Source organism: Novosphingobium sp. NFX11 (assembly GCF_057376415.1).
Window position 1 is genome coordinate 1,500,172 of record NZ_CP080385.1, and the last position, 389,446, is coordinate 1,889,617.

318 protein-coding genes, 25 pseudogenes and 1 other annotated feature (1 of these 344 cut by a window edge) are annotated in these 389,446 nt (G+C 65.6%); of the genes and pseudogenes, 171 read left to right on the forward strand and 172 right to left on the reverse strand.

From position 1 onward, the window contains the following. From KZO24_RS24690 to KZO24_RS24700, 3 genes are all read right to left on the reverse strand, one after another. On the reverse strand, window positions 1-865 hold the beginning of the coding sequence (locus KZO24_RS24690) for a TonB-dependent receptor (protein ID WP_271183717.1). The gene continues 1,391 nt to the left of window position 1, outside the view; 865 of the gene's 2,256 nt are visible here — the first part of the coding sequence; the start codon lies at window positions 863-865; the stop codon falls past the left edge of the window. Window positions 866-1,129: 264 nt separating this feature from the next. Then, entirely contained in the window at window positions 1,130-1,585 is a 456-nt protein-coding gene (locus tag KZO24_RS24695; RefSeq protein WP_486487370.1) for a TetR/AcrR family transcriptional regulator, read from the reverse strand. 291 nt (window positions 1,586-1,876) lie between these two features. Further along, window positions 1,877-2,206, reverse strand: a complete 330-nt coding sequence (locus tag KZO24_RS24700; protein WP_271183719.1) for a nuclear transport factor 2 family protein — start codon at window positions 2,204-2,206, stop codon at window positions 1,877-1,879. Window positions 2,207-2,302: 96 nt separating this feature from the next. On the opposite strand from KZO24_RS24700, the pseudogene KZO24_RS24705 reads away from it, so the two are divergent. Beyond that, window positions 2,303-3,197, forward strand: a pseudogene (locus KZO24_RS24705) (LysR family transcriptional regulator). 177 nt (window positions 3,198-3,374) lie between these two features. On the opposite strand, the gene KZO24_RS24710 reads toward KZO24_RS24705, so the two are convergent. Then, window positions 3,375-4,205 (reverse strand): enoyl-CoA hydratase/isomerase family protein, encoded by an 831-nt coding sequence (locus KZO24_RS24710; RefSeq protein WP_271183720.1) that lies wholly within the window; start codon window positions 4,203-4,205, stop codon window positions 3,375-3,377. 50 nt (window positions 4,206-4,255) lie between these two features. Next, a complete protein-coding gene (locus tag KZO24_RS24715) occupies window positions 4,256-4,906 on the reverse strand; it encodes a TetR/AcrR family transcriptional regulator (RefSeq protein WP_271183721.1) in 651 nt (216 codons plus the stop codon). Between the two features lie 362 nt (window positions 4,907-5,268). Here KZO24_RS24715 and KZO24_RS24720 point away from each other — a divergent pair, with 362 nt between their 5' ends. After that, window positions 5,269-6,405 carry an LLM class flavin-dependent oxidoreductase gene (locus KZO24_RS24720; protein ID WP_008832713.1) on the forward strand — a complete coding sequence of 379 codons (1,137 nt, stop codon included), beginning with the start codon at window positions 5,269-5,271 and terminating at the stop codon, window positions 6,403-6,405. A 116-nt stretch (window positions 6,406-6,521) separates the two neighbouring features. Here the strand turns inward: KZO24_RS24720 and KZO24_RS24725 are convergent, their stop codons facing one another. Genes KZO24_RS24725 through KZO24_RS24735 form a run of 3 tightly spaced genes read right to left on the reverse strand, consistent with a single transcriptional unit; the run spans window position 6,522 to window position 9,254 of the window. Continuing rightward, a complete protein-coding gene (locus KZO24_RS24725; RefSeq protein WP_008832712.1) occupies window positions 6,522-7,097 on the reverse strand; it encodes a TetR/AcrR family transcriptional regulator in 576 nt (191 codons plus the stop codon). Then, window positions 7,094-8,086, reverse strand: coding sequence for an SMP-30/gluconolactonase/LRE family protein (locus KZO24_RS24730; protein WP_486487371.1), 993 nt, complete (start codon window positions 8,084-8,086; stop codon window positions 7,094-7,096). The genes KZO24_RS24725 and KZO24_RS24730 overlap by 4 nt, the downstream gene beginning before the upstream one ends. A 55-nt stretch (window positions 8,087-8,141) precedes the next feature. Next, window positions 8,142-9,254, reverse strand: a complete 1,113-nt coding sequence (locus KZO24_RS24735) for an LLM class flavin-dependent oxidoreductase (RefSeq protein ID WP_271183722.1) — start codon at window positions 9,252-9,254, stop codon at window positions 8,142-8,144. Window positions 9,255-9,520: 266 nt separating this feature from the next. Between KZO24_RS24735 and KZO24_RS24740 the strand changes: the two genes are divergently transcribed. Together KZO24_RS24740 and ribB are read left to right on the forward strand one after the other, a co-directional pair. Continuing rightward, entirely contained in the window at window positions 9,521-11,224 is a 1,704-nt protein-coding gene (locus tag KZO24_RS24740; RefSeq protein WP_271183723.1) for a class I adenylate-forming enzyme family protein, read from the forward strand. A gap of 26 nt (window positions 11,225-11,250) precedes the next feature. After that, window positions 11,251-12,393, forward strand: a complete 1,143-nt coding sequence (gene ribB, locus KZO24_RS24745) for a 3,4-dihydroxy-2-butanone-4-phosphate synthase (protein WP_271183724.1) — start codon at window positions 11,251-11,253, stop codon at window positions 12,391-12,393. 53 nt (window positions 12,394-12,446) lie between these two features. Here the strand turns inward: ribB and KZO24_RS24750 are convergent, their stop codons facing one another. From KZO24_RS24750 to KZO24_RS24765, 4 genes are all read right to left on the reverse strand, one after another. Beyond that, window positions 12,447-12,929, reverse strand: a complete 483-nt coding sequence (locus KZO24_RS24750) for a flavin reductase family protein (RefSeq protein WP_271183725.1) — start codon at window positions 12,927-12,929, stop codon at window positions 12,447-12,449. Then, a complete protein-coding gene (locus KZO24_RS24755) occupies window positions 12,926-14,170 on the reverse strand; it encodes a cytochrome P450 (protein ID WP_271183726.1) in 1,245 nt (414 codons plus the stop codon). Before KZO24_RS24755 ends, KZO24_RS24750 begins: the two co-directional genes overlap by 4 nt. Before the next feature lie 9 nt (window positions 14,171-14,179). Beyond that, window positions 14,180-15,262 carry a zinc-binding dehydrogenase gene (locus KZO24_RS24760; RefSeq protein WP_271183727.1) on the reverse strand — a complete coding sequence of 361 codons (1,083 nt, stop codon included), beginning with the start codon at window positions 15,260-15,262 and terminating at the stop codon, window positions 14,180-14,182. 63 nt (window positions 15,263-15,325) lie between these two features. After that, window positions 15,326-17,680: a TonB-dependent receptor gene (locus tag KZO24_RS24765; protein WP_271183728.1), complete on the reverse strand. Its 2,355-nt coding sequence runs from the start codon at window positions 17,678-17,680 to the stop codon at window positions 15,326-15,328. A 281-nt stretch (window positions 17,681-17,961) separates the two neighbouring features. Here KZO24_RS24765 and KZO24_RS24770 point away from each other — a divergent pair, with 281 nt between their 5' ends. The 4 genes from KZO24_RS24770 (at window position 17,962) to KZO24_RS24785 (ending at window position 20,582) form a co-directional block, all read left to right on the forward strand. Then, window positions 17,962-18,708, forward strand: coding sequence for an SDR family NAD(P)-dependent oxidoreductase (locus KZO24_RS24770; RefSeq protein WP_271183729.1), 747 nt, complete (start codon window positions 17,962-17,964; stop codon window positions 18,706-18,708). Between the two features lie 33 nt (window positions 18,709-18,741). After that, window positions 18,742-19,512, forward strand: a complete 771-nt coding sequence (locus KZO24_RS24775; RefSeq protein WP_271183730.1) for an enoyl-CoA hydratase/isomerase family protein — start codon at window positions 18,742-18,744, stop codon at window positions 19,510-19,512. A 498-nt stretch (window positions 19,513-20,010) separates the two neighbouring features. Further along, on the forward strand, window positions 20,011-20,430 hold the full coding sequence (tnpA, locus tag KZO24_RS24780) for an IS200/IS605 family transposase (RefSeq protein WP_271183731.1): 420 nt from the start codon (window positions 20,011-20,013) through the stop codon (window positions 20,428-20,430). Further along, the gene (locus tag KZO24_RS24785) at window positions 20,427-20,582 is read left to right on the forward strand and encodes a hypothetical protein (protein WP_271183732.1); all 156 of its coding nucleotides are present in this window, start codon (window positions 20,427-20,429) and stop codon (window positions 20,580-20,582) included. Before tnpA ends, KZO24_RS24785 begins: the two co-directional genes overlap by 4 nt. Before the next feature lie 6 nt (window positions 20,583-20,588). Here the strand turns inward: KZO24_RS24785 and KZO24_RS24790 are convergent, their stop codons facing one another. Further along, window positions 20,589-21,011, reverse strand: a complete 423-nt coding sequence (locus tag KZO24_RS24790) for a cupin domain-containing protein (protein ID WP_271183733.1) — start codon at window positions 21,009-21,011, stop codon at window positions 20,589-20,591. Window positions 21,012-21,120: 109 nt separating this feature from the next. Here KZO24_RS24790 and KZO24_RS24795 point away from each other — a divergent pair, with 109 nt between their 5' ends. Continuing rightward, on the forward strand, window positions 21,121-22,059 hold the full coding sequence (locus tag KZO24_RS24795) for a hydroxymethylglutaryl-CoA lyase (RefSeq protein ID WP_271183734.1): 939 nt from the start codon (window positions 21,121-21,123) through the stop codon (window positions 22,057-22,059). Between the two features lie 130 nt (window positions 22,060-22,189). After that, window positions 22,190-23,617 carry an MFS transporter gene (locus tag KZO24_RS24800; protein ID WP_271183735.1) on the forward strand — a complete coding sequence of 476 codons (1,428 nt, stop codon included), beginning with the start codon at window positions 22,190-22,192 and terminating at the stop codon, window positions 23,615-23,617. A gap of 80 nt (window positions 23,618-23,697) precedes the next feature. On the opposite strand, the gene KZO24_RS24805 is transcribed toward KZO24_RS24800, so the two are convergent. Together KZO24_RS24805 and KZO24_RS24810 are read right to left on the reverse strand one after the other, a co-directional pair. Beyond that, a complete protein-coding gene (locus tag KZO24_RS24805) occupies window positions 23,698-24,456 on the reverse strand; it encodes an SDR family NAD(P)-dependent oxidoreductase (RefSeq protein WP_271183736.1) in 759 nt (252 codons plus the stop codon). Between the two features lie 148 nt (window positions 24,457-24,604). Then, window positions 24,605-24,751 (reverse strand): hypothetical protein, encoded by a 147-nt coding sequence (locus KZO24_RS24810; RefSeq protein WP_271183737.1) that lies wholly within the window; start codon window positions 24,749-24,751, stop codon window positions 24,605-24,607. Here KZO24_RS24810 and KZO24_RS24815 point away from each other — a divergent pair. Both KZO24_RS24815 and KZO24_RS24820 read left to right on the forward strand, forming a co-directional pair. Beyond that, entirely contained in the window at window positions 24,750-26,843 is a 2,094-nt protein-coding gene (locus KZO24_RS24815) for a TonB-dependent receptor (protein ID WP_271183738.1), read from the forward strand. The two genes, KZO24_RS24810 and KZO24_RS24815, sit on opposite strands and share 2 nt — an antisense overlap. 18 nt (window positions 26,844-26,861) lie before the next feature. Further along, entirely contained in the window at window positions 26,862-28,097 is a 1,236-nt protein-coding gene (locus KZO24_RS24820) for a cytochrome P450 (protein WP_271183739.1), read from the forward strand. Window positions 28,098-28,193: 96 nt separating this feature from the next. On the opposite strand, the gene KZO24_RS24825 is transcribed toward KZO24_RS24820, so the two are convergent. From KZO24_RS24825 to KZO24_RS24860, 8 genes are all read right to left on the reverse strand, one after another. Beyond that, window positions 28,194-29,738: an FAD-binding oxidoreductase gene (locus KZO24_RS24825; protein ID WP_271183740.1), complete on the reverse strand. Its 1,545-nt coding sequence runs from the start codon at window positions 29,736-29,738 to the stop codon at window positions 28,194-28,196. Window positions 29,739-29,895: 157 nt separating this feature from the next. Then, window positions 29,896-31,101, reverse strand: coding sequence for a class I SAM-dependent methyltransferase (locus KZO24_RS24830; protein ID WP_271183741.1), 1,206 nt, complete (start codon window positions 31,099-31,101; stop codon window positions 29,896-29,898). Further along, the gene (locus tag KZO24_RS24835; protein WP_271183742.1) at window positions 31,101-31,781 is read right to left on the reverse strand and encodes a DUF3108 domain-containing protein; all 681 of its coding nucleotides are present in this window, start codon (window positions 31,779-31,781) and stop codon (window positions 31,101-31,103) included. Before KZO24_RS24835 ends, KZO24_RS24830 begins: the two co-directional genes overlap by 1 nt. Window positions 31,782-31,801: 20 nt before the next feature. Further along, a complete protein-coding gene (locus tag KZO24_RS24840) occupies window positions 31,802-32,395 on the reverse strand; it encodes an SDR family oxidoreductase (RefSeq protein ID WP_486487372.1) in 594 nt (197 codons plus the stop codon). 76 nt (window positions 32,396-32,471) lie between these two features. Further along, a complete protein-coding gene (locus KZO24_RS24845) occupies window positions 32,472-33,290 on the reverse strand; it encodes an alpha/beta fold hydrolase (protein WP_271183744.1) in 819 nt (272 codons plus the stop codon). Continuing rightward, on the reverse strand, window positions 33,290-33,664 hold the full coding sequence (locus KZO24_RS24850) for a hypothetical protein (protein ID WP_271183745.1): 375 nt from the start codon (window positions 33,662-33,664) through the stop codon (window positions 33,290-33,292). The genes KZO24_RS24845 and KZO24_RS24850 overlap by 1 nt, the downstream gene beginning before the upstream one ends. Continuing rightward, a complete protein-coding gene (locus KZO24_RS24855) occupies window positions 33,661-34,344 on the reverse strand; it encodes an isochorismatase family protein (RefSeq protein ID WP_271183746.1) in 684 nt (227 codons plus the stop codon). Before KZO24_RS24855 ends, KZO24_RS24850 begins: the two co-directional genes overlap by 4 nt. Then, window positions 34,341-35,231 carry an isocitrate lyase/PEP mutase family protein gene (locus KZO24_RS24860; RefSeq protein WP_271183747.1) on the reverse strand — a complete coding sequence of 297 codons (891 nt, stop codon included), beginning with the start codon at window positions 35,229-35,231 and terminating at the stop codon, window positions 34,341-34,343. Before KZO24_RS24860 ends, KZO24_RS24855 begins: the two co-directional genes overlap by 4 nt. A gap of 161 nt (window positions 35,232-35,392) precedes the next feature. Here KZO24_RS24860 and KZO24_RS24865 point away from each other — a divergent pair, with 161 nt between their 5' ends. Both KZO24_RS24865 and KZO24_RS24870 read left to right on the forward strand, forming a co-directional pair. Next, window positions 35,393-36,349 carry a CobW family GTP-binding protein gene (locus tag KZO24_RS24865; RefSeq protein ID WP_430099393.1) on the forward strand — a complete coding sequence of 319 codons (957 nt, stop codon included), beginning with the start codon at window positions 35,393-35,395 and terminating at the stop codon, window positions 36,347-36,349. After that, window positions 36,346-37,704: a dihydroorotase gene (locus KZO24_RS24870; RefSeq protein WP_271183749.1), complete on the forward strand. Its 1,359-nt coding sequence runs from the start codon at window positions 36,346-36,348 to the stop codon at window positions 37,702-37,704. Before KZO24_RS24865 ends, KZO24_RS24870 begins: the two co-directional genes overlap by 4 nt. Window positions 37,705-37,843: 139 nt before the next feature. Here KZO24_RS24870 and KZO24_RS24875 read toward each other — a convergent pair whose 3' ends face one another. The 9 genes from KZO24_RS24875 to KZO24_RS24915 form a co-directional block, all read right to left on the reverse strand. Further along, window positions 37,844-39,049, reverse strand: coding sequence for an aromatic ring-hydroxylating oxygenase subunit alpha (locus KZO24_RS24875; RefSeq protein WP_370424078.1), 1,206 nt, complete (start codon window positions 39,047-39,049; stop codon window positions 37,844-37,846). Window positions 39,050-39,053: 4 nt separating this feature from the next. Next, window positions 39,054-40,445 (reverse strand): MFS transporter, encoded by a 1,392-nt coding sequence (locus tag KZO24_RS24880; protein WP_271183751.1) that lies wholly within the window; start codon window positions 40,443-40,445, stop codon window positions 39,054-39,056. A 154-nt stretch (window positions 40,446-40,599) separates the two neighbouring features. Further along, window positions 40,600-42,093: an aldehyde dehydrogenase family protein gene (locus tag KZO24_RS24885; protein WP_271183752.1), complete on the reverse strand. Its 1,494-nt coding sequence runs from the start codon at window positions 42,091-42,093 to the stop codon at window positions 40,600-40,602. Window positions 42,094-42,098: 5 nt separating this feature from the next. Further along, window positions 42,099-42,917 carry an alpha/beta fold hydrolase gene (locus KZO24_RS24890; RefSeq protein ID WP_271183753.1) on the reverse strand — a complete coding sequence of 273 codons (819 nt, stop codon included), beginning with the start codon at window positions 42,915-42,917 and terminating at the stop codon, window positions 42,099-42,101. Next, a complete protein-coding gene (locus tag KZO24_RS24895; RefSeq protein WP_271183754.1) occupies window positions 42,914-43,255 on the reverse strand; it encodes a hypothetical protein in 342 nt (113 codons plus the stop codon). Before KZO24_RS24895 ends, KZO24_RS24890 begins: the two co-directional genes overlap by 4 nt. Further along, window positions 43,252-44,322, reverse strand: a complete 1,071-nt coding sequence (locus KZO24_RS24900; protein WP_486487373.1) for a class I SAM-dependent methyltransferase — start codon at window positions 44,320-44,322, stop codon at window positions 43,252-43,254. Before KZO24_RS24900 ends, KZO24_RS24895 begins: the two co-directional genes overlap by 4 nt. Continuing rightward, a complete protein-coding gene (locus KZO24_RS24905; protein ID WP_486487374.1) occupies window positions 44,319-45,986 on the reverse strand; it encodes a nitrilase-related carbon-nitrogen hydrolase in 1,668 nt (555 codons plus the stop codon). Before KZO24_RS24905 ends, KZO24_RS24900 begins: the two co-directional genes overlap by 4 nt. Window positions 45,987-46,003: 17 nt before the next feature. Further along, entirely contained in the window at window positions 46,004-46,714 is a 711-nt protein-coding gene (locus KZO24_RS24910; protein ID WP_036526983.1) for a hypothetical protein, read from the reverse strand. Window positions 46,715-46,894: 180 nt separating this feature from the next. Further along, window positions 46,895-47,050, reverse strand: coding sequence for a hypothetical protein (locus KZO24_RS24915; protein WP_271183757.1), 156 nt, complete (start codon window positions 47,048-47,050; stop codon window positions 46,895-46,897). A gap of 263 nt (window positions 47,051-47,313) precedes the next feature. Here KZO24_RS24915 and KZO24_RS24920 point away from each other — a divergent pair, with 263 nt between their 5' ends. Genes KZO24_RS24920 through KZO24_RS24930 form a run of 3 tightly spaced genes read left to right on the forward strand, consistent with a single transcriptional unit; the run spans window position 47,314 to window position 51,873 of the window. Further along, window positions 47,314-49,362 (forward strand): hydantoinase/oxoprolinase family protein, encoded by a 2,049-nt coding sequence (locus KZO24_RS24920; protein ID WP_271183758.1) that lies wholly within the window; start codon window positions 47,314-47,316, stop codon window positions 49,360-49,362. 13 nt (window positions 49,363-49,375) lie between these two features. Then, complete coding sequence (locus KZO24_RS24925; RefSeq protein ID WP_271183759.1) at window positions 49,376-51,256, forward strand: hydantoinase B/oxoprolinase family protein; 1,881 nt, start codon at window positions 49,376-49,378, stop codon at window positions 51,254-51,256. After that, the gene (locus tag KZO24_RS24930) at window positions 51,253-51,873 is read left to right on the forward strand and encodes an isochorismatase family protein (protein ID WP_271183760.1); all 621 of its coding nucleotides are present in this window, start codon (window positions 51,253-51,255) and stop codon (window positions 51,871-51,873) included. Before KZO24_RS24925 ends, KZO24_RS24930 begins: the two co-directional genes overlap by 4 nt. Window positions 51,874-52,189: 316 nt before the next feature. Here the strand turns inward: KZO24_RS24930 and KZO24_RS24935 are convergent, their stop codons facing one another. From KZO24_RS24935 to KZO24_RS24960, 6 genes are all read right to left on the reverse strand, one after another. Further along, window positions 52,190-54,703: a TonB-dependent receptor gene (locus KZO24_RS24935; protein WP_370424073.1), complete on the reverse strand. Its 2,514-nt coding sequence runs from the start codon at window positions 54,701-54,703 to the stop codon at window positions 52,190-52,192. Between the two features lie 308 nt (window positions 54,704-55,011). Continuing rightward, window positions 55,012-55,986: an alpha/beta fold hydrolase gene (locus tag KZO24_RS24940; protein WP_486487375.1), complete on the reverse strand. Its 975-nt coding sequence runs from the start codon at window positions 55,984-55,986 to the stop codon at window positions 55,012-55,014. A gap of 4 nt (window positions 55,987-55,990) precedes the next feature. Next, window positions 55,991-56,992, reverse strand: a complete 1,002-nt coding sequence (locus tag KZO24_RS24945; protein WP_486487376.1) for an LLM class flavin-dependent oxidoreductase — start codon at window positions 56,990-56,992, stop codon at window positions 55,991-55,993. Then, window positions 56,962-57,210, reverse strand: a complete 249-nt coding sequence (locus KZO24_RS24950) for a hypothetical protein (protein ID WP_486487377.1) — start codon at window positions 57,208-57,210, stop codon at window positions 56,962-56,964. The genes KZO24_RS24945 and KZO24_RS24950 overlap by 31 nt, the downstream gene beginning before the upstream one ends. Next, window positions 57,207-58,049, reverse strand: coding sequence for an LLM class flavin-dependent oxidoreductase (locus tag KZO24_RS24955; RefSeq protein WP_271183764.1), 843 nt, complete (start codon window positions 58,047-58,049; stop codon window positions 57,207-57,209). Before KZO24_RS24955 ends, KZO24_RS24950 begins: the two co-directional genes overlap by 4 nt. Beyond that, complete coding sequence (locus KZO24_RS24960; RefSeq protein WP_271183765.1) at window positions 58,046-59,347, reverse strand: M24 family metallopeptidase; 1,302 nt, start codon at window positions 59,345-59,347, stop codon at window positions 58,046-58,048. Before KZO24_RS24960 ends, KZO24_RS24955 begins: the two co-directional genes overlap by 4 nt. A 118-nt stretch (window positions 59,348-59,465) precedes the next feature. On the opposite strand from KZO24_RS24960, the gene KZO24_RS24965 reads away from it, so the two are divergent. From KZO24_RS24965 to KZO24_RS24990, 6 genes are all read left to right on the forward strand, one after another. Further along, the gene (locus KZO24_RS24965) at window positions 59,466-60,335 is read left to right on the forward strand and encodes an alpha/beta fold hydrolase (protein WP_271183766.1); all 870 of its coding nucleotides are present in this window, start codon (window positions 59,466-59,468) and stop codon (window positions 60,333-60,335) included. A gap of 2 nt (window positions 60,336-60,337) precedes the next feature. Next, window positions 60,338-61,732: an MFS transporter gene (locus KZO24_RS24970; RefSeq protein ID WP_271183767.1), complete on the forward strand. Its 1,395-nt coding sequence runs from the start codon at window positions 60,338-60,340 to the stop codon at window positions 61,730-61,732. Between the two features lie 79 nt (window positions 61,733-61,811). Then, window positions 61,812-62,543, forward strand: coding sequence for an alpha/beta fold hydrolase (locus tag KZO24_RS24975; RefSeq protein ID WP_486487378.1), 732 nt, complete (start codon window positions 61,812-61,814; stop codon window positions 62,541-62,543). Further along, the gene (locus KZO24_RS24980) at window positions 62,530-63,528 is read left to right on the forward strand and encodes a phosphotransferase enzyme family protein (RefSeq protein ID WP_271183769.1); all 999 of its coding nucleotides are present in this window, start codon (window positions 62,530-62,532) and stop codon (window positions 63,526-63,528) included. The genes KZO24_RS24975 and KZO24_RS24980 overlap by 14 nt, the downstream gene beginning before the upstream one ends. Before the next feature lie 2 nt (window positions 63,529-63,530). Beyond that, a complete protein-coding gene (locus tag KZO24_RS24985; RefSeq protein ID WP_271183770.1) occupies window positions 63,531-64,931 on the forward strand; it encodes an MFS transporter in 1,401 nt (466 codons plus the stop codon). A gap of 10 nt (window positions 64,932-64,941) precedes the next feature. Next, window positions 64,942-65,895 (forward strand): alpha/beta fold hydrolase, encoded by a 954-nt coding sequence (locus tag KZO24_RS24990; RefSeq protein ID WP_271183771.1) that lies wholly within the window; start codon window positions 64,942-64,944, stop codon window positions 65,893-65,895. 144 nt (window positions 65,896-66,039) lie between these two features. On the opposite strand, the gene KZO24_RS24995 is transcribed toward KZO24_RS24990, so the two are convergent. From KZO24_RS24995 to KZO24_RS25035, 9 genes and pseudogenes are all read right to left on the reverse strand, one after another. Beyond that, on the reverse strand, window positions 66,040-67,224 hold the full coding sequence (locus KZO24_RS24995; RefSeq protein ID WP_271183772.1) for a class I SAM-dependent methyltransferase: 1,185 nt from the start codon (window positions 67,222-67,224) through the stop codon (window positions 66,040-66,042). A 16-nt stretch (window positions 67,225-67,240) separates the two neighbouring features. Continuing rightward, window positions 67,241-67,597: a hypothetical protein gene (locus KZO24_RS25000; RefSeq protein WP_036528996.1), complete on the reverse strand. Its 357-nt coding sequence runs from the start codon at window positions 67,595-67,597 to the stop codon at window positions 67,241-67,243. 2 nt (window positions 67,598-67,599) lie between these two features. After that, window positions 67,600-67,947, reverse strand: coding sequence for an ureidoglycolate lyase (locus tag KZO24_RS25005; RefSeq protein WP_486487379.1), 348 nt, complete (start codon window positions 67,945-67,947; stop codon window positions 67,600-67,602). 446 nt (window positions 67,948-68,393) lie between these two features. Next, window positions 68,394-69,602 (reverse strand): alpha/beta hydrolase-fold protein, encoded by a 1,209-nt coding sequence (locus tag KZO24_RS25010; protein ID WP_271183774.1) that lies wholly within the window; start codon window positions 69,600-69,602, stop codon window positions 68,394-68,396. 233 nt (window positions 69,603-69,835) lie between these two features. After that, window positions 69,836-70,959 (reverse strand): annotated as a pseudogene (locus KZO24_RS25015) (zinc-binding dehydrogenase). Next, complete coding sequence (locus KZO24_RS25020) at window positions 70,959-71,813, reverse strand: isocitrate lyase/PEP mutase family protein (RefSeq protein ID WP_036529001.1); 855 nt, start codon at window positions 71,811-71,813, stop codon at window positions 70,959-70,961. The pseudogene KZO24_RS25015 and the gene KZO24_RS25020 overlap by 1 nt, the downstream one beginning before the upstream one ends. Beyond that, on the reverse strand, window positions 71,810-72,403 hold the full coding sequence (locus KZO24_RS25025; RefSeq protein ID WP_271183776.1) for a 3-isopropylmalate dehydratase small subunit: 594 nt from the start codon (window positions 72,401-72,403) through the stop codon (window positions 71,810-71,812). Before KZO24_RS25025 ends, KZO24_RS25020 begins: the two co-directional genes overlap by 4 nt. Then, window positions 72,403-73,788 carry a 3-isopropylmalate dehydratase large subunit gene (leuC, locus tag KZO24_RS25030; RefSeq protein WP_271183777.1) on the reverse strand — a complete coding sequence of 462 codons (1,386 nt, stop codon included), beginning with the start codon at window positions 73,786-73,788 and terminating at the stop codon, window positions 72,403-72,405. Before leuC ends, KZO24_RS25025 begins: the two co-directional genes overlap by 1 nt. Window positions 73,789-73,848: 60 nt before the next feature. Then, on the reverse strand, window positions 73,849-75,165 hold the full coding sequence (locus KZO24_RS25035; protein ID WP_271183778.1) for an MFS transporter: 1,317 nt from the start codon (window positions 75,163-75,165) through the stop codon (window positions 73,849-73,851). A 309-nt stretch (window positions 75,166-75,474) separates the two neighbouring features. On the opposite strand from KZO24_RS25035, the gene KZO24_RS25040 reads away from it, so the two are divergent. After that, window positions 75,475-76,284: an IclR family transcriptional regulator domain-containing protein gene (locus tag KZO24_RS25040; protein ID WP_036529004.1), complete on the forward strand. Its 810-nt coding sequence runs from the start codon at window positions 75,475-75,477 to the stop codon at window positions 76,282-76,284. A 223-nt stretch (window positions 76,285-76,507) separates the two neighbouring features. On the opposite strand, the gene KZO24_RS25045 is transcribed toward KZO24_RS25040, so the two are convergent. The 3 genes from KZO24_RS25045 to KZO24_RS25055 all read right to left on the reverse strand — a co-directional run bounded on the left by KZO24_RS25045 (window position 76,508) and on the right by KZO24_RS25055 (window position 79,338). Then, the gene (locus KZO24_RS25045) at window positions 76,508-77,536 is read right to left on the reverse strand and encodes a DUF1838 family protein (protein WP_271183779.1); all 1,029 of its coding nucleotides are present in this window, start codon (window positions 77,534-77,536) and stop codon (window positions 76,508-76,510) included. A gap of 234 nt (window positions 77,537-77,770) precedes the next feature. Continuing rightward, the gene (locus tag KZO24_RS25050; RefSeq protein ID WP_271184014.1) at window positions 77,771-78,688 is read right to left on the reverse strand and encodes a LysR family transcriptional regulator; all 918 of its coding nucleotides are present in this window, start codon (window positions 78,686-78,688) and stop codon (window positions 77,771-77,773) included. Window positions 78,689-78,777: 89 nt separating this feature from the next. Beyond that, window positions 78,778-79,338 carry a DUF3598 domain-containing protein gene (locus tag KZO24_RS25055; RefSeq protein ID WP_231958331.1) on the reverse strand — a complete coding sequence of 187 codons (561 nt, stop codon included), beginning with the start codon at window positions 79,336-79,338 and terminating at the stop codon, window positions 78,778-78,780. Between the two features lie 336 nt (window positions 79,339-79,674). Between KZO24_RS25055 and KZO24_RS25060 the strand changes: the two are divergent. The 3 genes and pseudogenes from KZO24_RS25060 to KZO24_RS25070 all read left to right on the forward strand — a co-directional run. After that, window positions 79,675-79,953: pseudogene (locus KZO24_RS25060) on the forward strand (FAD-dependent oxidoreductase); the annotation flags it as partial. Window positions 79,954-80,270: 317 nt separating this feature from the next. Further along, a complete protein-coding gene (locus KZO24_RS25065) occupies window positions 80,271-80,960 on the forward strand; it encodes a flavin monoamine oxidase family protein (protein ID WP_486487380.1) in 690 nt (229 codons plus the stop codon). Between the two features lie 121 nt (window positions 80,961-81,081). After that, on the forward strand, window positions 81,082-82,089 hold the full coding sequence (locus tag KZO24_RS25070; protein WP_486487381.1) for an alpha/beta hydrolase: 1,008 nt from the start codon (window positions 81,082-81,084) through the stop codon (window positions 82,087-82,089). Window positions 82,090-82,108: 19 nt separating this feature from the next. Here the strand turns inward: KZO24_RS25070 and KZO24_RS25075 are convergent, their stop codons facing one another. Both KZO24_RS25075 and KZO24_RS25080 read right to left on the reverse strand, forming a co-directional pair. After that, complete coding sequence (locus KZO24_RS25075; protein ID WP_271183782.1) at window positions 82,109-83,116, reverse strand: alpha/beta fold hydrolase; 1,008 nt, start codon at window positions 83,114-83,116, stop codon at window positions 82,109-82,111. 157 nt (window positions 83,117-83,273) lie between these two features. Continuing rightward, window positions 83,274-84,479, reverse strand: coding sequence for an FAD-dependent oxidoreductase (locus KZO24_RS25080; protein WP_231958333.1), 1,206 nt, complete (start codon window positions 84,477-84,479; stop codon window positions 83,274-83,276). A 404-nt stretch (window positions 84,480-84,883) separates the two neighbouring features. Between KZO24_RS25080 and KZO24_RS25085 the strand changes: the two genes are divergently transcribed. Continuing rightward, window positions 84,884-86,317 carry an aldehyde dehydrogenase family protein gene (locus KZO24_RS25085; protein ID WP_370424080.1) on the forward strand — a complete coding sequence of 478 codons (1,434 nt, stop codon included), beginning with the start codon at window positions 84,884-84,886 and terminating at the stop codon, window positions 86,315-86,317. A gap of 225 nt (window positions 86,318-86,542) precedes the next feature. On the opposite strand, the gene KZO24_RS25090 is transcribed toward KZO24_RS25085, so the two are convergent. Further along, window positions 86,543-87,238, reverse strand: coding sequence for a TonB-dependent receptor domain-containing protein (locus tag KZO24_RS25090; protein WP_486487382.1), 696 nt, complete (start codon window positions 87,236-87,238; stop codon window positions 86,543-86,545). 998 nt (window positions 87,239-88,236) lie between these two features. Next, a pseudogene (locus tag KZO24_RS25095) lies at window positions 88,237-88,662 on the reverse strand (TonB-dependent receptor plug domain-containing protein); the annotation flags it as partial. Window positions 88,663-88,938: 276 nt separating this feature from the next. Here KZO24_RS25095 and KZO24_RS25100 point away from each other — a divergent pair. After that, entirely contained in the window at window positions 88,939-89,676 is a 738-nt protein-coding gene (locus tag KZO24_RS25100; protein ID WP_486487383.1) for an SDR family NAD(P)-dependent oxidoreductase, read from the forward strand. Here the strand turns inward: KZO24_RS25100 and KZO24_RS25105 are convergent. Beyond that, complete coding sequence (locus KZO24_RS25105) at window positions 89,652-90,128, reverse strand: hypothetical protein (protein ID WP_486487384.1); 477 nt, start codon at window positions 90,126-90,128, stop codon at window positions 89,652-89,654. The two genes, KZO24_RS25100 and KZO24_RS25105, sit on opposite strands and share 25 nt — an antisense overlap. 67 nt (window positions 90,129-90,195) lie before the next feature. Here KZO24_RS25105 and KZO24_RS25110 point away from each other — a divergent pair, with 67 nt between their 5' ends. From KZO24_RS25110 to KZO24_RS25125, 4 genes are all read left to right on the forward strand, one after another. Further along, window positions 90,196-90,984: a class I SAM-dependent methyltransferase gene (locus KZO24_RS25110; RefSeq protein WP_486487385.1), complete on the forward strand. Its 789-nt coding sequence runs from the start codon at window positions 90,196-90,198 to the stop codon at window positions 90,982-90,984. 145 nt (window positions 90,985-91,129) lie between these two features. After that, window positions 91,130-91,465, forward strand: a complete 336-nt coding sequence (locus KZO24_RS25115) for a hypothetical protein (protein WP_036529014.1) — start codon at window positions 91,130-91,132, stop codon at window positions 91,463-91,465. An 8-nt stretch (window positions 91,466-91,473) separates the two neighbouring features. Further along, a complete protein-coding gene (locus tag KZO24_RS25120) occupies window positions 91,474-93,033 on the forward strand; it encodes an FAD-binding oxidoreductase (RefSeq protein ID WP_271183787.1) in 1,560 nt (519 codons plus the stop codon). After that, complete coding sequence (locus tag KZO24_RS25125; protein WP_271183788.1) at window positions 93,030-93,845, forward strand: alpha/beta fold hydrolase; 816 nt, start codon at window positions 93,030-93,032, stop codon at window positions 93,843-93,845. Before KZO24_RS25120 ends, KZO24_RS25125 begins: the two co-directional genes overlap by 4 nt. 104 nt (window positions 93,846-93,949) lie before the next feature. Here the strand turns inward: KZO24_RS25125 and KZO24_RS25130 are convergent, their stop codons facing one another. Beyond that, complete coding sequence (locus tag KZO24_RS25130; protein ID WP_486487386.1) at window positions 93,950-94,165, reverse strand: VOC family protein; 216 nt, start codon at window positions 94,163-94,165, stop codon at window positions 93,950-93,952. A 551-nt stretch (window positions 94,166-94,716) separates the two neighbouring features. Here KZO24_RS25130 and KZO24_RS25135 point away from each other — a divergent pair. The 5 genes and pseudogenes from KZO24_RS25135 (at window position 94,717) to KZO24_RS25155 (ending at window position 99,866) form a co-directional block, all read left to right on the forward strand. Further along, window positions 94,717-95,478, forward strand: a complete 762-nt coding sequence (locus tag KZO24_RS25135; RefSeq protein WP_271183790.1) for a maleate cis-trans isomerase family protein — start codon at window positions 94,717-94,719, stop codon at window positions 95,476-95,478. Window positions 95,479-95,566: 88 nt separating this feature from the next. Continuing rightward, entirely contained in the window at window positions 95,567-96,481 is a 915-nt protein-coding gene (locus KZO24_RS25140; RefSeq protein ID WP_271183791.1) for a polysaccharide deacetylase family protein, read from the forward strand. Next, a complete protein-coding gene (locus KZO24_RS25145; protein ID WP_271183792.1) occupies window positions 96,481-97,644 on the forward strand; it encodes an FAD-dependent monooxygenase in 1,164 nt (387 codons plus the stop codon). The genes KZO24_RS25140 and KZO24_RS25145 overlap by 1 nt, the downstream gene beginning before the upstream one ends. 1 nt (window position 97,645) lies before the next feature. Then, a pseudogene (locus KZO24_RS25150) lies at window positions 97,646-99,156 on the forward strand (aldehyde dehydrogenase family protein). A gap of 11 nt (window positions 99,157-99,167) precedes the next feature. After that, window positions 99,168-99,866 (forward strand): hypothetical protein, encoded by a 699-nt coding sequence (locus KZO24_RS25155; RefSeq protein WP_271183794.1) that lies wholly within the window; start codon window positions 99,168-99,170, stop codon window positions 99,864-99,866. Window positions 99,867-99,959: 93 nt separating this feature from the next. Here the strand turns inward: KZO24_RS25155 and dmeF are convergent, their stop codons facing one another. Continuing rightward, on the reverse strand, window positions 99,960-100,895 hold the full coding sequence (gene dmeF, locus KZO24_RS25160) for a CDF family Co(II)/Ni(II) efflux transporter DmeF (protein ID WP_271183795.1): 936 nt from the start codon (window positions 100,893-100,895) through the stop codon (window positions 99,960-99,962). A 16-nt stretch (window positions 100,896-100,911) separates the two neighbouring features. Continuing rightward, entirely contained in the window at window positions 100,912-101,187 is a 276-nt protein-coding gene (locus tag KZO24_RS25165) for a metal/formaldehyde-sensitive transcriptional repressor (RefSeq protein WP_008832657.1), read from the reverse strand. A 200-nt stretch (window positions 101,188-101,387) separates the two neighbouring features. Between KZO24_RS25165 and KZO24_RS25170 the strand changes: the two genes are divergently transcribed. Then, window positions 101,388-102,569 (forward strand): mechanosensitive ion channel family protein, encoded by a 1,182-nt coding sequence (locus KZO24_RS25170; protein ID WP_271183796.1) that lies wholly within the window; start codon window positions 101,388-101,390, stop codon window positions 102,567-102,569. A gap of 80 nt (window positions 102,570-102,649) precedes the next feature. Further along, window positions 102,650-104,755 (forward strand): transglycosylase domain-containing protein, encoded by a 2,106-nt coding sequence (locus KZO24_RS25175; protein ID WP_486487387.1) that lies wholly within the window; start codon window positions 102,650-102,652, stop codon window positions 104,753-104,755. 137 nt (window positions 104,756-104,892) lie between these two features. Here KZO24_RS25175 and KZO24_RS25180 read toward each other — a convergent pair whose 3' ends face one another. After that, entirely contained in the window at window positions 104,893-105,357 is a 465-nt protein-coding gene (locus tag KZO24_RS25180) for an Lrp/AsnC family transcriptional regulator (RefSeq protein WP_051211584.1), read from the reverse strand. Window positions 105,358-105,499: 142 nt separating this feature from the next. Here KZO24_RS25180 and KZO24_RS25185 point away from each other — a divergent pair. Further along, window positions 105,500-107,838 (forward strand): annotated as a pseudogene (locus KZO24_RS25185) (transketolase). Here KZO24_RS25185 and KZO24_RS25190 read toward each other — a convergent pair. Continuing rightward, a complete protein-coding gene (locus KZO24_RS25190; protein ID WP_486487388.1) occupies window positions 107,778-108,854 on the reverse strand; it encodes a LacI family DNA-binding transcriptional regulator in 1,077 nt (358 codons plus the stop codon). The pseudogene KZO24_RS25185 and the gene KZO24_RS25190 sit on opposite strands and share 61 nt — an antisense overlap. Before the next feature lie 101 nt (window positions 108,855-108,955). On the opposite strand from KZO24_RS25190, the gene KZO24_RS25195 reads away from it, so the two are divergent. Together KZO24_RS25195 and KZO24_RS25200 are read left to right on the forward strand one after the other, a co-directional pair. Continuing rightward, the gene (locus KZO24_RS25195) at window positions 108,956-109,201 is read left to right on the forward strand and encodes a hypothetical protein (RefSeq protein WP_486487389.1); all 246 of its coding nucleotides are present in this window, start codon (window positions 108,956-108,958) and stop codon (window positions 109,199-109,201) included. Between the two features lie 104 nt (window positions 109,202-109,305). Further along, entirely contained in the window at window positions 109,306-110,607 is a 1,302-nt protein-coding gene (locus tag KZO24_RS25200) for a sugar MFS transporter (RefSeq protein ID WP_271183800.1), read from the forward strand. Between the two features lie 207 nt (window positions 110,608-110,814). Here the strand turns inward: KZO24_RS25200 and KZO24_RS25205 are convergent, their stop codons facing one another. After that, window positions 110,815-111,282 (reverse strand): MarR family winged helix-turn-helix transcriptional regulator, encoded by a 468-nt coding sequence (locus KZO24_RS25205; protein ID WP_285020786.1) that lies wholly within the window; start codon window positions 111,280-111,282, stop codon window positions 110,815-110,817. 174 nt (window positions 111,283-111,456) lie between these two features. Between KZO24_RS25205 and KZO24_RS25210 the strand changes: the two genes are divergently transcribed. The 6 genes and pseudogenes from KZO24_RS25210 to KZO24_RS25235 all read left to right on the forward strand — a co-directional run bounded on the left by KZO24_RS25210 (window position 111,457) and on the right by KZO24_RS25235 (window position 118,404). Then, on the forward strand, window positions 111,457-112,560 hold the full coding sequence (locus KZO24_RS25210) for an HlyD family secretion protein (RefSeq protein WP_486487390.1): 1,104 nt from the start codon (window positions 111,457-111,459) through the stop codon (window positions 112,558-112,560). 86 nt (window positions 112,561-112,646) lie between these two features. Next, window positions 112,647-114,093: pseudogene (locus KZO24_RS25215) on the forward strand (MDR family MFS transporter). Between the two features lie 8 nt (window positions 114,094-114,101). Then, window positions 114,102-115,525: pseudogene (locus tag KZO24_RS25220) on the forward strand (efflux transporter outer membrane subunit). 138 nt (window positions 115,526-115,663) lie between these two features. Further along, window positions 115,664-116,113 carry a tRNA (cytidine(34)-2'-O)-methyltransferase gene (locus KZO24_RS25225; RefSeq protein ID WP_271183805.1) on the forward strand — a complete coding sequence of 150 codons (450 nt, stop codon included), beginning with the start codon at window positions 115,664-115,666 and terminating at the stop codon, window positions 116,111-116,113. 87 nt (window positions 116,114-116,200) lie between these two features. Further along, the gene (locus KZO24_RS25230; RefSeq protein ID WP_271183806.1) at window positions 116,201-117,568 is read left to right on the forward strand and encodes an amidohydrolase family protein; all 1,368 of its coding nucleotides are present in this window, start codon (window positions 116,201-116,203) and stop codon (window positions 117,566-117,568) included. Further along, a complete protein-coding gene (locus tag KZO24_RS25235; protein ID WP_271183807.1) occupies window positions 117,553-118,404 on the forward strand; it encodes a TauD/TfdA dioxygenase family protein in 852 nt (283 codons plus the stop codon). The genes KZO24_RS25230 and KZO24_RS25235 overlap by 16 nt, the downstream gene beginning before the upstream one ends. A 325-nt stretch (window positions 118,405-118,729) precedes the next feature. Here the strand turns inward: KZO24_RS25235 and KZO24_RS25240 are convergent, their stop codons facing one another. From KZO24_RS25240 to KZO24_RS25280, 9 genes are all read right to left on the reverse strand, one after another. Next, window positions 118,730-119,467, reverse strand: coding sequence for a FadR/GntR family transcriptional regulator (locus KZO24_RS25240; RefSeq protein ID WP_271183808.1), 738 nt, complete (start codon window positions 119,465-119,467; stop codon window positions 118,730-118,732). Between the two features lie 116 nt (window positions 119,468-119,583). Continuing rightward, on the reverse strand, window positions 119,584-122,526 hold the full coding sequence (locus KZO24_RS25245) for a PAS domain-containing protein (protein ID WP_271183809.1): 2,943 nt from the start codon (window positions 122,524-122,526) through the stop codon (window positions 119,584-119,586). Continuing rightward, complete coding sequence (locus KZO24_RS25250) at window positions 122,523-123,806, reverse strand: sensor histidine kinase (RefSeq protein ID WP_486487391.1); 1,284 nt, start codon at window positions 123,804-123,806, stop codon at window positions 122,523-122,525. The genes KZO24_RS25245 and KZO24_RS25250 overlap by 4 nt, the downstream gene beginning before the upstream one ends. A gap of 8 nt (window positions 123,807-123,814) precedes the next feature. Further along, entirely contained in the window at window positions 123,815-123,994 is a 180-nt protein-coding gene (locus KZO24_RS25255) for a hypothetical protein (protein WP_486487392.1), read from the reverse strand. After that, window positions 123,991-124,272, reverse strand: a complete 282-nt coding sequence (locus tag KZO24_RS25260; RefSeq protein ID WP_271183811.1) for a circadian clock KaiB family protein — start codon at window positions 124,270-124,272, stop codon at window positions 123,991-123,993. The genes KZO24_RS25255 and KZO24_RS25260 overlap by 4 nt, the downstream gene beginning before the upstream one ends. Window positions 124,273-124,274: 2 nt before the next feature. Further along, window positions 124,275-125,951 carry a circadian clock protein KaiC gene (gene kaiC, locus KZO24_RS25265; protein ID WP_271183812.1) on the reverse strand — a complete coding sequence of 559 codons (1,677 nt, stop codon included), beginning with the start codon at window positions 125,949-125,951 and terminating at the stop codon, window positions 124,275-124,277. A gap of 93 nt (window positions 125,952-126,044) precedes the next feature. Then, window positions 126,045-127,460, reverse strand: a complete 1,416-nt coding sequence (locus KZO24_RS25270; RefSeq protein ID WP_486487765.1) for an L-serine ammonia-lyase — start codon at window positions 127,458-127,460, stop codon at window positions 126,045-126,047. A 113-nt stretch (window positions 127,461-127,573) separates the two neighbouring features. Next, the gene (locus KZO24_RS25275; RefSeq protein WP_271183814.1) at window positions 127,574-127,870 is read right to left on the reverse strand and encodes a putative quinol monooxygenase; all 297 of its coding nucleotides are present in this window, start codon (window positions 127,868-127,870) and stop codon (window positions 127,574-127,576) included. A 4-nt stretch (window positions 127,871-127,874) separates the two neighbouring features. Then, window positions 127,875-128,177, reverse strand: coding sequence for a putative quinol monooxygenase (locus KZO24_RS25280; RefSeq protein ID WP_271183815.1), 303 nt, complete (start codon window positions 128,175-128,177; stop codon window positions 127,875-127,877). A gap of 312 nt (window positions 128,178-128,489) precedes the next feature. Between KZO24_RS25280 and KZO24_RS25285 the strand changes: the two genes are divergently transcribed. From KZO24_RS25285 to KZO24_RS25305, 5 genes are all read left to right on the forward strand, one after another. Continuing rightward, entirely contained in the window at window positions 128,490-130,970 is a 2,481-nt protein-coding gene (locus KZO24_RS25285) for a TonB-dependent receptor (RefSeq protein WP_271183816.1), read from the forward strand. Window positions 130,971-130,980: 10 nt separating this feature from the next. Then, complete coding sequence (locus KZO24_RS25290; RefSeq protein WP_271183817.1) at window positions 130,981-133,122, forward strand: PQQ-dependent dehydrogenase, methanol/ethanol family; 2,142 nt, start codon at window positions 130,981-130,983, stop codon at window positions 133,120-133,122. Between the two features lie 197 nt (window positions 133,123-133,319). Beyond that, window positions 133,320-134,537 carry a class I adenylate-forming enzyme family protein gene (locus KZO24_RS25295; protein WP_486487393.1) on the forward strand — a complete coding sequence of 406 codons (1,218 nt, stop codon included), beginning with the start codon at window positions 133,320-133,322 and terminating at the stop codon, window positions 134,535-134,537. Next, complete coding sequence (locus KZO24_RS25300; RefSeq protein ID WP_486487394.1) at window positions 134,534-135,799, forward strand: hypothetical protein; 1,266 nt, start codon at window positions 134,534-134,536, stop codon at window positions 135,797-135,799. The genes KZO24_RS25295 and KZO24_RS25300 overlap by 4 nt, the downstream gene beginning before the upstream one ends. A gap of 17 nt (window positions 135,800-135,816) precedes the next feature. Beyond that, window positions 135,817-136,056, forward strand: a complete 240-nt coding sequence (locus tag KZO24_RS25305) for a hypothetical protein (protein WP_486487395.1) — start codon at window positions 135,817-135,819, stop codon at window positions 136,054-136,056. Window positions 136,057-136,286: 230 nt separating this feature from the next. Here the strand turns inward: KZO24_RS25305 and KZO24_RS25310 are convergent. From KZO24_RS25310 to KZO24_RS25330, 5 genes and pseudogenes are all read right to left on the reverse strand, one after another. Then, window positions 136,287-137,797, reverse strand: a pseudogene (locus tag KZO24_RS25310) (SulP family inorganic anion transporter). Window positions 137,798-137,830: 33 nt separating this feature from the next. Beyond that, window positions 137,831-137,886, reverse strand: a sequence feature (sul1 is cis-regulatory element that is thought to sense ions involved in sulfur or methionine metabolism; They are found in Alphaproteobacteria). Between the two features lie 326 nt (window positions 137,887-138,212). Next, a complete protein-coding gene (locus tag KZO24_RS25315; protein WP_271183820.1) occupies window positions 138,213-141,449 on the reverse strand; it encodes an efflux RND transporter permease subunit in 3,237 nt (1,078 codons plus the stop codon). Window positions 141,450-141,452: 3 nt separating this feature from the next. After that, window positions 141,453-142,612, reverse strand: a pseudogene (locus KZO24_RS25320) (efflux RND transporter periplasmic adaptor subunit). Next, window positions 142,599-143,894: a TolC family protein gene (locus KZO24_RS25325; RefSeq protein WP_486487396.1), complete on the reverse strand. Its 1,296-nt coding sequence runs from the start codon at window positions 143,892-143,894 to the stop codon at window positions 142,599-142,601. Before KZO24_RS25325 ends, KZO24_RS25320 begins: the two are co-directional and overlap by 14 nt. Window positions 143,895-143,951: 57 nt before the next feature. Further along, window positions 143,952-144,281, reverse strand: a complete 330-nt coding sequence (locus KZO24_RS25330; protein WP_271183823.1) for a hypothetical protein — start codon at window positions 144,279-144,281, stop codon at window positions 143,952-143,954. A 655-nt stretch (window positions 144,282-144,936) separates the two neighbouring features. Between KZO24_RS25330 and KZO24_RS25335 the strand changes: the two genes are divergently transcribed. Next, entirely contained in the window at window positions 144,937-146,022 is a 1,086-nt protein-coding gene (locus KZO24_RS25335) for a Ros/MucR family transcriptional regulator (RefSeq protein WP_271183824.1), read from the forward strand. Window positions 146,023-146,047: 25 nt separating this feature from the next. On the opposite strand, the gene KZO24_RS25340 is transcribed toward KZO24_RS25335, so the two are convergent. The 4 genes from KZO24_RS25340 to KZO24_RS25355 form a co-directional block, all read right to left on the reverse strand. Next, window positions 146,048-147,187 (reverse strand): surface-adhesin E family protein, encoded by a 1,140-nt coding sequence (locus tag KZO24_RS25340; protein WP_486487397.1) that lies wholly within the window; start codon window positions 147,185-147,187, stop codon window positions 146,048-146,050. A gap of 197 nt (window positions 147,188-147,384) precedes the next feature. Then, entirely contained in the window at window positions 147,385-148,353 is a 969-nt protein-coding gene (locus KZO24_RS25345) for a lysozyme inhibitor LprI family protein (RefSeq protein ID WP_486487398.1), read from the reverse strand. Window positions 148,354-148,373: 20 nt separating this feature from the next. Beyond that, the gene (locus KZO24_RS25350; protein WP_271183827.1) at window positions 148,374-148,982 is read right to left on the reverse strand and encodes a TetR/AcrR family transcriptional regulator; all 609 of its coding nucleotides are present in this window, start codon (window positions 148,980-148,982) and stop codon (window positions 148,374-148,376) included. Window positions 148,983-148,984: 2 nt separating this feature from the next. Beyond that, complete coding sequence (locus tag KZO24_RS25355) at window positions 148,985-150,124, reverse strand: sterol desaturase family protein (RefSeq protein ID WP_271183828.1); 1,140 nt, start codon at window positions 150,122-150,124, stop codon at window positions 148,985-148,987. Between the two features lie 126 nt (window positions 150,125-150,250). On the opposite strand from KZO24_RS25355, the gene KZO24_RS25360 reads away from it, so the two are divergent. The 3 genes from KZO24_RS25360 to KZO24_RS25370 all read left to right on the forward strand — a co-directional run bounded on the left by KZO24_RS25360 (window position 150,251) and on the right by KZO24_RS25370 (window position 156,566). Then, window positions 150,251-153,181 carry a DUF2339 domain-containing protein gene (locus KZO24_RS25360; RefSeq protein ID WP_271183829.1) on the forward strand — a complete coding sequence of 977 codons (2,931 nt, stop codon included), beginning with the start codon at window positions 150,251-150,253 and terminating at the stop codon, window positions 153,179-153,181. 161 nt (window positions 153,182-153,342) lie between these two features. Then, window positions 153,343-155,499 (forward strand): TonB-dependent receptor, encoded by a 2,157-nt coding sequence (locus KZO24_RS25365; RefSeq protein ID WP_271183830.1) that lies wholly within the window; start codon window positions 153,343-153,345, stop codon window positions 155,497-155,499. Continuing rightward, a complete protein-coding gene (locus KZO24_RS25370; protein WP_271183831.1) occupies window positions 155,499-156,566 on the forward strand; it encodes a PepSY-associated TM helix domain-containing protein in 1,068 nt (355 codons plus the stop codon). Before KZO24_RS25365 ends, KZO24_RS25370 begins: the two co-directional genes overlap by 1 nt. Window positions 156,567-156,610: 44 nt before the next feature. Here KZO24_RS25370 and KZO24_RS25375 read toward each other — a convergent pair whose 3' ends face one another. Continuing rightward, the gene (locus tag KZO24_RS25375; RefSeq protein ID WP_271183832.1) at window positions 156,611-157,747 is read right to left on the reverse strand and encodes an ROK family transcriptional regulator; all 1,137 of its coding nucleotides are present in this window, start codon (window positions 157,745-157,747) and stop codon (window positions 156,611-156,613) included. 300 nt (window positions 157,748-158,047) lie between these two features. Between KZO24_RS25375 and KZO24_RS25380 the strand changes: the two genes are divergently transcribed. Both KZO24_RS25380 and KZO24_RS25385 read left to right on the forward strand, forming a co-directional pair. Further along, window positions 158,048-160,756 (forward strand): TonB-dependent receptor domain-containing protein, encoded by a 2,709-nt coding sequence (locus KZO24_RS25380; RefSeq protein ID WP_486487399.1) that lies wholly within the window; start codon window positions 158,048-158,050, stop codon window positions 160,754-160,756. A gap of 74 nt (window positions 160,757-160,830) precedes the next feature. Beyond that, a complete protein-coding gene (locus tag KZO24_RS25385) occupies window positions 160,831-163,008 on the forward strand; it encodes a PKD domain-containing protein (RefSeq protein WP_271183834.1) in 2,178 nt (725 codons plus the stop codon). Window positions 163,009-163,019: 11 nt separating this feature from the next. Here the strand turns inward: KZO24_RS25385 and KZO24_RS25390 are convergent, their stop codons facing one another. From KZO24_RS25390 to KZO24_RS25400, 3 genes are all read right to left on the reverse strand, one after another. Continuing rightward, window positions 163,020-163,532 carry a redoxin domain-containing protein gene (locus KZO24_RS25390; protein WP_271183835.1) on the reverse strand — a complete coding sequence of 171 codons (513 nt, stop codon included), beginning with the start codon at window positions 163,530-163,532 and terminating at the stop codon, window positions 163,020-163,022. A 377-nt stretch (window positions 163,533-163,909) separates the two neighbouring features. After that, complete coding sequence (gene bktB / locus KZO24_RS25395; protein WP_271183836.1) at window positions 163,910-165,094, reverse strand: beta-ketothiolase BktB; 1,185 nt, start codon at window positions 165,092-165,094, stop codon at window positions 163,910-163,912. Window positions 165,095-165,107: 13 nt separating this feature from the next. Further along, window positions 165,108-166,748: a long-chain fatty acid--CoA ligase gene (locus KZO24_RS25400; RefSeq protein WP_271183837.1), complete on the reverse strand. Its 1,641-nt coding sequence runs from the start codon at window positions 166,746-166,748 to the stop codon at window positions 165,108-165,110. Window positions 166,749-167,018: 270 nt separating this feature from the next. Between KZO24_RS25400 and KZO24_RS25405 the strand changes: the two genes are divergently transcribed. From KZO24_RS25405 to KZO24_RS25435, 7 genes are all read left to right on the forward strand, one after another. Next, window positions 167,019-167,798, forward strand: a complete 780-nt coding sequence (locus tag KZO24_RS25405) for an IclR family transcriptional regulator (RefSeq protein ID WP_271183838.1) — start codon at window positions 167,019-167,021, stop codon at window positions 167,796-167,798. Window positions 167,799-168,000: 202 nt separating this feature from the next. Beyond that, window positions 168,001-168,702 (forward strand): carboxymuconolactone decarboxylase family protein, encoded by a 702-nt coding sequence (locus tag KZO24_RS25410; RefSeq protein ID WP_271183839.1) that lies wholly within the window; start codon window positions 168,001-168,003, stop codon window positions 168,700-168,702. A gap of 4 nt (window positions 168,703-168,706) precedes the next feature. Next, entirely contained in the window at window positions 168,707-169,582 is an 876-nt protein-coding gene (locus KZO24_RS25415) for an SMP-30/gluconolactonase/LRE family protein (RefSeq protein WP_271183840.1), read from the forward strand. Between the two features lie 66 nt (window positions 169,583-169,648). Then, the gene (locus tag KZO24_RS25420) at window positions 169,649-169,933 is read left to right on the forward strand and encodes an acyl-CoA dehydrogenase family protein (RefSeq protein WP_486487400.1); all 285 of its coding nucleotides are present in this window, start codon (window positions 169,649-169,651) and stop codon (window positions 169,931-169,933) included. A 148-nt stretch (window positions 169,934-170,081) separates the two neighbouring features. Further along, window positions 170,082-170,825 carry an acyl-CoA dehydrogenase family protein gene (locus KZO24_RS25425; RefSeq protein ID WP_486487401.1) on the forward strand — a complete coding sequence of 248 codons (744 nt, stop codon included), beginning with the start codon at window positions 170,082-170,084 and terminating at the stop codon, window positions 170,823-170,825. A gap of 7 nt (window positions 170,826-170,832) precedes the next feature. Then, a complete protein-coding gene (locus KZO24_RS25430) occupies window positions 170,833-171,939 on the forward strand; it encodes an acyl-CoA dehydrogenase family protein (RefSeq protein WP_271183842.1) in 1,107 nt (368 codons plus the stop codon). A gap of 111 nt (window positions 171,940-172,050) precedes the next feature. Continuing rightward, the gene (locus KZO24_RS25435) at window positions 172,051-173,694 is read left to right on the forward strand and encodes a flavin-containing monooxygenase (protein WP_271183843.1); all 1,644 of its coding nucleotides are present in this window, start codon (window positions 172,051-172,053) and stop codon (window positions 173,692-173,694) included. Between the two features lie 818 nt (window positions 173,695-174,512). On the opposite strand, the gene KZO24_RS25440 is transcribed toward KZO24_RS25435, so the two are convergent. Continuing rightward, window positions 174,513-175,436 (reverse strand): fumarylacetoacetate hydrolase family protein, encoded by a 924-nt coding sequence (locus KZO24_RS25440; protein WP_271183845.1) that lies wholly within the window; start codon window positions 175,434-175,436, stop codon window positions 174,513-174,515. A 39-nt stretch (window positions 175,437-175,475) separates the two neighbouring features. Then, window positions 175,476-176,603, reverse strand: a complete 1,128-nt coding sequence (locus tag KZO24_RS25445) for a cupin domain-containing protein (protein WP_271183846.1) — start codon at window positions 176,601-176,603, stop codon at window positions 175,476-175,478. Between the two features lie 117 nt (window positions 176,604-176,720). Here KZO24_RS25445 and KZO24_RS25450 point away from each other — a divergent pair, with 117 nt between their 5' ends. Together KZO24_RS25450 and KZO24_RS25455 are read left to right on the forward strand one after the other, a co-directional pair. After that, window positions 176,721-177,671 carry a carbon-nitrogen hydrolase family protein gene (locus KZO24_RS25450; RefSeq protein WP_271183847.1) on the forward strand — a complete coding sequence of 317 codons (951 nt, stop codon included), beginning with the start codon at window positions 176,721-176,723 and terminating at the stop codon, window positions 177,669-177,671. A gap of 4 nt (window positions 177,672-177,675) precedes the next feature. Then, window positions 177,676-178,311 carry a flavin reductase family protein gene (locus KZO24_RS25455; protein ID WP_271183848.1) on the forward strand — a complete coding sequence of 212 codons (636 nt, stop codon included), beginning with the start codon at window positions 177,676-177,678 and terminating at the stop codon, window positions 178,309-178,311. 43 nt (window positions 178,312-178,354) lie between these two features. Here the strand turns inward: KZO24_RS25455 and KZO24_RS25460 are convergent, their stop codons facing one another. Beyond that, window positions 178,355-179,491, reverse strand: a complete 1,137-nt coding sequence (locus tag KZO24_RS25460) for a Gfo/Idh/MocA family protein (protein WP_486487402.1) — start codon at window positions 179,489-179,491, stop codon at window positions 178,355-178,357. A 106-nt stretch (window positions 179,492-179,597) separates the two neighbouring features. Next, window positions 179,598-181,628: a c-type cytochrome gene (locus tag KZO24_RS25465; RefSeq protein ID WP_271183850.1), complete on the reverse strand. Its 2,031-nt coding sequence runs from the start codon at window positions 181,626-181,628 to the stop codon at window positions 179,598-179,600. Between the two features lie 302 nt (window positions 181,629-181,930). Between KZO24_RS25465 and KZO24_RS25470 the strand changes: the two genes are divergently transcribed. Both KZO24_RS25470 and KZO24_RS25475 read left to right on the forward strand, forming a co-directional pair. Continuing rightward, window positions 181,931-182,734 (forward strand): alpha/beta fold hydrolase, encoded by an 804-nt coding sequence (locus KZO24_RS25470; RefSeq protein ID WP_486487403.1) that lies wholly within the window; start codon window positions 181,931-181,933, stop codon window positions 182,732-182,734. 71 nt (window positions 182,735-182,805) lie between these two features. Beyond that, a complete protein-coding gene (locus tag KZO24_RS25475; protein WP_271183852.1) occupies window positions 182,806-182,988 on the forward strand; it encodes a DUF3008 family protein in 183 nt (60 codons plus the stop codon). A 67-nt stretch (window positions 182,989-183,055) separates the two neighbouring features. On the opposite strand, the gene KZO24_RS25480 is transcribed toward KZO24_RS25475, so the two are convergent. The 6 genes from KZO24_RS25480 to KZO24_RS25505 form a co-directional block, all read right to left on the reverse strand. After that, window positions 183,056-183,478 (reverse strand): hypothetical protein, encoded by a 423-nt coding sequence (locus KZO24_RS25480; protein WP_271183853.1) that lies wholly within the window; start codon window positions 183,476-183,478, stop codon window positions 183,056-183,058. Between the two features lie 73 nt (window positions 183,479-183,551). After that, window positions 183,552-184,541 (reverse strand): phosphatase PAP2 family protein, encoded by a 990-nt coding sequence (locus KZO24_RS25485; protein ID WP_486487404.1) that lies wholly within the window; start codon window positions 184,539-184,541, stop codon window positions 183,552-183,554. Between the two features lie 83 nt (window positions 184,542-184,624). Beyond that, window positions 184,625-185,038: an acyl-CoA thioesterase gene (locus KZO24_RS25490; protein WP_271183855.1), complete on the reverse strand. Its 414-nt coding sequence runs from the start codon at window positions 185,036-185,038 to the stop codon at window positions 184,625-184,627. Between the two features lie 12 nt (window positions 185,039-185,050). Next, window positions 185,051-185,512: a MarR family winged helix-turn-helix transcriptional regulator gene (locus KZO24_RS25495; RefSeq protein ID WP_008831914.1), complete on the reverse strand. Its 462-nt coding sequence runs from the start codon at window positions 185,510-185,512 to the stop codon at window positions 185,051-185,053. 205 nt (window positions 185,513-185,717) lie between these two features. Beyond that, entirely contained in the window at window positions 185,718-188,021 is a 2,304-nt protein-coding gene (locus tag KZO24_RS25500) for a bifunctional salicylyl-CoA 5-hydroxylase/oxidoreductase (RefSeq protein ID WP_271183856.1), read from the reverse strand. A gap of 318 nt (window positions 188,022-188,339) precedes the next feature. Continuing rightward, window positions 188,340-188,804, reverse strand: coding sequence for a MarR family winged helix-turn-helix transcriptional regulator (locus tag KZO24_RS25505; RefSeq protein ID WP_271183857.1), 465 nt, complete (start codon window positions 188,802-188,804; stop codon window positions 188,340-188,342). A gap of 103 nt (window positions 188,805-188,907) precedes the next feature. On the opposite strand from KZO24_RS25505, the gene KZO24_RS25510 reads away from it, so the two are divergent. From KZO24_RS25510 to KZO24_RS25520, 3 genes are all read left to right on the forward strand, one after another. Further along, complete coding sequence (locus KZO24_RS25510) at window positions 188,908-189,681, forward strand: cyclase family protein (protein WP_271183858.1); 774 nt, start codon at window positions 188,908-188,910, stop codon at window positions 189,679-189,681. Between the two features lie 6 nt (window positions 189,682-189,687). Next, on the forward strand, window positions 189,688-191,844 hold the full coding sequence (locus KZO24_RS25515; RefSeq protein ID WP_271183859.1) for a ferredoxin family protein: 2,157 nt from the start codon (window positions 189,688-189,690) through the stop codon (window positions 191,842-191,844). A gap of 163 nt (window positions 191,845-192,007) precedes the next feature. Next, window positions 192,008-193,477 (forward strand): indolepyruvate oxidoreductase subunit beta family protein, encoded by a 1,470-nt coding sequence (locus KZO24_RS25520; protein WP_430099328.1) that lies wholly within the window; start codon window positions 192,008-192,010, stop codon window positions 193,475-193,477. Between the two features lie 42 nt (window positions 193,478-193,519). On the opposite strand, the gene KZO24_RS25525 is transcribed toward KZO24_RS25520, so the two are convergent. Further along, the gene (locus KZO24_RS25525) at window positions 193,520-194,725 is read right to left on the reverse strand and encodes an MFS transporter (protein ID WP_271183861.1); all 1,206 of its coding nucleotides are present in this window, start codon (window positions 194,723-194,725) and stop codon (window positions 193,520-193,522) included. 447 nt (window positions 194,726-195,172) lie between these two features. On the opposite strand from KZO24_RS25525, the gene KZO24_RS25530 reads away from it, so the two are divergent. The 9 genes from KZO24_RS25530 (at window position 195,173) to KZO24_RS25570 (ending at window position 204,270) form a co-directional block, all read left to right on the forward strand. Then, on the forward strand, window positions 195,173-196,723 hold the full coding sequence (locus tag KZO24_RS25530) for an OprO/OprP family phosphate-selective porin (RefSeq protein WP_486487405.1): 1,551 nt from the start codon (window positions 195,173-195,175) through the stop codon (window positions 196,721-196,723). Between the two features lie 69 nt (window positions 196,724-196,792). Further along, window positions 196,793-197,308, forward strand: coding sequence for a MaoC family dehydratase (locus KZO24_RS25535; protein WP_271183863.1), 516 nt, complete (start codon window positions 196,793-196,795; stop codon window positions 197,306-197,308). Window positions 197,309-197,417: 109 nt separating this feature from the next. Continuing rightward, a complete protein-coding gene (locus KZO24_RS25540; protein ID WP_271184015.1) occupies window positions 197,418-198,803 on the forward strand; it encodes an MFS transporter in 1,386 nt (461 codons plus the stop codon). Between the two features lie 2 nt (window positions 198,804-198,805). Then, window positions 198,806-199,108, forward strand: coding sequence for a hypothetical protein (locus tag KZO24_RS25545; protein ID WP_486487406.1), 303 nt, complete (start codon window positions 198,806-198,808; stop codon window positions 199,106-199,108). Then, window positions 199,012-200,205, forward strand: coding sequence for an MmgE/PrpD family protein (locus tag KZO24_RS25550; protein WP_486487766.1), 1,194 nt, complete (start codon window positions 199,012-199,014; stop codon window positions 200,203-200,205). The genes KZO24_RS25545 and KZO24_RS25550 overlap by 97 nt, the downstream gene beginning before the upstream one ends. 2 nt (window positions 200,206-200,207) lie before the next feature. Further along, the gene (locus tag KZO24_RS25555; RefSeq protein WP_271184016.1) at window positions 200,208-201,380 is read left to right on the forward strand and encodes an acyl-CoA dehydrogenase family protein; all 1,173 of its coding nucleotides are present in this window, start codon (window positions 200,208-200,210) and stop codon (window positions 201,378-201,380) included. Continuing rightward, window positions 201,377-202,615 carry a CaiB/BaiF CoA transferase family protein gene (locus KZO24_RS25560; RefSeq protein ID WP_271183865.1) on the forward strand — a complete coding sequence of 413 codons (1,239 nt, stop codon included), beginning with the start codon at window positions 201,377-201,379 and terminating at the stop codon, window positions 202,613-202,615. Before KZO24_RS25555 ends, KZO24_RS25560 begins: the two co-directional genes overlap by 4 nt. 74 nt (window positions 202,616-202,689) lie before the next feature. Then, window positions 202,690-203,439 (forward strand): GntR family transcriptional regulator, encoded by a 750-nt coding sequence (locus KZO24_RS25565; RefSeq protein WP_271183866.1) that lies wholly within the window; start codon window positions 202,690-202,692, stop codon window positions 203,437-203,439. 12 nt (window positions 203,440-203,451) lie between these two features. Next, entirely contained in the window at window positions 203,452-204,270 is an 819-nt protein-coding gene (locus tag KZO24_RS25570) for an HpcH/HpaI aldolase/citrate lyase family protein (protein WP_271183867.1), read from the forward strand. A gap of 41 nt (window positions 204,271-204,311) precedes the next feature. Here KZO24_RS25570 and KZO24_RS25575 read toward each other — a convergent pair whose 3' ends face one another. Beyond that, window positions 204,312-205,232 (reverse strand): acyl-CoA thioesterase, encoded by a 921-nt coding sequence (locus tag KZO24_RS25575; RefSeq protein WP_271183868.1) that lies wholly within the window; start codon window positions 205,230-205,232, stop codon window positions 204,312-204,314. A gap of 140 nt (window positions 205,233-205,372) precedes the next feature. Here KZO24_RS25575 and ada point away from each other — a divergent pair. Then, a pseudogene (gene ada, locus KZO24_RS25580) lies at window positions 205,373-206,440 on the forward strand (bifunctional DNA-binding transcriptional regulator/O6-methylguanine-DNA methyltransferase Ada). An 8-nt stretch (window positions 206,441-206,448) separates the two neighbouring features. Then, on the forward strand, window positions 206,449-207,150 hold the full coding sequence (locus tag KZO24_RS25585; protein WP_486487407.1) for a 2OG-Fe(II) oxygenase: 702 nt from the start codon (window positions 206,449-206,451) through the stop codon (window positions 207,148-207,150). A gap of 28 nt (window positions 207,151-207,178) precedes the next feature. On the opposite strand, the gene KZO24_RS25590 is transcribed toward KZO24_RS25585, so the two are convergent. Together KZO24_RS25590 and KZO24_RS25595 are read right to left on the reverse strand one after the other, a co-directional pair. After that, complete coding sequence (locus tag KZO24_RS25590; protein WP_271183871.1) at window positions 207,179-207,880, reverse strand: LuxR C-terminal-related transcriptional regulator; 702 nt, start codon at window positions 207,878-207,880, stop codon at window positions 207,179-207,181. Between the two features lie 339 nt (window positions 207,881-208,219). Further along, window positions 208,220-208,825 (reverse strand): polysaccharide biosynthesis/export family protein, encoded by a 606-nt coding sequence (locus KZO24_RS25595; RefSeq protein ID WP_271183872.1) that lies wholly within the window; start codon window positions 208,823-208,825, stop codon window positions 208,220-208,222. Between the two features lie 270 nt (window positions 208,826-209,095). Here KZO24_RS25595 and KZO24_RS25600 point away from each other — a divergent pair, with 270 nt between their 5' ends. The 8 genes and pseudogenes from KZO24_RS25600 (at window position 209,096) to KZO24_RS25635 (ending at window position 220,317) form a co-directional block, all read left to right on the forward strand. Then, on the forward strand, window positions 209,096-209,863 hold the full coding sequence (locus KZO24_RS25600; RefSeq protein ID WP_271183873.1) for a sugar transferase: 768 nt from the start codon (window positions 209,096-209,098) through the stop codon (window positions 209,861-209,863). Beyond that, a complete protein-coding gene (locus tag KZO24_RS25605) occupies window positions 209,863-213,315 on the forward strand; it encodes an outer membrane beta-barrel protein (RefSeq protein WP_486487408.1) in 3,453 nt (1,150 codons plus the stop codon). The genes KZO24_RS25600 and KZO24_RS25605 overlap by 1 nt, the downstream gene beginning before the upstream one ends. Then, window positions 213,312-214,450, forward strand: a pseudogene (locus KZO24_RS25610) (glycosyltransferase). The gene KZO24_RS25605 and the pseudogene KZO24_RS25610 overlap by 4 nt, the downstream one beginning before the upstream one ends. Continuing rightward, window positions 214,447-215,808 carry a glycoside hydrolase gene (locus KZO24_RS25615; protein ID WP_486487409.1) on the forward strand — a complete coding sequence of 454 codons (1,362 nt, stop codon included), beginning with the start codon at window positions 214,447-214,449 and terminating at the stop codon, window positions 215,806-215,808. Before KZO24_RS25610 ends, KZO24_RS25615 begins: the two are co-directional and overlap by 4 nt. Window positions 215,809-215,917: 109 nt before the next feature. Continuing rightward, complete coding sequence (locus KZO24_RS25620) at window positions 215,918-216,853, forward strand: phosphoribosyltransferase family protein (protein WP_271183877.1); 936 nt, start codon at window positions 215,918-215,920, stop codon at window positions 216,851-216,853. Window positions 216,854-216,855: 2 nt separating this feature from the next. Further along, window positions 216,856-217,953, forward strand: coding sequence for a polysaccharide pyruvyl transferase family protein (locus tag KZO24_RS25625; RefSeq protein ID WP_486487410.1), 1,098 nt, complete (start codon window positions 216,856-216,858; stop codon window positions 217,951-217,953). Window positions 217,954-217,995: 42 nt separating this feature from the next. Beyond that, window positions 217,996-219,246 (forward strand): cell wall hydrolase, encoded by a 1,251-nt coding sequence (locus KZO24_RS25630; protein ID WP_271183879.1) that lies wholly within the window; start codon window positions 217,996-217,998, stop codon window positions 219,244-219,246. 303 nt (window positions 219,247-219,549) lie between these two features. After that, the gene (locus KZO24_RS25635; protein ID WP_486487411.1) at window positions 219,550-220,317 is read left to right on the forward strand and encodes a calcium-binding protein; all 768 of its coding nucleotides are present in this window, start codon (window positions 219,550-219,552) and stop codon (window positions 220,315-220,317) included. 3 nt (window positions 220,318-220,320) lie between these two features. Here KZO24_RS25635 and KZO24_RS25640 read toward each other — a convergent pair whose 3' ends face one another. Genes KZO24_RS25640 through KZO24_RS25650 form a run of 3 tightly spaced genes read right to left on the reverse strand, consistent with a single transcriptional unit; the run spans window position 220,321 to window position 223,066 of the window. Then, window positions 220,321-221,820 (reverse strand): lipopolysaccharide biosynthesis protein, encoded by a 1,500-nt coding sequence (locus tag KZO24_RS25640; protein ID WP_271183881.1) that lies wholly within the window; start codon window positions 221,818-221,820, stop codon window positions 220,321-220,323. Beyond that, complete coding sequence (locus tag KZO24_RS25645; protein ID WP_271183882.1) at window positions 221,817-222,725, reverse strand: glycosyltransferase family 2 protein; 909 nt, start codon at window positions 222,723-222,725, stop codon at window positions 221,817-221,819. The genes KZO24_RS25640 and KZO24_RS25645 overlap by 4 nt, the downstream gene beginning before the upstream one ends. Further along, entirely contained in the window at window positions 222,722-223,066 is a 345-nt protein-coding gene (locus KZO24_RS25650) for a glycosyltransferase (protein WP_486487767.1), read from the reverse strand. The genes KZO24_RS25645 and KZO24_RS25650 overlap by 4 nt, the downstream gene beginning before the upstream one ends. Before the next feature lie 235 nt (window positions 223,067-223,301). Between KZO24_RS25650 and KZO24_RS25655 the strand changes: the two genes are divergently transcribed. Next, the gene (locus tag KZO24_RS25655) at window positions 223,302-223,640 is read left to right on the forward strand and encodes a hypothetical protein (protein WP_486487412.1); all 339 of its coding nucleotides are present in this window, start codon (window positions 223,302-223,304) and stop codon (window positions 223,638-223,640) included. Window positions 223,641-223,816: 176 nt separating this feature from the next. On the opposite strand, the gene KZO24_RS25660 is transcribed toward KZO24_RS25655, so the two are convergent. The 6 genes from KZO24_RS25660 to KZO24_RS25685 form a co-directional block, all read right to left on the reverse strand. Continuing rightward, window positions 223,817-224,680, reverse strand: a complete 864-nt coding sequence (locus KZO24_RS25660) for a glycosyltransferase family 2 protein (protein ID WP_271183884.1) — start codon at window positions 224,678-224,680, stop codon at window positions 223,817-223,819. Window positions 224,681-224,684: 4 nt separating this feature from the next. Further along, window positions 224,685-226,007, reverse strand: a complete 1,323-nt coding sequence (locus KZO24_RS25665; RefSeq protein ID WP_271183885.1) for a glycosyltransferase family 4 protein — start codon at window positions 226,005-226,007, stop codon at window positions 224,685-224,687. Beyond that, window positions 226,004-227,365, reverse strand: a complete 1,362-nt coding sequence (locus KZO24_RS25670; RefSeq protein WP_271183886.1) for a polysaccharide pyruvyl transferase family protein — start codon at window positions 227,363-227,365, stop codon at window positions 226,004-226,006. The genes KZO24_RS25665 and KZO24_RS25670 overlap by 4 nt, the downstream gene beginning before the upstream one ends. A 162-nt stretch (window positions 227,366-227,527) precedes the next feature. Then, window positions 227,528-227,827 carry a hypothetical protein gene (locus KZO24_RS25675; protein WP_271183887.1) on the reverse strand — a complete coding sequence of 100 codons (300 nt, stop codon included), beginning with the start codon at window positions 227,825-227,827 and terminating at the stop codon, window positions 227,528-227,530. Window positions 227,828-227,989: 162 nt separating this feature from the next. Then, window positions 227,990-228,427, reverse strand: coding sequence for a hypothetical protein (locus KZO24_RS25680; protein WP_271183888.1), 438 nt, complete (start codon window positions 228,425-228,427; stop codon window positions 227,990-227,992). Then, window positions 228,424-229,881, reverse strand: coding sequence for a GMC oxidoreductase (locus KZO24_RS25685; protein ID WP_271183889.1), 1,458 nt, complete (start codon window positions 229,879-229,881; stop codon window positions 228,424-228,426). The genes KZO24_RS25680 and KZO24_RS25685 overlap by 4 nt, the downstream gene beginning before the upstream one ends. A gap of 432 nt (window positions 229,882-230,313) precedes the next feature. On the opposite strand from KZO24_RS25685, the gene KZO24_RS25690 reads away from it, so the two are divergent. Beyond that, window positions 230,314-231,504 carry a glycosyltransferase family 4 protein gene (locus tag KZO24_RS25690; RefSeq protein WP_486487413.1) on the forward strand — a complete coding sequence of 397 codons (1,191 nt, stop codon included), beginning with the start codon at window positions 230,314-230,316 and terminating at the stop codon, window positions 231,502-231,504. 5 nt (window positions 231,505-231,509) lie between these two features. On the opposite strand, the gene KZO24_RS25695 is transcribed toward KZO24_RS25690, so the two are convergent. The 4 genes from KZO24_RS25695 to KZO24_RS25710 form a co-directional block, all read right to left on the reverse strand. Continuing rightward, window positions 231,510-232,748 (reverse strand): DegT/DnrJ/EryC1/StrS family aminotransferase, encoded by a 1,239-nt coding sequence (locus tag KZO24_RS25695; RefSeq protein WP_486487414.1) that lies wholly within the window; start codon window positions 232,746-232,748, stop codon window positions 231,510-231,512. 164 nt (window positions 232,749-232,912) lie between these two features. Further along, a complete protein-coding gene (locus tag KZO24_RS25700; protein ID WP_486487415.1) occupies window positions 232,913-233,875 on the reverse strand; it encodes a glycosyltransferase family 2 protein in 963 nt (320 codons plus the stop codon). A 222-nt stretch (window positions 233,876-234,097) separates the two neighbouring features. Then, complete coding sequence (locus KZO24_RS25705; RefSeq protein WP_430099313.1) at window positions 234,098-234,793, reverse strand: methyltransferase domain-containing protein; 696 nt, start codon at window positions 234,791-234,793, stop codon at window positions 234,098-234,100. Further along, complete coding sequence (locus KZO24_RS25710; protein ID WP_271183894.1) at window positions 234,790-235,230, reverse strand: plastocyanin/azurin family copper-binding protein; 441 nt, start codon at window positions 235,228-235,230, stop codon at window positions 234,790-234,792. Before KZO24_RS25710 ends, KZO24_RS25705 begins: the two co-directional genes overlap by 4 nt. A gap of 297 nt (window positions 235,231-235,527) precedes the next feature. Here KZO24_RS25710 and KZO24_RS25715 point away from each other — a divergent pair. The 7 genes and pseudogenes from KZO24_RS25715 to gloA2 all read left to right on the forward strand — a co-directional run. Then, a pseudogene (locus tag KZO24_RS25715) lies at window positions 235,528-235,632 on the forward strand (DUF2147 domain-containing protein); the annotation flags it as partial. Further along, the gene (locus tag KZO24_RS25720) at window positions 235,629-235,859 is read left to right on the forward strand and encodes an acyl carrier protein (RefSeq protein ID WP_271183895.1); all 231 of its coding nucleotides are present in this window, start codon (window positions 235,629-235,631) and stop codon (window positions 235,857-235,859) included. The pseudogene KZO24_RS25715 and the gene KZO24_RS25720, both read left to right, overlap by 4 nt. A gap of 10 nt (window positions 235,860-235,869) precedes the next feature. Next, window positions 235,870-236,946 (forward strand): annotated as a pseudogene (locus tag KZO24_RS25725) (beta-ketoacyl-[acyl-carrier-protein] synthase family protein); the annotation flags it as partial. Window positions 236,947-237,002: 56 nt separating this feature from the next. Then, a complete protein-coding gene (locus KZO24_RS25730) occupies window positions 237,003-237,143 on the forward strand; it encodes a hypothetical protein (RefSeq protein WP_486487416.1) in 141 nt (46 codons plus the stop codon). Then, window positions 237,140-238,228 carry a type III polyketide synthase gene (locus KZO24_RS25735; RefSeq protein WP_271183897.1) on the forward strand — a complete coding sequence of 363 codons (1,089 nt, stop codon included), beginning with the start codon at window positions 237,140-237,142 and terminating at the stop codon, window positions 238,226-238,228. Before KZO24_RS25730 ends, KZO24_RS25735 begins: the two co-directional genes overlap by 4 nt. 1 nt (window position 238,229) lies before the next feature. Continuing rightward, complete coding sequence (locus tag KZO24_RS25740; RefSeq protein WP_486487417.1) at window positions 238,230-239,279, forward strand: NAD(P)/FAD-dependent oxidoreductase; 1,050 nt, start codon at window positions 238,230-238,232, stop codon at window positions 239,277-239,279. A 93-nt stretch (window positions 239,280-239,372) separates the two neighbouring features. After that, window positions 239,373-239,765 (forward strand): SMU1112c/YaeR family gloxylase I-like metalloprotein, encoded by a 393-nt coding sequence (gloA2, locus tag KZO24_RS25745; RefSeq protein ID WP_271183899.1) that lies wholly within the window; start codon window positions 239,373-239,375, stop codon window positions 239,763-239,765. Here the strand turns inward: gloA2 and KZO24_RS25750 are convergent. The 3 genes and pseudogenes from KZO24_RS25750 to KZO24_RS25760 all read right to left on the reverse strand — a co-directional run bounded on the left by KZO24_RS25750 (window position 239,762) and on the right by KZO24_RS25760 (window position 241,064). Further along, window positions 239,762-240,427, reverse strand: coding sequence for an SMP-30/gluconolactonase/LRE family protein (locus KZO24_RS25750; protein WP_486487768.1), 666 nt, complete (start codon window positions 240,425-240,427; stop codon window positions 239,762-239,764). The two genes, gloA2 and KZO24_RS25750, sit on opposite strands and share 4 nt — an antisense overlap. Then, window positions 240,331-240,630, reverse strand: a pseudogene (locus KZO24_RS25755) (SMP-30/gluconolactonase/LRE family protein); the annotation flags it as partial. The gene KZO24_RS25750 and the pseudogene KZO24_RS25755, both read right to left, overlap by 97 nt. Before the next feature lie 29 nt (window positions 240,631-240,659). Continuing rightward, window positions 240,660-241,064, reverse strand: a complete 405-nt coding sequence (locus KZO24_RS25760; protein WP_271183901.1) for a nuclear transport factor 2 family protein — start codon at window positions 241,062-241,064, stop codon at window positions 240,660-240,662. Between the two features lie 118 nt (window positions 241,065-241,182). Between KZO24_RS25760 and KZO24_RS25765 the strand changes: the two genes are divergently transcribed. The 3 genes from KZO24_RS25765 to KZO24_RS25775 all read left to right on the forward strand — a co-directional run bounded on the left by KZO24_RS25765 (window position 241,183) and on the right by KZO24_RS25775 (window position 243,068). Next, the gene (locus KZO24_RS25765; protein WP_271183902.1) at window positions 241,183-242,190 is read left to right on the forward strand and encodes an NADP-dependent oxidoreductase; all 1,008 of its coding nucleotides are present in this window, start codon (window positions 241,183-241,185) and stop codon (window positions 242,188-242,190) included. A gap of 21 nt (window positions 242,191-242,211) precedes the next feature. Further along, window positions 242,212-242,562: a Rieske (2Fe-2S) protein gene (locus KZO24_RS25770; RefSeq protein WP_008830733.1), complete on the forward strand. Its 351-nt coding sequence runs from the start codon at window positions 242,212-242,214 to the stop codon at window positions 242,560-242,562. A 77-nt stretch (window positions 242,563-242,639) separates the two neighbouring features. Continuing rightward, window positions 242,640-243,068: a nuclear transport factor 2 family protein gene (locus tag KZO24_RS25775; protein ID WP_271183903.1), complete on the forward strand. Its 429-nt coding sequence runs from the start codon at window positions 242,640-242,642 to the stop codon at window positions 243,066-243,068. 158 nt (window positions 243,069-243,226) lie between these two features. Here the strand turns inward: KZO24_RS25775 and KZO24_RS25780 are convergent, their stop codons facing one another. Both KZO24_RS25780 and KZO24_RS25785 read right to left on the reverse strand, forming a co-directional pair. Next, on the reverse strand, window positions 243,227-245,272 hold the full coding sequence (locus tag KZO24_RS25780; protein ID WP_486487418.1) for a M13 family metallopeptidase: 2,046 nt from the start codon (window positions 245,270-245,272) through the stop codon (window positions 243,227-243,229). 251 nt (window positions 245,273-245,523) lie between these two features. Then, window positions 245,524-248,016, reverse strand: a complete 2,493-nt coding sequence (locus tag KZO24_RS25785) for a TonB-dependent receptor (protein WP_271183905.1) — start codon at window positions 248,014-248,016, stop codon at window positions 245,524-245,526. Window positions 248,017-248,165: 149 nt separating this feature from the next. On the opposite strand from KZO24_RS25785, the gene KZO24_RS25790 reads away from it, so the two are divergent. Both KZO24_RS25790 and KZO24_RS25795 read left to right on the forward strand, forming a co-directional pair. Next, window positions 248,166-249,173, forward strand: coding sequence for an NADP-dependent oxidoreductase (locus tag KZO24_RS25790; RefSeq protein ID WP_271183906.1), 1,008 nt, complete (start codon window positions 248,166-248,168; stop codon window positions 249,171-249,173). After that, complete coding sequence (locus KZO24_RS25795) at window positions 249,173-249,964, forward strand: ThuA domain-containing protein (protein ID WP_271183907.1); 792 nt, start codon at window positions 249,173-249,175, stop codon at window positions 249,962-249,964. The genes KZO24_RS25790 and KZO24_RS25795 overlap by 1 nt, the downstream gene beginning before the upstream one ends. A 4-nt stretch (window positions 249,965-249,968) precedes the next feature. On the opposite strand, the gene KZO24_RS25800 is transcribed toward KZO24_RS25795, so the two are convergent. The 3 genes from KZO24_RS25800 to KZO24_RS25810 all read right to left on the reverse strand — a co-directional run bounded on the left by KZO24_RS25800 (window position 249,969) and on the right by KZO24_RS25810 (window position 253,655). Beyond that, window positions 249,969-250,310 carry a hypothetical protein gene (locus KZO24_RS25800; RefSeq protein WP_271183908.1) on the reverse strand — a complete coding sequence of 114 codons (342 nt, stop codon included), beginning with the start codon at window positions 250,308-250,310 and terminating at the stop codon, window positions 249,969-249,971. A 173-nt stretch (window positions 250,311-250,483) separates the two neighbouring features. Continuing rightward, window positions 250,484-251,248: an SDR family NAD(P)-dependent oxidoreductase gene (locus KZO24_RS25805; protein WP_008828682.1), complete on the reverse strand. Its 765-nt coding sequence runs from the start codon at window positions 251,246-251,248 to the stop codon at window positions 250,484-250,486. Between the two features lie 79 nt (window positions 251,249-251,327). Beyond that, window positions 251,328-253,655, reverse strand: coding sequence for a TonB-dependent receptor (locus KZO24_RS25810; RefSeq protein WP_271183909.1), 2,328 nt, complete (start codon window positions 253,653-253,655; stop codon window positions 251,328-251,330). Window positions 253,656-253,808: 153 nt separating this feature from the next. Between KZO24_RS25810 and KZO24_RS25815 the strand changes: the two genes are divergently transcribed. From KZO24_RS25815 to KZO24_RS25830, 4 genes are all read left to right on the forward strand, one after another. Beyond that, entirely contained in the window at window positions 253,809-254,822 is a 1,014-nt protein-coding gene (locus KZO24_RS25815; RefSeq protein WP_271183910.1) for an NADP-dependent oxidoreductase, read from the forward strand. Continuing rightward, window positions 254,819-255,532 carry an SDR family NAD(P)-dependent oxidoreductase gene (locus KZO24_RS25820; protein WP_271183911.1) on the forward strand — a complete coding sequence of 238 codons (714 nt, stop codon included), beginning with the start codon at window positions 254,819-254,821 and terminating at the stop codon, window positions 255,530-255,532. Before KZO24_RS25815 ends, KZO24_RS25820 begins: the two co-directional genes overlap by 4 nt. Window positions 255,533-255,890: 358 nt before the next feature. Next, a complete protein-coding gene (locus KZO24_RS25825; protein ID WP_271183912.1) occupies window positions 255,891-256,253 on the forward strand; it encodes a response regulator in 363 nt (120 codons plus the stop codon). Between the two features lie 75 nt (window positions 256,254-256,328). After that, window positions 256,329-257,000: a spermidine synthase family protein gene (locus KZO24_RS25830; protein ID WP_271183913.1), complete on the forward strand. Its 672-nt coding sequence runs from the start codon at window positions 256,329-256,331 to the stop codon at window positions 256,998-257,000. 57 nt (window positions 257,001-257,057) lie between these two features. Here the strand turns inward: KZO24_RS25830 and KZO24_RS25835 are convergent, their stop codons facing one another. After that, the gene (locus tag KZO24_RS25835) at window positions 257,058-257,204 is read right to left on the reverse strand and encodes a hypothetical protein (RefSeq protein WP_486487419.1); all 147 of its coding nucleotides are present in this window, start codon (window positions 257,202-257,204) and stop codon (window positions 257,058-257,060) included. 28 nt (window positions 257,205-257,232) lie between these two features. Beyond that, on the reverse strand, window positions 257,233-257,502 hold the full coding sequence (infA, locus tag KZO24_RS25840) for a translation initiation factor IF-1 (RefSeq protein ID WP_271183915.1): 270 nt from the start codon (window positions 257,500-257,502) through the stop codon (window positions 257,233-257,235). A 308-nt stretch (window positions 257,503-257,810) separates the two neighbouring features. Here infA and KZO24_RS25845 point away from each other — a divergent pair, with 308 nt between their 5' ends. The 3 genes from KZO24_RS25845 (at window position 257,811) to KZO24_RS25855 (ending at window position 259,381) form a co-directional block, all read left to right on the forward strand. Then, window positions 257,811-257,984, forward strand: coding sequence for a hypothetical protein (locus KZO24_RS25845; protein ID WP_271183916.1), 174 nt, complete (start codon window positions 257,811-257,813; stop codon window positions 257,982-257,984). Between the two features lie 312 nt (window positions 257,985-258,296). Next, a complete protein-coding gene (locus tag KZO24_RS25850; RefSeq protein WP_271183917.1) occupies window positions 258,297-258,563 on the forward strand; it encodes an antitoxin Xre/MbcA/ParS toxin-binding domain-containing protein in 267 nt (88 codons plus the stop codon). Beyond that, window positions 258,557-259,381: a transglutaminase-like domain-containing protein gene (locus KZO24_RS25855; protein ID WP_271183918.1), complete on the forward strand. Its 825-nt coding sequence runs from the start codon at window positions 258,557-258,559 to the stop codon at window positions 259,379-259,381. The genes KZO24_RS25850 and KZO24_RS25855 overlap by 7 nt, the downstream gene beginning before the upstream one ends. Here the strand turns inward: KZO24_RS25855 and KZO24_RS25860 are convergent. Next, window positions 259,373-259,804 carry an acyl-CoA thioesterase gene (locus KZO24_RS25860; RefSeq protein ID WP_271183919.1) on the reverse strand — a complete coding sequence of 144 codons (432 nt, stop codon included), beginning with the start codon at window positions 259,802-259,804 and terminating at the stop codon, window positions 259,373-259,375. The genes KZO24_RS25855 and KZO24_RS25860 overlap by 9 nt on opposite strands. Before the next feature lie 227 nt (window positions 259,805-260,031). Here KZO24_RS25860 and KZO24_RS25865 point away from each other — a divergent pair, with 227 nt between their 5' ends. After that, window positions 260,032-260,238 (forward strand): cold-shock protein, encoded by a 207-nt coding sequence (locus KZO24_RS25865; RefSeq protein ID WP_036526131.1) that lies wholly within the window; start codon window positions 260,032-260,034, stop codon window positions 260,236-260,238. 67 nt (window positions 260,239-260,305) lie between these two features. Then, window positions 260,306-260,521: a hypothetical protein gene (locus KZO24_RS25870; protein WP_271183920.1), complete on the forward strand. Its 216-nt coding sequence runs from the start codon at window positions 260,306-260,308 to the stop codon at window positions 260,519-260,521. Between the two features lie 301 nt (window positions 260,522-260,822). On the opposite strand, the gene KZO24_RS25875 is transcribed toward KZO24_RS25870, so the two are convergent. Together KZO24_RS25875 and KZO24_RS25880 are read right to left on the reverse strand one after the other, a co-directional pair. Beyond that, window positions 260,823-261,218 (reverse strand): ribonuclease E inhibitor RraB, encoded by a 396-nt coding sequence (locus tag KZO24_RS25875; RefSeq protein ID WP_271183921.1) that lies wholly within the window; start codon window positions 261,216-261,218, stop codon window positions 260,823-260,825. Between the two features lie 190 nt (window positions 261,219-261,408). Continuing rightward, window positions 261,409-262,170, reverse strand: a complete 762-nt coding sequence (locus KZO24_RS25880) for an SDR family NAD(P)-dependent oxidoreductase (RefSeq protein ID WP_271183922.1) — start codon at window positions 262,168-262,170, stop codon at window positions 261,409-261,411. 151 nt (window positions 262,171-262,321) lie between these two features. Between KZO24_RS25880 and KZO24_RS25885 the strand changes: the two genes are divergently transcribed. After that, the gene (locus tag KZO24_RS25885; protein ID WP_271183923.1) at window positions 262,322-263,128 is read left to right on the forward strand and encodes an SDR family NAD(P)-dependent oxidoreductase; all 807 of its coding nucleotides are present in this window, start codon (window positions 262,322-262,324) and stop codon (window positions 263,126-263,128) included. 187 nt (window positions 263,129-263,315) lie between these two features. Here KZO24_RS25885 and KZO24_RS25890 read toward each other — a convergent pair whose 3' ends face one another. Beyond that, window positions 263,316-264,938: an AMP-binding protein gene (locus KZO24_RS25890; protein WP_486487420.1), complete on the reverse strand. Its 1,623-nt coding sequence runs from the start codon at window positions 264,936-264,938 to the stop codon at window positions 263,316-263,318. A gap of 90 nt (window positions 264,939-265,028) precedes the next feature. Here KZO24_RS25890 and KZO24_RS25895 point away from each other — a divergent pair, with 90 nt between their 5' ends. The 3 genes from KZO24_RS25895 (at window position 265,029) to KZO24_RS25905 (ending at window position 267,489) form a co-directional block, all read left to right on the forward strand. Next, entirely contained in the window at window positions 265,029-266,207 is a 1,179-nt protein-coding gene (locus KZO24_RS25895) for an aromatic ring-hydroxylating oxygenase subunit alpha (RefSeq protein WP_271183925.1), read from the forward strand. A gap of 137 nt (window positions 266,208-266,344) precedes the next feature. After that, the gene (locus tag KZO24_RS25900) at window positions 266,345-267,133 is read left to right on the forward strand and encodes a sugar phosphate isomerase/epimerase family protein (RefSeq protein WP_271183926.1); all 789 of its coding nucleotides are present in this window, start codon (window positions 266,345-266,347) and stop codon (window positions 267,131-267,133) included. After that, window positions 267,130-267,489: an EthD domain-containing protein gene (locus KZO24_RS25905; RefSeq protein WP_271183927.1), complete on the forward strand. Its 360-nt coding sequence runs from the start codon at window positions 267,130-267,132 to the stop codon at window positions 267,487-267,489. Before KZO24_RS25900 ends, KZO24_RS25905 begins: the two co-directional genes overlap by 4 nt. A gap of 99 nt (window positions 267,490-267,588) precedes the next feature. Here KZO24_RS25905 and KZO24_RS25910 read toward each other — a convergent pair whose 3' ends face one another. From KZO24_RS25910 to KZO24_RS25930, 5 genes are all read right to left on the reverse strand, one after another. Then, window positions 267,589-267,867 carry a hypothetical protein gene (locus KZO24_RS25910; protein WP_271183928.1) on the reverse strand — a complete coding sequence of 93 codons (279 nt, stop codon included), beginning with the start codon at window positions 267,865-267,867 and terminating at the stop codon, window positions 267,589-267,591. A gap of 154 nt (window positions 267,868-268,021) precedes the next feature. Continuing rightward, the gene (locus tag KZO24_RS25915; RefSeq protein ID WP_271183929.1) at window positions 268,022-268,504 is read right to left on the reverse strand and encodes a VOC family protein; all 483 of its coding nucleotides are present in this window, start codon (window positions 268,502-268,504) and stop codon (window positions 268,022-268,024) included. A 16-nt stretch (window positions 268,505-268,520) separates the two neighbouring features. Further along, window positions 268,521-269,300, reverse strand: coding sequence for an SDR family NAD(P)-dependent oxidoreductase (locus KZO24_RS25920; protein ID WP_271183930.1), 780 nt, complete (start codon window positions 269,298-269,300; stop codon window positions 268,521-268,523). 85 nt (window positions 269,301-269,385) lie between these two features. Further along, a complete protein-coding gene (locus KZO24_RS25925; protein WP_271183931.1) occupies window positions 269,386-270,207 on the reverse strand; it encodes an SDR family NAD(P)-dependent oxidoreductase in 822 nt (273 codons plus the stop codon). Beyond that, window positions 270,204-270,983, reverse strand: a complete 780-nt coding sequence (locus KZO24_RS25930) for an SDR family NAD(P)-dependent oxidoreductase (protein WP_036526546.1) — start codon at window positions 270,981-270,983, stop codon at window positions 270,204-270,206. Before KZO24_RS25930 ends, KZO24_RS25925 begins: the two co-directional genes overlap by 4 nt. Before the next feature lie 145 nt (window positions 270,984-271,128). Between KZO24_RS25930 and KZO24_RS25935 the strand changes: the two genes are divergently transcribed. Continuing rightward, window positions 271,129-272,574 (forward strand): aromatic ring-hydroxylating oxygenase subunit alpha, encoded by a 1,446-nt coding sequence (locus tag KZO24_RS25935; RefSeq protein ID WP_486487421.1) that lies wholly within the window; start codon window positions 271,129-271,131, stop codon window positions 272,572-272,574. After that, window positions 272,571-273,347, forward strand: coding sequence for a ThuA domain-containing protein (locus KZO24_RS25940; RefSeq protein WP_271183933.1), 777 nt, complete (start codon window positions 272,571-272,573; stop codon window positions 273,345-273,347). Before KZO24_RS25935 ends, KZO24_RS25940 begins: the two co-directional genes overlap by 4 nt. Window positions 273,348-273,383: 36 nt before the next feature. Here KZO24_RS25940 and KZO24_RS25945 read toward each other — a convergent pair whose 3' ends face one another. Beyond that, entirely contained in the window at window positions 273,384-273,866 is a 483-nt protein-coding gene (locus tag KZO24_RS25945; protein WP_486487422.1) for a nuclear transport factor 2 family protein, read from the reverse strand. Window positions 273,867-273,882: 16 nt separating this feature from the next. Continuing rightward, window positions 273,883-274,533 carry a TetR/AcrR family transcriptional regulator gene (locus tag KZO24_RS25950; RefSeq protein WP_486487423.1) on the reverse strand — a complete coding sequence of 217 codons (651 nt, stop codon included), beginning with the start codon at window positions 274,531-274,533 and terminating at the stop codon, window positions 273,883-273,885. Window positions 274,534-274,844: 311 nt separating this feature from the next. On the opposite strand from KZO24_RS25950, the gene KZO24_RS25955 reads away from it, so the two are divergent. After that, window positions 274,845-277,175 (forward strand): TonB-dependent receptor, encoded by a 2,331-nt coding sequence (locus tag KZO24_RS25955; RefSeq protein WP_486487424.1) that lies wholly within the window; start codon window positions 274,845-274,847, stop codon window positions 277,173-277,175. 210 nt (window positions 277,176-277,385) lie between these two features. Here KZO24_RS25955 and KZO24_RS25960 read toward each other — a convergent pair whose 3' ends face one another. After that, entirely contained in the window at window positions 277,386-278,753 is a 1,368-nt protein-coding gene (locus KZO24_RS25960; RefSeq protein ID WP_486487425.1) for a tetratricopeptide repeat protein, read from the reverse strand. Between the two features lie 138 nt (window positions 278,754-278,891). Between KZO24_RS25960 and KZO24_RS25965 the strand changes: the two genes are divergently transcribed. From KZO24_RS25965 to KZO24_RS26035, 15 genes and pseudogenes are all read left to right on the forward strand, one after another. Beyond that, window positions 278,892-279,209, forward strand: coding sequence for a putative quinol monooxygenase (locus KZO24_RS25965; RefSeq protein WP_036526536.1), 318 nt, complete (start codon window positions 278,892-278,894; stop codon window positions 279,207-279,209). Next, a complete protein-coding gene (locus tag KZO24_RS25970) occupies window positions 279,206-279,985 on the forward strand; it encodes an SDR family NAD(P)-dependent oxidoreductase (RefSeq protein ID WP_271183938.1) in 780 nt (259 codons plus the stop codon). The genes KZO24_RS25965 and KZO24_RS25970 overlap by 4 nt, the downstream gene beginning before the upstream one ends. Then, window positions 279,982-280,743: an SDR family NAD(P)-dependent oxidoreductase gene (locus tag KZO24_RS25975; protein ID WP_271183939.1), complete on the forward strand. Its 762-nt coding sequence runs from the start codon at window positions 279,982-279,984 to the stop codon at window positions 280,741-280,743. Before KZO24_RS25970 ends, KZO24_RS25975 begins: the two co-directional genes overlap by 4 nt. 23 nt (window positions 280,744-280,766) lie before the next feature. After that, a complete protein-coding gene (locus KZO24_RS25980; protein WP_271183940.1) occupies window positions 280,767-281,225 on the forward strand; it encodes a cupin domain-containing protein in 459 nt (152 codons plus the stop codon). After that, window positions 281,222-282,520: a M24 family metallopeptidase gene (locus KZO24_RS25985; protein WP_271183941.1), complete on the forward strand. Its 1,299-nt coding sequence runs from the start codon at window positions 281,222-281,224 to the stop codon at window positions 282,518-282,520. Before KZO24_RS25980 ends, KZO24_RS25985 begins: the two co-directional genes overlap by 4 nt. A 189-nt stretch (window positions 282,521-282,709) precedes the next feature. Then, window positions 282,710-283,714, forward strand: coding sequence for a thiamine pyrophosphate-dependent dehydrogenase E1 component subunit alpha (locus KZO24_RS25990; RefSeq protein WP_486487426.1), 1,005 nt, complete (start codon window positions 282,710-282,712; stop codon window positions 283,712-283,714). A gap of 15 nt (window positions 283,715-283,729) precedes the next feature. Beyond that, window positions 283,730-284,722, forward strand: a complete 993-nt coding sequence (locus KZO24_RS25995; RefSeq protein ID WP_271183943.1) for an alpha-ketoacid dehydrogenase subunit beta — start codon at window positions 283,730-283,732, stop codon at window positions 284,720-284,722. Window positions 284,723-284,731: 9 nt separating this feature from the next. Continuing rightward, window positions 284,732-284,974, forward strand: coding sequence for a biotin/lipoyl-containing protein (locus KZO24_RS26000; RefSeq protein WP_271183944.1), 243 nt, complete (start codon window positions 284,732-284,734; stop codon window positions 284,972-284,974). 49 nt (window positions 284,975-285,023) lie between these two features. Beyond that, window positions 285,024-285,494, forward strand: coding sequence for a hypothetical protein (locus KZO24_RS26005; protein WP_486487427.1), 471 nt, complete (start codon window positions 285,024-285,026; stop codon window positions 285,492-285,494). Continuing rightward, a pseudogene (locus tag KZO24_RS26010) lies at window positions 285,491-287,355 on the forward strand (pyrroloquinoline quinone-dependent dehydrogenase). Before KZO24_RS26005 ends, KZO24_RS26010 begins: the two are co-directional and overlap by 4 nt. Window positions 287,356-287,628: 273 nt before the next feature. After that, on the forward strand, window positions 287,629-288,804 hold the full coding sequence (locus KZO24_RS26015) for a TetR family transcriptional regulator (protein WP_271183946.1): 1,176 nt from the start codon (window positions 287,629-287,631) through the stop codon (window positions 288,802-288,804). Between the two features lie 126 nt (window positions 288,805-288,930). Further along, the gene (locus KZO24_RS26020; protein ID WP_271183947.1) at window positions 288,931-291,216 is read left to right on the forward strand and encodes a TonB-dependent receptor; all 2,286 of its coding nucleotides are present in this window, start codon (window positions 288,931-288,933) and stop codon (window positions 291,214-291,216) included. 55 nt (window positions 291,217-291,271) lie between these two features. Further along, a complete protein-coding gene (locus KZO24_RS26025; RefSeq protein ID WP_271183948.1) occupies window positions 291,272-292,084 on the forward strand; it encodes a hypothetical protein in 813 nt (270 codons plus the stop codon). 375 nt (window positions 292,085-292,459) lie between these two features. Beyond that, window positions 292,460-294,019, forward strand: a complete 1,560-nt coding sequence (locus tag KZO24_RS26030; RefSeq protein WP_271184017.1) for an inorganic phosphate transporter — start codon at window positions 292,460-292,462, stop codon at window positions 294,017-294,019. Then, a complete protein-coding gene (locus KZO24_RS26035) occupies window positions 294,019-295,005 on the forward strand; it encodes a CorA family divalent cation transporter (RefSeq protein WP_271183949.1) in 987 nt (328 codons plus the stop codon). The genes KZO24_RS26030 and KZO24_RS26035 overlap by 1 nt, the downstream gene beginning before the upstream one ends. 3 nt (window positions 295,006-295,008) lie before the next feature. Here KZO24_RS26035 and ppk2 read toward each other — a convergent pair. Together ppk2 and KZO24_RS26045 are read right to left on the reverse strand one after the other, a co-directional pair. After that, window positions 295,009-295,814, reverse strand: a pseudogene (gene ppk2 / locus KZO24_RS26040) (polyphosphate kinase 2). A 466-nt stretch (window positions 295,815-296,280) separates the two neighbouring features. Further along, the gene (locus KZO24_RS26045) at window positions 296,281-297,477 is read right to left on the reverse strand and encodes a DUF2252 family protein (RefSeq protein WP_486487428.1); all 1,197 of its coding nucleotides are present in this window, start codon (window positions 297,475-297,477) and stop codon (window positions 296,281-296,283) included. A 135-nt stretch (window positions 297,478-297,612) separates the two neighbouring features. Here KZO24_RS26045 and KZO24_RS26050 point away from each other — a divergent pair. After that, a pseudogene (locus KZO24_RS26050) lies at window positions 297,613-299,323 on the forward strand (thiamine pyrophosphate-dependent enzyme). A gap of 38 nt (window positions 299,324-299,361) precedes the next feature. Then, entirely contained in the window at window positions 299,362-300,972 is a 1,611-nt protein-coding gene (locus KZO24_RS26055; protein ID WP_486487769.1) for an FMN-binding glutamate synthase family protein, read from the forward strand. 223 nt (window positions 300,973-301,195) lie between these two features. On the opposite strand, the gene KZO24_RS26060 is transcribed toward KZO24_RS26055, so the two are convergent. The 6 genes from KZO24_RS26060 to KZO24_RS26085 form a co-directional block, all read right to left on the reverse strand. Next, a complete protein-coding gene (locus KZO24_RS26060) occupies window positions 301,196-301,996 on the reverse strand; it encodes a phytanoyl-CoA dioxygenase family protein (protein WP_486487429.1) in 801 nt (266 codons plus the stop codon). A 152-nt stretch (window positions 301,997-302,148) separates the two neighbouring features. Continuing rightward, the gene (locus KZO24_RS26065; protein ID WP_271183954.1) at window positions 302,149-302,601 is read right to left on the reverse strand and encodes a nuclear transport factor 2 family protein; all 453 of its coding nucleotides are present in this window, start codon (window positions 302,599-302,601) and stop codon (window positions 302,149-302,151) included. Between the two features lie 32 nt (window positions 302,602-302,633). Next, a complete protein-coding gene (locus tag KZO24_RS26070; protein ID WP_271183955.1) occupies window positions 302,634-304,256 on the reverse strand; it encodes a GMC family oxidoreductase in 1,623 nt (540 codons plus the stop codon). A gap of 27 nt (window positions 304,257-304,283) precedes the next feature. Then, entirely contained in the window at window positions 304,284-305,954 is a 1,671-nt protein-coding gene (locus KZO24_RS26075) for a TonB-dependent receptor (protein WP_486487430.1), read from the reverse strand. Window positions 305,955-305,986: 32 nt separating this feature from the next. Next, window positions 305,987-306,580 (reverse strand): TonB-dependent receptor, encoded by a 594-nt coding sequence (locus KZO24_RS26080; protein WP_486487431.1) that lies wholly within the window; start codon window positions 306,578-306,580, stop codon window positions 305,987-305,989. A 221-nt stretch (window positions 306,581-306,801) separates the two neighbouring features. Continuing rightward, entirely contained in the window at window positions 306,802-307,338 is a 537-nt protein-coding gene (locus tag KZO24_RS26085) for a TetR family transcriptional regulator C-terminal domain-containing protein (RefSeq protein ID WP_285017351.1), read from the reverse strand. Between the two features lie 328 nt (window positions 307,339-307,666). Here KZO24_RS26085 and KZO24_RS26090 point away from each other — a divergent pair. Further along, window positions 307,667-307,801: pseudogene (locus tag KZO24_RS26090) on the forward strand (transposase); the annotation flags it as partial. Window positions 307,802-308,269: 468 nt separating this feature from the next. Here KZO24_RS26090 and KZO24_RS26095 read toward each other — a convergent pair. Continuing rightward, window positions 308,270-309,106 carry a nitroreductase family protein gene (locus KZO24_RS26095; protein ID WP_271183958.1) on the reverse strand — a complete coding sequence of 279 codons (837 nt, stop codon included), beginning with the start codon at window positions 309,104-309,106 and terminating at the stop codon, window positions 308,270-308,272. A 209-nt stretch (window positions 309,107-309,315) separates the two neighbouring features. Between KZO24_RS26095 and KZO24_RS26100 the strand changes: the two genes are divergently transcribed. Continuing rightward, a complete protein-coding gene (locus tag KZO24_RS26100; protein WP_271183959.1) occupies window positions 309,316-310,365 on the forward strand; it encodes an NADP(H)-dependent aldo-keto reductase in 1,050 nt (349 codons plus the stop codon). A 142-nt stretch (window positions 310,366-310,507) separates the two neighbouring features. On the opposite strand, the gene KZO24_RS26105 is transcribed toward KZO24_RS26100, so the two are convergent. Both KZO24_RS26105 and KZO24_RS26110 read right to left on the reverse strand, forming a co-directional pair. Next, the gene (locus KZO24_RS26105) at window positions 310,508-312,055 is read right to left on the reverse strand and encodes a transferrin-binding protein-like solute binding protein (protein ID WP_271183960.1); all 1,548 of its coding nucleotides are present in this window, start codon (window positions 312,053-312,055) and stop codon (window positions 310,508-310,510) included. Window positions 312,056-312,308: 253 nt separating this feature from the next. Further along, window positions 312,309-313,619 (reverse strand): porin family protein, encoded by a 1,311-nt coding sequence (locus KZO24_RS26110; RefSeq protein ID WP_271183961.1) that lies wholly within the window; start codon window positions 313,617-313,619, stop codon window positions 312,309-312,311. A 428-nt stretch (window positions 313,620-314,047) separates the two neighbouring features. Here KZO24_RS26110 and KZO24_RS26115 point away from each other — a divergent pair, with 428 nt between their 5' ends. The 3 genes from KZO24_RS26115 to KZO24_RS26125 all read left to right on the forward strand — a co-directional run bounded on the left by KZO24_RS26115 (window position 314,048) and on the right by KZO24_RS26125 (window position 316,832). Continuing rightward, a complete protein-coding gene (locus tag KZO24_RS26115; RefSeq protein ID WP_271183962.1) occupies window positions 314,048-316,126 on the forward strand; it encodes a TonB-dependent siderophore receptor in 2,079 nt (692 codons plus the stop codon). A 285-nt stretch (window positions 316,127-316,411) separates the two neighbouring features. Continuing rightward, window positions 316,412-316,579: a hypothetical protein gene (locus tag KZO24_RS26120; protein WP_271183963.1), complete on the forward strand. Its 168-nt coding sequence runs from the start codon at window positions 316,412-316,414 to the stop codon at window positions 316,577-316,579. Beyond that, window positions 316,569-316,832 carry a CBS domain-containing protein gene (locus KZO24_RS26125; protein ID WP_271183964.1) on the forward strand — a complete coding sequence of 88 codons (264 nt, stop codon included), beginning with the start codon at window positions 316,569-316,571 and terminating at the stop codon, window positions 316,830-316,832. Before KZO24_RS26120 ends, KZO24_RS26125 begins: the two co-directional genes overlap by 11 nt. A gap of 686 nt (window positions 316,833-317,518) precedes the next feature. Here the strand turns inward: KZO24_RS26125 and ligD are convergent. The 16 genes and pseudogenes from ligD to KZO24_RS26205 form a co-directional block, all read right to left on the reverse strand. Continuing rightward, a complete protein-coding gene (gene ligD / locus KZO24_RS26130) occupies window positions 317,519-320,065 on the reverse strand; it encodes a DNA ligase D (RefSeq protein ID WP_271183965.1) in 2,547 nt (848 codons plus the stop codon). Beyond that, the gene (ku, locus tag KZO24_RS26135; RefSeq protein ID WP_271183966.1) at window positions 320,037-320,918 is read right to left on the reverse strand and encodes a non-homologous end joining protein Ku; all 882 of its coding nucleotides are present in this window, start codon (window positions 320,916-320,918) and stop codon (window positions 320,037-320,039) included. Before ku ends, ligD begins: the two co-directional genes overlap by 29 nt. A gap of 32 nt (window positions 320,919-320,950) precedes the next feature. After that, the gene (locus KZO24_RS26140) at window positions 320,951-321,706 is read right to left on the reverse strand and encodes a c-type cytochrome (protein WP_486487432.1); all 756 of its coding nucleotides are present in this window, start codon (window positions 321,704-321,706) and stop codon (window positions 320,951-320,953) included. Then, window positions 321,613-321,996: a hypothetical protein gene (locus tag KZO24_RS26145; RefSeq protein ID WP_486487433.1), complete on the reverse strand. Its 384-nt coding sequence runs from the start codon at window positions 321,994-321,996 to the stop codon at window positions 321,613-321,615. Before KZO24_RS26145 ends, KZO24_RS26140 begins: the two co-directional genes overlap by 94 nt. Continuing rightward, window positions 321,993-322,582 (reverse strand): annotated as a pseudogene (locus KZO24_RS26150) (cytochrome c oxidase assembly protein). Before KZO24_RS26150 ends, KZO24_RS26145 begins: the two are co-directional and overlap by 4 nt. Next, window positions 322,579-322,956: a hypothetical protein gene (locus KZO24_RS26155; protein WP_271183969.1), complete on the reverse strand. Its 378-nt coding sequence runs from the start codon at window positions 322,954-322,956 to the stop codon at window positions 322,579-322,581. Before KZO24_RS26155 ends, KZO24_RS26150 begins: the two are co-directional and overlap by 4 nt. Further along, window positions 322,956-325,477: pseudogene (gene ctaD, locus KZO24_RS26160) on the reverse strand (cytochrome c oxidase subunit I). Before ctaD ends, KZO24_RS26155 begins: the two are co-directional and overlap by 1 nt. Continuing rightward, window positions 325,474-326,424: a cytochrome c oxidase subunit II gene (gene coxB, locus KZO24_RS26165; RefSeq protein WP_271183971.1), complete on the reverse strand. Its 951-nt coding sequence runs from the start codon at window positions 326,422-326,424 to the stop codon at window positions 325,474-325,476. The pseudogene ctaD and the gene coxB overlap by 4 nt, the downstream one beginning before the upstream one ends. A gap of 85 nt (window positions 326,425-326,509) precedes the next feature. Then, on the reverse strand, window positions 326,510-327,814 hold the full coding sequence (locus KZO24_RS26170; RefSeq protein WP_271183972.1) for a PQQ-dependent sugar dehydrogenase: 1,305 nt from the start codon (window positions 327,812-327,814) through the stop codon (window positions 326,510-326,512). Next, the gene (locus KZO24_RS26175) at window positions 327,811-328,230 is read right to left on the reverse strand and encodes a DUF2231 domain-containing protein (protein WP_379525642.1); all 420 of its coding nucleotides are present in this window, start codon (window positions 328,228-328,230) and stop codon (window positions 327,811-327,813) included. The genes KZO24_RS26170 and KZO24_RS26175 overlap by 4 nt, the downstream gene beginning before the upstream one ends. Before the next feature lie 286 nt (window positions 328,231-328,516). Beyond that, window positions 328,517-329,860 (reverse strand): MFS transporter, encoded by a 1,344-nt coding sequence (locus tag KZO24_RS26180; protein ID WP_486487770.1) that lies wholly within the window; start codon window positions 329,858-329,860, stop codon window positions 328,517-328,519. A gap of 190 nt (window positions 329,861-330,050) precedes the next feature. Beyond that, window positions 330,051-331,349, reverse strand: a complete 1,299-nt coding sequence (locus tag KZO24_RS26185; protein WP_271183975.1) for an APC family permease — start codon at window positions 331,347-331,349, stop codon at window positions 330,051-330,053. Then, window positions 331,346-332,812: a S10 family serine carboxypeptidase-like protein gene (locus tag KZO24_RS26190; RefSeq protein WP_271183976.1), complete on the reverse strand. Its 1,467-nt coding sequence runs from the start codon at window positions 332,810-332,812 to the stop codon at window positions 331,346-331,348. Before KZO24_RS26190 ends, KZO24_RS26185 begins: the two co-directional genes overlap by 4 nt. A 55-nt stretch (window positions 332,813-332,867) precedes the next feature. Next, window positions 332,868-333,911 carry an aminotransferase class I/II-fold pyridoxal phosphate-dependent enzyme gene (locus KZO24_RS26195; RefSeq protein WP_486487434.1) on the reverse strand — a complete coding sequence of 348 codons (1,044 nt, stop codon included), beginning with the start codon at window positions 333,909-333,911 and terminating at the stop codon, window positions 332,868-332,870. A gap of 170 nt (window positions 333,912-334,081) precedes the next feature. Then, window positions 334,082-337,135, reverse strand: a complete 3,054-nt coding sequence (locus tag KZO24_RS26200; protein WP_271183978.1) for a TonB-dependent receptor domain-containing protein — start codon at window positions 337,133-337,135, stop codon at window positions 334,082-334,084. A 168-nt stretch (window positions 337,136-337,303) separates the two neighbouring features. Continuing rightward, window positions 337,304-338,581, reverse strand: a complete 1,278-nt coding sequence (locus KZO24_RS26205) for a S10 family serine carboxypeptidase-like protein (protein WP_486487435.1) — start codon at window positions 338,579-338,581, stop codon at window positions 337,304-337,306. A 307-nt stretch (window positions 338,582-338,888) separates the two neighbouring features. Between KZO24_RS26205 and KZO24_RS26210 the strand changes: the two genes are divergently transcribed. Both KZO24_RS26210 and KZO24_RS26215 read left to right on the forward strand, forming a co-directional pair. Next, a complete protein-coding gene (locus KZO24_RS26210; protein WP_271183980.1) occupies window positions 338,889-340,118 on the forward strand; it encodes an aminotransferase class V-fold PLP-dependent enzyme in 1,230 nt (409 codons plus the stop codon). A 17-nt stretch (window positions 340,119-340,135) separates the two neighbouring features. Then, window positions 340,136-341,638, forward strand: coding sequence for a S10 family serine carboxypeptidase-like protein (locus KZO24_RS26215; protein ID WP_271183981.1), 1,503 nt, complete (start codon window positions 340,136-340,138; stop codon window positions 341,636-341,638). Between the two features lie 114 nt (window positions 341,639-341,752). Here KZO24_RS26215 and KZO24_RS26220 read toward each other — a convergent pair whose 3' ends face one another. Next, window positions 341,753-343,087 (reverse strand): family 1 glycosylhydrolase, encoded by a 1,335-nt coding sequence (locus tag KZO24_RS26220; RefSeq protein WP_271183982.1) that lies wholly within the window; start codon window positions 343,085-343,087, stop codon window positions 341,753-341,755. A gap of 183 nt (window positions 343,088-343,270) precedes the next feature. On the opposite strand from KZO24_RS26220, the pseudogene KZO24_RS26225 reads away from it, so the two are divergent. After that, window positions 343,271-345,402 (forward strand): annotated as a pseudogene (locus tag KZO24_RS26225) (TonB-dependent receptor). A 126-nt stretch (window positions 345,403-345,528) separates the two neighbouring features. Here the strand turns inward: KZO24_RS26225 and KZO24_RS26230 are convergent. Next, complete coding sequence (locus KZO24_RS26230) at window positions 345,529-346,206, reverse strand: TetR/AcrR family transcriptional regulator (RefSeq protein WP_271183984.1); 678 nt, start codon at window positions 346,204-346,206, stop codon at window positions 345,529-345,531. Window positions 346,207-346,293: 87 nt separating this feature from the next. Here KZO24_RS26230 and KZO24_RS26235 point away from each other — a divergent pair, with 87 nt between their 5' ends. The 3 genes and pseudogenes from KZO24_RS26235 (at window position 346,294) to KZO24_RS26245 (ending at window position 350,435) form a co-directional block, all read left to right on the forward strand. Further along, window positions 346,294-347,394 carry an LLM class flavin-dependent oxidoreductase gene (locus KZO24_RS26235; RefSeq protein ID WP_271183985.1) on the forward strand — a complete coding sequence of 367 codons (1,101 nt, stop codon included), beginning with the start codon at window positions 346,294-346,296 and terminating at the stop codon, window positions 347,392-347,394. A 58-nt stretch (window positions 347,395-347,452) separates the two neighbouring features. Continuing rightward, window positions 347,453-348,031 (forward strand): annotated as a pseudogene (locus tag KZO24_RS26240) (NADPH-dependent FMN reductase); the annotation flags it as partial. A 118-nt stretch (window positions 348,032-348,149) separates the two neighbouring features. Further along, window positions 348,150-350,435 carry a beta-glucosidase gene (locus tag KZO24_RS26245; RefSeq protein ID WP_486487436.1) on the forward strand — a complete coding sequence of 762 codons (2,286 nt, stop codon included), beginning with the start codon at window positions 348,150-348,152 and terminating at the stop codon, window positions 350,433-350,435. Between the two features lie 155 nt (window positions 350,436-350,590). On the opposite strand, the gene KZO24_RS26250 is transcribed toward KZO24_RS26245, so the two are convergent. Then, the gene (locus tag KZO24_RS26250; protein ID WP_271183988.1) at window positions 350,591-351,805 is read right to left on the reverse strand and encodes an MFS transporter; all 1,215 of its coding nucleotides are present in this window, start codon (window positions 351,803-351,805) and stop codon (window positions 350,591-350,593) included. A gap of 220 nt (window positions 351,806-352,025) precedes the next feature. On the opposite strand from KZO24_RS26250, the gene KZO24_RS26255 reads away from it, so the two are divergent. From KZO24_RS26255 to KZO24_RS26265, 3 genes are read left to right on the forward strand one after another with little or no spacing between them, the layout of a single operon-like run. After that, window positions 352,026-352,652 carry a gluconate 2-dehydrogenase subunit 3 family protein gene (locus KZO24_RS26255; protein WP_271184019.1) on the forward strand — a complete coding sequence of 209 codons (627 nt, stop codon included), beginning with the start codon at window positions 352,026-352,028 and terminating at the stop codon, window positions 352,650-352,652. After that, window positions 352,652-354,349, forward strand: a complete 1,698-nt coding sequence (locus KZO24_RS26260; protein WP_271183989.1) for a GMC oxidoreductase — start codon at window positions 352,652-352,654, stop codon at window positions 354,347-354,349. Before KZO24_RS26255 ends, KZO24_RS26260 begins: the two co-directional genes overlap by 1 nt. Then, on the forward strand, window positions 354,346-355,797 hold the full coding sequence (locus KZO24_RS26265) for an MFS transporter (RefSeq protein WP_271183990.1): 1,452 nt from the start codon (window positions 354,346-354,348) through the stop codon (window positions 355,795-355,797). Before KZO24_RS26260 ends, KZO24_RS26265 begins: the two co-directional genes overlap by 4 nt. A gap of 34 nt (window positions 355,798-355,831) precedes the next feature. Here the strand turns inward: KZO24_RS26265 and KZO24_RS26270 are convergent, their stop codons facing one another. The 3 genes from KZO24_RS26270 to KZO24_RS26280 are packed head-to-tail and all read right to left on the reverse strand — an operon-like array spanning window position 355,832 to window position 357,233. Then, on the reverse strand, window positions 355,832-356,005 hold the full coding sequence (locus tag KZO24_RS26270; protein ID WP_486487437.1) for a C-glycoside deglycosidase beta subunit domain-containing protein: 174 nt from the start codon (window positions 356,003-356,005) through the stop codon (window positions 355,832-355,834). An 11-nt stretch (window positions 356,006-356,016) separates the two neighbouring features. Next, window positions 356,017-356,229: a C-glycoside deglycosidase beta subunit domain-containing protein gene (locus tag KZO24_RS26275; protein WP_486487438.1), complete on the reverse strand. Its 213-nt coding sequence runs from the start codon at window positions 356,227-356,229 to the stop codon at window positions 356,017-356,019. Continuing rightward, on the reverse strand, window positions 356,229-357,233 hold the full coding sequence (locus KZO24_RS26280; protein WP_271183992.1) for a sugar phosphate isomerase/epimerase family protein: 1,005 nt from the start codon (window positions 357,231-357,233) through the stop codon (window positions 356,229-356,231). Before KZO24_RS26280 ends, KZO24_RS26275 begins: the two co-directional genes overlap by 1 nt. 306 nt (window positions 357,234-357,539) lie before the next feature. Here KZO24_RS26280 and KZO24_RS26285 point away from each other — a divergent pair, with 306 nt between their 5' ends. The 5 genes and pseudogenes from KZO24_RS26285 (at window position 357,540) to KZO24_RS26305 (ending at window position 362,519) form a co-directional block, all read left to right on the forward strand. Then, complete coding sequence (locus tag KZO24_RS26285; RefSeq protein WP_271183993.1) at window positions 357,540-358,667, forward strand: FAD-dependent oxidoreductase; 1,128 nt, start codon at window positions 357,540-357,542, stop codon at window positions 358,665-358,667. 18 nt (window positions 358,668-358,685) lie between these two features. Continuing rightward, window positions 358,686-359,588 (forward strand): VOC family protein, encoded by a 903-nt coding sequence (locus tag KZO24_RS26290; protein ID WP_271183994.1) that lies wholly within the window; start codon window positions 358,686-358,688, stop codon window positions 359,586-359,588. Between the two features lie 3 nt (window positions 359,589-359,591). Then, window positions 359,592-360,749, forward strand: coding sequence for an alpha/beta hydrolase family protein (locus tag KZO24_RS26295; protein WP_271183995.1), 1,158 nt, complete (start codon window positions 359,592-359,594; stop codon window positions 360,747-360,749). Further along, on the forward strand, window positions 360,746-361,552 hold the full coding sequence (locus tag KZO24_RS26300) for a cyclase family protein (RefSeq protein WP_271183996.1): 807 nt from the start codon (window positions 360,746-360,748) through the stop codon (window positions 361,550-361,552). The genes KZO24_RS26295 and KZO24_RS26300 overlap by 4 nt, the downstream gene beginning before the upstream one ends. Before the next feature lie 7 nt (window positions 361,553-361,559). Further along, window positions 361,560-362,519: pseudogene (locus KZO24_RS26305) on the forward strand (fumarylacetoacetate hydrolase family protein). A 29-nt stretch (window positions 362,520-362,548) separates the two neighbouring features. Here KZO24_RS26305 and glpK read toward each other — a convergent pair. Then, window positions 362,549-364,042: a glycerol kinase GlpK gene (glpK, locus tag KZO24_RS26310; RefSeq protein WP_486487771.1), complete on the reverse strand. Its 1,494-nt coding sequence runs from the start codon at window positions 364,040-364,042 to the stop codon at window positions 362,549-362,551. 181 nt (window positions 364,043-364,223) lie between these two features. On the opposite strand from glpK, the gene KZO24_RS26315 reads away from it, so the two are divergent. From KZO24_RS26315 to yaaA, 10 genes are all read left to right on the forward strand, one after another. Further along, complete coding sequence (locus KZO24_RS26315; protein ID WP_486487439.1) at window positions 364,224-365,750, forward strand: glycerol-3-phosphate dehydrogenase; 1,527 nt, start codon at window positions 364,224-364,226, stop codon at window positions 365,748-365,750. Between the two features lie 151 nt (window positions 365,751-365,901). Further along, on the forward strand, window positions 365,902-367,155 hold the full coding sequence (locus KZO24_RS26320) for an MFS transporter (RefSeq protein WP_271184000.1): 1,254 nt from the start codon (window positions 365,902-365,904) through the stop codon (window positions 367,153-367,155). A 4-nt stretch (window positions 367,156-367,159) separates the two neighbouring features. Continuing rightward, window positions 367,160-369,496: a glycoside hydrolase family 31 protein gene (locus tag KZO24_RS26325; RefSeq protein WP_486487440.1), complete on the forward strand. Its 2,337-nt coding sequence runs from the start codon at window positions 367,160-367,162 to the stop codon at window positions 369,494-369,496. A gap of 330 nt (window positions 369,497-369,826) precedes the next feature. Further along, window positions 369,827-372,076, forward strand: coding sequence for a TonB-dependent receptor (locus KZO24_RS26330; RefSeq protein WP_271184002.1), 2,250 nt, complete (start codon window positions 369,827-369,829; stop codon window positions 372,074-372,076). Window positions 372,077-372,169: 93 nt separating this feature from the next. After that, window positions 372,170-373,477, forward strand: a complete 1,308-nt coding sequence (locus KZO24_RS26335) for an alpha/beta hydrolase family protein (RefSeq protein WP_430099267.1) — start codon at window positions 372,170-372,172, stop codon at window positions 373,475-373,477. Window positions 373,478-373,502: 25 nt separating this feature from the next. After that, window positions 373,503-374,912: a carboxylesterase/lipase family protein gene (locus tag KZO24_RS26340; protein ID WP_271184004.1), complete on the forward strand. Its 1,410-nt coding sequence runs from the start codon at window positions 373,503-373,505 to the stop codon at window positions 374,910-374,912. 184 nt (window positions 374,913-375,096) lie between these two features. Continuing rightward, entirely contained in the window at window positions 375,097-376,305 is a 1,209-nt protein-coding gene (manD, locus tag KZO24_RS26345) for a D-mannonate dehydratase ManD (RefSeq protein ID WP_271184005.1), read from the forward strand. Window positions 376,306-376,316: 11 nt separating this feature from the next. Then, entirely contained in the window at window positions 376,317-377,222 is a 906-nt protein-coding gene (locus KZO24_RS26350) for a sugar kinase (protein ID WP_271184006.1), read from the forward strand. Between the two features lie 53 nt (window positions 377,223-377,275). Further along, a complete protein-coding gene (locus tag KZO24_RS26355) occupies window positions 377,276-378,037 on the forward strand; it encodes a FadR/GntR family transcriptional regulator (protein ID WP_271184007.1) in 762 nt (253 codons plus the stop codon). A 44-nt stretch (window positions 378,038-378,081) separates the two neighbouring features. Then, window positions 378,082-378,834, forward strand: coding sequence for a peroxide stress protein YaaA (yaaA, locus tag KZO24_RS26360; RefSeq protein WP_036526509.1), 753 nt, complete (start codon window positions 378,082-378,084; stop codon window positions 378,832-378,834). A 12-nt stretch (window positions 378,835-378,846) separates the two neighbouring features. Here yaaA and KZO24_RS26365 read toward each other — a convergent pair whose 3' ends face one another. From KZO24_RS26365 to KZO24_RS26380, 4 genes are all read right to left on the reverse strand, one after another. Further along, window positions 378,847-380,883: a putative bifunctional diguanylate cyclase/phosphodiesterase gene (locus tag KZO24_RS26365; RefSeq protein ID WP_271184008.1), complete on the reverse strand. Its 2,037-nt coding sequence runs from the start codon at window positions 380,881-380,883 to the stop codon at window positions 378,847-378,849. A gap of 215 nt (window positions 380,884-381,098) precedes the next feature. Further along, window positions 381,099-382,559 (reverse strand): amidohydrolase, encoded by a 1,461-nt coding sequence (locus tag KZO24_RS26370; RefSeq protein ID WP_271184009.1) that lies wholly within the window; start codon window positions 382,557-382,559, stop codon window positions 381,099-381,101. A gap of 79 nt (window positions 382,560-382,638) precedes the next feature. Beyond that, window positions 382,639-384,681: a TonB-dependent receptor gene (locus tag KZO24_RS26375; RefSeq protein WP_486487441.1), complete on the reverse strand. Its 2,043-nt coding sequence runs from the start codon at window positions 384,679-384,681 to the stop codon at window positions 382,639-382,641. Beyond that, window positions 384,678-384,971, reverse strand: coding sequence for a hypothetical protein (locus tag KZO24_RS26380; RefSeq protein WP_486487442.1), 294 nt, complete (start codon window positions 384,969-384,971; stop codon window positions 384,678-384,680). The genes KZO24_RS26375 and KZO24_RS26380 overlap by 4 nt, the downstream gene beginning before the upstream one ends. A 105-nt stretch (window positions 384,972-385,076) precedes the next feature. Between KZO24_RS26380 and KZO24_RS26385 the strand changes: the two genes are divergently transcribed. Both KZO24_RS26385 and KZO24_RS26390 read left to right on the forward strand, forming a co-directional pair. Then, window positions 385,077-385,667: an RNA polymerase sigma factor gene (locus KZO24_RS26385; protein WP_486487443.1), complete on the forward strand. Its 591-nt coding sequence runs from the start codon at window positions 385,077-385,079 to the stop codon at window positions 385,665-385,667. Further along, on the forward strand, window positions 385,664-386,719 hold the full coding sequence (locus KZO24_RS26390; RefSeq protein ID WP_271184011.1) for a FecR family protein: 1,056 nt from the start codon (window positions 385,664-385,666) through the stop codon (window positions 386,717-386,719). Before KZO24_RS26385 ends, KZO24_RS26390 begins: the two co-directional genes overlap by 4 nt. Window positions 386,720-386,728: 9 nt before the next feature. Here KZO24_RS26390 and KZO24_RS26395 read toward each other — a convergent pair whose 3' ends face one another. Both KZO24_RS26395 and KZO24_RS26400 read right to left on the reverse strand, forming a co-directional pair. After that, window positions 386,729-388,048 carry a TonB-dependent receptor domain-containing protein gene (locus KZO24_RS26395; RefSeq protein ID WP_486487444.1) on the reverse strand — a complete coding sequence of 440 codons (1,320 nt, stop codon included), beginning with the start codon at window positions 388,046-388,048 and terminating at the stop codon, window positions 386,729-386,731. 508 nt (window positions 388,049-388,556) lie between these two features. Further along, window positions 388,557-389,051: pseudogene (locus KZO24_RS26400) on the reverse strand (TonB-dependent receptor plug domain-containing protein); the annotation flags it as partial. Window positions 389,052-389,446 lie beyond the last annotated feature (395 nt).

Here is a 389,446-nt window from a genome sequence, read left to right on the forward strand (position 1 = left end):
GGTTGCACTCGTTGGCAGGTTCGAACGCGCAGAAGACCTCGCCGGTCTTGGTGATGTTCGAGTTGACCGGCACGAAGTCCTGCACCTGCTTTTCCAGCGTCAGCAGCGCGTCGAAGTTCGACGAGGGCTGCAGCAGCGCAGCAACGCCGAAGTTTTCGGAGTTCGAGCCGCCTGTACGGTCTCCGGTGATGCCATGGCGGTAATAGCCATCGCTCTGGTTGTGGAAGTAGAAGGGCTTGATGGCCAGGACATCGTCGATGACAGGGATGTTGACCACCGCGCGCGTAGCCCAGGTATCGTAATTTCCGTAAGACGCCTCGACCTTGCCGGAGAATTCGAACTTGGGGCGGGTGCGCCGGATGTTGATGACCCCGCCGATGGTGTTGCGACCGAACAGAGTACCCTGCGGCCCGCGCAGAACCTCGATCTGGCTGATGTCGAAGAAGTCGAAGAACTGGCCGGTGCTGCTGCCGATGAACACGCCGTCGACCACGACGGCGACAGTGGGATCGAAGGACTTGTCGACGTCCGCAAACGACAGGCCGCGGATCGCGACGTTGGCGGCGGCTGCGCCTGAGTTCTGCTGGGTGATCATGACGCTGGGTGCAGCGCCCATGATGTCGCCGATGTTGACCGAGGCCTTCGCTTCAAGGGCGGCTGCATTGACGGCCGTGATGGCGACAGGCGTGTCGCGCAGCGCTTCCTCGCGGCGGCGGGCAGAGACGATGATCTCGCCGGTGGAAGCGCTATCGACTTCCGCAGGCGAATTCTGCGCCAATGCCGGCGTGGCGGCAATCCCGGCAGCCAGGCCCAGCGCGCCAACTCCGACGTGCAAGATCGACTTGAAAATTTCGATGCGCGGCATCTCTCAGACTCTCCCTATCTCTCGCAAACGGGCTCTTAGCGGTCCGCCTGTCGGGGAATGCTTATTATGATACCGCTGTGTTATAAACCTGTGCTATGTCATAGCTGCCGCGAATGGCCGAGGTCATAGGCCGTCAAAGTCGGTAACCGAGACGCCGAAGTTCCTCTCTCAGGAACGCCCTCTGTCGTTCCGGCGGCCACAGTTCATCATTCTGCATCGCTAGTGAGGCAATTCCATTCGCCGCGATCTGTATATTCACGGCGATCAGATCGGGATCGGCATCCGGATCAAATTCCCCCGTGACTGGGCTGACCTGATGATTTCGATGAATATATCCTTGGCATCCGAGGTCGCATGAAGCCGCTCGTCGGCCAACTCGGGATCGTACATTGCGAGCCCCCAGAAGGCGAAGAACAGGTGCCACACAGACTTCATTTCATCGGATATCGGAAGAAGCACGGCGATGCATTCTTCCAAGCTCGCACCATCATTCCATGCTGCGATAACCGCTCTTTCTCCCTGCTTGCGCGATTCACGCTGAGAAAAATTGAGCATCTCGCGCTTATTTTCAAAGTAATGCACAACGACGCTCGGGCCATATCCGACTTTATCTGCGACATTACGGATTTTAAGGCCTTCCACGCCTTCATTCCAAGTGATCTCTCTGATAACACGGGCAATTTCCACCCGCCTCTGGTCATGATCTACTTTCTTCGGCAATTCCGTTCTCTTTTCAAAAAGTGGGATCGTACTAAGGTCAAGCCGGCATGATTGTGTGCTGCCTATGGCCGGGGGGCAAGCAGGGGCGCTCGATTTCCGGTACGAAGTGTTGACCGTATAACCGGTCGGCACACGCGGGCACCCGGCGACAGGCTCGCGGCCGTCTTAGCTCCTATATTCATGGCGCAGCCTCGCCATGTTGATCCCGGAAATATCGCAAGACTTGGGACAGCAGGAGAAAATGTCGCGGACCAGCCGCCTGTGCCAACTCGGTCGGGTCAGCTTTGACCGTCATAGCGTCACCTCCAGAGCCTTTACAGCATCGCCTTCGAGCGTGAATCTATAGGTGAAACGGATGGGACTGCCGGGGAAATCGCCATGAGCCGGCCCTTCGACGACGACCTGATCGTCCTCACGACGGATTGCATCCGGCGTGAAGATAGCTTTCGCGGCGATGATCTCCTCTTCGAACAGGCCCCGAAGCTGGTCGTGGCCTTCAAAGAGCTTCCCATTGTCCAGAAAAACCGCGTCGGCAGTGAACGGTTCGAGCATTGCGTCGACATCGAGGCGCGCGTTGGCCGCGACATAATCTGCGATGGGCTTGGGTAGTTCGACGGGCATTGCTGAGCTCCTTGAGATGACAAGGGGAATTTAGCGCTGAGCGATGGTTGTGATAATCGGGCCAAATCTGAATGTAACGTCGCGAAAGGCGGGACAATGTCGAAGCACGGATTGATCGAATTTGATGCTGTTCTCGCGATAGCTCGACGGGGATCGTTTCGCGCCGCGGCGCTGGAGCTGGGTATTTCGACAACAGCGCTGAGCAATGCCATCGCAAAGCTGGAGCGGCAGCTTGGGGTCCGATTGTTCAATCGCACAACCCGCAGTGTGTCGCATCACCGATGCCGGACGAAATTTCGTCGAACAGGTTAGGCCCGCCATTAGCTCCCTTCACGAAGCAATGGGCGCCGCCCGGTCACAGCAGGAAACGCCGTCCGGAACTTTGCGGATCAATGCTTTCGCCACGGGAGCACGGGAGATCCTCGGTCCACTTCTGTTGGATTTCCTGCGACGCTATCCCAAAGTTCACATCGACTTGGTCACCGAAGGTCGGATTGTGGACATTGTCGCCGAGGGGTTCGATCTTGGCTTGCGGACCGCGAATATCGTACCAGCGGACATGATCGCCGTTCCCGTCGGAACTCCTCGCAGCTTTGCTGTCGTCGCATCATCTTCGTATTTCGAGGCCAACGGCAAGCCCCGCACCCCTCCGGACCTGCTTTGCCACTCCTGCGTTCGCATTCGGCTGCCGAATGGAGCGTTGCATCGCTGGCATTTCGAGAAAGACGGGGCGCCCGTTCAGATCGAAGTCTCCGGTCCGATCACGCTGGACGAAGCGAGCTTGTCGCGCATCGCCGTCCTCGATCATGTCGGCATCGGCTACTTCATGGAAGCCGATGTGCGCGACGACATTCAAGCGGGCCGCCTGGTCCGGGTGTTAGAAGACTGGACGCCGCCACAGCCGCCGTTGTGCCTATACTACCCTACCAGGCGAAATCCTTCAGCCGCTTTCAAGGCTTTGATCGACATGGCGCGGCAATCCGCCGGATGACCATTTGGCGGCGACTGCCTTTGCTAGGAGCGGCAATTGACTGTTCCACGTCTTTTAATGAAATCTGCCGTCATCTGCGGCACCAACAAGCTTCTGGCGCCCGTTCCTGACTCCGTTCTGACCCGTAGGCCCGCTCCCGAAGTAAAGCACCGAGTGAGCCCAATACTAAGGGACAGATCAGGCACCATGCAAGTTGAAGATCTCTTGCGACCCGTGCCCTTTGAACTCCGCGACCGTCGCCTTCAGCCCCATGGTCGCAAGCTGCGCGCGGATGCGCCGGACTTCGGGTTCGAGATGCAGGATCGCATCGCTTTCGGCGATGGCGGAAAGCGCCTGGTCCCATCCGGCCGCCTCCATCGCGCGGTTGATCGAGCGCTTCTTCATCGCCAGCACGCCGGGCGGGACAAGCGCGATGCGCGATGCCAGTTCCTCGACGCAGGCGACCAGGTTCTCGGCCGGGACCGCGGCGTTGGCCCAGCCCCATTCCACCGCGGTTCGGCCGTCGATGCTGTTGCCCGGCAGGAAGGCGAATTCCTTGGCGCGCCGTCCGCCGACCTGATGAACCCATGTGGGCGCGATGAAGCCGCCGCCGATGGGAATTGTCGGCTCGGTGATCGCGGCATCCTGCGCCACGACGAGGATGTCGGCGAAGCTTGCCATCTGGGCGGCGACGCCGATGCAGTAGCCGTGCACGGCGACGATCACCGGCTTGGGATGGCGCCAGATGTCGCGCCACAGATCGACGTAGCCCGACAAGCGCGTCACGTCTTCCATCGGGCTGCCCTCGGCGTTGTACTGGCCCAGGTCCATCCCCGCGCCAAAGCCCTTGCCGGCACCGCGAATCCCGATCACCGGCGCGCCGTCCGCCTTGAGATCGCGCAGCACCGTGCCGAACCGGGCGAGCATCCCGCGCGAGAACGCATTGGCCGCTTCGGGCCGGTCGAGCACGATCCAGTCGATCGCGCTCCCGCGCTCCAGGCGGATTCCATCAATCATACCGTCCGTCATCTTCGCTCCCGTCCTCGTTCTCGTTTTCGTGTCCGCCGCTCCGGTCGCCGTCAGCCCTGCAGCCGGAGCGGCAGGCACATGGCCATGACGATCTGTTCCATCGTGTCCTCCAGCGCGTGCTCGAAGGTTTCGGGAAATTCGTGCGTTTCCATGCGGCTGTGGCGCACCAGCAGGTTCAGGAACATCAGGCTGACGTTCACCAGCCGGCGCTGCGCGACGGCGGCGGGAAGGTAATCGACGCGCTGGCGCAGCAGGTCGAGCGCCTGGTTGAGCTGGGGCGGCGCCTCGCCGCCGAAGTGTCCGTATTCGTCCCAGTCGCCATGCAGCAGGTACTGCGACAGGAACGTGCCGTAGGAGCGATTGGTCCCGCCGTCGAGGTGGAGCTGCGGCAGCAGGATGACCTCCAGGATCGAACGGGCATCCCGCGTGCGTCCGGCCGCCTCCAGCGCGGCGATCATCGCGCCGCGTCCGGGCTCCATCTGGTTCATCCGGAAGTCGAAGATCGCCTGAACCAGACCCTCGCGAGACCCGAAGTGATACTGCACCGCGAAATGGTTTCCCTGCCCCGCCTTCGACGCGATTTCGCGCATCGAAACGCCCTGGATGCCGACTTCGGCGAACAGCCGTTCGCCCGTCAGGATGAGCCGCGTCTTGGGGTCGGCTTCGTCGATATCGGGCGAGATCTGCGGAGTCTCAGCCATTTTGTACGCTCTTCGGAATAAGTCACCTGTTTGCAAACAGACATGCTTATGAGGCAGGAATGGCAAGGATGCCAAGCGTTTTAAGCTGACGCCGCGACTTTTCGGGGCGCTGCATCGTTGCTGGCGGTGCTGACCTGATGACGGTAGATCATTGGAGAACATACCTGAAAAAGCCGGTTTATGTTGCAGATTCTAAGAGAATGCGGCCGATATGCCGCATCGTGCCTGCTCGCCGCCGGTGTCGATCGATCTTCCGAATTTCACTTTACAAGTGTTTTAAATTCCGTAGCCTATCACTCGTTAGGCTGCTTCGCCGGATCTGCGGGTGGCCACCAGGACAGAAACGAAGAAGGAGAGCGCTGATGGTCATGCAGACCGGCCTTATTTTCCACCCCTACATGCGACCGGGCCGCACGGCCCGCCAGACCTTCGACTGGGGCGTGCAAAGCTCCATCGCCTGCGACAAGGCGGGTTTCGACACGATGATGATCTCCGAGCACGCCTCGCAGATCTGGGAGAACATCCCCAACCCCGAACTCATCATCGCCGCCGCCGCACTGCAGACCGAAAACATCAGCTTCGCGCCGATGGCTCACATCCTGCCGCACCAGCACCCGACCAAGCTGGCGGTGATGGTTGGCTGGCTGTCGCAGATCCTGGAGGGTCGCTTCTTCATGGGCATCGGCGCGGGCGCCTATCCGCAGGCGTCCTACATGCACGGCATCAAGGACGCCGAGCCCAAGATGCTCAACGACATGGTGCGTGAATCGCTCTCGATCATGGAGAAGATCTGGGCGCGCGAGCCGTTCTTCTTCGAGGGCAAGTACTGGAACGCCGGCTTCCCGCAGGAAGACGCGCCCGAGACCGAGGAAGACGAGCAGCACATGCTGGCCGATTTTGCGCCGTGGAACGGGGCGTTCCCGGAAATCGCGGTGACCGGCTTCAGCTCCAATTCCCCGTCGATGAAGCTGGCCGGCGAGCGCAACTTCAAGCCGGTCTCGATCTACTCGGGCATCGATGCGCTGAAGCGTCACTGGGAGATCTATTCCGAAGCGAACATCGCCGCCGGCTTCACGCCCGACCGCGCGCGCCATGCGGTCTCGCACACCATCTTCTGCGCCGATACCGACGCGGAGGCGAAGCGCGAGGTGATGGAAGGCCCGATCGGCTACTGCTTCGAACGCTACCTGATCCCGATCTGGAAGCGTTTCGGCATGATGGACGGGTTCGCCAAGGACCACGGCATCGACCCGAACGACGCCGATCTGGAATTCCTGGTCGACAAGGTCTTCGTGGTCGGCTCGCCGGACACGGTCGTCGACAAGCTCAACGTGCTGTTCGAGCAGTGCGGCGGCTGGGGCACGCTGCAGGTGGAATCGCACGACTATTACGACAACCCGGAGCCCTGGTTCCATTCGCTGAACCTGCTGGCCAAGGAAGTGGCACCGCGCGTCAAGTTGCCCGAGGGCAGCAAGGCACCCGCGACCGCAGACGCCTGATTATCCGCCCGGACTCTCTCCGGCTACCTGAGGCGCCGTGGCAACGCGGCGCCTCTTTTCGTGTTTGGGGGGACGGGGCGAATAACGCTCCAGGGCGCGATGGTGCCCCGGAGGCGTCAGGGCGCGAAGCCGCCGAGGAAGAGGTCGGCCGCCTGGTTCGCGATCTGGGTGGGGCCGAGGCGTCCGGCGCGATACCAGCTCGGGCAGGAGTCGAGCATGGCGATCAGGAACTTGCGTGCCACGGTGGTCTGCGCATCGTTGCCGGAAGGGCTGGCGGCGACGAGCAGGTCGCGCCAGTAGCTGTCGAACGTCGCGTAGGCGGCGAGGACACGCTGCTTCATCTCGCTGGGAAGATCGCCGAACGACCGCGCCACGGCGGAGGAATAGTCGTCGCCGGAGAGCAGGAACTCGACATGGGCGACGATCGCGGCGCGCAGGCGATCGACCGGCGCGGTTTCGGGACCGAGCACTTCCACTTTCGCGACGATATGGCGCGTATTGCGGTATATGCCGGAGAGCATCACCTCTTCGACCACTTCGTCCTTGGACTTGAAATGGTGATAGATGCTGGGCGCCAGCATGCCCGCGCCCTGAGCGATCTCGCTCAACCGGGCGGCGCCGAAGCCCTTGGTCCGCAGAATGAAGGCTGCGGAATCGAGAATGCGTTTCCTGCCGGAGTCACCGTCGCTCATATCTGCCGAATAGCCGTTCGGGAGCCTAATGGAAGCCCCGATTGCGCGGAAGGGTCATCCGGCAAAGGGAATTGTCGGCAGGCCTGCGACGGGGGCGAGAGAATTTCGAACAGTCCGCCGGCCAGCGGCTCCTGGGCAAAGCGCGCATCGGAATACCCCTGCGATCCGGTGACGAGGAACAGGCGGTCGTGGTTCGCGCCGCCGAAGGCGGGGCGCAGGCCCCGCATCACCGGTAGCTGGCGTTCTTCCAGCAAGGTGGCGTCCGGCGCGAAGCGGCGCAGCTTCCAGCTTTCGTAGAAGGCCATCCAGATGCAGCCCTCGACATCGACCGCCATGCCGTCGGGATAGCCGTCCTCGGGCGTGAAGTTGAGGAAGTCGCGGCGGTTGGACAATTCGCCGTTGTCGTCGAGGTCGTAGGCCCAGGTGACCAGCGGCATGGAATCGTTGACGTAGGCGGTGCGCCCGTCCGGGCTGAACGCCGGGCCGTTGGCGGTGACGATGCCGCGCTCTTGCGTCGAGACCGAGCCGTCCGCGTCCAGGCGATAGAGTTCGCCGGTACTGCGCACGTCGAAGTCCTTGAGCGAGCTTTCCTTGTCGTCGGCGGTGGTGCTGTCGTCCCACTGCGCGGTGTCGCACGATCCGGTCCAGTAGCGGCCCTTGCGGTCGGTCACGCCGTCGTTGAGGCGCGCTTTGCCGGGGTCGGGGATCGGGTGGAGGATCGGTTTGTAAAGCTGCCGGGCAGGGTCGAGATGCACCAGCCCGTCGGCGCTGGAGGCGATGAAGCCGCCGCTTGCACGCGGGGCCAGCGCGCTGACCCACGCAGGCGTGGACCAGCTTTGCTTGCGGCCGGTTTCAAGCGCGTACCAGTGGACGGCGGGCGCCTCGATATCGACCCAGTAGATGCAACCGTCGCGGGCATCCCATACCGTGCTTTCGCCCAGGATCGCCTTGGCGTCCCACAGGCAGCGCCAGCCATCGCCTTCCATCATCGCGCATTCTCTCCGGTCTTCGCCGTGTGCCCGGCGTGTCAGGTCTGGTCGTGGATCAGCCGGCCGTTTGCAAGCCCGCCGCGCTCTCCACCGGATCGACCGAAACGTCGATGTCCTTGAGCGCGGGGAGTACCTTGCGGGCGATCAGCTCGTAGTTTTCGAGGCCGACGTCGAAGGGCATGTCGCCGAACTGGGTATAGATGATGAACTTGCCCACGTCGAAGCGCTCCTTCATCACCTTGAGCTTCTCGACCACTTCCTCGGGCCGGCCCCAGATCTGCAGGTCGGCGAGGAATTCGTTGAACTTCTCGATCCCGTGCTTCTCGACGCTGCGGGCGAGGGCGCCGTAGTATTCGTAGCCCTCAATGTTGGCGAATTCCTTGTTGCCGAACTGGTAGAACGACGAGGTCGAGCGGGCATATTCGACAAGGTACTTGTCGCGCATCTCCTTGGCCTTGGCGGCGTCCTCGTTGGCGGCGATGAAGCATACGACGACGGGCTTGGGCGCATTGCGGCCGTTCACCGCCTTGAACCGGTCGCGATAGGTGGCGAGATCCTCGTCCACCTTGTCCCACGGCTTCTGGGCGATGATCATCAGGCCGACGTCGAGGTTGGCCATCAGCTTCACGGACTCCGGCGAGACGGCCGAGGCGAAGACGCGGCCGCGATAGCTGGAATAAGGGCGCGGGCGCAGTTCGACGCGGGGCTGCTTCAGATAGTCGCCGTCGTATTCCATCACGCCGGTTTCGAGGCCCTGCAGCAGCGCCTCCGCATATTCGCGGAACCGCTTGCGCGCCTCGCCCATGGGGACGCCGAAGCCGTCGAACTCTTCCTTGCCGAGACCGCGCCCCATGCCGAGCACCGCGCGGCCTTCGGAGAACTGGTCGAGCAGCAGGAAGCTCTCGGCGATGCGCACCGGGTTCTGCCAGGGCAGCACGGTGACGGTGGTGCCCAACTTGATGCGCTTGGTCTGGCCCGCGACCCATGAAAGGAACTGCGGCACGTTGGGGGTCATCATGTAGCCGGTGAAGTGGTGCTCCGGCGTCCAGACGGAATCGAAGCCCTGGTCTTCCGCGCGCGCCGCGAGCGAAAGTTCGTGCCGGAACACGTCAACGTCCGACACCTGATCGTGCAGGTTCTGAAACGTCAGCCCCAACCCAACTTCCATGACTCGATCTCCAATCCTTGATTCGTTGCGTTCAACCTAATATGCATTAGGCGATCAATGCAAGGCTGTTTTTACGAGCGAGGCGGGCTGGCGAGGCACGCGGGCAAATCCCGAAAAGACCGGAAGTCTTCCCAAATATCCCTGTAAACAGGCCGTCATTCTATCCAAAGCGTACGAATTGCGGCGTTCCGGAAGCGATCGCACGGACTGGCTTGACCGCAGCACCTGTCGTGGAATAATTTAACGAGAGTTAGGGAGAAGTTGTGATGACGAGCATGGGCACCGTGACGAGCCGCAGGCGGGCGATGGCCGACCGGCATCCCGAATGGCTGTCGTGGACGCTGCACGCCTATCTCGACTGGACGCTGGCGGATCTTGCCGAGCGGCCGCTGGTCGTCACGGACGGCGAAGTGCTCGATTACGGATCGGTCGCGGCGCTGTCTCGCAAGCTGGCTTCGGGGCTGGCGGCGCGCGGCATTGCGGCCGGGGACCGCGTGGGCCTCGTCATGGCGAACGACCCGATGACGGTGCCGCTGCTCTTCGCGATCTGGCGCGCAGGCGCGGTGGCGGTGCCGATCAACACGCTCTATCGGCCCGACGAACTGGCTTATGCCGTGCGTGAGGCCGGGTGCGCGCTGCTCGTGGTGATGCGCAGTTTCGGCTCGCGCGATTTTCCGGCGATGCTCGATGATGTCCTGCCCGGCTGGCTGGGCGGCGCCTGCGCCGATGCGCCCGAACTCAAGGGCGGGCTGGTGTTCGATCGCGACGCTCCGGCCGATTTCGTGCAGGCGCTTGCCGGCGATGGCGATGCCGGAGAGATCGCCGTGCCCGTCTCGGCGGACGACCTTGCGGTGATCATGTTCACCTCCGGCACGACCGGATCGCCCAAGGGCGTCGCCATCACGCACGACAACCTCATGCGTGCGGCCTATGCGGGCGCCTATCACCAGGCGTTCGAGGAGGGGCGCCGGGCGGTGTTCTCCTTGCCGCTCTACCATGGGTTCGGCCTGGTGGTCGGGCTGCTTTCGGGCATGGTGGTGGGCGGGGCGATCATTCCCCTGCTGAAGTTCGATCCGCACGCGATCCTCACCGCGATCGGGCGGCACCGCGCGACGTACCTGATGGGCGTGCCGACGATGACGATCGCCCTGCTGGAACAGGCGGAAAAGGAAAGCTACGACTTCTCCTCGCTCACCGCGATCCACAGCGCAGCCGCGCCGACGCCGAGCTGGGTCTGGAAAAGGATCCAGGCGACCTTCGGGTGCGAGGACATCATCACCAGCTATGGCCAGACCGAAGTGACGGCGACGGTGGTGTGTACAAGCCCCGGCGATCCGATCGACGTGGTATCCGAAACGCAGGGGTGCATCGTCGATGCGGGCATCGCGGGCATGCCCGATCAGGGCGGCCGCATCGCCGAATTCAAGACGATCGACCCGGAAACCGGCGCCGATCTGCCCTGGGGCAGTCCCGGCGAACTGTGCTGCCGCAGTCCGATGAACAGCAAGGGCTACTTCCGCCGTCCCGACGCCACCGCCGAACTGTTCCTGCCCGGCGGGTGGATACGGATGGGCGACCTCGGCCAGTTCCGCGCGGACGGCAACCTGTTCCTGACCGGCCGTTCCAAGGAACTCTACAAGAGCCGGGGCGAACTGGTCTCGCCCAAGGAACTGGAGCAGTTGCTGACCCGCCATCCGGACATTTCGCAAGCGTTCTTCATCGGCATGCCCGATGATCGCTATGGCGAGTGCGGTTGCGCATGGGTCGTGCGGGCGCAGGGGAGCGCGATCTCCGCGCGCGAAATCGAGGCGTTCCTGGCTGGGCAGGTGGCCGCGTACAAGCTGCCGCGCGACATCTGGTTCATCACCGACGAGGAACTGCCCAAGACCGGCACCGGCAAGGTCCAGAAGGCGCAGCTCAAGGAAAAGGCGCTGAAGCTGGTCTGGGACATGTCCGTCAGCAGAGCGTGAAGACACATAACACAAGGATGAGAGGAATGCCCGAGGTTCAAGTTTCTCCGATCGAGGAGATCATCCGGGAGGCGGTCGAGGGCCGCCCCTACATACTCGTCGATGCGGACAACCGGGAGAACGAGGGTGATGTCATCATCCCCGCCCAGTTCGCCACGCCCGCGCAGATCAACTTCATGGCCACCCATGCGCGCGGCCTGATCTGCCTGGCGATGACCAGGGCCCGCGCGGATGAGCTGCAGCTCAAGCCCATGGCGCGCCGCAACGAGTCCGGTTACGGCACCGCCTTCACCGTATCCATCGAGGCGCGGGAAGGGGTGACGACGGGAATTTCCGCGGGCGATCGCTCTCATACGATCTTCGTTGCCGTGAACCCCAACTCCAGCGCGGCCGATCTGGTATCGCCGGGGCATGTATTTCCGCTGACGGCGCGGGACGGCGGGGTGCTGGTGCGCGCCGGCCATACCGAGGCGGCGGTCGATATCTCGCGCCTTGCGGGCCTCACCCCGGCCGGCGTGATCTGCGAGGTGATGAACGAAGACGGGACGATGGCCCGCCTGCCCGAACTTCTCGAATTCGCGGGGAAGCACGGGCTCAAGGTCGGGACGATCGCCGACCTGATCTCCTATCGCCGCCGTTCGGAGAAGCAGGTCGAGCGTGTCGTGAGCGCGCCGTTCGAGAGCCATTACTGCGAAGGGCCGCTGACCATTCACGTCTATCGCTGCCTGCTGGACGGCGGCGAGCATGTCGCCATCGTGAAGGGGCAGGTGCGGCCGAACGTCGATACGCTGGTGCGGGTGCATCAGGTCGACATCACCGCGGACATGTTCGGCTGGACCGCCGCGCACCGCGATTACGTGCCGCGCGCCCTGAGCGCGATATCGAGCCATTCCGGCGCGGCGGTGGCGGTGTTCGTCCGCGATCCCGATCCGACCTCGATCTCTCGCCGCGTCGCCGGTGGGCGCAAGACCTATCACGAGACGCATGCGACCCGCGACTACGGCATCGGTGCGCAAATCCTGCGGGATCTGGGGGTGGGGCAGATGACGTTGCTGACGTCGAGCCAGGCCAAGCTCGTGGCGCTCGAAGGGTTCGGTCTGACGGTGACCGCGCGCGCCGCGCTGCGCGGCGAAGAACCGGTGGCGGCGCTGCGGCTTGCCGAAGGATAGGACGCAGCAAAAGGGGAAGCGGCAGACGCCGGTTCCCCCTCTTTCTCGAACTTTCAGAGCGGTAATATCTTGCCGTAACCGCCCTTGTGGAAGATCAGCGGGCTGCCTTCATGGTGCACGTCGAGCCCGCGCACCCGGCCGAGCACGATGTAGTGGTCGCCCGCCTCGTGCACGGTGTCCAGTTCGCAGTCGATCCAGGCCAGGGCGCCGTGGATGATCGGTGATCCGAGCGCCGACAGCGCGAAATCGAGCCCTGCGAACTTGTCCTCGCCCTTGGCCGAAAGGGCGCTGCACACGGCCTGCTGGCTATCGGCCAGAACGTTGACGCAGAAGCGACCGGCAGCCTCCACCCTGGGCCATGTCGTCGAGGACTTGTCGGGAAAGAACGCGACCAGCATCGGGTCGAGCGAAACCGAAGTGAACGATCCGACGACGAGCCCCACCGGCCTGCCATCCTCGCCCATGGCGGTGATGGCGCAGACGCCGGTGGGGTAGTGGCCGAGGATACGGCGAAATTCCCTGGGCTCGGCGGTCATGCGCGGTCCCAGACCAGCGGCACGCCTTCGACGGTGCCGATGATGCCCGAATGGAACACCGGCTTCGCATCGGGAGCGAGCGTGAACTGCGGGATGCGCTTCAGCCACTCCTGCAAGGTCACGATCACTTCGAGGCGGGCGAGGTGCATGCCCGCGCAGCGGTGCGGCCCCTGCGCGAAGGTGGAATGGGCGATGCCGGTGCGGCCGGGCCTGAGCGTCCAGGCATCATCGTTGGCGCGCGCATCGAGCCCGTGCAGCGCGGTCGGCAGCAGGATCATGTCGCCCTTCTTCAGCTCGACGCCGCGATAGGTCATGTCATAGGCCACCATGCGCGCGTCGGAGACGACCCCGAAGCGGCGGAACATCTCCTCGGCGCTGCGCTGGAGCTTGAGCGGGTCTTCACGCAGTTCCGCCACCGTCTCGGGATTACGCGCGAGATGCAGCATCATGAAGCTGAGGAAATTGACGACCGTGTCCAGCCCGCCGAGCAGCAGCAGCGAGATCAGCCCCAGCGCCTTGTCGTCGGGCATCGGCGCGCCGTTGATCTCGGAATTGAGCATCGTCGTGATGAGATCGGTGCCGGTGCCTCCGCGCCGCGCCGCAATGATCGGCTCGACGTAGCGGAAGAAGCCCTGGTTCGCCTTGTCGAGCGCGGCGGCCTGTTCGCCGGGCGTGCGACCGGGCGGACGCGTCATGTCGTTGGCGAGTTCGCCCAGCATCGGCGCGTCGCTTTCGGGCAGGTCGCACAAGGCGAGGAACACGCGGACGGGGAAGATCCCGGCGTACTGCTTGCCGAAATCGCAGCGGCCATCGGCGACGAAGCCGTCGATCAGCTCGGCGGCGGTCTGGCGGACCTGCTCCTCGGTGCGGCGGATGGCGGTGTGGTTGAGGCCCTTGTCCAGCACCTTGCGGTACGGCGTGTGCTCGGGCGGGTCCATGCGGGTGGGGACCATGGCGTACTTCTCGCCCGCTTCCTTGGGCAGGAAGATGATCTCGCTGGAGAAGCGCGAGGGGTCGCGGTAGATTTCGTCGATCAGTTCGCCGCGTGTCGCAATCCAGTGCCCGCCGGTCAGCGGCGTGTAGATCAGGTCGGGCATGCCGTCCTGTTGCAGCCGGCCCCAGGCTTCGTGGAAGCCGTCCTCGATGCCGTCGGGCGCGAACATGTCGACGTCGTGGACGAGGTGGGCGGGTACGTGACCCGGAACGATGCTGCGGTGCTTTTCAAGCTGCGCTGTGCTCATGACATGTCCTCAGGCGATGGAAGGGTCGATGACGGCCTTGGTCGCGATGCCGGTGCGGGTGGCTTCGAGCGCCTTGCCCGCATCGGCGATGGAGAAGCGGTGGCTGATGAGGTCCGCCAGCGGCACCTTGTCCTGCAGCCGCACGGCGAGATGCATCGCGTGATAGTAGTTGCGCGGCGCCGGGAAGGCTGCGCCGCCGATCGTCAGGTTCTTCACCGTCAGGTCGCGCGGCGAAATCGGCTGGGTGCCGATCGCGCCCCACAGGCCCAGCACGATGTAGCGGCCGTGCGGGCCGGTCAGGTCGACACCCTCGGGAAAGGCGGGCAGCACGCCGGCGGCTTCGACCACCACGTCCGGGCCGCCCGGACCGGTGAGATCGTAGACGGCGCGGCGGCGTTCCTCCACCGGCAGGTCGAGCGAGACGGTCGCCGTCGCGCCCAGCTTCATCGCGGCGGCGAGACGGGCGGGGGCCTTGTCGATGACCACGATGCAGCGCGCGCCCATCTGCGCGGCGACCAGTACGGCGGACAGCCCGACCGGCCCCGCTCCCTGCACCACCACCGCGTCGTTCAGCGCGATCGGGCCGCAGCGGTCGAACCCGCGCAGCACCGTGGGCAGCGCGCATCCCAATGCCGCGACCGCCAGCGGATCGGCATGGTCGGGCAGGCGGTAGAACGACATGCCGCTCGGCAGCCAGGCAAAGTCGGAATAGCTGCCCCAGTTGGGCTTGTTCGCATGCTCGAAGTACTGGGTGTTCTCGCAAGGGGTCTGCTGCAGCACGGAGCACGAATAGCAGCGCCCGCACAGCGGGATCGGCGACCAGACGACGAGGTCGCCGACCTTCACGTCGACGCCTGCGTAGTCCTTGTCGACGCCCGCGCCCAGCTTCTCGATGCGGCCGACTCCTTCGTGGCCAAGGATGATCGGAAAGGGCATCTCGCCCGCCTCGCCCGAGGCGATGTGGACGTCGCTGCCGCAGACCCCGCCCACCACGGTACGGACCAGGATGCCGCCCGCCTGGGGATCGGCGATGGGCAAGTCCCAGGTTTCCAGGCGGTTCTTCTCGACCAGTACGGTGGCCCTGCCGCGCATGACGTTTATCCTCTCTTTGCTTCCGCCCCGCCCGCACAGGCGGACGGGGCGGATCGCATCCTATCAGAAGCGGTAGGTAACTTCGGCACCGAAGGTCTGCGGCGCGCCCCAGATCGCGGTGTTGAAGCCGCCGCTGGCGCCTTCGACGTAACCCGAGTTGTAGTAGAGCTTGTCGAACAGGTTCTTCACGTAGCCGGCGACGGTCACGTTGCTGCCCATGACGTTGTTCCAGCTCAGGCGCATGTCCACGGTGACGTAGCCGGGCAACTGCGTGCGCGGCGTGATCGAGCCTTCGTTGTTCGAGAAGTACGTCATCTTCTGCCCGAATACGTCGGTGCGGAACTTCACCTCGCCGGCGCTTTCCGGCACCGGCAGTCCCACTTCGGCATAGACCGAGCCCGCCCACTTCGGCGCGTCGGTATAAGTGTCGAAGGGAATGGTCAGTCCGGCCCCGCCGGTAGCGGAGGACAGGTCGACGATGTTCTTGGTGAACTTGGCGTCGGTGTAGGCGCCGGAGAACCCGACTTCCAGCCATTCGCTCAGGCGGAAGTTGCCGTCGAATTCCACGCCCTGGATGCGCTTCTTGGGCACGTTGACGGTGAATGCGGCCGGGTTGCCGTTCACCAGTGCGTAGATCGAATGCTGGGCGTCGGTCACGATCTGGCGATAGGCGGCGATGTTGACCCGCGATGCCACGCCGCCGATGTAGCCGTTGAACTTGTAGCCAAGTTCGAAGTCGTAGGTGTTCTCGTTCTTGAAGAAGTTCGTATTGTTGTAAGGCACGACCGCGCCGTTGAAGCCGCCGGCCCGGAATGAACCGCGCTGCGCGAAGTAGACCATGTTCTGCGGGTTGATCTGGTACTGGATGTTGAACGTCCAGCTGGGGTCCTTGAGGTTGGCCTTCTGCTTGAGCGGGGTATCGCCGTCGAGGTTGAACAGGCTGCCCGGGTTCTGGCGCAGGCGCATCTGCTCCCAGGTGTAGCGTCCGCCCGCAGTGACCGTCAGCTTGTCGGTCAGTTCGTAGCTGAGCTGGGCGAACAGGGCCTTGGATTCATCGTCGTTGGTATAATAATAGGCGATGTCGGCCAGCGGCGTCGCCAGTTCCGATCCGACGATGACCGGGATGTATTCCTTCTTGCGGGACCACGAGTAGTACGCGCCGACGATGTATTCGAGGCGTCCGCTCTTGCCCTGAAGCTGCAGTTCGTTGGAAATGCGCTTGGTCGAGAATTCCTCGCCGCCCGGAGGTCCGTTGCCGAGACCGCTGTTGTTGTAGAGGTTGAGCGAGCCGAAGGGCGATCCGGAAAGGATGCCGGGCGTGCGGGCGAAGGCATCGGCATAGCTGAAGATGTTCTTCAACATCACGTCGTCGCCCAGTTCCATCTCCGTGGTGTTGGTGACGAAGGCGGTGTGCGCCTTGTGCGGCAGGTCGTAGCTCAGCCAGACCTTGTAGGGGTTGGCCTGCTGCCAGGCGAGATAGCCGGCGACCGCGCCGGGCCAGGTGCCGTCGCCCATCGGCCCGTCGCCCAGTGTCGGCGCGAAGGGGCTGTTCATGCCGTAGACGCAGTCCAGCGTCGCGGTGAGCTGGTAGCCGTTGTTGGTCTCGCCGCAGGCATGGTAGGAATAGAGGCCGCCGGCACCCTCGGTTCCGCCGAAGTCGCTGTACTGCGCAACGGTGGTCATCTTGAACCCGGAAGACGGCTCGATCACCAGGGTGACGCGGCCGGACTTGGCATCGGTGTCGCCCAGCGTGCTGCCGGTGTTGACGTTGCGGATGTAGCCGTCCTGCTTGTTGTAGTCTCCCGCAAGGCGCAGTTTGATGACGTCCGAGATCGGCAGGTCGATGGCGCCCTGGGCCTGGATGTAGTTGCGCTCGCCACCCTTGATCGTGAGGTAGCCGCCGAACACGTCGCCGGGCTTGGTCGTCTCGTAGAGGATCGCGCCGCCGGTCGCGTTGCGGCCGAACAGCGTGCCCTGCGGGCCTTTCAGCACCTGCACGGAACTGAAGTCGAAGAAGGCGGTCGAGGTGTTGCCCTCGGTCATCGGGGCGTCGTTGATGTAGGTCAGCACTGCCGGGCTGGAGCCGGAGAACGGATCGAGTGTCTGCCCGCGCAAGGTGAAGCTGAGCTGGTTGGAGTTCTGCCCGCTCTTGACGACAAGGCCTGGGACAAGCGCCGCAAGGCCCTGTTCGCTGGTGACGTTGCGGTCCTGAAGCACGTCGGCGTTGAATGCAGAGACCGATACCGGAACCTTGGAAAGCGACTGTTCGCGGCGCTGCGCGGTGACCACGATTTCCTCGATCTCGGGCTTGGCATCCTTGGCCTGGGCGGCCTCCGCGCCGCTCTGGGCATGAGCCGGCATCGCCAGCATCGCAGTGGCGATGGCCATCGTAGAGGTCGCGCCGAAACGGAACGTCATTGCAGTTTCTCCCTTTCCCGGACCCTCGTAGGCCCCGTGGTCTTCGCTTTAAACTAATAACCATTAGTCTGCGGTCAAGCGGAAATTTGGAAAGGCTTCTGCGCGGACGAATTTGTCCGGATTTTACGAGGCGAACGTGAAAATCACCGGTAAATCGCTGATTTCTGGCGGAGAGGATTTCCGCCATCCGCGAGCGATCATGATTGGCATGGGCTTGACAACCTGTTGTCTGCCAAATCAATAATAGGCTGATATTCGACAACTCGCATGGGAGAATGCAAATGGCGCGACTCGCTGGCAAAGTGGCCATCATCACGGGCGCAGGACGGGGCATGGGCGCTTCGCACGCCCGGCTTTTCGCCGAGCAGGGGGCCAAGGTGGTGCTCACCGACCTGAACGCAGCGGCGGGACAGGCACTGGCGGACGAGATCGGCGCCGCTGCCGTCTTCGTGCAGCACGATGTGACCAGGCTGGCCGAATGGCCGGCGGTGGTGGACGCGGCCGTGACGAACTTCGGCGGCGTCGATATCCTGGTCAACAACGCCGGTATCCTTGGCCCGCTCGCCGATACCAGGGACTTGACCGAGGAAGACTATCACCTCGTCTGCGCGGTGAACCAGCATTCGGTGTTCCTGGGCATGAAATCGGTCCTGCCGGCGATGCTCGAGCGGGGCGGCGGCTCGATCGTGAACATTTCCTCGATCGCGGGAATGGCGGCCAACTACGGCTTCCCCAGCCTTGCCTACGTAGCCAGCAAGTTCGCGGTACGGGGCATGACCAAGGCGACCGCGATGGAGTTCGGCAAGCACAACATTCGCGTGAACTCGGTCCATCCCGGCTTCATCCAGACGCCGATGATGGTCGAGGCGACGGACGAAGTGGGCGGCGAGGCGCTGGCGCAGATTCCGCTGGGCCGCATCGCCGACCCGCGGGAGGTTTCGAACCTGGTGCTGTTCCTGGCCTCGGACGAATCTTCCTACATCACCGGCGCCGAACATCTCGTCGATGCCGGCATGCTCGCGCACTGAGCGTCATGACCGGAAGCGGGAAAGGGGGCGGTGATGGCGCAAGTCGAACTGTTCATTGAAGGCCGCACGGCGCGCGTCCATCTCAATCGCCCCGATGCCCGCAATGCGCTGACGTTCGGGATGGATGTCCTGCTCTCGCGGTTCTGGCGGCAGGTGGACGAGGATCCGGAGATCTGGACGGTCGTGCTGACGGCGCAAGGCGACGAGGCGTTCTGCATCGGCGCGGACATGTCGGAAGCCAGACCGGCGGCGCCGCGCCTGGCCGTCGGCGGCGGGCTGACCGGCATCGGCGGGCCGCTCGTCCCCCTCAGCAAGCCACTGGTCGCCGCCGTGCAGGGTTTCTGCGTCGGCGCGGGGTTCGAACTGGCGATGTGCGCCGATGTCATAGTCGCTGCGGAGAATGCGCAGTTCGGCCTGCCGGAAACCCGCCGGGGCATCATCGGCGAATGCGGCGTGGTGCACCGGGCGGTGCGCCGGTTGCCGCATCATGTGGCAATGGCGATGATCCTCACCGGGGAGCGGATCGATGCCAGGGCGGCCGAACGCTTCGGGCTCGTCAATCAACTGGTCCCGCTTGCCGGGTTGTCCGATGCGGCGATGGATTGGGCCGCAAGGATCAACAAGGCTTCCCCGCTGGCGAACCGGGCCGCCAAGGCCGCCGTTGCAAAGGGGCTTGCCCTCCCGCTCGAGGCGGCGCTGGGCAGCCGCTTCGAGGAGATCGAGAGCTACGCGGGCAGCGACGACGCGCGCGAGCGCGACGCCGCTATCGTGCAAGGGCGTATGCCTGTCTGGACTGGTCGTTGATCTGTTGGGGCAAGAGAGAGAAATTCCAGATTGGCGGTTTACCAGAGGCGCCTGACCAGAACGAACGTTTGCAACGAGGGCAGATACTTGAATAAGTGGCAAATGCCCTAGCGCACGTTCCGACAATTACTTTTCCTTGAAAACGCCCAGTCTAAAGCAGCTTTGCTGCCCAGCGGTTGCCGAGCCAACTGCCGATGGCTATGGTATGAGCCGCCGTTCATGGTTGTGCGCTAATAACGCTTCAGTTGGTCGACGGCCGCCAGGATAGCGGAAGGTCCGCACCTGAGTGACCGAAATTGGCACCTGACGCCGTTTAAGGATCCTCTTGGCCTGCTTTAAACAGTGGCGCCTTTAGAGTCCTCTTCCGAGGAGGAACCCCTCCGACTTCAGTCGGATATTGGCTTCAGCCTTAGGCTCGCGTGCAAGCCTGTAACCTCAGGGAAAACCGAAGACCGCCTGAAGGGCGTAAGTCTTCGGTTTTCCCTGAGGTTACAGGCTATGCGCTACAAGAGCGGTTGTCACACAACATTCCATCACCGTTATCATCTGGTGTGGGCGCCGAAGTACCGCTTCAAGGTGCTCCATGGCGACGTGCGCTTGCGGGTCCGGGAAATCATCAGGCAAGTCTGCGCCGAGATGGGCGTGACGATCATCAATGGGGCCCTGTCGAAGGATCACGTTCACATGTTCGTCGAAATCCTGCCGCACGTCTCGGTCGCGGACTTCGTGCGCCGGGCCAAAGGGCGCTCGTCACGCAAGATCCAGCAGGAGTTCGAGCACATCCGCAAGCGCTACTGGGGACAGCGCTTCTGGCAACGCGGCTACTTCTCGACCACTTCCGGCAACATCACCGATGACATCATCATGCGGTATCTCGACAAACATACACACAAGGATGGCTTCAGCCCCGCCTCATGATCTTACCGGCGTCAGCCGGTCAGTCATTCAGTGGCCGCTTCCGTCTCGATGCGCCGGAGCAATCGCTGGCGCTGATCGGCGCACTGTTCGGGCTGGAGCCGCAGCGACGCGGCGGCGCGATCTACCTGGACAAACCGGGCGTCGCCGCCTGAAGCTGTTCAGGCAGCGGCCAGGGTTTTGGCCAGCAGCGTACGCATCTGCTCCTCGACGCCCTCGCCGAAGCCCACGCCCATCGTCAGGCAGCGGCTATCCCCGCCAGGCCATGAACGATGGCCGGTGCCGGTGGTGTCGAGCATTACCAGCACGTCGCCGGGGCCAAGGCGGCGACGCGTCCCGTCGGTCGCCTCGATCTCCCACTCACCCTCCAGCGTGATCGACAAGCCGGCCATGCCGCAAGGGTGCCAGTCGGTGCAGTGGTTGGGATCGCCGGTCGCTATGCCCCAGATCGAGGCCGGGGCGATGCCTTCCCAGTGCGCAGTGCCATCCTTGGCGATCACCTTGCGGGTCAGGGGAATTTCAAGATCGACGAGGCGCGATCCGCCATCGGCTTCGGCATAGATGCACACGGCGGTCTTGGTCATTTCACATCTCCCCCAGTGATCAGCCCGCACGACGAAAACGCCGGTGGACAGGCTGTGAACAAATGATATATAAATATAACAATATAGGCAATAAGAGAGCGTGCGAGACGTGTCGGTTCTGATCAGCGAAGTTGGCCCCCGCGACGGCCTCCAGAACGTCAAGGCAGTGATGCCGACCGAGGCCAAGAAGGCGTGGATCGCCGCCGAGGCCGCCACCGGCGTACGCGAGATCGAGGTGGGGAGCTTCGTTCCCGCCAAGCTCCTGCCGCAACTGGCGGACACTGCCGAGATCGTCGCTTTTGCGCGCACCCTGCCGGACCTGACGGTGGCGGTACTGGTGCCCAATGCGCGCGGCGCGGCCGATGCGATCGCGGCCGGGGCGCACAAGCTGACCCTGCCGCTGTCGGTCTCGGAAACGCACTCGCTCAAGAACCTGCGCCGCACGCACGATCAGGTGATCGAGGAAGCCGCCCGCATCGCCGCGATGATCCGCGAACTGCCGGAGGGAGAGCGTCCGCACTTCGAAGGCAGCCTGTCCACCGTGTTCGGCTGCACGCTGGAGGGCAGCGTGCCCGACGCGCAGATCGCGCGGCTGGCGGAGCGGCTGATGGAAGCCGGCTGCGACGAAGTCGGCTTGTCCGACACTACCGGCTACGCCGATCCTTCGGCGGTGCGGCACCTCGTCAAGCTGGTGCGCGGCGTGGTGGGCGACAAGGCGCTGACCGGCATTCACTTGCACAACACGCGCGGCCTGGGTCTCGCCAACGTGCTGGCGGCGCTGGAATGCGGTCTCGACACGATCGATGCCTCGCTCGGCGGCCTCGGCGGCTGCCCCTTCGCGCCCGGCGCCAGCGGCAATATCGTGACCGAGGATCTGGCGTTCATGCTCGAAGCGATGGGCATCGATACCGGGATCGATCTCGATCGTCTCTTCAAGGTCCGTTCGATCGTTGCCGAGGCGCTTCCGGGCGAGCCGCTCTACGGCTTCGTCACCGATGCCGGCCTGCCTTTGGGCTTCGATCCTGGAGCGCGGCGGGAGGCGGCGTAAGGTTCCCGAGCCTCTGCGCCGTTCTCGCTGTGCGGACAACGTGATCTCGCTCTTCCATAGACCCCTGCGCGTAAGCTAGCGTCCTGCCCTTGGTCCTCCTCCCTCCCTCAAGGACGCTAGCAACATCGTCATGACACATGACCTGAAACGGGTGCCCACCCGCACGGCGGCCGCCTATGGCGCCGGGCAGCTCGGCGCGCAGATCTTCCGCGACACGCCGGCCGTTCTCCTGCCGATCTTCATGACCACGATCCTGGGCATCCCGCCCTGGCTCTCGGGGTTCGTCATCCTGATCCCCAAGCTGTGGGTGATCGTCTGCGACCCGCTGGTCGGCGTTTTTTCAGACCGCAAGAAGGAGGCTTGGGGACGCACCGGGTTCCTGACCCTCGGCGCGATCCTGACGAGCATCGGTTTCGCAAGCCTCTTCGCCATCGTCGAATATCCCAGCCCTTATGTTGCCGCGGCGGCGGTCTGCGTGCTGTTCTTGGTCGCCTCGACCGCCTTCAGCATCTACTCGGTGCCCTATCTGGCGGTTGCGTCCGAGCTGTCGAACGACACGCACGAGCGTACCCGCATCCTGACGTTCCGCATGGCGGCGACGATCGGCGGCGTGGTGATCGGTGTCGGCGTCGCGCAGCCGCTAGTCTTCGCGCTCGGCGGCGGTGCCCATGGCTGGCACGTCATGGCGTTCTCCTTCGCGGCGCTCTGCCTCGTCTCGATGCTGGTCCCGGCCATCGGCCTGCGTGGCGTGCCGCTGCTCAAGGGCACGCAGGCGCCGGGGCGGCTGAAGGAGCAGTTGGGTTCCGTGGCGTCGAACAAGCCATTCATGATCCTGCTGGTGACGACCTTCATCCAGGGCATCGGTCAGGCTTCGAGCTATACCGTCATAGGGTTCTACTACGTCTACGCGCTGAACCTGGTGCACATCATCCCGACTTTCGTGATCGCGATGGCCTGCGGCAGCCTGCTGAGCCAGCCGACGTTCCTTTACCTGTCGCGCCGCTTCGGCAAGGAGAAGTGCTACGTCGTCGGTTCGGTGCTGTGGATGCTGGTCACCGTGACCTGGTTCTTCGTCGAGCCCGAAAGCCCCGTCGTCATGACTCTGCCCCTGATCGGCGACGTCACCCGCGAGGGCCTGCTGGTGCTCGCGCGCGGCGTGTTCATCGGCATTGTCAACACCGGCTTCCTGTTGCTCTCGTTCTCGATGCTGACCGATACCGTGGACCTCCATCGCCGCCGCCACGGCTCGGCGAACGAGGGCGTGTTCTCGGGTATCTTCAGCGCCGCCGAGAAGCTGGCCTTCGCGCTCGGCCCGCTGGTGGCAGGGATCATCATGAGTGCTTTCGGCTTCGTCTCCTCCACCCACGGCGTGGTGCAGCAGAGCCAGCACGCGGTGCTCGGCGTGATCCTGCTCTATTCGGCGGTTCCGGTGATCACGCAGTTCCTGAGCCTGCTGGTGTTCTCGCGCTACCGTCTCGACCCGGCCGAGATTTCGACCGGGCCGGAGAACTGGCAGGACGCCGCCCGCCTCGAGCCGTCGCCCAGTCTGGAGCGCTGATCGCGCTATTACGGCGACGACAAAAAGCCCGCCTCGTGCAAAACGAGGCGGGCTTTTTTATGCCTGACGGTAAGTAAGGTTCAGGCGCCGGGGATGTTGCCGCCATCGACCGGGATGAACACGCCCGACACCGCCTTGTTGGCCGGATCGGCAAGGAACAGCACGCTATTGGCGATGTCTTCCGGCGTGGCGAGACGGCCGAGCGGGCTGTAGGTTTCCATCTTGGCGAGGAAATCGCCGTCGCTTTCGCCATCCAGCTTGTTGCCCATGAGCATTTCGGTCGGCACTGCGCCCGGCAGCACCGCATTGACGCGCACGCCGTAACGCCCCGCTGCGCGCGCGGCCGTCCGCGTGGTCATCAGCACCGCCGCCTTGGAGCCGCAATAGGCCGCGCCAGTCGGGTTCGCGGTGATCGACATGCCCGAACCCATGTTGACGATGGCGCCGCCGTTGCCCTTCACCTTCATTCGCCGGATCGCGTGCTTGCAGCCGAGGAACACGCCGTCGGAATTGATCGCGAAGTGCTTCTGCCACATCTCCAGCGGCATGTCCTCGAACGGAATGTTCGGCCGGTAGATGCCGGCGTTGTTGACGAGCACGTCGATGCCGCCCAGTTCGCGATCGATGTAGTCCATCAGGGCGATCCAGGAGTCCTCGCTGGTCACGTCCAGCGTGCGCTCGATGATCTTGCCATCAGTCGAGATGTCGCCCGAGGCGGCGAGATCGGCGCTGATGACGGTGGCTCCGCGTGCGGCGAAGGCCGAGACGATGGCTTGGCCCAGACCGCCTGCACCACCGGTCACCACGACGTTCAGTCCGGCAAAATTGTCTTGAATCATCGTGACTTGATATCCCGAAAAAGTACGCTTTGGGCCCATCGCCCGCTCAGTCGCAGCCGTGAGCCTGTCTCGCGGTTAACCTTCGTCGTTCGCGGGCAAGCACGGATTCTGGGGGCTCTCCGCCTAGTGATAAATCATCGGCTGGTGATCAACAAACTCGACTCAAATTGTTCAAAATCGGATGTGAGGCACCTTCGTCGGACAACAAAGGTTCGGGGAAAATCGCCATGTGCAGTCGGTTCGCTTTCCTTTTCAGCACCGCTTTCGCCACCACTCTTTTTACGGTGCCTGCCATGGCACAGGAGGCTCCGCAGGTATCGTCCGATGCTGTTGGGGGCAATGACATCGTCGTCACCGCGCAGCGCCGCGAACAATCGCTGCAGGACACCCCGATCGCCGTCAGCGCCTTCAGCCCGGCGATGCTGGAGGATCGCGCGATCACCAGCGTGATCAACATCGCCCAGAACACCCCGGGCCTCTATCTCAGCCAGGGCACCGCATCGCCCAGCACGCTGCAGGTCGCCATGCGCGGTGCGCTGGAGCAGAACGGCGGCACAATCACCTCGGAATCGCCGGTCGCGATCTATATCGACGACGTCTATCAGTCGCGCCTCTCGGCTGCCGACTACGACCTTGCCGACATCGAGAGGGTCGAAGTGCTCCGCGGTCCGCAGGGCACGCTTTACGGTCGAAACTCGATGACCGGCGCGATCAAGCTGATCACCCGCCAGCCCAATGGCGAGCACTGGGCGAACTTCGACATCAGCTATGCCCGCTTCGAGGAGGTCAAGGCCAAAGTCAGCGTCGGGGCACCGATCACCGGGAACCTCGCGCTGGCGGCCTCGGGCTTCTATGACAACCGTAACGAGGGCTGGCAGCACAACATCTACACGGGCGAGGACGTGACCAAGTTCCGCCGCTATGGCGGCCAGGTCGCGCTCGGCATCACAAATGTCGATAAGCTCGAGGCGGTGGTGACCGCGCGCTATGCGAAGAGCACCAGCGACGGCCAGCACTTCCTGCCGATCGAGCCGACCTCGCCCTACCACCCGGCCATCGGCTTCTACGAGACGCGCACGCCGCTACCCGCCATCGGCAACAACGAGCAATATTCGTTCTCCGGCCGCCTCGGCTATGACCTGAGCGACACGATCACCGTGCGCTCGATCACTGCCTACCAGCACCTCAAGGAGCGCTGGGCGCTCGACTTCGCGGGTGGCTACGTCGCGCCGGGCAGCACTGCCGACCCCATCGTCGGCTTCTATCGCGACAGTCTGGGCCGCCAGAACCAGTTCACGCAGGAATTCCAGCTGCTCGCCAACAGCGCGGACGATCGGTTCCACTTCATCGCGGGCGCCTTCTACTTCCATGAGCATGCGGAGCAGGGCACGGCGGGCGACATCTTCCTGGGCTTCCAGCTCCAGCCCTCGACGATCGACACGACCTCGAAGAGCTACGCCGGATACGCGCAGGCGGACTACGAGATCGTCCCCGGCCTGACCGCATCGGCCGGCATCCGCTACACGCATGACACCAAGTCGTTCTTCGGTACTACGCCGGACTCGCTGGGCGTCATCCACGACCTGAACTACGCCATCAAGGCGAACGTCTGGACGCCCAAGTTCAACCTGCAGTACAAGTTCTCGCCCGACGCTATGGTCTACGCCACCGTGGCGCGAGGTTACCGCGCCGCCGGGTTCAACTCGCTCAATTCCGGTGAGCCAAATGGCTACGGACGGCCCTACGCGCCCGAATTCGCATGGTCCTACGAAGTGGGCGCCAAAGTCGACCTGCTCGACCGTGCGCTGCAGTTGAACCTTGCCGCCTACCACGAGAGTCTCGACAACCTGCAGACGCTGGCGCTCGGCAACGTGGCGGGCAGTTACCTGATCCAGAACGCCGCGAAGGCCAAGGTGGAGGGCGTCGAACTGGAATCGACCCTCCGCCCGATAGAGGGGGTCAGCCTCTTCGGGAACGTCACCTACACTTACGACAAGTACCAGGAACTCGATCCGGGATCGCAGGCTGCGACCTCCGGCGCGACCCGCCTGCCGCTGATCTCGCGCTGGCAGTACCAGGTCGGCGGCACGGCGGATATTCCGCTGGGCGACAGCACGGTGACGCTCGCGGCCGACTACAGCTGGCGCGCGGCGTACAACTCGCTGGTCTCGCTGTCGGAAGCTTCGCAGAATCCGGCGATCGGGCGCGCCAATGCCTCGATCACCTACAAGCTGCCGGGTGAGCGCGTACAGATCTATGCGCAGGCCACCAATGTCTTCAACTCGAAGGACTGGTTCGCCTCGGCCGAGTTCGTACCGGGCCTGTTCGGCTACAAGATCCCGCTGGAGCCGCGCGTGTGGCGCGTCGGCTTCCGCTACAAGATGTGAACTGAAGGAGTGACGGATATGGCCGGAGAGACCGGAATCGCAGAACCGGTGCGGGACGTCGACTTCGGCTCCCCGGCCTTCCTCGAAGATCCCTGGAGCCCGCTGCGCGCGCTCCAGGATCAGGACCCGGTGTTCTGGAGCGAGAAGCAGCAGGCGTGGATCGTCACCCGCTACGAAGACGTCATGGCGACTTTCCGCGATCAGCGCCTGTCCGCCTCGCGCATTGTGCCATTTCTTTCCACGCTGGTGCCTGACGTGCGCGCCGAGTATCCGCTCGTCGCGCATTTCGAGGAGAAGTGGATCTCCAACGTCGACCAGCCCGTCCACTCGCGGCTGCGGCGGCTGATGGCGAACGCCTTCTCGCGCAAGGTGGTGGATGCCCTGCGCCCCGCCTCGCGCAAGATCAGCGAGGACATCCTGCGTGAAGTCGATGGGCGAGAGGTGGACTACGTCCACGCCGTCGCGCGTGAACTGCCGGCGCGGGTGATCACCGCGATGTTCGGCATTCCCGACCACTTGCGCGACCAGTTCGCCGACTGGGCGGGCGCGATCCAGCAGGCCACCGGCGCCGCGGTGCTGACGCGCGAGATGGTGGACCTCTATCACCAGACTCTTGCCGACATGAACGTCGAACTGCTCAAGCTGATCGCCGAGCGGCGCGAGAGCCCGAAGGAAGACCTGCTCAGCCAGTTCGTCCAGGCGCGCGACGCCAACGACCAGCTTTCCGACGACGAGTTGCTGGGCGCCTGCCACGCCACGATCATCGCCGGGTTCGAGACGACGATGCACATGCTGACGCTGGGCATGCTCGAACTGCACGAGCGGCCCGCGCTGCAGGCGCGCCTGCTTTCCGGGCCGGCCGACGCGGCAAAGGTGGTGGACGAACTGCTGCGCTACATCGGCATGGCCAAGGGCATGCTGCGCATCGCGCGCGAGGATTTCGAGTGGCATGGTCACACGATCCGCAAGGGCGACTTCGTCTACGGCATGAACATCTCAGCCAACCGCGACCCCCGCATGTGGCAGCGGCCTGACGAGATCGACCCGAACCGCGACAACAACCGCTCGATGGCGTTCGGGCCGGGCATGCATTTCTGCCTCGGGCACCTGCTGGCGAAGATGGAACTGGCGGAGTTCTTCACGGAGCTTTTCGGCAGCTACGACGTGGCGATCCTCTCCGCCGAGCGACCGTGGATCAACAGCTTCACGTTCCGGGGGCTGGATGAGCTGCCGGTGCGGATCAGCAGGAAATAGCCACATACCTCGTCATTGCGAGCGAAGCGAAGCAACCCAGGGCAGTATAATACCGCCCTGGGTTGCTTCGCTTCGCTCGCAATGACGAGGCAGGGGTCAAATTCCCAGCGCACCCGGGTTGAGCAGGCCCTTCGGATCGACCTGCGCCTTCACCGTACGCAGCAGCGTCAACGCGCCCTCGTCACGCTCGCGCGTGTAGGGATAGAGCTTGCCCACCTGGAAATGGCCCGCTCCGTGGGCATGCATCAGACCGATGATCTCGGTGCGGATTTCCTCGACGAGCGTGGCGCCGTCGGGGTTTTCAGCATAGCGGGGCAGCCCGGCAAGGTAACCCGGCTCCATCATCCGTTCGTGATAGGGCGTCAGTGCGTCCTTCCAGTACAGTGCCGGTTCGTAAAGGAACGTCCCCGCCCCGATCGAGGAGAACATCGCTCCGATATAGGCGCCTTTGCGATCCATCTCCGCGCGCTTGCTGTCGATGTAGGACGTGAAGGCGGCATGGAACGCCGCGACGCGCGAGTGCGGCAGCAGGCCGTGCAGCGGCACCCAGCGCTCGCCTGCGGGGCCGAGCATGTTGTGCAGCGGCTGGAACGGCATGGCGCGCACGACCGTCGGCACCGAATTGGCGATCTCGCGCCCGAAGCCGAGCGCGATCTTGCGGATGGCGTCGATCTTGGCGCGCGCCTCGATGGCGGAATAGCCGTTGGCGATGTAGTGCGCGGCGTAAGGCGCGGAGGCCAGCACCCGCCGCCCCGCCGCCGCCATGCGGACCAGACTGCGCGCGCCCGCCAGCGCGCTGGGCGAGGACTGCCACACGCCCTTGGCCACCGAGAGCATCGTGCCGGTGTCCTGCTTGGCGATCTGCCCTTGCGACAGCGCGAGGTCGAGGCCGAAGGACTTCTCCTCGATCTTCATGCCGGCGATGGCGGACATGCAGCCGTGCAGCGCGGCGAAGTCGGGGAAAGTGAAGGACGCGGTCTCATGCGCGGGCTTGCGGCGCAATAGCTTGAGGGTGATCGCGGTCTTGATCCCCAGCGCCCCGGAATCGCCGAGGAACAGCCCGGCAAGGTCCGGGCCGTAGTTGCGAAAGCGGCCCCGGCTCGCCTGCGATCCGGTCGTGCCCGTGCGCACGAACGTCCCGTCCGGCAGCAGCACTTCGAGCGCCACTACGCTGTCCGCCGAAATGCCGTTGGCGTTGGAACCATGGCCGTTGGCGTTCTGGCTCACGGTCCCGCCGACGCTGGCGGCAAGCCCGCTGAAGGTGCCGACGAAGGGCACCTTGAGGCCGCGCGGGGCCAAGGCATCGTCGAGCGCCTTCCAGCTGATGCCGGGCTCGACGGTGACGGTCATGTCGGTTTCGTCGAGCGAGACGATGCGGTCGAGGCCGGAGCTGTCGATGACCACGCTGTCCGCGCGCTTGGGCAAATGCGCGTCGGTATAGGAGACGCCGCCGCCCCGCGTGTGGATGGCAAGGCCCGCCTCCGCCGCCGCGATTACGATCGCGCGCAAGTCCTCCACGCTGGTCGGGCGGAACACGCCCGCCGGGGTTGCGTGGCGGCGATAGACGTCGGAACCGAAGAACGCCGCCTCGCCGTCAGGCAAGCGCGACGGGGAAAGGGCGAGGGCGTCGGGCAGGGTCATGGCTGGCATCTCCTGTTCTGTTCTAACTGGCTTCAGAGACTGGAAAGTACATCGTCATTGCGAGGCCCTGCAGGGGCCGCGGCAATCCAGGGCGTCGCAGCGTCGGTCTGGATTGCTTCGCTTCGCTCGCAATGACGAAGTGAGGGGCGAGATGAGGTTAGCCCGGCTTGCGTGCGATCAGCACTTCCCAGCCGCCGCCGGGGGCATATTCGCCCGCCTTAAATTCGCGGTCGGCCAGTTCGTCGGCCTTGGCGGCGTCGTAGCCCGTCGCGTCGGCCCCGGCGTATTCACGGATGACCATCGGCGCGGTGTCGAAGCGGATCGTCTCGGGATCGAAGCCCGCGTTCTTCGCAAGGCCCACCTGGTCCATCTCGCGCATGGCGCCCCAGAACGGCTCGTTGTTGTAGTAGGTCTCGTTGTCGAGGATGAACTGGGTGAACGGGTCCATCAGGTCGAACGGCGGCAGGTCGCAGTGGATCATCAGGCCGCCGGGACGCAGCAGGCGGAAGCACTCGTCGAAGATCCTGGGCATCGCCTTGCCGCTGGTCTCGTGCAGCAGGATATGGCTGACGACGAGGTCGAAGGAGGCGTCCTCGAACTCGGTCTTCTCCGCGTTCATCTGCGCGAAGTTCACCGTCTCGCCCAGCGCCACCGAGCGGGCGTGGGCATAGCGCACCAGCGGCTCGGCGACGTCGATGCCCCAGACTTCCGCCTCGGGAAAGAACTCCTTGTAGGGCAGGGTCGAGTGGCCGACCGTGCAGCCCATGTCGAGCACGCGTGTCGGCGCGAAATCGGGCATGGTGCGGCGGATATAGTTCACCACCGATCGGCCCTTGCCGTCGTTGAACGGCCCGCCGTAGCCCATGCCGTAGAGGTAGACGCCGCGTTCGTAGAGGGCGCCAGCCGCGAATTGCTCGGCATCATGGCGGGAGGCATAGCCGCCCGGCATGCAGTGGATGTCGAGCGCGGTGACGTAGCGGGGCACGTCGAACGCTTCGGGAATGCGCAGTTCGCCGCCCTGTCCCTCGCGTGCCTTCACCTCGGCGGCGAGGCGGGGCCAGTCGCGCTCGATGGTGTCCACCACCGAGAGCCACAGCAGTTCCTGCGCCGTCCGGTTGAGCGCGGCGTAGGACTGGAAGAACGGCTCCTTCTTCATCGCTTTTCGCACGTCGTGACGGCTGGCGAGATCGACGCCGAGCGACTGCGATTCCGCCGCCGTCTTGGCGAAGAGCGGGGTCAGGCCGGGCAGGACCTCGCGCTGGATGAAGCCGCGCAGGCCCTTGGCGAAGTTCTGGCGGCTCGCCTCGTCGTGGCTGGCGCGCGGGAGAACCGGGTGGTCGGCCTGCTGGAAGACGTTGAGCATCAGCCGAGTCCTGCGAGTTCGTAGCGCACCGGCCCGAACGAGCCTTGCAGACGCAGCGGCAGGTAATCGCCCGGGGTCACCCAGAAGTCGGCGTATTCGGGCACGAATTCGCTCCAGCGCACCTTGAAGTGCTCGGCCTCGAAGCTGCCTGCGCGCACGGTGATCTCCTCGCGGCCGACGTAAGTGACCAGCGGCGTCACGCAGTGCGCGCGGTAATTGCCCATGCCCCATTCGGAGATCGAGTTGGTCACGCAGGTCACCGGCTTCTCGACGCCCGGATCGGCGGTGCCGCAGGCTGCGGCAACCAGCACGTCGGCGAGGATCGTGTGCATGCCGAGGTAGTCGATCCGCTTGCCCGTCTCCAGCCGCTGCGAGAACCGCCCGGCCTCCTGCGAGAAGACTTCCGCCTCCACTGCGGTGCCGTCGACGCGGAACCAGCAGTGTGCCTTGAGGTTGCCGTCGACGAACTCGCGGGTCTGCGCCTCGATCGGGTTCCAGTCGCCGTCCACCGACCAGGTTGCGTTGCGCAGCACCTTGCGGTCGTCGAACTCGATGGTGGCGTTCATCAGCCGGCCCTTGTCCCAGACCGACATGGTGAAGGCCTCGCGGCCCCATTCCTCGTCGCCTTCCTTGAGGTGGACGACACGGCCGGAGAGATGCTTCGGAATCTGGTAGGTCATGGTCGGTCCTTTGGAAAAGTTCACCAGGGAACGGTGTCCCCGGTGTATTCGAGGAACGGGGCGCCATCGGCCGAGGGGTGGGCAGTGCTGACGAGGCGGTAGATGCCGTCCACGCTGTCGGCGACTTCGACGGTGGCGTCGGCGCCGCCCATCTCGGTCTTCGCCCAGCCGGGGCAGATGATCAGGACGGCGCGTTTTTCGCCGTGAGTGACGGCGAAGCTGCGCACCAGCATGTTGAGCGCCGCCTTGCTGACGCGGTAGAGGTCCGCGCCGGCCAGCGTGTTGCGCACCATCGAGCCCATCCCCGAACTGGTGAAGGCGAATGTGCCGCCTTCGGGCACCAGCGGTTCCAGCAGGGTGGCGAGGCGCACGCTGCCGATGGCGTTGGTCTTGAGGACGCGCAGGACCTCCTCGTCGGCGCGCTCCCAGATCGGCGCGTCGCCCTGAGGCAGGATGCCCGCGACGATGTGCAGCACGTCTATCCGCTGCCCGGCTAGGCTGTCGCGCAGGGCGAGCGCCTGCCCCTCGTCGGTGATGTCGAGCGGCAGGACGGTGACGCCGTCCAGCGCCTCCAGCGCGGGGAGGGGACCACGGTGGTCGCCACCACGTCCCACCCTTCGGCGCGGTATCGCTGCGCAAGTGCAAGGCCGAGGCCCTGCGTCGCGCCGACGAGCAGGACCCGGCGCGGGATCACTGCCAGCCCGCTCCGCGCAGGAACTTCGCGACTTCGTCGGCCCATGCCTCGGGCTGCTGGTCGACGATGTCGACGCCGCCGCCTTCGAGCGCGGCGAAGGCGAAGTGTGGGAAGAGGGCGTGGGCGCGCTGCGCGTGGTCGAAGATCATGTCACCAGTGTTCGACAGGATCAGCGTCGGCTGTTTCACTTGTGCCAGCTGCGGTTCCTGATCGTACATGTAGGCGGCGTTGTGGCCGTACCAGAAGGCGCCGCGCCCGATCAGCGCCTGCACCACGTAGTCGCTGAGGCGCGCGTGCGGGATGGTGCCGCTGGCAAGGTTGTTACGAATGTCGAACAGTTCCGCCATGTGCCCGGCGTGCTCGCGCGCGTGGTAGCCCAGTTCCCACTGATGCAGGTTGTCGATGAAGTTCTGGCGGTCCGCGGCGCTGACCAGAAGCGGGCCGTTGACGATCAGCGCGGCGATGCGATCGGGGAACAGCAGCGCGCCCTCGGTCGCCGCCAGCGCGCCGGTGTGGTGGCCGAGCAGGGCCGCGCGCTCGATCCCCAGCGTGTCCAGCACGGCGGGAATGACTTGCGCATAATCGGTGACGGTGGGGGTGCCGGGCGTCGGGTCGGACATGCCGAAGCCGGGCATGTCGATGCCGATCGCGCGATACCCGCGTGCCGCAAGCGGGGCGTAGACATTGTCGAACTGGCCAGAAGTCATCGGCGCCTGATGGAACATCAGCAGCGCGGGGCCTTCGCCCGTCTCCTGGAAATGGACCTGCCCGAACGGGCCGTCGGCGTAATGACGGCGGGGCCAAGGGTGTGTCATCAAATGTCTCCTGTCGCGACCTTGTCGAGCGTCTCGCGGTAGGTCCGGTCGCTGTACTTGTGTTCGAGTTCGCTGCGCCGCTGGCGCGAGAATTGGAAGAGCCTGCCGTAGAAGTCCTGAAGCGCCTGCTCACGCGTCCGCAGCAGCGCCTCGTCGGGCTGGAGGGCCTCGATCTCGGCGGCGAGGTCGATCCCGTGGCGGGTCATGACGCGCTCGGCGGTGTCGAGCCTTTCGCGCACGGCGTGCAGTTCCTGCGCGAGAACCAGCACCATCGACATGACTTCGTCGACGCCTTCGGTCGCGAAGAACTGGGGTCGCTTGCCGCGCACGGTACGGGCCAGTTCGGGGCGGGGGAGTTCAGGCGTGTCGCTCATGCGTTCAATCCGTCCAACGCTGCCAGCACCTGCGCCAGCGGTTCCACGTCGGCATACTTGTAGGCCATGTCGAACAGATTGACCGCGTGGGCCGTGGGGCTGCGGTCGTAGACGCATTCCTCGGGCACGGTGACGCGGAAGTTGTAAGCGAAGGCGTCCACCACGCTGCCGCGCACGCAGCCGCTGGTGGTGCAGCCGGTGACGACCACGCTGTCGCAGCCCAGATCGATCAGGTAGCTGGCGAGCGGGGTGCCGAAGAAGGCGCTAGGGTGCTTCTTGGGCAGCAGCACGTCGCCGGGGAGCGGCGCGACGTCCTCGACGAAGCGATAACCCTCGGCGCCGATGGTCATCAGTTCGGGGACTTTGGCGGCAAGGCGCCCCTGATCGAACGCCTCCTTGGGGGCGACATGGGGGTAGAGCACCGGCAGCCCGAGTGCGCGGAACTTAGCGAGCAGCGGGGCGATGTGGCGCACCGCCTCCCACCCGGCATCGCCGCAGCTGGTCTTGAATTCCTCGATGGAATCCCAGAACGGCGCCTCGCGCGTGCCGATGGTGCGATACTGCACGTCGATGATGAGCAGCGCTGGGCGCTTGCCGAGACCGCCCGGGCGACCGAAACCGGCAGCGCGGTAGCGGCGCTCCTCCTCCTCGGAGACGATCCCGCTCCAAGGTCTTGTCATGGCTTCACGTCGCCTTCGTAGTGAAGGCGCATCGCGTCCCACTCGGCCGTCCTTACGACCTTCTGGCGCTGGACGAAGTCGGCGAGGCGATCGCCGACGTTCTGCAGCGAGCCATCGTCCTTAAGCGCGCCCAGCACCTGCTGCATCGCCAGTACCGAAGCCTGCAGCGCGGCATTGGCGTAGAGGACGAGGCCATAGCCCATCGCCTCGAACTCGCTGGCGGGGAAGGGCGGGGTCTTGCCGCCGTGGACCACGTTGACGAGGTGCGGCAGGCCGGGATTGCGGCCCGGCGCGTCGCGCAGTTCGGCTTCGGTGGTCAGCGCCTCGACGAACAGGATATCGGCGCCCGCCTCGGCATAGCGGCTGGCGCGCTCGATGGCGGCTTCGTAGCCTTCCACCGCCTTGGCGTCGGTGCGGGCCATGATCAGCGTGTTTTCGTCGCGCCGGGCGTCCACCGCCGCCTTGATCTTGCCGATCATCTCGGCGGCGGGGGCCACGTCCTTGCCCTCGAAGTGGCCGCAGCGCTTGGGGAAGACCTGATCCTCGATCTGGATCACCGCCGCGCCGGCCGCCTCGAGGCGGCGTACCGCGTGGTAGCAGCTGACCGAATTGCCGTATCCGGTGTCGGCATCGACCACCAGCGGCAGGTCCACCACGGCGGCGATCCGCTCCACCGCCTGCGCCATGTCGGACAGGCCCAGGATGCCGATGTCGGGCAGGCCCAGCTCGGTATTCGCCACGCCCGCGCCGGTGACGTAAAGCGCCTCGTAGCCAAGATCCTGCGCCACGCGGGCGGCTAGCGGATTGGCGACGCCCGGCAGCAGGACGGCGCGCTTGTCTACCCCGTTTGGTGAAGATAGGCGCAGCTTGAATTCGTGTCTGGTCATGAGGCCGGAGACTATCGCTGCCGTGGCCACGCGGGAGGCGGCGCGCGGGGGCTATCCGGCAGGCGGAGTTTGTTCGGCTGGCGGGGAAAAGCGCGCATCGGGGCTGGCTCATGAGCGCACCGGCCTAGTCTGCCCGGATGACGCCAGACGAGCGCATCCCTGTGGAGATACTCACCGGCTTCCTCGGCAGCGGCAAGACGACGCTGCTCAACCGGATGCTGTCGGACGGCGCCTTTCGCGACACCGCCGTGGTGGTGAACGAGCTGGGCGAGATCGGGCTCGACCACCTTCTCGTCGAAACCGCGCCGGGGCAGGTGGCCTTGCTGGAGGGCGGGTGCCTGTGCTGCGCCGTGGTCGACTCGCTTCCCGAAACGCTGCTGGATCTCGTGCGCCGCCGAGCTGGCGGGGACCTGCCGAGGTTCGGGCGCATCGTCATCGAGACGACCGGGCTCGCCGATCCCGGTCCGATCATGGAAGTGGTCCGCCGCAGCCCGCTGCTGGCGCATTTCCTGTCGCTGGGCGTGGTCGTCACCGCGCTCGACATGCTGGGCGGGCAAGGGCAGGTGGAGCGTCACCCGGAGGCGCTGCGCCAGCTGGTGCTGGCCGACCGGCTGGTCCTGACCAAGCTGGACTTGCGGGGGCCCCTCGCGCCTGAGGAATGCGTCTGGATCGCCGGGGCCAATCCGCTGGCGGACGTGGTCACCGCATCGGACGTCCTCGCTGATCCGGCGCTGCTGCTGGCCCCTTCGCGCGGGGCGCGGCCTGCCGTGACGGACGATCACGCGGCGCATAGCCATGGCGTGCGGGCCTGGAGCTTTCCCCTGGGCGAGCCGGTCACCCGCTCCGGCCTCGCGGCTTTCGCGGCGGCGCTGGATCACCGGCTGGGCGCGGACCTGCTGCGCTGCAAGGGGCTGGCCCGGACGCGCGGCCGCCTGTTGCTGGTGCAGGGCGTCGGCGCGCGGTTCTCGGTGACCGAGGCGCCGCCGTCTGCCGCGGAGGCCGCGCCGCACCTCACCGTCATCGTCCAGCGGCGCGAGGCAGGCGAGATCGCCGCGCTGCTTCCGTGGCTCCACGTACCCGAGGGCACGATGCCCCCATCCAAAGAGGACCTGCAATGAGCGGCTTCGACCTCCTGATCGCCAACGGCACCATCGTCGATCCCGTCGGCGGGATCGCTTCGGGCGACATCGCCATCATCGACGGCCGCATCGCCGCGCGCCTCGTCCCCGGCAGCGGAGTGACTGCGCGCGAAACGATCGACGCCTCGGGGCTCCACGTCTTCCCCGGCCTCATCGACACCCACGTCCACTTCGGCTTCGGCGAGCCGATCACCGAATACACCACCGAAACGCAGCACGCGGCCATTGGCGGCTTCACGTCGATCCTTGGCTATTTTCTGTCGAGCGATGGCTACGGCGATATCTTCGACGCTGAACATGCCCATGCCCGCGAGCGGTCGCACATCGATTTCGGCTTCCACTTCTCCGTGGCCAGCGAGCGCCACGTCGAGGAAATGGAACGCTACGTCGCCGATTACGGCGTGACGTCGTTCAAGTATTTCATGAACTTCAAGGGCGAGGAAGGCCGCTATCTTGGCCTCGACGGGACCGACGACGGCTACTTCTACGCGCTGCTGGAGAAGGCCGCGAGCCTTGGCGAAGTCACCATCGTCGTCCACACCGAGAACATCGAACTGGTCAACCGCTTCCGCCGCGCCAGCATCGCCGGGGGCGGCATGACGCTGAAGGACTGGAACCTCTCCAAGCCCGCGATCACCGAGGCGGAGAGCACCATCCGGGCGCTTTATCTGGCGGAAAAGCTGCGCGCGCGTATCTATATCCCGCATATCTCAACGCGCATGGCACTGGACGAGGTGCGCCGCTGGCGGGACCGCTACGACCGGGTGACGGTGGAGACCTGCCCGCACTACCTGACGCATGACTGGGACGCGGACATCGGCCCCATCGGCAAGGCGAACCCGCCGTTTCGCAGCCCGGACGACGTCGCGGCGCTATGGGAAGGGCTGGCCGACGGCGCCATCGACGTCGTCGCTTCGGACCACGTACCCCGCAAGCGCGCCACCAAGGAGAAGCCGGTGTGGCAGGCCTCGCAGGGTTTTCCCGGTACGGCGACGATCCTGCCGGTGCTGCTCGACCAGGGGTATCACAAGGGGCGCTTGTCGCTCGAGCGGATCGCGCAGTTGCTCACCAGCCGTCCGGCGGAGATATTTTCCATGAAGGGCAAGGGCAGCCTGGCCCCCGGTGCCGATGGGGACGTGACGCTGGTGGACCTTGAGCAGAGCCGCGTGGTCGATCCTGCGGCGCTGGCTTCGTATTCGGACTATAGCCTTTACGAAGGCTGGACCCTGCGGGGCTGGCCGGTGCGGGCGATCCTGCGCGGGGAGACGATCATGCAGGATGGCCGGGTCGTGGGCGCCGGGGGGTATGGGCGTTATCTGGAACGACGGGGGTGAGGGCTGGCCTAGGGAGGCCCACCTCTGTCCCTCCCGCGAGCGGGAGGGGATGAGAGAATAGCGCTAGGTTCCCCCTCCCGCTTGCGGGAGGGGCGCGAGACTTGGCGATTTATCGCCTAGTCGCAGCGGGGTGGGCCTCTCAGGCCTCACCCAACCCCAGTTCTTCCAGTTGATCCGCCCAGTCGCGGTGCCATTTCTGCACGAGAATCTCGTTCGCCCCGAATACGGCGCTGAACCCCTCCGGCGCGTTCGACAGGTTGCGGTAGGCTTCCTCCGAGACACTGTAGTCCTCCGTCCGCACGACATCCTCGATGAAGCCGTGGAGCACCTGCCAGTCCTCGTCCGGCTGCGGGCCGTCGGCGTGGCCGGGGCGATAGGTGGCCATGCGCGTCACCGTGCTGCCGGGCGTCTCGCCGGGATAGAGATGGTAGAAGCCGTAGAACATCTCCCCGTTCGGACCCGAGGAGACGTTGAGGTTGATGTTGGGAAAGATGAAGTAGTTGCCGCCGAAGTTTTCGTCCGGCCACTCCGTCTCCGGCGCGTCGGCGAGCGCGTACCAGTCCTTGCGCGGGAAGCCCATGCGGGCGTTGCGGTCGAACGGGGTCAGCGCCATGACGTTGGAGACGAGGCGCGGGGCCACCGTGGTCGCGTGCAGGGTCGCGAAATGGTAGCTTTCGCAGTAGGTGTCCCAGGCGCATTTCCAGTTGGTGCGCGTTTCCAGCCGGCTGCGGCGCATCGGCCGGGCGCGGCCGAGTTCGAGGTGCTCCAGTTCCGCCGCGAAAGGGCCGAGCCATTGCGCTACGTCGATCGGGCCGCCCTCCGGATCGGCGCGCACGAAGACCATGCCCGCCCATTCCGTTACCGGCAGCTCGACCAGCCCGCGCGCCGCGCGCTCCATGCCCGCGAAGCCCTCCGCGCCGGGCAGGCCGATCAGCTTGCCCTTGAGGTCGAAGGTCCAGCCGTGGAAGCGGCAGGTCATGCGCTTGCGGCTGTCGCATTCGGTCACGAGGCGCGCGGCACGGTGCGGGCACATATTGAGGAAAGCGCGTACCTGCCCTTCGCCGTCGCGCAGGATCACGATTTCGGGGCCGAGGGCATCGAACAGCAGCTTGTCGCCCGGCTCCGCCACGTCGAGCGAAAGGCAGGCCATGATCGGCAGCTTGCGGAAAGCCTCCCGTTCGCGCGCATGGCGCTCGGGATCGACGTAGGCGTGGGCGTCGATCTCCATGACGGTCTCGGCCAGGTCTGTCCGCCCGTCGCGCAGGCGCTCGACGAGGGCGCGGCGCAATGAGTTGTGGGAGTCCCGTCGGGCTGCAGAGGGGGCGAGAGAGGGATCGGCGGTCATCGGATCAGTGTCCCCGGTAACGGATGAAGGCGAGGAGGCTCAGCGCCTTGAGTACGGCCGGATAGACCGCGAAGCAGAGCACCAGCGTGGTGAGGGCGCCGGGCGTCTGCGGCACCGCGCCGCTGCCCTTGGCGCCGGCGAAACCGCCGAGGCTGAGCAGCACGCCGGTGATCGCCGGGCCGAGCGCGAAGGCGACTTTCTCCAGCGCGCTGAACACGCCGGAATAGACGCCCGCGCGGGATGCGCCGGTGGTCTCGCGGTCGTGCTGGATGGTGTCGGTCAGCATCGACAGCGCCATCAGCAGGTACATCGAGTTGAACAGGCCCCACAGGAACCCGCGCAGCGCCATCAGCACGATTCCCGGCGCGGGGATGCCGAGGTGTGCGGCGATCCAGCCGTTCTCGGTCGGCCCGGCGGTGATCCACGAGAGGCACAGCAGCGACCAGCCGAGCACCCCGGTGACGAACAGCGCGCGTTTGGAGAAGCGGCGGCTCAGCCAGACCGTCAGCGGCTGGGCGACCAGCACCGAAGCGGCGGCGAAGACGTTGACGATCGCCAGCGCGCCCGCATCGTGCAGGACGTAGAGGAAGAACAGGCCGAAGACGGTATAAGTCATGCCCTGCGCGGTCAGCGCGAAGAAGTAGGTGGTGGACAGGCTCACGAAGCTGCGGTTGCGCCACAAGGCGAGGATGTCGGCCTTGCCGGTCGCGCCTTCGGGGCGGGGCACGGTGATGAGGCGGGTGCGGCGCACGGTCGCCCAAGTGACGCCCATGCTCACCAGGCAGACGAGGCCGTAGAGCATCCCCATGCGGTTGAAGCCGTGCCAGCCGTCGCCCAGCCACTGCGCCACCGGCAGCGCATAGCCCGCGCCGATGGCGACGCCGACGGCCAGGAAGACGAGGCGATAGGCGAGGATCGTCGTGCGCTCGCGCGGGCTCTCGCTCATCTCGGACGCGACCGAGAGGTAGGGCACCGAGAACAGGCTGTAGGCGGTGGAGGCGAGCGCGAAGGCAAGCGACATGTAGGCTGCGCTGGCCAGCGGGGAGGCGAAGTCCGGCGCGCTGAACATCAGCACGAAAGCGAGGGCCGAAAGCAGCGCGCCCGCGCCGAGGAAGGGGGCGCGGCCCCAGCTGGTGGCACGCCGGTCCGACCAGCCGCCGACGAGGGGGTCGCAGAACACGATCCACGCCTTGGGGATCAGGATCGCGATGCCCGCCATCCACGCCGGGATGCCGAGCACGGTGATCATATAGATCGGCAGGATCAGCGCGGGGGTGTCGCGGAAGATCTGCGCCCCCACCGCCCCGCTGCCATAGCCGAGCCGGGTGGCAAGGCTGACGCGCGGAGTGCGTGCCGGGGGCGAGGTCATGGCGGCGTCGTAGGTCGCTTCGAGCATCAGCGTTCCTCTTGTGCGGCGATCATGGGTATCCCGCCTTCGTCATTGCGAGGGGCGCAGCCCCGCGGCAATTCAGCGGCGGCCCAGCGGTGGCGCAATTCGCCCTGGATTGCTTCGCTGCGCTCGCAATGACGGGGGTGGGGACCGTCATGGGTCAGGCCTTCCCCGGATAGGCGCTTGCCACCGAGCCGGTCGCGGGCTGGTGCAGGGCCTTGGGCATGGAGTATTCGAGCAGCCCCTCGTCGCCGTACTCGCGCCCGAAGCCGCTCGGTCCCGAGCCGCCGAACGGCAGGTCGAACGAGAAGCCGCTGCGGTTGTGCGCGTTGACGAGGCACAGTCCGGCCGGCAGCGAGGCCGCGAGGTCCCATGCCTGCTCGGCGTCGGATGACCAGACCGAGGCGCTGAGGCAGTCCCCGGTGGCGGCCCAGCGGCGCACATCGGCTTCGTCGCGCCAGGTGACCACGGGGACGATCGGGCCGAACTGCTCGTCGCGCACGAGTTCGGCGTTGTCGGTCAGGCCGGTGACAAGCTGGGGCGCCACGAAATAGCCCTGCTCCGGGTAGTCGGAGAAGTCGTTCAGGAGCGGCACGACCATGCCCCCGTCGCAGCGTGCCTGCGCCGCGACGCGGCTGATGCGGCCTTGCGCCTGCGCGCTGATGACCGGACCGATGTTGGTGCGCGGGTCGAGCGGGTCGCCCATGTACAGCAGGCGCCGCGCCGTCTCGACGTAGGCGTCCACGAAGTGCTCGGCCACGGCTTCGTGGACGTAGAGGCGCTTGGCCGCCATGCAGACCTGCCCGGCGTTGAGGAAGCTGGCCCAGACGAGCGCTTCCATGCGGGCGGTGGTCGGCGCGAAGTCCTCCAGCACGATCAGCGGGTCGTTGCCGCCCAGTTCCATCACGCTGGGGATGAAGCGGCGGCTGGCCTGTTCCAGCACTGCGCGGCCCACCGTGCCGCCGCCGGTGAAGGCGACTTTCGCCACTTCGGGCGCGCCGATCAGTGCCTCGCCGGTCTCGGCGCCGCCGTTGACGGCGCGCAGCAGGCCGGGCGGCAGGTGCGCGGCGATCATGGCGACGATGGCGCTCAAGGTCAGCGGCGCGAAGGGGGAGGGCTTCACGAGCACCGCGTTGCCCGAGAGCAGGGCGGGCGCGATCTTGGTCATGGCGAGGATGATCGGCGCGTTCCACGGCACGATCGCCGCGATGACGCCATATGGCGCGCGCCGCACCACGCGCCGCCCCGGTCCTTCGCCGCGAACGTCGTCGGCAAGGAGACGGCGGGCGCGGCCCTCCATGTCGGCGGCGAAGGCCAGCGCGAAGCGGATTTCCCCGGCGCATTCGCCCACCGGCTTCCCCATCTCGCTCGCCATCGTGCGGGCGAGGGCGTCGATGCCCTCCACCGCGCCGAAGGCCATGCGCAGCGTGTCCGCGCGCGTCTCGAAGTCGAGCGCGGCCCATTCCCTCTGTGCGGCCGCTGCGGCAGAGGCGGCCGCGAGGACGTCGGCGGGACTGTCGCGGCGGATGCGCCCGGCCAGTTCGTCAGGCCGGGCGGGGTTCTCGCGCAGCAGCCACTTGCCCTGCGCGTCCGCCATGCTCGACGCGGCGAAGTCCCCCAGCTTCGGATGGCCGGTCTGCGAATGCGGGGCCAAGACCGTCAGCCTTCCTTGAGGAAGCGGACGCAGGCTTCGGTCCACTCCTCCGGGAACTCCTCTATGGTGTCGAGCGTGCCGCCCTCGATCCGGTAGTCGGGCACCTTGCCTTCCAGGAAGTGCAGGCACTTCATGATGCCCGGCGCAGAGAGGTCCTTGTCGCCCCAGACGATGAAGCCCGGCACCGTCACGTCGAAGCGCAACTGCTTGAGCGTGTCGAGCTTGCTGGCCGCGTAATACGATGCCTGCGCGTTCTCCCCGGCGGTGAGGGCGGCGACGTAGAGCTTCTCGAATGCCTTGAGGTTGTTCACCGGCGAGACGTTCTTCCAGCGCAGCTGCCACAGGCGGGTCAGGTGGCTGCCGTCCTCCTCGGCGATGGTCGCGGGCGCGCGCATCGGCACCACGCCCTCGTCGGGGTGGAGCAGCACCGGGCCGGAGAGGACGAACTTCTTGACGCGCTCCGGGTACTGCGCCGCCAGCTGGGTGGCGAAGTAGGCGCCGGTATGGACGCCGATCACCGAGATCGGATCGGTCAGCCCCATGTCGTCGAGGAATTCGACGATGGTGCGCGCATATTCCTCGGGCTCGACGAGGCGGCCGGGCAGGTCGGACATGCCGTAGCCGATGGTGTCCATGCAGATCGCGCGGAAGTGTTCGCCCAGCATCGGCAGCACGGTGTCGAACATGCCGCTCGACTGCGGGGCCTGGTGGAGACACAGGACCGGTTCGCCCTCGCCATGCTCGCGGTAGTGGAGCTGGCCGAGGAAGCAGCTGGAATAGCCGCGCTTGAAGTTGACGGGCGCGGTATCGATGGTCGGGATCATGACGGCTCCTGCTGGCTGGCCTCGGGCGCGAGCGGCAGCTCGGCGAGGCTTCGGAAGATGGTGGAGACGAAGGCGGCGCGGCTTTCGCGCATCGCGGCGGTTTCGTCGGGGGTGAAGGTGAAGCTCTCGATCGCCTCGGGACTGACCGCACCCTGTGCGGCAAGCACGCCTTCCAGAACGGCGTTGCGGCGCTTGAGCACCCAGACTTGCGCCGCCATTTCGAGCATGACGTCCATCATCGCGTCGAGGCGGCGGTCGCCGAGGAAGGGGCGGCCGTCGGCAAGGCCCTCGCTCTTGTCCAGCCAGCGGCGCAGGTCGGCGACTTCGTCGGGTGTCATGCGGTTTTCCTGCAGACGCGGATCTGCAGCGCTCCGGTAGAGGTGGCGGCAGGGCGGTAGTCGGGATCGACGTCGCCGAAGTGCGCTTTCAGCAGCGCGGTGAAGTCGGAATGGACGAAGGCGGGGGCGTAGGGCTCGCCGTTGTACCAGCTGTCGAACAGGCGCATGCAGTGGCGGCCGCTGAGTTCTTCGGCCGCGATGTGCGGGAAGTCGATGATGGTGAAGGTGCCGCCCGGCTTCAGGATGCGCGCGGCCTCTTTCACGACGCCTTCGGCCACTTCGGGCGGCAGTTCGTGGAACAGGATCATCGCCAGCGCCGCGTCGACGCTGTTGTCGGCGAAATCGAGCGCGGCGGCGTCGCCTTGCGTGAAGTGGACCTCGATCCCCAGCTCCCGTGCCCGGGCATGGCCGTAGCGCAGCATCGGCGCGGCAAGGTCGATGCCGTGGACCTCGGCTTCGGGGAAGCGCAGCTTGAAGGCGGTGGTGGACTGGCCGACGCCGCAGCCGAGGTCGACGATGCGCTGCGGAGAGCCGTCGATCGGGCACCAGGCGGCCATGACGTTGTGCAGGCGGTCGTCGTCGTTGCCGCCGGTGAAGAATACCTTGGAGCCGTAGTGGAACACGAGATCCGGCGAGCGCGTCGTCGTGGTAGTTGCCCGGCTGCAGGTGGATGTCCTGCGCCCGGAAGTATTCGGGATAGGCGAAGTCCGGGTCGATGCGCAGCAGGTGGGGGCGGCGGCCTCGGCCTGCTTCAGCCAGTCCTCCAGTTCGCCCGCGATGCGGCGGTAGGTGTCGCCGGTGCCGCGCCACATCATCGTCTGGGTCGAGCGCATCATCCGCCGCGCCATCTGCGCGGCGGGCACGTGGTCGAGCGCGGTGAACAGGTCCTGCACGCGCGGCCGGGGCGACCGGGTCGCCATCCGGGCGCCGATCGCATCGCCCGACTGGACGAGGCGCGGCACCATGCGCGAGAGGTTGAAGGCGCGCATTCCCTCGACGAAATCGACGTAGCTCTCATCGTCGAGGCTGGCCGCGCCGCGCAGGGTGCCGATCGGCGGGCGGCTCACGCCGGGACGCTTTCGCGCAGCGCCAGGATCGCGCCGTAGAGTTCCGGGCGCGTGTCCATGATGAGGTCGGTCGCGCCCATCAGCCGCTTGTCGCGGTTGGGGGCGAGGTCGACCTCCACGGTGAACGCGCCGGTGAGCGAGGGCGCTATGTGGCGGTCCGGCGCGTTGACTTCCTTGGTCTGCGGGAAGCGGTATTCCGGCGGGGTCGTGCAGACGGTGCCGGGCTTCGCGCAAAGGCTGTCGGCGCGCCCCGCACTGACGATGGTGACGTGGTTCTCCGCCGAACGCGCGGTGAGCATGAGTTCGTGGTGCCAGTCCTCGCGCCATGTCGCGGGACAGGCGATGAGGTCCGCGCCCTTGCGGGCGAGCACGCGGGCAGCCTCGGGGAACAGCAGGTCCTCGCCCAGCAGCAGGCCGAGGCGGCCGAACGGGAGGTCGAAGACCGGCAGATCGTCACCCAGCGCCATGTCGTTCGAGCCGGGGTCGGCATGGATCTGGCGGTATTCGCCGATCACGCCTTCGGGGCCGAATAGGACGGCGCGGTTGACGCGCTTGCCATGCTCGCGCCCCGGCAGTCCGGCGACGAGGTAGGTGCCTGCTGCGGCAGCGGCTTCGACGAGGGCTGCGGTCGCTTCGTCGAGGCGGCTGTCGTCGCCCAGGGCCCACGCGAAGAATTCGGGGAGCACTGCCAGTCCGGCCGGGGCCGAGGCGATCATCGTGACCGCCTGCGCCAGCCGTTCATCGAAGGTCGCGCCATCCGGCACGATGGTCGTCAGCGCGGCTTTCCCCGCCGGTGCGCGGTCTTCGGCGAGCGCCGCCAGCGCGGCGTTGTCCTCGCCCATCAGCGTGTAGAGTTCAGGCCGCCGCCGCGCCATGCGGTCTTCGCGTTCCAGCTTCGACAGGTCTATGTCGGCGAAGACCAGCCCGATGTCGTCATGCGTCGCGCGAACCAGCGCCGCGCCGTCCGGGCCGACCACCTGGCTTTCCCCTGCGCCCTTCACGAAGTCGCGGGTCATGCCTGCGGCGTCGATCAGGTCCTGCAGGTCCTGCCCCTTGACCATGTCCCCCACCCGGTTGGCGGAGATCATGAAGTAGCCGTTCTCGGCCGCGCGCGCCGGGATGTGCAGGTTCGCCTCGTCCACCCCGTTCGAACAGAGCGAGTTCAGTACGATGTCCGCCCCCAGGCACGCCATCGTGCGCGAGGTTTCCGGCACCAGCCCGTCCATGCAGGATATCATGCCGATGCGCCCGATTTCGGTGTCGTAGACGCGCCCGTCCTCGTCCGAGGGGAAGAACGCGTCGCGCTCGATCCACATCAGCACCTGCTTCTTGTTGGAGCCGATGTATTCGCCGTCCGGCCCGATCAGGTGGTTGACCATCCACGCCTTGGGGAATGGACCGCGCACGGCGGCGTTGAAGCCGATGAACAGGCCATGTTCGCGCGCCTTGGCACGGATCGCCGAGACCAGCGGACCTTCGAGGGTAACGGCCTCGCGCCATGCGTGTTCGCGGTCGGTGTAGGAGGTGGGGTAGTTGCAGCACTCCTGGAAGTGCACCAGCCTGGCCCCGCCCGCCGCCACCTCGTCGGCAAGGCGAAGGATGTCGGCAAGGACGCGGTCGGTGTCCTTGCCGGTTTCGAACTGTGCTGTAGCTACCCGTAGCATCGTGCGCGCCTTTCGGATCAGAAGTCGAATTCGAGGGTGTCGCCGAAGCTCTTCTGGTCGAATTCGGCCAGTTCGTAGGTCACGCCCTTGGCATGGCCGATCACGCGGGCGCAGATGCGGTCCTGCCCGGTGGTCCAGACCTCGATGTCGGCGTCGATCGCGCCGGTGTGCCAGAGGTAGTGGTCGCAGACGAACTTGCCGGCGGGGACTTCGATCTCCTCCTCGCCGATGTACTCGATGGCCAGCGTCACTTCCTTGCCGTGCGTCATCTGGCCGCCGTTCCAGGTGGCCGAGGTGGTGAGGATGCGCACGTGCTGCGTGCCTTCGACCGCGCGGTCGCACTGGGTGAATTTCCAGCCCTCGACGACGGTGGGGTGGTAGCCGAGGACGAGGTCGGCGCCGCCGGGAAGCTGGGCCTGCTCGATCGGGCTGCCGTCGGGCGCGATGAGGAGCGACGTCACCTCGTCACCGACCACGCGGCGCACCAGAACGCCCTGGAACTCGCTGCCGACGAACAGGCGGAGGTGCCCGTCCATCGGCATGAATTCGGTGTTCACGGTCTGGGTGACGTGGCGCACCAGCGAGGTGCCGGGGAAGCGCGTCATCGACTGCGCGGTATGGGTGCCGTCGGGGTTGGTGGAGACGATGAAGTTCTCCCACTCGACCCACTTGGAGCGGTCGTCGCTGGGGCCCATCACGTAGCTGCCGGTGGTACGGGTAAGCGGCATTCGATCTACCTCTCTGTCGATCCGGATGGACGGCCCGAATGGTTGGGGCTGCATCCATTTGCGGTTGTCGACGTCGAGGCTGCCTCACACCGGGCGCGCGGCAAATCGAGGCTGGTGCCTCTGGCCACCAATCGAGGATTTATCGGCTGGTGGGGAATCGCGGTATTAACTGTTGCCGTGTCAGAGCGGCGTCGCGGTCACCACCATGCGGCCCAGGAACACCGGCTTTTCGGCGCCGATGACCGGCGCGCCGGGCGGCACGGCCATGGCGGCCACGCTGGTCAGGATGGCCGAGGATACGGCAAGGGCTGCGAAGGCGGGGAGCAGGCGGGTCATCTGGCGGCGTCCATCGTCGGTTTTCGATGAGGCCGGTATGACGGCGCGGTGTCGCAGGACTTTGCCACGCCTGCATCAAGCTGTCCGAAAGTGTATTGAGCGGTAATCTCAACAAGACCTTGGAGCCACGCGGATCGGCCTGGCGCTGCAATCGTTCCGCAGTGTGACCAGGCTTCTCCACCTGCCGATCAGTCGGGGGCACAACCCTGTCATTGCAGCCCCCGCGATGCTTGCTAGATACCAATCTAACGGAGATTGGGTTCATGACTTATCGCCTGGGGGTGGACGTCGGTGGGACGTTTACCGACCTTTTGCTGCTCGATCAGAAGAACGGCTCGTTCTGGCGCCACAAGACGCCTTCCACCCCGCATGACAGCTCGGAAGGCATCCTGAACGGCCTCGGCGCGATCTGCGAGAAGGCGGGAATCACGCCTGCGGACATCGAGTACTTCCTCCACGGCACGACCGTCGCGACCAACGCGGTGCTCGAAGGCAAGGGCTCGCGCGTCGGCCTCGTCGTCACCGAGGGCTATGGCCAGGTCATGCAGATCGCACGCTCGTTCGTGCCCGGCGGTCTCGCCGGCTGGATCGTGTGGCCCAAGCCCGAGCCGCTCGCCGCGCTCGAGGACACCGTGGAGATCGCCGGGCGCATGGATGCGCAAGGGCGCGAGATCCGCCCGATCGACGAAGCCGGTATCCGCGCCGCGCTGGAGAAGCTGAAGGCGCAGGGCGTCGAGGCGCTGACGGTCAGCCTGATGAACGGCTACCTCAACGGCGCGCACGAGAAGCGCGTGGCGCAGCTGGCGGCCGAGATCATGCCCGACGTGCCGATCTCGCTCAGCCACCTCGTCCTGCCCGAGATGCAGGAATACGAGCGCACCCTCACCACCGTCGCCAACGCGGCGGTGCGCCCGGTCGTGGGCAAGTACGTGCGCAACCTGCGCGACAACCTGCGCTCCGGCGGCATGGCGGGCTCGCTCTCGCTGCTGCGCTCCGATGGCGGCCTGATGTCCTCCGAGAAGTCGGAGGAGCATCCGGTCGCGCTGCTGATGTCCGGTCCCGCAGGCGGCGTCACGGGCGCGCTGTGGGTCGGCAAGAACTCCGGCATCCGCAACATCCTGACGCTCGACGTCGGGGGTACTTCCACCGACGTGGCGCTGATCGAGAACCTTGAGGCGCGCCGCGTTCGCACCACCGAAGTCGGCCACCTCTCGGTCCGCGCCTCGGCGCTGGACGTGAAGACGGTGGGCGCGGGCGGCGGTTCGATCGCCTACGTGCCCGAACTGACCGGCGCACTGCGCGTAGGTCCGCAGTCGGCGGGCGCGGTTCCGGGTCCGGTGGCCTATGGCAAGGGCGGCACCCTGCCGACCGTGACCGACGCCAACGTGGTGCTCGGCTACCTGCCCGAGAACCTGCTGGGCGGCACCTTCAAGCTCGACCGCGAAGGCGCCAAGGCGGCGGTGCAGACCATCGCCGACAAGCTGGGCATCGGCCTGATGGAAGCGGCGCGCGGCATCATCGACATCGTCAACGAGAACATGTTCGGCGCGCTGCGCATGATCTCGGTGCAGCAGGGCTACGATCCGCGTCACTTCGCGGTGATGGGCTTTGGCGGCGCCGGTCCGCTCCACGTCAATGCCGTGGCCAAGCTGATGGGTTCGTGGCCGGCGGTCTCGCCCGTCTCGCCGGGCGTGCTCTGCGCGCTGGGCGATGCCACCACGCGGATGCGCACCGAGACGGCGCGCTCGTTCTCCAAGCGCTTTTCGGAGACCGAGGAAGCCGAGGTGATCACGCTGCTGGAAGAGATGGCCGCGCAGACCACCCGGGAACTGACCGCCGAAGGCATCGCCGATGCCGACGTCACCGTGCAGTTCGAACTCGACGTGCGCTATGAAGGTCAGGCCTTCGAAGTGCCGCTCTCGATCAGCCCCGACGTGCTCAAGGCCGATGGCCTGGCGGGCGTCAAGGCGCGCTTCGATGCCGAGCACGAGCGCCTGTTCACGTTCAACATGGACACCGAGCATGAGCTGGTGAACCTGCGCGCCGTGGCGCTCGGGCCGCTGCTCGAACTCGAGGCGCTGCGCCTGCCCGAAGGCAACGGCGATCCGATCGAGGCCAAGGTGCGCGACCACGAACTGTGGTTCAACGGCGCCATGGCCCCGGCCGCGATCTACGACCGCGCCAAGCTGCGCGCCGGAGACGTGATCAAGGGCCCGGCGATCGTCACCGAGATGGACTCGACCACGCTCATCGAAGGCGACTGCGTCGGCACCGTCGATGCCGTCGGCAACATCCTGATCAACCTGGCCTGAGGGGAGAGAACCAATGCCCGCACGTATCATCCAGGCTAACGAAACGCCCTTCAACAAGGTCGACATCGACCCCGTCACCCTCGAAGTCATCGAGAACGCGCTGCGCAACGCCCGCGTCGAGATGGACGCGACGCTGGTGCGCACCGCCATGTCGCCCGGCATCCGCGAGCAGGGCGACGCCTTCCCGCTGATCGCCGACCATCAGGGCCGCATGATCGTGGGCCAGTTCGGCTCGTACATCGGCCCGTTCCTCGACGGCTTCGACGGCACCGTGGAAGACGGCGACATGATCTTCCTGTCCGACCCCTACTCGGTCGGCGGCGCGATCAGCCACTGCAACGACTGGCTCGTGCTGCTGCCCGTGTTCAAGGACGGCCGCCTGATCGCCTATACCTCGATGTTCGGCCACCAGAGCGACATCGGCGGCATGGTGCCCGGATCGATGCCAATCCACGCCACCGAGATCTTCCAGGAAGGCGTGCGCATCCCGCCCGTCAAGATCTGGAAGAAGGGCGAATACAACGAGGACCTGATCAAGCTGGTCATGCACCAGTCGCGCACCCCGGCGTGGTGCAAGGCGGACCTCAACGCGCTGATCGCCTCGTGCCGCGTCGCCGCGCACCGCGTGGTCGAAATGGCGACGCGCTTCGGCGACGACGTCTTCGTCTCGGCGACCGACCTGCTGCTCGACCGCAACTTCCGCGCGATGCAGCAACTGATCGCCAGTTCGATCGGCGAGGAGAAGGTCTCGTTCGAGGACTACATCTGCGACGACGGCATGGGTTTCGGCCCATACAAGATCAAGTGCACGATGTGGCGCGAGAACGGGCGCGTCGTCCTCGACTTCGACGGCACCGATCCGCAGAGCCAGGCCTCGATCAACATGTTCCTGAACGAGAACATGATGCGCATGTTCTTCGGCATCTACATGATCATGGTCTTCGATCCGCAGATCCTGTTCAACGACGGGTACTATCCGCTGATCGACGTACGCATTCCGGAAGGCTCGCTGCTCAAGCCGAAATTCCCGGCCGCGCTTTCGGGCCGCACCCACGTGCTGGGCCGCCTGTTCGACATCCTGGGCGGCCTGCTGGGCCAGAAGACCCCGGAATTCCTCAACGCTGCCGGTTTCTCGTCGAGCCCGCACCTGTTCTATGCAGGCACCGACAAGGCCGGAAAGTGGTTCCAGCTGTTCCAGATCGGCTTCGGCGGCATTCCCGGCCGTCCGCTGGGCGACGGGCCGGACGGGCACTCGCTGTTCCCAGGCTTCACCAACGTGCCCAACGAGTTCCTGGAGCGCTACTTCCCGCTCGTCATCGAAAAGTACGAGACGGTGCCGGACTCCGGCGGTGCGGGCCTGCACCGTGGCGGCAACGGCATCAACATGGTCTACCGCTTCCTCGAGCCGGGCGTGATCGCCATCCACGACGACCGCTGGTTCGTGCCGCCCTGGGGCGTCAACGGCGGCCACCCGGGCAAGCGCGCGCGCAAGCTGCTGGTGAAGGCCGACGGCACCGAGATCGTCGTCGGCAACAAGCTGGAGGACTACCCGGTCGAGGCCGGTGACGTGCTGCACTTCATCACCTGGGGCGGCGGCGGCTGGGGCGACCCGCTGGACCGTGACCCGGCGCTGGTGCTGAAGGAAATCGGCCAGGGCCTCGTCACCGGCGAGGGCGCGAAGGACTACGGCGTCGTCATCACGGACGGCGCGGTCGATGAAGCCGCCACCACGGCGCTGCGCGAGAAGCTGCGTACCGAGCGCGGTGCAATCGGCGTGTTCGACTTCGGCCCCGACATCGAGACGCTGCGCGCGAACTGCCTCGCCGAAACCGGCTTGCCTGCGCCGACCGCGCCGAAGTGGGCCACCGTGGAATTCGCGGAGGCCGCCGAGTGAGCGACCTTCTCGACGACTACAACCGTGGCGGCTTCGGCGGGGCTCTGCAGCCCGGCAAGAAGCCGGCGCTGTTGCTGGTGGACGTGGTCGTGGCGTATCTCACGCCCGGTCAGCCCCTCTACTCGCCGCGCTTCGAGACGGCTCTCGCCTCTTGCGAGCGTCTGACCGCAGCGGCGCGGGAAGCGGGCGTGCCGGTGATCTTCACCAACGTCGTCTACCGCGCAGGCGGCAAGGACGGCGGGCTGTTCTACCAGAAGGTGCCGGCGCTGGAGGCTTTCCTGGAGGGCTCGCCGCTCGGCGCCTTCCCGGACACGCTGCAGCCGCGCGCCGACGAAGTGGTGGTGACCAAGCAGTACGCCTCGGCGTTCTTCGGCACCTCGCTGGCGGCCACGCTGACCAGCATGGGCGTGGACAGCCTGTTCATCACCGGCTTCTCCACTTCGGGCTGCGTGCGCGCCTCGGCGCTGGACGCGCTGCAGAACGGCTTCGTGCCGCTGGTGGTGGCGGATGCCTGCGGCGACCGCGACGAGCGGCCGCACGAGGCGAACCTGTTCGACCTGTCGAAGAAGTATGCCGAAGTGCTCAGCGAGGAGCAGGCCATCGCCCTGATGGGGTGAGGTTTCTTGCGAATACGAGATGAAGGGGAGGCACGGCGCAGGCTGTGCCTCCCTTTTTCATGCGCCGACGCTGGGGGATCAGCGCCGGGCATGGCAGGCGCCACTCCTTCGTCATTGCGAGCGTAGCGAAGCAATCCAGGGAGTATGAAACCGCTCTGGATTCTTCGCTACGCTCGCAATGACGAAGGTGGGTGGTCGATGGCGATTACCGGGTTCTACCAATTCCGGAAGTCCGCTCCACCGAGCGCAGTTCGGGGAGGAAACAAAAAAGGCCGGGGTTTCCCCCGGCCTTTCCTTGTGTCGCATCAGCGTCGGATCAGAACTTGATCTTAGCCTGCACGCCAGCGGTACGCAGGTCGCCGAGACCCAGCATCAGCGCCGACGTCCGCGCCGCATAAACGAAGCCCGGTGACAGCGTGTAGTTGTCAGAGATCGTCAGGGGCGTCTTGTTGTTGAAGATGTTGTTCACGAATGCCTCGAGCGAGAGGTTGCCCCGCGTGATGCCTGCGCGTGCGTTGAACAGGTGCAGGTCCGGCGTGCGAGCAAGGTTCGCCTCGTTCGACCATACGCCCGACTTGAAATTCCAGTCGCCGCGCACGAACCAGCTGCCCTTGTCCCAGCCCGAAATCTCGGTGCCGACCTGGACGCCGACGTTGGCCGAATACTTCGAGGTGTTCTTCATCTCCTTGCCGGAATAGTCGTAGATTCCGGTCAGGGCGCTAACCGTGGAGCTGGCGAAGGCCTTGATGTCCGAGTCGTTGATCGCACCGGCGGCGTCGATGGTCAGGAACTCGGTCGGGCGCCAGGACGCTTCACCCTCGATACCGCGCAGGTTCACCGAACCCGCGTTCATCGATGCGGTGACGAAGCTGTAGCCGGTGGGCTGCGTGGCGTCGGGCGCGACGATGATGGTCGAGTTGATCTGGTTGCGCCACTGGGCGTAGTAGGCCGCGAAGGTGTAGCGCAGGGTCGATCCGATGCGACCCTTCAGACCGATCTCGTAGTTGGTGATCTTCTCGGGCTCGATGGCGAGCTGGCCACCGGCAGCGGCAGCGGCATCCTGCACGCTTTCGACCTGCGACAGGATGTTGGTGTTGAACTGCGCCGGGTTCACGCCCTTGGCCCACGATGCATAGACCATTGTGTCGGGAGTGATCTGCCAGTTGACGATGGCGCGCGGGGTGAAGTTCTTGTACTTCGCGCTCGCGAGCACGGTGCCGCCGGTGTAGAAGCCAGCCGGGATGAACGCGCTCGATGCGACGTTCACGCCGGAGGGGCGGGCGAACGCCTGCAGCTGGTCGATCTGGTAGCGGCCTTCGAAGCTGGCCGAGATCGTGTCGGTCACGTCGTAGGTCAGGCCGAAGAACAGGCCCGTGGTCTTGTTCCGGCTGAGACCGCCGGGCGAGAGGCTGGACGCGGTCAGCGCGCCGGTGCCGCCACCCAGGCCCTGCAGCTGGTCGGCGCTGAGGTAGCTGATGCCTGCGACGCCGCGGAACGGACCCGACACGTACTGCAGGCGGCCTTCGAGCGAGAAGTCGTCGATCTTGCGTTCGATCAGGTACGGATAGTTGAAGTATCCTTCGCCGAAGATTTCGGAAGCGTCGATCGTGCCGTTGCCGTTGTAGTCGTAGCCGCTGGGCAGGGCGCTGCCGTCGTAGCTGTCAAGGTCGATGAAGGTCGTCCAGACCTCACGGTTATATCCTGCAAGCGCCGAAGCGGTCAGCCCGTCGGTAACCTCCCAGTCGAGCGTCGCGTGGGCGTGCTTCGTGCGGCGCAGCAGGCCGTAGCCCTGCACGCCTTCCGAGGGATCGACGATGCGGTTGGTGCCGATGTTGAGGAACTGGCGCACGAAGTCGGTGTTGGTGACGTTCGCGGTGACCGGGTTCGCCATCGTCGGGATGGTGCCGCAGAAATAGGGGTTCTGCACCGCAGTGCCGGCCGGCAGGCCGGTAGTGGGGTTCAGAACGCCGCGGGTGTCGCCGGTGAGGACGCAGTTCGCCTGACCCTGGACGACGGTGCTGCCGTTCGGCGCCTTGACGTCGTAGGAATAGAGGCGGGTCTGGGCGGAGGGGCCGTCCTTGTCCTCGCTCAGCATGCCGAACAGCTTGATGGTGACGTTCGACGCGGGGGTGATGGCGAGCAGGAGCGAGGCGCTCTTGGTCTGCTGGTCGCCCAGCGTCACGCCGTCCTGGTTCTTCCACGAACCGTCCCTGGAATACTGCTCGCCGTTGATGCGGAACGAGAGGAGGTCGGGGATGATCGGACCTTCGATCGAGCCGCGCAGGCGCCAGTTGTTGCGCGTGCCGAGCATGCCGAGCACTTCGCCGCCCCAGTCGTTGCCGGGCATCTTGGTCACGACGTTGATCGCGCCCGCGAAAGTGTTGCGGCCGAAGTAGGCGCTCTGCGGACCCTTGATGATCTCGACGCGCTCCGGGTTGCTGATCGCGCTGACCTGCGAGGGCGAGGACACCGCGACGCCGTCGATGAACATCGAGGTCGTGGTGGCTAGCGTGGTCGACGGCGTCATGCCGCGCATGACGACCTGCTGGAACGAGCGGTCGGCGTGGCCGGACGAGCTGTTGTTGATGTTGATGCCCGGGGTCGAGGCGGCCATGTCGGTGACCGAGACGATGCCCTTGGCGTCGAGCGTTTCGGAGGTGATCGCGGTAACGGTGACCGGAACCTTGAGGATGTCTTCCCCGGTCTTGCGTGCGGTGACGATGATGTCGCCGCCGGTGTCCTGCGCCATCGCGGGAGCCGCGGTCAGGCTTGCTGCAATAGCAATGCCAGACAAGGTGGAGGCGAACTGGAGTTTATATTTGCCGGTCATTTCGTCCCTCAATGTTAAAGGCGTGCTTGCGACGCCAATTGTTGTCACGTTCCCTGCGTATCTGCGAATTTCACTGCCATTGGTTTTTGTAATGATACTATGCGCATTCTGCACTGACGTGCAGCATCGGAAGCGAGTAAGCTATTGGCCATCCCGTCGGCCCGATGGTGATAAAATTTCAATTTGCGATTCTGCGTGAATCAAGAAATTTTTATCGCCGTAAGAATTCCCTTAACTCGCGCTCTATTGAAGAGGCTCGTGCCCTTTGTTCGCCTGTCGGATGCAACGGCGTCCGACAGGCGCATTCATCACCGCACAGCGACTTTCGCGAGCCAGGCTTCGAGGTCGCGGGTGAACTTCTGCGGCTTTTCCCACATCGGAAAATGGCCGAGGTCGGGGTATTGGATCAGCGTCACCGGCGCGTTGGTGAAGCGCTTCACGGAGGCATCGGCGCTTTGCGAGATCACGTCGTCGTAGCTGCACCACTGCAGCAGCACCGGCACGTGGACGGTTTCGGCCACGGCGCCGACGTCCGACGTCTTGAACGCCTTGACGTTCGCCTGGATGTATTGCGCCTGCCGGTCGAGCGCGCCGGGCAGGTTGTTCATCTCGGTGATCTGGTCGACCATGCGGTCGGTCGGCTGGAAGCCGGGCGGGGTGGTATCCTCCAGCATGGCGCGCCAGAACCAGTGCGGGCGCCAGTTCGGCAGCACCGCCTTGAATACCGGCAAGCTCCAGCTCAGGCGCCAGTTGACCTTGCGGGTCTGGCTGGGGCGCTCCAGCGGCAGCATGGAGAACGCCATCGCCGTCACGTGGCCGGGATAGGCGCGGTTGTATTCCAGCCCGACGTTGGAGCCGTTCGACGTCGCGACAAGCGCGAACTTGTCGTAGCCGAGCTTCGTCAGCAGCCCGTTCATGAGTTCGGCCGAACGCGGCGTCGAATAGACCCCGGAAGGATCGGGCGCGGTCAGGCCGTAAGGCGACCAGTCGAAGCGCACGACGCGGTACTTGTCCTTGAGGATCGCGGCGACGTCGTCCCACTCGTGCAGGTTGACGATCGAGCCGTGGAGCAGGACGATCACCGGGGCGCCGACCGGGCCTTCCTCGCGCACATGCAGGCGCACGCCGTCGATGGTGACGAAGCGCGAGGGGCCGTCGGCCCAGCGCTTTTCCAGCTGCGCACGGTCGGTCTCGCCCGCTCCGGCGCGCAAGGCCAGAACGGTGCCGCCGCCGACGAGGACGACTGCGCCCAGCGTGGCGAGTGCGATGCGGCCGATCTTCATGCCGTCACCGCTTCGCGCGCGGGCAGGCCCAGCGTTTCGCGCAGGGTGGCGCCGGGATAGTCGGTGCGCAGGCGGCCGCGCGCCTGCAGGATCGGCACGACCTGACCGACGAAGTCTTCAAGACCCCCGGCATGTAGCTGGGCTGCAGGGTGAAGCCGTCGCAGGCGCCCGCGTCGCGCCACTCGATCATCATGTCGGCCATCTGCTCGGGCGTGCCGATGAACACGTTGTGGCCGCGCGGGTGGCGCATGAAGTTGGCGGCGAACTCGCCCAGCGGCGTGCCCTTCTCGGCGCCCGGCACGATCGAGCGGGCGACGTCGCCCTGCGGCAGCAGGGTCTTCGCGAGAATCTCGTCGACCGGGATCTGGCCGAGCGGATCGAAGCCGGTCAGGTCGCAGCACAGCGATTCCGACAGATACTCGATCGCCAGCGCATCGTCGGCAAGGTCGAGGGTCGCGGTATGCTCGGCGCGGGCTTCCTCCTCGGTGCCGCCGAGCACGCAGGACAGGCCCGGCATGATACGCACGCCGTCAGGGCTGCGGCCGACGCCCGCCACGCGGCTGCGCAGGTCTGTGCGGAAATCGACACCCGCCTGGATCGTGGCGGCGGGGCAGAAGATCGCTTCGGCCGTGCGCGCGGCGAAGTCGCGGCCGTCGGGCGACTGGCCTGCCTGCACCAGCACCGGGCGGCCTTGCGGCAGTTCCGGCCCTTCGCGGTCCATTTCGGCCCACAGTTCGCAGGCGCGGGCGACGACTTCGACGGCGTTGCGATAGCGCGCGTCCTTGGGCGGCAGTTCGGTCTCGCCGAAGTTGGGCGCGGTGTCGGGGTGCGCGGTGGTGACGATGTTCCAGCCCGAACGGCCGCCGGTGATGCGCTCCATCGTGCCAAAGCGCTCGGCCAGCATCTCAGGGCTGTTGTATGTGGTGGAGACGGTGGCGACGAGGCCGATGTGCTTCGTCACCGCCGCCATCGCCGTCAGCAGCGTGACGGGATCGAGCGTCGGCATCGCAAGGCGTTCGGGGCGCGGCCACCGGCGCCGCGCGATTGCAGCTGGTCGCCGAAGACGATCGCGTCGAAGCGGCCCTGTTCGGCCAGCTGCGCGACGCGGGTGTAGTAGTCCATGTGGAACACGCCCTCGGGCCGGGCGCGCTCATGCTTCCAGCCGGTCGGGAAGAAGCCGATGCCCTGCAGGAAGGCCCAAAGATGAATCTGGTTTTGCATCATGCGATCTCCGGGATCACGGCGCCGCCGGGCTGGTTGGAGGCGGTGGAAGGGATGGGCAGGCCAAGCCGCGCGCGCAGGTCTCCGGCCGGGCGAGGTGCCAGCAGGGAGGCAAGACGCGCGCCGATCTGCGGCAGCTGCGTCAGGGCATCGTTCAGGGTGAAGTGTGCGCCGTCGATCTCGCGCGCCTCGAAGCGTTCGGCCAGCATCGCGGCGTCGGCATCGGCGCCGACCTTGATCAGCCGCTTGGTCGCCTGCGGGGCGGCGGTGCCGTCGGACACCAGCGCGATGTCTGCATCGTCGATGGCGATCGGATCGTCGCCGTCCACCACCAGCAGCGGATGGCCGAGTGGCGGGCGCATCGCGTTGACGGGACCTGCGACCTTGAAGAACGCGCCCTTGTAGTTCGATGCCTTGACCTTCGATGCGTCGAGGTAGCGGCCGCTTGTCTTGTCGAGGATCAGCGTGTCGCTGCCCCAGCCGTCCCACAACGCGCGGGCGGCGCCGACCATGTCTTCGGCCATGCCCTCGGGCGCGCCTTCGGGGACGACCGACCAGCCGGTGCGCCCGGCGGCGAGAAAGTCCACTGCCGACAGCGCGCGGGCGACGTGGAAGGGGTGCGCCTTCGATGCGGGCACGGTGGCGACCACGCCCAGCGTCGAGGTCATCGGTGCGGCCCAGGCGACGAGCACTTGCGCGTCGAACGGACGCTCGCCCGAACGGCCGAGCATGAGGAGGTCGAACCCGGCCGCTTCGGCGGCCTGCAGCACGGCGCGGGCATGGCCGGGTACGGCGAAGGCCGGTTCGGCCACGGAGGCGGAAAGGATGAAAGGTCTGGTCATACGATGATCACCGGGTCGTGGAGAGGATGGATGGGTTCGCAGCCGGTCTCGGTAATGCGCACGAGGTCTTCGCAGTGGGCCGAGCCGCCGATGCCGGTATCCAGCGTCGGGCAGTCGACCGAGAGGATCATGCCGGGCTCGATGACGATGTCGGGCTTGCGCCAGAAACCGCCGTGGACTTCGCCGGGCTCGTCGGTGTGGGCAAGGCCGACGCTATGCGGGCCGAAGCCGATCGCGGCCTCGTACCCGGCGGCGCGGATCGCGGTCTCGCCGATCGCGGTGATCTCGGAATAGCGCAGGCCCGGGCGCAGCTTCTCGCGCACGGCTTGCCAGCCGAAGGCGGCGGCCTCGGCGGCGCGGCGCGCCTCGCGCGTCGGCTCGCCGATGAAGACGGTGCGCGCGAAGTCGCCATGGTAGCCGAGGAACTGGCTGACCCCGTCGAGCATCAGCGTCTGCCCGTCCTCGACCTGAAGGCGCGAGAGGTCGGAGGAGACGCGGTCGACGTTGAGGAACAGCGCGGTGTTGCCGCGCGCCGCGCACTCCATGCGATAGAGCGCCTGAAGCTCGACGTGCGTGGCGCCCGCGCGGATGGCATGGCCGACCGCATTGAGCGCATCGACGTTGGAGCGCGCCGCGCGCGCCATCAGCGCATGTTCCAGCGGCGACTTCACGAGGCGGATCTCGCGCAGGATGTTGTCGGCCTGGACCATCGCGCCGGGATGGTCGTGACGCTCAGCGACTTCGGCGATGACGGTGTGGTCGAAGCCGATCCGGCCCTGCCAGAGTCCCAGGCCCTTCATGGCCGCGACGATCGCGCCGCCCGCGTCGCTGCGTGCGGTCATGGCGCCGCTGAGGGTCGCGCTGACGGCCGCCCGGTGCCGTTCGGTGCCGCTGAGTGCCGCTGAGTGCCGTTCCGGAAGGACAGTAGAGAAGGGCACTTCGAGCGCGGTCTCGTCGCCCTCGTCGCCCATGTGGGTATAGAGCCAGACGGCGACGTCGCTGCGGTTGCGCCCGTCCGCCCAGCTATAATGATGCAGGAAGCGGCTGGTCACGAGGCCCGGATTCTCCGGCCTTTCGCGCGCGATCAGGGCGAAAGTGCCCGGCGGCTGCCCGGCGCGGGTGCGTCCGATCTGCGGCCAGTGACCCAGCGCGTGAAACACGTTGATCGGGTCGCCCAGCACCAGCCCGGCCAGATCGTGCTGCTCCATGACGGCGAGCGCGCGCGCCAGGTTCATCGGCCCTTCGCGCTCGAGCGCCGCGAGTAACGCGCCATCGTCGGGGAGGAGTGTCGTGTCCATGCTGCAATATGAACACGACCGGGCGCGGTTCGCGCTCAGTGCTAAAGTTTTATTCGCTAGCCGATAAACTTTCTCTTCATGTCACGGCTTGGCGAGCGACTGGGATAGCCTGCCTCTCATGAACCCGACTGACAAGAACCCATTTGCGCAGATCGAGCGCGCTTTCGTGCGGCTCGACGAGGGCCAGCTTCACTTGCGACGCCTTCCGGCCGCAGAGCCGGGGCACACGCCGCTGCTGCTGTTCCACGCCTCGCCTGCCTCTTCTTGGTTCCTGCAGGACTTCATGCTCGCCCTGCGCGCGGCAGGCCGGCTGGGCGAGATCGTCGCGCCCGACACGCTGGGCAACGGCGATTCGCCGCCGCCCGCCCCGGCCGAGCCCGACATTGCCTACTTCGCCGATTCGATGGAACGGCTTTGCACCGCGCTCGGCTTCGACGCGGTGGACGCCTATGGCACCCACACCGGCGCGCGCATCGCCTGCGAGCTGGCGGCGGGCCATGAAGGCCGCGTGCGCCGCCTCGTCCTCGACGGCATCACCGAATACGAGGACGAACTGCGGGACGCCGTCGTCGCCAACTATGCACCTGTGGTGGAGCCCGACGAATACGGCCGCCATCTGATCTGGGCCTTCAACTTCTGCCGCGACCAGGCGCTGTTCTTCCCGCACTTCATGAAGGACGCCGAGCACCGCCTCGCCGTGCCGATGCCGCCGCCGCAGATCCTGCATCGGATCACGCTCGACGTGCTCAAGGCGCTGGATACCTACCCCAAACCCTATATCGCCGCGTTCCGCTACCGCGCGTTCGAGCGCATGGCGCGGATCGCCGCGCCGACGCTGCTGCTCAAGCCGGAAACCGAACTGGCCCTGCTCAACGCCTCGGTGAAGACCGCGCTCGGCCTGCTGGCCGATGGGCATGAGGCATCCACCGGCGGCTCGGCGCAGGCCAAGGCGGACGTGATCGCGCAATTCCTCGCAGCCGGAGCATGAAGATGGACGCTACCACCGCAGCGGGTGCGCACAAGCGCCTCGACATCGGCATCTGCCTCGGTTTCGGGGTGGGCACGGTCGGCGTGTCGATCATGCTCAACACCGTGACGACGTACTTCCCGGCGCTGATGTCCACCGTGCTCGGGCAGTCGCCGGAGATTGCGGGCTACCTGCTGATGGTCTCCAAGCTGGCCGACGCGGTGATCGACGTCGTGATCGGCAGCCTGTCCGACCGCGCCCGCACCCGCTGGGGCCGCCGCAAGCCATTCCTTGCCGCAGGGGCGCTGCTTTCGGCGGTGTCGTTCGTGATGCTGTTCGCGCCGCCGGTCATGGGGCAGGGCGCGCTGATGGTCTGGATGATCGCCGCGCTGGTGATCTATTCGACTGCGTATTCGCTGTTCAACGTGCCGTACATGGCGCTGCCCGCCGAGCTGACCGACGGCTTCCACGAACGCACCCGCCTGATCGGTTTCCGCACCGTGTTCGTCTCGATCGGCCAGCTGCTGGCGATGGCGGGCACTGCGTGGCTGATCCAGAGCGGCGGCGCGGGCCGCGCGGGCTTCGCGACGATGGGCCTCGTCATGGCGCTCATCATCGGCGGCGCCATGACTGCGACGGCGCTCTCGGTGCCGGTCCAGCACGGTAGGCAGCCCGCGACGGGCAAGCACTTGCCGGGCTTCGCGCAGATGCGCGCCATCGCCCGCAACCGGCCGTTCATGATGCTGCTGGGCGCGAAAGTCTTCCAGTTCCTTTCGTTCGCCTCGGTCGCATCGACGATGCTGCTCTACATGCTCAACGTCGTGGGCGTGGGCTATACCGGCCAGATCATCATGGCCGTGACGCAGAATGTCGTCACCGCGCTCGCCATGCCGCTGTGGGTGTGGAGCGGCAAGACGATCGGCAAGCGCCGCACGTACCTTTGCGGCGTGGTGATCTTCTGCCTGACCACGCTGAGCTGGCTGCTGGCCGACAACTCCATCACCACCGTCGGCATCATGGTGCGCGCGGTAGGCGGCGGGCTCGGTTCGGGCGCGATCATCCTCATGTCGATCTCGATGCTGGGCGACACGCAGGCCTATGACCGCGTGCTGACCGGCGAGGCGCGCGAGGGCCTGCTCTCCAGCGCCATCGCCGTGGTCGAGAAGGTCAGCTTCGCGCTCGGCGTTGCGGTGCTCGGCGTGTTTCTCCATGCGCTCGGCTACGTGCCGACGACGGGCGGCGCGATCGTGAAGCAGCCCGAGAGCGCGATGCTGGCGCTGAAGGTCGGCTTCGCGGTGATCCCATCGATCATGTTCACGATCAACGGGCTGTTCCTGTGGGCCTACGACCTCGACGAAGACAAGTTCGCCGCCGCGCGCCTGCGCAGCGAAGAGGGCTTCGGGAACACCGCGCTGTGATTGCACGCGCTTACACGACCTGCCGCTACGGCCAGATGCATTACCGCATCGCCGGAACGGCGGGGAGCGCGCGCCCGTCGTGCTGCTTCACCAGAACCCGTCATCGTCCTTCGAATACGAGCCGCTGATCGCCGCGCTCGCGGCCGATCGTCTGGTCGTGGCCTTCGATACGCCGGGCTACGGCATGTCGGATTCGCCGTCCGCGCCCCCGGGCATGGCGGGCTATGCGGCCGCCTTCTCCGATGCGCTCGATGCGCTGACGGAGGAAGGCGTGCTGGCGGGCAAGGTCGATCTTTACGGCTTCCACACCGGCTCGCTGTTGGCCTGCGAGCTTGCCATCGCCCGGCCGGACCGGGTCCGCGCCGTCGGCCTTACCGGCATCCCGATGTATGACGCCGAGGCCCTCGCCAAACGCCTCGCCGATGCCGAGAACTATCCTGCGCTCGACGAGGAGGGCACCGTCGTACGCGACCTGACGGCGGGCCTCTGGGCCTATGTCGTGGGCAAGCGCGACGCCCGCGTCCCGCTCGAAAAGGCGGCGCTGAACTTCGCCGACAAGGCGCGTGCGATGGACCGCTTCACCTGGGCCTATCGGGGCGTGTGGTCGTGGGACTTCGCCCGTCTCGAACAGGTCTCCCAGCCCGCGCTGCTGCTGCAGCCCGCCGAAGACCTCATGCACCTTTCACTCAAGGCGGCCGCGCGGCTGCCTTCCTGCCGAGTGGTTGAGCTTACCGACCTCGACCGCGACATTTTCGATATTGCACCGGAGCGACTAGCTGATGAATTGCGAGACTTCCTTGACCACCTCTGACCTTCCGCTTGCCGAAGTATCGCACTCGGTCCTCCACCCGGACTTCATCGTTCGCGAAGTGGCACGCCGCTACGCGCTGAAGGGCGACCTCACCTGCTTCCTGCTCTATCGCGGCATGAATGACGTCTACCTCGTGCAGGACGCCGAGGCGAAGTACGCCCTGCGCGTGTGGCGCAAGACCTACCGCGATGTCGACGACGTGTCCTATGAACTGGATTTCCTCGACTACCTGCGCCGCGCGGGCTTCCCCGCCTCGGTCGGTGTGCCGCAGCATGACGGCAAGCTCTACTTCAAGGTCATGTCGCCCGAGGGCGAGCGTGCGCTCGCGCTCTACGACTGGGCGCCGGGCGTGAAGTTCGGTGATCGGCTGTCCGAGGAAACCGCCTTCCGCATCGGCGCGGCCATGGCCGAGATGCACCTTCATGGTGATGCTTGGGTCGGCGAAGGTCACACGTTCTCGACCGAGACGGCCAAGGACTACAACATCTGCATGCCCGCGCTGATCGACTTCGTCTACGATCGCCCGGACGACCTGCGCGATTACCCGATCATCGCCGCCAACCTCGACAAGCGGCTGGACGAATACGCCGCTTCGGGCAAGGTTCCGCTCGGCGTGTGCCACCGCGACTTCCACCCGAGCAATGTCCACGTGGCGGAAGACGGCCAGATCACGCTTCTGGATTTCGACGCGGCGGGTGAGGATTTCCTCATGCAGGACGTGCAGAACTTCGTGTGGGGCAACCTCTTCTACGGCTTCGATCCCAAGATCGGCGAGGCTTTCGAGGCGGGCTATGAATCCGTGCGGCCCTTCACGCCCGAAGAGAAGGATGCGATTGAAGTGTTCCTGATGGCCAAGTGTCTGCGCCTTGTCGCAGGGATGGCGCATAGCTCGACGGCGGTGGGACGCGGCACGCTGCGCTTCCGCAATCTCGACTGGCTGGGCGACTACATCAAGACGCGCGCCCGCGCCGCCGGACTGCTCTGACGATGGCCGGCCCGCCAGCACTCGACCTGACTCCTCTCGATATGCCTGAGGTCTCCGCGACCGACGCTGTGCGGCCGAACACGCGCGGCGCCTGGACCATGGTGATCATGCTGTTCCTTGCGGGTATCCTGTCGGTGATCGACCGGGCCGCGCTGAACATCTTGGTCGACCCGGTCCGCGGCACGCTGGGCATCAGCGACGAGCAGATCGGGCTGCTGCAGGGCCTCGCCTTCGGGCTGTTCTATGCCTTCATGGGCATTCCCATGGGCCTTGCCGCGGACCGCATTTCGCGGCGCAACCTGATCGTCGCAGGCATCGGCCTGTGGAGCCTCGCGACGATCGGGAGCGGGCTGGCGCAGTCGTTCGGCTCGCTCTTCGCGGCGCGCCTGCTGGTCGGGCTGGGCGAGGCGGCGCTCGGTCCCGCCGCGATCTCGCTGATTGCGGACCTCTTCGCGCCTGCGCGGCGCGGGCGGCCGATCTCGGTCTACATGATGGGGCAGGGGCTGGCGAACGGCATCGCCATCTCGCTGACCAGCCTTATCCTCGCGGCGGCGGGAGCGGGGGCGTTCCTCGGCTTCCCGGTGCTGGGCGGGTTGGCGGCGTGGCGTACGGTGTTCGTGATCTTCGGTGCCTGCGGGCTCGTCATCGCGCTCGCCATGCTGCTGCTGACGCGCGAGCCGCCCCGGCAGGGCGATGCCCCCAAGGGCGCGGCGCAAGTGCCCGGCGCGGCGGAGGCGGCATACCTGTGGCGCAACCGCGGCGTGTTGCTGCCGCTCTATTTCGGTTTCGCGACCTGCTTCACCGTCGCTTACGGCGGCGCGTCGTGGGCGCCTTCGATGCTGCTGCGCGCCTATGGCGCCACGCCTGCCTATCTCGGTGCGTGGCTTGGCCCGTTGTCGATTCTGTTTTCGGCGATCGGGCCGTTGGTCGGCGGTACGCTGCTGGATCGTTCGATGCGTTCGGGCGATACCCTGGCGCGGTTCCGCATCCTGTCGGTCGCGCCGCTTTTCGCGCTGCCCTTCACGCTTTCGGTGCTGGCGCACGAGCTGCATTTCGCGACCGTGCTGGTCGCCTCGGCCAATGCGGTGTTCTCGGTCGTCGGCACGGTGATGTTCGCGACGCTGCAGTCGGTGGTGCCGCCGCGCATGCGGGGCAGTTCCATCGCGCTGACGCTGGTGCTCAACACCATCCTCGGCGCGAGCCTTGGCCCGCTCATGGTCGCCAGCGTGACCGAGCGCGTGTTCGGCGATCCGGCAAGCGTCGGCTGGTCGATCGCGCTGGTCTGCGTGCCGTTCCTGCTGCTGGGCACCGGGCTCTACGCCGTGGCCCTTCGCGCCATCCGCAAGGCACGGCTGCAGGGCGACAGTGAATGTGCGCGCCTGCTCGCAGGGGAAGCCCTTTAAGGAGATGACGATGCGCTGGGTATTCGGAGCCGCCATGCTGGCGATTACGTCCATGGCCGGCGCTCAGCCGCCCGAGGTGCCCTCCGACGCGCAGCTTCGCGAACGCTACGCCCTCCCGGCTTCGCACTTCGACACCATCGCCGGGGAGCCGTTGCACTACGTCGACGAAGGGCGCGGTCCGGCGATCCTGCTGCTGCATGGCTCCTATGCTAACTTGCGGCAGTGGGACGGCTGGGCGGCGAAGCTGAAGCGCCATTACCGGGTAATCCGCTTCGACCAGTCCCCGCTCGGCCTGTCCGGCCCGAACCCGCGCAACGACTATGAACTGAGCCAGCGCATTGCCGTGATCGACGCGCTGATGGACAAGCTCGGCGTGCGGCGCTTCGTCATCGCCGGCACCTCCAGCGCGGGTGTGCAGACCGCTGCCTACGCCGCCGCGCGGCCCGAGCGGGTCTCGGGCGTGATCCTCTCGAACATAGCCGCCGGGCCGCTCAAGATCGATTACGCGGCGATGCCGCAGGCGCTCAAGGATGCGGTGGCGCAGGACGCGAAGCATCCCGGCTGGCACGAGCCCGAATTCTGGCGCCAGATCATGCTGGCGAACATGCTCGACGCGAAGGCGGTCACGCCCGGGCTGGTGGCGCAGTGGACCGACCTCAACAACCGCGCGATGCGCGATCCGGCGACGACGGCGGGCGCGATGAAGGCGGCGACGGGTTCGCTGGCGTTCGCGCGCACCCCGGATGACTTGCGCGCGATCACCGTGCCGAGCCTGTTGCTGTGGTCTTCGGACGACCATGAAGTGCCGCTGGAGAAGGACGGGCGGCAGGCGCTCGACCTGCTCGGGGCGAAGGACAAGCGCCTCGAAGTGGTGGCGCAGTGCGGGCACATGATGCCGATGGACTGCCCCGCGCGCTCGGTGGACGCGGCGATGCCGTTCCTGAAGCGCGTGGCGGGGAAATGACGCTCCTCGTTCGTCATTGCGAGCGAAGCGAAGCAATCCAGGGCAGAGTCGCACCGCCCTGGATTGCTTCGCTTCGCTTGCAATGACGAGCCTTAGGGCTGACGGATACGGGATGAAGGGAGGGGCAATTACATCCCCTTTACCTCACTTCATCGCCGAACAGGCGTACCAGCTGCCGATCATCGCATGGCCCTGCGGGTGGCCTTCGGTGAAGAAGTCCTCGCGATCGGGCTTCAGGTAGGACGTGCCCTTGCGGTAGCCCACCAGCACCGTGTCACCCGCAAAACCGGCATCGACGGCGACCTTGTGCCAGTCGATCCGCGCCAGCGAGGTCATGAACGGTTCGTTGTTGTAGTGGCTCTCGAAGTCGCAGCGCATCTGGTCCCAGAGCGACAGGTGCTCGTGGCGCGGCGGCACGTCCACGTGGCACATCACGCCGCCGTCCCGCAGCAGGCGGTGGCACTCCCTGAATATCTGCCGCATGCCCTTGGCCGAAGTCTCGTGCATCACGGCAGACGAGCAGACGAGATCGAAGCTGCCGTCCGCGAAGTCGGTATGCTCGGCGTCCTGCTGGCTGAAGTGGATCGGCACGCCCATCGATTCCGCGCGGGCATGGCCATAGCGCAGCATCGGCGCGCCGACGTCGAGCGCGAAGATCTCCGCGTCCGGGAAAGCCTGCGCGATGGCGACGGTCGAATGGCCCACCGAGCAGCCGAGGTCGAGGATGCGCTTCGGCTTGAAGTCCGGGTAGAAGTCCTGAACGTGGCTGGCGAGGCTGTGCCCGCGCCCGTCGTTCTTCCATCCACCGTTGAGGTTGCGCAGGTACGTCGAGGCGAAGCGGTCGTAGAGCGCCCCGGCGCGAAAATCGTCCTGCGCGGTATCGACCACGTAGCTGCCCGGCATCCGGTGATGGTCGAAGGCGGCGATGTAACGCGGGATCTCAAGCTCCGGGTTCAGCCGCAGCGAGCCCTTGGGCTTGGCCACCTGCGCCTTCACCTTGCCTGCGAGTTCGTCGTACTGGCGGTCGATCGCGCCGTCCAGCGCCTGCCAGATGCGGTCCTGGTAGGTGAGCGAGAGCGTCAGCCAGTACTGGTGCAGCGGATGCGCTTCCAGCGCCTGACGGACTTGCGCGCTGGAGGTGGGCTTCGCGCCGGTCTTCTTCTCGATGCCGGGGACGATCACTTCGTCCAGCAGGCGGCGGTCGAGCGGGTCCATGTTGCGGTTGGTCCACGCCCGCATCGCGAGGAAGTGGTCCTCCATCGCCTGCTCGTCATGAGTGGCCTGCGGCATGACCGCGTGGCCGAAGTGTTCCTGGCGGTACTGTTCCATGGGTGATCCTCCTGCCTCAGTCGCGGGTCACGGCGTCGAGGACGCCTTCGTAGTCGTTCTGCTGTGCGAGTGCCTCGGGCATCAGCTTGTCGCGGGCGGAGCCGAGCACGCGGTCGTAGATCGCCTGGCGATAGGCGCTGCGCTCCGTCTTCGTCTGCGCGTCGGGTGCGAACATGTCGATGTCCGCCGGACCGTGCAAGCCCGCCGCCGCGAGCAGGCGTTCGTTCGCGTCGAGGCGGTCCTTGAGGACCACGACTTCGCCCAGCAGCGCCAGCACCATGCCGGCGAGGGCGTCGGTCGTCTCGCTTTCGAAGATGACCGGCTGGCTGCCCTTGGAGTGCGCCTTGCGGTCGAGGTTGATGCGGTCCGCCACTGTCAGTTCACTCCCAGATCGAAACGGAAGACGTGGCCGGTGCGCGCCACGATGTCCTTCTTGTCGAGGTCCGGCCCGTGGGCTTCCTCGGTCTGCGCGTCCTTGGCCTTGAGGTCGTAGCCGGTCTGGCTGGAGAGGATCACGACGAGGTCGGTGTCGTCCTCCACCGCGAAGGGAAATTCGTGCCAGGTGCCGATGTGCATGGCGAAACCGGCGCTGCCGTCGAAGCGGAAAGCGCGGACTTTCGACAAGTCGGGCAGGTCGTCCTCGCCGGGAGGGGCCATGACTGCGACGAAGGGCTTGCCGCCCAATGGCAGGAATGCCTGCGTGTGCTGGAAATGGCGCTCCATGTAGCGCACCTCCCCTGGCGGCGGTCCATCTGCGCGAGGGTGATCTCCACCGGATGCTCGCATAGAAAGCGCGCCGGGTAGCTCATCTTCACCGCGCCCTTGTAGAAGTCGACCGAGACCGGCGTGACCGGCGCCTCGCGGCCGACGATCGCGCCGAATGGCGCCAGCGCCTCGGCGCTAGCCGGTTCGACTTCGAGCTGGATTACCGTCAATTCGCCGGTGGCCCGGCTGTCCTGTGTCATCCCTGTCTTCCCTCTGCCTTTCTGGCGAGGCGAGAATGATCGAGAATCGGAAATCTATTAGGGTGCAACAGTAAATTGATCGCCAGATGGAGAGGGCGGTGCTGCGACCCTTCGACAGGCTCAGGGTGAGCGGGGGTGGTGCAGGGACCAGTAGTCACGGCCCTCTCCACCCCGCTCAGGCTGAGCTTGTCGAAGCCCCTTGGCCTAGCGGAACAGCCTCGGCGCGAAGTCCGCGAGGTAGCGGCGCCAGTTGGGCCATTCATGCCCGCCGCCGGTCTCGTTGTAGTGATACGCGATGTGGTAGCGATCGAACAGCGCGCGGGTCGGCGCGACGGTGCCGTAGAGGAAGTCGTCCTTGCCCATCGCGAAGTAGAGCAGCTTGAGATCGCGGGCCGACTGCTTGAGCGCGGCATCGTAAGTCTTCGCGTATTCGTCCACGCGGCCCTTGTCGGGACCGACGCCCAGACCCATCGAGAACACGCCGATCCAGCGGAACAGGTCGGGATGCGTCAACCCGTTGCGCAGCGTGTGCGATCCGCCCATCGACAGTCCCGCCATCGCCCGCGTTGCCGGGCGCGCGTCGGTGCGGTAGTTGGCGTCGACGTAAGGGATCAGGTCCTTGATCAGGTCGTTGCCAAAGTCCGGGTTGTCGAGCGTCATGACGCCTTCGCGCAGCGGTGTATGGCCGTCCGGCATGACGACGATCATCGGCACGGCCTTGCCGCTGGCGATCAGGTTGTCGAGGATCAGGTTGGCGTGGCCCACGCTGGTCCAGCTGTCGTCGCTGTCGCCGGCGCCGTGGACCAGATAGAGCACGGGGTACTTGCGCGCGTCCTTCGTGTAGCCGGGCGGCGTGTAGACATGAGCGCGGCGCTTGATGCCGAGCGAATTGGACCAATACTCGACGGTCGAGACGGTGCCGTGGGCGACTTTGGCATCCCACGTCTGGAACGCGCCTTCGGGGCCGGTGACCTCGAAGGTGGAATTGATGCCCTTCAGTTCCTCGGAGAAAGTCTTGCCGAGCGGATCGGGCGTCTTCACGCCATCGACGCGGAAAGCGAAGCGGTAGACATCGGCGGGGACGGGCTGGGGCGTGATGACGGTCCACAGGCCGGTCTTGTCCTTCGCCATCGTCAGGCCCTGCGGCGTACCTGGCGGGAAGCCCATCGGGATGATCTTCGCGATGTCGGTGCTGGTGAGCAGCACCTCTTTCGCATCAGGCGCGCAGATGCGGAAGGTGACGCGCTGGTCGGGAAGCTGTTCGACCGACTTGAACGGGGCTGGGCCGGAATAGAACGGCGGTGTGACGCAAGTGGACGGATCGAGCTGTACCTGCTGCTGCGCGGCGGCGGGCGCAAGCGGCATGGCGGTGGCGGCGCTCAGCGCGGCCAGAAAAGCGAGCCTGAATGACATGCAGGAATCCCTGATAGATGCAGCCTGTCGCTGCCAGTATCAGTCGATGTCAGTAAGCGGCTGTGGGCAAGGACGCCGCAGTGCCTTGCCCGCCTGTTGGATTTCGACGTGCATGTTCACCATGCCCCACTTCCCCCGCTTCGTCATTGCGAGCGTAGCGAAGCAATCCAGGGCGGCTTACGCGGCCCTGGATTGCTTCGCTACGCTCGCAATGACGGAGGTGAGGCCATGCCTCAGAACCGGATGATCTGGCGGATCGCCTCGCCGCGATCCATCGCGTCGAGCATTTCGTTCAGGTCGTCCAGCTTGTGTGTGGAGCTGATGAGGCGGTCCACCGGCAGGCGGCCGGCTTTCCACATCGCCACGTAGCGCGGAATGTCGCGCGCCGGGATCGACGAGCCCATGTAGGAGCCGATCAGCGACTTGCCCTCGGCCACCAGCGAGACGGCCTGCAGGTCGAGCCGCTGTTCGGGCGCGGGCAGGCCCACGGTGACGACACGGCCGCCGCGACGCGCTGCGGTATAGGCCGAGGCCAGCACCTTGGCGTTGCCCACGGTCTCGATCACGACGTCGGCCTTCCCGCCCAGATGCTCGGCCATCACGGCCTCAAGCTGGTCCGGGGTGGTGCCGATCGCACCGAGATCATCGGCCAGCGCGATCTTGTTCGGCGCGAGGTCCACGCCGATGACCGTCGCCGCGCCGCTCGCCACCGCGCCCATCAGCGCCGCAAGGCCGACGCCGCCGAGGCCGAAGACCACGACCGTCTCGCCCGCGCGGATGGCGGCGCTGTTGATGGCTGCGCCCACGCCCGTCAGCACCGCGCAGCCGAACACGGCGGCGACTTCCGCGGGAATGTCGCGGTCCACCTTCACGGTCGAGCGCTGGTCGACCACCACGTGCGTCGCGAAGCACGAGACGCCGAGGTGGTGGTGCACGTCGTTGCCGCAGTCGTGCAGGCGGAAGCCGCCGCCGATCAGTTCGCCGCGCCCGTTGGCCGCGGCGCCCGTCTCGCACAAGTAGCCCTCGCCCGAGAGGCAGGGGTGCAGCGGCCGCACGAAGGCAGGAACACCAGCACCACGCGGTCGCCGACCTCGAGGCCGGTGACGCCGGAGCCAAGCGCCTCGACGATGCCGGTGCCTTCGTGGCCCAAGGCCATCGGCATCGGGCGCACGCGGTCGCCGTTCACCACCGACAGGTCGGAGTGGCACAGGCCCGCCGCGTCGATGGCCACGCGCACTTCGCCCTGGCCCGGTGCGTCGAGATCCAGTTCCGCGAAGCGCAGCGGGGTATTCTCGGCGTAAGGCTTGGCATTCCCGCCCGACTGGGCGAGCACGGCCGCGCGCGTCGTGGTGCCCATCAGCGCGCCCACTTCTTGTCGAACGCCCAGACCTCCTCGAAGCCGACGAGCGAGCAGAATTCCTTGAAGTCGAACAGGCCGGGCTCGGTCGGCTCGCCGGTGCCGTGGTCGCGCAGCTGGTTCAGCGCCAGCTCCATCGCGCGGGCCGAGACGAGGCTGGTGAGCGCGGGGTAGATCGCGAAGGCGAAGCCGAGTTCGGCCAGCACGTCGGTCGGGTAGGGCGGGGTCACGCCGCCGTTGGCGATGTTGACCATCACCGGTTTGCCGAAGGTCTCGCAGACCTTGCGCATCTCTTCCTCGGTGGTCACCGCCTCGGGGAAGAGGATGTCGGCGCCGGCCTTGTCGTAGGCTTCGAGGCGGCGCATCGTCTCGTCGAGGCCGAAGCTCTGGTAGGCGTCGGTGCGGGCGATGATCAGCATGTCCTCGCGCGCTTCGGCGGCGACCTTGATCTTGTCGACCATTTCCTCGGTGGTGACGACGCGCTTGCCCGGCGTGTGGCCGCACTTCTTGGGGAATTCCTGATCCTCGATCTGGATCGCGGCGATGCCCGCCTGCTCGTAGCCCTTCACGGTGTGGTGGACGTTGAGAAGACCGCCGAAGCCGGTGTCGGCATCCGCGATCAGGGCCGAGCCGATGGTGCGCTTGATCGTCGCCATGCGGTCGAGCATCTGGGTGTAGCTGACGATGCCCGCATCCGGCAGGCCGTAACCCGAAGCGGTCGTCCAGTAGCCGCTGCCGTAGACGACGTCGAAGCCCGCGCGCTCCGCCATCAGCGCGGCGATCATGTCGTGCACGCCGGGGACCGGGAAGAACTCGCCCTTGGCCAGCTTGGCCTTCAGGATGTTTGCGCTCATGCTTCAGTTTCCTCTGTCCAGAGCCACGGCGCGGCTGAGCGCTGGGCCTTTTCGAATGCGGTGATGTCCTGCCCGTGCAGGGCGAGGATGCGGGTGGTGTTGTTCCAGCCGGCGAGCAGCATTTCGCGGTCGCTGTCGGGAACGGTGAAGGCGAACTCCTGCCCGGCGCACGTCACGGTCTGCGCGGCGAGGTCGATGGATAGATCGTTGCCCGTTTTCGCCAGCGCCTGCAGCGCGGCGAGCGTCGCGGGCTCCATCATCCCTGCCACCATACCGTTGTTGGCGCAGTTGCCGCGGAAGATCTCGCCGAAGCTGGGCGCGAACACGGCGGTCAGGCCCATGCCGTCGAGCGACCAGACGGCATGCTCGCGGCTCGATCCGCAGCCGAAGTTGGCGCCCGCCAGCAGCACCGGCGGCTTGTCCGCAGCCTCGTAGGCTTCGAGCAGGGCCGGGCGGTCATGGAAGGCGAAGCGGCCGAGGCCCTTGCGCTCGGTGTGCAGCAGGAAGCGTGCCGGGAAGATGATGTCGGTGTCGACGTCGTCCTCGTCCAGCACGAAGGCGGGGGCGGTGAAGGGGGTGAAGCCGGGCATCAGGCGAACTCCTTCCGGACGTCGACGATGCGACCCGCGATCGCGGCGGCGGCGACCATCGCCGGGCTGGCGAGGTGCGTGCGTGCGCCCGCGCCCTGACGGCCCTCGAAGTTGCGGTTGGAGGTGGAGATGGAGCGCTTGCCTTCGGGCACGAAGTCTCCGTTCATCGCCACGCAGAGCGAGCAGCCCGCGTGATGCCACGCAAATCCCGCCGCCTCGAACACCTTGTCGAGCCCTTCGGCCTCGGCCTGGTGCTTGGTGACGGTGGAGCCGGGAACCACCATCGCGGTGACACCCTCGGCGACATGGCGGCCGCGGATTATGCCCGCGGCGGCGCGCAAGTCCTCGATGCGGCTGTTGGTGCAGCTGCCGATGAAGGCATAGTCGATGCCGATCCCGGCGATCGGCTTGCCCGCTTCAAGGCCCATGTAGTCCAGCGCGCGGGCAGGGCCGGCGGGCACGGTGCCGTCCACCGCCATGACCTGATCGGGCGAGGTACCGAAGGTCACCTGCGGGGCGATGGCGGCGGCGTCGATCTCGACCGTGCGGTCGAACACGGCGTCGTCGTCGGAACGCAGGGTGCGCCACCAGGCGACGGCCTGATCCCACATCGCGCCCTGCGGCGCGCGCGGGCGGCCCTTGAGCCAGGCGAAGGTAGTTTCGTCCGGCGCCACGAGGGCGACGCGCGACCCCGCTTCGATGCCCATGTTGCACAGCGTCATGCGCGCTTCTATCGACGCGGCGCGCACCGCCTCGCCGGTGAACTCGATGGCATGGCCGATGCCGCCGCCCGCGCCGATCGTGCCGATCAGGGCCAGGATCATGTCCTTGGTGGTGACATGCGGCTGCAGCTGCCCGGCGTAGTGGACGCGCAGGTTCCGGTTGCGCGCCTGCCAGAGCGTCTGCGTGGCCATCACCGTGCCGCACTCGCTGGCGCCGATGCCGAAGGCCAAGGCCCCGAAGGCCCCGTGCGTGGCGGTGTGGCTGTCCCCGCAAACCAGCGAGATGCCGGGCATCGTGAAGCCCTGCTCGGGCGAGATGACATGAACGATGCCCTGCCGCTCGCCTTCCAGCGCGAGGTATTCGATGCCGAACTCGGCGCAGTTCGCCTCCAGCAGCGCGACCTGCTTGCGCGCGAGTTCGCCCTTGATCGCGCCGCCGCGCTCCGAGGTCGGCACGGCATGGTCTGGCACCGCCAGCTGCGTCACCGGGCGGCGCACCGTAAGGGCATTGTCGCGCAGCAGCTCGAAGGACTGCGGGGTGCTCACCTCGTGCAAGAGGTGGCGGTCGATATAGATCAGGTCCTTGCCCGCATCGCCGCGCACCACCGTGTGCGCGTCCCAGAGGCGGTCGTAGAGCGTCTTCGGAGCAGATTGGCTGGTCATCACATCACGCATTGGAACGGGCAGGAGGCACCGTCGAGCGATCGGAACGGCATGTCCGTTCTACGGATAGTCGCCCCGGATCGCCCGCGCCAGCCCCGGCACCAGCAGCAGGCTGGCGAGGAAGAAGCCCACCGGGATCAGCGAATAGTTGAGCACCACGCCGAACAGCGCGGCGGGGCTCTGCTGCGCCGGGCCGGCGGTGGAGGAGACGAAGCCGCACAGGCTCAGCACCGCGCCCGAAATCACCGGGCCGAGCGCGAAGCTGAGCTTCTCGCAGGCAGACCACAGGCCCGCATAGCCGCCTTCGATGCCGCTCTCGTGCTCGCCAAGATGCACGGTGTCGGTGAACAGCGAGGTGACGAGCAGGATGAACCCGGCGTTGGTGACGCCGATCACCGCGCCGCGCAGCAGGATCAGCACGTCCTTGCCGCTGACCGCACCCAGCGAGACGCCGTCTCCCCAGTCGATGCCGAGCCATGTCAGCGTCACCGCGCACCAGCCGAGGCACAGATAGACGAACAGCGAAATCTTGCCGATCCGCCGCGAGATGCGCAGCCACAGCGGCTGCGTGACGAGGCCGGCCAGCGACATGATCAGGACATAGGCGGTCAGCAGTTCGATCCGGTCGACGAGATAGACGAAGACCAGCGCCACCACCGTATAGCTGCACGCCTGTCCCACGGTCTGGAGCAGATGGATGGCGGTCAGCTGCCGGAACGCCCGGTTGCGCCATGCGGCGGCAAGCATCCGCGTGAAGGGCACCGGCGCCTTCGCCGCTGCCGGGCGGTGCAGGCGCGAACGCAGGCCGAGCGCACAGCCGAGCATGGAGGCCAGGCACAGCGCGGCGAAGATCACCGACATCACGCTCCACGCCTGACGCCCGCCGCCGAGCCAGACGACCGTAGGCTGGGCAAGACCGATCCCCAGCACTACGCCGAGCGTGGTGAAGGCGATGCGCCATGCCAGCAGCTTGGTGCGTTCATGCGGGTCGGCGGAAAGGGTCGTGGCAACGGCGAGATAAGGCACGGAAAAGGCGCTGAAGGCCGTCATCGCCAGCAGGAACACCGCGCTCGTCGCGGCGGCGGCGGCATAGGGAGAGCCCATCGCTGGCAGGTTGAACAGCAGCACGAAGCCGATGCTCGTGGCGATGGCGCCGCCGACGAGGAACGGGATGCGTCCGATCGAACTTTCGCGCCGGTCGGACCACGCGCCGACCAGCGGGTCGCAGATGATCACCCACAGCTTGGGGAGCAGGATCACTAGCCCGGCCAGCCATGCCGGGACGCCGAGCACGGTGGTCATGTAGACGGGCAACAGCGCCGCCGGGGTGTCGCGGAAGACCTGCGCCCCGGTCTGGCCGAGGCCGTAGCGCACCATGGTGCCCGTATCGAGAGGAGTTCGGGGGCGAGTGATTCGGATTCGTTCCGGGGTGTCTGGAGCAATTTCGGCCTCCACGCAGGACGGGAGGGAAACGTCTCATCGTCATCAACCGTATGACAGGCGCATTTCACCGCGATCCGCTGCGCGGATAAACGCGCACATCCGCCGTTTTTTGGTCGGTGTGCGGATTTTGTGCTCACCCTGCGGATAAAAAAGCATTCGCCAGGCGGTAATCGGGGCCGTAACGATAGCTTCACAAACATCGGAGGAGGGGTCCGATCAACAAAACGGGTTTGGGGTGAAGCTATGGAACGAGGTGTACCGATCCGGGCGGTTTGCCGGGCTATTTCGATACTTCAGGAAATAAATCAGATGGGCTCGCTTTCGATGATGCAGATCTCGAAACGTGGCCGCATCCCTTATCCCACCGCCTGCCGCATCGTGCAGACGCTGATGCATGAGGGCCTCATCGAGCAGGAGCCGGCGCGCAAGTTCTACCGGCCTACCGCGCTCGTCCAGTCGCTGTCGCAGGGCTTTCAGGCGGACAGCTTCCTAGTGGAACACAGCCGCCGGCATCTTCGGGCGCTGACGCACAAGATCGGCTGGCCGGTCTCGCTGACGGTTCGCATCGGCACGCATATGGTCGTGCGCGATTCGACCCACGCGGACACCTCGCTGACTTTCGAGCGGTATTATCCGGGCTTCCGCCTGCCGCTGATGGACTGCGCTTCGGGCCGGGTGTGCCTTGCGCATATGACGCCGGAACAGCTCGACCGCGTCATGGACTGGGTTTCGCTCGTCGGCTCGCCGTCGGAGCAGGACCTGACTGCCTACGTCTCGGTCAACACGCTCAACAAGATCCGCGAAGAAGGCTACGCGGCGATCGGTTGGGGCCAGCACAACCTGACGCCGGGCAAGACCTCGTCGGTGGCGGTGCCGATCTTCCGCGACGGCCAGTTCGAAGCGGCGCTGACGATGATCTACTTCGCCGCCGCCATGAAGCAGGGTGAGGCGGTGGAACGCCACCTTGCGGAACTCAAGGCGACGGCGGCAGCGATCACCGAAGAGATCAACTGCACCGAACTGCCGGACATGGAGTTTCCGGTTCTCAACTGATCGGAATCATCCGAAGGTCGCACGAAAAACGCCCGGTCTCGCGACCGGGCGTTTTGTTTTTTCGAGACTTTCCAGGACCGATGGTACGGCGGGGCAATCCTCCCTGTCGCGCAGCGATGGGGAGGTGGCAGCCCGCAGGGCTGACGGAGGGTTTTTCTCCCTCCACCACCCGCTGCGCGGGCGGTCCCCCTCCCCATTCCTTCGGAACAGGGAGGATAAGGTTTTACCCCAGTTTCTTCGGCGCGGCCGGGGGCTGCGGCGGGGACCAGCCCGCCGGAACCGGCGCGGGCTTCTGCTCGCGGGCGTAGTTCTCGAGGCTGGAGAGCGAAGGCCCGTAGTCCTCGGTCGGCGAGTGCAGCCACTTTTCGTCCATCGCGCGCGCGGCCTCGACGAGGTCCTGCGGCAGTTCCTTGATGCCGCCGGGCAGCGTCTGGAACGTGGTGAAGTAAGTGATGTGGCCGGGGGCCTGACCCATCAGCATCCAGGGCAGCCACGGCGTCATGCGGGTCCATGCGCCGATGTGCGGGATGTGGGTGAGGTTGGGGTTCAGCACGTCCTCGCGCTTCACGGTGTAGATGAAGTGCTCGGAGACGCGGTTCATCACGCCCGAGGATTCGCGCGGCCACTTGTCGGGCTGCAGCGCGTTCGGATAGATCATGTCGATGTCGGTGTTGACGATCAGGGTTCCTTCCGGACCCTCCATCCAGTCCATCAGGAACGGCTTGGGCTCGGTCTTCACCTTCTGCAGCCCGCCGTAGCTCGGCGGCTCGGGGACCTTGTCGCTGATGGTGAAGTTGAACGGGTCGTTGGCGATCGGCACGACCTTGACGGTCTCGCCGGTATAGGGGTTGTCCCAAGTGTCCAGCAGCTTGCCGGTCTCGATGTCGCGATAGAACACGACTTCGCGCAGCATGCGGCGCCAGCTGCCGTCGTCCAGGCGCTTGATGCGGGTGAAGCTGAAGCCCTCGGCGATGAACAGCGGGCGGATCTTCTCGTTGTCGCGCACCCCGAAGGCCTTGCCGCGCAGCCAGCCGCACTTTTCCTTGGTGGGATCGACGTCACCGTCGATGCGCGCATACGTATCGCGGTTCCACACCGGGTCCTTGAAGTCCAGCTTGGTGGTGAAATTCAGGCGCGACGCGGCCGTCGCGGACTTGCCGGCGGCGGACGCCACCGTGGGAAGCGCCGCCACGCCTGCGGCGATGGCCGCCAGGCTGAGGCCTTCGCGGCGGGTAAACGTGTTATTCGACATGAGCTGATCACTCCATGAGGCCGAGAGGCTATGTGCCGCGATGGAGATGGATGAAGCCGGGGCCAGCGTCGATCAAGCTCCCACGAATGATCGCCAGACAGATACGGCGGATCGCCGATCACAATTTTTGATCATTGCGTATGGTCAAGGCAGGCACGTCTATTGGCCCCGAGCCGCACTGTCGGGCGCGGTCAGGGTGTTGTCAGGTGCCGCTAGGGTGCCTTTGGGTGCCGTTCAGTGCGCCTTGCGCATCGGTTCGAAGGCCGATTTCTCGAGAATTTCGCGCAGTGCCTTGCAGGCGGAAGTCTCGAAGTTCTCCGCCATGCTGACGAAGCCGAACTGCGAGGCGGTGACCTCGGTGCCGGGTACGCGCCTGAGCGTGCCGTTCTCCAGCTCCTCGGCAACCCGCTCGTCGGCGATCAGGCCGATGAAATCGCCGCTCAGAACCAGTAGGCGAATGACGTCCATCGAGGCCGTCCGCACACTCTTGCGCGCGACATCGCGGCCTGCCGTGGCCATGACCGAGACGATGTCGCTCTGGCCCGGAAATGCGCCGACAATGGCGGTGTCGAACTCCACCCACCGGTACTGGGAGATCGGGCGGCGCTTGGCGATATCGTCGAAAACCGGGTGCGTGGCGGCCGCGACGACGGAATAGTTAAGCGTCCCCAAGGGCTCGGTCAGCAGGGTGCCGCCATGTTCCTCGTCGGCCGGGATGGCGCAGCAGGCGAAGTCCACTTCACCTTGCTGGAGACGGCCGAGGAGCTGCGAACTGAAGCCCTCGAATACCCTGAGCGTGGTCGAGGGGTACTGCTCCGAAAACTCGGCGATGCAGCGGGCGAAGGCGTCGGTCAGGAAGATCGAGTGCACGCCCATGTTGATCGTCTGGTTGTGCGTGCTGTCGGCGACCTCGTCGAGGATGCGCTCCTGCTCGCGGAAGATCAGCCGGGCGCGGCGGACCAGACGGTCGCACAGCGGCGTCGGCCGGATGCCGCGCGGGCCGCGCTCGAACAGGCGGCCGTTCAGCGTTTCCTCAAGCTGGTGCATGCTCCAGGTCAGGGCGGGCTGGGAGATGCCCAGATCGCGCGCCGCCTGCCGGAAGCTCCCGGCTTCGTAGATCGCCACCATGCGTTGCAGTTTGACCAGGTCCATGCGCGTCACCGTTGATCGTCGGGCTCGGGTTTGTCCAGCCTTGCAAGCGGGGAGGGGCCATCGGCCGCACTCCCCGCCGTGCAGGGCGTTCAGTTCTGCGGAGCACCGGTGTCTTGGAAGTTCTGCCAGTCGCGGGTGACGAGGCGTTCGTCGATCAGCGTGCGCTGGTAGCATTCGCCGTCGCGGAACCACTGCCAGGTGCGGGCGCGCTTGGTGAAGTCCTCGTTCACCTGGATCATCTCGTAAAGATAGATGCCAGGCTCGTTGTGGCGGGTCCAGTTGAGGCAGGTCGAGCGGTTGTAGTCGTCCGGCTGCATCGCGGCGGCCCAGCCCTTGATCAGCTCGTTGTCCCAGCGGATGCGGCCGTCTTCGTACCACGCCGGGAAGTCGCGCACGTCGACGCGGCCGTCGTCCCAGAAGTAGTGGTTGGTCTGGTGGTATTCCTCGTGGCCCGGCTCGCCGACGAGGCGGCAGAACAGGCGCGAGCGATGCTGGTCGGTCAGTTCGCCGGTCTTCGCGTCGTAGTAGCGATACCAGCCTTCCCACACGCCTTCGTTGTTGCACAGCAGAGGCATGGCTTCCCGGATGCCGGGTTGCGAGACCTTGTTCACCATCATCGCCACTCCATAAGATGTCTTGAAAATGCCCATCGGCTGCCCCCTGCCTAGTTGCAGGAGGTGCACGCGCGAGCATTTTGCGTCCGATTGATCGCTGTTCGATCATATTGATCGCTTGCCTGACCGCTTCCGCGCGGGCGTGGCATTGGGGTTTCGAATCAGTTGATCACTGCAAGAGAGTCCAGGAGTCTTCGAGCCATGACGATGGACAGGCGTAGCTTCACCCTTGGTATGGCCAATGGCGCGATCGGTGTGGGAATGGCCTCGATGCTGCCTGCTGCAGCGCTCGCTGCCCCGGCCAAGAAGGCAGCGGCCGGGCTCGACGTGCTGGTGCTGGGCGCGGGTGTTTCCGGCCTGCAGGCCGCGTGGATGCTGGAGGAGCAGGGGCTCAAGGTCGCCGTCCTCGAAGGGCGCCAGCGCGTCGGCGGGCGGGTGATGACGCTGCTGGACGAGCCGGGCTATCCCGAGATGGGCTTCAACTCGATGGGCGAGGGCTATGGCCGCGGCGTCGACGCCGCGCAGCGCGCCGGGGTGACGCTGGAGGACATCGGCGGCCGATACCGCGTCGGCAAGCCGCCCATGCTGTGGATGAACGGCCAGCCCCTCACGCGTGAGGAATGGGCGCGCCATCCCGGCAACCCGTTCCCCGATGCGATGAAGTCGGTACTCCCCGCCGAGATGGTCAACAAGCTCCTTGCCGAGCGCACGCCGCTCAAGGACTGGAACGCCTGGACCGACCCGGCCAGCGCCGTGCTCGACGTTCCGTTGCATGATTTCCTGCGCGCGCAGGGGCTTTCGGACCCGGCGATCCGCCTCGCCAACGATGTCTCGCCTTATTACGGCACCAATTCGTGGGACGTCTCGGCGCTGATGCTGGAGTTCAACGACGGCTTCGTGAAGGCCCAGTTCGAGGCGGGGACAAAGTCGTTCGGCGTCAAGGGGGCAACCTGCACTTGCCGATGGGCATGGCCAAGCTGCTCAAAGGCGACGTCATCCTCGGCAAGGAAGTGGTCGCGATCGAGGCCACCGACAGCGGCTCGACCGTCTATTGCCGGGATGGCTCGACGTTCAGCGCCAAGCGGGTGATCTGCTCGCTGCCGTTTTCGACGCTACGCTACGTGAAGATTCTGCCGGGCCTGTCCGGCGCGCAGGCGGAGGCGGTGTCGCAGATCGCCTATCAGCCGCTGTCGATGGCGTTCCTCACTGCCACCGCGCCGTTCTGGGACGAGGACGGGCTGTCGCCCGGCATGTGGACCGATGGCCTCGCGGGCACCGTCATTCCGCAGCACTACGGCGCGACGCCGGAGGAAGTCACCGGCTTGCTGGTGCAGGCGCGTGGCGGTCTCGCCAACTACTGGGACCGCTTGGGCCGGGACAAGGCGCTGGCGATGATCGTCGCGCAGATCGAGGCGATGCGCCCGGCGGCCAAGGGCAAGCTGATGGCGCGCACGTATTTCAGCTGGTCGCAGGAAGTCTTCAACGGCGGCGACTGGGCCTACTTCGGACCGGGACAGGTGAGCCGCCTCGTTCCCGAAATGTCCAAGCCCGCCGGTCGCCTGCACTTCTGCGGCGAGCATACCGCCACCGGCGCTCGCGGTCTCGAAGGTGCGCTGGAGTCGGCTGAGCGCGTGGCCCTCGAAGTTCTCGAAGCCTGACGCAAACACTTCTCCGAAGTGCGATCAGTTTGTATTATCGGTGATAACAATTTCCTTTGAATGCGCATGATCCGGGTGGTTTTCGGCCACCCGGATTTCGGCCGTTTCAGGGAGATTGCACGTGCGTCGTTCTCTTTGCGCCTTGCTGCTTGCGGTGGTTGTTCTTTCCCCGGTCTCCGCCTCCGCCGCTCTTTCCACGCTCGGCAATTCGCCTGCGGGCCAGCAGGCCGACGGGGTGGAGGTGCAGGCGCCCACCGTGATCTGGCCCAAGGGCGCGCCTGAACTGAAGGGCTGGCCAGGCAAGGCCAGCGCCCCGGTGACCGAAGAACTGCGCGATGACGGCGAGACGCTGTGGAACGTCACCGTCCCGTCCTATCAGGCGTTCCTGCCCCCGCCCGGCAAGGCCACGGGAGCGGCGGTGATCATCGCGCCGGGCGGCGGCTTCCGCCTGCTCGCCATGCGGCACGAGGGGACGCGCGTGGCGCAATGGCTGGCGGAGCACGGCATCGCGGCCTTCGCGCTCAAATATCGCCTGATCCAGACCCTTCCCGGCGAGACCAACGAGGCGATGCGCAAGAGGGTCAACGCTACGATTCCCGCCGGGGTCGGTGGCGATCCCGGCGTGGCGGACGGGCTGGAAACGCTGCGCCTGCTGCGCTCACGCGCGGCCGAGTACCGCATCGATCCCAAGCGCATCGGTGTCGTCGGCTTCTCGGCGGGCGGTCATGTCGCGGGCATGATGGCTTTTGCTCCCGAGGCTGTGCGGCCCAATTTCGCCGGGCTGATCTACGGCATGCCGTTCGGCGCGAAGCTGCCGGAAATCCCGCCCGCGAACCTTCCCTATCCGGAAGGCACGCCCAGCGATCCCTGGCTGCAACCTGCGCCCAAGCCCGCGCCGGGCCGCCTGCCGCCGCTGTTCCTGGCCATGTCGCAGGATGACATGGCGGTGGGCTATGGCTTCCGGCCGTTCTACGATGCCCTGTTCGCCAGCGGCTACCGGCCCGAAACCCACCTGTATGAGCGGGGCGGCCACGGTTTCGGCATGAAGCAGACCGGCGGCACGACCGACCATTGGCTCGAGGAATTCCGCTGGTGGATCGCGGGCGAGGGCTTCACGCCCGGTAACTAGCCGGGCGCGGGTTCCGGCCTCAGGGAGCGGTGGTTTCCGCAGGCAGATTGGGGGTGCCCGCCTCGACATAGGCGGCGATGAGCTGGGCGAAGCGCTCGGGCACTTCCAGCGGCGGATAGTGGCCGACGTCGGGCATCATCACGCGCGAGATCTGCGCGTTCTTGAGGTAGCGCGCGATCGCATTGGCGGCCGATTCCGGCAGCAGGTGGTCGGCGGCGCCCCAGATCAGGAAAGTCGGCTTGCGGACCTTGGCCATTTCGACGGTGGCCTGCTTGCCGTCGCCGATGCGGGCGACGAGGGCGATCAGATTCTTCTCAGGGGTGCGGCGATAGAAGTCGTAGTATTCCTTGCGCGTCTGGGCGGAGATACGCGCAGCGTCGCCTGCGAAATAGCTCAGGAATTCGTTCCAGAAGGTCTGGTCGCGAAAGCCTGTCTGCTTGGCCCGCTCGGTCGCGTCGGTGAACGACTTGGGCATGACGAGATGGCTGGTATCCACCGGATCGGACGGGGTGTTCGACAGGATCAGCCGCTCGACGAGGTCGGGGCGGCGGGCGGCCAGATACATGCCCATCGTGCCGCCGCTCGACACGCCGACGAACGTGAGCTTCTTCACGCCGAGGCGGGTGAGCAGTTCCACCGGAATGTCGGTCGGCTGCATCGTCTTCGCAGCAGCGTCGGTGGCGCCGTCGGACAGGCCGTAGCCGGGAATGTCGTAGCGGATGATGCGGTAGCGGCCCTTGAGCGCCAGTGCGATCCGGTCCCACGTGCGCAGGCTGCTTTCCGAGCCATGGACCATGAACAGCACCGGCGCGTTTCTCGGCCCTTCATCCTTGTAGTGAATCTTGAGCCCGCCGATCACGGCATAGCGGCTCTGCGCATCGGCATACTTGCGGCGCAATTCCTCGATGGTGAGGTAGGGCAGGGCAGCCTTGGTTGCGGCTGCGGCGCTCTGCGCATGGGCGGCAGCCGGAACGAGGCCCAGCACCGAAATTGCGACTGTTGCGGCAAGCAGCGGAATGCGGATCATGGCTAACCTTCTTTATCAGGGACAGGCCGAGTTTATCGACTGCTTTCCCGATGTCCGAAAGATCGCCTGGACTATCCGACTGGCGGGCGTGCCCATACGCAAAGGCCCCGGCGAACCTGCGTCCGCCGGGGCCTCTATCTGTTTGCGATTCGGACGATCAGACGATCGCGGCCGCCTTTTCAAGACTGCGGAACATCGCCTGCTGTACGATGTACTCGTGCCGCGCATCGGCATCAGCCTCGAGGTGGGCGAGGTGCGTTTCGCGGGCATCGACCTTGTCCTCGACCGCCGCCTTGTTGGCGATGGTCTGCGCCTGCACGAAATCGCGCGTCACGGTGCGACGCTGGCGGTCGTAGAGCGAGAGCTGCGCTTCGGCGTCTGCGCCTTCGAGTATCACGCGGCTCAGCTTCTCGACGAGGTTCACCGCGTCATGGATGCCCGAGTTCATGCCGAAGCCGCCCAGCGGGTTGTTGAGGTGAGCGGAATCGCCCGCCAGCATGATGCGGCCCTGACGGAAGCTGTTCGCCACGCGCTGGTGGACGCGGTAGCAGGTGCGGTGCTCGGTCTGGACGGGAATGTTGACGCCCAGCAATTCGGCGAAGACCGCGTCCTTGGCGGCGTCGCTGGTCACTTCAGCGACGGAAGCGCCCGACTTCTGCGGCACGAGGACGCGCCACAGACCGGGAACCTTCAGCAGGACGCACCAGAACGGATCGCCGCTGACGTAGTTCACTTCCTTGACCCAGGGCAGATGCTCCTCGATCGGATAGGCGGTCGAGAGGGTCAGGAAGGTTTCGTCGTAGGTGAAGCCATCGAAGCCGATGCCCAGCCACTTGCGCACGGTGGAATTGCCGCCATCGGCGCCGATCAGGTAATCCGCGTGGAACAGCTTGATGTCGAACGGGGTCTCGACCGAAACCTGTACACCGTTGGAGCCCTGCACGCAGTTGGCGACCTGATGCGAGAACAGCACTTCCGCGTTCGGCATCTCGGCCAGCTTGGCGGCGATAAGGCGGGTCAGCTTCCACTGCTCGCACTGCAGGCGATAGGGATAGGGCGTGATGTCGCCGATTTCGCTCATGTCGAGCGAGAAGGTGCGGCCGGTGTTGCGGTTGCTGTACTGGTACAGCGGCGCGCGCAGGCCCTGGTCTTCCAGCGTCTGGCGCAGGCCGAGCTTTTCCAGCATCTCGAGCGTCGGCGGATGGAGGGTGGAGGCGCGCATGTCCTCAAGGCAGGTTGGCGCGCTTTCCAGAACGCGGACTGAAATCCCCTGCAGCGCCAGAGCATAAGCGGCCACCATGCCCACTGGGCCGCCACCGGCGACCAGTACCTGCGAGCGTGAATTGTCTAGTGGTAGCAGCAAGGCGTCCCCCGATGAGTAAATGCCTGTCAGGTAAGGTCGCCAAACGTCGCCGTGACTTGCACGACTGCGCGAAGACCGTCCCCCAGTGAACTGAAAACGACGTGTCGGACTGTGCGCCGCCTGCAGGACTGCCCTTCGACTTTTCGCGAATTCTGGTCCCAAGAGGCGCGCTGCCCTGTTTCGGCATAAGCGAGTTTGGCGGGAGGTGATCCGGTGATTGCACCGATGTTCGCGCTGCGATCACTCGGCCTTGATCACCCCTTGCCGTCCGGGGCATGTGGCAGAACGCAGGACAGGGAAACTCGGCCATGCCGGCCTACAGAATTGGAAAACCGATGTTACTTGACCCCAAGCCCCAGAGTTCCGCCGTTTCCGCGCTGCTCGATGCTCCCAAGACCGCCCGCATGCTCATCGGCGGACAGTGGGTCGATGCAGCGGACGGCGCCGTCGTCGAGACTCTCGATCCGGCCAGTGGAAAGATCATCGGCACGATCCCTGACGCCTCCGCTTCCGATGTGGACGCCGCCGTCGCCGCGGCGCGCAAGGCGCAAGGGCCGTGGGCCGCGACGCCGCCCGCCGAGCGTGCGCGTATCCTCTGGAAGATCGCCGACCTCATCGAGGCCAACATCGACGAATTGTCGGAACTGGAAGCGCTCGATCAGGGCAAGCCGCTCTACGTGGCGCGTTGGGCGGAAATCCCGGGCGCGGTCGGCCAGTTCCGTTTCTTCGCCGGGCAGGCCATGGCGATCGAGGGGCAGACCATCACCCCGTCGATCACCTATCAGCCGCAGGGCAAGGAAATGCGCGCCTGGACCGTGCGCGAGGCCGTCGGCGTCGTTGCGGCGATCGTGCCGTGGAACTCGCCGCTGGTGCTCACCGCGATGAAGCTGGCCCCGGCCTTCGCGGCGGGCTGCGCGGTCGTGCTCAAACCGGCCGAGGACACCTCGCTCTCGGCGATCCGCCTGGGTGAGCTGATCCAGGAAGCGGGCCTGCCCGACGGCGTGTTCAACGTGATCACCGGTCGCGGCGCGATTTCGGGTGCGGCGCTGGCCTCGCATCACGATGTCGACAAGGTCGCCTTTACCGGCAGCACTGCAACGGGCCGGGCGATTCTCGACGCGTCGAAGGGCAACCTCAAGCGCGTCAGCCTTGAACTGGGCGGCAAGTCGCCGGTCGTGATCATGGGTGATGCCGACCTGAACCTCGCGATTCCCGGCGCGGCGAACGCGATCTTCTTCAACGCCGGGCAGGTCTGCGTGGCGGGGTCGCGCTCCTATGTCCACGCCTCGGTCTACGATCAGGTGGTCGAGGGGCTGGCGGCTTATGCCGGCGGGCTCAAGCTCGGCCACGGTCTTGACCCGGCGACGCAGATGGGCCCGCTCGTCAACGCGCGCCAGGCCGAACGCGTCAGCGGTTTCATCGCGGGTGCGCGCAGCGAGGGCGCGGCCATCGTCGCGGGCGGCGAGCGCCTTGGCCCGGCCGGCACTTTCATCACCCCGACCGTGGTGGCGAACGTGACCGCCAGCATGGAAATCGTGCGCGAGGAAGTTTTCGGCCCGGTTCTCGCCGTGCAGAAGTTCGATGACGTGGAAGAAGTCGTCGCGATGGCCAACGACAGCGTCTACGGCCTTGCCGCCAGCATCTGGACGGAATCGCTCTCGCACGCGCATCGCCTGTCGTCGCGGATCAAGGCGGGTACGGTGTGGATCAACTGCCACTCGATGTACGACGCCAGCCTGCCGATCGGCGGCGTGAAGCAGTCCGGCTACGGCCGCGACAGCGGGCGCGAGGCGCTGGAAAGCTACCTCGAGACGAAGACCATCTGCGCGGTGGTGTGATGGACCAAATCCTCCCTGAGCTTACTCGGGGAGGGGGACCGCCGACGCAGTCGGTGGTGGAGGGGAATTTCCCTCCGTCAGCCGCTTCGCGACTGCCACCTCCCCATTGCTGCGCAACAGGGAGGATGTAGGACAAAAAGAAGGCCCGGTAGGACTTGCGTCCCGCCGGGCCTTTTAGGGTGAGGGTGGGCCGGGCACCATTTCTGGCACCCGGTCCGGGAGAGATCAGAAGCTGTAGCGGGCAGTCGCCAGCACGGTGCGCGGGTCGGTCATGAAGCGCGGGTTCACGACCGAGAAGCCGAAGCCGGTCTGCCAGTTGATCTGGTTGAGCAGGTTCTTGCCAGCGACCTGGAACTGCCACGGCCCGACGTCGTACCCGACATAGGCATTGACGATCTGCGTCGAGGTCACCGCGCCGATTGCGGCGTTGTCCGCAGTCGAGAAGAACTTGTCGCGGAAGTTGGCGTCGGCGCCGAACTTCACCTTGCCCGAGCCGAGATCGAAGTTGTAGTCGAAGCCGACAGTCGCCTGGTAATCCGGTAGGAACGGCGGCGAGTTGCCCGCGAGCGAACCGCCCGAAGTGCGATACTTGCCGCGGTTCAGTGCGCCGTTGCCCCAGATCTGCAGGCCGTAGACCGGCTTCCACGCGATCTCGGCTTCGAGGCCCTTGATCGTCATGTTGTAGTTTTCGATCAGGAAGCCGCCGTCGCCGAGGTTGATCGATTCCTGACGGTTCTTGATCTTGTTGACGAAGCCCGAGAGCGCCACGCGCACGGTGCTGCCGAGGTCGGCCTTGATGCCCGCTTCGAAGGCGTCGGTGCTCTGCGGCTTGAACGCGGCGGCCAACTGCGCGGCGGTCGATGCGAGGCCATTATAGCCGCCCGACTTGAAGCCGACGCTGTACGAGCCGTAGAGCAGCACGTCGTTGCTCGGCTTGAAGTTGACGCCCAGCTTGGGGTGAACTTCTTGTAGTGGTCGCGGCTAACTGCCGGATCGCCGCCGATGTCGGCGTTGAGCGCCTTGTCCTCGAGCGTGTAGCGGCCGCCGGCGATCAGGGCGAGCTGGTCGGTGACGTTGAAGGTCAGCTGGCCGTAACCCGCCCAGGCGTCGGTCTTGGCATGGAAGTTGGTGCGCGAGGGCACGAAGAACGTCGTCGTGTCGACGATCTGGTCGCCGTTTTCGTGGAAGTAGTAGAAGCCGACCACGTAATCGACGAGGCCGTCAGCCAGCGAGCCGGCGGCGTTAACTTCCTGGCTGAACTGCCACTGCTGGGAATCGCTGCTGCGCACGAACAGAGCAAGCGGTGTCGTGCCGGTGGAGCCGATCATCGAAGGATAGACGCCGCCCGAGAAGTCCTGAATCCAGAAGTCGTCCATCTCCGAGTAGCCGGTGATGGAGGTCAGCGTGCCGCCCGGATAGTCGGCCGAGAGGTGGAGCGATCCGCCCTTCTGCTTGACGCGGGTGTCCGATGCCACCGGCGAGAGCACGGTGCGGTACGAGCCCGAGAGCGGGACGATCTTGCCCTCGTCGTTGGTGGTGGTGTTGACCGACCACTGGCCGTCCGAGTTGAGGTCGAGGTAGAACAGGTTCAGGCGGGCCTTCACCACGTCGCCCTTGTAGGCGAGGTCGAACTGACCGCCCTTGAAGTCTTCCTTGCCCACCTTCTTGTCGAGCGTGGCGTTGTACTGGCGGCCGCCGTCACGGGCGCGCACGATGCCGTTGAACGATGCGGCCCACTTGCCGTCCTCGCTCAGCGGGACCGAGATGTAGCCCTTCACGCGTCGTTCGTTCCAGGTGCCGTAGCCGACCTGCACGTTGCCGGTGAACTCGTCCGAGGGCTGCTTGGTGATGATGTTGATCGCACCGGCCGAGGCATTGCGGCCGTAGAGCACGCCCTGCGGGCCGCGCAGGACTTCGATCCGCTCGATCTCGGCGAAGTCCATCAGCGCGCCCTGCATGCGGGCGTTGTAGACGTCGTTGATGTAGAGCGCGACTTCGGCTTCCGACATCACGTAGCCGCCGTCGGTGCCGCCGCCGCCGCGGATGTAGGCCTTGAGGCCCGCCGAGCCGCCGGTCACGCCGTCCAGCTTGAGGTTGGGGACGAGGCGCGCGACGTCGGTGGGGGTGTTCACCTGACGGGTCTGGATTTCGTCAGCGGTGATGGCGGTGACGCTGATGGGCACGTCCTGCAGGCGCTGTTCGGTGCGCTGCGAGGTGACGACGATGTCGCCGAAGCCGTTGGCATCGCTGCTCGCATTTGCGGCGGCGTCCTGCGCGGCGGCCATGGCGGGGAAGGAGCCGATCGCGGTCGCGAGCAGCAGCCCCTTGGAGAATGCCTTCATCATGGTGTCGAATGAACCTTTGTGCGTAGTATCTTCTGAACCCTGGCCCGTGGCGACGTGGCTCTTTTCGAAAGGAGCTTTGCGTCGGCGCCCGTCAGGCAAAGCGGAAGCTGTCGGTGATAAGGTTTTGTGGCAATGCTGCGCCGCAAACTGTCCGCAGGATGATAACTCAGACGCATCGCTCCATGCATGAACCGCTGTGCGGATAAAAACGGCCGGGTAGCGCGCCACTTTTCGGGGCGAGCGTCAGACTGCGGCGAAATCAACGCAGTGGAGGTCATGATGGCAGAGCTTACCGCAACGCAGGGCGCGGGCGTCGTACTGGTCACGGGCGCGGCGTCCGGCATCGGCAAGGCGGCGGCGGACCTGATCGAAGCGGCCGGGCGCACGGTGGTTCGCGCGGATTTGCACGATCAGGACGGACGCGGCGTCGCGCTCGATGTCGCCGATCCCGCCGCATGGGATGCACTCGTCGCGCGGCTGGAGGCCGAGGGTGGTATCGACGGCCTCGTCAACTGCGCGGGCGTCGGCGGCCTAGGCGCCATCGACGAGATCGCCATCGAGGACTGGGACCGCATCATGGCCGTCAACCTGCGAGGCACGGCGCTCGGCTGCCGCGCGGTGCTTCCGGCGATGCGCGCGCGGGGGCACGGGTCTATCGTCAATATCGGTTCCACCTTCGGTCTCGTCGCGCGCAACGACTGCGTGGCCTACGGCGTGAGCAAGGCGGCGGTAATCCACCTGACCCGCTGCATGGCGGTAGACCTTGCCGATGCGGGCGTGCGCGTGAACTGCGTGTGCCCCGGCCTGATCGAGACGCAGATGACAGCCCCGCTCGCCGATGCCGGGCTGGAGGCGCTGATGCAGGCCAACCTCCAGGCTCACGCGCTGCGCCGCATCGGCAAGCCCGCCGAGGTTGCGGAAATGGTCGCTTTCCTTATCTCGGATGCAGCCAGCTTCGTGACCGGGGCGGCGATCCCGGTCGATGGCGGCTACACCTCGGGCAAGTGGGTGTGACGCCCCACTGTCCGAGGGGTGGAGATTCCACTTTCGCAGGTGCGTGATCGCCGGCCCCGCTTATAGTTTGCGCATACGTCTTCAGGGATAACCCAATGCTCAACACCTTCCAGCAGCAGCTCCATGGCATGCTGCCCACCCCGACCTCGGAAGAAGCCTCGCGGCAGGAGTTCGCGAAGAGCCTCAAGCACTTCATCCAGCAGGGCCTGCTGCCCGGCCTGCACCCGATCTATTCGGGCCGCGCCGCCCAGCGCTTCGAGAAGGAAGCGGGTCGCGCGCCGGTCGATCGCCACGACATCCGCAAGGCGATGGTGCCGGACAACTACTTCCGCCACTACGCCGCTGTGAACCGCATCAGCCAGGAACTGCTGTGGGACAGCGTGATCGATCTCGATCGAGCGCGAGGAAGACAGCCTCAAGGCCGCCGCCGCTGCGAATTCGGCGAAGAACAAGGGCGAGCTGCGCATCCCCGAGGGCTTCGAGGTTCCACGCTACGTCTCCTCGCTCGACATCCACTGCATGCCGGGTGGTTATGCGGGCGGCCCGGACGATGCTTCGGACGTCTCGCTCGGCGTGCTCTACGACCGCGGTGTGTACCTCTATTCGATGGGGTACACCGGCCCGTTCAACGACGACATGGGCCGCTCGGTGGTGAACTACCTCAAGCGTAACATGCCGGACTTCAAGCCCAGGCGCATCCTCGACCTGGGCTGCACGGTCGGCCACTCGACGCTGCCGTACAAGGAACTGTTCCCCGAGGCGGAGATCTGGGGCGTGGATGTCGGCGGTCCGATGGTGCGCTATGCCCACGCCCGCGCCGGTGCGTTCGGCCTCGACGTCAACTTCGCGCAGATGAACGCCGAGAAGACCGAGTTCGAGGACGCCTCGTTCGACCTCGTCGTCAGCCACATCCTGCTGCACGAGACCAGCGGCAAGGCAATGCCCCGCGTGTTCGAGGAATGCGCCCGCGTCCTCAAGCCCGGCGGCCTGATGATCCACGCGGATCTGCCGCCGTTCGACCTGATGGACCCGTTCACGCAGTTCATCCTCGACAACGAGACGTACTACAACAACGAGCCGTTCTGGGGCGCGATGCGCGACATGGACCAGATCGCGCTGGCCACCAAGGCGGGCTTCGACCCGGCGACCATCCGCTTCGACACCGCTCCGATGGCCGTGATGGAATATGCGGGTGCGGGCTATACCGAGGAATCGGCCGCCGACGTTGCCGAGCGCGAGTTCACGGCGGGCGAGTTCGCTCCCGGCGGCGGCTGGGAAGTTCTCATCGCCCAAAAGCCCGCAGCCTGACACAACAATGCGGAATGTCCTTCTTCTCTTCGTCATTGCGAGCGAAGCGAAGCAATCCAGAGCGGCGTTAACTGCCCTGGATTGCTTCGCTTCGCTCGCAATGACGAGGATGGGAGTGGGCGCAGCCGCTACTAGGATAACAGACATGAAGCGTGACGCACGGGGCAAGCGGCCCCAGTTCTACCAAGACCCGGCCCTCGACCAGATGATGGGCATGATCATGGTCCTCGCGGGTGAGGTTTCGGTGCTGGCCGACCAGCTCGATTCTACCCAGCGTGTGCTGGCCAACCACAACATCGACGCGCGCGCCGAAGTCGATGCGCTCGTCCTCGACGACGCGGCGCTGGAAGCGCGCGAGGCGCGCCGCCAGCAGATGCTGGAACGCATGTTCTACCTCGTCCGCAAGGAAGCTTCCGAGGCGGCAGGCAAGGAAACAACCGAAGGCTACATCGCCACCCTCGACGCGATCGCGGAAGGGTAAGCGATACAATGAGCATAAATGCGAGCGCGCTGGCGAACATCGTCGGTGCGGACAACCTGCTGACCGACCCGGCCAAGGTCGCCTACTTCGCCACCGACGTCTACCGTGCACAGATCATGCCGGGCGCGGTCGCGCGTCCTGGCACGATCGAGGAACTGCAGGCCGTGGTGCGCGAGGCGGCGGCCGCCAAGCTGCCGTTCACCGTGCGCGGCGGCGGCGCGTCCTACACCGATGGCTACAATGCGGTGGACGGCTCGCACCTGCTGATCGACATGAGCCGCCTGAACCGCATCGTCGAGATCGACGAGTTCAACGGCTACGTCACCGTCGAGGCGGGCGTTACCTGGCTCCAGTTGTCCGACGCGCTGGAGGCCAAGGGCCTGCGTACGCCGTTCCGTGGGCCGTTCTCCGGCATTGCCGCGACCATCGGCGGATCGATGTCGCAAAACTCGATCAGCCACGGTTCGGGCGCATGGGGCATCTCGGCGGAATCGGCACTGGCCTTCGACATCGTGCTTGCCGACGGCAGCCTGCTGCGCACCGGCACAGGCGCGCTGGGCGAGAAGCCGTTCGGCCGTCATGCCGGGCCGGACCTCACGGGCCTGTTCACCGGCGACTGCGGCGTTTTCGGCCTCAAGGCCCGGGTTACGCTGCCGTTGCTGCGTCACAAGCCTGCGCATCGCGTGCTGTCCTTCGCCTTCGCCGAATTCGCGCAGATGCACGAATCGATGCGCCGCATCGCCATGGAGCGGGTCGAGGATTCGCACTTCGCGCTCGACGCCGCGCTGTCGCAGGGCCAGATCGCCAAGCAGGAGCGTGCGGGCGGCCAGCTGGCGATGGCGATGTCCATCGTCAAGAGTTCGCCCTCGGTCTTCGCCGGGCTCAAGCAGGTCGCGGCGGCGGGCATTCTCGCCCGCAAGCAGATTTCCGCTTCGAACTTCATGACGCACTACATCGTCGAGGGTTTTGACGATGCCGAGTGCCGCGCCAAGCTGCAGCGCCTGCGTGACCTGACCGCAGACCTCGGCCGCGAAATCGTCGCGACGGTGCCTTCGGTGGTGCGCGGCATGCCCTTCGCACCGCTCTACAACACGCTCGGCCCGGGCGGCGAGCGCTGGGTGCCGCTGCACGGCGTCATGGCGCATGACCGCGTGCGTGATTTCCACGAAGCGCTCCAGCGCTTCTACGCGGACCGCGCCGCCGACATGACGCAGCACGGCGTGTGGGGCGGCGGCATGTATTCCACCGTTGGGTCGAGCGGTTTCCTTTACGAAATCGCGCTCTACTGGCCGGACGAGCAGACCGCCTACCACGCGGAATCGGTGCCCGGCGACTACCTCGCCAGCCTGCCGAAATTCCCGGCGAACCCGGCCGCGCGTGAGTACGTCCATCGGCTCAAGGGTGAACTGGTCGACCTCTACGACGCCCACGGCGCGCTGCACTTCCAGCTCGGCCGAGCCTATCCCTACGCCGCGCGCCTCGGCGCGGAGCCCAAGGCGCTGGTCAGCGCGATCAAGTCGGCGCTCGATCCGCAGGGCCTCGTCGGTCCGGGCGTGCTGGGCCTGTGACCCGCAACAGCGTCCGCAAGTCCTACGTGGACCTTGCGGACGGGCAGCTGCACGTGCGCGAGGTGGCGGGCCTTGAAGCGCCGGGCGGGGAGCCCGCCATCGTCTTCCTGCACCAGACCGCGTGCTCGGCGCAGAGCTACGACCCGCTGCTGGCCGAACTCGATCTGCCCAACCGGCTCGTCGCGATCGACACGCCGGGCTTCGGGGGCAGCTTCGATCCGGTCGGCTGGCCTTCGCTCGCGGACTATGCGGCGTGGATTCTGGAAGGGATCGACGCGCTCGGGATCGGGCGTTTCCATGTCTTCGGGCATCACACCGGCTCCAGCCTTGCGGTGTACTTCGCCGCGAACCATCCCGAGCGGGTGGCGTCAATCATACTGGCGGGCGCCGAGCTGATGACGCCGGATGAGCGCGCGCACTTCGAGCAAACGCATGGCGAGCCGATCGGCCTCAAGCGCGACGGATCGCACCTCCAGACCAACTGGGACTACGCCGCCGGCTACAACGAGGGCATCGACGTGGAGATCATCCATGACGAAGTCGTCGCCATGCTGCGCGCATGGAAAGCCCGGCCGCAGGCCTACATGGCGGTGGCAAAGTCCGACACGCCTGCACTGGCAGCGCGTGTCACCGCGCCAGTGCTGCTGCTGACCTCACCCGACGACTACTTCCACGCCGAGCTGGACCGCGCGAAGGCCGCTTTCCCCGGCGCGAGCCTTGCCGTCACCGGCGGGGCGAACTTCCAGGCCACCGCGGACCCGCAAGGCGTCGCGCGCGCGGTGGAAGAGTTTCTGGCGTCGTCCCGGACTTGATCCGGGACCGCTGGCGGTCTTTAGGCGCGCGCTATCAGGACGATCCCGTCGAGAGGCGGGCTGGTCCTGATAGCGGTCCCGGATCAAATCCGGGACGACGTGTATCAGGAATAGTCCAGTTCCGGGCGGGTGCGCTCCTGCTGCGCGGGGTCGGTTTCAACGAGGTTGATGAATACCCCATCGCAGTCGCGGATGCAGACTTCCAGCTGCGCGCGGTGTTCCATCGCGAAGACCTGCGGCTCCGGCGCCCACGTTGCGCCGAGGGCGCGCAGCCTTTCCATCGTTCCGGCCATGTCGGTGACGTAGAAGACCAGCGCCACCTCGCCGATGCGCGCCGGGCCGGTTGCGGGGGGATGGCCTCGTTCGTGGTGCCGTCCGCCAGCTTGAACAGGCCGACCATGCCGTAGTTGGGGCCGGGGCGCTTGACGATGCGGATCTCGAATGGGCGCGGGTCGTCGAAGCCCAGGATCTCGGTCGCCGAAGGATGGCTCAGCTTGCCCTCGAAGTAAGTCTCGGTGAGGCCGATGGCGCGGTAGAATTGCGTCGCCTTGTCGAGATCGCGCACGAAGATCGTCGCACGCACGAGGGCGGAGGAGGGATGCTCGGTCATCGGTCTGCCTTTGCTGGTTCGCCCCGATAGTTCCCGTCCTGCCGCGCCGCCGCGAGCGCGCGGCCGCCAATGGTCGTCAGGTGGACAACGGGACGGGTGTCGCCTTGCGGAAGGTCGGCCCGGGGCGCGATGAACGGTCATGATCGGGAGCATCAGCAGCCCCCGGTCCGCAAGGGCGACACGATCTTCCGGCCAGGGTTCTGCCGGCCCGTCTGCAACTCTTCCGGAGAGTCCGCTCTCCAGCTGCGTGGGATATAGAAAATGACGGATTCTCTCGGTTACCGCATGAAGTTCGCGGTGGTCGCCCCCTCGACCAACACCAGCGTCGAGCCCGAGTACGCGGACATGCGCCCGCGCGGCGTGACCAACCATTTCTCGCGCATCGCGATTCCCGACACCAAGGTCGTGGACGACGCGACGTTCGTGGAGATGCTGGAGAACATCCGCAGCGCCACGTTCGATGCGGTCGACGTGTCGATGTCGATGGACCCGGGCTGCGTCGTCATGGGCATGTCGGCCGAGACCTTCTGGGACGGCGCCGAGGGCGCCGAGCGCCTGCACCAGCGCATGCTGGAGCGGACCGGCGGCGTGCCGGTGATCATGGGCTCCACCGCCGTGGACGCCGCGATCCGGGCCTATGAGGAGGCCGACGGCAAGAAGATCCGCAAGATCGGCATCCTCACCCCTTATGCGCCGGTGGGCGACGCCAACGTCAAGAAGTTCTTCGAGGACCAGGGCTACGAGGTCGTCCACGTCGAAGGCCTCAAGTGCCAGTCGCCGATGCTGATCGCGCACGAGGACAAGCAGACCCTCAAGCGCGCCGCCATCAAGGTGAGCGAGGGCGTCGACGCGGTGATCCAGGCGGGCACCAACCTGGCCTTCGCCGAAGTCGCCGCCATGGCCGAGTTCTGGCTGGAAAAGCCGGTGATCGCGATCAACACCGCCACCTACTGGCACGCCCTGCGCACGATGGGCTTCACGGACCAGAAGGAAGGCTTCGGCCGCCTGCTTGCGGATTTCTGATCCGTCACTTGCAAAGCAAGCACTGGCGATACGGCATCGGCGCTCTAAGCTGACCTCAGGGTCGAGAGATTAGAATACGGAGTTCACAATGGAATACGATTACGTCCCGATGCCGCAGCGCCAGCCGCTCCAGTGGCCGGACGGCAAGCGCGTGGCGCTGCTGATCACCTTCAATCTCGAGACCTGGGATCTCACCAAGGATACCGACAAGCCCTATTACGCGGGCGGCCCGGCGATCCTGCCGGACATCCTGCCCGGCAACACGCCGGACTTCCCGAACTACACTTGGCGCGAATATGGCCAGCGCGTGGGCATCTGGCGCCTGTTCGACCTGTTCGACGAACTGGGCGTCAAGGCCAGCTGCACCACCAACGCCGTCACCTTCGAGCGTCGCAAGGCGATGACCGATGCGGTGCTGGAGCGCGGCTGGGAACTGCTCACCCACAACTGGGAGCAGGGCGAACTGCTCACCACCTTCGCGCACGAGCCGGAGAAGGAGCGCGACATCATCATGCGCTCGCTCGAGCAGTTCGAGAAGTACACCGGCCGCAAGTCCAAGGGCTGGCTCTCGTCGTCGCTGCGCGGCACGATGCAGACGGCGGACATCCTCGCAGGGGAGGGCTGCACCTTCTACTGCGACATCATGAACGACGACCAGCCGTACCTGCTGCGCACGCCGAACGGCCCGATCGTTTCTGTCCCGTATTCCAACGAGATCAACGACTTCACCTTCATCACCCGCAAGAACTTCACCACCGACCAATTCCGCGATGCGCTGATCGAGGAACTCGACGTCCTCTATGCGGAAGGCGCCAAGAGCGGCCGCATCATGAACATCGGCCTGCACCCGCACGTCGCCGGCCGCGCCCACCGCGTCCGCGCGGTGCGCGAGTTCATCGAGCACGCCAAGTCGCTCGACGGCGTCTGGTGGACCACGCGCGAGGAAATCGCCGAGTGGTATCTCCAGAACCACGAAAGCCATATTCCTGGCCAACTCGGCTGATGGAAAAGGCCCGGGTTCTCGTCGCCGGCGGCGGCATCGGCGGGTTGACGGCGGCCATCGGGCTCCTGCGCAAGGGGTTCGAGGTCGAAGTCTTCGAAGGCGCGCAGAGCTTCGGGGAAGTGGGGGCGGGCGTCACGCTCGCGCCCAACGCGATGGCGGGGCTGCAGTACCTCGGGCTCGGGCCAAAGATCGAGGCTGCGGGTAGCGAGCCGGTGCGGCAGGTCGTGCGGCACTGGGAAGATGGCCGCGTTCTCAAGACCTTGGAGCGCGGCAACCAGATGCGTGAGAAGTACGGCGTTCCGTACCTCTACATGCACCGCGCCGACCTGCACGCGATCCTCGTCGAGACAGCGCGGGAGCTGGGCGGCAAGCTGCACCTCTCCGCAAGGGTGGTGCAAGCGGCACACAGCGGCACACAAGCGTTGCTCAAGCTCGCAGACGGCACCGAACATCACGGCGACCTGCTCGTCGGCGCTGACGGGCTCAAGTCTGTAGTGCGCAAGATCTTCGAACCGATCTCCGCTCACTTCACCGGCCACGTCGCGTGGCGCGGCGTGGTGCCCGTGGACGAGCAGCTCCGCGAGCTGGCCGAGAACCCCGGCAACTTCATCGGGCCGGAGCGCATGGCGGTGTGGTATCCGCTGCGCGGCGGCACGCAGCTCAATCTCGTCTTCTTCGCCCGCGAGGAAGGCTGGACCGACGACGGCTGGACGATCCCCGCGAAACGTGCCGAACTGCAGCAGGTCTTCGCCGGCTGGTGCGAGCCGATCCAGTATATGATCGCGCATCTGGAGGAAGACCGCCTGTTCAAATGGGCGATCAATGCCCGCTCGGCGCTGTCGACCTGGAACCAAGGTGGCTGCATCACCCTGCTCGGCGACGCAGCGCATGCGATGACGCCATTCCTGGGGCAAGGCGCCTCCTGCGCCATCGAGGACGCGGTGGTCCTGTCGCGTGCGATGGAGGCCGGGGCCACGGTGGCCGAGGCGATCGAACGCTACGAACGTGCGCGCATCGCGCATGCGACGTTCATCCAGGCGGAATCGAACGCCAACGCCGAACGCCTGCAGAGCAAGGACGCGGACAACTTCGGCAAGAAGGAAGTCCGCAACGAGGAAACGCTGGGCCTGTTCGCCTACGATGCCGGCAAGGTGGAAGTATAAGATGACCCTGACTGCAGCCGATTTCCCCGTTGAACTCTCGCCCGGCACCTGGGACGTCCTGCGCGGCGACTTCCCGCTGCTGATCGACGGCAAGTTCGTATCCTCCGCAAGCGGCGCGGCGGGCGTAACCCACGATCCCGCGACCGGCGCCGCGCTGGCGGGCTTCGCGCTGGGCGATGCGGTGGACGTGGACCTTGCGGTCCGCGCGGCCCACAAGGCGTTCGGCGGCCCGTGGTCGAAGCTCTCGCACTTCGAGCGCGCAAGGCTGCTGCGCAAGCTGGCCGACCTGTTCGAGGCTAACACGCAAGTGCTGGCCGAACTCGAGGTCATCGACAACGGCATGCCGATGTGGCTCGCCGGACTGACCGCGCGCAACAATGCCGAACTGTTCCACTACTACGCGGGCTGGGCGGAGCGGATCGAGGGCACCACCACGACGCCGCCCGCGCATGTCCTCGCGGCGGGAGAGGCGCTGACCTACACCCTGCGCGAGCCGGTCGGCGTCGTTGGCCAGATCGTGCCGTGGAACGTGCCGCTCTCGATGGCGTGTCTCAAGCTGGCCCCGGCGCTGGCGGCGGGGTGCACCGTGGTCCTCAAGCCCGCCGAGGAGACGCCGCTCAGCGCCGTCGTGCTCGGCCGGCTGATCATGGAAGCGGGCTTCCCCGAGGGCGTCGTCAACATCGTCAATGGCGATGGCGCGACGGCGGGCGCGGCGTTGGTCAAGCACCCGCTGGTGTCCAAGATCTCGTTCACCGGGTCGACCGAAGTGGGCAAGCTGATCGTGCGCGAATGCGCCGACGATCTCAAGAAAGTCAGCCTCGAACTGGGCGGCAAGTCGCCGGTGATCGTCTTCCCGGATGCGGACATGGCCAAGGCCGTGCCGGGCGTTGCGATGGCGACCTTCTTCCTGCAGGGCCAGAACTGCATGGCGGGCACGCGCATCTTCGTCCACGCCGATATCTACGACGAACTGCTCGAAGGCATGGCCGCGTTCGCCGGGTCGATGAAGATCGGCCACGGCCTGCATGCGGACACGATGATCGGCCCGCTGATCTCCGCGAAGCAGAAGGCCCGCGTCATGAGCTACGTGGACGAGGCCAGGGCAGGCCCGGCGCGCGTCGTCGCGGGGGCAAGGCGCCCGAAGGCCCCGGCCACTTCGTCGAGCCCACCATCGTCGCCGACACCACCCCCGACATGCGCGTGGTGCGCGAGGAGATATTCGGCCCGGTCATGGCCGTCCAGCGCTTCGAGGGCGACGACCTCGACGCCATCGCCGCGATGGCGAACGACAGCGACTTCGGCCTTTCGGGCAGCGTCTGGACGCAGGACCTGTCCACCGCGCACAAGATGGCGGCGCGGGTGCGGTCGGGCCATGTCTCGGTCAACACTCACGGCGCGGTCGGCGCGAACATCCCGTTCGGGGGCTTCAAGCAGTCGGGCTGGGGGCGTGAGTTCGGGCGCGAGGGGCTGGACCTCTATCTGGAGACCAAGGCCGTGACCGTGGCCCTGTGATGGAAAATGCAGTGACTTATCTTCGTCGTCATGCGGGCCGCATCGTCTATCATCACGCCAACGGCCCGCAGGGGATCGAGGACTTCGGCATCGACGTGCGCGCCGATGGTCGCACGGTCCGCGCCTATTGCGAGATGGGCGACGGCGCCCTGACCCGCGACGCTTCGTGGAGCCTCGATGCCGATCTGCGCCCGGTCGAGGGTCAGGTGCGCGTCGTCCAGCACGGCAAGCTGACGGGCAGTTCCTGGTACTATTTCACGCCTGACGCCACGCACTGCGAGTCGCTGACCGCGAACCTCGGGCGCACCAGCCAGACCTTGCCCGGACGGGTCGATTATCTCGGCCTGCATCCGCTAGTGGGCGACGGTGCCATCGCGCTTGCGCGCGGGACCGACGAGCCGGGGGCGGAGCGGATGATCCCGAGCGTCACCTGCTCCTACGACGTCAACGGCGAAAGCTCGCTTGTCGCGCTGCCGATCACGATCGGCGTTACCTATGTCGGCAAGGAGGAGGTGACCGTCCCGGCGGGCACGTTCACGGCCGACGTCTACGAACTGCGCTGGCAGCCGCACTGGCCGCCGGCGCGGCTGTGGGTGCACGGCGAGGATTCGGTGTTCCTGCGCCTGACCTGGGAATTCTCCGGCCTCGACAGCCAACTGGAGCGCTACGCGACCGCCACGGGCGAGGATAGCGCCTGGTTTGCAAGCTGACGTCGGCCCCGCTCACCCTTTTCCTGCTCTCACTCCTTTTCGTCATTGCTTCGCTACGCTCGCAATGACGAGGGGTGTGGACGACGCCTGCCCTCAATGTCGCTCGATCGAGACGTGGCGCAGTTCATGCACCGGCGCGAGGCGGCGGCGCAGTTCGCCATGGTCGCGTGCCGAACTGGCCGATATGATCGCGGCATGGGCGTCGGGGCCGATGCGCCAGACGTGGAGGTCGGTGATGCGCGCGTCGCCGGGGCCTTCGATGGCCTCGCGCACTTCTTCCGCGACGTGGTCGTCGGTGCGGTCGAGCAGGATGGCGGCGGTGTCCTTCATCAGCGACCATGACCAGCGCGCAATGACGACCGCGCCGACCACGCCCATCAGCGGGTCGAGGAAGGTCCAGCCCAGATAGCGCCCGGCCAGCAACGCGACGATCGCCATGACCGAGGTGAGCGCATCGGCCAGCACGTGCAGGTAGGCCGAGCGCAAGTTGTTGTCGTTGTGCGCGTGGCCGTGATGATGCCCGTGATCATGAGCGTGCTCATGATGGTGGCCATGCCCGTGCCCATGGTGGTGATGGTCGCCCGACAGCAGCAGGGCGCTGACGATGTTCACGATCAGGCCGATCACCGCGACGATGGTGGCGTCCCCGAACGCCACCGGGCCGGGGTTGAGCAGGCGTTCCACTGATTCCACCCCGATCCCCACCGCGAACAGCGCCAGAACCAGAGCCGAGGCGAAGCCGGCGAGGTCACCGACCTTGCCGGTCCCGAAGCTGAAGGCCGGATTTCGGCGGTGCCTGCGGGCATAGCGATAGGCCAGCGCGGCGACGCCGAGCGCTCCGGCATGGGTCGCCATGTGGAACCCGTCGGCGAGCAGGGCCATCGATCCCGTGGCATATCCGGCGACGATCTCGCCCACCATCATGACGGCGGTGAGCACGACGACCCACTGCGTGCGGCGGGCGTTGGCGTCGTGCGAGGCGCCGAGGAAATCGTGATCGTGAACGGATGGGTGAGGCAGGGAAGCCATGGGAAATGCGGTCTTTCTACTTCGCGTAACGGCGGATGGCGGCGATCACGGCCTGTACGCCGTCCTCGCGCTCGGCATCGGAGAGGTCGGGCGCGGAGACGTGGGTGCGCAGGTGGTCCTCGATCAGTTCGTCGATGAAACCGTTGACCGCGCCGCGCACCGCCGCGCTCTGCAGCAGCACTTTCGCGCAGTCCTCGCCCTCGACGAGCGAACGCTCGACCGCCTGCAACTGCCCGACCATGCGACGTATCCGCATGATGAGCGCCTGATTGTCCTTGCCGAGATGTGCCATACCTATACCCCCTTAGGGTATAAGCGGTGAAGCCGCAAGGTTTGACCCGCCCGGGCGGTCCCGATACGGGAACAAAGTCGAGGGCCGTTCATTTCAAAAGCCCGCGCCGACGCTCCGTTTCGCTTCGGGAGCGTCGCCCATCCGCCGGTTCGGGTCGCCATCCGCAGCCGGCGCCACAGACGCAGGATCACGAGCACGCGATGAGCGTAATCACCACTATCGCCGCAGCGGCAGCCGCCCCCGCCGCCACTCCGGCTCCCGCAAAGTCCCCCATTCCCGACGTTTCCGTGCAGGTCCGCGACTTGTCGAATTCGACCTTCGCGTGGTTCCAGACCTACTGGCTGCAGATCATCATCGCGGTGGCCATCGCCGTCGCCATCGTCTCGGCGCTTTACGCGCTACGCCGCCTCGGCGCGCGGTTGTGTCGGGAAGAGCGCGGGCGCGGCGACTGGCTCACCATCGTCGGCCGGGTGGTCACCAAGACGACCAACTATTTCATCATCATGGTCGCGATCCGCGCGGTCGACGGCTACGCGCAGACGCCGCCGATGATCGACCGGATGGTGACCTTCTTCTTCACCCTCGCCGCCGTCCTGCAAGGCGCGATCTGGGCGCGCGAGTTCATCCTCGGCGCAATCGAGCACAAGACTTCGGCCGAGCACTTCAAGGGCGAAGCGATCATCAACGCCATGGGCCTCATCCGCCTGCTGGTGAGCGTGGTCGTCTTCGCGGTGGCGACGGTGGTTCTGCTCGACAACATCGGCGTCAACGTCACCGGCCTCGTCGCGGGTCTGGGTGTGGGCGGCATCGCCATCGGTCTGGCAGCGCAAGGCATCTTCGCCGATCTTTTCGCGGCGCTGGCGATCATCTTCGACCGCCCCTTCAGCAAGGGCGATCAGATCAGCTTCGGCACCAGTTCGGGCGTGATCGAGGCGATCGGGCTCAAATCCACGCGCATCCGCGCCTATACCGGCGAACTGCGGATCATCGCCAACAAGAACCTGCTCGACAAGGAGATCCTGAACGTCAGCGGGCGCGACCACATCCGCCTGCCGTTCACCATCGGCGTCGCCTACGAGACCCCTCCGGAGACGCTGGCGCGCATTCCGGGCATCCTGACCGAGCTTGTCGAGGCGGAAGGCGGCAAGGCATCGCGCGCCGGTTTCGAGAGCTTCGGCGCCAGTTCGCTCGATTTCAGCCTGCTGGTGGACGTGCCCGGCAAGGACTGGGGCATCGCCCACCCCTTGCGCGACCGCTTGATGGTGGCGATCGTCAAGCGGTTCGCGCAGGAGGGCATTGCGATCCCCTATCCCACGCAGACGACCTTCACCGCCGCGCCCGACGGCACGATCATCATGCCCTATCCCGAAAAGGCGACCTGACGACGATGGCAGGGCGCTGTACGCCTTTCGTCGAAACCCCGGATGCGTTTGCCGGGAGAATCAGCTAAACGCAGGCGGCAATGGAGCTTTCCCGCCATATAGCCGCCGACCCCCGCGAGCCCGAACTGGACAACGTGCTCGTCGAGACCCCCTTGCCCGAAGGCAGGGGGTGGCGCACTTGGCCGCGCCGACTGTTGGCATGGCTGTGGCGGCTTCTGCCGTGGCACCGCTGGACGTGGAAGCAGCGCATCGTCCGCACTTTCGCGGGGGTTCTGGCGCTGTTCGTGCTGACCGTGGGCTATCTCGCGGTCACCGCGCCGCTGTCCAAGTCGCTCCAGCCGATCGCGCCGCCCGAGATCACCCTGCTCGCCGCCGACGGTACGCCGATCGCCCGCAACGGCGCGGTCACCGACGATCCGGTCAAGGTAAAGGACCTGCCGCCGCACGTCGTGCAGGCGTTCCTGGCGATCGAGGACCGGCGGTTCTATTCGCACTGGGGCATCGACCCGCGCGGCATCGCCCGCGCCGCGCTCAGCAACGTGACCGGCGGGAATACGCAGGGCGGCTCCACCATCACGCAGCAGCTGGCCAAGTTCACGTTCCTGAGTTCGGAGCGCAGCCTCACGCGCAAGGGGCGCGAGATGCTGATCGCGTTCTGGCTGGAGGCATGGCTGACCAAGGACGAGATCCTCGAGCGCTACCTTTCCAACGCCTACTTCGGGGACAATACCTACGGCATCCGCGCGGCCTCGCTGCACTACTTCCATCGCCAGCCCGAGAAGCTGACCGAGGGGCAGGCGGCGCTGCTGGCAGGGCTGATGAAGGCTCCCTCGCGCCTGGCGCCGACCAACAACTTCGCCGCGTCCGAAAAGCGGATGAGGGTGGTCCTGCAAGCCATGGCCGATGCGGGATACATGACTCCGCAGCACGCGAAGGCCGTATCCACGCCCCGTCTCGACGTGCGCAACCGGGCCGAGCTTCCGACCGGCACCTACTTCGCCGACTGGGCGCTGCCGCAGGCGCGCCAGCTCGAAGCGGCGGGCCACGCCGAGTCCTATCGCACCACGCTGGATCTGCGCCTGCAAGCCGCCGCGCACCGCGCCACCCGGCAGGTTCCTGCAGGCACGCAGGTCGCGCTCGTGGCCATGCGCCGTAACGGAGAGGTCGTCGCCATGGTCGGCGGGCGGGACTATTCGCAAAGCCCGTTCAACCGCGTCACGCAGGCGCGCCGCCAGCCAGGCTCGACTTTCAAGCTGTTCGTCTACCTCGCCGCGATCAAGTCCGGGATGAGCCCCGAGGATACGATCCCCAACACGCCGATCGATACCGGCTCCTACCGCCCGCAGAACGCCGGCGGGGCCTATTCGCCGACGATCACGCTGGAGGATGCCTTCGCGCGGTCCAGCAACGTCGCGGCGGTGCGGCTGTTCAACCGGGTCGGGGACGAGTCGGTGATCGACATGTCGCGGCGGCTCGGCGTGTCTTCGCCGCTGCCGATGGGCGATCCCAGTCTGGCGCTCGGCACCGCGACGATGACGCTGCTGGAACTGACCTCCGCCTATGCGGGCGTCGCCGCCAACAGCTTCCCGGTCGAGCCGCGCGCTTTCCCGGTGCCGGAGGCGGGCTGGTTCGACTGGTTGCTCGATGGCAAGCGCTCGCTCTCGAAGCATGATCACGAGGCGATCGAGGGCATGCTGCGCGCCACCGTCAATCGCGGCACAGGCCGTGCGGCCATGCTGCAGGCGCCGAACTTCGGCAAGACCGGCACCAGTCAGGAGAACCGCGATGCGCTCTTCGTGGGCTATTCGGGTGATCTCGTCGTCGGCGTCTGGGTCGGCAAGGACGATAATTCGCCGCTGAACGGGGTCTCCGGCGGCACCGTCCCGGCGCGCATCTGGCGCGACTTCATGCGCGAGGCATTGGGCGAGAAGGCCGCGCCGCCGCGCAAGGCTGCCGATCCGGACGGCCCGGTCCAGCCGCTCGACGTGCCCGACCTCGGCGACATTCCGGTGGGCGACGACAACCACATCCGCATCGAGAACGGGCAGGCGGTGTTGAGCACCAGGGTCGAAGGGGTGCCGCTCGACGTGACGCTGGACGGGCAGGGCCTGCGCATCGAGCCGAGCGGCAGCGCCTCACCCGCACCGAGATCATCGGTCGCGCCGAGCCCTTCGGGGGCGCCGTGACAGTTCGTCGTCCCGGACTTGATCCGGGACCGGTGGCTGTCTTTAGGCGAGTTCTGTCGGTAAGGTGCTGCTCCCGTAAGTGGGCTGGTCACGGCCAGCGGTCCCGGATCAAGTCCGGGAAGACGTCCCTGCCGCCATCACACCGGAATCTTCGTCCGGTACACCACCGGCCTTAGTGCAAAGCTGGTGGTGACTTGCGAGACGCCCTCGATCCGCGTCAGCCTGTTGCGCAGGAAATCCTCGAAAGTGCCCAGCGAAGGCACCAGCAGCCGCAACTGATAGTCCGCCTCCCCGGTCATCAGGTAGCATTCCATCACCTCGGGAAACTGCATGATCGCGGTCTCGAAGGCTTCGAGGTGGCGGTCGTCCTGCTGGTCGAGCCGCACGCGGACGAAGGCGGTGACGCCAAGGCCCACCGTCTCGGGATCGACCAGCGCGACGTAGCGGGTGATCACGCCTTCGCCTTCCAGCTGTTTGAGGCGGCGCAGGCAGGGGGACGGGGACAGGCCGACCCGCTCCGACAGTTCCTGATTGGTGATACGCCCGTCCGACTGCAGCTCGTCGAGAATCCGGCGGTCAATCGAGTCCAGCGGTGATGGCATGATTATGGCGTCCATTATGGAATTATCGGCAGGTTCTGCCAATGGATACGCGCCGAGAGGCCGAACACGCAAGGACATGCGCAGCCCGCCGAGCGTATTCTGCCGCGATGGCGCTCGAGCGCCATTCAGGGAGCATGAGCAGATGGCCGACACGATCACCCAGACCCGCGCCGACCTTGTCGCGACTCTGGAGGCGCTGGAGAAGCGGCTGCTGTGGCTTTCGGCATGGACGATCCACAACGCCAACCACCTGCGCCCCAAGCGCGATGGCCTGAAGGTCGGCGGGCATCAGGCCAGCTGCGCCTCGATGACGGCGATCATGTCCGCGCTCTACTTCCATGCGCTGCGCCCGCAGGACAAGGTGGCGGTGAAGCCCCACGCCGGGCCGGTGCTCCACGCGATCCACTATCTGCTGGGCGAGCAGACGCGCGAGAAGCTGGAGCGCTTTCGCGGCCTCGGCGGCGTGCAGAGCTATCCCTCGCGCACCAAGGACACGATCCCCGTCGATTTTTCGACCGGCTCGGTCGGCCTCGGCGTCGCGGTGACGGCGTTCTCGAGTCTGGTGCAGGACTATCTCGTCGCGCATGGTCAAGTGCGCGAGGAAGACGCGGGGCGGATGATCGCGCTGATGGGCGACGCCGAACTCGACGAAGGCAACATCTACGAATGCCTCATTGAAGGCTACAAGCACGACTTGCGCAACTGCTGGTGGGTGGTGGACTACAACCGCCAGTCGCTCGACAGCACGACGGCGGACCGCATGTTCCGCCGCTTCGACGACATCTTCGAGACCTGCGGCTGGCGCGTCGTCACGCTCAAGTACGGCAAGCTGCAGCGCGAGGCTTTCGCAAAGCCCGGCGGCAAGGCGATCGAGGAATGGATCGACCAGTGCCCCAACGCCGACTTCGCGGTGCTGACCTATCAGGGCGGTGTGGCCTGGCGGGCGCGGCTGATGGCCGACATCGGCGACAAGGCGCAAGTGCGCAAGCTGCTGGACAGCTACGACGACGATGCGCTGGCGGCGCTGATGACGAACCTTGGCGGCCACTGCATCGAGAGCCTGATCGACGCCTTCGATGCCTGCGACGATGACCGGCCGACGCTGTTCATCGCCTACACCGTCAAGGGCCACGGGCTACCGCTGGCGGGGCACAAGGACAACCATTCGGGCATGATGAACCCGCCCCAGATGGAGCAGTTCCGCAGCCTGATGGGCGTGCCGGAAGGGCAGGAGTGGGAACCCTGGGGCGGCCTTGGCGACAATGCCGCCGCCGCGCTCGACGCCTTCGTCAAGACCAGCCCGATCGCCCGCAAGCCCGCCGAACCGCTGGCGCCTGCCGTCGCCGTGCCCGCGCTGCCGGCGCCCGAAGGCGCGGAGCAATCGACGCAGGCCGCCTTCGGGCGCATCCTGCTCGACATTGCCAAGTCGGGTGAGGAACTGGCCGACCGCATCGTCACCACCGCGCCCGACGTCACGCAGACCACCAACCTCGGCGGCTTCGTCAACCAGCGCGGGCTGTTTCGGCGGCAGGAACTGGCCGACGTGTTCCAGAAGGCGAAGATCCCCTCGGCGCAGAAATGGTCGGCGCACGGGGCGGGCCAGCACATCGAACTGGGCATCGCCGAGAACAACTTCTTCATCATGCTCGCCTCGCTGGGGCTGGCCGGGCCGCACTTCGGCACACGGCTGCTGCCGGTGGGGACGGTCTACGACCCGTTCATTTCGCGCGGGCTCGATGCGCTGAACTATGGTTGCTATCAGGACTCGCGGTTCCTGCTGGTGGGCACGCCCTCGGGCCTGACGCTGGCGGCGGAGGGCGGCGCGCACCAGTCGATCAACACGCCGCTGATCGGCATGGGCCAGCCCGGCCTCACCGCCTTCGACCCGGCCTTCGCCGACGAACTGGCGCTCATCATGGGTTGGTCGTTCGACCACATGCAGCGCGAGGACGGCGGCTCGGTCTATTTGCGCCTCTCGACCCGCGCGATCCCGCAGGTGGAGCGCGAGGACGACGACTGGCAGGTCGATGCGCTGAAGGGCGGATACTGGCTGAAGGAGCCGGGGCCGGACGCGCAGGCGGCGATCGCCTTCTCCGGCGTCGTCGCGCCCGAAGCGCTGGCGGCGTGGGAAGAGCTGGCGGAGGATCTGCCGGGTATCGGCCTGCTCAACGTGACTTCGCCGGACCTGCTGCATCGGGGCTGGTCGGCGCGGCGGGCGGCGCGCTGGAACGGGCAGAAGCAGGCGCCGAGCCATGCCGAAGCCTTGCTGGGTGCGCTGGCGCCGGGGGCGGGGCTGGTGACGGTACTGGACGGCTCGCCGGGCGCACTGTCATGGCTGGGCGGGGTCAAGGGCATGCGCGTCAGCCCGCTCGGCACCGACCGCTTCGGGCAGACGGGGACCTCTACGATCTCTACCGGACTTACCGCCTCGACGCCGACGCCATCATCGACGCCGCCGCCGAACTTTTCCTGGAGGACTGAGCGCCTTCAGCGGCGAGGGGCGCGGTCGATCCCCTCGTCACCAGGGTGCAATCGAAGGTCTTCTTGCCGACTTCGCTGGTCTTCCAGAAGTCGAGGAGCAGCCGCACGGCTTCTTCGGCCATTTCGAAGATAGGCTGGCGCATCGTCGTCAGTTCCGGCCAGACGCTGCGGGCGATCCAGCTGTCGTCGAAGCCGACGACGGAGAGGTCGTCGGGGATCTTGACGCCGAGTTGCGCGGCGGCGGCGAAGACACCGGCGGCCATGTCGTCGTTCTCCGCGAAGATCGCGGTCGGCGGCTGGGGCGCGCGCATGATCTGCAGTCCGGCACCGATCCCGGAGGAAAACGTGAACTCGCCGGTGGCGGTGACGATGTCGGACGGGGCGTGGCCACGTTCCTCCAGCGCGGCGACGAAAGCTTCGCGCCGCCATTGGCTCGCGCCATGCGTCGCCGGGCCGTCGATCAGGCCGAACCTGCGGTGGCCGAGGCCCCAGAGGTGGCGGACGAGATCGTGCACCGCCGCCGCGTCGTTCGAGCGGACGCTGGCGACTTCGGGATTGTCGCGGATCGGGGCGAGCAGGACGTAGGGCAGCTTGCGCGCGTCGAGGGCGGCGATGACGGCCGCGTTGTCGCAGGCGGGCGGGGTGACGACCATGCCGTCCAGGCGGGCGCTGGCGAGCAGGCCGTCCATGGTCTCACGGATGTCGCTGGCCGAGGTGTCGACGCTCTCGATGACCAGTTGGAAGCCCGCCGCGCGGCAGGCGGCATAAGCGCCGTTGAGAATCTGGAGGGTGTAGCCCGGACTCGGGTTGTCGAACAGGATGCCGAGGAAGAACGAGCGTCCGGCCGCCAGCGCACGCGCGGCGAAGTTGGGGCGGTAACCGAGTTCGGCGACGGCCTTGTCGACCTTGGCCTTGAGGTCGGGGCGGACGCTCGCTTCGTTGTTGATGACCCGGGAGACGCTTTTCATCGAGACGCCCGCCTGACGGGCAACGTCCATGATGGTGACCTTTTTCATTTCCCCCGGTGCTTCCTCAGATTGGCTTTGTGCATGGCCTCTGTTTCACCAAGCCCGCCCGAATGCAAGGCAATCGCCATCACGCGGGAGGCGGGTTCAGTATGAAGACAGCGTTGTATCAAGCAATCCTGTTAGCGGTCACGTTCTACCTGCAATCGCAAGCATCTTTTTTAATGACAGCGCTGTTTTTGGAAATACATATGCAGCAGATCAAACGTCAGGCGCAATCTTCAAGCGCGCCGGCAGAGCGGGAGGGGACAGTGAGCGAATTCCTTGCAGTCGCTTCGGCGCAAAAGCCGGGCGAACCCGTGGCGGCGCGGCCGGGCGGAGAGCTTTGGGAGGGTTGATCCTCCCAGCAAGGCCGGTCGCACCCTCCTCCGCGACCGGCCTTGCAGAAACCCCCGCTTGATCTACGACCGCTCCCGACACGCAGCACAAGGAATCCCCAGTCATGGCGATGGCGCCGTCCACCAGCAGTGATCCGCAATTCGCCGAGGAAGTGCCCGGAGGCCACGTCGATGCGGCCGAGCTGCGCTATTTCGTGATGGCGCTGTTCTTCATCTTCGGCGGCATCACCAGCCTGAACGACGTGATCATCCCCAAGCTCAAGGAACTGTTCACGCTCAGCTACACGCAGGCGATGCTGGTGCAGTTCTGCTTCTTCACGGCTTATGCGGTGATCGGCATTCCGGGCGCGATGCTGGTGCGTAAGGTCGGCTACATGCGCGGCGCGGCCGCCGGTCTGGTGATCATGATCGCGGGCTGCCTGGCGTTCATCCCGGCCTCGCAGACCGCGAGCTACTGGCTGTTCCTGGCCGCGTACTTCGTGCTCGCGGCGGGGGTCGTGATCGTGCAGGTGGTGGCGAACCCGCTGATCAGCCTGCTCGGCAAGCCGGAAACCACCAGTTCGCGCCTGACGTTCGCGCAGGCGTTCAACTCGCTGGGGACCACGATCTTCCCGATCGCGGGGTCGGTGCTGATCCTCGGCAGTCTGGCCAAGGTGTCCGCCCATGACCTGACCGGAGAGGCGCTCGACGCCTATCGCCGCGCGGAAAGCGCCGCGATCGTGCACGGCTATCTGGGCATCGCGGTTGCCCTGGCGATCGTCGCGGGAGCCGTGTGGACGTTCCGCAATCGTCTCCCGGTCGAGAAGCACGGGGACACCGACGGTTTCGCGGGCTTCGATCTGCTGAAGCGTCCGCGCTTCGGCTACGGCGCGCTATGCATCTTCCTGTATGTCGGGGCGGAAGTGTCGATAGGCTCGCTCATCGTCAGCTATCTGATGCAGGACCATGTGATGGCGCTGCCCGAGCAGTCGGCGGGCAAGCTGATCGGCCTCTACTGGGGCGGAGCGATGGTCGGCCGCTTCATCGGTTCGGCGGTGCTGCGCGTGCTGAACCCCGGCATCGTGCTGGCTTTCAATGCCTGCGCGGCGATAGCGCTGATCGCTCTTTCGGTGACGTCCAGCGGCCATGTCTCGGGCTATGCCCTGCTGGCTGTGGGTCTGATGAACTCGATCATGTTCCCGACCATCTTCAGCCTCGCCTGCGACAAGCTGGGCATGCGTGCGGCGGACGGGTCGGGCATCATCAACGTCGCGATCTGCGGCGGTGCGATCGTGCCGCTGGCGACCGGCGCGATCGCCGACGCGGCCGGGGGCAATCTCGGCGTGGCGCTGGTGCTTCCGGCGCTATGCTATGCGGTCATCGCGGGCTTCGGCCTCTTCGCGCGCAAGAGCGCCGCACAGGCGTAGGCCAACGCCGCCGCGATGCGTGGCTGATCGCTCACCCAGCGCTGGCGAGCAATCGCCGCCCATGGTACTCTCAGTGACGCACTCAAGAATGAGGCGGCATGGAGAGAGGCTATGGACGGTTTGGAATCCGTATTTTGCGCCTGCGAATTCCGCATCTTGTGCATTGCGGTGATGTGCACCGGCACGATCGCGGCTCTGACGGTCGCCTTACTGACCTGAGGCCGCACCCGGGATCAGGCCGACTGGCGCGCCCATCTCGATGATCCGGTCGTTCAGCGTTTTCAGGATGCGCAGGAACTCTGCCATGTCCGCTGCCGGAAGAGTCTCGAAGAACTCGGCGGCGAACGCATCCCGGTAAGGCGCGACTTCCTGCACCACCACCGCCCCGGCCGGCGTCAGGCTGATCCGCTTCGCGCGGCGATCGTTCGGATCGGGCGTGCGCATCGCCAGGCCATCGCGTTCCAGCGCATCCACAGCCTCGGTCACCGTGCGCGGCGCCTGATTGAGGGTGTCGGCTATATCGGTCGAGCGGATTGGCCCGGCCCGATCCAGCAGCATCAGCAGCTTGAGCTGCGCAAGGGACGTGCCCCGCTCGCGCACGCGATCGTTGAACAGGCGATGCATCCGCTGGTGCAGATCGCGCATCTCTTCGAGGATTTCGTGCTCGATGCTCATGACGAGAAATAGTGTGGGACCATATAAAATGGTGTTGCCATACATCGCGCTTAGGTGCAAGTGCGAGCGCAATCGCCGCTGCGATGCAGCAATAACGGTATGGATTTCGATTGATGGCAACGGATTTGAGCGAGATCGCAGGGACAGTCTGCTGCGAATCAGGGGCAGGAGCGCGTGCCGCCGCTCAAGCGTCCGGGTGTGCGCCGGGGCCTGCTGGCGGCAGGCGTTCTGGTGCTGGTCGCAGGCGGCATCTGGCTCGCCCAGTACCAGATGTACGGCAAGTTCGAACAGGACACCAACGACGCCTATATCCAGGCTGACGCCGTCACGATCTCTCCCAAGATTTCCGGCTATGTCGAGCAGGTCCTCGTCGGTGACAACCAGGATGTGAAGGTGGGCCAGCCACTCGTCCGCATCGACCCGCGTGACTACGATGCGCAGGCGCAGCAGTATCAGGCCCAGATCGACGTCGCCAAGGCCAATGCCGACAATGTGCGCGCCACGATCGGCGAGCAGGAAGCGGCCATCGCGCAGGCGCGCGCGCAGCTTGCCTCGGCCGAGCAGGACGCGCGCTTCGCCGCCGGAGAGGCGGCCCGCTACGCGCCGCTCGCCGCCAGCGGAGCGGAGACCGCCGAGCGCCTGTCCAGCCTGCGCAATCAGGCGGTGAAAGCCCGCGCCGTCGCGGATGCACAGCGCGCCACGCTGCTTTCGGCCGAGCGCCGGATCGCTTCGCTCAATGCGCAGGTTCGTCAGGCCGACGCGCAGGGCGAGGCGGCGCGCGCGCAGCTGGCCGCCGCGCACGTCAACGTCGGCTCGACCGTGCTGAAGAGCAGCGTTGCCGGCCGGATCGGCGACCGCACGGTGCGGGCCGGGCAGTTCGTGCAGGCGGGGACGCGGCTGATGTCGGTGGTGCCGCTGTCCAAGCTCTACGTCACCGCCAATTTCAAGGAAACCCAGATCGGCCTGATGCGTCCGGGCCAGCCCGCGACGATCGAGATCGACGCGCTGGACGGCACGAAGATCGCCGGACACGTCGAAAGCATCTCGCCGGGTACGGGTGCGCAGTTCTCGCTGTTGCCGCCGCAGAATGCCACGGGCAACTTCACCAAGATCGTCCAGCGCGTGCCGGTGCGCATCGCCATCGACGCGGGCACCGAAGCGCGGCGCGTGCTGGTGCCGGGCCTGTCGGTGGTCGTCACCGTTGACACGATCTCGGCCAAGGGCGCGCAGCGCAGCATCGCCGCTCAGGAAGAGGCGCGCCGGGACGCCAAGCAGTGAACGACGCGGTTTCCGCGCCTCAACCTGAAAAGCGCGCTGATGCGGCGGCTTGGCTGGCCGTGGCGGCGGGCACGCTCGGTGCGCTCATGGCGACGCTCGACGTGTCGATCGTCAACAGTTCGCTGCCGACGATCCAGGGCGAAATCGGCGCCAGCGGCACCGAGGGCACGTGGATCGCGACGGCTTATCTGGTGGCGGAGATCATCGTCATTCCCCTCTCCGGCTGGCTCGAGCGGCTGCTCGGCCTGCGCACGCTGCTGCTGGTCGCCTCGATCCTGTTCACCCTGTTCTCGATCGCCTGCGGTCTTTCGACGACGCTGCCGATGATGATCGCCGGCCGCATCGGACAGGGCTTCACCGGCGGTGCGCTGATCCCGACGGCGATGACGATCGTGGCGACACGATTGCCTCGCGCGCAGCAACCGGTAGGCAACGCCCTGTTCGGCGCGACCGCGCTGCTGGGGCCGGTGGTCGGCCCGGTGCTCGGCGGCTGGCTGACCGAGAACGTGAGCTGGCACTACGCCTTCTTCCTCAACCTGCCGGTCGGCATCGCGCTGGTGACGCTGCTGCTCCTCGCGATCCCGCACCAGCCGGCCAAGCTGCACCTGATCCGCGAGGCGGACTGGCTCGGCATCCTCGGCCTTGCGCTGGGGCTGGGCGCGCTGACGGTGGTGCTGGAAGAGGGTGAGCGCGAACAGTGGTTCGAGATCCTCGCTGATCATCACACTGACGCTGATCTCGCTGCTGGGCTTCGCCTTGCTGGGGCTGGGGCAGGTCATTGCGCGCAAACCTGTCATCCGGCTGAGCCTCCTGCTCAACCGGCAGTTCGGCAGCGTCGTCGCCATGGTCACCGTGGTCGGCATGGTGATTTACGGCACGTCCTATGCGATCCCGCAGTTCCTTGCGACCATCGCCGGGTACAATTCGCTGCAGGCGGGGCAGGTGGTGATGCTCTCGGGCATTCCGGTGATGCTGATGATGCCGATCACGCCATGGCTGTTGCGCAACGTGGACATCCGCATTTCCGTCTGCCTCGGGCTGTGTATCCTTGCGCTCAGCGCGTGGCTGGAGACCGGGCTGACTGCCACGTCCGATAGTTCGGATTTCACCGATTCCCAGCTGCTGCGCGGCATGGGCACCGTGTTCTGCATGATGTTCCTGAATCAGGCGGCGATCCGATCGGTGCCGCCGGAGCAGGCGGGCGACGCCTCGGGGCTCTACAATTCCGCGCGCAACCTGGGCGGCTCGTTCGCTCTCGCCGGGATCGCAATCATCCAGGACCAGCGGCTCTGGCTGCATAGCCGCAGGCTCGAGGAGAGCCTCAACGCCAACTCGCTGGCGGTCCAGAACTACGTCGCCGGGCAGGGGAGCGGCGCCTTGCGCTCGATCGCGGCGACGATCCAGACTCAGGCGCTGACGATGACGTACAGCGACATGTTCTGGATCATGTCGGTGGGGATCGTGTTCGTGATCCCGCTCGTGCTTTTCCTGCGCCCGCTGCCCAAGAATGCGCCGCTGGCGTCCGGACATTGAGGAAGACCATGCGTTCCCAGATTCTGCTGCTTTCCCTCGCCACCGGCTTGCTGGCCGGTTGCACCGTCGGCCCCGACTATGCCGGGCCGCCCAAGACGGCATCGGATGCCGCTGGAGGCTTCGTGCGCGCCGATGCGGGCACGACCAGTGCGCCGCCGGTCGCCGACTGGTGGAAGACCCTCGGCGATCCGCACCTCGACGCCCTGATCACCCGCGCGCTCGCGGACAACACCGACATTCGAGCTGCCGAAGCCCGGTTGCGGCAGGCCCGCGCGGCGCTGGGCGAGCAGCGCGCGAACAGCGCACCCAAGGCGAGCGCCTCGGCGCTCTATGCCCATGCGCACATTCCCGGGGCGAACCTTGGATCGAGTGACAGCGGAGAGGAAAGCGGCAGTTCCAGCAGCGACCTCAACCTCTACAATGTCGGCTTCGACGCGAGCTGGGAGATCGACCTTTTCGGCGGCCAGCGCCGCGCGGTCGAAGCCGCGCGCGCACAGATGGAAGGCACCGAGGCGAGCCTTGCCGACGTGCAGGTCAGCATCTCCGCCAACGTTGCGCAGAGCTACCTGAACTTGCGCGATCGCCAGCAGCGCATTGCGCTGGGCGAGCAGTCGGTGGCGATGCAGCAGGACATGCTGGCGCTCACCCGCCAGCGCTTCGATCGCGGCACGGCGACAGCGGCGGACGTCGCGCAGGCCGAGAGCCAACTGGATGCGACGCGGGCACGGATCTCCCCTCTGGCGGCCGAGCGGGACGCCTATTTCAATGCGCTGGCGGTGCTGACCGGTCAGCAGCCCGGTGCGGTCGATGCGGACCTGTCCGGGGGCGGTGAGATACCCTTACCCCCGCCTTGGTGCCGGTGGGGGACCCTTCGGTGCTGCTTGCGCACCGTCCCGATATTCGCGCTGCCGAGCGTACGCTGGCCGCCGATACCGCGAAAATCGGCCAGGCGGAGGCGGCGCGCTTCCCGCGTCTGTCGTTCATGGGCCTCATCGGCATCGGCGGCACCAAGATCAGCGATCTGGGCAATCTCGACGACTTCGTGGCGGTCGGAGCGCCGCAGCTGAGCTGGAGTTTCCTCGATTTCGGCCGCACCAAGGCGAAAGTCGGACAGGCCAGGGCGACCCGTGACGAAGCGGAGGCCCGCTACGACGGCGCCGTCCTGTCGGCCCTGCAGGATGCGGAAGACGCCCTTGCACGGTTCCGCGAGGCCCGCGTGACCGTCGCCTCGCTAGCGCGCGTGCGGGACAAGGCGGCGCTGACCGAACGGCTGGCGCAGAGCCGCTATAAGGCGGGAACGACGACCAAGGTAGCCGCGCTCAGCGCTCGCAACGACCTCAATCGTGCCGAGCAGGACCTCGTCTCCGCGCGCGCCGCCCTGACGGGCGATTACGTCGCCATCCAGAAAGCGCTGGGCTTCGCCTGGCGCTGACCGGACCTAATTGAGCAGATCGGCCGGCAGGCATGGGCCGCTGTCGGCCGTCCAGTCGATTTGGTACGGCGCGGGATTGAATTGCAATCCTGCGCTGCCGGGCTTGCGTGGTCCGTATCCCGGTGCCTATTAGCCACGATGCGCATTGCTCTCTTCGAACCGGAAATCGCCGGAAACGTCGGCGCCGTCTTGCGGCTGTGTGCCTGTTTCGGCGCCGGGGTGGACCTCATCGAGCCGATGGGCTTCGCGTGGGACGATCGCCGGGTCCGCCGGACGGCGATGGACTATATCGATCACGTCAGCGTGACGCGGCATGCCGATTTCGCGGCATTCAAGAGTACCGTCGGGACCAGCAGGTTGGTGTTGTTCACGACGAAGAGCAGCGAATCCGCTTACGAATTCAGCTTCTGGCCGGACGACGTGCTGCTGTTCGGCAAGGAAAGCGCAGGTGTGCCCGAATTCGTAGCCGAGGCGTGCCAGGCCCGCGTACGCATTCCGATGCGTCCGCAGGTCCGCTCAATGAACCTCGCGACATCGGCGGCACTCGCACTCGGCGAAGGATTGCGGCAGACTTCGACGCTTCCATAACCCGGCCGATCAACAAAACTGCCGCGCTCGCTCAAGTGCCGCCCGGTGTCTGAGCTATAGTCGCAGCCATCACCACGGCGGGGACGCATGCAGGCAGACACCATCATTACCGGCGCGACGGTCATCACGATGGATGCCGGGCGCCGCGTCATCCGCGACGGCGCGGTGGCCTTTTCGGGGGACACCATCGTGGCGGTGGGCAAGGCCGCCGACCTTGCCGGGATCGCCGCGCTCGAAGTCGTGGACGGTTCCGGGTTCCTGCTGACGCCGGGCTTCGTCAATGCCCATGTCCACGTCACGGAGACGCTCATCCGGGGCTTCGTCCCCGGCGATCTGCCGTTCGACGAGACGCTCGGCCGGTGGGTGATCCCGCTCTACAAGGACCATTCCCCCGCCGAGCAGGCGGTGGCGGCTAGGCTTGCCGTCGCGGCGATGCTGCGCACCGGGACGACGACCTTCCTGGAGGCCGGAACGGTCATCGCCTTCGACGAAGTCATGGCCGCGATCGCCGGTACGGGTATCCGGGGCCGTGTCGGCCGCTGGACCGAGGACCGCGCATGGGATCCCGCTGCCGACGCCGATGCGCTCACCCGCGATGCCTTCGCGGCGCTGGAGCGCGACATCGAAGCTTATCCGCAGGACGGTCGCCGCATTGCCGCCTGGCCCAACCTCATCGGGCATATGACCGCGACCGACAGCTTGTGGCGGCAGGTGACGGAACTCGCCCGGCGAACCGGAACCGGCGTTTCGGCGCACATGAGCCCGGTCGCGGGCGATTCCGAATGGTATCTTGCCGCGACCGGGAAGCGCGCGGTCGAGCATCTGGCCGATCTGGGCGTGCTCGGGCCGCATCTCAACCTCGTCCACATGGTCCACATCGATGCGCGCGAGGCGGAACTGGTCGCGGCGAGCGGAACCCGTGTTACGCACTGCCCCGACGCCGCCCTGCGGGGCGGCTATGGCGTGACGCGGCGCGGGCTGTTCCCCGAACTGGCGGCGGCGGGCGTCACGATCGCGCTCGGCACCGACGGGGCGGACAACCACGACATGATGCGCGTCATGGCGCTGATGGCCTCGCTGTTCCGCGATGCGCGTGAAGACCGCTCGCTGTTCCCCGCCCACGCTGCGCTGGAGATGGCGACGCTGCACGGCGCGACAGTACTCGGGCTGTCGGACAGCATCGGGGCTCTCGCACAGGGCATGAAGGCGGACATCGTCGCCCATGACATCCGGCGTCCGGAATGGGTGCCGCTCAACAATCCGGTCGAGCAACTGGTCGCCTCAGCCGACGGGCGGGGTGTCCATTCGGTCTGGGTCGATGGCGTGCGTGTGGTGCAGGACCATCGCTGCACCCTCATCGACGAGGATGCGCTGTGGGCCGAGGGGCAGGCGATGGCGCAGGCCCTGCTCAGCCGATCGGGGTTGCCGTTGGTCAGTGAATGGCCGATCATCTGATGCAGGAAGGGACGAACAAGGTGGAATATTCGGCGATCACGGTAACCCCGCTCACGCCCGGTATGGGCGGGGTGGTATCGGGCGTGGACCTCACGCAGCCGCTCTCCAATATCGAGGTGGAGGAACTGCACCGCGCGCTGGAGGACCGGCTGGTGATCTTCTTCCGCGACCAGCCGATCGACCACGCGGCGCACAAGCGCTTTGCCAACTATTTCGGCGGCATCCATATCGCGCCGAGCACGAAACCCTGGCAGGAGCCGGGCCATCCCGAGATCACGATCATGCACGCCGACGGGGATTCCACCTTCGTCGCAGGCGAGGACTGGCATTCGGATATGAGCTGTGACGCAGAACCGCCGCTGGGCTCGGTGCTCTACCTGCACACGGTGCCGCCGGTAGGAGGGGATACCGCGTTCTCGAACATGTACGCGGCGTACGATGCCTTGTCCGACCGGATGAAGGCGCATCTGGAGGGGCTGACGGCGGTGCATGATGCGGTGGTCGGCTTCGGCGGCATCACGCCCGAGGGGATGAAGCTGCCGCGCAGCAGCCATCCGGTGATCCGGACGCATCCGACTTCGGGGCGCAAGGCCATCTACGTCAACAAGGGCTACACGACCTATATCGAGGGCCTGCCGCGCGCCGAAAGCGACGCGCTGCTGGCCTACCTGTTCGACCATGTGAAGCACCCGCTGTTCCAGTGCCGCTTCTCATGGGCGCAGCATTCGATCGCGTTCTGGGACAACCGCTGCACGCAGCACTCGGCGACCTGGGACTACTTCCCGCAAGTGCGTTCCGGCTATCGCGTGCAGATACTCGGCGATACTCCTGTATGATAATCAGTTGAATTATAAGAATAATAAAAACTATTGATCGGTCGCGAAGAATGTGTCCGGCGCTGGAAAAGGGCAGATATTGCCGTTGCTTCAACGTGCGGCTATCAAACCGATGAAGCGGGCGTACAGCTTTGCGCAAGCTTACGCGACGGCCGTGGTCCACGTGCGTGCCACGTGGCAAAGGGGCAGGTCCGCTTTTTGCAGCACTACATGAAACGCGGTCTGGATAGCGATCAGCGTCTGTTCCTGGCGGCACACACGCATAAGCCACGACGAGCGCAGGCCATAACGATGTTTGCGATCATGTACGTTATTGCGTGCTTGCTCATTCGATTGAGGGGATGCGATCCTCGATCAGCACGAGTACGTCACCGATAATCGTGCGCATGGCGATGCGGGCGACGTCGGGATCGCGCGACGCGATGGCGTCGCGTACCTTTGCGTGCTCGGCAACGTCAGCGGTACGACCCTTGATGCGGTTGGTGAAGCGGATCGACGTGCGCAGCGCGGTGCTGACCACTTCACGAAGCTGGATGTAAAAGGGATTTTTCGAAGCCCTTAGCACCGCAACGTGAAAGGCGATGTCGGCTTCCAGCGGATCGTCGAAGCCGCATTCAGCCGCCTGCATGCGGCACAGGCCCTCGTCAATGCGGCGGATGTCGTCTTCTCCGGCGACACGCGCGGCGAGAGAAGCCGCTTCAGGCTCCACCGCCACCCGCAACTCGTTGAACTGGCGCAGCAGGTCGATCGAAAGCTGTCGCTCCAGCATCCAGCGGAGCACGTCGGCATCGAACAGGTTCCAAGACGATGTCGGTTGGACAATCGTACCCTGGCGCGGTCGCGCGCTGAGCAAACCTTTCGCGGTCAACATTTTCACCGCTTCGCGCGTGACCGACCGACTGACCCCATGTTGCTTGGCGAGCTCCGCTTCAGTTGGGAAGACAGCACTGCCAAACTGCCCGGTGACGATCGCGCGGCCGATGCTGTCGAGCAAGCCGAAGGTAAGGTTCCGGCCGAGCTGAACTACCGGTTCATCGACGATGAGATGCGAAGACCCTGCCACGAAGCCGTCCTTGTCCTTCCAACCGGGCCATTGCCGCAATGCTATGGTAATCTGTACGTCCAGCCGAACAAGAACGTTTCATATGATAATTATGACTCTACAAGGTGATCCTTCGATCAAGGCTGGTCGGCGATTTCACGGATGCGATCGGCCAACGCATCCATCGCAAATGGCTTGGTCATGATCGCCATGTTCTTTGCCAACTGGCCGCTGCCCATCACCGCCTGCTCCGCATAGCCCGTTATGAACAGCACTTTGAGCGAGGGCAGGCGGGTCAGCGCGGCATCGGCTATCTGTCGCCCGTTCATGCCACCGGGCAAGCCCACGTCCGTGACCAGAAGGTCGATCGGCTGTCCGCTGTCGATCACGCGCATTGCGCTTGGTCCATCTTGTGCCTCCAGCACCCGATAGCCCAGTTCCTCTACGACCTCGACCACGAGCATCCGCACTGTCGGTTCGTCGTCCACCACCAGTACCCGGCCGACGCGCCGGGGCTGCTCGGCCGCTGGTTCACCTTCAAGAACCGGCGCCATGATCGCGGATGCCTCGAGCGTTGCGTGGCGCGGCAGGTATAGGCGCATGGTGGTGCCGCAGCCCGGTTCGGTTTCTATGTCTATCTGTCCTCCGGACTGACGTGCGAAACCGTAGATCATCGACAGGCCGAGCCCGGTGCCCTCACCGATCGGCTTGGTGGTGAAGAACGGATCGAAGGCGCGTGCGACCACCTCCCTGGCCATGCCTGTGCCCGTGTCGGCCACGCTGAGCTCGACATATTCGCCGGGTTGCAGGTCGTGCTCGCGCGCCTGTTGCGCCGACAGCGCGACATTGGCGCTCGAAATCCGGATGAGGCCACCGTCGGGCATGGCGTCTCGGGCATTGATGCACAAGTTGAGCAGCGCATTCTCGAGTTGATTGGGATCGACCAGAGTGGACCACAGCCCACCGTGAGAGGATGTCTGCACTTCCACATGGGGCCCAACCGTGCGCCTTACCATGTCCTCTATCCCGGCCACGAGCTTATCGACGTTCGTGGGCGTCGGAGCAAGCGTCTGGCGGCGGGAAAAGGCCAGCAGGCGATGGGTCAGCGCCGCTGCGCGGCGCACCGCGCCTTGCGCTGCTGTCGAATATTTCTCGAGTTCGCCGGTGCGGCCCTGGGCGATGCGCGTCTGCATCATCTCCAGCGCGCCCGAAATCCCGGCCAGCAGGTTGTTGAAATCGTGCGCGAGGCCGCCTGTAAGCTGTCCGACCGCCTCCATTTTTTGCGACTGGCGCAGGGCCTCCTCGGCGCGGTCGCGTTCGGCGGCCGTCTCGACCACTTCGTCGTAGAGGCGGCGGCGCTCTTCCTCGAGCTGGCGTTCCACGGCCTTGCGGGCCGATACGTCCTGCATGGCGCCGACCATGCGCTGCGGCCGCCCGGCTTCGTCGCGGATGACGTAACCGCGGTCGAGAACGTCGGCGTAGCTGCCATCTGCACGGCGGAAGCGGTACTCGTCGCTCCAGTCGGTGTCCTGACCGCCTATGACCTGGAAGATGCTGTCGTGGATGCGGGTGGCGTCGTCCGGGTGGATTTGCGCCAGCCACCATTCGCCTGTCGGGGCTACCGTCTCCGGAGCATGGCCGTAGGCATGGGTGAGTGCCTCGTTCCAGGTGACGAGGTCGTCGCGCAGGTCCCAGTCCCATACCGCGTCGTTGGTGGCCCGCCCGGCAAGCCGCAGGCGCTCGCCGGTTTCGCGCAGGGCGGCATTGGCCTCGCGGTCACTGGTGACGTCCTGCACCGTGCCAATGAGCCGGACGGGCGCACGCCCGTCGAAGAAGGCCAGACCATGGGCGCTGATGTGGCGCAGTTCGCCATCCTCGATGCCGATCGTCCGGTATTCGACCTCGAAGTGATGCGAGCCATCGGGATCGAGTGATGCCGCGACGGCGCGATCCGCGCGGTCACGGTCTTCGGGGTGGAGACCGGCCAGGAACGCGGTTTCGTAACTGACGCTTACCCCGGGAGAAAGGCCGAACAATTCGCGGCACCGGTCGTCCCACGTCAACGTGCCCTCGCGGGGTCGGTAGTCGAAGCGGCCCAGCTCGGCCGCGCGGACGGCCAGCTCCAACTCCTCGCGGCTGCGTTCCAGTGCGCGTTCGGTACGGCGGCGGACGGTCAGGTCGGTAAACAGGACGGCGACATGATGCCGCGCCGGATCGTCGACGCGATAGGCTTGTACGGCGTACCAGCGGTCGGCCAGCTGGCGGGCGGGGAGTTCGATCCTTTCGGAAATCCCGGTCTTCGCGACGCGCCCGTAGAGGTCGAACCAGTGTTGCTCATGGGCCGGCGCGATCTCGCGCATCCAGCGACCCGGGGCCTCGGCAATCCCGGTATAGGCCTCGAAGGAATCGTTGACCTCGATGAAGCGATAGTCACTGGCCTTGCCGTCATCGTCGAAGACTACCTCAACGACGCAGAAGCCGGCATCGATGGAATTGAAAAGGGAGCGATAGCGCAGTTCGCTGGCACGCAGTGCCACTTCGCTGCGGGCGCGATCCACCGCATCGCGCGTCCGCAGGGCTACGTCTTCCACTTGCAGGCTCTCGCGCCCGGTCCAGACGCGCGGGCTCGTGTCGTGGACGTAGAGGACGCTGTCGAGCCTGCCTTCGCGGAAGATCGGGCAGACCAAGAGTGCGCGCGAGCCGATGGTACGCCAGCCTTCCGCGAAGGCTCTGGTGCGTGGGTCGATGTCGCTGTCGGAAACCGCCAGAGTGCGGCCGAGTCGCAGTTCCGCGATGATCTCCGGACCGAAGCTGTCGAGCACGCGGGTCTCGCCGGCAAGGCTGGGCAGGCTGGGCAGGCTGGACGACCAGTCCGCGTCGAGGTAGGCCCTCGTACCGTCTTCGCTGATCGTCGCGAAGCCGCATCGCCCGGCTGCCAGGTGCTCACCCAGCAGTTGCGCGGCGGCCGCCAGGATGTCCTCGGCGTCGTCGCTGCGCCGCATCGCGTCGAGGAGACGCAGCTGGAACGCCTGCCGCTCCAGCAGTTCCTCGTGGCTGGGCCTCTCGGGTTCGTTGCTCACGCTCGGCCTTCGATGGGCAGGATCATGCGGCAGACTACACCGCCGGGTGCGAAATCGACGGTGGCCCCGGTGCCGTCGCCGCGTGCCAGGCTGCGGGTGATGAGGGTCTGGCCGAAGCCGTGGCGCCTGGGCATTTTCACATGCGGGCCACCGCTTTCCGTCCAGGCCACTTCGTAAAGATCGCGTTCCAGCTGTCGTCCGGTGACGGTTACGCAGCCGCTTTCTGCCGACAACGCGCCGTACTTGACCGCATTGGTCGTCAGTTCATGCACGACAAGGCCGAATGCGATGGCAACGTCCGGGCCGACCGACCGATCGAGTTCACCGATCTCCATGCGAGGTCCGGAGGACGATAGATAGGGCGCCAGTTCGCTGCGGATCATCGCCGACAGGTCTATGCCCGTCCATGAGGCGTCGGCGAGCAGGTTGTGCGTGGCGGCGAGCGCCTGAATGCGGCGGGTGAAGCGCACTCGGAAGTCGTCTAGCCCGTCAGAACCCGACAGAGTACGGCTACAGATCGACAGAACCATCGTAAGCGTGTTCTTCACCCGGTGGTCCAGCTCATGCATCAGCAGGGTCTGGCGTTTTTCTATGGCCTTGCGCTCGGACAGGTCGATCAGGGTGATCACGCTGCCGCCCGGCGCCTCTCCCGTCAGGCGCAAGGGGGCAACGCTGACCAGCAGGTCCTTGGGCGGACTGGCGAAGGGCGCGAAAGCTTCGAGCCCCTTCACCGCCTTGCCCGCGCCCGCCATGGCGATCAGGTCCTCGGTGCGGGTGGCGGCGCTGCCGTTCGGGAAGATCAGCGGCATGGCCTGCTCGAAGGGGCGGCCGGCGAGCTCTCCGGGCATGACGGCGCAGGCGGCGGCGTTGGCGTTGATGATCCGCCCTGAGCGATCACAGACGACCACGGCCTCGTTGGCGGAGGCGATGACGGCTTGCGCAATGCGCTCGGACTCCTCGGCGACGGCGGCCTCGACTCGGACCGTCACGTCGCTGAAGGTCAGCGCGGAGCCGATCCCGAATGCAAGGGGAAGCGGGGCGGCCGTGACCATTAGGTGCCGGTCGGCACCGTCGTGGGTCTGGACGAACTGTGTCTGATGCCGACCGTCGCGCGCCTGGACGATCGTTCCGCGCACCGTATCCGCCGTGCGGGCGTCCAGCCGGGCGAACAGCCCTTCACGCTGCAGGTCCGCCGCGCCGCAGCCGATCAGGGCGCAGAAGGCTGCGTTGGCGTAGAGCAAGCGCTCCTGGTCGTCGAGCGCGACGGCGCCGATATCCATCGCCTCCATCATCGCGCGATAGCTGTCTTCTCCCCGGCTAGGGCGAATACGGTGTCCTCGTCGGCGCTGCGCACGACGACTGCGTCGGCGTCACCTTCGCGGATCGCGCGCAGGGTTTCCTCCGCGTCGTGGAGGCGGTGTCTCAGCTCCTCTATCGAGAGCGCGTCGAGCCCCGGCCCGGTCGTCACGCGGCGTCACCCAGCTGGAGGTGGACCAGCACTTTCTCGGTGTCCGACAGGTCGCCGATGATCTTCTGGATCGGCACCGGCAGTTGCCTTACCAGAGTGGGGATGGCGACGATGTTGTGCTCCCGCGCGAGCCGCGGGTTTTCCTTCAGATCGATGACTTTGACCGCATAGCTGGAATCGAGGTATTCCTTGCAGATCCGCTCGAGATTGCGGATCGCGGCGACTGACTTGGGGGTCTGCCCGGCGACGTAGAGGGTGAGTTCGGTAGACCTGTCCATGATCATCCCCTAAAAGCGCTTCGGCCGGTCGCAAGTTCCGCCAGATCGGACGCGGCCTGATCGCGGAAATCCGTTTCCGCCTGTATCAGCCGGAGCAATTCCGCCTCCTCCGCTGCGACGTCGGCCTGGAGCGCGGCGATTTCCACTTCGGCCTTGCGACGACGCTGCTCGACCTTCTGCTGCAGGGCGGTGACGGTAGTTCGTCGGTCTACCTCGTTGCGGCGGGCCTGCGCCTCGGCAAACCGCCGGGCCGAGCCGGTCAGCGCCCCATTCTCGCCCAGATAGGGTTCGACCAGGCTGATACCGTCGTCGCTCATGACGAATTCGCGCACCTGATTGGAGTGCGCCATGCCGCGCGCCTTCAGCAGATAAAGCTCGCGGTTGAACTCGCCGTTCACCTCGCGGTTGAGCAGCAGCAGCCAGGCATCCATCAGCGAGGACAGGCCGGCATCGGTCTGAGCCAGCGCCTGGTCGTGGGCGAGGTGGGTGAAGACGGCGGTGATGCCGTTGGACTTGAGGTAGTCCACCATCCGCAGCAGCATAGACTGGACTTCGAGTGTCTCGCCGCTGTCCATGAAGGCGGAGATCGGGTCGAGCACCACCAGCGAGGGACGGAAGCGCGCGATCTCGCGGATCATGATCGCAAGGTGCATCTCGAGACTGTAGAAGGTCGGCCGCGCCGATACGCAGCGCAGCAGGTCTCCTTCGATCCATGGCGCGATGTCGAGGCCGATCGAGCGCATGTTGCGCACGATCTGCCCGGCCGATTCCTCGAACGAGAAGATCATCGCCCGTTCGCCCCGGCGGCATGCGGCATCGACGAAGCACATCGCCATGGAGCTCTTGCCCGACCCGGCCACGCCTGAGACGAGGATGCTGCTGGCGCGATGAAAACCGCCGCCCGTCAGCATCTGATCGAGGTCGGCGATGCCGCTTGACACCCGTTCCTCGAAGACCTTGTGCGCAAGGCCGAGCGAACTGACCGGCAGGACGCTGAAGCCTTCCTCGCCGATCAGGAAAGGGTATTCGTTGGTGCCGTGGGCGGTGCCGCGATACTTTACGATGCGCATCCGGCGCGTCGAGATCTGGTTGTGGACGCGGTGGTCGAGCAGGATCACGCAGTCGGAGACGTATTCCTCAAGCCCCTGCCGCGTGAGCGAGCCGTCGCCGCGCTCGCCGGTGATCACGGCGGTCAGGCCCTTTCCCTTTAGCCAGTCGAACAGGCGGCGGATTTCCGCGCGCAGGATCGCGGGATTCTGGAAGGCCGAGAACAGGCTCTCGATCGTGTCCAGGACAATGCGTTTGGCGCCGACCTCGTCGATGGCGAGTTCGAGGCGCAGGAACAGGCCCTCCAGGTCGTAGTCGCCCACTTCGGCCAGTTCGGAAGGTTCGACGGCGATGTGCTCGATGGCGACGAGGCCCTTTTCGACGAGGCTGTCGAGCCCGAAGCCAAGCGAGGCGACGTTATCGACGATGTCCCTCGGGCGCTCCTCGAAGGTCACGAACACGCCCGGCTCGCCTTCCCGCGCGCCGTTGACGAGGAACGTCGAGGCGAACAGCGTCTTGCCGCAGCCTGCCGAGCCACATACGAGGGTGGGGCGTCCGCGCGGCAGGCCGCCCATGGTGATGTCGTCGAAGCCTTCGATACCCGTCAGGGCCTTTTCGATGCCGGCAGTCATGCTCGTCCCGATTTGATCGCAGAATCGGTGCTTATGCGAGCCCCCGATGCGAGGCAAACGATCTCATCCGCGCCGGGTTCCGAGTTGGCCGGATCAGCATTCCACGACGTTGGCGGCAAGACCGCCAAGGCTGGTTTCCTTGTACTTGCTGGCCATGTCTACGCCCGTCTGGCGCATCGTCTCGATCACCGCGTCGAGGCTGACGATATGGCGTCCGTCGCCCTGAAGCGCGAGGTAGGCGGCGTTGATGGCCTTGACCACGCCCATCGTGTTGCGTTCGATGCAGGGGATCTGGACGAGGCCACCGATGGGATCGCAGGTGAGCCCGAGGTTATGCTCCATGCCGATCTCGGCGGCATTCTCGATCTGCTGGTTGGTGCCGCCGAGCGCCGCTACGAGCCCCGCCGCCGCCATCGAGCAGGCGACGCCGACTTCGCCCTGGCACCCCATCTCGGCGGCCGAGATCGACGCGCGCTTCTTGTAGAGGAAGCCGATCGCCGCAGCCGTTAGCAACAGCGTGCGCTCGCCCTCACGGTCGGCACCGGGCACGAACTTGCGGTAGTAGAGCAGGGTTGCCGGGATGACCCCGGCGGCGCCGTTGGTGGGGGCGGTGACGACGCGGCCGCCCGCTGCGTTCTCCTCGTTCACGGCAAGCGCGAAGAGGCTGACCCATTCGAAGGTCTGGGCCGGGCCGAAGCTGTCCTTCTGGGCGCGCAGGCGGGTATGGATCGTCCGGGCGCGGCGACGCACTTTGAGGCCGCCGGGCAGCAGGCCCTCTTGTCTGAGCCCGCGCTGGACGCAGGCGTCCATGGCATCGATGATACGGTCGAGCCCGGCCAGCGTCTCCGCCTCCGGGCGCCAGACGCCTTCGTTGCGCAGCACCAGCGTGGCGAAGCAGAGCCCGGTTTCCTCGCCCAGCGCAAGCAGCCCTGCGCCGGAGGAGAACGGGAAAGGCTGGCGCAGGTTGTGGCCGCTCTCGGGCGTCAGGGGTGCAAGGGACGTCGCATCGCCGCGCACCACCGCGCCGCCCCCGACAGAGTACCAGTGCTGCTCCACCGGCTTCGCCCCTTCGCTGAACCATGCGGTGAAGCGCATGCCATTGGCGTGGGCGGGCAGGAACTCGCCGAAATGGAAGACGAGGTCGGTGCTCTCGTTAAACGCGATCTCGGTGTCGAACGTCCGGCTGGCAAGGCGGCCGTGCTCGCGAATGTCGGCGACGATCGCGGGCACCGCATCGGGATCGGCCGATTCCGGGCGCAGGCCGGAGAGACCCAGTAACACCGCCGCGTCGGTCGCATGGCCGCGCCCGGTCAGTGCGAGTGAGCCGTAGAGGTCGCAGGCCACACGTGACGGCGTTTGCGGTAGGCTCTCCATGAATGCCAGCGCCGCGCGCATCGGACCGACTGTGTGCGAACTCGACGGACCTATACCGATAGAGAAGATGTCGAGAGCGCTGATCGCAACTGCCGAGAGTTCGGCGTCGGAGGGGGAGGGCGGTCGTGTGCATATCGGTTTCCGATGCCGGTATAGCGCAGTGGATCATCGGGGAAAGGGGCCAGTTCCAGCTGAAGTGCCGGGGCCAGCAGCACACCGATCGTCAGGCCCTGTCGGCAGATCGGTGTTCAAGGCAGCGAGCGGTAGAACTCCAGTTTCATGTCCTCGGCCACGCATTCGAGGATCGGCGGGACGAGCCGGTCGTGAAAGTCGATATGCATGTGCTTTTCGTAAGCGGCCTCGTCGCGGAAAGTGGCGACGACCTGGAACAGGTCGGGGTCCGCCTCCGACTGGAACAGTTCATAGACGAGGGCATCGGGCTCGTTTTCGAACACCAGACCCTTCAGTTCGGATTGCAGGGCGATCATGTCGTCGCGCTTTTCCGGCCGGGTGCGCAGCTGGGCGATGAAGCTCTTGGCGGGCATAGGGTCAGGCCCTTCCATGAGGTGCGAGGTCGAACAGGAGCTCGCGTTCGTACGTGCCTTCCATGCAGCCGACGATCTTCTCGATCAGCGGCTTGTTGTGATCGTAAGCCATGTGGGCCTCGTCGGCGGCCTCATCGACGAAACTTTCGTGGACGGCGAACATGCCAGGTTCGGCAAGGCGGAAGAACTTGTAGACAAGCGTGCCCGGTTCCTGCTTCGACAAATCCTCCATCTGGCGGGCGAGGGCGATGAAATCGTCCTGCCGGTCGTGGCGGACGCGGAAGCGGGACAGGAAACTGAAGGCCATGAGGCACTCTCTCCTTTCAGTGCGGGACGAGTCGCTCTCGTTCCCGCAGGTTCTCTCCGAATGCCGCGCCTATCTTGGCGCGTGCTCCGTGGAATCGAGGATAGGCGATCACAGAATAAAAACAATCATGAATGCATGCTATATCGCGTTTCCCTGCCCCCGAGAGGTTTGTCGACAACCACCGCATGAGCCCGGGGCATATGATGAAAATAGTCATCAAAAAAACATACATGAATGATTGCCAAACGCCGTCTTCGTGATAATCCTTGATGCAACCCGCAAACAAATGGCGGGGCACAAGGAGAGAGAGGCATGTTCACCAGGCAGCTTTACTGCTCGTCTTGCGCGTTCGCGCTCGTCGCCGGAATCGCAAGCACGCCAGCCTTCGCACAGGACACTTCGACCACGGACGCAGCGCCACAAGAATCGGGGCAGCAATCGTCGGGTGGCCTGGCCGAGATTGTCGTCACCGCAACCCGCCGCGCCACCGACCTTCAGTCCACGCCGGTCTCGGTCTCGGCGGTGGACAGCACGTTGATCGCGCAGGCCGCCCCGCGCGACCTCGGCGACATCGCGGCGTTCGTGCCGAACTTCTCGGCCGCGACGATCGCCAACTTCAATGCCGCCAGCTTTGCGATGCGCGGCGTCGGGCAGACCTCGATCATCGTCTATTTCGAGCCGCCGGTGGCGGTGCTGGTGGACGACTTCGTAGTGCCCTCGGTCCAGACTCAGCTGCTCGACACTTTCGACATTGCGCAGGTCGAAGTGCTGCGCGGCCCGCAGGGCACGCTGTTCGGCAAGAACACTACGGGCGGCGTCGTCACCGTGCGCACCAAGCGCCCGCAGATGGAGTACGTGGGCGTCGATGCCCGCGCCGAGTACGGCGACTTCGGCCAGAAGAAAGTGCAGGCCGCGCTCAACGTGCCGATCGGCGATATCGCCGCCTTCCGCCTCGTCGGCGGTTACGAGAAGTCTGACGGGTTCTACAAGAACGGGGCCTGTTACGGCCCGGTCACCGGCTTCGTCGACAACAAGTTCCAGGGGCGCAGCGGCTGCCTTGGCGGCGAGACGATCGGCGGCAAGGACGTTTGGCAGGCCCGGGCCAAGCTGCTGGTCGAGCCTTCGCCCAATTTCAGCGCGCTGTTCCAGTACGAATGGATCCGCGACCGGTCGGACTCGGTGCCGTCGGTGAACGAGAACTACCTCTATACCGGCACCAATCCCTTCGTTACCGACCTGCTCGGGCTGACCGATCCGAATGCGCAGGGCACCGATCCGCTGAAGCGGGCGGCCTATACCGGACGGCACGACGGCCTGCTGTTCATGGACAAGGGCCAGCGCATTTCGGTCGACGGGCTCTACGCCAACCTCGAATATGACACCGGCATCGGCACCGTCACTTCGGTCTCGGGCTATCGCAACCAGCGCTCGCGCATTCCCAACTCCTACGCGGGTGCGACGGCCGTGGCGGAAGACGGCCAGTACCTGTCGTTCTTCGACGCGACCCGCGATGACAACCGCAAGACTTGGCAGCAGGAACTGCGCTTCGCCTCCGACCTGCAGGGGCCGTTCAATTTCGTCGCGGGCGGGTTCTACCAGCGCGACAAGATCGATTTCTGCGTGGCGCAGATACTCGGGTTCCTCGACCTCACCTCCGGTCCGCTGCCGTTCGGCAACTGGAACGATACGCCGTACGTCCTGTGCAACGCGCAGCGGGCCAAGTCGCGCGCGGTGTTCCTCGAAGGCACGCTGAAGCTGGGCGAGAAGCTGACGATCGCGGCGGGCGGGCGCTATACCTGGGACGACAAGACCTGGCTCGGCCGGCAGCAGACCTTCATTCCGGCACTGAACGGCGGCTTCGACCCGACGATCACCATCAACGAGGCGCTCGACGCCAGCGTCTACAAGTACCCGGCGGGCGTCGTCAGCGTGAAGGGCAAGTGGCGCGAGCCGACCTACCGCGCCAGCATCAGCTATCAGGCCACCGACGATATCTTCGTCTTTGGCGGCTACTCGCATGGCTACAAGGGCGGCGGTTTCAACGACCAGATCGGCGGCTTCGCGGCCTTCGGCACCGACCTCGACGCCTTCCGCGCCGCCGCGCGGCCGACCGATCCGGAAAAGGCCGACAGCTTCGAACTGGGCTTCAAGTCGCAGTTCCTCGACAACCGGCTGCGCTTCAACCTCACCGGTTTCTACGTGAAGTACAAGGATCTGCAGAAGCAGCTCAACGTGCCAATCGTGGTCAACGGCCAGCCCAATCAGGTTACGTTGTTCGTCAACGCCGCCAGCGCCGACGTGAAGGGTATCGAAGCGGAACTCTCCGCCACTCCGGTCGAGGGCCTGACCCTGCGCGGCGTGCTCGGCTATCAGGACGGTAAGTACAAGACCTATACCGCCGAGAACGCGGGCTATGACCTGGCCTCCGCTCCGCTGGACCGCGCGCCGAAGTGGCAGTGGACGCTGGACGGCTCCTATGCGCTGCCGCTGGGCAGCGACTACAAGCTGACCGTGAACGGCAACGTCGCGTATACCGGGCGCAACCTCAATACGCAGGCGATCGACGATCCGCTGGGCAACACGTTCCTCAATGCGAGGACGCTGGTGAACGGCTCGATCACGCTCGCGCAGGCGGATGACCGCTACTACGTGCGCCTGATCGGCAAGAACCTGACCGACAAGCGCTACCGCGTGGCGGTGCAGAACGTCGCGGGGCTGTGGCTCAACTCGCAATACGGGGCGCCGCGTTACTTCGGTGTCGAACTCGGGCTGTCGTTCGGCGACCATCTTTGAGAGGTGCTTGATGTTTGAGGCAAAGGTGCTGCGCTGGGGAATCCCTCTTGCGCTGACGTGGTCGCTCGCGGCCTGCGGATCGGCGGATCAGCAGGCGCTGGCAGGCAAGGGCGCTCCCGAAGGCTGGGAGCGCCAGCTCGACGACGGCAGCGACGGCGAGGACTGGCCCGCTTTCGGCCGAACGTACGGCGAGCAGCACTACAGCCCGCTTGATCAGGTCAACGCCGGGAACGTCAAGGATCTCGGCCTCGTCTGGGCGGTGGACCTTCCGGCGGGCAACCCCGCGACCGGGCCGATCGAGGTGGGCGGCACGGTCTATCTCGCCAGCGGCTATTCGGTGGTCCGCGCGATCGACGTCGCTTCCGGCAAGGTGAAATGGGAACACGATCCCAAGGCCCCCGAAGCCTCCGGCATCCGCCTCAGGCAGGGCTGGGGCAGTCGCGGCATCGCCTACTGGAATCACAAGGTCATCACCGCTACGCAGGACGGCCGCCTCGTTGCGCTCGACGAGAAGACCGGCAAGCCCGTCTGGACCGTGCAGACGCTGGAGGAGGGCGCGCCGATGTTCATCTCCGGACCGCCGCGCGTGTTCGATGGCAAGGTGATCATCGGCAATGCCGGGTCCGACGAAAGCGCGGTGCGCGGCTTCGTCACCGCCTTCGATGCGGACAGCGGCAGGCAGCTCTGGAAGTTCTACACCGTCCCCGGCGACCCGGCGAAGGGCTTCGAGGACGAGACGCAGAAGATGGCCGCGAAGACCTGGAGCGGCGACTGGTGGAAGTACGGCGGCGGCGGTTCGGTGTGGAACGCCATCACTTACGACAAGGCCAACGACCAGATTCTGCTCGGCACCGGCAACGGCGCGCCTTGGAACCACAAGATCCGTTCTCTGGGCAAGGGCGACAACCTGTTCGTCTGCTCGATCGTCGCGCTCGATGCGAAGACGGGCAAGTACAAATGGCACTACCAGATCAACCCCGGCGAAAGCTGGGACTTCAACGCCGCGATGGATATGGAACTGGCCGACCTGACCATCGACGGCAAGCCGCGTCAGGTGGTGATGACGGCGCCGAAGAACGGCTTCTACTACGTGATCGACCGGAAGGATGGAAAGCTGATCTCGGCCGAGCCTTTCGTGGAAGTGACGTGGGCGAAGAAGATCGACCTTGCCACCGGCCGTCCGGTCGAGAACCCCGGCGTGCGCTACGAAAGCGGCAGGACTTCGTTCCGCCCGACGCCGCTCGGTGCGCATAGCTGGATGCCGATGGCATACAGCCCGAAGACGAAGTTGACCTATATTCCCGCCATCGATTTGCAGGCGCACTTCGACGATACTGGCATCACCCGGGAAAATTTCAAGTTCGCCGAGGGCATGGGACTGTCTCCGGGCGTCGGCTACGCGATCGACGCGGGGGGCAAGGACGTCACCGGCTGGCTCGTCGCCTGGGACCCGGTGGCGCAGAAGGCGCGCTGGAAGCTGCCGATGCCCACGCACGGCAACGGCGGCATCATGGCGACGGGCGGGAACCTGGTGTTCCAGGGGCGGCCCGACGGCGGCTTTTCGGCCTATGACGCCGAGGACGGCAAGCGCTTGTGGAACTTCGATGCGCGCGCGGGCGTGGTGGCGCCGCCGATCACGTACCGCGTCAACGGCAAGCAGTACGTCACGGTGATCGCCGGGATCGGCACCAGCGTCGGCCTGTTCGGCCCGATGTTTGCGCAGTATGGCATCGATTACCGCACGCAGGCGCGGCGGGTGCTGACTTTCGCGATCGGCGGCAAGCAACAGTTGCCGCCGCGCGAACCTTACAAGGCCGTCGCCTTCGAGGATGCCGACTTCAAGCCGGACGCCGGCAAGGCCGCGCGCGGAGAGGGCATCTTCGGCGGTCGCTGTGCGGTCTGCCATGGCACCTCGGTCATCGCGGGCGGCACCGCGCCGGACCTGCGTACTTCGCCGATCCCTGCCAATTCGGAGGCGTTCGCCGAAGTGGTCCGCAACGGCGCGCTGGTTCCTGCGGGAATGCCGAAATTCGGCGAATTCACGCCCGATCAGGTCGAGGCCCTACGCCAGTACATCCGCACCCGCGCCGAAGTCCTGCGCAGCGGACGGCCCGACAGTGCAGTAGGGTCTGCGCACAAGACCGGGGAGTGATCTGCGTTTCGGCAAGGGGCGCCCGGAAAGGGCGCCCCGATCCTCCGATCACGCTTCTCGGTTGGTATTTCTCAGCATTTTCCTGAAGTAAAAAGAGGATTTACCCTTCCGCTCATTGCGCGGGGGTGTGTTGCGCAAGAACTGATTCGTGTCGTTCGTCACCATCGCCCGCCGGCGATCAGTAGAGGGGCTCTGCAGTGCGCAAACAGAAGTTTACAGCGACCGCGCTCGTTACTCGTAGTTCACTGTCTTACATCCGCAGCGTGTTCGCGCTTGGCGAGGCCCGCCAGGCCTTCGTCAACGTTCATGACGAGGCCCACGCGGAAGGCCTTACCGGACTGGAAATCGTTTCCTGCATCACGCCGGACGACGGAGGCGGCTGGTTCGATGAAAGCCATCCGCTGATCCATGAAGATCGGCCTGCGCAGGTCACGTACACTTCGGGCACCGAAGGCAAGCCCAAGGGCATCGTCCTGACTTACGCCAATCTTGCGGATGCAGCGGAGCGGATCATCGACCAGATGGGCCTGACCGCAGAAGTGCGCGAGTATGTTGGCGTGCCGGTCACCTACAGCTTCGGCATCGGCCGCATCCGCGCAGTCAGCGCGGTCGGTGGATGCGCATATCTGCCGCCGCGAGGTTTCGATCCCCTCGAACTGGCTCGCATGCTGAGGTCGGGTGAGGTGAACGCCTTGTCCGCAGTCCCCACTCTTCTGCGTATCCTGCTGCAGCGGCGGTCCGTCATCGGGGATGCAGGCAAGAAGCTGCTGTGGCTGGAGATCGGTTCGCAATACATGTCGGGCGCTGAAAAGCGCGGCATTCGCGAGATGTTTCCCAATGCCCGCATCGTACAGCATTATGGCCTGACGGAAGCCTCGCGCAGCACTTTCCTCCAGATTTCCGACGTTCCGGATGCCGCGCTGGATTCAGTCGGCAAAGCCGTCGGCGCGACCGAGGTGGCGATTTCCGAAGAAGGACGCATCTGCATTCGCGGTCCGCACGTTGCGCGCTGGAAGCTGGATGCCGGCGAAATGCGCGATCTTTGCGGCGCCGACGGCTGGCTGGAGACCAGCGACCTCGGCCATATCGACGATGGCTATCTCTATTACGACGGGAGAGCGGACGACCTGATCAACTCAGGCGGCGTGAAGCTGAACCCGGATTTGCTCGAGATGCGCATTTCCCAGCTTCTCGGCCAGAGCGGCAGAGCTGTCGTGGCGAAAGTGCCTGACGCGCTTCGGGGCGAGGGCGTGCTGGTCGCCACGGATGCGACGGACATCGCCGCCGACCGGCTTCATTCGGCGGCGGCAGAGGCCCTGAAGGAATTCGGCGTCGTTGCCGGGGATCCCTCCACATCCGTGTCATCCCGAAGATTCCGCGCACGGCGACGGGCAAGGCCATGCGCCGCGTCATGACCCAGGATTTCGTCGAGGAGCGCAAGGCTGCCGTCGTCGATCCCGTGCCCGATCGGGCACCCGAAGCGGCGCCGCGCGACGTCCAGGGGTTCTTCCGGCAGTTCTTCCCCGGACGGCGCATCGGCGCCCACGACAGTTTCGAAAGCCTGGGCGGGGACTCACTAAGCTACATCCAGTTCTCGCTTGGTTTCGAAGGACGTTTCGGTGCCCTGCCGGACGGGTGGGAGTCGCTCACTGTCGAGCAACTGGAAAAGAGCGCCGGCCCGCCGGCAGGAGACAACTGGCGCAAGCTCGACACCGCGATGCTGACGCGCGCGTTCTTCATGATCTGCATCGTGGCCTTGCATCTCGACACGTTCGTCTACAGCAAGAACTGGGGCGCAGCCTATTTCCTGTTCATGCTGTGCGGCTACAGCGTCATGCGCTTCCAGTGGCCGGAGATCAGCCGGACCGGAAAGCTGGGTACGATCTTCGGGACGGTGCTGAGCGTAGCTATCCCGACGTTGATGGTGACGATCGCAATGCAGCTGTGGGCCAGGAACCTCGAACTGAAGCCCCTGCTCTTGATATCGAACTGGTTCGACCCGCATCAATATCATGTGGCCTATTACTATTTCGCTGAAATCTACATGCAATTGCTGCTCGTCGTGGCGGCGCTCTTCTCTATCCCGGCCATTCGTAGATTTCTCAAGGCGAGGCCGATGAGCTTCTGCACGATGCTGCTGATCGCCGCGACCGTAGGAAGCTGGATGGTCGAGAAAGTCTGGGACACCAACTACATTTTCCATCGCACGCCGATCTGGTATCTGTGGACGGTTGCCGCGGGCATGCTGATAGCAAGTGCGCGAGACTTGCGGAGCCGGATCGTGGCCATGCCGATAGTGACGGTCGCGGTGCTTCTGCACCACGGTTTCACGTCCGCCAGCGGCTATATCGTGGGCGGCGTGGCCCTGTTGCTCTTCGGGACATCCATCAAGGTTCCGCCTGTTGCGAAATCCATCGTTTCCGAGGTCGCCGGGTCTTCGATGTTCATGTACCTCAGTCACTATCAGGTCAGGTCGCTGATCATTCGGGTGTTTCATGGCCCGAAGCCATGGGTTGCGCTTTCCGTCGCCATCGGGTTCGGCATCGTCTTTGCCCATGCTTACGCCTGGACCGAACGCAAGGTGCGCGGCTTCCTGCGGGCGCGGGAGGAGGGTACGGGCAGTCCAGCCACCTACGCATACGAAGAGCCTGCAGGACTGGTCAAAGCAATCAGTTGAATGTCTTGCCGGTGTCGATGACCCTGCTCGCGACAGCCACCTTTGGGGTGGTGATGCCGGCCGGCAATATGCGAATGCAAAAAGGAGCGGCCGCAAGCGACGAGGCGATGCATGCGGCCGCTCCCTGCGCTTTTGTCAGCGTCCCGCTAGCAGGCGCGGGTAAAATGAAAAGCGTGAGCCTCGGCGAATTTCGCAATTCGATCGCCAAGCTTGCCGGACGGATACGAACGGACACGCTGTTCCTGCCCGCAAGGTGACAGGGTTTACACGGTTGACACGGTCCAGAAGGAAACGGTGTCACCTTGGGCCGGAAATGTGTCACCTTGCGGTTGTAAGGTGACACATTTTGCCGCGGATGTGTCACCTTGTGCGGGTGAGGTGTCACCTTGCGGTGTAACCTTGTGCAGTGTGAGGCGATCAGGCTGGGCATGGGCGCAATGTACCGGGCCCGACGACGTGTAGGAAAGCGGCTTGCCCGAGCGCTCCTTCAGGCGACAGGGCTGCCGACGGTGGGGGCCAGGCGATCAACCAGGATCGCGCTCGCCGCATTCAGGCCGATCACCTCGACTGCGATGCCGTGGTGTCGCATCTTCGTAACCACATCCTCCAGTGCACCGACCGCAGTGATGTCCCACAAATGGCTGGCGGTCAGGTCGATGAGGACATGGGCGACCGTGTCGCGCAGGTCGAAGCGATCAGCGAAAATCTCTGCACTGGCGAAGAAGATCTGGCCCGTGACGGTGTAGGTGCGCGTGTCGGTCGCCGGGTCATAATCCTCGCGCACGTCCATCAGACGCGTCACCTTGAAGGCGAAGAATACACCACTGAGCAACACCCCCACCGTGACGCCCGCCGAGAGATCATGCGTTGCGACGGTGACGATGACGGTGGCGACCATGACGATGCCGGATACCTTGGGATGCCGGGCAAGGTCGCGGATGGATCCCCAGGAAAAGGTGCTTGCCGATACCATAATCATGATCGCGACCAGTGCCGCCACCGGCACTTGTGCGACCCAGGGGCGGAGCGGCACCATGACCAGGAGGAGGAATACCCCTGCGACCAGCGTAGACAACCGCCGCCGCCCGCCGTAGCGCACATTGCCGACCGTCTGGCCGATCATGCCGCAACCGGCGATGCCGCCGAACAGCGCGGCGGCGACATTGGCAAGGCCCAGGCCCGTGCATTCGCGTGCCTTGGAACTGGCCGTCTCGGTCAGGTCGTCCACCACACTTGCCGTCATCATGGATTCCAGAAGGCCGACTGCCGCCATGGCCAGCGCATAAGGGGCGACGATGCGCAACGTCTGGCCGTCAAAGGGCACGGCGGGAAGCGTGAAGGCCGGCAGCGAGGCGGGCAGACGGCCCAGATCTGCGACAGTGTGGATGGGCATGGGAAAGGCGATGCTGATCGCGGTGAGGATCAGGATGCAGATGAGCGGCGAGGGAATGGCCCTGGTAAGGCGCGGAGCCAGATAGATGATCGCCAGCCCCCTGCGATCATCGCATATGTGTGCCAGGTGACATGCAGCATCTGCGGCACCTGCGCCGAGAAGATGAGGATGGCGAGCGCGTTGACGAAGCCCGTGCGCACGGATCGAGAGACGAAGCGCATCAGCACGTCGAGCTTGAGCAGGCCGAATATGATCTGGAACAGCCCGGCCAGCAGCGTGGCGGCCAGGAGATATTGGAGGCCATGGGTATGGACCAGGGCTGCCGCGACCAGCGCCACCGATCCCGCCGCCCCGGAGATCATGGCGGGCCGCCCACCGGCAAAGGCGATGACGATACCGATGATGAAGGAGGCGAACAGGCCCACCTCCGGATCGATGCCCGCCACGAAGGAAAAGGCGATGACCTCCGGGATCAGGGCGAAGGTGCCGACCATGCCGGCGAGTATGTCGCGCCGGGCATCGCCCACGCCGTTGAACCATTCGGCGCGGTAGCGCGAAAGAGGGAGCTGTGCATGCTGGAAAACCGACGATGGTCGCAGGGGCAGCGGCGTGGATAGGGCGGATTGCCCTGCAACGAACGTTGTCCGGCGGATCGGCGGCCGGAATAGCCACCCGGAATTTCACCGGGTCCTTGCGAATGGATGCCTCCTAGCGCGGCCGTCAGGCCAATGCAATCGCAGGACTAAACGGCTCCAACCCGCTGTTCGAAAAGCCTGTCTGAGGATTATCTAAGCGGGGTTCGATAAGCGCGCGCCGGTGCCTGCTCGCTCAGGGTTTCACGCGCAAAGCCGGCGGCATAGCCGTCATGGTCCTGCGCCCGCCAAAAGGGCCGAGCACGTGAAATTGGTCAATTGAACAGACGCCTGACAAGGGCTCGCTGCCGACGAGATTGATATTGGCGGCCTCGAGATCATGCATGGAAATGAATGCTATGTGCGCGCGTCGCCGGTCTCGCCGTGATCATGCGCCATGGGGCAACGCCTGCTCCTGAAAGGTATGCCCTTCGTTGCAGTGTTCGTTCGGGGTGATCCGTTTCTGCCCGAAGCGGGCATAGAGGGTCGGTAGAACGAACAAGGTCAATAGCGTCGCTGAGATCAGGCCGCCAATCACGACGGTCGCCAGCGGTTTTTGCACTTCCGCGCCGGCGCCTGAACCCAGCGCCATGGGCACGAAGCCGAGGCTGGCGACCAGTGCCGTCATGGCTACCGGGCGCAGACGCTGCATGGCGCCGGTACGGGCAGCTTCGGCCCGCTCTATCCCCGAACGGATCAGGTCCTGGATGGAGCTGACCATGACGAGGCCATTGAGCACGGCGATGCCGGACAGGGCGATGAAGCCGACTGCTGCCGAGATCGAGAAGTCCATGCCTCGCACGAACAGAAGAAGGGCCCCGCCGACCAGGGCGAAAGGAACGCCGGTGAAGACGATCGCGGCATCGCGAACGCTTCCAAGTGCCCCGTAGAGCAGCAGCAGGATGAGCACGAAGCAGGCCGGGATGACGAGCTTCAGGCGTTCGCTGGCTGACTTCATGTTCTCGAACTGGCCGCCCCATTCGACATAGCTGCCAGCGGGCAGGCGCACCGTCCGGGCAATCGCGGCCTGGGCATCGGCTACCACGCTACCGACGTCGCGCCCACGCACGTTGGCCTGCACCACGACGCGGCGCTTGCCGTTCTCGCGGCTGATCTGGTTGGGGCCATCCACGAGGTTGATCTCGGCGACGCTGGCGAGAGGGACATGAGAGCCGCCGGGCACCGCCACCTGCAACTGTTGGAGCAGGTTGATGTCGGCACGTTGTGCATCGGAAAGGCGGATCACCACCGGGAAGCGGCGGTCGCCTTCGAAGATCATGCCCGAGGTACGCCCACCTATCGTAGCGGTGACGGTATCCTGCACGTCCTGTGCGGTGACACCGAGGCGAGCCATCGCATCGCGGTTCACCTTTATGTCGAGCATCGGCAGGCCGGTGGTCTGTTCGACCTTCACATCCGCAGCGCCCTCGGTCTTGCGCAGGATACCAGCGATCTGTTCGGCGGTGCGGTTCATCGTGTTGAAGTCGTCACCGAAGACCTTGACGGCGATGTCGCCGCGAACGCCCGCGATGAGTTCGTTGAAGCGCATCTGGATCGGCTGTGTGATCTCGTAGGCATTGCCGGGGAACTTCGCGAGTTCGCCTTCGATGCGAGCGACCAGGTCAGCCTTTTCCAGCTTCGGGTCCGGCCATTCCTCGCGTGGTTTGAGGATGACGAACATGTCGGTGGCGTTGGGCGGCATCGGGTCGGACGCAAGTTCGGCCGTGCCGGTCTTTGAGAAGACGAACTTCACCTCCGGCTGTTTCGACATCATCCGTTCGATCGGCACCTGCATCGCCTGGCTCTGCTGGACAGAAGTAGCGGGAATACGCAGGGCCTGGATGAGAATGTCGCCTTCGTCGAGCTGGGGCAGGAACACTTGTCCGAGCGAAATGAACGCAGCGGCGGCAAGGACAAGACTGCCCAGCGCCGCACCGATCGTGAAGCTGGGCCGCTTCATCGCCCGGTCGAGGCCCTGCGCGTAGCGCTGTTTGAGCGAGGTTATGATGAGGCCGTCCTCTTCCTCCACCCGTTTGGAGAGCCAGATGGCGACGATCGCGGGAACGAAGGTGAGCGACAGGACGAAGGCGAAGGCCAGCGCCATGATGACGGTAAGCGCCATCGGCACGAAAGTCTTGCCCTCGACATCGGTAAGGCTGAGCAAAGGCACGTAGACGAGGATGATGATCGCCTGGCCGTAAACCGAAGGGCGGATCATCTCGCGCGCGGCCGAAGTCACGGTCGCGAGACGTTCCTTCACGCTGAGGAGACGACCATGATGCTGCTGCTCCTCGGCGATCCGGCGCAGCGCGTTCTCGACGATGATGACCGCGCCATCGACGATCAGGCCGAAGTCGAGCGCGCCCAGACTCATCAGGTTGGCCGAAACCCCGGCCTTGAGCATGCCGAAGCCGGTCAGCATCATCGTCACCGGAATGACGAGCGCGGCGATGAGGGCGGCGCGGAAGTTGCCGAGCAGCAGGAACAGCACGACGATGACGAGGATCGCGCCTTCGCCGAGGTTCCTGGCGACGGTCTTGATGGTTGAATCGACCAGTGCGGTGCGGTTGAGAACCGGCTGAACCACGACATCGGGCGGCAGCGAGGCATTGATGGACTGTAGCTTGTCGGCAACCGCGGTCGCCACCGTGCGGCTGTTCTCGCCGATGCGCATGATGGCGGTGCCGACCACGACTTCGGTGCCGTTCTCGGACGCCGAGCCCATGCGGATGGCCTGGCCCGAACGAACCGATGCGACTTGGTCGAGCGTGATCGGCACCCCGTCGCGGGTGGCGACGACGGTGCGGCCCAGTTCCGCCGAATTGCGGATCAGCGCGTCGGAGCGGACGGCAAGCCCCTCGCCATTACGGTCGACGAAACCGCCCCCGACGCTGGTGTTGTTGCGCTCCAGTGCGTTGCCCAGGTCGGTCAGCGAGAGGTCGAGCGCGGCAAGCCTCTGAATGTCGGGAACGACCAGGAACTGCCTGGCATAGCCGCCGATGGAATCGACGCCGGCCAGCCCCTTGGTGCTTTTCAGCAGCGGGGTGACGATCCAGTCCTGCGCCGTGCGCAGATAGGTCGCCTTCTCCGCCTCCGTGGTCAGTCGTTCACCTTCGGGGGTTATGTAACTGCCGTCGGGCTGCTGGCCGGGTTCACCCGGTCGATGCTTGTCGTCGGCGCGGTGCTGGAGCTTGACGGTCCACATGTAGACTTCGCCAAGCCCCGTGGCGATCGGCCCCATCTCGGGGTTCACGCCATCGGGCAGGTTCTCAGCGACGCCCTGCAGGCGTTCGCCGACCTGCTGGCGGGCGAAATAGATGTCGGTGGAGTCCGAGAAGACCGCCGTTACTTGCGCAAAGCCGTTGCGGCTGAGCGAGCGGGTGAAGTCGAGGCCGGGGATGCCGGCCAGTGCCGTCTCGATCGGGAACGAGACCTGCTTCTCCACCAGTTCGGGCGAGAGGGCGGGCGCGCGGACGTTGATCTGGACCTGGTTGTTGGTGATGTCCGGCACGGCATCGATCGGCAGGCGGGAAAGCGATGCCGCACCGATGACGGCGGCAATGGCGGTGAGAAGCAGGACGAGCCAGCGCTTCTCGACCGCCCATGTGACTACGCGGGCGATCATGGCTCAGTCCTCCACCGCTTCGCTCTTGCCCAGTTCGGCCTTGAGCGTGAAGCTGTTGACGGTGGCGATCTTCTCGGTGCCCTTGAGGCCCGACTTGACGATGACCATGTCCCCGGCACTGTCGCCCAAAATGACGGGCACAGCTTTGAAGCCGGTCTGCGTGCGCACGAAGATGACGGTCCTGCCCTCGTCGGTCTGGACCGCCGTAGTCGGCACCTTGACGGCCCCATCGCCGTTGTCGCCGTCGTCGCTGCTGGAAAGCGCAATGGATGCGGTGACCGGTTCGCCTACTCGCCATTGGCCCGCGCGATTGTCGAGCATGGCGATCACCGGCACGAGGCGAGTGGCCGTGTCGAGTGCCGGGGACACGAAGGTCACGCGCGCGGTCGTCTCTCGGCCTGCCGCCTTGACGGTCACGGGATTGCCCGGATGCACGCGGCCGGCATCCTGCGGCAGCACGTTGAGCGAGAGCGAGACGCTGGAAAGGTTCGCCACGCGGAACAGCTCGGCATCGGCGGCTACGGTCTGGCCCAGCACCACGCTGCGCGCGATGATCTGGCCGGAGATCGGCGAGAGGATGGCGATACGGTTCAGTGCGCCGCCACCCGTGCCTGCCGCCGATACCTGCTGCTGGGCGAGGCGAAGCGCGATACGCGCCTCGGTCGCGGCGGTACGCGCTGCGATGAGATCCTGTTCGGGCGAGACTTTCTGGGCGAACAGGCGCTGTTCGCGATCGAGGTTGGATTTGGCGAGGGAAAGCCGCGCCCGTGCGGCGTCGATCTCGGCGTTGAGGGAGGCTGCCTCGCGGCTCTCGATCACGGCGATCGCCTGGCCTTGTCCGACCGAATGGCCAAGGTTGCTGGTCAGCGAGACCACACGCCCGCCGATCGCGGCGGAGACGACCTGCATACCCTGGGGGTCTGCGTCGATCGTAGCGGGAAGTTCGACAGTGCCCGAGCCGCCGATCATGGGATGTGCGATCTGGATACCGGCCAAACCGATCTGCTCGGCGCTCATGACGATTGTGCCCTCGACCCGCTTGGCGTCCGTCGCGCCTTTCTCTTCGACTGGGGGTGTGCCGCCTTGTCGCCGTCACCGCAGGCCGTGAGGGCAAGGGCGAACGAGAGGGGCAATGCGGCGTAAGTGCGCTTATTCTGTTTCATGGCAATCAGTTTCCCCTTGAGGCGCGGCGGCGGGCGCGGTCAGGCGCTCCAGCTGCGCACGGGCAATCTGGTAGGATGCGAGCGCATCGATGGCGACGATGCGGATTTCGGCGAGCGTGCGCTCGGCATCGAGAAGGTCGAGCTGGCTGAACTTGCCCTCCCGGTATCCGATACGGGCGATGCGTGCGGCTTCCTGCGCAGCCTGCAAGGCAGGGCCGGAAGCCGCACGAGCGGTTGTCGCGGCATTGTCGGCATCGGCCTGCGCGTTGGTGATGGCCTGCTCGATATCGAGGGCCGTCACCCGGCGATTAGCCTCGGCCTGCGTGCGCTGCGCGCCGGCCTGAGCAAGCGCGGCGCTGCCGCTGTCGAAGACCTGCAGCGGGATCGACACCGTGAAAACAGCAGCGAAATCCTTCGTCGCTTCCAGACGGCGCACCGACGGGCCGACGTCGATGTTCGGTGTCCGATTCGCCTTGGCGAGACGGACGCCGGCGTCGGCGATGGCGAGGTCCGCATCGGCGGCAGCCAGTGCCAGTGTGCCTTGAGGACCGATCGGCGCCGACGGTCCGTACGGCGCGGAAGCGGGCGGCAGCCGATCGAGCAGGGCCGCGTCGAGAGGACCGTCGATGGCCCGGCCTATCCGGCGTTGAAGGTTCGTGCGCGCGGCACGGGCAAGGCGGTCCTGCCGTTCGGCATTGGCTTCAGCGTTCACGCGCACCACGTCGGCGCGCTGCTTTTCGAGCGGTGAGGCGCGGCCTGCCTGAACCCGCACACCGGCGGCTCTAAGTGCGTCAGCAGCGATCCGTGCCTGGTCCTTCGCCGCGATCAGTCGGCGCTCGGCCGAGACAGCTTCCACGTAGAGCTGCGTCACGTGCAGGCGAACGTCGGCGGCGATGATGGCAGCCTGCAGTTCTGCTCGGGACAGTTCCGCGTTGGCGACTGCAACGCGGGCACTGCGCTTGCCGCCCAGTTCCAAGGTCTGCATGAATCCGGCCGTGGTCTCGTTGCTGCCGATGCCGGAATAGCGACCGGTTCCCATGACATTCTCGATCTGCCCCTGAGCGACCGGATTTGGGCGAAGTCCTGCGACCTTGCGGCCGGCGATTGCCGCATCGACACCGGCGCGACCGGCATCCACTGCCGGAGCGGAGCCGCCTGCTGCCGCGATGGCATCTTCGAGCATCAGCGTTACGGCGCCATAAGGTGCGCCCGGTACTTCCTGCGCCTGCACCGTTGCGGCACAGGACGCTGCGGCGAGCAACGCCGCGAGTACAGTCTTCATGATGTGATAGTCCTGACGGAGGATTCCTGACCGACAGTCAGCCGGTCGACGGAAGCGTCAGGTTCGTGGAGGGCGTGGCATCACGTTATCGTCCGCCGAATGCAGCGGCGAGGCCCCTTTGAAGCCGAAAGTTTGCCCGTCCGAGTCGGCAATGGGTTGCTCGAACGTCATCTGCATGGTGCCGAGGTCATGGTTATGGCAGGCACCATGATGGTGCGGGAGGCCGCTATCGGCATCTGCAGGCGCTTCGTCACCGTCGCCGGGCGCATGATAGGAGAAATCGTACCCGGCGTCGCTGCCGCTCGCCGCCTCTACGGCGTGCGCCATGCCGGACCAGCTGATCAGGATCAACATAAGGCAGGCAAGGAAAGGCAGCAGCGTGCGCATCGATCAGCCCCTACCACTCCGCCGGTGCGGTGTAACCCCATTCGGGTTGAAACCAGCTTGCTTTGTGCCTGCCTTTCTACTTGCGACCGCGGCGTCTCCGGTCATGCAATGACTCAGAGCGAAAAAATGGTCGGGGCGAGCAAGGCAAGGAGCCGCCCCGACCAAAGGTCACAGGATGAAGGAACGCCCCATGACAAGCGTTCCTTACGGGCTTGTGGCTTGACGAGAGAGGCAAGCTACATGACCTACGCTATTGCGACGCATTCGCATATGCAAGCTATTTTTTACTCCACGAATGTGTGCCTGACATTTCGGGGATGCCGCATCCTCCACGCTTGCTGGGCGGCTGTCGCACCTCGGTACGTCGCGGGCACGTTGCTGCGCTTGCAAAGAAAAGCCGACCCAAGGGCCGGCTTGATGAAGTTGGGAGAGGATACCTGAAAGGCAAGGCGGATATGCAGGCGGAAGGTCGATGCGCCAAGCGCTACAAGCGCAATGGTTCATCGAATTTCCGCATCGAGTCCATCTGCGCAAAAAACAGGCAAGAATGCTTCAGGCGACATCTTTTACCCTTGCATTCGGATGCATGGCAGCCGCAGAAAGGTCGTCTCGGTTTTTGCAAAAGATCACAGACGTATTGGGAGCTTGATCGCACATGCCTGACATCGACAAGACTACGGACATCGCCGCTCTCACCGTGCAACTGCTGAGCGCCTATCTGGTGAACAATACAGTGGCATCCGAAGATCTGTCCGGATTGATACGATCGACCAAAGCGGCATTGACCGATGACGCCGTCATCGAGCCAGTCGTCGAGGAAGCACCGACGTACACACCCGCTGTTTCTGTTCGCAAGAGCCAATCGTCACCGGAACATTTGTTGAGCCTGATCGATGGCAAGCCGTACAAGACGCTCAAGCGTCATCTGGCAGCGCACGGATTAACGCCTGCGACTTATCGGGAGCGCTATAACCTTCCTGCGAGCTATCCGATGGTCGCGCCGGATTTTGCGGCCAAGCGCCGCTCCATCGCCGAGAAAATCGGACTGGGTAGCCGCAAGCAGAAAACCTCTGGAGAACGCGCTCCAGTCGTGGCCAGTTCGGATGCTTCCGCCAATGAACCGACCGTCGCTGCCTCGGTCGCGGCAAACGACGTGGCACCCGAACAGGTGCCGTCGGTCGCCGTTGCGCCAGCAAAGGCCAAGGGACGTCGGGTAAAGAAGCCTGCTGGATCGGCCGCTAAGGCGCTGGACGCCGGTAGGGCAGGTGATGCGACTGCCGCAGCGTCGGCTGAACCGGCGGCCCCGAAAGCGCCGCGGCGCAAGGTCAAGGTCGCATCGAAGCCCGCAATTGCGGCCTCGGCGCAAACGGAACCTGCTGCCGAGGACGCTAAGGCGCCTGCGGCTCCGAAGAGCACTCGGACCAAGAAGCAGAAAGAACCGGCCGTCGCCGCACAGGGCTCCAAGCCTGCAAAGCGCGGGGCTGCATCTTCAGAAGCGACGCCTGACACCGTAGAACCCACAAATAGTGTAGTCCCGGAAGTTCCGGCAAAGCGCCGTGGCAAGCTTGGTCTGTTCAGTAAAGGCGACACCGGGAGCAAGAAGACTGCACCAGCAGCAGCAAGTAAAGACGGCGCATCAGGTGAAAAAGCTAATGCCGCGAAGGCGGAGAAACCTCGCCAGACGGGCAGGCCTAAGCGGATGGCTCGAACGCCGAAGGCAGCCTCTCCCGACGCTGGCTGAGCGCTGCCGGGTTTGAGTTTTACGACTATCGCGCCTTCGATCCTGGCATGCGCCGCTTTCGGCGGTGAGTACGTCTCGCGCCGCACCTTCCTGGGCGAACTGCGGTTGACGTTCTGAACATGGCGAAGGTGCGGGCAAGAAGGTGGGCTATGGGAAAGGGTGTATGCCCTCGTTCCTGTTGGCACGGTGTTGACGGGGATGTCGGTAGGCCGACACGCAGGTCGCGGTCGTGATCATTCCCCCGTGCATGCCGGGGCGAGACAGGGAAGGCTGCATCGTTGCCGCCGTCTTCCCTTGAAGCAAGGGTCGCACGGAAGCGCAGGTGCTGTGGTGTGGCATCGATGACCTCGATGGCGATGTCTGCGATTTGGATCGTCTTTTGTGCTAGCGGAAAACGCATAGTCTGCGCGCTGCTCGCCCGGGCAAGATCGCCGATGCTGTAGCCGCGTTGCTCGAAGGTCAATTCGCCGTCTTCGGTCCCAATATAGGCGATATCGTATATCGTTCCGCTCTCGTCGGTATCGTAGTTCTTCAGATCGGGCAGGGCGGTGCCTTTCGCGTAGTCGCGCGGTGGGACAACCGCATCGCCCGCCATGGTACGCTGCGGCGTGCCGAAAGTCTCCGGGGCGGGCGCGGTGGAGCGGATCACCGGCACCTTCGGATCGGCGCGCATACGGTCGTGAATGGTTGCGGGCGGCTCGCTCGCTTCGGTGTCGGCGATGAGCGCTTCGGCAAAGGCAACCTCGTCGATCTTGAGGGGAAACCCGCCGGTCGCGGCGCGATCGGTGGCGCATACGAACTGCATTTGTGCATCCGCCAGCGTTCCGGCGGTGACCGGCTCCGGGTCGGGATAACTGAGTGCGGTCTCGTCGAGCCGCTCGTCCCGGGAGCCATAGCGCAAGTACAGATCCCAGCTTTCGGTCTGCCTGCGGCAGTCGGTGATCATCCAGGCGCGCAGGGATGCGGCCGGGTTGCCGGGCTCGCGCAGGATCTGGCTGGCTTCGTAGCGCACCGTGTCGCCGTCCCGCCGGATTGAGCCGACGTCGACGAACAGCACCTTTTCCGCCGCTTGGGCCACGTACCACCACTCGGAAGACCGCGCCTGGGAGGTGGAGGGCAAAAGGATGCCAAGGCTCCATGCGATGCCGAGCATTGCCGATTTCATCGAATTCTCCCGATCAGGCTCAGGTGCCGCAGCTATGGGCGGTGGACACTACGCCGGAGATGGCGTCGGTGGCCATCGTGGCGGCATCCTTCGCAGATTTGCCGAGGTGAACAGCGTAGTAACGCCCCAGTTCGCTGCGTGCTGTCTCGACAGCAGCGGTGGGGACGCCATCGGGAGCGGCGATCTCGGGCCTGGCCTCATGCGGTGCCTGACCCAGCCGTGCACGGTCCAGCGCGGTCTGATACGATCGGTATGCGGCGAAGCGTATCGTCCCGTCGCAGTCCGGCCAGGTGCCGCGAGATCCTCGCGGCGAGGGTGTCGAGCGCCGGGGTCGGGGGCAGGGTCTGCTCGCAGTCGTTGCGCAGCACGAAGTTGTCCATGGTGGAGCCGAATACCGATTCCGTGGCCTCGATCAGCGCCGGATGGCGTACGATCGCCCCGCACGGCAGGTTGCGCTCGATGCCGTTCGCATCTTCGTCGAGGTAAGGGCCTAGCACGTTGAGAAAGGCCGCGAAGTGGCGTTCGCTGGTGAACAGGTCGCCCGTCGTCCTAACCTTGGGAGAATCCCCGTAAGGTTCGGAGAGGATCGACCAGCCGAAGGATTGCCCCTCATCCGTGCTCAGGCGGGTCAGGTAAGGGAAGAGGAGGGCGGTGATGCGCGTCCTGACAACTGCCCGCTCCGGGGCCGACCAGTCGGTGTCGACGGGTTCCCGCGCCCAGAGCGCAACCGCTTCCAACACCGGTGCGAACTGCGGGTCGAGGCGGCGCAGCACCGGCAGCGCCTGGTCGGGAGCATGCATCAGCGCGGCGATGGCAAGTGCACCGTTGCGCTCGGCATAAACGGTCTTGAGGCATTTGCGGATTTCCGCGCCCTCGCAGCCGCGCATCCGTTTCAGCGCCTGGCGCTGGGCGGCCAGTTCGCTCGACGGGCCGGTGCCGAACGCGCTTTCGCGGGACAGCGCGAAGAGTGCGGCCATCTCCCGATCCGCGACGGCAAGCGCCGGATCGGTGCAGATCGCCCGCTCCATCGCCGTGCGCGCCGCCGTGCAGGAGAAGCTCGGGCCATCGGTATGCGCGGCTTCACCCTGCGCATGAGCCGAAAGTGCCCAGAGCGACGCCGTGATCGCCAGCCCCCAGCACGCGGCCAGATGTTTCGCAGCCTTCATCTAGATCCTTTCGTGTTCGTTCAGGCGTCGATCAGAGCGCCCCTTGCGTGCAGAGTTTCGATGACGCGCGCCGCCGCAAGGTCGGCTGGTCGCGCAACACCTAACAGAGCGAAAGTGCCGCCCAGCATGAACGCGCAATGCCCGTGCACGGTGGCGATAAGCGAACTGGTAAGCTCTGCCGCGTTTGCGGCCTCCGTTGCAGGCAGAACCGTCGCGACCTCTCGCGCGATGACGCCGGTGAGACGCATGCGCTCGGCGGCGAGCGTCTCGGGCATCTCCATGCCTTCCGGCACGCGGTGCTCGTAGATCGCCGACCACAGGTTGCGATGGGTCTGCGCGAAGTCGAAATAGCCCTGGACGAGGACGATAATGCGCGCACGCCCCTCGGCCCCGCCAAGGCGCTCTTCCAGCCACTCGCTCCAGAGCCTGAACGTGCGCGCGTTGATCTCCATGACGAGCCGGTCGACGTTCCCGAAGACGTGCATCACCGTGCCCACCGAATAGCCGATACGCTTGGCGACCTCACGCGCGGAGAACCGGGCATAACCGCTTTCGGCCATGACCTGCCGCCCGTTGTCGAGGATCAGCGATTCCAGTTCCTCGCGTCCGTGGTCCGATCTCCTGCCCATCGTCAGCCGGCCTTGCGCACGAAAGGATAGCGCATCTGCGCCAGATAGCCCTTCGGCACAGTTTCGGGCACGCCGTAGCCCTGCGGCCACTGCCCCTTGGGGAAGTAGTGCGTGCCGAAAAGACGGTCGAGCCAGGGGAAGTGGATCGCGAAGTTCTTGTCGATTCCTTCGGCTTCCAGCGCGTGATGCCAGTGGTGGAAGCGCGGGACCACGATGAACCGGCCCAGACGGTCGAAGTCGCCCCGGATGTTGGCGTGGATCAGCGAGGAATAGACGTAGACCATGCCGATGTAAGCCTGCATGACCGAAGGCAGGAAGCCCAGTGTCAGCAGTGGCAGCGAAGTTACACCGCGCAGAAGCACGATCTCGGCGAAGTGCATTCGCCCACCGGCCAGCCAGTCCATGGACCGGGCCGAGTGGTGCACCGCATGGAAGCCCCAGAGAAACGGGATGCGGTGGAACACGCGGTGGAACCAGTACTGCGTAAGGTCGGTCAGGAGCATCGCCATGATGAACTGGACCAACCACGGCAATCCGCCCACGGTTGCGCGAATACCCGAAAGGGCGGTGCCATGCGCGTTGAGATAGCTCGACGGCGCAAGGGCAAGGAAGGTGATCAACTGCACCAGCATCGAACTGACGAGGAAGTAGAACAGGTCCTCGCTCCACTCGGGGCGGAACAGGCGCTGCCTGCCGCGATGAGGCACGAGGCGTTCCAGCGGGGCGAACATCAGGCCGGTGGCGACAAGGTTCACCGCGAAGAAATCGACACCGAAGAACACGCCCCAGTCGTGCATCTCGCGCGGCTGGACCGACGCGCCGCCAAGGATGGTTCCCGCAAGTGCCACCATCAGCGCAGTCATGCCCATCGCCTTGCGCGGCCGGAGCAGCAAGCTCAGCAGGGCAAGCGCATAGGCGCCCAGCAGCGTTGTGTAGACGACGATGCGAAAGCCTGATGATTTCAGCACCACGGCCAGTTCCGGCGTGGCGAACCAGTCAGGCCAGCGCAGCGCGACCACGAAGCACAGCCCGGCGGCGGCCAGCAGCATGGCAAAGAACCCCGCGAACCAGCCGGTGCCGAAGCCGCGTGCTTCGATCGGCGCTTCAAGGTCGCGTACCAGCTTCTTCAGAAATCCCGTCATTGTCGGCCTTCTCCAAAGTCCATGCGATATCGTATATCGCTATAATCGAACGCTGTCTAATTTTATATTGCACAGCGTTCAATTCACCTGTACCCATGTCATGCAATTGAGATCGAAAGGTGCGTCATGACCGGGATCCTGCTGTTCGCCACGCTAATCCTGAGCGTTCTGCTATATGATACGCGGCGACGCATTGGGCGCCTCGAGCGGCTTATCCCGGATCATCAGGCATTGGATCATGCCGTGCCGGTCCAGCCGGAGCGGCCGGAACATCAGGAGGTTGAAGCGATCGCGGCGCCGGACCTCGATTTCCAGCCGCCGGCGCAATTCGTGCCGTTGACGTCTGACTCGGGAGCGGTTCCAACTCCTGCTGCGGCGAACGAGCCCGAACCCGGCGAAGCTCAGTCGGAACCGGAATTCGAGCCCGCTTCAGGGCCTGAGTCCACGTTTCCCCAGCGCGCAATCGCGTCATGGACCGGTCTCGGATTCGAGGATCTGTTCGGTCGCAAGTTGCCGATCTGGGCGGGCGGCATCACGCTGATCGTGGCAGCCGTGCTGATGGTGAAATACTCGATAGACACCGGCCTGCTTTCCCCGGTGGTGCGGGTAATCATGGGGCTGTCCTTTGGCGGCGCGTTGATCGGCATGGGTGAACTTGCGCGTCACCGTCAGGAGGTCGTGCGCGATATACGTGTCGCCCAGGCCCTCGCGGGCGCCGGTGTGGGCGGGCTTTATGCCGCGGTTCTGGCGGCGAGCAATCTTTATGAACTGGTCGGGCCCGGCACGGCTTTCGCCGGACTGACGGCGATCACTGCGCTCGCTCTTGGTCTTGCCCTCAGGTTCGGGGCACCTTGCGCCGTGCTCGGCCTTGTCGGCGGTCTGGCGACCCCCGCGGTCGTGCAATCGCAGAGCCCCAGCGTACCCCTGCTGGCGGGATACCTGGCGATCGTCATTGGCGCGATTACCCTGCTTTCACGGCGCCAGCGTTGGGCCTGGCTGGGCATCGGCGCGCTGACCGGCGGTGCGGGCTGGAGCCTGCTGACGATTGCCATGGGCGATCTGGACAGTGGATCCACGCTGGCGATGGGGCTGCTCGTGATCCTGTTCGGCCTCGGTCTGCCCGCTCTCGCAATGGAAGGGCGTTCCGCGCCGATACTGCGCGCGGTGACCGGCGTGGTCGGGGCGCTGCAACTGGCGCTGGTCGTCGCCCGTGGCGATTTCGCGCCGCTGACATGGGGGCTTTACGGACTGCTCTCGCTGGCGTTCGTCTGGCTGGCGGGACGCACGCCGATTCTGCAGCGCACGGTCGCCGTCCCGCTGCTGACGGCGCTTGGCCTGATTGCCATCTGGCCGGCGCCGGATGCAGGGTTGTTCGCGGCTGTCGTGGTCGGGATTGCGGCGATCTACGGCAGCTATGCGTTGCGGCACTTGTGGCACGTCACCGGAGGCCTCGTCGAAGTAGGCCTGCTCGGCGCGATTGCGCTGGGCGGTTACATGGTCAGCTTCGGAAAGTTCTACGAAGGAAATACGGGTCAGGACTTGCGGTTCGCGGTGCTGGCAATGGCTTTCGCCGCCTTGCCCGCGCTGGGTGCCGGGTTGGGCTGGCGCAGCAGCGAACGCCTGGGCGACGCGCGCTTCGCGTTGCTGGCATCCTGTTCGGGCTTGCTGGTGGTGCTGGCGGGGATGGTCGGCCTGCCCGAATGGTGCGTATCGATCGTGATCGCCGTAGTTGCCGCCGCGTTGCTCGGGCTGTCGGTCACGGCACGCGATAGCCGGCTGGCGAAGGGCGCGCTCGGCTTCCTGAGCGCCGCGGTCGCCGCTCTGGTTATCACGATAGAGACGACCGGCGAACTCGCGCGCCTTTTCCAAGCTGCATCGGTCCCGCATCCCGCGCGTGCCGTGCTGCGGTGGGCGACGCTGTGCATCGTCGCGACCGGCTTTGCATGGCGCAACGCCGGCACCGTACTGCGATATGCACTGCAGCCGCTGGCTATATTGCTCGGCTATGGCCTGGTCGCGCAACTCGTCCCGGCTGCATGGCTGCCCGTGGCCACGGCGGCGGCGCTCGTCGCGCTGGTGGAGGGTGGCCGCCGCCGCCCGGCTCTCGCGCCGGGACCGGCATTGGCGACACTGGGCGGCCTGTTGGTGCTGTGGGCGCTGGAGCCGATGGGGTACTGGCTTGCGGCCGGAGCACTGTCGCTTGGCGGAAACCCGGTGTTCTACACGGACCTGCCATCGGTCGGCGTCGCGATGGGCAGGCTGCTCGTACCGGCCATCGCGCTGGCCGTCGCGCTATGGCGCAGTCCCGAGCATCAGCCGGCCATCGTACGTGCGGGTGGTGCCGCATTGTCCGGCGGACTGACCCTCGTTGGCGTGCATATCCTGTTCAAGCAACTTTTTACCATCGGTGATTACGCCGCCTTCGTCCGCGTCGGACTCGCCGAACGGTGTCTGTGGCAGGCCCTGCTCATGGCGATGGGTGCCTTGGCATGGCGCTACCTGGCGGCACGCCGCATAGCCGTCGGGCTGATCATGGTGAGCATCGCGCACAACCTCGTCTATACTGTCGCGTTGCACGATCCCTTGTGGGCGAAGCAGGCGGTCGGGCCATGGCCTTTGGTCAACTTGCTGCTGCCGGCCTTCGGCATCACGTTCGTCGGCATATCGATCCTCTTCCGCATCGTGCCCGATCGAGCGGAGTACTGGACGAGAATCGGCGATGCCCTGCGCATGTCGATGATCCTGCTTTTCGCCTTCGCCACGTTGCGCCAGTTGTTCACCGGCACGGTATTGCCTGTCGGGGAGGTGTTGGAGATCGAGAACATCGGGCGTTCGGTGCTCGCCATCCTGCTCGCCATCGGGTTCCTGCTATGGGGCATCCGCAAGAGCTTGCGCGACTGGCGGCTCGCTTCTCTTGCCCTGATGCTGGGGGCCGTGGGCAAGGTGTTCCTGTTCGATGCTTCCGGCCTTGAAGGCTTGCTGCGGATCGCTTCATTCCTAGCGCTTGGCTTCAGCCTGATCGGGATCGGATGGCTTTATACCCGCTATCGTCATTAAGGGCCGTACGTGCGGGGCAGTCGAGCCGATCCTCGACTGCCGCACCCAATCGCGGTTTTTGTTCAAAAATGGATATGGCTTATCCACTCGCTAATGCGAGTGACTTGCATTTGTTTCCGCTGGCGCTAGAAGGCCCGCCCATAAAGGGAGGCCGCCAAGTCATGATTTTTCGTTCGCTGCTCGTATTGCCGCTGGCCATGGCCGCATGGCCCGCATTGGCCCAGAATTCGGATGGTCTTGCGGCTAGCCATGCGGATGCCGACGAAGGCATCGTCGTCACGGCCGCGCGAACGATCCTGCCGTTGAACGCGCTGCCGCTGACGGTCGATGTCATCGACAACGCGGCGCTCAATCAGCAGGTGGCCATCGGTGGTTCGATAGTCGATGCCGTCTCCGCGCTCACGCCTTCGTTCTCGCCCACGCGCCAGAAGCTGTCCGGCGCGGGCGAGACGCTCCGCGGCCGCTCTCCGCTTTACGCAATCAACGGTATTCCGCAGACGGCGCCGCTGCGCGACGGTGCCCGCGACGGCTTCGCCATCGATCCGTTCTTCGTCGATCGCGTGGAAGTCATTTACGGCTCAAATGCCTTGCAGGGGATCGGGGGCACTGGCGGTATCGTCAATCAGGTCACGGTCGGTCCGCCCCGGCAGGACGGTATTTCAGGCCGTGTGCTGGTGCAGGGCAATTCGGACACCGGCTTCAGCGACGATGGCAGGGGTGGCAAGGTAGCCGGCCTGATCGGCTGGCGACAGGGGCGCTTCGACGCGACCGTCGGCGCGGCATTCGAAAAGCGCGGCGTCTTCTACGATGGCCACGGCGATCGTGTCGGCACCGACCTGACGCAGGGCGAGACGCAGGACAGCCGATCCTGGTCGGTGTTCGGTCGCTTCGGCTATGCGGTGTCGGACACGGCGCGACTGGATATCATGGTCAATCGCTTCGAACTGAAGGGCGAGGGCGATTTCGTCGCGGCCAACGGCGATTACCGGCGCAACCTGCCGACGACTTCGGTTCGCGGTACGCCGCCGGGCGTCCCCGCGACCAATCGCACGCAAAGCGCCGCACTGACGTACACCGATTCCGATCTCTGGGGCGGCAACCTGATGCTCCAGGGGTTCTACAACCTTTCGCGTGATACCTATGGCGGCGAGATCGCGCCGATCGCGACGTTCCAGGATGCCGCGCTTGCGCCGATAGGAACGCTGTTCGACCAGTCGCAGAACCGTAGCCGCAAGTATGGCGGCAAGTTCTCATATGAACGCAAAGTCCCCGGTTTCGAGGCGCTGACGGCCACGGTCGGGCTGGATGTGCTCTACGACAAGACCGAGCAGCGCCTGATCGCGACCGGTCGTGCCTGGGTACCGCCCGCGGAATATCGCAGCCTCGCACCGTTCGCGCAGGCCAACCTCGCGTTGTTCGACGACAAGGTGCACCTCGCGGGCGGTGTCCGGCATGAGGACGTGCGCATCACCATCGACGATTATCGCACGCTGGCCAGCTATGGTGGCGGTTTTGCGGTGTCGGGCGGCACTCCCCGGTTCAGCGATACCCTGCTGAACGGCGGCGTCATCGTCGAACCGTGGAAAGGCATCCGGGCCTATGCCAGCTATGCGGAAGGCTACACGGTTCCGGATGTCGGCCGTATCGCGCGCGCGGTCAACCGGCCGGGCGTCGACATCGACGACTATGTCAACATCAGCCCGATCGTGTCGAACAACCGGGAATTGGGGGTTGAGGTCAAGCGCGGTCCGCTGGATGCCAGCGCGGCCTATTTCTGGTCTACCAGCAAGAACGGCTCGCTGCTGGTGCAGAGCGGCGGCGTGTTCGAAGTTCAGCGTCAGCGGGTGGAAATCCAGGGGCTCGAAATCAACCTCTCCGCGCAGACGCCGCTGCCGGGGCTTACGCTGTCGGCCGGTTACGCGCACCTTATTGGGCGCACCGATGGTTCCGATGACGGGATCGAGGCGGTCGATCGCGATCTGGATGGTGCTAACATTTCTCCCGATCGCCTGAACCTTGCCGCAAGCTACCGCCAGGGGGCCGTCTCCGCCCGTATCCAGACTCAGTTCTTCCTCTCGCGCAAGTTCGAGCGGGCACCGGGCAACTATGATGATACGTACGGCTTCGGTGGCTACAACGTCACCGATCTCAGCTTGCGCTACGATACGCGCCTGGGCGGTCTGACACTGGCTGCACAGAACATCTTCGACAAGTTCTACATAGACTACTACACCCAGACGGTGCGGCCGACGGACAATGCGCACTTCTTTGCAGGACGCGGTCGCAACTTCACACTGGGCTGGGATTACCGCTTCTGATGAAGCTGCTCGATACCCTGCATCGCTGGGCCGGCGGGCTTGTCGGCCTGCTGCTGGCGATCGTGGGGCTGAGCGGTGCGATCCTCGTCCACCGGGATGCCTGGGTCGTCCTGCCCCATGCCAACGATGCGCAAGTGCAGGATACCCGGGTGCTGGCTGCGACGAGTGCCAGACTGATGGCCGATCCAACGCGGCGGCCGCAGTCGATCACGTTCGCCGACGCGGGTTTCGGGCTGGACCGTCTCGTCTACAAGGGCGGGGCGGGCGCATACGTGACGCAGGCGGGGGATCCGGTGCTGGCCTGGGGCAGCGGGTGGCAGCGGCCGGAACTGTGGCTTTCGGACTTTCACCAGCACCTGCTTGCGGGGGAAGAGGGCGAGACGGTGATCGGGATCGCCGGCCTGTGCGGACTGTTCTTCGTCGTCAGCGGCACCGTGCTGTGGTGGCGGACACGGCGAACGTTCGAAGTGCGGCTGTGGCCTGCGCGATTGACGCGGCCATCGATCGTGCGTCAGCACCGCGACCTGGGGATCGTCGTCGCGCCATTGCTGGCGCTCTCGCTGGTGACGGGAACGGTGCTTGTGTTCCGGCCGCTGGCGTCGGTCATCCTTGGGCCGGGGGCACCTGCCGAGATCGACCGGGCCCTGAAAGCGCCTGCAGGGGGCGGAGCAAGGCTGGCGGACGATCTTGACTGGGCTGCGATGATACGTGCCGCCCGCACCCGTTTTCCCGATGCGGAAGTGCGCAGCCTTGCCCTGCCGCGCGGCGACAGCGGCCTCATCACCCTGCGGATGCGCGGTCCGGAGGAGTGGTTGCCGAACGGGCGGACGACCGTATGGTTCGCTGCCGACACCGGGCGCATGGTGGCTGCGCGAGACGCGCGTGATCTTCCCGGCAGGGTGACGGCCTACAACGCCCTTTATCCGCTCCACGCGGGCAAGGTCGGAGGCATCGTGTTCCGGCTGGTCATGACGCTGTCCGGCCTTGCGCTGGCCATGCTGGGCACGCTTGCCGTCTGGACGTTCTGGTTCAGGCGGCCCGCGCGCAAGGTGGCGTTTCGCCGGTGATGGCAGGGCCAGACTGCCTGTCTCTGCAATTGCAGAGCCTGAGCCTAGGACTTTTCAAGGGCAAGCGAGGCCGTGCCAAGGCTGTGCCAGTTTTTCTCCTGCAGGGTAAATCGTATTTCGGTCATTTTGAGGATCGGCGGCAGAATTCCGTGGTTCAGCGCAGTTGAGAATGCTGCCTGGATCACCCGTTCAAATCTCATGTCCGGAACGGCAACGAGGATCAGGCCCGGATCGGCAATCTTGACATAGCTCGCCAGTACCTGGCCAAGATGAGCGCCGGCGGTATCGAACACGGCGCGCGCGTCGCTGTCGCCTGCGCATGCCCGGTCGAGAAGTTCGATGAACAATGCCTCGACCTGGGCCTCGTTACGCGGATCCAGCTGGGAAGCGTCAGCGCTGAAACCGCGCAGCACTATGCTGTAGATCGAGGCGTAGGTCGTGGCGCAGCCACGCGATCCACAGTAACAGAGTTCAGCATCATCTGGACTGCCGGTCCGCACATGGGCGAGTTCAGGGCCGAAGCCGTGCACGCCGACGCGCGGCAGGCCATCGCTGTAGGCGGCCGAGTCCAGTGACAATCCTACGTTGACCAGAGTAAAGGTGTCATGGCCTTGGGCCGCGCCGTGCCAATGCTGGGCGCGCGCCTTGTAGGTCGTGCCTTTTTCTATGGTCACCGGCAGGCCGATCCTGTCGGCCACCGCAGCGGCGAAAGGATACGGCGTGTCTTCGAAAGTCGCCATGAAATGAACAACGCCTTCCACGCTGTCGACCAGCGCGGGAACGCCGATGCCGACATGCTCGATGCGCTCTCTGGCAAACCCGCTCGCATCGATCGCCTGGGCGATCGTTTCCGCCACCCGCTCCGCAAGTTCCGCGATTGAACCGGGGCCGGCGAAAGGCAGTTCGCTCTCGCTGCGGATGGTGCCGTTGAGATCGACGAACGTGATCAGAAGGGTGTTTGTGGTGGAAATGACGGCGCCCAGCACCAGCGGGCCTTCGCTCGCGATCGTCAGGTAAGTCCGCGGTCGTCCGGAGCGTTTCTCGGTTTCCCGCGCCTCAACGACGTATCCTCGCGCCACAAGCTCTGCGGTTGTCTGTGAGATCGTACCGGCAGCCAGACCGGTCAACCGGGGCAAATCGCTGCGAGAAACCGGAGCATGGACACGAATGGCCTTGAGCACTTCGAGGCGGCTCGTGCTTGGGCTTCGTTTGCGCATTGGCGCCACCAATAAGATGACGCCTCCCCGATGGGAAGGGGCAAGGTTATTTCACTATATGAAATATAGTTTGACAGGAGGCGGAGCGTTCTCAACAATCTGCCTCGGGAAACAACTGCGGCCGCAAACAACCCGCGTGCCGAAGCGCCGAACGAGCGTCAAAAACAGGGGGGACCGATGAGGCACCAAGGGAAAAGTGCGCGCGCATATCATGGCGCTGCAGGATCGAGCTGGCATGCGCTGGCATTGGCCGGGCTGGCCGCAATGGGGGTGATACCCTGTTCGGCAGATGCCCAGGAGACCGGCCAGCAGGACATGCCGACCGTCGAGAACGAGATCGTCGTGACCGGTACGTTGCTTCGTGGCGGTGCGCCTGTCGGCTCCAATTCCGTGATGCTCGGCGCCGACACCATCCAGAAAACGGCTGCGATATCGTCCAACGAACTGCTGGCTTCGGTGCCGCAGGTCTCCAACTTCTTCAATCGCGTGCCCCTGGCCGATCTCGCGATTGCCACGAACCAGATTCAGGTGACCCGGCCGAATATCCGCAACCTGGCACCGGGCGGAAAGACGAGTGTGGCGGCGAGTTCGCCTACCCTTATCCTCGTCGACGGGCACCGTATCGCTTCGGTCGGTGTGAACCAGGCTTCCATCGACCCCGATCTCATACCCATCGGCGCGATCGAGCGCGTGGACGTGGTCACTGAAGGCGGCTCGGCGACCTACGGCGCGGATGCGGTTGCGGGGACGATCAATTTCGTCACCCGGCGACGGTTCGACGGGCTGAAGGTCGATGGGCACTACGGCTTCGCCGACGATTACTGGCAATGGGATGCCAGCGCCACGGCTGGCAAGGACTGGGGCAGCGGATCGCTCTATGTTTCCTACAGCTATTCCAAGAGCGACAAGCTCTATGGCCGGGAGCGCAGCTTCATCCGCGATCTGGATTACACCGCGCAGCCCTATCGGCCCCGCGACCTGACTTGCGCATCGCCGAACCTGTCGCTGAATACCGTGATTCCCGCTTTCGGTGCGACGGTCGCCTCGGTCAACTACGCGGCTCCTGCCTATGTCGCGGGTACGCGCAACCTCTGCGACAATTCGCAGGACGACGTCTACATCCCGTCGGCGGAGCGGCACGGCGTGCTGGCCAGCCTGTTCCAGCAGTTGGATGACCGGACCGAGGTTACCGTGAAGGCGTTCTACGCGCGCCGATCGACGCTCAAGACGGGCGATCTGACCGGCGTCGTCGCCGTCAGCCCGGCCAACCCTTACGCCGCCGCCAGTTTGCCGCCGGGATTGGCGCTCGGGCCCACGACTGTTCAGATTCCCGGGTTCGGGACATTTCCTGCGGTCAATCTCGCCTCGGTAAGCTTCAATCTGCGACCGGTCCTGGGCGCAGACGCGCAGCGGGAACGCACCCGTCTGGAGGAGTGGGGCTTCAACGCCGAAGTCGTTCGCGATCTCGACGACAACTGGCAGGCCCGCCTGCTGTTCAACTGGAGCGAAAGCGACAGTTCGTTCGCACTTACCGGCATAAGCAGTGCGCGGCTCAACGCCGCCGGCGCCGGCACGAGCCTTGCCACGGCTTTCAACCCGTTCGACGTCAGCAGCAACAACCCGGCGCTCCTCGCCGACCTGATCGACAGCCAGATCGGGGGGCAGGCGCGCGACAATCTGGTCGACATCCGGGGCATCGTGGAAGGCCGCCTTGCAGTGCTGCCCGGCGGCGATCTGCGGCTGGCCGTCGGTTACGAATACATGAATGACCAGCTGCAGCAGCGCTATCTGAGCGACATCCGCATCGGCACGCTCTCGACCTATCCGTTCGCCAGCTATTCACGCAACGTGCACGCGTTCTTCGGTGAGGTGCGGGCGCCGTTGCTGTCCGACGGTGCCGGCGGCAGCATGCTCACCCTGTCGGCATCCGGTCGCTACGACAAGTACAGCGACTTCGGCGGAACGTTCAACACCAAGTTCGGCGGGACGTTCAAGCCGGCGGAATGGCTGTCCCTTCGCGGGAACTGGGGCACCTCGTTCACCGCTCCGACGCCGCTCGACCAGTTGGGGTCGCAGCGCAACACGATCAGTTCCTTCGCGTTCGTTCCCTTCGCCAACCCCGCCGATCCGCCACCGGGCGGCGCCTATACGGTCTCGATCCAGGGATCGACCGCCAACCTCAAGCCGCAAACCGCCGATACCTGGTCCGTCGGCGCGGACCTCACGCCGTTCCAGGGCTTGCGGGCGAGCGTCAACTATTATGACGTGAAGTTCCAGGACATCCTGCAGACGCCGCTCGTCAATGCGGATATTCTCGACAATTATCCCAGCCAGATCCTGACCCGAGGGACCGGCTTCTCCGCTGCCGAACTGCTGGCTTTCGCCGCCGGTGCACCAAACGGAGAGGCTGTCGTTCGACCGCTGATCGACAGTGGCACGCTGGTCTATTCGCTTGTCGACTTCCGGGTCGCGAACTTCGGCATCCTGCACATCAAGGGCATCGATTTCGACGTCAACTATGCGTACGATACCAGCTTCGGCAGCATCGACGCATCGGTCAACGGCAACCGCCCGCTTTCGCGCAAGGCGCAGGCGAGCCCGACCTCCCCGGTCGTCGATGAACTCGCGCTCGAAAGTCCCAAGCTGTATCTGCAGGCGGCTCTCGGCGCCACCGTCGGAGGTCTGCGTGCGCAGGCGACGTGGAACCACACAGGCGGCTATGCCATCGCGCCGACCAGTTCCGTGCCGGTACAGGACCGCGTTGGAGCGTTCGATACGGTCAATCTCTTCTTCAAGTACGATGTGCCCGGTCAGAGCGCGCTGCTGAAGAACCTGAGCTTCACGCTCAACGTGAACAACGTCTTCGATCAGGATCCGCCGCTGCTGCGCCGGAACCTACCCAGCGAACTGGGCTTCGCCAACGGCTTCACTTTCGGCCGCATGTTCATCCTCGGGGTGAGCAAGCAGTTTTGACCTTGCAGCAGGGGGGGCATCGACCGCCCGAACACACAGCATATCGGACTTGTCCGATGCCTTGGGAGACGATCATGAAAAATTCGTTCATCGGCGCCGGAGCCATCGGTCTGGCCGTTCTGGCGGGATCGACCTGCCTTGCGACTTCCAGCGCGGCGGCGGAATGCAAGTTCGCGCCTGTCCGGAAGATCGACAGGGATGTCGGCGTCGACCCACAATTGCTGATCGATGGCGCCTGTACCGATCCCGACTACAACGAGAACACGTTCGTCGTGGACAAGACCGAACAGCTTTCATTGGAAGTGTCCGGCGGACCTACGATCCCCTACACTCAGGTCACCGGTCACTTCCCGGCGACGCGAACGGCCGCAACGCTGCCGTCGTACGTGCGGCAGAGCCCGACACTTTTCCGGCAGGACTACGTATTCCGTTTCCCCGCGAAGGCATTCTGGAAGCACCGTTCCTTTCAGCAGCAGCACCCGTCGGGCGGCGGCGTGGTTGATAACCGGATGGCGTTCACCAACGGCGCGTTCTCAGTCAACTGGATGAGCGCAAGCACGGCCAATTCGGTGGCCAGCCATCGCCATGAGGCGGCGGCCACGAAAGTCGCCAAGGCCTATGCCAACAAGCTCTACGGCAACTCGGCGAAAATCTACAGCTACTTCTGGGGCTGCAGTGGAGGCGGCATCGTCAGCATGGCCGCCGCAGAGAACACCGTCGGTGTTTGGGATGGCGTCCAGCCGCAATGTCTGGGGCCGAAGGGCGTGGCGACTTTCCATTCGTTCCAATGGCAGGCACACTACACAATGGCGATCCCGCAGGCGAAGCGCGACGCCATCGCCGCAGCGGCAGCGCCCGGCGGCACCGGCGACATTTACGCCGGGTTGAACGATGAAGAGAAGGCCGTCCTCGACGAGTTCATCGCCGCAGGCTACCCGCTGCCCGCCATCGGCAACCATTTCAAGAGCCTGGTGCCGTTGGTCGACCCCATCGACATCCGCATGGCGGATCCGACCTACGAGGATGATTTCTGGTCCAAGCCGGGATATGCTGGCGCAAATCCGCCAGCCTATCTCAAGACGGCGTTGATCGATGGCTGGGCGACGATCACCGGGATCGATCGCAGCGCTGACGGCGCGCCGGAGACGATCCGGTTCGATCCCGCGACGCTTCCCCGGCTCGGCGTCACAGGCGACAACTACCTAGAGTTCTTCGTCTATGGTGCAGACGGCAAGACGCGCCTGATCGACCCCGAGACCGTGGTCGGCGAGCCGAGCGACAATCGCCGCCGGTACAGCCTACAGGGCAAGTACGATCCGGTGGCGGGCACGCTTGCACTGACCGGCACCACGACCAACGTGTTCGGAAAGACGTCGCCGCTGACCAACAGCAAGCTCCTGCTCGACGGCCTGAAAATCGGCGGCAAAATCAGGGTCAACAACCGCTTCATCCTGGCGATGTACTACTACCCGCGCTACAGCAACATTCCGGGCAGCCGAAGCTACGACCAGTATCGTAACGCCGACGGGTCGGCCAGGTACCCGCAGCGCGCGGACATCAGCGTCCTGTGGGGAGCGAACTATCGCACCATGGGCGGACGAGTCGAAACCGGCGACGTCAAGACCAGGACCATGATCATGGAGGGCATGAGTGACAACCTCTCCTGGCCGATCTTCAATGCCAGCTATGCCGAGCAGATCCAGCATGCCCTCGGCACGGCCAAGGCGGACAAGACGATGCGCTTCTACTTGCACGACAACGGCAATCACAGCACCGGAGGCGGCGAGCCGGGAATCTTCCAGCAATCGATCCAGGACCTGATGGCATGGGTGGAGCGCGGCGTGACGCCGCCGCCTTCGACGCGGTACACCATCCAGAAGGGCCAGGTCATGCCCGCGCCGCGCGCCGCCGATCGCGGTGGGCTCCAGCCGGTGATGACGCTCGCGGTCGACGGGGAAAATCGCGCGACGGTGGCGGCGGGTCAGCCGGTCAGGCTGGCGGCCACGCTGGAGATGCCTCCCGCCACTGGCAAGATCGTCCAGTATTTCTGGACGGTGTCGGGGACGGACGAGACGCCCACGGATCTATCCGCGCCGCAGCAGAAGGTGGATGTCGAGCGCACGCTGAGCTTCCCGGCTGCCGGCTCGTACCTCGTCCGGCTGACCGTGAACGGGCAGCGCGACGGGCAGATCGATCCGTTCGACAAGACGCTGCTGCGCAACTTCAAGGAGGTGCGCATCCTGGTGCAATAGGCGGTTGCCGCCTACTTCTTCATGGCCTGCACGAAGGCAAGCGCGCCCTTCACGTGATCGCGAACCTCGTCTTCGTTGTGAACGAAGGCGATCTTGCCGGAGGGCGCGATCACGTAAGTCGTGCGGGTATTGAACATCGCGCCGTCGTTGACGTCGAAAGCGTTCACAAGGCTTTCGTCTGCGCTGGCCAGAGCGAATTTTCCGTGTGCCGCGCCGGTTGAAAGGCCGCTCAGCGATCCGACGGAATCGCGCGACATGCCGACGACGGTTGCGCCCGCAGCGCGAAATTGATCGACCTTGGCCGCAAACTCTTCCGTTTCGGCGGCCTCAGTGAAGGCGGACGGAAAGAAGTACAGCACGACCGGGCCATCCTTGAGCAAGGCAGTGAGTTTGATCTGCCTAAGCGATCCATCCTGTACCGCATCGACCGTGAAGACCGGAGCCTGATCGCCTACGACCAGCGCTGCGTGCGCCTGATTTGCGAACATAAGATATAGACTGGAAATTGCGAACGCGATTTTCATGGCCACTTTTCACACATGAAGCCTTCGGTCCGCCATGGAAAACGGTATCGGCAAATAATGATCGCAGGCGCGAAGGGGAAGGATCTTCAAGAGATATGCGATTCATCAATCATGTTCGAGATTATTGCGACAACATATTTTCGATAAAGTGCTGGGGTCGTATTGAATAAAAATTTTCAATTTACCGCGCATGAGGCCCAAAATCCTTCAACGCCTGCTGCAGACTAGGCAGTTCGCGGGAAACCCATGCCGGGCCGAGCCCGGCAGGCGGCTGCTATCCCAGGACCAGTTTGTCGTGCTGCGTCACCTGTTCAGCGACTTGGCGCAAGCGAGATCAAGGCGCAAACTCTAATGCAAGGTGCTCCAGTTTCCGGGGGTCAGGTCATGCCTTCCCAGATCGCCGCGATGCCCTGGCCGCCTCCGATGCACATCGTCGTCAGGCCGTAGCGCCCGCTGGTCCGGCGCAGTTCGTGGAACAGCTTGGTGGCGATGATCGCGCCCGTCGCACCGACCGGATGACCAAGCGCGATGCCGCTGCCGTTGGGGTTGACCTTGTCCGGATCGAGCCCGAGTTCCTGCGCCACCGCGCAGGCCTGCGCGGCGAAGGCCTCGTTTGCCTCGATCACGTCGAGGTCGGCGACGGCAAGCCCCGCCCGCGCCAGCGCCGCGCGGGTCGCCGGGACCGGGCCGATGCCCATGTATTCGGGCTCGACGCCCGCGTGGCCGTACGAAACGAGCCGGGCCAGCGGCGTCAGGCCATGGTCGCGGACCGCCTGCTCGCTGGCGAGCACGACCGCCGCCGCGCCGTCGTTGATGCCCGAGGCATTGCCGGCGGTGACGGTGCCATCGGTCTTGCGGAATACCGGGCGCAGCGTCTCGAAGTCGGCGAGGGTGGCATCGCGGCGGACGTATTCGTCCTCTTCGAACAGGCGGGTGCCCGCGCGCGTCTTCAGTTCGAACGGGGCGATCTGCTCGCGGAAACGCCCTTCCGCGATCGCGCGCGCGGCGCGGGTCTGGCTGGTGAGGGCGAGGGCGTCCTGCTGTTCGCGGCTGATGCCGTGGCGTGCGGCGACGTTCTCCGCCGTCACGCCCATCAGGATCTCGTGGAAGGGATCGGTGAGCGCGCCGTTCAGTCCGTCGATCACCGCGCCGTCGCCCATCTTGCGGCCCCAGCGCATGTCGGGGAGGTAGAACGGCGCGCGGCTCATGACCTCGGTGCCGCCTGCCAGCGCCACGTTGCAGTCGCCCAGCATGATCGCCTGCGCGGCCGAGATGATCGCCTGCAGCCCCGATCCGCACAGCCGGTTGACGGTCAGCGCGGGCGTCTCGACCGGCAGCCCGGCGCCGAGCGCGGCGATGCGGGCGACGAAGTGGTCGCGCGGGTGCGTGGTGATGACATGCCCGAACACGACATGGCCGACCGCCTCGGCCGCCACCCCGGAACGGACAAGCGCGGCGCGGGCGGCGTGAGCGCCGAGGTCTCCTGGCGTCTGGTCCTTGAGCGAACCGCCGAACGATCCGATGGCGGTGCGGGCGGCGGCGACGGCGTAGATGGTGGTCACGAGAGCGGTCCTGTCAGTGCGCGGGATCTAGGTGGTGGCGGTACTGGTCGCGCAGTTCGGACTTGATGACCTTGCCCGAACCGGTGTGCGGCAACTCGTCCACCGTCACGATGTCGTCGGGGAGCCACCAGCGCGCGACGTGCTCGGTGAGGTGGGCGAGCATCGCCTCGCGGCTCACCGTCTCGCCGGGCTGGAGGACGAGCAGCAGCAGCGGCCGCTCCTGCCAGCGCGGATGGGGCACGCCGATCACGGCGGCTTCCTTGACGGCGGGGTGCGCGACGGCGGCGTTTTCGAGGTCGATCGAGGAAATCCACTCGCCGCCCGACTTGATGACGTCCTTCGAGCGGTCGGTGATCTGGACGAAGCCGTCGGCATCGATGCGGGCGATGTCGCCGCTGTCGAACCAGCCCTGCGCGTCGAGCGCGGAGCCGGGTTCCTTGCCGAAGTAGCCTTTCGTCACCCAGTGCCCGCGCACCACCAGCGCGCCCACCGCGTCGGCGCCGGGGCCGGTGACGTTGCCGTCCGCATCCGCCACCCCGACCTCGCAGCCGAACAGGCAGCGCCCGGCCTTGGCGCGAAGGTCCAGCTCTTCTTCCCACGGCTGGCCGTGGTGGCGGCCCATCGGGCGGGTGACGGCGACGACGGGGCTGGTCTCGGTCATGCCCCAGGCCTGCATCGTCTCGACGCCGAGCAGGTCGCGGAAGCGCTGCACCAGCGCGCGCGGGGTCGCCGCGCCGCCCATGAACACGCGCTCGAGCCGCAGTGCCCCGCGTTCCTCTGCCGTGGCGGTGCGCTCGATTTGGTCGAGGATGGAGAACCACACGGTCGGCACGCCGAGCGAGAAGGTGATCGCCTCGTCCCGCAGCAGCGCATGGAGCGAGGCGCCGTCGAGCTGCGCGCCGGGCAGCACCAGCTTGGCCCCGCACATCGCCGAGCCATAAGGCACGCCCCACGAATTGACGTGGAACATCGGCGGCAACAGCAGCGCATTGTCGCGCGCCGAAAGCGCCATCGAGTCCGCCGTCATCAGCGACATCGCATGCAGCACCGTCGAGCGGTGGCTATAGAGCACGCCCTTGGGCGCGCCGGTGGTGCCGGAGGTGTAGCACAGGCTGGAGGCGGTGCGCTCATCGAGGTCGGGCCATTGTGCGAGCGGATCGGCGGCGGCGATCAGGTCTTCGTAGGCGATGAGATCGTCGCGCGTGGATGCGGGCATGTCCTCGCGCGCGCAGAGCACGATGACGGTGACGGGTTCATCGTGGATCGCCAGCACGCCCTCGGCAAGCGCCAGCAGGTCCGGGTCCACGAACAGCACCCGTGCGCCGCCGTCGGCGAGGACGTAGCGGATCTGCTCCTCGAACAGGCGCGGGTTCAGCGTGTGCAGCACCCGGCCGCTGGCGGGGACGCCGTAGTAGAGTTCGAGGTGCGGGATGCGGTTCCACGCCAGGCTGGCGATCCGGTCGCCGGGCTTCGTGCCCAGCGCGTCCAGCGCGGTGGCCAGTCGCCGCGAGCGCTGCGCCACTTGTGCCCAGGTGCTGCGCTCAAAGCTGCCGTCCACGCGGCGCGAGACCACTTCGGTGGCGCCGTGGTTGCGCGCCGCGTGGTCGATCACGCTGCCGATGGTCAGCGGCAGGCATTGCATCAGGCCCATCATCGCGCCTTCGTCCTTTCCCGAAACGTGTCCGTCTTCGCCGATCGGCGAGGTTCTCGTTCCGCCCCGGTTAGACGGCGCGGCGCGGGCCGCAAAAGGAGCGCCGGACGCGGGCCGAATATCACAGGGGGAATAGGAACAGGGTTTCGATGCCGGGTGCCGCACCATCACATATGTGATATGGCAGAAGGGACATTCCGTTCCCGCACCGGATCGGGCTAACACTGGTCGCAACGAAGCCGCGCACGATAGCGGCCATACATGGAGAGGCTGATGATCCGGCGAACGGTCAAGTCCGCATCACGCACGCTAGAGGTGCTGGAACTGTTTGCGGAAGAGCGCAGGCCCATGCGGCTGCACGAGGTCTACACCACGCTCGGCTACCCGCAGTCCAGCGCCACCAACCTGCTCAAGAGCATGGTGGTGATGGGCTACCTCAACTACAACCGCATGACCCGCACCTACCTGCCGACGATGCGCGTGGGCGCACTGGGCAACTGGCTGCCGGGCTACGTCTATTCGGACGAGAGCTATCGCTGGCTGGTTGAGGAACTGCAGCGCCGCACCAACGAGACGGTGGGCCTCAGCACCCAGAACGACCTGTTCGTGCAGTACATCATCCTCAAGGCGCCGGACCACGAATTCAAGCTGCCGCCGCCGGTCGGCACGATGCGCCTGCTGGTCGATTCCGCCGGCGGCCTCGCGCTGATGAGCGAGATGAAGGACCGCGAGATCGACAAGATCTGCCGCTACACCAACTACTACCAGCTGGCCGAGCGCCAGCGCTTCGACCTTGCCGACCTGATGCGCGAGATCCGCTGGACCCGGCATACGGGCTACGCCTATCTCGCCAACAAGCCGACGCAGGAAGTGTCGTCGATCTCGATGACGCTGGGCGAGAAGATCCACGGCATTCCGCTCGCGATCGGCGTCGGTGGCTTTGCGGATCGCATCTCGCGCGCGCAGTACGACATCATCGAAGCGATGAAGGAGTGCATCGCCGAGTTCAAGGCGATCCGCGAGGAACAGGACTACGCGCAGGCGGCCGAGTAGGGGTGCCCCCATCGTTCGTCATCGCGAGCGTAGCGAAGCAATCCAGAGTTACGTAAACCGCCCTGGGTTGCTTTGCTGCGCTCGCAATGACGATACGGTGCGGTCAATCACGCTGATGATTTTCGCGCCCGGTTCCGCGCGGAGATCGACAGCGCGAGGGACGGCGCGCTCATCCTCTCCGTTCGTGGAGAGAGGATGAGCCGTGAAGACCGAAGCGGAAAAGCAGGCATTCAAGCGCGCCTATATCGAGGCGCGCGGGTACTGGGTGGAGTTCAACGAAGGGCTGCTGGAATATAGCCCCGAGTGGCTGGAAGCGTACCTCGCCTATTCCTCCACGCCTGCGCGCACCGGCCCGCTTTCGGCGCGGATGCGCGAATTGATCTACGTCGCCGTCGACGGCTCCACCACGCATTTGTTCGCGGCCGGGCTGGAGGTGCATATCCGCATCGCGCTGGACGTGGGCTGCACCCCCGCCGAACTGGTCGAGGTGCTGCAAATCGCGACGCTGCAGGGGCTCGACAGCGTGGCGCTGGGCATGGACGTGCTGGCGCAGGAACTGGCGGCGCGCGGGACGCCGCTCGCCGGACCGCAGGACTGGCTCTCGGCCGCCGCGCGCGTCTCGCCGGAGTGGGCCTCGGCGCTGGCCCAGCTTCAGGCGACGGCGGACCGGACCTCGCGCCTTACCCCTTGCGAGCGCGCGCTGATCCGGCTGGCGCTGGCGGCTTCGCCCACGCATCTCAACGAAAGCGCGGTGCGCGTCGAAGTGCGCAGCGCATTGGATGCCGGGGCCTCGGCGGAGGAGATCGCGCAAGTGTTCCAACTGGTCGCGCACCTCGGCCTCCATGCCTGCACCGACGGCATCCCCGCCGTCATGCGCGCGGTGGCCGAGCGGGAGGGAGCCTGACGCGATGGACATCTCCTTCTTCACCGACGTCGCCAACGACCTCGGCGAAAGCCCGGTGTGGGACGCGCGGCGCGGCTGGCTGTGGTGGGTGGATATCCGCCACGACCGCGTCATGGCCGCCGATGCCGACGGCCGGGTGCAGCGCGACTGGACGTTCGACAGCGCGGTCGGCTCGATCGGGCTGGCGGACAGGGGCCTCGTCGCCGCCTTCGTCGATCACTTCGCGCTGATCGACGGGGATGGCGCGGTGCAGCCGCTGGCCCGCCCGCCGATCGGCACCGGAGCGATCCGCTTCAACGATGGCAAGGCCGACCGGCAGGGGCGTTTCCTCTCGGGCACCATGCAGCATGGCGGGCAGGAGGAGGCGCTCGCCACCGTCTGGCGCCTCGATCCCGATGGCACAGCCACGCGGGTCGAAGCCGGGATGAAGCTGACCAACGCGATCTGCTTCTCGCCGTGCGGCAATTGGCTCTACCTCACCGACACCCTCGAAGGCATGATCCGCCGCTACTCCTACGACCCGCAGACCGGAGCGCTGGGCGCGCGCGAGGACTTCTTCGACTGCGCACGCGTCGGCGCTCCGGACGGCGCCACCGTCGATGCCGAAGGCCGTCTGTGGGTGGCGCTGGTGACGACGCAGCGGATCGGCTGCATCTCGCCGCAGGGCGAATTGCTGCGCAGCATCGACGTGCCGGTGCCTTATCCCTCGTGCCCCGCCTTCGGGGGCGAGGACATGGCGACGCTCTACGTCACCACCATCGCCGATTCCGGCCACAAGCTGAAGTCCGACCACCCCGACGCCGGGCGCATGCTGGCGATCACCGGCCTCGACGCGCGCGGGATGGCCGAGGCGATTTACGTTCCGGACAATCACACTTGAAATTAGCGGCGCCGCAAGGGGCCTCGGGCTGGAAATGAGGCGGGCGCTCAAGGCAGTCAGCTGCCCATGGACCTCGATTTCACCCCCGCCGAACTGGCCTTCCGCGACGAGGTGCGCGCCTTCTTCGCGAAGACCGTGCCCGCCGAATGGCTCACCCGCGTGCGCGCCGGGCTCCGGCTCGAACCGGCCGAACTGATCGCCTACCAGAAGGCGCTCGCCGCCAAGGGCTGGGGCGCGCCGACCTGGCCCGTCGAGTACGGCGGCCCCGGCTGGACCCCGGCGCAGAACTACATCTTCGAAAGCGAGATCCGCCCGCGCCGGGGCGCCGATCCAGTTCCACCAGGGCCTTGAACTGATCGGCCCGATCATCTTCACGTACGGTTCGCAGGAGCTGAAGGACCGCTACCTGCCCGGCATCATCAATGCCGACGACTGGTGGTGCCAGGGCTATTCCGAGCCGGGCGCGGGGTCCGACCTTGCCTCGCTGCGCACCACGGCGGTGCGCGACGGCGACCACTACGTCCTCAACGGGCAGAAGATGTGGACCAGCTACGCGCAGGTCGCCAGCCACATGTTCGTGCTCGCCCGCACGTCGCAGGAACCCAAGCGCCAGCAGGGCATCTCGCTGCTGCTGGTGGACATGAAGACGCCCGGCATCGCGATCCGCAAGATCGAGACGATGGACGAGAAGTATACCACCAACGAAGTCTTCCTCGACGACGTGCGGGTGCCGGTAACGAACCTCGTCGGCACCGAGGGCAAGGGCTGGGAATACGGCAAGGTGCTGCTCGACCGCGAGCGCATGGTCTGCTCGGCCACCGCGATCCACCTGCCGCAAGTGCTCGATGGCGTGCGCGATGCCGCGCGTGCCCGCAAGATCGGCGGGGTGCCGCTGATCGAGACGCCCGCCTTCGCCGCGCAGCTCGCGCAGCTGGAGATCGAGGCGATGGCGCTCGAAACCATGGTGCTGCGCCTGCTCGCCGACCTCGCCTCGGGCGCCGATTCCGGCCCGCGCGGCTCGATGGTCAAGCTGCGCTGGTCCGACCTCTACCAGCGCGCCACCGCGCTGTGGATGGACGCGCTCGGCCCGGAGGCGGCGCATTTCCGGGCGCTGGAAGGAGAAGGCCCCGCCGACATGCCCTACGGCATGCAGGGCGCCCTCTATTCGCGCGTCACCTCGATCTACGGCGGATCGAGCGAGATCCAGCACAACATCATCGCCCGCCGCGCGCTGGGTCTGTGAGGCTGCCATGAACTTCGAATATTCCGACGAACAGCGCATGCTGGCCGACAGCGCCAACCGCCTCGGCGCGGACTTGTGGCCCTCCAGCGACCGGCTCAAGCTGCTGGAGCGCTTCGACGACCTGACCGCGCGCACCGCCGCGCAAATGGCCGAACTCGGTTGGCTGATGCTGCCGATTGCCGAGGACGACGGCGGCCTCGGCGGCTCGGCGGTCGATGTCATGGCGATCATGGAGGGCGTCGGCCGCCACCTGATCCCGACCTCCTACGTCGCCAACGCGGTGCTCGTCCCCGCGCTGGTGAGCGGCGATCCCGCCGCCGCCGACCTGCTCGCCGCGATCGGCGAGGGCAGCGCCAAGGCGGCCGCGGGCCTGCTCGAACCCGATGGCGGCTACGACCTCGGCTGGGTCGAGTGCGCCGCGACCGGTAGCGGCACCGAATGGACGTTGACCGGCGAGAAGCTGCACGTCGAGGACGGCGCCGACGCCGACTGGTTCGTCGTCACCGCGAAGACCGATGCGGGCATCAGCCTGTTCCTCGTGCGCGCCGATGCGCCGGGCCTCACCGTCTCGCGCTTCCGCGCCATCGACCAGCACCGCCACGCCCGGCTGAAGCTGGACGGCGTCACCGCCGTGTTGATCGGCGAGGCGGGCGCGGCGCTCCCGAAGGTGGAACTCGCGGTTGACAAGGCGATCTGCGCGCATCTGGCCGAGGCGGTCGGATCGATGGAAGCGGCGCTTGCGGCCACGCTGGATTACCTTCGCACCCGCAAGCAGTTCGGCGTGGCGATCGGCAGCTTCCAGTCGCTCCAGCACCGCGCCGTGGACATGGGAATCGCGCTGGAGGAGGCGCGCTCGATGTCCTACCGCGCCACGCTCAGCCTGGGCCTTCCCGCAGCGGAGCGCCGCCGCGTGGTCTCGGCCGCCAAGGCGCGGGTGGGGCAGTGTGGGCTCTACGTCGGGCGGCAGGCGGTGCAGCTTCACGGCGGCGTCGGCTTCTCGGACGAGCTGATCATCAGCCACCACCTCAAGCGGCAGATGATGCTCGACTGCGCCTACGGCTCTGTGGAGCACCACGTCGCGCGCTTCGTCGCGCCACAAGTTCTGGGGGCGTGAAGGCGCTCTCACGAATGTGATTTTGGGTCCGCAGGGGCCCCAACGGTCGGTCCACGGCAGCCCCTTGCGGCATAGTCGGTGGATCGAGCCTCCCAGGAGATGATGGGCGAAATGGTTGAAGTTGCGAACAAGCATGTCGACGGCACGTACGACGCGGTCGTCGTCGGCGCGGGCATCGGCGGTCTCTACGCCGTCTACAAGCTGCGTGAGATGGGGCTTTCGGTGCTCGGCATCGAGGCGGGCGACAACGTCGGCGGCGTCTGGTACTGGAACCGCTATCCCGGCGCGCGCTGCGATCTGCTGACGATCGACTACTGCTACACCTTCTCGCCCGAAGTCGATGCCGAGTGGTCGTGGTCCGAGCAGTTCGCCGCCCAGCCCGAAATCCTCGAATACATCAACTTCGTCGCCGACCGCCATGAACTGCGCAAGGACTACCTGTTCGACACCCGCGTCAGCCGGGCCGAATACGACGAGGCGCGGCAGGTCTGGACCTTCGGGACCGAGACCGGCAAGACCTTCGAGGCGACCTATGCCGTCATGGCCACCGGCCCGCTCTCGGTACCCAAGCGCCCGGATTTCGAGGACTTCGACAGCTTCAAGGGCGAACTCTATTACTCCGGCCGCTGGCCCAAGGAGCCGGTGAGCTACGAGGGCAAGCGCGTGGGCGTGGTGGGCGTCGGCTCCACCGGCATCCAGATCATCCCGGTTGTGGCGCAAGAGGCGAAGGAGCTTTTCGTGTTCCAGCGCACGCCCAGCTTCACCATGCCGATGCGCAACCACAAGCACTCCGACGAGTACACCGCCGAGATCAAGCGCAACCTGCCGGCGATGCGCGTGGCGGCGAAGAACAGCCCGCTCGGCGGCGTGCGCCCGGCGACCACGCGCCCCTATTTCAGCCTGCCGCCCGAGCAGCGCGTGAAGATCATGGAATCGGCGTGGCAGAACGGTGGCCACACGTTCCTCGGCTCGTTCTCCGACCTCATGCAGAACGAGGAGGCCAACGAGCAGGTCGCCGAATTCGTGCGCGGCAAGATCAGCGAAGTGGTCAAGGATCCCGCCACCGCCGAGACGCTGAAGCCGCGCGGCTACCCGATCTTCGCGCGCCGCGCCTGCCTCGACACCAACTACTACGAGACCTACAACGAGGAGCACGTCAGCCTCGTCGACTGCTTCAAGGAGCCGATCGTCGGCCTGACCGAGAAGGGCGTGCGCACCGCAAGCCGCGAGATCGAGCTGGACATGCTGATCCTCGCCACCGGCTATGACGGCCTCACCGGCGCGCTGATGGCGTTCGACGTGGTGGGCCGGGATGGCAAGACGATCAACGAGGAATGGAAGGGCGGCGCGCACTCCTACCTCGGCCTGATGATGAAGGACTTCCCCAACCTGTTCATCGTCTGCGGCCCTAACGGCCCCTCGGCGCTGGCGAACATCTTCACCATCAACGAGCAGAACGTGAACTGGCTGGCCGGCGCGATCGAGCATATGCGCGGCAATGGCCTGACCGCCATGGAACCCACCGCCGAGGCCGAGCACGAGTGGATGGAGCATGTCCATGAACTCTCGCTCAACACCTTGGTGCGCAAGGCGAACACCTGGTACACCGGCGCCAATGTGGCGGGCAAGGCACGCGGGCTGACGATGTACACCGGCGGCTTCAAGGCCTACCGCGAAACCTGTCAGGAGGCCGCCGACGACGACTGGCGCGGCATGGTCTTCGAGAAGACCGGGGTTCCTGAAACGGTTGCCTGACCCTTCGCCATTTCCGGAATGATGCTGCCGGCCCGGCTCCCGATGGGGAGGCGGGCCGGTGGTCGTTTCGGGCCTTGCAAGGTGACGCAGGTTTACACGGTTTACACGGTCAAGGGGGAAAGGGCGTCACTTTGGGCCGGAATGTGTCACGTTAGAGGTGCAAGGTGACACATTTGGCGGTCGATGTGTCAGCTTTTGTGCGGGAGAGGTGTCACTACCTTGTGCGATGCGGCGCGATCGGATGGAGCATGGGCGCAGTGTATTGGACAGCGCTGCTTGTAGGAAAGCGGACTATCCGAAACCGCCCCATTGCGGCCATTGCCTGCCGGACATAAGTTCTGGCCATGGCCGAACATGAAATAGCTTTGCAGACGCGACTTTGGCGGCTTCAACCTAGATGGCTCAAACTGGCCATGATTTGCATCGGGCTTCCCGCGTGGTGCATTTTCGCAGTCTTTGGAGTTTTTTGGGCGAACTCAGTTCGCCCGTAGTCCATGCGGCTATCGCTGTGTTCGTGAGCATCGGCTTGCTGGAATTGGCCTTCGTGGCGAAGGCACTTTGGCGTCAGGACCTGTAGGACCGCTTTCCACCCTTATCGTCATTCCCGCGAAGGCGGGAACCCATCTCCTGACGGTTCCTGTTGCACCGGCATCAGCTGGGTCCCTGCTTTCGCGGGTATGACGAGGATATAGCTGAGGACGCTTACGCTCCGGATCGCTGCGTTCGCGACGACGGACTGCCATGAAAAAACGGGGGCCTTCGAAAAGGCCCCCGCTTGAAAGTCAGGGAGGATGTTCTCCCCTTTCGGGAAGCTCTGTTCAGGCCTTGATGACCGAGTGGGTCAGCGAGCCGATCTTCTCGACGGTCGCTGTGATCACGTCGCCCGGCCAGACCCACTCCTGCGGGTCCATGCCCGCGCCGACGCCCGCCGGGGTGCCGGTGGCGATGATGTCGCCCGGCTCAAGCGTGATGCCCTTCGAGATGTCGGCGACCAGTTCGTCGACCTTGAACAGCATGAAGGCGGTGTTGCTCGACTGCTTGGTCACGCCGTTGACGGTGAGCGAGAGGTCGAGGGTCTGCGGATCGCCCAGCTCGTCGGCGGTGACCACGACCGGCCCCATCGGCGCGAAAGTGTCCTGGCCCTTGGAGTAGATCCACTGGCCGGCACGGCGGCAGTCGCGCGCGCTCATGTCGATGCAGACGGTATAGCCGAACACATAGTTCAGCGCGTCCTCACGGGCGACGCCCTTGGCCTTGGTGCCGATGATCGCGGCGAGTTCGACTTCCCAGTCGAGCTGCTGGGTGATCTCGCCGTTGTGGCGGATCGGCTCGCCCGGCGCGATCACCGAGGTCGGCGGCTTGGAGAAGATCACCGGCTGGCGCGGCAGTTCGGGCGAGGTGTCGAGCGACTTGGCGCTCTCGGCGACGTGCTCGGTGTAGTTGAGGCCGATGCCGAAGATGTTCTTGCGCGGACGAGGGATCGGCGCAAGCAGGATGACGTTGGCGAAGGGGATGGCGGTGCCCAGCGGGAACAGGCCCTCGGCCTGCTCGATCAGCTTGCTGGCGATCAGGACCGCCTGCGGGCCGAGGTCGATGAACTCGAGCATCGTCGCGGGGAAGGGAACGCCCATTTCCTCGCCGAACAGTTCGAGGTCGAGCACGAGATCGCCGCCGAAGCCGGAGACGAGGGCGCCGAGCCGGGCTTCGGCTTCGACATTGGCACGGTAAGTAACGAGACGCATTGGGCTATTCCCCCGAAGGTTATCGTGTTGAGTTGAAAATCAGGTCAGGATCGGCTGGTGACCGCCGTTTTCCGCCAGCGCTTCCTCGCGGTAGAGGCCAAGGGCGCGCATCACGGGCAGGTCGTTGAAGGTGAACAGGCAGGCATCCTCGCTGTCCGAGGCGTTCGCGTGTTCGTGGTACATCCAGGCGGGAACCACGAAGATGTCGCGTTCCTGCCAGTCGAAGCGCTGGCCGTTGATGATCGACCAGCCCTTCCCCTTGGCGCACTGGTAGACGAAGCTGCCGGTCTGGCGGTGGGCCTTCGTCCGCTCGCCGGGGCGCAGCAGTTGCATGGATGCGCCGATCGTCTGCATCACCGGACCGCCGGTATGCGGATTGACGTATTCCATCATCACACCGTCGAAGGGCGACCCGTCGGTGACTCGAGCGTACTTGGTCAGCGCCTCGTAGGTGGGCGCCCATTCGTATTTGAACAGCGGCGAATAGGGCTTGGACCACGCCATGCCTGCCGGGCGCAGGCCGGTGCCCGCCCAGGTCGCGGTGGAATCGTCGACCGGGTAGGAGACCGCCTGCTGCAGATCGGGATGAACCTCGTAGAAGTTGGCTTCCAGCGCGTTCATCAGCGGAATGTCGAGACCGTCCTGCCAGATGCACGGGGTGCCGCCCTCGGCGACGCCATGTTCGTGCCAGGTGCCGTTGGGCGTCAGCACGAAGTCGTTCGCGCCCAGCGTCATCTTGTGCCCGTCGACATTGGTGAAGGCGCCCTCGCCCTCCATGATGAAGCGCAGCGCGGAGGCAGAATGGCGGTGGCTGGAGGCCAGCTCGCCCGGCCCCATCACCTGCAGCCCCGAATAGAGCCAGCCCACGGCGGCGACCACGTCGGCGCGGCCGGGGTTCTCCAGATAGACGACGCGGCGCCCCGCCTGCTCCGGCGTGACGAGGTCGAGCGCCTTCATCACGTCGTCGCGCAGGTCCTTGTAGCGCCACAAGTACGGCACCGAGGTGGAGATCGGTTCCCACGGTTCGATCTTGTTCGCCACGGTCCACAGCGCGCCGGTGCCCAGCTGCTTCAGGCGCTCGTAATAGGCCACCAGTGCGGGCGTGTCCGCCACGTTCGCGCGGCCGATCATTTCCTCACGGTACTGGTCGTAGCTCTGATCGGCCATGGGTGCCTCCATCTGCGAGATATTACAGACCTAAAATAATTTGAATAAAGTGTCAAATGCAACTATTGTCCCTTATGTGAACCGCAGATTCCCTGTGCTTTTCCAAAGGAGCGCCGCATGTCCGCATCGTTTAAGGCAGCCCCCTTCAAGGCCGCCGTCATCCAGGCCGCATCGATCCCGACCGATTCTCTCGCCGCCGCCGAAAAGGCCGCTGGTCTGATCCGCAAGGCAGCCGCAGGCGGCGCGCAGCTCATGGTGTTCCCCGAGGCGTTCCTCGGCGGCTATCCCAAGGGTGCCTCGTTCGGCACGCCTGTCGGCATGCGCAAGCCGCAGGGACGCGAGGACTTCCGCGCCTATCACGAAGCCGCGATCGACCTGAACGGCCCCGAAGTGGACCTGCTCGCCGAAGCCACCGCCGAGACCGGCGCCTTCGTCGTCATCGGCGTGATCGAGCGGGACGGCGGCACCGTCTACTGCACCGCGCTGTTCTTCGACGGCGACAAGGGCCTCGTCGGCAAGCATCGCAAGCTCATGCCGACCGGCGCGGAACGCCTGATCTGGGGCTTCGGCGACGGCTCCACGCTGCCGGTCTTCGACACGCCCCTCGGCAAGGTCGGCGCGGTGATCTGCTGGGAAAACTACATGCCCATGATGCGCATGGCGATGTACGATCAGGGCATCTCCATCTACTGCGCCCCCACCGCCGACGACCGCGACGCCTGGCCCTCGACCATGCAGCACATCGCACTGGAGGGCCGCTGCTTCGTGCTTTCCGCCTGCCAGCATGTGACGCGCGGCGCCTATCCGGCCGACTATGACTGCGCGCTGGGCGACGATCCCGAGACGGTGCTGCTGCGCGGCGGCTCGATGATCGTGGATCCGCTGGGCACGGTGCTTGCAGGACCGGACTATTCGGCCGAAACGATCCTCTATGCCGATATCGAACCGGCGCAGGTGGTGCGCGGCAAGTACGACTTCGACGTCGTCGGCCACTACGCACGGCCCGACGTGTTCGAACTGAAGGTCAACGTCGCACCGCGCCGCGCGGTCACCCGTTCGGGGGAATAGCCAAGTGGAATTCGATTTTTCAAAAGTACCGGGCCCTGATCGCTACAAGCTGATGGGCTCCAGCATCACCCCGCGCCCGATCGCGTGGGTGACGACGGTGTCGGGCGCGGGGCTGCGCAATGCCGCGCCCTACAGCTTCTTCAACATGATGAGCGCCGAGCCGCCGCTGATCGTGCTGGGCATGATGCGCCGCCCCGACGGCACGCACAAGGACAGCGCCGCCAACATCCTCGAAACCGGGGAATTCGTGGTGAACCTCGTCTCCGAGGCCGACAGTGCGGCGATGAACTTCACTTGCATCGACGGCCCGCCCGAATTCGACGAACTGGCGGCGGCCGGTATCCCGACCCAGCCCTCCAGCGTGATCGGCGCCCCGCGCATCGCGACCGCGCCGGTGGCGATGGAGTGCCGTCTCTACGAGGCGGTCGAGACGGAGAAGACCACCATCGCGCTGGGCGAAGTGCTGCGCTTCCATATCGACGACGCCTTCATCGATGCCGAGAAGCTGCATGTCGATACGCTGGCGATGAACCTCGTCGCGCGCGTTCACGGCGCGGGCTGGTATGCGCGCACCACGGACCTGTTCCAGATGACCCGCCCCACCTTCGCGCAGTGGAGCGCGGAGAAGGCCGAGTCCTGACGGTACGGGGATGGCCTGCCGCCTTCGCGGCAGGCCACTCGCATCAGGCGGCGGGCACGTCGACCCAGGCATTGGTGTCCGCCGACCGGATCACTGCGTCGATGATGCGGGCCGAGCGCAGACCGTCGGCGAACGTCGGCAGACCGGCAGGTGCCTCCCCGCGCACGGCAGCGTACGTGTCCGCAACGAAGTTCTCGAAGCACTGGGCATAACCCTGCGCATGGCCCGGCGGCAGGCTGGAAAGACGGCGCGCGTCGGCCGCGCCCGCGCCCGGGCTGCGGAACAGTGTTTCGGCCGAATCCTCGGTGCCGAGCCAGACCGTCTCGGGGTTCTCCTGATCGAAGACGGCGGACTTGTGCGCGCCGTCGAACTCGAACCACAGCCGGTTCTTGCGGCCCGCCGAGACTTGCGAGATCACGGCGCTGCCCAGCACGCCGGACGCCGTGCGGAACAGGAGGGTCGCGGCGTCCTCGGTATCGACCTTCACCAGCGGCCCGGTGGCCGCCCCGCCCGAGAAACTGGCCTGCGACACTGCGGGACGCTCCGGCACGGTGATCGTCATCGCCGCCATGACCGAGGCGATGCGCTCGCCGGTCACGAATTCCATGAGGTCGCACCAGTGCGAGCCGATGTCGGCGAAGGCCCGGCTGCGCCCGCCCTTCGATGCATCGACACGCCAGCTGGTCGCGTTCGGCGAGAGCAGCCAGTCCTGCAGATAGCTGCCGTGCAGCAATTGCCACGCGCCGAACTCGCCCGCCTCGCGCCGCGCGCGAATTTCGCGCACCAGCGGATGGAAACGGTAGACGAAGGGTACCGTGGCGATCCTGCCCGCCTCGGCCGCGAGGGTGTGGAGATGCAGCGCCTCGTCGGTGCCGACGGCCAGCGGCTTCTCGCAGATCACGTGGGCACCGGCCGCCAACGCCGCCTCGACATGGGCTGCGTGCAGGCTGTTGGGGCTGCAGACGTGGACGACATCGAGGCCGAGCCCCGCCAGTTCCTCCAGCGAGCCGATCGCCTGCGTGCCCCACTGCGCCGCCGCCGCGGCGGACCGTTCGGGAGAGGACGCCATGACGCCGACCAGTTCGACACCGGCCAGCAATGCCGCACGGCGGTGGATCTCGCCGATCATGCCGGCGCCGAGGATCGCAACGCGCAGGGGCTTGCGGGTGGAAACGGTCAACGGACTCTCCTGCTCTTGGTCATGCGGCCGCCGGATGCGGGGCCGCACCTCTAGCCGTGTCAGCGCTGTCAGGGAACAGGTTTGCGACCTTCGCAGAAGTCTTCACTTACTTCGCAGAAGTCGAGTGGACATAGGCGGCGATCTGCGCCAGTTGCGCGTCGTCGAGGCCGGAGCCCATCTCCTTCATCTTGCCCACCTTGAGTGCATAGACGATCTGCGCCTGCGCGTATCCGGCGATCACTGAGACCGGCGGCGCTCCCGATCCGACTTTCGAATGGCAGGCTGCGCAGCGCCCGTCGAACAGCGACTTGCCCACGTTCGCGGCCGAGGCGGCGGCGGGATGCTGGAGTTGCGGGGCCACGGCTCCCGGCGCCCGCAGCCCGAATGCCTGCAGCCGGTCGGTGCCGACCAGCACCATGCCATCCACTACGGCTGGCTCGTTGTACTTGCCCGAGGTGAACAGCGCATCGCCGCTCTGCCACAGCGGTTTCAGGCTCTTTGCGTCGAAGGCATGGAGGCGTGCGCCCGGGGCATCGGGCTGGTAGATGTCGACGCTGCGCGGCACATTGGTGTCCAGCACCCAGACCACGCCGTTCTCGCCGCCATTGCTGGAGACCACCGGCGAGCCGGGGTTCTGCATCGTCACTGTCATCTCGCGCCCGTCAACCTTGAGGTAGGCCGGCTCGCTCTTGCGTGTCACCACCCGGACCCGCACGAGGCTGGGCGGCACGTTGGTGCCGAAGTCCGGGCCGGTCTTGGCGCTGCCCGCAAGGAACAGGTAGTGCTCGCCGAGGCGATTGCGGAAATGGGCCAGCGTGGCGCGGCTCTTGGCGGAATTCACCATACCGATGCTGTCGGAATAGGGACCGAAGACCACCACCGGACCGCGCGACTTCAGTTCCGGCTGCACGCTCGGCGCAAGGAGCGAGCCGTCGCTCGCTGGATCGGTGCTGCAGGCATGGCGCTTATGGGTGCCGCCGGGCATGTGATCGCGATCGAGCAGATAGGCGTTGCCCTGCTTGCCCGCCCCCAGCGTCAGCAGGTGCGGCGTGCCCGCGCTGCCGCGATCGAGGTCGAACAGGACCGCGCCGCTCCCCGCGATGTCGATGTCGGACGCGGCCGTCTGGCAATAGTTGAACGGTGAATACGTGCCCGTCAGGCGCAGGCCAGCCTTGGGATCGTCGCGGAACTGCAGGATCGATTGCCCCCAGGCACCCGCGACTTCAGGGAATACGCCCGGGATGCCACGCTTCTCGAGGGCGGAAAGGAAGCTGGCCCCGGTCGCGATATAGATGCGCCCCTGCGCGTCGATCGCCGGGCCGGACGCGCCCCACATGCCGCCCTGCTGCAAGTCCGCACGCGGCATCGAGGAGAAGGCGCTCGCCACCCGGTGGTTTGCGGTATTCACCGATACGAGGAAGCCTTGAAGGTCAGGCCCGAACGCCACGTAAAGGCGCCCGCCGTCGCGGCTCAGGTTGAGAGCGCCGCGCTGGTAGTAGATTTGGCCCGGCACGAAGCGGCTGACGCCGTTGCGGTTGACCTGCGCCGTGACGGTGCGGTGGCTGATCTCTACCGGCCAGCCTGAAACTTCCTCCCCGGTCCGCAGGTCCAGCGCATGGGTGTCCCAGGTCCAGTCGCCCCGGCAACTGGTGACGTAGAGCCGGTTGGCGGCGCGGTCAATCACCGGTGTGGAGAGGTTGCCGAACTGGCCGTCCTGGCACGGGTCGGCGGTCAGCCTGCGCTTCCACAGGATCGTTCCAGCCGGAAGGTCGGCCCGCTGCCCGGCGTGGATGGCATAGGCATAGCCGGTGCTGGATACGACGAAGGTGACGCGCAGCGTCCGGCCCGCCTGCGCGCCCTCGTCGAAGCCCAGCGCGCTGACGTAGAGCGGCGAGGCGAACAGGCGCGGCGGCGTGCTCCCGTGGAAATCCAGCCTCGGCGACTGCCAGATCTCACCGAACTGTCCGCCCGCTACTGCTGCCGGGGTGAGCATCCTCTCCCGGTCGTTCCAGCCCTCGCGCCCGGCGCTGTTGTGATATGTCAGCTTGTCCACGCCCGCCGGAGACAGCGCCGGATCGCCGCAGCCGCCGAGCAGCAGCGCCGTACCGGCGGCAAAGCTTGCGAGGATATGCTTCATGCCGGAATGCTCCATGCCGGGTCGCGCGGCCCCAGACCGCCCAGAAAGCGCAAAGGTCTAACCTTGCCCGGATCGACCGGACGCCGCGAAAGGCTCCGGTCGTCGTCAGGCGGATAGCAGCCGCAGGGCGGCTCGACCTTGCGCGTTCCGCTCCGGACACTCGCTCTGGATCGAAACAAGGAGACCCGGGTGGTCACTCGACGCGCGTTTGCCGGTGGCATGACCCTTGGGGCAGCGGCCCTCGCCACCCTGCCTGCCGCTGCGCAGGCAGGAGAGCAACCGCCGCAGTATCCGGCGGCGCCATGGACCGGCGCCGGAACGGTGCGCCGCGCGGGGGAGAACTCCATTACGTCTCGCTGGGAGAGGACGGCGCGGCGCTGCCCGTAGTCCTACTGCACAAGCTGGGCGGCTGGGTCGCAGACTGGCGCGACGTGGCACCCGCGCTTGCGCGTGGTCGTCGCGTTATCGCCATCGACTTGCCCGGCCACGGTGCCTCGCGCTGGCAGGGAACACCGCCGCAAGTCCAGACCGTAATGGAAACGGCGACACTGGTGCTTGGCGCGCTTCAGGACATGGGACTGCCCCAGGTCGACCTCGTGGGGACGTCGCTCGGTGGCTGCGTGGCAGTCGCCATGGCGGCGCTCGCGCCGGAGCGCGTGCGGCGGCTGGCCCTGCCATGCTGCGTCCTCGGCCCGGCGAGCACGCACGAGCAGGTCGCTGCCAAGGAAAAGGGCCAGGCCGCGATGTTCACCGCCGAGGGCGATCCTCTGCCCGGCGATCCGGGGCTGGCCCGCGACATCTTCGGTCTGCGCGACTTCGAGCGCATCGGCGCCGAGCAGAACGCCAGCCGCGCTCGGGCCGGACGCTGGATCCGCCCGCACGAACGCGGCGTCGCATACACCGATTTCGTAGAACTCATGCGCCGGATCACCGCGCCCACCCTGCTGCTTTACGGCGGGCACGACACGTTCTTCCTCAAGTATCGCCCGACCGCAGAGGCAAATCTTCGCGATGTGCGCAGCGTGGTGCTTTCGGACGCGAGCGGCTTCCCGGTGCAGGACGACCCGCAGGAGACGGCCTTGGAACTCGTGCGCTTTTTCGCCTGATCCGCACGCGCGGGATCCCGCGAGGACCTCGGCGCATTGAACAGGGAACCGGTATCAACGAGGAACCCGCAATGCCCGCAAGGTCCAAAGCCCAGCAGAAAGCCGCCGGAGCCGCCCTGTCCGCGAAGCGCGGCGAAATGCCCATGTCGAAGCTTCAGGGCGCTTCGAAGGAAATGGCGGCGTCCATGACCGAACGGCAACTCGAGGATTTCGCCTCCACCAAACGCAAAGGCCTTCCCGAACACAAGCACTGATTGTTTCGGTCAAACGAATGAAGCCTCGGTGTGTGGAGGTCACGTTTGGGTGGTAAGTTGCCGGTGGTCAGCCGAGCAATCGCTGAGCCTCTACTGGAGAATCTGTCATGACATGCACGGTCACGTCCAACGTCACTATGACGAAATGCCGCCACTCCCGGCCGTAAAGCGCGCCGTTTCTGAGCAATACTCTGGCAATCCATTCTGAGCCTATGACTTCCTGAAAAGGCCAAGGGACTGCTCGTAGGATCGGGTCAGGCATTAACGATGCAGGACTGAAAATTGCCGGGTCTGAGAATTCCTCATAAACTTTAACCGCCTCTATGCTTCCGAACATGAGGCGCACCGGGCAGGCCACAACTGTGTCGTCGTATTGGGCTGTTGCTAGGAGTGTCCTGCCGTCAGACGACAAATGGACACTGCCGAGCATTTGCTCGGGTAGGTCATTGAGTGGCTCCCATTTACGCAAACGCTCAGAAGATATGTTCATTTGAGCTTTATCTGTTCATAGGCCAACATCCGCAACGGGGCGTTCGCTGACTGTCCGAATTTGTCCACGCAGCCTAGGCCGTCAGCCGCCGGTGGCAGGCCATGAGCGACAGGGCGATCCCTGCGACCCCCGCGCCGAACACCATATCCACCAGGTAATGCGTGCCCTCGACCGGCGTGGACAGCAGCATCCCTGCATTGAGCCCAACGATCCACCAGCGCAGCGCTGGAATGCGCCAGCCCGCCGCGATGTAGAGCACCGCCGCCGCCGTATGGAAACTCGGCGCCGAGACGATCCCGCGCAAGTGGCCCAGATCAACGACGTGAACCTGATAGGCCCTTAGCGCCGGGATCAGGCCCTCCTGCCACTGCTCGCTTTCGGGCATGTAGGGGATCGCAGCATGCCACAGGTAGGAGAACGGGCCGATGGCGGGCATCAGGCTGAACAGCAGCAGGGTGATGATCGTGGCCAGCCAGAACCCGGCGATGAAGCGATAGGCCTCGTCATGCCGCCCGTCCCGCGCCGCGCACCACAGCAGCACTACGGGAGTGACGTAAATGCTGCGATAGACCACCGTGCCCACCGCCTGCAGCACCGGATGCGCGGCGACGAGGCGGTAGAGGCTCACCCAGTCGAACCCCATGGCCACGTCGATCGCCTGAAGCCGTTCGTCGGCATAGCCGCTGGTCAGGGCCGCCACCGGGTAGCTGGCGGTGGCGCCCATCAGCGAGATCATCGTGAAGATCGCGGCGTACTCGCTGAAATGCGCGAGCGGCAGCGCATGGCGCCAACTGGTTCGGGGCAGGACGAAGCGCGCGAGCAGGGCGAGCAGCCCGGCGGCGTAGAATGGCCGATTGCCCGCCTGCCACGGATCGATGACGAGTTGCGCCCGGTGCATCAGCACGGTCAGGACGGCAAGGCTCAGCAGCATCGCGCCCCAGGCCTGCGGCCGGATCGCCGGGCCGGAGCGGCGCAGTTCCACGAGCGCCGGAGTGATCGCGGCAACAGGCGTCGCGGTGCCAGTGGGAACGGTCGTGGCCCACCGGGGCGGCGTCGATTGCATTGGTCGTGGATCCTGGGCGATAAGTGCGAACGAGAAGCCTATCGCCGCTTAAGCCTCCATGAACCAGTGGAATTGTGCGTGGGTCAGGCCGGAACCAGCCCCGCCTCGATCCTTTCGCGCACGTGGACGGGCCATTCGACCGGGCGGTGGTCGTTCAGGTCCATGCATACCAGCACCACTTGCGCGCGCAGGCGGTCGCGGCCTTCACCAGCGAACACGACTTCGATCCCGCAGCTGGTACGACCAAGCCGCTTGGCGGTGACGGTCATCTCCAGCCGGTCGCCGAGGCGGCTGGGCGAGACGAATTCGACGTCCAGCTTCACCGTCGGCACGCCGATGTGGTGTTCCAGATGCATGGATGCGAAGTCCATGCCGAGGTCCTGCGCGAACCAGTCTTCCACCGCGCCGTTCAGCATCTCGAAGTAGCGGGGGTAGAAGACGATCCCCGCTGGGTCGACATGCGCGAAGCGCACTTGCGTGGAGGTGGTGAAAGGCATCGGCGAGAGGTCCTAGAGAATGGAAGTCTTGAGCTGGGTCAGCAGGGTCAGAAGCTGGCGCTGGCTGTCCTCGGGAAAGTCGGCGAGGGCTTCGCGCACCCAGCCGTGGTGGGCCTCTGCCAGTACGGCGAACTGGACGCGGCCGTTCGGCGTGAGCGAGACGATGGCGGAGCGGGCGTCTTCCGGGTCGGTGTACGAAGAGACGAGGCCCTGTTCCTGTAACTGGCGCACGATCGCGGTGACGTTGCCGTTCGACACCAGCAGCGCGCGCGACAGTTCGCCCATGCGCAGGCCGTCCGGCGCGCGGTCGAGCGTCGCGAGGATGTCGAAACGGGGCAGGGTGGTGGAGAACTGGTCCTCGAAATTGCGGCGCAGGCGCTTCTCGATGATCTTCGCGCAGTCGAGCAGGCGCACCCAGACGCGCAAGTCGAGCGTGCCGGACGGCGCGGTGCTGCCGGGAATCGTCTTTTCCATCGTCGCCAAGGCTCCTCGTTCTCCAGGAGGTTCCATAGCGGGGGATGCGATTATGTCGATTCCTGCAGGCATAAAGTTTCTTTCGGGCAAGCAACCCTGCGTTGAAGCAGACCCTTCGACAGGCTCAGGGTGAGCGGGGTTGGAATGAACCTCCCAATTCCGCTCAGGCTGAGCTTGTCGAAGCCCCGGCCGCGGGGCGCGAGGGTCAGGCTCGTGCGCCCTCCGCCTGTTTCGCGGCGCGCATCGCCATCTGCTGGCCCAGTTTGTAGGGCGCGGGGATCGGCTGTTCCTCATACCCGGCCGAGGCCGCCGCGCGCAGCGTCCACACCGGGTCGAACAGGTGCGTGCGGCCCAGTGCGACGAGGTCGGCGCGGCCTGCCGTCAGGATCGAGTTGACCTGATCGGCATCGGCGATGTTGCCCACCGCGATCGTCGGTACGCCTGCCTCGTTGCGGATCTGGTCGGCGAACGGGGTCTGGAACATGCGGCCGTAGACCGGGCGGCCTTCGGGCGCGGTCTCACCGGCGGAAACGTCGACGATGTCCACGCCCGCTTCGCGCAGCAGCCTGGCGATTTCGACCGCCTCGGCAGGGGTCACGCCCGCTTCGCCGACCCAGTCGTTGGCGGAAATGCGCACCGCCAGCGGCTTGTCCTGCGGCCATGCGGCGCGGACCGCCTCGACCACGCGCAGCGGGAAACGCATGCGGTTTTCAAGGGAGCCGCCAAAGGCGTCGTCACGCGCGTTCATCACCGGGGTGATGAAGGCCGAGAGCAGGTTGCCGTGGCCCGCCTGCACTTCGAGCATGTCGAAGCCAGCCTTGTCGGCCAGCATGGCGGTCGCGACGAATTGCTGGACGATCCGGTCCATGCCCTTCGCGTCCAATGCCTGCGGGACCGTGCCGCCCTTGCGCCACGCCTGCGCGCTGGCGGAGACGATCGGCCACGGCGCGTCCATCGGCACGTCGTAGCCCACACCTTCACCGGGCACCTGACACGCGGCGCGGGCACCGGCATGGCCGATCTGCGCGCAGGTCTTGGCCGCCGAGTGCTGATGCGCGAACTGGTTGAACGCCGTCCAGCGCTCGGCCTGACCGTCATGCCACAGGCCGGGGCAGGCGGGGGTGGTGCGGCCCTCGGGCGCGACGCTCAGCATCTCGGTCACCACCAGACCCGCTCCGCCCAGCGCGCGCGAGCCGTAGTGGACCGAATGGAAGTCGTTGGCATAGCCGTCGGCATCCGCCGAGTACGTCAACATCGCCGGGATCACCACCCGGTTGGGCACCGTCATCCCGCGCAAGGTATAAGGCGTGAACATCGGCTGCAGCGGCACGTTACGGCCTTCGTTGCCTGCCCAGAACCAGCGCTCCAGCCCTTCCAGCCAGGCGGCGTCGCGCAGGCGCAGGTTTTCGTGGCTGACGCGCTGCGAGCGGGTCATCAGCGAATAGGCGAACTGCGGCAGGTCGAAGCCGAGGTAACGGTCCAGCGTCTCGAACCACTCGGTCGAATTGCGGGCCGAGTTCTGGATCTTGAGCACCTCGACATGGCGCTCCTCCTGATATTCGGCTAGCGCGGCGGCCAGTTCCTCGCGGCCCGTAATGCCGGGGCGGTCCAGCACTTGCGCCAACTTGATCGCGTCTTCCAGCGCCAGCTTGGTGCCCGAACCGATCGAGAAGTGCGCGGTGTGCGCGGCATCCCCAAGCAGCACGACGTTGTCGAACGACCACTGCTTGCAGATCACGCGGCGGAAGTTGATCCACGCTGCCGAACCGCGCAAGTGCGTGGCGTTGGAGATCAGCGGGTGACCGTCCAGATGGCGGGCGAAGATTGTCTCGCAGAGCGCGATCGAATCGGCCTGCTCCATCGCGTCGAGGCCAAGGCCGGTCCACGTTTCGGGCGAGCATTCGACGATGAAGGTCGAATGCGTCTCGTCGAAGCGGTAGGCGTGCGCCCAGATCCAGCCTGCGTGAGTCTTCTCGAAGATGAAGGCGAAGGCATCGAACAGCTTGGTGGTGCCCAGCCAGGAGAACTTGTTGGTCTTGGTCTGGATATCGACGCCGAACTTCTCTTCGTTGGCGGTGCGGACCATCGAATTGATGCCGTCCGCCGCCACGATCAGGTCGAAGTCCGCGAACTGCGACAGGTCCGCGTCGAACTGCGTCTCGAAGTGCATCACGACGCCCAGCTCGCCCGCGCGGGCCTGCAGGATCTGCAGCAGGTGCTTGCGGCCGATGCCGATGAAGCCGTGGCCCGAGGAACTGACGGTGTTCTCGCCCACGGTGACGTCCACGTCGTCCCAGTGCGCGAAGCTTTCGACGATGGTGGCGGCGCTGACCGGATCGTTGGTCTGCAGATTTGCCAGCGTCTGGTCGGAGAAGACGACGCCCCAGCCGAACGTGTCGCCCGAGCGGTTGCGCTCGAACACGTGAACCTCATGCGCGGGGTCGCGCAGCTTCATCGAGATCGCGAAATAGATACCGGCAGGTCCGCCGCCGAGGCACGCAATACGCATGGATGTCTCTCCTGAATTGCTTCATGCCTAAACTAATATGGTTGCACGTGCAAGTTTAATCGGAGTGGAGATGTGTGGGCGGTCCGTGGGCTTATGGCTGACCCTCACGCTTACACGTCCGTCACCCTGAACCTGTTTCAGGGTCCATTCCTCGATGTAAACCGGAGCGAAGTGCCGTGGTGCCGCGCTGGCCGCTCGCTATTGCAACGGCAGGGCGCGGGGCCCGATGAACCCTGAAACAAGTTCAGGGTGACAAGCGTATGGGCCGAGGTGGATCGCTCACGGCATGCAGTCCCGGATCAGGTCCGGGACGACGAATTAATCCAGATTGTCGTAGAGCCGCCCGAGCAGGTCCAGCATCTTCGAAAAGTCCCCGGCCGAGAAACCCCGGATGATCTTTTCATAAAGCGGCGCGGTCACTTCGCGCGCTTGCGCCAGCTTCACGCGGCCTTCCGCCGTCATGCGGATCTCGGTCACGCGGCCGTCCGTTTCGCTCGGCGTCGTCTCGATCAGCCCGGCCTTGGTCATGCGCTCGACGATGCGCATCATGGTGGAGAGGTTGATCACCGCCGACTTCGCCACCTGACCGATCGCCAGCGGCTCGTGCTCGCCCAGGATCATCAGTACGCGCCAGGTCGGGATGTCGATGCCGATGCCGCGCAGGCCCGACTCGATGACCACGTTGTACCGGCTGGCGGCACGGTTCAGCAGGTAGAACGGATAAGTGTCGAGGCGGAAGTCCTCCGATCCCGGGTTACCGAAAGGGCGCAAATCCTCGCTCATCCTAAGCTCCAGCAGGCCAAAACGCCCGGCATGACATTTTAGTTGCATATGCAACTTAATCCGATACTCTTCGCCGTAATGGTCCAACAGGAGGCCCAAGTCCATGACAGACGTTCTCGCTTCTCTCGCCCATGCGCTGACGGCCGGTGACATCACCGTCGTCGATCTGACCCAGACCCTCTCCGAAGACACCCCGCTGCTGGTGCTGCCCGAGCCGTTCGGGCAGACGGCGGCGTTCTCGCGTCAGGAAATCTCGCGCTACGACGAGCGCGGCGTCGCATGGCACTGGAACAACTTCACCGTGGGCGAGCACACCGGCACGCACTTCGATGCGCCGGTCCACTGGGTCTCGGGCAAGGACCTGCCGGACAACACCATCGACAAGGTGCCCGCGCAGAAGCTGGTCGCGCCTGCCGTGGTGCTCGATTTCTCGGCCGAATGCGCCTCGAACCCGGACTTCCTGCTGACGGCCGAGCATATCAGGGGCTGGGAAGCCGAGCACGGCGCCATTCCCGCCGGTGCCTGGGTGCTGTTCCGCACCGACTGGTCGAAGCTGGACGTCGATGCCTACACCAACCGCAAGGAAGACGGTGCCCACACCCCGGGTCCGGACGCCTCCGCGATCCAGTACATCCTCGACCGCGATGCGCTGGGCTTCGGCGTCGAGACGATCGGCACCGACGCAGGGCAGGCGCATCTGCTTGAGCCGATGTATCCGGCGCACACGCTGCTGCACGGCGCGGGCAAGTACGGCCTGCAGTGCCTTGAAAACCTCGACAAGCTGCCCGCCACCGGCGCGATCGTGATTGCCTCGCCGCTCAAGATCCTGGGCGGTTCGGGCAGCCCGCTGCGCGTCCTCGCGCTCGTTTCGGAGTAAGGGCAAGTGGCGGAGCGTTCATTCAAGAAGGAAGTCCTCAAGCTCACTGCGGGCGAGGGCGAGGTCTTCACCGGCGAAGGCATCCTCGCGGTCACCAAGGGGCTGCTGCAGTCGGGCGTGGCTTATGTCGGCGGCTATCAGGGCTCGCCGATCAGCCACCTGATGGACGTCTTCGCCGACGCCAACGATCTGCTCGAAAGCCTCGGCGTCCATTTCGAGGCGAGCGCCTCGGAAGCGACGGCGGCGGCGATGCTGGCGGCCTCGGTTAACTACCCCTTACGCGGCGCGGTCGCGTGGAAATCGGTGGTGGGGACCAACGTGGCGTCGGACGCGCTGTCCAACGTCTCGTCGGGCGGCGTTACCGGCGGCGCGCTGGTGATCGTGGGCGAGGACTACGGCGAAGGCTCCTCGATCATGCAGGAGCGCACCCATGCCTTCGCGATGAAGTCGCAGATGTGGCTGATCGATCCGCGCCCGAACCTGCCCAGCATCGTGGACTCGGTGGAGCAGGGCTTCCGCCTCTCCGAAGCCTCGAATACCCCGGTCATGCTGCAGCTGCGCGTGCGGTCTTGCCACATGACCGGCTCGTTCGTGGCGAAGGACAACGTGCGCCCGCCGCTGACGGTGGGCGAGGCGGCGGCCAGCCCGGTGCGCGATACCGACCGCATCGTGCTGCCGCCTGCGAACTTCCTTCACGAAGTCGAGAAGATCGAGAAGCGCTGGCCCGCCGGCATCGCCTATGTCCGCGACAACAAGCTGAACGAGTGGTTCGGGCCTGAGGAAAGCCCTGGAGATTCTGGCGAGGGCATCGGCCTGATCGTGCAGGGCGGCCTCTACAACAACCTCAACCGCGCGATGGAACTGATCGGGCTGGCGGACTCCTATGGGGTCAGCAAGCTGCCGATCTACTGCCTCAACGTCGTCTACCCGATCATCCCTGAGGAAGTCGCCGCGTTCTGCAAGGGCAAGCGCGCGGTGATGATCCTTGAGGAAGGCCAGCCCGAGTTCATCGAGCACGAACTCAACACGCTGATCCGCCGTGAGGAGCTGGACACCCGGATCGTCGGCAAGGACATGCTGCCGCGCTCGGGCGAGTACACCGCCGACGTGATCCGCAAGGGTCTGGCGAAATTCCTCGAAGCCTATGCGCCTGCGCTGGCTCCGCAGTTGGAAGCGGCCAACCCGCTGCCCGCACCCGTGGCCAAGGAAATCCCGCAGCGCCCCGCAGGCTTCTGCACCGGCTGTCCGGAGCGCCCGATCTTCACCGCGATGAAGCTGGTGGAGCGCGAGCTTGGTCCCACGCACGTCTCGGCGGACATCGGCTGCCACCTGTTCTCGATCCTGCCGCCGTTCAACATCGGCAACACGACGATGGGCTATGGCCTTGGTGCGGCGGGTGCCTCGGCGTTCAAGCCCAAGGAAGGCGAGGGGTCAAAGCGGTCGATCGCGATCATGGGCGACGGGGGCTTCTGGCACAACGGCCTGACCTCGGGCGTCGGCAATGCGGTGTTCAACAAGGACGACACCGTCACGATGATCATCGACAACGGCTATTCGGCGGCCACCGGCGGTCAGGATATCCTGTCGTCGCGCGCCGAGAACGCCAATCGCGTGACCAAGAACCCGATCACCAAGGCAGTGCGCGGTGTCGGCGCGAAGTGGGTGCGCGAGACGCATCGCACTTATGACCTCAAGGGCATGACCTCGATGCTGCGCGAAGCGCTGACGACCGAGGAAAAAGGCCCCAAGGTCATCGTCGCGCAGTCCGAATGCATGCTCAACAAGCAGCGGCGCGAGAAGAAGGCGACTTCGGCGAAGCTGAAGGCGGGCGAGCGCGTGGTGCGCGAGCGCTTCGGCGTCGACAGCGACACCTGCACCGGCGATCACAGCTGCATCCGCCTGTCGGGCTGCCCGTCGTTGACGATCAAGCCCAACCCGGACCCGCTGCGGCAGGACCCGGTGGCGCATGTCGAGAACTCCTGCGTGGGCTGCGGCCTGTGCGGCGAGGTGAGCCATGCGGCGGTGCTGTGTCCCAGCTTCTACCGCGCGCAGATCGTCGCCAATCCAGGCAAGTTCGAACGCTTCAAGGCGAAAGTCAGCGGCGCGATCATGGCCCGCTGGCAGGCCGGCGCCGACAAGGCCCGCGCGGCGCGCGCGTTCTGAAGCCATTCCTCCCCGTTGCGCAGCAATGGGGAGGGGGACCGCCGACGCAGTCGGTGGTGGAGGGGCGGAACCCAGCCCGTCCCCTCCGTCAGCCCTGACGGGCTGCCACCTCCCCATCGCTTCGCGACAGGGAGGATGAAGCAAGAGAGTGAGAGACACCACCATGACGATCGCCAACGAAAACCGCATCACCATCGCCATCCTCGCCCTCGGCGGACAGGGCGGCGGCGTGCTGGCCGACTGGATTCAGGAAGTCGCCCGCGCCGAGGGCTGGCTGGCGCAGGGCACCTCGGTCCCCGGCGTGGCGCAGCGCACCGGCTCGACCGTGTACTACGTCGAACTGGCGAAGCCCGACGGATCGGGCCGCCTGCCGGTGATGGCGCAGATGCCGATGCCGGGCGACGTGGACGTGGTTGTCGCCTCCGAACTCATGGAAACCGGTCGCGCACTGCTGCGCGGGTTCTCCACCGCGGGGCGCACGACGCTGATCGGCTCCACCCACCGCATCTACGCCATCGGTGAGAAGCAGGCGATGGGCGACGGCCGTGGCAACGGCGAAAAGATCATCGAGGCGGCGTACCAGCGTTCGAAGCGCTTCATCGGCTTCGACATGGAAGCCGCGACCGACCGTTCGGGCAGCGTCATCAGCGCGATCATGTTCGGCGCGCTGGCGGGCAGCGGCGGCTTGCCCTTCGCTGCCAACACCTATCGCGCCGCGATCGAGCACAGCGGCATCGCGGTGAAAAGCAACCTCAAGGGATTCAAGGAAGGCTTCGACCGCGCCCAGCAGCCCGTCGCCAGGCCGGATGAGATCACGCACGACCTCCCCGTGCCGACCACCGAGCAGGGCCGCGCGCTCGCCGCGCGCATCGCCGCGAACCTGCCCCCGCCCGCGCAGGCCAACGCCCTGCACGGCGTCGCCAAGCTGATGGACTGGCAGGACGGCGCCTATGCCGCGCTCTACCTCGATCGCCTCGAAACCGTCGCCTCGCTCGATGCCGCCCCGTTCGAGCTGACCGCCGAGACCGCGCGCCACCTCGCGCTGTGGATGGGCTATGAAGACACCATTCGCGTCGCCGACCTCAAGACGCGCGCCAGCCGCATCACCCGTGTACGCGGCGAAGTGAAGGCGGGCGACGAGCAGATCCTCTCGATCACCGAATTCATGCACCCGCGCCTGCAGGAAGTGTGCGAGACGCTGCCCGCCGGGATCGGCCGCCGCATCCTCGCCAGCAAGGGTCTGACGAAGCTGCTCGGCCGCTTCTTCACCGAAGGGCGCCATGTCGAGACGACCGGCCTGCGCTGGTTCCTGGCGCTGCGCACCGTTGCGGCGATGCGGTCGATCCGCCCACGCTCGCTGCGCTACATCGAGGAGCAGGAGCGCATCGAGCACTGGCTGGAACTGGTGCGCACCGAGGCAGCCAAGGACCGCGAACTGGCGCTGGAACTGGTGCTGTGCCAGCGGCTGATCAAAGGCTACGGGGATACCTTCGAGCGCGGCCTCGGGAACTTCCAGCGCATCGTCGCCGAACACGCCCGCGCTCCCCGGGATGCGGCAGGCGTCCGCACTTTGCGCGAATTGGCGCTGGCGGACGACAAGTCGAGCGGGCTGACCGAAGCCCTCGCAGGTTGATGGCCGGATCGGGGCGATCCTTGCGGGATCGCCCCGATCCGCTCAGTTCCCGGCCCGCTTCGCGCTGTCCCTGAAGGATAGCGCGAACACCACCGCGACCACGGCGGCCAGTGCCGAGGGGATCAGCCAGAAGCCGGTCCAGTCGACCTCGTGCCCGTTCGTGCCGCTGCTGTGCGCGACGTAGACGGCGTTCGCCAGCAGGCTGCCGATGATCGAGCCGACACCCCAGGTGACGAGCGCGAGGAACGACTGCGCGCGGCCCCGCGTCTCGGTCGGGAAGCGCTGGTCCACCCAGATCTGTCCGGCGACGAGAAAGAAGTCGAAGCACACGCCGTGCAGCGCCAGCGCGACCAGCAGCATCGGCATATGCGGGCCGCCCGCGTCGAAGCCGAAGGCGAACAGCGCATAGCGTGCGGTCCATGCCAGCATGCCGACGAGCAGCACCGTCTTCATCCCGAACCAGCGCAGGAACAGCGGCAGCAGCAGCAGGAAGCCGACTTCGGAAACCTGCCCGATCGTCTGCACCCCTGCCGCCGCGCCGACGCCCACGCCGACCAGGAACGGGTTGGCATAGGCGTAGTAGAAGCTCAGCGGGATCATCAGCAGCAGCGAGCAGCCGATCAGCGCCCAGAACGAGCGGTCGCCGCCCTTGATCGCGTCCAGACCCAGCAGTCCGGCAAGGCCCACGCGCTTCGAACTGGCGGCCGGAGGAGTGGCGGGCAGCGTGAAGGCATAGAGGCCGTAGAGCACCGAAACCCCGGCCGCCATGCCCAGGGGTAGCGCAGTCTCCTCCGCACCCAGCCAGCCGACGAGCAGGCCCGCGACGATCCAGCCGATCGTGCCCAGCACGCGGATCGCGGGAAACTCCTTCGCGGTGTCCGTCATCGCGGCGAAGGCGATCGCGTTCGACAGGGCGAGAGTGGGCATGTAGGCCAGCAGCACGCCCAGTGTCAGCGCGAAGACGAGGCCCGGGTCGCTCCCCGCGAACGAAAGCGCGAGCAGCGCGCCGCCGCCTGCCAGATGCAGCACGCCGACCACTTTCTGCGCGGAGAGGTAGCGATCGGCTATGGCGCCGACGAACAGCGGCGACAGGATCGCTGCCCAACCCTGCGCCGAAAACATCGTGCCGATCCACGAGCCGAGACCGGCGTGCATCAGATAGCTGCCGAACGGCACCCACCACGCACCCCAGACGAAATACTGCAGAAACATCATCAGCGAGAGGCGCACTCTTGTGCCGATATCCATGACCCGGTTCCCCTTCCTTTCTGCGACGCCATCGTTCTCGCCCGTGCCTGACGTCGGGCGCCGGATTTTTCCGCGGGTGGCGCTGTGTCGCGGCCAACTCAAGCGGAAAGTGAGCCTGAATTTCCCGACATAGGGATTTAGTTCACGACTGAATTATCTGGATTGATGCGCTCCGCGCACTTTGACGCTGCCAGGGGGTGTCATGGTGGCGGAGCCATTACGCGGTCGGGGGGCGTCAGGCTCGCCGGTCCTCGACCTGCTTTCTCCGTTCCCAGTATCGGTCTCCACCGAGTGGTCGGAGGAATGCGCGTGGGCGCTACCGGGGTATCCGGACGTAAAAGCGAGATAATATGTTTGTACGGACAATTTACATTATGAATGTCTTGAGCAATGGTCCGCGTTCGCAGCCCGCACAGACGGGCAAGCAACCGAACGAGGATGAATTGAATGCGGATACGCCACGCTCTCATGGTTTCCGGCCTTGCGCTGACGGTGGTGCCACAAGGCGCGTTCGCGCAGTCGCAGGCTTCCGATGGCAATGATACGACTTACCGCACCCTGCTCGCGCTGATCGACGAGATGGTCGCCAACAAGCTCATCACGCGCGAAAAAGCGGATGCGCTGGTGGAGAATGCAAGAGCCAAGGCCGCGCTGGGAGATGGGGTTCCTCCGCAGTCCGTTGCCCCCGTACAATCGGCCAATGCTCAGGATCGCGCCATGAGCACCGCCGCCGTCCCGATGATGGCGGCAGATTCTCCCGAACCGAGCGTCGAAGTCGCCGCTGTCGAAGCCGGCAACGCGCAAGTTGGCAGGGGCGCCGGCGGAGTCGACGTCCCGGCCGATCTCAATGTCGACTGGAGCCGCGGCGCACCGGTCTTCTCCAGCAAGGACGGCAATTTCACCTTCAAGCCGCGCGGGCGCATCCTGGCCGACATCTCGTCGACCAGCGGGTCCGACTACGATCGCCGCAACATCACCGTCTCCACTTTGCGCCAGTTCCGCTTCGGCGGCGTCGGCACAGTGGGCCAGCACCTGTTCTACCAGTTCGAGGCTGATTTTCGCCGCAACTCGGTCGAGGTCGTGAACACCTTCCTGGGTTACAAGACCAAGTTCGGGAAAGTCGACGCCGACATCCGCGCGGGCAACCTCATCACCGACCGTGGTATCGACATCGGCACGGCGGCAACCGCCAACCCCTTCATCACCACCAACATCAACACCATCGCGCTGGCGACGCAGGGCGGGCGGGCGTACCTGATGGGCATCGCTGCCAGGGCCGGGCAGAAGAACTGGCACTGGAGCGTGGCGGTCCACGGGGACGCGCTGGATCTGGACTTCACCCGCAACGACCACCGCATGTTCCTGAGCCGCGCGCACTGGAACCCGATCCTGACCGACAAGGCCATCGTCCATGTCGGCGGATGGGCATATTCGGAGCACATCCCCGCCGCGACTGCTTCCGTGGCGGTCAACCAGTTCATCTCGGGCGCGCTCAACAACAGCGTGCAGGTGAACGCGGCGACGCTGACCGGCGCGACCGGATCGAAGGCGTTCGGCCTCGAATTCGGCGGCGTCTACGGCCCGGTCTACGCCTTCTCCGAATATGGCGAGCGCCATGTGAAGGGTGGCCCGGCCGCCGCCTTCGACACCGCGAAGTTCAAGACGCTGTCGGTCAACGGCGGCTTCTGGCTGACCGGGGAGAAGCCGACCTACACCTCGGTCAGCGGCACATACGTAGCTCCGAAGGTGCTGAGCCCGATCACCGAAGGCGGCTCCGGCGGCATCGAACTCGTCGCCCGCTACGAACACCAGGACAGTTCCGGCGCGCCGCTGGGTGGCACCGGCTGGGCGGCCACGGCGGGGGTGAACTGGTATCTTACAAACTACTTCCGCCTGATGCTCGACGGCATCCACTGGGAAACGAACAACCTCACTGGATCGTATCTCGGCAAGGATTCGGGGAACACAATCGCCGCGCGGGCCGAAGTCGCTTTTTGACATCCAGACGCTTGCACGAACGCATGTCCGTGATATTGTCCGGACAAACATACAAGGAGAGTCGATAACATGACGTTGACCGCGCAGAAGGTCGGTGAGAACCGGTATCGCGCCAGCTATGGCCGCTATCTGGAAGACTTCACCGTTGGCGACATCTATGAGCATCGCCCCGGTCGAACGATCACCGATGCCGATAACATCCAGTTCTCGCTGATGACGATGAACTACCATCCGATGCACTGCGATGCGCACTTCGCGAAGCAGAGCGAGTTCGGCAAGCTGCTGGTCAACAGCGGCCTCAGCCTTGCCATCGTGCTGGGCATGACGGTCAACGACGTCAGCGGGAAGTCGCCTGCGAACCTCGGCTGGACCGACATCAAGCTGACTCATCCGGTCTTCGCCGGCGATACGCTCTATGCCGAATCCGAGGTTCTCAATGTGCGCGAATCCGCTTCGCGGCCGACCCAGGGCATCGTCACCACGCGTACGCGCGGTTTCAACCAGGACGGCAAGATGGTGATGGAATTCACGCGCAACTCGCTGGTCTACAAGCGCGGCCGCGCGCCGGGCGATGTCCCCGCATAAGCGGACGCGTCATTCCAGCATACGACAGGACAGCCCCGGGCGCCTTGCGAACGACCTCGACAGGAGGCGGGAAGCGTCCGGCGGTAAGGAGAGGATTATCGTGACTTCGATGCCAACAACCGTTCACGCAGGAGCCAGGCTGGATCGCCTGCCGGTTTCGCGTTTCCACTGGCGCATCCTCGGCCTTATCAGCGCCGGCGCGTTCCTTGACGCTTTCGACGTCTACCTTGCGGGTGGCGTGATGGCTGCCGTGAAGTCGGAAGGCTTCGGCACTTTGCCGCAGGCGGCGGCCTTCATGTCGATGACATTCCTCGGCATGCTGCTCGGCGCGGCCATGGCGGGCTATGTCGGCGACCGGTTCGGCCGCCGCTATTCCTATCAGTTCAACCTCGCGCTCTTCGGGTTCGCATCCATCGCGGCGGTTTTCTCTCCCTCGATGACGTTCCTGATCGTCTGCCGTTTCATCATGGGCCTTGGACTGGGTGCGGAACTGGTCGTCGCGGCGGGTACGCTGGGCGAGTTCATCCCGCCAAGCCATCGCGGCCGGTGGGGCGCTATACTGGGCGCGATCATCGGTTCGGGTCTGTTGATCGCCACCTCGATCGGCTACCTCGTGATCCCGAACCTGGGCTGGCGCTACATGTTCGCCATCGCGGGCGCCGGTGCCATCGGAATCTGGATCCTGCGCAAGACCATGCCGGAATCGCCGCGCTGGCTGGAATCGGTCGGCCGCACGCAGGAGGCCGAGGCCGTCCTGCAGCAGATCGAGGCGGAGATCACCGCCGAGAAGGGCCCGCTCGCCCCTTATGCGAAGACCGCATCCGCCGCCCCGGCCCATGCACCGCTTTCCCGCCTCTTTGCATCGGACATGCGCGGACGGCTTGCCGCCGCGACGCTCACGGCCATCGCCGCCAACGTCTCCGTTTACGGCTTCGTCGCCTGGCTGCCGACCTTCCTTGTGAGCAAGGGGCAGACGATGGTGCAGTCGCTGGGCTTCACCACGCTGATGTCGTTCGGCAGCATCGCCGGTTCGCTGGTCGCCGTGGCGATTGCCGACAAGGTGTCGCGCCGCGCTTCGCTCATCATCGCGGGCCTGCTCATCATCCTGTTCGGCGCGATCTATCCCAACGTCGAGGGCACGGTGCCGCTCGCCATCGCCGGCTTCCTGCTGGTGAGCAGCATCTATATGCTGACCGCGATCGGGCTGTTCCTCTACGTGCCGGAGATGTTCCCGACCGCCTATCGTCTGCGCGGCACCGGCTTTGCCGGGATGTGTGCCCGCGCCGGTTCGATGCTGACGCCGTTCATGACCGTGTGGCTGTTCGAAAACGTCGGACTTGAGGGCGTCCTCATGATGGTCGGCACGGTGCTGGCGCTGATGATGATCGCCGTGATCGCGGTGCGCGTCGAGGGACGCGGGGCCTCGCTCGACGCCATTGCGCAGGATCCGGACGCAGCCCCGGCCCGGCGCACCGTCGGCCTCGCGGGAGAGTGAAGATGATTGCCCGGACTTATGCCGAATTCGCGAGCGGGCTGACGCTTGATGCCGTGCCCGAGCGGGTGCGCGAGCGCGCCTGCCACCTCATGCTGGACTCGATCGGCACCGGCATCGCCGCCCTTGGCGAGACCTGGGGGCAGAGCGCCTTCGCAGCGGCGCGGGATCTGGGGAGGGGCGCTCGCCCGTCCTCGGCCACGGACGATCGCTGGCCCCGCGTGAGGCGGCGCTGGTCAATGGCCTCCTTATGCATGGTCTGGATTACGACGACACACATTCGCGCGGCATCATCCATGCGACGGTGAGCAGCCTTCCCGCTGCCCTTGCCGCCGCCGATAATGCCGGAGCGAGTGGCGCCGATCTGCTGCGTGCCTACATCATCGCCATGGAAGTCTCCACCCGCGTCGCCAGCGTCGCGGCCGGGGGCTTCCACCGCCACGGCTTCCACCCAACAAGCCTGTGCGGTGCTTTCGGGGCGACGGTGGGCGCGGGTCTCCTGATGGGGCTCGATGCGCAGCAGATCGGCATGGCGCAGGGCATCGTCCTGTCGATGGCGGGCGGCAGCCTCGAATTCCTGGAGGACGGCGCCTGGACCAAGCGCCTGCATCCCGGCTGGGCGGCCAGCTCCGCGCTGACCGCCGCGACGATGGCGAAGCACGGCTTCGTCGGGCCGAAGGCGGCATATGAGGGGCGCTTCGGCCTCTATTCCCTCTACCTGCGCGATGGCGCGCCGGCCGGCCTGGCCGATGCCTGCGCGGGACTTGGGGAAAGCTGGGAGATCGAGAACGTCTCGGTCAAGCCGCTGCCGGCCTGCCACATGACCCATGCCGCCGGCGATGCCGCCGCCGCGATCTGCGCCGAGCATGGCCTTTCGGGTGATGACATCGCGCGCGTCGTGGTGCTGGTCCCCGAAGCGGTGATCCCCATCGTGTGCGAGCCTTCCGCACCCAAGAAGGTCCCGGCGACCAGCTACGACGCGCAGTTCTCGATCCCCTACATCGTCGCCACGGCGCTGCTGAAGGGCCGCTTCACGCTGGACGAACTGGACGGCGCGGCGCTGGCCGATCCGGATGTGCTCAAGCTGGCGCAGAAGGTCGATTATGCCGTCGATCCCGATACCGACTATCCGGTCCACTTCACCGGCGAGGTTATCGTCGAGACCACGGATGGCCGCCGCATCGCGAAGCGCGAGGCGGTGAACCGGGGCGCGGCGGACCGTCCGCTTTCCAATGCCGAAATCCGCGCCAAGTACGACGACAACGCCGCCCGCCGCGTGACCGCCGTGCAGGCCGCCGCGATCGCCGATGCCGTGCTGGACATCGCCAACCATCCCGCAGCGCGCCTGAGCGACCTGCTCGCCGCTGCTGTCCCTGTTGAAATTCGAGAAGGAACCGCCGCGTGAACATGGAAAGCCCGATCACCAGCCAGGGCGCGACGCCCGAAGAGGAACAGATGATCCTCGACACCGTCGAGAAGTTCCTTGAGGCCGAAGTGAAGCCCTACGTCCACCAGCTGGACCATGACGACGAATACCCGCAGGCCATCGTCGACAAGATGAAGGAGCTGGGCTTCTTCGGTCTGATGATCGATCCGGAATTCGGCGGCTTCGGCATCTCGACGCTGACCTATGCGCGCATCATCGAGAAGATCTCGGCGGTGTGGATGTCCGTCTCGGGCATCATCAATTCGCACATGATCATGGCGATGACCGTGCAGCGCTGCGGTACTGACGAGCAGAAGGCGCATTACCTCCCGAAGTTCGCCACCGGCGAACTGCGCGGCGGCATCGGCCTGACCGAGCCCGACGCGGGCACCGACCTGCAGAACATCCGCACCGTCGCCAAGCGCGAGGGCGACGAGTACGTCGTCAACGGCAACAAGATGTGGATCACCAACTCGGGCTCGGGCAACTGCATCCTGCTGCTGGTCAAGACCGACCCGACCGCAGAGCCGCGCCACAAGGGTATGAGCCTGCTGATCGCCGAGAAGGGCCCGGGCTTCGTCGTCTCCAAGAAGCTGGAGAAGCTGGGCTACAAGGGTATCGACAGCTGCGCGCTGGCCTTCGAGGACTACCGCGTGCCGGTCGAGCGCCTTGTCGGCGGCGTCGAGGGCAAGGGTCTGAAGCAGGTGCTGGGCGGTCTGGAACTGGGCCGCATCAACGTGGCCGCGCGCGGCCTCGGCATCGCGCAGGCGGCGCTGAACGAGGCGGTCGCCTATTCGCAGACCCGCAAGACCTTCGGCAAGCCGATCTGCGAACACCAGGCGATCCAGCTCAAGCTGGGCGAGATGGCCACCCGCGTCACTGCCGCCCGCCTGCTGACCGAGAATGCCGCAATGGCCTACGACCGCGGCGAACGCTGCGACATGGAAGCGGGCATGGCCAAGTTCTTCGCCACCGAAGCCGGTCTTGAAAACGCGACCGAGGCGATGCGCATCTTCGGCGGCTACGGCTATTCCAAGGAATATCCGATCGAGCGCCTCTACCGCGACGCCCCGCTGCTGACCATCGGCGAGGGCACCAACGAACTGCAGCGCATCATCATCGCCAAGCAGATCATCGCAAGGAACCCGGCATGAACGCCCCCGCTTCCGATATCACGGCGGACACCGCGCAGCCCGGCCTGCAGCCGCTGGCGGGCCTGCGCATCGTCGCGGTCGAGCAGTACGGCGCCGGGCCCTTCGGCACCCAGCAGCTGGCCGACCTCGGCGCCGAGGTCATCAAGATCGAGAACCACAAGGATGGCGGCGACGTGGGCCGTCATGTCGGCCCGTACTTCTTCGGCCCCGAGGACAGCCACTTCTACGAAGCGTTCAACCGCAACAAGAAGAGCCTTGGCGTCGACCTGAAGAGCGCCGAGGGCCGCGCCGTCCTTGAGCGTCTGGTCGCTTCGGCGGACGTCGTGTTCAACAACCTGCGCGGCGATCTGCCGGCGAAGCTGGGCCTCGATTACGCCAGCCTCTCAGCCGTCAATCCGCGCATCGTCTGCGCCCACCTTTCGGCCTATGGCCGCACCGGCAGCCGCGCCAACTGGCCGGGCTACGATTACCTGATGCAGGCCGAGGCGGGCTACCTCTCGCTGACCGGCGAGCCGGAGGCGCCGCCTTCGCGCTTCGGCCTTTCGATCATCGACTTCATGACCGGCACCACCGCCGCGATGGCGATCCTGGCGGGTGTCGTCTCGGCGCGGGCGCAGGGCGTGGGCCGTGACTATGACGTCAGCCTGTTCGACGTGGCGCTGTCCAACCTTAACTACGTGGCCGAATGGTATCTCAACGGCGGTGTCACCGTGGGCCGCACGCCGCGTTCGGGCCACCCGTCGCTGACACCCAGCCAGCTCTACACCACGCAGGATGGCTGGATCTTCATCATGTGCAACAAGGAGAAGTTCTGGCAGAACATGGCGCCGCTGATCGGCAAGCCCGAATGGGCGTCCGATCCGCGCTACGCCACGTTCAAGGACCGCCTTGAGAACCGCGCGGGGTTCAACGCGGATCTCGACGCCGTGCTAGCCACCCGCACCACTGCTGAGTGGATGGAGATCTTCGCGGGCAAGGTGCCTGCCGCGCCGGTGCTCGACGTGGGGCAGGCGCTGGAAAATCCCTTCGTTCGCGAACAGGGTCGCATCGTCGACTTCGCCCACCCGGACCATGGCGCACTTCCCGGCGTCGCCTCGGCGGTGCGCGCAAGCGGTGCCGAACATCCCGCCAGAGCCGCGCCGAAACTGGGGCAGGATACCGACGATGTGCTGGTCTCGCTCGGCTTCGGCGTTCCGGAAATCTCGGCCCTGCGCGAAAAGGAGATCATCCGCTGACATCTGCCGTGTCTTTGGTTTACGGAGGATTGTCCGGACCACCGGACAATCCAGTCGTGCCGAGGGGACATGAGATGACGCCGCCGCTCCAACAGCAACCCCGCTACCTGCAGCTTGCCCAGACCCTGATCGCGGAGATCGAGGCGGGACGTTTCCCGGTGGGAGCGCTGATCCCCACGGAATTCGAGTTGTGCGCGCAGTTCGGCGCCAGTCGATTCACCGTGCGCGAAGCCATCAAGCGGCTGGTGCAACTGGGTATGGTGACGCGGCAGGCCGGTGTCGGCACTCGCGTCGTCGGTCCACGCCAGCAGGGCGGCTATGTGCAGGTGATCGAAGGGCTGAGCGACCTTCACCGCTTCACTTCCGAAACGCGGCTGGAACTGCACGGACGCGAGGTGATGGAAATCACCGGCGATCTTGCCGGGACGCTGGAGGCGAAGCCGGGTGAGGCGTGGCTGGTGCTCGATGCGGTACGCCGTACCGAGGCTGGTGTCGCGATCGCCCTGTCGCGGATCTACATTCATCCCGCCTTTCGCGGCGTCACGCTTGCCGACGCGGACGATCACACCCCGATCTACACGCGGATCGAGCAGCAGTTCGGGGAACGGATCGTAGAGGTGCAGCAGACCATCGAGGGCTTCGCCGTCGATGCGCGGTCGGCCGAGCGGCTGGGCGTCAAGCGCGGCGCGCCTGCCCTGCGGGTAACCCGCAAGTACAACAACCGGCGGGGCGAGGTGGTCGAGATGGCCGTCAGCACGCACCCCGCCGATCGCTATTCCTATTCGCAGACCTTCCGCCGCGACGATCGCGGCAACCTGACCTGAGAGGACCTTTCCATGTCGCTGCCCGCCCGTTCCATCCTGTTCGTGCCCGGCGACCGCGCCGATCGCTTCGAGAAGGCGGCCTGCAGCGGCGCGGACATGGTGGTGCTCGATCTTGAGGACGCGGTGTTGCCGGATCACAAGGTCGCCGCGCGCGACACGATCTACCAGGCGCTGGCAATGCTCGCCGAACCGCGCTTCGTGGTGCGGGTCAACAGTTTGGGAACCCCGTGGCATGAGGATGATGTCTGGGCGCTGGCGGGGCTGCCGGGGCTTGCCGGGCTGATGCTGCCCAAGGCGGAGAGGGCTGAGGATTTTGTCGATATGCGCCGGGCCAAGGTACCGCTGCACGCGCTGGTGGAAACGGTGCGAGGAGCGCTGGATCTGTCGGGTCTGTGCGGCGCGGAGGGCCTCGTGAGGCTGCATTTCGGCACCGTCGATTTTCAGGTCGATGCGGGTATCGACGGCGACCGGGAGGAGATCGATGCGATCCGTACCCAGATGGTGCTGCACTCGCGGCTGGCCGGCCTCCAGGCGCCGGTCGACGGCGTCTCGGTCGACCTTGCCGACGTGGAGGGAATGGCGCGGGATGCGGCGCGGTCGCGCCGCTTCGGTTTCGGCGGCAAGCTTTGCGTCCATCCCCGGCAGGTCGCGCCGGTGAACGCGGCATTTTCGCCCAGCGCGGCTTCGGTCGACTGGGCCCGCCGCGTGGTCGATGCCCTGTCGAACGGTCACGGCGCGGTGGCGGTCGACGGCAAGCTGGTCGACAAGCCCATCGTCGATCGCGCACACCGCGTGCTGGCGCAAAGCGAGAGCTACGGCGTGGTCGCCTGATCCCCACCTGATCGGCGCCTTTGGGGCTTGCGGCGGGGTACTCAGGGCGTGTGCGGGATGGTGCCGCCTGCCGGTCGATCGGGTCGCAGGCGGATCAGGCCTTCCTGCACGGTGCTGGCGACAAGGCGCCCGTCGCGGGTGTAGATGCTGCCTGCGGCCCTGCCGCGCCCACGGCCTGCCCAGTTGCTTTCGGTGGCGTAAAGCAGCCAGTCGTCCAGTGGAGCCTCTTCATGGAACCACACCGCGTGATCGAGACTGGCGGTCTGCATGCTCGTCTCGAACATGTTCACACCGTGCGGGATCAGCGCCGAACTCAGCAGAGCATAGTCGGAAACGTAGGCGAGCATGACCCGCTGCAGTGACGCGTCCACCGGGATCGATCCGCGCAGGCGGAACCATGTGCGCGAGACCGGCAGGTCCTTGCCTTGTTGCAGGAACGAGGGATAGCCGACCGGGCGCATCTCGAATGCGGAACGGCGTTCGAGATAGGCGCGCGCGACCTCGCCGATGTCCTCGCCATACTGCAGGGCCAGCGCATCTAGCGGCAGCAGCCCTTCCGGGTCGGGCACGCGCGGCATCGGTGATGCATGCTCGAGACCGGTTTCGAGCCTGTGGAACGAGGCTGTCAGCGTGAGCAGAGGCGCCTCGTTTTGCAGCACGACCGTCCGGCGTACCGCGAAACTGCCGCCATCGAAATCGCGCTCGACTTTCAGGAGCAACGGTTCCGCCTCGCGCCCCGGCCTGAGAAAGTGGGCGTGAAGATTGTGCGCGATCTTGTCGTCGACGGTATGCCGGGCCGCGTTGAACGCCTGGGCGACGAGCTGGCCGCCGAAGCATCGCCCGGTGGCTCCGGGTATGGGCGGAGCGCGGAACAGGTCGTCGTCGATCCGTTCCAGCGCGAATTGCCGCGCGAAGCCGTCAACCAGGTCGTCGTCAGAGTAATGTCCGGACAAATCAAGCATGGCCATGCCATAGCCGAATGGCGGTAACGATCAAGCGCTTCGCGCCGCCTTGTCTCGCCAGGAGCGGTCCGAAGCCCCATATCGGATTTGAGAGCAAGAAACAGAGCGCGGGCTGGATCTCGGGCTGGCAGAACGGCTTCATGACGAACGCAGACAGACATATCGATCGCACCGCAAGCGACCCGCGCTGGGCGCAGGTCGTCGCCCGTGACAAGAGCGCCGATGGCAAGTTGTGGTATTCGGTGGCGACCACCGGGATCTACTGTCGGCCCTCGTGTCCCTCGCGGACGGCCAACCCCGGAACGTGACGTTGCACGATACGCTGGAGAGCGCGCGGGCGACGGGATGCCGGCCGTGCCGGCGCTGTAATCCGGAAGGTGCATCCCGGGAGGCCGGCAACGCCGCTCTGGTGGAACAGGCATGCCGGTTGATCGAGGCATCGGACGAGCCGATTTCGCTCGATGACCTGGCGGCCGCGGTGGAACTGAGCCCCGCCTATTTCCACCGGCTGTTCAAGGCACAGACCGGCCTTACCCCGAAGGCCTATGCCGGTGCGCACCGTGCCCGCAAAGTGCGCGAGACTCTCGCGGCCGGCAGCCGGGTGACCGATGCGATCTATGAGGCGGGCTTCAACTCCAGCGGTCGCTTCTACGAGCAATCCTCGGCGATGCTGGGCATGACGCCGGGACGCTATCGGAGCGGCGGTGCCGACGAAGTGCTGCACTTCGCGGTTGCGCAGTGTTCGCTGGGCGCGATCCTCGTGGCTTCCAGCGACAGGGGTGGCATCGATCCTGCTCGGTGACGATCCCGACGAACTGGTCCGTGACCTGCAGGACCGCTTTGCGAAGGCGGAACTGATCGGCGCCGATGCGAACTACGAGCAGACGGTCGCAAAAGTCGTCGGTTTCGCCGAGGCGCCGAACATGGGGCTCGATCTTGCGCTGGATGTGCGCGGTACGGCCTTTCAGCAGCGCGTCTGGCAGGTTCTTCGCGGGATTCCGGCGGGCGAGACCGTTACTTACGCGGAAGTGGCACGGCGCATCGGTTCGCCCCGTGCCACGCGCGCGGTCGCCGGCGCCTGCGCGGCCAACCCCATCGCCATCGCCATTCCCTGCCACCGGGTGATCCGCAACGACGGCGCGCTTTCGGGCTACCGCTGGGGCGTGGAGCGCAAGCGCAGGCTCATCGAGATCGAGGGTGCGGCATGAGCACCGACATGGACGCCCGCGTCTCGGCCTATGACTGGCGGGCGATCGCGGACTGTCTCGACCGGGAAGGTTGGGCGATGCTGCCGGGCCTGCTCGACGGCGCCGAATGTGATGCCATGGCCGGGCTCTATGGACCGACCGATGCTTTTCGCAATCACATCCACATGGCGCGGCACGGCTTTGGCAGAGGTGAGTATCGCTACTTCGCCTACCCGTTGCCGCCGCTGGTAGCGGCGGCGCGCACCGGGCTCTATCGGCATCTCGCGCCGGTCGCCGACAGGTGGCACGAGCGGATGGGAATTGCGGCCCGCTTTCCCACCGACCACGCCGGTTTTCGTGCGCGCTGCCATGAAGCGGGCCAGACGCGACCGACGCCGTTGCTGCTGCAATACGGTGAAGGCGATTACAACTGCCTGCATCAGGATCTCTATGGCGATCACGTGTTCCCGCTGCAGGTGGCTGTGCTGCTGTCCGAACCCGACCGGGATTTTACCGGAGGCGAGTTCGTGCTCACCGAGCAGCGCCCGCGCATGCAGTCGCGCGCGGCGGTCGTTCCGCTCCGCAAGGGCGATGGGGTCATCTTCGCGGTGAACGTACGTCCACATCGTGGCACGCGGGGCGATTATCGGGTCGCCCTGCGCCACGGGGTCAGCACGCTGCGATCCGGAAGACGGCATGCGCTGGGGATCATCTTCCACGACGCGGCCTGACGGCTAAGAGCCCGTATCTCGGCGGCGCTCAGTTCCCCATCACGGGCAGCGCCAAGGCCGCGTCGAGCGCCGGAACACCGTGAGTAGTGGCCCACATCGCCGCCTGTGTCCGGTTCGCGACGTTCAGCTTGCGCAGGATCGCTTTCACGTGAACCTTCACCGTGGCCTCGGTCACGAGGAGCTTGCGGGCGATCCTCTTGTTCGAGTAGCCCGCCATCAGGCAGCACAGCACGTCGTTCTCGCGCTGGGAAAGCTTCGAGCCGCCGCCGTAGCCGGAATTGTGCGCGCCTCCGGGATCGTCACGCGGTTCGGGCGCGGCGGCCCGGAAATCCTCACGCCGCAGCATGTCCGCGACATCGGGCGGGATGACTTTGTGGCCCAGCGCGGCGAGGCGCAGCAGGGCGATCAGAGTGTCGCACGGCATGTCCTTCACGGCATAGCCTTGCGCGCCATGATCGAAGCAGTTCAGCATCGATGACAGGTCGAACTTTTCCGCCAGGATCAGCGCGCTGACCATGTCGCGGCTTGCCAGTTGCTGGAGGGAGTCGAGTTGCTCCGACAGGCTGGGAACGTCCACCAGAACCAGATGATCGCTTCGGTCAGGCAATTCAGGCAAGTCCTCCACGCTGGCGGAAGTCGAGATGACCTCGATCCCACCGTCCAGGATTATGCGCCGAAGCCCCTCGCGCGAAATGGAGCTGGGGTTGATGATCGAGACTGAAATACCCAATGGTCACCCTTCCGAGTCCCAACTCGGGCATTGAATTGCTCAATGTCCGGAGTGTTGTTCAAGTGCGGCCTTTCGAGGTCAGTCCTGTTGTTCGAGTATACAAGACGACATCCGGCGTCCGAATGCACGGGCGCGGCTTTCTCCCAATTATGATCTTTCCGTATTCGGCGGGCCTCCGGGATTTGTGATCGCCGTACTGGCAGATGACGATCCCTTTAACTCGCTACGTAGATAACCATATTTGGTCTTGGTCGGGTGCTACATTGGGATTTTTCAGTGTTTTGAGAGAATCACGCCAGAAATGCCGATTTTTGCGATGAACGGTTCATCGCGGGACGGTCAGAGCATCGACTCGTTAACGGTGATGGTGTCGCCCGGCATGATGATCAGGGCGGGGTCTCCAACCACGACCTTGCGCCCGCCACCCCAGCTCTTGCGCAGCACGACGACCGTGCCCTTGTTGGCGCGGGGCGTGAAACCGCCCGCCTTGGCGATCGCCTGAAGCAGCGACATCTGGCCGGCATACGTGTACTCGCCGGGCTTGCCGACTTCGCCCAGGATGTAGAACGGTCGATACGACATGACGTCCACCGCGACATGCGGGTTCAGCACGTAGCCGCCCTGGGTCAGCTTGGCGGTGATGGCGCCGGCCATCTGGTCCGGCGTGCTGCCGGCGGCCGATACGTCGGCGATGAGCGGCATCGTCACCGCGCCTGCCGTGCCGATCTCGTACTCGCCGGTCAGTGTCGGTTCGTCGAACACGGTTACACGCACTTTGTCGCCCGCGTCCAGGCGCATGCCCTGGGTAGCGCGCGCGTTCGCCTCGGACACATCGACGAGCGGATAGTTCTGAGTCGCGCATCCGGCGGTCAGCGCCGTGGCCAAGAGAAAAGCCGGAATGCCGGTGCAGCGGCGTGCGCGAGGCCTGAAAAGTCCCTGGATCATTTCGCCCTCCTTACGAGATCCCCGGTCCAAAGTCGGGGTACGATGCAATCCTATCCAAGTACCGTCGCGGTTCCATACCTCTTCGGTTGTGAAGAAAAATCAGCAAGTTCCGGGGCGATAGTCCGAAAGGGGTAGGTGGGTTTACGTCTTATGACCGTTTGCCTGCGGGCCATCGATACCGTCACTCTGACCCTCGCTGATCAGTTCTCTTTGTACGCAAACGGAAAGAGGTCTGGTCCTTCGGTAATCGCGACGCAGAGAGGTATCTCCATGGATGGGAATTCCGCCGGGACGCAGGCTCGGAGGCACGAATCCTTCTCGGATGCGATGCTGTCCGAGGGTTCAGAGCAGGCGGATCCGGTGCCGCTGGCTCCGATCGTGGCAGGCGCCCACTCGCGCTGGGATTGCTGGGATCTGCTGGCGCAGCCCGATCACGTGCTGGCGCGGCCGTTCGACATCATCATCGCCACTGCCGCGATCATCGCGTTCCTGCCGCTGTTCATCATCGTCGCCATCGCGATCTGGGTCGACCAGCCGGGGCCGGTGATCTTTGCCCAGCGCCGGGTAGGCCGCAACGGTCGCGGATTTCCGTGTTTCAAGTTCCGTTCTATGCAGATCGACGCCGAGAGCAGTCTCGAAGGCATCCTCAGCGAGAACCCGCATCTGCTCGCGCAGTGGGAGCGCGATCGCAAGCTGCCCAACGACCCGCGCGTCACCCGCGTCGGCCGGATCATCCGCGTCACCAGCCTCGACGAACTGCCGCAGCTGTTCAACGTCCTGCGCGGGGAGATGAGCATCGTCGGACCCCGCCCGATCGTGGTGGACGAGATGCCGCGTTACGGGCGCTACATCCATCACTACCTTGCCGTGCGGCCGGGTCTGACCGGGTTGTGGCAGGTCTCCGGGCGCAGCAGCGTGACCTATCGCCGCCGTATCGCCGCCGACATTCGCTATACCCGGGCGCGCACGCTTGCCTACGATGCGCGGATACTGGCGGCCACCATTCCCGCCGTCGCTTCCGGGCGAGGGTCCTGCTGATGCGGTTGGCATTTGCGCCAACCGGTCTGGGGCGAAAACGCTTCCAGCGCGCCGCGGCGCTCTGGCTCACCGGATCGTTCGTGCCCGCGTTCCTGTCGGGCACCGCACGGGCGCAGGACTATCCGGTCGAAGTGCCCGAATCGGTGGTCGAGCAGACCGATGCCGAGGGCATCCGCATCGGCACGATGAAGGTGCTGCCCCGGGTCAACTTCGACCTGCGCTACGACACCAACATCTATAACCAGCGCAGCAAGATAGACGACGGTGTCGCCGTGGTACGCCCCAGCGTCAGTCTGCAGAGCGACTTTTCCCGCCACGCGCTGCGTTTCGATGCCGCCGCCGAGGGCCGCCGCTACCTCGACACCAGCGCCGAGAACAGCAACCAGTGGTCGCTTTCGGCGGACGGGCGACTGGACTTCGCGGACCGCTTCGTGCTCGACGGCGACTTCGGCGTCGCGCGCAGGATCGAGCGGCGCGGCACGTTCGGCGACCAGTTCTTCACCGACCGCCCGGTATCCTACAACGAATACGGCGGCGGCCTGCGCCTGTCGAGCGGCGGCGGCATCATCGAGTGGCAGATCGGCGTCAGTTCACGCAAGCTGGACTATAACGATGCGCGCCAGAACGGGCTCCCAGTCGACCAGTCCTTCCGCGACGTCAGGCGCGATGCCGTGACCTTCCGGGGCGATTATCGCCGCTCCGACACCTTCGGTCTGTTCGTCAGGGCGACCGGTAACCGGCTGGCCTACGACATCGGCACCGGCCGCAATTCCAAGGGCTTCTCCGTGGTCGGCGGCGTCAGCTACCGGATAACGGACCTGGTGACGGCGGAAGCGGCGCTGGGCTACGTCAAGCAGGACACCCGCGATCCGGCCCGCCCGGACATCGGCGCGATGGACTACCACGTCAGCGTCAAGTGGACTCCCACCGCGCGCACCCGCTTCGAACTGAAGGGCGAGCGCACGGTGGAGCGCAGCCCGCTGATGCTGGGCTCCGCCGTCCTGCAGTCCACGCTGGTCGGCAATGCCTCGATCGCGCTGGGCAGCCGGACGCTGGTGGGGATCGAGGCCGGGTTCCTGCGCAACGAATACGAAGGCTTCGACCGCCGCGAGATCGCGCGTCTTCGGCGAAGCTACCGTGACCCGCACGATCTCCACCCGCATCGCCGCCTTCGTCGGCGTGAGTGCGCGGCGGCAGCGCGGGTCAGGCATCAATCCAAGGGAATACGACGGGGCAGCCGTTCGAGTGGGAGCCCGGATCGCGATCTGAGGCGCCACCATCTCCAGCGGCCGGAAGGGCAGGAGCAGACAATGAACAGTGCACACCAGATTATCAGTGCCGGGTCCGATCCGCGCGATCTTGCGCTGGCGCCCGGGCAATCGCTCATGCTGCCGTCGGCGCGCGTCGACCTTGGCGGGTCGATGGCGTTCTTCCGGCGCCGATCGGGGCTGATCGCGCTGGTCACCGGAGCGGCGCTGGCGATCGGCGCGGCGGTGACCTTCTCGATGCCGATCACGTACACGGCCGAGGCGGTCGTCAGCCTGCTGGCGCCGACCGACACGCCTGAGGCCGCGGCAAGCGCCGGGCGACAGGCCGGGCCTTCGCCGAACAGCTCTTACGTCGATACGCAAGTGGAGACGCTGAAATCGCGCGACCTTGCGCAGCGTGTCGCTTCCGCACTCGGCGTCCTCGACGGCAAGAGCGCGGCCCAGCAGGCCGAGATCGTCACCACCTACCAGAACAACGTCTCGGCCGTGCGCAGCGGCGAGAGCTACGCGCTCAAGGTCGCGTTCAAGGCGCCGAACGGGCAGGACGCGGCGAAAGTCGCCAACATGTACGCGCAGCAGTTCACCCAGATCGAGGTCAAGGCCGCGCACGAGAGCAACACCGAAACCGCCAAGCTGGTCGCGCCCCGGCTCGAGCAACTGCGCCAGCAGGCCCACGCGGATACCGAGCGGCTGCAGCGCTACCGCATCGCCAACGGCCTCTTGAGCACTTCGGGGGCCTCGCTGACCGAGCAGGAGATTTCCAGCTACAACCAGGAAGTCACCAAGGCCCGCGCCGAGGCGGCCGAGAGCCAGGCGCGGCTCGCGACCGCGCAGGCGCAGCTGCGCTCTGGATCGGCGGGCGACGACGTGGGCGAGGCGCTCGGCTCGGGCGTGATCGGCTCGCTGCGTGCGCGGGAATCGCAGATCGGCGGCGAGGTCGCCAACATGCAGGCGCGCTACGGCCCCAATCATCCCCAGCTCGTGCGCAGCCGGAGCGAACTCGCCGAAGTGCGCAGCGACATCAGGAACGAGATTACCCGCATCATGTCCAACCTGCAGGCGCAGCGCGATGTGGCGGACCAGCGCCTCGCCTCGCTCAGCTCCAGCCTCGGTGCGGCGCGCGGGAACCTTGCGCGCAACAACGCGGCGATGGTCGGCCTCGATGAACTGGAGCGCACCGCGCAGTCCTCGCAGGCGATGTACGAGACGTACCTCAACAGCTACCGCCAGCTGATCGCGCAGGACGGCACCCAGCGGCCGAACGCCCGCGTGCTGTCGCTGGCCGAGGTGCCGCTGCTGCCAAGCTCGCCCAACATTCCCATGAACATGCTGCTGGCGCTGGTGATCGGCCTCGGCGCCGGGCTTGCCGCCGCTTACGTCGCCGAGGCGCTGTTCCGCGGCGTGACGACGTCGGACGAAGTCGAGCAGGGGCTGGGCAGCCGCTACCTCGGCGCGATCCCGCTGCTCGCCTCGGTCAGCCGCAAGTCGCGGCGCGAGGTGCCAGCGATCACGCAGGAACCGCGCTCCGCCTTCGCCGAATCGTTCCGCTCGCTGCGCACCTCGATCGAGCAGGCGGTCTATGGCCCGGCGCAGATCATAGCGGTGACCTCGGCGCTGCCCAAGGAGGGCAAGACGACGGTGGCCTCCTGCCTCGCGCAGACGCTGGCGGTGAGCGGACGCGGCGCGATCCTCGTCGACTGCGATTTGCGCGGGCGCGGTGTCAGCAAGCTGCTGCGCCTCTCGCCCGAGCACCCGGGCCTGATCGAAGTGCTCGAAGGCAAGGTTTCGCTCGCCGATGCGCTGGTGACCGAGGAATCGGGGCTTTGTGTCCTGCCGGTAAAGCCTTCCGACCTTGCCCATGACACGCTGCTGACGGGCGAGACTTTCACCCGGTTGCTGCAGGAATTGCGCGCCTGCTTCGATTATGTCGTGCTCGACCTGCCGCCGGTGCTGCCGATCGCGGCGGGCCGCACCCTGGCCGGAATGGCCGACGCGACGGTGCTTGTGGTGCGCTGGCGCAAGACGATGAAGGGGGCGGCGCGCTCGGCCCTGGGCATGCTGCCGCGTGAGAGCGTCAACGTCGTGGGCGTGACGATCAACCGGATGGACATGCGCCGCAAGCGCCTCTTCGGCTACTCCGACCCGGCCTACTTCTACCGTGAATACAAGGCCTATTACGCATGACACTGAACCTGGCCGAACCCCCGGTGGCGGGACGGCACACCCGGTTCAGCGAACCGCGCGTCGCCATCGTCCATTACTGGCTGGTGTCGATGCGCGGCGGGGAGCGGGTGCTGGAGCGGCTGCTCGGCCTGTTCCCGGGCGCGGACGTCTTCACCCACGTCTACGATGAAAGCCGGATGTCGGAGAGCATCCGCAAGGCCAATGTGACGACGACCTGGATCAACGGCTTGCCGTTCTCGCGCCGGTTGTACCAGTATTACCTGCCGCTGATGCCGATGGCATTGGAGCATCTCGACCTGACCGGCTACGACCTCGTCATCAGCAGCGAGAGCGGGCCGGCCAAGGGGTGATCACCAGCCCCCATGCGCAGCACTTGTGCTACTGCCACTCGCCGATGCGGTATTTGTGGGATCACTACCACCTCTACCGCAAGGACGCCAATCCGATCGCCCGCGCGGCGATGCCGCTGATCTACCACCGGATGCGGCAATGGGACATGTCGTCCAGCGCAAGGGTGGACACGATCGTCGCCAACAGCAGCTTCATCCGCGAGCGCGTGCGCAAGTTCTGGCGGCGCGAGTCCGAGGTCATCCACCCGCCGGTCGATACGCGCATCTTCACCCCCAGCCTCGACGTCGATGATCACTACCTGTGGGTCGGCCAGATGGTGCCCTACAAGCGCCCCGACCTTGCGGTGGAGGCGTTCAACCGCACCGGACTGCCGCTGCTCATGGTGGGTGACGGCGGGATGCTCGCCAGGCTCAAGCGCGTCGCCGGGCCGAACATCCGCTTCGTCTCGCGGCTGGGTTTCAACGAGTTGCGGCAGGCTTATGCGCGGGCGCGGGGCCTGGTGTTCACGGCGGAGGAGGACTTCGGCATCGTCCCGGTGGAGGCCATGGCCTCGGGCCGCCCGGTGCTGGCCTACGGGCGCGGCGGCGTGCTCGACAGCGTGGTGCCGGGCGAAACCGGCCTGTTTTTCGAACGACAGACGGCGGACTCGCTGGTCGACGGGATCGAGCGGTTCGAGCGCTGGCTCCCCGAATTCGACCCAAGCGTCGCGGTCGCGCAGTCCAACCGCTTCGCGCCCGAGCATTTCGATCGCAAGATCCTTACGGCGGTGGGGCAACTGTCATGAGCTTCACTTTCGTCGGTCTGGTGCAACTTGTGATCGGCTTCGTGCTGCTGTTCCGCTCGATGCCCGCGATGCTGCTGTTCCTGATGGCTTCGGGCCTGTTCGGCGGGGCGGCGGCGGTGACGGTGCCGGCGCTGGGCAACAGCTCGATCCCGCCGATCCAGTTCGCGCTTGTCTTCGTTTACTTGCGCGTGCTGATGCCGAGCGGCGGCTATTTCGAACTCTGGCGCGACGGGGTGAAGGACAACTTCCCGCTCGTGCTCTTCACGCTCTACGGCATGGTCGCCGCGCTGGTCGCACCGCGCATCTTCGCCGGGCAGATCGACGTCGCGCCGATGCGCTTCGACGATGCGCGTAGCCTGTTCGATACGGTGCCGTTGAAGCCGACTTCGCAGAACATCACAGCCTGTGTGTACCTCTTGGGTGCCCTTATGGTCACGTTGAGTGCCTATGTGGCGGTGCGTACGGCGGGCGGGATCGAGGCTCTGGTCAAGGGCGGCGTCGTCATCGGCTGGGTCCACGCGCTGACCGGCCTGATCGCCTCGCAGACCAAGGGCACCTGGGTGCAGGACGTATTCGCGCTGTTCCGCAACGGCACTTACGCGCAGCTTGATCAGTCTTATCAAGGGTTTAACCGGGTAGACGGGCTTTTCCCAGAAGCCTCCGGCTGGGCCGCCTTCGCGCTCGGCTGGTTCGTGTTCAACGCCGAGTGCTGGTATCGCTCGGTCTGGGCACGCCACACCGGCACGGCCGCGCTCCTGCTGGGCGGAGTCCTGTTCCTCAGCACCTCCAGCACCGCCTACGTCGGCCTCGCCTGCTACGCCGCGTTTTTCGCCGCGCGCGCTGCGCTGTTCCCTGCGGCAGCGCAGCCGCAGCGGCTTCGTCAGGCGGGCTTCGCGCTCGTCGCGCTGGCGTTCATGGTGGCGGTGGCAATCGCGGTAGTGCCTGGAATGGCAGCGAAAATCGGCCAGATGGTCGTGCATATGACGGTGGACAAGGGCACCAGCGTGTCCGGCCAGCAGCGCCTGTTCTGGGCGATGCAGGGGGTGACCGCCTTCATCGCCTCGGGCGGGCTCGGCATCGGGCCGGGCAGCTTCCGCTCGTCCAGCCTGTTCATGGCGATCCTTGGCACGATGGGCGTCATCGGCATCGGCACTTTCGCGTGGTATCTCATCAGCGTGGTACGACCGATCGGCGCCACCGTGGCCGCAAGCGGGCACGAGGCGATGATCGCGGTGATGCGCGCCTGCGCGGTCACGGCGCCAATCATCCTGATCCCGGCGGCGGTGTCCTCCCCAACAGCCACCCGGGCACCAGCTTCGCGATCTTCGCAGGCGCCGCGCTCGGCCTCAGGCGGATGATCCCGCACGTGGTGAGGATGCCCGACCTGGCGATGCTGGTCAGCCGCCGCCTGTCCGGCTCTCCGCCGCAAGCCGTTGTAACTGCCGGGTCTTCCAGAGGGAGCGCCTGATGCATTTCCGATCGATCAACGACCTCTACCGCGATGTCTGGCGTGGCCTTTCCCGGCTGCCGCAGGACATCGACCTGGTGGTTGGCGTGCCCCGCAGCGGGATGCTGCCCGCCTCGATGGTCGCTCTCGCGCGCAACCTGCCGCTGGCGGACATCGATGGTTTTGCGCAAGGGCGGCTGCTCTCCTCCGGACACACCCGGCGCGAGGAAGGGGCCGCTTCCCGGTTCGCCCATGTCCTCGTTATCGATGACAGCTGCCGCACCGGCGCCTCCATGCAGGAGGCGCGTGCGAAGCTGGCGCACCTCGACTGCCGCATCACCTTCGCGGCGGTCTACGGCGTGCCGGGCAAGTCCGGCGGCGCCGACTTCGTGTTCGAGACTGTCCCGGAACCACGCGTTTTCGAGTGGAACGTACTCCATCATCCGATCGTCTCGCGCTCCTGCTTCGACATTGACGGCGTGCTCTGCGTCGACCCGACCGAGCGCGAGAACGACGACGGCGCCCGCTACCTGAACTTCCTTGCCAGCGCCGTGCCGCTCCACCGCCCGCGCCGAGAGATCGCGATGCTGGTGACCAGCCGGCTGGAGAAGTACCGTGCGCCGACCGAGGACTGGCTGGACCGTCACGGCGTCCGTTACGGCCAGCTCCGGATGCTCGACCTCCCCGACGCCGCCGCGCGGCGGCGCCTGCGGGCACACGGCAGTTTCAAGGCGGAGGTTTACCGCGAAGCCGCCTGCGACCTGTTCGTGGAGAGCGAACTGCCGCAGGCCCGCGACATTGCGCGGCTGTCCGGCAAACCCGTGCTCAGCCTTCAGGACCCGCAGATGCTGATGCCGGGGATGATGAACCCGCAGGCGATCCGCCATACGCTGGCTCCGCACCGGTTCCGCGCGCGTGTCGGCCGGATGGTCTCGCGCGTGCTGCGAGCAGGGTAGCGGTGAAGCACCAGCCGGTGATCGATGCAGGGAGCGACGGGGCTGCGACGCCCCGCCATTCGCATCGGCGGCAGGTCTTCGTACCGGGTGATCTGCACAATCTCGGCGACCTCAAGCTGGTGCTGCAGAACCTTGCGGTCTCGCGAGGGGAGGGCGGAGCGGTGCGGTACTGGGCGCGGCTCCCCGCAGCGATCGTCAGGCAGGTCGAGGAGGCAGGCGGCGAACTCACGCCGGGCAAGCGCCTGCTTGACTTCGCGGGCCGGGCCTTCGGGACCGATCTCGTGATTGGCGGCGGCCAGATCGTGCGGGACAACGTGTCGATCGCGTCGATGTTCGGCCTTGCACTGGCCGCCGTAAGCGCACGCGCGGGCGGCGGGCGCGTGGTCACGCGGGGGCTTGGGGTGAGTGTGATCCGTTCACGCTCCCGGCGTTTTCTCTGGCGCATGGTGCTGCGACGCTGTGCCGTGGTGAACGTGCGCGATGCGGCTTCCGCGCGTAATCTGGCCGATCTGCTGCCGGGCAAGGCGGTGGCGGTCCTCGCCGACATGGTGTTCCTGCCGATCGGCGCCTATGTCGAAGCCGAACGCGGGCCGGTCGCGCGTTGGATCGTGGTGGCGCCTTGCGACGACGGCAGCGAGCGCCGCTCGCTTGACGGCGCCGCGCTCGATGCGGTGCTCGATGCAGCGCAGGCGGCATTGCCCGACGCGCGGGTCGCCATTGCCTGCCACGACCCGCGCAGATCGATGGACAAGGTGTCCGCTGCCCGTCTCGCAGGCCGCTGGCAGGGGCGTGAGCCCCATGTCTTCGACAGTTTCGAACTGGAAACCCTGACGCAGCTCTATCGCGACGCCGCCCTGGTGGTGACGAACCGGCTGCATTCGCTGATCTTCGCGATCCTCGCCGATGCGCCCGCGCTGGCGATCGAGGACGGCACGGCCAAGGTCCGTGTCGTGGCCGACGACTTCGCGATCCCCCTGATCGGCCGTGAGGAGGCGGGCAAGGCCGGAGCCAAAGTCGCGGCGGCGCTGGCGTTCGATGTCGCGGCCCGGGCGCAAGTCCGGCAGGAACTCGGGCGCAGGGCGGCGCTCAACCTCGATTGATACCCGAAAGGGCTAATCCCGCTGCGCCGCCGCTCGCCCGCCGTGGCACTTTCCGTCCAGGCGGGGAGACGGCATCACGGCACCGTGCAGTATCCCGCTGCCTCGACATCGGCGCGGCCGTCAGGCCCTGCACGATTCCCGGTGGTCCGGGTGATGCGCGCGATGACGGCGATCGTCGCAGCTGTCGGCCTGTGCTCCTATGCACTGCCTGCCGCCGTGCGCGCGCCGGTCTCCGTGGCGGCCCGATCCGGGCCGATGATGCTCCGCAATCCGGTCGTGAAGCCACCATTCGGTTCCGCCGCACCGGCGGCCGATACCGCCGGCTCACCCGAAAAGGCGCACTTGCTCAACGATGCGCGGCGTTTCGATGCGCCTCCGGGCCTCGCGAAGCCCTTCGCCTTCGCGGGCGGGAACGAGGACCACGTGCGAGCAGTCACGTGCCTTGCTGCGGCGGGCTGGTACGAGGCGGGCGACGATGCTGCGGGGGAGCGTGCGGTGATGCAGGTGGTGCTCAACCGCGTGCGCCACGGGGTCTACCCGGCGAGCGTTTGCGGCGTGGTGTTCCAGGGTTCCGAACTATCGACCGGCTGCCAGTTCACTTTCACCTGCGACGGCGCGATGACGCGGCGGCCAGCGCCCGAAGCCTGGCGGCGTGCGCGGGTTCTCGCAGCGGCGGCGCTGTCCGGAGCGGTGGACCCGGCGGTGGGCGATGCCACGCATTACCATGCGGACTACGTCTATCCCTACTGGGCGCCGAGCCTCACGAAAGTCGCGCAGGTCGGCGCGCATGTGTTCTACCGGTTCGCCGGTGGACATCTGATCCGCCCGAATGCGCCGGAGCCCGTGATCGAGCGGCTCGGGACACTCATGAGATCGGAGCAGGCAGAAGTCGAAACCACCGCAGCGTCCTTGCCTGCCGTCACGGAGCCCGCATTCGCCGCCGCACATCCGTCCGTCATGGCAGGGAACCCCGGCGGTGTTCAGGGTGACGCGATACTTCTCTCCATCGATCCGGCGATGCCTCCGGGACGGTGGGCGATGGATGCGCTTTCTCGCTGTGCGGGCAAGGCCAGTTGCCGTGTCGTCGCCTGGTCCTCTCCCGCAATGCTGGAGGCCAACCGCCTGCGGTCGCCGTCCCAGCGCGACCTTCCGGTCTTCGTCTTCATCCGCGACCCGGCGAGCCACCGCGACCTGGCGCTGTGGGATTGCTCCGCCGTGACCCGTCCGGATATGCGGCAATGCCTGCCGCCCGACCGCGTCGCCGTCCAGAGACTGCTCCATACTCCGCTTTAAGGTTAAGAAACCGTCAGATTTCCTGCTCCCGTGCGGACCGGCGCAAGCCCGGGGCCGCGCGTCCCGTTGCGCCTTCCGGAGGGTATGATCGCCCGATATGCGGCCGATCCGGATTCGCCCTCTGGAGCAACGACAATAATGTCCGAATACGGTTTCCCTCTCTCTCGACGTCACCTGATCGGCGCGCTTGCGACCGCTCCCCTCCTTCCTTCCATCGCACGGGGCGCTACCCCTTCCATCAGCCGGCTGATGGTGCAGGGGCGTCCGCAAGACACCCAATCGCCTTACAAGCTGGCTAACATATTGCCTGCGCTCGACAAGCTGGGCGGCGTGCGCAAGATGCGCTGCCGCGAGCCTTACAGCGGAACCGCAGGCTGGGCGACTTACGTGGGCCTCGCAAGGGCGGGCGTGCGGTTCTGCTTCACGCTTTCGGTGCGGGACATCCGCAAGAGCATCGCCGACATGAAGGCGTTCGTGGCGACCGTTCCCAATTCGATCTTCGCCATCGAGTTTCCCAACGAGCCGGATCTCAATCCGGTCACCTACAATGGCGTGACCGACAAGCGCATGGGCTTCCGCACCGGCAATGCACCGGCGCTGATGGCGTTCATCAAGGACTTCCACGCCGCCATCAAGGTGGACCCGGTGCTGCGCTCGATCCCGCTGGTCGCCAGCAACGACTTCATGCAGGCGCAGCAGGCGCCGTACACCGACTTGGCCAATTCCCACATCTACCCGACGCCGCCGTCCGACGTCGCCGGGCGCGTGGCGGGGTTCAAGCAGAAGGTGGTCGAGAGCAAGACTACCCAGGGCATCATCACCGAGTGGGGCCGCACGACCGGGGGAAGCGCCAGCAACAATACCTCGCCGCCGGTCACGATCGCCCAGCAGGCGACGTTGCTGGCGTCCGACGTCAAGACCGCGATGGCGCAGTCCTACGTCCACACGATCAGCATCTACGAGCTGTTCTGCTGGAAGGGCACGAGCGAGATCACCAATTTCGGCCTGTTCAACAACGACCTGACTCCGCGCCCGGCGGTGGCGGCGATCCGTTCCGCGGTAGGCGCGTGAGGATCAGGCCCCGGTTATCGCCGGGGCCGTCCGTCCTTTCCTGAAGCGGGCGAAGGCGGTGCGTGCGAGGCCTAGCAGTTCGGCCTCCGCGCCCGCACTTCGTCCGCTGCCGATCCATAGCAGGTGAAGCGTGCCGAGGTAGGTCAGCGCGCCCAAGGGTGCGAGCACGGCGATGCGTGCGATGGGCACGGCGCCGACCTGCAGCAGTTCGTGGTCGGCGGCGAGTACCGCAGCGGCCATGACGCCCACGGCCGCGACCGTGCGGCGATGCGCCTTCATCTGGTCGAGGACCGACAGTCCCGTCAGCTTCGTGACGAGCGCGGAGGTGATGAACAGGCCCAGTACCGAACTCAGCAGTCGTCCCCAGACCAGCCCCATCAGGCCCCAGCCCATCAGCCCGACCGTCACGCAGGGCACGCGCAGTGCCAGTCCCCAGACGTCGCGCACGAACAGCGTGCGGGTGGCCCCTTCGGCCATGGCCAGCGGGCGCGATCCGGTCACCAGCGTCTGCAGCGCGTAGCTGAAGCCGATCACCTGGATCAGCGGCACCGTTATCAGCCATTTCTGCCCGAGCGCCACGCGCACCATCGGGTCGGCGAGCAACATGAAGCCGACCGCGATCGGCAAGGCGACGATGCCGATCGCGCCTTGCGCGGTCTGATAGGCGGAGCGCAGCCGGGCGCGGTCGCCCTGCATGCGGGCGAAGCTGGGGAACAGGGTCTGGACCAGCGGCGTCGTCGCCTCGCGGCTCGGGATGGCGGAGACGTTGTCGGCCATCGAATAGGCGCCCAGCTGCGCGGTCGGCAGGAACAGGCCGATCACCAGCTGGTCGAAGCGCCAGTTCACCACGTTCATCACCTGGCCGAGGAACAGCCAGCTGGAGAAGCCCAGCAGGTCGCGCGAACGCGACAGGGTGAAGCGCGGGCGGTAAGGCACGACGAGGTAGCTCAGCACCGTGCCCAGCGCGCCGCCGATCGCCGACCCCACCACGATAGCCCAGTAGTTGCGCAGCCACAGTGCCAGCCCCACGGAGATCGCCAGCGCCGACAGCTTCTGCACGATCTGCAGCATGATCATCGGCCGGAAATTCATCGCCCGCATCCGCAGCGAAACGAGCGGATTGGTGAGCCCCGCCAGTGCGCCGGTGATGCCCGACAGCACGAAGAGCGGCGCCAGCCTGTCGTCGCCGTAGAGCCGGGCCAGCGGTTCGGACGCCAGCGCGAAGCCGCCAGCGATGAGGGCCGCGCGCAGCAACGACATGGTCCAGGCGCTGTCGATGTGCGCGGGCGTCACCTCGTCGCGCTGGATGAGGGCCGATCCGACCGAAAGCTCGGTCAGCGCGACCAGTACGCCCAGCACCGTCGTGCAGATGGCGACGAGGCCGAAGTCCTGCGGCGTGAGCAGCCGCGCCAGCACGACCAGCGCGCCTAGGTTGGCGAGGTTAGTGGCTATCCGCGTTGCCCCCAGGGCTGCGGCGCCGCGCGCTACACCGACTTTGCTCATGCGGCGCTGGCCGGGCGTGGTTGGCGCAGGTCGTCCCAGATGCCGCGTGTGGTGCGCCAGCCGACCGCCAGTGCCCGCTTGCTCGGGGCTTGAAGAAAGGAGCGCAGGATCAGCCACAGCGCCGCGCCGTTGCTGCCGAAGCGGCGCTTGATCTCGGCTTCCACCAGCTTGTGCTGCGACCGGATGCGCGCCCGTTCGCCCGCACGCTCGACGTCGGCGAGGAGGTTGGCGAAGATGGCGCGGTGGCCGGAGAGCACCTTGTTCATGTTGGTCGTGATCCGCTCGTGCGGGCCACAGTTGAACCGCACCAGCGGCAGGCGCGCAACCCCCATGGGTCCGATACGGCGCAAACGGAACCACAAGTCCCAGTCCTGGCAGCTTGGCAGCTCCGGATTGAACCCGGTTGCCTCCTGCAGCGCCGATCGCCGGATCACCGCGCCCGACGTGCTGCCGAGGCCATTGGCGCAGCGCAAGTCGAGCAGCGAGGGATTGTCGCGCGGCCGGTGGATCTTCTCCACCTTGATGCCGACGAGGCGAAATCCGCAGAACAGGCCGACCAGATCGGGCCTTTCTTCCAGCAGTGCGAACTGGCGCTCCAGCTTTTCCGGCTCCCAGGCATCGTCGGAATCGAGGAAGGCGACCCATTCCGAGCGTGCCCGCGCGATCCCGGCATTGCGCGCGACATTGGCGCCGCCGTGCTGCATCTCGACCAGTTCGATAGCCGGATCGTCCTGCGCCAGCGTGCGGACCCATTCGATCGTGCCGTCGGTAGAGCCGTCGTCGACGATGAAGATCCGCGCGACCGGCAGGGTCTGCGCCTTTATGCTGGCGATGGCTCCGGGCAGCAGGTCGCGGCGGTTGTAGGTCGGGATCACCACGTCGATGGTCGGGCCTGCGTGCTTCATCGCGGCTGTCCTCCTGAAACCTGTTTGATGACGTCCATCAGGCCCGATCCCGCCGCCTTCCAGGTGAAGCGCGCGGCGCGGCGGCGACCCTGTGCGATCTTGAAGGCGCGCAGGGCGGGATCGCTGCGCAGGCGCACGATGGCCTCGGCCCACTCGTCCGGGCGGTCGGTGCCGGCGTAGATCGCGGCGTCTCCGCAAGCCTCGGGGATCGCGCCGGCCGGGCTGGCGACGACGGGGCAGTCGCACAGCATCGCTTCGAGCGGGGAGTCCGAAGCCTTCGGTGCGCGAGGGAAACAGGATCGCCACCGCGCCGCCGAGAAGACTCTTGAGTTCGCCGTCATCAGGCCGTCCGGCAAAGATCGTGCCCTCGGGCGGACGGAGGCCCGATGCGGCGAGCGCCTCGCGCTGCGGGCCGACGACCACCAGCCGGGTCGGGGCGGCGGCGCCGGAGGAGAAGGCGTCGAAGACGACCGCGTTGTTCTTGTAAGCCTTGGGGCTGCCGAACAGGACGGCGTAGCTCCCCGGTATCAGGCCAAGGCGTTCGCGCAGGCCGTTGTCCTCGGCCGCGTCGAGGATGTGGTCGGCCCCGTTGGCGATGACGCGCGTGCGCCCCTGATCGGCGATGGCATGCTGGTGCAGCAGGCGGCGGGAGAATTCCGAGACGGTCAGCGTCGCCTTGCTCGATCGCCCCAGCAGCGGCGTCAACCAGCGATAGCCGATCCGCTGGCGGGCCGGATAGCCGCAGTCGGAGAACAGGAACTGCACGTCATGGATCATCGTGATCTTGTTGCGGTGGGCGATCGGCGCGAGGTTGGCGAGGTTCACCAGCACCCCGTCGCGGCTCGCCAGCGGCAGGATGACCTGTTCCCAGAACTGGTCGGTTCGCGCGTAGTCGCGCCGCTCTATGGCTTGTAGTGGCGGCACCCAGTCGGCTTTTGTCGCCGTCATCAGATAGGCGCGGGGCCGGTGTTCAAAGGGGATCAGCGCCAGCATGCGGTCACACTCGCGGATCAGCCGGTCGGCGACGCGGTGGACGCCGTTCAGCCCGCCGGAATAGAATTTGCCGTTGAAGTAGATGGGGCGCGGCATGGTCACATCGTCTCGACGCGGCGTGGATCGATGCGGCCGGTCATGAGGTCGCGAAGCGCGATGAGGTTGCCAAGCAGACGCCCCCGCCGGTCGATGTGCGGTTCGGGATAGAAGCTGCGCAGCGCGTTCGAGGCGAGGTTCTGCACCAGCAGCCGCTGGCCGAGGTTGGGCTGCATCGTACCCTTGCGCCACAAGTGGACGAGGTTCGCGACTTGCGAATAGCCCAGCCGCTTGCCCGGCGACCGGGCGCTGCGGGTGCCGAGGTGGATGCCGGTCAGCCGATCGCCCGACACCAGCCTCCCGCGCTTGCCAAGCTGGTGGGTGAAGTCGATGTCCTCCTGCCAGCCGTAGAGCGGCAGTGCCTCGTCGAACCACAGCCCGTCGATGGCCGAGGCGCGCACGGCCATGTTGCAGCCGTAGAGGGCCTGTCGCGGCCTGAGCGGAGTGAAGGCGGGCAGGGTGTGGCCGTCCAGCCTCAGCGCGGCGGCGTCGAAGGGGATTTCCTCGCCGTGGATGCCGTCGGCTAGCAGGTCCCCGGTGGCGCCGACGATGCTCTGGTCGGTGAAAGTCTCCTCTATCACCGCGAGGTAGTCGTTATGGACGACGAAGTCGTCGTCGAGGAACACCACCACGTCGGTTTCGGTGGAGAGTTCGCGCAACGCCGCGTTGCGCTGGCGGCAGAGGCCTTTGTCTCCGAACATGACGCGGGCGGGCATGCGTGCGCGTTCGACGCCCGCGACGTCGGCCGGGCCGGTGGCCGAAACGAGGATGCCGTCGGGCAGGCGCGTCTGCTCGGCGATGCGGTCCACCGTGCGCGCGAGCAGAGCAGCGCGGCCGACGGTGGCGAAGACGACGTGGATGCGCATAAGGCTAGACTCTCCCCGCCGCGCGGCGATTGCGGAATGGCAGGACGATGGCGGTCGGCGGCACCTCGGGCGCATTGCCGGCGCTGTGCCGGACCGCCGCGAGGAGCCCGGCCCGGCCGCCGTCGAGGTAGGCGGCATAACCATCGAGCAGCGCGTCGATCCAGGCTTCGGGAGGCAGGGCAAGGGCGCGGGTGTGACGATGGGCGTTCTCGCTCATTTCCCGGGCGCGCGCATCGTCTGCGAAGATCGCGGAAAGCGCGGCGGCGAAAGCGGCCACGTCGCGTGGGTCGACGGACAGGCCCGCCCCTGCGGCGACGATGTCCGGCGCGATAAGCGCATCGCGTGAGGTCACGACCGGAAGCCCGCTCCACAGCGCTTCGACTGCGGCGAGGCCGAACGGCTCGATGTGGCGGCTGGGCATGACGGCGACGCGGGCATGCCGCGCGAACTGGCCGACTTCGGAAGGCTTGCGGCGGCCGATCCAGGCCATCTCCGGGTAGTGTTGCCGCAAGTCGGAGAGCATCTCGCCGTCGCCGATGGCGGTCAGGCGCACTCCGGCCCGGCGACAGGCTTCGGCGGCGAGGTCGATGCCCTTGGTCGCCTCCATGCGGCCGACGAATAGGACACCCCGGTTTTCTTCGGCGGGTATGCGCTCAAGGGTCCAGGGGATGACGGGATTGGGCAGGACCGCCATATCGCCGTCGCTCAGCCCGGAGCGGGCGAGGTACGGGGCCATGCCGCCGTGAATCAGCAGCAGCGGCGGGGGCGTTGCTCCCAGCACGCGATTCTGGATGCCCTGACGGGCGCTGCGCCACGCCTTCGATACGATGCCCCGGCGGTCGCAGGCGGACGTGAGGCAGGCCGCGCTCATCGGCGTGGCGCCGCACGGCGCGTCGCGGCCAAAATGAAACATCGCACCGTTGGGGCAGGTGAAGAAGAAGTCGTGCGCGTGAACCAGCATGCGTTCGCGCACCGGGCGTAGCGCCGCAAAAAGCGCGGGCGAAAGAATCTGCGACCACCCGTGGACATGATATACGGTGCGCGGGGTATCGTTCCGGGCGACCCAGTCGGCGACCATCATCGCCGCCGGGCGGTTGTAGAGCCCGTGGACCATTGCCCTGGCGCGGCTGCCTTCCAGCAACCGCCCATGCCCCAGCGCCGCGACTTCGATGCCCTCGGCTTCGAGTTCGCGACTGCCGGTCGATCCGCACAGAAGGGTCACCGACTGCCCGCGCCGCGCGAACTGCACGGCTGCCTCCAGGGCAAGCTGCGAAGCGCCTCCCTTGGCGTTGGACAGGTCGTTGATGATGACGATACGGTCGATCATCCGGCCGACGTCCTTCCGGCTGCGCTCGCGAGTTGGCGCGCGAGGGCGTGGATGGCAGAAGTGGCACCTTGCAGCAGGTCGGTATGGATCTGCTCCTCGATGCCCTGTTCGATAGCGGTCACCGCAAGGTCGGCGACGTGCATCGGGCTCGCCTCGCGCGGATCGACGACGAAGGCGCCGCGGCCGGTCAGCTCGAAGAAGCTGCGCAGCTTGCAGTCCCAGGCGAAGCCGATCGTGGGCACCCGATAGGAATAGGCCACGATGCAGGCATGCAGGCGATGGGCCAGTACGCAGTCGAAACCGGAGAGGGCATGGGCCAGCTCGCGCGGTTCCGCAAAGTCGGGGGCGAAGGAGATGCCCTGCTCGCGCCCGATCCTAGCCTTAAGGCGATCCCGGAACAGGCGGTCCTCGGGGCTGCCGTTGGTGAACAGCACGACCTCTCGCCGCAGCGCCGTCAGCTGGCGCGCGACCGCGCGCATCCATGACTCCAGCTGGCCATCGTCGTGCGCCCCTTCGTGATGGAGGCGCAGCGCGATCGGCGCGGTCACGCAAAGGCCGACGCGCGGCGGACCCGACAGGCGCGGAGTACCGTAGTGCCGGGCGCTGAGCAGGCCCGGATCGGGCGCGATCCTGGCCGTACCAAGACCTTCACGGCCCATCGTCGCCTGCCAGTTCGCAGCGGAGCGCTCGTCCCGTACCGAGACGTAGAGCAGGCGCGCCGCCTGAAGCTGTTCGGCCAGACGCGCGCGCCCGCGGTCGGACCACTCGCCGGAAACCCCCACGCTGGCGATCGCCACCGGCAAGCGGCGCGCGTTGGCAAGCTTGAGGGCTTCGGCGATCTTTATCGGGAAGTTCTGGTCGACATCCTGGAACAACGCGCCGCCGCCGATAACCACGCTGTCGCACGTGGCCAGTTGCTTCGCCCAGCGCGGCGCGAAACGATGGCGCACCAGCAGCAGGAGCAGCGCGGGAACCATCACGGTGCGCAGGCGGGCAGGAAGCCTCTCGATGATCGACAGCGCCGTGGCCCGGCGCCGTCCGTGCGCGGTGCTGAAGCTTGTGCGCCCGGCAAGGTCGATGGAAGCCGGCTCGATGCGCGGACCGGCGCGTCGCAGTTCGCCTTCGAGGCACTCCGCAATGATGCCGTCGCCCAGGTTGGGGCTGTACTTGACGTTGAGGATGGCTACCCGAACAGCGGCGGGCCAGTCATTGACGGGGATATCATCGGCAGGATGGTCGATGGTTGGCTCCGGCTGAACGGACGGCTGATCGTGAGCGTCTTGTGCATTCGTCGGAGGCAGACTCTCGCACGGCGCCTCGCATGGATCGTCGAGCATCAGTCGGTCGGCGGCTTCCATGGACGATCCTGTTTCCGGTTGCGGACAGACTGTATCCCGTGCCGCGTATGACCGCGACGGCACTGCAACAAAACCAAAGGTATGGAATCGCGCCGCTTTGGCGAAGAGGGGCGAATGGGGGCTACCGAAGGGGTAGGCGGTATCGGAAGCGCAGCCGAAAGCTCAGGACAGCGGCCCTCCGTATTCCATCAGGTCGGCAAGAGCGCGCAACTGTCCGGGCAGTTCGGCGGACAGTCCGAAGCATTCGTAGAAGTTCACGGTTGCCCCCAGCATCGCCACGGCCACGGTACTGGCGGGCAGCCCGCGCTCCGCCAGTCGTCCGTAGATCGTCGCCAGCTGGTGGGATACGGGCGCGAAGTCGCGGTAGTCGATGTCTGCGCTGGTACGTGCGATACGATCAAGGCAGTCCCTGACACTGTCGGCCCTCACACTGTCGCGTTCGGCTTCTGAAGCATCGTGCATATCGACCCCTTCGATCCGGTTGGTGAATCCGCAATGTGCCGGGCGCGCCGCAAGCGCCCTTTCCCAAGTATCAGGTCAGCAATTGTCCGAAGCCATTTCTATGAAGGCGTCATCATTTCTGGTCGTCTTGGACTTGCGGCTAACCCTTTGGAGCTAGGTCGTTCAGCCCAGTTGCGCGAAAGGGTTGCTGCAGGGATTGTCGGCGAAAAGGCCGTGGTATTCCAGATGACCCGGATCGGCGGACCCGTCGTGCCCGGTGGCAAGGACGAATTCGGTCAGCAGCTTGCGGTCGAAGGTATCGAAGCGCTTGCCGATGCCAGGCTGCTGCAGGGCCAGGCGCCTGGCGCCGCCGACTGTCTCCAGAAGGCGCAGCGCGCCCGCTTCCATGTGGCCGAGATGGCCGTTGCGGGCGCTGAAATCCTTGACGAAGAGGGCGAAGTCGGTGTCGCTCATGGTGAAGGGACCGGCAAGGCGGTGCAGGATCGCGCGCATGGCGTCCGCACTTTCACTGCCGGCCACGAACCCGGCGAGCCCGCCCGTGATGCCGATTCCGGCAACGCCGATCCCGACCAGCGCGGTGCGGCGGCTGATCCCGCTCATGCCAGCACCTGTCGGGCTGCGCGGATCGACATGGCGGCGACGGTCAGGCTGGGGTTGCTGGCCGAGCAGGTCGGAAACACGCTCGACCCGACGACGACGAGGTTGCGCAGGTCATGATGGACCTGCCCGCCGTCGACCACGGAATCGCGCGGATCGCCGCCCATGCGCAGGCTACCCTGCAAATGGCTTTCGGTCGGCCGCACGGAGCGGCGCTCTATGCGCTCCACCGGGATGCCGGAAAGGATGTCCGGCAACTGCTTGAAGGCCCGCTCGACACCGGCGAGGGCATAAGCGCCGGGTTCGCCGCCGACGACCTTGGCTCGTCCGTCCGGGCCGAGCACGACGGCGTTCCGGTCGTCCGGCAGTTCCTCTGCGACGATGACGATCGGCAATGTCTGTCGCCAGCGCCCGGGCTCGGTCCGGAAACCGAACTTCCAGCGGTTCTCGAAATAGAGCAGCACGGCACCGGAGCTTTTGCGGAACGGGCCGTCGTAGGCGCCGTAGTCGAGCCCGGTGGTGATCGTGCTGCCGTCGAAGTTGTCGATCCCGTCGAGCATGGCTTCAACCTCGATGCCGTAAGCTTCGTGCAGCCCCTTGCCGACCGGTCCCCGGTCGATACCGGAGCGCAGCAGGATGGCGGGTGAATGGATGGCGTTGGCGCCCAGCACGAAAAGGTCGCCATGCACGGTGAATTCGCGCCCTCCGGAGCGGAACTTCACCGATCGTGCGACGCCTGCCGCCGCCTCCAGACGGGTGACCTCGGCGCCAGGGCAGACGCTGACGGAAGCGTGCTGGAACACGTCCATGAGCCCGTTGTTGGCGGTGAACTTCGCATCGACCGGGCATAGCGAGCAGCGATGGTTGGCGCAGCAGGACGGCCGCGTCGCGGTCGCCACGCGGGCGCGGGCGGTGGGCATGACGAAGTGCAGGTCGGGCCGGGCGTGCTTCAGCCGCGCATCCGGGGTCGAGGGGTGGTGCGGCGGCTGGGGGAAGGGGCGCGATCGCGGCAGCACCTGCGCCATCGCCTCGTCTCCCGAGATAGCCATGATGTCTTCCGCCTCGCAGTAGAACGGCTCCAGCTCCGCATAGTCGAACGGCCAGTCGCGGCCGGTTCCGTAAAAGCTGTGCAGGCGGAAGTCGGTCGGGTGGAAGCGCGGTGTCTGCGCGAACCAGCAGTTGGTGCCGCCGCCGAAGCCGATCGTGAAATTCCATGGATGATCGCCTTCGTTGGCGAACGTCGAACCCGGTTCGATTCGGCTTTGCCGGCCGTCTTCCCACTGATCGGCATGGCTGCGGATCTCACCCCATTCGAGCACCAGAATCTTGCCGGCACGTCCATGCCTGAGCGCTTCATGCAGGAAGAAGCCCGATCCGAAGCCCGATCCGATCACAACCGTGTCGAAATGCTGCCCGGCGACGTCCTCGGCACGGACCTGCGTTTCAAGCCTGGTCATGCGGGAATGACGGCATGAGATGGACGAGAAGGCCGGTGATGATGCGGTTCGGACCGAAATGTTTCCACGATAACCGCGTCCTTGTCGAAGTACCTGGGTTTCAGCGAACTGAATTTCTTCGTGTCAGTCTCTTCCCTTCGGGCGGCGGCGCAAATGGACATGATTGATTAATCCAATGGGGTAGCGGGTTTGTCATTTGGATTAATCTGAGGTTTTTCACCGACCGTTTTATTCGGAGCATTTCTTGCCATTTCTCCGCGCGAAATGGGAGTAATCCTTATGGTGCAGTTGGAGCGGTCGTCGGTATGCGCGATTTATCGAAGCTAGACACAAGGTGGCAACATGGGGACATGTCGTGGCGACACAGGCATCGATCGACGCAAATCCGCGCATCGGCTCGTCCCATGACTTGCCGGGGGAGAGGAGCGGCCGGTGCCTCGTCTGTTCATCAACGGCCGTTTCCTCGTCCAGCAGGCGACCGGCGTGCAGCGCGCAGCCCGCGAGGTCACCGTGGCGCTGGACCGGCTGCTCGGGCGCGGGGCCGTCGATGCAGACGTAACGCTGCTGGTGCCGCCGGGGCCATGGGTGCAGCGCCTTTCTCTGGACTACATAAAGGTCGAGACGGTTGGCAGGTTCGGCGGCGTGCTGTGGGAGCAGTTCGATCTGCCCGGCTATGCGCGCAGCGGGACGCTCCTGTGCCTTGGCAACAGTGCGCCCGCGCGGTCGCTGACGGAGCGTGACACCGACGTGGTGGTGATGGTCCATGACGTCTCGTTCCTCGATCATCCCGGGGCCTACAAGCTAACCTACCGGATCGGGCATCGGATGATGCTGCCGCTGCTGATGCGGGCTGCACGTGCGATCGTCACCGTTTCGGAGACGGAGCGCGAGCGCCTGGTGCGGCTGGCTCCGGCCGCCGCGCCGCGCATCAGCGTCGCGCCCAATGGTGGCTGGAGCACCGATATCGCCGCTTCCACCGGCGAGGTCGAGGGACTGCCGCCGCCCGGCTACGGCCTCTATGTGGGCTCGCTGTCGCATCGGAAGAATTTCGCGCGTACGCTTGAAGCGGCGATCCGCCTCGCACGCGAAGACGGGCTGCACTTCGTCTTCGTCGGCGCGACGGGCAGGGTGCTGCGCCAGCCCCGATGCGACGTGCCGGACGACGTTGCCGACCGAATCCACTTCCTCGGACAGGTCAACGATGCGGCCAGTCTCGCACGCATCTACCGCGACGCGCGCTTCCTGCTGTTCCCCTCGCTTTACGAGGCCTGCCCGTTACCGCCGGTCGAAGCGGCCCATTTCGGCTGCCCGGTCGTGGTTTCGAACATACCGTCGATGTGGGAGCGGTGCGGGCGGGGGTTATCTATTGCGACCCACTGTCGGTGGATTCCATGCTGCGCGGCGTGCGCACCGTGCTGGCGGACTCCGCCTGGCGCGACCGCGCCATCGCGGCCGGACAGGCCATGGCCCGGCGACGCTGCTGGCAGGACCAGGCGGCGCTGGTCTGCGTCGCGGCACTTGGTGAGGATTGTCTTGCGAACCGGGCCTCGGGGGTGGGGCCACGGTGGCGGCGGCGGGGCCTTGCGGCTCCGTCGCCGTCTCAGTCTGAACCTAACAGGCTAAGCCTATCAAGCGGGCGCGGGGACTGAGGCGCAGGCCACAGGCGATACCGCGTCGATCATCGCCAGGCGGTGTTGTTCCGCCGCGATCACGGCGACCACCCGCGCGATCTCCGCCGCTGCCAATCCCGATCCCGTCGGCAGGCCGAGCAGCGAGCCGGAAAGTCGGTCGGTGACGGGCAGTTCGTCGCGGGGTACGTCTGCCAGATGGTCGTGCAAGTGCAGGCCACGCCCGTACCAGAACCGCGTCTCGATGCCGGCAATGTCCAAAGCGGACTGCAGGGCTTCCGCCGTCGTGGCATCGGCGCATCGATGGACCACGTAGTTGGATGCGATATGCGGCGCCGTGAGCAGGGTGTCGGCGTTCAGGCCTCCCTGCACGAACGCAGCGCGATAGGCACGCGCTGCGCGGCTTAAATCGGCGCGCTTGACAGCCCACCCATCCAGTTCGGCAAGGGCCACGGCAGCATGATACTCGCTCATCTTGCCGTTCAGGCTGGCGGTCTGGCTGTTGCGTGAACCCATGAAGCCGAAGTTGGTCGCCTGCGATGCCCTGGCGGCAAGAGCCGGATCCGGCCACAGGACGCAGCCGCCTTCGCCGCAGCCGAAAGCCTTCGTGGCGTGGAAGCTGAGGGCGAGGGGAATGCGTGCGTCACAGACCATGGCACCGTCGGCGACTGCCTCGATGGCGGCGGCGGCGTCGATGATCACTTTCACGCCGGTCTCGCGCTGGAAACGCGCCCAGCGCTCGACGTCGATGGGCCGACCATATGCCGTGACGGGGATGACCACGCCGAACCGCTCGATCAGCGGATGGTTCGCCAGCCGGTCCGGGTCCAGCGTCCAGCTTTCTTCGCAGATGTCGGCGAGGTAGGGCTGGTAACCGCACTGGCTGGCTGCCGCCGCGGTCGCCACGAAAGTGTAGGCCGGGCACACCGCATAAGGGCGTCCCGGAGTCGCGGTCCCCGCATGGGCCATGATCGCGGCGATGAGCGCCGCCGTGCCGGAGCTGGTGGTGATGACGCTGCCGTCGATCAGTCCGAAGGACGTTTGCAGGCGCTTCTGCAAAGACCTGACCAGCGGCCCCTGGTTGGAGTACATGCGGGCCTGGTCGATCTGCCGGAGATAGGGCGCGACTGCATCGGTCGTGGGGAGGCGCGGTTCATAGGCCAGGAGGCGGCGCCGGCTTCTGGGCGCAAAAGCCGACAGTCGATGGGACAACTCGTCCGGTGCGATGCCGTCGATCATGCGCAGGGGACCGAAATCCCCGGGGAAGTCGGGGACGTCGACGAGAGGCGCACCAGGCGCGATGGGCTTGAAGAGGCCGATGGTGATTTCTCCTTTTTGTCTTTACGGTCTCACTGCCGGATTGAGGGCGAACTGGCGGGCGCGGCCGCTGCCGGAACCATGGATCATGTCCTGGTAGATGCGTCGGATCCCCGCACGAGCGCGCGCGGAGCGATCAACAGCGGCAGGCCGATGGCCCAGAACCGTGGCAGCGCGAAGTAGCGGCGCGTCAGATAGAGTGCGGCCAGAAGCGCGTCACGCACGGTCGTACCCTCCGATTTGGCGTTGAGGATCCGCGCGATCACGTGGGTCTCGAAAATCCGTCCGGCCATGGCGCGGCGGACGCGGCGGTCCTCGGGGAACAGGAGTTGTGCGATCTCGTCGTAGGCGCGCACATCGACTTTCAACCGCTCCAGCCAGCCGATACGGCGCTTGAGTTGGTCGTTTCCTGAACGGAAGCCGACGCAAGGCTCCTCGATCACGCCCCATTTGCCCCGGGCGCCGACGGCAAGACCCTCGATATATACCTGCGAATAGAGGTTCGTCATCGCCCGGGCACGGGGATCCGTGGCTGCTGCTTCCCAATCGCTGCGCCGCACGAGGGTGGCCGAGATGAAGCCGAGCAGTTCGGCAAGATGGCTGAAGGCCGGGCCGATCCCGGTGAAGCACTGAGTCCTGGGCATCTTGCGGATACCCGTCATCCGACGCATCGTTACATCGTAATCCACCACGCCGACGGTCAATGCCACCGTGTCCGGCCAGGCCGCCAGCGCCGAAAGAACCCGGCGGATGCCGCCTCGCTCGATCCGGTCGTCATCGCCCATCAGCCAGACGTAGTCTCCCGTCGCCCGGGCGGCTACGGCGGCGATATTGCCGTCCACCCCGATGTTGATCGGGTGTCGGAAGTAGATGAAATGCGCGAGGCGGTCGGCATAGGCTCCGGCGACCGCCTCGGTATCGTCAGGAGAGGCATCGTCCCCGACGACCACTTCCACGTCACCGCTATTCTCTGCGAGAATGCTGTCGAGCAGTTCCGCCAGGCAGGCGGAACGATTGTAGGTGGGAATGCAAATCGAAAGCGTCGGCATACGATTTCCAGGATTTGAGGCAGTGCCTCCCGCGAGCTGAAATACACCATATGTAACAAAATGCGTCTACATGGGGGCGGCATTAGTGTTACTGCGTTATTGTAAATAATGGCCGATTTTCATGGCTTGGAGTCGGGAGTATTGATAAGAGAGGGTAATTGTGCCCTCTGATATATCAGGATACGCAAGGCGCTCTATGCGTACATGTGATCATCGGTCCATTTAGAACCTACGTTCGATGGCGATGCGGAAAGGTGCGCGCCTGACTATGCGGATACGTTCCGGATCGAGCCCCGCTTCGGCAAGTCTTGCCGGCCATTCGCCGGGTCGCATCGAGCGCGCGATGGAAAGCTGCCCGTCCTCGCGTACGATGCGGTGGACGCCCATGACGCGGGCGAGCAGGGGGAAGCCATAATAGGCGAAGCGGTGGCGATGCAGGTCGCAGATCAGCCATCCCCGCCGCGCCCTGATCTCCATGTGGTGCAGGAACCGGTCGAGTTGATCGTCGCTCATGTGATGCGCGACCTGGCTGCTGACGATGAAATCGAAGCTCTCGGGCTGCGCGGCATAGTCTCCGGTGCGGTAGTCCACGCCGAGCCCCGGCGGGGTCGCCGCACGGGCGAGTCCTTCGCTGGCGGGGTTGAGATCGACGCCCACCAAGGTTGCGGCGATGCCCCTCCGGACAGCCCACCGGGCCACCGTGCGTAGCAGGTCGCCATGACCGAACCCGACGTCGAGCAGGCTGAACGACTTCGCTTCGCCGAGCGCCCGCTGCAGGAACGCCGTCGTCGAGTGGGTGGTGAAGGTCCAGCGGTTGACCCGTGCCAGATCGCTCAGGACCTTCGCGTAGACGAGCGGATCGAGGTCCGGGGCATCCATCTGCTCTTCCCGGCGTGACCGGATCGACAGGTCGTTCACTGAACCACAATCTCGCCGGTCATGCCGAAAGTGCTATGCATGAAGTGCGTGCAGCGCACCTTGTAGGTGCCGGCCATCGGCGCGACGAGATGGACATCTACGCTGTGCCCGGCATCGACCGCCACCTTGCCGCCGGAAACCCTTGCGCGATCGGAATCCATGATCTGCGCAGCCGCGAAGAATTCCTTCGCCGTGAAATCATGGCCGCCGGATGATACGTTGGCGAAGTGCAGGTCGTAGGCCTGGCCATGCTGCAACGTGATGGTGGAGGGGCTGAACTGGAAGCTGGAAAGCTGGACGTCAAGCGTTTCGGCATGGCTCCAGTCGAGCGCGGCAGGCGCGCCCCGGGATGCCTCGACCGGAGCGAGAGTCAGCATGGCGATGGCGATCATGCAGGGGGCGATTAGACGAATGCCGGAAATGTTAACGGAGGTCATTTGCAGAATCTCCTGCCCCCTTGCGGCCCATGTGCCTCATGTTGCCGGAGGCTGCTGCAGTATCTCACCTTTCAGGGCGGGACAGAAGCGTAATTGCCGTCATCTCGCGGGACTTGCCGGGGCCGGAAAAAGCGAGCAGTCTCGTGAAGATATCGCGTGGGAGCGTTGCGATGAAGGGCATATGCATGGCAGTGGCCTGCGCACTCACGATCGGCGAATTCCCCGGGGCACCGTGGCACGAGCAGTTGTCTACGGACGATCGTTGACCGATGAAGGCGGCGGGATCGTACCTATCGCGCCGCGATCCGCCTCTCGCCGGGCGAGAGCCTCGACGTGACGGGATGCCTTCTGTTGATGTGCCGCACCCGGCACTGGACCCGGTTCAAGGAGAAACATGGATGACCAACGACGACATCCTGGCGCTGATCGCGCAGGAAACGGGACTTCCGATCGAACGATTGCAACCCGATGCGACGCTGGCCACGCTCGACATTTCCTCGATCGACCTTGTTTCGATGCTCTTCGAACTCGAAGATCGCTACGGGATCGAAATCCAGCCCGAGGAACTCACGCGCGAGATGACCTTGCGGCAGTTGTTCGATCGCATCGGTGTGCCGCTGGCGTCATGATGGCGCGGCAATGACCAACCGGGTGCTGATAACCGGACTGGGCTGCGTAAGTGGGCTTGGTCGCGGGGTCGGGGTGAACTGGGAGCGCGTGCGGGGCGGTGATGGCGCGATCCGCCCGCTCGAACCTCCGGCGCCGGAGGGGATCGCGGCATGGTTCGACGACGACAAAGCTCACGAGGCCGTAGGGCAATCTCTGCAACGTTCGGCCCTGCATCGTTCGGCCCTGCATCGTTCGGCCCTTCTGGGCAATGTTGATCCGGAGCGGCTGCGTCGGCTCGGCAAGCTGGACAGGCTTTCCTCCTTCGCGCTCGAAGCCGGGCTGGAGGCGGTGACGCATGCGGGCCTGCTCGCGCACCCTGCTCTGGTGCAGCGAACCGCTATCTTGCTCGGCTGCGGCAGCGGCGGCAACGGGACGATCGAGACCGCTTATGAACGGCTGTTCGCGGCAGGGCAGTCCAGGGTCCATCCGCAGACGATTCCCAGCTCGATGATCGCCGCTCCTGCCGCGCAGCTTTCCATGCTGCTTGGCGTGCACGGGCCGGTGCTGACCCTTTCCGGCGCCTGCGCCTCCTCGGCACAGGCGCTCGGCGAAGCGATGCACATGATCCGCGCCGGGCGGGCGGACGTGGTCATTGCCGGTGGAGCGGAGGCATGCCTGACGCGCGGCTCCCTTACCGGGTGGCAGTCCCTTGGCGTGTTGGCCCCCGATACCTGCCGCCCCTTCTCGCGCGATCGCCGCGGCATGGTGCTTGGCGAGGGCGCCGCGGTGCTGGTGCTGGAGAGCGAACGTCACGCGCAGGCTCGCGGCGCGCGCGTTCTCGGCGAACTTGCCGGCTACGGGGTGTCGAGCGATGCCACGCACATGACCGCGCCCGACGTTGAGGGCATCGCCTCCGCCATCCGAGCGGCCCACGAAGATGCCGGTATCGGCATCGATACTCCCGCGCTCGTTTCCGCGCACGGCACCGGCACGGCGCTGAACGACCCGGCCGAGGCCGCCGCGATGCATCGTGTCTACGGCCCTGCACTGGCGCATCACCGGGTCATCGCCACGAAGTCCGCCCATGGCCACATGATCGGCGCGACCGGAGCCATCGAGTTCCTGCTCGGTCTTGTGGCGCTGTCCGAAGGAATCGCTCCCCCGTGCTCAATCACCTCGGCCCCGATCCCGATTGCGACCTGCCGCTGGTCCTTGCGGCGCAAGAGTTCGCGCCCGACGTTCTCGTATCGAACAGCTTCGCGTTCGGCGGCCTCAACGCCGTCCTGGTGGGACGCCGCGCATGACCGCCACGATCGCCCGCGTCAATCGCATCGGCACCGCCAATCCGCCGTTCGAAGTGCACGATGCCTTCCTGCGCTTCGTCACCTCCCGGATCGGCGACGATCGCATGCGCCACTTGTTCGAACGCATGGCGGCCCGTTCGGGGATCGAGCGTCGCTTCTCCTTCCTGGAGCCGGTGACGCTGGAAGACGGCACCGTCACGGACCGGGAAGGCTTCTACGGCAGCGGCCCATGGCCCTCTACCGGCAGCCGCATGGAGCGCTACGAACGCGATGCCCCGCGCCTTGCACTGGACGCCATCGCCGCGCTCGACCCAGACATCGCGCAGGCCGGCATCACGCACCTGATCGTCGCTTCGTGCACGGGCTTCATGGCGCCGGGGCTCGACCAGGCGATTGTCGCGGGGGCGGGGCTGGACCCCGGTGTCGAGCGTACGGTGGTCGGCTTCATGGGGTGTTACGCGGCGGTGAATTCCCTGCGGCTGGCGCATCACATCGTCCGTTCCGAGCCTTGTGCGCGGGTGCTGGTGGTGACGCTCGAACTGTGCAGCATCCATTTCCAGCGCAGCGACGACCTGCCGAGCCTGCTCGCCATGCTGCTGTTCGGCGACGGTGCGGCGGCGGCGCTGGTGACCGCGCAGGAGGGCGGCATCGCCCTGCGGGACTTCCGGGCGGTCACGATCCCGGGCACGGCCGACGCCATCACTTGGAACATTCGCGACCAGGGTTTCGACATGCATCTTGGCGGCGAAGTGCCCGCCCGGATCGCGACCGCCCTCGCTTGGGAGGCGAAGCGCGAGGATGCGCTCGGCCTGTTGCGCGGGGGATCGCCCGGCGACTTCGCGCTGTGGGCGGTGCATGCGGGCGGGCGTACCATTCTCGACGCGGTGGAGCAGGGGTTCGGCCTTGGCGCAGAAGCGCTGGCGCCTTCGCGTTCGGTGCTGCGAGACCGGGGCAACATGTCCTCGGCGACGCTGATGTTCATCCTGGCGCAGATGCTGGACTGCAAGGCGCGCGGGCCGGGTCTGGCGCTGGCCTTCGGTCCGGGAATGGCGGCGGAAAGCTTCCGCTTCACGATCGAGGGCTGAGGTGGCCGATGCACTGATCCTCGGCGGTGGGCTGGCCGGCAGCGCCGCCGCCTGCCTGATCGCGCGCGGTGGAGGCGACGTGCACCTGCTCGAACGCGAGACCGGGGCGCATCACAAGGTCTGTGGAGAATTCCTGTCGGTCGAGGCCGTGGCGCATCTGCGGCAACTGGGGGTCGAGCCGCTGGATCTGGGCGCCGTGCCGATCCACCGGATGCGCCTTGTGTGGGAGAACCGGGAAGTCGAGGCTGCACTGCCGTTCGCGGCGCTAGGCCTCAGTCGCCACGTTCTGGACGAAGCGCTGATAAGCCAGGCCGCGGCGAACGGCGCCCGCGTCGAGCGCGGTGTGCGCGTGACGGAGCTGGACGGACACGTCGCCCGCACGAACGTCGGCGAGCGCGAGGGGCGTCAGGTGCTGATCGCCACCGGCAAGCTGCCGATCCGGGGCGAGAAAGCCCCCGCTCGCATCGCCAACGGACATGTGGGCTTCAAGATGCACTATCGCCTCGCCCCGTCCGCTGCGCGGCAACTGGCGGAAACGATCGTTCTGGCACTGCTGGATGGTGGCTATGCGGGATTGCAGTTGGTCGAGAATGGCCGGGCCAACTTGTGCCTCGTACTGCGCGCGCAGGCGTTCGCGCGGCTTGGCGGAGACTGGCAGGGCGTGCGCGCATGTCTGGATGGCACGTCGCAACTTCAGCGGATACTTGCCGATGCGGAGCCGCTGTTCGCAAGACCGCTCGCCATCGCCAACCTCGGCTACGGTCCGCCGCCCCGGGGCCATGGCACGGACATAGCCGGGGCAATGTTCCTCGGCGATCGCTGGGCGATGACACCTTCGCTGACCGGCGACGGCATGGCCATCGCCTTGCGCAGCGGGTTGCTGGCGGCAGGCTGCGTCCTCGCGGGGAAAGCGCGGGGACCTATCACCGGCTGCTCGCTGCAGAGACCCGCCGCCAGATCGCGCGCGCGACGATATTGCAGAACGGGTTCGAAGCGCCCGCGTTTCGCCATGCCGCGTATTGGCTGGCGCGTCTTTATCCTGCCCTGCTGACACATGCGGCGCGGGCGACACGGTTGCCGGACTGGAGCGGGCCTTGATGGGCACTGGCACCAGGGAGAAGGGTTCGGTAGACCACCTTCCACCATGTTCACCACTATCCATCACGTCGCCCTGATCTGCACCGACTACGCCGTGTCCCGGCGCTTCTATACGGAAATTCTCGGAATGGAGATCATCCGTGAGGTCTACCGGGAGGAGCGCCAGTCGTGGAAGTGCGATTTGCGCATCGGGGCGGCCCAACTGGAACTGTTCTCGTTCCCGGCGCCGGCCGCGCGCCCTTCGTATCCCGAAGCCACCGGGCTGCGCCATCTCGCCTTCGCGACCGCAGACATCGACGTGGCGGTCGCGCGGCTCGCGGAAAATGGCGTGACTTGCGAACCGCTGCGCCGGGACGAGCATACCGGCGCCCGTTTCACGTTCTTCAACGACCCCGACGGTCTGCCCCTGGAACTCTACGAACAGTCAGCCGGGAGTTAAACCTGGCAGAGAGTACGCAGCCGCGTCGTCGGCCCCGGCAGGCCGGGCACGTCGACCTTCATGCGCAGTACCGCGCCTGAGCGCGGCGCATCGACGTTGCCGCCGGTACTGACGTAGAGCCAGTCCGGATCGTGGCTGCCGAATGCCACGCTGACCACATGCGGGTAAGGGAGCGGCAGGTCGTCGGTCTGCGTCCCGTCCGGGGCAAAGCGACGCAGGCGCGCGGTATTCCAGCAGGCGGCCCAGAGGTTTCCGGCGGTATCCAGCGTCAGCCCGTCGCCGTCCTCCAGTTCCACCAGCAGTTCGCCCGCTCCGGGCAGGCCGTCCGGCGCAAGCGGATAGCGCCAGATGCCGCGCGTGGTTTCCATGTGATAGAGCCACGTCCCACAAGGGCTTGCCGCGATGCCGTTGGATGCGACGACGTCGCGGCGCAGCACCGTGACTTCGCCGTCGCCGGACAAGTGGAAGAACAGGCCGGGGAAGGCTTCTTGCCGGTTTCGAAGATCGCCTCGAAATCGATAGTGCCGGCGAAGAGGCCGCCGCGCCCGTCGCCTTCCATGTCGTTGACCGCGACGACCGGCATGTCTTCGATCCGCGTGAGGACCTCGCGCGTAGCGCCCGTCGCAGGGTCGAGCGCGACGATGCCGCCCCGCCCGCTGCACAGGACTTTGCCGGAATCGTCGAAAACGATGCCGCCCACCCATAGCCGGTCGGGCAGCATCAGTTCTGTCGCCTGTCCCGGGCTGTTGCGGTAGACGCCTTTCCCGGTGAGATCCGCGAACCAGACCTCGCCTTCGGCGGAAATGCGCGGTGCCTCGATGAAGTCGTGGCCTTCGGCGACGATCTCGAACGGGGGCAGGGTCATGAGGCGCGCGCTGAACGGACCGCTGCCGGTCAGGCTGCCTCCGCCTTGGCGGCCGCGGCGGCGTTGAAGGCGGCAGGATCGTAATAGTACGGCTTGATCTCGCAGCACTTGCCGTCGCGGAAACGGAACATCTCGCACAGTTCGGCGGGCTTGAGTGCAGGGTCGGCGAAACGCATCGTCAGTACCGCGATGGCGCTGTCCTTGCCGGTCAGCAGGTCGCTGCGGTCGAGCCCGACGACGTCGGCCATGCCCATGGCCTTGGCGAACAGGTCTTGCAGGCCGGTCTTGCCGCGATAAGCGCCGGCCATCGGCAGGGAGTCGGCTTCATAGGCCACGAAATCATCAGTGAGCATTGCGTTCGCCGTCTCCCAGTCGCCCGCGCCGGCGGCGGCGTAGAGGGCATCGACGAGCCGAGCGATTTCTTCGGGGGACATGCTCATGAATCCTGCTCCACATCTATCTTTGCGGCGGAGTTTGCCTCCGGTGCCCGGGTGGCGAACCTAGCGTTTAGAACAGCCTTCCGCTCGGGCCCGGCGCGGGTAAGCAAGGGGGATGGGAAAGGTAAGACAGATATTGCTGGCGCGGCGCCCTGACGGGATGCCGGTGCCCGAGGACTTTACACTCGCAGAGGTGGAGATGCCCGAGCCGGGTGACGGTGAGTTCCTGGTGGCCATGCGGGTCGGGTCGGTAGATCCGGCGATCCGCGGCTTCCTCGACGACCGGCCCAGCTACATCGAGCCGGTCGCGCTGGGTGCGCCGATCAACGGCATGTCGCTTGGCGAGGTCGTGCAGTCCAACAATGCGGATTACCCGGTGGGCACGTTCGTGCGCGCCTTCGCCACGTGGCAGGATCACTATATCCTCTCGGGCGAGAGCTGGGGGCTGGAGACGGTGCACCAGCAGGCGGGCACGGATCTCCACCACTACATGGGCGCGCTCGGCCCGGTCGGCCTGACCGCGTGGGTGGGCCTTTTCGCGGTGGGTGAGGCCAAGGCGGGCGAGACCGTGCTGGTCAGCGCCGCCGCCGGGGCGACGGGTTCGACGGTGGGTCAGATCGCCAAGGCCAAGGGATGCCGGGTGATAGGCATCGTCGGTTCTCCGGAGAAGGCCGAAGTCATCCGCGAACTCGGCTTCGATGCCGCGATCGACTATCGCGCCACGCCCGACATCGCCGCCGAAATCGCGAAAGTCGCGCCCGAGGGCATCGACGTCTATTTCGACAACGTCGGCGGCGAGATGCTTGAAGCAATCCTGCCGCTGATGCGCCTCCACGGGCGCGTCGCGGTGTGCGGCATGATCGGCCAGTACAACGATGCCGATCACCCTTACGGCGTCAAGACGCTCTGGCAGCTGGTGGTGAACCGCATCAAGATGCAGGGCTTCATCACTTACGATTATCCGCATGTGCTGGCCGAGGCGCAGGCGGAGCTGGACCAATGGGTGGCCGAAGGAAAGCTGCGTCCGCTCGCCAATCTGCGCAACGGGTTCGAGAACCTGCCCGCCGCCTTCATCGACCTCATGTCCGGCCGTACCATCGGCAAGACGCTGGTTTGCATCTGAGTTCTGGATACGATGGCTACCATGAGCGAAACCTTCCACTCCGTCATCGCCGAGGCCGACTTTCCCGAGGAAGGCAAGGCGGCGATCATGCTGGGCGGCTGGAGCGTGCTGATCGTCAAGGTCGAGGACGGCTTTCGCGCCGTGAACGACCGCTGCACCCATCAGGCGGCGCTGCTCTCGCCCGGCCGCGTGCGGCGTGGGGCGATCATGTGCCCGCTGCACGGCGCGCGCTTCGAAGCCGCGACCGGACGCTGCATCGGCGGCGCCTACGCGGACCTTCGCGTGTTCCCGCTGCGGATCGAGGGCGGCATGATCGAGGTGGCCGTGCCGGACGAGGCGCCGGGGCCGAACGAACGACCGGTGGGGGCGTAATTACTCGCACAAGGCATAGTTTCGCGCGCCGGAGCAGGGGCTAGCATCTGCCTGAAACGATTTGGGAGAATGCTGAAATGCCCTTTACCGGCCCGTTCGAGGACCGCCTCGCCATCCGTGAACTGCTTGAGACTTATGCCGACGCGGTGACGCGCTGCGACTCCGAAGCCTGGGGCGCGACCTGGGCCGAGGATGCGGAATGGTCGCTGCCGGACTATCCGGAACTCGGCACCACCAAGGGCCGTCCGGCGATCGTCGCGATGTGGATAGAGGCGATGAAGGCTTATCCCGGCATCATGTTCGAGGCATGGCCCGGCTCGGTTGAGGTGAGCGGCGATAGCGCGGTGATGCGCAGCTACACCTCCGAGGTCTACGACCAGGACGGTATCACCATGCGCGATCGCGGCGTCTACGAGGACACTTGCGTGAAGATCGAAGGCAAGTGGCTGTTCAAGAGCCGCTCGTTCCGCAACATCCACCGCCAGCACGCGCCGCGCGGGGTGTAGGAACCGCTGGCTCTGAACCTTTTCCTTGTCATTCCCGCGAAGGCGGGAACCCATCTGACGACATCGCAAGTTGCACCAGCATCAGATGGGTCCCCGCCTTCGCGGGGATGACGGATAAAGCGGGCGGGGTGTTTGTTTCCACTCCCGCCCTTTTCACATCACCACAGCTTCACGCGCTTTTCGGGCGGCAGGTACAGCTTGTCGCCCGGCTTGATGTCGAACGCCTTGTACCAGGCATCGATGTTGCGCACGGTCAGCGCGCGGTACTGGCCCGGGGCGTGGGGGTTGCCGATGACCTGACGGCGCAGCGCGCCTTCGCGGGTCTTGTCGCCCCAGCTCTGGGCGAAGGCGATGAAGAAGCGCTGGTCGCCGGTGTAGCCGTCTATCACCGGCAGTTCCTTGCTGCCCAGCGCTTCGCGGTAGGCGTCGTAAGCGGCGGCAAGACCCGCCACGTCGGCGCCGTTCTCACCCAGTTCCAGCTTGCCGTTGAGGTGCAGGTCGGGGAACGGCTGGTAGGCGTCGTACTGAACAACCAGAGCCTGCGTCTGCGCCTCGAAGTGGGCAAGGTCCTCCTTCGTCCACCAGTCGCGCAGGATGCCGTTGCCGTCCACCGCCGCGCCGCTGGCGTCGAAGCTGTGGCTGATCTCGTGGCCGATCACCGCGCCGATTGCGCCGTAGTTGGAAGCAAGGTCGGCGGCCGGATCGAAGAACGGCTTCTGCAGGATCGCGGCGGGGAAGTTCAGCGCGTTCTGCACGGGCAGGTTCACCGCGTTGACGAGCTGCGGCGTCATCCACCATTCGCCCCGGTCCTGCGGCTTGCCCAGCTTGGAAATCTGTTGGAGCGTATAGCCGTGGATCGCCGACATGCGGTTGGCGTAGGCCTGACCCGGCTTGATGACGATCATGGAGGTGTCGGGCCACACGTCGGGATAGCCGACCGCGACGACCATGCCTTCGAGCTTGGCCTTGGCCTCGGTGCGCGTCGCCGGGCTCATCCAGTCGAGCGCGTCGATGCGGCGGGCGAAGGCGTGCTTGATGCGGGCGGACATGTCCTCCACCTGCGCCTTGGCGGCCGGCGGGAAGTATTCGCGCACGTAGAGCTTGCCAAAGGGCATGCCGAGGTCGCTGTTGATCGAAGCCAGCGCCCGCTTCTCGCGCGTCTTCTGCTCCGGCGTGCCCGAAAGGTTGGTGTCGAAGAACGCAAAGTGCAGCGCGTCGAACTTCATGGGCAGCACGTCGGTCTGCGCGTTGATGCGGTGGAAGGCCAGCCAGTCCTTCCACGCGGCCAGCGGCTCGGAAGCGACGAGGGCGGCGAGGCCGGTGATCGCGCCGGGGCTGTACACGTCGAAGGTCTGCTGCGAGGGCATGTGCGCGGCGGTGAAGTAGGCGTCCCAGTCCATACCGGGGGCCTTCGCGGCGAACTCGGCGCGGGTCCACAGGGTGCCGCCTTGCGTGAAGTCGGCGGTTTCCGCCTTGCTCGGGTGGGCCTGCGCGATCTTGGTTTCGAGCGCGAGGATACGCGCGGCGCGCGTTTCTGGCTGGTCGAGGCCGGACAGGCGCAGAAGGTCGGCGATGTACTTGAGGTAGTCGGCCCTGATCTTGACCATGCGCGGTTCGGCCGAGACGTAGTATTCGCGGTCGGGCAGGGCGATGCCGCCCTGGAACAGGTAGGGCACGACCTCGTCGCTCTTGAGCGCCTTGGTGATGAACAGGCCGAACAGGTTCTCGGTCGACATGTCGTTGTTGTTGTTGAACAGGTCGAGGTCGGCCTCGGTCTGGTCGCCCAGCACCTTGACCAGCGCGGCCTTGTCCGGAATCGCCGCGTAGCGCGTCAGGTCGGCCTTGAGCGGGGCGATGCCCAGCTTGTCGATCGCGGCGGTGTCGAGGTAGGCGCGCCAGTAGTCGCCGATCTTCGCCTCGTCGGTGCCGGGCTTCTGCCTGGCGCCGAGGATCTTCTGGATGAGTGCGGTCTGCTGGCGCTCGGTCTCGTCGGCGGCGACGGTGTGGGAGCCGATGCGGCTGCGGTCGGCGGGGATTTCGGCCTTGGCCAGCCAGGAGCCGTTCGAGAAGAGGTAGAACTCGTCGCCCGGCTTCACCGAAGTATCCATCGCGGCTTCGTCGATGCCTGCGGGGGCCGGATCGGTGGCGGCGATGGCGAAGGGCGCGGCGCACAGCAGCAGCGCGGCAAGAATGCGAGTCTTCATCGGGCGGTCCTTTCGCGGCGTCGGCGGGAACCGCGCCGGTTCTGTCATGCCCGGTGGACTAGCGCCGGATGATGCCTGCGCATACGAAAAAATTGCGCTGCGACGCAACAAAGGCATCGTCATCCCGGACTTGATCCGGGATCGCTGGCCATGAACGGCCGAGCCCTCGGCGAGGCGCATGGCGCCTTGCCGAGGGCTTCTTGTCTAAGGATCGCCACCGGTCCCGGATCAAGTCCGGGACGACGAGGTCGTCAGAACCGCTTGGTCACTTCCACCATGACCGTACGGGGCAGGGTGCCGAAGCCCAGCTGGTCGGCCTTCGTGCCCGCCGCGGTGCCGGTGCCGCCGCCGGTCGAGGGGCCATCGACCACGCCGGTGACGTAGAAGCGGTTGGTCAGGTTCTTGCCGATGAGGGCGATCTGCCAGTTGTCGTCCTCGGCGCCGAAGCGGATGCCAGCATCGAGCGTCACGTACTTGCTCTGGCGCGACAGCGGGTTGCCAAAGCCGGAAGCGAGATAGCTGGCCGAGTACTTGCTATCGACGTTGAAGCCCAGCTTGCTCGCCGATCCGACCGAGACCTCGTAGCCGATGCCGAGGTTGCCAGTCCAGCGCGGGGCCACCGAAAGCGGTGCGCCAGTCAGGTTCTGGCGGCTGTTGCCCGACAGGTTGCAGCCTTCCGCCGGGGTCTGGCCCGCATAGCACGGTGCCAGCGGGAAGTCGGTGTAGGTCGCCTTGTCGTAGTTGATCGAGCCATGGATATCGAGCCCGGCGATGCCGTTGGGCGCGAATTCGAACTCGGCCTCGATGCCCTTGGTGCGCGCGTCCGCGGTGAGGGTCTGGAACGCGAAGATCGGCGAGTTGAAGAAGTCCACCTGCAGGTTGCGGTACTTGTAGGTGAACGCCGTCACGTTGAAGCGCAACTGGCGGTCGAGCAGGGTGGACTTGAAGCCGATCTCGAAGCCTTCCGCCTTTTCCGGATCGAAGGTGAGGTCGGCGGTGGGATCGCTCGAGAACTTCGAGTTGATGCCGCCGTTGGAGAAGCCGCCCGACTTGTAGGCGGTCTTGTAGGCGCCGTAGACCATGAGATCCGGCGTCGGCTTCCAGGTCAGCGTGGCTTCCGGCGACCAGTTGGTGAAGTGCTGGCGCGCGGCCACTTCGCCGAGGCCGTCGGGGTCGTTCTGATCGCGGAAGATGCCGAGGACCAGCGGGTTGTTGTAAGGCTGCGTGAAGAAGCTGTTCTTCGTCTCGTCGGTGTAGCGCACGCCGCCCGCGAGTTCGAGGTCGGGCAGGATCTTGTAAGTCATCTGGCCGAAGACGGCCATCGTCTCGCCTTTGGTGAAGCTGCTCTTGGCGGTGGTGACGTATTCGTAGCCCTCGGGCGCATCCGAATTGGAGACGCCGCCAGTCAGCACGAACTGGTCGAAGTCACGCCGCGTCTTCTGGTAGAGCATGCCGACCATCATGTTGAACGGCCCGTCGAACTGGGTCAGCGCGCGCAGTTCCTGGCTGAACGCCTTCCACGAGGAGTTCTCGGTCGCCCAGGTCGGGCCGATGCCGTTCTCGCTGCCGCCCGACTGGAAGTCGCAGGCGCAGGCCCAGCGGTTGTTGTTCCACTGGTAGTTGGTGACGGAGGACAGCTGCAACTGGTCCGCATCGTACGTCAGGTTAAGCGTGCCGCCTGCCGAGCGGTACTTGTTGTAGAGCGAGCCGTCCTTCTTCGCGTAGGGATAGGTCGCCGCGATGTCGGCGGGCATGTTGTTCTGGTGGGTGACGAAGTCCTTGCCGCAGGCATAGCCGTTGAGCTGCGAGGTATCGCCGTCGCCGCACCGGTAAGCCACGTAGTTCCACGAGGAGTTGTTGACCGTGCTCTGGTCGAAGCTGCCCTTGAGGGTGGCGGTGAAGCGGTCGGTCGGTTCCCACTTCAGGGTGGCGCGGGTGAGGAATTCCTCTTCGCCCGGCGCCTTGCGTGCGGCAGGCTGGGCGACATGGGTGGTCGCATCGCCGGTGCCGCCCGCGAGGATGCTGGCGGAGTCGATCTCGGTGTAGTTGATGGGATCGGCGACGTTGCGGTAATAGCCGCCGTCCATCTTGGTATAGCGCGCGGCCAGACGGAAGCCGAGGGTGTCGCTGATCGGGCCGGAAAGGTAGCCTTCCAGGCGGTACTGCTGGCTCTTGATCTCGTAGCCGCCCTTGACCATGCCCTCGAACTTGTCGGTCGGGTCGGCGGTGGTGATCGAGATCACGCCCGCCGTCGCGTTCTTGCCGAAGAACAGCGCCTGCGGGCCTTTCAGGACCTCGACGCGGGCGAGGTCGAAGAAGCCCTCGTTGATGACGCGGCCCTGGCCGTAATAGGCGCCATCGACGACGACCGCGACCGACTGCTCGATGCCGATCGAGGTCGAGGACGAACCGATGCCGCGCAAGGTGAGCTGCGCGCCGGAACCGTTGGAAGCGCGGCCGACGCTGAACTGTGGGGCGATCGCGGTGATCTTCTCGACGCTGGTGACATCGCGCGTGGCGATCTGCTCGGCGGAGATGGCGGTGACGGCGACGGGCACGTCCTGCACGGATTCCTGACGCTTGCGCGCGGTGACGATGATCTCGTTGAGGCCGCCCTTCTGCTGGGCCGCGTCATCCTGAGGAGCGGCAGCCGGTGCCTCTGCAGACGTATCCTGGGCCATGGCCGGAGACGCCACCATCGTCAGCGCCGTGGAGACGAGCAGGACGGATTTGGGGACTCGCATTTCAGAAACCTCCCGTTTTGTAATCGTTCTTGGCTGCTGGTTAGACCCGTCGCGGTTGGGCGGCGTCCTGTGCAAACGGATAGCCCTATCAGTTTGGACAGGTGGCCTCGGCGGGCCTGCGCGCGAGGGTCGGGCAGAGGAGACCTGAATTGACGCGCTGCCGTTTCTGGCGACTGGATCGCCACCCCGAAGGAAATACCGATTTCGCCCGCTTCCTGAGCCTGCAGGAAGAAGACTGCGCGCCGCTGGCCGATGGCGAGGTGCGCATTGGCACCGAGTGGTTGTCGATGGACGCGGGCACGCGCATGTGGATGAGCCCGCGCACCGACGGCTATCAGCCTCCGCTGCCGCTGGGATCGAAGATGGTCGGCCTCGTGCTCGGCCGGGTGATCGAGAGTGCGGACGCGGGCTATCCGGTCGGTGCGCTGGTGCGCGGCTTCGGGCAGTGGGCGGATGTCGCCACCGTGGTCCCGGCGCTGACCGGGCTGGAAGTGGTGGACGAGACCGTCGCCGATCCGCGCCAGCATTTCGGGGCGCTCGGCATGAATGCCTGGACGGCCTATGTCGGCGTCAGGGAAGTCGCGGCGGTGAAGCCGGGCGAGTGGCTGGTCGTCTCGGCGGCGGCGGGGGCGACGGGAAGCCTGGCCTGTCAGGTCGGCCGGAACCTGGGCGCGAAAGTCGTCGGTATTGCGGGCGGGGCGGACAAGTGCCGCTATCTGACCGAAGAGGTCGGCGTCGATATGGCGATCGACTACCGCAATGAGGACGTCGACGCGCGATTGGCCGAGGTGCCGGGCGGGGTGAATGCCTTCTTCGACAACGTTGGCGGCCCGATCCTCGACGCGGTGCTGGGCAACATGGCGCATTACGGGCGCGTCGCAGTGTGCGGAATGGTCGCGGGCTACGACACCGATGCGCCGATGCCGGGACCGGCGAAGTTCGATCAGGTGCTGATGCGGCGCCTGCGGATCGAGGGCTTCTTCATTCCCGACTTCCTCCATCGCGGCGCCGAATTCATGCCGCAGCTGCGCGAATGGCTCGATGCCGGGAAACTGGCGGTGCGCTTCGACGAGACGGCCGGGCTGGAGAATGTCCTCACCGCTTACGAGCGGATGCTGACCGGCAAGAACATCGGCAAGGTGGTCGTGAAGCTCTGATGCCGACGATCCGCCATCGCGCTCCGATCCAGTGCCTGGTCGCGGTACGCGGGCATCCGTTCGATCGTACTGCCTTTGATGCGCTGTTCCAGTCGATGGAGGGTATCAGCGCGACGATGGTGGACCAGCCCGCAGCGGCCAAGCTGATGAACACTGACGGGATGCGCGGCTTCGATGCGCTGGTGCTATACGACATGCCGGGCCTCGATTTCGAGGCAGAGGTGGGAGCGCCTCAGCATCTTGATCCGCCACCGGGACTGGCTGACGGCTTTCGCGCGTTGCTGGAGGAGGGCAAGGGCGTCGTCGCGCTGCACCACGCGCTGGCGGGCTGGCCGACTTGGGACGAATATCACGAATGGCTGGGCGGGCGATTCCTCTACCATCCGGGCACGGTGCGCGGGCGACCGGTGCTCGATAGCGGCTATGCGCACGGCGTGACATACGATGCGGTCGTGCTGGCGGAGCACCCGGTGACGGCCGGCCTGCCACCGCGCTTCAGGTTGACCGACGAGACCTACCTTGCGGAGATATTCGCTGAGGATGTCACGCCATTGCTGCGGGCAGACATTCCCTTCACGCGCGAGCAGTTCTTCTCCGCCGAACTGGCGGTCCGGGGACGTATGTACGACCGCGAGGACTGGGACCATCCGCCGGGCAGCGACCTGATCGGCTGGACGCGTGAGGTGGGACGCAGCAGGCTGGTCTACCTCCAGCCGGGTGACGGGCCATCGGCTTACGACGATGTGAATTACCGGCGGCTGGTGGAGAACGCGATCCGCTGGGTCGCGTGAGCGTTCACTCGTTCGCGGTGAGCCGATCCAGCCAGGCGCGGGCCTGCTTGGGCTCACCCACGGCCTGCGAGTCCACCGGGCCGCGCTGGCGCAGGAATTCCTGGTGGAGTTCGAAAGGCTCCATGAACAGCTGTTCGCGCGCGGTGTCGATCTCTTCGGCGAGTTCGGTCAGTTCGGCGATCGTCGGAGCTACGGCTGCGCGTGCAGCGCGGTCGGCATTGTGGTCGAACAGGCCCCACTTGCCTGCCGCACAGACCTTGAGCGCGGCGATCAGCGCCTCGCGGTAATCGACCTCGAGGTCGGCGCGGCGGGTGTCGAGGCGTTCGAGACGGTCTGCTTTGGCCATCCGGCGGCGGTAGAACGGGGCAGCGCGGACTGCAAGTGCCGCAATCCTCCCTGTTGCGAAGCAATGGGGAGGTGGCAGCCCGCAGGGCTGACGGGGGGCCTTAACCCCTCCACCACCGACTGCGTCGGCGGTCCCCCTCCCCATCGCTGCGCGACGAGGAGGATCAGGAGCGATCACATCGCGGTCACGCCGCCGTCCACGGTGAATTCGCAACCGGTGACGTAGTTCGCCTCGTCGCTGGCGAGGAACAGGTTCATGTTGGCGATGTCGACGGGGCTGCCCATGCGCTTCATTGGAATGCCGGAGACAATCTCCTTGAAACCCTCGGGGTTATCCTGGCGGGCGACGTCCTGCATGGCGGTTTCGATCATGCCGGGATGGACCGAGTTGCAGCGGATGCCCTCGGCCGCGCATTCCAGCGCCACGACCTTGGAGAACAGGCGCACGCCGCCCTTGGCCGCGCCGTAGGCCCCGCACATCGGCACGCCGACCAGCCCGCCGATCGAGGAAAGGTTCACGATCGAGCCGCCATGGCCGACCTTGCGCATCAGCGCCACCGCGCGCTGGGTGCCGAGGAACACGCTGTCGAGGTTGACCTTGTTCTGCTTCTCCCAGTCGGCGAGGGAGAGTTCCTGCAGCGGCTTGAGAATGGCGATGCCCGCGTTGTTCACCAGCACGTCGAGACGCCCGTGGCCCTGCTCGATCGCAGAGATGGTGTCGTCCCACGAGGCTTCGCTGGTCACGTCCTGTGCCAGTGCCTCGGCCTGGCCGCCTGCTTCACGGATCGACGCGGCAACGCCTTCGGCGTCTTCCAGCCTGAGATCGGTGACGTAGACGAAGGCACCTTCCTCCGCGAAGCGCTGCGCGGTGGCGGCGCCGAGGCCCCGGGCGTTGCCCGCGCCGGTTACCAGAGTGATCTTGCCTTCGAGACGGCCCATTTCATGTACTCCTTCTTCAAAGTTAAGGGTGCCCGGCGGGGGAACGCCGGACACCCCGTTTCCCCGCGGGGGTAAGAGATCAGAACTTCACGCCGACGGTGGCTCCGTAGGTGCGCGGTTCCAATGCCATGCCGAACGAGAACAGCCCGGCCACGGTGAACGCGTGCGTCGTGGTCTTCTCGTTGGCGAGGTTGCGGCCGAAGACGCGGAAGTAGGCTTCCTTGTCGCCGACATCGAAGTTGAAGGTCAGGCTGGCATCGACAAGGTCCTGCGTGGTGGTACGCACGCGGGCATCGTTGCCATTGACCGTCACGCCGGTCACGTCGCCGCTGCCGTCGAGTGTCGGTGTCAGCGACCCTTGCGAGATCTGCTCGTCATAGGGGCTGATGTGACGCCAGCCGGCCGTGGCGACGATCTTGCCGAAGCTGGTGGGCACTTCGTAGTCGGCATTGACCGAGCCGGTGAACCTGGGCGCGTAGATCAGGCGGTTGGCGGAGTAGTTGAACGGCACCAGCCCGGTGCCGCAGCTGTTGGCCGCCGCCGTTTGCGTTGCCGAGACAGCGCCGCAGGTCACGAAGTTGCGGAAGTGCGACTTCATGTACGCGGTCGAGGCGGTGATCTTGAACTGCGAGGTGATGCGCAGGGTGGCGTCGGCCTCGATGCCCTTGATGATCGCGCCGCCCGGCACGTTGCCGGTGATCGTCTGGTTGCCCAGCGGACCGCCGGGAACCGTCAGGTTCTGCTGCATGTCCTTGTAGTCGGACACGTAGCCCGCAACGTTGAATTCCAGCTTGCGATCGAACGCCGAGAGCTTGGCGCCCACTTCGTAGGCGTCCACGGTCTCGGGCTGGAACGGGGTGCTGGCGGTGGCGGCGGTGGCGGCGCGGGGGCTGAAGCCACCCGAACGATAGCCGCGCGACCAGCTGGCGTAGAGCATCACGTCGCTGTTGGGGCGGTAGTCGATGCCGATCTTGGGCGTGAACTTGGTGAAGTTCGCATCTCCCGAACCGATCAGGCCCGCCGTCGCGAAGCTGTTGGTCAGCTTCTTGTTGTCATGGCTCCAGCGACCGCCGAAGGACAGGCGCCACTTGTCGGCAAAGGCCCAGTTGAAGTCGCCGAAGAAGGCGTAGCTGGTGGTCTTGCCGATGTTGGTCTGGGCGTTGGTGTCGAATTCCATCGGCGACACCGAAGGATCGAAGCCGAAGAAGCGCGTCCACTGCGTCAGGCTGTACTTCGAATGGAAGTAGTAGCCGCCCACGACGTAGTCGAACCCGGTGAACAGGTTGCCCGCTGCGCGCAGTTCCTGGCTCCACTGCGTGTACTTCTGGCGGCGATCGACGTAGTAGAGATCGCTCGAAGACCCGTCGAAGTCCTGGGTCTGCGCTTCCTTGCTGTGGCGCCAGCCGGTAATCGAGCTGAGCTTGATGCCGCCCAGGTCGTAGTTCATCTGCAACGTGGCGTTCGGCGCGCGGTACTTGCTTTTCGCGGGCAGGGTAAACACCGTGTAGAGGTCGGTGGTGTTGTTGCGGCCGCACTCGTTGGCGGGGATCAACCCGCAGAACAGTTCGGTGCTGTTGGTCAGGTTGCTGACCACCGGCTCGAAGCTCTGCACCACGTTTTCGACGGAAAGCTGCGCGTCGAAGCCCGATCCGGCGGGTTCGAACAGCAGGCTCGCGCCATAGGCATCGGCCTTGCTGCCGCCCGCGCGGGTGTCGCGGATGGCATTGCGGTAGAAGCCGTCGGACTCGTTGTGGAAGTACCAGCCCTTGATGCCCCAGGTCTCGCCGTCGCCATAGTTGACGATGGCCTTGCCGGCCCAGGTGTTCCAGCGGCCGTAGGTGAATTCGGCCTTGCCGCCGGGCTCCATGGTGGGCTTGGTGCGGGTGATGTTGATGACGCCGCCGATGGTGTTGGCGCCGAACAGCGTGCCCTGGGGCCCGCGCAGCACTTCGATCTGGGCGATGTCGAAGGCATCCTGCAACTGGCCGGTGTTGGTGCCGATCGTCACGCCGTCCACCACGACGCCGACGGTCGGCGTCTGCGACTTCTCGATATCGGCATAAGTCAGGCCGCGGATCGAGATGTTAGCCGCCTGCGCGCCCGAATTCTGCTGGGTGATGAGCAGACCCGGCGCGGCGCCCTGCAGGTCGCCGATGTTGGCCGAGGCCTTGTTTTCCAGCATCGCCGCGCTGACGGCGGTGATCGCGATCGGAGTTTCCTGCAGCGTTTCCGAGCGGCGGCGGGCAGAGACGATGATCTCGTTCGGATCGACGACGGCGGTGTCGGCCGCCTGCGGTGCGGCGTCCTGCGCGAAGGCGGGTGCTGAAATACAGGTCAGTGCGCTGGATGCGAGTGCGAGCTTGATGAGCGCGGTATTTCGCGCTCCGCGAACATGTGCGGATGCCATCAGTTTATCCTCCCGGTGCGGCCGCGATTCTGTGCGGCCGTCTTCCGGTGGTCACTATGCATCGGATCGTTTCGCGACCTACCTGTCGATTTGCACAGGTGCGGGCTTGCGTCCGAAATCGGACCACTCGCATAAATAGAGGAGATCGATGCCATGGCCGAGAACCGGCGATTCCTGCTCGCGCGCAGGCCGGAGGGGGAACCCGTTCCCGAAGACTTCATGCTGGTGACCGAAGCTGTCCCCACCCCGCCACCCGGCGGGATCGTCGTGCGCAATCACTACGCCTCGCTGGATCCGGCCCAGCGCGGGTGGATGGACGACGCCGAAAGCTACATGCCGCCGATCCCGCTTGGCGATCCGGTACGCGCGACGACGGTGGGTGTGGTCCATGCCTCGGACAACCCGGACTTCGCTGCCGGTCAATGGGTCATGGGGCTCAACGCACTTGAGGACTACTCGGTAGCCATGCCCGGCGGCTTCACGATGCCGATCGATGTAGAGGCCGTGGCATCGCCGTCGAACTTTCTGTCGGCACTGGGCGCGGTCGGGCTCACGGCCTACTTTGGGCTGACCGAAGTGGCAAAGCCCCAGCCGGGCGAGACGCTGTTGGTTTCGGGCGCAGCAGGTGCCGTAGGCTCGGCGGTCGGCCAGATCGGCAAGATCATGGGCTGCCGCGTCGTCGGCATCGCCGGCGGTGCGAAGAAATGCCGCCGCCTGATCGAGGACTATGGCTTCGATGCCGCGATCGACTACAAGGGCAAGGATCACGCAAGCCTAGTTTCCGAGATCGCCGCCGCCGCGCCTGACGGCGTCAACGTAGTGTTCGAGAACGTCGGCGGAGCGGTGCTGGAGGCGGAGGTCTTCACCCTCGCGCATCACGCCCGCATCGTCCTGTGCGGCCTCATCGCCGAATACAACACGCCCGAAAAGCTGGGCCTGCGCAACCTGTGGCAGATCCTTGCCCGGCGCGCGACGATCCATGGTTTCCTGATTGCCGACTATGCCCACCGTTTCGCCGAAGGCGGTGCGCAGATGGCGCAGTGGCTGGCGGACGGAAAACTGCGTGCGGACGAAGACGTGCAGGAGGGGCTCGAGAACGCCTACCCGGCCTTCATGCGCCTGTTCTCGGGGGCGAACACGGGCAAGCTCGTGCTGAAGATCGCATGAGCGGGCGTCTGCAGAGCCGCCGGGCCATCGTCACCGGCGCGGGTTCGGGCATTGGCGCTGCCGTTGCTAAGCGCTTGGCTGCGGACGGAGCGCAAGTCTTCACGGCGGACATTCAGGGGGAGGTCGATTTCATCGCGGACCTCACCGGTGCGGACGCCAATGCGCGGCTGGTCGCGGCGGCGGCGGAGCGGATGGGCGGGCTGGACACCGTGGTCCCCTGTGCCGGCATCAGCGCTTTCCATCCGCTGGAGGGGCACGAAGACGCATATTTCCTGCGCGTGATCGAGGTGAACCTAATCGCCGTGTTCCGGCTGGTGCGCGAGGCGGCACCCTGGCTCAAGGCCCATGGCGCGGGCCGGATCGTCACGATCGGCTCGACCACCTCGACTTACGGGGACGAGGGGCTTTGCGCCTATGCCGCCTCCAAGCACGCGGTACTGGGCTTCACCAAGTCGGTCGCGGCGGAACTTGGGCCGTTCGGCGTCACCGCCACTTGTGTCCAGCCCGGGGCCATCGACACGCCGATGACGGCCCCTGCCTTCGACCAGATGCCGGAGTACCGGACGTTCTGGGAAGGCAAGGCCCCGTTGCGCCGTCTTGGCAAACCGCAGGACATTGCCGACGTCGTGGCGTTCCTGTGCAGCGAGGAGGCGCGTTTCGTATCCGGGCATGGCCTGTGGGTCGATGGCGGGGCGATGGTGCGGCACTGAGGGTTCAGAGGGATAGTGCAGTTCTCGCCGAAAAGCCGTATCATGGTCATCACGGTCCCAGCCTTCGCCGGGATGACGATCGAGTTGAATGACGCTTTGGGTAGTGAACTGCCTGCCCCTTGACCGCCCGCCTATTCTTTGATCGGGTGAAAAGGCGCCCGGTCGGCCGCACGCCCACTCAAGTCATTGATCAATGCGCCAGTGTTCCGGACGGGGCGAACAGTAAAAGATTTCTGGAACTTACAGGTTGCGCCGCTATTGTGATGATCAGGCTCGAACGGAGCCTGCGAGCCTCGGCCCATGAAATCGGGACGGCATGCCGGGCTGACTGCTGCGCCCCTCAGAGAGCCGTCTTTTCATGCCGTCTCACCCCATTGTCCTCGTTGTCGAGGATGAACCCCTTATTTTGTTGGCCGCCTGCGATATGGCCGAGAGCGCGGGCTTCATTACGAAAGAAGCGACGAATGCCACACGGGCTCTCGGCATCCTTGCAGAGACCCCTTCGATCGCGATCTTGTTCACCGACATCGACATGCCGGGCCCAATCGACGGCATGGCCCTGGCGTTTGAAGCGCAAACACGCTGGCCGCACATCGGCATCATCATCACTTCGGGCCGCCGGCCGCTGGCTCGGCACGAAATGCCTTTCGGTGCCGTGTTCCTCGAAAAGCCCTACCTCGAACGATCCCTCGGCGAAGCGTTGAAGAACCTCCTCGCCTGACCTACCGCTTGCGAGCGGGACCGTCCTGCCGCACCAGCATATCAGACCCGGCGACGGGCTATTCAAGGAAATGCGATGATAGACGATGTCGTGCTCGGTCATGCAACCGTGCCGGATGGAGTGGAACTGAGGCTTGTCCAGCACGGCACCAATTTCACCATCCTGCTGGAAGACAACGAATTGATGAGCACGCGGGCCAATGCTTCGGAAGAGGCGCTGGCGGTGATGACCTGCGAGAAGATCGCCGATCGCCTTGCCCCGCAATTGCTGATCGGCGGGTATGGCATGGGGTTCACGCTCCGCGCGGCACTGGCAGCGCTGGCAGGGGAGGCAAGTGTCGTCGTCGCCGAAATCGTCCCGGAAATCCTGACATGGGCCAGAGGGCCGATGCAGGAAATTACCGATGGGTGTCTTGACGATCCGCGCGTTCACGTCGTCGGCGAAGACGTGGCGCTGCTTATCGATTCAGCGTGGGAAGCTTACGATGCCATTCTGCTGGACGTCGATAACGGTCCGGAAGGTCTGACGCGCCAGCTCAACGACGGGCTGTACTCGGTGCCTGGATTGCAGCGAGCGATGCTTGCGCTGCGGCCGAGGGGCATACTTGCCATCTGGTCGGCGTTTCCAGAACCTGCATTTACGCAGCGATTGCGTGACGTCGGCTTCGAAGTGACCGAGACGCAGGTGAGAGCGCGGGCGAACAACAAGGGCTTTCGCCATGTCATCTGGTTCGCCCACAAGCCTTGATCCTGCGACCCCGAGCCTGCAGCGATGCCTCCCCGGCTGAAACCGGGGAGGGGCTGATCAGTCCACCATCGCGGCGACGAGGCGCTGCAGGTGATCCCGGCTCTGAAGCCCTGCGGGCCACTGAATGGAGCCGTTACGACTGGCAACTGGGTTGAGGGTGGCATTTTCGGGGCGTTTTTGCGCGCCTTGGGTATTGATGTGCATGTTTTCCTGTGTGCGGATTTTTCCGCGTTTATCTTTTAAACCCGCTGCGCCGTCTCGGCGGCCCTCCGGCTTGTCCCGGTGTCTTTTCGCGAAATACGATCCGACCCTTTGAAAGGTCGTAAGGCGTCATCTCGACATGTACGCGATCACCGACCACCGAGCGGATGCGGAACTTGCGCATCTTGCCTGCCGTGTAGGCGATTATCTTGTGCTCGTTGTCGAGCAAAACCGCGAAGCGCCCATCGGGGAGGATTTCCTCGATAAAGCCTTCCATTGTCAGCAATTCTTCCTTGGCCAATCCACGATGTCCCGAATACGAGGGCGCCCGCCGACATGCATGCGCAAAACGGCGATCATGAGAGCCAGGCTGATGTCTGAGAATGCCTGCGGGGCGCAGGCAAAAATCCGTCAAAAATGACGCAGCGACATCCATATACACCTTAGAATCGATTTTTCAATGCGGGCGTAGACTTTTAAATATTATCCTGATCGGTGGAATGCGCTCGCTGGTCGGGACAAAATCATGTAGAAGAAAAATATTGCCGGTCATTTCTGCATGTCGGCGACTGAGAGACCAAGCGCGCTCCCGCAAAAAGGAGTGCCTGTATGGACCTCAATCAGCTACTTTATCATCACCAAATTGCTCTCATCGAGTACGCGACCCGCGACAAGGGCAGCCCTGAGGTCAGATCGCGATTCGACCTGGTTCGCCATTACGAAATCCGGATCGCCCGTCTGCGACAGGACATGGGTGTATCGACCTACCCGCAATGGTCATGACCTGGCCGCCGCCGAACCACTTCGCTTGTCCAAGGTCGCGACCGGCAGGCATCCCGCCGTGCGGTCGGCAATGGATCCACGTCTCGAGAGATGACCTGACCTTTCAGCGGCGCAGTGAAATAGCCGATCTCGCGTTCGCATTACTGGGCGGTCGAGTGGCTGCGCGGAATTTTCTTTCCAGCCCCGGCCCCGATCACGAAGGCACCATGCTTGAGGTCGGAGCCGGCTCTTCCATCGGGAAAGCGCAGGTAACCAGCATGCTCTGGAAGATCGCCGCATCCCGGATGCGTCCGTATCAGTAGGAAATCCGAAATGGAAAGCGAAGACAAGGTCGCTCGGCCGGCCCGCGCGAAAATGCGATGGTCGGATCGCCCGAAGCTGGCCCCTGATGCGGCAAGCCGCCAGGGGCAGGTGACGAAGCTGGCGCTCGAAGCATTTGGGGGTCGGGACGAAGCTATTGCCTATCTCAACACGGCTTGCGGCAAGCTCGGAGGGCGACCGCTCGATCTTGCCGTGGAGTCTGCCGAAGGGCTGGGACGGGTGGAACGTGATCTTGCAGGCCTGAAGCCTGCATGCTGATCCGCGCGGGATACGATATCGCTTTCACATGCGAGCAGTCCGTGCCGATGCTCGCGCATCTCAGTATCCATGCTTCGCGCAACAAGGATTTGCGCACGCCGCAGCGGCTGTTCACCACGCCGGACGTGCCGATCTATGATTACGTGGACAGTTTCGGTAACATCTGCACCCGCCTGACCATCCCGGCTGGCGGACTGACGCTGTCCTGCGGCTTCGTCATCGACGATGATTTCGAACCGGACCCGGTTGAGCCGGAAGCCTCGCAATCCGCGATCGAGGCTCTGCCTGACGACGTCATGCTCTACCTTCTGGCCAGCCGCTATTGCGAAACGGACCGCCTGAACGAGACGGCATGGGAACTGTTCGGAGGCACCGCGCCGGGGTGGCCCCTTGTCCAGGCCATCGTCGAATACGTGCATCACCACATCCGCTTCGACTACATGACGGCAAGGTCAACGAAGACTGCGCGGGACGTGTTCGAGGAGCGCGAGGGTGTCTGCCGCGATTTCGCGCATCTGGCGATCACGCTGTGTCGCTGCATGAACGTGCCCGCACGGTATTGCACCGGCTATCTCGGCGACATGGACTTGCCGACGCCGCTGGGAAACATGGATTTCTCCGCCTGGTTCGAGGTGTGGCTGGGGGATCGCTGGTATGTTTTCGATGCAAGGCACAACCGCCCTCGTCGTGGGCGGATACTGATGGCACGAGGACGTGACGCGGCCGATGCGGCGTTGACGATGACCTTCGGCGCCGTCACCCTTTCCCGGTTCGATATCTATACCGACGAAGACAGGTTGGGCCTCGCTCTATCCTGATGCCGGCGCCGTTTGCTCGTGGGAGGCTTCAGGGAAAAAGCATGCCATGACGGCGGCTGTTACCCGAACGGGCCGCCGTGACACCGCGTCGATGCAACACCAGCGCGATTTTACTTCGGCAATCACTTCGCTGCCGCGCCGGATCGTCGTTTCATAGAATGCACTTTCCCGGCGCACTTGTTCCAGCACGACATTGGCCGTCAGCCGGTCGCGCAGGAACGCCGGTTTACGATACGTGATTTCATGCTTGAGCGCGATCCATAGATAGGTGGCAACTGCGGCAGGCGATGCGACCCTCTGCCAGTGTTCGATGACGGCTTCCTGCACCCATTTCAAGTATATCGAATTATTGACGTGACCCATAAAGTCGATGTCGTCGATGCCGATCGTCACAGGATAATCGTGGGTTTGCGTGGAATCCATGGCATCATGTATCACATTACCGTGACAGTCCGGATTCATTTCCCGACTAAACCCTGATTCAGCCTATCCATTTTTCTCGATGCGTGTACAATGATCGGGCTGAAACGTCGCCTGCGACGGATATTGGGCCGCCAAGGCTCCCCTTTGTCCTTTACTAGCCTCACGAAGCCGGGATGTGCCGCTGTTGGCGCATGCCCGTCATACTGCATTGGGCAAAGGATACCCATATGATCACCGGAACCGTAAAATTCTTCAACGCCGACAAGGGCTTCGGTTTCATCGCTCCCGAAACGGGCGGCGATGATGCCTTCGTTCACATCAGCGCTGTGGAACGTGCCGGCATGCGCACCCTGAACAAGGATCAGCGCGTGTCCTATGAACTGGAAACCGACCGCCGCGGCAAGACCTCGGCCGTCAATCTCCAGTCGGCCTGAACAAACCGGAGCGGCGGACCTTTACGAAGGTCCGCCGATCTTGGCCACCGGACACAGGAGTGAACTGATGTCGTCGCTGGCATTTTATCGCGAGCAAGCCGATCTCCAGACGATTGCGGCCGATGCCGCAAGCCTGCCTCAGGTACGTGACCGATGCCTGCGAGCAGTGTCCGCCTGGAACGAACTGGCTGATCGCGCCCAGAAAACCGAAGATGCTCGGAAAGTGAAAAATTCCCAGGCAGAAGTGATTTCTCTGGAAAGCAGTGAAATCAACTTTCAATAACGGCGCAAGATTTCCGTGTGAACGGCGGGCACGACTTCACAAGAAGTACGGTGTGATCGTCTTGGTCCGGACGGTGATCGTTGCCGAAATCTGCTGCGGATTGGGAGAGCGTCCCATCGGCTGAGCCGCGTTTCGAAAGAAGCTCCTCGATTTAAAGCTGCCAATCTCTTTTCGGTCAGTGTCGGATCTGTCGTGTGGTAAAGCCGCGCACGGGCGGTCGGTAAAGCACTGACGGATTAAAGTCCGTAACGGGTAGAGCCCGAAAAGTCGAAGTCCGGCATGCCAAAGGCAAGTATCGGAACTATCGCTGGGTCGCGACAGTCCCCCAACCGTCATACTTCACGTTGAACTTCGCTTCGAGACGAAGCGCTGTTTCCGTCAGGGCTCGTATCGCATCCCGATCGGTGGTCTGATCGCGCTGGACATCAAGCGCCTTTTCTCCGGTGTCGATTGTCACGCATTGGACGATGCGCCACCCAAGCGAACTTATGGCCTTTTGCAGCGCCTTGATCTCTTGCGTACTCCCGGTGAATCGTACGTCGACCGGGCGAATGATGAACGGTTTGTCACCGTTCTCGTTCAGGGATCGCAGGACATCACCATCCGCCGCCAATTCGGCTTCGACGCAGGCGGGATCAATTGACGGTAATTGCGCGCCAACGGTCTCTGCGAAAAGAAGGATGAGCATGGGATTCATGCTCAGTTGATCGCAGCCCTTTGGGGTGACCGCAAGAAGGCACTCTCCGGCCCAAGGAGACACCTTTTCTTCTGGACTGTGCAAATCCCGTATCAACTCGCCCCGACTTCCCGGGAAGGCGCGGTGGGCCAACAAAAAGGCGGCGGCTCTTGCAAGCCGCCGCACTGATCCTCTGGAGGGACGTTGAACTTCAGAACTGGGTGCGCTTGGTGTAGCCGTTGTCGACCACGATGTTGGCGCCGGTCATCGCCTTGCATGCGGGCGAGACGACGAAAGCCACCGCCTTGGCGAGTTCCTCGCCGGTGGTGAACCGGCCCGAGGGCATGTTGGCGAGCGTCGCGTTGTAGAAGTCCGGCATGGCGGCCTGGATCTTGGGCCAGGGGCCGTCCTCGGTCAGCACCGGGCCGGGGGTGATGCAGTTCACGCGGATGCCTTCGCCCGCCAGCGCCTGCGCCAGTGACGAGGAATAGTTCATCACGGCGGCCTTGAGGGCGTTGTAGGGCTGAACGCCCATGAATTCCTCGACCGCGCCGGTCGAGCTGAAGCACACGATCGCGGCGTTGTCCGACTTGGCAAGGTGCGGGCGGGCCGCCGCAATGCCGCGCCGCATCGGCAGGATGTCGGCCTGGATCACGGCTTCCCACGCGGCGTCGGTGTCTTCGCCGAGGTTGGTGGAGGTGAAGCTGATGAAGATATCGCAGCCGCCGAGCGCCTCGGCCGCCTTGTCGACGAAGGCGGGGACCGCCTCGACCTGCGTGACGTCAAGCGCCTCGCCGTAGGTCTTCACGCCTGAAGCGGCGACCTCCGACAGCACGTTGTCCACCTTGTCCTGCGAGCGGCCGCAGATGGCGATGTCGCAGCCTTCGGCCGACAGCACATGCGCGACTACGCGGCCGATGCCGCCGTTCGCGCCCACGAGGATGGCCTTGAGGCCCTTCAGTCCGAGATCCATGTCTTGCGCTCCTCTGCCACGCGCGTGGTTTCTTGTCAGATGCCGTGGTGTCGCCGCTCGGGCGCGGCATGGCCACTATTTCTTTGGTCAGGAATGACCGCAGCCCCGCCGTGCTAGCGCGGGGGCCGCAACAATTCGACGGGAGAGTGTCATGAAGCGCCTCGAAGGAAAGCGCGCCGTTGTCCTCGGCGCCAGCAGCCCCGACAACATGGGCCAGCATATCGCCCGGCGCCTGATGGACGAGGGCGCCAGCGTGCTCGTTTCCGGCCGCAAGCAAGACGTGCTGGCCGATTTCGCCGCGCAGCATGACTGCAAGTGGAGCGCCTGCGACCTGACCGACAAGGCCAGCGTCGATGCTCTGGCGGACAGCGCCGCGCAGCAGCTTGGCGGCATCGACATTGCGGTGAATGCCACCGGCTGGGGGCTCCTGAAGGGCTTCCTGGAAACCACGCATGACGAACTGATGGCGATGACGATGCTGCAGTATGTCGGGCCTTTCCACTTCTACCAGGCGATGGTGGGCAAGATGGCGCGCAGCAAGGGCGGGCGCGGGGGCTCGCTGATCCAGATCAGCTCCGCGACGGCGACGATCATGCTCAACGACCACGCCGCCTACATGGGCACCAAGGCGGGGGCCGACCACGTGATCCGCTGCGTCGCGCACGAGTTCGGGGCGGAAGGCGTGCGCGCGAATTCGATCTCGCCGGGGTTGACCGACACGCCGATGACTTCGGACGCCAAGCAGGTGCCGGGCCTGTTCGACGCCTTCCTTGCGGGCTATCCGCTCGGCCGGATCGGCACCAGCGACGACATTGCGGCCGCCGTCGTCTGGCTTTCCAGCGACGAGTGCTTCATGACCGGCGAGAACCTGCAGGTAAATGGCGGCTTGACGCTGCGCCGCAACCCGATGAAGAGCGAAATCGACGCGGCCGTCGCAGCCGCCATGGCTGCGGGCTGAGAGTTTCCTGGGGAGGAAGGGCCGGCGGCGGTATCCAAGGATGCCGTCGCCAGTTCCAGTTACTTTCACTCCGCATCGTCATTGCGAGCGAAGCGAAGCAATCCAGGGCGACGCGAGATTGCCCTGGATTGCTTCGCTTCGCTCGCAATGACGAAAGTAGAGGGCTACTGACCGGGCACCAGCGCCTTCACATCCGCGCGCAGCAGGTCCTTGCGCACTTTGCCGGAAGCCGTGCGCGGAAATCCTCGCGGAATTCGAACCTCTCGGGAATCTTCTGCTTCGCCAGCCCGCTGTCGGCGATGTGTGCGGCGAGCGCTTGCGGGCTCGGTGCCTCGCCATCGGCGATGACGTAGGCGCAGACACCTTCGCCCAGCCGTTCGTGCGGCATGGCGACGACGGCCGCCTCGCGCACGGCGGGATGGGCGTGCAGCACGTCCTCGATCTCCTTGGCCGAGATGTTCTCGCCGCCGCGGATGATGAGGTCCTTCTTGCGGCCGGTGATGGTGATCGCGCCGTCCTCCGTCCGCACGCCGAGGTCGCCGGTGCGGAAGAAGCCGTCCGTGGTGATCGCCTCGCGGGTCTGCGCCTCGTCGGCGTAGCCCAGCATCATGCCGGGGCCGCGCGCGAGGATTTCGCCTTCCCGGCCGTCGGGCAGGTCGCGGTCCTCGTGATCGACGATGCGCACTTCGTAATCGACCACGGCGCCGTCGGTCGTCGCGGCCAGTGCCTCGACGTTGGGCCAGCCGAACGTCACCAGCGGCACTTCGGAGGCGCCGAAGACGCGGAAGGCGCGGCAGTGGTCAAACGCGGCATTGGCGGCGGGGATCAGGTCCGCCGGAACCGCCGCGCCGCCGCAGGCGAAGAAGCGGAAGCTGGGCAGGCGATTGCCGCTCGCACGCGCGGCGGCCGCCAGCTCGACGAGAAACGGCGTGGCGGCGACGGTGCCGACCGCCTGATGCCGGTCGATCAGGGCGAGTGCCTGCTCCGCGTTCCAGCTTTCCATCAGCACCGTGCGGATTCCGCAGATGAACGGCGCCTCCAGCCCGTTGGCATAGCCCGAGACATGCGTGACGGGGGAGGGCATCAGCGTCGCCTCGCCTTCGGTCAGGCCCCAGTAGTGCCCGCTCTCGCGCAGGATGCGGGCGATCGAGACGTGGCTGTGCAGCACGCCCTTCGGCCGCCCCGTGGTGCCCGAGGTATAGAGCACCATCTTCACGCCCAGCGGATCGACTTTCGGCCGCGCGAAGGGGAGGGCGCGCCCTTCCTCGATCAGCGCTGTGTAATCGTCCGAACCTTCGCCGCGCACGGTGAAGACATGAGCCAGGTCCGGCAGCACGCCTGCGAGTCGCCGCGCCATCGCCGCGTAGTCGAACTTGCGGAACGAAGAGGCGACGAAGAACGCCCGCGCGCCGCAGTCCGCCAGCATCAGCGAGACTTCATGGTCGCGGTAGATCGGCACGATCGGGTTGACGACGAGGCCCGACATCGCGGCGGCCAGGTTGATCACCATCGCCTCGCGCCAGTTGGGCACCTGGAAGGCGATGACGTCTCCCGGCCGCAGGCCGCGCGCATGCATCGCGGCGCTCAGCGCCTCGGCATCGGCTACGGCCTGCGCGCGGGTGACGGTCACGTCGCCTTCGATCAGGCACACGAAGCCGGGGTCGGCCTCGGCCAGCGCGCTCGCCTGCTCGGCGATCGTGCGTTCGTCCCACAAGTCCGTTCCGGCGTAAGCAGCCAGATGCGGCGGTGGGGTTTCAAGCCATGCCCACGGGGGCTCTTCCTCTCCATCATGATCCCCTGAGTGCCGCACTGTGCGCCCCCTGTCGCCTATCACCTTGCGCAGCTTGTGGCGACCGGGCGGCTCGCGCAGGATCGACGTATAAATTACCGGGAGAAGACCGTGGAACGCGTAAAGCGCATTGGTGACGTGGCCGAGATCATGCTCGACTACGTGGCGAACAAGAAGACCTTCCAGACGGCGCGGCCGCTGCGCGTGCCCACCGGCAGCTATACCGACAAGGACCAGTTCAAGGCCGAGCTGGAGCTGGTCTTCAAGCGCGTGCCGCTGATGCTGGCCTTCACCGCCGAACTGCCGAATCCTGGCGACTACAAGGCGATGGACGCGGTCGGTTCGCCCGTGCTCATCAACCGCGACAAGCAGGGCAAGGTCCGCGCCTTCCTCAACGTCTGCTCGCATCGCGGCGCCCCGGTCGCGCCGGACGGCAAGGGCAACTGCTCGCGCTTCACCTGCAAGTACCACTCTTGGACCTATGGCGCCGACGGCAAGCTGATCGGCATCTCCGAGCCGGGCACCTTCGGCGAGGTGGACAAGGGCGCGATGGGCCTGCGCGAACTGCCGTGCGAGGAACGCGGCGGTATGATCTTCGTGTGCCTGACGCCCAACGCGCCGATGGACCTCGATCACTATTTCAAGGACTTCCTCGAGGATTTCGACGCGCTCGACTTCGCGAACTGGACGTACCTCGGCAATCGCACGATCCACGGCGCCAACTGGAAGATCGCCTTCGACGGATACCTAGAGGGCTACCACTTCAAGTCGCTCCACCCCGAGACGATTTTCCCGCGCACGCCGTCGAACTGCACGCATTACGAGGGCTTCGGGCCGAACATCCGCATCGGCTTCCCGCAGCATTCGATCGCCGAGCAGCTCAAGGACGTGCCGCGCGAGGAATGGGGCAACCGCGAGAACTACGGCTACGATTTCGTGCGCATCTTCTTCCCCAACGTCTCGATCTTCATCGCGCCGGAGATCACGCAAGTCGCGCAGCTGTTCCCCGGACCGACGCCCGCCGAGAACCGCACGGTGCTGAACTACCTGCGCCGCAATCCGGTCAAGGACGAGGCGGACCGCGAGGCCGTGGAAGGCGCGATGAACTTCTTCCGCGATGTCACGTATGAGGAAGACTACGTGATCGGCCTCGAGATCCAGAAGGGCCTCGAATCGGGCGCGCATGACGACCTGACGTTCGGCAAGAACGAACGCGGGAACCAGTACTTCCATGAGTGGCTGAACTGGTATCTGGCGGATGATGCCTCCTTGCCCGAACCGGTGATGTAGGATTTGCCCACCCCTGTCCCCTCCCGCGAGCGGGAGGGGATGACAGACCTGCGCCTTGCCCTCCCGCTCGCGGGAGGGCCGGGAGGCTTGAGAGCGCAGCGAACTAGCCGGACGGGGTGGGTTTGGGAGAAAAAACAATGCATAAACTATCCCTCGCCTCCGGCGTCCTGCCCGAATTCGGGGCGGTGGACGTGATCGAGGCAGGCGCCGCCGCCGGGTTCGACGCGGTCGGCCTCTGGGTCGATCCGCTGGAATGGACCGCGCAGCATACCCGCGATGCGCGCGCAGCGTTGCAGCGCACCGGCCTGCCGGTGCTCGACGTCGAGGTCGTGTGGATTCGCCCCGACACCACGCTCGACGATCACCGCAAGGTGCTGGACGTCGGGGCGCAGCTCGGCGCGGCGAACGTGCTATGCGTATCCTCGCACGAGGAGGGCGAGACGATCGAGCGCCTCTCCGCCCTTTGCCGCCACGCCGAGGGATCGGGAATGCGGGTGGCGCTGGAATTCGGCATCTTCACCGAGGTGAAGACCCTGAGCCAGGCGCTCGGCATCCTCGACCGGGTGGGGCATCCCTTGCGCGCGGTGCTGGTCGATCCGATCCACGTCGACCGCTCCGGCACTACGGTCGACCAGATCGCGGCCATCGATCCGGCGCTGCTGCCTTACGCCCAGTTCTGCGACGCGCGGGCCGAGCGGCCCGATCCGGCGAACTTCGACGCGGTCATCACCGATGCCATCGACCTGCGCGAACAGCCGGGCGAAGGCGCGTTGCCGCTGGCGGCGATGCTGCAGGCCCTGCCGCAAGGTATTCCGCTGTCCCTGGAACTGCGCTCGGCGGCGCTACGCGAGGCGTTCTCGCACCCGGCGCTGCGGGCGAAGGCGGTGCTGGACGGGATGCGCGAGTGGATGGGCGTGCTGGCATGACGGTTACCGTGATCACGCTCCTCAAGCGCCGCGAAGGCATGAGCGTCGAGGACTTCCGCGCCTACTACGAAAGCAGCCACCGCGTGATCGGCGAGAAGGTACTGGCCGGCTACGCCACGCGCTACGTGCGCCGGTTTCTCTCGCCGATGGACGGGACGGACCAGCCGTTCGATCACGACGTGGTGATGGAAATCGACTTCCCCGACGCGGCGACGCGCGATGCCTGCTTCGCCGCGCTGGGCGATCCGCAGGTCGCCGCGATGATCGCCGAGGACGAGGAAAACCTGTTTGACCGCAGCCGGGTCCGCGCCTTCACCGTGACCGAGAGTGCATCGGTGATGCCGCCGGTTGGATAACCTCTTCCGTCATTGCGAGCGAAGCGAAGCAAAGCAATCCAGGGCCGAGCGAACCGCTCTGGATTGCTTTGCTTCGCTTCGCTTGCAATGACGAAGGCGTCAGGCCGACTTGCGAGCGGCGCGCTCGCTGGGACGGAAACCGATCTCCGCGAGCAAGTCCATGAGACGCTGGCCGTCGGCCCGGACGCGATCGCGCCATTCCTTGTGGTCGAGGTGGCCCAGCACCGAGCGCTGGAACAACCCGGCTTCCCGCACGGCATCGCGGAGCAGGGCGGCGGGCACAGCATCGGCGTCCACCGTGCCGCTCTCGATGGCACGGATCTCGACGACGCGCGCCACCTGCTGGGCACGACTGCGGTTGAGGGTGTTCATATCCACGTTTCAGGCTCCCGGGCAGGGGCGGCGTCGCGACCGATACCGCGCTGTCTCTCAATCCGGGAACACGGCCGGGCCGATTAAGTTTCGGTTCATCCGGCGAATTAGGGCTTCGCGTTGAAATTTTTCCTTTGCGTTCAAATGTGAACGCGGAAAGTCAGGCGTGGATCTCCAGAATCTCGAAGACATTGCCGAAGAAGTCGCGGCAATAGGTTCCGGCATAGCCGTGTTTCACGCCGCTCGCATCGATGGTGATGCCCTCCATCGCGGGCGGCGTGTGCACCGGCAGGCCCGCCGCGACGATCCGTTCGTGGACGGCAAGGACGTCCTCCACTTGCAGCGCCATATGGGTATAGCCGTATTCGTTGACGCCCCGGCGCGGGTCCTGCGGTGCCTGCTTCGGGGCGTCGTACTGGAAGACCTCGATCTGGAGATTGCCGAGGCGGCAGAAGAACTGGTTGGCGGCGCTGCCCTTGAGACCCACCACTTCGTCGATGAAGGGGTTGTCGGACCAGCTCAGCGGCTCGACTTCCTCGACCGCGCCGAGGATCTCGAGGTAGAATTCACGTGCCTTGCCCAGATCGGGCACCGAGACGCCGATATGGTGGACGCCGATGACGCCGGGCAGTTTCTGGGCCATGCTCCGCTCCTCCTTTTCAGACCTGGCTGAACCCGCCGTCCATCACCAGTTCGTCGCAGGTCATGAAGCTGGACGCGCTGGAGGCGAGGAACACCACGCCGCCCGCCATTTCCTCCGGTTTGCCGAGGCGGCCGATCGGGTGCGCGACGTTCATCGCCGCGATCGAGGCTTCGCGCGAAGGCGCAGCGCCAAGCTCGATATAGCGGTCCATGATCGAGCCCAGCATCGGCGTGTCGATCCCGCCGGGGTGCACCGAGTTGACGCGGATGTTGTACTTGAGCGCGGCGAACTCTGCGCCCAGGCACTTCGAAAGCATCTTGATCGCGGCCTTGCTGACGCAATAGGCGGCATTGAACGCCGCGCCGCGCAGGCCGCCGACGCTCGAGAAGTTGATGACCGAGGCGCCCGAGGCCCGCGCCTTACCGCCTTCCTGCAGCAGGCCCAGCATGACCTGCGTGCCGATGATCGCCGAGTCGACGTTGATGGCGTTGACCTTGTGGAACTCGGAGAGCGGGGTGTCCTCGAACTTGGTCACGATCGAGAAGCCCGCGTTGTTCACCAGTGCATCGAGGCGGCCGTATTTTTCGCGCACCAGCGCCTCCACCGCGCGCCAGTCGGCCTCGCTGGTGACGTCGTGCCTGAGGTAGTGGTCGGCGCCTTCGATGTCTGCGCTTTCCTTGAGGTCGGTGGCGATCACGGTGGCGCCGGCGGCCTTCATGGCCTTGACGATCTCGCGGCCGATGCCGCCGGCGGCGCCGGTGACGACGGCGATCACGTCGGGAAGGGCGATGGTCATGGTCTTGTCTCTCCCAAGGGCCTCTGTGTGCCGCTGTGGTGGGGTTATGGTATCGCTAGGTGCCGTTGAGTGCCGCTTTGTGCCGCTATTGCGCGGTCCAGCCGCCATCGATGACAAGCTCGCCGCCGGTCATGTACGAACTGTCTGAGGACGCGAGGAAATAGACCGCGCTGGCCAGTTCCGCAGGGTCCGCCAGTCGCCCAATCGGGGTCTTGCTGGACATCAGATCGACCAGATCCTGCGCCTTGCTGGCGACGCCCTTGTCCACCCAGCGCTGGAACCCTTCCTTGAGGAGCGGGGTCAGAACGAAGCCGGGATGCAGCGAATTGGCGCGGATCGGCATCTTCTTTTCGGCGAATTCCAGCGCGATCGACTTGGTGAACAGCCGCACCGCGCCCTTGCTGGCGTTGTAGCCCGAAACCTCGCTCATGCCGACGAGGCCCATGATCGAACTGACGTTGATGATCGAGGCGCCGCCCCGGAAATCCGCCCCGCTCGCGGCCATCAGCGGCACGAACGTCCGCACGCCGAGGAACACGCCATCGACGTTGATGCTCATGATCCGGCGCCAGCCCTCAAGCGAGGTCTCGGCCACCGGGCCGGTCAGGTCGATGCCCGCATTGTTGACCAGAATGTGCAGTTTTCCGTGCCTTTCGGTCACGGCGGCGAGCACTTTGGCCCAGTCGTCCTCGCTGGCGACATTGGCGCTGACGTAGCTGGCGGCCTGCCCCAGACGGGCGAGCGTGGCGCTGGCATACTCGGTGTCCGGCGCCTCGAGGTCGGTCAGGACCACTTCCGCGCCTTCGGCCAGGAACCGCTCGACACAGGCGAGGCCGATGCCGCGAAGCCCGCCGGAAACCAGCGCTACGCGGCCCTTCAGCCGCTGCGAACCCAGTTCCTCGCTCATACGCCGTTCATCCCTGCGGTGGACGCGCCGTCCATGGTGAATTCGCTTCCCGAACAGAACCTTGCCTCATCGCTTGCAAGCCAAGCGACCATCCCGGCGACTTCCTCCACGGCGGCCATGCGGCCCATCGGAGACAGGCCCTCGTAGGCGGCGCGGGTGGCGACGGGGTCGCCCGATTTCTCGATCAGGTTCACGATCAGGGCGGTCTCGACGACGCCCGGCAGCACGGCGTTGACGCGGATGCCGTACTTCTGGTTGCCCGAATGCACCGCCGACGCCTTGACCAGCGCGATCACGGCGGCCTTCGACACCGAATAGGCCACGAAGTTGCCCATCGCCCGGTGCGCGTTCATCGAGGAGTTGACGATGATCGAGCCGACCGGCCCTTCCGGGTTCTTCGCCATGGCCCGCATCGCGTGCTGCACGGTGAGCATGACGCCGGTGAGGTTGACCCCCATGACGTTGTTCCAGCCTTCGATCGAGATGCTCTCGATGCTGCCGTCGCCGCTTTCGGTCCCGGCATTGGCGAAGGCGATGTCGAGCCGCCCGTGCTTTTCGAGGATCTGTGCGATCAGGCCGTCCCACGCCGCCGCGTCGGTGACGTTGTGCTTCACGAACTCGGCCCCGGTCGCGGCGCACAGCGCATCCGCCGCCGCTTGGTTGGAGCCGGTGAAAATGACTTTAGCCCCGTCGGCGCACAGACGCTCGACAGTGCCGGCGCCGATGCCGGAGGTTCCTCCGGTGACCAGCGCCACCTTGCCTTCAAGCCGCTTCACGGCATTCTCCCGATTACTATCCCGGCCAACATGGCCCATCCGCGCCGCTCCACAACCTATGATTTTGAGCAAGGTGACTTGTGGTGCAGCGGGGTGCAGAAATGGCGACAAACAGGGAAATGCGTTCTTGGGAGATTGAACGACCATGGCCGATCGAGATCCGGAAATCGCCGGAAAGCTGGGTGAAGACCGCAGCGAAGGCATAAGCTGGGCGGAACTGATGGCGCAGGATCTGCGCACTCCGCCTGCGATTCTGACTGACGAGAGCTATACGTACCGCGGTTCGGAGGCGATTCCCGCCGAGCGTTACACCAGCGAGGCATTCGCCAAGCTCGAACGCGAGCGGATGTGGCCCTACGTGTGGCAGTTCGTCGCGCGCGAGGAAGACCTGCCCGATCCGGGCGACTTCATCGTCTATGAGAACGCGGGCCGTTCGTACCTCGTCAGCCGTCAGGACGACGGCTCGATCCGGGCGATGCACAACGTCTGCCTCCACCGTGGCCGCAAGCTGCGCACCGAGGAAGGCGCGGCCGACAAGTTCGTTTGCCCGTTCCATGGCTTTGCTTGGAAGAAGGACGGCAGCTTCGATTCGATGCCCTGCCAGTGGGACTTCCCGCACCTCGCCGAAAAGGATCTCGACCTGCCCGCCGCCGAAGTCGGCCGCTGGTCGGGCTACGTCTTCATCCGTGAGGAATCGGGCGGCCCGAGCCTCGAGGAATTTCTCGCCCCGCTGCCCGAGCACTTCAAGCGCTGGCGGCATGAGGAATGTGCCAGCGTCATGCGCGTGGCCAAGGAAGTGCCGGCCAACTGGAAGGTGGTGATGGAGGCTTTCATGGAAGCCTGGCACACCATCGTCACGCACCCGCAGCTGCTGCCGTTCACCGGCGATTCCAACGCCGCCTACTGGACCTGGGGCGACAACGTGAACGTCAACCTCGTGCCCTTCGGCGTGATGAGCCCGCACATCGCGGAAGGGCAGGGCGAGCAGTGGATCGTCGACGAGTTCATCAAGTACAACGGTCGTTCGGGTGACAACTACGAGGGTGAGGCCCACACCAACCCGATGGCGATCAAGGTGCCCGAGGGCATGACCGCTCGCGCCGCGCTGGGCGCCGCCATGCGCGCGGCCTATACCGAGAGCACCGGCTACGACCATGCCGACGCGACCGACGCCGAGCTGCTCGACGGACTCGTCTACAACGTGTTCCCGAACTTCGCGCCTTGGGGCGGGTACATGCCGAACATCGTCTACAACTGGCTGCCCGGCAAGACGCCCGACACCTGCATCATGGAAGTCCGCATCCTCGCGCGCATTCCCAAGGGCCAGCCGATCCCGCGCGGCGCGCCGCTGAAGATGCTGCGGCTCGACCAGAAGTGGACCGAGGCGCCGGAACTCGGCATTCTGGGCGACGTGTTCGAGCAGGACATGGATAACCTGCCTTACGTGCAGGACGGCCTCCATGCCTCGAAGAACGGCAAGGTGAACCTCGGCAACTATCAGGAAATCCGCATCCGCCAGTTCCAGGACACGATGATGAAGTACATCGTCGGCGACCTTGGGGGCGACCTCGGCGGGGCTCCGAAGGCATGAGTGAGGCTGAAGGCGCGCATCCGCCGCGCATAAACTGCGCCCTCATCTGCGGCGGCGTGTGGCACGACATGGACTTCGCGCGGCTGGAGCTTCTGAAGCTCCTCGCCGAAGACCCCAGCGTGCGCACCCGCGTGTTTGAGGATTACGAGAACCTCGACGCGCTGCGGCAGGCGGACATCCTCATCACCTATACCTGCGACGTCACGCCCTCGCTGGCGGCGCAGGAGGTGCTGCGCGACTGGCTGAAGGCGGGCGGGCGCTGGCATGCGCTGCACGGCACCAACTCGGTGCTGCGCCTGCTTTCCGAAGGGCCGGACAAGGGCCTTTGGGACGCCCCGCGCTGGGCGCCGCTGTTCATGGACATGCTGGGTTCGCAGTTCATCTCGCACCCGCCGATCGCCCCTTACACGGTGACCGTGGCCGATCCCGGCCATCCGCTGGTGGAGGGGATCGAGCCGTTCGAGACAACCGACGAACTCTACCACATGGAAACGCACGGCCACCTGCACGTCCTGCTGGAAACCGATTGCACGGTGGAGGGTACCGGCTTCGTCGAAGCGGCCGATGCACTCGGCAAGCAGCCGGTGATGTACCTCAAGGATCACGGCAAGGGCGCTGTGCTCTACAACACGCTGGGCCATTGCCGGGGACACTACGATCTCCAGCCGATGCTCGACTGGTGGCCGACGGTGGACCGCTGCGCGTGGGATCTCCCGGTGTTCTACGAATTGCTGCGCCGGGGCATCGCCTGGCTCAAGCAGGGCGGGAAGTGAGACGCGGCGCCGGGGTCTGCCCCGGCGCCGTCCCGCTCAATCGACCTTGAACGGAAGCGCTCCGGTTTCATCCGACCGCGTCGGCCACAGGATAGTCAGAGCGATCCGGGCGAACTTCCAGCGGCCGTGCTGCCGGACGTAGTGGTCGTCGTAGCGGCCGATCAGCAGCAGCGGGTTCGCCTCCCCGCCCGGCGTGACGATGGCCGAGCCCGTATGCTGGCGCGTGACGAGGTCCAGCAACAGGCAATGCCCGCGCGCGGTGTCAGGTCCAGTCAGCTCGATGGCGTGATTGGCGACGTAATGCAGCGTCTCCAGCGGCGCGCGCAGGTGCTTCCAGTGCTGGCGATAGAGGCCGAGCACCGCGTCGATGCCTTCGTAGGGCTCCGGAAACTCGCATAGGATGTCGTCGGCGAAATTGCGGCGCACCGCAGCCTCGTCCATCGAGTCGAAGGCGGTCGAGTAATCCACGCGAAGCTGGCGGATTCCCTCGCGTGCGATCAGGTCTTCAAGAGTCATCATCTTCTCCCGCTTGTGATTATTCTTTGGTCGAGGCGCGCTTGAGGCGGGCGATCTTCTTCTGGATCGCTGCCAGCTTGCGCATGTAGGTCTCGCGAATGTCGCCGGTCAGCAGCAGCGCCGCGCTCTGCAGGAAGCAGGCGTGCAGCTCGGCGCGGCACTGGTCACCCGCGCACTGGCCCAGCGACCAGCGGCGGTAGACCACGAATTCGTGCATGACGTGGGTATCGACCAGCGAGGCGAGGTCGAGATCATCGCGCACGTGGCCTTTGGCGCGCTGCAGGTCCAGCCACCCCGAGAAGCGCGTGTGCGCCACCGAGGTCAGTTCCCGCACTTCCAGTTCGCGCGGTTCGGGCGCGAAGACGAAGTCGATCACCACCCGGGCGTAGAGACTGTCGCGCTCAAGCTCGCTGACCATCCAGTCGAGTTCGCGGAACACCACCTCCAGCGTGTAAGTCGCACCGCGCCGGGCGATGTGTTCGCGCACCTCGACCATGCGATCGACGACGGTGGCGCTGATGACGCCGTCCTTGTCGCCGAACAAGCGGTAGAGCGTGCGCTGGGCCACCCCGGCGTCCTCTGACAGCCGCCGGATCGTCAGCGCCGCGACCCCGCCTTCGCCCAGGATGCGGTGTGCGGTGTCGACGATGCGCGCGCGCCGCTCCGTCATGGCCGGGCTGGTATAGCGGCGGCAGAATCACGGGCGCTTTTTTCGCGATCACGTCTTGCATCGCAGCAATGCCCCCGGCGTGGCGGTTCTCTTTTCATTACCGCGAGAAACGTGAACTTCGCCGCTGTCCAAGACAATCCCCTCCGCTCCATCACCGCTGCACTGCGGTAAAACAAATCATACATGAATGTTTTTTATGTCTTCACAAAAATGATCATATGTACTCATTTATGCCTGTCCGGCGAAAAAGTCGGCACGTGATTCGAACTGCCCATGACCAGACGAAGGCAGTCGGTTCGGAGGGGAAGAACATGATCGGCAAACGACACCTGAATTGCGTCTTCACGACTTTTGCCACGGGGCTTCTGGCGAGTGTCAGCACTACCGCGATGGCCCAGAGCACACCGGCTTCCGCGCCGCCGCAGGCCGACCCGCCGCCGCAGCAGGGCGGACTGGAGGACATCGTCGTCACCGCGCGGCGCATCTCAGGATCGCTGCAGGATACGCCGGTGGCAGTCTCCGCCTTCACCGAGACGGCGATCCAGAACAAGTTCGCCACCGACATCCGCGCGCTGGCGGGCGACGTGCCCAACGTCGTCATCACCAACGTGCCGGGCTTCAACGCCGCCTCGATCGGTATTCGCGGCCAGTCCACCGGCGACATCATCCTGACCTTCGAGCCCGCCGTCGGCGTGGTGGTGGACGACTTCGTCCTCGCCCACGTCCAGACCCAGTTGTTCGACCTGTTCGACGTGGAGCGCATCGAAGTTCTACGCGGCCCGCAGGGCACGCTGTTCGGCAAGAACACCGTGGGCGGCGTCGTCAACGTCATCACCAAGAAGCCGGAGCCCGGCTTCAGCGGCGAAGTGCGGCTCGGCTATTCCAGCTTCAACACCAAGGACGTCAAGGCCGCGATCAATATCCCGCTGGCCGAGAACCTCTATTTCCGCGCGGCGGGATCGTTCCAGGAGAGCGACGGCTACTACCGCCTGACCAAGAACAATGACGTCGACGGCTTCGAGGGCGTGCCGGGACGCGGCCAGCGCTGGGGCGGATCGCGCTACTTCAGCGCCCGCGCCAAGCTCTTGTGGGAGCCGACCGACGACACCAACATCCTGCTCACCTACGAACTGCTGCGCGATCGCGGCGACAGTCCGCCCTCGGTCAACGAGACGCCTCCGGGTTTCCTGATCGACGTAGTCGGGTTTCCCGGCATCCAGACCACCGGGCAGAGCCCCTACAAGACCGGCACCACGCTGTGCGAAGGTTCGGCCACCGCGCCGACTTGCGTGGGCACGCTCGATGGTCACCGCGTCGATGTGGACGGCGTCTACTTGCGCGGCGAGCATTCGGTCGATGACGTCGGCACGATCACCGTCGTCGGCGGTTGGCGGCGGGTGCAGTCCAAACTGCCTTCCGACTATACGGGCGAGAACGCCTACCTGTTCGTCTCCACGCGTGAGGACGTGCGCAAGCAGTACAGCCTCGAAGCACGGTTCAGCTCCGACTTCTCGGACGTCCTGAAGTTCACCGTGGGCGGCATGTACTGGGGGCAGAAGCTGGACGCCAATGCCACCAGCTTCCTCGGCTTCCTGCGTTTCCTGGGCGACCCCACTGCGCTGACCGACCCGAACCAGTCCACCGCGAACTACAAGGTCGACAGCTACGCGGTGTTCGGCGAGGCGGAGTACAAGGTCGCCGACCCGTTCTCGGTCTTCGTCGGTGCACGCTACACCAAGGAGAGCAAGGACTTCGCGGTGCGTCCGCAGGTTCGCCGCTCGACCATCGCGACGGGGTTCTGGCCCGAGTACAGCGACAGCGCGAAGTTCTCCAAGCCGACGATGCGCGCAGGCTATCGCTGGGAGATCGCCCCGGGCATCAACAACTACTTCACCTACAGCCAGGGCTACAAGTCGGGCGGCTACAACGAGCAGGCGATGTCCGCTACGTCGGCACTGCCGTTCCGTGAGGAGACCGCCGACAGCTTCGAACTGGGCTTCAAGACCGAGACGGCCGATCGCAAGCTGCGCGTCAACATCGCGGCGTTCTATGTGAAGTACAACGATCTGCAGCGCGACGCAGTGGTCCCCTTCATCGATCCGATCACCGGACTGCCGGGGCAGGAGACGCGGACGACCAATGCGGGCAAGGCCCACGTAAAGGGCATCGAACTCGAAATCTCCGCCGCACCGGTGGTGGGCCTGACGATGGGCGCTTCGGTCGGCTGGCAGAAGGCGGAGTACGACGAGTTCAGCACCGACGTGAACGGTGACGGCATCAACGACGATGCCTCTTACCTCAAGCTGCGCAATGCGCCCAAGTGGACGGCCAGCGGGAACGTGCATTACGAGTTCCCGCCGACCGACTGGGGCGTCGTCTCGCTCAACGCCGACGTCAACTATCAGGCACAGTACAGATCCACGACGCTCAACGCCGACTATTCGCAAGGTCAGGCGCGCACACTGGTGGGGGCGAGCATCGGCTGGACCGATCCCGACGAGCGCTTCCGCGTCGCGGTGTTCGGTCGCAACCTGCTGGACAAAGTCTACCGCGTCTCGGCCAACTCGGTCGCGGGGCTGTTCAACTTCACCAACTACGCCCCGCCGAGGAGCTTCGGCGTCGAAGGCTCTGTGAAGTTCTGACGATGGTGGCGGCGCTCTCCTCACGGGCAGGTGCGGGCCTGCGCCGAGCCGGCCTTCCCCTGCGGTTTCGTGCGCCGCAGGGAAGGTTAGGCTTCTCTCGCTTCGTGATGACGCCCCCCATACCGTCATTGCGAGCGGAGCGAAGCAATCCAGGGCGGTTTGCGAGCCGTTGGATCGCGTCGCTCCGCTCGCAATGACGAAGGTAGGGCTTCAGGGCAGCTTGTGCGCGCGGCCGATGCCCTTGGGGACGAGGTCGAAGGCGAAGCTGATGCGTTCCTTGTCGCCGCCGAAGGGCAGGGTGGCGTGCCACATGTACGAGGGGAACAGGATCATCCGGCCCGCGCGCGGCGGGTAGGTGACGGGCGTGCCGCCGCCGCCCAGTTCCTCCGGCAGCAGGCCGATGGCGAAAGCGCCGTCCTCACCCTCGAACTCGGGATAATAGACGCCCGAGAGCCAGTTGGGTGCATGGATATGCGGGCCGACTTCCCCGCCGGGGCGCAGGATCGTGCCCCACAAGGTGAGGCTCCACTCCTCGGGCAACGCGTGGAGCAGGGGGTGGTCGGCGGGTTCCTCGGCAAGGCGTGCATGGGCACTGGCGAGATGATCGCGGGCGATCCGTGCAAGGGCGCCGATCGCCGGGCTCCGCGCATCGGCGAGGTCGGCGCTTTGGCGTCCCTGGCGGGTCACGAGGCCCTCCGGCTCGAACGTCAGCGACGGGTGAGCACGCAGTTCCTCCACCAGCGCGGCGTTGAACGTCGCGAGGTCGTCGAAGCCCGGCGCGGCGTCGATGTCATGCACGGTGACGAAGCGGTCGAGCGCCATGATCCGTTCGCGATCGCCGGTCCAGCCCAGCTTCTCGAAGGCGGCGAGCGCCAGCGCGACCGGCGTGGTGACGCTTGGCTGCGTGGCGACGAGTTTACCGCAGACGCCCAGCGCATCGCGCTCCTGCCCGGCGCGGATCATCGCCCGCACCAGATTGATGCCGAGCGCATGGTTGGGTTGCGCCGTATCGAAAGCGCGGCGCAGCACCTCCACCGCACCTGTGTAATCGCCCGCCTGCTCACGCATGAGCCCAAGCTGGTTCGCCGCGCGAGGGTTGCCGGGCTGCACGCGCAGGATTTGCCCGACGAGGCTTTCCGCCTCGTCCCGCTCTCCACAGGCGGCAAGCGCATCGACAAGGTTCAGCGCCGTGTCGAGGTGCCCGGGCCGCAGTTCCAGCGAGCGCCGGTAACGCGTAACCGCTTCGCCATGTCGTCCCAGCCGGGCCAGTGCGACGCCGGTATTGTTGAGCGCATCGGCGCTGTCTCCGGCCTGCGTCAGCACCTCCAGCGCCTCTTCATACCGCTCCGCCGCGATCAGGCAGGAGCCGAGGTTGGCCAGCGTCGCGGCATGTCCGGGGCGCAGTTCCAGCGCGGCGGCGAAGGCCTGCAGCGCCTCTTCGTAAGCGCCCGCGTTCTTGAGCGCGACGCCCAGGTTCTGCCGCCGCCCGGCATCGCGCGGATCGGCGGCGCAGGCATCGCCGAAGGCGCGCACGGCATCTTCCATGCGCCCGGTACGCTGGGCGACGATCCCTGCCAAAGTCAGCGCGTCGGCATCCCCGGCTTCGCGGACAGCAGGCGGTCCACCAACGGCCGGGCCGCCACCGGGTCCGGCCCCTGCGCGACGCGCGCCGCTTCGGCCAGCATTTCCCCCACATGACGAAAGGTCCTCTCCGATATGATTGGTGTCATCATGCATGTCCGCACGAAGCCGGACAAGACGCAGCGCTTCATCGAACTGACCACGCAGCTGCAGAAGGACGTGCGCGCCAACGAGGCCGATACCCTGCTGTTCCAGGTCATGCAATCGCGCGAGGACCCGAACGCCTTCGGCTTCACCGAGATCTTCACCGACATCGCCGCCAAGGAAGCGCATGCGAACCGCCCCTACCACGTCGCCATGTCGGCGGAGGGCTACGCCTGCCTCGACGGCGACCCCGACATCCGCGTCTTCGACCTTCTGGGTGAAGCCGCCAAGGCAGGAGTTCACGCATGACCGGTTCGCTTGAAGGACGCATCGCCCTCGTCACCGGCTGCACCGGCGGCATCGGCAGTGAAATCTCCCGCCAGCTGGCGGAAGCAGGCGCGACGGTGATCGGCGCCGACCTCCCGGCCGAGGCAGGCGGCTGGCAGGGCGATTCCTACCTGTCCCTCGACGTGACCGACGAGGTATCCTGGCAGTCGGCGATCGGCGCGGTGGAGGCGCAGTACGGGCGGCTCGACGTGCTGGTCCATGTCGCGGGCATTGTCGTCGTCGAGAAGATGGAGAACACCACCATCGAGCAGTGGCGCAAACAGATGGCGGTCAACGTCGACGGCCCGTTCCTCGGCACCAAGGTGGCCGCGCAGCTCCTCCGGCGCTCGGGCGAGAGCCTGCCGCACGGCGCCTCGGTGGTGGTGATTTCCTCGGTCGCGGGCAAGATCGGCTCGCCGCTGCACGTCGGGTACTGCACGTCCAAGGGCGCGGTGACGCTGTTCGTGAAGGCCTGCGCGATGGAGTTCTCCGCGCTGGGCTACAAGGTGCGGGTCAACTCGGTGCACCCCAGCGGCGTCAAGACCGGCATGGTCGACCACATCCTCCAGCGCATCGTCGACAACGGTTTCGCCGCCAGCGTCGAGGAAGCCGCGGCCGGGCTCGCGCCCGCGCACCCGATCGGGCGCATGGCCGATCCCATCGACGTCGCGAAGACCGTGCGCTTCCTCGCCTCGGACGAGGCCGGGTACATGCACGGCTCGGAACTGATCGTCGACGGCGGGTTCACCGCGCAATGAGCGGGCTCAGCGGAAAAGTCGCCGTCGTGACGGGCGGCACCAGCGGTATCGGCGCGGCCGTCGCCAAGCTGCTGACCGAGGCGGGCGCAAAGGTCGCGGTGCTGTCCGAAGTGCCGCAGGCCGATCTCGACAAGGCGGTGGCAAGCGGCACGCTCGCCCATGCGGCGCACGTGGACATCGCCGATGCCGCTGCCGTCGCGGCGGCTGTGCAGGGCATTGAGGCGGCGCTCGGCCCGGTCACGCTGCTGGTCAACAACGCGGCGATCTGGGCGCCCAACCCGGTGCCGGAAAGCCCGCTCGCGCTGTTCGATCGGCACATCGACGTCAATCTCAAGGGCAGCTTCTACGTCACCCAGGCGGTGCTGCCCGCGATGATCGAGGCGGGCGGCGGCGCGATCGTGTTCATCGGCTCGGTCAGCGGCACGGCGGGCCGCGCGGGCGACAGCGCCTACAGCGCTTCCAAAGCCGGGGTCGCCATGCTGGCGCGTACGCTGGCGGCGGAGCTGGGCCCGAAACGCATCCGCATCAACTGCGTGTGCCCCGGCGCGGTGGCGACGCCGCTGACCGCGAACTTGCGCACCCCCGAAGGCGAGCAGGCCATCGCCGCGCTGATGGACGGCCATCCCAGCCCGCGCCGCCAGTTCTTCATGGACCCCGAGCAGATCGCCCAGCTCGTCTGCTTCCTGCTCGATGACAAGTCGAGCGCGCTGCACGGCGCGGTCATCCCCGCCGACGAAGGCCTTACCGCAACGATGTAATTCCCAACGAGAGGACAAGAACCATGACCGTTCAGCATGATGCCGGAAAACTCGGCGACCTCATCGTCAACATCAACGACTGCCACGAAGTCGCGCTCGGCACCGGAACCACGATCCGGCTGCTGCGCTACAGCGAGGAGACCGGCGACTGGGTCCTGTGGGTCCACATGGAGCCCGGCGCGACCTTCGCCCCGCACTGGCACCTTGGGCACGGGCAGTACTTCGTCACCAAGGGCGAGCTGATCTACGACGTCGGCTCAGCGCCTGCGGGGACTTACGGCTACGAACCGATCGGCTCGCGCCACAACGAGGCGCGCTGCGACGAAGTGACCGAATATCTCTTCATGGGCCACGGCGCCGTCGCCTTCCTCGACGAGGCGGGCGAGATCCGCTTCATCCTCAACCACGAATTCCTGCGCGACGTGGCCAAGGGCGAGGTCGTCTCCAACGTCGCCAACGAGGGGCTGGAGGAAGCGGCATGACCGCACCCTCAAACCCCCGCGCCGACCGACTGCGCGCGATGATGGCGGCGGAGGGGCTGGACGCGGTCGTGCTCAGCCATCCGCATGACGTGCGCTATGCGGTGGGCTATCACTCGATCCTCGAACGCTGGCAGCAGATGGAGCCGATGGCCGCCGCCATCGTATACGCCGACCCCGCCAAGCCGCTGACACTGGTGATCCCGGAGGCGAACCTCGGCCTCGTCGCGGTGCTCAACAAGGACGGCGATGCCTGCACCTTCGGCGAGGTGCGGACGTTCGACATGCTCAACTTCTGCGAGGTCAGCCGCTACATCGACCCCGACCGCAACGGCGGCCAGCTGGCCGAGGACGCCGCCGGGATGATGGGCGCGATCAGGGGCAGTTGCCAGCCCGACATCGCCGCCGCCATTGCTTCGGGCCTTGTCGATCACGGCATGGCGGGCAAGGCGATCGGCTTCGACGAGCACCGCGTCTCCGCGCGCATTTCGGCCGCCGTTCCGCATGCATATTCCGACGTGCTCGACTTCATGATGCGCGTGCGGGTGGTGAAGACCCCCGGCGAACTGGCGCGCTACCGCAAGCTGGGCAAGCTGGCCGACCGGATCATCGCCCACGCCGGATCGCTGCTCCATGAAGGCGCCGACTGGAACGACGTACAGGCGCGCATCTGCGACTTCATGGTGCGCAATGAAGTGATCCCGGTGGACGAAGGCGCGATGCTGTTCGGCGGCGCTTACGAAGCGGACGAGTTCATCCCCGACTTGTTCCGCACACGCGGCAACCGGGCCTTGCGGCGCGGCGACATCGTGATCCTGGAGACGCAGGGCATCCACGACGGCTTCTGGGTGGATATCAACCGCACCGCCGTCGTCGGCAAGGCCAGCGCCGAGTACCGCCACCAGCATGACGTCCTGCGCGATGCTTTCCTGAAGATGGTGGACCACCTGCGCCCCGGCGTCTCCACCGCCAGCCTGCCCGCGATCGGCTATGAGCACCTCAAGGCCAACGGTATCGCCACGCCCGAGAAGCTGCTGGTCGTGGCGCACGGCATCGGCCTGATGCCGCTGGAAATCCCGCTGGCTTTCCCCGCAGCTGGCCTTGCGGGCGTGAAGCAGGGCTTCGTGATGGAGGAGGGGATGCTGATCTCGCTCGACAGCCTCTACTTCGGCGCGAAGCTGGGGCCGTGCCACATGGAGAACGTCTACGCGATCACCGCGGGCGCTCCCGAACCGATGTACGCGGCCCCGCTCGAACTGTTCGAGGCGGTGACGCCCGAGCCTGCGAACGCAGCATGAGGTGCGACGGGCCACGCCGGGCGGCCCCACGCTGGATTGCCGCGCGACAGCGTCGCTCGCAATGACGAGTGCAGGAACACACCCCACTCTCGTCATTGCGAGCGTAGCGAAGCAATCCAGGGCGGCTTGTGCGGTGCCGGATCCTTTCGCGCCGCTCGCAATGACGAACCCCAAGAAAAGGAGAGAGCGATGACCGCCATCGGCGACAACGACCGCAGGCTTGAGAAGTACCGCCGGATGCAGCGCATCCGCCAGTTCGAGACCAAGGCCGGATCCATCCATGCTGCAGGCGAGATCCCCGGCGCGCTGCACACCTATGCGGGGATGGAGGCTTCGGGCGTCGGCGCCTGCATGGCGCTGCGCGACGACGACTACATGGTCGGCACGCACCGCAGCCACGGCCATCCGATCGCCAAGGGATCGACGCTGCGCCCGCTCATGGCCGAACTGCTCGGCAAGGCGACGGGCGTGTGCAAGGGCAAGGGCGGCTCGATGCACTTGTCCGATTTCGCGATGGGCAGCCTGGGCGAAACCAGCATCGTCGGCTCCGGCGGCCCGGTCGCGGCAGGTGCAGCATTGGGCGCGAAGCTGCAGGGGCTGGACCGCGTTGCGCTGTGCTTCTTCGGCGACGGCGCCTCCAGCGAAGGGGCGATCCATGAAGGCATGAACCTTGCCGCTGTATGGAAGCTGCCCGCGATCTTCGTGTGCGAGAACAACCGCTTCGGCATGTCCACGCCGACTTCCGCCGCCGTGGCGGGCGTCAATGTCGCGGACCGCGCGCATGGCTACGGCATCCCCGGCGTCATCGTCGACGGGCAGGACGTGGACGCCGTCGAGGAGGCCGTGCGCGAGGCGGTGGACCGTGCTCGTGCCGGCAAGGGGCCGACGCTGATCGAGACCAAGACCTACCGCTACCGTGACCACGCGGTGAACATGGGCCGCGACCTCACCCCGCGCGGGCCGGAGCATGACGACTGGGTCGCACGCGATCCGATCACGCTCTACCGCGCGCGCCTGCTCGCCGATGGCGTGGCCGAGGGCGATCTCGACGCCATCGACGCGGCAATCGCCGAGGAAGTGACGGATTCGCTGAACTTCGCGCGCGAGAGCGCATACCCGGTCTTCGAGGAGGCCTTTGACCACGTCTTCGTCGATCGCTTGCCGATCCCCGACGACGTTTTGGCGCACGCCTGAGAAGGAACCGCAATCATGGCCAAGATCACTTTCCTCGAAGCCATCCAGCAGGCCCAGGCCGAAGAGCTGGAGCGCGACCCCCGTGTCTTCATGATGGGCGAGGACATTCGCTGCAACGTCTTCGGCACCACCACCGGCTTCGTCGAGCGCTTCGGCGAGGAGCGCATCCGCGACACGCCGATCTCCGAGAACGGCTTCATCGGCGCGGCGGGCGGCGCGGCGATGGTGGGGATGCGGCCCATCGTCGATGCGACGCTGTCCTCGTTCCTCTATCCGGCGATGGACCAGATCTGCTCGATCATCGCCAAGTCCCGCTACATCTACGGCGGACAGGCGAAGCTGCCGCTCGTGCTGCGCTCCTGCATGTTCTACGGCAACTCCAATGCTGCGCAGCATTCCGACCGGCCCTACCCGATGTTCATGAACATGCCGGGCCTCAAGATCATCTGTCCCTCCGATGCCGCCGATATGAAGGGCCTGCTCAAGTCCGCGATCCGCGACGACGATCCGGTGATGAGTTTCGAGGACGGCACCTGCTGGATGAACAAGGCAGAAGTGCCTGACGATCCCGACTTCCTGATCCCCATCGGCAAGGGCGACATCAAGCGCGAAGGCACCGACATCACCGTCGTCGCTATCGCCGGCGGGGTCAACGTCGCGCTCAAGGCCGCGAAGCAACTGGCGGGCGAAGGCATCTCGCTGGAGGTCATCGACCCGCGCACGCTGGTCCCGCTCGACCGCGATCTGATCCTGCGCTCGGTGCGCAAGACCGGCCGCGCGATCTGCGTCGATCCGGCCAACCGCACCTGCAGCGCCGCCAGTGAGATCGCCGCCACCATCGTCGAGGAGGCGTTCGAGGCCCTGCGCGCGCCGGTGGTGCGGATCACGACTCCCGATACGCACCTGCCGTTCAGTCCGCTCATCGAAAAGCCGCTCTATCCCTCGGTGGAGCGCATCGTGAGTGCCGCCAGGCGCCTCGTAGGTGCCGTTGAGTTCCAGTCAGCCTGAGGAGCGAACATGGCCGAATTCACGATGGTCCTGCCGCAATACGGCATGGGGATGCAGGACGGCGAGATCGTCCGCTGGCTCAAGCAGCCGGGCGACGCGGTCGAGGAAGGCGAGAATCTCGTCGAGGTGGAAGCCGCGAAAACCACGGTGGAAGTGCCCGCGCCGGTCTCCGGCACGCTGCTGCGCATCGTCGCCGGGGAGGGCGAGACGGTGGACGTGCGCGCCCCGATCGCGGTGATCGAGACGGGCTGAGGGCGGCTTCGCGCGATACCGAAACAGACCTCCGGGAGAGGACGCGAGAATGAAGGACGGGAAGGAAGCCCGTTGGCCGCGCTGGCTGGCGGGAGCAGTGCTGATCGCGATTGGAGCGGTGCTCCTCGTCGGTGGCGTCAGGCTGCTGACGCTGGGGGGATCGGCGTATTACCTGCTGGCCGGGCTGGCCTGCACGGCGTCCGGGGCACTGCTCTGGAAGGGCGATGGGCGGGGACTCTGGCTCTATGCGGCGATGCTGCTAGGCACCGTGATCTGGGCCTTCTGGGAGGTCGGCGTACAGTTCTGGCAGCTCCTGCCGCGTCTTGCGGGGCCGACGGTGATCGGCGCCGTTCTGGTGCTGCCGTGGCTGCGACGCCGACTGACTTCCGCTTCCGACGCCGGGACGCGCTGGGGGCCCGGCGCGGTCGTGCTGGTCGCGGCACTGGCGCTGCTTGGGACGTTCCTGACGGTGCCTGTCTTCGATGTATCGCCCGGTCGCGTAGACCCCTCGCTCCGGTGAGCCCAGGAAGCGCGGAGTGGACGGACTATGGCGCGAACCTGTCAGGCACCCGCCATTCACCGGCCGCGCAGATCACCCCGGTCAATGCCGCGAAGCTCAAACAGGCATGGTCCTTCAAAACCGGTGACACCAAGGCCAAGCGGCCTGAGATCAAGTCCATTTCCTTCATGGCGACGCCGCTGATGGTGGACGACAAGGTCGTGTTCTGCTCGCCTACCGGCAAAGTCTTCGCTCTCGACGCCGATACCGGTAGGCAGATCTGGCTACGCGATCCGCATACGCAAATCGGCAATGCGCAGATGCTCAACTGCCGCGGCGTGTCCTATCATGCCGACCCTGCCGCAACGGGGATCTGCGCCAGGAGGATCCTCAGCATGACTGTGGATGGTCGTTTCCTTGCAAGCGACCTGGCAACCGGCGCGCCCTGTCCGGACTTCGGGAAGGGTGGGACCGTGAACCTTGATGAAGGACTGGGTGATGTGGACCCGTTCCGCTCCTACACCTCGTCACCGCCAGTCATCGTCGGCAACACGGCGATCCTGGGCGCCTATGTGCGTGACAACTACACCAAGGATGACCCCTCCGGCGTCGTGCGCGCGTTCGATGTGAAGAGTGGCAAGTTGCTCTGGGCTTGGGACAGTGGCCGTCCGGACGATGCCCCGCCGCTCAAGTCCGGCGAAAAGTGGACGCGCGGTTCAGTCAATGCCTGGACCGCCTTCAGCGCCGATCCTGCGTTGGGTCTTGTGTACGTGCCCACGGGCAACGCGACGCCTGATCACGTCGGCACCCATCGCTCGCCGATGCTGGAACGGTACGCCAGCTCGATCGTAGCGCTGGACGTGACCAGCGGACGGGTGCGCTGGGCGTTCCAATCGGTACATCACGACTTGTGGGATTACGATTTGCCGGCCCAGCCCAGCGCTGTGAATTTCGTGCTGAAGGGTCGTAAAGTTGCAGCGCTGATCGTTCCGACCAAGCGCGGTGAAATCTTCGTTCTCGATCGTGCTACCGGCAAACCGCTTACACCGGTCGAGGAGCGCCCAGTCCCGCGTGGGAATCTGCCAGGTGAACGTTACTCACCCACGCAGCCTTATCCCACAGGTTTTGCATCTTTCGCTCCGGCGCCTCTGACGGAAGCTGGCATGTGGGGGCTACGCCGCTCGATCAGATGTGGTGTCGGATTCGCTTTCGATCGCTTGACTATAAAGGCATGTTCACACCGCCGTCGGAACGCGGAATACTGCAGTGGCCCGGAACGTTCGGTATCCTCAACTGGGGTGGCGTCAGCATCGATCCTGAGCGCAATCTGATGATCGTGAACTCGGCGGCTATTCCGCAGGAAGTGCGCTTGTTCCGTCATGGCGCCAACACGGATCGACCGGCGATGGCAAAGGATTCCCACGCACCGGGTTACCTTCCGCAATATGGAACCAATTATGGTGTCAGCTTGCTGCCGATGTTTTCTCCTCTGGGCATCCCTTGCGCAGCTCCGCCATGGGGGAAGCTTGCGGCGGTCGATCTCGCGACTGGCAAGATCGCCTGGAGTCGGACTTTCGGCACGTCTGCGGACACGGCGCCACTCGGCATACCATTGCCCGGCGCATTCAACCTAGGTGGATCGGCTAATACGGCAGGTGGCGTTACCTTCATAGGCGCGGCGATGGACAATTATCTACGAGCATTCGACACGACGACGGGAAGGGAAATCTGGAAGGGGCGTCTCCCAGCGGGCGGGCAAGCCACCCCGATAACTTATGTGTCAAGAAAAACGGGAAAGCAGTATGTAGTGATTGCGGCAGGCGGGCACGCGTACATGCAGACCACATCAGGTGATTCTGTAGTGGCCTTTACTTTGCCATAGTCCATTAGAAGGTAGGTTGGCTGTCTGGTTACGACGCAACTTTGAGACATGGTAAGGGGCGCCATCGCGGATCATGTGTGGTGCCTTGCCACTTCGCTGATGAGGTTCATGACGGTGCAGATATGTAATTAAACGCGAAAACATCATGATGGGGCGCGGCTATTGTATTGAAGATATGACCCGATTTTCGCGTTTGCTGTCCCGAAACAACGTCCGGGTGTCGGCTGGAAAAGGGCGGTAGACTACAGTGTAAATGGCGATATGCCATGTGCTATGGCCTCGGAAAACATATCAAAGTCAGTTGCAAAACAGTTGGAAACGCAGCGCGTTGTCGACGCAGCACGTAGCGTGATCGCTACGAAGGGCATCGCAGGAATGAGCTTGCGCAGCGTCGCAGAAGCCGCTGCTACTTCGGTCGGTTCGATCAGCTATCGCATCGGTGATCGTGCGGCATTGATCGCCGCCGTGCTGGATCGTGAGATCGAACTGGCTGCCGCAGCGCGCATGGAATGGCGGGATCGGATTGGCAATCACGATCCGGTGGCGAGCGGTATCCTGCCGGACCTCATCTGCGAATGGCTGGACCAGGGTGCTGGATCACGGCGTACGTCTGCGATCGTCGTGTGTGAACTGGCCTTGACGGCTGGACGTGAGCCGTACGCGCTACCCGCTATTGCGACGTTGTTCGAAGAGGGGGAGGGACTGTGGCGCGATCTGCTGGCCTCTTCGGCGCAAGGGCAGAGGCTGGCGCGCCTCATCACCCGCTACTGTCTCGATGAACAGGTCTTTTCCATTCTCTTTGCGGATGAGCCGGATTATCGGCTGCTGCGGCATTCAACCGTGAGAGGCATGCTGCGCAGCGGCTCCTTACCTGCTGATCCGGCGGTGACCCGATGGCACATGGCACTGGTCGAGCGGCTGGCGATACCGGCCGCAGCGGCCTTTGATGAAGTGTCGCCCGTCCTGCTCGGCCCCAAGGGCGTCATCGCCGAAAAAATCGCTGATATCATCGTGGAGCAGGGAGTGGGCGCTTTGTCTCACCGCACCGTCGCCCAGGCGACCGGCATCGCGGCGTCCAGCGTGGCGCATCACTTCCCGACGCATCGCGATGTCCTCTTCGCGGGCGTGGAAGCGGTATACCGGCGCTTGCGCAGCCAGATCCACGCCACTGGCGCACGCCTGGGCAATGGCGATATCATCCGTCTGACTCACGAATGCGCACTGTCGGCTCTGGGCGACCCGGCGTTTCGTCCTTTCGCCATCGATATGCGCCGCCGCCGCGCGGAAAACGTCCATGCGCTTTATGCGCAGTGGCTAGGCATCGCGGTGAATTCCGACCGCGCGCGCGTGCAGGCCATGGTCATGGCCTCGATCGGCAATGGCCTGCGGGTATTGGCGGAACGGGCGGAATGGCCTGATATGCGCGACCTGTTAGTCACTTTAGTTTGAGCCGTACATTAGTTTTGAAATTGCATATAATAGCGAAAAAAATACCATACGATTGTCTCAAAAGAGTCATCGGCGAACTCTAGAGGCGCGTCCTGAAGACCCCGGTCAACAGGACGGAACCCTCCCATGTCTGCTATTCAGCGCAAGCGTACGATCCACCTTCTCTCGACGATTCTGGCCAGTGCGGTTGCACCCTGCTGGGCATTCGCTGCGCAGGCCGAGGAAGCCCCCGCTGCGGACGACGCGCTTCCCGAGATCACCGTCACCGCAGAGCGCCGTGCGGAGAGCAGCCAGAAGGTGCCGCTGGCGATCCAGTCGATCGACGGCGAGACCCTGGCCAAGACCGGGTATACGTCGGTCACCGACCTGCAGTACACGATGCCGGGGGTGCAGTACGATCCCACCCAGGGCGCCGCGTTCCAGATTCGCGGTGTCGGCAGCACGTCGTTCGACTTCTCGAACGCCAAGTCGGTTAGCGTCGTCGTCGATGACGTGGTGATGGACGGTCAGCGCGCCAATGGCCTGACCGGCCTCGTTGACATCGACCGCGTCGACGTCCTGATGGGCCCGCAAGGAACACTGTTCGGCAAGAACGCCACCTCGGGCGTCATCGCGGTGAGCACCACGAAGCCCAAGCTGGACGAGTGGTCCCTGCGTGCCAGCGCCAGCTTCGGCGAGCATGACGAGCGTATCCTCAACGCCACCGCCAACGTCCCGCTCGGCCCGATCGCGGCTTTGCGCGTATCCGGCTTCGACCAGGCTTTCGACGGTTTCGGCCGCAATGTGACGTTGAACCGCAAGGTCGGCTCGCAGCACGAGTACGGCGGCCGCGCGCGGCTCTATCTGGAGCCTTCGGACAGCTTCAACCTGATCCTTTCGGGCGACTATGCCTATCACTGGGATAGCAGTGTTCGTACGCCCGTTTCCGGCCAGTCTGCGGCAGTCACCGCGATCCTCAACGAACTGGGCGTCTATCCCGGGCCGCAGAGCGCAGACACGGCGGATTCATCTTTCGGCCAGATCGTCACCGAGGAATGGGGCACTTCCCTGCGGGCCAATGCCAGGCTGGGCGATCACGACCTGACCTCGATCACCGCCTACCGTGCCACCCGCTACGACAACTGGACGCCGGCAAGCCTGACGCCTTACGATCGCTATGCGTATATCCCCTTCAATCTGGGCCAGCTCGATACGGACAAGTTCAGCCAGGAAATCCATCTGGCATCGCCCACCGGCGGCTTCGTGGAATATCTGGTCGGCGCCTTCTATAACCGCCTGCATGCGCGCCAGACGCAGCTGCAGTGGTCCACCGGCGGGCAGCCGCTCTACGACAGTGCAGGTACGCCGCTGCCCACGCTTATCGCGTTGACGGGCGCCATCGGCGAGGACGGCAATACCTCGCTGTTCGACTCGGTGAATGAGACGATGGCCGCCTTCGGCCAGCTCAAGTTCAACTTCACCCCGCGCTTCGCCCTCACGCTGGGCGGCCGTTACACGCACGACAACAATTCGCAGAGCATCGACTACGTCACTATCAACCCCGAGCCGATCGCGGGATACACGCCCGCCTTCACCGCTTCGAGCGCGGCGCCCGCCTACGAATTCGGCCGTGTGAAAGGCGACAATTTCTCGTTCCGCATCGCGCCCACGTATCAGGTGGCGGACAACGTCATGCTCTACGCGACCTATTCGACCGGCTACAAGCCCGCGGGCATCGCCTTCGTCGGCAACAAGTACGCGCCTTATGAGGACGAGACGGTGAAGGCCTGGGAAGCCGGCATAAAGTCCGAATGGTTCGGCCGACGCCTGCGTTTCAACCTCGATGCGTTCCGTTCGGACTTCAAGGACTTCCAGGCGACGATCCTGACGCAGATCCCCGATGGTGCGGGCGGAACGATCAACGCCACCGTGATCGGCAATGCCGGCGGCCTGCGCACCCAGGGTATCGAAGGCAGCCTGGTGGTTCAGCCCATGCGCGGCCTGCAGCTGTCGGGCGCGGTGACCTACACCGACGCCAAGTTCACCAATTACGTCTACAATGCCACGACCAACTACACCGGTTCGCGGCTGACCAATGCGCCGGAATGGTCGGGTACGGCGGCGATCGACTACGATCACGAATTCGGCTCGGGCCTCGGCTTCAAGGCGCATGCGGATTATGCCTATCGCAGCGAATACTGGACCGTCGTGGGCCAGCCCGCCTACTCGCATGTGTCCGGCTATGGTCTGGTGAACGGCCGTCTCAGCTTCACCTTGCCCAACCGCCCGATCGAGGTCGGCGTCTACGCACGCAACCTGTTCGACAAGTACTTCTCGACCGGATGGCAGCAGTACGGCGTGCTTGGCCTGCTCCACTACACCTCGCCCAACGCGCGCCGGACGGTCGGCGGCTTCGTCAACGTCAGCTTCTGAAGCCAGACGGCCGGGCCGGGCGACCGACCCGGCCTTTCAATCACGGGAGACTTTCATGACCACACGCCGCGCGTTGCTGATCGGTGCGCCGACCGGTTTGCTGGCTGCTAAGGGCGCCTTCGCCCCTTCCGCCCTGGGGGCTGCTTTTGGCGGCCCGGGCGTAGGGGGCGACATAGAAGCCCTGGAGCGCCTAATGGTGAAGACGCTGGATGGCGAACTGGGCGACCAGGCGGTTGCACGGCAACTGGCCGCGCATATCACCGAAGCGGGATTTCACTGGGAATATCCGACGTGCCCACTGCGCGAAGCCGACAGCGTGGTCGCCTACAGCTTCGGCTATCGGTCGCAGACCGGAAAGGTCGATCCCAACACCGGACTTTCCGATGGCGCGGAGACGCCGGAGCCGGGGCCGATCAATGCGCTGCTGGCGGAAGCCGTCCATGCCATCGCGCGCGCTCGGCGCGTGCGTGTCTATGCGCAGTGGGAGATCGCGCAGGTCCTGACGCAAAAGCATGGCATGACGGACGTCGTGTCCATCCATCCCACCAAGGGAGCGGACGGCAAGACGATCTACCTGAGCACCGATGGCGTCGCCAAGGCGGCGGTCGCCCACGCTGGTTCCGCGCAGGCGCTGGGCAAGGTCGCCGTCGTGGGGCACCGCGACCATGTGAAGCGCTGCGTGATCGTCTCTCGCGATAATGGCATGAACGCGTCCGTCGCGCGCGAGGTGCCGCTGCCGGTTCAGTACGATCCCCAGTCTGCCCAGCCATGGACGCGCCGCCGCGATGCCTATCTGCTGACCGACCTCGTCGCGCAGTTGTCCATGACGCGCAACCGCGTCATCGCCGAACTCGGCGGCGGCCGTTGACGGGGAGACCTGCCATGCGGTGATTGGGCAGGGCTTTCCGCACGGGCGCCATGCCGCTGCTGGCGCCGCAGGCTGATCGGGGAAGAGGGCGCGGTGCTGTATCGCTTCTCCGTCGACCCGCAGGAAAAGGAGCCGAGCCGTCATTCGCTTTTCAGGTGGCCGTCGCCGGGCCGGCCGGGATCGCTACGAGGGGTGGGTTCAAGATTGCCGCTCCAATGTCCGAACGGCAGTCTCTTTCCCGGTTTCGAAGTTTGTTATGGATCGTTGCGGGTTGCAACACCGATGTCACGAAATCTCCTTAACCAAATCAGGAATTCTGAAGGGGAAAGCTCCGTGAACGCAACTGCTGCGGTCGGCGATTATGCGCGGCCTGAAATGGACAAGGGGCTGGGCGTTGCCGGCCAGCTGGGCTTCGGCGCGGCGATCGTCGCCGCCCTCGTCTATGTCGGCTGCAGTGTCTGGTCGGACGCCAGTGCATCCGGCATGAGCGCGATCGCGCTGTTGCCGTTCCTGCTGCTGTTTCTGGCCCTGCTGATCGCCCTCGGGTTTGAGTTCGTAAACGGCTTTCACGATACGGCCAATGCCGTTGCCACGGTGATCTATACCAACGCCATGCCCGCCAACGTCGCAGTGGTATGGTCAGGGTTCTTCAACTTCCTGGGCGTGCTGCTTTCGACCGGCGCGGTGGCGTTCGGGATCGTATCGCTGCTGCCGGTGGAGTTGATCCTGCAGGTCGGCTCCAGCGCCGGCTTCGCGATGGTCTTCGCGTTACTGATCGCGGCCATCTTGTGGAACCTTGCCACCTGGTGGCTGGGCATCCCTTCGTCCAGCTCGCACACGCTGATCGGCTCGATCATCGGCGTGGGTGTGGCAAATGCGATGATGCACGGCAAGAGCGGCACCGCAGGCGTTGACTGGAGCAAGGCGACCGAGATCGGTCAAGCGCTGCTGGTCTCCCCTTTGATCGGCTTCGGCCTTGCCGCGCTACTTTTCCTTGCGATGAAGGTGCTGGTCCGCAGCGAGGAACTCTATCAGGAACCCAAGGGCGATGCGCCGCCGCCGCTGTGGATTCGCGCGCTGCTGATCTTCACTTGTACCGGTGTCAGCTTCGCGCACGGGTCGAACGACGGCCAGAAGGGGATGGGTCTGATCATGCTGATCCTGATCGGCACCGTGCCCACGGCTTACGCGCTGAACCGCGCCGTGCCGGAAAGCTACACCCGGGAATTCCATGTAGGCGCCGACGCCGCCTATGCCGCGCTTACCGGCGGCAATGCGCCTATCATGCGTCCGGGTGAGGCGCGCCGCGCCGTTACCGCCTATATCGCCGACAAGGCCTACAAGCCCGAAACCGTGCCTGCGCTGGCGGTGCTGGTCAGGAACATCGACCGCCAGGTCGACGAATACGGTTCGCTCGCCAAGGTCCCTGCCGCTGCGACCGAGAACGTGCGCAACGACATGTACCTCGCCTCCGAAGCGATCAAGCGGCTGGGCAAGGATAAGGCCGCAGGCCTCGACGACGGGCGCAAAGGTGCGCTGGACGGGTTCAAGAAGTCGCTCGATGCCGGCACCCGCTTCATTCCCACCTGGGTCAAGGTGGCGGTCGCCTTTGCGCTGGGACTCGGCACGATGGTCGGATGGAAGCGCATCGTCGTGACGGTGGGCGAGAAGATCGGCAAGTCGCACCTTACCTATGCGCAGGGCGCATCTGCCGAACTGGTGGCGATGGGCACGATCTTCGCCGCCGACCACCTTGGCCTGCCGGTCTCGACCACGCACGTCCTCTCTTCCGGCGTGGCGGGGACCATGGCCGCCAACGGGTCCGGCCTGCAGATGGGCACCCTGCGTAACATGCTGATGGCATGGGTGCTGACGCTGCCGGTGTCCATCCTGCTGGCGGGCGGCCTGTACGCGGTATTCTCGATGCTGCTGTGATGGGTGACACCCGGCCTGTCGATTTCAATGCGGGTCCAGGCCTCATATGGGGTCTGGACTTTGCTGCGGACGGGGCTGCTCATGAAGTCGCCCGGTGTGACAGCGCGCACGACGGGCAGTTCCGCTGGTTGCACCTGAGCCTGGCCGATCAGGGCACGCGCACATGGATCGAAAACGCGCCTGGCCTTTCGCCTTCCACCCGTGAATTGTTGCTTTCCTCAGACTCGCACCAGCGCGCGCTGGTGGACGGTGATGCGGTGTGCTGCATCCTGCACGATCTGGAACGCGATTTCGACGTTGGAGATACCGCCCGTGTCGGCGCGCTGCGCGTCATGGTCACGCCGGGATTGATCATTACCGCCCGCCGTCATCCCCTCGGCTCGGCCGACATCGTGCGCCAGCGCATCGACAGCGGCGTGCGTATCGCCGGTCCCGCCAATGCGCTTGATCTGCTCACCAGCGGCCTCAGCCAGAACATCGATGCGGTGATACGCCGGCTTTCAGCCGATGTGCAGTCTGCCGAGGATGACTTTCTCGAGGGACACCGCCCGCCCACCAGCCAGCAACTGCTGGGCATCCGGCGGCGGCTGGCGCAGATCCACCGCATGCTGGAAGGCACCCAGCGGGTCTTCCGCCGTCTGGAGCAGGACGAGGACCTGCCCGAAAGCCTGCTGCCGACAGTGGAGAAGCTCTCGCAGCGATTGCAGGGCCTCGATGCCGATGCCCTGGCGGTACAGGGGCAATTGCGCCTGCTGCGCGATGAACTCGACCTGCAGTCCAGCCAGCGAACCAATCAGAACCTCTACCTGCTTTCCGTCATGACCGCATTGATGCTGCCAGCCACGCTGGTGACGGGCCTGTTCGGCATGAATACCGGAAGCCTTCCGTTCACCGGCCCCTACGGCACCCTTGCGGCCACATTAGTGGCGGCAGGTACCGCGCTGGCCACTTACCTGTTCCTGAGAAGCCGGGGCTTCTTTCGTTGACCCTCAGATGACCTGCGGTACGATCATTTCAGGCGGAACCGGGTTGCGGATATAGTCCGCGTTGCGCACGCGGTCGGGTAGCACCACTTCCGGCCGTGGCACGTCCTCATAGGGAATCTGGTCCAGGAGGTGCGAAATGCAGTTGAGCCGCGCGCGTTTCTTGTCGACGGCTTCCACCACCCACCACGGGGCCTCGGGAATATGCGTGCGTTCCAGCATCGCTTCCTTGGCGCGGGTATAGTCTTCCCAGCGGCGGCGTGATTCCACGTCCATGGGGAAAGCTTCCACTGCTTGAGCGGGTCGTGGATGCGCATGTTGAAGCGGAACTGCTGCTCCTCGTCGGTGATCGAGAACCAGTATTTCAGCAGAATGATGCCCGAGCGCACGAGCATCCGTTCGAATTCCGGCACCGAGCGGAAGAATTCCTCCACCTCATCCTCGGTGCAGAAGCCCATCACCCGTTCCACCCCGGCGCGGTTGTACCAGCTGCGGTCGAACAGAACGATCTCGCCGGCGCCGGGCAAGTGCTGGACATAGCGCTGGAAATACCATTGCGTGCGCTCGCGCTCGTTCGGCGCAGGCAGCGCCGCGACCCGGCATACGCGCGGATTGAGCCGCTGGGTGATGCGCTTGATCGCGCCGCCCTTTCCGGCCGAATCGCGCCCTTCGAAAACGACGACGACTTTCAGTCCCTTGTGCTGCACCCATTCCTGCAACCGCACCAGTTCGTGCTGCAGGCGGAACAGTTCGCGAAAATAGAGGCGACGTTCGATCTGGGCGCGGTCCGGGTGGTCCGCCATGTCGTCCATCAAGGCTTCGAGTCGGCTTTCGTCGATCTCCATTTCCAGCTCTTCGTCGAAGCTGTCGGCGATCTCGTCCTTGATCCGGTGCATTTCGAAAGCGTCGGTCAGCGACATGCCGGAAATTCCTTTTCACCCAAAGTGACTTTTCGCAATGCAGCGCAGCCTGATCGACGGGAATGACATGGGCGTGACGGGGTGATCCGCTACGGCGCCTAAAGAACCGATCGGGGCAATGAAATTGCCTTGTTGGAGCCATGGTCGATTACGATCGCCGACTTCTCCATTGGCAAGTCGCCCGTGCACTCATTATCCGGGGTGAAGGCCAGAACCGCGCTTGCCAATGCTGTCGATATCGTCGCGGCCCCTGCGGTAATGTCCTGCTGATCGTTACAAGAAGGCGATCTAAGCGCGAAGAATGGCTGGGTTCGAGGCGGAATTGCCCGCTGAAAGCGGGTTCGTGCTGTCTCGATAGTCAATCGTTCAATGCATGCATCCTGCAGTGATCGAGATAGCCTTTTTCATGCCTTCCGGCGAGGTCCACGACTGAGCGCCACAGCCATGACGGGGCATCCAGATTTCTGGAGCGCCCCCTTTGCAAGGTTTGCGCCCAACTGCGACGAGTCTCCGGCTCCATCTGTCGTGCATGCGCCTTGCCCACGACAAAGGCGAGATAGCGCGCCGCCTTGAGCGCCTCACCCCGCGAGAACTGCTCAACGTCGATCTTGAGATCCTGGGGCATGAGTTCGCGCACGAATACCGAGTGTTCATGCAGCCGTGCCGTTGCCATGCGTTCGCCGAGATGCGGCGACAAGGCACGTGCTGCGGCCAGAACCCGTTCGGCCGGATCAGCCGGCATTACGGCGCCGGGTGCGATGGGCGCGACAGGAGCGACGGCCTCCTTTATGTCGACGAGTGCGTGGTCCGTGCCGCGCTTGCCTTCCAGCGCGACGATTGCCGCATACCGCATCAGACCGAGCGAACTGCAGCCCTTCATCCAGTAGGCGGCATCTACCATTTTCGGGGCTCGCTGTTCGTCCTTGCTGTCGAGCGATAGGATCATGCGGCTCACCGGCCGGTGGGTCACGATGTCGCGAAGGCCGGTTGTTTCAACTTTGGTAAGTGGCCAAAAGCGGCGACCAAGAGGAATTTTCGGCTCGACGTCGTCGAGCCGCTCCTTGGCCAGATGCCTCCACTTCCTGCCGGTCGCGCGGCGGCGTACGACGCGGACAATCTCCGGCTCCCGATCTGCGGTTTGCTCCTCGCCATCCGGGTCGACAAAGGCGTCTTCGTAGCCTTCGACCATCTCTTCCATCATGCGCGCGGTGACCACGCCCGGCAGGTCTGATCCGCGCGCTGCGGTAGCAAGCGAAAGGCCCAGCCGGATAAGATCGTGCGCAGGGTTGCCGATCACCGCCTGATCGAGATCGCGGATCTGTATCTCGACCTTGCCGTTGCCGTTCGAGATCGGGCCGAGATTCCCGAGATGGCAGTCGCCGCAGATCCACACCTCCGGCCCCTCGGGAACGATGCGTTCGCCGCCTTCCTCGGCAAGCCAGCGATAAAAGAGTGCCGTATTGCCTCGAACGTAAGCATGGGCAGAACGCGCCATTTTGAGGTCTCGGCGGGCGTGAAGGGTGGTGAGGCGATCTGCCGGTACGACGAATTTCATGAGGACACGAACGAGCAATACCGTGTGAGTGTTCCGAATGCAGACGAAGTCGTGAAAAAGCGCATCAGCGAGCCGGAACAGGCGGTGCCCTGGCGGTTTCTGCCCCTGCCAGAAAGACACATACGGGAAACAAATATGACGACAGTGGCGCAAGTGATCGTGGAGACGCTCCAGGCTGCTGGCGCACGCCGCTGCTACGGCGTTCCAGGTGACACGCTCAATCATGTGACCGACGCGATCCGGACAAGCGACATTCGCTGGGTTCATGTCCGGCATGAGGAGGCGGGAGGCTTTGCGGCCGGGGCGGATGCTATGCTGACGAACGAACTTGCGCTTTGTGCCGGGTCGTGTGGCCCGGGCAGTCTTCACTTCATAAACGGACTATTCGAATCTCACCGCAATCGTGCGCCGGTGGTCCTGATCGCCAGCCAGATCGTGCGGGACGAACTTGGCTTCGATTTTCCGCAGGAAGTCGATTTTCGCGCCATTTACGAAAGCTGCAGCGTCTTCTGCGAGGAAATCCGCACTCCCGAGCAGGCGCGCCGCAAGACCGCAATGGCAGCTCAGGCTGCGTTGGCCAGACGCGGGGTTGCGGTACTGATCGTGCCGGCCGACATTTCCAGCGCTATGGCACCGGACGAGCCCGCCTTCGCTGTCCATCGCGCAGAATCCGGTCATCGTGCCCGCCGATCATGAACTGGACCGGATCGCTGCCTTGCTCGAGCGGGGCAAGAAGATCGCGATCTATGGAGGGTCGGGGTGCGAGAAGGCGCATGACGAGGTGGTCGCACTCGCGCACACGTTACAGGCGCCCGTCGCGCACACCTCGCGAGCAAAGGACTTTCTGGAGTACGACAATCCGTTTGACGTCGGGATGACGGGGATTTTCGGCGGTGAGGCGGGCTATCACGCGCTGATGTCGTGCGACACGCTGCTGTTGCTCGGCTGCGATTTCGCGTGGCGTCAGTTCTATCCTCAGAAGGCGACCATCATGCAAGTCGACCTTGACGGGACGCATCTCGGGCGTCGTCACCCGGTCGACGTGGGTGTGGTGGGGGACGTTGCCGCGACGTTGAAGGCACTTCGGGGGCGGCTGAGTGCCCGGTCCGATCGTATTTTTCTCGACGATTGCCTGTCGAGGCGAGAGAAGATGAAAGAACGCCAGGGCAGGCACGCCAGTGTGGGTAAAGGTGCGGCGATCCACCCGCAATATCTCGCCGAAGTCATCTCCCGCGCCGCACCTGCCGACGCCATCTATACGGCCGACGGCGGGTCGCCGATGGTCTGGTGCCTGCGCCACGTCGCTTCGACCGGGAGCAACCGCACGGTCATCAGTCTCAGCCACGGGACGATGGCCAACGCCATGCCGCAGGCGCTGGGTGCCAAGGCGGCATTTCCAGATCGGACGGTGATCTCGCTGTCGGGGGATGGCGGCCTCGCGATGATGCTGGGCGATCTGCTCACCGCTGTGCAGGAGAAACTGCCGATCAAAGTCGCGGTGTTCAACAACAGCGCGCTGGATTTCGTGGAGATCGAGCAGAAAGTCGAAGGCCTGCTCGATGCCTATACCGACCTGCTCAATCCCGATTTCGGCCGCGTCGCCGAAGCCATGGGCCTCTGGGGACGCCGTGTCGAAAAGGCGCAGGATCTGGAGGGTGCGGTGCAGGCGTGGCTCGATGCTCCGGGGCCGGCATTGCTCGACGTCGTCACCGACAGGTTTGAACTGGTCATGCCCCCTAAGATCGAGGCAGGGCAAGTCGCTGGCATGGCGCTCTATTCTGCCAAGGCAGTGCTGGGCGGAAGAGGCAAGGACGTTGCGGGCATGATCCGCAACCTGTTGCCGTGAAGGGCGGTGCAAGCGGATCGGGCGGGCTCGTCGCTGGGCTGACCCGTGATCATGCGCTGTCCCGCAACCTCCTCCTGCTCGTCTCACTGGCCGGAACGCTGGTATCGATCGCCGTCGGCACCCGTTATCCAACCGGGCTATGGATCCTGCCGATAAGCCTGCCGGTCCTGGTGCTTGCACTGGTGGACCTGTTCCAGACAAAGCATTCGCTGCGGCGCAATTACCCCGCCTCGGCGCGGTTCCGCTGGCTGTTCGAATGGCTGCGTCCGTTTCTACGAGCCTACATCGTCGAAAGCGATCTGGATGGACGCCCCTTCAGCCACGACGAGCGAGCCCTCGTCTACGCGCGGGCCAAGGGCGATGTTTCCACCCATCCGTTCGGCACCGAACTCGACGTCTATTCCGACGAGTACGAATGGCTGGCGCACAGCATCGCGCCGTCCCGCCATGCGCCCAAGGATACTAGGGTGCATGTTGGCTCCGAGCAATGTTCGCGACCTTATGAAGCCTCGCGGCTCAACATTTCGGCGATGAGCTTCGGAGCATTGGGCGCCAACGCGATCGAGGCGCTCAATCTTGGTGCGAAGATCGGCGGGTTCTATCACGATACGGGAGAGGGCGGCCTGTCGCCCTATCACCTTAAGCACGGTGGTGATATCGTCTGGGAGGTCGGATCGGGCTATTTTGGCTGTCGGGATGGTGAGGGTCGCTTCGACGGTACGCGTTTTGCGGAACGGGCTGCGCACGAAGCGGTAAAGATGACTGAGATCAAACTGAGCCAAGGCGCAAAGCCCGGGCACGGCGGCCTGCTACCCGGCCCCAAGGTGACGCACGAGATCGCGCAAACCCGTGATGTGCCCGAAGGACAGGACTGCCTCTCGCCGCCGTGGCACAGCGCTTTTTCCACGCCGATTGAACTGATAGAGTTCGCAGGCAGGATGCGTGATCTCTCCGGTGGCAAGCCGGTGGGGATCAAGCTGTGCGTGGGCTATCCGCATGAACTCTTCGCGGTGGTGAAGGCCATGCTGGAAACCGGCATCGTGCTCGACTTCATCGTCATCGACGGTGCCGAAGGTGGAACCGGTGCAGCGCCGACGGAACTTTCTGACCGCGTCGGCATGCCGCTGCGCGAAGGTCTCATCATAGCGCGCAACGCGCTGGTTGGGACCAATCTCAAGGGCAAGGTCAAGCTTGCCGCGTCTGGCAAGGTGAACTCGGGCGCCGGTATCGCTATGAATGCGGCGCTTGGCGCGGATTGGTGCAACGCTGCACGATCCTTCATGTTCTCGCTCGGCTGCGTCCAGTCGATGCGTTGCCATACCGACACTTGTCCCACGGGGGTTGCCACCCAGTCACCCGCGCGACAGCGAGCGCTCGTCATTCCCGAAAAAGCCGAGCGCGTCGCCCGCTTCCAGCGCAGTACGCTGGACGCATTGCATGACATCGTGGTCGCCTGTGGGCTGGACACTCCGGATCAGTTCACACCGGATGGCCTGCGCCAGCGTATCAGCGCAGTAGAGATGCGATCGATGGATGAACTTTACGCCTTCGTCGAATCTGGCGAGTTGCTCGATGGCGCTCGCGATCTCCGCACTGCGCGATGGTGGGCTCAGGCCGATCCCCATTCCTTCCGGAGGAAGGCGTCATAACTACGTCCACCAACGAAAGAATTTGGGAAAATGCATTTCAGGATGACGTGTCTGATCTTGGCGCGCAGTATCGCCACCTTGCTTTGGTCGACCGGCTTTGCTGAACCGCCAGCGAAGCCCGAGTCTTCCATCATCGTAAAGCGAATGCGATTGTGTCAGCGCAAGATAATGATGTCACAGGCGTCTCAAAGTAAGCGCCAAAGCCGGGGCGGCTATACTGCGTTTACGCCAACTGAGTCAGGCCGAATGTGCTGGCCGATGCTCCCAATGGCAGCTTCTTGATGCGGGCGACAAGCTCCTCCTCGTCGTCGCCGATGTTGTTCGCGGTCGGCGAATCCGCGGCGGGAGCCGGTCGGGCCACATGGACCACGTCGTCACCCAGCATGCGCAGCGACAGGCTTCGGCGCGTCGCTCCGGCAGGGGTAGGCCCGCCGCCATGCAGGCAGCTGGGATGGAAGATCAGCACGTCGCCGCGCCGCATGCCGCAGGTCACGATGTCCCAGGCCTCACGATCGGCCTCGACGTCCGGCAGGCGCGGCATTTCCTTTTCGTCGTAGACCGGCAGCGTGTCGTCACTGGGGTCGAAGTAGGACCCGTTGTAGAGCGTCTGGTTGTGCGAGCCTCGGATTACTTCCAGCGCGTTTTCCTGCGCGATGTCCTGCAGCGGAATCCAGAACACGACGAACTTGCTGCCGTCGATGGGATGATAGGGCGTGTCCTGATGCCAGGGCGTGCGGCGCACCGGCTTGTCGATCGCGCCCTGCTTGAAGAACAGCTGATCATGGAAGTACCATACACCGCCTGAGCCGAAGACGTCGCGGGCGATGTCGACGATTGGGGTATCGCGAAACATCTCGGCGAAGGCAGGCTTGGTGCTGGAATCCTCGACCGACTGGATGAAGGTGCCGCCGCTTTCGGCATAGAGGTGCTGTGCAAGCGCGCTGGGGTTGTCGAAATTGCCCTGCCATGCCGCCTCGATCAACGCCATGTCCTCCTCGGAAAACGCGTTCTCCACGATCAGCACGCCGTCGCGGAAGAACCGCTCCGCAAACCCTGCCCGCTCGGCCAGATTCTGTCTTCACTTCCGAAACATCCACCATCGATCTTCTCCAGGCTTCCTTTACCGGCTCGCGAGGCGTGCTGCGATCCTCCTGCAGCGCGCCTCGCGGCGTGCCCTCAGTCCTTCTTGTGAACCTGCGTGACCGATTCCGGCATCAGCAGTTGCGGCGCCTCGTAGAAGCGGCTGATCTTCCACGTCCCGTCCGCCTTGCGCAGGTCGAGATCGTAATAGACGTAGACCTGCACATCGATGCCGGTTTTCGAACGCCCCATGCCGTTGATGTAGGCGTAGACCTGCGCCTCGTCGCCGTTCAGCTTCACGACGCGGAAGTTGGAAAGGACATGCATGTGATGCGACATGTCCTGGAAAACCTGGGCGTAGAAATCGCGGATCTGCTCGTGGCCTTCGAAGCGCGGCAGGTGAAGGCCGGTCAGGTCGAGTATCGCGTCCTCGGTAAAGTTGGTCATCATGAAGTCTAGGTCGTCGAGCTTGTCCACGGCCACGCAATAGTTCGTGACGACCTCTTCAAGGGCGTTCTTCTCGATCAGGTATTCGATGCCATCAACCATGTCATTTCTCCGTTGTTCGGCCGAGGGCCGGGTCATTGCGCAAGCAGGATGTCTGCCGCTCGCCAGCCCACCGCCATGGCGGGCGCATTGGTGTTGCCCGAGACCAGCGCGGGCATGATCGAGCAGTCCGCCACGCGGAGGCCGGCGACGCCGCGCACCCGCAGCTGCGGGTCGACTACCGAAGCCGCGTCGCCACCCATGCGACAGGTGCCGGTGCCGTGCAGGCCGCTGGTGGAGAGGCGGCGGAAGCTGTCGAGAATGTCCTCGTCGCTTTGGACGTGATCGCCGGGCAGCAGTTCGGCGCCCATCACTCCGGCAAGGGCGGGCTGGGCCATGAAGCGGCGCATGTAGCGCACGCTCGCGATCGCGGCCTTGCGGTCGTATTCGGTGTCGAGCCAGTTCGGGTGGATCGTCGGCTTGCTCCGTGGGTCGGCGGAGCCCGCATGGACGCTGCCTTCGCTGGTCAGCTGGAGCAGCTGGCCGTAGACCGAGATGCCGGGCTTGCGATCGACCTTGCCCAGCGGAACGGGGTGATTGTCGTCGCTGAGTGCGAAGGCGTAGCCGCCAAGGTACAACTGCAGGTCGGTCCGCCCCTGCGGATGCGCGACATTGCAGAACGCGCCCACTTCCCACGGCCCGTTCGCCATCACGCCGCTGCGGTTGAAGACGTAGCGCAGGACCGATTTGACCAGCCCGATGCCATGGTACTGCTGGCTGATCCCGGCAGGAGCCGTCATGCGGTAGGGCATGGCGTAGGACAAGTGCTCGCGCATCTTCTCGCCCACGTCCGGGCTGTGGACCAGCGAGGCGATACCGGCAGCCTTGAGTCGCGCGCCGTCGCCGATGCCGGAGCGTTCGAGCAGCAGCGGGCTTTCGATCGTGCCGCAGCATACGATGACCTCGCCGCGCACCGCTTCCACCCATTCGGGTCTGCCGTCCTGCTGCAGTCCCACGCCGGTGACGCGGCCGTCCTCGATCACCACCCGACGCGCGAGCGTGTGCAACATATGCCGGAAGTTCGGCCGCTTGCGAGCCCTGGACACGAACACTCGCCCGCCGCTTTCGCGCCGTCCGTTGCGGATGTTGTGGCTGTAGTACCCGATCCGGTCGCCCGCCGTGGCGTTGAGGTCGTCAGTCTCGCTAAGCCCCATGGCCTTGCCTGCCGCAATGATCGCATCGGTCAGGGGATAGCGGATGTCGCCGGGCGTGATCCGCACCGGCCCGCCCGAACCTCTCGTCTCGCTGCCGCCAAGGGTGTGATCCTCCAGCGCCCGGTACGCTGCGGTCATGCTGGCCGCGTTCCAGCCGGTGCAGCCCATGTCCGCCCAGTCGTCGTAGTCGTGCGCTTCGCCCCGGCTCCAGATCATGCCGTTGATCGCGGACGAGCCGCCCAGCCCGCGCCCGCGAATCCAGACTTCAGGCATCTGGCTTTCCGGGTAGCGTAAGTCGGCCATCTGGTAGGCCCAGATATGGTCAGGGCTGTTGACCAGCTTCGCGATACCCTTGGGCATGTCGACCAGCAGCGAGGCATTCTCGCCGCCGGCCTCCACCAGCAGGACACGGTGCGCGGGATTGCGCGACAGCCGTTCGGCCAGCACCGATCCTGCGGAACCCGCGCCGATGATGACGAAATCCCATTGCGAGGACGTCGTCACGTCACGGCTCCTTTTTCGCGAGATGCTTCACAGGTCGAACTTGAAGGTCACGCCGTACTCGCGCGGCGACGTGTAGGAGACCTGGTTGAACAAACCGGGGTTGTTCGTGACCGCTTCGACGTAGTGATTGTTGGCAAGGTTGCGCACCCAGGCTTCCAGCGTCCAGCGGCCGTCATCGGGCGACCAGCCCAAGGTCGCGTTGACGAAATGCGTCGGCTGGATGCGAACCAGCGGCTGCCCCTGAAGGCCCTGCAGCAGCTTGGTGTCGGTGTACGTATAAAGCACGTTGGCCCGCGCCTCGCCGCCGCCGACGGCGGTTTCATACGTCGCCCCCGCCGATGCCGACCACTTCGGCGAGTTCTGCAGCGGCCGCCCGCTCAGATCGACGATGGCGCCGCTCGGGTCGAGGAAGTCGAACGTCTTGTACTTGGCGTCGAGGTAGGCGAGCGAGCCGGTCAGGGTCAGCCCGTCGACCGGCAGAGCGGTGGCTTCGAGTTCGAAGCCCTTGATCTCGGCCTTGGCGGCGTTGAAGATCGAGGTACCGATCGTCGTGCCGTCGGGCAGGATGTAGTTCTGCGCCACCTGCATGTCGCGGTAGTTGGTGTAGAAGCCCGCCAGATTGAGGCGCAGGCGGCGGTCCAGCAAGTCGGTCTTCACGCCCGCCTCGAAGGTATCGACCTTTTCCGGATTGAACGGGCCGATGTCCGATGCCTGACCTAGCCGTCCGACGAACCCGCCCGACTTGAACCCGCGCGCCCAAGAGGCGTAGATCAGCGTGTCGGGGGTGACCTTGTAGTCGATGCCCAGCTTCCAGCCGACGTTGTCCCACGACTGCTTGCCCCTGGCACGGAAACCGCCGAGCAGGACGTCGCCGCAGCTGCCTTCGTGGGTGCAGTACAGGCCGACCCCGTCGGGATTGTAGTAGTTGTCGGTGCCAGCGACCATCTCGGTCGTCTCGTGCGTGTAACGGATCCCCGCCTGCACGCGCAGCTTGTCGGTCAGGTCCACATACGTCTGCGCGAAGAGCGAACCGGACCAGTTGTCCTGATCCTGCGGCAGATTCTGGCGCAGACCCGGGGCGAAGGCTTCAAGGCGCACGCTGTTGAAGTGGTCGTAGTGCGTCTTCATGTAGAAGCCGCCCGCCTGGAACTTGATCGCGTCGCTGAGGTCGGCAGCGGTGCGCAGTTCCTGGCTGAACTGCCAGCCGCGCGTGCCACGGAAGGTGTCGATGCCGAGGCCGACGACGGCGTCGTTGTCGGTGAATTCCTCCAGATGGAAGCTCTTGTAGCCGGTGATCGCGGTGATGTCGCCGATCGGCGTATTGCTGACGTTGGCGGTCAGCGTGGCGCGGTAGTTGTCCATGTTGCTGAGATCGGGGCCGAAGTCGCGCGCGCTGTAGTACTTCTTGGGCGCGCGGCACGGCGCGGTATCGGAAGCACAGGGGGAGGCGTACATCGGCAGGACCTGGCCCGTCGTCATCGTCCCGGCGGGCACGTAGATGGCGTAGTCCGGTCCCGTCGATCCGTTGACGATGACGGGCGAACCGTTGCGCGAACGCCCGTATTCGCCGCTCAGCGTCACATCCACGTCAGCGGTAGGCGTGTAGCGCAAGTAGGCGCGCAGCACGGTGACGTTGCGGCTGCCCATGTCGGAGCCATCGACGATGTTGGTGTAGAAACCGTCGCGCTGGGTGTGCATCGCGGAAATCTTGCCCGCGAGAATCCCGTCGATCAGGGGGCATCCACGGCAGCCTTGATGTCCATGCGGCCCCAGTTGCCGTACGTCACCTCACCGCGAACGCCGAAGGTCCCGGTGGGCTGGCGCGTCATCACGTTGACGACGCCGCCGGTGGTGTTGGCGCCGAACAGCGTGCCTTGCGGCCCGCGCAGCACCTCGATCCGGTCAACGTCGAACAGGTCAAGCAGCGCACCCATCGAGAAGTACTGTGGCACGCCGTCCTGCACGATCGACACGGTGTTGCCGGCGAACGGGTCGGGCTCGACCACACCGATGCCGCGGATCGTGAAGACCGCGCTGTTGGGCGTGTTGGTGAAGTTGTTGATCTGGAGGTTGGGGATGGTCCCCTGCAGGCCCTTGAGATCGACCGCCTTGAGGTTTTCGATCGCCTCGCCGGTGACGGCGGTGACCGCGATCGGCACCGACTGGATGTTCTCGGACCGCTTCTGCGCGGTCACGACGATTTCCTGAAGCCCTTCGTGAGGCGTGGTGTTGGCGGAACTGTCTTGCGCGCGAACCGGCACGGCAGTGACCAGGCAGGCGGCAATCGCGCACGCAGCCGTGCGGGTATACAAGAAACTGACCATTTTCTCCCCTCTCCCTAAGGCGCGCTCCCGATTTTCAGGTGCTTTTGCTGCGCCTCAATTCTCCAAGCTTGCCGCCGATATACGGCGGACATTTTTATGTCGTCTTGTTGTACAACGAATTTGCATAAAGAATCGGCGGTCGGCACCTCGCACTTTGGCGAGGCGGCTCACACCGGGAAGCGGTCGCAGCGGCGCTCAGATGGGAGAGGTGAGAAACGCCCTCAGTGGAGCGGGAAAACGCTCTGGAGAAGGTCGCGCAGCGTCTGCTTCTGGCGCTCGGCCGGCCATCCGGCTCGGTCCTGGGATACGAGCGAGGCTATCCCGTTGACCAGGATCTGGATGCGCGTCGCCGCCAGAACGCAGTCGACGGCTTCCGGGAATTGCCCCGCGTCTTGGGCGCTCTTGATCAGGCGCAGGAACAGATGGTGCGCGTTGCTGGTGCCTTCGCGCCATTCGCGCGTCACGTCGGGTTCGGCCGGCGCCATGCCCCAGAAGGCGAACCAGGTGTGCCAGTTGCGCCAGCGCTCTTCTGTGATCGGCAACAGCTCTTCAAGTGTCTCGATCAGGGGGCGGTTGGTGCGAACGGCCTCGTCGATCAGCCCTTCGGCCATCCGCCGCGCGACTTGGTGCGTGAAGACCAGCATCTCCAGCTTGCTGCTGAAGTAATGCGAAACGACGGTGGTGCTGTACCCGACGCGGGATGCGACTTCACGGATCGTGACGGCCTGCACGCCCTGCTCATAAACCAGCTGGTCCACGACCTGCGCGATTTGCAGACGGCGTTCGTCGTGGTCTACTACGCGCGGCATGCCGTATCAGCCAGTTTGCGGTGGACCTGCATGGTCTTGCGCATAGACCAGCGAGAGGTGTCCCGGCAATTGGGACCATTGAGATTTCCAGTCGGAGACTAGGTCGTGACCCCATAAATTGATCGTTGAGGGGAGCCAGAAGGCTCCTCACAAGATTGCCGATGGTAAGCTTCATCCGCACAGCTTGGTTTCGTGACCCCGATGCCGATCCGGTAGATCAGGACTATGATTGCCCTGCCTCTATTCGAGTGAACGCGGATACGGCTTAAGCTGCGCGGAGGTCGATGACCACCGTGTGCTGAACGGGATATTCTGGGTGCTGCGATCTCGCGTGCCGTGGCGCGATTTGCCGGAGCTTTATGGCCCGCGCACCACCTGGTACAACCGCTTCGTGCGATGGACGATCCGTGGTTCGGCAGGCCAAGACCTGGTGCTGCGCTTGCCGGAACGCGAGCACATCGACCTTAGGAGCATCGTGCGGACCTATCTTGCCAATGGCGAGGCGAAGGCGGCACCGGCTTCCGGGGCGATCGACACCTGGTCGCCCTGAGGCAGCTATGTCGGAATAGCCGTGCTGGAAGACAAGAATCGGGTGCTCGTAGGCGGTAGCGAATAATCAAGTGGCGTGAGGTTCTACGCGGCCAAAGATGCGACTATCGCCAATAAGCGCGTGTTGCTCGCAGACTATATCGGCCGGCGTGCGCGTATCCGTGACTTGGGGGCAGCGGCATCCGGACGAATATGCGAAGGTCCCGTCTAAGGAAACCTGCATCCCCGTTAATGGTGAGGTCCTGCCTGCCCGAAAATAGACGCGGGCCAGCATAAAGGAAAAGGCCGCAGTGAGATCGCTGCGGCCTTTTCCTCCTCGGTGTCCGCCACGTTATTTGAGCGCGAACCCCAGCGCGTTCAGGGCTTCGCGCAGACGGTGCCGACCGTTCAGCGATGCTCCGCTGCGGCTGCGAGCGAGAATGGTCCTGATCCATCCGATCGGGTCCTGCCCTTGTGATCGCTGGAAGGTGCGGGCCACCTCGTCATAGGCGGCAATCGCCGGGCGCTGATCATCGAGTCGATATCGCCCTTGGTGCAGGACCGCGTCCTGTGTAAGGCGCGGCTTGACGGCGGCGGGGCGATCCTCGTCCTCGAACCCAACCACCAGCCCGAACACGACTGCGGCATGGGGCGGCAGGCCGACAAGCTCGGCGACGGCTTCTGGTTCGTTGCGCAAGGCGCCGATATAGACGGTGCCAAGCCCCAGCGATTCTGCAGCAACGACTGCATTCTGCGCGGCCAGGGCAGCATCGACGGCGGCCACCGTCCAGCTTTCCAGGTAGGCTAGGCCCTCTACGGACACTCCCTCGTCGCCGGCGATCAGATGCGCGCGCGCGAGGTCGGCCACCCACAGCAGGATCAACGGGGCGGCGGTGATGTGGGCCTGGCCGCCGGCCAGCCGCGCCAGTTTTTGCCGCTGATGTACATCGCTGACCGCGACCACGCTCCACAACTGCAGGTTGGAAGAACTGGCAGCGGACTGCGCCGCAGCGATTAGCGTGGGTACGGTTCCGTCGGGTAAGGGATCGCTGCGATAAGCGCGCACGCTTCTGTGGGCGACGAGCCGGGCGATCGTATCGTTCCAAAGTATTGGCGGCATGCCGGCACCGCCGTAGCGCACCGCTAATGCTTCGTGTGCGGGGTCACTCCGAGGGTCATCGAGAGCCATGATCATCCTTTCGGTTCGTTGCTGCCGAAAAATATGAACTTTGTGTCTTTCGCGTCGTATGAAATCTGCACATCGTCCTATGAGTTTGGAGAGACAAACATCGCGTCTCGCTCATCTGCTGTTGATACTTGTTCAAGCGGCCGATGTTTGCTTTTCACCGGGCGCATGCGAGCTAAAGAGCGGCATCGATCATGGGATCAAGGACCATCATGCAATACCGCAAACTCGGCCGTACCGACCTTAATGTCAGTCTGATCTGCCTCGGCACGATGACCTGGGGCTCGCAGAACACCGAGGCGGAGGCGCACGCACAGCTCGACTATGCGATCGGCGCGGGGGTCAATTTCCTCGATACCGCCGAAGCCTATCCGGTCACCCCTGTGAGCCGTGAAACGCAAGGACGCACCGAGGAATACATCGGCAGTTGGCTCGCCGCGCGCGGTCGGCGCGACGACGTCATCGTGGCAACCAAGGTCGCAGGCCCATCGCGCGATCCAGTACGTGAGTTTCGCGGTGGCGGCAATCGCCTCGACCGGCGTAACATCCACGCTGCGATCGACGACAGCCTCATGCGGCTGCGAACGGATTACGTCGACTTGTACCAGGTTCACTGGCCGGACCGCTCGGTACCCTCTTTCGGGGTGCGCGGCATCAGTGCCCTCGCCGATGCGCCCGAGACGGTGCCGATCGAGGAGACGCTCGATGCGCTGGCGGAACTGGTGAAGGCTGGCAAGGTGCGCCATTTCGGGGTTTCAAACGAGACGCCCTGGGGTGTTTCGGAATACCTGCGCCTTGCCGCCGAAAAGAAGCTGCCACGCATTGCCTCGATCCAGAACGCCTACAATCTGCTCAACCGCATCTACGAGATCGGGCTTTCGGAATTTTCTCTGCGCGAAGCTATCAGCCTGTTGGCCTATTCCCCCTCGGGTGGCGGCAATCTTACCGGCAAGTATCTGGGCGGCATCGTACCCGCAGGGTCGCGCCGCGATGTAGCCAAGCAATTCGGTCGCTATGACCTGCCGGGACAAGCTCCGGCCAGTGCCCGTTACGTCGCCATCGCGCAGGCTCACGGAATCGATCCAGCGCAGTTCGCGCTGGCGTTCGTCAACAGCCGCCCGTTCGTGACCTCGACGATCATCGGCGCGACGTCGCTCGATCAGCTCAAGTCCGATATCGCCAGCGTGGATGTCACGCTTCCCATTGAGGCAATTGCGGCCATTGATGCCGTGCACCGCGAAAATCCCGATCCTTGCCCGTAACCGCAGGGAATCGGTTCAGGGCATCCGTCTTCTCCAAATCCTCAAATGGTGCTCAAGGTGAGTGAGGCGCGAAGGTCATCACTGATGCTGTGTGTCGGTGAATGCAGATTCAACGGGCTGCAGGGCTACAGAGTGCTCCCCGCTACTTCCGTTTTCCGAAGAATGCGCCGGAGTAAACCGCGTCCGCTGGTCCGCCCGGTGATACCCGGGTGAAGAACTCGAACGCGCCGCCGATTTCTTCTCCTCCGGGGCCATAGAGGCTGCCGCGAATGGACCCGTCACTGTGCCCGGGCGCATCGAACAGCAAGGTGTCGAAAGCGTAGGCGTTGCCTGTCGCGCTGAACGTCATGGAGGGAAGGTTGATGGCCTCGTTTGCCGCCGTCCAGGCCGCTGCGTTGAAAGTGCCATCGACCCTGGCGGCCGCGAAGTCGATCGTGATCGCGGTAGTACCCTTCAAGGTGAGCTGCCCCATGTCGGCAAGGCGTTCGCCAGACCCCAGCACGGTGGCGCTGAAATGCGCGGTCCCCGTGGATGGCAATGTGCCACTGATGGTGCGGGCGCCATAGGAGAACCAGGTGGACAGGCTGTGCCGGACGGCGTCGCCGATGGGGCGGTCTTCGCGCCAGTGCCCGAAGCTGCTGTAGGTCAGCGCGATCTCGGGGTTGCCGGTCCCGGGCTTGAACATCTCGAGCCGATAGGTGTTGTCGCCGTTTCGAACCTCATACACGTCGAAGCGGTTATCGCTTTGCGCGGCGATCCGGTCAGTCGGAAGGAAGGTCACGTTCTGGAAGCGGGGGTCGTTGATGAGGAACATCGGCGTCACGCCGCCAGAGGCGTCGAACTCCACGCTGCCGAAGGTCGCGGGCAGGTAATAGGCTGCGCTGTCCGAAGACGTTGCCCCGGTTCGCTGCGATGCCACCGACGTGCCCTGAAGCGAAGAGTATTTTCGCGCACCCTGGTCAAGTACGGTCAGGCTGGCGTCGATGCCATCGCGCAAGCGGGTGCCGGCGAAGGCGCCCGTGAACGTGGCGTCCGTGCCATCGTTGCCAAGGATGGTCCCGCCGATTTCCGCAGCTCCCGGGCCATAGAGCGCACCGGAAATGGAAGAGCGGTAGGTGCTTCCTTCACGCCCGCCGAAGTTGAAATAGCCGGTGAGCCCGCCGTTTGCACCAAGATATCCTGCACCCTGCCATGTGGAGCAGCAGCTCGAATAATCGACGTCGTTATTATACTCGCCTGCCTGGCCTGACATGGCGAAAAGCCCATGGGCAAAATCGAGCGAAAAAGTGCCGTCACCGATGACGCTTCGCGGGAAGTACCCGGCCGGAGAAGCAACGCCGAACAAGTCGATGTCGTAAGTCGCGCTTCCGCTGACGGGAAGCTGGGCTATCCTGGTCGGAAAGCCGTAGACGAAGACGTCGAACTGGAGATCACTTGCGCTGGTACGGCGCTGCCACAGTCCGAGGGAAACACTCTGTGTGCCGACGCCGATACGCTTCGGATTGAATAATGTGAGGGATTCGCGGCCGCCGTCCAGCTGGCGTGTGAAAAGCGCATCGCCAGCCTCACTGTCACCGAGAGATTGCGCCGTGCCGAACGTCGACGAAACGCCGCTGCCGGACACCGAGTAGGCTTTAGCCGCGGCATCGTAGCGAAAAGTCAGCGGCGCGCTCTGCGCCGACGAGGTCATGACCACATCGCCCTGATCCGTGAGGCGCTGCGCCGTATGCGTGGACGAGGTCGAAAAGTCAGTGGTGCCCGCCCCGGCACCAAGCGCATGCGGGGGAGACGCCGGAGTGGGAGCGGGGCTGGGCGTCGGCGTAGGAGCCGGTGTGCTGTTTACATCGCCGCCGCCGCATGCCGAGAGAGTTAGGCTGAGCGCCGCCAGTGAGGCCGTTGCAAGAAGACGTGCGGTATCTGTCCAAGTCACGAACCTATTCCCCCTAGAATGCCGACGTGACGCCAAATTCGGCGACGACGCGGCGGTAGTCGTAAATCTCGATCGAAGAGTGGTTACGCTCCCATTTGAAGCGGACCAGCGGCGCGAAGCTACCCAGATGCAGCGCCCGCAACGTCGCAGCTATCGAAGCGCTGTAACGATCTTCGACTCGCCGGCTTGGATATAAAAACAGTCGCGCGTCGGCTTCAAGGTGGCTGTAGGCGACAGTCCCCACCAGCGTCGTGCGGCCCAGTTCACGAAACAGGTAGGCGGAGGAACCTCCCATCGCCAGCGAGTAACCCGGGTCGCGCGCGGCTTCCCGGAAGCCGAAGACCTGCACGCCGCCGCCAAAGCGCGCGCTGAAGGCCCGGTCGATATTTGCTGAAAGCGTGAAGTCGTCCGCGGTTTGCAATGCATTGCGACGGTTGCGGACATGGGCCAGGTTCCCATCAATGCGGACCTGCGCTCGTTTTCCCAGCGACCGCTGCCAGCTGACGCCGCCCCCGATCGTCGTGCTGAACAGGTGTCCCCCGTACCAGCGACGCGACGGACCGGCTGAAAAGGTCAGCTGGTTACCGCCCCAAGTGTACTGCGGTCCGGCCTGGATCGCTACGGATATATCGTTGAAGCCCGGCTTTCGGTAAAGCGTCGTGTCGCTCGAAGCACGTACGAGCAGATCGGTGCCGGGTTCGATACCCAGCCGGAAATAGCCCTGTCCCTGCAGGTCGAGACCAACGCCCGACTTTGCGCGCGCGTCGTCGTCGAGCGTGAAATCGCCAATCACGGTGCCCAGGGTATCCGATCGCGTGGCCCGGTTGATGTTGCTGTCGGGAGCAACGGCTACTTCAATCGAGCCGCCCAGAGGCTTTCGCGCATTGAGCGCGCGGGAATAGAAGCGCACGAGCTGTTCCACGGCCGAAGGCAGGCCAGCCGCCTGCGCCGCGCGCAACTCCTTGCGCGCGGCGCCCATGTTACCAAGCATCGTCTGCATGCGTGCCAACTCCAACCGCACACGCGCAGCGCCGGGTTTGTCATCGAGGATGCGACGAAATTCGAGTGCGGCATCGCCATAGCGCTTGAGATCGTCGGCCAGCATCAGGCCCAGGCGAAAGCGTGCCTCTGTGCGAATCTCAAGGTCCGGGTCTTGGGTCAGCGCGCGATAAGCGGTCTCCGCGGTGAAGAAATCACTGCGCTCACGCGCATTATCGGCAAGCGCAAAGACCTGCGCGGCCGAGAGATGGTCAGGCGCGGAAACCGGCGCAGCCAGGCCCTCTTGGTCCTGCGCGCCTACGCTGGTCGCGATGCCCGCCAGCATCACTGCGACCAGCAGTCGACGAATTGAAATGGTACACCCCCGTTTGCGTGATGCTTACCGCGGAGGCGAGAGCCTTGTCCATATTTTCAAGTACGGCCACATCGCGACAGATTTGTATTTCAGGAATTTAATCTGGCTCGCTGGTGCATTGCCTCATCCGCGTTCAATCATCGCGATGTCCCGCTCAACCTGATCGGCGATCAAGCTCAGGCCGGATGCTGTGCTGCGGTAGCGGAATTTTTTCTAATAGGACGGAATTCCATAAATAACATCAACATCATACAGATAATAATAATTGCAATTGACTCGCAAATGCATCATTGATGCTGCGCTGCGACATTTGCAACAAGGGGGCGACAATTCCTACTTTTCGGGTTTCCAGAGCAGCCGTTCTGCTGACTTCCACTCCGTTTCTCTCGATCCCGGCCGTGGCGGCGGAAGGTGACGAGAACGACACAATAATCGTCAATGGCGTCACCGAAGATCGCTACGGTATCTCCTCCACTTCGACGGGCATGAAAATCGATGTGCCTCTCCTGAAGGCGCCTCAGGCGGTCGCTGCCGTCTCGAACGAAGTTATCCTCGAGCAGTCCGCGCAAACCCTTACCGACGTACTGCGCAATGTCAGCGGCATCACCGAGGCGAACACCTTCGGCAACACCGGTGACAACTTCATGATCCGCGGCTTCGAAAGCGGCCAGGGCACCATCCTTCGCGATGGCTACACCAGCGTACAGGTTCGCGCCCTCAACGCCTCGACGGAGCGCGTCGAAGTCCTGAAAGGACCCGCATCACTGCTCTACGGGCGGTTCGAGCCGGGCGGCCTGGTAAACGTGATCACCAAGAAGCCGCTGGATACGCTCCATTACAGCCTCAACACCAATTTCAGCACCCGCGGCCAAAGCCGTCAGGTGGCCGACGTCACTGGACCGCTGGGCGGCGGATTTGCCTTCCGCCTGATCGGCGAGTACGAGGACAGCGACTATTGGCGCCCGCAGGCCCACGACGTGGAGCGCACATATGTCGCGCCCAGCCTGTCGTGGAGTGGCGGCGGCTTCAGTATACAGGCTGCTTACGAATATACCGACAGCACCCAGCCCTTCGATCGGGGCCGCGTCTATTACAACGGCAAGCGGGTGAACGTTCCTTCGACCCGCTATTTCGGAGAGTCCTTCACCACGCTCAAACAGAAGCTGCATGCGGGTAACGTTCTGCTTGCCTACAGGTTTGCGCCTGGCTGGCGCGTGGAAACCAAGTACGCGATGCAGCGCACGTCGGGCTCCGACCTTCAGGTCCGCCCACGCAGCCTGGTCGTTGGGCCAGACGGCCAGTTGACGGGTGAGTTGATCCGCAGCCTCGATGGCAACCGCGACCTCAGCGACGATCGCGATTATGTATCGCTCAACCTACACGGCGACGTCGGTTTCCTGGGCATGCGGCATAAGCTGCTGTTTGGCGCCGATTACGAGAGCTTCCGCAGCCGGCGCGGTTACATGGTCGACTCTCCGGGCCGGGGTGGGTTCAACATCTTCGATCCCGCCTATGGCCTGCTTGATCAGAACTATGCGAACCTGACTGTGACGCCCAATTCGGCTACGATCGACAGCTACAAGACCACCGGCCTCTACTTCCAGGATCTGGTCATGGTCGACGATGCCTGGACGTTCGTGTTCGGCGGCCGCTACGAAACGTTCAAGGACTTCCAGCGCGAAGGGACGCTGGCGAGGCCATCCAACCAGTCGAAGAGCGACACTTTCCTGCCGCGCGTGGGTGTGGTGTTCCAGCCTGGGCAGAATGTCTCGATCTATGCCAGCTATGCTCGCGCGTTCGCACCGAACCCCTCGGTCCCCGCCCAGGGCGATCAGCCAGCGTCCGGTCCCTTCCCGGCGGAAAAAAGCCGCAGCTACGAGATCGGTGTCAAGGGCGAAGTGTTCGACGGAGTGACCGCCACTCTCGCCGCATACGACATCCGCAAGAACAACGTGCTGGAGACCGTCGACATCGGTGACGGCAATTCGATCACCGAGGCACGTGACAAGGTCACCTCACGGGGTATCGAATTCGATCTCGCTGGGGAAATCACCCGGCATCTGAGCGCGATCGCCTCCTACGCCTATACCGATGCCCGTGACCCGCAGAGCACGCTGTCCGATAACGTGGTGAACGTCGCGCGCCATACCGGCAGCTTCTCATTCTCATATCGCCCCGGCGGGGTGCTGGAGGGCGCCTCTCTCGGCGCAGGCGCATTCCATGTCAGCAGGCGGTATGGTGGACTTTCTCAGTCACCCACGGGATCGACGACAGTGCCATTCCACCTGGCGGCCTATACGACCTTCGACCTCAATGCAGGCTATGCCATGAAGCTGCGTTCGGGCCACAGCGCCTATGCGCGCCTGACGCTGCGCAACCTCACCAACCGCAATTACGACCAGTCGTCGGGTAACGCGCTGCGTGTGGTGCCGGGCCAGGCCCGCACCCTGTTTGCGACGATCGGCATGCGCATGTGACACGCGCCGCCTGTGCTCTTGTATAGGCAACGACCTATACGAGAGCACAGGTTGCGAGCATTGAAGGCGGGAAAAGGCCAGATTCTTGCGATATTCTTAAAAAGCCGTTTGGTGGGCGCGTGCCAGATAAAGCGCTTCTACCCCAGGCCTTTTAGACCCTGCACTCCTCAGCCGCGGCGCCAGCCTCGCTTACTGGGGGATACGCTTAAGTACCAAGAAAGGCATGATCTGGTCGTAAACAGCATCATACCGTGTCACTTCTAACTACGGTGCATCTTAGGCCGGGTGGACGAATTTGAGAGAGTATTTGGCGGTGGCGAAATTGCCCGGTGCGGCCGGCATATCCTGCAGGAATACACCGTCGACCAATTCGACTTTCTCCAGGCCGCGCAGTTCATGACACCTGAGCCTGAGGTGTTGCCCGGCAGCATGACCCTCGCCGATGTGCTCTAGAACCGAGGCGCGCCATCGCAGCTATCCGGCGGATGCTACGCTCGCCGACGCACTGTCCGACGCGTCGCAGCCCTGCGGCAGCCCGCATGACCCGTTCAGCCGGATCGCGGATCTCATGGTCGCGACGGGCATCGGTCGCATTCCGATCGTCGCCCCTGAGACGCAGCGGGTCGTCGGCATCCTTACCAGACACGACCTGCTGCAGGTCCGCAACGTGCATCACGGCCTCGAGACCAAACGGGCACGAACATGACCTGAGGTCGTTTTGGTATCGTGGCACTTTGCGCCTTGGCTCGGTTACGCAGTTGAACTCACGATCGGCGAATTTTGATCTGCGATATCAGCCTATACTGCGAAAGGCGTCGTCCGAACCAAGCCGAACGGCTGCGCCAGTCTGATTAAGGCCATACAGTCGGAAGGGCAGGTACCCATAGCTGGTCACTTATCTCTCAAGCTTTTTGTCAAGGACCGCAGCTATCTCCGGTTGGCTTCCTGCAACCGGAAAGTCGCCTATCGGCCGGTTTTGGGCATTCAGAAGTTCTCCCATGGCCGTCAGGGCCACATCCTTGGAGGACTTTGCATTTCCTAGCCGCACCGATCATGCAGCGCACATCAGCATCAAGCAATATGCTCGCCTTGTCGCTGAATGGGTCTTGGGGATTGGCTTCCCCAACGAAGATTACGGGAATCACTTGCTGCGGCTAACGAAGGTGTCGATCACTTACCAAGCGACCGAGAATCTCCGTGTAGTCCAAATTCTTGGACACACGAAGATCGAAAGCACGGTCAGATACCTTGGGGTAGACGTTGAGAACGCCTTGATGTTGATAGACCACCGAAATCTGAGATCGCCTGGCTCCTTGTCGTTCCGAGAAGCGAGGGGCCAGGACCTACACTGTGGTGACCGCGCGTCCAAGTCGGTCAATCCAGCGGCAATTATCAGAAATTTGTCATGCTCTGATTGGCAAATCCCCAGCCGCGAAGTTGCGCGGCGCGCTCTATGAGTGAGTCCGCATCGCCGATCGAAAATGGATGGGCACTTTTCATGCCATCCAGTTCATCCCACTCCACCGGCACCGCGACCGGTGCGCCTTCCCGTGACCGAGCCGAGTAGGGCAGCACTGCGGTCGCCCCGCGCTGGTTGCGCAGCCAGTCGATGAAGATGCGGCCTTTGCGCTTCGCCTTGCTCATTGTCGCGACGTAGCGGTCGGGCTCGGAGAGGCTCATGGCCTCGGCGAAGCGGCGGGCGAAGTCCTTGTGGGTATCCCAGTCATGGCCCCGTCTCAGCGGTACGACGACATGTACGCCCTTACCGCCGGACAGCATGGCGAACGTCACCAGTCCGAGGTCCGCCAGCCGCGCGCGAATGTCCCTGGCGGCGCGCACGCACTCCTTGAAGTCCAGCCCTTCGTCGGGATCGAGATCGAAGATCATTCGATCAGGAAGGTCTACCTCATCGGCTCGTGCCGCCCAGCCGTGGAACTCGATCGTCCCCATCTGCACACAGGCGAGCAGGCCCTCGGCATTGTCGAGATAGAGGTAGTCCTCCATGCCGCCGTCCTTCTCACGGATGGGGACATGATGGACGTGATCGCCGAAGGTGCCGCTGTCATGCTTCTGGAAGAAGCATTTCTTCGCACGGCCCTGCGGACATCGCACTAGGCTGATCGGGCGGTCAGCGGCGAAGGGCAACATGAGCGGGGCGATGGCGGCATAGTAGTCGGCCAGATCTCCCTTGGTTTCGCCGCTTTCGGGGAAGATTACGCGGTCGTGATTGCTGATCTTCACGGCAATTTCCGCCTTGGGCGCGGCCTGCGGTTGCTCGGGTGTCACTGACTTCGCCCTCTTTTCGGTCCTCAGGCCAAGAAAGCTGCCGTGGCGGATGCGGCCGTCACCGGTGAACTCGGCGAAGGCGACCTCCGCCACCAGCTTCGGCGTGACCCAGCTTGCGCCGCGTGCCTCCGCGCGCTCGACTTCGACAGGTGCGGTCTTCCGCGCCAACTGCTCCAGCCGGGCAGCCATATCGACGAGGCTTTCGGCATCGAAGCCGGTGCCGACCTTCCCGCGATAGATGAGCGTCTTCCCCTCGTACTGCCCCAACAGCAACGAGGCGAACGGACGGCCCTTTGCGCTAGACTTCGACCAGCCAACGATCACGAACTCCTGCCGACGGGTACACTTCACTTTGACCCAGTTCCTCGTGCGGCGCCCCAGGTAAGCGGCATCGACGCGCTTGGCGATGATGCCTTCCTGGCCGGCCGCGCACATCGCATCGTAAAGCTTTTCGCCCGCACCGATTACATGGTCGGCGACGAAGACGGGCGGGCGGGCTTCCGAGAGCAGGGCCTCGAGCCGCTCCTTGCGCTCGATATTGGTCATCGTGGCCAGGTCATCGCCTTCGAGTTCGAGGAGATCGAAGGCATGGAATTCCAGGGGTTGGTCTTCGCTCTGGCTACCCTTGCCGCGCTTGAGCACGGCCTGGAGGTTGGAGAAATCGGGATTGCCGTCCGGCCCCCGGGCGATGATCTCTCCGTCGATCAGGCAGGAAGGCAGGTCGAGCGCAGCGATATGCGCGGCGAGGGGGCCGAACTTGTCCGTCCAGTCGAGGCCGCTGCGGGTATGGACGACGGCCTTATCCCCCGCTGCTGCGATCAGCGCGCGGTAGCCGTCGAATTTTATCTCGTGCATCCACAGGTTGCCGGTGGGAATGGTATCGACCAGTGTGGCGAGCTGGACGGGACGGAATTTCGGCGGCTTGCCTTGTGCCTTGCGGGAAGGGCGCGACTTGCGCGCATTGCGGGCCGAGGCCTTCTCCATGACCTGCGCGAAAGCATCGCCCTTCTTGCCTTTCAGCGAATGGGTGCCGCCCCTGTCGGCTTCGATCTCAGCCATGGTGCGGCCGGTGAGCACACTGGTGAGGCCCTGCTCGACGAGGACATCGCCCGTCTGCGCATGGGCATCCTTCACTTTGCGAAGCAGCCAGTTCTCACGCTTCTCGCCGGGCCTGGGCTTCATGCGCACGAGCAGCCATTCGCCCTTCATCCGCTCGCCGTCGAGGGTGAAGTGAAGGTGGCCATCCGCGATGTCCTTCGCGCTCTTGCCCGCGATCGGCGCCCAGGTGCCCCGATCCCAGAGCATCACCGTACCGCCACCGTATTCGCCCTTGGGGATGCCGCCTTCGAATTCTCCGTAGGACAGCGGGTGGTCCTCGGTGCGCACGGCAAGGCGCTTGTCGTCGGGATCGGCGCTCGGCCCCCGGGTCACCGCCCAGGACTTGAGCACGCCATCGACTTCGAGTCGGAAATCCCAGTGCAGTCGCCGCGCCGCGTGCTTCTGGACGATGAAGCCGTTGCCGCCGGTCCTGCCGCTTTTGCCCGCAGGTTCGGTGGTCTTCGCGAAGTCGCGCTTGCGGTTGTATTCGGCGAGGAGGTCGGCGCCAGGATCGCCGGCCTTGCCGCTACGCCCGCTTGCGGGCACGGCTGCCACCCGAGGAAGACGCCTTCTTCGCCGCAGGCTTGCGCGTTGACGAGGCTGACTTACCGCCGGACTTGCCGTCCCCGACCGACTTCTTGAGCGCCGCCATCAGATCGATGACGTTGCCCTTGCCGCTGGTCGGTTCCTCGACGTCCTCCAGAATGCGCTTGTTGCTCTTCGATTTGGCCTTCTTGTCGATCAGGCGGTGGAGCGCATCGACATAGCGGTCGTGGAACTCGGCGGGTTTGAAAGGCGCGGTCTTCTTGTCGATCAGCGTCGTCGCAAGGTCGAGCAGGTCGGCGTCGGGCTTGGCATCCTCGATGTCGCGGAAGTAGCCCTGCGCCTTGTGGACCTCGTCGGCATAGCGCAGCACTTCCATCACGAGGCCGCGCCCGCAGGGCTTGATCGAGACCAGTTGCTCGCGCCCGCGCACCGCCAGCTGGCCAAGGCCGACCTTGCGCGTCTTGCGCAGCGCCTCGCGCAGTACGGTGTAGGCTTCCTCTGCCAGATCGTCGGCCGGGACGACGAAGTAGGGCTTCTCGTAATAAAGCACGTCGATCTCGTCGGCATCGACGAACTGGACAAGCTCCAGCGTCTTGCGGCTCTCGATCTTGACCGCCTCGATCTCCTCCTCGTCGAGGAGCACGTAGCTGCCCTTGGAAATCTCGAAGCCCTTGATGATCTCGTCGCGGTCCACCGGGCCGACGCCGGGCGCGACCTTCTCGTAGCGGATGCGCTTGCCGCTCGGTTCATGGATCTGGTGAAAGGAGATCGCTGCGCCCGACCGCGTCGCCGGATAGACCTCGATCGGGATCGAGACGAGCGCCAGACGGATCTGGCCTTTCCAGTATGCGCGTGCAGGCATGGGCGGTTCCTTCCTCGGCATCACAAGCCGGATCAGGGCATGGTTGTTCCCGTCGCAGTCTGGCCGGTGGGAGCAGCGAGGCTTTCGGCCAGATCATCGAGCGCCTCCTCGGGTATGCGCCGGGCGATTACGGCCATCGGGTCCTGCGGTTTGTGGGCGTCGATGACCGTGTGATCGCCTCGCCACTGGCGTAGGCGTCCGGCCAGGTAACTGGCGCGCTGGCCGGTGATGACAGGGGCGGTCTTGCCAGGGGCATGGCATTGCGCGCAGGCTGGCAGTTGCGTTTCTGGAAGGCCTTTTGTGGCTATGGCGTTCCGGTCTGCAATGGGGCCGTGATGCAGGCCGGGCAGGCGCGCGTAATAGCTGGCCGCAGCTTTCATCTGCGCCTCGTCGAGCCCGGCGGCAGCGGTCTGCATGACCGCGCTGACCCGCTTGCCGGATTTGTAGGCCTGCAGCGCGCGCAGCATGTAGGCGGCATCCTGCCCTGCGAGGATAGGGATGTCGGGCTGGGCGCGGCCTTTGCCGTCGACGTCGTGGCAGCCCGCGCACTGGGGCAGGGGCGCGCCTGAGAGCGGCTGCGTGAGCGCGCGGTATTGCTGCGGTGTCATCGTCGGCAGACGGCGCACGAAGCCGACCATGCGGCGGATTTCATCGTCGCGGTCCCTTCCTGCCCACGCGGGCATGCCGGTGAACTTCACCCCGTGGCGGATGATCCAGAACAGTTCGCGATCGGTGTAGTGGCCCGCCGTCCTGGCAAGGTTCGGCGCTGGCGGTGTCGCGGCCTGCATGACCGGGGAGGGCGCTTCCCCGGCGCGCCGTGGCATACCTGGCAGGACTGGCGGAAATGCCCTGCCGCGCTGACGAGGCCCGTATCGTCACGGATGACCTTGGGCGTCTGCACGGCGCTGTAGGTGCGCGCGGAATTCTGCATTGTCCAGTGCAGGAACCAGTCAGTGATCTTCCAGTGCCCGGTGGACGCGGCGATGGGTATCAGCCCCGCCGCCGCCACGACCATACCCAGCGCGATGACGGCGCTGAAGGCGAATACTACGCGCCCGATCGTGATCTTCACCATCATGTCGCGGTGCTCCGTTCTTCTCGCAGCAGGGTGGCAAGCAGGCCCAGCCCGCCGATCAGGTAACTGGCACCGCCGATCACCAGCATCACCACGCCGCCAAGTTGCTGGTCGCCGAGCGGATCGAGTCCATGGGCATGGTCCATCCCGTGATAGAGCGGACGCGGCGCAAGGCCGATGAGGACGCCCAGCAGGGTCATATGCATGGACGTAAGCAGCAGGGCGCCGATCCCGCTCGCTCGGGCGGGGAGTGGATGGCGGCGCTCCACAGCAGGAAACCGGCGGCAAGGAAGCTCGCCTGCTCAATCACGGCGAACAGGGCATGACTATCGGCGGCGCTGCGCAAAGCGGGCAGATGCCAGCCCCACACCGTCAGCAGTTCCAGCAGCATCATGGCCATCGGTGTGACGATCCGCGGCGAGCGCCTTGCCGGATCGGCAATGGTGTCCCGTGCGGCATAGGCCAGCAGCGGCGCGGCCACGGCCACGGCGATCATGTGTCCGGCCATGTGTCCGCTCATGCCCAGCGGCGACAGCGCCCAGCCGATCGGCACCAGAAGCAACCCGATGATCAACGCCGCGCGCTTCACCGGCAATCTCCGATGAAGACGACGGGCAGAGCCGTGAACAGCACGGCCATGAAGCTGAGGCCCGCCAGCAGCAGTGTCGATTTGGCCAGGAACCGCAGGCGGTCGACCTCGGTGCCCTCGTCATGCGGGGGCGGATCGCCGATGGTGCGCTGCTGTTTCCAGGCGACCCAGCCCGACAGCGCGATCACCCCCAGTGCCAGCAAGGTGCCCAGCGTGAACAGCACCGGGAATTTGGCGAAGGCGCCATTCTTGGCGCAGGATATCGCCGCCCACAGGTAGGCGAACAGGAAATGGCCCGCCCAGACCGTGGGCGGTACGATCAGGGTCCAGAGCGTGACTTTCAGTCGCTCATGCCACTTGCGCCGCTCACTCATCACGCGAGCTCCGGAAACAGGCCGATGGTGAGGTACGTGACCGTCACGGTCAGCGCGAGGAAGTGCATGTAGACTGTGACGTTACGGATGTCGGCGTCATGGCTGGGCGTCATCTTTTCGGCAAGGCTGCGGGCCAGAACGTAGGCCAGCATGATCGCGGCGACGCCGCAATGCGCCGTCGTCCAGATCGCCAGCGTCCAGACGATAGCCGGATAGCTGTGCGTCTGCGGGTCCATTCCTGACAGCCAAGGTCCGGCAAGTCCGGCGAAGACGCCCGCCAAGCTGGCGCCGATGCCCAGCAGCACCAGCACGCGGGCAAGCGTGATTTTGCCGCGCGCGTGAGTCTCCCGCGCCGCCATCGTCGCCAGCCAGCTTGCCAACCCTAAGGCCAGCGCCACCATCGGCCACAGCACGCCGGGACCGTCCGCCATCGCCATCGGGGGAAATCTTCATGCCGGGTCCAGAAGAAGTAGTACCCAAACACCAACCCTGAGAACGCCGTCGCATCGGCCATCATGGTGATGAACATCGCCCACCACCCCGGCGCCGAGTCGCCCGAGATGTAGAGCGGCAGTTCGATGCCGTGGCCGATCGGCTTGCAGGGCTTCTCCGGAATCTCCGCCGTGCCGGTCCACAGCCATGCCAGCACCAGCGCCAGCGTCAGCACGCCCGAGACGAGCGCCGCCCAGTAGAAGTGGTAGGTCGTCAGGATGAACACCCCGCCCAGCGCCACCGCCGTCAGCATCGGCAGCCAGCTTGGCCCGCCGAGGCGGATGACGGAGACCGGCCGGGCGTCCAGAACCGAGGTCACGATCGTCTCGCGGCGGCCTTCCTCGGCGTCGGGCAGGAAGTAGCGGCCTTCGTCCACCTTGCGCACGAAGTCCTCCTGATCCCAGATAGGGTAGCGGCTTTCAATCAGCGGGATCGAGCGGATGCCCCAGTCCTCGTCATCGGGGTGGGCGAGCCATTCCAGCGTGCCCGCCTCCCAAGGATTGCGCGGGGCCTTCTGCCGCCAGGGTGAGCGGCACAGGTCCAGCAAGATCACCGCCACACCCGCCGCGATCACGAACGAGCCGATGGTGGAGGCAAGATTGAGGCCGCCGAGGCCAAGCTCCTTCGGGTAAGTAAAGACGCGGCGGGGCATCCCTTCGAGGCCCGACAGGTGCATCGGGAAGAAGCACACATTCGCGCCGACGAAGATCAGCCAGAACGCGGTGCGTCCCAGCCGGTCGGAAAGCTTTTTGCCGGTGATCAGCGGCCAGTAGTAGTAGAGCCCGGCGAACAGCGGCATCAGAGTGCCGCCGATCAGCACGTAATGCAGGTGGGCGACGACGAAGTAGGTGTCGTGCGCCTGCCAGTCGAACGGGGCGACGGCCACCATCACGCCCGTAAGCCCGCCAATGACGAAGATCGCCAGGCTCCCGGTCGCGTAGAGCAGCGGCGTCGACCACACCACGCGGCCTGCCCACAGGGTCACGATGAACACGAATATCTGCACTGCCGTGGGGATCGCCACCGCCTCAGACGCGGCAGAGAAGAACGCGAGGCTGATCTTGGGCAGCCCGGTCGCGAACATGTGGTGCACCCACAGCCCGAACGAGAGGAACGCGGTGCCCACCGCCGCCAGCACGATCCAGGGATAGCCCAGCAGGTGCCGCCGCGCGAAAGTGGGCACCAGCATCGCGAACAGGGCGATGGAGGGCAGGAAGACGATGTAGACCTCCGGGTGACCGAAGATCCAGAACAGATGCTGCCACAGCAGCGGATCTCCGCCGCGCGATGCGTCAAAGAACGGCCAGTCCAGCAGGCGCTCCATCTCGAACAGCACGTCGCCCGCGATCAGCGGCGGGAAGGCGAACAGGATCATCACCGCGACAACGAGGATGTACCAGGCATAGAGCGGCATCAGGTTGAGCCGCATGCCCGGCGGGCGGCACTTGAGCACGCCGACGATCAGTTCCACGGCGGCGGCTACCGAGGACACCTCGATGAAGGACAGACCCAGCATCCAGATGTCGGCGCCAAGCCCGGAGAGATCGGTGCGCGTCGTCAGCGGCGGGTACATGAACCACCCGCCATCGGGCGCAGCGTCGAAGAAGATCGAGCCGGAAACGAATACGCCGCCGATCAGGAACGACCAGTACCCGAAGGCGGACAGACGCGGAAACGGCAGGTCGCGCGCGCCCAGAAGCTGCGGCAGCAGGATGATCGACACCGCCTCGAACATCGGTACGGCGAAGAGGAACATCATCACCGAGCCGTGCAGCGTGAACAACTGGTTGAACGTCCCTGCGTCCACGAGATCGTTGTCCGGCACTGCGAGCTGCATGCGCATGATGAGCGCGAGCACGCCCGCGAACAGCATGAAACCGAACGCGGTCAGGACGTACCACACGCCGACTTGGTTGTTGTTGGTGTCCGTCCAGCGCAGGAACAGTCCCTTGGGCGGTTCCCAGACCTTGCGGAGCCGCGCTTCCTGCGCCTCGCGCAGCGCGATGTCGTCCTGATCGTGCAGGCTCATCGTCCCGCCTCCTTCAGCCAGCGGGCGATGGCGAGCGCGTCCGCTTCGGGCATTGCCGAGTAGGAGGGCATGCGGGCGCCGGGCTTGGACCTGTGGGGATCGCGGATGAAAGCGGCGGTGTTCTCCACGGTGGGGGCAAGGATGCCTGCGCCCACCGTAATGCGCTCGCCGAAGCGGGTCAGGTCGGGGCCGATGCTCTCGCCGCCGATCAGGGAATGGCACGCATTGCAGCCGCTGGCCGCGAATAGGGCAGCACCGCGACCTTGCGTGCGGATCGGTGGCTCGCGGCTGACCGCCAGCCATGCGTCGAAGGAGGCAGGCTCCATGGCGATGACGTCGAACGCCATCAGCGCATGGCTGAGGCCGCAGAACTCCGCACAGACGCCGCGATAGGTGCCCGCCTTATCGGCCTTCACGACAAGGCGGTTGGTGCGTCCGGGAATCATGTCCATCTTTCCCGCAAGGCCGGGGATCCAGAAACTGTGGATCACGTCGGTCGCAGTCAGTTCGAACACGACAGTGCGGCCCACCGGGATGCGCACTTCGTTCGCGGAGATCAGGGGCGGCTGGCCTTGCGGCTGGTAGCGCACGCGCCACCAGAACTGCTCGCCCTCGACATGGATGCGCAGGTTCTGCGCCGTCTCGGGCAGTGGGCGCATCGCGGGCAGAGCCCAGACCAGCAGCGCCGTTAGAACCACCGACGGCACGATCGCGCCGAGCCAGAGCACCATGCGCATTCCGCCCGCGTGGTCCAGCCGCCCTTCCGGTGCGCGCACTGCGAGGACGTACACAGCCGCCACGCCTAGTGCGATAACAAGCGCGCCGATCACCAGCACCATGGTCATCGTCAGCGTCGAGCGCGCCTCCAGCCCGAACGGCGCCAAGGCGGACTGGTGGCGGTTGCAGCCCGCTAGCAGCAGTGCGCAGACGACGGTCGATTTACGCAAGCCATTCTTCCCCTGTGTTGCGCAAGGCAACGCATGGAAGGTGCGGGGGTTCGATTGGGTCGCGTTACAAAGGGTTTCTGGCTCTTCAGCGCGCCGCAGAGGGCGTGATGCGCCATACCGTATTGGACAGGTCGTCGGCGACCAGCAGCGCGCGGCGGACCGGATCGTAGGTCACGCCGACCGGACGTCCCCGTGCCTTGCCGTCCGGGCCGATGAAGCCGGTCACGAAATCGCGCGGCTTGCCGGAGGGGCGGCCGTTGGTGAAAGGAATCCAAACGACCTTGTATCCCGCCAACTGGCGACGGTTCCAACTGCCGTGCTCGCCCACGAAGGCGCCGTCGGCATAATTGCCGCCGAAGCCGCCGCCGGTGAGGAACGTCAGGCCGAGTGCGGCGACGTGCGAGCCGAGCGCATAATCGGGGGCGATGGCCTTGCGCACCATCTCGGGCTTCTGCGGGTGGACGCGCGGGTCTACGTGATTGCCGTAGTAGCTGTAAGGCCAGCCGTAGAACGCGCCCGGTTTCACCGAAGTCATGTAATCTGGCACGAGATCTGTGCCGAGTTCGTCACGCTCGTTGACTGCGGCCCACAGCGCCTGTGTCGCCGGATTGATGGCGAGCGCGGTCGGGTTACGGATGCCAGAGGCGTACGTGCGGTGCGCGCCGCTCTCACGGTCGATCTCCCAGACGACGGCGCGCTCTTCCTCAAGCGCCATGCCGCGTTCGCCGACATTGCTGTTGGAGCCTATACCGACATAGAGGCGCGTGCCGTCGGCGCTGGCGGTCAGCGACTTGGTCCAGTGGTGATTGGGATTTGCGGGCAGCTTCGTAACCACCTCGCCGGTGCCGTCGATGCGCGTCGCGCCGTCGCGATAGCGGAAACGCAGCAGGGCGTCCTGATCGGCGACGTAGAGATCGCCATCGACCAGCGCGAGGCCGTAAGGTGCATTAAGGTCGTCGATCAGCACGGTCTGCAATTCGTATCTGCCGTCACCGTCGCGGTCGCGCAGAAGCGTCACGCGGTTGCCTCCTTTGGTGCCGCTCTTGCCGAGGCTCTTGATGTAGCCGGCGATCACGTCCTTGGGGCGCAGCTTGGGCGCGCCGCCGCCGAGACCCTCGGAAACGAGCACATCGCCGTTGGGCAGGACCAGCGTCTGGCGCGGGACTTTGAGGCCCGTCGCGATCGGAGTGATGGTGAAACCCTGTGGGACGCTTGGCATGGCGCCGTTCCAACCTGCGGGCCGCGCGATCTTCATCGGCGGGAGCAGCGTTTCCTTCTGCGCCGGCAGTTGCGGGCGAGCACCGGTCTGGTCGAGTTCGGGCGCCTTGTCGCAGGCGGTAAGGGCGAGCGGGGCGGCAAGCGCCAGCACAGCATGTCGGAGCACGATCATGCGCGCACCTCCCTCGGCACGGTGTAGCCGATCCAGCCGGCAGCCAGCGCCAGCACGATGGAGATCACGGACAGCGCAAGGCCGGTGGTGCCGACCGAACTCCAGCCGTCATGGCTGTGCTGGAATGCGTTGACGAGCCCTGCCACGAACAGAGCGGCCAGAACGATCGCAAGCCAGCGGCTTCCCGCGCGGCGCATGGCCACCCGCGCGAGCGTCCATGCCAGCGACAGACCGGTGAAGACCAGCGCTCCTGCAATCAGCCAAGCGGCGAAGTTCGACCACTGCATCTCGGAACTGTTGAGATAGGTAACATCCGCCGCCAACGCGCAGGGAAACAGCGCCACCGGGAATGCGAGCAGGATGCCGTGAAGAGGATGCAGCGGCATTGAAAAGCTGCGCGGAAAGGCTGCTGGCAAGTCGGGTTCCTTCAGTGCCTCGGGTCAGGACATGGTCTGCAAATGCGCCGGATCGTGATGGGTTGCCAACGATCCGTGGCCCGACCCTTAAGCGGGATAGTGGTGCAGCCGTCCAAAGCGGTGACCGGATGTGAGGTCGTACAGGCGCAGGGGATGTTCCTGTATCAAACAGCGGGCTCGGACCTGAGATCCAAAAACGATAAGTGCTGCAGTGACCTAACTTGACCGAAGAATCCTCATGCGAGGAGTTAGGGGCTCAAGTAATCCCGTCTTTCGGGCACCGTCATCAATTTGATCCCGTGGCAAGGCGACGCTCATCTTCCCGGTCAATGGCAAGCAGCGACGTGCCCTTGCTCTCGGTCATGACGAGCGCGGACAGCAGGCTGATGGCTCCGGCAGCCGCAACATAGAATGCGATCGGCAGCCAGTCGTCGTATTCGCGCAGCAGGGTAGTGCCGATCAGCGGAGCCCACGACCCGGCGAAGATCGCCGTCACCTGATAGCCCAGGGAAACCCCGGAGTAGCGCATCCGCGTGGGGAACATCTCGGCCATGATGGCGGGCTGCGGGGCATACATCAAGGCGTGGACGAACATGCCCCCGAAGATACCCGCGAGCACGATGGCGGTGCTTGCGCTGCCGAACATCGGAAACGCGATGAAAGGCCATGCCATCGTAAGTGCCGCGCCCAGCATGTAGACCGGCTTGCGTCCTATCCGGTCTGCCATGGCGCCGAACAGCGGGATCAGAACGACGTGAAGGATGTGCGCGCAGAACAGCAGGGTCAGGATCTTGGTCGTGTCGACACCAATATGGGCCAGATAGGTGATCGAGAACGTGACGACCATGTAATACAGGATATTCTCGCCTACCCTCAGACCCATCGCCGTGAAGACCCCGCGCGGATAGCGCCGGAAGACTTCGACCAGCCCATAACCCTGATGCGCGCGCTCCTCGGCTTCGGCCTTGGCAGCCTCGAAAATGGGTGAGTCGGCTACCTGGGTTCGGATGTAATACCCGATCCCGACGATCACGGCGGAGAGCCAGAACCCGAAGCGCCAGCCCCACGACAGGAACTGCGCGTCGGACAAAGTCGCCGACAGGATCAGAAGCACGATCGTCGCCAGCAGATTGCCCAGTGGAACGCCAGCCTGAGGGAAACTGCCCCAGAAGGCGCGGCTGTGGTTAGGACTGTGTTCCGCCACCAGCAGTACCGCGCCGCCCCATTCTCCGCCCAGCGCGAACCCCTGCACGAAACGCAGGACGACAAGAAGCACGGGGGCCCAATAGCCGATCGAGCCGAAAGTCGGGAGGCAACCCATCAGGAACGTCGAGCAGCCGATGAGCATAAGGCTGAACTGAAGCAGCGATTTGCGTCCTACCCTATCGCCGATGTGGCCGAATACGATGCCGCCCAACGGACGCGCGATGAAGCCGACCGCATAAGTCGCGAAGGCCGCGATCACGCCATCCAGATCATTGCCGGTGGCCGGGAAGAACAGCTTGCCGAAAATGAGCGTGGCGGCGGTTCCGTACAGGAAAAACTCGTACCATTCGACCACGGTGCCCGCCATGGAGGCGCCCACGACCTTGCGCAGGTAAGGTAAATCGGCCGTTTCTTCGTGCTGCATCATTTCCACATCCCGTTCCCGTCGCGCTCCCGAGCCCGAGCCAAGCTCAGCTGTTTTGGCGTGCGTGAGATATGTTGCAGCGCATTCAAACCAACTCAAGTGGTTAGAATGATCAGGGGCGGCAGAATGTCATCGAGTGGGTGCAAGATGCGGCCAGACCGTGATCCGGCGCATATCGTTGCGATCTCGGTCACCCCGGGACGCGGCGGTGCAGCCAGCGGAACGCTGCGCCCACCAGCACCCAGCCGCCGAGCAGGGCGTAAGGGCGCCAGTCGGCCTCCAGCCCTACCAGTGCGAGCGCCAGCGCGCAGGCGGCTCCGGCATAGGCGAAGGCGCGCATCGTCGGGCGGGCGAATTTGAAGGCGGCGGCCTCGTAAAGATCGTCGTGCCGCTCGACCACGCGGGCTGCGGAGAGGCAGATGCTGGCGTATTTCAGCAGGTTGGGGATGTTGACCGCCAGGAACAGGAAGGTCAGCTCCATCGGCAGCAGCAGCCCCGCGCAGCCGATGGCGAAGACCGCCAGGAGCGCGACATGGGGCGTCTGCCAGCGCGGATGGACCCGGCCCAGCGCGGCGGGCAGCATCCCCGCCGTTCCCATGGCGTAGAGGCTGCGGCTGAACATCGCGAACATCGCGTTGAGCGACTTGCCGATCGAGAGCACCGCCGCCAGCACGATTACCGGGATCGCCGCCGGCCCCATGAACGCCCTGGCCGCATCGAGGATCGGCGCCTCGCTCGATCCCAGTGCCGGAGCACCCAGCACGCCGAGCGCCACGAAGCCCACGGCAAGGTAGAGCAGCGTCGCCGAGCCGATCGACAGGGCGATGCCCAGCGGAATGGCGCGGCGGCTGTCGGCGACTTCGGCGCCTGCCTCGGTCGCGGCCTCGATGCCGAAGAACAGGCCCATCAGCAGCGGCATCGCCGCGATCATGCCGTGCAGGCCGTTGGGGAAAAGGGGTTCGAGGCGGGAGATGTCCACCGCCGTCGCCCCGCCCCAGCCGATGAACACCGCAAACAGGATCAGCATCGCAGCCAGCAGCCACTTCTGCACGGTCGCGGCGATGTGGACGCCGAACAGGTTGGCGAGCAGCGCCAGCACCAGCACCGCGAACATCGTCGGCTTGACCGGCAGCGGCAGGATCATCGAGCCGTAGCGCACGAGGACCAGCGCCAGCACCACCATCGCCCCCATGTTGGCGATGATCCGCGCCCAGGCGATGAAGAAGCCGAGCGCGGGATGCAGGAACCGCGCGGGCCACGCGAAGGAGGCCCCCGATACCGGCAGCGCCGAGCCGAGGAAGGCATAGCTCACCGCGATCAGGTACATCGGCAGCGCCGCGACCAGCACCGAAAGCAGCATCGCCGGACCTGCAATCGCGGTGGCGGGGGCGATGGCGGAAAAGATCGAGACGCCCACCGCCGTGCCGAGGCCCAGCGCTACGACGCCCCACAAGTCGATGCCCTTGGCGAGCTTCTGTTCGTCGCTCACGGCTTGCTGCCAGCGATCACGAAGGCGCGGATGTCGGTGACCAGCTTGCGCCAACTGACGTCGTCGGAATAGGCGACGTGCCCGGCGGGATAGCGGTGGTTGACGAAGCGGTCGTCGGTCAGGTTGGCCTGGGCGAAGAGGTAGTCCGCCGCGCCGACCGTGGTAGTCAGGTCGTAGAGACCGGTGCCGACGAACAGGTGCAGCTTGGGCTCGGCGGCCATCGCGGCTGCGAGGCGGGCCATGAACGGCCAGTCGTTGAACGGGCTGTCGCCCGCACCGTAGGACCATTCTCCGGGGAAGCGGGTAATGACCTTGTAGCGTTCAGGCGCCGCCACGCCGATGCTGGCAAGCTGGCCGATCACCGCCTTGCCGTAGAGATCGGACACGGCGGAGAAGGCGTCGGCGCCGACCATCTCGCCCGCGTTGGCCGGGAGCGGCGCGGTGTAGCGCGCGTCGTAGCGGCCCAGCACCTTGCCCTCGGCGCGCAGCAGTTCGACGCGGAAGCGCTCCTTGGAGATGCGCAGGTCGTGGGCGAGGTAGAAGTCGGCTGGGATGCCGGTGAGGTCGGTCAGCTTGGCGGCGATCTTGGCGCGGGCGGCCTCGTCCAGCCCGCGGCCCTTGTAGAGCGCATCGAGGTAGGCCGGGCCGAAGGCGGTCGCCTCTTCGGCGCTGGCGGCCGGGTCGCAGGGGGCGGGGCGCTTGTGGTGGTAGCAGGCGAGCGCGGCGAGGGTCGGCAGGGAAACCGGATAGGTCACCACGTTGTCGGGCCGCTGCGAGGTCTCGATCATGTTGAGGGCCTGCCCGAATAGCAGCACGCCGCGCACCTTGAGCTTTGCATCCTGCGCCCGCAAAGCATCGACCATCGCGGCGGCGCGGATGGTGCCGTAGCTTTCGCCGAGGATGAACAGCGGCGAGGCGGTGCGGTGGTTCTCGCCGAGCCAGGCGCGGGCGGCCTGCGACACAGCGTCGGCATCGCCCTTCACCGACTGGTAGAACGCGGGGTCGGCATCCTTGCCGATCTCGGAGAAGCCGGTTCCGGGCGGGTCGAGGAAGACGAGGTCGGCCACGTCGAGCAGCGAGGCCGGGTTTGCGGTGACTTCCGCCTCGGCGGGCAGCGGCGCGGCAGGGTTCTGCGGCACATGCGCGCGCATCGGACCGAGCGCGCCCATCTGCAGGTAGGCAGACGCCGCGCCGGGGCCGCCGTTGAAGACGAACAGCACGGGGCGCTCCGCAGTGGCGCCCTTGCGGACATAGGCGACATAACCGGCGGTCGCGTCGCTGCGATCCGGCGTGCTCGCGACCGGATAAGTGCCCGCCTCCGCCGTGAAGGCGAGGCGCTTGCCGCCGACCTTGACGCTTTGTTCGGCGCGGCCTTCGATCCTTGCCGCGACGGTGGGCGCTTCCTGTGCGGTAGCCGAAGTGCTCGCCAGCATCGCCAGCGTGAGGGTCAGCCAAGTGCGCATGTTCAGTTCGTCCCTCTGGCTGCGAGAAGGTCGCGGTAGCGGACCAGCCCGTCGGTCAATGCCTGCAATCCGTAGTCCACGTCGGCCGGGGCACGGGCGAAGCCGATGCGGATGTGCCCGGCGGCGCCGAAGTATTCCCCGGCGCCACGACCACGCCGCAGCGTTCGGCCAGCCATTCGGAGAAGGCGATCGTGTCGTCAATCCCGGTCAGGCGCGGGAAGGCGATGCAGCCGAAGCGCGGCAGTTTGCCGGAGACGAGGCCCTCGGCGCGCCAGTGCGCATGGTAGCTCTCGATGATCGGGCGGGCCTTGCGCATGATCGCGTCGCGGTAGGCGTCGAACGGCTCGGGCCGCTCCAGCACCAGCGCGGCGGCGGCGTGGGCGAGGTTGGAGACGCCGAACTCGGTCTCGTCCGCCAGCGCGCGGATGCGGCGCATCGGGGCCTCGTCCGCGACGATCCAGCCGCAGCGCAGGGTGCTGAGGCCGTAGGACTTGGTCAGGCTGTCGATCCCGATGATCGCGGGCGAGAGCGACACCGCCGAGGGTGGGCGCACATCGGCATCGACATAGGCGGCGTAGACTTCATCCACGACGACATGAATGCCGCGTGCCTCGGCGATGCGGGCGATGGCCAGCAGCGTGTCCCGATCCACCGCCATGCCGGAAGGGTTGTGCAGGTTGGACAGCACGATCAGCCGCGTCGTCGGAGTGATCCGCGCGGCGATCTCGTCGGGGTCGATGGTGAAGCCATCGCCTTGCCTGGTGAACTGATCGACGCCAAGGCCGTTGGTCCGGGCGATGGTGTGGAACAGGTCGAAGCCGGGCGTCTCGACCAGCACGGATTCGCCGGCGCCGACGAGGGCGCGGTAGATCAGCGAGAGTGCGCCGGTCGCTCCGGTCGCGCAGAGCACACGGTCGGTCGCCACGCCGTAGCGCCGGGCCAGTTGCTCGACGACGTAGGGGTTGCCGTTGAAGGCGCTGGTATAGCGCGAGGTCACCGGCTCGGCGAATTCCTCGACGACGATCCGGCGCAGCAGGTCCACCGGCTCGGGCACGGAGCTGTCGAACAGGCTGACCAGCAGGTTGCGCTCGGAACGCACCGAGCGGATTACCTTGCGGACCCACTGCGAGTACGAGCCGATTCCGGCGTCGTCCGGAATCTGAGGGGAGAGGAGGGCATCGGCGGGTTCATCGCGGGGATCGTCTGTTTTTCCGTTCGATGCGGGAATGAAACCGCCGCCAGTGCGTCATGCACCGGCGGCGGATTGGGTCACTTCAGCTTGATGCGCGCGCCGACGAAGAAGCGGCGGCCGAGGATGTCGCCATAGGCGATCTGCGGATAGGACGGAGCCTTGTCGGTCAGGTTGTCGATGCCTGCGCGGAAGGTCATGTTCCCGGCCTCGACTTGCGCCGAGATCGAGTGGACGATGTTCGACTTGAGGATCGGGTTCGGCGTCGTCTCGATCGTGGCGTCGTAGGCGGCGCGGGTGCGGCCGAGGTAGTCGAGCTGGTAGCTCACGCGCACCGGTCCCTTGTCCCACACTGCGTTGAACCGGCCGACCCATTCGGGGCTGCGGTACGTGTCATCGGTACGGATGAAGGTGGTGCCCGTTACCGATGTGGTGAGCAGGGTGTTGTGTGTGGCGTTGGCGGTCAGGCGCAGCGAGCCGAGGTCGCTGCCGCCGAACAGATCGCCCGGCGCGAAGGCATAATCGACGGTGTAGGTCTCGCCCCGGTACTTGACCACGCCTGCGTTGAAGGTGGTCGTGGTGCCGGTGACGATGGTGCCGCCGATGCTCGTCGAATCAGGCCCGGCGAGGCGGGTGAAGGCGCTACACACGGATTCCGAAGGGTTCGGATCGTCGAAGCAGGCGGCTGCGAAGTCCTCGGTCGTGAAGGCGGAGAGACCGTCCTTCAGGTCGATCTCGATGCGGTCGACGCTGATCGACAGGCCGGGCACGAAGCGCGGCTGCAGCACGATGCCGTACGTCAGCGTGTCCGAGATCTCGTTGCGCAGGTTCGGGTTGCCTCCGCTGGTGATCGTGGTGCGGTTGAAGTTCTCCGCCGGGCTCTGGAACCGGGCGAGGCGCTCGGCGGCGCTCATGCCCGAGCCCGTGCCGTCGGGATCGACGCCATAGCCCGGGTTTGCCGTGAACAGCGCCAGACAGTTGGCGCGGCGGACCGCCGGGTTGGCGCCCGCGTTGATGCGGTCGGCATCGCAGGGGTCGTAGCCCGCCGAGCCGATCGTGGTGCTGGTGGGTGCGAGCAGCTGGGTGAGGGTGGGCGCACGAAAGTTGCGGCTGCGCGATCCGCGCAGGGTCACGCCGTCGGTGACTTCCCAGCGCAGGCCTGCGTCCCACACGTTTTCGCGGCCCGCGAACGAGTTGTCGACGTAGCGGAAGGCCCCCTTGAATTCGAGCAGCTTGACCAGCGGCAGCGTGAAGTCGCGGCCGATCAGCGGCACGATGACTTCGGCGGAAAGCTCGTCCGTGTTGTAGCCGCCGGACTGCGCGACCTGCTGCGAACCGTCGCCGAACACGCCGTCGAGGTTGGCCTGGAGCGGGCTGAACGCAGCCTTCTCGTCGCGGTGCTCGTAAGCGGCGCTGAACTGCACGTCGCCCATCGGCAGCGAGAACAGCGTGCCGCCCAGCGTGGCGAGCACGTCGATCTGCTCATTGGTCCAGTCGAGTCCGGCGCGGGTGCTGACGTACTTGCGGGCGGCATCGCTGACGGTGCCCGTACCGAAGGGGTTGATCGGCGCGCAGCTCGCATCGTCGTTGGTGGCGTCGGCATCAGCGTTGATCGCGCAGACCGCCTGCCCGCCTGACAGGACCGAGTTGATCGCATTGTTGTAGCGGCTGTTGACGACCTGCCAGCTGCGCTGCCTGCCCTCGACGCGGGCGTAGCTGCCCGAAACCGACCAATAGAAGTTGCGGCTGCCGACGTCGAAGTCACCGTCCAGCGTCAGGGCGCCGCGCCAGGTATCGGTGTTGTAGGTCTGAACCGGGTCGGGGACGAGGTCGTAGAAGTACTTCGACAGGAACAGTGGCGCGCCGTTGGCGAAGCTGGGGCGGGCGGCGATCAGCGCGGCCTTGGCCTCGTCGGTAAGGAAGGCGTTGTTGATCGTGAACGCAATCGGCCCGGCATACGTGCCGCCGTTCAGCACGGTGCGGCTGTTGCCCTGCGGGATCTCGCGGCCCTTGGTGTTGGCGTAGAGGAACTCGGCCGAGAGGGTGATGCGGTCGGTCAGGTCGTAATGGCCGATGGCGTTGGCGGTCAGGCGCTCGACGCCGGTGCGCAGGCCCGCAAGTTCCTGATAAGGGAAGCCCTCGCCGTCAGAGGCGAAGGGGATCCCCTGGATGGTGCCGGGGGCGTAGGGAATGACGCTGCCGTCGCTGCCGAACTGTAGCGCGCTGCCGGCGCCGTTGCGCAGCAAAAAGCTGGGCGGAGGCGCGGGCGCGGTGAAGATCACGCCGTTGCCGTTGAAAGGCCAGAACCCGGCGTTGAAGATTTCCTTGACCGAGGGGATGCCGTCGGTCGGCCCGGTGTCGGCGGAGTTCGACACGGTCAGGCGGCCGAGGTTCGACAGCGGGCGATCCGAGAAGCGCAGCGACGGGCTCTTCGACCAGCCCACGTCGACCGCGAAGTTGCCGCGCCCTTCGGCGAAGTTGAAGCCTGCGGTGCCGCGCAGCGAGTAGGTGCCGTAGTCGCCGCGGTCGGAGATGCCGGTCTGGCCGTCCAGCACGATGCCGGTGAAGTCCTTCTTGAGGATGTAGTTCACCGTGCCCGCGATCGCGTCCGATCCGTAAACTGCCGCGCCGCCGCCCTGATAGACCTCGACGCGCTCGAGCAGGCCGAGCGGGAGAATGTTGGAATCGACCTGTGCGTCGCCGACGCCGTCAGTGCCGCCGATGCCCGAGCTGCTGGTCACCATGCGGCGGCCGTTGAGCAGGGTCAGCGTGCGCCCGGCGCCGAGGCCGAAGAGGTTGGGCGCCTGGATGCCCGATCCGCTCGATGCGCCCGAGCCGTCCGCCTGGTTGAGCGTGGGCACGTTGGACGGCAGGTCGTTGAGGGCATCGGCGACGCTGACATAGCCGCGATCGAGGATCTGCTGCTGGCCTACTTCGAGGACCGGGGCGGCATCGGAATTGAGCGCGCGGCGGATGCGCGATCCGGTGACGACGATGGCTTCACCGGCGCTTTCGGCCCCGGCGCCATCGAACGCGGCGGGGCTCAGGTCCTGCGCGTGGACCGGCGAGCCGAACACGGCGACCGAGAGTGCGGTGGTGGTCAGAAGCGTGCGTGTCTGCCTGCGAAGTGTCATGCCCGAATTCCCCGATATGTCCCTGAAGGCCGCCGCGTTGGCACGGCGTTTCCCTGTCCGTCAGGATAGCGCAGGCGCCGGGATTAGTTTTGCGTTCGCACCGGCCTCGGCGCATCGCTCGCCCATGTTCTGCTGCGATCGCAATTCGGGGCGCAAGATTTATGCGCGTTATCGCAGGAACGCGGCAAGCTCACGCCCGAAGCGCAGGATTTCGCGATCATCCTCATACATCATGTGGCCGCCTTCGTAGCATTTTAGCACGAAGCGCGCGGCGATCGAAGCGGGCAGCGCCGCGACCGTCGCCTGATTGCCCGCGCAGCTGTTGAGGGAATCGAAGCGCCCGGCGGCAACCCAGGTGCGCATCGTCGGCATTGTCTCCATCGCGCGCAGGGTCCAGGGCTGCGAGGGGCTGGGCGGGCCTTCCCCGGCCATGGCGCGGGCGAGGGTTTCCTTCGTGATCGGCGATTGGTCGTACTGCCACTCGCTGCCCGCGTTCGAGGCCGGGGCGTCGATCCCGGCATAGCTGCCCGCGCGGAAGCCGAGCGTGGTGCGGTAGTAGTCGAGCACGAGCGCGTTGTCTGCGGCCTCATCAGGTTCAGGGCCGGAGCGGCGCATGTCGAAGACGTCGAGCGTCTTCTTTTCTCCCGCGAGCAGCGCGGTGCGGAACTGGCGGGGCGAGACCCACAGCGTCTTCCCATCGACGATGGCGGGATCGAGGCCCTGATAGCGCGCCAGCTTAGTGATCACCGCCTCGCGCTTTTGCGGGGACAGCGCATCGGGCGCGGCGAGGGCCGGGGCGTAGACCTGCGTGGCCCATTCGCGCGCTTCGGCCAGCAGTTTCGCGCGTTCGGCACCCGGCGCAAGGCGGCCGAGCGCATGGGCGGTGGCGATGCGGCTGTCGAGCGACAGGGCGCGCATCAGGTTGCGGTCGGGCATGTCGCCGAGCGGGATGCCGCCCGAGATCAGCGCGATGCCCGCGACTGGCGTGCTGCTATCCACCAGCGCCTCGGCCACACCTGCCGCGCGCCATGTGCCGAAGCTCTCGCCCGCGAGGTAGAGCGGTGCGGCAGCGCGGCCGTAGACCTTGCGCCAGTCGCCGACGAACCCGGCGACAGAGGCGATGTCCGCGCGCGTGCCGTAGAAATCGGCGGCATGCTCCGGCGTATCGGCGCGGCTGAAGCCGGTGCCGACCGGGTCTACGAAGACGAGGTCGCTGACCGCGAGTGGGCTCGCCGGATTGTCGGCGAGGCGCCCCCTGGCGATCACGCGGGGGCCGAGCGCATGGAATTGCAGCAGTCGCGAATCCGCGCCGGGGCCGCCGTTCCATACGAAGGTCAGCGGGCGGCGCTGCTTGCGACCCGGCACGATGTAAGCGGTGTAGAAGATCTCGACCGCGCTCCTCGCCCTTGAGGTTGCGCACCGGCAGTGTCCCGGCGCAAGCGGCATAATCGATGCCCTTGCCAGCGATCACGGCATGGTGCCGGGTCTCGACGGCGCCCGCCTTGCAGAGCGGCGCTGCGTGCGCAGGCATTGGCAAGGTCATCAGCAGGGCGGGAATGGCAGCCAGTCGCAGCATCGTGGGTCTCCGGATCACGCACCGACGATAGCGGCTGGGCCGAGGCATTTTTATGCGCAGTTGGGGTCTGTTGGACAGGCTGCCGTGCGTCGCTATGGCGCTTCCGGCGCGCAACATCGGCGAATTCTATTCGCGAAGACCGGGTTAGTGTGCATGGCACGGAGCACAGGAGCGCGCATGGAGATCAAGGGAATGACACGGCGCGGCGTTCTGGCGGCGGCGAGTGCCGTGCCGGTGGCGGCCCGCGCGGTTGCCGCAATCAAGCTCACAACATTGCCGGATCGCGCCGCCTTCGCGCCCACCGTCGCGGGCTACCTCGATAGCGGGACGATGCACCCGATCCCGCTCGGAGCGCGGCCGGCGGTGCAGCGTTACCTCGACCAGCGCACGTCCATGGAGGGGCACTACCCGACCGACGAGGTCGAGACGCGCGTGAAGGCCAATTTCGCCCGCCTGATCAACGCCGCACCGGAGGAACTGGCCTTCGTCCAGAGCACTACCGCAGGCGAGCAGCTGGTGATCGAGGCGCTGGACTTCCCGCGCGGCGGAGGGCGCATCGTCACCGACACGCTGCACTTCTTCGGCTCGTTCTATCTTTACGAGGAGCTGGCGAAGCAGGGCGTCGACGTGGCCTGGCTGCGGCCGGAAGGCGGGCGCATCTCCGTCGAGGCCTACGAGCGGGCGATCACGCCGGGCACCCGCCTCGTCGCGCTCTCGCTGGTATCGACCTACAACGGCTTCGAGCACGACCTGAAGCGCATCTGCGAGATCGCCCACGCACGCGGCGCGCTGGTCTATGCGGACATCATCCACGCGGCAGGCACCATCCCCATCGACGTGCGGGCAAGCGGCGTCGATTTCGCCTCCACCGCCAGCTACAAGTGGCTGATGGGGGACTTCGGCCTCGGCTTCCTCTACGCCCGCGCCGACCTGCGCGAGCGGCTGAAGCGCACCCATTTCGGCTACTACCAGCTCTCCGGCTTCGCGCCGCACGTCTACCCCTTCGATCCGCCGGGCGACACGATCGCCGACACCACCCCGCGCGGCGATATGGAAGGGCTGTTCGCGGGCGGCACCCGGTCGCACGCGGTACTGGCGCAGCTCGACTGGTCGCTGGACTACATCCTCGGCCTCGGCGTCGAGCGCATGGTGGCGCACCGTCTGCCGCTGCTGGCGCGCCTGCGCGAAGGGCTGGCGGCGAAGGGCTATGCCATCGTCACCCCGGAAGGATCGCGCACGCCGCTGGTGACCTGCGCGCTGGAAGGCGCCTACGCCAAGTTGTCCGACCCGCTGAACGCCGCGCAAGCGCGCATCACGCTTTCACGCAACCGCTTCCGCGTCTGCCCCTCGGTCTTCACGGACGAGCACGACATCGACCGCCTCCTCGCCGCGCTGCCGCGCGCCTGATCCTGCAGGAAATGCCCATGCTTAACTTTTCCGCCATCGCCGCCATGCTTCTCGCCACTACTTCGGTTGCGGCCCATGCGCAGGACGGGGAGGCGCCGATGTCGCCTGCGTTCCTGCGCGCGATGGAGCCGATGGTTCCGCGCGACACGGCTACCGACCGCGTCGTCGTCACCCGTCATTCCGCGAAGATCGCCGGGCGCAAGCTGGCCTACAAAGCGATCGTCACCGAACTGCCGATGCCGGGAGCGGATGGCGTCCCGGTCGCCGTGGGCGTGAGTTACGCCTACGTCGCCGAGACCAAGGGCGATGCGGCGAAGCGCCCGATCCTGTTCGTCTTCAACGGCGGGCCGGGCGCATCGTCCTCGCCGCTGCACATGCAGGCGCTCGGGCCGCGCCGGATCGTCGGCAAGGGCGATGCGGCACACCTGGAAGATAACCCGCACAGCCTGCTCGATGTCGCCGACCTCGTTTTCATCGACCCGGTGGGTACGGGCGCGAGCATGCCGGTGAAGGACCGCGACGCCAGCGGCTACTGGGGTGTCGGTGGTGATGCGCGAGGCGTCTCGGCGATGATCGAGGCGTGGATCAAGGCCAATGACCGCACGGCGTCTCCCCGCGTGCTGGTTGGCGAAAGCTACGGTACGTCGCGCGCTCTGGCGATCGTCAACGAGGACATGAAGGCGAAGAAGCCGCTGCCCGCGGGCGTAGTGCTGCTGTCGCTGGCGATCGGCGATGCCGATGGTCCGGTGCTGTCCGAGGCTATGCATCTGCCTACGTTCGCGGCGGTCGCATGGTATCATCAGGCGATCGACCGGGGCGGGCGTACTGTGGCGCAGCACTACGCCGAGGCGCTGAACTTCGCGCAGACCGAATATGCCTCCGCCCTCATGCGCGGCCCGGCCTTGCCTTCTGATGAGCGCAGGAAGGTGGCCGAGCGCATGGCGGCGCTGATCGGCATCCCCGCCGATACCATCGAGGCGAAGAACCTGCGCCTCGACAACTACGACTTCATGCTTGCGCTGCTGGCGGACAAGGGGCTGCGCACGGGCCAGCTCGACGGCCGGGCGACCCGCGCCATCGCGGAATCGAAGCTGCGCCCGCCGTTCGACGATCCGTCGATGTCGCTCGGTTCGGGCACCAGCGCCGGGATCGAGGGCTATCTCAAGAACGAACTCGGCTACACCGCACCGAGCCCTTATCGCAGCCTGAACCTGGGCATCAACTTCAAGTGGAACTGGGACAAGGACTACGGCGGCAGCTATCGCGCCATGTCGTTTGCGCCCTATCTCAAGGCGGCCATGGACGCACAGCCGGGTCTGAAGGTCTTTGCGGGCGGTGGGTATTACGACATTACCACCCCGGTCTACGCAGGCCAGTTCGCGCTGGAGCAGGCGGGAGTGCCTGCGGACCGCGTGACTTATGCCCGTTACGCGGCCGGTCATTCGGTTTTCGAGGACGAAGATGGGCTGACTGGGCTGAGTGCTGATCTGCACCGTTTCCTACAGTCTCTCGGTGGTTGACGACTCGTCTTCCGGATCGCTCCATAGGCTTGGCAGCTTAGTATGATGGCGGTCGAAAGCGTACGGAAGCCCGACGAGTAACAGTAGTCGTCGGCCGGATCCGGTGTTCAACGGTCAAAGCGAATTGCGGCTTGCGATCGCGCCCAGCACGCGCGCCGAGGGCTTGGCGGTCCGCGCGAACGTCCTGCGATCGAGCGTATGCAGGCCGAACTGCGGCTTGTAACCGAAGACCCACTCGTAATTGTCCACCAGCGACCAGTGCATGTAGCCGAGCACGGGCACGCCTTCGTCCATCGCGCGCTTGAGTTCGGTCAGCGCGGCGGGGATCAGGCGCGCGCGCTTGGTGTCGTCGGCCGAGTTGATGCCGTGCTCGGTGACGATGACGGGCACGCCGCTGACTTGGTGGGCATGGCGCACCGCGCCCGCGAGCGAGGCCGGATAGACTTCCGATCCCGCGTCGTTGGTCTCAGCGCCTTGCGGTGCGGGCAGGCGGCCCTTGTCGTTCCAGACCGTGCGCTCGTAGTTCTGCACGCCGACGAAGTCGTTGCCGCGCGCAGCCTCCAGCCAGGGCTGGTAGAGCTTCGCGCGCATCGCGTCGCGCAGGCTGCTGCGGCCCACCGCCTGATCGTCGATGATCGCAAGGCTGACGCCCACGGGAAGGTCGCCGCGTACCGCCTTGATCGCTTCGCGCCCGGCCTTGTGGCCCGCGAGGAGGTTCGTCTGAACCACTTGCGGGTCGGCGACATAGAGTGGGTTGCCCGGCAGGAACCGTGCCACGGCATATGCGCGGGCGGCAGCTTCCTGCATGGCCTTGTCGGCGCCGAGCAGTTGCTTGCCGATGTCTCCGGGCAGCACGATGTCGAGCAACCCGCTGAGGTTGGGCTCGTTCAGCGTCGTCGCCTGCCCGATTCCGGCGGCGAGATGGCGCGCGGCCTTGTCGCAGTAGCGGGCGAAGAGCGCGGGCGCCTCGGGATTGGACCAGCCGCCCTGCGCGGCGAACCAGACGGGCGTGGTGAAGTGGTTGAACGTCACCATCGGGTTCAGCCCGCGCTCCCGGCAGCCCTCGATCATCGCCTTGTAGTGGTCGAGCATGGCGATCGAGAACTGGCCCTTCGCCGGTTCGATCCGCGCCCATTCGAGGCTGAAGCGATAGGTGCCCAGCCCGAGCCCCTTCACCAGATCGAGGTCGGTGCGCCACAACGCGAAGCTGTTCGCCGCATCGCCCGATGGCTCGGCGTAGACGGTGGGGCTGGCGTGTTCCATCGCCCAGACGTCGCTGTTCACATTGTTGCCTTCGACCTGATAGGCCGCCGTCGCAGCGCCCCACAGGAAGCCTTTGGGAAACGCCGGATTTACCGGACGCGCGGCCCGGGCGAGGGCGGGCGTTTCCATCATGGCGGCAAGCCCGGATGCGGCGGCGGTCGCCAGAACGGTGCGTCGATCGATCATGCTTGTCTTCCCTCATAGCCTTGACGACCCGCTTGACGACCGATTCTCCATCCACTAATTAGAATGCGTATTCTCGTTTTATAACGGCTTCCCAGAAGGGCAGCCATTCGCATTGGGGAGAGATCTATGAAGCTGAATTTCCTGCTTGTTTCCGTGTCCGCATTCGCTCTGCCGACGATCGCCATGGCGCAGGACGCGGCGAGCGAATCGCAGGATCAGGCCGGCCTCGGGGACATCATCGTTACCGCTAACCGCACCGCTTCCAGCGCGCAGGACACGCCGACCGCGCTCAACGTCTATTCCGGTGACTCGCTGCGCGATGCGGGCATCGCCTCGGTCCGCGATCTCGCCACGATCGACCCCAGCGTGAACATCTCGCCCTCTGCGGGCGCGGCCTATGTCGCGGTGCGCGGCATCGCCTCGACCGACGTGACCGAGATCGGCGATCCGTCGGTCCCGGTCTCGCGCGACGGGTTCTACACCAACCGTTCGTTCTCGCTGAATTCCTCGATGTACGACCTTGCCCGCATCGAAGTGCTCAAGGGGCCGCAGGGCACGCTCAACGGCCGCAACTCGACCGGCGGCCTCGTCAGCATCATCACCAATCGCCCCAAGTTCGAGAACGGCGGCTATGCTTCGGTGGAGGCGGCGAACTTCGGCACCTTCAATGGCGAGATGGGCGCCAACCTGGCCGTCAGCGACACTTTCGCGATCCGCGCCTCGGGCACGTATCTGACACATGACGGCTACCGCAAGATCGACGGCCCCACCACCAGCGGTGACGACGAGGACTTCGCGTCGGGCCGCATTCAGGCGCTGTACGCCTCGGGCGGATTGTCGGCCTGGGTTTCCTACCAGCACGATTCCCGCACGGTGAACGGCGACGCGATCTTGCGTGGTACTCTGGGCGGACCGAAGCCGAGCTTCAGCGATCTCGGCGCGTTCCCCGGCAATTCCGCGCAGAAGACCACGCTCGAAGGCGACCGTGTGCGCTGGGAGCTGGCCTATTCGACCGATAGCAACCTCAACTTCATCTACGCAGGCGGTTTCGACAGCCAGAACTGGGTCAACGTCCTCGACGCGACCGGCCCGGAATACCCGGCCAACCGCCAGTTCCGCCAGAACGAGCGCCCCAAGACCTGGAACCACGAATTCCGGGTGAGCAATGACAGCAGCTCCAGGCTGTTCTTCCAGGCGGGCTACTTCCGGTTCAGCGAGAACAACACGGTCGATTCCGGCCTCTACAACCTCGACATGACCGGCCTGTTTGCGGATGGCGGCCCGCTTGAGGCGCTGGGCCAGCCCGACCAGTACGGCATCAAGTTCGACTACAAGATCCGCACCCGTTCGCAGGCGGTCTTCGCGCAAGTCGATTACGACCTGACCGACCGGCTCGAGATCAGCCTCGGCGGCCGCTACACCTGGGACAAGAAGACCCGCAGCGGGCAGGCTCTGCTGTTCCTGCCCGCGCTGGCCAGCCCCTTCGCACCGGCGCTGCGCCTGACCACGCCCGGAGACGGCAACCTGAGCGACAGTCAGCCGACCTGGCATGCGGGCCTGAACTTCCGCCCGAAGCCCGACACGCTGATCTATGCGAAGTACGATCGCGGCTACAAGTCGGGGGCTTCAACTCGAACGGCAGCTCGGCTGCGGTGCCTTACGATTCCGAACAGCTCGACGCCTTCGAGATCGGCACCAAGAACTCGCTGCTGGGCAATACGCTGCAGATCAACGGCGACGTGTTCTACTCGAACTACCGCGGCTATCAGGCATCGCAGACTTCCGACGTGCTGCAGGGCAGCGGCATCTTCAACGTGGGTTCGGCCAAGATCTTCGGGGCCGAGGCAGAAGTGAAGGCACTGCTGGGCAAGGCCACGCGCATCGGCCTCAACGCCGCCTACCTGCACGCCAAGTTCGGGAACGGCATCGTCGTCAACGACGGTGACGGCAACCCGCAGGACATTAGCGGCAACCGCCTGCCCAACGCGCCCTCGTTCACCGTCACCGGATCGTTCGACCAGGACATCGCGGTGGGCGCGGGCAAGATCACCGCGCATGCCGATGCCAAGTATTCGTCGAAGTACTATTTCTCCGCGTTCAACCTCGACGATATATCCACCGCCAGCTTCGTCGTCACCAATGCCTCGATCGGATACGAGCCCGACCATGGCGGCTGGAAGGTGATCGCCTTCGTGCGCAACATCTTCGACAAGAACGTGCTGGCCTACGCGCAGCAGAACTTCGTCTCGCACACCAACAACTACCAGTTCCAGCCGCCGCGCACATACGGCGTGCGGGCAAGCGTCAGCTTCTGACGCCGGGACGCGTTCGTCGCGGGGCCGCGCCGTCTCCTCCTTGCGGCCCCGCGGTAAACTGAAGGGGCGCGGCATCGCTGCCGCGCCCCTCGATTGTGTCAGACTGCCGGAAAGGCGAAAGCCGCGTCAGGCATCCGCCTTGAGGTAGGCGAGGCACATCCGGCCCAGCTCTGTGTTGAGCTGCTCCCAGTCGTGGGCATAGGCGGACTCGGCTGTCGAGCCCAGGCTCAGCTGGCGGGCGAGCGTTGCGAAGATGATCTGGTAGGCGGCATTGGCCTTCAGTTCGTGGTCTTCGCCGCCGAACGCCTCGCGGTATTCGAGCATCGCCGCGATGCCCATCGCGGCGGCGCGGTTGGCGCTCTGCTTGCCGGGTTCGGACACCAGCGGGTCGAACGAGGCGCGCTGCATGCTCAGGCGCAGCAGCGGCGCATGGTCGCGCAGCACTCCGGCGAACGCCTGCACGTAGCGCGGCATGAACGTGTCGAGCGAGGTCGCCTTCGCCTTGACCGCCACCATCATCGCGTCCTCGTCCGCCGCCATGCGTTCGAGGTGGTTGGCGATCACCGCGCGGACCAGGTTCTCCTTGCTCTTGAAGCGCAGGTAGATCGACCCGATCGAGACGGCGCCCGTCTGGCTGACGTCCTGGAGGGTGAACTCCTCGCTACCCCGTTCGAGCATCAGCTTTTCGGCGGCGACGAGCATGCGCTCGAACGAGGCCTTGCTGCGCCCCTGTTGCGGGGTTCGACTGACGGTATCGACCGCCAGCGTTTTTTCGGAAGCGCGAGGCTTTGGACGTGTTGACATGACCGCAATAAACACCTTATCGAAATAAGAACGTCAATTCTAATTTAGCGACATATCCATGTCGCGATGATTCCCTTGGGAGGGTACATGCGCTTTTCCGTCTTCCTGAACGCCCGTTCGCTCGGCCCCGAGCAGGATCGCAAGCTGATGAAGGACCTGGAGGCGCACGCGCGTCTCGCGGCCTCGCTGGACTACGATGCGATCTTCCTGCCGGACCATCACTTCAACGGTTACATGCCGGTGGCGAGCGACAGCTTCATCTTCGCAGGCTACCTTGCCGGGCAGATGCCGCACATGCATTTCGGTTTCTCGGTGGTGTCGGTGCCGCTGCATCACCCCGTGCGTTTCGCCGAGCGGATCAACGTCCTCGACCAGCTGACCGACGGCAAGCTGCTCGTCGGCGTCGGCTCGGGCACCACGCCCGAGGAGATGATCGGGTTCGCGGTGGACTACAGGGACGCGGGCGCCCTTGCCGAGAACAACCTCGCCATCGCCGAGCAGCTCTGGGCCAAGCGGATGGACGATCCCGCCGTGGTCATCGAGAACGGCCCGTACAACGGCCGCGTCCTCCAGCGCATCACGCCTGCGCCCTATACGCCCGGCCATGCCCGCCTGATGCCGGTGGCGATGAAGGAGGCCAGTTCGCGCCGCGCTGCCGAGCACGGCTGGCCCGCCTTCATCCCCGCCTTTACGCCGCCCAAGATCGGCGGCACCGAGCCTTTCGTCCACGTCAAGAAGTGGTTCGACATCTACAAGGGGTTCCTGCTCGAAGCCGGCCACAGCGACGAGGTGGTCGCCTCCGCGCTCGACTGGACGACGCACACCTATCAGGTCGTCCACGTCGCCGAGACCGACGAGCAGGCGCGCGAGGAACTCGAAGTCATCCTGCGCAGCTATCAGGACGCGGTCGAGCGTGAGGCCGAATTCAACGCCCGCGCCGAGAGCGACGACGCCAACAAGAAGACCGACCGCACGCCCGATGCGCTGACCGACGACTGGATCGGCACCTGGTGCCTCTACGGCTCGCCCGAGACGGTGATCGAGCACCTGAAGCCCTATCAGGAGCTGGGCATCGGCAACATCCTGTGCGGCACGACGACCGGCCCGCTGACCGACGAGCGCCTGCAGCTGGGCAATCAGACGCTGCACCTGCTTTCCGAAAAGGTGATGCCCGCGCTCAAGGGCTGAGCCGAGCCGACGACGACAGGGCGCCCGCGAGAAGGGCGCCGCCTTATCAGGAGAGCGCATAGTGACCGCAACTTCATCGCCCCGCCGCAAGCGGGTGGTCGGCCTTGGCGGGACGTTCCGCCAGGCCTCTTCCAGCGAGCGGATCGTGCGGGCCGTCCTTGCCGAATGCGCGGCGATGGGCGCCGAAACCACGATGTTCGACGGCCCCTCGCTTGCGCGGCTACCGCACTTCAACCCGGAGAACCCCGAGCGCACCGCCGAGGAACAGGCTCTGGTCGAGGCGGTGCGCGGCTGCGACGCGATCGTCATCGGCAGCCCCGGCTATCACGGCGGCTACTCCGGTCTGGTGAAGAACGCGGTCGATCTCCTTGAGGACTTGCGCGGCGATGCGCGGGTCTATTTCGACGGGCTGCCGGTCGGCCTCGTGGTGACGGCGGCGGGCTGGCAGGCTTGCGGGACGACGCTTTCCGCGCTGCGCGACGTCGTCCACGCGATGCGCGGCTGGCCCACGCCGGTCGGCATCGCGGTCAATTCGGTGGAGCAGCGGCCGTTCGGTCCTGACGGCGCACTGGCCGACGATGGCATCGCCCGCGCCGTGCGGGCGCAGGCACAGCAGATCATGGGTTTCGCATTCGAGGTTTCGGCCGGGGGTTGGCATGACGGACATTACGCTCACGCAGGCGAGCGCACTCACGGCGGGCGGGGCGATGTGGTCCTCGGTCGCATTGCCCGAGGCGGACATTCCGGCCTTCACCATGTCCGATGGCCCGCTCGGCATCGCCAGCGGCCGGGTGGACGAGCGCGACATCGCGCTGCTCAGCCCGTGCTCGACTTTGCTGGGCGCGACGTGGGACCGCGATTTGTGCCGCCGCGTCGGCGAACTCGTCGGGCACGAGGCGGTCGCGCGCGGCGTCGATGCGGTGCTGGCGCCCAATCTCAACCTTGCGCGCAGCCCGCTGGCGGGCCGTGCCTTTGAGTATTTCTCCGAGGACCCGGTGCTGGCAGGTGTTCTCGGCGCCGAGTGGGCCGTGGGCCTGCAGTCGACCGGCACCGGCTCGGTCGCCAAGCACCTTGTCTGTAATGACAGCGAGACCGCGCGTGACGAAATCGACGTGCGCGTCGATGACCGCACCTTGCGGGAAGTCTACCTGCTGCCGTTCGAATATGCGGTCGATGCGGGCTGCGTCGGCCTGCTGGCGGCCTACAACCGCGTCAACGGTTCGTGGTGCGCGGAGCAGGCCGAAGTGCTGACCGGAATCGTCAAGGGCGAGTGGGCTTTCGGCGGTCTCATCATGAGCGACTGGTTCGGCACCCATTCGACCGAGGGCTCGATCAACGCCGGGCTCGATCTGGAGATGCCGGGGCCGGCGCGGTTCCTCGGACCCAAGGTGGAGGCGGCCGTCGCGGCGGGCTCGGTCCTGCGCAGCCGGGTCGATGATGCCGCTGCCCGTGTCACCGCCGTCGCCCGCCGTCTCGATGCGCCCAAGGCCGCGCCTGCGCCGATGGATCAGGCCGAGGCGCTGCTGGTCGAGGCCGCTGCAGCGGGCTTCACCCTGCTGCGCAACGAAGGCGCGATGCTGCCGCTCGAACCGGGGACAGTGAAGCGGCTGGCGGTGATCGGCCCCAATGCCTACGCGCCGTGCTTTCAGGGCGGGACCTTCGCGAAGATTTCGATCTCGCCCGATGCGCCGACGCCGCTGGAAACGCTGCGCGAGACCTATGGCGACAGCTGCGAGCTGGTGTTCGAACCCGGCGTCGATCCGCAGCCGCGCCTGCCGGGGATGCCGGTGGTTCCGGCGCTCGACATCGGCGACGGCTGCACCCGCGGCATGACGCTCGAATACTTCGCGCAGCCCGGCTGCACCGGAGAGGTACTCTCGCGCGAGACGCGGGATACCAATTCGCTGGTGTGGTTCGTCGGCGTACATGAGCAGGCGGAATTCACCCGGCCCGGATCGCTGCGCGCTTCCGGCCGGTTCACGGCGGAAAGCGCGGGGCTCTACAGCTTCTACCTCGGCTCCACCGGCGCGGCGCGCATCCTTGTCGATGGGCGGGAAGTGCTGACGGCGGGCGGCGAAGTCCCGGCTTCCGAGATCATGGGCGTCCTCAAGCGCGGCGACGCCGACATGGCCGCGATCGAACTGGCCGAGGGGCAGGAGGTCACCGTCACAGCCGAATTCGAGTGGCTGGGCGGTCGCGTACAGGGTCTTTGGTACGGGGTGCGCAACCCCGACAGCGCCGAGGCCATGCTCGCCCGCGCCGTCGAGGCCGCGCGGGGAGCCGATGCGGTGCTGTTGCTGGTGGGCGAGACATCGGATTCCAGCGTCGAAAGCAAGGACCGCGCCGACACCCGCCTGCCCGAGATGCAGGAGCGCCTGATCGCGCAAGTCTGCGCCGTCAATCCACGCACGGCGGTAATCGTCAACGTCGGCCATGCCTTCGACTGCAGCTGGGAGGACGGTGCTGCCGCCGTTCTCTCGGTGTGGTATCCGGGGCAGGGCTTTGCGCAGGCGCTGGCGGACGTGCTTTGCGGCCGCCGCGAGCCGCGCGGGCGTCTGCCGGTGACGATCGCGGCCGACGAAGCGGACTATCCCGCCTTCGACCTCGCCCCTGCGGAGGACGACGGGACGCTGACTTACGCCGAGGGCACGCGCTTCGGCTATCGCGGACTGGTCGCACAGGGGCGGGCGGCGCGCCATCCGTTCGGCAGCGGCCTTGGCTACGCGCAAGTGCTTTGGAGCGATGCGCGTGCCGAGGACGGGGCGATCTCGGTGGCGCTGACCAATCCGGGCGAGCGCGAGACCTGCGAGATCGTGCAGGTCTATCGCGACGAGCCGGAATGCGCGCTGGTCGGCTTCGCGCGCGCCATTCTCGCGGCCGGAGAGACGCGGCGGGTCACGGTGCCGCTGGAGACCAGGGCACTGCGCATCTGGGGCGAGGAGGGCTGGATGCCCGTCGCCGATCGCCTGATGCTTCGCGCCGCACGGCATTGCGAGGATGCCGGGCTGCCGGTCGAGGTCACGCTCGCCGCATTCGCCTGAGGGTCGAGGTTAAAGAAAGGGGCCGGCAGGACGCATTGTCCTGCCGGCCCCTTTTGTCGCTTTCCCACACCGCCGTCATTGCGAGCGGAGCGAAGCAATCCAGGGCGGCACTGTGCCGTCTGGATTGCTTCGCTCCGCTCGCAATGACGAGAGGTTCAGGCCGTGCGCGGCACCGCCGGGCTGGCGCGCAAGGCGGCGACGACCGCCACCGCCATGCCGACCAGCGCCGCGCATCCGCTCGCGACGAAGGCCCCCTGCATCGTCCCGGTCGCGAGGTTCATCTGGTGGACCAGCCACGGCGAGCTGAACTGGCCGAAGAAGAACGCGCCGGTCCAGATGCCCATGCCGCGGCCGCGATGCTCGAAGGGGAACTTGGTCTGCGCCCACGCCACCAGCATCGGCACCGCCATGCCTGCGGCGGTCTGCTGGATGCACAGGCCCACGACCATCTCGCCCGGCGTGCGGGCAAGGCCGATCACGGCAAGCCCGGTGCCGATGATGCCGAAGAAAGTGGCCAGTTGCACCGCGTTCGCACGTCCCGAGAGAATGCGGAACAGCAGTGCCCCGGGGATCACGAAGAGGCTGGGCAGGAAGCTCATCCGGCCGACCGCGCCGGGGTCACGGACGCCGACTTCTCCGAAGGCGATGCTGCCATTGACGATGAAGACGTAATAAAGCGCCGAGGAGAACAGCGTGACGAGCGCCACCGTTGCCGCTGCCGCGATCGGGAAAGCCGAAATGCCCGCCGTCGGCGTTTCGGCCTGCACCTTGGCCATTTGCGCCCGCTTCGGCTCGAACATGAAGGTGAGCATCGCGAAGAAGATCGGGAAGGCCACCAGATATACCAGGAAGCCGCCGTTCCAGCGCAGCGAGGCCACCGTGCCCGACAGCAGGATCACCCCCGAGGCAAGGAACGGCCCGACCACGCCTTGCACGAACAGCCAGTCGCGGCGCCCGGTGTCCTCCCAGTAGTCGGCGATCAGGGTGTTGACGATGGTGAGGATGCCCGCCTCGCACACACCCAGCATCAGACGCGTGGCGAAGATCTGGTCGAGGTCGTCGAGGAAGAACGGCGCGGTGCCGAACAACCCGTAGAAGAACGTACAGCCCAGCAGCAGCCGCCTCCGTCCGAACTTGTCGACGAAGAACCCCGCGAACGGCGCGAGCACGGCTACGGTCAGGCCCGGAGCCGTGACCATGAGCGGCACTTTCGCGGCCGCGTCGGGGTCGGTGGCGAAGTGCTGGATCATCGAGGCGACGATCGGGAACATCGAGACGATGGCGAAGATGGGCAGGAACGCCGCCGACACCAGGGTCACGCCCTGGGGTCGCATCGTCAGCCTGCCGAAGAATCGGGATACCGGGTTCATGCTACTCCCAACTGCGCTCTGGATCGGCGCATATTAGAATTCGTATTCTCGTTTGGTATCCGGCGATGGGCGCCCGGTCAATGCACTTGTTTTGCCATGACGGGCTTGACGAGCGTGCAATTCAAAAATTAGAATGATAATTATAAAAATGGGCGAAGGTGCAGATGAAACGGCGTTTGCGAATGGACATGACATGCAGTGGCGCGGCCTTGCGGGAGCGATGCGCGTGAGCGGCTGGACGCGCCGCGATTTCGCGGGCGGCGTGGCGCTGTTCGCGCTGGCGCTGGGCATACCGGCGGCAGCGGTGAAGCTCACTGACCTCGCCGCCGAGGATGCGCCGAGCGACCGCCAGAGCACGTTGATGACCGAGGTATCCGATCTCGTAATCCCGCGCACCGATACGCCCGGTGCAAGGGACGTGGGGGTCGGCGATTTCGTGGTCCTCGCCCTCGCCCATGGGCTGAGCGGCACCGGTGCGCCGATGGCTGCGGAGACGGTGACGGCGGAGCTCGTGCCCTTTCGCCGCCGTGACGGATCGCTGCGGCATCTGGCGTGGCTGGAGCAGGTGCTCGACCGGGCGGCGGGCGGAGACTTCCTGCGCCAGCCGCGCGAGCGGCGGGCAGAACTTCTCTCCGCGCTGGATGCCCAAGCCTTCGTACAAGGGGCGGCGTTCTCGCCCTGGACCGCGATCAAGGGGCTGATCCTGACCGGCTACTACACCAGCGAGGCGGGCGGATCGCAGGAGCTGCGCTACGATCTCGTTCCCGGCAAGTGGGAGTGGGACATTCCGATCACGCCCGGCATGCGGGCATTCTCCAGCGACTGGACGGCAGTGGATTTCGGCTGATGACGGGCAACAACACGCAATTCGACGCGATCGTCGTCGGCTCTGGCATCACCGGCGGCTGGGCGGCCAAGGAACTGACCGAGGCGGGCCTCACCGTCCTGATGATCGAGCGTGGCCGCAAGATCGAGCATCAGGTCGACTACGAGACAGAGACAAAGTCTCCGTGGGACATGGAGTTTCGCGGGCAGGGCGACGCAGCGCTCTATGCGCGCGAATACCCGGTGCAGATGCTCAACCGGCACTTCAACGAATTTACGCAAGGCCACTTCGTCAACGATGCGCAGGAGCCTTACCAGAAGGCGCCGGGCAAGGATTTCGACTGGTTCCGCTCGTACCAGCTGGGCGGTCGCTCGCTGACCTGGGGGCGCCAGTGCTATCGCTGGTCGGACTACGATTTCGGCGCCAACAAGCGCGACGGCTTCGGCACCGACTGGCCGATCCGCTACGCCGAACTCGCGCCGTGGTACGACCGGGTCGAGGAGTTCGTCGGCGTGTCGGGCGCGGCGGAGGGGCTGGCGCAGTTGCCCGACGGGCGCTTCCTGCCGCCGATGGAACTCAATTGCGTCGAGCAGGCGACCCGCGAGCGCATCCTTGCGAAATACCCCGACCGCGTCATGACGATCGGCCGCACCGCCAACCTCACCGAAGCGCGCCCCGAACAGGGCCGCGGGCATTGCCAGTACCGCAGCATCTGCGCGCGCGGCTGCTCCTACGGCGCTTACTTCTCGACCCAGTCGGCGACGTTGCCGGCGGCGCAGAAGACCGGGCGGTTGACGGTGGTGACCGACGCGCAGGTGCACAAGCTGGACTACGATCCGGCGACGAAGCGGGTCACCGGCGTCCACTGGATCGACACGAAGACGGGCGAGGGGCGGCAGGCGCACTCGCGGATCGTGTTCCTCAATGCGGGCGCGTTCAACTCGGTCCACCTGATGCTCAATTCGGCGAGCGAGGCGATGCCTCGTGGCCTCGCCAATTCCAGCGGCGTGCTGGGGACGCATATCATGGACCACGCCAACACGATGGCGGGCATGGCGGTGATGCCCGGGTTCGAGGGGCGCACCACGTTCGGCAACCGTCCGACCGGCATCGTCATCCCGCGTTTCCGCAATCTGGAGACGATGGACGGCAAGGGCTTCACGCGCGGCTATTCGTTTCAGGGCGGCGCGCTGCAGGGCACGTGGACGCGCGGCAAGCGCATGGCGGGCATCGGAAGTGCCTACAAGGACGAGCTGCACGATATCGGTCCCTGGACGATGGTGCTGGTGGTCTTCGCCGATTCGATGCCGCGCGCCACCAACCGCCTGACCTTGAGCAACCGCACCGACCCGCGCGGCGTGCGCCAGCTGGAGATCGCCTTCGAGCACGGCAGGGAGGAACTCGCCGCGCTGTCCGACGCGAAAACCGAGGCGGCGGCGATGCTGACGGCGGCGGGCGGCCACGTCGTCATGGGCTTCGACCGGCCGGGCCACGGCGGTACCTCGATCCACGAGATGGGCGGCGCGCGGATGGGCTGGGATCCCCGGACTTCGGTGCTCAACCGCTGGAGCCAGGCGCATGACGTGCCGAACCTGTTCGTCACCGACGGCGCGCAGATGAGCTCGTCGGCCTGCCAGAACCCTTCGCTGACGTACATGGCGCTGACCGCGCGGGCCTGCGATGCGGCGGTGAAGATGCTTCGGGAAGGGGCGATTTGACGCCCGATGCGCCGCCGCCGCCAGCGGTGAAGCACGGTTCGGGCCTCAGCGAGCGGCAGAAGTCGCTCGCTTACCTGACGCTGATGGTGGCGCTGGTGCTGGAGATCGTCGACGTCACGATCGTCAACACCGCGCTGCCGGTGATCGAGCGCGATTTCGGCGCCATGGCCGCGCAGGCGCAGTGGGTGGCGGCGGGCTATTCGCTCGCCTTCGCGCTGCTGCTGATGCTGGGCGGACGGCTGGGCGATTCGTGGGGTTACCGGCGGCTGTTCGTCGGCGGGGTCGGCGGCTTCACGCTGGCTTCGATCCTCTGCGGCCTTTCGGGAAGCCCCGACCAGCTCATCGCCGCGCGCGTGCTGCAAGGATCGGCGGGCGCGATGATGGCGCCGCAGGTCATGGCATTGGTGCAAGTGCTGTTCGAGCCGCTGGAGCGCGTCGCCAAGCTGGCATGGGTGGGCGTGATCGGCGGGCTCTCGGCGATCTGCGGGCCGATTCTGGGCGGGCTGCTGATCCATGCCGACCTGTTCGGGCTGGGCTGGCGCAGCGTGTTCCTGATCAACGCGCCGGTCGGCCTCTTCGCGATGGTGGTCGGCTGGAGGCTGCTGCCGGATGCGCGATCGTCGAACGCGCGAGGCGTCGATCTTGCCGGGACGCTGCTGTTCGCGGGCGCGATGGCGGCGCTGCTGGTGCCGCTGGTGCGGGGCGCGGACTTCGGCTGGCAGGCGTGGCACTTCGCGCTGCTGGCCGCCGCGCCCTTGCTGCTGGCGCTGGTCTGGCGCCGCACCCGCGCGCGGGCCGCCAGAGGCACCGCCGCCCTGTTCGCGCCGGAGCTTTTCGCCGAGCCGCAGTTCGCGCTGGGCCTCGCGATCGCGCTGCTGTTCGGTGCGGCGACCGGCGGGTTCCTGTTCGTCTTCGCCTTCGGAGCGCAGAAGCTGCTGGGCTATTCGCCCTTGCAGACCGGGCTGCTGCACATTCCCTTCAGCGTGGGCGTGATGCTGGGCATCGCGTTCCTTGGCCGCAAGCTGCTGATGCGCCGGGGCAAAGGCGTGCTGGTGCTGGGAGCCGGGCTCATGGCGCTGTTCGCGGGTGGCTCGCTGGGGTGGATCGGCTGTGCCAGTGCTTTGGCCAGCCCTTGGGCATGGGCGCTGCCCTGTCTGGCGCTGGCGGGCACCGGCATGGGCATGACCACCGGGCCGCTGACCCCGGTGATGCTGGCACGGGTCGATACGCGCCATGCCGGCGCGGCGAGCGGGCTGATCAAGACCGTGCAGGAACTCGGCATGGCGCTGGGCATCGCGGTGGTCGGCACGGCCTTCTTCGCCGGAGCGCCGCGCGGGCAGGTGGGCGCGGTGTGGCCCGCCATCGCGGTCATCGAGGTGTTGCTGGCGGCGTGCCTGCTGCTGGCCCTGCGTTTGCCCGCAAGGCTGTTCCCGGAGCACGACGCTTGAATGGAAAGGGGCGGCTGAGCCGCCCCTTTCAACGTCAGATCGATACCGTCTTGCGGTCGGTGTTGATCGAGGGGAACGGCAGGTAGGACACCCGCAACTGCTGGAGCAGCGTGAGTTCGTGCTCGCCCGCCGGGAAGCCGCCGGGATAGTCGACGAGAATCGTCGCGGGTGTGCCGAAGGGCCAGCGGCGGTCGTAGGCCAGTTCCATCTCGTCCAGCGTCAGGGCGCCCCCGTGCGGCCGCCGCCTTCATCGAAACGCACGGCTTCGCGGGCAAGGGGCTCGCCGTCGATGGACACGTCCAGCTTCTCGATCATCGAAAGGCCGAGGCCGCGGTAGTAGCCGAGCTTGGCCTCGAAGGCGAAGCCGGTGGGGGCGTCCGCCGGGCCGGTGTTGCGCAGGCTGGCGGCGTTGATCAGGTACTTGTCGAACATCAGGCGATCTCCAGCCGGCTTTCCGCCTTGGCGATGAGGTTTTCGAACATGACGTGCTGGCGGCGCACCTGCTCGCGGCTGTCCACCTCCTCGACGTCCTGGATCCAGCGGTTGCCTTCGTATTCGCTGGAAAGCGTGCCTTCCCAGCCGCACTTCACCAGTTCGGGGATCACTTCGTCATAGGCGATCGTCGGGTCGGTGCAGTCCTGCGTCATGCCGTAGAACTTGGCCTGGATATGGCGGAAATAGGGGGCGTAGTCCTTGATCCGCCTGGGGTTCGCGTAAGGTGCATGGCGCAGCGTCTCGGCCATGGCGATCTCGGCCTTGTTGCCGCCCATCTTCACCGCGACTTCGTAGATCGTGTATTCGCACATGATCTTCTGTTCGTGCTGGTCGACGATGAACTGCGCGATTTCGGGGCGGGCGCCCTGCCGTTCGAACCGGGCGCGGAATTCGGGTGGGTAGTGCTTCATGAATACGCCCATGTCGGGCAGGATGCCGAGGTGCCTGGTGCCGAGGCGGTCGGCGACGTCGATCGTGCGCAGGATCCACGCATGTTCCAGATGCCAGGGCGCATGGACCTCGACGCCCATGTGGACGTCTAGCTGTTCGGCATAAGGCACGCACTTCTCGAGGATGTCGGGACGCACGAAGATCAGCACGCGCATGTTGCGGATGCCGAGGCGGTTGCAGAGCACGAGGTCGCGCCGGATGCTCTCGACCTGTTCCTCGTCGGACAGGACCTCGCCCTTGCGCAGCTTGGTGTCGAGGAACATGTCGTAGCAGGTGAAATGCGCGCCGTGACGGGCCAGCATGTCCTGCCACTCGCCCAGTTGCGCATCGGTGATGTTCGGGAACGTCGGCATGTTCTGCTCGGGCAGGATCTCGATGCCCGGTGCGCCGATCGACGCGGCGAAGGTGACGACGTCCTCCACGCTCATCCGGCCCAGGAACATCTCCTCCTGGAAACTGTAGAGGCTCACGCCCCGCTCAATCTTGGACATTGTGGCCCCTTTCGAATGGGCCGTTTCGCAGCGGCATACGAAAGCGCTTCCGGCCCGTGCGGCCCGTCGCTTCTCCCGGATACGCGGCGTTGCGGCCGTCTATATTAGAATAGAAATTCGTATTTGGACTCGGATCGGGGCGCTGTCAATCTCTTGACGTCCCCCGAATCTATAATTAGAAATATCGTTCTAATTTACAAGCACCGGGCGCAAAGCTGCGCCGGTTCGGATCATGAGCCCGGGAGAGAAACATGCGGCCAATCGATGATACTGCCCATGGTACTGCAACGAGGGCGGGCGCCCGCCATGCATGACCTGAACGTCCTGATCATCGGCGGCGGCATCGGCGGCCTGTCCGCCGCGATCGCGCTCGGCCGCGCGGGCCACCGGCTGACGGTGATCGAGCGTGACCCGGAGTGGTCGGTCTACGGGGTAGGCATCATCCAGCAGGCCAACGTGGTGCGGGCCATGGACCAGCTCGGCGTGCTCGACGCATTCCTCGACGCGGCCTGCGGCTTCGATGCAGTGGAGATCTACCTGCCCTCCGGCGAGCGCGTCGCGCGGGTACCGGCGCCGAGCCTCGTGCCGGGCAAGCCCGCCAATGTCGGCATCGGCCGCCGCGCGCTGCAGAAGGTGCTCGGCGACAGCGCGAAGGCGCTTGGCGCGGCGATCCGGCTGGGCGTTACCGCGACTGTGCTTGAGGATGACGGCGCCGATGATAGCGGAGGTGTGGCCGTCAGCTTCTCGGACGGCAGCGCGGAACGCTTCGACATCGTGGTGGGCGCCGACGGGGTCTATTCGCAGACGCGCGAGGCGATCCTGCCGGGCGCCGCCACCCCGGAATTCACCGGGCAGGGGGTGTGGCGCTACAACTTCCCGCGTCCCGCCGATCTTGATGCGCTGCATGTCTACAACGGCCCCGTGGGTGTCGGCCTCGTGCCGATGAGTGCCGAGGGGATGTACCTCTTCGCGACCAGCCCCGAACCGGGCAATCCGCACTATCCTCGCGAGGGCCTTGCCGCCGCGATGCGCGGCAAGCTGGCGAATGCCGCACCGCAGATCCGGGCGCTGGCTGAGCAGATCACCGACGATGCGGGCGTGGTCTATCGCCCGCTGGAGGGGCTGATGGTCCACGGTCCCTGGCACAAGGGCCGCGTGGTGCTGCTCGGCGATGCGGTCCACGCGACGACGCCGCATCTGGGGCAGGGCGCCGGGATGGCGATCGAGGATGCGCTCGTGCTCGCCGAGGAACTGGGCCGCAGCGACGCGCCGGAAGCCGCCTTCGCCGCCTACCGCGAGCGCCGCTACGAACGCTGCCGCTACATCGTCGAGAAGTCGCTGGAGATCTGCCACGGCCAGATCGGCAAAGGCCCGCAAGTCGACAACCACAAGGCCACCGCAGAGATGTTCGCGGTCGTCTCGCAAGCTATCTGATCAGGCAAGGACAGACCCATGACCCGAGTGACCGAGATCCGTTATGTCGGATATGGCGTCGAGGATTTCGACGCCGAACGCGCTTTCTACACCAACGACTGGGGCCTCGTCGAAGTGGCCGGTGATGACCAGATGGCGTGGTTCAAGACCCACGGCCATGACGAGCATCACGTCGTGCGGTTGCACAAGTCGGACGCCAACCACGTCGAGGTGATCGCCTTCGCCGCCGACACCCGCGAGGATGTCGATACCCTGCACGACAAGGTCGCCCAGGCGGGCTGCCGGGTCGTCCATACCCCGCGCGATCTCGATGCGCCGGGCGGCGGCTACGGCTTCCGCTTCTTCTCGCCCGACGGCCTGCCCTTCGAGATTTCCGCCGAAGTCGCGCGCTCTGCCAAGCGGGCGATGGAGCGCTGGGAAGGCATGCCGGTGAAGATCAGCCACATCGTCGTCCACTCGCCCGACCATCAGGGGCTGGTGCGCTTCTTCACCGAGGTGCTGGGCTTCAAGGTGAGCGACTGGCTGGGCGACTTCATGTGCTTCCTGCGCTGCAACGAGGCGCACCACCGCGTCGCCATCCTGCCCGGACCGCCGTGCCTCGACCACGTCGCCTACGACATGCTGACGGTGGACGACATGTTCCGCGGTGCCCACCGCCTCAAGCAGCACGGCACCGACATTCGCTGGGGGCCGGGCCGGCACACGGCGGGCAACAACACCTTCAGCTACTTCGTGACGCCGGGCGGCTTCGCGGTCGAGTATACTTCCGAACTGGAGGACGTGGACTTCGAGAACCACGTCCACAAGGTCCACGTGCCCGCGCCGCTGGTCATGGACCAGTGGAGCATCGGCGTCGGCGGTCCCCAGACGATGCCGCACCCCAGGCCCGACGCGAAGCTGTTCCAGCCGGCGGAGGTGTGACAGGTGGCCCTCTTCGAATACTTCCCGAACTACATCTGGAACCTCTCGGTCGCGATCGCGATGGAATCGGGCGCGCAGCTCGGCGAGATCATCGACATGTGCAAGCCGATCCGCGACGCGGCCGACAGCGGCGCGGACGCGGGCACACCGCAGTTCATGAAGGCATGGGCGGCGATGGGCGACAAGCTGCTCGATCTCGCCGCCGAGGACGAGGCGAAGGGCTGCGCCTTCTCTGCCTCCAGCAAGCTGGAACGCGCCTCGCTCTACCTGATCACGGCGGAGCGCATGCAGGGCCACGGCGCACCGGGGCGCGAGGCGACTTACGCGAAGGCGCGCGAGGCGTTCGACCGCTCGACCGCGCTGGGCAAGCTGAACCGCGAGCGCGTCGAAATCCCGCTGGAACAGGGCACCATGCCCGCGTTGTTCACCCGCGCTCCCGGATCGGGCCGCAAGCCCGTGGTGGTGTTCTGCAACGGCCTCGATAGCTGCAAGGAGCTGCTCTACTGGACCCGGCTCCCTGAAGAACTGGCGCGGCGCGGCATCTCCACCCTTTGCGTCGACCAGCCCGGCTCCGGCGAGGCGCTGCGCCTGCAGAGCCTGCCGGTCGACCCGCATTCCGAAAGCTGGGCGAGCAAGGCGGTGGACTGGCTGGAGCAGCAGCCCGAAGTCGATCCCGGGGCCATCGGCATGACCGGCATCTCGCTCGGCGGTCACTTCGCGCCGCGCGCCGTCGCCTACGAACCGCGCTTCGCCAGCGGCGCGGTCTGGGGCGCCAACCATAACTGGCGCGAGGTGCAGGACAAACGCATGTCGCGCGAGGGCGAGAACCCGGTGCCGCACTACTGGGCGCACGTCCACTGGGCCTTCGGGGCCGAGGGTCAGGAAGACTTCCTCGCCAAATCCGAGGCGATGAACCTCAACGGCCATATGGACGGCATCAGGGTTCCGTTCCTTGTTACCCATGGTGCGCAGGACCGCCAGATCAGCGTCGCCTACGCCGACGACCTTTATGACCAGCTCGTCAACTCGCCCCGGCGCCAGAAGGTGATCTTCACCCCGCGCGAAGGCGGCGTCGAGCACGTCGGCGCCGACAACATGGCCTATGGCCGCGACCTGATCTCCGACTGGTTCGCCGAAACGCTTGGAGGAGCAACCGCATGAGCCCCCGTAGTGCCAACAGGCAGTTCATCGACCTCTCGATCACGCTGTGCAACGACGTGGTCAGCGACCCGCCGTTCCTCAAGCCCGAGATCACCTACCAGAACCACATGGACACGGCGGGCGAACTGGACATGTTCTTCCCCGGCGTCACCGCCAACGACACCCCCGACGGCGCCGGTTTCGCGGCCTCCGAATGGGTGAAGCTGACGACGCACAGCGGCACGCACCTCGACGCGCCCTACCATTTCCACCCGACCATGAACGGCAGGGACGGCGAGCCCGAACGCTCGATCACCATCGACGAAGTGCCGCTGGAATGGTGCTTCCAGCGCGGGGTGAAGCTGGACTTCCGCCACCTGCCGGACGGCCATGTGGTCACCGCCGCCGAAGTCGAGGCGGAACTCGCGCGGATCGGCCATGACCTGCAGCCGCTCGACATCGTTCTCGTCAACACGGCGGCGGGCAAGGCGCTCGGGCGGCCGGACTTCGTGAACGTCGGCTGCGGCATGGGCTACGAGGCGACGATGTACCTGACCGAGCGGGGTGTGCGCGTCACCGGCACCGACGCCTGGTCATGGGACGCGCCTTTCGCGCATACCGCGAAGAAAGTGCAGGAGACCGGCGACACCTCGCTGATCTGGGAGGGCCACAAGGCCGGGCGCGACATCGGCTACTGCCACCTCGAAAAGCTGCACAACCTTGAGGCATTGCCGCCGCACGGCTTCACCGTCAGCTGCTTCCCGCACAAGATCAAGGGCGCCTCGGCGGGCTGGACCCGCGCCGTCGCCATCATAGAGGACTGAGCCCGCCATGCGCCTCGCAACGCTTGCCGACGGGACGCCGGACGGCCGCCTCGTCGTGGTTTCGCACGACGGCGCGCGCTGCCTTGCGGCGTCAATCCCCAACCTGCTGGGCGCGATGGAGGACTGGACGGGTGCGGAAGCGCTGCTGCGCGATCTTGCCGCCCGGCTCGCAGCGGGAGAGGGCGATCCGCTCGACCCCCGCTTCTGCGCGCGCCGCTCCCGCGTTCGTGGCAGTGGCTCGACGGTTCGGCATTCGGCACACACGGCGAACTCATGCAGATCGCCTTCAACCTGCCGCCTATCGAGACCGACCGTCCCCTGATGTACCAGGGCATGTCCGACCGTTTTCTCGGTCCCGCCGACCCGGCGGCGTTCCCCAGCGAAGCCGACGGCATCGACTTCGAGGGCGAATTCGGCGTCATCGTCGATGCGGTGCCGATGGGGGTGACGCCGCAGCAGGCGCTCGGCCACATCCGGCTGGTGGTCCAGATCAACGACTGGTCGCTGCGCGCGATCGCGCCGATCGAGATGAAGACCGGTTTCGGCTGGGTCCAGGCCAAGCCGGCCTGCTCGATGGCACCTTTCGCCGTCACGCCCGATGCGCTCGGCGCGGCATGGCGCGACGGGCGTGTCTGCATGGATCTGCAGATCGACTGGAACGGCAAGCGCTTCGGCCGGGCGAGCGGCGGCGCCATGGACTTCGGCTTTCACGAACTTGTGGCCCACGCCGCTCGCACGCGCGATCTGGTCGCGGGCACGATCATCGGTTCGGGCACGGTGTCCAACCCGGATTATGCAGAAGTCGGTTCCAGCTGCATCTCCGAAGTGCGGGCCATCGAGATGATCCGCGACGGCAAGCCCTCCACGCCGTTCATGGCCTATGGCGACAGGATCTCGCATGGAAGCTCTGGCGGCGGACGGCGGTGCGCCATTCGGCGCGATAGACCAGACCGTCTCGCGCGTCTGAGGTACCTCCCTTTTCCGGTGCTGTAGGAGTCAGGCGGCTTCCAGCCTGACCGTCGCAGCCGCCAGTGCCCGGCGCCATCCCGCCAGCAGGCGGTCGCGGACGTCGTCCGGCATGGACGGCAGGTAACACGTCTTCTCGCTCCGGGCTGCGGCGATGGCCTGCGTATCCGGCCAGACGCCGACCGCAAGCCCGGCGAGGAAGGCAGCACCCAAAGCGGTCGTCTCGAGATGCGCGGGGCGTTCCACCGGGATGCGCAGTATGTCGGCGAGGAACTGGCACAGCCAGGCATTGGCCGCCATGCCGCCGTCCACCCGGATGGCCGATGGGCGTGTGCCGCTGTCGGCGATCATCGCCTCGATCAGATCGAGCGTCTGGTAGGCGACCGCCTCCAGTGCGGCCCGGGCGAGGTGGGCGGGTTCGGTGTCGAACGTCAGGCCGACGATCGTGCCGCGCGCGTCCGGGTCCCAGTGCGGGGCGCCCAGGCCGACGAAGGCGGGCACCATGTAGACGCCGTGGTTGTCGGCGATGCGCGTCGCCATGTCGTCGGTCTGGCGGGCGTGCGTGATGATGCCGAGCCCGTCGCGCAGCCACTTCACCGCCGCGCCCGCGGCGAAGATCGAGCCCTCCAGCGCATAAGTCATGCGTCCGCCGATGCGGTAGGCGGGCGTCGTCAGCATGCCGTGCTCGGAGGTTACCGCCGTCTCGCCGGTGTTGAGCAGTACGAAGCAGCCGGTGCCGTACGTCGACTTGACGGTGCCGGGCGCGAAGCACGCCTGCCCGACCAGCGCCGCCTGCTGGTCTCCGGCGATGCCCGCCAGCGTGACCGGGGCGCCGAAAAGCTCCGGCAGCGTCTGCCCGAAGACGTGGCTGCTGTCCTCCACCTGAGGCAGCATCGCCATGGGCACGCGCAGCAGGGCGCAGAGATCCGCGTCCCAGCGCTGCGCGTGGATATCGTAGAGCAGGGTGCGGCCCGCGTTGGTGACGTCGGTGGCGTGGACCGCGCCGCCGGTCAGGCGCCAGAGCAGGAAGCTGTCGATCGTCCCGAAGGCCAGTTCGCCGCGCTCCGCCCGCTCGCGCGCGCCCTCCACCGCGTCGAGGATCCAGGCGACCTTGGTGCCGGAGAAGTACGGGTCGAGCAGCAGGCCGGTCCGCGCGCGCACCATGGCCTCGTGCCCGGCCTCGCGCAGCTGGGCGCACGTGCGGGCAGTGCGCCGGTCCTGCCAGACGATGGCGCGGTGGATCGGCTCTCCGGTCGCGCGGTCCCATACCACCACAGTCTCGCGCTGGTTGGTGATGCCGATGGCGGCGAGGTCGGCGGCGGTGATGCCCGCCTCGGCGATGGCCTCGCCGACGGTGGCGACGACATCGCGCCAGATGTCCTCCGGATCATGTTCGACCCAGCCGTCCTCGGGATAGTGCTGGGCGAATTCGCGCTGCGCGGTGGCGAGCGGACGGCCCTGCGCATCGAAGACGATGCTGCGGGTCGAGGTCGTGCCCTGGTCGATGGCGAGGATATACAGAATCGGCTGGCACTGGGCATCTCTCCACGCGGCATTGAGGTCAGTTGACTTTGGGCAGATATTTTTCTTCTGGTAAGGCCAATCTACTACTCATATAGAGCACGGCGTCAATCGCCCGAACGGGATGATGGTTAGGGCGTCGCTCGGCGGGAGCGCCGCGATGGCCCGTGAAAGAGGATGTCGAATGCCTTCTTCGGACAGTTCCGTGCCGCTGGATACCGCTTGTGTGCCGTTGAGTGCCGCCGAGTGCACCTACGATCTGCTGGTCGTCGGTGGCGGCATCAACGGTGCGGGCATCGCCCGGGATGCGGCAGGGCGCGGACTTTCGGTGCTTCTGGTGGAGAAGGAGGACCTTGCGCAGCACACCTCTTCGGCCAGCACCAAGCTGATCCACGGCGGCCTGCGTTACCTCGAATATGGCGAATTCCGACTGGTCCGCGAGGCCCTGATCGAGCGCGAGCGGCTGCTGTCCATGGCCCCGCACATCATCTGGCCGCTGTCCTTCGTGCTGCCGCAAGTCAACAGCCCGCGCCCCGCCTGGCTGGTGCGGCTGGGGCTGTTTCTCTACGACCACCTCGGCGGTCGCAAGGTCCTCCCCGCCACCCGCACGATCCCGCAGCTGGCCCGCGATCCGCGCGGTAACGGTCTGAAATCCGGCGCAAAAGCTTTCGTCTATTCGGACTGTTGGGTAGAGGACAGCCGCCTCGTCGTTCTCAACGCAATGGACGCAGAGGCGCGCGGCGCCCGCATCTGCACGCGCACCCGCCTCGTCTCCGCCGAGCGCTCCGACGGCCTCTGGACCGCGACGATTTCGGATGCGCAAGGAAGGCATAACGTCCGCGCCCGAGCCCTCGTGAATGCCGCCGGTCCATGGGTCGCCGACGTGATCGCCCGCGTGCCCGATGGCCGCAGCGATCGCGGCGTCAGGCTGATCAAGGGCAGCCACATCGTCGTCCCGCGCCTTTACGAAGGCGACCATGCATTCCTGCTGCAAAACCCTGATAAACGGGTAGTTTTCGCGATCCCCTACCAGGGCGAATTCACCCTCGTCGGCACTACCGACGAAGCCTGGGACGAGGCCCCCGGCGCCGCCGCGATCTCCGAGGGAGAGACCCGCTACCTGCTCGACACCGTGGCCCGCTACTTCACCCGCCCGATCGGGGAGATTGATCTGGTCTGGAGCTACGCTGGCATCCGCCCGCTCTACGACGACCGCGCCAGCAGCGCCTCGGCGGTCACCCGCGACTACGTGCTCGACCTCGATGCGGAGGACGGCCGCGCGCCGATGCTCAACATCTTCGGCGGCAAGATCACCACTTATCGCAAGCTGGCGGAGCACGCGATGGAGAAGCTCGCCCCGCTCCTTTCGCCGCAATCCGGCGCCTGGACCAGCGGTGCGATCCTGCCCGGCGGCGACATGCCCGAAGCGGACTTCGAACGCTTCGCCGCGACCCTGATTGCCCAGCGCCCGGGCCTCCCCGCCGCCCTCCTTCGCCGCCTCGCCCGCGCCTACGGCACCCGCGTCGCCACCCTGCTCGGAGACGCGCGCGACGTGGCGGGACTCGGCCACCATTTCGGCGGCGACCTCTACGCCGCCGAGGTCGATTATCTGGCCCGCCACGAGTGGGCGCGGACCGGCCGCGACGTGCTGTTCCGGCGCTCCAAACTCGGCCTGAAACTCGACAAATCGGTCGAGATCCGCGCTCGATGAACACATTGCTGCATGGTCGTGATGTGGCCTGCCCAAAATGGTAAGACCTCTCTGGACATGGCGGTTTTCCGCGACTAATCAACGATAAGAATCTTGGGAGACAGAGCATGAAGGCGGTCGGAATCCGGACGCGGGCCAGCGGAGCGAGGCAGTGAGAACCGTGCGCAACTTGCGCTGGTGGATCGTCGCGCTGATCTGCGTCGGCACGATCCTGAACTACCTCGCCCGCAATTCGCTCGGCGCGCTGGCTCCCGAACTGACGAACGTGCTGCATATCTCGACGCAGCAGTACAGCTACATCGTCGGCGCCTTCCAGCTGGCCTATACGGTGATGCAGCCGGTCTGCGGCTGGATCGTCGACCGGGTAGGCCTGCAGATCGGCTTCGCGCTCTTCGCCGCCGCATGGTCGATCGCCAACATGGCCCACGCCTTCGCGGGCGGCTGGATGGGCCTCGCCTTTTTCCGCGGTTTGCTGGGGATGAGCGAGGCCGCTGCAATCCCCTCGGGGATGAAGGCCATTGCCGAGTGGTTCCCGGCCAAGGAACGCTCGGTCGCCACCGGCTGGTTCAACGCGGGCACCTCGCTCGGCGCGCTGATCGCGCCGCCGCTGGTCATCGCCGTCTCGCTCGCCGCCGACTGGCGCGCCGCTTTCCTCGTCACCGGCGGGGTGGGGCTGTTCTGGGCCTACGGCTGGTATCGCCTTTACCGCTCCCCGCAGAAGCACTGGGCGATCACCCCGGAAGAGCGCGCCTATATCGAGCACGACCGCCCGGTCGCGCCCGCCCGCCGCGCCTCGGCGAAGGAGATCGTCTCCAGCCCGCGTTTCTGGTCTATCGCCATCCCGCGCTTCCTGGCCGAGCCCGCGTGGCAGACTTTCAGCTTCTGGATTCCGCTCTATCTGGCGCACGAGCGCGGCATGGACATCAAGCAGATCGCGCTGTTCGCCTGGCTGCCGTTCCTAGCGGCCGACCTTGGAGGCGTGCTGGGTGGCTACCTCTCGCCGTTCTTCATGAAGCGCTTCGGCATGAGCCTGATCCCCTCGCGCGTCACGGCGATCAGCCTAGCTGCCGTGCTGATGATCGCGCCGGGCTGCATCGGTCTTGCCGCCGATCCCTACACCGCGATCGCCCTGTTCTGCGTCGGCGGCTTCGCGCACCAGATCATCTCGGTGCTGATCAACACGCTGAGCGCCGACGTCTTCTCGCCCGAGGAAGTGGGCACCGCCAATGGCTTCGTCGGACAGGCGGGCTGGCTCGGCGGCCTGCTGTTCTCGCTGCTGATCGGGCAGCTGGCCGACAGTGTCGGCTATGCTCCGCTGTTTGCCTGCCTTTCGGTTTTCGACCTTCTCGGCGCGGCCGTGCTGATCGCCATGATCGGCCGCCTGCGCTCCGCCGTTTCGGAGTAAGTTCATGCGTCAAGCGACCCTCTCCCGCCCGCCGCTGTTCCACGTCGCCGAGCGCGATACCGGCCGCATAACCCTGCGCAGCGATACCGCCGCCGTCGCGCATGTCTTCGTGCTGGAGGAGGACGTCGTGCGCCTGCTCCTGCTCCCCGAAGGCACCGTGAAGGGGCCGCCGAGCTGGGCCGTCGCGCCCGGCGCCGAGGACGTCGCCGAGCCCGGCCGCGACCGCATGAGCGTGGAGGGCTTCGCCTGCCCCGACTACCGCCTCGACGACGCCGACGGCACGCTGGTGATCGAGACCGCGCGCATCCGCCTGACGATCCGCCTCGACGGTTTCCACTGCGGCTGGGAGCAGCGCGCCGGTGACGGATGGCAGCTGATGATGGCCGATCGCCCGACGCAGAGCTATGATTTCGGCTGGTGGGACGGCCGTGTCTCGCACTACGTCGCGCGTCCGGCGGGCGAGCGCTACTACGGTCTTGGCGAGCGTTCGGGCGGCATGGACCGGACAGGGCGGCGCCTGCGCATGACGAACCTCGACCCAATGGGCTACGACGCGCAGAGTTCGGACCCGCTCTACAAGACGATCCCCTACCTGCTCGTCGCCGATGCGCAGAACGTCTGCCACGGCGCGTTCTACGACATCATGGCGGACGTCACCGTCGATCTCGGCGAGGAGCTGGACAACTACCACGGCCATTATCGCTCGGTCGTGGCTGATAGCGGCGACCTTGACCTCTACATGATCGCCGGGCCTGACGCGCTGGCGGTGACGCGCCGTTTCACGTGGCTGACCGGCCGCCCCGCGCTGATGCCGCGCTGGGCGCTGGGCTATTCCGGCTCGACGATGACTTATACCGACGCCCCCGATGCGCAGGCGCGGATGCAGGATTTCGTCGACAAGCTGGAGGAGCACGACATCGGCTGCACCTCGTTCCACTTGTCCTCGGGCTACACCTCGATCGGGCTGAAGCGCTACGTCTTCAACTGGAACCGCGACAAGTTCCCCGATCCCGCTGCCTTCGTCGAGGGCTATCGCGCCGCGGGGATCGAACTGGTGCCCAACATCAAGCCCGCGTTCCTGCGCGACCATCCGCGCTTCGCCGAACTGGCCGAGGCCGGGCTGCTGGTCGCCGACGCCGATGGCACGCCGATCGAGGTGCAGTTCTGGGACGAACTGGGCTCCTTCATCGACCTGACCAAGTCCGAAGGTGCGGCCTGGTGGCGGGCGCAGGTGAAGGCGGCGCTGCTCGATTACGGTATCCGTTCGACGTGGAACGACAACAACGAATACGGCGTGTGGGACCGGCGGGCGTTGTTCGACTTCTTTGGCTCGCCGCGCCCGGCCGCCGAGGCGCGGCCCTTGCAGTCGCTGCTGATGATGCGGGCTTCGCGCCGGGCTCAGGTGGAGCATGACGCGGTGCGCCGTCCTTACGTAGTGTCGCGTAGCGGCATGGCGGGGCTCCACCGCTATGCGCAGACGTGGACGGGCGACAACCGCACTGACTGGAAGACCATCCGCTACAATGCCAAGATGGGGCTGGGACTGGCGCTTTCAGGCGTGTCCAACAGCGGGCATGACGTGGGTGGGTTCGCGGGCCGCAAGCCGGAGCCGGAACTGTTCCTGCGCTGGGTGCAGGCGGGCGTGCTGATGCCGCGCTTCTCGATCCATAGCTGGAACGACGACGCCAGCGTCAACGAGCCCTGGATGTACCCGGAACAGCTTCCCGCGATGCGCCGCCTGATGGCGCTGCGCCAGACGCTGATCCCGTATTTCTCGGACCTGCTCTGGCGCTATCACCGCGATTACGAGCCGGTTTCGCGCCCGCTCTGGCTGGACTTCCCTGAGGATGCCGCAGCCTGGACCGACGATGATGCGCATCTGCTGGGCCGCGACCTGCTGGTCGTTCTCGCCTGTGAGGAGGGCGTCGATACCGTCGGGACCACCTTGCCTGCTGCAGCCGACTGGATCGACCCCTGGACCGGCGCCGTCCACGTGGGCGGAGGGGCCGTCACCCTCGCGGCGCCTCTCGACGGCCTGCCGCCGGTGCTCGCCCGTGCGGGCAGCACGATTCCGGTCGATCTCGCCCAAGGCGGGGTGCGGCCGGGCGCATTCGAGCGGGGCCTCTGGCTGTTCCCGCCGACGCGCGGTGACAGCGCTGCGTGGTCCTTCCACGAGGACGATGGCGAGGGTTACGGCGACGCCGATGTCTGGAGCGGCACGTGCCGGGCCACTGCCGACGAAGTCACTGTGACCGTCGAGCGCACTGGCGAGGGCGTTTTCGGGAATGGCACCATCACACTGCTCCTGCCGATCGGCGATTCTGCGCAAGCTGGTGGTTGATGGCTACGAAAGCACGCCGGCAGAACATGACGGCCGCAGCGGTGTGCGCATAACGGTGGCCTGACCGCGTGAAGGGTTGGTCTGCACAGCTCTTCTTCATCGCGGAATGGCTGAAAACCTAGATTTATCGACGAAATCGGACGTTCCGGGGAGTTGGCTCTTCGGAGTGTTCTGCTGCCTGTCTGCTGCTCGCCTTTTAGAGGCGATATAAATTCCGCGAATAGAGCAAAACATTTATTGCCATTGGTAAGGTCAGTTGATAATCCGCTGACCACAGGCTGACAAAGCCGCTGGGATGACCTTCGCTGGACGAAGGGGAGGAGAAAATAGATGAAACTTTGGCATCACCTCTGCGCAACCACGATCATCGCGGGCGCCGGCGCGCTCGCCGTGCCTGTGATGGCGCAGGATGCGGCTCCGGCCCCCGCCGCCGCCCAGTCCGGCGCGGCCGACAACTACGGCGGCGACATCATCGTGACCGCCAACAAGCGCTCCGAAAGCGTGCAGGAAGTGCCGCTGGCCGTTTCGGTCGTGGCGCCCGGCAAGCTGCAGACCGCCGGTGTCAGCGGTTTCCAAGATCTCTACAAGGTCGCCCCCTCGCTGCGCATCAACCCGGCGCAGCAGCCGCAGAGCGCCAATATCTCGCTGCGCGGCGTCGGCACGTATGCCTTCGGCATCGGCGTCGAGCCCAGCGTCGCGGTGCTGATCGACGAAGTGCCGCTGGCCTTCCAGGCGCGCGCCTTCACCGACCTGCCCGACGTGGAGCGCCTCGAAGTGCTGCGCGGTCCCCAGAGCACCCTCTACGGCAAGGCCGCTTCGGCGGGCCTCATCAACCTCATCACCCGTGGCCCCACCGACAAGCTGGAAATGCGCGTCAACGGTAAGGTGACCAGCGACGACGAAGTCGCCAGCAGCTTCAGCGTCTCCGGCCCGCTCACCGATACCCTCGGCTTCATCGTGTCGGGCAGCTATTCGTGGTGGGACGGCAACGTCCGCAACATCACGCTGGACAAGGACGTCAACAGCCGGCAGGCCTCCAGCTTCCGTGGCAAGCTGAAGTGGGAGCCCAGCAGCGACGTCGCGATCACCCTGGCGGCCAACTACAATGACGGTGAAACCCACTCGGGCATGCCATTCATCAACCTTGCAAGCGGCGCGCTCTATCGCGGCCGGGCCGGATATACGGCTGACGTTGCGCTGCCGGGCATCACGGTCGGCCCCGACAACCAGCAGGTCGTCGACAACGTCGATTCGGGCACCAATTACCACGGTTACGGCGGCTACCTGCGTGGTGAGTTCGGTATCGGCGACATGACGCTGACCTCGATCACGTCCTACGACCGCTTCAAGCTGCACGACTTCGTCGACCAGGATCAGACCGTCGCGCCGATCGACGGCAACAACATCGAGCGCGGCACCTTCAACTCCGAAATGGTGACGCAGGAAGTGCGCCTGCAGTCGCCTGCGGAGGACAAGTTCCGCTATACCGTGGGCGTCTACTTCGCCGACACCAGCTTCAACCGCCCGTTCTATCGCGGGCCGGAGTTCTCGCTGGCGCAGTGGTTCGCCACTGCCAAGCAGCGCCAGATTGCCGGTTTCGTGCAGGCGGACTGGGAATTGGTGCAGGGCCTGACGCTGACCGGCGGCGCGCGTCTGCAGAACGAGAAGGTGTCGTACACCTTCAACGACATCTACAACGGCAATGGCTACTGGTCGGGCAACGCCAGCGACACCGCCGATACCTACAAGGCCAGCGTTCGCTACGAATTCACGCCTGACATCAGCATGTTCGGCACGTTCGCCACCGGCTACAAGGGGCAGACCTACGATCTGTCGACCGGCTTCAATGCCACCCGCGCGGCGGCCGGTGCGATCAAGCCCGAGACGTCGAAGGACTGGGAACTGGGCCTGCGCAGCCAGTTCCTCGACCGCGCAGTGACGCTCAACGTCACGCTGTTCAACACCACTTACAAGAACCTGCAGGCGCAGCAGATCGAAACAGTCGGCGATACGCAGTACTTCCGTCTCACCAACGTGGGCGGCCTGCGCACCCGGGGTATCGAGACCGAGATTTTCCTGCGTCCGGCGCAGGATCTGACGCTGAGCGCAGCGGGTACGTATCTTGATGCCAAGTACACCTCGTTCGAAGGCGCCGCGTGCTATGTCGGTCAGACCGCAGCGCAGGGTTGCACCGGCGGGTCGGTCAAGAGCCAGGATCTGACCGGTGAGCGGCTTACCTCGCCCACGTGGAACCTGCAGGCCAGCGCGGACTTCACGCCCGCACTGACCGACAGCCTGCGCGGTGTCGCTCAGGTCAGCTGGCAGTACCAGAGCGCGACCCATGCCAACGACCCGGCGACCCAGATGGACGCGTTCCACATCGTCAACCTGGGGATCGGCGTTCGCGCCGAGGACAAGGCCTGGGAAGTGGTCGCCTTCGTCAACAACGTGTTCGACCAGCAGTATTACGCCACCATCATCAACCGCGCGAGCTTCTTCGGAAACAGTGCAGCCGCCAACGCGATCCTCCCGCGTGACTTCCGCCGCTACGGCGGGGTCCGGTTCAACCTGAATTTCTGAAGCAGGATCGGGGGCGCAGGTCGGCCCCGATTTTTTCCGGGGTGCAGGCAGCGCAAGGTCTGCACCCCCGATTTTCCCGTGAGGGGGATGACGATGCTCCGCGTGCTGCTGCCTCTGACACTCGCCGCTGCCGCTCCGCTGGCGATCGCCGCCGGCCAGGAGCCCGCCTCGCCCACCATTCCCGGACCCGACGCGCCGGAACTGGCTGCGCTCGGCAGCCTGCCGGTCGGCACGAGCACTATCGAACTGGTGCAGCCGGGGCAACTTGACGCTCTTCAGGGGGCCGACAAGCCCGCGAAAGTCGACCGCCACCTGACGGTTCGCCTGTGGTATCCCGCAGCCGCCGATGGCCCTCCGATCACCTATCGTACGCCTCTTCCCGGAGAGGACGGCAAGGACGTGCTGTTTACCGTTCCCGGCGTGGCCGCAGAGAATGTCGCCGTCGCCAGGGGGCGCTTCCCGCTCGTGATCCTCGCGCATGGCTACAGCAACAGCCCCGAAGTGCTGGCTTGGCTGGGCGAGAACCTTGCCAGCAAGGGCTACATCGTCGCCGTGCCCGCCTTCCGCGATCCGGCGATCAGCATCCGCACCGATGCCGCGAGGGCAGGGCCGCTCTCCCGCCGTCCGCTCGACATCGCCTTTGTCGCGTCGGAGGCGGCGCGTCTGGCCGGGCGCGGGGAGGGTGTCTTCGCCGCCGCTGACGTCAGCCGCACGGCGCTCGTCGGCTATTCGATGGGCGGCTACGGCGTGCTCACCGCTGCCGGAGCGCCGCTCGATCCCGTCATGGCGAGCAGGACGCGCGGCGTGCTGGCGCCTTATGTAAAGGGCGCCGCCAAGGCCGCCGCGCTCAAGGTGCCGAATCTCAAGGCCGTCGTCGCGATCGCGCCTGCGGGTGGCGCACCGGGCCTGCAGCCATGGACCGCGCCCGGCGTGGCGGCGATCACCGCGCCCACGCTTTACATCGTCGGCAGTCAGGACAAGGCGGTCGGCTACGATCCCGGCGTACGCAGCCTGTTCGAAGCGCAGGTCCACGCTCCGCGCTATCTCCTGACTTTCCGCGAGGCCGGGCACAGCATTGCCCTGACCGGTGCCCCGTCGGAAGCCCGTGCGAAGTTCTGGGACTTCGAGTGGTTCGAGGACGCCGTCTGGCGCAAAGACCGGTTGCTGGCAGTGCAGGCGCATTTCATCACCGCCTTCCTCGACCGCACGGTCAAGGGCGACGAGGGCAAGGCCGCCTACATGGACGGACTGGTGGTGGACTCCAATGCGGGCAAGTGGCCCGATGCACCCGGCGGCCGTTATTCGGGCTACAGCCCCGGCGCTTCGGAGGCCACCTTGTGGAAGGGATTCCAGCCCAACAAGGCGACAGGCATGTCGCTGGAATTCAAACCCGCTTCCTGAGCATCCGCGCAACCGGGAGATGACGATGCGCAAGTTGACGATCACGCTGGGCCTCCTGACCCTCGCCTCAACCGGTCACGCCGAGGACGTGCCGCCGCCGCAGGTTACGGTGGAGCAGGGCACGGTCTCGGGCGTCGATGCCGATGGCGTGACCGCGTTCAAGGGCATCCCCTTCGCCGCGCCGCCGGTGGGCGACTTGCGCTGGCGCGCGCCGCAGCCCGCCGCGAAGTGGAACGGGGCGCGCAATGGCGCGGCTTATGGCCACGATTGCATGCAGAACTACAACGCGGTGCCGCTGCCGCCGGGTTCGGCTCCGTCGGAAGACTGCCTCTACGTCAACGTCTGGCGCCCCTCGGGCGAGGCGACGAAACTGCCGGTGCTGGTGTGGATCTATGGCGGCGGCTTCGTGAATGGCTCGGCCTCGCGCCTCATCTACACGGGCACGCGCCTTGCGCAGCAGGGCGTCATGGTCGTCAGTTTCAACTACCGCCTCGGTCGCTTCGGGACTTTCGCGCATCCGGCGCTGACGAGGGCGAAGGAGGACGGCGGGCGCCTCGCCAACTACGGTTTCATGGACCAGATCGCGGCTATGGAGTGGATCAAGCGCAACGTCGCGGCCTTCGGCGGAGACCCGCAGAACATCACGGTCATGGGCGAGAGTGCTGGCGGTATGTCGGTCCATAACCTCGTTACGGCTCCAGCGACGCAGGGCAAGGACCTGTTCCAGCGCGCGGTGGTCATGTCGGGCGGCAGCGGATCGGCAATCAAGGCTTCCACGCTCAAGGATGCCGAGGCGATCGGCCTCGCCTTCGGCAAGGCCGAGGGTGTGGCGGCCAACGATCCGCAGGCGCTGGCCAAACTGCGTGCTATCCCTGCTCGCAACGTCACCGGGGACATCAAGCTGGGCACAGTGCTGACCGGCGGGCCGCGCACGTTCTCCTCGCCGTTCCCGCTGGGTGGTGCGGCAACGGACGTGGCGGCGGCCTACAAGGCGGGGCGCTTCGCCAAGGTGCCGACCATCATCGGCGCGACCAGCGGCGACCTCGGCGGCAGGGATGGCATGATGATTGCGGGCGCGCGCCACCTTGCCGGGACCATCGCGGGGCAGGGCGTGCCGACGTGGTACTACCGCTTCTCCTACGTCTCCGACGCGGCGGTCACGCCCAAAAGCGACGGCGCCATCCATGCCGACGACCTGCCCTATTTCTTCGACACCGTGGATATCAAGTACGGCGCGAAGACCCGTCCCGCCGACCAGGCGATGGGTCACACGATCGCGACGTACATCGCCAACTTCGTGAAGACCGGCAACCCGAACGGCCAGACCGTGCCGCAGTGGCCGGGCTATGCCGGAGTGGGCGGTTCGATGATGGACTTCGCGGCGGACGGCGCCACCCGCGTCGCCGCCGATCCCTGGGCGCCGCCCGCGCCGTGACGATCTCTCCCAACCTGCCCTGACAGCAGGACTCTGCCGGGCGGTCTTCCAAGACCGTCCGGCTTTTTTCTGACATTCAGGAGTCACCTGATGTATTGCATCAATGAGGTAAGGCCAATATGAAGGTCGAGAAAGGCGAGTCAGTGCGGGCAAGGGTCCGTCCGGCTCTCAAGGGAGATCACCAGTGAAGATCACTTCGGCCAAGGTCATCGTGACCTGCCCCGGTCGCAATTTCGTGACGCTCAAGATCGTAACCGATCAGGGGGTCTACGGCATCGGCGACGCGACGATGAACGGGCGCGAGAAGGCCGTCGTTGCGTATCTCGAAGATCACGTCATCCCCTGCATCGTCGGCATGGACCCGCGCCGGATCGAGGATATCTGGCAGTATCTGTACAAAGGTGCCTACTGGCGTCGCGGTCCGGTGACGATGCGCGCGATTGCCGCCGTCGACGTCGCGCTGTGGGACATCAAGGCCAAGATGGCGGGCATGCCGCTCTACCAGCTGCTCGGTGGCCGCAGCCGCGACGGCGTGATGTGCTACGGCCATGCCAACGGCAGCGACATCGCCGAAACCGTCGACGCGGTCGGGCAGTACATCGACCTCGGCTACAAGGCGATCCGCGCGCAGACCGGCGTGCCGGGCATCAAGGATGCCTACGGCGTAGGCCGCGGCAAGCTGTTCTACGAACCGGCCGACGCCGCGCTCCCCTCGGTCACCGGCTGGGACACGCGCAAGGCGCTGAACTACGTGCCCAAACTGTTCGAGAAGCTGCGCGAGACCTACGGCTTCGACCATCACCTCCTGCATGACGGTCACCACCGTTACACCCCGCAGGAAGCCGCCAACCTCGGCAAGATGCTGGAACCCTACCAGCTGTTCTGGCTGGAGGACGTGACGCAGGCCGAGAACCAGGAAGCGTTCAAGCTGATCCGTCAGCACACCGTCACTCCGCTGGCCGTGGGCGAGATCTTCAACACGATCTGGGACGCCAAGGACCTGATCCAGAACCAGCTGATCGACTACATCCGCTGCACGATCGTCAGCGCGGGCGGCGTCACGCACTTGCGCCGCATCGCCGACCTTGCCGCGCTCTACCAGATCCGCACCGGCAGCCACGGCGCCACCGACCTCTCGCCCGTCACGATGGGCACGGCGTTGCACTTCGACACCTGGGTCCCGAACTTCGGTATCCAGGAATACATGCGCCACACCGAGGAGACCGACGCGGTCTTCCCGCACGACTACACGTTCGACGCGGGCGAGCTGTTCTGCGGCGAGACCCCCGGCCACGGCGTCGACATCGACGAGGAACTGGCCGCCAAGTATCCCTACAAGCCCGCCTACCTGCCGGTCGCCCGGCTGGAAGACGGGACGATGTGGAGCTGGTAAGGGCCGGCGTTATGGCAAGGATCGTCTGCCTGGGCGAGGCGATGGTGGAACTGTCCGGCTCGGCGGGAGCATGGAGCGTGGGGTTCGGCGGCGATACGCTGAACACCGCGATCCACCTCGCCCGCGCCGGGCATGACGTTGCCTACATGACCGCGCTGGGCACGGATGCCTTCAGCGAGGGGCTGCGAACGGCATGGTCGGCAGAGGGCATCGACTGCGGCCTCGTGCTGCGGCACCCGACGCGGCAGGCCGGGCTTTATGCGATCACCACCGATCCTTCGGGAGAGCGCAGCTTCACGTACTGGCGCGAGACGAGCGCGGCGCGGGCGCTGTTCGAACTGGAAGCGGTGGATGCGGCGATGGACGTCGCCGAAACGGCAGACCTCCTGAGTTTCTCGCTGATTTCGCTGGCGATCCTGCCACCGCAGGGGCGTCAGGATCTGCTTCGGCTGGCCGGGCGGGTGCGTGATCGCGGCGGTCTGGTCGCGTTCGATGGCAACTATCGCCCGCGCCTCTGGGAATCACCTGAGGCGGCTGTGCAGATCCGCGACAAGGCGATCGCCTTCGCCGACATCGGCCTGCCGACTTTCGAGGACGAGGCGGCGCTGGACGGCGCCGGATCGCCGCAGGAAGTCGCCGCGCATTGGCAGCGTCTGGGTTGCAGTGAAGTGGTGGTAAAGCTGGGTGCCGAAGGTTGCCTCCTGCCCGGTGGCGAAGCCTGCCCAGTGCCGAGCACGCTGAGACCGGTCGATACCAGCGGCGCGGGAGATGCCTTCAATGGCGGTTATCTCGCGGCGCGTATGCAGGGTATCGCGGTGTCGGAAGCGGCGCTGGCGGGGCACCGCATGGCCGGCTGGAACGTCATGCGGCGCGGTGCGATCCCGCCGCGCGATGAGGCCGCGCCTTATGCGCTTTGATGAAGTGGTAAGATGACTTGCGAGTGCGTGCCGCTTGTGACATTCAAGGATGCATGGCGGAACGCTTGAAACTTTACCAGCGCGTGGCGCAGGAGATCGAACAGGGCATCAGGAGCGGGCAATATGCGGCAGGCAGCCGGTTGCCTGCCGAGCGTGACCTTGCCGAGCAATTCCAGGTCAGCCGCCCCACCATTCGTGAGGCGATGATCGCCCTTGAAATCCGCCAGCTGGTGGAAGTACGCCACGGCTCGGGCGTCTATGTGGCAGAGGAAATGCCCGCCGACCGCACCCCGGCCGAACTCAACGTCGGCGCCTTCGAACTGATCGAGGCGCGCATCATGTTCGAGGGCGAGGCGGCGGCGCTTGCGGCCACCGTCATGTCCGACGAGGAAGTGGCGCGCGTCGGCGAAATCCTCGAACGCATGGAAGCGCTCGACCCGGCGACGGCAGAGGAACTGGCGCTCGACCGGCAGTTCCACATGGCCATTGCAGAGGGCACGCAAAGCTCTCTGGTCGCCCAGACCGTCGAACACTTGTGGGATTTGCGTGAACAGTCGCCGCTGTGCCGCCACATGTTCGAGCAGGCTCGGCAGGTCGGCATCAACCCGCGTCCCGACGAGCACCGCCGGGTCTACGACGCGCTCGTCCAGCGCGATTCGGAGCAGGCGCGCTCCGCCATGCGCGCCCATCTGATGCGCGTGTCGGAGGACCTGCTAGCCGTCACCGAACTCCAGTTGATCGAGAAAGCCAAGCAGGAGATTGGCGAAAAGCGGCGGCGGATCGCCCGTAGCCCGCTGGCCGGTGTTTCGCACTGAAGGGCATTTGACGCGCCTGCCGGTGCTCGCTACCGCTCGGCGCGATGATTGCCCTTCTGTCTCCCGCCAAGACGCTCGATTTCGAGCGCGTGCTGCCGCCGCTCGCCGTTTCTACTCCGCACTTCGTGGAGGAGGCGACCAGCCTTGCGCGCTCGGCCGCGAACCTCACGCAGAAGCGCCTTTCCGAGCTGATGCATATCTCGCCGCGTCTGGCGAAGCTGAACGCCGACCGTTTTCGCGACTTCCCCGAACTGCCCGAGCGGCAGGCGCTGTTCGCCTTCGCCGGAGACGTCTACACCGGGTTCGAGGCGCATACGCTGGACGAGCCGGGCGTGACTTTCGCGCAGGATCACTTGCGCATGCTCTCGGGTCTTTACGGGCTGCTGCGCCCGCTCGACACGATCAAGCCCTACCGTCTCGAAATGGGGACTCGCTGGGCGCCGCGTCACAAAAGCCTGACCGACTGGTGGGGCGACCGCATCGCCGCGCTGCTGCGCGAACAGGTGGCGGAGGAAGGATCGGGCGTCGTGCTCAACCTTGCCAGCCAGGAATACTTCGCCGCCGTCTCCGGGCGCCTTTCCGGCATCCGGGTGATCGAGGTCGAGTTCCGCGAGCCCGGCCCCAACGGCCCGCGCTTCATCAGCTTCAACGCCAAGCGTGCGCGCGGCATGATGGCGCGCTGGATGTGCGAGCACCACATCACCGACGTCGATGCGATGCGCGGCTTCGACACCGACGGCTACCGCTTCGATGCCGAGGAGAGCGATGCCGACCGCTGGCGCTTCACGCGCGCCTGACGGGGACGCCGTTCAGGCGACCTGCGCGAGATCGACTTCGGCATTTGCGAAGTAGCCGAGGACTTCGCCCGCCTCGATCGGCTTGCTGTAGTAGTAGCCCTGAAGGTGAGTGCACCCGGCCGACTTGGTCGCGCCGATCAGGTGCGCCTCGCTGATTCCTTCGGCGACCACTTCGGCGCCGACGTGGCGGGCCATCGTCACTGCCGCTTCCAGCACCGCCACCGAGGCCGGGTCCTGCCCGAGGTCCATGACGAGGCTGCGGTCCAGCTTCATGCGGTCGAACTTGAAGCTCTTGACCATCGACAGCGACGAGTAGCCGGTGCCGAAATCGTCGAGCGCGATGCGGAAGCCCAGCGTGCGCAGCAGGTTGAGCGTCAGCAGTGCCCGCGTGTTCCGCTCGATCGACAGCGATTCGGTCACTTCCAGGAACAGGCGCCGCGGAACGATGCCGTTACGGCGGCAGGCGTCCAGCAGGAAGCCGCTGAATCCTTCGTGCTGCAACTGCAGCGGCGACAGGTTGATGCTGAGGAACATGTCGGGCCACTGCGCGAAATCGGCCAGCGCGCGCTCGATGATCCATTCGCCGAGCCGCACCATCAGCCCGCTGCGCTCGGCGGCCGGGATGAAGCTGGAGGGTGGGACATCGCCGAGTTCGGGATGGCGCCAGCGGACCAGTGCCTCGACCTCGCGCGCGTCGTCGACGACCGAGTGGATCGGCTGATAGACCATGCGCAGTTGATCACGCTCGAAGGCGAATTCGAGGTCCTTTTCCAGCGCGCGGTCGATCGAACGTTCCTGCGCCATGGCGAGGTCGAAGGCGGTGGCACAGTTGCGGCCGCTCTTCTTGGAGGCATAGAGCGCCATGTCGGCGTTGCGCAGGATGTCGTCCACGTCCTGTGCTTCGTCGCCTGCGGTGACGTCGACCACGCCCATCGAGCAGGTGACCGCGACCGCATAACCGCCAAGGCTGAAAGGCGCGCGGACCGCATCGACAAGGCCCGAGGCGAGGACGAAACCCTGCTTTCCTTCGGCCAGCGGCATGGAGACGGCGAATTCGTCGCCGCCGATGCGGGCCACGACGCTCTCGCTGCCGAGGTGGTCCTTCACCCGTTCGCCGATCAGGCGCACGAGGTCGTCACCGGCGGCATGGCCGTAGTCGTCGTTGACGTGCTTGAAGCGATCTATGTCGATGACCATGCAGGCAAAGCGCCGCTCGCCGCCGATCGCCAGCAGCTTGCCGAACGTTTCGAGGAAAGCGCGGCGGTTGGGCATCCCGGTGGCGGGGTCGCTGAAGGCGAGGTTCTTCACCGCGCGGGCGTTCTGGCGGAAGGTTTCCAGCGGGTGCGACAGCGCCTGCAGTTCCTTGAGGCGGAACGTGCCGATCTCGATGTCGAGGTCGCCGTCGGCAAGGCGCTGGACGTTGCCGTGCATCCGGCGGATCGCCGGCAGGATATTGCGGGAGATGTCGAACAGGGCGAGCAGCACGACGAGGATCGTCACCAGCCCGGTCGCCAGCACCAGCAGCTGCCAGCGCCCGACTGAGGCGACGAGCTGCTGCTGCGCGCTGCGGCGCTGGGCGTGGGCTCGATCGACGATGCCGTCTGCGAATTCGCCCATCGCGACATTGCGGGCCTCGATCCGGCGGGCAAGCGAGCGCGTGGCGCCGTGCTTCTGGACTTCGAGGATTTCGGCGACGTGCCGGTCGAGGTCGGCGAAGGGATTGCCCGCTTGCGGCGCGTCGTAGAACACCATGCCGCTATTGCGGAAACGGCCGAGTTGGTCGCCGATGCCGATGGCCTGGTCGGTAAGTTCGTCGCTGCTGCCGCCGGTCTCGCTGGCCATCAGGCCCCGATTGGTGGCCATGCGCAGCTTGGCGACCGCGTCGGCGAACTGGTCTGCGTTCTCGGCGATGGCGGAGGTTTGGATCAGCGCATCGCTCTGTTCGCGCAGGGCGTAGGCTTCTCGCTGGGTCACGACCTGCAGCAGGACCGTAAACACCACGATCAGCGTAAGCGCGCCCACCAGCCGCGTCTCGAGAGACGCGAACATGCGCCCGAACTTCGAATTAACGTTGAACATCTCGCACCCGAATTGTGCCGGGAATTCCCCATTCCCGTGCCATTGAGCGAGAGGTTAACGCGAATTTCCTAAGAAAATCTAATAAGGACAGTTACTTGACTGTCATTAATAGTCATTGAAATGTCATAATGAGAAAAAACCCGGTTCCGCGCACTTGCGCGGAACCGGGGTCAGGATGGGTCCGGTCAATTCTTTGAGGCAGGCGCCTTGCGATAGTCGAGCGAGGGTGCCTTGTCGCCGAGCAGCGAGCGGTAAACGAAGTCCGGTCCGCGCCGTTCGTCCAGTTCCTTCTTCGCGGCGGCCAGCGTCTCCGGGCTCTGGAACAGCTGCGCGGCGGTGAGGGCAAGGGTCTTGGCGGCCACTTCCGCGCCCTTGGTGCCGACGCTGTTGCCGCTGGCGGCGACCGCCTGCCAGCTGTGCGGCGGCGTGCCGGGCGCCCAGGTGCCTGCGGACATGCCCGCCGTGGGCGTGGTGTAGCTGACATCGCCGACGTCGGTGGAGGCGGACATGATCTCGCCGCTGGAATAGGGCTCGACCCCGGTGGTGCGCTTGCGGCCGCCCTTGGGCAGGGTGGCCGCGATCTTGTCGATGAACGCCTGTTCCTGCGCGGTATAGGTGGGCAGCGGAACCTGCTTGAGGTTGTCGTACATCACGTGGCCCAGCGTGTCGTTGGGAAGCAGGTCGAAGGTGCCGCCGATCTGGTCGTACTCGACCGTGGTGCCGGTGCCGAGCGCGGCGCCTTCGGCGGCCTTCTTCACGCGCTCCATGATGTCGGCGACCTGCTGCTGGTCGGGGTGACGCACGTAGTAGTAGACCTCGGCGGTGTCGGGCACGACGTTGGGGGCCTTGCCGCCATCGGTGATGACGTAGTGGATGCGCGTTTCCTGCGGCACGTGCTCGCGCATCATGTTGACCATGTTGTCCATCGCCTCGACACCGTCGAGCGCGGAGCGCCCGCGTTCGGGCGCGGCGGCGGCGTGCGAGGCGAGGCCGTGGAAGCGGAACTTCGCGCTGACGTTCGCAAGCGCATGACCCTGCATGGCGCTATAGCCGTCGCCCGCATGCCAGTGCAGCATGGCGGAAACGTCTTTGGTCAGACCGGAGCGGACGAGGAAGACCTTGCCCGAGCCGCCCTCTTCGGCGGGCGCGCCGTAGACCCGCAGTTCGCCCTTGATGCCGTGGGCAACCATCCAGTTCTTGGTGGCGATCGCCGCCGCGACCGAGGCGGCGCCGAACAGGTTGTGACCGCAGGCATGACCGGCGATCCCGTCGATGACGTGGCGCTCAGGCTCGGCCGCCTGGGCGAGGCCGGGAAGGGCGTCGTACTCGGCGAGGATGCCGATGACGGGGCCGTCTGCGTTCTTGAAGCTGGCGATGAAGGCGGTGGGCATGCCCGCGACACCGGCGGTCACCTTGAAGCCTGCCGCCTTGAGGTCCTTCTGGAGAAGCCCCGAGCTTTTGGTCTCCTGGAAGCCGACTTCGGCCCAGGACCAGATCTGCAATGCATTTCGCGCCATCGCGGGTGCGCCGCGATCGACTTCGGCGAGGATCGCGGTGCGGTCGGCATCGGCCAGCGGCTCGGCCAGCGCCGGAGTAGAAGCGAGCGCGGAAAGGGAGAGCAGGGCGGTACGAAGACGGGATTTCATCGGGCTACATCCTCATCGAAGGGTCGTATCGAAAGGGGTGCCTGCGCGGATCATGGCGATCCGCGCAGGCGGGCAGGGATCAGCGCTTGCCGAACGACATGCGCAGCTGGGCACCGAACACGCGCGGCTCGTTGTAGACGAGCGTGGTCGAAGTCACCGACGGGGTGACGACACCGCCGGCAGCAGCATACGTCACATCGAACAGGTTACGCACGAAGAAGCCGAGGTCGATGCCGCGATCCTCGATGTTGTTGAAGTCCAGCTTGAGGTTGACGGTGTCGTAGGCCTTCTGGATGCCGTTGGTGTCCAGCGGACGCTCGACGTACCAGACCTTGGCGCTGTGGAACCAGTTGGCGTTGAACACCATCTCGGCGAAGTTGCCCAGGTACGTCGCGTAACGCGCACCGCCGCCGATGGTCCACTTGGGCGTGTAGGAGAACTTGTTGTTCACCGGGTTGTTGCCCAGCAGCGGTATGAAGGCTGCGGGTGCGTCGTACTCGTCGTACTTGGCATCGGTGTAGGCGCCGAAGCCCGACAGCGTGAAGCCGCCGACCGGGGTGACCGAGAAGTCGAACTCGGTGCCCTTGATCGTCGCCTTGGCGGCGTTAATGATCAGGCTGCTCGGATCGTTGGCCGAGTTGCCGTCGCCGTCGAAGTCCGCGCCGGGGAAGATCGAGCGCTGGATGTTGTTGTACTTGCTGGTATAGGCCGCGATGTTGAAGCGGCCCTTCACGCCGCCGATTTCCCAGCTGCTCTTGATACCGGCCTCGTAATCGGTGACCTTCTCGGGCTGGAACGTCTCGAAGCCGTCGAAGTACGAAGACATGCCGCTCTGGTTGTAGCCCGCCGAGCGGTAGCCGCGCCGGTTGGTGATGTAAAGGAACAGGTCGTCGTTGACCTTGTAGTCGAAACCGACGGTCCAGGTCGGGGCCTTGGAGCTTTCCGAACCGGTCTTGCCGCCCTGCGTGGCGCAGGCGTCAGGCCCGATGCGGTCGGCCGTGTCGAGCGCCGCGACCGAGCAGCCGCTCGACTTGTCCCAGGTGTAACGGAAGCCGCCGTTGAAGCGCAGCCCTTCCGCGAAGCCGCCGAAGGCATAGCCGACCTGCCCGAACAGCGCCTTGCTGGTCGAGGAATTGTAGTTCTCGTTGTAGGTGAAGGTCCTGCCCGGGATCACCGCCGAGTAGGTGACGCTGCCGTTTACGCCGGTCGGGTCGCTCTTGAGGTAGAAGGCGCCTACGATCCAGTCGAGGCGGTCGTTCAGCAGCGAGCCGAGGATTTGGAACTCGTTCGAGACCTGCTCGACGTCGGTGTTGGACACGCCGTCGTAAAGCGCGAGGTAGGTGCCGTCCATGTCACGGGCGGCCGCGACCTTGCTGCGGCGGTAGCCGAAGATGTTCTTGAAGGTGACCTTGCCGACTTCCAGTTCGGAGGTGTTGGCCACGCCCCAGAAGGTGCGGTTCGAATAGGGATCGATGCTCGTGCTGACGTCGCGCACGCCCGTCGCCTGCTGTTCGGCCAGCGCGATGTCGATGTCGCAGCCCGCGACGCCGCAGTCGAAGTAGGGACGGTTCGCCGCCGTGCGCGCGGTGCCGCCGCCGCTGACGGCCGGGTTCGGGTAGACGCCGTTGAGCACGGTGCCGGTGCCGTTCTCACGGGCGCGATACCAGTCGAACACGGTGGTGTTCTTGAGGCCATCGACCGGCTCGATCAGGAGCGAGGCGCGGAAGGCGTCGTTGTGGCGGTCGTCGAGATCGCCGCCGTTGCCGTGGTTCTTGGTGTAGCCGTCGCGGCGGGCGATCTGGCCTGCGACGCGCAGGGCAACACGGTCCGCGACGATCGGCACGTTGACGGCGCCCTCGAAGGTCGTCTCGTTGTACGAGCCGAGCGTGACCTGTCCGTAACCGGCGAAATCATAGTCGGGCGCGACGGGGTAAAGCAGGAGTGCGCCGCCGGTGGTGTTGCGGCCGAAGAGGGTGCCCTGCGGACCCTTGAGCACCTGGATCGAGCCGATGTCGAAGGTCGGCACGATGCTGCCTTCGTTGGGCAGCGGCACGTCGGCGAAGTAGGTCACGACCGAAGGCGCTGCGGCGCCTGCCGTCGCGCGGCGCTGGCCGCGGATCACGATCGAGGGGTATCGCGCGAGGTCTGCGGCGCGACGTTGAGGCCGGGGGTGGTGTAGGTCAGGTCCTGCGTGGAGACGACGGCCTTCTCGCGCAGCATCTCGGAGTTGAACGCGGTGACCGAGACGGGGACGGTCTGGGCGCTTTCCTCGCGGCGGCGCGCGGTAACGACGATGTCGCCGCCGGGCTGGTCGAGGTTTTGAGCGGCAGTGTCGGACTGGGCCTGCGCGGGCGCGGCGATGGCAAGAACGGTGGACGCGAGAAGTAGAGCCGAAAGGCTGCGACAGGTCATTGGTGTGTTACCCCATGGTTGTCCGGCCTGTCCCTGATCGCAGGCCGATATGCGCAAGACGCAAAGGCGCGCGGATCATTCGCTGCCCGTGAAAAAATATATCGGATGACCTTCCGCAGCCTGCGCGGCTATGGACGCCGGGCATTGGACCGAAGGGCTGATCCGATTTTCTCGTTGCGCAGGACACCGCAGGAAAAGCATGTGCAGGGCCGCCGGCAGGTGACCGACCTGTCGGTGCACGTGCCCGCCCTGCGCCGTTATATCGCCAAGCGGGCGAACCCGGTGGATGTCGACGATCTCGTGCAGGACGTGCTGGTCCGCATGCACGTGCGTGGGCAGGCGGACCCGATCGCCAATGTCGAAGGCTACCTCTTCCAGGTCGCAGCGAGTGTTCTGACCGACCGGGCGCGGCGCGATACGGTCCGTCATCGCGGCGCGCATCACGAGCTGACCGAAGCGCTGCACCCGGTGGACGACCTCACCCCCGAACGCGTGCTGCGCGGCCGTGAGGACGTCGATCGGCTCGCCAATGCGCTGGAGGAAATGCCCGAACTGACGCGCGACGTCTTCGTGCTGCACCGCTTCGAGGAGATGTCCTACGATGCGATCGGACGGCACCTCGGCATCTCGACCAGCGCGGTCGGGCGCAACATCATGAAGGCGATCCGCTTCCTCGCCGCGAGGGATCTGCCATGAGCAAATCCGCCGACAACCTCCCGTTCGACGACCGCCCGTTCGATGGCCGGGCGCTGGAAAGGATCGACTCGCCCGAAGCGACCGCCGCTGCCTATTTCAGCATCTTCCGTTCACCCAAGGCGACGCGGCAGGACTACGAGGATTTCGAAACCTGGCACGCCCGCGACGAAGCGCACCGCATCGCTTGGGCGCGGGTGGAGCGGGCCTGGGACGGCACCGGAGCCATGCGCGCCGACGCCCGCATCCTCGAAATCCGCGAGCGGGCGCTGGCCAACCGCCGCGACCGCCGCGCCTGGGCGCGCCGAGCGATGGCGGCCGGGCTCGCGTTGGCCGTCCTGGTCGGCGGGCTGACCTTCCAGCACTATCGCGGGGGCGGCGAAGCGCCCGCAGCTGCGCTCGCGCAAGCGGACAGCCACGTGATCTCGACGGGCGTGGGGCAGCAGAGCACTTTCCGGATGACGGACGGCTCGGCGATCACCGCCAACACCTCGACCGTGCTCGCCGTTTCGGAAAGCGAAACCGGGCGCAGCACGACCATCCGCAGCGGCGAGGCGTTCTTCGAAGTCGCCAAGAACCCGCGCAAGCCCTTCGTCGTCTCGGCCGCAGGCGTGCGGGTGACCGCGCTGGGCACGGCTTTCGCGGTGCGGGACACCGGCGGCCGCGTCACGGTCACGCTTGCAGAAGGCCGCGTGCGCATCGACATGCCGGCAGGGCAGGGCCGTGAGGCCCAGTCCACCGTTCTTCATCCCGGGCAGGAACTCGTGTGGCAGGGCGGTGCCTACCGCATGGCCGAGGTCGCCGTGGACCGCCAGCTATCCTGGCGCTCGGGCGTCCTGAGCTTCGATCGCGTGCCGCTGGAGCAGGCCGTGGCCGAGATCAACCGCTACAGTCCGCAGGAGATCATCGTCTCCAGCCCACAACTTGCGCGTCGGCCCATCAGCGGCACGTTCCGCATCGGCGTGACGCGCGGGTTCCTGCAGAGCCTCGAACTGGCCGGGATCGCCCGCGTCGAGAACGAAAGCGTCACGCGCGCCGAACTCGTCGCGCCTTGACCGCGCGGGTCATTCGAAACTGTAGCGCAGTCGAAGCCCGATCGTGCGCGGCGGTCCGGGAATGATCGTCGCCGCCGTGTAGGCCGGATTGAGCGTCCCGCCGCCGCTCACGTAGAACCGGTCGGTGAGGTTGCGGCCCCACAATTCCATATCCACCGGCAATCCGCCCGGCCGACGCCATGTGATCGAAGCGCCAAGCAGCCCGTAGGCGGGCTGCCGCGCGAAAGATTCAGTCGGCCTTTCTGTCAGCCGGACACTGCTCACCCACGCGTAGTCTGCGCCAAGAGCGAGAGTTCCGAGCCCTACGGGCAAGGGAAGATCGTGCGATAGGAACACCGATCCGCCGAACGTCGGCGTATATGTGAAGCGGTTGTGCAGCGGGTCCGTGCCCAAAAGCGAGGTCAGGGCGGTGGGGGCATCGATCCGGGTATAACGCGCGTCGATCCACGAGGCGCTGAGGGTCAGCCGGGTACGGGTTCCCAGGTTCGCTGAAAACTCACCGTCTGCTCCCGCGACCCGGGCTTTCGCGCTATTGATGTAGAGGGTGATGGGGTCGGTCGTCAGATCGCCGTCGCCGTCGAAATCGACATCGGGGAATAGCGCGCGCTGTACGTCGTCGTACAAGCCGACATAGGCGGCCACTGCGTAAGATCCGCTGATCCCGCCCAAACTCCAGCGCCCCTTGGCGCCGACCTCGAAGTCGGTCAGCGTCTCGGGCCGGAAAGTCTGGAAAGGCGCCAGTAACCCGCCGAGCGCCGGCGTGTTGTAGCCGCCCGAACGAAACGCGCGGCGGCTGGTGGCGTAGAGGCTGCTGTCTCCCAGCCTACGGGTCAGCGCCAGCGTCCAGGTGAGCCGCCGCGATCGCGCCTTCCCGCGGGTCCCGCCATCATCAAGGCATTGGCGCTCGGACAATGGTCTGGCCACGGCGGATCGCAGCGCACAGCCGCCGATCCACTCACCGGTATAGCGCAGGCCGAGATCGGCGGTCAGGTCGGCGGCGAGCGCTGCCGTAACCTGACCGAAGATCGCGGCGCTGCGGAAAGTCTGGTAGCTGGCGATGTGCGAAGGCGGGTTGTCGGGCCGCACCAGTCGCGACAGGGTCTGTACGACCGGACCGTCGGGGGCACTGCTCAGGTAGAACAGCCCGCCGATATAGCGAAGGCTGCCGTGCTTTCCCTGAACCTGCAACTCCTCGCTCCACTGGCGCAGGCGGGCATCGGTGATCGAGATCGTTGATCGGCAGCGGCGTCCCGTCTCCATCGAGGGTGTAGTGCAGGTCGGTCGTCCTGAGCCCGGCGATGTTGCGGACCAGCAGGTCGCCCTCGCCATATTCGGTAACGTTGCCGATACCGCGAAACCGCCGCCGGAAGGATGGCGCCAGGCCGGATTGGGAGGTCCGGCGGCCCAGCGTCTGCTGAGCCTCGAAATAGCCGTCGATATCACAGGCGCCAGTGCCGCAATCGAAGTAGGGCGCGTTACGCGCGTCGCGCACGCTGCCTCCCGGATAGACGCCTGCGAGGATCAGGGCGGCGCCCTTCTCTTCGGCATCGAGCATGTCGAAGCTCGTGGTGGAGCGCAGCGGCCCGTCCGGATCGAAACGCAGAACCGCGCGCATCGCGTCCGTATGCACATCGTCCGCGCGTCCGCCGTCGACCATGTGCGTATAGCCTTCGCGCCGCACTTGCTGACCCGACACGCGAAGCGAGAAGGGACCGGACGCGGGCAATTCGATTGCCGCTTCCATACGGTGCAGTCCGTAGTTGCCGATTTCGCCTTCGACGTAGGAGGCGATACCCTCTCCCGGCTGTACCGAGCGCAGCAGCACCGCGCCGCTCGTGGCATTGCGGCCGAACAGCGTTCCTTGCGCGCCGCGCAGCACCTCGACCGAAGCAATGTCGAACAACGGCGAGAGCGCGGCCTGATTGGGCAGGGGCACTTCGTCCTGATAGACGACGAGCGGCAGCCGGTTCTCGTCGCTGATCGATCGCCGCTGGCCGCGCATCACCAGAAGCGGCGTGGCGCTGCTGGTCTGGCCGGTGGCGACGAAACCCGGAGTTATGCGCGCCACGTCCGCCAGGGTGCGAACGGCCGCGTGCTGCAGCGCCGAATTGTCGAGATGGGTCACGACCAGCGGCACGTCGCGCTCCAGTTCGGGGCGACGCCGTGCAGAAACGAGAATTTCGGGAGGTTCGGGGACTGGGGCTGGAGGCCGGGGTTGCAGCACTTTGCGGACAGGCGGCGTCTTTGCGATCAGATATACGCCGGGGGCGACGGCACGAACGGACAGACCCATGCCGCGGGTCATTCGCGTCAACGCTTCGGCCGGAGTCATATGGCCGTGTACGGCATGCGTGCGCCGCGCCTCGCTACCGGGCGCGTTGACCAGGATCTGAACTCCGGCCTGCTGCCCCAGCGACGCTACGGCGCGGGCCAGCGGAAGCGCAGGGACGTTCAGTTCCCCGTTCCTGGCGAAGGCTCCGGTCGCCGACCAAATGAGGACTGCGAACGCACAGACGGCATTCGCTATGCTAGCACGCAACCCGAAGTTTTCCCGGCAATTGAGCCATAATTCCCTTTGGCGGCGTGGCTATCGGCATCAGCGACACGCTTCAAGCAAAAGCTGGAAGGGGTTTGGCGCTGGGCTTGCCGGCTCGCAGTCTGCCTTGGTGCTGTTGGCCCCTTGTTGAAACATTTTTGAAAATTGGCTGTTGACCGAATCAGAAGCCC

Coding starts and splice junctions, on each gene's coding strand:
- KZO24_RS24700 (WP_271183719.1), bottom strand. CDS start 2,206: ATGCCCGTCGAACTACCCAAGCCCATCGCAGATTATGTCGCGGCCAAC.
- KZO24_RS24710 (WP_271183720.1), bottom strand. CDS start 4,205: ATGACGGACGGTATGATTGATGGAATCCGCCTGGAGCGCGGGAGCGCG.
- KZO24_RS24715 (WP_271183721.1), bottom strand. CDS start 4,906: ATGGCTGAGACTCCGCAGATCTCGCCCGATATCGACGAAGCCGACCCC.
- KZO24_RS24720 (WP_008832713.1), top strand. CDS start 5,269: ATGGTCATGCAGACCGGCCTTATTTTCCACCCCTACATGCGACCGGGC.
- KZO24_RS24725 (WP_008832712.1), bottom strand. CDS start 7,097: ATGAGCGACGGTGACTCCGGCAGGAAACGCATTCTCGATTCCGCAGCC.
- KZO24_RS24730 (WP_486487371.1), bottom strand. CDS start 8,086: ATGATGGAAGGCGATGGCTGGCGCTGCCTGTGGGACGCCAAGGCGATC.
- KZO24_RS24735 (WP_271183722.1), bottom strand. CDS start 9,254: ATGGAAGTTGGGTTGGGGCTGACGTTTCAGAACCTGCACGATCAGGTG.
- KZO24_RS24740 (WP_271183723.1), top strand. CDS start 9,521: ATGACGAGCATGGGCACCGTGACGAGCCGCAGGCGGGCGATGGCCGAC.
- ribB (WP_271183724.1), top strand. CDS start 11,251: ATGCCCGAGGTTCAAGTTTCTCCGATCGAGGAGATCATCCGGGAGGCG.
- KZO24_RS24750 (WP_271183725.1), bottom strand. CDS start 12,929: ATGACCGCCGAGCCCAGGGAATTTCGCCGTATCCTCGGCCACTACCCC.
- KZO24_RS24755 (WP_271183726.1), bottom strand. CDS start 14,170: ATGAGCACAGCGCAGCTTGAAAAGCACCGCAGCATCGTTCCGGGTCAC.
- KZO24_RS24760 (WP_271183727.1), bottom strand. CDS start 15,262: ATGCGCGGCAGGGCCACCGTACTGGTCGAGAAGAACCGCCTGGAAACC.
- KZO24_RS24765 (WP_271183728.1), bottom strand. CDS start 17,680: ATGACGTTCCGTTTCGGCGCGACCTCTACGATGGCCATCGCCACTGCG.
- KZO24_RS24770 (WP_271183729.1), top strand. CDS start 17,962: ATGGCGCGACTCGCTGGCAAAGTGGCCATCATCACGGGCGCAGGACGG.
- KZO24_RS24775 (WP_271183730.1), top strand. CDS start 18,742: ATGGCGCAAGTCGAACTGTTCATTGAAGGCCGCACGGCGCGCGTCCAT.
- tnpA (WP_271183731.1), top strand. CDS start 20,011: ATGCGCTACAAGAGCGGTTGTCACACAACATTCCATCACCGTTATCAT.
- KZO24_RS24785 (WP_271183732.1), top strand. CDS start 20,427: ATGATCTTACCGGCGTCAGCCGGTCAGTCATTCAGTGGCCGCTTCCGT.
- KZO24_RS24790 (WP_271183733.1), bottom strand. CDS start 21,011: ATGACCAAGACCGCCGTGTGCATCTATGCCGAAGCCGATGGCGGATCG.
- KZO24_RS24800 (WP_271183735.1), top strand. CDS start 22,190: ATGACACATGACCTGAAACGGGTGCCCACCCGCACGGCGGCCGCCTAT.
- KZO24_RS24805 (WP_271183736.1), bottom strand. CDS start 24,456: ATGATTCAAGACAATTTTGCCGGACTGAACGTCGTGGTGACCGGTGGT.
- KZO24_RS24815 (WP_271183738.1), top strand. CDS start 24,750: ATGGCACAGGAGGCTCCGCAGGTATCGTCCGATGCTGTTGGGGGCAAT.
- KZO24_RS24810 (WP_271183737.1), bottom strand. CDS start 24,751: ATGGCAGGCACCGTAAAAAGAGTGGTGGCGAAAGCGGTGCTGAAAAGG.
- KZO24_RS24820 (WP_271183739.1), top strand. CDS start 26,862: ATGGCCGGAGAGACCGGAATCGCAGAACCGGTGCGGGACGTCGACTTC.
- KZO24_RS24825 (WP_271183740.1), bottom strand. CDS start 29,738: ATGACCCTGCCCGACGCCCTCGCCCTTTCCCCGTCGCGCTTGCCTGAC.
- KZO24_RS24830 (WP_271183741.1), bottom strand. CDS start 31,101: ATGCTCAACGTCTTCCAGCAGGCCGACCACCCGGTTCTCCCGCGCGCC.
- KZO24_RS24835 (WP_271183742.1), bottom strand. CDS start 31,781: ATGACCTACCAGATTCCGAAGCATCTCTCCGGCCGTGTCGTCCACCTC.
- KZO24_RS24845 (WP_271183744.1), bottom strand. CDS start 33,290: ATGACACACCCTTGGCCCCGCCGTCATTACGCCGACGGCCCGTTCGGG.
- KZO24_RS24850 (WP_271183745.1), bottom strand. CDS start 33,664: ATGAGCGACACGCCTGAACTCCCCCGCCCCGAACTGGCCCGTACCGTG.
- KZO24_RS24855 (WP_271183746.1), bottom strand. CDS start 34,344: ATGACAAGACCTTGGAGCGGGATCGTCTCCGAGGAGGAGGAGCGCCGC.
- KZO24_RS24860 (WP_271183747.1), bottom strand. CDS start 35,231: ATGACCAGACACGAATTCAAGCTGCGCCTATCTTCACCAAACGGGGTA.
- KZO24_RS24870 (WP_271183749.1), top strand. CDS start 36,346: ATGAGCGGCTTCGACCTCCTGATCGCCAACGGCACCATCGTCGATCCC.
- KZO24_RS24875 (WP_370424078.1), bottom strand. CDS start 39,049: ATGACCGCCGATCCCTCTCTCGCCCCCTCTGCAGCCCGACGGGACTCC.
- KZO24_RS24880 (WP_271183751.1), bottom strand. CDS start 40,445: ATGCTCGAAGCGACCTACGACGCCGCCATGACCTCGCCCCCGGCACGC.
- KZO24_RS24890 (WP_271183753.1), bottom strand. CDS start 42,917: ATGATCCCGACCATCGATACCGCGCCCGTCAACTTCAAGCGCGGCTAT.
- KZO24_RS24895 (WP_271183754.1), bottom strand. CDS start 43,255: ATGACACCCGACGAAGTCGCCGACCTGCGCCGCTGGCTGGACAAGAGC.
- KZO24_RS24905 (WP_486487374.1), bottom strand. CDS start 45,986: ATGCTACGGGTAGCTACAGCACAGTTCGAAACCGGCAAGGACACCGAC.
- KZO24_RS24910 (WP_036526983.1), bottom strand. CDS start 46,714: ATGCCGCTTACCCGTACCACCGGCAGCTACGTGATGGGCCCCAGCGAC.
- KZO24_RS24915 (WP_271183757.1), bottom strand. CDS start 47,050: ATGACCCGCCTGCTCCCCGCCTTCGCAGCCCTTGCCGTATCCTCGGCC.
- KZO24_RS24920 (WP_271183758.1), top strand. CDS start 47,314: ATGACTTATCGCCTGGGGGTGGACGTCGGTGGGACGTTTACCGACCTT.
- KZO24_RS24925 (WP_271183759.1), top strand. CDS start 49,376: ATGCCCGCACGTATCATCCAGGCTAACGAAACGCCCTTCAACAAGGTC.
- KZO24_RS24935 (WP_370424073.1), bottom strand. CDS start 54,703: ATGACCGGCAAATATAAACTCCAGTTCGCCTCCACCTTGTCTGGCATT.
- KZO24_RS24940 (WP_486487375.1), bottom strand. CDS start 55,986: ATGAAGATCGGCCGCATCGCACTCGCCACGCTGGGCGCAGTCGTCCTC.
- KZO24_RS24945 (WP_486487376.1), bottom strand. CDS start 56,992: ATGCCGACGCTCGATCCCGTCACGCTGCTGACGGCGATGGCGGCGGTG.
- KZO24_RS24950 (WP_486487377.1), bottom strand. CDS start 57,210: ATGATGCAAAACCAGATTCATCTTTGGGCCTTCCTGCAGGGCATCGGC.
- KZO24_RS24955 (WP_271183764.1), bottom strand. CDS start 58,049: ATGACCAGACCTTTCATCCTTTCCGCCTCCGTGGCCGAACCGGCCTTC.
- KZO24_RS24960 (WP_271183765.1), bottom strand. CDS start 59,347: ATGGACACGACACTCCTCCCCGACGATGGCGCGTTACTCGCGGCGCTC.
- KZO24_RS24965 (WP_271183766.1), top strand. CDS start 59,466: ATGAACCCGACTGACAAGAACCCATTTGCGCAGATCGAGCGCGCTTTC.
- KZO24_RS24970 (WP_271183767.1), top strand. CDS start 60,338: ATGGACGCTACCACCGCAGCGGGTGCGCACAAGCGCCTCGACATCGGC.
- KZO24_RS24985 (WP_271183770.1), top strand. CDS start 63,531: ATGGCCGGCCCGCCAGCACTCGACCTGACTCCTCTCGATATGCCTGAG.
- KZO24_RS24990 (WP_271183771.1), top strand. CDS start 64,942: ATGCGCTGGGTATTCGGAGCCGCCATGCTGGCGATTACGTCCATGGCC.
- KZO24_RS24995 (WP_271183772.1), bottom strand. CDS start 67,224: ATGGAACAGTACCGCCAGGAACACTTCGGCCACGCGGTCATGCCGCAG.
- KZO24_RS25005 (WP_486487379.1), bottom strand. CDS start 67,947: ATGGAGCGCCATTTCCAGCACACGCAGGCATTCCTGCCATTGGGCGGC.
- KZO24_RS25010 (WP_271183774.1), bottom strand. CDS start 69,602: ATGTCATTCAGGCTCGCTTTTCTGGCCGCGCTGAGCGCCGCCACCGCC.
- KZO24_RS25020 (WP_036529001.1), bottom strand. CDS start 71,813: ATGAGCGCAAACATCCTGAAGGCCAAGCTGGCCAAGGGCGAGTTCTTC.
- KZO24_RS25025 (WP_271183776.1), bottom strand. CDS start 72,403: ATGCCCGGCTTCACCCCCTTCACCGCCCCCGCCTTCGTGCTGGACGAG.
- leuC (WP_271183777.1), bottom strand. CDS start 73,788: ATGACCAGCCAATCTGCTCCGAAGACGCTCTACGACCGCCTCTGGGAC.
- KZO24_RS25035 (WP_271183778.1), bottom strand. CDS start 75,165: ATGGTGCGCTACGGCCTCGGCCAGACCGGGGCGCAGGTCTTCCGCGAC.
- KZO24_RS25040 (WP_036529004.1), top strand. CDS start 75,475: ATGGAACGAGGTGTACCGATCCGGGCGGTTTGCCGGGCTATTTCGATA.
- KZO24_RS25045 (WP_271183779.1), bottom strand. CDS start 77,536: ATGTCGAATAACACGTTTACCCGCCGCGAAGGCCTCAGCCTGGCGGCC.
- KZO24_RS25050 (WP_271184014.1), bottom strand. CDS start 78,688: ATGGACCTGGTCAAACTGCAACGCATGGTGGCGATCTACGAAGCCGGG.
- KZO24_RS25055 (WP_231958331.1), bottom strand. CDS start 79,338: ATGGGCATTTTCAAGACATCTTATGGAGTGGCGATGATGGTGAACAAG.
- KZO24_RS25065 (WP_486487380.1), top strand. CDS start 80,271: ATGGCCAAGCTGCTCAAAGGCGACGTCATCCTCGGCAAGGAAGTGGTC.
- KZO24_RS25075 (WP_271183782.1), bottom strand. CDS start 83,116: ATGATCCGCATTCCGCTGCTTGCCGCAACAGTCGCAATTTCGGTGCTG.
- KZO24_RS25085 (WP_370424080.1), top strand. CDS start 84,884: ATGCTCATCGGCGGACAGTGGGTCGATGCAGCGGACGGCGCCGTCGTC.
- KZO24_RS25100 (WP_486487383.1), top strand. CDS start 88,939: ATGATGGCAGAGCTTACCGCAACGCAGGGCGCGGGCGTCGTACTGGTC.
- KZO24_RS25110 (WP_486487385.1), top strand. CDS start 90,196: ATGCCGGGTGGTTATGCGGGCGGCCCGGACGATGCTTCGGACGTCTCG.
- KZO24_RS25115 (WP_036529014.1), top strand. CDS start 91,130: ATGAAGCGTGACGCACGGGGCAAGCGGCCCCAGTTCTACCAAGACCCG.
- KZO24_RS25120 (WP_271183787.1), top strand. CDS start 91,474: ATGAGCATAAATGCGAGCGCGCTGGCGAACATCGTCGGTGCGGACAAC.
- KZO24_RS25135 (WP_271183790.1), top strand. CDS start 94,717: ATGACGGATTCTCTCGGTTACCGCATGAAGTTCGCGGTGGTCGCCCCC.
- KZO24_RS25140 (WP_271183791.1), top strand. CDS start 95,567: ATGGAATACGATTACGTCCCGATGCCGCAGCGCCAGCCGCTCCAGTGG.
- KZO24_RS25145 (WP_271183792.1), top strand. CDS start 96,481: ATGGAAAAGGCCCGGGTTCTCGTCGCCGGCGGCGGCATCGGCGGGTTG.
- dmeF (WP_271183795.1), bottom strand. CDS start 100,895: ATGGCTTCCCTGCCTCACCCATCCGTTCACGATCACGATTTCCTCGGC.
- KZO24_RS25165 (WP_008832657.1), bottom strand. CDS start 101,187: ATGGCACATCTCGGCAAGGACAATCAGGCGCTCATCATGCGGATACGT.
- KZO24_RS25170 (WP_271183796.1), top strand. CDS start 101,388: ATGAGCGTAATCACCACTATCGCCGCAGCGGCAGCCGCCCCCGCCGCC.
- KZO24_RS25175 (WP_486487387.1), top strand. CDS start 102,650: ATGGAGCTTTCCCGCCATATAGCCGCCGACCCCCGCGAGCCCGAACTG.
- KZO24_RS25180 (WP_051211584.1), bottom strand. CDS start 105,357: ATGCCATCACCGCTGGACTCGATTGACCGCCGGATTCTCGACGAGCTG.
- KZO24_RS25190 (WP_486487388.1), bottom strand. CDS start 108,854: ATGAAAAAGGTCACCATCATGGACGTTGCCCGTCAGGCGGGCGTCTCG.
- KZO24_RS25195 (WP_486487389.1), top strand. CDS start 108,956: ATGAAGACAGCGTTGTATCAAGCAATCCTGTTAGCGGTCACGTTCTAC.
- KZO24_RS25200 (WP_271183800.1), top strand. CDS start 109,306: ATGGCGATGGCGCCGTCCACCAGCAGTGATCCGCAATTCGCCGAGGAA.
- KZO24_RS25205 (WP_285020786.1), bottom strand. CDS start 111,282: ATGAGCATCGAGCACGAAATCCTCGAAGAGATGCGCGATCTGCACCAG.
- KZO24_RS25225 (WP_271183805.1), top strand. CDS start 115,664: ATGCGCATTGCTCTCTTCGAACCGGAAATCGCCGGAAACGTCGGCGCC.
- KZO24_RS25230 (WP_271183806.1), top strand. CDS start 116,201: ATGCAGGCAGACACCATCATTACCGGCGCGACGGTCATCACGATGGAT.
- KZO24_RS25235 (WP_271183807.1), top strand. CDS start 117,553: ATGGCCGATCATCTGATGCAGGAAGGGACGAACAAGGTGGAATATTCG.
- KZO24_RS25250 (WP_486487391.1), bottom strand. CDS start 123,806: ATGGATATCGGCGCCGTCGCGCTCGACGACCAGGAGCGCTTGCTCTAC.
- KZO24_RS25260 (WP_271183811.1), bottom strand. CDS start 124,272: ATGGACAGGTCTACCGAACTCACCCTCTACGTCGCCGGGCAGACCCCC.
- kaiC (WP_271183812.1), bottom strand. CDS start 125,951: ATGACTGCCGGCATCGAAAAGGCCCTGACGGGTATCGAAGGCTTCGAC.
- KZO24_RS25275 (WP_271183814.1), bottom strand. CDS start 127,870: ATGCCCGCCAAGAGCTTCATCGCCCAGCTGCGCACCCGGCCGGAAAAG.
- KZO24_RS25280 (WP_271183815.1), bottom strand. CDS start 128,177: ATGGCCTTCAGTTTCCTGTCCCGCTTCCGCGTCCGCCACGACCGGCAG.
- KZO24_RS25285 (WP_271183816.1), top strand. CDS start 128,490: ATGTTCACCAGGCAGCTTTACTGCTCGTCTTGCGCGTTCGCGCTCGTC.
- KZO24_RS25290 (WP_271183817.1), top strand. CDS start 130,981: ATGTTTGAGGCAAAGGTGCTGCGCTGGGGAATCCCTCTTGCGCTGACG.
- KZO24_RS25300 (WP_486487394.1), top strand. CDS start 134,534: ATGACCCAGGATTTCGTCGAGGAGCGCAAGGCTGCCGTCGTCGATCCC.
- KZO24_RS25305 (WP_486487395.1), top strand. CDS start 135,817: ATGACCCTGCTCGCGACAGCCACCTTTGGGGTGGTGATGCCGGCCGGC.
- KZO24_RS25315 (WP_271183820.1), bottom strand. CDS start 141,449: ATGATCGCCCGCGTAGTCACATGGGCGGTCGAGAAGCGCTGGCTCGTC.
- KZO24_RS25325 (WP_486487396.1), bottom strand. CDS start 143,894: ATGAAGACTGTACTCGCGGCGTTGCTCGCCGCAGCGTCCTGTGCCGCA.
- KZO24_RS25330 (WP_271183823.1), bottom strand. CDS start 144,281: ATGCGCACGCTGCTGCCTTTCCTTGCCTGCCTTATGTTGATCCTGATC.
- KZO24_RS25335 (WP_271183824.1), top strand. CDS start 144,937: ATGCCTGACATCGACAAGACTACGGACATCGCCGCTCTCACCGTGCAA.
- KZO24_RS25340 (WP_486487397.1), bottom strand. CDS start 147,187: ATGAAATCGGCAATGCTCGGCATCGCATGGAGCCTTGGCATCCTTTTG.
- KZO24_RS25345 (WP_486487398.1), bottom strand. CDS start 148,353: ATGAAGGCTGCGAAACATCTGGCCGCGTGCTGGGGGCTGGCGATCACG.
- KZO24_RS25350 (WP_271183827.1), bottom strand. CDS start 148,982: ATGGGCAGGAGATCGGACCACGGACGCGAGGAACTGGAATCGCTGATC.
- KZO24_RS25355 (WP_271183828.1), bottom strand. CDS start 150,124: ATGACGGGATTTCTGAAGAAGCTGGTACGCGACCTTGAAGCGCCGATC.
- KZO24_RS25360 (WP_271183829.1), top strand. CDS start 150,251: ATGACCGGGATCCTGCTGTTCGCCACGCTAATCCTGAGCGTTCTGCTA.
- KZO24_RS25365 (WP_271183830.1), top strand. CDS start 153,343: ATGATTTTTCGTTCGCTGCTCGTATTGCCGCTGGCCATGGCCGCATGG.
- KZO24_RS25370 (WP_271183831.1), top strand. CDS start 155,499: ATGAAGCTGCTCGATACCCTGCATCGCTGGGCCGGCGGGCTTGTCGGC.
- KZO24_RS25380 (WP_486487399.1), top strand. CDS start 158,048: ATGGGGGTGATACCCTGTTCGGCAGATGCCCAGGAGACCGGCCAGCAG.
- KZO24_RS25385 (WP_271183834.1), top strand. CDS start 160,831: ATGAAAAATTCGTTCATCGGCGCCGGAGCCATCGGTCTGGCCGTTCTG.
- KZO24_RS25390 (WP_271183835.1), bottom strand. CDS start 163,532: ATGAAAATCGCGTTCGCAATTTCCAGTCTATATCTTATGTTCGCAAAT.
- KZO24_RS25400 (WP_271183837.1), bottom strand. CDS start 166,748: ATGATGGGCCTGATGCAATGCCTGCCGCTGACCATCGGCAGCGTGATC.
- KZO24_RS25405 (WP_271183838.1), top strand. CDS start 167,019: ATGATCCGGCGAACGGTCAAGTCCGCATCACGCACGCTAGAGGTGCTG.
- KZO24_RS25415 (WP_271183840.1), top strand. CDS start 168,707: ATGGACATCTCCTTCTTCACCGACGTCGCCAACGACCTCGGCGAAAGC.
- KZO24_RS25420 (WP_486487400.1), top strand. CDS start 169,649: ATGGACCTCGATTTCACCCCCGCCGAACTGGCCTTCCGCGACGAGGTG.
- KZO24_RS25430 (WP_271183842.1), top strand. CDS start 170,833: ATGAACTTCGAATATTCCGACGAACAGCGCATGCTGGCCGACAGCGCC.
- KZO24_RS25435 (WP_271183843.1), top strand. CDS start 172,051: ATGGTTGAAGTTGCGAACAAGCATGTCGACGGCACGTACGACGCGGTC.
- KZO24_RS25440 (WP_271183845.1), bottom strand. CDS start 175,436: ATGCGTCTCGTTACTTACCGTGCCAATGTCGAAGCCGAAGCCCGGCTC.
- KZO24_RS25445 (WP_271183846.1), bottom strand. CDS start 176,603: ATGGCCGATCAGAGCTACGACCAGTACCGTGAGGAAATGATCGGCCGC.
- KZO24_RS25450 (WP_271183847.1), top strand. CDS start 176,721: ATGTCCGCATCGTTTAAGGCAGCCCCCTTCAAGGCCGCCGTCATCCAG.
- KZO24_RS25465 (WP_271183850.1), bottom strand. CDS start 181,628: ATGAAGCATATCCTCGCAAGCTTTGCCGCCGGTACGGCGCTGCTGCTC.
- KZO24_RS25470 (WP_486487403.1), top strand. CDS start 181,931: ATGGACCGGCGCCGGAACGGTGCGCCGCGCGGGGGAGAACTCCATTAC.
- KZO24_RS25475 (WP_271183852.1), top strand. CDS start 182,806: ATGCCCGCAAGGTCCAAAGCCCAGCAGAAAGCCGCCGGAGCCGCCCTG.
- KZO24_RS25480 (WP_271183853.1), bottom strand. CDS start 183,478: ATGAACATATCTTCTGAGCGTTTGCGTAAATGGGAGCCACTCAATGAC.
- KZO24_RS25485 (WP_486487404.1), bottom strand. CDS start 184,541: ATGCAATCGACGCCGCCCCGGTGGGCCACGACCGTTCCCACTGGCACC.
- KZO24_RS25490 (WP_271183855.1), bottom strand. CDS start 185,038: ATGCCTTTCACCACCTCCACGCAAGTGCGCTTCGCGCATGTCGACCCA.
- KZO24_RS25495 (WP_008831914.1), bottom strand. CDS start 185,512: ATGGAAAAGACGATTCCCGGCAGCACCGCGCCGTCCGGCACGCTCGAC.
- KZO24_RS25500 (WP_271183856.1), bottom strand. CDS start 188,021: ATGCGTATTGCGTGCCTCGGCGGCGGACCTGCCGGTATCTATTTCGCG.
- KZO24_RS25505 (WP_271183857.1), bottom strand. CDS start 188,804: ATGAGCGAGGATTTGCGCCCTTTCGGTAACCCGGGATCGGAGGACTTC.
- KZO24_RS25510 (WP_271183858.1), top strand. CDS start 188,908: ATGACAGACGTTCTCGCTTCTCTCGCCCATGCGCTGACGGCCGGTGAC.
- KZO24_RS25520 (WP_430099328.1), top strand. CDS start 192,008: ATGACGATCGCCAACGAAAACCGCATCACCATCGCCATCCTCGCCCTC.
- KZO24_RS25525 (WP_271183861.1), bottom strand. CDS start 194,725: ATGGATATCGGCACAAGAGTGCGCCTCTCGCTGATGATGTTTCTGCAG.
- KZO24_RS25530 (WP_486487405.1), top strand. CDS start 195,173: ATGCGGATACGCCACGCTCTCATGGTTTCCGGCCTTGCGCTGACGGTG.
- KZO24_RS25535 (WP_271183863.1), top strand. CDS start 196,793: ATGACGTTGACCGCGCAGAAGGTCGGTGAGAACCGGTATCGCGCCAGC.
- KZO24_RS25540 (WP_271184015.1), top strand. CDS start 197,418: ATGCCAACAACCGTTCACGCAGGAGCCAGGCTGGATCGCCTGCCGGTT.
- KZO24_RS25545 (WP_486487406.1), top strand. CDS start 198,806: ATGATTGCCCGGACTTATGCCGAATTCGCGAGCGGGCTGACGCTTGAT.
- KZO24_RS25555 (WP_271184016.1), top strand. CDS start 200,208: ATGGAAAGCCCGATCACCAGCCAGGGCGCGACGCCCGAAGAGGAACAG.
- KZO24_RS25560 (WP_271183865.1), top strand. CDS start 201,377: ATGAACGCCCCCGCTTCCGATATCACGGCGGACACCGCGCAGCCCGGC.
- KZO24_RS25565 (WP_271183866.1), top strand. CDS start 202,690: ATGACGCCGCCGCTCCAACAGCAACCCCGCTACCTGCAGCTTGCCCAG.
- KZO24_RS25570 (WP_271183867.1), top strand. CDS start 203,452: ATGTCGCTGCCCGCCCGTTCCATCCTGTTCGTGCCCGGCGACCGCGCC.
- KZO24_RS25575 (WP_271183868.1), bottom strand. CDS start 205,232: ATGCTTGATTTGTCCGGACATTACTCTGACGACGACCTGGTTGACGGC.
- KZO24_RS25585 (WP_486487407.1), top strand. CDS start 206,449: ATGGACGCCCGCGTCTCGGCCTATGACTGGCGGGCGATCGCGGACTGT.
- KZO24_RS25595 (WP_271183872.1), bottom strand. CDS start 208,825: ATGATCCAGGGACTTTTCAGGCCTCGCGCACGCCGCTGCACCGGCATT.
- KZO24_RS25600 (WP_271183873.1), top strand. CDS start 209,096: ATGGATGGGAATTCCGCCGGGACGCAGGCTCGGAGGCACGAATCCTTC.
- KZO24_RS25605 (WP_486487408.1), top strand. CDS start 209,863: ATGCGGTTGGCATTTGCGCCAACCGGTCTGGGGCGAAAACGCTTCCAG.
- KZO24_RS25615 (WP_486487409.1), top strand. CDS start 214,447: ATGAGCTTCACTTTCGTCGGTCTGGTGCAACTTGTGATCGGCTTCGTG.
- KZO24_RS25620 (WP_271183877.1), top strand. CDS start 215,918: ATGCATTTCCGATCGATCAACGACCTCTACCGCGATGTCTGGCGTGGC.
- KZO24_RS25640 (WP_271183881.1), bottom strand. CDS start 221,820: ATGAGCAAAGTCGGTGTAGCGCGCGGCGCCGCAGCCCTGGGGGCAACG.
- KZO24_RS25645 (WP_271183882.1), bottom strand. CDS start 222,725: ATGAAGCACGCAGGCCCGACCATCGACGTGGTGATCCCGACCTACAAC.
- KZO24_RS25650 (WP_486487767.1), bottom strand. CDS start 223,066: ATGACGGCGAACTCAAGAGTCTTCTCGGCGGCGCGGTGGCGATCCTGT.
- KZO24_RS25660 (WP_271183884.1), bottom strand. CDS start 224,680: ATGCGCATCCACGTCGTCTTCGCCACCGTCGGCCGCGCTGCTCTGCTC.
- KZO24_RS25665 (WP_271183885.1), bottom strand. CDS start 226,007: ATGATCGACCGTATCGTCATCATCAACGACCTGTCCAACGCCAAGGGA.
- KZO24_RS25670 (WP_271183886.1), bottom strand. CDS start 227,365: ATGGAAGCCGCCGACCGACTGATGCTCGACGATCCATGCGAGGCGCCG.
- KZO24_RS25675 (WP_271183887.1), bottom strand. CDS start 227,827: ATGCACGATGCTTCAGAAGCCGAACGCGACAGTGTGAGGGCCGACAGT.
- KZO24_RS25680 (WP_271183888.1), bottom strand. CDS start 228,427: ATGAGCGGGATCAGCCGCCGCACCGCGCTGGTCGGGATCGGCGTTGCC.
- KZO24_RS25685 (WP_271183889.1), bottom strand. CDS start 229,881: ATGACCAGGCTTGAAACGCAGGTCCGTGCCGAGGACGTCGCCGGGCAG.
- KZO24_RS25695 (WP_486487414.1), bottom strand. CDS start 232,748: ATGATCGACGGCATCGCACCGGACGAGTTGTCCCATCGACTGTCGGCT.
- KZO24_RS25700 (WP_486487415.1), bottom strand. CDS start 233,875: ATGCCGACGCTTTCGATTTGCATTCCCACCTACAATCGTTCCGCCTGC.
- KZO24_RS25710 (WP_271183894.1), bottom strand. CDS start 235,230: ATGACCTCCGTTAACATTTCCGGCATTCGTCTAATCGCCCCCTGCATG.
- KZO24_RS25720 (WP_271183895.1), top strand. CDS start 235,629: ATGACCAACGACGACATCCTGGCGCTGATCGCGCAGGAAACGGGACTT.
- KZO24_RS25735 (WP_271183897.1), top strand. CDS start 237,140: ATGACCGCCACGATCGCCCGCGTCAATCGCATCGGCACCGCCAATCCG.
- gloA2 (WP_271183899.1), top strand. CDS start 239,373: ATGTTCACCACTATCCATCACGTCGCCCTGATCTGCACCGACTACGCC.
- KZO24_RS25760 (WP_271183901.1), bottom strand. CDS start 241,064: ATGTCCCCCGAAGAAATCGCTCGGCTCGTCGATGCCCTCTACGCCGCC.
- KZO24_RS25765 (WP_271183902.1), top strand. CDS start 241,183: ATGGGAAAGGTAAGACAGATATTGCTGGCGCGGCGCCCTGACGGGATG.
- KZO24_RS25770 (WP_008830733.1), top strand. CDS start 242,212: ATGAGCGAAACCTTCCACTCCGTCATCGCCGAGGCCGACTTTCCCGAG.
- KZO24_RS25775 (WP_271183903.1), top strand. CDS start 242,640: ATGCCCTTTACCGGCCCGTTCGAGGACCGCCTCGCCATCCGTGAACTG.
- KZO24_RS25780 (WP_486487418.1), bottom strand. CDS start 245,272: ATGAAGACTCGCATTCTTGCCGCGCTGCTGCTGTGCGCCGCGCCCTTC.
- KZO24_RS25785 (WP_271183905.1), bottom strand. CDS start 248,016: ATGCGAGTCCCCAAATCCGTCCTGCTCGTCTCCACGGCGCTGACGATG.
- KZO24_RS25795 (WP_271183907.1), top strand. CDS start 249,173: ATGCCGACGATCCGCCATCGCGCTCCGATCCAGTGCCTGGTCGCGGTA.
- KZO24_RS25800 (WP_271183908.1), bottom strand. CDS start 250,310: ATGGCCAAAGCAGACCGTCTCGAACGCCTCGACACCCGCCGCGCCGAC.
- KZO24_RS25805 (WP_008828682.1), bottom strand. CDS start 251,248: ATGGGCCGTCTCGAAGGCAAGATCACTCTGGTAACCGGCGCGGGCAAC.
- KZO24_RS25810 (WP_271183909.1), bottom strand. CDS start 253,655: ATGGCATCCGCACATGTTCGCGGAGCGCGAAATACCGCGCTCATCAAG.
- KZO24_RS25815 (WP_271183910.1), top strand. CDS start 253,809: ATGGCCGAGAACCGGCGATTCCTGCTCGCGCGCAGGCCGGAGGGGGAA.
- KZO24_RS25820 (WP_271183911.1), top strand. CDS start 254,819: ATGAGCGGGCGTCTGCAGAGCCGCCGGGCCATCGTCACCGGCGCGGGT.
- KZO24_RS25825 (WP_271183912.1), top strand. CDS start 255,891: ATGCCGTCTCACCCCATTGTCCTCGTTGTCGAGGATGAACCCCTTATT.
- KZO24_RS25830 (WP_271183913.1), top strand. CDS start 256,329: ATGATAGACGATGTCGTGCTCGGTCATGCAACCGTGCCGGATGGAGTG.
- KZO24_RS25835 (WP_486487419.1), bottom strand. CDS start 257,204: ATGCACATCAATACCCAAGGCGCGCAAAAACGCCCCGAAAATGCCACC.
- KZO24_RS25845 (WP_271183916.1), top strand. CDS start 257,811: ATGGACCTCAATCAGCTACTTTATCATCACCAAATTGCTCTCATCGAG.
- KZO24_RS25850 (WP_271183917.1), top strand. CDS start 258,297: ATGGAAAGCGAAGACAAGGTCGCTCGGCCGGCCCGCGCGAAAATGCGA.
- KZO24_RS25855 (WP_271183918.1), top strand. CDS start 258,557: ATGCTGATCCGCGCGGGATACGATATCGCTTTCACATGCGAGCAGTCC.
- KZO24_RS25860 (WP_271183919.1), bottom strand. CDS start 259,804: ATGGATTCCACGCAAACCCACGATTATCCTGTGACGATCGGCATCGAC.
- KZO24_RS25865 (WP_036526131.1), top strand. CDS start 260,032: ATGATCACCGGAACCGTAAAATTCTTCAACGCCGACAAGGGCTTCGGT.
- KZO24_RS25870 (WP_271183920.1), top strand. CDS start 260,306: ATGTCGTCGCTGGCATTTTATCGCGAGCAAGCCGATCTCCAGACGATT.
- KZO24_RS25875 (WP_271183921.1), bottom strand. CDS start 261,218: ATGAATCCCATGCTCATCCTTCTTTTCGCAGAGACCGTTGGCGCGCAA.
- KZO24_RS25880 (WP_271183922.1), bottom strand. CDS start 262,170: ATGGATCTCGGACTGAAGGGCCTCAAGGCCATCCTCGTGGGCGCGAAC.
- KZO24_RS25885 (WP_271183923.1), top strand. CDS start 262,322: ATGAAGCGCCTCGAAGGAAAGCGCGCCGTTGTCCTCGGCGCCAGCAGC.
- KZO24_RS25900 (WP_271183926.1), top strand. CDS start 266,345: ATGCATAAACTATCCCTCGCCTCCGGCGTCCTGCCCGAATTCGGGGCG.
- KZO24_RS25905 (WP_271183927.1), top strand. CDS start 267,130: ATGACGGTTACCGTGATCACGCTCCTCAAGCGCCGCGAAGGCATGAGC.
- KZO24_RS25915 (WP_271183929.1), bottom strand. CDS start 268,504: ATGGCCCAGAAACTGCCCGGCGTCATCGGCGTCCACCATATCGGCGTC.
- KZO24_RS25920 (WP_271183930.1), bottom strand. CDS start 269,300: ATGACCATCGCCCTTCCCGACGTGATCGCCGTCGTCACCGGCGCCGCC.
- KZO24_RS25925 (WP_271183931.1), bottom strand. CDS start 270,207: ATGAGCGAGGAACTGGGTTCGCAGCGGCTGAAGGGCCGCGTAGCGCTG.
- KZO24_RS25935 (WP_486487421.1), top strand. CDS start 271,129: ATGGCCGATCGAGATCCGGAAATCGCCGGAAAGCTGGGTGAAGACCGC.
- KZO24_RS25940 (WP_271183933.1), top strand. CDS start 272,571: ATGAGTGAGGCTGAAGGCGCGCATCCGCCGCGCATAAACTGCGCCCTC.
- KZO24_RS25945 (WP_486487422.1), bottom strand. CDS start 273,866: ATGATGACTCTTGAAGACCTGATCGCACGCGAGGGAATCCGCCAGCTT.
- KZO24_RS25950 (WP_486487423.1), bottom strand. CDS start 274,533: ATGACGGAGCGGCGCGCGCGCATCGTCGACACCGCACACCGCATCCTG.
- KZO24_RS25955 (WP_486487424.1), top strand. CDS start 274,845: ATGATCGGCAAACGACACCTGAATTGCGTCTTCACGACTTTTGCCACG.
- KZO24_RS25965 (WP_036526536.1), top strand. CDS start 278,892: ATGATTGGTGTCATCATGCATGTCCGCACGAAGCCGGACAAGACGCAG.
- KZO24_RS25970 (WP_271183938.1), top strand. CDS start 279,206: ATGACCGGTTCGCTTGAAGGACGCATCGCCCTCGTCACCGGCTGCACC.
- KZO24_RS25975 (WP_271183939.1), top strand. CDS start 279,982: ATGAGCGGGCTCAGCGGAAAAGTCGCCGTCGTGACGGGCGGCACCAGC.
- KZO24_RS25980 (WP_271183940.1), top strand. CDS start 280,767: ATGACCGTTCAGCATGATGCCGGAAAACTCGGCGACCTCATCGTCAAC.
- KZO24_RS25985 (WP_271183941.1), top strand. CDS start 281,222: ATGACCGCACCCTCAAACCCCCGCGCCGACCGACTGCGCGCGATGATG.
- KZO24_RS25990 (WP_486487426.1), top strand. CDS start 282,710: ATGACCGCCATCGGCGACAACGACCGCAGGCTTGAGAAGTACCGCCGG.
- KZO24_RS25995 (WP_271183943.1), top strand. CDS start 283,730: ATGGCCAAGATCACTTTCCTCGAAGCCATCCAGCAGGCCCAGGCCGAA.
- KZO24_RS26000 (WP_271183944.1), top strand. CDS start 284,732: ATGGCCGAATTCACGATGGTCCTGCCGCAATACGGCATGGGGATGCAG.
- KZO24_RS26005 (WP_486487427.1), top strand. CDS start 285,024: ATGAAGGACGGGAAGGAAGCCCGTTGGCCGCGCTGGCTGGCGGGAGCA.
- KZO24_RS26015 (WP_271183946.1), top strand. CDS start 287,629: ATGGCCTCGGAAAACATATCAAAGTCAGTTGCAAAACAGTTGGAAACG.
- KZO24_RS26020 (WP_271183947.1), top strand. CDS start 288,931: ATGTCTGCTATTCAGCGCAAGCGTACGATCCACCTTCTCTCGACGATT.
- KZO24_RS26025 (WP_271183948.1), top strand. CDS start 291,272: ATGACCACACGCCGCGCGTTGCTGATCGGTGCGCCGACCGGTTTGCTG.
- KZO24_RS26030 (WP_271184017.1), top strand. CDS start 292,460: ATGGACAAGGGGCTGGGCGTTGCCGGCCAGCTGGGCTTCGGCGCGGCG.
- KZO24_RS26035 (WP_271183949.1), top strand. CDS start 294,019: ATGGGTGACACCCGGCCTGTCGATTTCAATGCGGGTCCAGGCCTCATA.
- KZO24_RS26045 (WP_486487428.1), bottom strand. CDS start 297,477: ATGAAATTCGTCGTACCGGCAGATCGCCTCACCACCCTTCACGCCCGC.
- KZO24_RS26065 (WP_271183954.1), bottom strand. CDS start 302,601: ATGGTTGATGGCATCGAATACCTGATCGAGAAGAACGCCCTTGAAGAG.
- KZO24_RS26075 (WP_486487430.1), bottom strand. CDS start 305,954: ATGCACACCCAGCGCGACGGTTTCTACACCAACATCGTCGATGGCTCC.
- KZO24_RS26080 (WP_486487431.1), bottom strand. CDS start 306,580: ATGGTCAGTTTCTTGTATACCCGCACGGCTGCGTGCGCGATTGCCGCC.
- KZO24_RS26095 (WP_271183958.1), bottom strand. CDS start 309,106: ATGGCTCTCGATGACCCTCGGAGTGACCCCGCACACGAAGCATTAGCG.
- KZO24_RS26100 (WP_271183959.1), top strand. CDS start 309,316: ATGCAATACCGCAAACTCGGCCGTACCGACCTTAATGTCAGTCTGATC.
- KZO24_RS26105 (WP_271183960.1), bottom strand. CDS start 312,055: ATGACCTCGTCGGCGCAGAGCGCGCCGCTGACTTTTCGCTACGATGCC.
- KZO24_RS26110 (WP_271183961.1), bottom strand. CDS start 313,619: ATGCTGGCGGGCATCGCGACCAGCGTAGGCGCGCAGGACCAAGAGGGC.
- KZO24_RS26125 (WP_271183964.1), top strand. CDS start 316,569: ATGTGCTCTAGAACCGAGGCGCGCCATCGCAGCTATCCGGCGGATGCT.
- ku (WP_271183966.1), bottom strand. CDS start 320,918: ATGCCTGCACGCGCATACTGGAAAGGCCAGATCCGTCTGGCGCTCGTC.
- KZO24_RS26140 (WP_486487432.1), bottom strand. CDS start 321,706: ATGCAGGCCGCGACACCGCCAGCGCCGAACCTTGCCAGGACGGCGGGC.
- KZO24_RS26145 (WP_486487433.1), bottom strand. CDS start 321,996: ATGATGGTGAAGATCACGATCGGGCGCGTAGTATTCGCCTTCAGCGCC.
- KZO24_RS26155 (WP_271183969.1), bottom strand. CDS start 322,956: ATGAGTGAGCGGCGCAAGTGGCATGAGCGACTGAAAGTCACGCTCTGG.
- KZO24_RS26170 (WP_271183972.1), bottom strand. CDS start 327,814: ATGATCGTGCTCCGACATGCTGTGCTGGCGCTTGCCGCCCCGCTCGCC.
- KZO24_RS26180 (WP_486487770.1), bottom strand. CDS start 329,860: ATGCAGCACGAAGAAACGGCCGATTTACCTTACCTGCGCAAGGTCGTG.
- KZO24_RS26190 (WP_271183976.1), bottom strand. CDS start 332,812: ATGCGCACTTGGCTGACCCTCACGCTGGCGATGCTGGCGAGCACTTCG.
- KZO24_RS26200 (WP_271183978.1), bottom strand. CDS start 337,135: ATGACACTTCGCAGGCAGACACGCACGCTTCTGACCACCACCGCACTC.
- KZO24_RS26205 (WP_486487435.1), bottom strand. CDS start 338,581: ATGCCGCTTGCGCCGGGACACTGCCGGTGCGCAACCTCAAGGGCGAGG.
- KZO24_RS26210 (WP_271183980.1), top strand. CDS start 338,889: ATGGAGATCAAGGGAATGACACGGCGCGGCGTTCTGGCGGCGGCGAGT.
- KZO24_RS26215 (WP_271183981.1), top strand. CDS start 340,136: ATGCTTAACTTTTCCGCCATCGCCGCCATGCTTCTCGCCACTACTTCG.
- KZO24_RS26220 (WP_271183982.1), bottom strand. CDS start 343,087: ATGATCGATCGACGCACCGTTCTGGCGACCGCCGCCGCATCCGGGCTT.
- KZO24_RS26230 (WP_271183984.1), bottom strand. CDS start 346,206: ATGTCAACACGTCCAAAGCCTCGCGCTTCCGAAAAAACGCTGGCGGTC.
- KZO24_RS26235 (WP_271183985.1), top strand. CDS start 346,294: ATGCGCTTTTCCGTCTTCCTGAACGCCCGTTCGCTCGGCCCCGAGCAG.
- KZO24_RS26245 (WP_486487436.1), top strand. CDS start 348,150: ATGTCCGATGGCCCGCTCGGCATCGCCAGCGGCCGGGTGGACGAGCGC.
- KZO24_RS26250 (WP_271183988.1), bottom strand. CDS start 351,805: ATGAACCCGGTATCCCGATTCTTCGGCAGGCTGACGATGCGACCCCAG.
- KZO24_RS26255 (WP_271184019.1), top strand. CDS start 352,026: ATGCGCGTGAGCGGCTGGACGCGCCGCGATTTCGCGGGCGGCGTGGCG.
- KZO24_RS26260 (WP_271183989.1), top strand. CDS start 352,652: ATGACGGGCAACAACACGCAATTCGACGCGATCGTCGTCGGCTCTGGC.
- KZO24_RS26270 (WP_486487437.1), bottom strand. CDS start 356,005: ATGGAACTGGCCTACGACCGCCGCTGGCCCTTCGGCACACCCGCGACG.
- KZO24_RS26275 (WP_486487438.1), bottom strand. CDS start 356,229: ATGTTCGACAAGTACCTGATCAACGCCGCCAGCCTGCGCAACACCGGC.
- KZO24_RS26280 (WP_271183992.1), bottom strand. CDS start 357,233: ATGTCCAAGATTGAGCGGGGCGTGAGCCTCTACAGTTTCCAGGAGGAG.
- KZO24_RS26285 (WP_271183993.1), top strand. CDS start 357,540: ATGCATGACCTGAACGTCCTGATCATCGGCGGCGGCATCGGCGGCCTG.
- KZO24_RS26290 (WP_271183994.1), top strand. CDS start 358,686: ATGACCCGAGTGACCGAGATCCGTTATGTCGGATATGGCGTCGAGGAT.
- KZO24_RS26300 (WP_271183996.1), top strand. CDS start 360,746: ATGAGCCCCCGTAGTGCCAACAGGCAGTTCATCGACCTCTCGATCACG.
- KZO24_RS26315 (WP_486487439.1), top strand. CDS start 364,224: ATGCCTTCTTCGGACAGTTCCGTGCCGCTGGATACCGCTTGTGTGCCG.
- KZO24_RS26325 (WP_486487440.1), top strand. CDS start 367,160: ATGCGTCAAGCGACCCTCTCCCGCCCGCCGCTGTTCCACGTCGCCGAG.
- KZO24_RS26330 (WP_271184002.1), top strand. CDS start 369,827: ATGAAACTTTGGCATCACCTCTGCGCAACCACGATCATCGCGGGCGCC.
- KZO24_RS26335 (WP_430099267.1), top strand. CDS start 372,170: ATGCTCCGCGTGCTGCTGCCTCTGACACTCGCCGCTGCCGCTCCGCTG.
- KZO24_RS26340 (WP_271184004.1), top strand. CDS start 373,503: ATGCGCAAGTTGACGATCACGCTGGGCCTCCTGACCCTCGCCTCAACC.
- KZO24_RS26350 (WP_271184006.1), top strand. CDS start 376,317: ATGGCAAGGATCGTCTGCCTGGGCGAGGCGATGGTGGAACTGTCCGGC.
- KZO24_RS26355 (WP_271184007.1), top strand. CDS start 377,276: ATGGCGGAACGCTTGAAACTTTACCAGCGCGTGGCGCAGGAGATCGAA.
- yaaA (WP_036526509.1), top strand. CDS start 378,082: ATGATTGCCCTTCTGTCTCCCGCCAAGACGCTCGATTTCGAGCGCGTG.
- KZO24_RS26365 (WP_271184008.1), bottom strand. CDS start 380,883: ATGTTCGCGTCTCTCGAGACGCGGCTGGTGGGCGCGCTTACGCTGATC.
- KZO24_RS26370 (WP_271184009.1), bottom strand. CDS start 382,559: ATGAAATCCCGTCTTCGTACCGCCCTGCTCTCCCTTTCCGCGCTCGCT.
- KZO24_RS26380 (WP_486487442.1), bottom strand. CDS start 384,971: ATGACCTGTCGCAGCCTTTCGGCTCTACTTCTCGCGTCCACCGTTCTT.
- KZO24_RS26385 (WP_486487443.1), top strand. CDS start 385,077: ATGACCTTCCGCAGCCTGCGCGGCTATGGACGCCGGGCATTGGACCGA.
- KZO24_RS26390 (WP_271184011.1), top strand. CDS start 385,664: ATGAGCAAATCCGCCGACAACCTCCCGTTCGACGACCGCCCGTTCGAT.
- KZO24_RS26395 (WP_486487444.1), bottom strand. CDS start 388,048: ATGGCGAGGGCGACCTGCTGGTCCGCAACATCGCCGGGCTCAGGACGA.